The 461,373-nt window shown below is 67.2% G+C and carries 416 protein-coding genes, 6 tRNA genes and 2 pseudogenes (1 of these 424 only partly in view); 196 read left to right on the top strand and 228 right to left on the bottom strand.

All coding sequences use genetic code 11. The annotated features are described in order from the left end of the window. Positions 1–74, top strand: partial view of a DUF3095 family protein gene (locus tag H6844_16095; GenBank protein ID MCB9930925.1) — the final stretch only. Its footprint begins 1,177 nt before the window's first position; 74 of the gene's 1,251 nt are visible here — the last part of the coding sequence; the start codon falls outside the window, past its left edge; it ends in the stop codon at positions 72–74. Continuing rightward, entirely contained in the window at positions 32–1,051 is a 1,020-nt protein-coding gene (locus tag H6844_16090) for an NADP-dependent oxidoreductase (protein MCB9930924.1), read from the top strand. The genes H6844_16095 and H6844_16090 overlap by 43 nt, the downstream gene beginning before the upstream one ends. 76 nt (positions 1,052–1,127) lie before the next feature. Here H6844_16090 and H6844_16085 read toward each other — a convergent pair whose 3' ends face one another. The 6 genes from H6844_16085 to H6844_16060 form a co-directional block, all read right to left on the bottom strand. Further along, entirely contained in the window at positions 1,128–2,435 is a 1,308-nt protein-coding gene (locus H6844_16085) for a TRAP transporter large permease (GenBank protein MCB9930923.1), read from the bottom strand. Between the two features lie 21 nt (positions 2,436–2,456). Then, a complete protein-coding gene (locus tag H6844_16080) occupies positions 2,457–3,020 on the bottom strand; it encodes a TRAP transporter small permease (protein MCB9930922.1) in 564 nt (187 codons plus the stop codon). A 165-nt stretch (positions 3,021–3,185) separates the two neighbouring features. Next, positions 3,186–4,319, bottom strand: coding sequence for a C4-dicarboxylate TRAP transporter substrate-binding protein (locus H6844_16075; protein ID MCB9930921.1), 1,134 nt, complete (start codon positions 4,317–4,319; stop codon positions 3,186–3,188). 191 nt (positions 4,320–4,510) lie between these two features. Next, positions 4,511–5,674: a C4-dicarboxylate TRAP transporter substrate-binding protein gene (locus tag H6844_16070; GenBank protein ID MCB9930920.1), complete on the bottom strand. Its 1,164-nt coding sequence runs from the start codon at positions 5,672–5,674 to the stop codon at positions 4,511–4,513. A gap of 161 nt (positions 5,675–5,835) precedes the next feature. Beyond that, positions 5,836–6,999: a C4-dicarboxylate TRAP transporter substrate-binding protein gene (locus H6844_16065; protein MCB9930919.1), complete on the bottom strand. Its 1,164-nt coding sequence runs from the start codon at positions 6,997–6,999 to the stop codon at positions 5,836–5,838. Positions 7,000–7,187: 188 nt separating this feature from the next. Then, positions 7,188–8,348, bottom strand: a complete 1,161-nt coding sequence (locus H6844_16060; GenBank protein MCB9930918.1) for a C4-dicarboxylate TRAP transporter substrate-binding protein — start codon at positions 8,346–8,348, stop codon at positions 7,188–7,190. Between the two features lie 312 nt (positions 8,349–8,660). On the opposite strand from H6844_16060, the gene H6844_16055 reads away from it, so the two are divergent. Then, positions 8,661–10,031, top strand: coding sequence for a hypothetical protein (locus H6844_16055; protein ID MCB9930917.1), 1,371 nt, complete (start codon positions 8,661–8,663; stop codon positions 10,029–10,031). Between the two features lie 200 nt (positions 10,032–10,231). Here the strand turns inward: H6844_16055 and H6844_16050 are convergent, their stop codons facing one another. Further along, positions 10,232–10,849 carry a glutathione S-transferase family protein gene (locus H6844_16050; protein ID MCB9930916.1) on the bottom strand — a complete coding sequence of 206 codons (618 nt, stop codon included), beginning with the start codon at positions 10,847–10,849 and terminating at the stop codon, positions 10,232–10,234. 20 nt (positions 10,850–10,869) lie between these two features. Next, entirely contained in the window at positions 10,870–11,934 is a 1,065-nt protein-coding gene (locus H6844_16045; protein MCB9930915.1) for a hypothetical protein, read from the bottom strand. A 162-nt stretch (positions 11,935–12,096) separates the two neighbouring features. On the opposite strand from H6844_16045, the gene H6844_16040 reads away from it, so the two are divergent. After that, positions 12,097–12,579 carry a hypothetical protein gene (locus H6844_16040; GenBank protein ID MCB9930914.1) on the top strand — a complete coding sequence of 161 codons (483 nt, stop codon included), beginning with the start codon at positions 12,097–12,099 and terminating at the stop codon, positions 12,577–12,579. Between the two features lie 24 nt (positions 12,580–12,603). Here H6844_16040 and H6844_16035 read toward each other — a convergent pair whose 3' ends face one another. From H6844_16035 to H6844_16015, 5 genes are all read right to left on the bottom strand, one after another. Further along, positions 12,604–13,584 (bottom strand): 50S ribosomal protein L11 methyltransferase, encoded by a 981-nt coding sequence (locus tag H6844_16035; protein MCB9930913.1) that lies wholly within the window; start codon positions 13,582–13,584, stop codon positions 12,604–12,606. A 342-nt stretch (positions 13,585–13,926) separates the two neighbouring features. Beyond that, positions 13,927–14,220 carry a GIY-YIG nuclease family protein gene (locus tag H6844_16030; protein ID MCB9930912.1) on the bottom strand — a complete coding sequence of 98 codons (294 nt, stop codon included), beginning with the start codon at positions 14,218–14,220 and terminating at the stop codon, positions 13,927–13,929. A gap of 318 nt (positions 14,221–14,538) precedes the next feature. Further along, complete coding sequence (locus tag H6844_16025) at positions 14,539–16,797, bottom strand: UvrD-helicase domain-containing protein (protein ID MCB9930911.1); 2,259 nt, start codon at positions 16,795–16,797, stop codon at positions 14,539–14,541. Between the two features lie 80 nt (positions 16,798–16,877). Next, complete coding sequence (locus H6844_16020) at positions 16,878–18,488, bottom strand: hypothetical protein (GenBank protein ID MCB9930910.1); 1,611 nt, start codon at positions 18,486–18,488, stop codon at positions 16,878–16,880. 305 nt (positions 18,489–18,793) lie between these two features. Further along, entirely contained in the window at positions 18,794–19,426 is a 633-nt protein-coding gene (locus H6844_16015; GenBank protein MCB9930909.1) for a response regulator transcription factor, read from the bottom strand. A 129-nt stretch (positions 19,427–19,555) separates the two neighbouring features. Here H6844_16015 and H6844_16010 point away from each other — a divergent pair, with 129 nt between their 5' ends. After that, the gene (locus H6844_16010; protein ID MCB9930908.1) at positions 19,556–21,490 is read left to right on the top strand and encodes a sensor histidine kinase; all 1,935 of its coding nucleotides are present in this window, start codon (positions 19,556–19,558) and stop codon (positions 21,488–21,490) included. Here the strand turns inward: H6844_16010 and H6844_16005 are convergent. The 6 genes and pseudogenes from H6844_16005 to cobA form a co-directional block, all read right to left on the bottom strand. Next, complete coding sequence (locus tag H6844_16005; GenBank protein MCB9930907.1) at positions 21,484–22,116, bottom strand: pyridoxamine 5'-phosphate oxidase family protein; 633 nt, start codon at positions 22,114–22,116, stop codon at positions 21,484–21,486. The two genes, H6844_16010 and H6844_16005, sit on opposite strands and share 7 nt — an antisense overlap. A 17-nt stretch (positions 22,117–22,133) precedes the next feature. Further along, positions 22,134–23,063, bottom strand: coding sequence for a fumarylacetoacetate hydrolase family protein (locus H6844_16000; GenBank protein MCB9930906.1), 930 nt, complete (start codon positions 23,061–23,063; stop codon positions 22,134–22,136). A gap of 131 nt (positions 23,064–23,194) precedes the next feature. Further along, entirely contained in the window at positions 23,195–23,599 is a 405-nt protein-coding gene (locus H6844_15995; GenBank protein MCB9930905.1) for a DUF934 domain-containing protein, read from the bottom strand. Between the two features lie 12 nt (positions 23,600–23,611). Next, entirely contained in the window at positions 23,612–25,390 is a 1,779-nt protein-coding gene (locus tag H6844_15990; protein ID MCB9930904.1) for a nitrite/sulfite reductase, read from the bottom strand. Further along, positions 25,377–25,748 (bottom strand): DUF2849 domain-containing protein, encoded by a 372-nt coding sequence (locus H6844_15985; GenBank protein ID MCB9930903.1) that lies wholly within the window; start codon positions 25,746–25,748, stop codon positions 25,377–25,379. The genes H6844_15990 and H6844_15985 overlap by 14 nt, the downstream gene beginning before the upstream one ends. Continuing rightward, positions 25,745–27,153: pseudogene (gene cobA, locus H6844_15980) on the bottom strand (uroporphyrinogen-III C-methyltransferase). The gene H6844_15985 and the pseudogene cobA overlap by 4 nt, the downstream one beginning before the upstream one ends. Before the next feature lie 173 nt (positions 27,154–27,326). On the opposite strand from cobA, the gene H6844_15975 reads away from it, so the two are divergent. Next, positions 27,327–27,797, top strand: a complete 471-nt coding sequence (locus tag H6844_15975; protein MCB9930902.1) for an Lrp/AsnC family transcriptional regulator — start codon at positions 27,327–27,329, stop codon at positions 27,795–27,797. A gap of 57 nt (positions 27,798–27,854) precedes the next feature. Next, complete coding sequence (locus H6844_15970; protein ID MCB9930901.1) at positions 27,855–28,955, top strand: mandelate racemase/muconate lactonizing enzyme family protein; 1,101 nt, start codon at positions 27,855–27,857, stop codon at positions 28,953–28,955. Here the strand turns inward: H6844_15970 and H6844_15965 are convergent. Beyond that, positions 28,930–30,216: a hypothetical protein gene (locus H6844_15965; protein MCB9930900.1), complete on the bottom strand. Its 1,287-nt coding sequence runs from the start codon at positions 30,214–30,216 to the stop codon at positions 28,930–28,932. The genes H6844_15970 and H6844_15965 overlap by 26 nt on opposite strands. After that, positions 30,213–31,490, bottom strand: a complete 1,278-nt coding sequence (locus H6844_15960) for a glycosyltransferase (GenBank protein ID MCB9930899.1) — start codon at positions 31,488–31,490, stop codon at positions 30,213–30,215. The genes H6844_15965 and H6844_15960 overlap by 4 nt, the downstream gene beginning before the upstream one ends. A gap of 198 nt (positions 31,491–31,688) precedes the next feature. On the opposite strand from H6844_15960, the gene H6844_15955 reads away from it, so the two are divergent. Continuing rightward, positions 31,689–33,719 carry a Gfo/Idh/MocA family oxidoreductase gene (locus H6844_15955; protein MCB9930898.1) on the top strand — a complete coding sequence of 677 codons (2,031 nt, stop codon included), beginning with the start codon at positions 31,689–31,691 and terminating at the stop codon, positions 33,717–33,719. Between the two features lie 24 nt (positions 33,720–33,743). Here the strand turns inward: H6844_15955 and H6844_15950 are convergent, their stop codons facing one another. From H6844_15950 to H6844_15925, 6 genes are all read right to left on the bottom strand, one after another. Then, entirely contained in the window at positions 33,744–35,027 is a 1,284-nt protein-coding gene (locus tag H6844_15950) for a TRAP transporter large permease (GenBank protein MCB9930897.1), read from the bottom strand. Positions 35,028–35,030: 3 nt separating this feature from the next. Continuing rightward, entirely contained in the window at positions 35,031–35,639 is a 609-nt protein-coding gene (locus H6844_15945) for a TRAP transporter small permease (GenBank protein ID MCB9930896.1), read from the bottom strand. Positions 35,640–35,755: 116 nt separating this feature from the next. Beyond that, positions 35,756–36,829 (bottom strand): TRAP transporter substrate-binding protein, encoded by a 1,074-nt coding sequence (locus tag H6844_15940; protein ID MCB9930895.1) that lies wholly within the window; start codon positions 36,827–36,829, stop codon positions 35,756–35,758. A 107-nt stretch (positions 36,830–36,936) separates the two neighbouring features. Continuing rightward, positions 36,937–37,722: a 23S rRNA (adenine(2030)-N(6))-methyltransferase RlmJ gene (locus H6844_15935; GenBank protein ID MCB9930894.1), complete on the bottom strand. Its 786-nt coding sequence runs from the start codon at positions 37,720–37,722 to the stop codon at positions 36,937–36,939. A gap of 19 nt (positions 37,723–37,741) precedes the next feature. Continuing rightward, complete coding sequence (gene polA, locus H6844_15930) at positions 37,742–40,480, bottom strand: DNA polymerase I (GenBank protein ID MCB9930893.1); 2,739 nt, start codon at positions 40,478–40,480, stop codon at positions 37,742–37,744. 50 nt (positions 40,481–40,530) lie between these two features. Further along, complete coding sequence (locus H6844_15925; protein ID MCB9930892.1) at positions 40,531–40,704, bottom strand: zinc-finger domain-containing protein; 174 nt, start codon at positions 40,702–40,704, stop codon at positions 40,531–40,533. 31 nt (positions 40,705–40,735) lie between these two features. Here H6844_15925 and H6844_15920 point away from each other — a divergent pair, with 31 nt between their 5' ends. The 4 genes from H6844_15920 (at position 40,736) to H6844_15905 (ending at position 44,527) form a co-directional block, all read left to right on the top strand. Continuing rightward, on the top strand, positions 40,736–41,749 hold the full coding sequence (locus tag H6844_15920) for a lysophospholipase (GenBank protein ID MCB9930891.1): 1,014 nt from the start codon (positions 40,736–40,738) through the stop codon (positions 41,747–41,749). Between the two features lie 85 nt (positions 41,750–41,834). Then, on the top strand, positions 41,835–43,112 hold the full coding sequence (locus H6844_15915) for a four-carbon acid sugar kinase family protein (GenBank protein ID MCB9930890.1): 1,278 nt from the start codon (positions 41,835–41,837) through the stop codon (positions 43,110–43,112). Then, the gene (locus tag H6844_15910) at positions 43,109–43,744 is read left to right on the top strand and encodes an aldolase (GenBank protein MCB9930889.1); all 636 of its coding nucleotides are present in this window, start codon (positions 43,109–43,111) and stop codon (positions 43,742–43,744) included. Before H6844_15915 ends, H6844_15910 begins: the two co-directional genes overlap by 4 nt. A gap of 15 nt (positions 43,745–43,759) precedes the next feature. Further along, positions 43,760–44,527 carry a TIM barrel protein gene (locus H6844_15905; GenBank protein ID MCB9930888.1) on the top strand — a complete coding sequence of 256 codons (768 nt, stop codon included), beginning with the start codon at positions 43,760–43,762 and terminating at the stop codon, positions 44,525–44,527. Between the two features lie 23 nt (positions 44,528–44,550). Here the strand turns inward: H6844_15905 and erpA are convergent, their stop codons facing one another. Continuing rightward, entirely contained in the window at positions 44,551–44,901 is a 351-nt protein-coding gene (gene erpA / locus H6844_15900; GenBank protein MCB9930887.1) for an iron-sulfur cluster insertion protein ErpA, read from the bottom strand. Positions 44,902–44,936: 35 nt separating this feature from the next. Here erpA and H6844_15895 point away from each other — a divergent pair, with 35 nt between their 5' ends. The 14 genes from H6844_15895 (at position 44,937) to H6844_15830 (ending at position 58,198) form a co-directional block, all read left to right on the top strand. Continuing rightward, a complete protein-coding gene (locus H6844_15895; protein MCB9930886.1) occupies positions 44,937–46,220 on the top strand; it encodes a deoxyguanosinetriphosphate triphosphohydrolase in 1,284 nt (427 codons plus the stop codon). Continuing rightward, entirely contained in the window at positions 46,217–47,968 is a 1,752-nt protein-coding gene (locus H6844_15890; protein ID MCB9930885.1) for an arginine--tRNA ligase, read from the top strand. The genes H6844_15895 and H6844_15890 overlap by 4 nt, the downstream gene beginning before the upstream one ends. Next, a complete protein-coding gene (locus tag H6844_15885) occupies positions 47,969–48,775 on the top strand; it encodes an SPOR domain-containing protein (GenBank protein MCB9930884.1) in 807 nt (268 codons plus the stop codon). It begins immediately after the preceding gene. Then, positions 48,759–49,772, top strand: a complete 1,014-nt coding sequence (gene nagZ, locus H6844_15880; protein MCB9930883.1) for a beta-N-acetylhexosaminidase — start codon at positions 48,759–48,761, stop codon at positions 49,770–49,772. The genes H6844_15885 and nagZ overlap by 17 nt, the downstream gene beginning before the upstream one ends. A 10-nt stretch (positions 49,773–49,782) precedes the next feature. Then, a complete protein-coding gene (locus H6844_15875) occupies positions 49,783–50,466 on the top strand; it encodes a site-2 protease family protein (GenBank protein ID MCB9930882.1) in 684 nt (227 codons plus the stop codon). A gap of 17 nt (positions 50,467–50,483) precedes the next feature. Then, positions 50,484–51,290 carry a segregation/condensation protein A gene (locus tag H6844_15870; GenBank protein MCB9930881.1) on the top strand — a complete coding sequence of 269 codons (807 nt, stop codon included), beginning with the start codon at positions 50,484–50,486 and terminating at the stop codon, positions 51,288–51,290. Then, positions 51,283–51,915 carry an SMC-Scp complex subunit ScpB gene (gene scpB / locus H6844_15865; protein ID MCB9930880.1) on the top strand — a complete coding sequence of 211 codons (633 nt, stop codon included), beginning with the start codon at positions 51,283–51,285 and terminating at the stop codon, positions 51,913–51,915. The genes H6844_15870 and scpB overlap by 8 nt, the downstream gene beginning before the upstream one ends. A 120-nt stretch (positions 51,916–52,035) precedes the next feature. Then, positions 52,036–53,175: an ABC transporter ATP-binding protein gene (locus H6844_15860; GenBank protein MCB9930879.1), complete on the top strand. Its 1,140-nt coding sequence runs from the start codon at positions 52,036–52,038 to the stop codon at positions 53,173–53,175. Positions 53,176–53,268: 93 nt separating this feature from the next. Continuing rightward, on the top strand, positions 53,269–53,490 hold the full coding sequence (locus H6844_15855; protein MCB9930878.1) for a twin-arginine translocase TatA/TatE family subunit: 222 nt from the start codon (positions 53,269–53,271) through the stop codon (positions 53,488–53,490). A gap of 45 nt (positions 53,491–53,535) precedes the next feature. Beyond that, positions 53,536–53,985, top strand: a complete 450-nt coding sequence (gene tatB / locus H6844_15850; protein ID MCB9930877.1) for a twin-arginine translocase subunit TatB — start codon at positions 53,536–53,538, stop codon at positions 53,983–53,985. Beyond that, positions 53,982–54,800: a twin-arginine translocase subunit TatC gene (gene tatC / locus H6844_15845; GenBank protein MCB9930876.1), complete on the top strand. Its 819-nt coding sequence runs from the start codon at positions 53,982–53,984 to the stop codon at positions 54,798–54,800. Before tatB ends, tatC begins: the two co-directional genes overlap by 4 nt. A gap of 3 nt (positions 54,801–54,803) precedes the next feature. Beyond that, positions 54,804–56,084, top strand: a complete 1,281-nt coding sequence (gene serS, locus H6844_15840) for a serine--tRNA ligase (protein ID MCB9930875.1) — start codon at positions 54,804–54,806, stop codon at positions 56,082–56,084. Further along, positions 56,081–56,851: a 5'/3'-nucleotidase SurE gene (gene surE / locus H6844_15835; protein ID MCB9930874.1), complete on the top strand. Its 771-nt coding sequence runs from the start codon at positions 56,081–56,083 to the stop codon at positions 56,849–56,851. Before serS ends, surE begins: the two co-directional genes overlap by 4 nt. A 273-nt stretch (positions 56,852–57,124) precedes the next feature. Then, positions 57,125–58,198: a peptidoglycan DD-metalloendopeptidase family protein gene (locus H6844_15830; protein MCB9930873.1), complete on the top strand. Its 1,074-nt coding sequence runs from the start codon at positions 57,125–57,127 to the stop codon at positions 58,196–58,198. Between the two features lie 78 nt (positions 58,199–58,276). Here H6844_15830 and H6844_15825 read toward each other — a convergent pair whose 3' ends face one another. From H6844_15825 to H6844_15810, 4 genes are all read right to left on the bottom strand, one after another. Next, on the bottom strand, positions 58,277–59,215 hold the full coding sequence (locus tag H6844_15825) for an aldo/keto reductase (GenBank protein MCB9930872.1): 939 nt from the start codon (positions 59,213–59,215) through the stop codon (positions 58,277–58,279). A 182-nt stretch (positions 59,216–59,397) separates the two neighbouring features. After that, positions 59,398–60,561 (bottom strand): beta-lactamase family protein, encoded by a 1,164-nt coding sequence (locus tag H6844_15820; protein MCB9930871.1) that lies wholly within the window; start codon positions 60,559–60,561, stop codon positions 59,398–59,400. Positions 60,562–60,574: 13 nt separating this feature from the next. Further along, a complete protein-coding gene (locus H6844_15815; protein ID MCB9930870.1) occupies positions 60,575–61,513 on the bottom strand; it encodes an aldo/keto reductase in 939 nt (312 codons plus the stop codon). A 15-nt stretch (positions 61,514–61,528) separates the two neighbouring features. Next, a complete protein-coding gene (locus H6844_15810) occupies positions 61,529–62,662 on the bottom strand; it encodes a beta-lactamase family protein (GenBank protein ID MCB9930869.1) in 1,134 nt (377 codons plus the stop codon). 296 nt (positions 62,663–62,958) lie between these two features. On the opposite strand from H6844_15810, the gene H6844_15805 reads away from it, so the two are divergent. From H6844_15805 to H6844_15795, 3 genes are all read left to right on the top strand, one after another. Then, positions 62,959–64,362: a PQQ-dependent sugar dehydrogenase gene (locus tag H6844_15805; GenBank protein ID MCB9930868.1), complete on the top strand. Its 1,404-nt coding sequence runs from the start codon at positions 62,959–62,961 to the stop codon at positions 64,360–64,362. Beyond that, positions 64,248–65,441: an acyl-CoA dehydrogenase family protein gene (locus H6844_15800; GenBank protein ID MCB9930867.1), complete on the top strand. Its 1,194-nt coding sequence runs from the start codon at positions 64,248–64,250 to the stop codon at positions 65,439–65,441. The genes H6844_15805 and H6844_15800 overlap by 115 nt, the downstream gene beginning before the upstream one ends. A gap of 229 nt (positions 65,442–65,670) precedes the next feature. Beyond that, positions 65,671–66,861, top strand: coding sequence for an acyl-CoA dehydrogenase family protein (locus H6844_15795; GenBank protein MCB9930866.1), 1,191 nt, complete (start codon positions 65,671–65,673; stop codon positions 66,859–66,861). Positions 66,862–66,865: 4 nt separating this feature from the next. Here H6844_15795 and H6844_15790 read toward each other — a convergent pair whose 3' ends face one another. The 3 genes from H6844_15790 to H6844_15780 all read right to left on the bottom strand — a co-directional run bounded on the left by H6844_15790 (position 66,866) and on the right by H6844_15780 (position 71,258). Continuing rightward, positions 66,866–68,353 (bottom strand): inorganic phosphate transporter, encoded by a 1,488-nt coding sequence (locus H6844_15790; protein MCB9930865.1) that lies wholly within the window; start codon positions 68,351–68,353, stop codon positions 66,866–66,868. Then, positions 68,350–68,835 (bottom strand): NUDIX hydrolase, encoded by a 486-nt coding sequence (locus H6844_15785; GenBank protein MCB9930864.1) that lies wholly within the window; start codon positions 68,833–68,835, stop codon positions 68,350–68,352. Before H6844_15785 ends, H6844_15790 begins: the two co-directional genes overlap by 4 nt. Positions 68,836–68,966: 131 nt before the next feature. After that, on the bottom strand, positions 68,967–71,258 hold the full coding sequence (locus H6844_15780) for a CoA transferase (protein MCB9930863.1): 2,292 nt from the start codon (positions 71,256–71,258) through the stop codon (positions 68,967–68,969). A gap of 357 nt (positions 71,259–71,615) precedes the next feature. On the opposite strand from H6844_15780, the gene H6844_15775 reads away from it, so the two are divergent. The 3 genes from H6844_15775 to H6844_15765 all read left to right on the top strand — a co-directional run bounded on the left by H6844_15775 (position 71,616) and on the right by H6844_15765 (position 73,776). Further along, complete coding sequence (locus H6844_15775; GenBank protein MCB9930862.1) at positions 71,616–72,929, top strand: hypothetical protein; 1,314 nt, start codon at positions 71,616–71,618, stop codon at positions 72,927–72,929. A 17-nt stretch (positions 72,930–72,946) separates the two neighbouring features. Next, positions 72,947–73,096, top strand: coding sequence for a hypothetical protein (locus tag H6844_15770; protein ID MCB9930861.1), 150 nt, complete (start codon positions 72,947–72,949; stop codon positions 73,094–73,096). 71 nt (positions 73,097–73,167) lie between these two features. Then, positions 73,168–73,776: a class I SAM-dependent methyltransferase gene (locus H6844_15765; protein ID MCB9930860.1), complete on the top strand. Its 609-nt coding sequence runs from the start codon at positions 73,168–73,170 to the stop codon at positions 73,774–73,776. A gap of 112 nt (positions 73,777–73,888) precedes the next feature. Here the strand turns inward: H6844_15765 and H6844_15760 are convergent, their stop codons facing one another. From H6844_15760 to H6844_15735, 6 genes are all read right to left on the bottom strand, one after another. Beyond that, entirely contained in the window at positions 73,889–75,979 is a 2,091-nt protein-coding gene (locus tag H6844_15760; protein MCB9930859.1) for a hydantoinase/oxoprolinase family protein, read from the bottom strand. A 67-nt stretch (positions 75,980–76,046) separates the two neighbouring features. Further along, positions 76,047–76,958 carry a DMT family transporter gene (locus H6844_15755; GenBank protein ID MCB9930858.1) on the bottom strand — a complete coding sequence of 304 codons (912 nt, stop codon included), beginning with the start codon at positions 76,956–76,958 and terminating at the stop codon, positions 76,047–76,049. Then, complete coding sequence (locus tag H6844_15750) at positions 76,949–77,476, bottom strand: nitroreductase family protein (GenBank protein MCB9930857.1); 528 nt, start codon at positions 77,474–77,476, stop codon at positions 76,949–76,951. The genes H6844_15755 and H6844_15750 overlap by 10 nt, the downstream gene beginning before the upstream one ends. Before the next feature lie 57 nt (positions 77,477–77,533). Beyond that, positions 77,534–78,361 (bottom strand): amino acid ABC transporter substrate-binding protein, encoded by an 828-nt coding sequence (locus H6844_15745; GenBank protein MCB9930856.1) that lies wholly within the window; start codon positions 78,359–78,361, stop codon positions 77,534–77,536. A 116-nt stretch (positions 78,362–78,477) separates the two neighbouring features. After that, positions 78,478–79,017 carry an invasion associated locus B family protein gene (locus H6844_15740; protein ID MCB9930855.1) on the bottom strand — a complete coding sequence of 180 codons (540 nt, stop codon included), beginning with the start codon at positions 79,015–79,017 and terminating at the stop codon, positions 78,478–78,480. A 68-nt stretch (positions 79,018–79,085) separates the two neighbouring features. Continuing rightward, positions 79,086–80,324 carry an alpha-hydroxy-acid oxidizing protein gene (locus H6844_15735; GenBank protein ID MCB9930854.1) on the bottom strand — a complete coding sequence of 413 codons (1,239 nt, stop codon included), beginning with the start codon at positions 80,322–80,324 and terminating at the stop codon, positions 79,086–79,088. A 40-nt stretch (positions 80,325–80,364) separates the two neighbouring features. Between H6844_15735 and H6844_15730 the strand changes: the two genes are divergently transcribed. From H6844_15730 to H6844_15715, 4 genes are all read left to right on the top strand, one after another. Then, positions 80,365–81,588: an amidase gene (locus H6844_15730; protein MCB9930853.1), complete on the top strand. Its 1,224-nt coding sequence runs from the start codon at positions 80,365–80,367 to the stop codon at positions 81,586–81,588. Beyond that, on the top strand, positions 81,581–84,004 hold the full coding sequence (locus tag H6844_15725) for an FAD-dependent oxidoreductase (protein MCB9930852.1): 2,424 nt from the start codon (positions 81,581–81,583) through the stop codon (positions 84,002–84,004). The genes H6844_15730 and H6844_15725 overlap by 8 nt, the downstream gene beginning before the upstream one ends. 273 nt (positions 84,005–84,277) lie before the next feature. Further along, a complete protein-coding gene (locus H6844_15720; protein ID MCB9930851.1) occupies positions 84,278–85,171 on the top strand; it encodes a branched-chain amino acid aminotransferase in 894 nt (297 codons plus the stop codon). A gap of 157 nt (positions 85,172–85,328) precedes the next feature. Then, positions 85,329–86,147, top strand: coding sequence for a class II glutamine amidotransferase (locus tag H6844_15715; protein ID MCB9930850.1), 819 nt, complete (start codon positions 85,329–85,331; stop codon positions 86,145–86,147). Positions 86,148–86,190: 43 nt separating this feature from the next. Here the strand turns inward: H6844_15715 and H6844_15710 are convergent, their stop codons facing one another. The 3 genes from H6844_15710 to H6844_15700 all read right to left on the bottom strand — a co-directional run bounded on the left by H6844_15710 (position 86,191) and on the right by H6844_15700 (position 88,807). After that, positions 86,191–87,198, bottom strand: a complete 1,008-nt coding sequence (locus H6844_15710) for a site-specific tyrosine recombinase XerD (protein ID MCB9930849.1) — start codon at positions 87,196–87,198, stop codon at positions 86,191–86,193. After that, positions 87,101–88,297, bottom strand: a complete 1,197-nt coding sequence (locus H6844_15705; protein ID MCB9930848.1) for a hypothetical protein — start codon at positions 88,295–88,297, stop codon at positions 87,101–87,103. The genes H6844_15710 and H6844_15705 overlap by 98 nt, the downstream gene beginning before the upstream one ends. A gap of 369 nt (positions 88,298–88,666) precedes the next feature. Continuing rightward, complete coding sequence (locus tag H6844_15700; GenBank protein ID MCB9930847.1) at positions 88,667–88,807, bottom strand: hypothetical protein; 141 nt, start codon at positions 88,805–88,807, stop codon at positions 88,667–88,669. 138 nt (positions 88,808–88,945) lie between these two features. On the opposite strand from H6844_15700, the gene H6844_15695 reads away from it, so the two are divergent. Further along, on the top strand, positions 88,946–89,542 hold the full coding sequence (locus tag H6844_15695) for a shikimate kinase (protein MCB9930846.1): 597 nt from the start codon (positions 88,946–88,948) through the stop codon (positions 89,540–89,542). Beyond that, positions 89,530–90,672, top strand: coding sequence for a 3-dehydroquinate synthase (locus tag H6844_15690; protein MCB9930845.1), 1,143 nt, complete (start codon positions 89,530–89,532; stop codon positions 90,670–90,672). The genes H6844_15695 and H6844_15690 overlap by 13 nt, the downstream gene beginning before the upstream one ends. Positions 90,673–90,829: 157 nt before the next feature. Here the strand turns inward: H6844_15690 and H6844_15685 are convergent, their stop codons facing one another. The 4 genes from H6844_15685 to H6844_15670 all read right to left on the bottom strand — a co-directional run bounded on the left by H6844_15685 (position 90,830) and on the right by H6844_15670 (position 93,939). Further along, complete coding sequence (locus tag H6844_15685) at positions 90,830–91,702, bottom strand: DMT family transporter (protein ID MCB9930844.1); 873 nt, start codon at positions 91,700–91,702, stop codon at positions 90,830–90,832. Next, entirely contained in the window at positions 91,699–92,577 is an 879-nt protein-coding gene (locus H6844_15680; protein ID MCB9930843.1) for a DMT family transporter, read from the bottom strand. Before H6844_15680 ends, H6844_15685 begins: the two co-directional genes overlap by 4 nt. Positions 92,578–92,747: 170 nt before the next feature. Beyond that, positions 92,748–93,221, bottom strand: coding sequence for a peptidylprolyl isomerase (locus H6844_15675; protein ID MCB9930842.1), 474 nt, complete (start codon positions 93,219–93,221; stop codon positions 92,748–92,750). Positions 93,222–93,288: 67 nt separating this feature from the next. Further along, positions 93,289–93,939 (bottom strand): aspartate/glutamate racemase family protein, encoded by a 651-nt coding sequence (locus H6844_15670; GenBank protein MCB9930841.1) that lies wholly within the window; start codon positions 93,937–93,939, stop codon positions 93,289–93,291. Between the two features lie 222 nt (positions 93,940–94,161). Between H6844_15670 and H6844_15665 the strand changes: the two genes are divergently transcribed. From H6844_15665 to H6844_15620, 10 genes are all read left to right on the top strand, one after another. Beyond that, positions 94,162–95,691, top strand: coding sequence for a GNAT family N-acetyltransferase (locus H6844_15665; GenBank protein ID MCB9930840.1), 1,530 nt, complete (start codon positions 94,162–94,164; stop codon positions 95,689–95,691). Positions 95,692–95,765: 74 nt separating this feature from the next. Continuing rightward, positions 95,766–96,002 carry a DUF3018 family protein gene (locus tag H6844_15660; protein MCB9930839.1) on the top strand — a complete coding sequence of 79 codons (237 nt, stop codon included), beginning with the start codon at positions 95,766–95,768 and terminating at the stop codon, positions 96,000–96,002. Positions 96,003–96,011: 9 nt separating this feature from the next. Beyond that, positions 96,012–96,362 (top strand): type II toxin-antitoxin system PemK/MazF family toxin, encoded by a 351-nt coding sequence (locus tag H6844_15655; GenBank protein MCB9930838.1) that lies wholly within the window; start codon positions 96,012–96,014, stop codon positions 96,360–96,362. A gap of 75 nt (positions 96,363–96,437) precedes the next feature. Continuing rightward, the gene (locus H6844_15650; GenBank protein ID MCB9930837.1) at positions 96,438–97,199 is read left to right on the top strand and encodes an SDR family oxidoreductase; all 762 of its coding nucleotides are present in this window, start codon (positions 96,438–96,440) and stop codon (positions 97,197–97,199) included. 41 nt (positions 97,200–97,240) lie between these two features. Next, complete coding sequence (locus H6844_15645; protein MCB9930836.1) at positions 97,241–98,086, top strand: hypothetical protein; 846 nt, start codon at positions 97,241–97,243, stop codon at positions 98,084–98,086. Positions 98,087–98,365: 279 nt separating this feature from the next. Continuing rightward, positions 98,366–99,160 (top strand): SDR family oxidoreductase, encoded by a 795-nt coding sequence (locus H6844_15640; GenBank protein ID MCB9930835.1) that lies wholly within the window; start codon positions 98,366–98,368, stop codon positions 99,158–99,160. Between the two features lie 109 nt (positions 99,161–99,269). Beyond that, entirely contained in the window at positions 99,270–99,650 is a 381-nt protein-coding gene (locus tag H6844_15635) for a DUF805 domain-containing protein (protein MCB9930834.1), read from the top strand. A gap of 92 nt (positions 99,651–99,742) precedes the next feature. Beyond that, positions 99,743–100,738: a TRAP transporter substrate-binding protein gene (locus H6844_15630; protein MCB9930833.1), complete on the top strand. Its 996-nt coding sequence runs from the start codon at positions 99,743–99,745 to the stop codon at positions 100,736–100,738. 76 nt (positions 100,739–100,814) lie between these two features. Beyond that, on the top strand, positions 100,815–101,330 hold the full coding sequence (locus H6844_15625; protein ID MCB9930832.1) for a TRAP transporter small permease: 516 nt from the start codon (positions 100,815–100,817) through the stop codon (positions 101,328–101,330). 61 nt (positions 101,331–101,391) lie between these two features. Next, positions 101,392–102,747, top strand: coding sequence for a TRAP transporter large permease subunit (locus H6844_15620; GenBank protein ID MCB9930831.1), 1,356 nt, complete (start codon positions 101,392–101,394; stop codon positions 102,745–102,747). A 101-nt stretch (positions 102,748–102,848) separates the two neighbouring features. Here the strand turns inward: H6844_15620 and H6844_15615 are convergent, their stop codons facing one another. Continuing rightward, the gene (locus H6844_15615; GenBank protein MCB9930830.1) at positions 102,849–103,424 is read right to left on the bottom strand and encodes an NAD(P)H-dependent oxidoreductase; all 576 of its coding nucleotides are present in this window, start codon (positions 103,422–103,424) and stop codon (positions 102,849–102,851) included. A gap of 153 nt (positions 103,425–103,577) precedes the next feature. Here H6844_15615 and H6844_15610 point away from each other — a divergent pair, with 153 nt between their 5' ends. Continuing rightward, on the top strand, positions 103,578–105,254 hold the full coding sequence (locus H6844_15610) for a thiamine pyrophosphate-binding protein (protein ID MCB9930829.1): 1,677 nt from the start codon (positions 103,578–103,580) through the stop codon (positions 105,252–105,254). A 234-nt stretch (positions 105,255–105,488) separates the two neighbouring features. Then, the gene (locus H6844_15605; GenBank protein ID MCB9930828.1) at positions 105,489–106,007 is read left to right on the top strand and encodes a translation initiation factor IF-3; all 519 of its coding nucleotides are present in this window, start codon (positions 105,489–105,491) and stop codon (positions 106,005–106,007) included. A gap of 480 nt (positions 106,008–106,487) precedes the next feature. Here the strand turns inward: H6844_15605 and H6844_15600 are convergent, their stop codons facing one another. Together H6844_15600 and H6844_15595 are read right to left on the bottom strand one after the other, a co-directional pair. Continuing rightward, positions 106,488–108,302, bottom strand: coding sequence for an NAD(P)/FAD-dependent oxidoreductase (locus H6844_15600; protein ID MCB9930827.1), 1,815 nt, complete (start codon positions 108,300–108,302; stop codon positions 106,488–106,490). 314 nt (positions 108,303–108,616) lie between these two features. Beyond that, positions 108,617–109,114 (bottom strand): EF-hand domain-containing protein, encoded by a 498-nt coding sequence (locus tag H6844_15595; protein MCB9930826.1) that lies wholly within the window; start codon positions 109,112–109,114, stop codon positions 108,617–108,619. 313 nt (positions 109,115–109,427) lie between these two features. Between H6844_15595 and H6844_15590 the strand changes: the two genes are divergently transcribed. The 4 genes from H6844_15590 (at position 109,428) to H6844_15575 (ending at position 113,454) form a co-directional block, all read left to right on the top strand. After that, complete coding sequence (locus H6844_15590; protein MCB9930825.1) at positions 109,428–111,881, top strand: heavy metal translocating P-type ATPase; 2,454 nt, start codon at positions 109,428–109,430, stop codon at positions 111,879–111,881. A gap of 85 nt (positions 111,882–111,966) precedes the next feature. Beyond that, positions 111,967–112,272, top strand: a complete 306-nt coding sequence (locus H6844_15585; GenBank protein ID MCB9930824.1) for an SHOCT domain-containing protein — start codon at positions 111,967–111,969, stop codon at positions 112,270–112,272. 15 nt (positions 112,273–112,287) lie between these two features. Then, complete coding sequence (cueR, locus tag H6844_15580) at positions 112,288–112,680, top strand: Cu(I)-responsive transcriptional regulator (GenBank protein MCB9930823.1); 393 nt, start codon at positions 112,288–112,290, stop codon at positions 112,678–112,680. Positions 112,681–112,764: 84 nt separating this feature from the next. Further along, complete coding sequence (locus H6844_15575) at positions 112,765–113,454, top strand: CBS domain-containing protein (protein ID MCB9930822.1); 690 nt, start codon at positions 112,765–112,767, stop codon at positions 113,452–113,454. Between the two features lie 112 nt (positions 113,455–113,566). Here H6844_15575 and H6844_15570 read toward each other — a convergent pair whose 3' ends face one another. The 5 genes from H6844_15570 to phnC form a co-directional block, all read right to left on the bottom strand. Beyond that, positions 113,567–114,250, bottom strand: coding sequence for an SOS response-associated peptidase (locus tag H6844_15570; GenBank protein MCB9930821.1), 684 nt, complete (start codon positions 114,248–114,250; stop codon positions 113,567–113,569). A 111-nt stretch (positions 114,251–114,361) separates the two neighbouring features. Then, positions 114,362–114,916 (bottom strand): HD domain-containing protein, encoded by a 555-nt coding sequence (locus H6844_15565; protein ID MCB9930820.1) that lies wholly within the window; start codon positions 114,914–114,916, stop codon positions 114,362–114,364. 29 nt (positions 114,917–114,945) lie between these two features. Next, entirely contained in the window at positions 114,946–115,761 is an 816-nt protein-coding gene (gene phnE, locus H6844_15560) for a phosphonate ABC transporter, permease protein PhnE (GenBank protein MCB9930819.1), read from the bottom strand. A gap of 70 nt (positions 115,762–115,831) precedes the next feature. Then, positions 115,832–116,821 carry a phosphonate ABC transporter substrate-binding protein gene (gene phnD, locus H6844_15555; GenBank protein MCB9930818.1) on the bottom strand — a complete coding sequence of 330 codons (990 nt, stop codon included), beginning with the start codon at positions 116,819–116,821 and terminating at the stop codon, positions 115,832–115,834. Positions 116,822–116,859: 38 nt separating this feature from the next. After that, positions 116,860–117,771, bottom strand: coding sequence for a phosphonate ABC transporter ATP-binding protein (gene phnC, locus H6844_15550; protein MCB9930817.1), 912 nt, complete (start codon positions 117,769–117,771; stop codon positions 116,860–116,862). Between the two features lie 280 nt (positions 117,772–118,051). Between phnC and H6844_15545 the strand changes: the two genes are divergently transcribed. Then, on the top strand, positions 118,052–119,368 hold the full coding sequence (locus H6844_15545; protein ID MCB9930816.1) for a sulfite oxidase: 1,317 nt from the start codon (positions 118,052–118,054) through the stop codon (positions 119,366–119,368). 55 nt (positions 119,369–119,423) lie between these two features. Beyond that, positions 119,424–119,699, top strand: a complete 276-nt coding sequence (locus H6844_15540) for an aldehyde dehydrogenase (protein MCB9930815.1) — start codon at positions 119,424–119,426, stop codon at positions 119,697–119,699. 24 nt (positions 119,700–119,723) lie between these two features. On the opposite strand, the gene H6844_15535 is transcribed toward H6844_15540, so the two are convergent. The 3 genes from H6844_15535 to H6844_15525 form a co-directional block, all read right to left on the bottom strand. After that, a complete protein-coding gene (locus H6844_15535; GenBank protein ID MCB9930814.1) occupies positions 119,724–120,725 on the bottom strand; it encodes a patatin-like phospholipase family protein in 1,002 nt (333 codons plus the stop codon). Positions 120,726–120,835: 110 nt separating this feature from the next. Beyond that, on the bottom strand, positions 120,836–121,459 hold the full coding sequence (locus tag H6844_15530) for a hypothetical protein (GenBank protein ID MCB9930813.1): 624 nt from the start codon (positions 121,457–121,459) through the stop codon (positions 120,836–120,838). Positions 121,460–121,623: 164 nt separating this feature from the next. Beyond that, the gene (locus H6844_15525) at positions 121,624–122,298 is read right to left on the bottom strand and encodes a nitroreductase (GenBank protein MCB9930812.1); all 675 of its coding nucleotides are present in this window, start codon (positions 122,296–122,298) and stop codon (positions 121,624–121,626) included. Between the two features lie 222 nt (positions 122,299–122,520). Here H6844_15525 and H6844_15520 point away from each other — a divergent pair, with 222 nt between their 5' ends. Then, the gene (locus H6844_15520) at positions 122,521–123,576 is read left to right on the top strand and encodes a hypothetical protein (GenBank protein ID MCB9930811.1); all 1,056 of its coding nucleotides are present in this window, start codon (positions 122,521–122,523) and stop codon (positions 123,574–123,576) included. Between the two features lie 107 nt (positions 123,577–123,683). Further along, positions 123,684–124,094, top strand: coding sequence for a hypothetical protein (locus H6844_15515; GenBank protein MCB9930810.1), 411 nt, complete (start codon positions 123,684–123,686; stop codon positions 124,092–124,094). Here H6844_15515 and H6844_15510 read toward each other — a convergent pair. Together H6844_15510 and H6844_15505 are read right to left on the bottom strand one after the other, a co-directional pair. Continuing rightward, a complete protein-coding gene (locus tag H6844_15510) occupies positions 124,091–125,278 on the bottom strand; it encodes an MFS transporter (GenBank protein ID MCB9930809.1) in 1,188 nt (395 codons plus the stop codon). The genes H6844_15515 and H6844_15510 overlap by 4 nt on opposite strands. Before the next feature lie 531 nt (positions 125,279–125,809). Then, a complete protein-coding gene (locus H6844_15505; GenBank protein ID MCB9930808.1) occupies positions 125,810–126,151 on the bottom strand; it encodes a TfoX/Sxy family protein in 342 nt (113 codons plus the stop codon). 156 nt (positions 126,152–126,307) lie between these two features. On the opposite strand from H6844_15505, the gene H6844_15500 reads away from it, so the two are divergent. The 6 genes from H6844_15500 (at position 126,308) to H6844_15475 (ending at position 133,684) form a co-directional block, all read left to right on the top strand. Beyond that, positions 126,308–127,981, top strand: coding sequence for a hypothetical protein (locus H6844_15500; GenBank protein MCB9930807.1), 1,674 nt, complete (start codon positions 126,308–126,310; stop codon positions 127,979–127,981). A gap of 618 nt (positions 127,982–128,599) precedes the next feature. Continuing rightward, a complete protein-coding gene (locus H6844_15495) occupies positions 128,600–128,959 on the top strand; it encodes a group 1 truncated hemoglobin (GenBank protein ID MCB9930806.1) in 360 nt (119 codons plus the stop codon). A gap of 14 nt (positions 128,960–128,973) precedes the next feature. Further along, the gene (locus tag H6844_15490; GenBank protein MCB9930805.1) at positions 128,974–130,086 is read left to right on the top strand and encodes a PAS domain-containing protein; all 1,113 of its coding nucleotides are present in this window, start codon (positions 128,974–128,976) and stop codon (positions 130,084–130,086) included. Positions 130,087–130,164: 78 nt separating this feature from the next. Beyond that, entirely contained in the window at positions 130,165–131,106 is a 942-nt protein-coding gene (locus H6844_15485; GenBank protein MCB9930804.1) for a dimethyl sulfoxide reductase anchor subunit, read from the top strand. 36 nt (positions 131,107–131,142) lie between these two features. Beyond that, a complete protein-coding gene (locus tag H6844_15480; GenBank protein ID MCB9930803.1) occupies positions 131,143–131,703 on the top strand; it encodes a NifU family protein in 561 nt (186 codons plus the stop codon). Between the two features lie 361 nt (positions 131,704–132,064). Further along, complete coding sequence (locus H6844_15475; GenBank protein MCB9930802.1) at positions 132,065–133,684, top strand: GMC family oxidoreductase N-terminal domain-containing protein; 1,620 nt, start codon at positions 132,065–132,067, stop codon at positions 133,682–133,684. A gap of 302 nt (positions 133,685–133,986) precedes the next feature. Here the strand turns inward: H6844_15475 and H6844_15470 are convergent, their stop codons facing one another. Continuing rightward, positions 133,987–135,171 (bottom strand): CoA transferase, encoded by a 1,185-nt coding sequence (locus H6844_15470; protein ID MCB9930801.1) that lies wholly within the window; start codon positions 135,169–135,171, stop codon positions 133,987–133,989. Positions 135,172–135,274: 103 nt separating this feature from the next. Here H6844_15470 and H6844_15465 point away from each other — a divergent pair, with 103 nt between their 5' ends. The 4 genes from H6844_15465 (at position 135,275) to H6844_15450 (ending at position 139,593) form a co-directional block, all read left to right on the top strand. Next, the gene (locus H6844_15465) at positions 135,275–136,357 is read left to right on the top strand and encodes an LLM class flavin-dependent oxidoreductase (protein ID MCB9930800.1); all 1,083 of its coding nucleotides are present in this window, start codon (positions 135,275–135,277) and stop codon (positions 136,355–136,357) included. 185 nt (positions 136,358–136,542) lie between these two features. Next, positions 136,543–137,520: a hypothetical protein gene (locus H6844_15460; protein MCB9930799.1), complete on the top strand. Its 978-nt coding sequence runs from the start codon at positions 136,543–136,545 to the stop codon at positions 137,518–137,520. Between the two features lie 176 nt (positions 137,521–137,696). Beyond that, positions 137,697–138,719: a quinolinate synthase NadA gene (nadA, locus tag H6844_15455; GenBank protein ID MCB9930798.1), complete on the top strand. Its 1,023-nt coding sequence runs from the start codon at positions 137,697–137,699 to the stop codon at positions 138,717–138,719. Positions 138,720–138,732: 13 nt separating this feature from the next. Continuing rightward, positions 138,733–139,593, top strand: coding sequence for a carboxylating nicotinate-nucleotide diphosphorylase (locus tag H6844_15450; GenBank protein MCB9930797.1), 861 nt, complete (start codon positions 138,733–138,735; stop codon positions 139,591–139,593). Positions 139,594–140,129: 536 nt separating this feature from the next. Here the strand turns inward: H6844_15450 and H6844_15445 are convergent. Together H6844_15445 and H6844_15440 are read right to left on the bottom strand one after the other, a co-directional pair. Next, on the bottom strand, positions 140,130–140,864 hold the full coding sequence (locus H6844_15445; protein ID MCB9930796.1) for a DUF1028 domain-containing protein: 735 nt from the start codon (positions 140,862–140,864) through the stop codon (positions 140,130–140,132). Between the two features lie 5 nt (positions 140,865–140,869). After that, a complete protein-coding gene (locus H6844_15440; GenBank protein MCB9930795.1) occupies positions 140,870–141,694 on the bottom strand; it encodes a TauD/TfdA family dioxygenase in 825 nt (274 codons plus the stop codon). Between the two features lie 153 nt (positions 141,695–141,847). On the opposite strand from H6844_15440, the gene H6844_15435 reads away from it, so the two are divergent. The 5 genes from H6844_15435 to H6844_15415 all read left to right on the top strand — a co-directional run bounded on the left by H6844_15435 (position 141,848) and on the right by H6844_15415 (position 146,008). Then, positions 141,848–143,011 carry a CoA transferase gene (locus H6844_15435; GenBank protein MCB9930794.1) on the top strand — a complete coding sequence of 388 codons (1,164 nt, stop codon included), beginning with the start codon at positions 141,848–141,850 and terminating at the stop codon, positions 143,009–143,011. A gap of 81 nt (positions 143,012–143,092) precedes the next feature. Next, on the top strand, positions 143,093–143,662 hold the full coding sequence (locus H6844_15430) for a permease (protein MCB9930793.1): 570 nt from the start codon (positions 143,093–143,095) through the stop codon (positions 143,660–143,662). A gap of 13 nt (positions 143,663–143,675) precedes the next feature. Continuing rightward, positions 143,676–144,164, top strand: a complete 489-nt coding sequence (locus tag H6844_15425; GenBank protein MCB9930792.1) for a hypothetical protein — start codon at positions 143,676–143,678, stop codon at positions 144,162–144,164. A gap of 51 nt (positions 144,165–144,215) precedes the next feature. Beyond that, a complete protein-coding gene (locus tag H6844_15420; protein ID MCB9930791.1) occupies positions 144,216–145,154 on the top strand; it encodes an AEC family transporter in 939 nt (312 codons plus the stop codon). A gap of 38 nt (positions 145,155–145,192) precedes the next feature. Beyond that, positions 145,193–146,008, top strand: a complete 816-nt coding sequence (locus H6844_15415; GenBank protein MCB9930790.1) for an enoyl-CoA hydratase/isomerase family protein — start codon at positions 145,193–145,195, stop codon at positions 146,006–146,008. A gap of 340 nt (positions 146,009–146,348) precedes the next feature. Here H6844_15415 and H6844_15410 read toward each other — a convergent pair whose 3' ends face one another. Further along, on the bottom strand, positions 146,349–147,218 hold the full coding sequence (locus tag H6844_15410) for an MBL fold metallo-hydrolase (GenBank protein MCB9930789.1): 870 nt from the start codon (positions 147,216–147,218) through the stop codon (positions 146,349–146,351). A gap of 189 nt (positions 147,219–147,407) precedes the next feature. Here H6844_15410 and upp point away from each other — a divergent pair, with 189 nt between their 5' ends. Together upp and yghU are read left to right on the top strand one after the other, a co-directional pair. Further along, positions 147,408–148,046 (top strand): uracil phosphoribosyltransferase, encoded by a 639-nt coding sequence (upp, locus tag H6844_15405; protein MCB9930788.1) that lies wholly within the window; start codon positions 147,408–147,410, stop codon positions 148,044–148,046. Positions 148,047–148,166: 120 nt separating this feature from the next. Continuing rightward, complete coding sequence (yghU, locus tag H6844_15400; GenBank protein ID MCB9930787.1) at positions 148,167–149,024, top strand: glutathione-dependent disulfide-bond oxidoreductase; 858 nt, start codon at positions 148,167–148,169, stop codon at positions 149,022–149,024. Positions 149,025–149,235: 211 nt separating this feature from the next. Here yghU and H6844_15395 read toward each other — a convergent pair whose 3' ends face one another. Together H6844_15395 and H6844_15390 are read right to left on the bottom strand one after the other, a co-directional pair. Beyond that, positions 149,236–151,014 carry an SLC13 family permease gene (locus tag H6844_15395; protein ID MCB9930786.1) on the bottom strand — a complete coding sequence of 593 codons (1,779 nt, stop codon included), beginning with the start codon at positions 151,012–151,014 and terminating at the stop codon, positions 149,236–149,238. 118 nt (positions 151,015–151,132) lie between these two features. After that, complete coding sequence (locus H6844_15390) at positions 151,133–152,527, bottom strand: threonine synthase (GenBank protein MCB9930785.1); 1,395 nt, start codon at positions 152,525–152,527, stop codon at positions 151,133–151,135. Between the two features lie 459 nt (positions 152,528–152,986). On the opposite strand from H6844_15390, the gene H6844_15385 reads away from it, so the two are divergent. Then, positions 152,987–153,220 (top strand): hypothetical protein, encoded by a 234-nt coding sequence (locus tag H6844_15385; protein MCB9930784.1) that lies wholly within the window; start codon positions 152,987–152,989, stop codon positions 153,218–153,220. 25 nt (positions 153,221–153,245) lie between these two features. On the opposite strand, the gene H6844_15380 is transcribed toward H6844_15385, so the two are convergent. The 15 genes from H6844_15380 to H6844_15310 form a co-directional block, all read right to left on the bottom strand. Further along, entirely contained in the window at positions 153,246–153,749 is a 504-nt protein-coding gene (locus tag H6844_15380; GenBank protein MCB9930783.1) for a hypothetical protein, read from the bottom strand. 130 nt (positions 153,750–153,879) lie between these two features. Further along, a complete protein-coding gene (locus H6844_15375; GenBank protein MCB9930782.1) occupies positions 153,880–155,370 on the bottom strand; it encodes a carboxypeptidase M32 in 1,491 nt (496 codons plus the stop codon). Next, positions 155,367–156,020, bottom strand: coding sequence for an SURF1 family protein (locus H6844_15370; protein ID MCB9930781.1), 654 nt, complete (start codon positions 156,018–156,020; stop codon positions 155,367–155,369). The genes H6844_15375 and H6844_15370 overlap by 4 nt, the downstream gene beginning before the upstream one ends. A gap of 134 nt (positions 156,021–156,154) precedes the next feature. Further along, complete coding sequence (locus H6844_15365) at positions 156,155–156,904, bottom strand: SDR family oxidoreductase (GenBank protein ID MCB9930780.1); 750 nt, start codon at positions 156,902–156,904, stop codon at positions 156,155–156,157. A 34-nt stretch (positions 156,905–156,938) separates the two neighbouring features. After that, entirely contained in the window at positions 156,939–158,225 is a 1,287-nt protein-coding gene (locus tag H6844_15360; GenBank protein MCB9930779.1) for an adenylate/guanylate cyclase domain-containing protein, read from the bottom strand. Next, positions 158,222–161,395, bottom strand: coding sequence for an efflux RND transporter permease subunit (locus H6844_15355; protein MCB9930778.1), 3,174 nt, complete (start codon positions 161,393–161,395; stop codon positions 158,222–158,224). Before H6844_15355 ends, H6844_15360 begins: the two co-directional genes overlap by 4 nt. Position 161,396: 1 nt before the next feature. Continuing rightward, on the bottom strand, positions 161,397–162,662 hold the full coding sequence (locus H6844_15350; protein ID MCB9930777.1) for an HlyD family efflux transporter periplasmic adaptor subunit: 1,266 nt from the start codon (positions 162,660–162,662) through the stop codon (positions 161,397–161,399). Between the two features lie 114 nt (positions 162,663–162,776). Then, on the bottom strand, positions 162,777–164,492 hold the full coding sequence (locus H6844_15345; GenBank protein MCB9930776.1) for a hypothetical protein: 1,716 nt from the start codon (positions 164,490–164,492) through the stop codon (positions 162,777–162,779). Positions 164,493–164,495: 3 nt separating this feature from the next. Further along, positions 164,496–165,722, bottom strand: a complete 1,227-nt coding sequence (locus tag H6844_15340; GenBank protein ID MCB9930775.1) for a hypothetical protein — start codon at positions 165,720–165,722, stop codon at positions 164,496–164,498. Between the two features lie 4 nt (positions 165,723–165,726). Beyond that, positions 165,727–167,664, bottom strand: a complete 1,938-nt coding sequence (locus H6844_15335; protein MCB9930774.1) for a hypothetical protein — start codon at positions 167,662–167,664, stop codon at positions 165,727–165,729. A 17-nt stretch (positions 167,665–167,681) separates the two neighbouring features. After that, positions 167,682–170,426 carry a hypothetical protein gene (locus H6844_15330; protein MCB9930773.1) on the bottom strand — a complete coding sequence of 915 codons (2,745 nt, stop codon included), beginning with the start codon at positions 170,424–170,426 and terminating at the stop codon, positions 167,682–167,684. 2 nt (positions 170,427–170,428) lie between these two features. Next, on the bottom strand, positions 170,429–173,920 hold the full coding sequence (locus tag H6844_15325; GenBank protein ID MCB9930772.1) for a hypothetical protein: 3,492 nt from the start codon (positions 173,918–173,920) through the stop codon (positions 170,429–170,431). Next, a complete protein-coding gene (locus H6844_15320; protein MCB9930771.1) occupies positions 173,917–175,971 on the bottom strand; it encodes a hypothetical protein in 2,055 nt (684 codons plus the stop codon). The genes H6844_15325 and H6844_15320 overlap by 4 nt, the downstream gene beginning before the upstream one ends. Positions 175,972–175,991: 20 nt before the next feature. Beyond that, a complete protein-coding gene (locus tag H6844_15315) occupies positions 175,992–179,462 on the bottom strand; it encodes a hypothetical protein (protein MCB9930770.1) in 3,471 nt (1,156 codons plus the stop codon). An 85-nt stretch (positions 179,463–179,547) separates the two neighbouring features. Next, positions 179,548–181,764, bottom strand: coding sequence for a hypothetical protein (locus tag H6844_15310; GenBank protein ID MCB9930769.1), 2,217 nt, complete (start codon positions 181,762–181,764; stop codon positions 179,548–179,550). 115 nt (positions 181,765–181,879) lie between these two features. Here H6844_15310 and H6844_15305 point away from each other — a divergent pair, with 115 nt between their 5' ends. From H6844_15305 to H6844_15275, 7 genes are all read left to right on the top strand, one after another. Next, positions 181,880–182,980, top strand: a complete 1,101-nt coding sequence (locus H6844_15305) for a hypothetical protein (GenBank protein MCB9930768.1) — start codon at positions 181,880–181,882, stop codon at positions 182,978–182,980. Beyond that, positions 182,973–183,959: a hypothetical protein gene (locus tag H6844_15300; protein ID MCB9930767.1), complete on the top strand. Its 987-nt coding sequence runs from the start codon at positions 182,973–182,975 to the stop codon at positions 183,957–183,959. The genes H6844_15305 and H6844_15300 overlap by 8 nt, the downstream gene beginning before the upstream one ends. Before the next feature lie 529 nt (positions 183,960–184,488). Then, positions 184,489–184,782 carry a hypothetical protein gene (locus H6844_15295; protein ID MCB9930766.1) on the top strand — a complete coding sequence of 98 codons (294 nt, stop codon included), beginning with the start codon at positions 184,489–184,491 and terminating at the stop codon, positions 184,780–184,782. A 133-nt stretch (positions 184,783–184,915) separates the two neighbouring features. Next, positions 184,916–186,208 (top strand): adenylosuccinate synthase, encoded by a 1,293-nt coding sequence (locus H6844_15290; protein MCB9930765.1) that lies wholly within the window; start codon positions 184,916–184,918, stop codon positions 186,206–186,208. A 151-nt stretch (positions 186,209–186,359) separates the two neighbouring features. Continuing rightward, positions 186,360–188,255, top strand: coding sequence for an NAD(P)/FAD-dependent oxidoreductase (locus H6844_15285; protein ID MCB9930764.1), 1,896 nt, complete (start codon positions 186,360–186,362; stop codon positions 188,253–188,255). A gap of 96 nt (positions 188,256–188,351) precedes the next feature. Then, positions 188,352–189,218, top strand: a complete 867-nt coding sequence (locus H6844_15280; GenBank protein ID MCB9930763.1) for a hypothetical protein — start codon at positions 188,352–188,354, stop codon at positions 189,216–189,218. Positions 189,219–189,437: 219 nt separating this feature from the next. Beyond that, the gene (locus H6844_15275; protein MCB9930762.1) at positions 189,438–190,643 is read left to right on the top strand and encodes a Zn-dependent hydrolase; all 1,206 of its coding nucleotides are present in this window, start codon (positions 189,438–189,440) and stop codon (positions 190,641–190,643) included. Between the two features lie 34 nt (positions 190,644–190,677). Here the strand turns inward: H6844_15275 and H6844_15270 are convergent, their stop codons facing one another. The 4 genes from H6844_15270 to H6844_15255 form a co-directional block, all read right to left on the bottom strand. Continuing rightward, a complete protein-coding gene (locus H6844_15270; protein MCB9930761.1) occupies positions 190,678–191,892 on the bottom strand; it encodes an ABC transporter substrate-binding protein in 1,215 nt (404 codons plus the stop codon). A 330-nt stretch (positions 191,893–192,222) separates the two neighbouring features. After that, positions 192,223–192,999 (bottom strand): glucose 1-dehydrogenase, encoded by a 777-nt coding sequence (locus tag H6844_15265; protein ID MCB9930760.1) that lies wholly within the window; start codon positions 192,997–192,999, stop codon positions 192,223–192,225. An 81-nt stretch (positions 193,000–193,080) separates the two neighbouring features. Next, positions 193,081–193,410, bottom strand: coding sequence for a hypothetical protein (locus H6844_15260; GenBank protein MCB9930759.1), 330 nt, complete (start codon positions 193,408–193,410; stop codon positions 193,081–193,083). Between the two features lie 15 nt (positions 193,411–193,425). Continuing rightward, complete coding sequence (locus tag H6844_15255) at positions 193,426–194,154, bottom strand: hypothetical protein (protein ID MCB9930758.1); 729 nt, start codon at positions 194,152–194,154, stop codon at positions 193,426–193,428. A 153-nt stretch (positions 194,155–194,307) separates the two neighbouring features. Between H6844_15255 and H6844_15250 the strand changes: the two genes are divergently transcribed. Then, on the top strand, positions 194,308–195,189 hold the full coding sequence (locus H6844_15250) for a TauD/TfdA family dioxygenase (protein ID MCB9930757.1): 882 nt from the start codon (positions 194,308–194,310) through the stop codon (positions 195,187–195,189). Between the two features lie 121 nt (positions 195,190–195,310). Here the strand turns inward: H6844_15250 and H6844_15245 are convergent. Then, positions 195,311–195,387, bottom strand: a tRNA-Pro gene (locus H6844_15245). 22 nt (positions 195,388–195,409) lie between these two features. Next, a complete protein-coding gene (locus H6844_15240) occupies positions 195,410–196,645 on the bottom strand; it encodes an MFS transporter (protein MCB9930756.1) in 1,236 nt (411 codons plus the stop codon). A 120-nt stretch (positions 196,646–196,765) separates the two neighbouring features. Between H6844_15240 and H6844_15235 the strand changes: the two genes are divergently transcribed. Continuing rightward, a complete protein-coding gene (locus H6844_15235; protein ID MCB9930755.1) occupies positions 196,766–197,845 on the top strand; it encodes a malate/lactate/ureidoglycolate dehydrogenase in 1,080 nt (359 codons plus the stop codon). 30 nt (positions 197,846–197,875) lie between these two features. Here H6844_15235 and H6844_15230 read toward each other — a convergent pair whose 3' ends face one another. Beyond that, on the bottom strand, positions 197,876–199,906 hold the full coding sequence (locus tag H6844_15230) for an aminopeptidase P family protein (protein ID MCB9930754.1): 2,031 nt from the start codon (positions 199,904–199,906) through the stop codon (positions 197,876–197,878). 301 nt (positions 199,907–200,207) lie between these two features. Here H6844_15230 and H6844_15225 point away from each other — a divergent pair, with 301 nt between their 5' ends. Next, positions 200,208–200,468, top strand: coding sequence for a hypothetical protein (locus H6844_15225; GenBank protein ID MCB9930753.1), 261 nt, complete (start codon positions 200,208–200,210; stop codon positions 200,466–200,468). Positions 200,469–200,664: 196 nt separating this feature from the next. Here H6844_15225 and H6844_15220 read toward each other — a convergent pair whose 3' ends face one another. From H6844_15220 to H6844_15175, 10 genes are all read right to left on the bottom strand, one after another. Further along, entirely contained in the window at positions 200,665–201,816 is a 1,152-nt protein-coding gene (locus tag H6844_15220) for a TAXI family TRAP transporter solute-binding subunit (protein ID MCB9930752.1), read from the bottom strand. Between the two features lie 167 nt (positions 201,817–201,983). After that, entirely contained in the window at positions 201,984–203,135 is a 1,152-nt protein-coding gene (locus H6844_15215) for a TAXI family TRAP transporter solute-binding subunit (protein ID MCB9930751.1), read from the bottom strand. Between the two features lie 189 nt (positions 203,136–203,324). After that, complete coding sequence (locus H6844_15210; protein ID MCB9930750.1) at positions 203,325–204,491, bottom strand: TAXI family TRAP transporter solute-binding subunit; 1,167 nt, start codon at positions 204,489–204,491, stop codon at positions 203,325–203,327. Positions 204,492–204,694: 203 nt separating this feature from the next. Further along, positions 204,695–205,849 (bottom strand): TAXI family TRAP transporter solute-binding subunit, encoded by a 1,155-nt coding sequence (locus tag H6844_15205; GenBank protein MCB9930749.1) that lies wholly within the window; start codon positions 205,847–205,849, stop codon positions 204,695–204,697. 119 nt (positions 205,850–205,968) lie between these two features. Beyond that, positions 205,969–206,721 carry a sulfite exporter TauE/SafE family protein gene (locus H6844_15200; GenBank protein MCB9930748.1) on the bottom strand — a complete coding sequence of 251 codons (753 nt, stop codon included), beginning with the start codon at positions 206,719–206,721 and terminating at the stop codon, positions 205,969–205,971. 140 nt (positions 206,722–206,861) lie between these two features. Continuing rightward, complete coding sequence (locus H6844_15195; protein ID MCB9930747.1) at positions 206,862–207,380, bottom strand: response regulator; 519 nt, start codon at positions 207,378–207,380, stop codon at positions 206,862–206,864. Positions 207,381–207,395: 15 nt separating this feature from the next. Then, entirely contained in the window at positions 207,396–208,205 is an 810-nt protein-coding gene (locus H6844_15190) for an enoyl-CoA hydratase/isomerase family protein (GenBank protein ID MCB9930746.1), read from the bottom strand. Further along, positions 208,202–209,479, bottom strand: a complete 1,278-nt coding sequence (locus H6844_15185) for an MFS transporter (protein ID MCB9930745.1) — start codon at positions 209,477–209,479, stop codon at positions 208,202–208,204. Before H6844_15185 ends, H6844_15190 begins: the two co-directional genes overlap by 4 nt. A gap of 18 nt (positions 209,480–209,497) precedes the next feature. After that, positions 209,498–210,334, bottom strand: a complete 837-nt coding sequence (locus H6844_15180) for a nitroreductase family protein (protein ID MCB9930744.1) — start codon at positions 210,332–210,334, stop codon at positions 209,498–209,500. A 95-nt stretch (positions 210,335–210,429) separates the two neighbouring features. Further along, entirely contained in the window at positions 210,430–211,665 is a 1,236-nt protein-coding gene (locus H6844_15175; GenBank protein ID MCB9930743.1) for an MFS transporter, read from the bottom strand. A 141-nt stretch (positions 211,666–211,806) separates the two neighbouring features. Between H6844_15175 and H6844_15170 the strand changes: the two genes are divergently transcribed. Then, positions 211,807–212,184, top strand: coding sequence for a hypothetical protein (locus tag H6844_15170; GenBank protein MCB9930742.1), 378 nt, complete (start codon positions 211,807–211,809; stop codon positions 212,182–212,184). Between the two features lie 37 nt (positions 212,185–212,221). Here H6844_15170 and H6844_15165 read toward each other — a convergent pair whose 3' ends face one another. The 7 genes from H6844_15165 to H6844_15135 form a co-directional block, all read right to left on the bottom strand. After that, positions 212,222–213,016, bottom strand: coding sequence for an ABC transporter ATP-binding protein (locus H6844_15165; protein ID MCB9930741.1), 795 nt, complete (start codon positions 213,014–213,016; stop codon positions 212,222–212,224). 86 nt (positions 213,017–213,102) lie between these two features. Beyond that, the gene (locus H6844_15160) at positions 213,103–214,341 is read right to left on the bottom strand and encodes an ABC transporter substrate-binding protein (protein MCB9930740.1); all 1,239 of its coding nucleotides are present in this window, start codon (positions 214,339–214,341) and stop codon (positions 213,103–213,105) included. A 67-nt stretch (positions 214,342–214,408) separates the two neighbouring features. Continuing rightward, on the bottom strand, positions 214,409–215,476 hold the full coding sequence (locus H6844_15155; protein MCB9930739.1) for a branched-chain amino acid ABC transporter permease: 1,068 nt from the start codon (positions 215,474–215,476) through the stop codon (positions 214,409–214,411). 5 nt (positions 215,477–215,481) lie between these two features. Continuing rightward, positions 215,482–216,366, bottom strand: a complete 885-nt coding sequence (locus H6844_15150; protein MCB9930738.1) for a branched-chain amino acid ABC transporter permease — start codon at positions 216,364–216,366, stop codon at positions 215,482–215,484. Between the two features lie 24 nt (positions 216,367–216,390). After that, a complete protein-coding gene (locus tag H6844_15145; GenBank protein MCB9930737.1) occupies positions 216,391–218,283 on the bottom strand; it encodes an AMP-binding protein in 1,893 nt (630 codons plus the stop codon). Between the two features lie 16 nt (positions 218,284–218,299). Beyond that, positions 218,300–219,085, bottom strand: a complete 786-nt coding sequence (locus H6844_15140) for an ABC transporter ATP-binding protein (protein MCB9930736.1) — start codon at positions 219,083–219,085, stop codon at positions 218,300–218,302. Between the two features lie 188 nt (positions 219,086–219,273). Continuing rightward, a complete protein-coding gene (locus H6844_15135) occupies positions 219,274–221,304 on the bottom strand; it encodes a hypothetical protein (protein MCB9930735.1) in 2,031 nt (676 codons plus the stop codon). A 470-nt stretch (positions 221,305–221,774) separates the two neighbouring features. On the opposite strand from H6844_15135, the gene H6844_15130 reads away from it, so the two are divergent. Further along, positions 221,775–222,236: a hypothetical protein gene (locus tag H6844_15130; GenBank protein MCB9930734.1), complete on the top strand. Its 462-nt coding sequence runs from the start codon at positions 221,775–221,777 to the stop codon at positions 222,234–222,236. A gap of 235 nt (positions 222,237–222,471) precedes the next feature. On the opposite strand, the gene H6844_15125 is transcribed toward H6844_15130, so the two are convergent. From H6844_15125 to H6844_15110, 4 genes are all read right to left on the bottom strand, one after another. Further along, positions 222,472–224,349 (bottom strand): ABC transporter ATP-binding protein, encoded by a 1,878-nt coding sequence (locus tag H6844_15125; protein MCB9930733.1) that lies wholly within the window; start codon positions 224,347–224,349, stop codon positions 222,472–222,474. Between the two features lie 172 nt (positions 224,350–224,521). Beyond that, positions 224,522–226,291 carry an ABC transporter ATP-binding protein gene (locus tag H6844_15120; GenBank protein MCB9930732.1) on the bottom strand — a complete coding sequence of 590 codons (1,770 nt, stop codon included), beginning with the start codon at positions 226,289–226,291 and terminating at the stop codon, positions 224,522–224,524. A gap of 102 nt (positions 226,292–226,393) precedes the next feature. Beyond that, positions 226,394–227,365 (bottom strand): aldo/keto reductase, encoded by a 972-nt coding sequence (locus H6844_15115; protein MCB9930731.1) that lies wholly within the window; start codon positions 227,363–227,365, stop codon positions 226,394–226,396. 261 nt (positions 227,366–227,626) lie between these two features. Next, positions 227,627–228,136, bottom strand: coding sequence for an Lrp/AsnC family transcriptional regulator (locus H6844_15110; protein ID MCB9930730.1), 510 nt, complete (start codon positions 228,134–228,136; stop codon positions 227,627–227,629). A gap of 237 nt (positions 228,137–228,373) precedes the next feature. On the opposite strand from H6844_15110, the gene trxB reads away from it, so the two are divergent. Both trxB and H6844_15100 read left to right on the top strand, forming a co-directional pair. Continuing rightward, positions 228,374–229,333 (top strand): thioredoxin-disulfide reductase, encoded by a 960-nt coding sequence (trxB, locus tag H6844_15105; protein MCB9930729.1) that lies wholly within the window; start codon positions 228,374–228,376, stop codon positions 229,331–229,333. Positions 229,334–229,374: 41 nt separating this feature from the next. Further along, entirely contained in the window at positions 229,375–230,265 is an 891-nt protein-coding gene (locus H6844_15100; GenBank protein ID MCB9930728.1) for a LysR family transcriptional regulator, read from the top strand. 362 nt (positions 230,266–230,627) lie between these two features. On the opposite strand, the gene H6844_15095 is transcribed toward H6844_15100, so the two are convergent. Further along, the gene (locus H6844_15095; protein ID MCB9930727.1) at positions 230,628–231,242 is read right to left on the bottom strand and encodes a CatB-related O-acetyltransferase; all 615 of its coding nucleotides are present in this window, start codon (positions 231,240–231,242) and stop codon (positions 230,628–230,630) included. Positions 231,243–231,322: 80 nt separating this feature from the next. On the opposite strand from H6844_15095, the gene H6844_15090 reads away from it, so the two are divergent. Continuing rightward, complete coding sequence (locus tag H6844_15090) at positions 231,323–232,126, top strand: phytanoyl-CoA dioxygenase family protein (GenBank protein MCB9930726.1); 804 nt, start codon at positions 231,323–231,325, stop codon at positions 232,124–232,126. A 98-nt stretch (positions 232,127–232,224) separates the two neighbouring features. Here H6844_15090 and H6844_15085 read toward each other — a convergent pair whose 3' ends face one another. Beyond that, complete coding sequence (locus H6844_15085; protein ID MCB9930725.1) at positions 232,225–233,031, bottom strand: methyltransferase domain-containing protein; 807 nt, start codon at positions 233,029–233,031, stop codon at positions 232,225–232,227. Positions 233,032–233,208: 177 nt separating this feature from the next. Between H6844_15085 and H6844_15080 the strand changes: the two genes are divergently transcribed. Together H6844_15080 and H6844_15075 are read left to right on the top strand one after the other, a co-directional pair. After that, entirely contained in the window at positions 233,209–233,862 is a 654-nt protein-coding gene (locus H6844_15080; protein ID MCB9930724.1) for a sulfotransferase family protein, read from the top strand. Between the two features lie 11 nt (positions 233,863–233,873). Continuing rightward, positions 233,874–234,350 (top strand): aromatic-ring-hydroxylating dioxygenase subunit beta, encoded by a 477-nt coding sequence (locus H6844_15075; GenBank protein MCB9930723.1) that lies wholly within the window; start codon positions 233,874–233,876, stop codon positions 234,348–234,350. Between the two features lie 184 nt (positions 234,351–234,534). Here the strand turns inward: H6844_15075 and H6844_15070 are convergent, their stop codons facing one another. Further along, on the bottom strand, positions 234,535–235,413 hold the full coding sequence (locus H6844_15070; GenBank protein ID MCB9930722.1) for a CoA ester lyase: 879 nt from the start codon (positions 235,411–235,413) through the stop codon (positions 234,535–234,537). A 100-nt stretch (positions 235,414–235,513) separates the two neighbouring features. Between H6844_15070 and pdxY the strand changes: the two genes are divergently transcribed. Next, positions 235,514–236,344 (top strand): pyridoxal kinase PdxY, encoded by an 831-nt coding sequence (pdxY, locus tag H6844_15065; GenBank protein MCB9930721.1) that lies wholly within the window; start codon positions 235,514–235,516, stop codon positions 236,342–236,344. A 334-nt stretch (positions 236,345–236,678) separates the two neighbouring features. Here pdxY and H6844_15060 read toward each other — a convergent pair whose 3' ends face one another. The 8 genes from H6844_15060 to H6844_15025 all read right to left on the bottom strand — a co-directional run bounded on the left by H6844_15060 (position 236,679) and on the right by H6844_15025 (position 244,331). Next, positions 236,679–238,316 carry an NTP transferase domain-containing protein gene (locus H6844_15060; protein ID MCB9930720.1) on the bottom strand — a complete coding sequence of 546 codons (1,638 nt, stop codon included), beginning with the start codon at positions 238,314–238,316 and terminating at the stop codon, positions 236,679–236,681. A 155-nt stretch (positions 238,317–238,471) separates the two neighbouring features. After that, positions 238,472–239,197: an XdhC family protein gene (locus H6844_15055; protein MCB9930719.1), complete on the bottom strand. Its 726-nt coding sequence runs from the start codon at positions 239,195–239,197 to the stop codon at positions 238,472–238,474. 4 nt (positions 239,198–239,201) lie between these two features. Beyond that, positions 239,202–239,531, bottom strand: coding sequence for an XdhC family protein (locus H6844_15050; protein ID MCB9930718.1), 330 nt, complete (start codon positions 239,529–239,531; stop codon positions 239,202–239,204). Further along, positions 239,528–240,820 carry a VWA domain-containing protein gene (locus tag H6844_15045; GenBank protein MCB9930717.1) on the bottom strand — a complete coding sequence of 431 codons (1,293 nt, stop codon included), beginning with the start codon at positions 240,818–240,820 and terminating at the stop codon, positions 239,528–239,530. The genes H6844_15050 and H6844_15045 overlap by 4 nt, the downstream gene beginning before the upstream one ends. A 456-nt stretch (positions 240,821–241,276) precedes the next feature. Further along, entirely contained in the window at positions 241,277–242,206 is a 930-nt protein-coding gene (locus H6844_15040) for a MoxR family ATPase (protein MCB9930716.1), read from the bottom strand. Positions 242,207–242,212: 6 nt separating this feature from the next. Next, positions 242,213–243,007, bottom strand: a complete 795-nt coding sequence (locus tag H6844_15035) for a xanthine dehydrogenase family protein subunit M (GenBank protein ID MCB9930715.1) — start codon at positions 243,005–243,007, stop codon at positions 242,213–242,215. 28 nt (positions 243,008–243,035) lie between these two features. Beyond that, complete coding sequence (locus H6844_15030; GenBank protein ID MCB9930714.1) at positions 243,036–243,509, bottom strand: (2Fe-2S)-binding protein; 474 nt, start codon at positions 243,507–243,509, stop codon at positions 243,036–243,038. Positions 243,510–243,608: 99 nt separating this feature from the next. After that, positions 243,609–244,331, bottom strand: coding sequence for a carbon monoxide dehydrogenase subunit G (locus tag H6844_15025; GenBank protein ID MCB9930713.1), 723 nt, complete (start codon positions 244,329–244,331; stop codon positions 243,609–243,611). A gap of 291 nt (positions 244,332–244,622) precedes the next feature. On the opposite strand from H6844_15025, the gene H6844_15020 reads away from it, so the two are divergent. Together H6844_15020 and H6844_15015 are read left to right on the top strand one after the other, a co-directional pair. Further along, positions 244,623–246,053, top strand: a complete 1,431-nt coding sequence (locus H6844_15020) for a sodium:proton antiporter (GenBank protein ID MCB9930712.1) — start codon at positions 244,623–244,625, stop codon at positions 246,051–246,053. A gap of 122 nt (positions 246,054–246,175) precedes the next feature. Further along, complete coding sequence (locus H6844_15015; GenBank protein MCB9930711.1) at positions 246,176–246,538, top strand: hypothetical protein; 363 nt, start codon at positions 246,176–246,178, stop codon at positions 246,536–246,538. A 206-nt stretch (positions 246,539–246,744) separates the two neighbouring features. Here the strand turns inward: H6844_15015 and H6844_15010 are convergent, their stop codons facing one another. Next, entirely contained in the window at positions 246,745–247,389 is a 645-nt protein-coding gene (locus H6844_15010) for a prolyl oligopeptidase family serine peptidase (GenBank protein ID MCB9930710.1), read from the bottom strand. A 549-nt stretch (positions 247,390–247,938) separates the two neighbouring features. Here H6844_15010 and H6844_15005 point away from each other — a divergent pair. Together H6844_15005 and H6844_15000 are read left to right on the top strand one after the other, a co-directional pair. Beyond that, positions 247,939–248,505 (top strand): hypothetical protein, encoded by a 567-nt coding sequence (locus tag H6844_15005; protein MCB9930709.1) that lies wholly within the window; start codon positions 247,939–247,941, stop codon positions 248,503–248,505. A 42-nt stretch (positions 248,506–248,547) separates the two neighbouring features. Continuing rightward, positions 248,548–249,465, top strand: coding sequence for an enoyl-CoA hydratase/isomerase family protein (locus H6844_15000; protein MCB9930708.1), 918 nt, complete (start codon positions 248,548–248,550; stop codon positions 249,463–249,465). Between the two features lie 170 nt (positions 249,466–249,635). Here the strand turns inward: H6844_15000 and H6844_14995 are convergent, their stop codons facing one another. From H6844_14995 to H6844_14950, 10 genes are all read right to left on the bottom strand, one after another. Then, the gene (locus H6844_14995; protein ID MCB9930707.1) at positions 249,636–250,391 is read right to left on the bottom strand and encodes a metallophosphoesterase family protein; all 756 of its coding nucleotides are present in this window, start codon (positions 250,389–250,391) and stop codon (positions 249,636–249,638) included. Positions 250,392–250,403: 12 nt separating this feature from the next. Then, on the bottom strand, positions 250,404–252,563 hold the full coding sequence (locus H6844_14990) for a CoA transferase (GenBank protein ID MCB9930706.1): 2,160 nt from the start codon (positions 252,561–252,563) through the stop codon (positions 250,404–250,406). A 366-nt stretch (positions 252,564–252,929) separates the two neighbouring features. Then, the gene (locus H6844_14985) at positions 252,930–253,268 is read right to left on the bottom strand and encodes a Lin0512 family protein (protein ID MCB9930705.1); all 339 of its coding nucleotides are present in this window, start codon (positions 253,266–253,268) and stop codon (positions 252,930–252,932) included. A 5-nt stretch (positions 253,269–253,273) separates the two neighbouring features. Continuing rightward, the gene (locus H6844_14980; GenBank protein ID MCB9930704.1) at positions 253,274–253,627 is read right to left on the bottom strand and encodes a Lin0512 family protein; all 354 of its coding nucleotides are present in this window, start codon (positions 253,625–253,627) and stop codon (positions 253,274–253,276) included. 39 nt (positions 253,628–253,666) lie between these two features. Next, on the bottom strand, positions 253,667–254,701 hold the full coding sequence (locus H6844_14975; GenBank protein ID MCB9930703.1) for an alcohol dehydrogenase catalytic domain-containing protein: 1,035 nt from the start codon (positions 254,699–254,701) through the stop codon (positions 253,667–253,669). Between the two features lie 107 nt (positions 254,702–254,808). Next, a complete protein-coding gene (locus H6844_14970) occupies positions 254,809–256,038 on the bottom strand; it encodes an FAD-dependent oxidoreductase (GenBank protein ID MCB9930702.1) in 1,230 nt (409 codons plus the stop codon). A gap of 42 nt (positions 256,039–256,080) precedes the next feature. Further along, positions 256,081–256,563, bottom strand: coding sequence for a type II toxin-antitoxin system RatA family toxin (locus H6844_14965; protein ID MCB9930701.1), 483 nt, complete (start codon positions 256,561–256,563; stop codon positions 256,081–256,083). A gap of 10 nt (positions 256,564–256,573) precedes the next feature. Next, positions 256,574–257,566, bottom strand: coding sequence for a lipoyl synthase (gene lipA, locus H6844_14960; GenBank protein MCB9930700.1), 993 nt, complete (start codon positions 257,564–257,566; stop codon positions 256,574–256,576). A gap of 36 nt (positions 257,567–257,602) precedes the next feature. Beyond that, positions 257,603–259,003, bottom strand: coding sequence for a dihydrolipoyl dehydrogenase (gene lpdA / locus H6844_14955; protein MCB9930699.1), 1,401 nt, complete (start codon positions 259,001–259,003; stop codon positions 257,603–257,605). 136 nt (positions 259,004–259,139) lie between these two features. Next, positions 259,140–259,874 carry a RidA family protein gene (locus H6844_14950; GenBank protein MCB9930698.1) on the bottom strand — a complete coding sequence of 245 codons (735 nt, stop codon included), beginning with the start codon at positions 259,872–259,874 and terminating at the stop codon, positions 259,140–259,142. Between the two features lie 462 nt (positions 259,875–260,336). Here H6844_14950 and H6844_14945 point away from each other — a divergent pair, with 462 nt between their 5' ends. From H6844_14945 to H6844_14905, 9 genes are all read left to right on the top strand, one after another. Next, positions 260,337–260,840, top strand: coding sequence for an ureidoglycolate lyase (locus H6844_14945; protein MCB9930697.1), 504 nt, complete (start codon positions 260,337–260,339; stop codon positions 260,838–260,840). A 140-nt stretch (positions 260,841–260,980) separates the two neighbouring features. Beyond that, on the top strand, positions 260,981–261,586 hold the full coding sequence (locus H6844_14940; protein MCB9930696.1) for an outer-membrane lipoprotein carrier protein LolA: 606 nt from the start codon (positions 260,981–260,983) through the stop codon (positions 261,584–261,586). A gap of 100 nt (positions 261,587–261,686) precedes the next feature. Further along, complete coding sequence (locus H6844_14935) at positions 261,687–263,105, top strand: amidase (GenBank protein ID MCB9930695.1); 1,419 nt, start codon at positions 261,687–261,689, stop codon at positions 263,103–263,105. A 218-nt stretch (positions 263,106–263,323) separates the two neighbouring features. Beyond that, the gene (locus H6844_14930) at positions 263,324–264,088 is read left to right on the top strand and encodes a phytanoyl-CoA dioxygenase family protein (protein ID MCB9930694.1); all 765 of its coding nucleotides are present in this window, start codon (positions 263,324–263,326) and stop codon (positions 264,086–264,088) included. A gap of 15 nt (positions 264,089–264,103) precedes the next feature. Further along, positions 264,104–265,111, top strand: coding sequence for a hypothetical protein (locus H6844_14925; GenBank protein ID MCB9930693.1), 1,008 nt, complete (start codon positions 264,104–264,106; stop codon positions 265,109–265,111). A gap of 253 nt (positions 265,112–265,364) precedes the next feature. Next, positions 265,365–267,725, top strand: coding sequence for a mechanosensitive ion channel (locus H6844_14920; GenBank protein MCB9930692.1), 2,361 nt, complete (start codon positions 265,365–265,367; stop codon positions 267,723–267,725). A gap of 89 nt (positions 267,726–267,814) precedes the next feature. Then, on the top strand, positions 267,815–269,074 hold the full coding sequence (locus tag H6844_14915) for a Rieske 2Fe-2S domain-containing protein (protein ID MCB9930691.1): 1,260 nt from the start codon (positions 267,815–267,817) through the stop codon (positions 269,072–269,074). A gap of 218 nt (positions 269,075–269,292) precedes the next feature. Further along, positions 269,293–270,678 carry a YcjX family protein gene (locus H6844_14910; GenBank protein MCB9930690.1) on the top strand — a complete coding sequence of 462 codons (1,386 nt, stop codon included), beginning with the start codon at positions 269,293–269,295 and terminating at the stop codon, positions 270,676–270,678. Beyond that, the gene (locus H6844_14905) at positions 270,675–271,772 is read left to right on the top strand and encodes a DUF697 domain-containing protein (GenBank protein ID MCB9930689.1); all 1,098 of its coding nucleotides are present in this window, start codon (positions 270,675–270,677) and stop codon (positions 271,770–271,772) included. The genes H6844_14910 and H6844_14905 overlap by 4 nt, the downstream gene beginning before the upstream one ends. Positions 271,773–272,119: 347 nt before the next feature. Here the strand turns inward: H6844_14905 and H6844_14900 are convergent, their stop codons facing one another. The 5 genes from H6844_14900 to H6844_14880 form a co-directional block, all read right to left on the bottom strand. Further along, complete coding sequence (locus H6844_14900; protein MCB9930688.1) at positions 272,120–272,917, bottom strand: class II aldolase/adducin family protein; 798 nt, start codon at positions 272,915–272,917, stop codon at positions 272,120–272,122. A 152-nt stretch (positions 272,918–273,069) separates the two neighbouring features. Further along, a complete protein-coding gene (locus H6844_14895) occupies positions 273,070–273,861 on the bottom strand; it encodes a class II aldolase/adducin family protein (GenBank protein ID MCB9930687.1) in 792 nt (263 codons plus the stop codon). 181 nt (positions 273,862–274,042) lie between these two features. After that, a complete protein-coding gene (locus H6844_14890) occupies positions 274,043–274,831 on the bottom strand; it encodes a class II aldolase/adducin family protein (GenBank protein ID MCB9930686.1) in 789 nt (262 codons plus the stop codon). A gap of 30 nt (positions 274,832–274,861) precedes the next feature. Then, positions 274,862–275,638 carry a class II aldolase/adducin family protein gene (locus tag H6844_14885; GenBank protein MCB9930685.1) on the bottom strand — a complete coding sequence of 259 codons (777 nt, stop codon included), beginning with the start codon at positions 275,636–275,638 and terminating at the stop codon, positions 274,862–274,864. 105 nt (positions 275,639–275,743) lie between these two features. Continuing rightward, positions 275,744–276,025 carry a hypothetical protein gene (locus H6844_14880; GenBank protein ID MCB9930684.1) on the bottom strand — a complete coding sequence of 94 codons (282 nt, stop codon included), beginning with the start codon at positions 276,023–276,025 and terminating at the stop codon, positions 275,744–275,746. Between the two features lie 389 nt (positions 276,026–276,414). On the opposite strand from H6844_14880, the gene H6844_14875 reads away from it, so the two are divergent. Next, positions 276,415–277,260: a methyltransferase gene (locus H6844_14875; protein ID MCB9930683.1), complete on the top strand. Its 846-nt coding sequence runs from the start codon at positions 276,415–276,417 to the stop codon at positions 277,258–277,260. 154 nt (positions 277,261–277,414) lie between these two features. Here the strand turns inward: H6844_14875 and H6844_14870 are convergent, their stop codons facing one another. Then, on the bottom strand, positions 277,415–278,266 hold the full coding sequence (locus tag H6844_14870) for a phytanoyl-CoA dioxygenase family protein (protein ID MCB9930682.1): 852 nt from the start codon (positions 278,264–278,266) through the stop codon (positions 277,415–277,417). A gap of 213 nt (positions 278,267–278,479) precedes the next feature. On the opposite strand from H6844_14870, the gene H6844_14865 reads away from it, so the two are divergent. Continuing rightward, a complete protein-coding gene (locus H6844_14865) occupies positions 278,480–278,926 on the top strand; it encodes an Hsp20 family protein (protein MCB9930681.1) in 447 nt (148 codons plus the stop codon). A gap of 17 nt (positions 278,927–278,943) precedes the next feature. Beyond that, on the top strand, positions 278,944–279,159 hold the full coding sequence (locus H6844_14860) for a DUF1150 family protein (protein MCB9930680.1): 216 nt from the start codon (positions 278,944–278,946) through the stop codon (positions 279,157–279,159). A 64-nt stretch (positions 279,160–279,223) separates the two neighbouring features. Here H6844_14860 and H6844_14855 read toward each other — a convergent pair whose 3' ends face one another. From H6844_14855 to H6844_14790, 14 genes are all read right to left on the bottom strand, one after another. Further along, the gene (locus H6844_14855) at positions 279,224–279,691 is read right to left on the bottom strand and encodes a PTS sugar transporter subunit IIA (GenBank protein MCB9930679.1); all 468 of its coding nucleotides are present in this window, start codon (positions 279,689–279,691) and stop codon (positions 279,224–279,226) included. 60 nt (positions 279,692–279,751) lie between these two features. Next, the gene (gene raiA / locus H6844_14850) at positions 279,752–280,339 is read right to left on the bottom strand and encodes a ribosome-associated translation inhibitor RaiA (protein ID MCB9930678.1); all 588 of its coding nucleotides are present in this window, start codon (positions 280,337–280,339) and stop codon (positions 279,752–279,754) included. Between the two features lie 131 nt (positions 280,340–280,470). Continuing rightward, complete coding sequence (gene rpoN, locus H6844_14845; GenBank protein MCB9930677.1) at positions 280,471–281,967, bottom strand: RNA polymerase factor sigma-54; 1,497 nt, start codon at positions 281,965–281,967, stop codon at positions 280,471–280,473. Positions 281,968–282,186: 219 nt separating this feature from the next. Further along, positions 282,187–282,960, bottom strand: a complete 774-nt coding sequence (lptB, locus tag H6844_14840; GenBank protein MCB9930676.1) for an LPS export ABC transporter ATP-binding protein — start codon at positions 282,958–282,960, stop codon at positions 282,187–282,189. Then, complete coding sequence (locus tag H6844_14835; protein ID MCB9930675.1) at positions 282,960–284,204, bottom strand: hypothetical protein; 1,245 nt, start codon at positions 284,202–284,204, stop codon at positions 282,960–282,962. The genes lptB and H6844_14835 overlap by 1 nt, the downstream gene beginning before the upstream one ends. An 86-nt stretch (positions 284,205–284,290) precedes the next feature. After that, entirely contained in the window at positions 284,291–284,962 is a 672-nt protein-coding gene (gene lptC, locus H6844_14830; GenBank protein MCB9930674.1) for an LPS export ABC transporter periplasmic protein LptC, read from the bottom strand. Then, positions 284,959–285,858 (bottom strand): KpsF/GutQ family sugar-phosphate isomerase, encoded by a 900-nt coding sequence (locus H6844_14825; GenBank protein MCB9930673.1) that lies wholly within the window; start codon positions 285,856–285,858, stop codon positions 284,959–284,961. The genes lptC and H6844_14825 overlap by 4 nt, the downstream gene beginning before the upstream one ends. Before the next feature lie 76 nt (positions 285,859–285,934). Beyond that, a complete protein-coding gene (locus H6844_14820) occupies positions 285,935–286,567 on the bottom strand; it encodes a ribonuclease D (GenBank protein ID MCB9930672.1) in 633 nt (210 codons plus the stop codon). Positions 286,568–286,680: 113 nt separating this feature from the next. Beyond that, positions 286,681–287,427, bottom strand: a complete 747-nt coding sequence (locus tag H6844_14815; protein MCB9930671.1) for an arylmalonate decarboxylase — start codon at positions 287,425–287,427, stop codon at positions 286,681–286,683. Between the two features lie 4 nt (positions 287,428–287,431). Beyond that, a complete protein-coding gene (locus H6844_14810) occupies positions 287,432–288,070 on the bottom strand; it encodes an isochorismatase family protein (protein ID MCB9930670.1) in 639 nt (212 codons plus the stop codon). Between the two features lie 11 nt (positions 288,071–288,081). Next, positions 288,082–288,525: a hypothetical protein gene (locus tag H6844_14805; GenBank protein MCB9930669.1), complete on the bottom strand. Its 444-nt coding sequence runs from the start codon at positions 288,523–288,525 to the stop codon at positions 288,082–288,084. A 72-nt stretch (positions 288,526–288,597) separates the two neighbouring features. Next, positions 288,598–289,464 carry a hypothetical protein gene (locus H6844_14800; protein MCB9930668.1) on the bottom strand — a complete coding sequence of 289 codons (867 nt, stop codon included), beginning with the start codon at positions 289,462–289,464 and terminating at the stop codon, positions 288,598–288,600. An 89-nt stretch (positions 289,465–289,553) separates the two neighbouring features. Further along, complete coding sequence (locus tag H6844_14795) at positions 289,554–291,020, bottom strand: amidohydrolase family protein (protein MCB9930667.1); 1,467 nt, start codon at positions 291,018–291,020, stop codon at positions 289,554–289,556. Positions 291,021–291,238: 218 nt separating this feature from the next. Next, entirely contained in the window at positions 291,239–291,799 is a 561-nt protein-coding gene (locus H6844_14790) for a hypothetical protein (protein MCB9930666.1), read from the bottom strand. Positions 291,800–292,160: 361 nt separating this feature from the next. On the opposite strand from H6844_14790, the gene ccmA reads away from it, so the two are divergent. From ccmA to H6844_14745, 9 genes are all read left to right on the top strand, one after another. Then, the gene (gene ccmA, locus H6844_14785) at positions 292,161–292,787 is read left to right on the top strand and encodes a heme ABC exporter ATP-binding protein CcmA (protein ID MCB9930665.1); all 627 of its coding nucleotides are present in this window, start codon (positions 292,161–292,163) and stop codon (positions 292,785–292,787) included. Further along, positions 292,784–293,449: a heme exporter protein CcmB gene (ccmB, locus tag H6844_14780; GenBank protein ID MCB9930664.1), complete on the top strand. Its 666-nt coding sequence runs from the start codon at positions 292,784–292,786 to the stop codon at positions 293,447–293,449. Before ccmA ends, ccmB begins: the two co-directional genes overlap by 4 nt. 66 nt (positions 293,450–293,515) lie before the next feature. Further along, positions 293,516–294,247, top strand: coding sequence for a heme ABC transporter permease (locus H6844_14775; protein MCB9930663.1), 732 nt, complete (start codon positions 293,516–293,518; stop codon positions 294,245–294,247). Beyond that, positions 294,247–294,429, top strand: a complete 183-nt coding sequence (ccmD, locus tag H6844_14770) for a heme exporter protein CcmD (protein MCB9930662.1) — start codon at positions 294,247–294,249, stop codon at positions 294,427–294,429. Before H6844_14775 ends, ccmD begins: the two co-directional genes overlap by 1 nt. Further along, positions 294,426–294,866 (top strand): cytochrome c maturation protein CcmE, encoded by a 441-nt coding sequence (gene ccmE, locus H6844_14765; GenBank protein ID MCB9930661.1) that lies wholly within the window; start codon positions 294,426–294,428, stop codon positions 294,864–294,866. The genes ccmD and ccmE overlap by 4 nt, the downstream gene beginning before the upstream one ends. An 18-nt stretch (positions 294,867–294,884) precedes the next feature. Beyond that, positions 294,885–296,846, top strand: a complete 1,962-nt coding sequence (locus H6844_14760; GenBank protein MCB9930660.1) for a heme lyase CcmF/NrfE family subunit — start codon at positions 294,885–294,887, stop codon at positions 296,844–296,846. A 4-nt stretch (positions 296,847–296,850) separates the two neighbouring features. Continuing rightward, on the top strand, positions 296,851–297,387 hold the full coding sequence (locus H6844_14755) for a DsbE family thiol:disulfide interchange protein (GenBank protein MCB9930659.1): 537 nt from the start codon (positions 296,851–296,853) through the stop codon (positions 297,385–297,387). Then, positions 297,384–297,839 (top strand): cytochrome c-type biogenesis protein CcmH, encoded by a 456-nt coding sequence (locus H6844_14750; GenBank protein MCB9930658.1) that lies wholly within the window; start codon positions 297,384–297,386, stop codon positions 297,837–297,839. The genes H6844_14755 and H6844_14750 overlap by 4 nt, the downstream gene beginning before the upstream one ends. 17 nt (positions 297,840–297,856) lie before the next feature. Continuing rightward, positions 297,857–298,891, top strand: coding sequence for a hypothetical protein (locus H6844_14745; protein ID MCB9930657.1), 1,035 nt, complete (start codon positions 297,857–297,859; stop codon positions 298,889–298,891). 224 nt (positions 298,892–299,115) lie between these two features. On the opposite strand, the gene H6844_14740 is transcribed toward H6844_14745, so the two are convergent. Next, entirely contained in the window at positions 299,116–300,492 is a 1,377-nt protein-coding gene (locus H6844_14740; protein MCB9930656.1) for an LLM class flavin-dependent oxidoreductase, read from the bottom strand. 154 nt (positions 300,493–300,646) lie between these two features. Between H6844_14740 and H6844_14735 the strand changes: the two genes are divergently transcribed. From H6844_14735 to H6844_14725, 3 genes are read left to right on the top strand one after another with little or no spacing between them, the layout of a single operon-like run. After that, positions 300,647–301,375, top strand: a complete 729-nt coding sequence (locus H6844_14735) for an SDR family NAD(P)-dependent oxidoreductase (protein MCB9930655.1) — start codon at positions 300,647–300,649, stop codon at positions 301,373–301,375. A gap of 12 nt (positions 301,376–301,387) precedes the next feature. Then, entirely contained in the window at positions 301,388–302,005 is a 618-nt protein-coding gene (locus H6844_14730) for a 2-hydroxychromene-2-carboxylate isomerase (GenBank protein ID MCB9930654.1), read from the top strand. Between the two features lie 5 nt (positions 302,006–302,010). Next, positions 302,011–302,850, top strand: coding sequence for a sugar phosphate isomerase/epimerase (locus H6844_14725; protein MCB9930653.1), 840 nt, complete (start codon positions 302,011–302,013; stop codon positions 302,848–302,850). Here the strand turns inward: H6844_14725 and H6844_14720 are convergent. Next, positions 302,847–303,632 carry an ion transporter gene (locus H6844_14720; GenBank protein MCB9930652.1) on the bottom strand — a complete coding sequence of 262 codons (786 nt, stop codon included), beginning with the start codon at positions 303,630–303,632 and terminating at the stop codon, positions 302,847–302,849. The two genes, H6844_14725 and H6844_14720, sit on opposite strands and share 4 nt — an antisense overlap. 189 nt (positions 303,633–303,821) lie before the next feature. Here H6844_14720 and H6844_14715 point away from each other — a divergent pair, with 189 nt between their 5' ends. The 8 genes from H6844_14715 to H6844_14680 all read left to right on the top strand — a co-directional run bounded on the left by H6844_14715 (position 303,822) and on the right by H6844_14680 (position 311,613). Then, complete coding sequence (locus H6844_14715; protein ID MCB9930651.1) at positions 303,822–304,781, top strand: tripartite tricarboxylate transporter substrate binding protein; 960 nt, start codon at positions 303,822–303,824, stop codon at positions 304,779–304,781. Between the two features lie 25 nt (positions 304,782–304,806). After that, on the top strand, positions 304,807–305,223 hold the full coding sequence (locus H6844_14710; GenBank protein ID MCB9930650.1) for a GFA family protein: 417 nt from the start codon (positions 304,807–304,809) through the stop codon (positions 305,221–305,223). Further along, positions 305,220–305,741 carry a tripartite tricarboxylate transporter TctB family protein gene (locus tag H6844_14705; protein MCB9930649.1) on the top strand — a complete coding sequence of 174 codons (522 nt, stop codon included), beginning with the start codon at positions 305,220–305,222 and terminating at the stop codon, positions 305,739–305,741. The genes H6844_14710 and H6844_14705 overlap by 4 nt, the downstream gene beginning before the upstream one ends. Before the next feature lie 6 nt (positions 305,742–305,747). Beyond that, positions 305,748–307,259 carry a tripartite tricarboxylate transporter permease gene (locus H6844_14700; GenBank protein MCB9930648.1) on the top strand — a complete coding sequence of 504 codons (1,512 nt, stop codon included), beginning with the start codon at positions 305,748–305,750 and terminating at the stop codon, positions 307,257–307,259. Between the two features lie 166 nt (positions 307,260–307,425). Continuing rightward, positions 307,426–308,907 carry a hypothetical protein gene (locus H6844_14695; protein ID MCB9930647.1) on the top strand — a complete coding sequence of 494 codons (1,482 nt, stop codon included), beginning with the start codon at positions 307,426–307,428 and terminating at the stop codon, positions 308,905–308,907. 340 nt (positions 308,908–309,247) lie between these two features. Next, a complete protein-coding gene (locus tag H6844_14690; GenBank protein MCB9930646.1) occupies positions 309,248–310,273 on the top strand; it encodes an LLM class flavin-dependent oxidoreductase in 1,026 nt (341 codons plus the stop codon). 13 nt (positions 310,274–310,286) lie between these two features. After that, the gene (locus H6844_14685) at positions 310,287–310,988 is read left to right on the top strand and encodes a DUF1045 domain-containing protein (protein MCB9930645.1); all 702 of its coding nucleotides are present in this window, start codon (positions 310,287–310,289) and stop codon (positions 310,986–310,988) included. A gap of 58 nt (positions 310,989–311,046) precedes the next feature. Beyond that, complete coding sequence (locus tag H6844_14680) at positions 311,047–311,613, top strand: DUF2244 domain-containing protein (protein ID MCB9930644.1); 567 nt, start codon at positions 311,047–311,049, stop codon at positions 311,611–311,613. Here the strand turns inward: H6844_14680 and H6844_14675 are convergent. From H6844_14675 to H6844_14665, 3 genes are all read right to left on the bottom strand, one after another. Then, complete coding sequence (locus H6844_14675; protein MCB9930643.1) at positions 311,610–312,413, bottom strand: 4-hydroxy-tetrahydrodipicolinate reductase; 804 nt, start codon at positions 312,411–312,413, stop codon at positions 311,610–311,612. The genes H6844_14680 and H6844_14675 overlap by 4 nt on opposite strands. Positions 312,414–312,462: 49 nt before the next feature. Beyond that, complete coding sequence (locus H6844_14670; protein MCB9930642.1) at positions 312,463–313,695, bottom strand: threonine ammonia-lyase; 1,233 nt, start codon at positions 313,693–313,695, stop codon at positions 312,463–312,465. 81 nt (positions 313,696–313,776) lie between these two features. After that, positions 313,777–314,811 (bottom strand): GNAT family N-acetyltransferase, encoded by a 1,035-nt coding sequence (locus H6844_14665; protein ID MCB9930641.1) that lies wholly within the window; start codon positions 314,809–314,811, stop codon positions 313,777–313,779. Between the two features lie 247 nt (positions 314,812–315,058). Here H6844_14665 and H6844_14660 point away from each other — a divergent pair, with 247 nt between their 5' ends. Continuing rightward, entirely contained in the window at positions 315,059–315,961 is a 903-nt protein-coding gene (locus H6844_14660) for an NAD(P)-dependent oxidoreductase (protein MCB9930640.1), read from the top strand. A 2-nt stretch (positions 315,962–315,963) separates the two neighbouring features. Here H6844_14660 and H6844_14655 read toward each other — a convergent pair whose 3' ends face one another. Beyond that, on the bottom strand, positions 315,964–317,130 hold the full coding sequence (locus H6844_14655) for a mandelate racemase/muconate lactonizing enzyme family protein (protein MCB9930639.1): 1,167 nt from the start codon (positions 317,128–317,130) through the stop codon (positions 315,964–315,966). A 272-nt stretch (positions 317,131–317,402) separates the two neighbouring features. On the opposite strand from H6844_14655, the gene H6844_14650 reads away from it, so the two are divergent. The 3 genes from H6844_14650 to H6844_14640 all read left to right on the top strand — a co-directional run bounded on the left by H6844_14650 (position 317,403) and on the right by H6844_14640 (position 322,303). Next, positions 317,403–319,736 (top strand): penicillin acylase family protein, encoded by a 2,334-nt coding sequence (locus H6844_14650; GenBank protein ID MCB9930638.1) that lies wholly within the window; start codon positions 317,403–317,405, stop codon positions 319,734–319,736. 16 nt (positions 319,737–319,752) lie between these two features. Then, entirely contained in the window at positions 319,753–320,595 is an 843-nt protein-coding gene (locus H6844_14645; protein ID MCB9930637.1) for an SDR family oxidoreductase, read from the top strand. Positions 320,596–320,689: 94 nt separating this feature from the next. After that, the gene (locus H6844_14640) at positions 320,690–322,303 is read left to right on the top strand and encodes a choline dehydrogenase (protein MCB9930636.1); all 1,614 of its coding nucleotides are present in this window, start codon (positions 320,690–320,692) and stop codon (positions 322,301–322,303) included. A gap of 197 nt (positions 322,304–322,500) precedes the next feature. Here the strand turns inward: H6844_14640 and H6844_14635 are convergent, their stop codons facing one another. Beyond that, positions 322,501–323,418: an N-carbamoyl-D-amino-acid hydrolase gene (locus H6844_14635; GenBank protein ID MCB9930635.1), complete on the bottom strand. Its 918-nt coding sequence runs from the start codon at positions 323,416–323,418 to the stop codon at positions 322,501–322,503. After that, positions 323,415–324,476 (bottom strand): D-TA family PLP-dependent enzyme, encoded by a 1,062-nt coding sequence (locus tag H6844_14630; protein MCB9930634.1) that lies wholly within the window; start codon positions 324,474–324,476, stop codon positions 323,415–323,417. The genes H6844_14635 and H6844_14630 overlap by 4 nt, the downstream gene beginning before the upstream one ends. Positions 324,477–324,695: 219 nt before the next feature. Between H6844_14630 and H6844_14625 the strand changes: the two genes are divergently transcribed. After that, positions 324,696–325,445, top strand: a complete 750-nt coding sequence (locus H6844_14625; GenBank protein ID MCB9930633.1) for a class I SAM-dependent methyltransferase — start codon at positions 324,696–324,698, stop codon at positions 325,443–325,445. Positions 325,446–325,567: 122 nt separating this feature from the next. On the opposite strand, the gene H6844_14620 is transcribed toward H6844_14625, so the two are convergent. The 9 genes from H6844_14620 to H6844_14580 all read right to left on the bottom strand — a co-directional run bounded on the left by H6844_14620 (position 325,568) and on the right by H6844_14580 (position 332,699). After that, the gene (locus H6844_14620) at positions 325,568–325,912 is read right to left on the bottom strand and encodes a choice-of-anchor A family protein (GenBank protein ID MCB9930632.1); all 345 of its coding nucleotides are present in this window, start codon (positions 325,910–325,912) and stop codon (positions 325,568–325,570) included. 34 nt (positions 325,913–325,946) lie between these two features. Next, positions 325,947–326,348, bottom strand: coding sequence for a hypothetical protein (locus tag H6844_14615; protein MCB9930631.1), 402 nt, complete (start codon positions 326,346–326,348; stop codon positions 325,947–325,949). Continuing rightward, on the bottom strand, positions 326,311–326,493 hold the full coding sequence (locus tag H6844_14610; protein MCB9930630.1) for a hypothetical protein: 183 nt from the start codon (positions 326,491–326,493) through the stop codon (positions 326,311–326,313). The genes H6844_14615 and H6844_14610 overlap by 38 nt, the downstream gene beginning before the upstream one ends. A 355-nt stretch (positions 326,494–326,848) precedes the next feature. Next, positions 326,849–328,480: an AMP-binding protein gene (locus tag H6844_14605; GenBank protein MCB9930629.1), complete on the bottom strand. Its 1,632-nt coding sequence runs from the start codon at positions 328,478–328,480 to the stop codon at positions 326,849–326,851. Beyond that, positions 328,477–329,406 (bottom strand): LLM class F420-dependent oxidoreductase, encoded by a 930-nt coding sequence (locus H6844_14600; GenBank protein ID MCB9930628.1) that lies wholly within the window; start codon positions 329,404–329,406, stop codon positions 328,477–328,479. Before H6844_14600 ends, H6844_14605 begins: the two co-directional genes overlap by 4 nt. 75 nt (positions 329,407–329,481) lie before the next feature. Then, positions 329,482–330,720, bottom strand: coding sequence for an MFS transporter (locus H6844_14595; GenBank protein MCB9930627.1), 1,239 nt, complete (start codon positions 330,718–330,720; stop codon positions 329,482–329,484). A gap of 10 nt (positions 330,721–330,730) precedes the next feature. Further along, a complete protein-coding gene (locus H6844_14590) occupies positions 330,731–331,132 on the bottom strand; it encodes a Zn-ribbon domain-containing OB-fold protein (GenBank protein MCB9930626.1) in 402 nt (133 codons plus the stop codon). A 2-nt stretch (positions 331,133–331,134) separates the two neighbouring features. Next, positions 331,135–332,304 carry a thiolase gene (locus H6844_14585; GenBank protein MCB9930625.1) on the bottom strand — a complete coding sequence of 390 codons (1,170 nt, stop codon included), beginning with the start codon at positions 332,302–332,304 and terminating at the stop codon, positions 331,135–331,137. 104 nt (positions 332,305–332,408) lie between these two features. Next, complete coding sequence (locus H6844_14580; protein MCB9930624.1) at positions 332,409–332,699, bottom strand: hypothetical protein; 291 nt, start codon at positions 332,697–332,699, stop codon at positions 332,409–332,411. Between the two features lie 136 nt (positions 332,700–332,835). On the opposite strand from H6844_14580, the gene H6844_14575 reads away from it, so the two are divergent. Both H6844_14575 and H6844_14570 read left to right on the top strand, forming a co-directional pair. Continuing rightward, a tRNA-Ser gene (locus H6844_14575) sits at positions 332,836–332,926 on the top strand. A 346-nt stretch (positions 332,927–333,272) separates the two neighbouring features. Beyond that, positions 333,273–334,078 (top strand): annotated as a pseudogene (locus H6844_14570) (DUF3883 domain-containing protein). A 234-nt stretch (positions 334,079–334,312) separates the two neighbouring features. Here H6844_14570 and H6844_14565 read toward each other — a convergent pair. Beyond that, a tRNA-Leu gene (locus H6844_14565) sits at positions 334,313–334,398 on the bottom strand. 150 nt (positions 334,399–334,548) lie between these two features. Between H6844_14565 and H6844_14560 the strand changes: the two genes are divergently transcribed. The 4 genes from H6844_14560 (at position 334,549) to H6844_14545 (ending at position 337,033) form a co-directional block, all read left to right on the top strand. Then, positions 334,549–335,130 (top strand): DedA family protein, encoded by a 582-nt coding sequence (locus tag H6844_14560; protein ID MCB9930623.1) that lies wholly within the window; start codon positions 334,549–334,551, stop codon positions 335,128–335,130. Next, complete coding sequence (locus tag H6844_14555) at positions 335,120–335,602, top strand: disulfide bond formation protein B (GenBank protein ID MCB9930622.1); 483 nt, start codon at positions 335,120–335,122, stop codon at positions 335,600–335,602. The genes H6844_14560 and H6844_14555 overlap by 11 nt, the downstream gene beginning before the upstream one ends. Then, positions 335,602–336,168 (top strand): demethoxyubiquinone hydroxylase family protein, encoded by a 567-nt coding sequence (locus H6844_14550; GenBank protein ID MCB9930621.1) that lies wholly within the window; start codon positions 335,602–335,604, stop codon positions 336,166–336,168. The genes H6844_14555 and H6844_14550 overlap by 1 nt, the downstream gene beginning before the upstream one ends. Before the next feature lie 64 nt (positions 336,169–336,232). Further along, the gene (locus H6844_14545; GenBank protein MCB9930620.1) at positions 336,233–337,033 is read left to right on the top strand and encodes a pyrroline-5-carboxylate reductase; all 801 of its coding nucleotides are present in this window, start codon (positions 336,233–336,235) and stop codon (positions 337,031–337,033) included. 304 nt (positions 337,034–337,337) lie between these two features. On the opposite strand, the gene H6844_14540 is transcribed toward H6844_14545, so the two are convergent. Further along, complete coding sequence (locus H6844_14540; GenBank protein MCB9930619.1) at positions 337,338–338,732, bottom strand: amidase; 1,395 nt, start codon at positions 338,730–338,732, stop codon at positions 337,338–337,340. Further along, positions 338,729–338,920 (bottom strand): hypothetical protein, encoded by a 192-nt coding sequence (locus H6844_14535; GenBank protein MCB9930618.1) that lies wholly within the window; start codon positions 338,918–338,920, stop codon positions 338,729–338,731. The genes H6844_14540 and H6844_14535 overlap by 4 nt, the downstream gene beginning before the upstream one ends. 157 nt (positions 338,921–339,077) lie before the next feature. Between H6844_14535 and H6844_14530 the strand changes: the two genes are divergently transcribed. From H6844_14530 to H6844_14515, 4 genes are all read left to right on the top strand, one after another. Then, positions 339,078–340,274 carry an LLM class flavin-dependent oxidoreductase gene (locus H6844_14530; protein MCB9930617.1) on the top strand — a complete coding sequence of 399 codons (1,197 nt, stop codon included), beginning with the start codon at positions 339,078–339,080 and terminating at the stop codon, positions 340,272–340,274. Between the two features lie 264 nt (positions 340,275–340,538). Continuing rightward, complete coding sequence (locus H6844_14525) at positions 340,539–342,122, top strand: peptide chain release factor 3 (protein MCB9930616.1); 1,584 nt, start codon at positions 340,539–340,541, stop codon at positions 342,120–342,122. Positions 342,123–342,247: 125 nt separating this feature from the next. Next, entirely contained in the window at positions 342,248–342,742 is a 495-nt protein-coding gene (locus H6844_14520) for a winged helix-turn-helix transcriptional regulator (GenBank protein ID MCB9930615.1), read from the top strand. An 80-nt stretch (positions 342,743–342,822) separates the two neighbouring features. Beyond that, positions 342,823–343,455: a class I SAM-dependent methyltransferase gene (locus tag H6844_14515; GenBank protein MCB9930614.1), complete on the top strand. Its 633-nt coding sequence runs from the start codon at positions 342,823–342,825 to the stop codon at positions 343,453–343,455. Here H6844_14515 and dnaE read toward each other — a convergent pair. The 7 genes from dnaE to H6844_14480 form a co-directional block, all read right to left on the bottom strand. Further along, complete coding sequence (gene dnaE / locus H6844_14510; GenBank protein MCB9930613.1) at positions 343,452–346,928, bottom strand: DNA polymerase III subunit alpha; 3,477 nt, start codon at positions 346,926–346,928, stop codon at positions 343,452–343,454. The genes H6844_14515 and dnaE overlap by 4 nt on opposite strands. Positions 346,929–347,012: 84 nt before the next feature. Next, on the bottom strand, positions 347,013–347,408 hold the full coding sequence (locus H6844_14505; protein ID MCB9930612.1) for a PIN domain-containing protein: 396 nt from the start codon (positions 347,406–347,408) through the stop codon (positions 347,013–347,015). Beyond that, positions 347,402–347,644, bottom strand: a complete 243-nt coding sequence (locus tag H6844_14500; GenBank protein ID MCB9930611.1) for an AbrB/MazE/SpoVT family DNA-binding domain-containing protein — start codon at positions 347,642–347,644, stop codon at positions 347,402–347,404. Before H6844_14500 ends, H6844_14505 begins: the two co-directional genes overlap by 7 nt. 107 nt (positions 347,645–347,751) lie before the next feature. Then, the gene (locus H6844_14495) at positions 347,752–348,630 is read right to left on the bottom strand and encodes a TauD/TfdA family dioxygenase (protein MCB9930610.1); all 879 of its coding nucleotides are present in this window, start codon (positions 348,628–348,630) and stop codon (positions 347,752–347,754) included. A gap of 42 nt (positions 348,631–348,672) precedes the next feature. Next, entirely contained in the window at positions 348,673–349,590 is a 918-nt protein-coding gene (locus H6844_14490) for a TauD/TfdA family dioxygenase (GenBank protein MCB9930609.1), read from the bottom strand. Between the two features lie 69 nt (positions 349,591–349,659). After that, on the bottom strand, positions 349,660–350,745 hold the full coding sequence (locus H6844_14485) for an acyl-CoA/acyl-ACP dehydrogenase (protein MCB9930608.1): 1,086 nt from the start codon (positions 350,743–350,745) through the stop codon (positions 349,660–349,662). Positions 350,746–350,962: 217 nt separating this feature from the next. Beyond that, entirely contained in the window at positions 350,963–352,507 is a 1,545-nt protein-coding gene (locus H6844_14480; protein ID MCB9930607.1) for an acetolactate synthase large subunit, read from the bottom strand. Between the two features lie 134 nt (positions 352,508–352,641). Between H6844_14480 and H6844_14475 the strand changes: the two genes are divergently transcribed. Next, the gene (locus H6844_14475; protein MCB9930606.1) at positions 352,642–353,025 is read left to right on the top strand and encodes a hypothetical protein; all 384 of its coding nucleotides are present in this window, start codon (positions 352,642–352,644) and stop codon (positions 353,023–353,025) included. A gap of 8 nt (positions 353,026–353,033) precedes the next feature. Here the strand turns inward: H6844_14475 and H6844_14470 are convergent, their stop codons facing one another. The 3 genes from H6844_14470 to H6844_14460 all read right to left on the bottom strand — a co-directional run bounded on the left by H6844_14470 (position 353,034) and on the right by H6844_14460 (position 356,072). After that, on the bottom strand, positions 353,034–354,074 hold the full coding sequence (locus H6844_14470) for an alcohol dehydrogenase catalytic domain-containing protein (protein MCB9930605.1): 1,041 nt from the start codon (positions 354,072–354,074) through the stop codon (positions 353,034–353,036). Between the two features lie 39 nt (positions 354,075–354,113). Further along, complete coding sequence (locus H6844_14465; protein ID MCB9930604.1) at positions 354,114–354,620, bottom strand: aromatic-ring-hydroxylating dioxygenase subunit beta; 507 nt, start codon at positions 354,618–354,620, stop codon at positions 354,114–354,116. 153 nt (positions 354,621–354,773) lie between these two features. Beyond that, a complete protein-coding gene (locus H6844_14460; GenBank protein ID MCB9930603.1) occupies positions 354,774–356,072 on the bottom strand; it encodes a Rieske 2Fe-2S domain-containing protein in 1,299 nt (432 codons plus the stop codon). Between the two features lie 69 nt (positions 356,073–356,141). On the opposite strand from H6844_14460, the gene mazG reads away from it, so the two are divergent. After that, positions 356,142–356,945, top strand: a complete 804-nt coding sequence (gene mazG, locus H6844_14455) for a nucleoside triphosphate pyrophosphohydrolase (GenBank protein ID MCB9930602.1) — start codon at positions 356,142–356,144, stop codon at positions 356,943–356,945. A 12-nt stretch (positions 356,946–356,957) separates the two neighbouring features. Here mazG and H6844_14450 read toward each other — a convergent pair whose 3' ends face one another. The 4 genes from H6844_14450 to H6844_14435 all read right to left on the bottom strand — a co-directional run bounded on the left by H6844_14450 (position 356,958) and on the right by H6844_14435 (position 362,834). Further along, positions 356,958–358,217 (bottom strand): insulinase family protein, encoded by a 1,260-nt coding sequence (locus tag H6844_14450; protein ID MCB9930601.1) that lies wholly within the window; start codon positions 358,215–358,217, stop codon positions 356,958–356,960. 24 nt (positions 358,218–358,241) lie between these two features. Continuing rightward, positions 358,242–359,468: a cytochrome P450 gene (locus H6844_14445; GenBank protein MCB9930600.1), complete on the bottom strand. Its 1,227-nt coding sequence runs from the start codon at positions 359,466–359,468 to the stop codon at positions 358,242–358,244. Positions 359,469–360,020: 552 nt separating this feature from the next. Then, positions 360,021–361,244, bottom strand: a complete 1,224-nt coding sequence (locus tag H6844_14440; GenBank protein ID MCB9930599.1) for a cytochrome P450 — start codon at positions 361,242–361,244, stop codon at positions 360,021–360,023. 39 nt (positions 361,245–361,283) lie between these two features. Then, positions 361,284–362,834, bottom strand: a complete 1,551-nt coding sequence (locus H6844_14435; protein ID MCB9930598.1) for a DHA2 family efflux MFS transporter permease subunit — start codon at positions 362,832–362,834, stop codon at positions 361,284–361,286. A gap of 190 nt (positions 362,835–363,024) precedes the next feature. Here H6844_14435 and H6844_14430 point away from each other — a divergent pair, with 190 nt between their 5' ends. Continuing rightward, entirely contained in the window at positions 363,025–363,852 is an 828-nt protein-coding gene (locus tag H6844_14430) for an endonuclease (GenBank protein ID MCB9930597.1), read from the top strand. A 109-nt stretch (positions 363,853–363,961) separates the two neighbouring features. Here H6844_14430 and H6844_14425 read toward each other — a convergent pair whose 3' ends face one another. Then, positions 363,962–365,086 (bottom strand): alpha/beta fold hydrolase, encoded by a 1,125-nt coding sequence (locus H6844_14425; GenBank protein ID MCB9930596.1) that lies wholly within the window; start codon positions 365,084–365,086, stop codon positions 363,962–363,964. Positions 365,087–365,097: 11 nt separating this feature from the next. Further along, the gene (locus H6844_14420; protein MCB9930595.1) at positions 365,098–365,862 is read right to left on the bottom strand and encodes a glucose 1-dehydrogenase; all 765 of its coding nucleotides are present in this window, start codon (positions 365,860–365,862) and stop codon (positions 365,098–365,100) included. A 115-nt stretch (positions 365,863–365,977) separates the two neighbouring features. On the opposite strand from H6844_14420, the gene H6844_14415 reads away from it, so the two are divergent. Beyond that, a complete protein-coding gene (locus tag H6844_14415) occupies positions 365,978–367,006 on the top strand; it encodes an amidohydrolase family protein (GenBank protein MCB9930594.1) in 1,029 nt (342 codons plus the stop codon). 41 nt (positions 367,007–367,047) lie between these two features. Here the strand turns inward: H6844_14415 and H6844_14410 are convergent, their stop codons facing one another. Genes H6844_14410 through H6844_14400 form a run of 3 tightly spaced genes read right to left on the bottom strand, consistent with a single transcriptional unit; the run spans position 367,048 to position 370,275 of the window. Then, complete coding sequence (locus H6844_14410; GenBank protein MCB9930593.1) at positions 367,048–367,449, bottom strand: SirB2 family protein; 402 nt, start codon at positions 367,447–367,449, stop codon at positions 367,048–367,050. A 55-nt stretch (positions 367,450–367,504) separates the two neighbouring features. Continuing rightward, a complete protein-coding gene (locus tag H6844_14405) occupies positions 367,505–369,784 on the bottom strand; it encodes a nitric-oxide reductase large subunit (protein ID MCB9930592.1) in 2,280 nt (759 codons plus the stop codon). Positions 369,785–369,816: 32 nt separating this feature from the next. Beyond that, a complete protein-coding gene (locus H6844_14400; protein MCB9930591.1) occupies positions 369,817–370,275 on the bottom strand; it encodes a hypothetical protein in 459 nt (152 codons plus the stop codon). A 164-nt stretch (positions 370,276–370,439) separates the two neighbouring features. Here H6844_14400 and H6844_14395 point away from each other — a divergent pair, with 164 nt between their 5' ends. Beyond that, positions 370,440–370,865 carry an Rrf2 family transcriptional regulator gene (locus tag H6844_14395; GenBank protein MCB9930590.1) on the top strand — a complete coding sequence of 142 codons (426 nt, stop codon included), beginning with the start codon at positions 370,440–370,442 and terminating at the stop codon, positions 370,863–370,865. Positions 370,866–371,024: 159 nt separating this feature from the next. Here the strand turns inward: H6844_14395 and H6844_14390 are convergent, their stop codons facing one another. Then, positions 371,025–372,218 carry a CoA transferase gene (locus H6844_14390; GenBank protein ID MCB9930589.1) on the bottom strand — a complete coding sequence of 398 codons (1,194 nt, stop codon included), beginning with the start codon at positions 372,216–372,218 and terminating at the stop codon, positions 371,025–371,027. Positions 372,219–372,492: 274 nt separating this feature from the next. Between H6844_14390 and H6844_14385 the strand changes: the two genes are divergently transcribed. The 4 genes from H6844_14385 to H6844_14370 all read left to right on the top strand — a co-directional run bounded on the left by H6844_14385 (position 372,493) and on the right by H6844_14370 (position 376,638). Further along, positions 372,493–374,541 (top strand): elongation factor G, encoded by a 2,049-nt coding sequence (locus tag H6844_14385; protein MCB9930588.1) that lies wholly within the window; start codon positions 372,493–372,495, stop codon positions 374,539–374,541. Then, a complete protein-coding gene (locus H6844_14380; protein ID MCB9930587.1) occupies positions 374,541–375,323 on the top strand; it encodes a hypothetical protein in 783 nt (260 codons plus the stop codon). The genes H6844_14385 and H6844_14380 overlap by 1 nt, the downstream gene beginning before the upstream one ends. 106 nt (positions 375,324–375,429) lie before the next feature. After that, a complete protein-coding gene (locus H6844_14375) occupies positions 375,430–376,173 on the top strand; it encodes an SDR family oxidoreductase (protein ID MCB9930586.1) in 744 nt (247 codons plus the stop codon). A gap of 42 nt (positions 376,174–376,215) precedes the next feature. After that, complete coding sequence (locus H6844_14370) at positions 376,216–376,638, top strand: two pore domain potassium channel family protein (GenBank protein MCB9930585.1); 423 nt, start codon at positions 376,216–376,218, stop codon at positions 376,636–376,638. A 125-nt stretch (positions 376,639–376,763) separates the two neighbouring features. Here H6844_14370 and H6844_14365 read toward each other — a convergent pair whose 3' ends face one another. Further along, a complete protein-coding gene (locus H6844_14365; protein MCB9930584.1) occupies positions 376,764–378,203 on the bottom strand; it encodes an L-lactate permease in 1,440 nt (479 codons plus the stop codon). Between the two features lie 137 nt (positions 378,204–378,340). Between H6844_14365 and H6844_14360 the strand changes: the two genes are divergently transcribed. Further along, on the top strand, positions 378,341–378,868 hold the full coding sequence (locus tag H6844_14360) for a histidine phosphatase family protein (GenBank protein ID MCB9930583.1): 528 nt from the start codon (positions 378,341–378,343) through the stop codon (positions 378,866–378,868). An 18-nt stretch (positions 378,869–378,886) separates the two neighbouring features. Here the strand turns inward: H6844_14360 and H6844_14355 are convergent, their stop codons facing one another. From H6844_14355 to H6844_14325, 7 genes are all read right to left on the bottom strand, one after another. Further along, positions 378,887–379,228 (bottom strand): TraR/DksA C4-type zinc finger protein, encoded by a 342-nt coding sequence (locus H6844_14355; GenBank protein MCB9930582.1) that lies wholly within the window; start codon positions 379,226–379,228, stop codon positions 378,887–378,889. 9 nt (positions 379,229–379,237) lie between these two features. After that, positions 379,238–380,791 (bottom strand): AAA family ATPase, encoded by a 1,554-nt coding sequence (locus H6844_14350; GenBank protein ID MCB9930581.1) that lies wholly within the window; start codon positions 380,789–380,791, stop codon positions 379,238–379,240. A gap of 31 nt (positions 380,792–380,822) precedes the next feature. Continuing rightward, on the bottom strand, positions 380,823–381,665 hold the full coding sequence (locus H6844_14345; GenBank protein ID MCB9930580.1) for a polysaccharide deacetylase family protein: 843 nt from the start codon (positions 381,663–381,665) through the stop codon (positions 380,823–380,825). A gap of 10 nt (positions 381,666–381,675) precedes the next feature. Then, complete coding sequence (locus tag H6844_14340; GenBank protein MCB9930579.1) at positions 381,676–382,707, bottom strand: NAD-dependent epimerase; 1,032 nt, start codon at positions 382,705–382,707, stop codon at positions 381,676–381,678. Between the two features lie 13 nt (positions 382,708–382,720). Next, on the bottom strand, positions 382,721–384,001 hold the full coding sequence (locus H6844_14335; GenBank protein MCB9930578.1) for a nucleotide sugar dehydrogenase: 1,281 nt from the start codon (positions 383,999–384,001) through the stop codon (positions 382,721–382,723). Positions 384,002–384,031: 30 nt separating this feature from the next. After that, positions 384,032–385,204, bottom strand: a complete 1,173-nt coding sequence (locus H6844_14330; GenBank protein ID MCB9930577.1) for a glycosyltransferase family 4 protein — start codon at positions 385,202–385,204, stop codon at positions 384,032–384,034. Positions 385,205–385,408: 204 nt separating this feature from the next. Beyond that, complete coding sequence (locus tag H6844_14325) at positions 385,409–386,296, bottom strand: alpha/beta hydrolase (protein ID MCB9930576.1); 888 nt, start codon at positions 386,294–386,296, stop codon at positions 385,409–385,411. 153 nt (positions 386,297–386,449) lie between these two features. On the opposite strand from H6844_14325, the gene H6844_14320 reads away from it, so the two are divergent. Next, positions 386,450–387,196, top strand: a complete 747-nt coding sequence (locus tag H6844_14320; protein MCB9930575.1) for a dienelactone hydrolase family protein — start codon at positions 386,450–386,452, stop codon at positions 387,194–387,196. Between the two features lie 5 nt (positions 387,197–387,201). Further along, a complete protein-coding gene (locus H6844_14315; protein ID MCB9930574.1) occupies positions 387,202–387,531 on the top strand; it encodes a hypothetical protein in 330 nt (109 codons plus the stop codon). A 96-nt stretch (positions 387,532–387,627) separates the two neighbouring features. Here H6844_14315 and H6844_14310 read toward each other — a convergent pair whose 3' ends face one another. Then, positions 387,628–388,089 carry a hypothetical protein gene (locus tag H6844_14310; protein ID MCB9930573.1) on the bottom strand — a complete coding sequence of 154 codons (462 nt, stop codon included), beginning with the start codon at positions 388,087–388,089 and terminating at the stop codon, positions 387,628–387,630. Between the two features lie 233 nt (positions 388,090–388,322). Here H6844_14310 and H6844_14305 point away from each other — a divergent pair, with 233 nt between their 5' ends. From H6844_14305 to H6844_14295, 3 genes are all read left to right on the top strand, one after another. Continuing rightward, positions 388,323–388,646, top strand: a complete 324-nt coding sequence (locus H6844_14305; GenBank protein ID MCB9930572.1) for a hypothetical protein — start codon at positions 388,323–388,325, stop codon at positions 388,644–388,646. A gap of 461 nt (positions 388,647–389,107) precedes the next feature. Then, on the top strand, positions 389,108–390,148 hold the full coding sequence (locus tag H6844_14300) for a hypothetical protein (GenBank protein ID MCB9930571.1): 1,041 nt from the start codon (positions 389,108–389,110) through the stop codon (positions 390,146–390,148). A 7-nt stretch (positions 390,149–390,155) separates the two neighbouring features. Beyond that, a complete protein-coding gene (locus H6844_14295) occupies positions 390,156–391,178 on the top strand; it encodes a hypothetical protein (protein ID MCB9930570.1) in 1,023 nt (340 codons plus the stop codon). A 54-nt stretch (positions 391,179–391,232) separates the two neighbouring features. On the opposite strand, the gene egtD is transcribed toward H6844_14295, so the two are convergent. Together egtD and H6844_14285 are read right to left on the bottom strand one after the other, a co-directional pair. Continuing rightward, complete coding sequence (egtD, locus tag H6844_14290; protein MCB9930569.1) at positions 391,233–392,186, bottom strand: L-histidine N(alpha)-methyltransferase; 954 nt, start codon at positions 392,184–392,186, stop codon at positions 391,233–391,235. Next, positions 392,183–393,466: an ergothioneine biosynthesis protein EgtB gene (locus H6844_14285; protein ID MCB9930568.1), complete on the bottom strand. Its 1,284-nt coding sequence runs from the start codon at positions 393,464–393,466 to the stop codon at positions 392,183–392,185. The genes egtD and H6844_14285 overlap by 4 nt, the downstream gene beginning before the upstream one ends. A 200-nt stretch (positions 393,467–393,666) precedes the next feature. Between H6844_14285 and H6844_14280 the strand changes: the two genes are divergently transcribed. From H6844_14280 to H6844_14255, 6 genes are all read left to right on the top strand, one after another. Continuing rightward, positions 393,667–394,578 carry a DMT family transporter gene (locus tag H6844_14280; protein ID MCB9930567.1) on the top strand — a complete coding sequence of 304 codons (912 nt, stop codon included), beginning with the start codon at positions 393,667–393,669 and terminating at the stop codon, positions 394,576–394,578. A gap of 99 nt (positions 394,579–394,677) precedes the next feature. Continuing rightward, the gene (locus H6844_14275; protein ID MCB9930566.1) at positions 394,678–395,412 is read left to right on the top strand and encodes a VWA domain-containing protein; all 735 of its coding nucleotides are present in this window, start codon (positions 394,678–394,680) and stop codon (positions 395,410–395,412) included. A gap of 15 nt (positions 395,413–395,427) precedes the next feature. Further along, the gene (locus tag H6844_14270; GenBank protein MCB9930565.1) at positions 395,428–396,147 is read left to right on the top strand and encodes a DnaJ domain-containing protein; all 720 of its coding nucleotides are present in this window, start codon (positions 395,428–395,430) and stop codon (positions 396,145–396,147) included. Positions 396,148–396,239: 92 nt separating this feature from the next. Further along, positions 396,240–397,118, top strand: coding sequence for a UTP--glucose-1-phosphate uridylyltransferase GalU (galU, locus tag H6844_14265; protein ID MCB9930564.1), 879 nt, complete (start codon positions 396,240–396,242; stop codon positions 397,116–397,118). Between the two features lie 106 nt (positions 397,119–397,224). Continuing rightward, entirely contained in the window at positions 397,225–398,568 is a 1,344-nt protein-coding gene (locus H6844_14260; GenBank protein MCB9930563.1) for a UDP-glucose/GDP-mannose dehydrogenase family protein, read from the top strand. A 9-nt stretch (positions 398,569–398,577) separates the two neighbouring features. Next, positions 398,578–399,957, top strand: a complete 1,380-nt coding sequence (locus tag H6844_14255) for a phosphomannomutase/phosphoglucomutase (protein MCB9930562.1) — start codon at positions 398,578–398,580, stop codon at positions 399,955–399,957. Positions 399,958–399,966: 9 nt separating this feature from the next. Here the strand turns inward: H6844_14255 and H6844_14250 are convergent, their stop codons facing one another. Next, complete coding sequence (locus tag H6844_14250; GenBank protein ID MCB9930561.1) at positions 399,967–401,193, bottom strand: helix-turn-helix transcriptional regulator; 1,227 nt, start codon at positions 401,191–401,193, stop codon at positions 399,967–399,969. Between the two features lie 379 nt (positions 401,194–401,572). Here H6844_14250 and ppk2 point away from each other — a divergent pair, with 379 nt between their 5' ends. The 6 genes from ppk2 (at position 401,573) to H6844_14220 (ending at position 409,137) form a co-directional block, all read left to right on the top strand. Continuing rightward, positions 401,573–402,553, top strand: a complete 981-nt coding sequence (ppk2, locus tag H6844_14245) for a polyphosphate kinase 2 (GenBank protein MCB9930560.1) — start codon at positions 401,573–401,575, stop codon at positions 402,551–402,553. A 388-nt stretch (positions 402,554–402,941) separates the two neighbouring features. Beyond that, complete coding sequence (locus H6844_14240; protein MCB9930559.1) at positions 402,942–403,598, top strand: hypothetical protein; 657 nt, start codon at positions 402,942–402,944, stop codon at positions 403,596–403,598. Positions 403,599–403,853: 255 nt separating this feature from the next. Further along, the gene (gene cofH / locus H6844_14235; protein MCB9930558.1) at positions 403,854–406,307 is read left to right on the top strand and encodes a 5-amino-6-(D-ribitylamino)uracil--L-tyrosine 4-hydroxyphenyl transferase CofH; all 2,454 of its coding nucleotides are present in this window, start codon (positions 403,854–403,856) and stop codon (positions 406,305–406,307) included. 252 nt (positions 406,308–406,559) lie between these two features. Continuing rightward, positions 406,560–407,501, top strand: coding sequence for an AEC family transporter (locus tag H6844_14230; GenBank protein MCB9930557.1), 942 nt, complete (start codon positions 406,560–406,562; stop codon positions 407,499–407,501). A 98-nt stretch (positions 407,502–407,599) separates the two neighbouring features. Next, positions 407,600–408,514 carry a DMT family transporter gene (locus H6844_14225; protein MCB9930556.1) on the top strand — a complete coding sequence of 305 codons (915 nt, stop codon included), beginning with the start codon at positions 407,600–407,602 and terminating at the stop codon, positions 408,512–408,514. Between the two features lie 20 nt (positions 408,515–408,534). Then, on the top strand, positions 408,535–409,137 hold the full coding sequence (locus H6844_14220; protein MCB9930555.1) for a 2-hydroxychromene-2-carboxylate isomerase: 603 nt from the start codon (positions 408,535–408,537) through the stop codon (positions 409,135–409,137). Here the strand turns inward: H6844_14220 and H6844_14215 are convergent. Genes H6844_14215 through H6844_14200 form a run of 4 tightly spaced genes read right to left on the bottom strand, consistent with a single transcriptional unit; the run spans position 409,134 to position 411,493 of the window. Continuing rightward, positions 409,134–410,018, bottom strand: a complete 885-nt coding sequence (locus tag H6844_14215; GenBank protein ID MCB9930554.1) for a metal ABC transporter permease — start codon at positions 410,016–410,018, stop codon at positions 409,134–409,136. The two genes, H6844_14220 and H6844_14215, sit on opposite strands and share 4 nt — an antisense overlap. After that, positions 409,966–410,817, bottom strand: a complete 852-nt coding sequence (locus H6844_14210) for a metal ABC transporter ATP-binding protein (protein ID MCB9930553.1) — start codon at positions 410,815–410,817, stop codon at positions 409,966–409,968. The genes H6844_14215 and H6844_14210 overlap by 53 nt, the downstream gene beginning before the upstream one ends. Next, positions 410,808–411,197 (bottom strand): cupin domain-containing protein, encoded by a 390-nt coding sequence (locus tag H6844_14205; GenBank protein ID MCB9930552.1) that lies wholly within the window; start codon positions 411,195–411,197, stop codon positions 410,808–410,810. Before H6844_14205 ends, H6844_14210 begins: the two co-directional genes overlap by 10 nt. Next, complete coding sequence (locus H6844_14200; GenBank protein ID MCB9930551.1) at positions 411,194–411,493, bottom strand: hypothetical protein; 300 nt, start codon at positions 411,491–411,493, stop codon at positions 411,194–411,196. The genes H6844_14205 and H6844_14200 overlap by 4 nt, the downstream gene beginning before the upstream one ends. Positions 411,494–411,571: 78 nt before the next feature. On the opposite strand from H6844_14200, the gene H6844_14195 reads away from it, so the two are divergent. Beyond that, positions 411,572–412,417 carry a VOC family protein gene (locus tag H6844_14195; GenBank protein ID MCB9930550.1) on the top strand — a complete coding sequence of 282 codons (846 nt, stop codon included), beginning with the start codon at positions 411,572–411,574 and terminating at the stop codon, positions 412,415–412,417. 121 nt (positions 412,418–412,538) lie between these two features. Beyond that, positions 412,539–413,249, top strand: a complete 711-nt coding sequence (locus H6844_14190) for a VIT family protein (protein MCB9930549.1) — start codon at positions 412,539–412,541, stop codon at positions 413,247–413,249. Between the two features lie 243 nt (positions 413,250–413,492). Here the strand turns inward: H6844_14190 and H6844_14185 are convergent, their stop codons facing one another. Further along, positions 413,493–415,199, bottom strand: a complete 1,707-nt coding sequence (locus tag H6844_14185) for a thiamine pyrophosphate-requiring protein (protein MCB9930548.1) — start codon at positions 415,197–415,199, stop codon at positions 413,493–413,495. A gap of 166 nt (positions 415,200–415,365) precedes the next feature. On the opposite strand from H6844_14185, the gene hemN reads away from it, so the two are divergent. The 4 genes from hemN to H6844_14165 all read left to right on the top strand — a co-directional run bounded on the left by hemN (position 415,366) and on the right by H6844_14165 (position 420,175). Further along, positions 415,366–416,715: an oxygen-independent coproporphyrinogen III oxidase gene (hemN, locus tag H6844_14180; GenBank protein MCB9930547.1), complete on the top strand. Its 1,350-nt coding sequence runs from the start codon at positions 415,366–415,368 to the stop codon at positions 416,713–416,715. A 38-nt stretch (positions 416,716–416,753) separates the two neighbouring features. Beyond that, positions 416,754–417,338, top strand: a complete 585-nt coding sequence (locus H6844_14175) for a hypothetical protein (GenBank protein MCB9930546.1) — start codon at positions 416,754–416,756, stop codon at positions 417,336–417,338. A gap of 76 nt (positions 417,339–417,414) precedes the next feature. After that, positions 417,415–418,839 (top strand): amidohydrolase family protein, encoded by a 1,425-nt coding sequence (locus H6844_14170; protein MCB9930545.1) that lies wholly within the window; start codon positions 417,415–417,417, stop codon positions 418,837–418,839. 121 nt (positions 418,840–418,960) lie between these two features. Continuing rightward, entirely contained in the window at positions 418,961–420,175 is a 1,215-nt protein-coding gene (locus H6844_14165; GenBank protein ID MCB9930544.1) for an acyl-CoA dehydrogenase family protein, read from the top strand. 563 nt (positions 420,176–420,738) lie between these two features. Here the strand turns inward: H6844_14165 and H6844_14160 are convergent. The 4 genes from H6844_14160 to H6844_14145 all read right to left on the bottom strand — a co-directional run bounded on the left by H6844_14160 (position 420,739) and on the right by H6844_14145 (position 424,168). Continuing rightward, the gene (locus tag H6844_14160; protein MCB9930543.1) at positions 420,739–421,227 is read right to left on the bottom strand and encodes an isoprenylcysteine carboxylmethyltransferase family protein; all 489 of its coding nucleotides are present in this window, start codon (positions 421,225–421,227) and stop codon (positions 420,739–420,741) included. Positions 421,228–421,239: 12 nt separating this feature from the next. Continuing rightward, positions 421,240–421,677 (bottom strand): NUDIX hydrolase, encoded by a 438-nt coding sequence (locus H6844_14155; protein ID MCB9930542.1) that lies wholly within the window; start codon positions 421,675–421,677, stop codon positions 421,240–421,242. A 23-nt stretch (positions 421,678–421,700) separates the two neighbouring features. Further along, positions 421,701–422,879 (bottom strand): acetyl-CoA C-acetyltransferase, encoded by a 1,179-nt coding sequence (locus tag H6844_14150; GenBank protein MCB9930541.1) that lies wholly within the window; start codon positions 422,877–422,879, stop codon positions 421,701–421,703. Positions 422,880–422,965: 86 nt separating this feature from the next. After that, entirely contained in the window at positions 422,966–424,168 is a 1,203-nt protein-coding gene (locus H6844_14145) for an alpha/beta hydrolase (protein ID MCB9930540.1), read from the bottom strand. 151 nt (positions 424,169–424,319) lie between these two features. Between H6844_14145 and phaR the strand changes: the two genes are divergently transcribed. Then, positions 424,320–424,931 (top strand): polyhydroxyalkanoate synthesis repressor PhaR, encoded by a 612-nt coding sequence (gene phaR / locus H6844_14140; GenBank protein MCB9930539.1) that lies wholly within the window; start codon positions 424,320–424,322, stop codon positions 424,929–424,931. 113 nt (positions 424,932–425,044) lie between these two features. Here the strand turns inward: phaR and H6844_14135 are convergent, their stop codons facing one another. Together H6844_14135 and H6844_14130 are read right to left on the bottom strand one after the other, a co-directional pair. Continuing rightward, on the bottom strand, positions 425,045–425,443 hold the full coding sequence (locus H6844_14135; protein MCB9930538.1) for a cytochrome c family protein: 399 nt from the start codon (positions 425,441–425,443) through the stop codon (positions 425,045–425,047). Between the two features lie 154 nt (positions 425,444–425,597). Next, on the bottom strand, positions 425,598–425,978 hold the full coding sequence (locus H6844_14130) for a global cell cycle regulator GcrA-like protein (protein MCB9930537.1): 381 nt from the start codon (positions 425,976–425,978) through the stop codon (positions 425,598–425,600). A 251-nt stretch (positions 425,979–426,229) separates the two neighbouring features. Here H6844_14130 and H6844_14125 point away from each other — a divergent pair, with 251 nt between their 5' ends. The 4 genes from H6844_14125 to H6844_14110 all read left to right on the top strand — a co-directional run bounded on the left by H6844_14125 (position 426,230) and on the right by H6844_14110 (position 431,592). Further along, positions 426,230–427,579: an aspartate aminotransferase family protein gene (locus tag H6844_14125; GenBank protein MCB9930536.1), complete on the top strand. Its 1,350-nt coding sequence runs from the start codon at positions 426,230–426,232 to the stop codon at positions 427,577–427,579. A 244-nt stretch (positions 427,580–427,823) separates the two neighbouring features. After that, positions 427,824–429,521, top strand: coding sequence for a bifunctional diguanylate cyclase/phosphodiesterase (locus H6844_14120; GenBank protein ID MCB9930535.1), 1,698 nt, complete (start codon positions 427,824–427,826; stop codon positions 429,519–429,521). Positions 429,522–429,608: 87 nt separating this feature from the next. Continuing rightward, the gene (locus H6844_14115; GenBank protein ID MCB9930534.1) at positions 429,609–430,847 is read left to right on the top strand and encodes an AMP-binding protein; all 1,239 of its coding nucleotides are present in this window, start codon (positions 429,609–429,611) and stop codon (positions 430,845–430,847) included. Further along, a complete protein-coding gene (locus H6844_14110) occupies positions 430,840–431,592 on the top strand; it encodes an SDR family oxidoreductase (GenBank protein MCB9930533.1) in 753 nt (250 codons plus the stop codon). The genes H6844_14115 and H6844_14110 overlap by 8 nt, the downstream gene beginning before the upstream one ends. 29 nt (positions 431,593–431,621) lie before the next feature. On the opposite strand, the gene H6844_14105 is transcribed toward H6844_14110, so the two are convergent. Then, the gene (locus H6844_14105; GenBank protein MCB9930532.1) at positions 431,622–433,655 is read right to left on the bottom strand and encodes a thioredoxin family protein; all 2,034 of its coding nucleotides are present in this window, start codon (positions 433,653–433,655) and stop codon (positions 431,622–431,624) included. A gap of 142 nt (positions 433,656–433,797) precedes the next feature. Between H6844_14105 and H6844_14100 the strand changes: the two genes are divergently transcribed. Next, on the top strand, positions 433,798–434,373 hold the full coding sequence (locus H6844_14100) for a YqgE/AlgH family protein (protein ID MCB9930531.1): 576 nt from the start codon (positions 433,798–433,800) through the stop codon (positions 434,371–434,373). A gap of 1 nt (position 434,374) precedes the next feature. Here the strand turns inward: H6844_14100 and H6844_14095 are convergent, their stop codons facing one another. From H6844_14095 to H6844_14065, 7 genes are all read right to left on the bottom strand, one after another. Beyond that, complete coding sequence (locus tag H6844_14095; GenBank protein MCB9930530.1) at positions 434,375–435,211, bottom strand: enoyl-CoA hydratase/isomerase family protein; 837 nt, start codon at positions 435,209–435,211, stop codon at positions 434,375–434,377. A gap of 47 nt (positions 435,212–435,258) precedes the next feature. Then, the gene (locus tag H6844_14090) at positions 435,259–435,966 is read right to left on the bottom strand and encodes an SDR family NAD(P)-dependent oxidoreductase (GenBank protein MCB9930529.1); all 708 of its coding nucleotides are present in this window, start codon (positions 435,964–435,966) and stop codon (positions 435,259–435,261) included. A gap of 24 nt (positions 435,967–435,990) precedes the next feature. Continuing rightward, a complete protein-coding gene (gene recJ / locus H6844_14085; GenBank protein MCB9930528.1) occupies positions 435,991–437,748 on the bottom strand; it encodes a single-stranded-DNA-specific exonuclease RecJ in 1,758 nt (585 codons plus the stop codon). 72 nt (positions 437,749–437,820) lie between these two features. Beyond that, on the bottom strand, positions 437,821–438,786 hold the full coding sequence (gene glpX, locus H6844_14080; protein ID MCB9930527.1) for a class II fructose-bisphosphatase: 966 nt from the start codon (positions 438,784–438,786) through the stop codon (positions 437,821–437,823). A gap of 45 nt (positions 438,787–438,831) precedes the next feature. Further along, positions 438,832–440,124, bottom strand: a complete 1,293-nt coding sequence (locus tag H6844_14075) for a homoserine dehydrogenase (protein ID MCB9930526.1) — start codon at positions 440,122–440,124, stop codon at positions 438,832–438,834. Positions 440,125–440,128: 4 nt separating this feature from the next. Further along, positions 440,129–441,358 carry an LL-diaminopimelate aminotransferase gene (locus H6844_14070; protein ID MCB9930525.1) on the bottom strand — a complete coding sequence of 410 codons (1,230 nt, stop codon included), beginning with the start codon at positions 441,356–441,358 and terminating at the stop codon, positions 440,129–440,131. A gap of 186 nt (positions 441,359–441,544) precedes the next feature. Continuing rightward, entirely contained in the window at positions 441,545–441,994 is a 450-nt protein-coding gene (locus H6844_14065) for a hypothetical protein (GenBank protein ID MCB9930524.1), read from the bottom strand. 96 nt (positions 441,995–442,090) lie between these two features. Here H6844_14065 and phaC point away from each other — a divergent pair, with 96 nt between their 5' ends. After that, positions 442,091–443,878: a class I poly(R)-hydroxyalkanoic acid synthase gene (gene phaC, locus H6844_14060; GenBank protein MCB9930523.1), complete on the top strand. Its 1,788-nt coding sequence runs from the start codon at positions 442,091–442,093 to the stop codon at positions 443,876–443,878. 54 nt (positions 443,879–443,932) lie between these two features. Here the strand turns inward: phaC and H6844_14055 are convergent, their stop codons facing one another. Further along, positions 443,933–445,378, bottom strand: coding sequence for a Ppx/GppA family phosphatase (locus H6844_14055; protein MCB9930522.1), 1,446 nt, complete (start codon positions 445,376–445,378; stop codon positions 443,933–443,935). A 50-nt stretch (positions 445,379–445,428) separates the two neighbouring features. Beyond that, entirely contained in the window at positions 445,429–447,585 is a 2,157-nt protein-coding gene (locus H6844_14050) for an RNA degradosome polyphosphate kinase (GenBank protein ID MCB9930521.1), read from the bottom strand. Between the two features lie 132 nt (positions 447,586–447,717). On the opposite strand from H6844_14050, the gene H6844_14045 reads away from it, so the two are divergent. From H6844_14045 to H6844_14025, 5 genes are all read left to right on the top strand, one after another. Further along, positions 447,718–448,239 carry a histidine phosphatase family protein gene (locus H6844_14045; GenBank protein MCB9930520.1) on the top strand — a complete coding sequence of 174 codons (522 nt, stop codon included), beginning with the start codon at positions 447,718–447,720 and terminating at the stop codon, positions 448,237–448,239. Positions 448,240–448,342: 103 nt separating this feature from the next. Then, positions 448,343–449,113, top strand: coding sequence for an alpha/beta hydrolase (locus H6844_14040; GenBank protein MCB9930519.1), 771 nt, complete (start codon positions 448,343–448,345; stop codon positions 449,111–449,113). Between the two features lie 46 nt (positions 449,114–449,159). Next, complete coding sequence (locus H6844_14035; GenBank protein MCB9930518.1) at positions 449,160–450,371, top strand: LLM class flavin-dependent oxidoreductase; 1,212 nt, start codon at positions 449,160–449,162, stop codon at positions 450,369–450,371. A gap of 66 nt (positions 450,372–450,437) precedes the next feature. Continuing rightward, the gene (locus tag H6844_14030; protein MCB9930517.1) at positions 450,438–451,274 is read left to right on the top strand and encodes an MBL fold metallo-hydrolase; all 837 of its coding nucleotides are present in this window, start codon (positions 450,438–450,440) and stop codon (positions 451,272–451,274) included. 259 nt (positions 451,275–451,533) lie between these two features. Then, positions 451,534–452,763 (top strand): MFS transporter, encoded by a 1,230-nt coding sequence (locus H6844_14025; GenBank protein ID MCB9930516.1) that lies wholly within the window; start codon positions 451,534–451,536, stop codon positions 452,761–452,763. 231 nt (positions 452,764–452,994) lie between these two features. Here the strand turns inward: H6844_14025 and H6844_14020 are convergent, their stop codons facing one another. Then, entirely contained in the window at positions 452,995–454,134 is a 1,140-nt protein-coding gene (locus H6844_14020; protein ID MCB9930515.1) for an LLM class flavin-dependent oxidoreductase, read from the bottom strand. 224 nt (positions 454,135–454,358) lie between these two features. Here H6844_14020 and H6844_14015 point away from each other — a divergent pair. The 3 genes from H6844_14015 (at position 454,359) to H6844_14005 (ending at position 455,431) form a co-directional block, all read left to right on the top strand. Then, positions 454,359–454,433, top strand: a tRNA-Gly gene (locus tag H6844_14015). Positions 454,434–454,498: 65 nt separating this feature from the next. After that, a tRNA-Gly gene (locus H6844_14010) sits at positions 454,499–454,573 on the top strand. 189 nt (positions 454,574–454,762) lie between these two features. Then, entirely contained in the window at positions 454,763–455,431 is a 669-nt protein-coding gene (locus H6844_14005; protein ID MCB9930514.1) for a MarC family protein, read from the top strand. 65 nt (positions 455,432–455,496) lie between these two features. On the opposite strand, the gene H6844_14000 is transcribed toward H6844_14005, so the two are convergent. Further along, complete coding sequence (locus H6844_14000) at positions 455,497–457,350, bottom strand: methyltransferase domain-containing protein (GenBank protein MCB9930513.1); 1,854 nt, start codon at positions 457,348–457,350, stop codon at positions 455,497–455,499. Between the two features lie 70 nt (positions 457,351–457,420). Here H6844_14000 and H6844_13995 point away from each other — a divergent pair, with 70 nt between their 5' ends. Continuing rightward, positions 457,421–459,190 carry an SLC13 family permease gene (locus H6844_13995; protein ID MCB9930512.1) on the top strand — a complete coding sequence of 590 codons (1,770 nt, stop codon included), beginning with the start codon at positions 457,421–457,423 and terminating at the stop codon, positions 459,188–459,190. A gap of 27 nt (positions 459,191–459,217) precedes the next feature. Here H6844_13995 and H6844_13990 read toward each other — a convergent pair whose 3' ends face one another. Continuing rightward, positions 459,218–459,610, bottom strand: coding sequence for a VOC family protein (locus H6844_13990; GenBank protein ID MCB9930511.1), 393 nt, complete (start codon positions 459,608–459,610; stop codon positions 459,218–459,220). Positions 459,611–459,771: 161 nt separating this feature from the next. On the opposite strand from H6844_13990, the gene H6844_13985 reads away from it, so the two are divergent. Then, the gene (locus H6844_13985) at positions 459,772–460,971 is read left to right on the top strand and encodes an aminotransferase class I/II-fold pyridoxal phosphate-dependent enzyme (protein ID MCB9930510.1); all 1,200 of its coding nucleotides are present in this window, start codon (positions 459,772–459,774) and stop codon (positions 460,969–460,971) included. Between the two features lie 38 nt (positions 460,972–461,009). Further along, positions 461,010–461,085 (top strand) — tRNA-Arg (locus tag H6844_13980). Positions 461,086–461,373: the final 288 nt, after the last annotated feature.

Below are 461,373 nucleotides of genomic sequence, written 5' to 3'. Positions count from 1 at the left end.
CGGACTCTGCTGCAGAAAGGCTGCCCGACCCATGTCCCGTGCAACCCCCCAATCCAACCAGCGCTATCTCCTGAAGGCCCGGCCAGCCGGCATTGCCGGCCCCGAGCATTTCGAGGCGGACACCCAGCCGATCCGCGATCCGGGGGCGGGCGAATTGCTGCTGGAGAGCGTCTATATCTCCATCGACCCGGCCATGCGCGTCTGGGTCAGCGAGAATCCCGGCTATGTTCCGCCGGTGCCCATCGGCGGCGTGATGCGGGCGGGCGGTGTCGGCCGGGTGCTGGCCTCCGGCGATCCCGGTTTTCAGCCGGGCGACTATGTCAATGCCCGGCTGGGCTGGCAGACGCACCCGACGGTGAAGGCGGCCGAAAGCCAGAAGCTGGACCTCGCCGTGGGCTCGCCGAAGGATTGGATCGGACCGCTGGGGACGACGGCGCTCACCGCGTATTTCGGCCTGTTCGCCGTGGGCGCGGCCAAGCCGGGCGAGACCGTGCTGGTTTCGGCGGCGGCGGGCGGTGTCGGCCAGATGGCGGCGCAGATGGCGAAAATCGAGGGCTGCCGTGTGGTGGGCATTGCCGGCGGGCCGGAGAAGTGCCGCTATCTGAGCGAGGAGTTGGGGCTGGACGCCGTCATCGACTACAAGGCCGGCAATCTGGCGGCGGCCTACAAGGCGGCGATGCCGGACGGTTGCGACGTGTTTTTCGACAATGTCGGCGGCGAGCAACTCGATCTGGCCCTGGCCAGCCTGCGCGAGCGCGGCCGGGTCGCGATCTGCGGGCGCATCTCGCAGACGGCGGCGAGCGAGCTCTACGGCGTGAAGAATATCGGCTTGCTGATCGGCAAGCGGGCGCGGATGGAAGGCTTCATCGTCTTCGACTTCAACGCCCGCTATCCCGAGGCCCGCGCCTGGATCGGCCAGCAATTGCGGGCGGGCCGGTTGCGGCAGCGCCTGCACGTGCTGGAAGGGCTGGACCAGGCGCCGGCCGCGCTCGGCATGCTGTTCCGGGGCGAGAACCAGGGCAAGCTGCTGATCCAGGTGGCGCCGGAATAACCCGGCCCCCAGGCTTCTCCTGTTCCCCGGACGGTGCAATGCACCGTCCGGGGAACAGGCGAGAAGGCTGTCGGGATCAGTCCATGGTGCTGGGCAGGTAGAGCACGATCTCCGGGAAGATCATCAACAGGGTGATGACGATCAGGTCGGAGAGCAGGAACCACATAATGCCCTTGAAGATCACCGAGGTGGTGGTCAGGTCGCCGACCACGCCCTTGATGACGAACACGTTCAGGCCGATTGGCGGCGTGATCATGCCGATCTCCAGGAACTTGGTCAGCAGCACGCCGAACCACACCAGGCTGAAACCGGTGCTGTCGATGATCGGCAGCAGGATCGGCAGGGTCAGCAGCATGGCGCCGATCGGCTCCAGGAACATGCCCAGCACCAGATAGACGCAGGAAATGCCCACCAGCAGCAGGAACTCGTTGGCGCCGATGCCCACCACCAGGTCGGAGAGATAGTCGCCGGCGCCGCTGAAGGCCAGGAAACGGGTCAACATGCTGGCGCCGATGGCGATGATGAACAGCGCCGCCGAGGTCAGCAGCGTTTCCAGCAGCGCGTTGCGGAAATTCTGCCAGGTGAGCGAGCGCTTGACGGCGGCGATCACCAGCGAGAGGAACGCGCCGACGGCGCCGGCCTCGGTCGGGGTGAACAGGCCGGCGAACAGGCCGCCGAACACACCGGCCATCAGCAGCAAAACCGGCCAGGTTTCGACCAGCGCCGCCACCTTGTCGGAAAACGGCACCTTCTCGGACAGCCGGGGCGCCAGCTCCGGATTGAGAGTGGTGCGGATGGTGATGACGGCGACATAACCGAAGGCGGTCAGCAGGCCGGCACCGACACCGCCCAGGAACAGGTGGCTGATCGGCACCTCGGCGATGATGCCGTAGAGGATCATCAGGATCGAGGGCGGAATCAGCGCGCCGATGGTACCGGCAGCCGCCACCGTGCCGGTGGCCAGCGACACCTCATAGCGGTAGCGCATCATTTCCGGCACGGCGATCCGGCCCATGGCGGCGGCACAGGCAACCGACGAGCCGGTGACGGCGGCAAAGCCGGCCGAGCCGAACACGGCCGCCACCGCCAGGCCGCCCGGCAGGGCCGAGAGCCAGACCCGTGCCGCGTCGAACAGGCCCTTGGTCAGTCCCGCATGAAAGCAGAAGAAGCCCATCAACAGGAACATGGGGACGGAACTCAACTGCCAGGTGGCGGCGAAGTTGTAGGGGATGACCCCCAACATGCCCCAGGCCGCTTTCTGGCCGACCAGCGCCCAGATGCCGAAGAAAGAGACACCGATCAGGCTCACGCCGATGGGCACGCGCAGCGCGATCAGCGTGACGAGGACACCGATGCCGATAAAGCCGATTTGAACGTCGCTCAAAGCTTCCATTGTTCGCGTTCCTCAGGCCAGACCGGCTTCGTTGGAGGCGGCGATGTCAGCGTCCTTCTGCATGGTCGGGACTTCGCCGAGGCCGCTCTTCGCGCCCGTCAGGTAGATCAGGAAGCGGTAGGTGACGACCAGGCACATCAGTCCGCAGCCGATCGGCAGCAGATAGTAGGACGGCCAGGTCAGCAGCTTGGTGCTTTGCTCCATGATGAAGGTGCCGGTTGCGTGGGCGCGCGCAGCTTCTTCCCAGGTGCGGACCGTCAGCAGGCCGTAGACGAACGCCGAGATCACATAGCTCCAGGAATAGAGGTGCAACTGCGCCCGCATCGGGAACAACTCGGTCAGCACTTCGACCGTGATGTGGCTGTTGCGGGTTTCGGCGAGTCCGATGGCCATGAAGGCCACCACGACCATGTAATAGTTCGACACCAGGGCGATGGTCGCGGGGATCGGCTCGTTCAACAGGAACTTGCCGGCCACGTCGATGAAGATATGCAGCATCATCAGGGCCACGGCGAACAACCCGACATAGGTCGAGATTTTCACGCCGATGGCCAGAATGCGGCCGATTGCGGTCATGGGAGATTCCTCTGGGGCGTGTATCTGGCACAGCCGCGCCCTCCGGCACCTTGGGAGGGTTGCGGCGGCTGCGGTTGACCAGGGGGAGGGAAACGGTCGGGGCGCGCCGCCGGCAAGCCGCGCCCTGGGGCGGGCTGCCGGCGGTCGCAGAGGGGGATTGGCGGTCTACTGCATGCCATAGGTCGCGGGGTCGAGCTTGGAGAAGACCTCTTTCCAGTACACCTCGAACAGGGCTTCCGGATCGTTTTCGATCCCCTCGGTCAGGGTCTTCCACTTTTCGGTCAGTTCGGCCAGCTTGGCGATCTTCTCGTCCGTGTTCGCGACGCCGTAGTCGTTGCGGAACTGCTCGGCGATGACCTTCATGTCGCCTTTCACGAACTCGTCCGACTGGGTCAGGATGGCCGGATCGGGCTCGATCACCTCGACGCCCTTGCCGGGCGCGTCTTCCAGGTTCTTTTTCGCGTCGGCATAGAATTTCCAGGTGTTGTCCGCCTGCACCCGGGCCGAACCCTTGAGCAGAACCTTGCGATCCTCCAGCGACAGGCTGCGCCAGGAATCGAGGTTCATGTTGTTGGTGGCCACGCCGGAATAGACGCCGCCGGGAATGCGCCGGGTAACGAATTTCACCACGTCGAACAGCGAGAGATTGGTGAGTTCGGTGGCGGAGAGCATGGCGCAATCGATCACGCCCTGGCCCAGGCCCTCATAGACGTCGTTGGCGGAGATCGAGACCTTGATGCCGCCGAAATGTTCGGCCCAGCGACCGAAATTCGCCGCGCCGGAGCGGAACCTCCTGCCCTTCAGATCCTCCATGGTGCGGATCGGCTTGGTGCAGAGCATGATGTAGGTCGGGCTGGCGGAGGTGCCGAGATAGACCTGATTCTCGTGCTCGAACTGCGCCAGGCATTCCGGGCAGTTCAGGAACACGTATTCGTTGGTGGCGCCGGCCATGGCCGCGCCGGGGCTTTCCACCCGGCGGCCGGTGGTGGCGAGCATGGAGACGTTGGCGGCCAGGTTGAATTCGGAGTATTCCGCCGGGAAATAGGGCGGCAGCACGAAGCCCATGTCGGCGATACCGTCGCGGACACCGGCCGGGGTCTCCTTCAGGTTCAAGAGCGACATGGAATACACCTTGATCCGCAGATCCTTGGTGTGTTCCTTGACATAGTCCGCCAAGCGGCTGTGGGCGTAATACTGCACGCTGCTCGGCGCCAGGCCGACCGCGTCCTTCAGGGTCTTTGCGAGTGCCTCGGTCGCCGGCGCCACGCCTAGCGCCAGGCTCAGAACGGCAGCACCCATCGCTGCGCCAAGGAACTTTTGGCGTATCATCATGTCCTCCCAATGATTGTGGCTTTGATCGGTCGTGCCACATCGGTATGAGCCGCATCCTAGTGGTCTAAAGTCGGATGCGTCAAACTGTGTCTGTATTTGTCCGGTCGAGGCTCACCGGGGCGGCTGGGCGCCGCCGCCGGCAGGCTACGCATTGCGGCTTATTTCATGCCGTAGGTTTCGGGATCGAGCTTGGAAAAGACCTCGTTCCAGTAGACCTCGGCCAGGGCCGCGGGATCGTCTTCGACGCCTTCGGTCAGCGTCTTCCACTTCTCGGTCAGCTCGGCCAGCTTGGCGATCTTCTCGTCCGTGTTCTGGACGCCGTAGTCTTTGCGGAACTGCTCGGCGATGACTTTCATGTCGCCTTTCACGAACTCGTCCGATTTGGCCAGAATGGCCGGATCGGGCTCGATCACCTCGACGCCCTTGCCGGGGGCGTCTTCCAGGTTCTTTTTCGCGTCGGAATAGTATTTCCAGGTGTTGTCCGCCTGCACCCGGGCCGAACCCTTGAGCAAGACTTTGCGATCCTCCAGCGACAGGCTGCGCCAGGAATCGAGGTTCATGTTGTTGGTGGCCACGCCCGAAAAGACGCCGCCGGGAATGCGCCGGGTGACGAATTTCACCACGTCGAACAGCGAGAGATTGGTCAACTCGGTCGCCGATTGCATGGAGCAGTCGATCACGCCCTGGCTCAGGGCCTCGTAGACGTCATTGCCGGAAATGGTGACCCGGATGCCGCCGAAATATTCGGCCCAGCGGCCGAAATTCGCCGCGCCGGACCGGAATTTCCTGCCCTTCAGATCCTCCATGGTGCGGATCGGCGTGGTGCAGAGCATGATGTAGGTCGGGCTGGCGGAGGTGCCGAGATAGACCTGATTCTCGTGCTCGAACTGCGCCAGGCATTCCGGGCAGTGGAAGAACACGTACTCGTTGGTGGCGCCGGCCATGGCTGCGCCGGGGCTTTCCACCCGACGGCCGGTGGTGGCCAGCATGGAGACGTCGGCGGCCAGGTTGAACTCCGAATACTCCGCCGGGAAATAGGGCGGCAGCACGAAGCCCATATCGGCAATGCCGTCGCGGACGCCGGCCGGCGTTTCCTTCAGGTTCAGCAACGACATGGAATACACCTTGATCTTCAGATCCTTGGCGTGCTCCTTGACATACTCGGCCAGGCGGGCGTGGGCGTAGTACTGCGCGCTGCTGGGCGCCAGGCCGACGGCGGATTTCAGGGTCTTGGCGACCGCCTCGGTTAGCGGTGCCGCGCTTAGCGCGAGACCCAAAACGGCAGCGCCGATCGCTGCGCCAAGGAATTTTTGGCGTTTCATGGTTTCCTCCGGAGGATGATGGCGTTGGTTGTTCGCGCCAACGCAATAGGGCGCGCATCCTAGTGGCCTAAAGTCGGATGCGTCAAACTGTGTCTGTATTTGTGCGGTAGAGGCTCGCCGGGGCGACCGGGGGCCGCCGCCGGCAGGCTACGCATTGCGGCCTATTTCATGCCGTAGGTTTCGGGATCGAGCTTGGAGAAGACCTCGTTCCAGTACACCGCGAACAGGGCCGCGGGGTCGTCTTCGATGCCGTCGGTCAGCGTCTTCCACTTCTCGGTCAGTTCGGCCAGCTTGGCGATCTTTGCGTCCGTGTTCGCGACGCCATATGCCGTGCGGAACTGCTCTGCGATGACCTTCATGTCGCCTTTCACGAACTCGTCCGACTTGGCCAGAATGGCCGGGTCGGGCTCGATCACCTCGACGCCCTTGCCGGGGGCGTCTTCCAGGTTCTTTTTCGCCTCGGCATAGTATTTCCAGGTGCCATCCGCCTGGAGGCGGGCGGAGCCCTTCAGCAAGACCTTGCGATCTTCCAGCGACAGGCTGCGCCAGGAATCGATGTTCATGTTGTTGGTGGCCACACCGGAAAAGACGCCGCCGGGAATGCGCCGGGTGACGAATTTCACCACGTCGAACAGCGAGAGATTGGTCAACTCGGTCGCGGATTGCATGGAGCAGTCGATCACGCCCTGGCCCAGGGCCTCGTAGACGTCATTGCCGGAAATCGACACCCGGATGCCGCCGAAATATTCGGCCCAGCGGCCGAAATTCGCCGCGCCGGAGCTGAACTTCCGGCCCTTCAGGTCGTTCAGCGTGCGGATTGGCTTGGTGCAGAGCAAGATGTAAGTCGGGCTCGCCGCCGTGCCGAGATAGACTTGGTTTTCGTGTTGGAACTGCGCCAGGCATTCCGGGCAGTGGAAGAACACGTATTCGTTGGTGGCGCCGGCCATGGCCGCGCCCGGGCTTTCCACCTGGCGCCCGGTGGTGGCCAGCATGGAGACGTTGGCGGCCAGGTTGAATTCGGAGTATTCCGCCGGGAAATAGGGCGGCAGCACGAAACCCATGTCGGCAATGCCGTCGCGCAGGCCGGGCGGGGTTTCCTTCAGGTTCAAGAGCGACATGGAATACACCTTGATTCGCAGATCCTTGGTGTGCTCCTTGACATACTCTGCCAATTGGCTGTGAGCGTAATACTGCGCGCTGGTGGGCGCCAGGCCGACGGCGGATTTCAGGGTCTTGGCGACCACCTCGGTTGCCGGAGCCGCGCTCAGCGTGAGACCCAAAATGGCAGCGCCGATCGCTGCGCCAAGGGAATTTCGGCGTTCCATTGTTTCCTCCGGATGATGGTGGCGATCGTTGTTCGCGCCAGTGCAGTAGGGCGAACATCCTAGTAGGCGAGGATCGGATGCGTCAAACCGTGTCTGGCGCAATTCGTCTTCTGCTTGAACGGCCCGGAGGGATTGCGCAAAAAAAAAGCCGCCGGCCGCAGCCGGCGGCGCAGGTCAAGCGGATTGAATTATTTCATGCCGAAGGTTTTGGGGTCGACCTTGGAGAAAATTTCGTCCCAGTAGACCTTGGCCAGGCCTTCCGGATCGTTTTCCAGCCCCTCGGTCAGCGTCTTCCACTTCTCGACCAGTTTCGTCACGGTCTCGATCTTCGATTCGACATTGGTAATGCCGTAATCCTTCGTGAATTGATCGGCGATGATCTTCAGGTCGCCTTTCACGAACTCATCGGATTTCGCCATGATTTCGGGGCCGGGCTCGATCACCTCGACACCCTTGGACGGCGACGCGTCGAGATTCTTTTTCGCATCCGAATAGTATTTCCAGGTCAGGTCGGCGTTGATCTTGGCCGCGCCTTTCAGAAACACCGCCCGTTGTTCGGTCGTCAGGCTGCGCCACGTGTCGACGTTCACATTGTTGGTGGCCACGCCGGAATAGACGCCGCCCGGAATCCGTCGGGTCACGTACTTGACCAGGTCGAACAGCGAGAGATTCGTCAGTTCCGTTGCGGACAGCATCGCGCAATCGATCACGCCCTGTCCCAGCGCCTCGTAGACGTCGTTACCGGGCATCGAGACCTTGATGCCGCCGAAATACTCGGCCCAGCGGCCGAAATTCGCCGCGCCGGACCGGTATTTCTTGCCCTTCAGGTCCTCCAGCGTGCGGATTGGCTTGGTGCAGAGCATGATATAGGTGGGGCTCGCGCCGGTGCCGAGATAGATCTGGTTCTCTCTCTCGTACTCGGTCAGGCATTCGGGGCAGTGGAAATAGGTGTATTCGGACGTGGCGCCGGCCATGGCCGCGCCCGGGCTTTCCACCTGCCGGCCGGTGGTCGAAAGCATCGAAAGGTTCGATACCAGATTGTTTTCGGCGTATTCCGCCGGGTAATAGGGCGGCAGCACGAAACCCATATCCGCGATGCCATCGCGGATGCCGGGCGGGGTTTCCTTCAGGTTCAGCAGCGACATCGAGAAGACCTTGATCTTGACGTCGCTGTTTTTCTTCACGTAGTCGGCAAAGCGCTCGAATGCGTAGTACTGGGCGCTGCTGGGCGCGAGGCCGACCGCAGCCTTGAGCGTGCCGGCGGACGCATCCGGGGCGAGAGTCGCCATAGCGGACAGGCCGAGAACCGCCGCAGCCAGGGCGGTTCCCAAAATGGGGCGTAGCAACATTGTTTCCTCCGTGTTCGTTGTTTGGCCGTGTTCCGGTAAGTGCCGGCACGACTTCTTCTTGTATTCACAAATGCTAACCTTGGTTCGTAGCCAGCGTCAAACCCGATGTGCGACAGCATGGCGGCGGCGGATTCCGGGAATCCGGCCGTGCCGGTATCCCCGTCCGCCCCGCCACCGCCACCCCCGCCGCGTTCCGTCTTTACGGCGGGCGTGCGTCCCGGCATTGTGCGATCACTCGACCTGTTGCTTGTGCCGGTGCGTCTTCTATGGTGCGCCCACTCAACGGCTGACCCTTTGGACGGAAACCGACCCATGATCGACCTGATGAAAATCGCCCGGACAGAAGCCGACGGCGGCGACCTGTTCGGCGAGCTTGAGAAAATCCACCGCCCGACCGACATGCGCCCGACCGGCTATCCGGACGCGGTGATCTGGGAAGGCGGCAACTTCACCGACGATTGCCAGCCGGTCGCCCACTCGCTGACCGATGCCTATGCCCTGCTCGGCACCATTGCCGCGGCCGATATCCTGGGTCTGCCCTATTACGCCGTGCCGATGTGGTCGCAATACCGCCACGACACCAAGCTGGAAGCCCTGGCCTGGTTCGGCAATGTGCCGGTCACCTCGATCAAGTGGTCCACCGCCGGCGACGCCTATGTCAACGACGGCAAGGGCGGCCGCGTCGTCGTCATGGGCAAGTCGGGCAACGCGCCGCTGCGCACCCAGGCGGGCGTCTATTGCAATGTGCGCCCCTATGGCCCGATCACGGCGGTGCGCTGCATGCCCTGCCTGCCATACAGCCAGGACCGCGCCGCGTTCAAGGTGGATCCGGCGACCGGCATCGTCCATTCGGAGATGAACACCCCCGGCGTGCAGATGGCCTATGCCAACCGCCTGTTCCTGAAAATGGTGCACGAGACCGGCCGGATCGGCCGCGTCGCCATGAAGCCGACCCAGGCGATGGAAGACGGCATCAATGCCGGCCTGCACGCCTGGATGCTGAAGGGCACCAAGTTCGAGGTCGGCCGCAAATACGCCGTCGACCCGTATGAGGAGCACAAGGAGCGCATCGACGCCATCGTCAAGCTGCTGCCGGCCGACTTCAAGGACGGCATGGAGAACTGGGGCGGCCGCATCGAGCAGCACATCTCCGACACCAATTACGGCATCCTGATCTGGGACCTGATCGAGCAGCGCGACGCCATCGTGTTCGCCACCGACCTGGACGGCGACCGCCTGACCGATCTGATGGCCGACATTTCCGACCCGCTGCGGGCCTTCGGCGACCGCGTGCTGAAATATGTCGGCAGCGACAAGAGCATGCGCACGCTCTGGAACGAGATGGGCTACACCACCGGCAACGGCCGCGACATGACCAGCGTCATGCACCGCATGAGCGGCCCGCCGATCCACGAGCAGACGCTGGGGTCCGCCGACGCCATGCTGCTGCGCCTCCTGGACGGCGACGAGTGGATGGGCGGCACCAAGCAGCCCTACGACCCGCGCATTCACTTCGTTCTGATCCGCGACGCCTATGTGGACGCGAACCCGGGCAATGCCAAGGTGAAGCAGTTCATGGACGACGCGCTCGCCAAGTTCGACGAGGTCTATGCGGGCGACCGTCCGGGCTTCCTCGACGGCTACAAGAAGCTGAAAGAAGCGATCAAGCCCTGGGGCGCGTAAGCGGCTTCCGCTTGGCTTGCGGCTGAGAGAGAGGGCGGTTCCCGGTGTCGGGAGCCGCCCTTTTCTTGGCCTGTGTCCCGGCCGTGCCGGAGGCGCGGGCCGGGACCGGTCGCTCTCGCGAACACCGCAGGGGGCGGTGTTCGAAGGATGACGCCGGCCCCGGATCGGCGCTCCGCACCGTCCGGGGAACAGGGCGGTGCTTAGCTCGGCAGTGGGGCGTTCTTGAACGCGTCCAGGGCCTCGCAGCGGGCGTTGTGGGCGGCCAGCGCCGGGAATTTCTCCGCCAGGCCCAGCTTCGGGCGCACCTTGCTCGCGAAGCTGAAGCCGACCGCGGCGGTCACGTCGGCTTCGGTGATGGCCGGCCCGCAAAGCCAGCCGTCGCCGGCCGCCTTGGCCGCGTTGTCGAGCCATTCGAAGCCGCCCAGCGCCTGCGCCTCGTTGTGCTCGACCCACTTGCGCGAGACGTGCTCCTTGTCGTGGAAGCGCAGCTCATAGACCGCCCAGATGGTCTTGTCGATGGCGCCGGCGGCAACCGCCGTCGCCTTCATCACCCTGCGGCGCTCGGCGCCCGAAGCCGGGGTCAGGCGCTTGGCGCCGGCCAGTTCGTCGATGGCGTCGAGGATGGCATAGCTCTCCACCAGCGCCTCGCCGTCATCCAGCACCAGGGTCGGGACGCGCACCAGCGGGTTGTGCTGCTTCACCGCGTTCGGGTCGTCCCAGACGCTGACCTGCACCGATTCCCAGTTCAGGCCGGTCAGGTTGAGCGAGACCGCGGTGCGGCGCACATAGGGCGAGAGAAAACCGCCGAGAAGTTTCATTTCCAGATGCTCCGATCAGATCAGGAGTGGTGGGTCGGGCGCACACGAATGCGCCATTCGATATGAGGGTCGCCATAGTCCAGGCGTTGCGTGACCGTCAGCACGCAGAAGCGATTGTGAACCATGAGCGCGCCCTCGAACAACCCGTTCCAGGCCTCGAACACGCAAGGGTGTTGTGCCGGCAGGTTGCGGGTCAGGCGCCAGCCATGGCGGCGGACCACGGCGGTGCCCCCATCGGTCGAGACCTCCGCCGCATCGCCCTCGGCCGCGGCCATGGCGGCCAGGAAGCGGGCGAAGTCCGCGGGCGAGTCGCCCTGGATGCCGAGACCGGCCGCGGTCGCCAGATAGGTCTGGGCGCCGATCATGCGGGCGGCGTGGCCGGCGATGGCCAGCGTCTCGGCCGGGCCGAACAATTCCGCCATGCGCGGCAGGCCGGTGCGGACATACTCCATCGCATAGTTGCGGTTGGCCTTGGCGAGACGCTCCGCCGGCCAATCCGCGGCCGGCAGCTTCGGCGCGGCGGCGGCGTCGAACGGCGGCGGCAGTTCGCCGGGGGAAAAGCGCAGCCGCTCGTCCGGACCCAGGTCGCGGTCGTGCTCCAGGAAATAGCCGGCAAGGCCGTGCTGGGCGTCGGGGGTCTGGGCGGTGCAGATGAAGCCCAGGCGCGGATTGTTCAGGCTGATGCCGTTCTGGGCGTACCAGCCTCGCAGCATGCCGCGGCTCACCTCCGACGGCACGCCGCAAATGGTGGCGTCGGGATAGATCCAGCGCGGCGGCACGAAGCGGACCCAGGCCTTTTTCTCGCTTTCCTGCATGAACTGCACGCCAACGCCGCCGACGCTGTTGGAGAGATAGTGATAGGCGGCGCAGGCCACCGCGTCCGGCATGCCGGTCAGGCCCAGCTTGTCGAAGCTGGAGAGGAATTTCTCGTGATGCTGGTGGCGGAAGACGCGGAACGCCCATTCGCCGGCATCGTGGCGCCCTCGGTGCAGGCTGACGGCCAGGATCAGGCCGGTCATGTACTGGTGGTAAAGCTCGGCGACGGCCGAGAGGGCGGACGCAGACGGTTGATCGCTCACGGGAATTGAGGCTCCAGGAAAACGCAGGGGGGAGGACAGGGGTATACCAGTCCGGGCGCAGGGAACAGCCGTTTGTTGGCGTGGGCGATTGCGGTCGCGGCGGATGGCTGGCGCGGATGGCTTCCGAGGCCTTAACATGGCGGGGCTCCATGGGAGAGAGAAGCCGCCATGCCGCGTGACCCCTACAATCTGCACCAGACCTCCGGCGCGTTCCTGCTGGAGGTGTTGCGCCGCCGCGCCGAGGCCGACGACGCGCCTGCCGCAGATGTGCGCCGCTACGAGATCGCCTGCGACGTCTATATCAAGCAGTGGAGCTATGCGGTTCTGAACAAGGTATTTTTCTGGCTGGCGCTGGCCGCGACCCTGGCGGTGCTGGTCTGGCCCGTGCTGCTGGCCACGCTGAAGTCGCTGGAGGGGCTGCAACTGGTGACATCCGCCATCACCCAGGCGATGGTGACCGCCGTTGCGGCGTTCTTCGTCGGCCTCTACCTGCACTACAAGGCGCGGCAGACCTCGGCCGAGACGCTGCTGCGCTCGATCGCCTTCGGCGACCAGCCGCCGGACAAGCTGGCCGAGTTGGTCAACCAGGAACTGAGCCGCATCGACCAGGGCGTGCGCTTCCGCACGCAGGCGAAGGAGGATGGGGAATAGCCCGAGGCCCTGCCGTTCCCTGGCTCAGCGAGCGTTGCCGCTGGGCGATGACGGGAACGCCTGAAAGCGCCGGGCCGTGCCACCCGCGGGCGGCTTGCGCAGCAACAGGCTCGGCCAGTCGCGGTCGCCGGCCCGGGCCTCCAGCACCAGCCCATAGGCCGCGAAGCGTTGCAGCAGCGGCCTTTCCTGGCCGGCCAGCAGGCCCGCCAGGATCAAGGCGCCGCCGGGGGCGAGCCGCTCGGCCATGCTGCGGGAAAAGCGCAGCAACGGGCGGTAGAGCAGATTGGCCAGGATCAGGTCGAAGGGCGCGCCATGGGCCAGCGCCCGGTGCCGCCAGCCGTCGGCGACAACGCAGTGCAGGCGCACGCCATTGGCGCGGGCGTTGTACGCCGCCACCTCCAGCGCGCGCGCGTCGATCTCGCTGGCGACGATGTGGGCGCCCGGATAGAGCCTGGCCGCCGCGATGGCCAGCAGGCCGCTGCCGGTGCCGATATCGGCGATGCGGCGGGGTCGCGGGCTTGGCCCAAGCCGCTGCATCAGCGTGAGGCAGCCATGGGTGGTGGCGTGGCCGCCGGTGCCGAAGGCGCGGCCGGCGTCCAGGCGGATGACGAGGGGCGCGGGCGGCGTGCGCTCCACATGGCTGGGCCGAACCAGCACGCGGCCGGCGCGGATGGCGGGGTGATGCGACTGGCTTTCCGAGACCCAGTCCGTGTCGCCGGCCAGTTCGTCCCAGGCGAGCGGCGGCAGCGGTTGGCGGAGCGCGGTGGCGGTCTCGGCCAGGGCCGCGCTCAGATCGTCCGTGGCGGGCGGGGCCTCGAACAGCGCCTCGACGACGCATTGGCCGGACATGAGAATGTCCGTCGCCCAGTCCTCGGGCTGGCTGAAGCGGCCGGCGTCCGGATCGGGCGCAACCTCGTAGATCGAGACCACGGCGGCCATCGGCTCAAGCGCCTGGGCATAGGCCTCGGCGTCGGTGGCCTCGGCGGTGAGGGCGAGGCGCCACATCACACCTTCTCCACGAAGCGGTCGACTGCGCGTGGGCCGTCATTGCGAGGCGGAGCCGAAGCAGTCCAGGCGGTCGTCAGTCCCGAAGCAGCCGAGCGCGATGGCGCAGAGAACGAGCAGTTTTGGTGTGGAGTGCGCCGTTGCGTCGGCTGGCCATGATGTCGGCAGCCGGTGGCTGCACCGGCTGCCGCTCTGGATTGCTTCGTCGCCTGCGGCTTCTCGCAATGACGGGGGAAAGGAATGGGCGAAAAACAAAATGGTGTCATCACACCTTCTCCACGAAGCGGTCGACCGCGCGCGGGCCGTCATTGCGAGGCGGAGCCGAAGCAATCCAGGCGGTCGTCAGTCCCAGACCAATTCGCCGAAAAGATCCCGCCATGCCGGGTTCATTGCCTCGATCAGAGCAAGCTTCTTCCTCCGGGAACCACCCTTGAGTTGCTTTTCGCGGGCAATCGCGGCAGGGAAGCTTTCGTGCAATTCGTACCAAACCAAAAGCTTGCAATTGTGTTGTTTGGTAAAACCGGGTGTGACGCCTTCGCGATGTTGCCAGATTCGCTGGCGGAGGGAGCCCGTAACCCCGGTATAGAGTGTGCCGTTCCGTCGGCTGGCCATAATATAGACCGCGGGTTGCTTCATTGGCAGCCTCTCTGGATTGCCACGCCCGCTGCGCGGTCTCGCAATGACGAAGTCGGGAAGGTGGGGTACCTGGCGAGCGTATTTGATCTTCTCCACGAAGCGGTAAACAACGCTCCGTTCCGTCATTGCGAGGCGGAGCCGAAGCAATCCAGGCGGTCGTCAATTCGAGGCTCCGGTCGTTTGGGGTGACGGTGTGGCGTTGCGTTTGCTCGCCATGATGGAGGCTGCGGGTTGCATGCGGGGCCCGTCTGGATTGCCACGCCCGCTGCGCGGTCTCGCAATGACGAAGCCGGGAAGGTGGGGAGCCTGGCGAAATCATCACACCTTCTCCACGAAGCGGTCGACGACGGTCTTGGCGCTGGTCTTTTCGAAGGCGATGTGCAGCTTGTCCACGTCGATCTCCAGGATGGTGCCGTAGCCGAATTTCTGGTGGAACACGCGCTCGCCGACGTTGAACGTGCCGGTCTTGGCCGGGCGCGAGACCACCTCCCAGGCGGCGTCGACCACCTTGCCGCCACTGGCCGCCGACGGCCGCCGCCAGGAGCCGGAGCCCCAGTCATAGCCGCTGCCGCCCCACGACCCCGCAGTCTGGCCGGCGGTGTTGCCGAGCAGGCCCTGCTCGCTGGCAAAGACGATCTGGTCTTCCGGCAGTTCGCTCAGAAAGCGAGAGGGCAGGGCGGTGATCCACTGGCCGTGCACCCGGCGGTTGGCGGCGCAGGAGATCAGCGCCCGCTTGCGCGCCCGGGTCAGGCCGACATAGGCGAGGCGGCGTTCCTCCTCCAGGCCGGCCGCGCCGCTGTCGTCGAGGGCGCGCTGGTGCGGGAACAGCCCTTCCTCCCAGCCGGGCAGGAACACGGTGTCGAATTCCAGCCCCTTGGCGGCGTGCAGGGTCATGACCGTGACCTGGTCCTCCGAGGCGCCGTCGTCATTGTCCATGACGAGGGCGATGTGTTCGAGAAAGCCTTCCAGGTTCTCGAACTCTTCCAGCGCGCGGGTCAGTTCCTTCAGGTTCTCCAGCCGCCCCGGCGCCTCGGGCGTTTTGTCGGCCTGGAGCATGGCGGTGTAGCCGCTCTCGTCCAGGATGGTCTCGGTCAGTTCCACCGGGTCGGCGTTCTCGACCGAGGCCATGGCCCGCCAGCGCTCGAAATCGGTCATGGCCTTGTTCAGCGCGTTGCGGGCGCGGGCCGGCAGTGCGTCGGACCGGCTGAGATTGAGCGCGGCGGCGTAGAGCGGCAGGCCGGCCTCGTGCGCGGCCTTGTGGATCGCTTGCAGCGTGGCGTTGCCGATGCCGCGACGGGGCTTGTTCAGCACCCGTTCGAAGGCCAGGTCGTCCGCCGGCTGGGCCGCGAGGCGCAGATAGGCGATGGCGTCGCGAATCTCCAGCCGCTCGTAGAAGCGCAGGCCACCGAAGACGCGATAGGGCAGGCCGATGGTGAGAAAGCGCTCCTCGAAGCTGCGGCTCTGAAAGCCGGCGCGCACCAGGATCGCGATCTCGCTGAGCTTGTGGCCCTGCCGGGCGAGGTCTTGGATCTGTTCGCCGACAATGCGGGCCTCCTCGTCGCCGTCCCAGACCTGGCGCACGCTGACCGGGTCGCCCTGCTTCGCTTCGGTCCAGAGCGTCTTGCCGAGCCGCTGGGCGTTGTGGGCGATGATGCCGCCGGCCGCCGCCAGAATCGGACCGGTGGAGCGGTAGTTCTGCTCCAGCCGGATGATTTGCGCGCCGGGAAAGTCCTGCTCGAAGCGCAGGATGTTGCCGACCTCCGCGCCGCGCCAGCCATAAATGGACTGGTCGTCGTCGCCGACGCAGCAAAGGTTCTTGTGGCCCACCGCCAGCATGCGCAGCCAGAGATATTGCGCGATATTGGTATCCTGGTACTCGTCCACCAGGATATAGCGGAAGCGGCGCTGGTATTCGGCCAGAATGTCCGGGTGCTGCTGGAACAGCACCAGGCAGAGCAGCAACAGGTCGCCGAAGTCGACGGCGTTCACCGCGCGCAGCCGCGCCTGATAGGCCGCGTAGAGCGGCACCAGCCGGCCGCCGGCGGCCTCGCCGGCCTCGGCGGGGGAGACCTTGTCCGGCGTCAGGCCGCGATCCTTCCAGCGCTGGATCGCCGGCATCAGCACCCGCGGCGACCAGCGGCCGGGGTCGAGGCCCGCGGCCTCGATCACCTGTTTCAGCAGGCGCTGCTGATCGTCGGTGTCGAGGATGGTGAAGCCGCTTTTCAGGCCCACCAGTTCCGTGTGCCGGCGCAGGATGCGCAGGCAGAGCGCGTGGAAGGTGCCGAGCCACAGCGCTTCTGTCAGGTCGCCGGCGATGGCAGCCACCCGCTCCTTCATCTCGCGCGCGGCCTTGTTGGTGAAGGTGACGGCCAGGATCTGGCTCGGCCACGCCTTGTTGAGGTTCAGGATATGGGCGAGGCGGGTGGTCAGCACCCGCGTCTTGCCGGTGCCGGCCCCGGCCAGCACCAGCACCGGCCCGTCCAGCGCCTCCACCGCCGCGCGCTGCGGCGGGTTGAGGGTGGCGAGATAGGGCGGGGCCGCGGCGGGCGCGGGCGGGGCGGGGCGAAACTCTGACATGCCGTCATAAATAGCACGCCCGCGCCCAAAATGGAGAGGACAAGGCGCCCGCCGGGACGCCTTGTCGGGGACAGGTGCGCTCAGGCCGCGACAGCCGCGGGTGCGGAGCGGCGGCGCCAGGCCAGCAACAATCCGGGCACCACCACCAGCGCCAGGGCCGAGGCCTCGGGAACCCGGATGCGCAGCGGGCCGGTGCTGAGCGAGGCGAACTGGACCGCCTGGGTGCTGGAGAAGCTGCTGGATTCGGCAACGGGGACCAGCCCGGTCGCGTTCGCGCCGGGCAGGGCATCCAGATAGGGGTCGCGGAAGGTGTATTGCAGGATCTGGTCGTCGAACCGGAAGCCGGGAATGGTCACGCCGTTGGTGCCGGGGACCAGGGTGAAGGGCGGCGGGTCCACGTATTTGATGCAGCCAGTGAAACCGGGAATCAGGCAGAACCGGGGCGGGTCGACGATCACCGGGTCCGTGGGCGGCACGACGACGATTTCCGGGAATTTCAGGAACAGGCCGCCGACGGTCACCGTAAAGTCCTGGGTCGCTGCCAGGTCGATGCTGGTCTGCAACAGGCTGTCGAGGGTGATGACGGGGTCGAAGATCAGGCTGCCGGGGTCGGTGGGGGCGTCCAGGGTCAGGCTCTCGCCGGCGGCGAAGGTGTGGATGCCCAGTTCCGGCCCCAGGTCCAGGGTGATTTGCGGCGTGCCGGTGAACTCCAGCCGCTGGTCCTGGAACATCTGGGTGCTGAGCACGCCGCTGAACAGGTCGTAGCCGAATTGCAGGCCGGCGCCCAGGTCGACCGGCCCCAGGCTGGCGAGCGTGGCGCCGGGGATGAAGCCGGCCAGGTTGACATTGATGGCGGTAAAGGCGTCGTGGCCCGTGCCGACCAGCGTGTTGCCGCCCTCCAGCGTGCCCTGGACGCTCAGATTCGGCGCCTCGATCCGGCCGTCGATATTGGTGGCGTTGGCGATGGCGAAATCGATCAGGAAATCCGGATCGGTGGCCGAGCGTCCGTCATCGGTGTTGTCCGGGTCGATGTTCACGCCGGAGCCGGCAATGCTGGGCTTGCCATAGCCGGGAATGTCGATCTGGAATTCGGTGCTGGTCGCGGTCTGCTTCACCAGGGGAATCGTGCCCAGCGGTTGGTTGACGTCCAGGATTTTCTCGTCAACGAAGCAGCCGAACGCGCACGCTTTCAGGCCCAGTTCCGCTTTCAGGCCGACCTGGGCGCCGATGTCCAGAACGGCCTGATTGGCTTGCGACTGGAAGCCCGCGCCGGGCAGCACCTCGAAGGACGAGCCGATGGTGAAGGGGCGGCCGGGCTCGATGGCGGTCGGCGTGTCGAGCGTGACCCGAACCGGAAAGTCCACGGTGGTTGTGCCCAGCGAGAAATCGCTGACCTTGGTCAGAAGGTTGATGTCCACGCCCGCGCGGAAATTGGCGGCGAGCCCGAATTCGCCGAACACCGGCACGTCGACAATGGCGCCGGCCGAGAGATCGGGCCCCAGGGGCACCTTGCCCAGCACCGCCTGAAACTCGGGCGCGACCTGGGTCGGATCGAAGATCGGGATGCCGGTTTGCTGAAAATTTACGTCGAAACTGCGTTCTAACGCGAACGCCGCCGTTGGCGCCGCAGCGATGAGTGCGAAGGTCAGGCCCTGTCGGACAAGTCTTGAAGGCAGGCACAAGTTGGTCATGCTGGTCTCCTGCGGCGTGTGGCCGGTGTTCGGATAATCGGGTGCGAACGGCGCCACGGATCGGGCGAGCGATGCGACTTGTTATGATTGAGCCCCTTACCCTGCTGGGGTCGGCGCGTTGGTCGAACCATGGGAATAGTGTCAGCCAGGCCGGCCCCCCGGTATCGGGTGATCACCCCATTTCCATCGCTATGTATGGTCGGATGCGGGTAGGGTATCGGCGGCCCGCACGGGCGGTGGCCGCAGGCGTCCCCGGAACCGAGCGGCCGGAAACCGCGCGGCGCGAGGCGGCGCGGAACCGGGGCTCAATCCGGCAGGGAGGCGTCCAGCAGACCGTCCCGCATGGCGCGCACCAGCAGGGTCGCGGTTGAATGGACGCCCATTTTTCGCATGAGATTGGTGCGGTGGCTGTCCACGGTCTTGGCGCTGACGCCCAGCCGCTGGGCGATCAGCGTGTTGGAGAGGCCGCGGGCGATGGCGTGCAGCACCTCGATTTCCCGGCCGGTCAGGGTCTCGGCCGCGCGATGGGCGTCGAGGATCGCCCGGGCTTCGGGCGACACGATGTGGACGCCCTGGACTGCGATGCGGCGGATGCCGTCGCAGAGCGCCTCCGGCGCGCCGGTTTTCAGGAACACGCCGGCAACGCCGGCGGCGATCAGGTCGCGCAGCACCGGCGCGCTGGCATTGGCGGTGAGGATGGCAAAGCGCGTCGACGGAGACCAGCGGCGGGCCTCGTGAAAGGTCTCGACGCCGTTGGCGCCGGCCATGGCGAGGTCGAGGACGACACAATCCGGTTGCAGACGCTTGATCAGCGCAATCGCCTCGATGCCGTTGGCAGCCGTGCCGACGACGCGCAAATCCGGTTCCGCGGACAGCGCTCTGGCGATGCCGGCAGCGAAGAATGCATGGTCGTCGACAATCACGATGGATTTCGGCACGGAGCGGCTACCTCTGCTTCGGCTCTCGTTCGATTGGCTTTGCTGCGATTCATATGGATTGGATTAATATACGGATTTGTTGTTTTTCCGGCAATATGTTACGCGAATGGAGGCGATTTCGTCCTAAGGTTGCATGGTCCGGCGTCGACGGCGGAGTTGCAGGGGCATATCGCCTATGCGCTGGACCCGGACTGGTCGCTGACCCTGGCCGACCTGACCGGTGCTGCCGCAGGACGGATGCAACCCGTCACGGAACAGGTGCCGGATTTCGGCTATACCAAGGCGCGGATCTGGCTGCGGTTGCGGGTGGAGAACGCCACCGCCGGCCAGCGGGACTGGCGCATTCATTTCCGCGAGAATTTCAAGCAACTGTTCGACGTGTTCGTGGTCCATGAGGACGGCCGCATCGCCCATGTCCTGTCGCAGGACATGGAGCATGGCTTCGCCAGCCGGCCGGTGCCGTTTCCCGAACTGGTGGCGCCCTTCGTGCTGGAGCCGGGAGAGGCGGCGGCGATTTATGTCCGGTTCTGGTCCGGCGGCTCCTCGTCCCTGGCGTTTTCGGTGGAAACGGCCGACAGCTTCGCCGCCATCGCCGCGGCGCGCACGGCGAAGAATTTCGTCTATTACGGCATGACCCTGCTGCTGATCATCATCGCGTTGGGGGCGTTGCCGGTGTTCCGGCATCCGATCTTTCTGGCCTATGCGGCCTATGCCGGCAGCTCGCTGCTGTTCCTGATGCACGCCGATGGCGTCGCCTTCCAGTATCTCTGGCCGGCAGCACCCCATTTCAACGGCGTCGCCTCGGTCGTGACCGGATCGGCGATTATCATCGCCGGCACGCTGTATGCACGGGTGTTCCTGCAAACCGCCCGGCTGCATCCGTGGCTCGACCGGTTGTTGGTGGGCATGGTCCTGGTGACGCTGGGGATCGACGTCGCCTGTTTCATCGGCGACCTGCAAGTCCTGAAAAAGCTGCTGGTGCTGGTGGCGTTTTCCGCCACCCTCTTGTTCCTGGCCTCGGGTCTGGTGGCGGCGCGCACCCGGTTCCGCGAGGTGCGGTTCTATGTTCTGGCCTGGCTGGGCGCGGTGCTGTCGGCGGCGATCATGACCATGCGCCACTGGCTGGGCCTGGAGATTTCCCAGGACGTGCAGTTCGATTCCATGCGCATGGTCATGGTGTTCGACGCGACCATGATGGGGCTGGCCATCGCCGACCGCTACAACCAGTTGCGGCAGTCGCGGCAGCAGGCGTTGCAGGCCAGCCTGCACCAGGCGCAACGCAATCTGATGCTGAACCGGCGCCTGGCGGAGCTGGAGGAGCAATACAGCCTGGCCGTCTCGGCGGCTCAGGCCCAGGGTGAGCGGGCCAGCAATGCGGTGCACGACCTGCGCCAGCCGCTGCACGCGCTGCGTCTGGAGGTGCGCAACGTGCTGGGCGGGTCGGTGGAAACGGACGAGAGCCGGTCACGGATCGACTCGACGCTGGCCTATCTCGAACGGCTGGTCGCCTCGCATCTGAGCGCGGCGCCGGGCGTCGGGTTGCACGGCCAAGGCGACGGGCATGGGGGCGAGGCCGGCGGCGAGGATTCGCTGGCGACGCCGGTCATTCTGCAAAGCGTCTGCGAGATGTTCCGGCCGGACGCCGAGGCCAAGGGGTTGGATTTTCGTTTTGTGCCCAGTTCCTGCCAGGTGGCGGTGGAGCCGCTGGCGCTGATGCGCATTCTGAGCAATCTGGTCGGCAATGCGATCAAGTATACGGCAGAGGGGCGTTTGCTGCTGGGTGTGCGCCGGGCCGGCGGGCGGGTGCGGATCGAGGTGCACGACACCGGACCCGGTCTCTCCGAAGCGGAGTTTGGCGCGGTGCTGGGGCGGCAGGTGCGGCTCGACCGCGATCTGGGCGCGGCGGAGGGCAACGGCCTCGGCCTCGCCATCGCAGCGGAACTGGCGCGGGCCAACGGGTGCGTGTTGCGGCTCGCCGAAGGACGCCGCAGCGGCGCCGGGCTGGTTCTGGACTGCCCGGCGACCGCGATTGTGCCTCGGCGGCTGTCAGAGCCGGCTCAGTAAATGGTCTTGGCGAGGCGTTCCGGATAGTTCCGGTCGTATTCCTCGCCGTCGAACGTCCCGTTCGAGAGTGCGGCGATCATCTGGCCGACGGTGGGCAGGCTGGACCGCGGCACCCGGCTTTCCGGGTCCCAGAGGCGCGAGCGCACCAGCGCCTTGGGGCACTGGAAATACACCCGCTCCACATGCACGACGATGACCGAGCGCGGCAGCTTGCCGTGGATTGCGAAGCTTTGCAGCAGCTCGGGATCGACCGAGAGTTCGGCCCGGCCGTTGATGCGCATGGCCTCGCCCACGCCCGGGATCAGGAACAGCAGCGCGCAACGGCCGTCGCGGACGATGTTGCGCAGCGTGTCGGCCCGGTTGTTGCCGTTGCGGTCCGGCAGCAGCACGGTCTTGCGGTCGACGATGCGCACCAACTGGCCCTTCGGGTCGCCCCGCGGCGAGCAGTCGACGCCTTCCTCGGCCACCGAGGCGATCATCACGAACGGCGAGGCTTCGATGAAGGCCCGGTAATGGTCGGAAATATGGTCGATTTCCTTGGCGACGGCGCCGGCGCTGGGCTCGCCGTAAATCGCCTCCAATTGTTCGATGGAGGCGATTTTATGCTCGGGAGCGATCTGGGTCATGGGCGGTCTCCGCCGGGCTATTTCGCGTATTTGCCCGAAAGCTGCGGGGTGTAGTTGCCGGGCTCGCCGGACTTGCGGTGGCCGGCGCGGGTGACGCGGGCCCAGGTGCGCTTCAGCGGGTCGGAGACGGTAAATTCCAGCTTGCCGAGCGGCCCGACTTCCAGGGTGACGGTGTCGCCGTCCTGGAACGGGTTCAGGCCCTGGTGGTTGGTGCCGGTGGCAACGATGTCGCCCGGCTCCAGCGTGTGGATCGACGACAGCCATTCGATGCAGCGCGGGATTTTGTTGGCCATGTCGTCGGTGTTGAAATCCTGCATGACCTGGCCGTTGACGGTCAGTTTCACCGGCAGCGCGTGCGGGTCGGCGATCTCGTCGGCGGTGACCAGGAACGGGCCGGTGGGCGCGAACGTATCCCGGCTTTTCGCCTGGAAGAACACGTTTCCGGGCGGCGGCAGGTCGCGGGCCGAGCCGTCGATGAAGTTCATGTAGCCGAAGACGTGGCTCATGGCGTCGGCCTGGGAGACATTGGTCGCCCGCTTGCCGATCACCAGCGCCAGTTCCGCCTCGCCCTCGAAAATGCCGGCCGGCGCATCGGGCAGGGCCATGGTGTCGCCGTGGCCGATCAGCGAGGCCGGGGTTTTGTGGAAGCCGTTGATCGGGGCGGCTTTCTCCAGCAGGCCGTTTTCCATGTAGTTCACGGCCATGCAGTCGATTTTCTGCGGCATCGGCACCGGCGGGCGCAGCCGCACCTGGGCGAGCGGCGTGCCCTCGATGGTGGCGAGCGCGTCCTCGATCTTGCCCTTCAGGGCGTCGAAATTCTCAATCAGGCAGACGATCAGGTCGCGATTGTCGCGATGGGGCAGGTGGGTCACCAGGCTGGTGATGTCCACGACGCGGTCGCCCTTTACGGCGCCCAGGCGGAAATCGTCGAAATAGCAGAGTCTCATCGGCGTTGCCTCGCTAGAGCGGAATTGCTCCGAACTTTAGGGCGGGCAAGGCCGGTGTGCCAGGGGGAATGTCGCGCGCCCGCCACCCGGCGGGAGGCGAGCCCGTCGGCGGGCGCGCGATGCACGGGGGGTTAGCGACGGGCTTGCAGCGCGTGGCCCCGTACGGCGGCGACGGCCAGCCAGTGCTCTTCCGGCTGGCGCTGGGCCAGGGTCTCGTCGATCTCCACCTCGTCGAAGCCGCAGGCGCGGGCGAGCGGGTACTGGTCGGCGATCACATGGCCCTTGGCCCGCAACCGGCCGCGATAGCCGAGCGCCCGGAGGCGCCGGGCGAGCGAGAAACCGCGCCCGTCGGCAAAGCTGGGGAAGGCGACGGCGATCAGGTCGACCGCTTCGAAATGCGGGGCGAGGTCGCGGGCATCGATGGTGTTCGCGACCTCCACCCCGTGTCCCGGCTCGCCGCCGCCGCTTTCCAGGGCGGAGAGCGACACCAGGGCGGTGGGATCGGTGACGAAGCCGGTATCGGTAACGACAGGCATGAGTGGGGCCTCTCAGAAATGGTAGAAGACGAATTCGCCGGGCGCGGCGACGATGGGCGCCGGCGGCGTGGCGCGCGGCTTGGCCGCCGGTGGATTCGCGGTCGGTAAATTCGCGGTCCGGGCCGGTTCGGGATAGAGCGCGGCCTTGAACGGCGCGGCGCCCAGCCGGCGATAGGCCTGGAGGAAGGTTTCCTCCGGGCTCTGACGCAGTGCGCGATAGGCGGTCAGCAGCCGGTCGATGGCGGGCACCACCTCCTCGAAGGCGAAGCCGGGGCCGGCGCGCTCGCCGATGGTCGTGGTCTCGGTCGCGTCGCCGCCGAGGGTGATCTGGTAGCTTTCCATTCCCGCTTTCTCCAATCCCAGAATGCCGATATGGCCGACATGGTGGTGGCCGCAGGCATTGATGCAGCCGGAAATCTTGATCTGGAGCCGGCCGATATCCTTCGCGTCCGCCGGCTCGGCAAAGTGTTGCGAGATCGCCTGGGCGACCGGGATCGAGCGGGCCGTGGCCAGGGCGCAATAGTCCATGCCCGGGCAGGCGATGATGTCGGTCACCAGGCCGACATTGGCGGTGGCGAGGTCGGCCTGTTGCAGGCAGGCGAACACCTCCGGCAGGTCGGCGGCGCGGACATGGGGCAGGACGATGTTCTGTTCGTGGCTGACCCGCAATTCGTCGAGGCTGTAGCGTTCGGCGATGTCGGCCAGCGCCCGCATCTGCTCGGCGCTGGCATCGCCCGGCGCCTGGCCGATGGGCTTCAGCGAGACCGTGACGATGCGGTAGCCGGGCTGGCGGTGGCCGCTGACATTGGTCGCGACCCAGTCGCGGAAGGCGCTGTCGGCGGCCAGGGCCGCGTCCAGGTCGTCGTCCACGTCCGGCAGGTCGTCGAAGGCGGGCGGCGCGAAATAGGACCGGATGCGCGCGATTTCCTCCGGTTTCAGCGCCAGGGTCGGGCCGTCCCCGCCAGCGAGCAGGCGTTGGAACTCCGCCTCCACCTCGGCGCGGACGGTCTCCAGCTTGGCCTCGTGCACCAGGATTTTGACGCGGGCCTTGTACTTGTTGTCCCGGCGGCCGTGCAGGTTGTAGACGCGCAGGATCGCTTCCAGATAGGGCAGCAATTGCGCCTTCGGCAGGAATTCGCGGATGACCTTGCCGACCATCGGCGTGCGGCCGAGGCCGCCGCCGACAATCACCTCGAAGCCCACCTCGCCGCCGGCGCTCCGCACCATGCGCAGGCCGATATCGTGCGCCTTGGTCACCGCCCGGTCATTGGGCGAGCCGGTGACGGCGATCTTGAACTTGCGCGGCAGGAAGGCGAATTCCGGGTGGCCGCTGGACCATTGCCGGATGATCTCCGCCGTCGGCCGCGGGTCCTCGATTTCGTCCGCGGCGGCACCGGCGAAATGATCGGCGGTGACATTGCGGATGCAGTTGCCGGAGGTCTGGATCGCGTGCATGCCGACATCGGCCAGCGCTTCCAGAATGGCCGGAACGTCGGCGAGCTTCGGCCAGTTGAACTGGATGTTCTGGCGCGTGGTGAAGTGGCCGTAGCCCTTGTCCCAGCGCTCGGCAATCCAGGCGAGCTGGCGCATTTGGCGCGGGTTCAGCGTGCCATAGGGAATGGCGACCCGCAGCATGTAGGCGTGCAATTGCAGATAGAGGCCGTTTTGCAGGCGCAGCGGCTTGAACTCGTCCTCGGTCAGCGCGCCGGAGAGGCGGCGCTGCACCTGGCCGCGGAACTGGTTCACACGGTTGCGGACATAGCGGTCGTCGAATTCGTCATAACGGTACATGGTCGGTGTCCTGCCGGCGCACGGCCGGCGTTGTGGCCTGCCGGCGAATGGCCGGCTTTGTGGCTTGTGGGCCGAGATCGGTGCGATGCGAGGGGCCGAGCGTGCGAATGCGCTCGCGATAGTGGACCGGTTGCGCTCTCCCATCCGTGGGACATCGAACGGCGATCAGATAGGGCTCCACCGCGTGTGCCGGCTGCGCCTTGGCGGCGGCGAGCAGGCAGTCGGCTTCGGCATCGCTGTCGGCAAGGGCGGCGTCGCCCAGGCTGCGCGACCAGTGGAGGCGGGCGGTCAGATAGACCACGTCGCCGCTCAGCAGGTCGTTTGCGGTCACCGCCTGTCGGGTGGGGGCGTCGCTCATGACAAGCCTCCCGCGGCGGCTGGCCATGGGGCGGCCAAGTCCTCTGCCACAGACGAGCGGGGGGCGATGCCGAGGAACAGCACGGCCGGGCCCTCAATCCCGGCGGCCGTCATGTCGGCCGTCAGGTTGGCAAGGGTGGTGGCGACGATGGTCTGGTCGGAGCGCGAGGCGTTCTCGACCACGCTCATCGGCGTGCCGGGATCGGTGCCGACCATCAGCAACCGCCCTTGCAGGAACGGCGCGGCGCGCACGCCCATATAGATCGCCGCGGCCGCGCCGGGCTTGGCGAGCGAGCGCCAGTCGTGCTCGGCAAAGCCGTTCACGTCCTGGCCGGTCAGGAAGCGCAGCGAGCCGTTGCGGCCGCGCCGGGTCAGCGAGACCTTCGCCGCCGCTGCCGCCGCCGTCGCCGCGGTGATGCCGGGGACGACGGCATAGCCGATGCCGGCGTCCTCCAGCGCCTCCATCTCCTCGTCGAGCCGGCCATAGACGCCGGGGTCGCCGGATTTGAGGCGCACCACCTGGAAGCCGGCCGTGGCCTCCGCCACCAGGCGGGCATTGATGTCCTTTTGCTGCCAGCTCGGCCCGCCGGGCGTCTTGCCGACCGCGATCAGCCGGGCCTCGCGCCGCGCCAGTTCCAGCACCGCGGGCGAGACCAGGCGGTCGTGAATGACCACGTCGGCCTCGTGCAGCAGCGCCCGCGCCTTCTGGGTCAGGAGCGACGGGTCGCCGGGGCCGGCGCCGACCAGATGGACGAAACCGGGCGGCGCCGTTCCCGTCCGGCCTCGGCCGCCAGGGCGGCGAGCGCCGCGCGCGCGGCCGGCTCACCGCCGTCGCGGAGGGCCTGCGGGCCGACACGGTCGAAAAAGCGGGACCAGAAGCGCCGCCGCGGCATGCCGCGCGGCAGCCGTGCCGCCTGCGGACGGAACTCCTCGGCAATGCGCGCGAGCGGGCCCAGGTCGCCATCCAGCGTCGCTTCCAGGTCCGCCTTGATCCGCCGTGCCAGCACCGGGGCGCTGCCCTCGGTGGCGATGGCGACGGTGACCGGATCGCGGTCGACCAGGGCGGGGGTGAGGAAATCGCTGGACTCGCGGCTGTCCACGGCGTTGCAGAGCGCGCCGGCAGCCCGGCCCAGATCGACGACCCGGTCCTGTTCCGAGGGGTCCGTGCCGGCGGCATAGACCAGGGTCGCGCCGACCAGATCGGCGGCGGCCACCGGCCGGCGGTAGAGCCGCATTCGCCCCTCGGCCGCACAGCGCTCCATCTCCGGCAGGGCGTCGTCGGCAAAGACGACGATGCGGGCTTCGGTCTTGAGCAACAGGCGCAGCTTGGCCAGCGCCGCTTCGCCGCCACCGGCGACGATCACGGTCTTGCCACGCAGATCGAGGGATATCGGCAGATGCCGCATGCAACAGTCTCCTCCACACACGGTGTGAGTGTGCTGGGTTGGCACTGGAGAGGTTATGCCGCAAACGGGGAAAATTTTCCACTTTTCCGCTGAAAATTCTAAAAAATAGGGAGACAGTACCGATTGAATTGGCTATCAGGGAATGAATTCGCCATGGCCTCGGGATTCTCAAAATGGCTGTCACGTTGGACGAACTCGACCGGAAAATTCTCGCCGCCTTGCAGGAGGACGCAACGCGGCCGCTGGATGAACTCGCGCAACTGGTGGGCTCGTCGCGCACGCCGGTCTGGAACCGGATCAAGCGCCTGCGCGAGCGCGGCGTCATCAAGCGCCAGGTCGCCGTGGTCGATCCGGAGTCGGTCGGGCTCAGCGTGTGTTTCTTTGTCTTCATCCGCACGGCGGAGCATGACGCCGGCTGGCTGCAACGGTTTCTGGAGGCGGTGCAGAACGCGCCGTCGGTGATCGAGGCGCACCGGCTGGCGGGCGAGGTCGACTATATCCTGAAGGTGCGGGTGCCGAACGCCCGGGCCTATGACGATTTCTACCAGTCGCTGATCCGGCACGTGAAAATCTTCAGCGTGACCTCCACGCTGTCGATGGAGGAGATCAAAAGCGACCACGGCCTGCCGATACCGGTGGAGTGAGGCGGCGGCTTTGTCCTAGAGTTGCGTTCAACCGAACCGCCAACAGGGAACGCGCCCATGTCTCGCCCCGACACCACCATCGCCAGCGCCAAGGTCACGCTGCTGCGCCTGCCCTTCGTCGAGCAGCCGAAGCTCTCCGCCAATTTCACCCGCGACCGCGAAGTGCTGGTTGTGGAGATCGAGACCAAGGCCGGCCATGTGGGCGTCGGCTACCAGTTGTTCCTGCGCGACGGCTTCCGCACCGTGAAGGCGTGCCTGGAAGAGCAGTACCTGCCCCACATCATCGGCCGCGACGCGACCGAGGTGGAGGGGCTTTGGCGCGAGATGTATATGGGCTCGATCGCCGACGGCCGCATGGGGGTCAATCTCTACGCCATCAGCGCCATCGACGTGGCGCTGTGGGACATTGTCGGCCAGGCGGCCGGCCTGCCGTTGCACCGGCTTTGGGGCCATGTGCGCAGCCAGGTGCCGGCCTATGGCTCCGGCTGCTGGCGCGGCATGGGCGGCGAGGGCATGGCCGAGAAGGGCGCACGCTTCGTCTCCCAGGGCTTCAAGGCGATCAAGATGCAGGTCGGCCATATCTGGACCGACGCCGAGGACGTCGCCAATGTCGCGCTGATGCGGGACACGGTCGGCGACGAGATTGACATCATGGTCGACGTCAACATGGCCTGGACGGCCGACAAGGCCATCGTCATGGGCCACAAGCTGGAGGAGCACGGCATTTACTGGCTGGAAGAGCCGGTGATCCCGATGGACTTCGCCGGCTATCGCCGCATCGCCCGCGCGCTGACCCACACCCGCGTCGTCGGTGGCGAGAGCCATTTCACCCGTTATGACCTGCAACCGTTTTTCGAGGACCCGTGCTGCCCGATCCTGCAACCGGACGTGGTGCGCGGCGGCCTGACGGAGTTGCGCAAGATCGCGGTGATCGCCGACACCTGGGGCCTGAAGATCGCGCCGCACCTCTATCCGGAACTGATGATCCATCTCTGCGCCTCGATCCCGAACGCGGAGATTCTGGAGGATATGGGCCTGATGGACGGCATGTTCGTCGATGCGCCCCAGGCGGTGAACGGCATGGTCACCGCGCCGGAGACGCCGGGGCACGGCCTGAAGATCAAGCCGGAAATCATGACCGACGCGGCGGTGGGGTGAGCCTGGCGGTCGCTGCCCGCTCCGCCACCGCCCCGGCGGCGGTGAGCAGGGCGAGGCCGCCCCAGAAGCGCGGGTCGTTGATGCCGCCGATCAGCAGCAAATAGCCCAGCATGCCGGCGGCGGCGAACGGCCAGTGACCGCCGCAGGCATAGCGCCAGAACGCCATAAGGCTCGCCGCGAAGGCCAGACTGCCGACGACTCCCAGCTGGATCAGGCCGATGGCGAGGCCGTTGTTGCCCAGCGGCGAGGTGGTGGCAATCAGCGTGCCGGTGTCCAGGCCCAGATGCTGCGCGGCGGCGATGGCATAGGGCAGGCCGCTTTCCTTGGCGCCGAAGCCCAGGCCGAACAGCGGGTAGTCGCTCCAGACCCGACCCAGCACCTCGAACGGCAGGACGATGCGGATCAGATAGCTGGTGTCCTGGCCGGTGAGGATGTGGTCGAGCCGCCCCGCGAACAGCGCCTCACCCGCCACCACGGCCAGTGGCGCCAGCACCAGAGCCGCCGTCGCCGCCAGCACCCAGGTCAGCGCGCCGCGGCTGCGGCAGAGGTCGGCGATCCAGGCGGCGGGCAGGGCGACCAGCACGGTCGGGCTTTGCACCACCAGGACGCCGCCGGCCAGCAGGGCATAGAGGCCGGCGCCGCGCCAAGAGCTGCGGGCGGTGGCGTACCAGACCAGCAACATCAAAACATAGAATTTGGCGACGTGGCTGGGCTCGCTGGCGAACAGTTTCGGCCGCACGCCGCCATAGAGCAGCCGGTCGCGCGTGTCGGCTGCATAGGTGATGGCCTCCGGGTAGAGCGCGGTGCGCACCGCGTCCGACACGGCGCCCAGGCCCAGCCAGCGCTCGGCCGCGGCGCCGGCCAGGATCGCCAGCAGTGCCGCGAGCGCCAGCCGCGCCAGACCGGCGGCGGAGCGCCGGCGCAGGCCGGCGAGCACGCCCAGGGCCATGGCGAGGCTGGCGAGGAACACGAGAAAGCTGGTGGCGAATTCCGAGCCGAACGTCGCCCACAGGCCGGGCGCCCACAGCGCCGGGTTCAGCAACAGCGAGGCGGCGGCAAGGATGATCCACGCGCCGGCGAACAGCAGGTCGCCATGGCGCAGGCGGCCCAGATGCAGCGCCAGCAATCCCCCGCCGCCCGCCAGCGCACCGACCGCCGGCACTTTGACGCCGTCGCTCAACACCAGATCGGCATGCAGGTAGAAGCCCAGCAGGAACAGGGCCGTCAACGCCGTATCCATCCCGCGGCCGGCGCGGCTCATGGCGCGATCCCGGCGGCTTCGTAAAGGCTGGCCTCCAGGCGCAGGAACCAAGCCTCCCAGGTCCAGCCGGCCTCGACAAAGGCGCGGGCAGCCGCGCCCAGGCGCCGGCGCTCGTCGCCGTCGGCCATCAGGCGCACCACGGCGGCGGCGAATTCCTCCGGCGTGTCGGCGATCAGCGCGGCTTCGCCGGGCGGCAGGCCGATGCCCTCGTTGGCGATGGAGGTGGCGACGATGGCCTTGCCGGCGGCGGCATAGTCCAGCAGCTTGTTCTGCATCCCCGCTCCGGCGCGCACCGGGTTGACGGCCAGGGCGGCGCGCGCCAGCCAGGGGGAGGGGTCGTCGACCTCGCCGACAATGTCGATGCCGTCCGTGCCGTCCAGCGCCTCGATGGCCGCGCGTGGGCGGCGGCCCAGCACGCGGAAGCGGGCCGCGGGCCGTTCGCGCCGCACCAACGGCCAGACCTCACGCGCGAACCACAGCACCGCCTCCACATTGGTGTTGGTGGCGAGCACCCCCAGGAACAGCGCCGTGTCCGGCTCCTGCAGGGCCGGGTTCGGCGCGGGCTTGGAGAGGTCGACGCCGTGGGGGATCAGCACGGCGTTGTCGATGGCGGGTTGCCCGGCGGCGATGCAGGCCTGTTCGACCGCCGCCCGGTCGGCGGGGCCGATCAATACGGTCTGGGTGAAGCGTTGCCAGACCCGCGCCTCGTAGGCCCGGACCCGCGGCAGTTCCAGCCGATAGAGCCAGCGTTCGCGCCGGCTGCGGAACGTGCCCAGCATGCGGGAAATGTTCAGGGTCTGGGACAGTTGCATCGCCAGCACCCGCGGCGGCGCGCGCAGGCCGCGCACCGCCTCGGCGCTGCGGATGTAATAGACATAGATCAGGTCGAACCGCTCCGCCGCGGCCTGGACCGCAGCCGCCTGGGCGCGGTCGTGGAACAGGCCGACCTGGAGCGGCAGATTGCCGGGCAGGGCGGCGAGCGCGCCCAGAAGCGCACGCCAGCGCGGCCGGCGGAACCAGTGGACGGCGGCGCAGTGGTCGGCCAGCCAGCGCTGGGCCTCGGGCTCCACCGGGGCGTCGTGCAGGGCGAACAGCTCGACTTGGTGGCCACGGGCCGCGAGGAAGGCGAGCCAGTGGGCCACGGCCATCTGGTCCGCGCGCAGCATCGGCAGCGGCGGTCGGCTGGTCACCACCGCAATGCGCAACGGTCGTACCGCTGACGGAACCGCCGCGAACGAAGGCGGCAGGCCATGGTGAATCGGTCGTTTCGACATTTGCTGCAATTTTTGCCGTTCTTGCTGCAACCGCATCCTAAACGTGTCTGTGTAGTTGAGTAGCGTAACGCCAGAACGCGCACAGGTTTAGTCTTGATTTTGAGGGCAAGCATGGAGAACGGCAGGCTCGATCCCCCCCTGGCTCCGGCAATGGTGTCGGTCGGCAGGCCGGGAAGCGGAGAACCGGCGCCCGACCGCTTGCTGGTCCGTCTGCACGCGGCCTTGATCGACGCGGCGACTGTGCCGCCGGTCGCCCCGGATGCGGGCGGGTCGGAGGCGGAAAACGGCCGGGTCGAAAGCATCGGCGTGCGCCGGCATTGGGAACGGGCGCTGGGCGTCGATGCGCCGGGACTGTCGCCGCTCCGGCTCGGCGCGGTTGGGGAGGTGGTGCGGGTCGGGGCGAACTGGACCGAACGGTTCGCGCCGGGCGATCGGGTGGTGGGCGCGGTGGCCCACTTTGCCGGCGATCTGGAATGGGCCTCTCTGGATGCGGCGGAGGCGGCCAAAGTGCCCGACAGCCTCTCCGATTCGCACGCGGCCGTGGCGCCGCTGCTGGTTCAGGCGGTGCGGGCGGTGCGCATGTTGCAACCGACTTTTGGCGCATCGGCGGCCGTGGTTGGCCTGGCCGGGATGGGGCTGCTGGCGCTGCAATGCCTGCTGCTGGCCGGTGCCCGGGTGCTGGCGGTCGATTCCGATGCATCGCTGCTGGCGTCGGCGCTGGACCTGGGCGCGGCGACGGTGTGGCAGCCGGCCGGGGAGGGAGACGGCGACGCGGAGATCGGTCGGCCGGCGCCCGAACGGAGCGGCGAGCCGCCCGCGGTGTGCAGCGGCGTCTTGCTGGCTGCGGAACCGGACGATGCGAAAGCGGTGGAACAGGCGATCGCCGCCGCCGCTCCGGACGCGCGGCTGGTGGCGGTGGGGGCCTGTCCGGAGACCGTGCCGTTCGCGGCGTTCATGGCAAAGCGCCTGACCATGGCGGTGGCGGAGGCGCTGTCCGGCGACGACTCGCTGGCGGAGGATTTGCTCCTGGCGCTGTCCCTGTTGGACGAAGGTCGGGTGCGCCTTGCGCCGCTGGCCATGGCGCACACGGTGCTGAGCCAGGTGCCGTCGCTGGCGGAGGCGGCGGACCGGCCGCGCTGGCTGGCGGTAGAGTTCCGCGATGCGGCGTTCGACGCGGCGACGCCCTCGTCCGTGACGACCCTGCATCGCAGCGGCGGCCGGCTGGCGCCCGGTGCCTGCGCCATCGGCGTGATCGGAACGGGGCGGAAGGCGCGGGCGACGGTCTTGCCGCGCCTGCGTGCGCTGAGCGAGGCGACCCTGCACACCGTCCTGGCCGACGCCGGCAGGGGCCATGAGGACCTGCGCCGCCGGTTCGGCTTCGAACGGGTGGTGACGGAGCCGGCGGCGGTGCTGCGGACCAAGGGCGTGAGCCTGGTCTTGCTGCTCGACCGGTATGCCCACGACATCGACCTGATCTGCGCCGCCCTGCTGGCCGGCAAGGTGGTGTTGACCGAGGAGCCGTTCGCCGCCGGGCATCGGGCGTTGGAGCGGGTGTTGCGGGCGCAGATGGAAAGCGCCGGCGTGTTGCAGGTCGGCCTGCACCGGCGCTTTGCCCCCATCGTGCACGACGCCTTGTCCCTGCTCGACGGTCGGGGCGGGCGGCGCCATGTCATCATTCGTGCCAACACCGGCCGGACCATGGCCGATGCGGCCTCATCGCAGGAGGCGGACGCGGGCGACGAGACCGGGGAGGCCGATGAACCGGAGTTTCGCGCGGTGCTGCCGGCCGACCTCGGCCATTTCGTCGATCTGGCCCGGCATCTGGCCGGGGCGCCGATCACCGCGGTCGAGGCAGCCTCGCCGGCGGGCAGCGCGCGGTTCGACGATATTGCCGTTCAGTTGCACTTCGCCGACGGCAGTCTGGCGACCCTGGCCTTCACCCGCTTCGGCGACACGGCCTTCAGTCGCGAAACCGTGGACGTGTTCACGGACGGGCTGATGCTGCGGCTGGATAACAGCCGGGAATTGCTGGTGGTGGAGGGAGAAGACAGCCAGCGCCGGCGCTGCGTGCAGGACCGGGGCCATCGGGCCATGCTGGCCGCCATCGCCGGCGCCATGATCGAGGGCGACGCCCCGCCGATCCCGCTGGATAGCCAAACCAACACGCTGCGGGCCCTGCTGGCCCTGTTGCAGGCGTTGAAGACCGGCCGGCGGATCACGCTCGGGTGATCCGCCGGCGCGGGTATCGGGGCGTCAGTAGAACTGGCCCGGCAGCCAGACCGCCAGTTCCGGGAAGACCAGCAGCAGCACGATCATGCCCAGCATGGCCGCCACGAACGGGGCGGCGCCGATGGCGACGTCGTTGAACTTGCCGCTGCTGCGAATGCCGTGGACCACATAGAGGTTCACGCCGATCGGCGGCGTGATCAGCGCGGTTTCCATCAGCACGGTGATGAGAATGCCGAACCAGACCGGGTCGTAGCCCAGATGGGCGACGATCGGAAAGACGATGGGCACCGTCGTCAGCATCATCGACAGGGTTTCCATGAACATGCCCAGCACCAGATAGAAGGCGATGATGATCAGCATCGTCTCCAGCGGCGTCAGCCCCAGGTCGGCAATGGCCTGGATGATGACCTGGGTCACGCCGATAAAGCCCAGGATGAAGTTCAGGAACACGGCGGCCAGGATGATCAGCATGATCATCGCGGTGGTGCGCATCGTGCCCTCGAACGCCTCCTTCAGCATGGTCAGGTTCAGGGTGCGGGTCCACGCCGCCAGCACGCAGGCGAAGACCACGCCAACCGAGGCCGCCTCGGTCGGGGTGGCGATGCCGGCATAGATCGAGCCGACGACCACCGCGAACAGCAGGATCGGCGGCACCAGGTCCGGCAGGGTGCGCAGGCGCTGGCTCCACGAGGTCTCGATACGGTCGCCGTTCCAGTCGCGTCGCGCCAGGCAGGCGAAGATGATCACGCCCATGAACAGCAGCGCCAGCAACACGCCGGGAATGATGCCCGCCAGATAGAGTTCCGGCACCGAGGTGTCGGTGATCAGGCCGTAAATGATCAGGTTGATCGACGGCGGCACGAGAATGCCGAGCGTTCCGCCGGCGGCGAGCGAGCCCAGGAACAGGCGCTCGTTATAGCCGCGCTTCTCGATCTCCGGATAGGCGACGGTGCCGACCGTCGCCGCGGTTGCAACCGACGAGCCGCTGGAGGCCGCGAAAATCGTGCACGAGCCGATATTGGCGTGCATCAGGCCGCCCGGCAGCCAGGACAGCCACTGCACCACGGCGGCGTACATCTTCTGCGCGATGCCGGCCCGCAGCATGATCTCGCCCAGCAGGATGAACATCGGGACGGCGACCAGGATGAATTCCTTGCTCTTGTCCCAGGTGAATTCGCCGATGGCGAGCGACAGCCGCCCGTCCATGTAGAGATAGTCGAGCGAGAGGCTGAGCACGCCCAGCACCGCGGCCACCGGCACGGCGCCGATGACCAGGACCATCATGATGACAATTGCCCACAGCGCCATAACCTACACCCCCTCCGCGTGGGTTGCGGGGGTGTGCGGCCCGCCCATGCCGTGTGTTTCTTCTTCGATTTCCTCTTCCATGGACCTTACGCCGGCCACGCGCTGGACCTGGTCCAGATCGCCGGTCAGCAGGCCGACCAGGGCATGCAGCGTCACCACCACCAGGGTGGCGACGAACAGGAACAGCCCGGCCACCCAGAACAGTTGCGGGATCCAGAGCGGCACCGCCAGTGTGCTGATCGAGACCGAATTGTTCTCCCACGAGGTGACGAACATCTGCACCGCCTTCTCGGTCAGCAACAGCATGTAGCCGAGCAGCAGGGCGACGCCGACAATGTCCAGCACCGCCTTCACCGGGCGCGGCAGGAAGTTGTAGACCGCGTCGATGCGGACATTGGAGCGGTGCAGCAGGCAATAGGAATAGGCCCAGGTGGTGCCCGCGGCAAAGACGTAACCGGAAATCTCGTCCGATCCGCTCATGGTGATGGAGAAGAATTTGCGCAGGAGCACATCGACCGTCACCATTACCGCGGCTGCCAGCAAGGCGCCGCCGCCGCACCAGACGGCGATACGGGAGATCTGCTCCAAGGCGCCGTGGAGGCGCTGCAACATGGGGCTGCCTTTCACGATCCGAGACAGGTATCGAAAATGAACAAATCGGCCGGGCCGGAGGACGTTGCCGTCTCCATGCCCGGCCGAATCGGTGGCCTGGCCGGCCGGGGCGAGGCTCAGTCGAGCGAAGCCTTGATGCCGACGATCTTGCCGACGGTATCGTTCCATTCGTCGATGCACGTCTGGGTGCCGCAACGCTTGGCCCAGCGCTTCACGACGACGTTCTGGACGATGTCGCGCAGTTCCGCCTTGTCGGCGTCGCTGGGCTCGATCGGCACCATGCCGCCCGGATCGCCAAGCGGGCAGGGGCCGGCGGCGTTGCAGTCCATGCCTTCCTGGTTGGCGATCGCGGTCGCCTTCCACATCTCGTCCTCGAAGGTCGGCATCATCTTATCGAACAGCGCCTGTGCGTCCGGTTTCAGGCTCGCCCAGGTCTTGTTGTTCATGGCCAGATAGGAGTTGGTGAAGCCGACGCGCACGCGGATATTGTGGGTGACGACCTGATACCATTTGGCGTTATAGGCCGGCAGCGTGCCGGTGATGCCGCAGTCGGCAACGCCCTTTTGCAGGGCCGGCACCACCTCGGCAAAGGCGATGGTCACGGCGCTTGCGCCCAGGCCCTCGATGAAATCGCCGAGGGTGGTGGAATAGGTGCGGATCTTCTTGCCCTTCAGATCCTTCAGCGACACGTTGGTGATCGACTTGTCGCCCAGATTGCACCAGAGCTGCTGCGACGGCCAAGCATAGATCATCATCAGCTTGGCGTTGTACTTGTCGTTCAACTCACGCGTGAGGACGTTGCGATAGGCGTCGCTGACCTTGCGGTAGGTGTCGATGTCCTGGACGATGCCGGCCAGATCCATGCCTTCCATGGCCGGGCTGTCCTGGCTGGTATAGGCGGCGAGGCCGTGCACGGCGTCATAGACGCCCAGCTTCAGGAGGCGCATGACCTCGAAGCCGGAAAGACCCAGTTCGGTGTAGGGTTTGGCGTTGGCGGTCAATGCACCGCCGGAGGCTTCCGGCAGGTCCTTGTTCCAGAACCGGCTTTCCCTTTCTTTCCAGTGGGAAAGGTTGCCCCAGGTGCCAACCACCTTGAATTCGCGCTTGCCATAGTCGGCGGCGCTGGCGGCGTTGGCGGTCAGCGCCAGTCCGAGGACCGTTGCCGCCGCGATCAGCGATTTCTTGATCATTCGTCACTCCCTATTCTGACATATACCTGTACGCCACCATACAGTGACAACGCAGGGTGGCCGGATCATAGGGAAGCGAGGCGGCGGCGGCTAGCCCAAAGGGTTGCTTACCCGCCCCCAGATTGGACGAAAGTCCCAGGCGACAGGACGCTGGCAGCGATGCCCCAGGCAACGACACCGCTGCCATAGAGGCCGCGGCCGGCATCGGGCGTGCTCCAGACCGTCTCGTGCACGCTCAGGTCCGGTTGCTGCGCCTTGAGGCTCTGGACCATGCCGGCATGCCGGTCGGCCGGCAGCATCGGATACCAGACCAGCCCGGCAGAGTGCGGCCAGCGCAGGCGCAGGCGGCGCACGAACCCGGGCAGTTCGTCGTACTCGTCCTTGATCTCGTAGCTGGGGTCGATCATCACCAGGCCGCGGCGCGGCGCCGGCGGCTTCGGCGGCAGCCGCAGCGGCAGGCCGGCGAGCCCGTTGGCGTGGAACACGCGCACCCGGCGGTCGCCCTCGAACACGCGGGCCAGGATGGCGTGCTCGCGCGGATGCAACTCCCAGAGCCAGAGCGCATCGGTGCGCCGCAACAGGGTGGCCGCCAGCGCCGGCGAGCCGGGATAGAGGCGGTTGCTGCCGCCCTGGAACCGGCGGAGCGCGGCAAGGAAGGGCTCGTCCCTGGCGATGCGCCGCTCGCGCAGCAGTGTGTCGATGCCGGCGGCGGCCTCGCCCGTCTTGCGGGCTTCCGGCGCATCCAGGTTGTAGCGGCCGCGGCCCGCATGGGTTTCGGCATAGAGCAGCGGGGCCGGGTCGCGCATCAGGTGGGCCAGCGCGCGGGCCAGCAGGATGTGCTTGTGCACGTCGGCCAGGCTGCCGGCGTGGTACATGTGCTGGTAGGACAGCATGGGGCGGGATCCGGTGGGCTTAGTGGGCCGCGGCCCAGGTCTTGGCGACACCCGCCTCCACCACCAGCGGCACCGAGAGACTGGCGGCGGTCTGCATGGTCTCCAGCACCACGTCCTTGGTCTGGTTGACCTCGGCTTCCGGTACCTCGAACAGCAGTTCATCGTGGACTTGCAGCAGCATTTTCGCGCCCAGGCCCGCCTCCGCGAGCGCGTCGGGCAGGCGGATCATGGCGCGCTTGATGATGTCCGCGGCGGAGCCCTGCAACGGCGCGTTGATCGCCACCCGCTCCTGGAACGAGCGGCGGGCGGGGTTCTTGTCCTTGATGCCGGGGGTGTGGCATTTGCGGCCGAAAATCGTCGTCACATAGCCGTGCTCGCCCGCGAATGCCTTGGCCTTGGTCATGTAGTCGCGAATGCCGGGATAGCGCTGGAAATAGGCGTCGATGAACGCCTTGGCCTCGCCCTGGGGCACGCGGATATTGCGGGCGAGCCCGAAGGCGGAAATGCCGTAGATGATGCCGAAATTGATCGCCTTGGCCTTGCGTCGCTCGGCCGGGTCCATGCCTTCCAGCGGGATGCCGAACACCTCTGACGCGGTGACCGCGTGGATGTCGAGGCCGTCGAGGAAGGCCTGCCGCAGCGATTCGATCCGGCCGACATGGGCCAGCAGGCGCAGTTCGATCTGGCTGTAGTCGGCGCTCATCAGCACGGTGCCGGGGGCGGCGATGAAGGTCTCGCGGATCTTGCGGCCTTCCTCGGTTCGGACCGGGATGTTTTGCAGGTTCGGGTCGCTGGACGACAGCCGGCCCGTGTTCACCACGGTCTGCGCCAGCGAGGTGTGGATGCGGCCGGTCTCCGGGTTGATCTGCTCGACCAGCGCGTCGGTATAGGTGGATTTCAGCTTCGAGAGCTGGCGCCAGTCCAGCACCCGGGCCGGCAGGTCGTGGCCCTGGGCGGCCAGGTCCTCCAGCACGTCGGCGCCGGTGGCCCAGGCGCCGGACTTGCCGGTCTTCTTGCCGCCGGGCAGGCTCATCTCGTCGAACAGGATTTCGCCCAACTGCTTCGGCGAGCCGATGGTGAAGTTGCGCCCGGCGAGTGTGTGGATTTCGCCCTCCAGCACCTGCAGCCGGTCGGCGAAGTCGGCGGACAGCGCCTTCAGGCCGTCGCGGTCCACCAGCACGCCGGCGGCTTCCATGTCGGCCAGCACGGGCACCAGCGGCCGGTCGAGTTCCTCGTAGACCCGAACCATGTGCTCCTGCGGCAGCCGCGGCTTCAGCTTCCGCCAGAGCTTCAGCGTGACGTCGGCGTCCTCCGCCGCATAGGCCAGTGCCTGGTCCAGCGGCACGCGGTCGAAGGTGATGGCGTCCTTGCCCTTGCCGCAGACCTCCTCGTACTTGATCGTCTTGAGGCCCAGGAACAGTTCGGCCAGCTCGTCCATGCCGTGGCCATGCTGGCCGCCGTCGAGCACGTAGGACAGCACCATGGTATCGTCGGCGGTTGCGATGCTGAGGCCGTGCCGGGCCAGCACCTCCATGTCGTACTTGATGTTCTGGCCGATCTTCAGCACCGAGGCGTCGAGCAGGATGTCCTTGAGCGCGGCGACCGCTTCGGCCAGCGGCAGGTTGGGCACGCTGTCGCCGCCGTCCAGTTCCAGCTCGCCGGCGGCGCCGTTGCGGTGGGCGATGGGGATGTAGCAGGCCTTGCCAGGCTCCACCGCCAGCGAGATGCCGACCAGATCGGCCCGGAGCGCGTCCAGCGAGTTGGTCTCGGTGTCGATGGCCAGCACGCCCGCCTCCCACGCCGCCGCGACCCAGCGGTCGAGCGCCTCGCGGCTGGTCACCAGCTCATAGTCGGTTTCGGCGGGGGCCGCGTCTTCCGGCGTGGTGCGGAGATTGCCATCGGCCGCCAGATTGGCCTCGACGCGCGCGGTGAGGGACTTGAATGACTGCGCCTCCAGGAACGCCAGCAGCGTGTCCGCATCCGGTTGTTTCACCGTGAAGCTTTCCAGCGGTTCCGGCACCGGCGCATCCTGGGCGAGGCGCACCAGTTGCTGCGAGACGCGGGCCTGGTCGGCGAATTCGATCAGGTTTTCGCGGCGCTTTTTCTGCTTAATGCCGTCGGCCTGCGCCAGCAGCGTTTCCAGGTCGCCGTATTCCAGAATCAGTTGCGAGGCGGTCTTGACGCCGATGCCCGGGACGCCCGGCACGTTGTCGGTCGAATCGCCGGCCAGCGCCTGCACGTCCACCACCTTGTCCGGCGGCACGCCGAACTTCGCCTCCACCGCCGCGTAGCTGAGCGTTTGCAGCTTCATCGGGTCCAGCATCGAGATGCGGTCGTCGATCAACTGCATCAGGTCCTTGTCGGACGAGACGATGGTGACCTCGGCCCCCTTGGCCGCCGCCTGCTTGGCATAGGTGGCGATCAGGTCGTCGGCCTCGTAGCCGTCCAGCTCGATGCAGGGCAGGTTGAAGGCGCGGACCGCATCGCGGATCAGGGCAAATTGCGGGATCAACTCTTCCGGCGGGGGCGGCCGGTGCGCCTTGTAGTCCGGATAGATCGCGGTGCGGAAGGTCTTGCGGCTGGTGTCGAACACGACGGCGATATGGTCGGCGTCGGTATCCTCCAGCAGCTTCATCAGCATGGAGCAGAAGCCGTAGACCGCGTTGACGGGCGTGCCGTCCTTGCGGGCCATCGGCGGCAGCGCGTGGAAGGCGCGGAAGATGAAGCCGGAGCCATCGACGAGGAACACGTGCTGCATGGGGTTTCGCTCCTGTGGCGGGCGCGGCGATGGCGGGCGAGCGGTCGGCTCTAGTGGTGTTCGGCCTCGGCGCCTTCCTTCAGCACGAAGCGGCGGCTGCAATACGGGCACTCGACCTCGCCCTTGACCAAGTGCAGAAATACCCGGGGATGCCCCAGCGGCCCCTTGCCGCCGTCGCAGGCAACGGTAGTTTCTTCCACTTCGATCGTCTCAACCGGTTCCATGAATGCGCCATCCTCTGATGTCTGTCGCCGAATGCGGGTAGGCCCTTTTCTTAAAGCAGCCGCGCGCGGGATGCTATGGGGTCTGCTGCTGTTCGGGCTGGCTGCGTGTCAGCCCTTCGTCGTGCCGCCGGGCCAAACCTCCGCCGTGCCGCGCCTGGAGGCCAAGGCGTATGTGGCGGATGACGGCGCCCGCCTGCCCCTGCGCACCTGGGAGCCGGCCGGCAAGCCGAAGGCGGTGGTGCTGGCGCTGCACGGTTTCGGCGACTATTCGAACGCGTTCGAGGCCGCCGGCCGGCAGCTGGCGAGGAAGGGGATTCGCACCGTCGCCTATGACCAGCGCGGCTTCGGCCGGGCGCCGGGCTATGGCCGGTGGCACGGGCTGGACCGATTGACCCAGGATGCGGCGGACGCGGTCCGGCTGCTGGCCCGGCGGTCTGCGCCGGCTCCGGTCTATGTGCTGGGCCACAGCATGGGGGGTGCCATTGCCATGTCCATGGCCGCGGACCATCCGGACTTGCCGCTGGCGGGGCTGGCCCTGGTGGCACCGGCGGTGTGGGGGCGGCGCGCCATGCCGGCGGTGCAAGAGGGCGCGCTCTGGCTCAGCGCCCACACCATTCCCTGGTATCCTGTCAGCGGCCAGGGGCTGCACGTGGTTCCGTCCGACAATTTGGAGATGTTGCGCCGGCTCGCCCGCGACCCGTTGGTGATGAAGCAATACCGGGTCGATCTGGTCTGGGGCCTGGTGAACGCGATGGATGCGGCGGTCTATGCGGCGGACAAATTGCGGGTGCCGGCCCTGTTCCTCTATGGCCTGAAGGACGAGTTGGTGCCGGTGGTGCCGACCCGGCGCACCCTGCTGATGGTGCCGGCGGCGGAGCGGCGCGTTGCCCTGTATCCGAACGGCTATCACATGCTGTTGCGCGATCTGAACGGTGCGGAGGCCGTTGCCGACCTGGCCGCCTGGTTCCTACATCCATCGGCCCCATTGCCCTCCGGCGCAGACCGCGGTGGAATGCAGGAACTGCTGGCAGCGGATCCGCGGTAGCCGACAGACGCGCAAGCAACAACGACGCGCAAGAACAACAACATGAACCGGCGGAACTGCCCGTCCGGCCGGTGGAGGAAAACCGATGGTCCTATGGCTTGGCTGCATCGCCGACGACTTCACCGGCGCGACGGACATGGCGTCCATGCTCGTCAAGGGCGGGCTGCGCACCGTTCAGACCATCGGCCTGCCGCCGGGCGGTTTCGACAATATCGCGGCCGACGCGGTGGTGGTGGCGCTCAAATCCCGCTCGATCCCGGCCGAGGATGCGGTGGCGGAATCGCTGGAGGTGCTGGGCGAGCTGCGGCAGACCACGGCCCGGCGATTTTTCTTCAAATACTGCTCCACCTTCGATTCGACGTCCGGCGGCAATATCGGCCCGGTGGCGGAGGCGTTGGAACAGGAATTGCGGGCCGACTGGGTGCCGTTCTGCCCGGCGCTGCCGGTGAACGGCCGCACGGTGTTCAACGGGCATCTGTTCGTCGGCGACCGGCTGCTGAACGAAAGCGGCATGGAGAACCACCCGCTGAACCCGATGACGGACGCGGACCTGCGCCGGGTGCTGGCGGCGCAGTCGAACACCACGCCCGGCCTGGTGCCGGCCAAAGCGGTGCGGGCCGGGGCGGAGGCGGTGCGGCGCGTGATCGTCGAACACCGGCGCCAGGACGTGCATTTCGCCATTGTCGATTGCGTCGACGACGCCGACCTGGACGTGCTGGGCGAGGCGTTCAAGGACCTGATCCTGGTCACCGGCGGCAGCGGCCTCGGCGTCGGCCTTGCCCGCGCCTGGGTGCGCGAGCGCCGGGTGGAGGAGCATGACGATCCGGCCGCACTGGAGCCGCGCCACGGCGCCACCGCGATCCTGTCCGGCTCGTGCAGCCGCGCGACGCTCGGCCAGATCAAGGCGTTCGAGGCGCAGGGCGGCGACGTGCTCCGGCTCGACCCGGTCGAACTGGCCAAGGGGCCGGGCGCTCTGGCCGAGGCGGCGCAATGGGCCGGGGCCAGCCTAGGCCGCCGCCCCATCGCCATCGTCGCCTCGGACACGCCGGAGGGCGTGCAGGCGACCCAGTCGATCCTGGGGGTGGAGGCGGCGGGCCGGGTGGTGGAACAGGCATTCGCCCAACTGGCGCCGGCGCTGGTCGCCAACGGCGTCAGCAAGCTGGTGGTGGCCGGCGGCGAGACCGCGGGCGCGGTGGTGGGGGCGCTGGGCGTGGACGCCATGGCCATCGGCCCGGAAATCGACCCCGGCGTGCCCTGGACCCAGGTGGTGCAGGGCGACTGCGAAGGGCTCTGCCTGGCGTTGAAGTCCGGGAATTTCGGCGCCGAGGACTTTTTCACCAAGGCGTTCGAGGTGCTGGGATGAGCACGGAAGCCCGCCTGCGCGAGCGCATGGCCGAACACGGCAAGGCGCTGTTCGACCGCGGCCTGACCTTCGGCAGCGCCGGCAATATCAGCGTGCGGCTCGACGACGGCTGGCTGCTGACGCCGACCAATTCCTGCCTCGGGCGACTCGATCCGGGGCGGATCGCCAAGCTGGACGACCAGGGCCGGCTGCTGTCGGGCGAGCCGCCCTCGAAAGAGGCGTTCATGCACCGCGCCGTCTATGAGGAACGGGCCGGCGCGCAGGCGGTGGTGCATCTGCACTCGACCCATTCTGTGGCGGTTTCATGCCTGGCCGGCATCGACCCGCAGAACGTGCTGCCGCCGCTGACGGCCTACTACGTGATGAAGGTCGGCCGGCTGCCGCTGGTGCCGTATTTTCGTCCGGGCGACCCGGCGCTGGGCGAGGCGATCCGCGACCACATCGCCAGGACACCCGCGGTGCTGTTGGCCAATCACGGGCCCGTGGTGGCGGGCAAGTCGCTGGACGACGCGATTTATGCCACCGAGGAATTGGAGGAGACCGCCAAGCTGTTCCTCCTGCTGCACAACCACCGCACCCGTCCGCTCACGCCCGAGCAGATCGAGGATTTGCGGGCCCATTTTCCGAGCTAGGGAGGCTCCGACCCCATGCCGAAACTTGCCGCCAACCTCTCGATGATGTTCACGGAGTGGGACTTTCTCGACCGGTTCCAGGCCGCCGCCGACCACGGTTTCCGGGGCGTGGAGTTTCTCTCGCCCTTCGAGCACTCGCCCGAGGCGGTCGCCAAGGCGCGGGAGGCGGCAGGGGTCGAGACGGTGCTGTTCAACCTGCCCTTCATCCCGGAAGAACGCGGGTTCGCCGCCCTGCCGCACCGCAAGGCCGAATTCCGCGACGCCCTGGCCAAGGCGCTGGAGTATGCCGACGCGCTGGGGTGCTCGCGCCTGCACGCCATGACCGGCATCGCGCCGGATGATGCGGACGAGGCTGCCCTGGCCGACACCTTTGCCGAGAATCTGGCCTATGCGGCCGCGGAGGCGGCACCGAAGGGCGTCGCCATCTGCATCGAGCCGATCAACAGCCGCGACATTCCCGGCTATTACCTGAATTATGTCGAGGATGCCGCCGCGGTCATCGCCCGCGTCGGCGCGCCGAACCTGAAATTGCAGTTCGACATTTATCACCGCCAGATCATGTCCGGCGACGTAATGATGAGCCTCGCCACGCACCTGCCCCTGATCGGCCATGTGCAGACCGCCAGCGTGCCGGATCGCAACGAGCCGACGACGGGCGAACTCGACGATGCGCGCGTGCTGCTCTATCTGGACGAACTGGGCTATGCCGGCTGGGTCGGCTGCGAATACCGACCCAAGGCAGGCACGGTCGAGGGGCTGGTCTGGCGCAACGCCCTCAGCTGACCGTAGGCGCGCGGTCTCCCGCCTCAGATCGCGAACGAACTGCCGCAGCCGCAGGACGCGGTGGCGTTCGGATTCCTCACCACGAAGGCCGCGCCGGCTAGGTCTTCCACATAGTCGACCTCGCTGCCGGCCAGCAGGTCGAGCGAGACCTCGTCAACCACCAGCGGCACGCCGTGGTGTTCGAACACATGGTCGTCCTCGGCCGTTTCGCTGGTAAAGTCGAAGCCGTATTGAAAGCCGCTGCATCCGCCGCCGGAGACGGATAGGCGCAGCATCAGCGAGGTATCGCCTTCCAACCGGCGCAAATACGCCACACGCTCGGCCGCCGCTTGGGTCAGGCCGACGGAGGGCATCTCGATCAGGGCATCCGGCATCGCGACTCTCCCGAAAAAGGGCCAGAAGCGCGGACATGCCTCGGCGTCCGCGGGTTGCAAATCATTCTCATATATTTAGAACGCCTGCAACCGTCGTCAAATGCTGGCATTGTGCTGGCATTGGAAATCGCCTTTGCGGAGGCTGCGTGCCTGCCATCTATGCCAGTGATCCCGCGCAATCGCGCGGCCGGTTGCATCCGGAAGCGGATGCGGTCAACCGGTCGCCGTTCCAGCGCGACCGCGACCGCATCATCCACTCGAACGCCTTCCGCCGGCTGAAGCACAAGACCCAGGTCTTCGTCTATCACGAAGGCGACTATTACCGCACCCGCCTGACGCACTCGATCGAGGTGGCGCAGATCGCCCGCACCACCTGCCGCTCGCTGGGCCTGAACGAGGATCTGGCCGAGGCGCTGGCGCTGGCGCACGACCTGGGTCACACGCCGTTCGGCCATGCGGGGGAGGAGGCGCTGGGGGCGAAGTTGGAAAGCGCCGGCGGCTTCGACCACAACGCCCAGACGCTGCGGATCCTGACGGCGCTGGAACGGCGCTATGCGGAATTCGACGGCCTCAATCTGGCCTGGGAGACGCTGGAGGGCGTGGTCAAGCACAACGGCCCGCTGATCGGCCCGCACGCGGCGAAGCCCAAGCCCTTGCCCTATGGCATCGCCGACTACGATGCCGTGCATCCGCTGGAACTGGACGGCTTTCCCAGCGCGGAAGCGCAGATTGCCTCGCTGGCGGACGACATCGCCTACAACAACCACGATTTCGACGACGGCCTGCGCGCCGGCCTGTTCGACCTGGACGAGGTGGCGGACCTGCCGCTGATCGGCGACCTGCTGGCGGAGGTGCGGGCGAAATACCCGAAGCTGGACCGCCAGCGCTCGATCTACGAGACCATCCGCCGGATGATCGGCGCCATGGTCTATGACCTGACCGACGAGACCCGGCGCCGGCTGGACGCGGCCGCACCGGCGAGTGCGGCGGCGGTCAGGGGGCTGGGGCGGCCGGTGGCGGCGTTCTCCGAAGGCATGGCGCGCGATCTGGACGCCTTGCGCGATTTCCTGATGAACCGCATGTATCGGCACTACAAAGTGAACCGCATGACGGTGAAGGCCAAGCGGGTGGTGAGCGACCTCTTCGACGAGTTCGCGCACGAGCCGCAAATCCTGCCGCCGGAATGGTTCGCGGCAACCGATGGCCCTGGCGGCTTGCGGACGCAGCGGGTGGTTGGCGATTATATCGCCGGCATGACCGACCGTTTCGCCCTGCGGGAACACCAGCGCCTGTTCGACAACGATGATAGCCAATTATGAATGTCTTCAATCACTTTCTGAACCTGGTTCAAGCACAACTGCATGCCTGGGTTGCCGATGGCAGCCTGCCCCAGGGGCTTCCCATCGACCGGGTGACGGTGGAGCCGCCGCGCGATCCCGCGCACGGCGACCTTGCCACCAACGCCGCCATGGTGCTGGCCAAGGGTGCGGGCCTGAAGCCGCGCGACCTGGCCGAGCGGCTGGCGACGGCCCTGGCCGAGAACGGGCATGTGACCGCGGCGGAGGTGGCCGGCCCCGGCTTCCTCAACCTGCGCCTCAACCCCGGCTTCTGGCAGGCTCGGATCGGTGACATTCTTGAAGCCGGGACTGAGTATGGAAACAGTGGTTTAGGCGAAAATATTAAGGTTAATGTCGAATATGTCTCGGCCAACCCGACCGGGCCGATGCATATCGGCCATGCCCGCGGTGCGGTGGTGGGCGATGCGCTGGCGCGGCTGCTGGCCAAGGCGGGCTATGACGTCGCCAAGGAATACTATGTCAACGACGCGGGCGCGCAGGTGGACGTGCTTGCCCGCTCGGCCTTCCTCCGCTACCGCGAGGCGCTGGGCGAGGATATCGGCGAGATTCCGGCAGGCCTCTATCCCGGCGACTACCTGGTGCCGGTGGGCCAGGCCCTGGTCGCCGGCTATGGCGAATCGCTGAAGGACATGGGCGAGGCGGAATGGCTGCCGCTGGTGCGCAAGGCCGCCATCGCCGCGATGATGAAGCTGATCCGCAGCGACCTCGCCGCGCTGGGCGTCGAGCACGATGTGTTTTCGTCCGAGCGCGACCTGGTCGAGGCCGGCGCGGTCGACCATGCTTTCGCCGCGCTGGAGGCTGCCGGCCTGATCTATGTCGGCGTGCTGGAGCCGCCCAAGGGCAAGTTGCCGGATGACTGGGAAGAACGGCCGCAAACTCTTTTCAAGGCAACGGAATTCGGCGATGACGTCGACCGGCCGATGAAGAAGTCCGACGGCTCCTGGACCTATTTCGCCAGCGACGTCGCCTATCACCAGGACAAGGTTGCCCGCGGCTTCACCCAGTTGATCGACGTCTGGGGTGCCGACCATGGCGGCTATGTCAAGCGCGTCGCCGCCAGCGTCAAGGCGCTGTCGGGCGGCAAGGCGGAACTGGACGTGAAGCTCTGCCAGCTGGTGCGGCTGATGCGCGACGGCGAGCAGGTGCGCATGTCCAAGCGCTCCGGCGACTTCGTCACGCTGCGCGAACTGGTGGACGAGGTCGGGCGCGACGTGGTGCGCTTCATCATGCTAACCCGCAAGAACGACGCGCCGTTAGACTTTGATCTGGCGAAGGTTTTGGAAGAGAGCCGGGAGAACCCGGTCTTTTATGTCCAGTATGCCCATGCCCGCGCCCACTCGGTGCTGCGCCATGCCACCGACATGTTCGGCGAGGCGGCTCTGACCAGCGAGGCGTTGGCGACGGCAGACCTCGCCCATCTGGCCGACGAGGACGAACTCGGCCTGATCCGGGTGCTGGCCAACTGGCCCAGAATCGTCGAGCAGGCGGCGATTGCGCATGAACCGCACCGAATCGCGTTCTATCTTGCCGACGTGGCCGCGGCGTTTCACGCCCTCTGGAACAAGGGGCGGGACGATGCGACGTTGCGCTTCATCCAGGAGGATGCCCCGGCCCAGACCATGGCGCGCCTCGCCATGGTCAAGGCCCTGGCGACGGTGGTGGCGTCGGGCCTGTCCGTCATGGGTGTGGAGCCCAAGGAGAGCATGTGAGTGCTGTTTCGCCGCGAACCGCCCGTGCGCAACGACGATCCCGAGCATGAAGCCCAGAGCGCAGGCCCGCTGCGCCGCTGGTTCCGCTGGCTGGTGCTGGGCTTTGCCGCCCTGCTGCTGGCAACGCTCGCCGTCTGGGTGCTGACCGGCCCGCCGCCGGGTCCGCCGCCGGTCATCACGGGGCCGGACCTGCCGGATCGCCGCGCACCCGGCGACCAGTCCGGTCTGGTGCCGAACCAGGACCAGCCGATCTATGACCAGGTGACGCCCGGCGCCGAGGCGGGCCGCGGTCAGGACCTTTTGGCCCAGACCGAACGGCCCATGGCCCAGGCCGACGTGGAGGCACGGGCGAAGATGCAGGACCAGGCCCGCTCCGGCGGCGCTGAGCCGGCTCCGCCGGAAAGGTCTGCACCGGTCGAAAAGCCGGCCGCTTCGGGGGAGGCGACGAAAACCGAACCGCCGTCCACGGCGGCCGCGCCGGCCAGGGCTCCGACTCCGCCCACTGCGCCCCCGCCCACCGCGCCCGTGAGCGTTCCCGCGGCCGCGCCTCCCGCCGGCCAGCAATACCGCGTGCAGATCGCCTCGGTGCGCACCGAGGCGGAGGCGGAGGCCGAGTGGAAGCGGGTGAGCGGGCTCTACCCGGAGTTTCTCGGCCGGCTGAAGCCGACCTATGAGCGGTTCGAAACCCAGAACAGCGGCGTGTATTACCGGGTGCAGGGCGGTCCGTTGGTGGATAAAACGCTGGCCGAATTGCTGTGCTCGCAACTGACCTCCCGAAAGGTACCCTGCCTTGTCATCTCGCCCTAGCGCCTGCCTGTTCGGCCTGAGCGGCCCGGTGCCGACGGCGGCCGAGTGTGCGTTTTTCCGCGAGGTGCAGCCGCTGGGCTTCATTCTGTTCGCCCGCAATGTCGAAGCGCCCGCCCAGGTGCGGGCCTTGGTGGCCGCGTTGCGCGAGGCGGTCGACCGGGCCGATGCGGCGGTGCTGATCGACCAGGAGGGCGGGCGCGTCGCGCGCCTGCGCCCGCCGCACTGGCACGCGCTGCCGGCGGCGGCGCGGGTCGGCGCCCTGCCGGAAGCCGCGGCGGACGAGGCGGCCTGGCTCACCGGCCGGCTGATCGCGCACGATTGCGCCGGGCTCGGCATCGACGTCGCCTGCGCGCCGGTGCTGGACGTGCTGGCGCCCGATGTGGCGACCGAGGTGATCGGAGACCGCGCCTATGCGGCGGCGCCGGCGCCGGTCGCGCGGCTCGGCCGCAAGATGGCCGAGGGGCTGTTGGCCGGCGGCGTGCTGCCTGTCGCCAAGCACATTCCGGGTCACGGGCGGGCGCAGGTCGACAGCCACCACGCGCTGCCGACGGTCGCGGCCTCCCTGGCCGAGCTGGATGCGGTGGATTTCGCGCCGTTCCGGGCGTTGAACGACCTGCCGCTCGCCATGACCGCACACATCGACTATGCGGCCCTCGACCCCGGCGTGCCCGCGACCCTGTCCGCCAAGGTGATCGACGAGGTGGTGCGCGGCCGGATCGGCTTTGACGGGTTTCTGCTCTCCGACGACCTGTCGATGGCGGCGCTGGGCGGAACCTTCCGGGAGCGGGCGGCACGGTCGCTCGCCGCCGGCTGTGATGCGGTGCTGCACTGCAATGGCGATGCGGCGGAGATGCGGGCCGTGGCCGCTGCGGTCGGGCCTCTGAGCGACGCGGCGGCGGCCCGATGGAGCCGGATCGTCCGGCCCGCAGCGCAGCCCTTCGATGCGGTCGACGGGGCAGGGCGCCTCGCGGCGCTGCTGGCCGAACCGGCAGTCTGAAAGCGAGACCATGGATCAACTTGGCCACACGATCTACCAGTTTTCGATCTGGGCCCTGCCGGTGCTGATCGCCATTACCTTCCACGAGGCCGCCCATGGCTGGGCCGCGTGGAAGCTGGGGGACGACACGGCCTATCGCCTGGGGCGGGTGACCTTCAACCCGATCCGCCATGTCGACCCGATGGGAACGCTGATCATTCCGGGTCTGTTGCTGATTTTCGGCTCGCCCTTCCTGTTCGGCTATGCCAAGCCGGTGCCGGTCGCCTTCCACCGCCTGCGCCATCCGCGGTGGGACATGGTGTGGGTGGCGGCGGCGGGGCCGGGCATCAACATCCTGCTGGCCTGCGCCTCGGCCGCGCTGTTCAACTTTGTCGGGTTTCTGCCGCTCTCGGCCCAGAACTGGGCCGCTTTGGTGCTGGAAAAGTCGATCATCATCAACCTGATCCTGGCGACCTTCAATCTGATCCCGATCCCGCCACTGGACGGCGGCCGGATTGCCGTCGGTTTGCTGCCGCGCTCGCTGGCGATGCCGCTGGCGCGGATCGAGCCGGTCGGGTTTTTCATCGTCCTGGGGCTGATTTTCATCCTGCCCATGTTCGGACGAGAGCTGGGGCTGGACCTCAACTTTGTCTGGCACGCGATCCAGTACGTGGTCGGGACCTTGTTCTGGCTGATCACGACCATTTTCACCTGATTCCGAGGAGGTCGCGGTTGGAGACGGAGCCCAGCAGCCAGGAACGCCGGACGCCGGACGCGGAATGGACGGTCGATCTGGCCGGCTATGAAGGGCCGATCGACCTGCTGCTGGCGCTGGCCCGCGATCGCAAGATCGATCTGGCGGTGCTCTCCATTTCGGCGCTGGCGGACCAGTATCTGGCCTTTATCGCGGAGGCCAAGGCCGCGCGCCTGGAGATCGCGGCCGAGTATCTGGTGATGGCCGCCTGGCTCGCCTATCTGAAATCGCGCCTGCTGCTGCCCCGCGACGAGCCCTCGCCGGACGGCCAGAGCGCCACGGAACTGGCGGAGGCGCTGGCCGAGCAGATGCGGCGGCTGGAGGCAATGCAGCAGGCCGCCAAACGCCTGTTCGCCCTGCCGCGCCGGGGCCGCGACTGGCACGGCCGCGGTGGGGCGGAGGGGCTGCCGACGCGCATGCAAAAGGAATGGGTGGCGGACCTGCCGACGCTGCTGCGCAGCTATGGCGCGGTGGCGGCGCGGCGGACGCCGCCGCCGGTGCTGTCCATCGACCCCGGCCTTTTGACCTCGGTCGAGGCCGCGCTCGCCCGGCTGGAACGTCTGGTCGGCCAGGTGCCGAGCTGGGGCGAGCTGCGCAGCTTCCTGCCGCGGGGCCTGCGCCCCGGCATTCAGAGCCGCTCGGCCCTGGCCTCGTCCTTCGTGGCCAGTCTGGAACTGGCCAAGGCGGGGCAGGTGCGGTTGCGCCAGGACGAGACCTATGGCCCGCTCTATCTCTCCCGCCGCCGCGATGGCGCCGGGCCACCGGAGGAGCCGGGCGATGGATGACCTGCTGGAAGCGACGCGCCTGGTCGAAGCCCTGTTGTTTGCCGCCGAGGCCCCCGTCGCCGAGGCCGAAATCGCCCGGCGGCTGCCGCCCGACGTCAAGGTCTCGGCGGTGATCGAGCGGCTGCAACTGGACTATGCCGGTCGCGGCGTCGAGCCGGTGCAGTTGGGCGGCAAATGGGCGTTTCGCACCGCGCCGGACCTGGCTCCGGCCCTGGAACTCACCCGGCGCGAGGAGCGACGGCTGACGCGGGCCATGGAGGAAACGCTGGCGATCATCGCCTACCACCAGCCGATCACACGCCCCGAAATCGAGGCGATCCGCGGCGTTTCCGTCGGCAGCACCACCATGGACGCGCTGCTGGACACCGGCTGGATCAAGCCGGGGCCGCGCAAGGACGTGCCGGGGCGGCCGCTGACCTGGCTCACCGCGCCGGCCTTCCTGGAGGCGTTCGGGCTCGCGAGCCTGAAGGACCTGCCCGGCCTGGACGAGTTGCGCGCCGCGGGCCTGTTCGATCCCGCCCCCTTGCTGGATCTTCCGCGTTCCGGGGCAGGGGAACCGCCGGCCGAGCCCCCCGCCGCCGCGGAGCCGGAGCGGCCGATTGCCGACGACGATCCCATGGCGTAACCTGCGGCGTTTGCGGCCTTGCCGTTGCGAATGATTTGCATTACGTAGTTAGACGAAGGATGTAACCGGTGGGCGGTCGATAACCGTCCGCAGCCCGGCCGCAGGGAGAGCGCGTCCAGCATGGTCTATCTTGGCGAAGAACTTGGGCAAGAAACCGGGTGGAAGGCCCGCCAGGCGCGCGGCATTGCCGTCGATCTGTGCGACATCCATCTCGCCTATCCCAGTGCCAGGGTGGAAAGCCGTGCCGGCGTGCACGGCATCAGCCTGTCGGTTGCCGAAGGCGAGGTGTTGGCCCTGCTCGGCCCGTCCGGCTGTGGCAAGACCACGACGCTGCGCTTGATCGCCGGTCTGGAAACGCCGGACAGCGGCACTGTGGCGCTGCATGGCGCCGTGGTGAGCGGCGGTCGGAAATTCCTGCCGGCCGAACAACGCCGCATCGGCTTCATGTTCCAGGATTTTGCCCTGTTCCCGCATCTGACGGTTGCGGAGAATGTGGGCTTCGGCCTGAAGCGCCTGCGCAACGGCGCGCGGCGCGACCGGGTCATGGCCATGTTGGCCGAGGTCGGCCTGACCGAGAAGGCGGATGCCTATCCGGACGAACTGTCCGGCGGGCAGAAACAGCGCGTGGCATTGGCGCGCGCGCTGGCGCCGGAGCCGAGCGTCATCCTGCTGGACGAGCCCTTCTCCGGGCTGGACGCCAGCCTGCGGCAGAGCCTGCGGTGCGAGACGGTGCGGGTGCTGAAGCGCACCGGCACCACGGCCATCATGGTCACCCACGATGCGGAGGAAGCCATGTTCATGGCCGACCGCATCGCGCTGCTGAACGACGGCGTGATCGAGCAGGTGGGGACGCCCGGCGAACTCTACCAGCATCCGCGCACTCCGTTCGTCGCCGGATTCTTCGGCGAGGTGAACCGGTTCGAGGCGGTGGTGCAGCAAGGCTCGTGCTGGACGCCGGCCGGCCTCGTGGAAACGCCGAATCTGGCCTGCGGTACCGCGGTCGAGGTGCTGGTGCGGCCGGATCGGCTGCACGTGGCGCTGGGCCCGGCGGGCTGCGGCCGTTGCAATGGCGGTATCGTCGCCCTGAAGCGGCCACTGGGTCGGTCGACCCTGTATCAGCTTGATGTCGATGGCTTTCCTGCGCCTTTGACCGCCCGCGCCGGCGAAGCGGACGCGCTGGCGGAAGGTGACCAAGTGCATGTGTCCATTCCCGAAGGCGCCGCGCTCGTGTTTCCGCGCGGGGCGTCGAACCGCGTCTAAAGGGCCGCGGCCCGACACATTGCCCAGGCGGTTGCTTTCTGCGATAAACCGCAGCGGACGAAACGCCGTTCTCAAGCGTGAAGGAGCGATCCCATGGGGGTCAGCATTTGGCAAATCCTGATTGTCGTTCTGATCATCGCCGTCTTGTTCGGCGCCGGTCGGATCCCGCGCCTGATGGGCGACGTGGCCAAGGGAATCAAAAGCTTCAAGGCCGGGATGAAGGACGATGACGAGGATACGGCTCACCTGAACAAGCCTGCCGGCCAGGTGGAACAGAAAGGTTCGTCCCAGCAGAAGGACCCGGCGCAGAGCTAACGGCTCCACGCCGCCCGCGTCGGTTGCGAAGGGCTGTCAGAAGCGATGCTGGATGTCGGCTGGACCGAGCTGTTTTTGGTCGCCATAGTCGCCTTGATCGTCATCGGGCCGAAGGATCTGCCCGCCGCCTTGCACACGTTCGGCAAATATGTCGGCTACGTGCGCAGGATGGTGCGCCAGTTCCAGGATAGCATCGACGATATCGCCCGCGAGGAAGAGTTGCGCGAGTTGCAGAAGACCGTGAACGACGCGACCAGTACCAAGTCCATCGACCGGTTTCTGAACAGCGATGTCGACGACGCCGGCAAGGCGGCAAAGTCGTCTGAGGTGCCCGCGTCTGAGGTGGCGGCGGACAGCGACGCCAACACCATGGAACCGCCGAACCGGATCGAGCCGCCGACCGGGGATTCGCCCACGGGCGCGGCGGGGGTCGCAACGGACGCTCCGGCGGAAGCGGAGCCGCTGCCGAAATCCAACCCGACGGCCTCGTCATGAGCGCCCGTCCCAGCCGCGAGGAAGAAGAGGCGCAGCAGGAAGCCACCCGCGCGCCGTTGATCGACCACCTCATCGAACTGCGCCAGCGCCTGATGTATTCGCTGGTGGCGCTGCTGTTGTGCTTCCTGGTCTGCTACTATTTCGCCGAGGATATCTTCGCCTTTCTGGTGCAACCCCTGGCGGACCAGTTTCAGGGCCAGACCGGCCGGCGCATGATCTATACCGGCCTGACCGAGACCTTTTTCACCTATATTAAGGTCTCGTTCTTCGCCGCCCTGTTCATCTCGTTCCCGATTATCGCGAGCCAGTTGTACAAGTTTGCGGCGCCCGGCCTCTATTCGAACGAGCGCGGCGCCTTTCTGCCCTATCTGGTCGCCACCCCGGTGCTGTTCTTCATGGGCGGCGCCATGGTGTATTTCTTCATCTTTCCGCTGGCCTGGCACTTTTTCCTGTCGTTCGAGACGACGGGCGTGGCGGGCGGGCTGCCGATCCAGTTGGAAGCCAAGGTCGGCGAATATCTCAGCCTCGTCATGAAGCTGATTTTCGCGTTCGGCCTGTTCTTCCAGATGCCGGTGGCGCTCACCCTGCTGGCACGCGTCGGGCTGGTGAGTGCGGACACGCTGGCGCGCAAGCGCAAATACGCCGTGGTGATCCTGTTCCTGCTGGCGGCTGTGCTGACGCCGCCCGACGTCATCAGCCAGATCGGCCTCGCGATACCGGGGCTGATACTCTACGAGATTTCGATTTACATGGCCCGCGTGGTCGAGCGCAAACGCGCCGAGCGCGAGGCCGCCTATGACGACGAGGACGAATAGCCGATGTTAGACCTGCGCTGGATCCGCGCCGAGCCGGAAGCCCTGGACCGGGCGCTTGCCCGGCGCGGCGCCGAGCCCGTGGCGCGGCAAATCCTGGCGCTCGACGAACGCCGCCGTGGCGCGCAGACCGCCTTTCAGGAGGTGCAGTCGCGCCGCAAGGACCTGTCCAAGCTGATCGGCAAGGCCAAGGGCAAGGGCGAGGATGCCTCGGACCTGATGGCCGAGGTCGAGGGCCTGAAGGACAAGGCCGGCGCGGCCGAGGCGGACGAGAAAGCCGCGGCGGAAGCGATCGACGCGCTGCTCTCCACCCTGCCGAACGTGCTGGCCGACGATGTGCCGGACGGGCCGGACGAGAGCGCCAATGTCGAACTGCGCCGGGTCGGCGAGCCGCCGCAGTTCGATTTCGAGCCCAAGGACCATGTCGCCATCGGCGAGGGCCTGGGCGGGCTGAATTTCGAAGGCGCGGCCAAGCTTTCCGGCGCCCGCTTCGTGGTGATGCAGGGCACGGTTGCGCGCCTGCACCGGGCGCTGGCCCAGTTCATGCTCGACCTGCAAACGCAAGAGCACGGCTATACCGAGACCAATCCGCCGGTGCTGGTGCGCGACGCGGCACTCTATGGCACCGGCCAGTTGCCGAAATTCGCCGAGGACAGCTTCCAGACCACCGACGGCTACTGGCTGACGGCCACGTCCGAAATCACCATGACCAACCTGGTGGCGGGCGAGATTCTGGCGGAGGCCGACCTGCCGATCCGGCGCACGGCGCACACGCTCTGTTTCCGCTCCGAGGCCGGCTCGGCCGGGCGCGACACCCGCGGCATGATCCGCCAGCACCAGTTCGAGAAGGTCGAACTGGTCTCGATCACCACGCCCGACCTGTCCGAAGCCGAGCACGAGCGCATGACCGGCTGCGCGGAAGAGGTGCTGAAGCGCCTGGGCCTTGCTTATCGCGTGGTCGTGCTGTGTGCCGGCGATACGGGCTTCGGCGCGCGCAAGACCTATGACATCGAGGTCTGGCTGCCGGGCCAGGACACCTATCGCGAGATCAGCTCCTGCTCCAACTGCGGCGACTTCCAGGCCCGGCGGATGAACGCCCGCTTCAAGCCGGCCGAGGGCAAGGGCAACGTGTTCTGCCACACTTTGAATGGCTCCGGCCTGGCGGTGGGGCGCACCCTGGTCGCGGTGCTGGAAAATTATCAGCAGGCGGATGGCTCTGTCATCGTTCCAGAGGTATTGCGGCCCTATATGGGCGGCATAGATCGGATCGACGGAGACCGCCCATGATCGACCTCGCCCAGGCCCGCGTGCTGCTGACCAACGACGACGGCATCGAAGCCCCCGGCATCGCGCTGCTGGAAAAGCTGGTGGCGCCGCTGGTGAAGGAACTCTGGGTCGTGGCGCCGCGCTACGAGCAGAGCGCCACCAGCCACGCGCTCACCATTCACTCGCCCTTGCGGGTGCACGACATGGGCGAGCGGCGCAAGGCGGTGGCGGGCACGCCCACCGACGCCGTGCTGCTGGCACTGCGCCATGTCATGCCGCAGGCGCCGGACCTGGTGATTTCCGGCATCAACCGGGGCGGGAATATCGGTGGCGACGTGCTCTATTCCGGCACGGTGGGGGCAGCGATGGAAGCGGCGCTCTGCGGTGTCCGCTCGATTGCCTTTTCCCTGAACAAGACGCCGCTCGGCCCGGCCCGCTGGCAGACCGCCGAGGCGCATTTGCTGCCGGTGCTGCGTCAGGTGCTGACGGCGGACTGGCGGCGCGACGTGATCGTCAATGTCAATTTTCCGGATATCGAGCCGGATGCGGTGCAGGGCGTCAAGCTGGTGCCGCAAGGCCGGCGCAAGCCGGGCGGCCGGCTGCAGGAGGGCATCGACCCGCGCGGCAATCCCTATATCTGGGTCTCCACCGAGCGCGAGCAGGCCTTCCACACCGCCGGCAGCGACGAGCAGTTGATCGAGGAAGGCTGGATCACGGTGACGCCGTTGACCGCAGACCTCACCTGCCGCGAGACCATGGGGGCGCTGGAGGATCTCTGGCCGGCATGATCGGCTACCGGACTATCGCTCCCCCCCGAATCGCGATAAGGGAACCTTCTGAGGTCATTTGTGGAACAGTGTCCCCGAAAGGCGGCTGATTCGATGCTGAGGCTGAGCGGTGTTGGTTTGGCGCTGAGCGCGCTTTTGGTTGTCGCCGGATGCGGCGGCATCCGCGTGGCGCCGAAATACCAAACCGGCGCAACCGCCGCGACGGCGGCTCCGACATGCAATCGGGACCAGGCGGGTCCGGGACAGGTTGTCGTCTGTAGCGGCGATACCCTGATGGAGATTGCCCGGGTCAAGAATGTGACCGTCGCCAACCTGATGGCGGTGAACGGCCTGAGGGACGACCGCATCCAGGCCGGGTCGGTTCTGCGCGTGCCGAATGAGTATGTCTATGTCGTCCAGCCGGGGGATACCTTGCGGCAGGTCAGCCGGCAGACCGGCGTTTCGACCGCCGATCTGATCGCCGCGAACGCCCTGACCAACCCCGACCGTCTGTTGCCGGAAACGCGCCTCGCCATTCCCCGCGCGGGAAGCCAGATGGCGGCGTTGCCGCCCGGTTCCACGGTCGCGGCGCCCCGCCCCGTGGTGACGGCACCGGGCGCGACCGCGGGGGCCAGCACCGAAATGGCGCCGCAACGCCTGCCACAAGTCGGGACTGGCACGCCGCCGGCAACGCCCTCTGTCACCATCGGCAGGCCAAAGCCCGCGACGACGGTTGCACCGTCCGCACCGACAGTGGCCACCGCACCGGTGGCACCGGCCGCTCCGGTGGCACCGGCCGCTCCGGCGGCACCCGTGGCACCGGCCGTTCCGGCCGCGCCCAGGGCAGGGGAGGTGGCGCAGGCGCCGGCCCCGGCAATGACGACCGGCCCGCAGCCGCGACAGCGGCCGGCGGAACCGGTGACCCGGTCCGCGCCGGCGGCGAAACCGGCCATGCCGGCATCGAAGCCCGCCGCCAAGCGGGCGGTGGCCACCAATCCCGGCTTTATCCTGCCGGTGGAGGGCCGCATCCTGTCGGACTTCGGCCCGAAGTCGGGTGGCCTGCACAATGACGGCATCAACATCGCCGCGCCCCGCGGCACCGCCATCCACGCGACGGCGGATGGCGCCGTTGCCTATGCCGGAGACGGCCTGCCGGGCTTCGGCAACCTGATCCTGATCAAGCATGCGGACGGTTGGACCAGCGCCTATGCCCATGCCTCGACCATGGCGGTCAAGCGCGGGGATACCGTGCACCAGGGGCAGACCATCGGCACGGTGGGCGACACCGGCTCGGTCTCCGAACCGCAGCTCCATTTCGAACTGCGCCAGCACGACCGCGCGGTCGACCCCAAGACCCTGGTGCGCTGAGGCGTCGGTGCGCTGAGGCGTCCGGACGAGGGCGCCCCCGGTCAGCCGTAGCGGCGTTTCGGGGGCGGGTGCAGCGCTTCAGGCCAGAATGGCGTCGACCGCGGCCTTGTCCTCGGCGCTCAGGCTCCAGCCGGCGGCGGCGACATTGCCCGCCACCTGTTCCGGCTTGGTGGCGCCGGCGATGACGCTGGCGGTGGCCGGCTCGGCCAGCAGCCAGGCGAAGGCCAGTTCCAGCAGGCTGTGGCCGCGTTCGCTGGCAAACGCATCCAGCTTCTCGACCTTGGCCCAGTTGGCGTCGGTGACATAGGTGCGGTTGGCGAATTTCGGCGTGGTGGTCAGCCGCGCGCCCTCCGGCATGGCGTTGCGTTTGTACTTGCCGGTCAGCAGGCCGCTCGCCAGCGGGAAATACGGCAACAGGCCGAAGCCATAGCGCCGGGCCACCGGCAGCACATCCTTCTCGATCGCCCGGTTCAGCATGTTGTACTCTTCCTGGGCCGAGACGAAGCCGCCGACATTGGCGAGTTCCGCCGCGAAATGCGCCTCCACCATCTGCCAGGCCGGCAGGTTGGAGCAGCCGACATAGCGCACCTTGCCGGCGCGAACCAGGTCGTCCAGCGCCCGCAGCGTCTCGTCGATGGGCGTCAGCGGGTCCGGCTGGTGCAACTGATACAGGTCGAGCCAGTCGGTGCGCAGGCGGCGCAGCGAGTCCTCGACCGCGCTCATGATATAGCGACGGGAGCCGCCTCGCTTGCGGCCGGAATCGTCCATGTCCATACCGAACTTGGAGGCGAGGACGATGTCCTTGCGCTTCGTTCCGAGCACGGCGCCGATATGCGTTTCCGAGCCGCCGCGGCCGCCGTACATGTCGGCGGTGTCGAACAGTGTGATGCCGGCGTCGATGGCGGCGTGGACGACGGAGCGCGTCCCGGCCTCGTCCAACTTCATGCCGAAATTGTTGCAGCCGAGGCCCACGGCCGAAACGCGCAGGCCGGACCGGCCGAGATTGCGGAATTCCATTCCCTGTCTCTTCCTCTTTGACGAAGCAATTGTGAGCCGCGGCAGGCTAGCATTGGCGCCGCCGCTTGGCGAGTGGGTGGCGGCGGCGGGCGCCGCCCCTCGATATTGGCCTGCGGCCCTACTCGGGGTGAAGCCTGTTGCTCTGCCGCCCCACTCGGGGTGAGGCGGCGTGTCCGGGACCGTCAGGCGATGGCGGCGTAGGTGTCCCGCTCCAGCCGGTCGAACAGGGCCAGCACGTCGGGATCGCAGAATGGCAGGGTCTGGGTCAGGATGATGCCGCAGACGCCCTTGACCGGGTCGATCCAGTGATAGCAGTTGCCTAGCCCCGCCCAGGCCATGGAGCCGGCGCTGCGGCCGGTGGGCGCGTCTTCCAGGTTCAGCATGAAGGCGGCGCTCCAGGCCTTGGGCAGGCCGGGGAAGAACTCGGCCGGGTTGGAGAGCTGCGGCACCGCCGGCTGCAACGGGCGCACGCGTAGGTTGCCCATCTGGTTCTCGCGCACCAGAGGCATGGTCTCCGGCCTGAGCAGCGGCGCGCCGCCGGCCAGGATCGCCTCGCAGAAGCGCATATAGTCGGCGATGGTGCAGTGCAGGCCACCGCCGCCGCCCTCGAATTCCGGTGCGTCGGCCGCGGGCAGGTCGAAGGGTTTCAGCGAGCCGTCGGCCTGGCGCCCGTGCGCACGGGCCTTGCGCGCCTCCTGCTCCGGCGTCGGGTCGAAGGCGCTGCTGGTCATCCCCAGCGGCCGGAACACGTGCTCGGCCATATAGGCGCCCAGGGTCTGGCCGGTCAGCTCCTCGACCGCGCGGCCGGCCCAGTCGATGCCAATGCCATAGTCCCAGCGCTCACCCGGATCGAAGCCCAGCGGCAGCAGCAGCGCGGCGAGCTTGCGCAGGCGCATGCTGGGCGGCTTGGCCGTCTCGATATAGCGCTTCATCGGCTCGTTCCACATGTCGTAGACGAAGCCGGAGGTGTGGGTCAGCAGCCGACGCAGCGTGATGGCGCCCCGCTTCGGCCGCAGGATCGGCTGGCCCGCGGCGTCGAAGCCCTCCAGCACCGGCCGGTCGGCCAGGTCCGGCAGCAGCGCGTCCAGTGGATCGTCCAGGCCGATCCGCCCCTGTTCCACCTGTTGCAGGGCACAGACCGACGTGATCGCCTTGGTCATGGAGAACACGTTGCAGACCGTGTCCGGCGTCATCGCCACGCCGGTGGAGAGATCGCGCACGCCCCGGGCGGTTTCGTACAGCGTCTCCCCCTTCGCCGTGCGCACGAGCGCCAGCACGCCGGCAACCCGCTGGGCGGCGACGGCGTCGGCGATGGCCTTGTCGGTGGCTTCGAACGCTTCGAACATGGGCTCGTCCTCCTCAGGCGATGATTTCGGCGATGGCCGCCATGTCGTCGGCCGAGAGCGTCCAGCCGGCCGCGGCGGCGTTGGCGTGGATCTGCTCCGGCCGGGTGGCGCCGGCGATGACGCTGGCGGTCAGCGGCTCCGCCAGCAGCCAGGCGAAGGCCAGTTCCAGCAGCGTGTGGCCGCGGTCCTCGGCAAAGGCGGTGAGGCGCTCGACCCGCTGCCAGTTGGCTGCGTTGATGTATTTGTGGTCGCTCTTGGTCGGGTCCAGCGTCAGGCGCGCGCCCTCCGGCATGGCGTCGCGCTTGTACTTGCCGGTCAGGAGGCCGTTCGCCAGCGGGTAGTAGGGCAGCAGGCCATAGCCATAGCGCCTGGCGACCGGCAGCAGGTCCTGCTCGATATCGCGCACCAGGATGGAATACTCCTCCTGCGCCGAGACGAAGGGGACCAGATTTTTGATCTCGGCGGTGAAGCTCGCCTCCACCATTTCCCACGGCCGCAGGTTGGAACTGCCGATATAGCGCACCTTGCCCTGCTGCACGAGGTCGCCGAGCGCCCGGAGCGTCTCCTCGATCGGCGTGTTCGCGTCGGGGAAATGCAGTTGGTAGAGGTCGATCCAGTCGGTCTGGAGGCGCCGCAGCGAATCCTCCACCGCCTGCATGATCCAGCGGCGCGACGCCCCCTTGCGCGGCCCCGCGTCCATCGCGCCGCCGAACTTGGTCGCCAGCACGATGTTCTTGCGGTTCGGGCCCAGCACCTGGCCCAGTTGCGTCTCCGAGCCGCCGAAATCGCCATAGCGGTCGGCAGTGTCGAACAGGGTGATGCCGGCGTCGAAGGCGGCATGCACCACCGCGCGGGTTTGCTCCAGGTCCTTGATGCGGCCGCCGAAATTGTTGCAGCCGAGGCCAACGGCCGAAACGCGCAGGCCGGAGCGGCCCAGATTGCGGAATTCCATGGGGCGGGGCCTCCTCTAGCCGATCATCTCATAGACGCCGCGCTCCAGCCCATAGAGCAGGTCGAGCACGACGGGGTCTGCGAACGGGTGATGCTGCGCCAGCACCAGGCCGGCCACGCCCTTTTTCGGGTCGATCCACTGATAGCAGTTGGTGAGCCCGGCCCAGGCGAGCGAGCCGGCGCTGCGGCCGGTGGGGGCGTCCTCCAGGTTCATCATGAAGGCGGCGCTCCAGGCCTTCGGCACGCCGGGGAAGAACTCGGCGTCATGAGAGAGGTCCGGCCGGACCGAGACCATCGGCGTGACGCGCAGGTCGCCCATCTGGTTTTCGGTGACAAGCGGCATGGTCTCGGGCTTCAGCAGCCGGCCGCCGCCGTTCAGCAGTTCCAGCATGAAGGTCATGTAGTCGCCGGCGGTGGAATGCAGGCCGCCGCCGCCCCGTTCGATCCGCGGCGGAATGTTCGGGCCCAGCTCCTGTGGTGCCAGCGAGCCGTCCGGCTGGCGCAGGTGCAGATACGCCCGGCGCGCGTACATGGACTCGGTGCAGGCAAAGCCGGTGCTCTCCATGCCGAGCGGGTCGAAAATGGCCTGTTTCAGATAGACGCCCAGCTTCTGGCCGGTGATCGCCTCCATCACCTTGCCGGCCCAGTCGATGCCGGAGGAATACTGCCAGCGCTCGCCGGACTCGTGGATCAGCGGCAGGTTGAGCTTGGGCGCGTCCGGGTCGATCTCGCGCGAGACGCCGGTGGTCTCCATGTAACGGGCCATGGCCGGGTCCCACATGAAGATGTTCATGCCGCAGGTGTGGGTCAGCAAATGGCGCACGGTGATCGGCCGCTTTGCCGGGCGAAGCTGCGGTTGGCCGTCGGCGTCGAAGCCGGTCAGCAGTTGCGGGTTGGCCAGCGCCGGCAGCAATTCCGCCGCCGGCTGGTCCATGGCGGCCTTGCCCTGCTCGATCAGTTGCAGCATGCCGACGCAGGTGATCGCCTTGGTCATGGAGGCGAGCCAGAACACGGTGTCGTCGGTCACCGGCTGGGTATCGCCCATGCGGCGGACGCCGTGGGCGCCCTGATAGAGCACGGTGCCGTCGGCCCTGGCGGCCATGGCGACGACGCCCGCCACCTGGCCGGATCGGGTGGCAGACTGGAACATCACATCGAGCGACGCGGTCTCGGACATCGGAACGGGTCTTCCCTGAGGGTCGTTAAGGTCGGCCCAACGAGACCCGCTTTGCCGCCGCAGATCAAGCCCCGTTCCCGACCGGTGGAGCGTGATACGCGACAGGCTTTGCGTTCGTGCATGGTGCCGAGGGGAGGCCCAATGGCCTTTTCCATCAATTGGCCCCAATCGTTGTGTCTAGGCGAGTTTATTGAGTTGTTACTCAGAGATTGTTTTGCATCTTACCGGGGTGTATCGTAAATTTATTGTGGGAATTTCGGGAGCGAGCAATGGATAACGCTTTGAAATCGGTTGCGATACTGGCAACGATGGGGGCGGGAGTCTTCGTGTCCACTGCCGAAGGCGCCAGCTTGCAGGTAGAGCGCATTGCGAGTGGCCTTGCAAATCCGATCTATGTGGGGGCGGCCCCCGGATCAGACGACTATCTTTACATCGGTGAACAGCGGACCGGGGCAATTCGGGCGCTCGACACTCACACAGGGATGCTGGAGGCCAACCCGTTCCTGACCGTCGACGATATCCTCACCACCGGTTCCAGGGGTCTGCTCGATGTGGCCTTCCACCCGGACTATGCCAATAACGGCCGCCTGTTCGTGCGCGCCAGTGCCCTGCACGGCGCGAACGAGATCCGCGAATACCAGGGGCTCACCGCGACCCTGGCCAACCCCACTGCGACGCCGGTGCTGAGCCTACCGCATCCCTCATACGCCCATGTGGGCGGCTGGCTGGGCTTCGATCCGACCGACGGGACGCTTTTGACCTCAATCGGCGACGGGCAGCCCGATTTTACCGGATCGGACACGGCGCAGGTGTTGGACAACCGCCTGGGCAGTATTCTGCGGATCGATGTGGATGGCGATGACTTCCCGGCAAACCCGCTCGCCAACTATGCGGTGCCGAGCGACAATCCCTTCGCCGGCCCCGGTGCGGGCGACGAGGATATTGTCTGGGCCTCCGGTCTGCGCAATCCCTGGCGCCCCGGCTTCGACAGCCAGACGGGGACGCTGTTGATCGCCGATGTCGGGCGTACCGCATTCGAGGAGATCAATATCGGCGCGGCGGGGGCCAATTACGGTTGGCGCGATTTCGAGGGCTTTGTGCCGGTCGATACGCCGGCGCCGACGGATCTCTCTCCCTATACCTTCCCGGAATATGTTTATCCTCACGGCGTCGCGGCGGGCGAAGGCTACTCCGTCACCGGCGGCTTGGTCTATCGCGGACCGATAGCCGAACTCCAGGGGCTGTACTTTTTCGGCGACTTTGTGACGGAGCAGCTTTGGTCGCTGCGCTTCGATGGCTCGGCGCTTACGGACTTCACCGATTGGACGGACCTGATCCAAACCGATACAGGCGAAATCAACCAAATCGTCTCGTTCGGGGAGGACAATGCCGGCAATCTCTATATTGTCGACTATGGTGGCGAGGTGTTTAGGATCACGGGTGTGAGCGTACCGTTGCCGGGCGTGCTCGCGCTGTTCGCATTGCCCCTGATTTGTCTGTTCGGATCGACGGGGAGCTGTGACCGTAAGACCCCGTTGCCCGGTCGGAGCCTTCTGCCATGCAACCCAACCTTGCCACCGCCGACGCCACCCCCGGCGACCCTGCCTTCGTGGCCGAGGTCCGGGCCTGGCTCGCCGCCAACCTGCCGGACGATATTCGCGAGCGCTGGCTGAACGGCTCGGCCCTGTTCACCGTGCCGGAGGACGCCAGGCGCTGGCAGCGCATCCTGCATTCCCGCGGCTGGGCCGCGCCGCACTGGCCGGCGGAATATGGCGGCCCCGGCTGGGATGTGCGCCGGCAGCACCTGTTCGAGATGACCTGCGCTGAGGCCGGCGCGCCGCCGGTGATGGCGACCGGAACCTTTATGATCGGCCCGGTGCTGATGAAGTTCGGCACGCCGGAGCAAAAGGTTCGCTTCCTGCCGCGGGTGCTGGCCTGCGACGACTATTGGTGCCAGGGCTATTCCGAGCCGGGCTCCGGCTCCGACCTGGCCAGCCTGAAAACCCGGGCGGAGCGCGATGGCGACCATTATGTGGTGAACGGCTCGAAAATCTGGACCAGCCACGCGCACGCCGCCGACTGGATGTTCGCCCTGGTCCGCACCTCGACCGAGGGCAAGCCGCAGCAGGGCATTTCCTTTCTGATGCTGCCGATGACCACGCCCGGCATTTCGGTGCGGCCGCTGATCACCATCGGCAACGATCACGAGCTGAACCAGGTGTTCTTCGACGATGTGCGCGTGCCGGTCTCCCTGCGCGTCGGTGACGAGAACGACGGCTGGACCGTCGCCAAATACCTGCTGGAGTTCGAGCGCGGCGGCAATTTCTCCGGCAGTTGGCTGATGGCGAACCTGGTGCGGCTGCGCGGTCTCGCCCGCCTTTCCGGCGCCAACCGCGACCCGGCCTTCCGCCAACGCGTGGCCGAGGCTGAGATCGAAGCGGAGACGCTACAGATCGGCTCGCTGCGCATGCTCTCCCGCCTGAGCGCCGGCGGCAATCCGGGCCCGGAATCCTCGGTGGCGAAGCTGCGCGGCTCGGAGGTGAACGAACTGGTGACGGAACTGACCATGATGGCTGCCGGCGAATTCGCCATCCCGCTGGCTCCGTTCGACGCCGCCAACGCGCCCGGCCCGCACCGGCCGGAGGAAGTGGAGGCCGCCAACCGCTATTTCGAAAACCGCGCCATGTCGATCATGGGCGGCTCCAGCGAGGTGCAGAAGAACATCCTGGCGAAGGTGGTGCTGGGGTTGTGAGGACAAGCATCCACGAGCCTCGCTGACCCGATAAAGGAGCCATCACCTCTTTATTACGGCGTCATTGCGAGCCAAAGGCGAAGCAATCCAGACCGGCCTTTGCGCTGAGGCTCTGTGTTACCTGGATTGCCGCGTCGCCTGCGGCTCCTCGCAATGACGCCGATGTTTCGCAGGCACGGCTTGATGCTATGCTTCCATCAAACGCTGTTGCCACGTGAGGAACCCGCCCATGGACATGCAATTCACCGCCGCCGACCTCGCCTTCCGCGACGAGGTGCGCGCCTTCCTCGCCACGGAGCTGCCGGACGATATCCGCGAGCGCTGGCAGAACGGCTCGCTGATCTTCCCGGACCGGGACGATGCGGTGCGCTGGCAGAAAATCCTCCACCGCAAGGGCTGGATCGCGCCGAACTGGCCGAAGGAACACGGCGGCCCCGGCTGGACCGTCAGCCAGAAATTCATCTTCGAGACCGAGATGGCGGAGGCCGGCGCGCCGCCGGTCATCCCGCTGGGCCTGCGCATGGTCGGGCCGGTCATCATGCGCTACGGCACGCCGGAGCAGAAGGCGCGCTTCCTGCCGCGCATCCTGGCGACCGACGACTATTGGTGCCAGGGCTATTCGGAGCCGGGCTCCGGCTCAGACCTCGCCAGCCTGAAAACGCGGGCGGAGAAGGACGGCGACGATTACGTCATCAACGGCTCCAAGATCTGGACCACCCATGCCCATTTCGCCGACTGGATGTTCGCCCTGGTCCGCACCTCGACCGAGGGCAAGCCGCAGCAGGGCATCACCTTCCTGCTGATCCCGATGACCACGCCCGGCATCGAGATCCGGCCGCTGATCACCCTCGGCGGCCATCACGAGGTCAACCAGGTGTTCTTCACCGACGTGCGCGTGCCCCAGGCCAACCGCGTCGGCGAGGAAAATGACGGCTGGACCGTCGCCAAATACCTGCTGGAGTTCGAGCGCGGCGGCAATTTCTACACCGGCCGCATCAACGTGAATCTGGCCCGCCTGCGCAAGCTGGCCGAGCGCAACGGCGTCGCGGACGACCCGGCCTTCGCCAAGCGCCTCGCCGAACTGGAGGTGGAGGCGGAAGCGGTCAGCGTTTCGGAACTGCGCATGCTGTCCTCGCTGACCACCGGGCAGAACCCCGGCGCGTCCGCGTCGATCATCAAGCTGCGCGGCAGCGAGGCGACGCAGAAAGCGACCGAGATGATCATGGACGCCGCCGGCCTCTACGCCCTGCCGTTTGAGCAGTTGGAAACCGCGGTCGGCGGCGACAACGAACCGCCGGTCGCCGCCCCGGACGAGGCCAGTTCCGCCGGTCGCTATTACGGCTTCCGCGCCGCCACCATTTTCGGCGGCTCCAGCGAGGTGCAGCGCAACATCCTGGCCAAGCTCAGCCTGGGGCTCTGACGGCTCAGAGCACCAGGCGGAGGGCGTAGAACACCACGGCGGCCAGCACCGCGGCCGCCGGCACCGTCACCACCCAGGCGACGACGATGGTCAGGAAGTGGGCGCGGCGCACCAGCTTGCGGTGGCGCACCTCCGCCATGGAGACCGAGGCCTCGCCGACGCTTTCGCTGCCGCCGGCCTGGATGATCATGGCCCGGCGGCGCTTGCTGTGGCGGGTGAAATACTCGCGGAAAAAGCCGACGCCGAACACGGCGCCGACGGCGATATGGGTGGAACTGACCGGCAGGCCCAGCCAGGACGCGATGATCACCGTGATCGCCGCCGACAGCGCCACGCAATAGGCGCGCATCGGGTTCATCTTGGTGATCTGGTCGCCCACCATGCGGATCAGCTTCGGGCCATAGATGAACAGGCCGAGGCTGATGCCGAACGCGCCGATCACCATGATCCAGCCGGGCACCACCGCCTTCATGGCGATATTGCCGTGCTGGATGCTGTGCAGGATCGCCGCCAGCGGGCCGATGGCATTGGCGACGTCGTTGGCACCGTGCGCGAACGACAGCAGCGCCGCCGAGCAGATCAGCGGCAGGCGGAACAGCCGGCGCAGCGACCGGTTGCGGTTCTCCATGCCTTCCGACTGGCGGCGGATCAGCGGGCGGGTGATGCCCCAGGTGAGCGCGAACACCGCAAGGCCGATACCGATCACCGACAGCGTATCGGCCTTCCAGATATGTTTCAGACCCTTCAGCGTCAGATAGCTGGCGAAGCAGCCGGCCATGATGGCGATCAGCAGCGGGATCCAGCGCCGCGCCGACGCGATCTTGTCGTCCTGGTAGATCAGGTTCAGCTTGATGAAGGCCAGGAAGCCCGCGGCAATGACCCCGCCCAGCAATGGCGAGATCACCCAGCTTGCCGCGATCTGGCTGAGGGTTCCCCAGTTGACCAACTGAAAGCCGACCGCTGCCACGCCGGCGCCCATGACGCCGCCGACCACCGCATGGGTGGTGGAGACCGGCGCGCCCAGCACGGTGGCGAGATTGACCCAGATGGCCGACGCCACCAGCGCCGCCATCATGGCCATGATGAAGGTCTGCGAATCCTGGACCTGGGCCGGGTCGATAATGCCCTTGGAAATGGTCGAGACCACGTCGCCGCCGGCGATCAGGGCGCCGGCACTCTCGAAGATGGCGGCGATCACCAGGGCCAACAGCATGCTCATGGCGCGCGAGCCCACGGCCGGGCCGACATTGTTGGCAACGTCGTTGGCGCCGATATTGAGCGCCATATAGCCGCCCAGGACGGCGGCGAAGATCACCAGCGCGGCCTCTTGCGAGACGCCGGCGAAAACCCCGGCCAGAACGGCCGATGCGCCGAGGAACAGGACGGCGGTGATGTGTCCCGTCGGGCCGGTCGCTACCGTGCGGGTTGCCGCCTCGACATGGACGAACTTGTCCAGGTCCTTGTCGAGGGTGGGTTTGGTCGTGGGCGTCATGACGCTCCGGTTCGGGTTTCGGAAAGGGATGCGCTCAATCGTTCCGGCGCGGTCGCGAGGTCGGCCAACAGACGTGCCAGCCCCTTGTCGTCCACGCGCTTTGCCGCCTCTGCCAGGGGCATCCAGATGAGGCGGCGTTGCTTCCGCTCCTTCCAGCGCAGGCGTTGCAGGGTGACGAACATGGGGAAGACGAAAGCCCGGCAGGTGACCGTGTAGCCCCGGTCCAGCCCCTTGCGATAATTGAAGCTGCCGATGGGCTCGGCGGCGATATCGCCTTCCAGGCCGGCTTCTTCAAGCGCTTCCTGCGCCGCGGCTGCCTTGAGGCTGCAATCGCGTTCGGGCCAGCCTTTCGGGATGATCCAGCGCCGCCGTTCGCGCGATGTCACCAAAGCGACTTCCGGCCCGTCATCGGTCCAGACATAGGGCAATGCTGCCACTTGCAACAGGGTTTTGGCGCTTCCAAGCACGGCGGTCGAAGTTATGGGCGAAATTGTGTCGATCGGAGCGCTATAGACCTACAGATTCGGGCGGCGCAGGCAAAGACCTTTCCGTCCGGCAGGACGACACCCTCCGTTCGAGGCCGTCCTGCCGTTCCGATGGTCTCGCCGGGGTCTTACGCGGTCTCGCGGAGGGCGCCTCCGTTCGCGAACAGGGCGTCGATCTCCGCCTGGGAGAGGCCGGCTTCGGCCAGAACCTCGGCGGTGTGCTCGCCCAGCAGCGGCGTGTGCCGGCCGAGGGTCGGGGCGGTGTCGGAGAACTGGATATAGTTCCAGGCGACCTTCAGCTTGCCCACTTTCGGGTGCTGGCGCTCGGCGACGAAATTGTTCTGCTGCGAATGCGGGTCGTCCAGGAACAGCTCGCTGTCGCCCTTCTGCGATTCCGCCGCCGGCACGCCCGCACCCTTCAGGCCGGCGAGGCAGTCGGCGAGCTTGCGGCCCTGGAAGGCCGCGGCCATGGCGAGGCCCAGCGGCGAGACCGCCGGGTGGCCATCGCCTTGCGCATCCAGGTCGCCGACCCCCAGCCATGCCCGCAGCGCCTGCTGCTCGGCCGGCGCGTCGGCCACCACATAGACCCAGCCGTCCGCCACCCGATAGAGGCGGTGGTAGGCGCTCAATCCGTATTGCTGCTGGTCGGCGAGCGGGCGTTCCGGCCGGCCCCGATACTGGCTGAACCAGGCGGAGCTGAGCACGATGCCGCCGTTCAGCAGGTTGCTTTCCACCCGCTGCACCACGCCATGGCGCTTGCGCTGATAGAGCGCCAGGATCAGGCCGAGCGTGCCCATGGCACCGGTCGTGTAGTCGGTCGGTGCCAGTTCCGCCGGGAAGCTCGGCGGGTTGTACGGGCCGCCCTGGGCCCGTTGCAGGCCCATCATCGCCTGTGCCAGCGGGTCGATGCCCGGTCGCTTGGAATAGGGGCCGGTCCAGCCATAGCCGGTCAGGTGCACCTCGATCAGGTCCGGGTTGATCGCCGGGCCAATGCCCATGCGCTCGGTCGCGCCGGGGCGCAGGTTTGCCAGAACCGCGTCGCACGAGGCGGCCAGGCGCTGGATCGCATCCTTCGCGCCGGGCTTGGAGGCATCGAAGCAGACCGAGCGCTTGTTGAAGTTGACGTTGTAGAAATACGTGCGGCCGATCGGGCGCGACAGGTCGCCGGCCGGCGGCTCCAGCTTGATGACGTCGGCGCCCAGGTCGGCCAGCAGGCGGCCGCTGGTCGGCCCGGCGATCAGGTTGGTGATCTCCAGCACGCGGATGCCGGCCAGCGGCGGCTGGTCCTGCAATGCATCGGCGGCGGCGGGCTTGCCATCGACCGACGGCAGGCTCGGCACCGGCGAGACGCCGGCGGCGCGCGGCCCCTGAGGCGAAGCCTCGGTGACGGTGAAGTGGATCGGTGCGCCCATCTGCACCACCTCGCCCCGGTCGGGGTCGGCCAGGCGCTGCACCATTTTGTTGTGGATGACCTGCGGGTCCTCCAGCCCTTCCTGGGCGTGGCGCGAGGGGGCGAAGGGCACGTCCGCCGCCTCGAACGCCGCGGCCCAGTCGGCGGCGGTGCGGGTCTTCATGATCTCCGTGAGCGTATCGCGCATTTCCTGCACGTCTTCCGGCGTCTCGCCGCCGCGACCTTCCAGGAAGCGCGGCTCGGCCACCTTGTCGGCAATGCCCATCAGCCCCGCCGCCGAGCGGATGAAGCCCGGATGCACGCAGCCGAGCTGGATGTAGTTGCCGTCGGCGCACTCATAGACGCTGTAGAAGGGCGCGCTGCCGGAGGGGTGGGTCTGGAACACGTGGCGTTCGATGCCCTCGCCGATCACCTTCGGGTGATAGAGCAGGGCGCCCGCCAGCATGGAGGTCTCGACCTTGCGGCCGCGGCCCGTCTCCTCGCGCGCCAGCAGGCTGGCGGCGCAGCCGATGCAAGCGAACAGCGCCGCGCCGACGCTCGGCAGCGGGTGGACGGTGTGCACCGGCGCCGGCCGGAAGCCGGGCATGCCGCCCTGCACGCCGGCGCGGGCCAGCACCAGGTCGTCGTCCGGCGGGTCGTCTTTCAGTGGACCGCGCAGGCCATAGGCGGTGATGGAGCAGGCGACCAGACGGGGGTTCAACCCTTTCAACCGGTCATAGCGCACCACGTCCTGCAACGGCGAGGACGGCGCGAAATCCTCCACCAGCATATCCAATCCCGGCACGAGCGTGTCCAGCGCCGCCCGTCCCTCGGCCGTCGACGGGTCCAGGGCGATGGCCTCCTTGCCGCGGTCCCAGATGACGAAGCCGCCGTCGCGGAACAGCGGCGCCTCCGGCCGCACGGCGCGCAGCACGCGGGCGCCGCAGTCGGACAGGAACATGGTGGCATACGCGCCGGCGCCGCCGGACGTCAGGTCGAGAACGGTTGTGCCTTCGAGAGGGCGGGTCATGATGCAGCCTTTGCCAGGGTCTCTGGTCGGTCAGAAGCGGAGTGCGATTGGCCGAAAGGTTAGCGGCAGAAACGCCGCATGCAAACGCCTTGGCCGCTTGGGCGTTGCCGGCTTCGGCGGCCGATCATCGGCTTCGCCAATTCCCGCAGCGCTTCGGCCTGCCGGAGGCCGGAATGATCGCCGGAGAGGAAGAATGCGGGTCATGTGCATCTTCACGCGCATCCGGTTGCAAACACGTTGCTTTTCGGTATCACCTATGCGACGATTTGTCGATTGTTCGAGCAATTGGCGCTGGGCGTTTGGGTGGTGGTCGATGGCGGCTGCGCAGCGGTTCGTCCCGCGAAGAAGGGTGTGGCAATGCGGTTCCTCGGCTTGATGGCTGCGCTGGCAATCGGCATCGGCGTGAGCGCGTGCGCCAATCTCCAGACGGTCGGGCGCACCACCTTGCTGCCGCCGGGCGAGAACAAGACGCTGGCGGACGGGACCGAGGTTTCCAGCGGCGGCGTCGCGGTGCATCTGGATGCGCAGCAACGGGCGATCATCCAGTCGGGCGCCCGCTATTGCGCCGAACCCAGCCCGGATGCCCTGGCGGCCTATGCGGCGTCGCTCGGCCTGGGCGCGTCGGCGCCGGGCACCGGTGCCGCGTCCGCCTCCAACGCGCTGTCGAGCGCGGCGGGCAGTATCGGCCTGCGTACCCAGTCGATCCAGCTGATGCGCGACGCGCTCTACCGGCTGTGCGAGGCGCGGAACAACGGCACGATCAACAATGCGGACATGGCCATGCTGCTGCGCCGCAGCCAGGACCTGACCGCGGTCGTGGTGGCGGTGGAGCAGTTGACCGGCGCCGTCGTCGCCCAGCAACTGGCGCTCACCGGCAACGCCAATGCCAGCGCGTCGGCCAGCCTGGTCGCCAACCAGCAATTGCTGGGCGAGATGGAAGATCAGGTGGCGAAGAAGCAGACCGCAGTGAACGAGGGCGAGACCGCGCTGGAGGCGGCGGAAAAAGACCGCGATACGGCGGCCGACGACAAGCGCACGGCCGATGCCGCCGTCCAGGCGGACAACAGCGACGACAACCAGCGCAAGGCGCGCGAGGCGGCGGGTACGTTGGACAGCCGCCAGCGGCTCGTCGACAACCGCCAGCGCGACCTGGACCTGCGCCGGCAGCAACTGGCCGACGCGGAGCGGGTTCGGGACGAGGTCAAGGCCGCCCGCGACTCGGCGCTGACCAACGCCAACGCCGCCACCGGCTCCGATGCCCAGTTCGGGCGCGGTCAGCAGGTCAAGGAACTCGACAAGGCCGCGTCGGAGAAAATCGCGGCGGTCGTCGGCGACATGGTCAAGAACGTGCTCGACAAGCAATACACCGTCGCCCACTGCATGACCTATCTGACCAGCCCGATCGCCAAGGAGCCGGAAATCGTCGGCATTTGCAAAACCGTGCTGATGAAGAGCGCGGAGAAGGAACTGAATGTCGAGTTCGCGACCTATGGCCGGGGCGAGGGGGCGGAGAAGCTGCGTTCCGCGATCCGCAGCAAAAAGGTCACCATCGCTCAGTTGAAACAATGCATGAAGGATCAGGGCGCTTTGACGAACGACCCCGGGATTTTCCTGAATGACGCCAGGTATCAGGCGGCCCAGGACGCCTGTACCCGGTCGCTGCTGCCCTGACCATGGAGGACAGGATCATGCCCCAGAACGAAGGCCTGAAAGACATTCCACAGGAGAAGCTGGGCGAGGTCGTGCAGGATCTGGCCGATTTTTCCGGCGCGACCCGGATCATCTGCGTGAAGCAGCCGAACGGCCAGTGGCGGGTCATCAACCAGCGGTTTGACTGACCGAAGCCCTCCCTCTAGCGTTACCCTGTGATTGCTTCCTTCCGTGTCTTGCAGAAGTGATGATGACGGCCATGGCTCAATCGCCCGCCCCCCGTACCGATTCCGACTGGCGCACCTATTATCGCCGCACCGGCGACCGTCCGCCCCGCCCCACGCTGCTCTTCGCCCTCGACCGGTTCGATAAGCCCGGCATCGCCGTGGATCTCGGCTGCGGCGGCGGGCGTGACGTGGTGGAGATGCTGCGGCGCGGCTGGACCGTCTGGGGCATCGACCAGGCCGCCAGCGCCGGGGAGGAGGTGACGGCCCGGCCGGACTTTCCGCCCGGCGGCGCCTTCCACTTCGTCCACGACCGGTTCGAGGACGCGCGCTGGCCGATGTGCCAGTTGCTGAACAGCAGCTTCGCCCTGCCGCTCTGCCCGGCGGAGGGGTTTGCGCGCACCTGGCTGCATATCGAGCAGCGGCTGAAGCCCGGCGGCCGTTTTGCCGGGCAGCTTTACGGCGCCAAGGATTCCTGGTTCGGCCGCGAAGGCATGACCTTCCACACCCGCGCCGAGGTCAAGGCGCTGTTCGGCGGCTGGGAAGTGGAGTTGTTCGAGGAAGAAGAGGACGACAGCACCACGCCGCGCGGCACGCCGAAGCACTGGCACATCTGGCACATCGTCGCCCGCAAGCCGGACTGACGGCCGCTGGCAGTGGCCCACCGCCTCACCGTGCGCCTTTCCCGGATGGCGCGGCGCGACAATCCGGGACCCCGGGCCGCATTCGCTCGGAGATCCCGGCCCGCGCCCCGGATCAAGTCCGGGGCTCGGCCGGGAAAGCTCGGGCGGCGATGCGTGTTTGTGGCTCTGAGCCTGAGGCGCTGTCCCGCCGCTCCGCCAGCAGATTGCCGGCGCCGATATGGCGGATGCTCCAGCCGGCCGGCAGCCATAGGGTCGTATAGGGCTCCTCGATCACCATCGGCCCGCTCAACGCCGTGTCGCCGATGGCCTCGCGGGCGTAGACGGGTGCTTCCCGGCCATCGACCGTGCGGTGGCCCTTCGGTTCCGCCGCAGCGTGGGCGGCGCCGGCGACGATCCGGGCCTTGGCCAGCACGCCGCGCGCCACCAGACGCAGCGTGACGATTTCCGGGGTTTCGCTCAGATCCTGGTGGGCGAAGCGTTCCAGATGCAGGGCGTGGAAGGCAGCCACAGCCTGGGCCAGCCCTTGCGTGTCGAGGGCGCCCTGCCAGGGCACCAGCAACTCATAGCCCTGGCCGCGATAGCGCATGTCGGCGGCCAGATCGAGCCGGCGTTGCCCCGCCGGTACGCCGTCCCGCGCCAGCACGGCCTCGCCCGCCGCCCTGAGCCGCTCCGCCATTTCGGTCAGCACCGGCAGCGAGGCGTCGGTGGCGCCGAGCAGGCGCGTTTCGGCCAGGTCGTGGGCAATGTCGGCGAACAGGATGCCGCGCGCCGACAGCGTGCCGGGGTCGGTGGGGAACAGCACCCGGCGCATGTCCAATTCCGCCGCGACGCCGATGGCATGCAGGCCGGCCGCACCGCCGAACGGCACCAGCACGAAATCGCGCGGGTCCGCGCCTTTCTCGAACAGCGACAACCGGGCCGCGCTCGCCATGGCCGCGTTCGCCACCTGCACCATGCCCGCCGCCGCCCGTGGTGTGTCGATGCCGAGCGCGTCGGCCAGCGAGCCCACCGCCGCCACCGCCCGGTCCAGGTGCAGGGCCATGGCGCCGCCCAGGAAAAAGTCCGGGTCGAACAGGCCGCGCACCGCATTGGCGTCGGTGACGGCCGGGCGGGTGCCGCCGCGGCCATAGCAGGCGGGGCCGGGCTCCGCGCCGGCGCTTTCCGGGCCGACGCGCAGGCCGCCGCCGGTGTCGCGATAGCCGATGGAGCCGCCGCCGGCGCCGATGGTGCGGATTTCGATCATCGGCAGCCGCACCGGCAGGCCGTCAATGCTGCCCTCGGTCACCACCGTGGTGCGGCCGTCGCGGACCACGGCGATGTCGGTGGAGGTGCCGCCCATGTCGAGGCCGACCAGGTTCGCCTCCCCGGTGAGGGCCGCCAGTTGCTGCATCGCCATCGCCCCGCCGGACGGGCCGGAGAGCAACAGCCGCGCCGGTTGCTCCGCTGCGGTGGCCGGTGTGGTGACGCCGCCGTTGGACTGCACCAGATAGAGCACGGCGTTGACCCCGGCATCGGCCAGCCGTCGCTCGATCCGCTCCAGATAGGCGCCGACCACCGGCATCAGCAGCGCGTTCAGCACCGTGGTCGAACTGCGCTCGAACTCGCGCATTTCCGGGCTGACCCGGTGCGAGAGCGAGACGCGCAGGCCCGGCGCTTCCTCGCGCAGGATTTCCAGCGTCCGCAGTTCGTGGGCGAAATTGCGGTAGGCGTGCAGATAGCAGACCGCCACCGCCTCGACGCCATCCGCCACCAGGCGCCGGGCCAGCGCCCGCACTTCGCCCTCGTCCAGCGGCGTTTCCACCGTGCCGTCGGCCCGGATGCGTTCGGAAATATCGTAGCGGTGCTGGCGCGGGATCAGCAGCGCCCGCGGCTCGGCCTTCAGGCCGTAAATGTCCTTGCGCAGGTGCCGGCCGATTTCCAGCACGTCGCGGAACCCCTTGGTGGTCAGCAACGCCCCCCTGGCCAGCTTGCGCTCCAGCACCGCGTTGGTGGCAATTGTGGTGCCGTGCAGGATCAGGCCGATATCGCCGAGCGCAAAACCATAGCGCTCCGCCGCGCCCTTGAGGCCGGTCAGCAGGCCTTCCGACGGGTCGGCGGGGGTGGTCGGCGTCTTGAACGCCCAGCAGGCGCCGCTGGCCTCGTCGAGCAATTGCAAATCGGTGAAAGTGCCGCCGATATCGACGGCCACGCGGATCGGGGCCATGCGGAAACCAGTGCTGTTGCGGGGTGTCGGCTCTGGGCATAACCGACCGGAGGGCGCGCCGGCAAGGCTACCGTTTGGCGCCCTGCACCGCGATATAGAGCGTCGAGCCGACAATGACCGCACCGCCCAGCAGCGTGGTCAGAGTCGGCACCTCGCCGAAGACGACAAAGCCGATGGCCGCGGCGTAGAGCAGGCGGGTGTAGTCGAACGGTGCGACCGCGGTGGCATCGCCGGCGCGCAGGCCCATGACCGTGCAACTCTGGCCGAGCGTCGTGAACACGCCGATCATGGCCACCAGCAGGAATTCGTGCGGGTCGGGCATGCGCCAGTCGTAGAGCGCCGGGCCGGCGGCCAGCAGCGCCATCAGCCCATAGGCCCAGACCAGGATGGTGATCGGCGCCTCGGTCCGGGTCAGCGTCTTGATCGTGGTGGAGACGCCGGCGGCGAACAGGGCGGAGCCCAGCGCCACCAGCACCCAGTGGTCGATGCCGCCATTCGCGCCCGGCTGCATGGTGATGACGACGCCCAGAAAACCCACCACCGTCGCGGCGGCCCGGCGGATGTTCAGCGTCTCGCCGAGGAACAGCAGCGCCAGCAGGATAATGAACAGAATCCGGGTAAAGCCCAGCGTCGTGAACAGGGCCAGGTCCAGATGCGTGACCGCGAACACCATGGAGGTGAAGCCGCAAAACCCGACCACCGCGCGCAGCAGGTGCACGTGCGGGCGCTTGGTGCGCAGACGGCCGAAGCCCCCCTGGCGCGCCAGCGCCGGCATGATGATGACGAGCGCGAAGACCGAGCGCAGCAGCACGATCTGCCAGGGCGACATGGTCTTGCCCAGCACCTTGATGGTGACCGCCATGGCGGTCAGCCACACCGCCGCCATCATGATCCAGATGGCCCCACGCACATTGCCGGGAATGGCGAGCCAGCGTTGCTGCAACGGGCCGACCCAGGCCGGCATGGGAATCAGGGCCATGACGACCACTGCCGGCGCGGATCGGGTGCCGGGCGTTTTGTGGCGGTGGGCTCCGCCGGTGTGCCGAGGGTCAGGAACCCCACCAACCGCTCGTCCGCGTCCAGGCCCAGGGCGGCGCGGAGCGGCGGCGCCTCGGTCTTGCGCCCGCTCAGCAGGCTGCCGGCGAAACCGAGGGCGTCGGCCGCCAGCAGCATCTGCTGGGCGGCGGCGCCGACGGCAATCCATTGCTCGTGTTCGGGCACTTCGGGGCGATCGGGCACCGGGCGGGCGATCAGGGCCAGGATGACCGGGCCGGCTTGGGCCTTCTCCCGCGCCCGCTCCAGGCGCTGGGCGTCCGCCTCGGGGCGCAGCCAGCGTTCGGCCGCGGCAAAGGCGGTTGCGAGCAGCTCCCGATCCTCGACCAGCAGCAACCGCCAGGGGCGGAGCGCGCCGTGGTCGATGCCTCTCAGGCCGGCGGCGGCGATGCTATCGAGGGCTGTCGCGTCCGGACCCGGCGGCACCAGCCGGCGCGGCCGCACCGACCGCCGCTCCAACAGGGCTGCGAGCGCCGGAGGATGGAGCGGCCCGGGCACCGCTCAGTTCGGCAGCGGGGTAATGCGGTAGAGCGCCCGCACCAGCTTGCTCAACCGGTTGGAGCCGAAGGCGTCGTCGGCGATGGCGTCGATCCCGCCGCTCAGATACAGGCCGCTGATAGTCCGGTCCACCAGCAGACGGAACCGGCTGTCGCCCTTTGGCAGGGCCAGCGCATAGGGTTCGACGGTCAGATATTCCTCGGCAATCTGCAATGTGTCGGCGCCGGGAACGGTGTCCCGCAGCGTCACCAGCAGCGTCCGGTCCGCGAAATACACGTCGATCTCGCCTTTCAGCAGCGCCTCAATCCCATCGTGATGGTCGCGCATGGTGCGGAGATTGGCGCCGGGGAAGGTGTTGTGCAGCGCCGTCTCGGTTGTGGTGCCGGCCCGAACGCCCAGGCGCAAGGTGGCAACGTCATCCAGATTCTGCACCGCCGCGGCGTCGGCCACCAGCAAGCCCGCGCCGTCGACGAAGATCGGCAGCGAGAAGTCGACCCGTTCGCGCCGCGACAGCGTGGCCGTGGTCGGGCCGCAGAGAATGTCGATATCGCCGGCTTCCAGCTTGTCGAACCGGTTTTCGGCCCCGACCGCCACATACTGAATGACCAGGGCCGGCAGTTTCAGTTCGGCCCGGATTTCGTCGCCCACGGCACGGCAGATATCGAGCGAGTAGCCCTTCCGCTTGCCGGGCTCCGCTTCGGACGAAAACGGCGGCGCGTCGGTGCGATAGCCGAGCCGGAACGTCTTGGTTTCGGCGACGCGTTCCAGCACGCCCGCGGTGGCGGCATGGCCGAGCAGGGCCACAATCAGAATGACGGAGAGGCGCACCATGTTTCCGTACTCCCGGCGCTTGCGATGGGGACGGAATCAAAACTAGCCGACCGCAGGGCGGCCGGCTAGTCCGGTCTTGCTCTGGTACCGCGGGGTGCCGGCGAGGCCGGCCCGGATCAGCCCTGGGGCAGCGAAGACAGCGATTTGGTGAACCCGTTCAGCGAGAAAGGCGCGGCCACCTTCTTGTTGTTGGGCAGCACGAAGGTGATGGTTCCCTTGTTGCCGCGCTTCAGCAGCGAGACCAGCTTGTCGTCCATCGGACCGGCCACCAGGCAACGGGGCGGGTTGGACAGGCAGACCGCATACTGCAGCCGCAGCGGGCTGGAGTCATCGACCTTCAACTCCATGCCCGGTTGCAGCAGCACGCCCAGCGGGGTGAAGATGCGCAGCACGGGCTCCTTGCTGGGGCCGTAGCTGACGGCGATGCGCAGCCATTCCCGGTTGGTGTCTTTCTGCACCAGGATCTGCCGCATCTCGCAGACTTTTTTCTTGTCCTTCTCCGCTTCCTGACAGGCCACTTCCCAGTCGCCGTTGCGGGAGACTTCGATCTTCGGCTCGTTGGCGGCGGCGTCTTTTCCGTTCGATTGTTGTTGTGCCGCGAGCGGCAGGGGTGCCGCCAGCATCGCCACAACAAAAGCAACAAACATTTTGCGCATCAGTATGGGTCCCTCAGGTCGGTGGGCTAAATCGATGGACAGTTTGGAACGCAGACATCGCGGCAGACTTAATAGCCGGGATCGTTCAAGTCCAGATGGGGGTATATGCGATTGAGGACAGTCAGCCCGTTCAGGCCGGGTGGAATTGGCGCAGCGGTCGCCAGATAGCTCTCGTTCAACTCGGCCAGGCTGGTGACGCCCATCAGGCCCATGGCGGAAATGACCTCGTTCTCGAAGATTTCCAGCGCCCGCACCAGGGCCGGAATGCCGCCCGCCGCCAGCGCAAAGCCCTGCAGCCGGCCGAGGCCCACGGCATTGGCGCCCAGTGCGATGGCCTTGACCATGTCGAGGCCGCGCATGAAGCCGCCGTCGATCCAGACCTCCGCCTTGCCCTCGACGGCCTCGACCACCTCGCGCAGCGCATCCGCCGCGCCGCGGCCGTGGTCGAGCTGGCGCCCGCCATGGTTGGAGACATAGACCACGTCAACGCCATGCTCGACGGCGATTCGCGCGTCCTCCGCCGTCATGATTCCCTTGAGCGCCAGCGGGATCGCATGCTTCGCCTTGAAGTGCTCGACATCGCCCCAGTTGAGCGCCGCCTGATACTGCATGGCATTCACGCCGGCATCGACCATGCGTTGCCGACCGCGGGGGGCGTAGCGCTTGGCCTGGTCGCGCTCGCGCCGCGAATAGACCGCCGTATCCACCGTCAGGCAAAAGGCGCGGAAGCCCGCTTCCGTCGCCCGCGTGGCCGCGTCGTCGATGAACGAGCGGTCGCCGCGCACATAGAGCTGGAACATGGACGGTTTGGAAACGGACTTCGCCACCTCTTCCAGGCCGGGATCGCAGACGGACGAGAGCATGTGATCGCAGCCGAATTGCTCGGCGGCCTGCGCCGGCGCGACGCCGCCCTCGGGCGTGAACGACTCGATCGAGCCGATGGGCGCCAGGATCACCGGCAGCCGCTTGCGCGCGCCCAGCACGTCGCCGGACGGGTCGATGCTGGAGACGTCGCGCAGCACGCGCGGGCGGAAGGCGAACGACTCGAGCGCCAGGCGATTGCGCACCTGCGTGGTCTCGGTCTCGGCGCCGCCCGCCAGATAATCCCAGGCATTCTGGTTCAGATTGATGCGGGCCCGGTGCACGAATTCGTGCAGGGTCATGTATTCGCGCTCGGCGTACACGGACACGGGGCGTGGTTCCTCTGGAGCGTTCGCAAAATCGGCGGCCACCTTACTGCCCCGGTCCCGGTTCGCCAACCGGCGGAGGTTTCGGGGCCGGCGCGGACGCGCTAATGTCGCGCCCATGTCCCGCTTCCGTGCCGTTTTTGCCGCCGAGCCACCGCCCATGCCCGACCCCGTCGCCAAGACCGCTGCCTATCTGGATGCAATCGCCGCCCAGAATCCCCGGCTGAATGCCTATGTCCGCGTCACCGCCGATCTGGCGCGCGCCCAAGCGGCGGAGGCGGCAACGGCCCGCTCGCCGGTTCAGGGCTGGTGCCTGGCGGTGAAGGACAATATCGACGTCGCCGGCGTCGCCACCGCGAACGGCCTGCCGGGCGGCTCGGTGGCGGCGGCGGATGCGCCGGCGGTGGCGCGGCTGAAGCGGGCCGGCGCCATCATCCTCGGCAAGACCAACCTGCACGAGGCGGCGCTGGGCTCGACCACGAACAATCCGCACTGGGGGGCGACGCACAACCCGTTGCGCCAGGGCTACACCGCCGGTGGTTCGTCCGGCGGCTCGGCCGCGGCGGTGGCGGCGGGGCTGTGCGACGCGGCGCTGGGGTCGGACACGATGGGCTCGATCCGGGTGCCGGCGGGCCATTGCGGCCTGGTGGGCTTCAAGCCAACCTTCGATGCCATCCCGTGCGAGGGGGTGGCGCCGCTCTGCTGGGCGCTGGACCATGTCGGGCCGATCACCCGCACCGTGGCGGACGCGCGGGCGTTGTTCCGGGTCCTGGCCGATGCGGCGGAGTCGATGGGCGCGTCGGCGAATCCCCGGGTGGTGAAGCTCTCCGCCTTCGAGGCGCTGCCGCTGGAGCCGGCGGTGGAGCGGGCCTATGCGGAAAGCCTCCGCCGGATCGAGGCGCTCTGGCGGCCGGTTGAGACCGTGGATCTGCCCGGCTTCGACCCGCAGACGCTCCGCCGCGCCGCGCTGCTGGCGATCGAGGCGGACGCCGCGGCGATCCACGCAGGCAATTTCGACGCCTTCTCACCGGAGGTGCGCCGGATGCTGGACTATGGCGCGGCCCTCACCGCACCGCGCCTTGCCCTGGCCTTGGAGCAATTGCGGCAGGCGAAGGCGGCCATTCTGCGCCTGTTCCGGCAGGTGGACGTCATCGTCTCGCCCACCACCGCCATGACCGCCTTCCCGCTGGACACGCCCGCGCCGCCGGGACATTCGGATTTCATGGGCCTGGCCGTGGTCGCCGGCGCGCCGGCCCTCTCCCTGCCCATGCCGGTGGCGGACGGCGCGTTGCCGGCGGGCCTGCAACTGATCGCGGCACCGGGGCGGGACACGGCTTTGCTGGACTGGGCCGAGGCCGCCGAGGGAGCGCTGTGTCATGGCTGACCTGCCCAACCAGGCCAAGATCGTCATTGTCGGCGGTGGCATTGTCGGCTGCTCCATCGCCTACCATCTGGCCAGGCTCGGCGAGAGCGACGTGCTGCTGCTGGAGCAAGGGCAGTTGTCCGGCGGCACGACCTGGCATGCGGCGGGGCTGGTGGGGCAACTTCGCGCGACGCACAACCTGACCCGGCTCGCAAAATACGGGGCGGACCTGTACGAAACCCTGGAGAGCGAGACCGGCCAGGCCACCGGCTTCCGCCGCACCGGCTCGATCAGCGTCGCCCGCACCGCCGCCCGCACCGAGGAACTGCGCCGCGGTCTCGCCATGGCCGCCTGTTTCGGCGTCGACATGCACGAGATCTCGTTGGCCGAGGCGCAGGCGAAAATTCCCCTGATGGCGGTGGATGACCTCGACTCCGCCTTTTTCATCCCCGGCGACGGCATGACCAACCCGACCGACACCACCCAGGCGCTCGCCCGCGGCGCGCGGCGGGGCGGCGTCACCATCCGCGAGGGCGTCAAGGTCGAGCGGATCGAGCGGGCCGGACGCTCCCCCGCCGCGGTGGTGACGAACCGGGGCCGCGTCGCCTGCGAGCGGGTGGTGCTGGCGGGCGGGCTCTGGACCCGCGAACTGGCGCGGCCGCTGGGCGTCGCCGTGCCGCTGCACGCGGCCGAGCACATGTATATCGTCACCCGGCCCATCGAGGGCGTGGTCCGCAACCAGCCGGTGCTGCGCGACCCCGACGGCTATCTCTATGCCAAGGAGGAGGTGGGCGGCCTCGTCCTCGGCGGGTTCGAGCCGAACGCCAAGCCCTGGGGCCGCGGCACCGACGTGCCCGACGACTTCGTCTTCCAACTGCTGCCGGAGGACTGGGACCAGTTCGAGCCGTTCATGACCAACGGCCTGCAACGCCTGCCCTGCCTGGAGAGCGCGCAAATCCGCCAGCTTCTGGTCGGGCCGGAGAGCTTCACGCCGGACAACGCCTATTGCCTGGGCGCGGCGCCCGGCTGGCAGGGCCTCTATATCGCCGCCGGCTTCAACTCGGTCGGCATCGCCAGCGCAGCGGGCGCCGGCAAGGCGCTGGCGGAATGGATCACCGCCGGCACGGCCACCATGGACCTGACCGACATCGACATCCGCCGCTTTCACGGCTGGGAGGGCAATCGCGGCTATCTGGCGGCGCGGGTGACCGAGACGGTTGGCACGCTCTATGCCATGCACTGGCCCTATCGCCAGATGACCACCGGCCGGGGCGTGCGCCGCTCGCCGTTGCACGCGGCATTGGCAGGCGAGGGGGCTTGTTTCGGGCAGGTCGCCGGCTGGGAGCGGCCGAACTGGTTCGCCGCCGCCGGACAGACGCCCGAATACGCCTATACCTATGGCCGCCCGAACTGGTTCGCGAACCATCGCGCCGAGCACATGGCGGTGCGCGAGGCCTGCGGCCTGTTCGACATGGCGAGCTATGGCAAGCTGCTGCTGCAAGGCCGCGACGCCGAGCGCGTGCTGGCCCGCCTCTCTGCCAACGAGGTGCGCGTCGCGCCGGGGCGCGTCGTCTACACGCAGATGCTGAACGCCCGCGGCGGCATCGAGTGCGACCTGACCGTGGCGCGGCTGGACGGCGACCGCTTCCTGATCGTGACGTCCTGCGCCTCCACCGCCCGCGACCGGGCCTGGATCGAGGACCATATCGGCGACGACGACCGCGCCGCGCTGACCGACATCACCTCCGGCCTCGGCGCGTTTTCGGTGATGGGGCCGAATGCCGTCGCCCTGCTGGAACGGGTCAGCGGCGAGACGCTGGACGACGCCCGCTGCCCGTTCGGCCACTGGACAGAGGTGGAGATCGGCTGCGCCACGGCCCGGGCCATGCGCATTACCTATGTCGGCGAGCGCGGCTTCGAGCTTTATCTGCCGACCGAGATGGTCGCGCACGCCTATGAGGCGGTGCGCGCCGCCGGCGCCGATCACGGTCTGCGACTCGCCGGCTATCACACGCTGGATTCGTGCCGGATCGAAAAGGCCTTCCGCCATTGGGGCCACGACATCGGCCCGGACGACACGCCGCTGGAGGCGGGCCTGGGATTTGCGGTGCGCAGCGAGGCGGCCTATCTGGGCCGCGACGCCATCGAGCGCCAGCGTCAGGAGGGCGTCGCGCGCGTGCTGCGCCAGTTCCGGCTGGAAGACCCGGCGGAGCACCTGTTCCATGACGAGGCGATCTGGCACGACGGCCAGCCGATCGGGCGCATCACGTCCGGCAATTACGGCCACGCCCTGGGCAGCGCCATCGGCCTGGGCTATGTGCCGGCGGCGCTGGCGGACGAAGACCGCTTCACCATCCGGGTTGCCGACCGCCGGGTCGAGGCCCGCGCCAGCCGCCGCCCCCTCTACGACCCCAAAAGCGAACGGGTGAGGGGGTAGGTCTCCGGCAAAGAAGACGCAGCGGCGCCAGGGACTTTGACTTGCTCCTGTCGCCGCGCGCTTTACGATGCCGAGCGCGTGCGGGAAGGATAGGGTCTCGCCGTGGGTTTTTGCGCCTGTTAGAGTCGGATCCCGAAGTGCGGAATGGGTGTTGCGCCTTGTGAAAATTGCCTCTAGCGCGTGAAAAGCGACAGAAAAACACAATGACAGGCGCAAAATTGGAAGATAATTTCGCGCCCAACGAAACTGATAGCCCGTAAGGAGTTCCTCGCCATGGCCGAGGCCCCGTTGATCCCGTTTGACGACCGCGATGGATATATCTGGCTGGACGGCAAACTCGTGCCCTGGCGCGACGCGAAACTGCATGTCCTGACCCACGGCCTGCACTATGCCAGCGCCGTGTTCGAGGGCGAGCGTTGCTACACCGGCAACATCTATGCCTGCCGCGAGCACTCGGACCGGCTGCGCAAGTCGGCCGAAATCCTGGGCTTCGAGGTTCCTTTCACCTCCGAGGAACTGGACGCCGCCAAGTATGCGACCCTAAAGGCCAACAACCTGACCGAGGCCTATGTCCGCCCCATCGCCTGGCGCGGCACGGAGCAGATGGGCGTTTCGGCGCAAAAGAACCGCATCCATGTCGCCATCGCGGTGTGGGAATGGCCGTCCTACTTCTCGCCGGAAGCGCTGATGAAGGGCATCCGCATGAAGACCGGCCCGTGGAAGCGGCCGCCGCCGGAAAGCGCGCCGGTGCATTCCAAGGCCACCGGCCTCTACATGATCTGCACCCTCTCCAAGCACTGGGCGGAAGAGCAGAAGATCGACGACGCCATGATGCTGGACTGGCGCGGCTTCGTTGCCGAGGGCACCGGCGCCAACATCTTCCTGAACATCGACGGCAAGCTGCACACGCCGACGCCGGATTGCTTCCTGAACGGCATCACCCGCCAGAGCGTGATGCGTCTGGCCAAGGAACGGCAGATCGAAATCGTCGAGCGCCACATCCCCTACGAGGATCTGGGCAAGGCCAGCGAGGTGTTCGTGACCGGCACCGCCGCCGAGCTGACGCCGGTCGGCGAAATCGACGATTACAAGTTCACGGTCGGCAGCATGACCCAGACGCTGATGAACGCCTATTCCACCATGGTGCGCTCCGGCGGCCAGAAGTGACCGATTGCGCCTGAGCGGCCGTTTCCGGTCGATCCGATGCGGCGGTGCCTCCGGGCGCCGCCGCTTTTCGTTCGGCTTGTGAAAATAGGCGTTGCCGGCGCCGCACCCCTGGCTCACCATTCCCCGCGATCGGAGTCACAGGCTTGGGAGAGGCGGGATGTGTCGCTGGCTGGCCTATATTGGTCCACCGGTAGAGATGGCGGCGCTGGTGTTGCGCCCGCGCCATTCCCTGGTGCGCCAGAGCCTTTCATCGTCGCGCGGCGTGACGCCGGTGAACGGGGACGGGTTCGGGCTGGCCTGGTGGGGCAACAAGCCGGAGCCCGGCCGCTTTTGCGACACGCTGCCGGCCTGGAACGACGCGAACCTGCGCAGCCTGACCGAGCAGATCGAGTCGCGCCTGTTCTTCGCCCATGTCCGCGCCTCGACCGGCACCGAGACCAGCCGCGCCAACTGCCACCCGTTCACCTATCGCCACATGGGCTTCATGCACAACGGCCAGATCGGCGGCTGGTATCACATCCGCCGCGCGGTGGAGGCCCTGATTCCGGATGACCTCTATCGCGAGCGCAAGGGCACCACGGACACCGAGGCCCTGTTCCTGCTGGCCGTCGCCAACGGCCTGCTCGACGACCCGCTGGGCGGCCTGGCCCGGGCGGTCGGGCTGGTGCGGGGCGAAATGCTGGCGGCGGGGATCACCCAGCCTTTCCGCATGACCTCCGCCATCAGCGATGGCGAGCGCGTGGTGTGCGCCCGTTGGTCGTCGGACGGTCAGTCGCCGTCTTTGTTCTCCGCACCGTCGTCGGCGATTTCCGGCTTTACCAGCCATGACCTGGGCCTGGAGAATGCCTGGCTCATCCTGTCCGAACCGCTGGACGAGGAGGCGGACGACTGGTCGCCGGTCGCCGAGGGCTCGGCCTTGATCGCCGCACCGGACTCCGCCGTCTGCCTGTCGTTCGAGCCGGAACTTCCCGCCTGATCCGATGGCCCCCTGATCCGTTGGCCCCTGATCCGAGGGGCCGTCACTCCGCCAGCGGATGATGCCCCAGCACCAGGGCGCGGCGACGCTCTTCCAGAACATGGGTGTAGATCTGGGTGGTGCCGATGTCGGCATGGCCGAGCAGGGTTTGCAGCGCCCGCAGGTCGGCGCCATGGGCCAGCAGGTGCGTGGCGAAGGCATGGCGCAGCACGTGCGGCGAGACCTTGTCCGGGTCGAGCCCGGCCTCCAGCGCCAGCGCCTTCAGCAACTGGCCGACCCGGCGCCGGGTCAGATAGCCCTCGGCGCTGCGCGAGGGGAACAGCCATTTCGCCAGCCCCGGCTCGGTCACGAACACGCCCCGCACCGCCAGATAGCGGTCGAGCGCGGCGACCGCGGCGCTGCCGACCGGCACCATGCGCTCGCGCCCGCCCTTACCGCGCAGCCAGATCGCGCCGGCGCCGGCGCCCTGGCGCGCCGCCGCGAGCGGCAGGCTGACCAGTTCGCTCACCCGCAGGCCGGTGGCGTAGAGCAGTTCGATCAGCGCGGCGAGGCGCGCCCCCTCCGGGCCGTCCATGGCCGCGGCGGTTGTCAGCAGAGCGTCCACCTCCGCCGCGCTCAGCACTTTCGGCAGCGTCTGGCCGCGACGGGGCGAGTCGAGGGCGGTCGTCGGGTCGTCCTCCCGCCGGCCTTCGCTGACGAGATAGCCATAGAATTGCCGCAGCGCCGACAGCCGCCGCGCCTGGGTGCTCGGCGCCAGACCGGCCTTGGCCATGGCCTGGACCGCGCGGCGCAGGTCGTCTGCCGAGGCCGACGGCAGCGCCTGCGGATGCAGCGCCGTCGCGACCGCGCGCAGGTCGCGGCCATAGGCTTCCAGCGTGTTGCGGGCCGCGCCGCGCTCGGCCGCCAGGGTTTCCAGAAACGCCTCGACCGCCGGATCGGCGGCCGGCACCGGATCAGAGGCCGCTGCCAACGGCCAGTTCCAGCGCGATGGCCCGTGCGTCGGCCGGGCTGAGACGGGCCAGCGTTCCGACGGCCTGGACCTGCAAGCCATGGCTGGGCCGCTCGGTCCCGGCGAGCGCGTTCAGGGCCAGGAGGGCGGCTTCGCCCAGCGGCGCCTCGGCAATGGCGCGGGCGGTCTTGGACCGGTCGGCTTTCGGCCCCCTGGCCTTGGGTACCGGCTGTCCCAGGGCCTGTAGCAGGCCGGCGACCAGGGCGATTTCATCCTTGCCGGGTTTGACGGCCTGCTGCCAGGCCGGCCACCAGACCTCCGGCGGCGGCACGGGCTCGCCGGCCAGCGCCAGCACCGCATAGGCGGAGTGCAGGGTCTTGGCGCCCGCCACGGTCAGGCTGGCCGTGCGGAATGCGTCCTGCCAGTCGCCGATGGCCGCGGGGTCGTCGGCGATCAGCGCCGCGCGCAGGGCGCGGGCGGCATAGGCGGGGTGCGATGTGGGCGCATCCGGCCGCGCCGGCGCAAACGCCAGGGAGAACGGCGCCAGCTGGGCGTAAACCCCCGCCGTCTGCGCGGCATCCCAGAACGATTCCGCCGCCACCTCCGCGCCGGCGCCGCCCTGGATATAGGCCATCTGGCGATAGGCGGTGCCGAGCGGCGTCGTCAGTTCGCTCGCCAGATAGAGTTGCACCAGCAGGTCGGCCGGCAACAGATTCGCCGCCACCGCCCGCTCCGCCGCGGCGGTGCGCGGCTCCAGGCCGGCGGCGGGATAGCGGGCGATGCCGCTGGCCACGTCCGCCGGCATGTCCGCCCAGGTCCTGGGCAGGGCCATGGGCTGGCTCAGGGCGCGGAACATGGCGAGATGCAGCGGCTTGGACGGCATCACCGACGGGCCGGTCGGTCGGTCCGGGAACTGCCTTGCCAGGAACAGGTGGGCGAAGACCGCATCGTCACCATCCTGCTTGTCCGCCAGTTCGTCCGCCAGCATCACGCCGACCATGGCGGCCTCTTCCTGGCTCCGCAGCAGGCGGCAGAAGGCGGCCAGGCGCTGCCAGTCGGCCGTCGCGGCCGCGTCCCCGGCCTCCGCCGGCAGGGCACAGGCGCCGGCCAGGTCGTAACGCAGCAGCGCCACCCGGGCGCGGGCGTCCCAGTAGGGCGTCTGGCGCAGGCTCGGGTCGATGCGGCCGGCGAGGCCGAGCACGTCCTGCTCCGCCCCCAGGCGGGCGAAAGCGCGGCGAGGCGCAGGCTCGCCAGCGACGGCTCCACGGCCGCGCCGGTCGGCGGCAGCGCGGCCACGCGCAACAGGCGGACCAGCGCCCGGTGCTGGGCGGGGCTCCGCACTTCCGCCGGAATGGCGGCGAGGGCGGCGGCCAGCCGCTCGGGCGAACTGCCGAGCCACACGCTCTCCGGCAGGCCGGCTTCGGCAGGCTGGACCAGACCCACGCCTTCCGGGCTGGCGTCCAGGAACCGCACGGTCTGGGCGTTCGCGACCGGCACTGCCAGCACCAACGCGCCCAGGGCCAGGGCGGCGAGCCCGCGGCGCCTCTCGCTCCGGCGGCCGGACAGCCCTCTAGCGTTCGAAGCGGGCATTCGGCAGGGTCTTCTCAATGGTCTGGGTTGGGGGCGGGATATCGCCCATGGCGATGTAAAGGGCGCCGCCCAGGGCGGCAATTACCGCCAGGCCAATCAGGGACAAAACAATCTTGGCCATCCGCGGGGGATCCTTGGTCTTTGCCGGGTCGGGGATGGTTCATCGCGTCGCAACGCGACGGCTCTGTGTCACTTTAGCGGATTCTGGCGCGCGGCATAGCTTGACGATCGGCCCCTTCCTGCGCCATGGAATCGCGCCATGACCAGAGTCACCGTCGCGGCGGACGCCGCCAACCCCGATATCGTCGCCCGCCCCGACCGAACCATCGTCCTGGTCGGCATGATGGGCGTGGGCAAAACCACCATCGGCAAGCGCCTGGCGCAACGCCTCGGCATGGACTTCATCGACGCGGACGCGGAGATCGAGAAGGCCGCCGGCTGCACCATTCCCGAAATCTTCGAGAAGTTCGGCGAGGCCCAGTTCCGCGACGGCGAGCGCCGCGTCATCGCCCGCCTGCTGCGCGAGGAGCCGGCGCATGTGCTGGCCGCGGGTGGCGGCGCCTTCAACGACCCGGAGACCCGCGAGCGCATTGCCGAGCGCGGCATCTCGGTCTGGCTGCACGCCGACCTCGACGTGCTGGCCAAGCGCGTCGCCCGCCGCAACAACCGCCCGTTGCTGGCCGGCGGCGACATCGAGCAGAAGCTGGTCGCCCTGATGGAACAGCGCGGGCCGATCTATGCCCTGGCCGAACTCGACGTTGACACCGGCGAGGGCGAGCCGGAGGACAGCGTCGACACGCTGGTGCAGAAGCTGGAGGACGGCGGCTATATGAAGGTCTACGCATGCCGGCCCTGAGCGGCGTTCAGCGCCTGTCGGTCGATCTGGGCGGAGCCGCGGTCGACCGCTCCTACGACATTCTGATCGGGCCGGGCCTGATCGCGGCGGCGGGCCGGTTGATCGCCGAGCGCCTGCCGGGGCGCCGTGCCGTGGTTCTGACCGACAGCCATGTCGGCCCGCTCTATGCCGACGCGATGACCGACTCGCTCAAGGCCGCCGGCATCGCCTCGGAGACCCTGACCATCCCCGCCGGCGAGGCTGCGAAGAGCTTCGATCAGCTGGGGGCGCTGCTGGACCGGTGCCTGGACGCGGGGCTCGACCGCAAGAGTTTCCTGGTGGCGCTGGGGGGCGGCGTGGTCGGCGATCTGGGCGGCTTCCTGGCGGCGATCCTGTTGCGCGGCATCGACTATGTGCAGGTGCCGACGACGCTGCTGTCGCAGGTGGACAGTTCGGTCGGCGGCAAGACCGCGATCAACACCCGCCACGGCAAGAACCTGGTCGGCGCCTTCCACCAGCCGCGGCTGGTTCTGGCGGACACGGATGCGCTGGCGAGCCTGCCGAAGCGGGAATTGCTCGCCGGCTATGCGGAGGTCGCGAAATACGGCCTGATCGACCAGCCGGCCTTCTGGGACTGGCTCGAAGAAAAGGCCGAGGGCGTGCTGGCGCTGGAGCCGACGGCACTGGCCCACGCGGTCCGCGTCAGTTGCGAGGCCAAGGCCGCCGTCGTCGCCGCCGACGAGCGCGAGGGCGGGGCGCGGGCGCTGCTCAATCTCGGCCACACGTTCGGCCATGCGCTGGAGGCCGAGGCGGGCTATGGCGGCCAGGTGCTGCATGGCGAGGCGGTCTCTGTCGGCATGGTGCTGGCCTTCCGCCATTCCGCGCGCCTCGGCCTGTGCGAGGGCGCGGTGGCGGACCGGGTGGAGCGGCATCTGGCCGGTGTCGGCCTGCCGGTGGCGCCGCGAGAGGTCATGGGCCAGCAACCGCCGACCATCGACCGGCTGATGGCGCGCATGGCCTCCGACAAGAAGACGGAGGCCGGCCGGCTCACCCTGATCCTGGCCCACGGCATTGGGCAAAGCTTCATTGCCAAGGACGCCGACGCCGCCGCGGTCCGCGCCACCTGGGCCGACGCATTGGCGGCCGGCTAACCACCGCGGCCGGTGAGAGTGATCCCCGGAGGTGGCGGAGCCGCCATCCGGGGCCGGTGTCTTCATCCGAACACCGACCCGCCCGAGTTCGCACGCCGCAACCGGGCCCGGATCGGCGCTTCGCACTGTCCGGGGAACAGGCGCGCTTTTTGACGGCCTAAAGCCGTCGCCGGCGCCGGCCCTCCGCCGCGGTGATGTAGGTGACGCTGGCGAACACGATCAGCGCGCCGATGACCGTGAACCGGTCGGGAATCTCGGTATAGAGCAGGAAGCCGGCGACGGTGGCGAATGGCAGGCGCAGATAGTCGAACGGCATCACCACGCTCGCCTCGCCATGGCCGAGCGCACGGGTCATGCAGTATTGCGCACCGAAGCCGGAGGCGGCCAGCAGGCCGATCCAGGGCAACAGCGCCGCCGACGGTGTCACCCAGACCATCGCCGCCGGCACCGCCGACAACACCAGGATGATGGCATTGACGAGGAAGGTCATCTGCGCCACCGAATCCGTCCGCGTCATCAGCTTCACCACGGTGTTCGAGAGCGCGTAGAACACCGAGCATCCCAGCAGCGCCAGTGTCGCCGGGCTCACCTCGGCAAAGCCGGGGCGGACGATGACCAGCACGCCGGCAAACCCGGCCAGCGTCGCGAGCCAGCGCGCCAGGCCGGGCCGCTCGCCGAAGACCAATACCGCCAGCAGGATGGTGAACAGCGGATAGACCGCCTGCAACGCCGTCGCGTCGGCCAGCGGCGCGTGCGAGACGCCGTAGAACATCAGCGTGATGGCGCCGAAGGTGAAGAAGCCGCGGGCCAGATGCATCAGCGGCATGCCGGTCTTGAAGGCCCGGGCCCGGTTGCGCACCAGCCAGGGCAGCATCAGCAGCAGCGCGGTGCCGACCCGCAGGAACACGATCTCGAAGGTCGAGACCTCCGCCGAAAGCTGCCGCGCCGCGATGTACATGGCCGTCAGCGAGGCCGCCGTGCCGGTCATCCAGGCGATGCCGAGCGGGTTGCTGGCGCGAAGCCGGCTCATTTTCGCCGGGTCTCCGAGGCGGCGATATAGCTGACGCTGGCAAAGATGACGGCGCCGCCGGCCAGGGTGTAGGCGTCCGGCACCTCGCGATAGAGCAGGAAGCCCAGGATTGCCGCGAAGGGCAGGCGCAGATAGTCGAACGGCATCACGACGCTCGCCTCACCATGGGACAGCGCCCGCGTCAGGCACATGTGCGCGGCATAGCCGCTGAGCGCCAGCAGGCCGATCCACGGCACCGCCGCCAGCGGCGGCGTCACCCAGTCATAAAGGGCCGGGACGGCCGACAGCATCAGCACGGTGCCGTTGACCGAGAACACCAGCTGGGTCGGACGGTCGACGCCGGCCATCATGCGCACGATGGTGTTGGAGATCGCGTAGAAGATCGAGCAGCCGAGCAGCGCCGCCGTCGGCGGCCCGATGGCGGTAAAGCCGGGGCGGACGATCACCAGAATGCCGGCAAAGCCCACCAGCGCGGCCAGCCAGCGGCTCATGCCCGGCCGCTCGCCCAGCAGCAAGGCGACCAACAGGATGGTGAACAGCGGATAGGTCGATTGCAGCGCGCTGGCGTCGGCCAGCGGCGAATGCGCGACGCCGTAGAACAGCAGGCTCATGGCCGTGAACGTGCTGGCGCCGCGCAACAGGTGCATGGCCGGCCGCCTGGAGCGGAAGGCGTCGCGCTTCTCGCGCCAGAGCCAGGGCGCCATCAGTGCGATGGTGAAGACCGAGCGCAGGAACAGGATTTCGAAGGTGGGCAGCATCGCCCCCAGCTCGCGCACGGCCACGAACAGGCCCGAAAACGCGACGGCCGCGCCCAGCATCCAGGCAATGCCGAGCGGGTTGTTGACGGGTGGTTTGTTTGCGGGCGGGCGGGTCATCGGCGCAGCGAGGCTCCGGCGAGGGGCGAGCGGAAACCGGCCAACGAAAAACGCCGCCCCGCAGGTCTCTGCGAGGCGGCGCTTCTGCGGCCGGGCATCAGCGATGGCCGAAGTCTAGCCCAGGGTCGACAAGCCTGCCAATGGCCTGCTGGCTTGTCGTTTCGGGGCCGTCAGTCCTTCAGGTACAGGCGCACGATGGTGTCCGGATCGTTGACCGAGCCGTTCATGTGCGGCGCGCCCTTCCGGATCTGGTCGACATGGTCCATGCCCTCGGTCACCTGGCCCCAGACCGTGTACTGGCCGTCCAGATGGGGCGAGCGGTCGAACATGATGAAGAACTGGCTGTCGCCGCTGTTCGGATTCTGTGCCCGCGCCATGCCGACGGTGCCGCGCTCGAACGGGGCGTCGGTGAACTCCGCCGCCAGGTTCTGGCCGGAGCCGCCGGTGCCGTCGCCGCGCGGGCAGCCGGTCTGGGCCATGAAGCCGTCGATGACGCGGTGGAATTTCAGGCCGTCGTAAAAGCCCTCGGCGGCGAGTTGCTTGATCCGGGCCACGTGCTGCGGCGCAAGGTCGGGCCGCATCTCGATGACCACGGGGCCGGTGCGCAGTTCCAGAATCAGGGTGTTGCTGGCGGTGTCGCTCATGAAAGGGTCGTCCATTGGAGAGAAAGCGGCGCCACCCTAGCGGCGCTGCCCGGCCGGCACAACCGCCTCACCAGCCCTGCAACACCGCGCCCAGGGCGCGCGCGATTGCCGCCTGGCTCGGCTCCACTACCGGCATGCCGGTGGCGTCCGCCAGCGGCGCGCGCTGGTCGGCCATGCCGGCGCAGCCCAGGATCAGCACGTCGGCCCCGTCCTCGTCGCGCAGGCGCTGGCCGGCCGCGATCATCGCCGCGCGGGTCCGCGCGCCCTCGGCCAGTTCCGGCACCGAAAGGCCGATGGAGCGGCTGGCGGCATAGCGTTCGGCGAGGCCATAGGCACGCACGCTGCGGCGCTGGCGCGCGACGCTGGAGGGCAGGATGGCGACGACGCCGAACCGCTCGCCCAGGCTGAGCGCGGCGGCCATGCCGGCCTCGGCAATGCCGATCACCGGCCGCCCGGTCCGCTCGCGCAGCGAGTGCACGCCGGGGTCGGAGAAACAGGCGACGACATAGGCGTCCGCCGGCTCCCGCTGGCAAATCGCGTGCAGGTGCGGGATGACCGCATCGCTGTCCGCCTGGCTCTGAATGCCCGGCGGCCCCTCGCGGTTGGTCAGGCAGTCGATCCGCGGCCCGCCCGCCAGCCGGAACGGCTCGGCCGCCCGGTCGATGGCGGCGGTGCAGGTCTCGGTCGCGTTCGGGTTGATCACCAGAATGCGGGCCATGGGCGTCTCCGTCGGTCAATTCGCCGGCCAGCTTATCGCAGCGGAGCGGGGAGGGCGAGGCCGGCGACGAAACCGGCGGGCGGGTCGGGCGAAGGGTTCTCGCGCCCACGACTTTCGGGCAGGGTAGGGGCCTTGGCAACAACCGCATGAGGCCCCTGCGTGCCCGCAAACAAAGCCCCGACCAAGGCGGAAAAGCCCCGCCTGATCGTTCGCAACGCCCGCATGAGCGACGTGGGCGGCATCGTCGCGCTCAGCCGCAAGATTTATAAGGGCGACATGGCCACCACGCCCGAATGCGTGCGCGGCAATATCAACATCTTCCCCGAAGGCCAGTTCGTGGTGGAACTGGGCGACCAGATCGTCGGCCATGCGGCGACCTTCATCATCTCCGGCGAGATCGCGCTCAAGCCCCATTCCTGGGCCGAGATCACCGGCAACGGCTATGCCTCGCGCCACGATGCCAACGGCGACTATCTCTATGGCATGGAGGTGGCGGTCGACCCGGACATTCGCCGCTCGCGCATCGGTCAGCGCCTCTACAATGCCCGGCGCGAACTCTGCGAGTACTGGGAGTTGAAAGGCATCGTCTTCGGCGGCCGCCTGCCGGGCTATAACCGCGCCCGCGCGAAGGTGGGTTCGCCGGAAGAGTATCTGGAGCAGGTCCAGGATAAGAAGATCCGCGACCAGGTGCTGAACTTCCAACTGGCCAACGGCTATGAGGTTATCGGCATCCTGCCCGGTTATCTGCCGGAGGATCGGCAGTCCCGCGGCTATGCCAGCCACATGCTCTGGCGCAATCCGCTGGTGACCGAGGCGGAAAAGGCCAGCGCCGCCCAGCCCATGGGCCGCCTGCCGGAAAGCGTGCGTGTCGCCACGGTCCAGTTCCAGATGCGCCAGATTTCCAGCGTCAGCGCGTTCGAGGACCAGGTCGAGTATTTCGTCGACGTCGCCAGCGACTATCGCAGCGATTTCGTCGTCTTCCCGGAACTCTTTACCCTGCAATTGCTGGCCGCCGAGACCAAGCCGCTGACGCCGCTGGCCGGCGTCGCCAAGGTCGCCGAGTACACCGAGCGCTTCCGCGAGTTCATGAGCGCCCTGGCGGTGCGCTACAACGTTAACATCGTCGGCGGCTCGCACCCGACGCTCCAGGACGACGAGAGCATCCGCAACACCGGCTATGTCTTCCTGCGCGACGGCGGCGTGTTCGTCCAGGACAAGCTGCACCCGACCCCGGCCGAGCGCTATTGGTGGAACATCAAGGGCGGCGAGCGGCTGGAGGCGATTGCCACCGACTGCGGCCCGATCGGCGTGCTGGTCTGCTATGACTGCGAGTTTCCGGAAGTGGCCCGCAATCTGGTCGACCAGGGCGCGCTGATCTTGTTCGTGCCCTTCTCCTCGGACGAGCGGCGCGGCTATCTGCGCGTGCGCTATTGCTGCCAGGCCCGCGCGGTGGAGAACCAGGTCTATGTCGTCATGTCCGGCATTGTCGGCAACCTGCCGCACGTGGAGAACATGGACATCCACTATGCCGAAAGCTGCGTGCTGACCCCGTGCGATTTCCCCTTCGCCCGCGACGGCGTTGCGGCGGACTCCGGCGCCAACACCGAGATGATCGCGTTCGCGGACCTGCGCTTCTCCGACCTGTTCGTCAGCCGCAACCAGGGCACGGTGCAGCAGTTGAAAGACCGCCGCTTCGACCTTTACCGCGTCGGCTGGCAGGGCAGCCGCCGGCGGCGGCGGGGCGGCGCCTGACAGCGCCCAGCCCATTGACGCCGGATACTGGCTGCATATGTTGTTAGCAACGGAACTCAAGTGATCGCATTGCCATGATTTCCAACCGCAAGACTACCCGTGAGCGGGGCAACAGATTTCGGGCGCAGCAGCGTGCCAAAGGCTTGAAATTGGTGCAGTATTGGGTTCCGGATGTCGAATCCGCTGCATTTTGTGCGGCCGCCCGCGAGCAATCGTTGCGTGTCGCTGCCGCGTCACAGGATGCGGAGGACCAGGCGTTCATCGATTCCGTGGCAGTTATCTGGGATCGAATGGATGATGCCTACGATTGATCTCAGATTATGATCCGAGGGGAAATTTGGACCTTGTCGGGCGGTGGCGAATTTCTCAGCAAGCCACGCCCGGCGGTCATTGTACAGGATGATCGGTTCGCGGGCACCGGGTCGGTCATTGTCTGCGCATTCACCTCAATGGATACGGGTACGCCGCTCTTCCGATTGTCGGTCGAGCCGAGCAACGAAAATGGGTTGCGGGCCAGATCCTGGATCATGGTGGATAAGATCGCGGCCGTGCCGCGCGCGAAGATCGGCGTCCGGGTGGGGAGATTGCAGGACGGAGACATGGCACGTTTGGGGCAGGCCTTGCTGGTATTCCTCGGACTTGCGGCCGGGTCTTCGACCGAGGTTTCCTAGGCCCATTGACGCCCCGGCGTCGGCGCGCGAGCATGGCGGCAATCACGAACGCCACCCTCCGAGGAAACACCGCTCATGCCCAAGCTTGACGGCAAGGTTGCCATCATCACCGGGGCCGCCCGCGGCATCGGTGCCGCCGCCGCCCGCTTGTTCGCTGCCGAAGGCGCGCAACTCATGCTCGCCGACGTGCTGGAAGGCCCGTTGCAGGAAGTCGCGAACGAGATCGGCGACCGGGCCGCCATCTGCCCGACCGACGTGACCGACGAGGCCTCGGTCAAGGCCCTGGTCGACCAGACCGTTGCCCGCTACGGCAAGGTCGACATCGCGCTGCTGAATGCCGGCATCGAAGGCAAGCTGGACCGGATCCAGGACTACGACCCGGCCATGTTCGACAAGGTCATCGCCGTCAACGTCCGCGGCGTCTGGCTCGGCCTGAAATACGTCATGCAGGCGATGGAGCAAAACGGCGGCTCGATTGTCGTCACCGCCTCCACCGCGGGCATCCGGGCGGTGCCGAACATGTCGGCCTATATCGCCTCCAAGCACGCCGCCATCGGCCTGATGCGCTCGGCCGCCATCGAGGGTTCTGCCAACAATATCCGCGTCAACACCGTGAACCCGTCGCCGATCGACACGCCGATGATGCGCTCGCTGGAGGACATGCACGGCGTACCCGGCCGCAACGACCAGCCGCTGGCCGGTGCGACGCCGCTGAAGCGCTATGGCAAGCCGGAAGAGGTGGCGCGCATGATGCTGTTCCTCGCCTCCGACGACAGCAGCTTCTGCACCGGCGGCGTCTACATGGTCGACGGCGGCGTCTCCGCCGGCCGCAGGTAGCACCTGAGGCGATTGTTCGGTTCCGTACCCAGGAGACCCGTATGCTCCCCGATCCTTCCGGCCAGGCGACCCGTTCGGACGACGAACTGGCGCCCGGCTTCGCGTTCACGCCCTGGACCTTCGCCGTCGATGCGGCCTACCAGGCGCGCAAGCTCGCCTGTTGCGGCATCGACCCGGCGATCTGGGGCGATGTCCTCGACCCCAGCCATTTCGCGCTGCTGACCATCCGCCACGTAAACCGGGACGGGTTCTCGATCAACGGCAGCGTGCACATGATCCAGCACTACCGCCAGCATGCGCCGGTGCGGATCGGCGAGGAAATCACCCTCCAGGGCCGCATCACCGGCATCGAGCCGGCACCGCGCGGCACCCTCATGCACGCGGGCTTCGAGGTGGTGCGGGCCGATGGCTCGATTGCCATGGAACTCTCCCGCACCAGCGTGCGCATGGATCAGGAGGGCGAACGCAAGGGGCCGGGCTCCGCCGCCGCCCGCGCCGAAAACCCGGACGCGCCGGCCCTGGGACTCGCTCGCATCGGCGAGAAGCAACTGACGCCGGAGGGCGTCGGCAACTATTCCGACGACAAGATGAACCGCATTCACGACGACCCGGAAATCGCGCGCCAGTTCGGCTTCCGCGCGCCCATCGCCGCCGGCATCATGGGCTCGCACATCATGATGGAGGCGCTGGTGCGCGATGGCGGCGGCCCGCCGCAACAGCTCGCCATGGAGGTTCGCTTCCGCCGGCCGATGTTCTGGGACGAGTTGCTGACCGTCACCGGCGAGCGCACAAACGGCCATCTCTCCCGCGTCGCCCTGATGAAGCCGGAAGGCAAGCCCGCCTGTTTCGGGTTGGTCGACAGCGTTTCGTATGGAAGTCGAGGGTGAATCCAGGCTATCCATGCCCGAGTAACATGCGACCGGCAATTGAAGCGGCCCTGCGCTATTTTGGCATGATCTGAATTTGTGTAAATTGGACGCCTCAGAATACCGTCATTGCGACCCCGGCCTTGTGCCGGGGGAGGCAATCCAGGGTTTGGAAATAGTTAAAGGCCAACTGGATTGCTTCGTCCCCCGGATGAAATCCGGGGTCCTCGCAATGACGATATTGAGTTTTCGCGAGGGTCCAATTGGATGACTAACCCAAACCATGAGGAAACCCCATTCATGAACAGACTCGACGGCAAAGTCGCCCTCATCTCCGGTGCATCCCGCGGCATCGGCGCCAAGACGGCGGAAATGATGGTCGAGGCCGGTGCGAAGGTGATCGTCGCCGACGTGCTGGACGATCTCGGCCGGGAGACCGCGGCGAAGCTGGGCGCCGCCGGTGCCTATGCCCATCTCGACGTGACCAAGGAAGCCGACTGGCGCGCCGCCGTCTCTCTGGCGGAGGACAAGTTCGGCGGGCTCGACATTCTCTGCAACAATGCGGGCGTGTTCACCGGCCTCGGCATCGACGAGGCGACGCTGGACGACTGGAACAAGCTGGTCGCCGTCAACATGACCGGCGTCTTCCTCGGCACCAAGCTCTGCGCCGATGCGCTGGCGGCCCGCGGCGAGCACAGCAAGCATGGCTCGGCCATTGTCAACACCTCGTCGATCGCCGGCCTGGTCGGCTCGCAACTGGACCCGCTCTATTCCATGACCAAGGGCGGCGTGGCGCTGTTCACCAAGTCGACGGCACTCTATTTCGCCCGCAAGGGCCAGCGGGTGCGCTGCAACTCCATCCATCCGGGCGTGATCGACACCGACATGGGCGCCCAGACCTTCGTCTCGCGGGCGCAGAAGCAGGGGCTGAACGATCCGTCCAAGGCGAAGGAGTTCTCCGCCAAAATGCACCCGATCGGCCGCCTGGGCGTGGCCGAGGACATCGCCAACGGCATCGTCTTCCTGGCGAGCGACGACGCCGGCTTCATGACCGGCGCCGGCCTGGTCGTCGACGGCGGCATCACGGCACAGTAAAGGCCGGCCGGCCGCCGCCTCCGGCCCGGGCCATCAGCGCCCGTCGGGCCAGGGCGGCGGCCGACCCCGCCGCACACACAGAGACGATCATCGGGGGAGTTTGACGACAATGGACATCGTTCTGGCACCGTATCGGCGGTATTTCGAGTTTTCCGGTCGCTCGCGCCGGCTCGAATTCGGCGTCTTCGTCCTGGTCAACATTGTCGCGTCGCTCGTGCTGGTTTTCTTGGATATGGCGCTGGGCCTGTTCGACCCGGAAACCGAAGCGGGCGTGCTGAGCAGCCTCTACGGGCTGTTCGTCGTCATTCCCAACATCGCCCTGGGCGTGCGCCGCCTGCACGATACCGGCAACAGCGGCTGGTGGTTTTTGCTGGTGCTGGTGCCGCTCCTGAACCTGATCCTGTTTCTCTACCTGCTGCTGAAGCGCGGCACGGACGGTCCCAACCGGTTCGGCTCCGATCCGAAAACGGCGGTACTCGGCGCGGGCTAGCGCACCCGGCCGCGGGTTTCGGCATTGCGTTAACCGGCTCTCCCCTCCAGTATGGAGCGATAACAAACGGGAGGTTACAAAGCGCCATGACAATGTTTTCCTTGAAAGGCTTGGCCTTGGCCGGCGCCACCGCACTGTCGGTGGCGGTCACCGCACCGGCGATGGCGGAGACCAGCTGGGACCTGCCGCTGGCCTGGAACGACAGCAATTTCCATGTCGAAAACGCCCGCACCTTCGCCAAGGTCGTGGGGCAGGTCACCGGCGGCGAGGTCAAGATCAACATCCACCCCGGCGGCTCGCTCGGCTTCAAGGGGCCCGAGATGGTGACGGCGGTGCGCGACGGCCTCGTGCCCATCGGCGACATGCTGCTGAACCAGCAGACCGGCGAGAACAAGCTGTTCGGCCTGGAAGCCCAGCCTTATATGGTCAAGTCGCTGGACGAGTTGCAGGTCCTGCACAAGCGCTTCGTGCCGATGCTGAACGAGTTGTACGCGCAGTATAACCAGAAACTGCTCTATATCGTGCCCTGGCCGCGCCAGTATGTGTACACCAAGGTCAAGGCCATGGCCGCGGACGACCTGAAGGGCATCAAGATCCGCACCTACAACACATCCACCACCGACATGTTCAACCGCATCGGCATGACCTCGGTGCAACTGCCGTGGGGCGAGGTGGTGCCGGCGCTGGCGGCGGGCACGATCGACGCCGTGACGACGTCGGCCAGTTCGGGCGTGGATGGCAAGTTCTGGGAATTCCTCAAATACATGTACCCGACCAACCATGTCTGGTCGTCGAACGCGGTGACCGTGAACCTGGATGCCTGGAACAGCCTGACCCCCGGCCAGCGCGAGGCCATCGAGGGCGCGGCCAAGGCGTTGCAGCCCGTGTTCTGGGAGGTCAGCCGTTCGGAGGACGCCATCAAGGTCGATATCCTGACCCGCAACGGTATCCAGATGGGCGATGTCTCGCAGATGTTGCCGACCATGCAGGAGCGCACCAAGCCCATGGTGGCCGAATACATCAAGGCCGCCGGGCCGAAAGCGGCGGAAGTCATCGACGGCTTCCTTGCCGATGTCGGTCGGAAGTGAGCGTGTTCGCGGGCTGGCCTGTGGGTCGGCCCGCTGTGTTTTCGCGCCCCGTTCCCAGACCTGATCGGATGGATCCGTGCTCCGAGTCATTGACGCCATCGGGCGGCTGGCCGGCTATGCCGCCGCGGTGATGATCGTCGGCATCGCCGTCCTGGTGCTGACGGAGATCACCTGCCGCAACGTCTTCAATATCAGCCTGACCTTTGCCTGGGACTACAGCGCCTACATGATGGCCGGGGCCATTTTCTGCGGCGCCGCCTTTACGTTGCGCACCGGCGGTCATGTGCGCGTGTCGTTGCTGACCCACAACGTGCCGGGCTGGATGGCCAGGGGGATCGACTGGATCGCCACCCTGTTCGGGCTCGCGATGTCCGCCTATGCCTCCTACGCCCTGGTGCTGTTCGCCTGGCAGAGCTTCGTCACCGGCCGCACCAGTCCCACCATCGACGCGACGCCGCTGGTCTATCCCCAGGGGGTGATTGCGTTCGGCGCCTGTCTCCTGACCCTGCAATTGCTGGCCCGCCTGATCCGCCTCGGCCTGGGCGAGGCGCCGGAAGATACAGCCGCCAAGGAGGCTTATGGTGTCGAGTGAAGCGACCGCCTCCGCCGCTGCACCGGGCTTCCGGCCCAGCGGCATCGTCACGCTGGCGGTGATGGCGCTGGCGGTGGCGGCCGGCATTTATGGCGTGACCGCCGGCAACGGCACCGTCGTCGGCATTTCCGCGGTCGTGCTCGCCGTGCTCGTGACCACGCTGGCCCTGGGCGTCTGGGTGGCGGTGGCGCTGTTCTCGGTCGGGATTATCAGCCTGGCCGTGTTCCGCAGCATGCCGGTGGAAAAGCTGCTGGCCCAACTCACCTTCAACGTCATCACCACGCCGGAGCTGATCAGCCTGCCGCTGTTCATCCTGATGGCGGAAATCCTGTTCCATTCCCGGCTTTCGGCCTCGCTGTTCAGCGGTCTTGCGCCCTGGACCAACCGGCTGCCGGGGCGGTTGCTGCATGTGAACGTGCTGGGCTGCACCATGTTCGCCGCCATTTCCGGCTCGTCCGCGGCGACGACGGCGACGGTCGGGCGGATCACGCTCAGCGAACTGTTCGGCCGCGGCTATTCCAAGGACCTGGCCATGGGCTCGCTCGCCGGCGCCGGCACGCTGGGCCTGCTGATCCCGCCTTCCATTGTCCTCATCATCTACGGCGTGCTGGCCGAGACCTCGATCCTGAAGCTGTTCATCGCCGGCGTGATTCCCGGCCTGCTGCTCGCCGCCGGCTATATGAGCTATATCGGCTTTCGCGCCTCGGTCACCGCCGGCATGACGCCACCGCAGGACGCGCACGTCACCTGGGCCGCCCGCATCTATGGCCTGCGCCATCTGGGGCCGGTGGTGTTCCTGATCCTGGCGGTGCTGGGCTCGATGTATGGCGGCATTGCCAGCCCGTCGGAGGCGGCGGCGGTGGGCGTGCTGGGCGCGTTGATCGTCAGCGGCCTGCAAGGCTCTTTGACCCTCGCCAATCTGGTTGCGGCCTGCTTGGGCGCGGTGCGCACGGTCAGCATGATCGGCATGATCGTGGCCGGCGCCTATTTCCTCAGCGTTGCCATGGGCTTTCTGGGCGTGCCGCGGGCCATCGCGACCGAGATCGCGGCGCTGGGCCTGTCGCCGTTCGCGCTCATCATGCTGTTGCTGGTGTTCTATGCGATTCTCGGCTGCGTGCTGGAGGGCATGTCCAGCATTGTCATGACCCTGCCGATCACGCTGCCGCTGGTGCTGCATGCGGGCTTCGACAAGATCTGGTTCGGCATTTTCCTGGTCATCGTCGTCGAGATGGCGCAGATCACCCCGCCCGTGGGCTTCAACCTGTTCGTCATCCAGGGCATGACCGGCGAGCCCATCGGCCGGATTGCGCGGGCCACCATCCCGTTCTTCCTGATCATGGTGGCGCTGGCGGTGCTGATCACGGTCTGGCCGGGCATCGCCACCTATCTGCCGAGCGTGATCGAACTCCACGGCTAGAGGGGTTTCTTTCCCAACTGGCTCACTAGCCCAGCTTCCCCGTCCCCGCGCAAGCGGGAGATGGGGCGGGAGAGTGGGTCAACCAGTGCCGAAAGCGGCGGTCAGCGCCCGCGCTCGCCGAGGCTCCGCATCTCGGCGAGCCAGCCCTGGCGTTTGCGCGCGCTCGCCGCGGCGACCATGCCGTAAAGCGTCTCGCGGACCGGGCCGATGCCGCAGAATTTCAGGATGTTGCGTTCCAGGCTCTTCAGGCTGTGGGCGCCGAACCACCAGCGGTAGGCCAGCGCCGGCATGCCCATGGTCACCACCACCCGCGCCGAGCGCCCCTGCAACCGGCCGCCGGGCCAGCGTCCGGCAGTGTCGGTGGCAAAGCCTGGCCGCAGCGTCTGCTCCAACAGCGCCTTCGTCGCGGCGGGCATGGTGCCGAGCCAGAGCGGATAGATCAGCACCCAGTGCTCCGCCCACTCCAGCGCCTCCTGGGTCTGGCGGGCGGCGGGCGGCGGCGTGGTCTGGTTGAACTCGCCTTCGGAGCGCAGCAGCGGCAATTCCATCCCTCCGACCGCGAGGCGGCGCACCTCGTGCCCACCGGTGCGCGCACCCTCGGCATAGGCATCGGCGAGCGCCTGGCAGAGTCGGCCCGGCGCGGGGTCCGGATGGCCGTTCAGGATGAAGATGCGCATGCTCTTGGGTCTCCCGCCGGGATGGAAAGCCGCTTTCCCGGGATATGGGACCGGGGGCCTCTCGCACAACGGACAGGGGTCTTGACCCGATGGACCGTGCGGACGACAACCGCGCGACGCCACCGCTTTTGCCAGACAAGGATTCGCGCTTCCATGACCACGCCCACCAACACCCGCACCGGCGGCCAGGTTCTCGCCGACGCGCTGCGCGTCCACGGCGCCGACACGGCCTTCTGCGTTGCCGGCGAAAGCTATCTGGAACTGCTCGACGCCCTGCACGACCACAAGGATTTCAACCTCTACACCTGCCGGCACGAGGGCGGTGCGGCGAATATGGCGGAGGCGTATGCGAAGCTGACCGGCAAGCCCGGCATCGTCATGGTCACCCGCGGGCCGGGCGCCTGCCATGGCTGCATCGGCCTGCACACCGCCTTTCAGGACTCGACGCCGATGGTGATGCTGATCGGCCAGGTGGCGCGCGACCAGTTCGACCGGGAAGCGTTCCAGGAAATCGACTATCGCGACATGTTCGGCCAGGTCACCAAATGGGTGGCGCAGATCGACGATGCGGAGCGCATTCCGGAATACATCGCCCGCGCCTTCCACACCGCCATGAGCGGCCGGCCCGGCCCGGTGGCGCTGGCCCTGCCGGAGGACATGCTGCGCGACCGGGTGGCGGTCAGCGACACCGCGCCCTATGCCGTCCACCGCGCCCATCCCAGCGCCCATGCGATGCAGGCGCTCCGCGCCATGCTGGCCGAAGCGCAGAAGCCGTTGATGCTGATCGGCGGCGGCGGCTGGGAGCAGGGGGCGAGCGACCATATCCGTCAGTTCGCGGCGGCGAACAATGTGCCGGTCATGGCCTCGTTCCGCTGCCTGGATTTCCTGGACCACGGGGCCGAACAGTATGTGGGCGACCTGACCACCGGCACCAATCCGAAGCTGGCGGCGGCCGTGCGCGAGTGCGATCTGCTCATCTGTGCCGGCGCGCGTCTCGGCGAGATCACGACCCAGGGCTATGACCTGATCCAGCCGCCAAACCCGCCGATGAAGCTGGTCCATGTCCACGCCAGTGCCGAGGAGCTGGGGCGCGTCTACCAGCCGGCGCTGGGCATTCAGGCCGGGCCGGAAGGCTTCGCCGCCGCGCTGGCGGCGCTGGAGCCGGTTGCCGATCGCCCCTGGGATGCCTGGACCGCGGCGCGCCGGGCCGACTTCCTCGAATGGGCGACGCCGCGGGAGTATGGCGGCAAAATCGACCTTGGCGCCTGCATGGCCGCGGTGCAGGAGCGGCTGGAGCCGGACAGCATCGTGACCGTCGACGCCGGCAATTTCTCGGGCTGGCCGATGCGCTTCCTGCGCTTCGGGCGCCGCCACACCTTTGCCGCGCCGACCTCCGGCGCCATGGGCTATGCGGTGCCGGCGGCGGTCGGCGCCGCGCTCGCCCACCGCGAGCGGCGGGTGTTCGCTTTTGTCGGCGATGGCGGCTTCATGATGACCGGCCAGGAACTGGCCAGCGCCATGCATTATGGCGCCAAGCCGATCGTGCTGGTGTTCAACAACGGCATGTACGGCACCATCCGCATGCACCAGGCCCGGCGCCATCCGGGCCGCTATGTCGCGACGGACCTGCACAACCCGGATTTCGTCGCCCTGATGCGCGCCTATGGCGGCCATGCCGAGCTGGTGGAAGCGACGGCGGATTTCGCCCCGGCCCTGGACCGGGCCATCGCCAGCGGCAAGGCCGCCTTGATCGAGATCCGGCAGGACCCGGACGTGATCTCGACGACCACCACGCTCTCGAAACTGGAGGCCGCGGCCCGCGCGGAATAGGGCCGCGCCAGCTGCGATGCGGGCGGCGCCAGGGCAACGAGTCACTTGCGCTTCCCGAAATCTGCGTTACTTTTAGGGTGTCGAGGCAAGTGCGGCCGTTAAGCGCACATTGCCGGAACGAATTCTTGGAAACCCGTTGTCAACCCCGCCCGCGTTGGCCCCGATTGAGGGCCGCCCATGCCGAGGGCGCGCGGGCAGAACGAATGGAGACGCCTCATCGCACGAGGAGCTAACATGGCCCCGCCGGTCAAAGACGGGCCACGTATCAACAACGACATCACGGCGCGCTTGGTCCGCCTGGTCGATGCCGACGGCAATATGGTCGGGGTGTTCAAGGTCGACGATGCCTTGCGCGAGGCCTCTCGCGCCGGCCTTGATCTGGTAGAGGTATCGCCGAACGCGGAACCGCCGGTCTGCAAGATCCTGGATTACGGCCGCTTCAAATACGAGGCTCAGAAGAAAAAGAATGAGGCTCGCAAGAAGCAGAAGGTGATCGAGGTCAAGGAGATCAAGCTCCGCCCGGCCATCGACCAGCACGACTATGAAGTCAAGATGAAGGCGGTGCGCAAATTCCTGGAGGAAGGCGACAAGGTGAAGGTCACCCTGCGCTTCCGCGGTCGGGAGATGGCGCACCAGGACCTGGGCGCCAAGGTGCTGCAGCGGGTGCGCGAGGAATTTGCCGAAGAGGTGAAGATCGAGCAGTCGCCGCGCATGGAAGGCCGCCAGATGGTGATGGTGATGGCGCCTCGCTAGGCCGCGGGAATCGGCGCGCCCAAGGGGGCGACCGCCGCCGCTCGAGGCCGATGACAATTGCGGCCGATGAAAAAAGGGAAGCGTCCGAGTGGCGCTTCCTTTTTTGTTGCCTTCAGCGTGCGGGCGTAAGGGCGAGCGTTGCCAGCGTGGATTTAGAGCGGAGTCTTTTCCCGCTGGCTCACCGGCCCAGCTTCCGTATCCCCGCGGAAGCGGGGACCCATGCCTGAGAGACCAATACAGAGCCCGTGTCCTGTGAAAAGCTCTCAGGCATCGGCTCCCGCTTGCGCAGGAGATGGGGCAGGAGAGAGGGGCAACCAGTACCGAAAATGCGCTGGTCGACGATCGGTTCGCCCAGCCGGGCGCTCCGGGCGCCAGGAGCGATGGCGCACGCCGTGCTCCGGCGGCGGCGTGGTCGCGCCGACGCCGACCGATCCCGGCCCGCGATGGGAAGGGGGCGTTGCGCGAAGGCCGACCGGGGAATCAGGCCGGCGGAAGCAGCGGCCCCAGCAAGCCCAGCTCCATCGCCTTGATCTGCAAGGCCATGTATTTGGAGTTGATGCGGCACTGGGCCAGGCCGCCGGCGATGAACCAGAGGCCTTCCTGCGGCGTGCGCCGGAACATGTTGTTCAGCTCGCCGTCCGCGCCGATGCCCCAGACCGGGCCGATCCTGTCCGCGATCTCCTGGCCGAGGGCGCGGTTCACCAGTTCCTTTTGCGGATAATAGCCGGTCGCGAGCACGATCAGGTCCACGGGCTTGGTGGAGCCGTCCTTCAGCAGCACGCCCTCGGCCGTGAAGCGCTCGACGGTTTCGTAGGGCAGCAGGCCCAACTCGCCCTTGATCATCAGTTCGGAGCTGCCGGCGTCCAGATTGTAGCCGCCGCCACGGCGGAAATACTTCATCTGGTGGCCGGTTTCGTCCTCGCCCATGTCGTATTTGAAGCCGATCTCCTTCAGGCCGTCGATCAGGTGTTTGTCCAGCGCGTACATGCGCTGGGTCACCTGCTTGTAGCCCTCGATCATCAGGTCCGGCGTGGTCGAGGCGACGACCAGGTCGCAGTCGTCGAGCGGCGGGCCTTCGTCCCAGATGGCCTCGTTCAGCCGGGCGCTCGGGTCGATGGAGACCACCGTGGTCGAGCCGCGCTGCACCAGCGTCGTGTTCACGCCGAAGCTGTGCAGGTCCAGCGCGATGTCGTTGGCGCTGCTGCCGGTGCCGATGATCAGCGCATTCTTGCCGGTCCAGCCGGCGCCGCTGTCGAAGCCTTCGGAATGGAGGATCTCGCCCCGGAAATCGTCCAGGCCGGGCAGGTCCGGAATATAAGGGTAGCTGCTGACGCCGTTGGCGAACACCAGATGCTTCGGCCGGAACACCCGCTCGGTGCCGTCGCCGCGCCGGACGGTGGCCGACCAGGTCTTGCTCGCCTCGTCCCATGTGCCGGCGACGAACTCGGTGTCGGTCCAGCAGTTGATCTCCATGGCGTCGGCATAGAATTCGAACCAGTTGCCCAGCATGTCCTTGGGAATGTAGCGCGGCCAGGTCGGCGGAAATTCCATGTAGGGCAGGTGGTTGATGTGGGTCGAGTTGTGCAGCGCCAGCGAGTGATAGCGCTTGCGCCAGCTGTCGCCGATGCGCGGCCAACGCTCCACCACCAGCGTGTCGACACCGACCTGGTTCAGCCGCGCGGCAATGGAAAGGCCGGACTGCGCACCGCCGATCACCAGCACCGTCGGCTCGCGGTCCTCATAGGCCTGGGCCTTGCGGCGCACGTCCGTCCAGTTGTCGCCGCCGAAATTGCGGGAATAGGCATAGCCGGTCGGGCGGTTGTCGCCGATCTTCTCGGCCCAGCCGTCCAACTCTTCCAGCGTGGTGGAGAGGTGCCAGGCCTTTGCCTCGCCGCTCTCGCCATCCACGCCGTCGGCGGGTGACAGGCGGACAATGCCGGCGCCGCGGCCGACCGCGGTCCGGAATTCGAAAATCGCCTCCACGCAGTCCCGGCCCAGCCGCCGGACCAGACGCGGCGCCTTGCGGCCGGGGGGCAGGTGGAAGGCATGGGCGCGGGCGTCCGCCTGGTTGGTGGCGAGCCCGCTCGCAATCGTGTCCCGGCCCCGTGCAGCCGAGAGATCCCAGGTGAAGGCGAGGATATCGCGCCAGTGGCAATCCTCGTGGAACAGGGCGCCGATCCGGCCCGCATCCCTTGCCGCCAGCGCCGTCTCGAACGCGGCGAGCCAGCGTTCGGCGGCCTGCCGCGTCTGTTGGGTCTGGTGATCGACCTGAAAGGAGTCGTTGACGTGGTTCATGGGAGTTTCTCTGCAGATCGTGTCCGGAAAGCTGCTGTAAGCCGCTGCGACCTTTACAGAAAAAGCCGAGCCGGGGGCGGGAGGCCGGAGCGCCGCCTCAAACTTTAGTATCACTCAACGGCCGCCGAAATTCCAGGGCCTTTCGGACAACGGCGCCCATCGGCCTCATGTCCGGTTCCGGCGGGCCGGCACTCTCCCTCCCAAAGACGGCACTCCCATGCGCCGTCGGGACCGAATGGGCTCGAAAATCCGGGTTCGGTCGATGGGGACCGGCCACCGACAGGCGGCGGTCGGTCGCCCAGCGCCGGACGGTTCTACTCGTCGTCGTCCATCATGCCGCCGTGCATGAAGTCCCGCATCTCGTCGAGGGTCAGTTTGCCGTCGCCGTCCTTGTCGGCGTATTTGAACAGGCGCGCATGGACCGCCTGCATTTCCTCCAGCGACAGGGCACCGTCGCCATTCGTATCCATCATGGCCATCATCATGACCATGCGGTTCGGCCCCATCATGTGCTGGCCCATCATCATGTCGGGCCCCATGCCGCGCCGGCCCATCCAGCGCTCGCCCTTCCGATGGTCGCCCATCATGCGTCGGCCCTGCATGTTCTGGCCCTGCATATCCTGGCACGGCATGTTTTTGACCAGCATGTTCCCGCCCATCATCATGCCGCTGCCGCCGCCCTGCTGGGATTGCATCATGCCGGCCTGGTTGGCCATCGGTCCTTTGCCCTCGTGGGCTACGGCGCCGGCACCGGCGCCCGCGACGGTGAGTACAACGGCCAGTACCGACGTTGCGAAGGGATGCTTCAACATATTGAGGTTTCCTTCATCAAAATGGCTCCCGCCGTTTTTGGTTGGCCTGGCGGGTGAGCGTTGCAATTAGCGTGCGACCAAGTGGAAGCATAGGCGCGGGACGCCTTGTCGGTGAAGACACTACCGCGTTGAAGGGCCGGCATTCTCCGGCTCGCGCGTCCCGGCCCGTCACCGGCCGGCGACGGCGGAGGGGGCGGGGCCGTCGTCGCAGCGCTACCCGGATCGGCCGCGCGAAATTTGTCGCGGCAATGGCCTTGACCCTCCAGTGACTGGAAGGTCCATCTCCGGTGCATAGCCGACTTGGGAGAGCCCCATGACCGAACACCAAGCCGCGCACGGGATCGAACGCGATCCGGTCTGCGGCATGACCGTCGATGCATCGACCGCGAAGCACACCCATCGCCATGACGGCGAGGACTTCCACTTCTGCTCCAGCCATTGCGAGGAAAAATTCGCGGGCCAGCCGCAGGCGTATCTGGAAGCCAAGGACCCGGTTTGCGGCATGACGGTGCAGCGCAAGACCGCCCGCCACATGGCCAGGCACAATGGCGAGCGCTTCTATTTCTGCTCCAGCGGTTGCGAGCAAAAGTTCACGGCGCACCCGGACGACTATCTGCACGGCCGACCGGAGCCGGAGCCGATGCCGGAGGGCACGGTCTACACCTGCCCGATGCACCCGGAAATCGAGCAGGTGGGCCCGGGCGACTGCCCGATCTGCGGCATGGCGCTGGAGCCGAAAAGCCCGGTTGCGGGCGAGCAGGGGCCGAACCCGGAACTGGTCGATTTCACCCGCCGTTTCTGGGTGGGGGCGGCGCTGACCGTGCCGCTGCTGGTCATCACCATGGGGCCGCTCGTCGGCCTGCCGTTCCGCGCGTGGCTGGGCGAGCGCACCGCCCTCTGGATCGAGCTGGTTCTGGCGACCCCGGTGGTGCTGTGGTGCGGCTGGCCCTTCCTGGTGCGAGGCGTGAAGTCGTTCCGCAGCCTAAACCTGAACATGTTCAGCCTGATCGGCATGGGCGTGACCGCGGCCTATGTCTTCAGCGTGGTCGCGGTGCTGGCGCCGGGCATCTTCCCCGCCGCGTTCCGCGACGCAGAAGGGCATGTCGGCGTCTATTTCGAGGCCGGTGCGGTGATCGTCGTGCTGGTGCTGCTGGGCCAGTTGCTGGAATTGCGGGCGCGGGAGCGCACCGGCACCGCCATCCGCGCCCTGCTGGACCTGGCCGCCAAGACCGCGCGGGTCGTCCGCCCCGACGGCTCCGAAAAGGAGGTGCCGCTGGAGGACGTGCAACTGGGCGACCATCTGCGCGTGCGGCCGGGCGAGAAGGTTCCGGTCGACGGCACCGTGATCGAGGGCCGCTCGTCGGTCGACGAGTCCATGCTGACCGGCGAGCCGGTGCCGGTGGAGAAGGATAAGGGCGACCCGGTCACCGGCGCCACCATCAACGGCACCGGCAGCCTGGTGATCGAGGCGACGCGCATCGGCAAGGACACGATGCTGGCGCAGATCGTCGAGATGGTCGCCGCGGCCCAGCGCTCCCGCGCGCCGATCCAGAAGCTGGCGGATGCCGTCGCCGGCACCTTCGTGCCCGCCGTAATCGGCGTTGCGGTTCTGGCCTTCGTCGCCTGGGCGATCTGGGGCCCGGAGCCGGCCTATGCCTATGCGTTGGTGGCGGGCATTGCCGTCCTCATCATCGCCTGCCCTTGTGCGCTCGGGCTGGCGACGCCGATGTCGATCATGACGGCAACCGGCCGCGGCGCGCAGGCCGGCGTGCTGGTCAAGAACGCCGAGGCGCTGGAACGCTTCGCCAAGGTCGACACGCTGATTGTCGACAAGACCGGCACGCTAACCGTCGGCAAGCCGCATCTTGTCGCGGTGCTGCCGGCCGAAGGGCAGGACGAGGACGCGGTGCTGCGGCTGGCCGCCAGCCTCGAACGCGGCTCGGAGCACCCGCTGGCGGACGCCATCGTCCGCGGCGCGGAGGAGCGCGGCCTGGCGCTCGCCAAGGCGGAGGACTTCAACGCCGTCACCGGCAAGGGCGTGACCGGCAGGCTGGACGGCCGGTCCGTCGCGCTCGGCAACGCCCGCATGGTCGCCGACCTGGGGGTGGAGACCGGCGACTGGGTCGAAAAGGCCGATGCGCGCCGCGACGAGGGCGAGACCGCCATGTTCGTGGTGGTGGACGGCCGCATCGCCGGCCTGATCTGCGTCGCCGATCCGGTGAAGGAGACCACGCCAAAGGCGCTGAAGGACCTGCACGCGCTGGGGCTGACCATCGTCATGGCCACCGGCGACAACGAGCGCACGGCCCGGTCCGTGGCCGGTCGGCTCGGCATCGACGAAATCCGCGCCGACGTGCTGCCGGAGGATAAGGCCCGGATCATCCTGGAGCTTCAGGAGCAGGGCCACCGCGTTGCCATGGCGGGCGATGGCGTGAACGACGCGCCGGCGCTGGCGCAGGCCGATGTGGGCATCGCCATGGGCACGGGTGCGGATGTCGCGATCGAGAGCGCGGGCTTCACGCTGGTGAAGGGCGACCTGACCGGCATTGTGCGGGCCCGCCGCCTCTCCACCGCCACCATGCGCAACATCCGCCAGAACCTGTTCTTCGCGCTCGCCTACAACGCGGCGGGCGTGCCGGTCGCGGCGGGCTTGCTCTATCCCGTTTTCGGCCTGCTGATCTCGCCCATGTTCGCGGCGGCGGCCATGAGCCTGTCCTCGGTGTCGGTCGTCAGCAACGCACTGCGCCTGCGCAAGGTTCGGATCTAGGGGGCACTGCCAGCGGAAAGGAATTTGCAGCATGACAGTCATATCGAAGCACAGCCGCGCCCTGGCGCTCGGCGCGATTGGCCTGATGGCCGGCGGCGGTGCCGTCGCGCAACAGGCCCAACCGGGCGGATACGGCTATGGCGACCATATGATGGGCTGGGGCGGCTGGTTCGCCGGCCCCATCATGATGCTGGTCGGCCTCGCCATCCTGATCGGGTTCGTCGTCCTGGTGGTGCGGCTCATGGTCGGCGGCCCGTCCGGCAACTCGTACGGGCGCTCTTCCGGCGGCCCACCCGCGGACAGTGCCATGGCCATCCTGCGCGAGCGGTTCGCCCGTGGCGAAATCAGCCATGAGGAGTATGTTGCGATGAAGCGCCATCTGGATGCCTAGGAGGTCTGGCGGATGTTGAACATTGGCGACGCGGCGACGCGGACCGGCCTGCCGGTCAAGACGATCCGCTATTACGAGGACATCGGCCTGATCGCTGCGGAGCGCGGCGCCAACGGTTACCGGCTGTTCGATCGGAAGGCCGTCCGCAAGCTGCATTTCCTGCAACGGGCCCGCGCGCTGGGCTTCACGCTGGAGGAAACCCGCACCCTGCTCTCCCTTTACGAGGACGAACACCGCTCCAGCGCCGACGTGAAGGCGATTGTCGAGACCAAAATCGCGATGATCGACCGCAAACTGGCCGAATTGCAGAGCCTGCGGGCGGCCCTGACGCATCTGGCCGATGCCTGCGACGGCGATCAGCGCCCGGACTGCCCGATCATCGACGAACTGGCCGGGGAGCACGGGTGAACCATTGAGAGGCGGATATCCGTCGGTCTCCGGGCCTCGGATGTTCCTGGCAATGCAGGGCAAGCGAGGAAAAGGAGTGCAGAAATGCAAGCTTCCGATGTCATGACGTCCGACGTCGCTTCGGTCACGCCCAAGACCACGGTCCGGGAAATTGCAGCGGTGATGCTCAAACGGCAGATCAGCGGCGTCCCTGTCGTGGATGGGAACCGGCATGTTGTCGGCATTGTCAGCGAGGGTGATTTGATGCGGCGTATCGAAGACCGGGACGCGTCCTCCCGGTCCTGGTGGCTGTCGCTGTTTTCCACGCAGGACCGAAGCGCCCAGGACTATGTGAAACGCCACGGGCGCTATGCCGACGAGATCATGACCCGCAATGTCATCGCCATCGAGGAGGGCACCGCCTTGTCGGAGATCGCGACCGTGCTGGAGCGTCACAGGATCAAGAGGGTGCCGGTAACGCGCGACGGCAAGCTGGTCGGCATCGTCAGTCGGTCCAACCTGCTGCGGGGGCTGGCCTCGCAGACGGACATGGAAGCCGCTTCGCCCGGCGACCGGGGCATTCGCGAGCAAGTGGAAGCGGAACTGTCCAAGGGGGTGAAACTGGACATGGCCTTTGTCAGCGTGGTCGTGAAGGACGGCGCCGTGAAACTCTGGGGATTGGTCGACACGCCAGCGGAGCGACAGGCGGCCCAGGTGGCGGCGGAAAACACGCCGGGCGTGCGGTCGGTCGAGAACAATCTGGGGCAAGTGCCGGAATGGATCTGGGCCGAATGACCGCAACCGCGGCGGAATGTGGCTCCTGTTTCCGGTCTCGGCCCCGGTTCCGGCGAACAGCGCCCGGCTTGCCCGATCATTGACGAACCGGCCGGGGAACCCGCCATAGCCGTCACCGGTCGACCTCTTCCGGGTCCTCCGTGACGCCCACGCCGGTGCGGACGATGCGCATGCGTTCGGCCGGGAACGGGCGCAGCAGGGTCCGTGCCGCCTCGCCGGGGCCGGTGAGCCAGGGGGCGTAGTCGTCGGGATCGAGAATGACCGGCATGCGCGTCGGATGCACGGGCCGCACCAGGGCGTTCGGTGTCGTCGTGACGATGGTATAGGTGTCCAGTTCCACCGCCTCGCCATGGTAATGCCCATGGAATGTGTGCCAGAGACCGGCGAAGGCAAAGGGGGGCCGTTCGTCCGCGCCCACCAGCCCGAACCAGTAATAGGTGGCCGGGTTCCGGCCCTTCGGTTCGGCGAACGACGTAGCCGGGATCAGGCAGCGCCGGTGCTCGAAACTGCCGCGCCAGAACGGCGAGGCCGCCACCTTGTCGTCGCGGGCGTTGGTGACGGCCTTGGGCTGGATCGGCTTGCCGGTCTTTTGCGAGGTCTGCGGCAGCAAAAACCCCCAATGCATGCGCACCAGCTCGCGCGCGCCGCTTCGGTCGGGACGCAGCACCGGCGCCTCGTAGCGGGGGAAGATGGCCGGCAGCGGCGGCTGGTTGCCGAGCGCGCTGGGGCCGGCGGTGATGCCGAACAGCCGGCGCATGGCTTCCACCGGCATGGTGTTGCTGTAGAGATTGCACATCGGGCCCGCGGCTCCGCTCGCAGCGAAAAGGGTCGCCCAGTTTCGCGTCTTTGGCCGCCGCCGCAAGCGGGTGGACGCGTCCGACGCCGGCAGGCGTCGGCGCCGGGCGCGCTATCGGGAACAGGCCGCCAGCGCGTGGGCGCGGAAATGGGCCAGGTCCGGCGTGGCGAGGTGGGGGATTTTCGCCCGATCGTCCCAGCGGCGGACCTGGATGGCCTCGCGTCCGTGCGGTCGGGCGATGAAGGCGCAGGCGGCATCCCTGTCGAACGCGCCGCCTTGCAGCGCCAGCGTTTTCCGCGATGTCGGCGACAGGGTGGCGGCATAGGCCGGATCGACCGCGCACAGATAGCGTTTGGCGGGCACGTGCAGCCGAACCGGCTCGGTCACCTCCGGTCCGAACAGATCCGCCAGATGATCGGCGCCCAGATCCTCGTGCCACCGGTCCTCGCCGCGGTCGAGCGCGGTCTCGAAGTCCGGGTCGGTCAGGTGGCCGATATCGTGCAGCAGCGCCGCCGTGATCAGCGCAGGCGTGGCACCGGCCGCCTCCGCCATGGCCGCCGCCTGCAGCGCGTGCTGCAACTGGCTGACCGGCTCCTGGCCGTATTGTCGGGCGCCGGCGGTGGCCAGCAGGTCGAAAACGGTATCCAGGCGCGACAGCAAGGTCATGATGCGGATGTCCCGGGCAAGGGTTGCGGCTAAATCAGCAGCCGCCGCAGCCGCGCCGAAACCATGTCGATCAGCGAGACAGCGACAACCACGACGATGATAATCGCGCCGGCCCGGTCGTATTGGAACGCCCGGAACGACTCGTAGAAGGTGAAGCCAATGCCGCCGGCGCCGACAATCCCCAGCACCGTCGCCGAGCGCACATTGGTTTCGAACCGGTAGAGCGACAGGCTCGACCAGAGCGGCAGCACCTGCGGGATGACGCCGTAGATCACCTCCTGCACCCGGCCGGCCCCGGTGGCACGGATGCCCTCGACCGGGCGCGGGTCGATGGCTTCCACCGCTTCCGAGAACAGTTTGGAAATGATGCCCAGATTGTGCACGAACAGGGCCATCACGCCCGCAAACGGCCCCAGGCCGACGGCGGCGACGAACAGGATGGCGAACACGATTTCGTTGATCGCGCGGGCGGCGTCCATCAGCCGGCGCACCGGCTGCACCACCCACCAGGGCGCGATATTGCCGGACGCCAGCAAGGCCAGCGGCACCCCGAACAGAATGGAAAGAACCGTGCCCCAGAGCGCGATCCCGACCGTCTCCAGCATCTTGGTCAGGAACACGTCCCAATCGGCGAAATCAGGGTGCAGGAAGTCCTTGGCGAACACCGCCATATTGCCGGCGTCGGTGATCAGCAGCGGCCAGTTGAACACTTCGGCCGGATAATAGGCCAGGCCCAGCAACGCCACCAGCACCAGCGCCCAAGTGGCCTGCTTGGCGAAATGGCCCCAGCGCGGCGCCAGCAGGCGCGCGGCTTCGGGAGAAAGGCGGGAAACGGCGTCGCTCAAGGGGCGGCCTCCAAAACGGAAAGAGGGGAGGGAGCCTGCGCCCCCTCCCGGCCATGACCACGGGCGGGGCCTAGTAGCCGCTGGCGCCGACCACGGCCTTGTATTCGGCGAGCGCCTTCAGCTTGGCGTCGATCTTCGCCACGGCCTCGGTGTCGCCGGCCTTCTGGGCTTTCAGCTTGTTCTTGAACAGCACGATCTCGCGGGTGGAGATCAGCTGGGCGTTGGACGAGGCCAGGAACGGCCCCCAGCCGTCGGAAACATGGGCCAGGGCCTCGCGCTCGCGCTTGACCTTGGCGAGGTCGCCGAAGCGGCCATACTGCATGAAGAAGTAGTGGAGCTTCTCCTTCACATCGCGCGGCAGGTCGGCGCGCCAGACCATCGGGTCGGACGGGATCAGGGGTGACTTCCAGAGGACCTTGATGTTCTTGGCCATTTCCGGGTTGTTTTGGGCCAGACGCCCCAGCGACTCGGTGTTGTTGGTGGCGACGTCGACCTTGCCGGTGGCCACGGCCAGCGCATTGCCCTCATGGTTCGAGCTGGTGACGCGCTTGAAGCACTCTTCCGGGGTCTTGTTGTGCAGCGCCCAGACATAATAGCCCGGCACCGCAAAGCCGGAGGTGCTGTTCGGATCGCCGTTGCCGAAGGTCAGGCTCTTGTCGCACTTCAGCACGTCGTCCAGCGAATTCAGCGGGCTGTCCTTCTGGGTGATCAGCAGCGAGTAATAGCCGATCTCGCCGTCGTCCTTGATGGTCTGGGCGAACACCTCGCCGCCGGCCCGGTCGACGGCTTCGATGCCGGACTTGTTGCCGAACCAGGCCACGTCGACCTTCTTGAAGCGCATGCCCTCGATCACGCCGGCATAGTCGGAGGCGAAGAACGGCTTCACCTTGACGCCCAGGAATTTCTCCATGTCGGCCAGCATGGGCGCGAACGACTTTTCCAGCGCCGAGGCGGACTCGGTGGAGATGATGCCGAAATTGATCCGCTCCGGCATTTCCGCCCGTGCCGGCAGGGTGAAGGCCGCCAGGGCAGCGGCCGCGATCAACAGTTTTTTCAACATGAAAGCCTTTTCCTTCGGTCGAGGTCTTGAACTGGAGGTTATTCCGCGGCCGGCCGAAGCCGGTCGAGATGCCAGGTGCCGTTGCCGGCCGCCGTCGCAGGGTCCGTCAGCGCAGGGTCCGTCAGCGCAGGGTCCGTCAGCGCGGGTTGCGGCCGGCGCAGGCCTAGGGCCGCGGCGCCGGATTCCAGGCCGTTCAGGCCATAAAGGCGTTGCAGGTCGCCCGGTCGGATGTCGGCGGCGGGACCGTCGAACACCACGGCCCCCTCTTTCAGCGCGACGATGCGGCGGCAGTGCTTGAAGGCGTGGTCGATCTGGTGCAGCGAGACGATGACGGTCGTCCCGTCCTCGCGGTTGATCTCTTCCAGCATCGCCATCACCCGGTCGGCGGAGGCCGGATCGAGCGACGCAATCGGCTCGTCGGCCAGCAGGATGCGGGCTTCCTGGGCCATGACGCGGGCGATGGCGCCGCGCTGCTGCTGCCCGCCCGACAATTGCGAGGCCCGCTGGCGGGCGAAGTCGACCATGCCGACCCGCTCCAGGCTGGCCAGCGCCTTGGCCCTGTCCTCGCGAGAAAACAGTCCGAGCGAGCCGCTCCATCCGGGAACCCGGCCCAGCCGGCCGGTCAGCACGTTGGTGAGCAGCGACAGCCGGCCGACCAGGTTGAACTGCTGGAAGACGACGCCGACCTCGCTCCGCAGCCGGCGCTGGGCCGGCGTGCGCCGACCGGCCTGCTGGACGGTCTCGCCGAATACCCGGATGGCGCCGCTCCGGCTGTCGGCCCGCTCCAGGCCGGAGATCAGGCGGATCAGCGTCGACTTGCCGGACCCGGAGGCGCCGATCAGACCGACCATCTCTCCGGGTTCAACGATCAGGCGAACATTGCGCAATACCGGCATGCCGGGCCGGAACGCCTTGGAAATTTCCTGCAATTCGATCGCTGGCGCGGTCATGCCTACCTCCGTTTGCAGGGTCTGCTAACAAGAGGCGATGACCGCGACGTGTCGGTTCGCGGACAGTTTTGTTACGCGGGTCGATCGGGGGCACCGACCGGGGTCGCGGCCGGCCATATCGGATTCCGCCCGGTACCGCGCCGAAGCGCTCTTTTCTGCAATGCGGGAGCGCATTGGGAACCGGCGTGAAATATAGTCTTGTTTGAATGCGTCCGTCCGCGATAACGTCGTTTTGGTTGGAAATATTTCCCACCAAAAACCAATAATGGAGGATGAACGCATGTCGAAGACGACCAAGGCCCCGACGGGAGGCAGCGCCTCCAAAGAATTGTTCGCCTATTTCGAACGCGATCCGGAGCAGGCGGACCGGGAGTTCTTCGGCCGGGTCGCCCATGCCGACCGCCGCGGCTTCCTGCGTGGCGCCGGGCTCGCGACCATGGGGGCGATGCTGGGCGCGACCATCCCCTTCCACCGCAACATGCCGTCGGGCTTCCTGCCGATCGCGTTCGCGGCGGAGGATGTGCTGGCGGGCAAGGACGGCCTGACCCTGCTGAACGACCGCCCCGTCAACGCCGAGACGCCGCCGCATTTGCTGGACGATGCGATCACGCCCACCAACCGGCATTTCATCCGCAACAACGGCATCCCGCCGGAGGATATGAACGCGGATGCCTGGAGCCTGACCGTCGACGGCCTGGTCGGCACGCCCCTGAAGCTGAGCATTGCCGACCTGCGTTCGAAGTTCGAGGTGGTGACGATGGCGCTGGCGCTGGAGTGCGGCGGCAACGGGCGGGCCTTCTTCAACCCGCCGGCAACCGGCAACCAGTGGACCTATGGCGCGGTTGCCTGCTCCGAGTGGACCGGCGTTCGCCTGCGCGACGTGTTGAACGCGGCGGGCGTGAAGGACAACGTCGTCTACACCGCCCATGTCGGCGCCGATGCCCACCTCTCGGGCGATCCGGCGAAACTGCCGATCTCGCGCGGCATGCCGATTGCCAAGGCGATGACCGACAACGTGCTGATCGCGTTTGCCATGAATGGCGGTCCGCTGCACCCGATGAACGGCGCGCCGCTCCGCCTGGTGGTGCCGGGCTGGCCGGGGTCGTGCTCGCAGAAATGGCTGACGCGCATCTGGCTGCGCGACCAGATCCACGATGGGCCGAAAATGACCGGCACCGCCTATCGCGTGCCGAACCACCCGGTCGCCGCCGGCGAAAAGGTCGACAAGAAAGACTTCGCCATCATCGAGCGGATGCCGGTGAAATCGCTCATCACCAACCCCGCCACCAACGGCGACCTGTCCGAGCGCAATGTCGAGGTGCGCGGCCATGCCTGGTCCGGCGACCGGTTTGTCAGCCGCGTGGACCTGTCCATCGACTTCGGCGCGACCTGGCAGCAGGCTTCGCTGGATGCGCCGGCGAATGCGGGCGCCTGGCAGGACTGGCGGGCCGACGTGACCTTCCCGCAGGCCGGCTATTACGAGGTGTGGGCGCGTGCCACCGACAGCGCCGGCGAGGCTCAGCCCTTCGCCATCGCCTGGAACCCGAAAGGCTATCTGAACAATTCGATGCACCGCGTCGCGGTTCGGGTCGCCTAGCATGGGTCTTGGCAAAGGGCTGTCTTTGGGTCTTGTGGCCCTGGCCGGCGGGCTGATGCTCGCCGGTCCCGCGGCGGCGGAAGGCGATTACGGTGTGCTTGTCGACAAGCCGGGCGTCGAGGAAGCCTATGCCTATTGCGCCGCCTGCCATTCGGAACGGCTGGTGGCGCAGCAGGGCCTGACGCGCGAGCGCTGGGAAAGCCTGCTGGAATGGATGGTCGAGGAACAGGGCATGGCCGAACTGGAAGAACCCGACCGCTCCATCGTCCTCGACTATCTCTCGGAGCAGTATGGGCCGGACCGGCCGAATTTCCCGCGACCGGGCCGCTGATCCCGCGACGGGTCGCCGCCGCCCTCAGGCCGTGGCGGGCGGGTCGGCCGGCTTGGCGGTCAGCAGGCGGACCAGCCGGTCGAACTCCGCGCCCTGCTGTTCCAGGATCTGCCCCGCTTCCGCTTGCAGGGCGCGGATATTGCCGGCATTGGCGGCGTCCATATCGTCCAGCGCCAGATCCAGCGGCGTGTTGAACCGGAAATAGCGCTGGGACTCCGGTTGGTGGCTGTCCGGCAACAATTGCTGCAACTGGTAGTCGGCGGAATCGGCCACGCCGTCCATCATGATGCTGATGATCGGCTTGACCCAGCCGACGGCACCCCAGCCCTTGGCGTCCTCATAGGCAATCTTGCGGGTCGCCACGCCGGTTCCCAGCGACACGACCACGATTTCCGCCGGGTCGACCCCCATATTGCAGGCTTCGACATAGGCGCACATGGCCGGATTGTTGGCGAAAACGCCGCCGTCGATCAGCACGCGGCGGGTCGGCTCGTCGGCCAGGCTCCGCACCTTGGCCGGTTCGAAATAGGTCGGCGCGGCCGAGGTGGCGCGGGCGACATCGCGCAGATAGTGGTTGCGATCCGCCTGTTCCACGGCCCAACGGGTCTTGAAGAAATACGGCTCCCGCCGTTCGATGTCGTAGCTGGTGACGACGATCGGCACGAGGGTTTTCGCCAGCTTCGCCTTTCCCGCATAATCGTCCAGGATCGCTTCCAGCGGTTCCGCCGGATACTTCTCGTCCGCAACGCCGCCCAGCGAGGTGAGGCCGCGCCAGAACGACCGCTGGAAGATCTCGTGGCCCCGATTGGCGTACAGGTCGACCATGTCGCTCGCCGTGTATTTCGGCTTGCGGCGCACGCCCGGAACCGTCAGCCCCACCGCCAGGATCCCGCCCGTCGAGGTGCCGGCAATCAAATCGAACAATGCGCTGATCGGCTGGCCCGAGCGCTTTTCCAGTTGCTGCAACAAGACGCTTGGGATGACGCCACGAATACCGCCGCCGTCTATGGAGAGAATCCGGAACATGATACTGTCCTTTCAGCCGGCCATGGGCAATCGTACGCTGAATCTATCCTACCGTTTGTCTTGCGCTAAGGCCAGTGGGCGCCCGAGACGATCCGGCGCCATCGGGCGTATCAGGCGGCGCCGTTGACCAGGTCCCAGAACTCGCTGCGATTGTTGGTGCGGGGATAGGGTTGGTCCGGAACCGCAACGCCGAGAAAGGCGCAAAGCGGTTCCCACCCGTCCTTCGCCTCGTGCACCAGCAGTCGGTCGGCCGGGATGGCCGCCTTGACCGCCGCGTGATGCGCCAGGAATGTGGCTTCCAGCGCCGCCGTGTCGGCGTCGAACGAGACGCCGCTTTGCTGGACGACCTCCTTGGCCATGGCGAGCCAGTCCTGCAAATGCGGCGGCGCCTGGTCCGCCGCGGAGATCAGCTCTTGGATGGTGCCGCCAAAGCTCTCCGCCCAGCTGCGGGGCGAGCGATGGCCGAGCACGAATTTGGCTTCCGGATAGGCGGCGTGAAGCTCGCGATAGAACCGGGCCGTCGGCCAGTCCACCGCGCTCGCGTACCCGTCAAAGGTGGCGGGCCAGTCCGCCCGCCCCTTGAGTGCGCCCTGCCAGAGCGGCAGTTGCACCGGCAGGTTCTTCGCGACCTCTTCCATGTGATGGCAGGGGCCGAAGCCCAACGCTTCCAGGGCCAGTTTCAGCGAATACGTTCCGGTGCGCCCCAATCCGGCGCCGATGACCTTGAGCGACATGGGGGCTCCTTCCGCAACCATAATCGGATATGATAAACGTTTATGATTGTAGATCATGACGCGGCGGCGGCTGGCTTGGCAACGGAAATTTGACTGGCTTGTCCGAGGCTTCCACCCGGGGCCTCGGACAAACCGCAGCCCCCGCCAGGGGCGCCGACCGGGCTTCACTCCAGGCCGTGATACTGGATGATGCTGTCGTTCGATTCGCGATGGGACTTCACCGCATTGGCGGAGAAATCGTCGTCCGGATAGCCGAGCGCGATGCAGGTCATGATGACCTCGTTGTCCGGCAGTTGCAGCACCTCGCGCACGATGTCCGAGCGCATGATGCCCTGGCCGTTGATGACCGTGCCCAGCCCGCGGTCCCAGGCCGCCAGCACGATGCCGTAGCTGAGCGCGCCCATGTCGAAATGGCCGATGGCGCCGGGGTCCATCTCGCGGTCGTAGGTCAGCACCAGCGACACCGGCGCGTCGAACTGGCGGAAGCCGCGCAGCACCCAGTCCTCCCGCCGCTCCTTGTCCTCGCGGGCGATGCCCATGGCGGCAAACAACTGCTTGGCGATCTCCACCTGGCGGTGGCGGTGAATGCCCTGATAGGCTTCGTGAATCGGGATGTCGCGGTTGACCGAGGCGCCGTTGGCCATCGCCTCCATGTTGCGCTGGCGGATTTCGTCCAGCACCGCGCCGGCCGCCACATGCACATGCCAGGGCTGGGTGTTCATGGAGGACGGGGCGCCCTTCGCCACCTCGACGATCTCCTCGATCACCGCCCGCGGCACCGGGTCCTTCTTGTAACCGCGGATGCTGCGGCGCGAGCGCACCAGTTCTTCGAATTCCATGCCGTTGCAGGCTCCGTGTTGCTCGGGATCGGGTTTGGGCGAAATTGGTCCATCCGCTGCCGCCGCCGTCAAGCCCGTGCGCCTGCGGCAGAGCCCCACGCGCCCGCGGCATAGCCCTACGCGCCCGCGGCAGGGCACAGCACGAAGCCGCTTATCGTCGCCCGGAAACGCCGCTAGACTTGGCGCCAGCCATTCACAACCGATCCGCCAGAGGAAACCGCCATGCTCGACCAAACCTATATTTTCGCCGGTGTCGCCGGCTATGTCGGCCGCCCCGATGCCACCGGTGCCTTCGGTGTGTTCCGCCGCCCCGCCGGCAATGGCGGCGAATGGCAGAACGTGTTCGGCGAGAAGGAAACCCATTACATCCTGGTCCACCCGACCCAGCCGGACGTGGTGCTGGCCGGCACGGTCGACGGCGTCTATCGCTCCACAGACAAGGGCACGACCTGGAGCCGGGCCGACTTCCCCGCGCCCGGCCGGCAGGTCTGGTCCTTCCTGGTCGATGCGCGCGACCCGAACCGCATTTATGCCGGTGGCTCGCCGGTCAGCGTGTTCCTGAGCGAGGACATGGGCGCCTCGTGGCGCGAATTGCCGAAGCCGGCGGTGAAGAAGCGCCTGAACGCGCCGTTCGAAAGCCGGGTCATGCGTCTCGCCCAGCACCCGCAACGGCCGGACACGCTCTATGCCGCGCTGGAATTCGGCGGCCTCATGACCTCCCGCGACGGCGGCCAGAGCTGGGTCGACCACGGCGACCCGCTGGAGGAATTGTCGAAGCGGCCGCATCTCTCCAGCAAGATCGTTTCCGAGACCACGGCGGAAGGCATGCTCGACGGCCACGCGCTGACCGTGACCCCGTCCGATCCGGATTCGGTGCTGGTGGCGGTGCGCATGGGCCTGTTCGAGACCCGCGACGGCGGCGACACCTGGCGCGATCTGGAGGCCAAGACTTTCTCGCCCACCACCTATGGCCGCGACGTGCGCACCGCGCCCAGCGAGCCGAACACCATCTATGCGGCCCTCAGCGTCGCCGCCGCCAGCCAGGACGGTGGTCTCTACCGCTCGACCGATGCCGGCAAGAGTTGGAGCCGGTTCGACAAGGTGCAGGTGCACGGCACCATCATGTCGATAGGCCTGCACCGCGCCGACCCGAACCAGGTCTATATCGGAGCCCGCTATAACGGTGAAGTCTTCGGCACCCGGGATGGCGGCAAGACCTGGTCCGACCTGTCGATCCCGGTGGAGGTCAAAGACATTTACTGCGTCGCCTGCGGCTAAACCGGCACGAGCGCCGGGCGCCTATTTCGGTTGCTTTCCGTCTCCGGGAACGGTCTATTGACGGTATCGGTTCCGTATACCCAATCAAACACGAGGACTTCCCGGAGATGGTGACCCGAACCCTGGCGGCGCTGGCCGCCGTGGCAATCCTGGCTGGCGGCTCCGCCTATGCCGAGTGCGACGCGACCGCGCTGATCGAGCAATGCAAGGCGCGGCTGTCCGAGGGCTCGCAGATCGCCAGCACCTACACGCTGGCCGGTAAGGACGGCGGTGCGGTGGCGATGGCCGACGACCACGTGCTGATGAGCAGCAAGACCTATCAGCTTGCGGTGTGCGGCGCGGAGGATGTCGGCTTTACCCTGGAAACGGGCGCCCGCAAGCCGGTGATGACCAACGGCGAGGCCGGCGCGCGCGAAACCCTGGTTGCCATCAAGCCCGAGCGCAGCTCGGTCTACTACCTGGTGTTCAGCGCCCCGGAGGGCACCTGCGCCGGCGCCGTGCTCGGCATGAAGCGCTAGCCGGCAGCCTCCGCTTCCGGCAGTCGGGGGTGCGGCATCAGCAGCGCCACCAGCACGGAAATCCCGACGGGGATCAGCGCCAGCAGGCGCAGCATGGTGTCGTATTCGCCCCAGCTATCCAGCGCCCAGCCCAGCGGCACCGGCCCGATGCTGGCCCCGAAAATGATGATCATCTGGCCCGTTCCCTGGATCGAGCCCAGATGCTTGCGCCCGAAATAGCGGGGCCAGAGATAGCCGACATAGGTCATGGTGACGGCGTTGTTCAGGCCGAAAATCATGGCGAACACCACTGCCCCCTCCCAGTTCTGCACGAAGGTGATCGCCAGTAGCGAGGCGGACTGCACCCAGAGCCCGCCGAAAAACATCCACTTGGTCGGCAGCGCATCCAGCAGGCGGCCGACAAGCGGCATCAGCAGGGCCGCGGTCACGCCGCTGACCGTGAACATGCTGGCGGCCACCTGCGGGTCCAGCCCGTGCGCCTTCAGGATGCCGGTGTATTCCACGTGCAGGCTCGTCACCAGCATCGACAGCGAGAACATGCCGGCGACAATCAGGTAGAAGGCCGGCATGCGCAGCGCCTCGGCCTTGGTGAAGCCCGTCAGCGGCGGCGCCCGCTCGCCCGCTTTCAGCGCCGCGGCGCCGTCCGGACGCAGGCCCACGTCTTCCGGCCGGTTGTAGAGGAACAGCAACGCCGGCGGGATCAGCATCACCCAGGTGAGGACGCCCAGCCACACCCACGCCTCGCGCCAGCCGACGGTGGCGATCAGCCACTGGGTGAAGGGCGGGTGCAGGGCGATGGAGATCGGGAAGCCCAGCGCCATCAGCCCCAGCGCCAGCCCCCGCTTCTTGTCGAACCATTGCGCGGCCATGTTGGCGCAGTTCAGCATCAACGAGCCCTGGCCCAGAAAGCGCAGAAAGCCGAAGCCGATGGCCAGGTAGAGCCAGCCGGTGGCGAAGCTGAAGCCGACGGCCGCCAGGCCCAGCCCCAGCGCGATCAGCCAGATCATGTTGGCGGGGCCGTGCCGGTCGACCAGCCGGCCCATGCGCGGCAACAGCAGCGCCGCCACCAGCGTCGCCGAGCCATAGGCGAGCGCGATCTCGGTCCGGTCGAGGCCCAGTTCCGCCTGGATCGGATCGAAAAACAGCCCGATCAGGTGCGACTGGCCGGGGCCGGTGCCGAACATGATCAGCGCGGCAACGGCCAGAATGGTCCAGCCATAGAAGGTGCGTGCGGAAAGAGCCCGGAACAGGGCGGTGCGCGTGGCGGCGATCATGGGGGAGAGAACTCGGGGTCGGCGGGTCGGCGTGCTCCCACTCTAACCGCTCGGCCTCGCCCCGCCAGACCGATTCCGTCAGGCAAAAGCGACCGCTCCATCCTCCGCTTCATCCCGAGCAGGCGCAGAGCGCCGTATCGAGGGGCGGTGCCTACGGTCGCCACATCCACCTTCCCACCGCTCGGTGTCTGACACGGCGCTGTGCCGGAGACTCCCGACACACTCCCGGCTCGATGGGAAGCGCTCAGGCACGGGCTCCCGCCATCGCGGGAGAAGGGGGAGATTGGAGAAGGGGGAGATTAAAGAGGAAGAGGGGTGCAAAACAGCCAGAGCCCCCATCCTCCGCTTCATCCCGAGTAGGCGCAAAGCGCCGTATCGAGGGACGGTTCAGAGGAGGGGCGCAAAACGAAGACAGCGTCGTCCAACTCCCTGCCGCCGGCATCATTTCGGCGGCAGCGTCTCCACGAAGGCCAGGGCCAGGTCGAGCCAGCCGGTGAGTGCGGACGGGTCGCAGGCGGCCTCGTCGACCGAGACGAAGCCGCCCATGGTGCGGCCGCCATGGACCATGGGCGCCGCGCCCGGACGCTCCAGCGCTTCGGCCATCGCCGCCTTGCCGACCCGGAACAGAAAGCGTCGGCGCCCGCTCTTGCCGCGGCCGCAGGTGCCGATCATATGGCCGTTCCACAGAAAGCACACCTCGCCCATCATCCGCTTCTCGTCATAGGGGATGCGCGAGCCGAGGGCGGCGCGAAACCGCTCGGTCAGGTCGGGGTCATAGGCCATGAGCGGGCTTTCGGCAGGGCAGGGAACCCGGCCAGCATAGACGGCTGCGCGCGCCCTCCCAACGCCGTTTGGAAAAGCGGGACGACAGGGCGGCGCCATGGTGTAGTCTCGACGCGACGATTTTCTCCCTGCCAACCGCAAGGACCCATTGCCGCCATGTCCGATACCGTCCGCACCCAGACCGCCGCCACCCAGTCCATGAGCGGGGGCGAGGCCATCGTCCGGTCCCTGATCGACCATGGCGTCGATCAGATCTTCGCGCTGCCGGGGGTGCAGACCTATCCGGTCATGGATGCGCTCGCCCGCAACGCCGACAAGATCCGCACCGTCGGCGCCCGGCACGAGCAGGCCACCGCCTACATGGCCTTCGGCTATGCCCAGGCGACCGGCAAGGTCGGCGTCTATTGCGTCGTGCCGGGGCCGGGCGTGCTCAACACCATGGGGGCGCTCTGCACCGCCTGGGGCACCAACATGCCGGTGCTCTGCATCACGGGGCAGGTGCCCCGCGCCTATCTGGAGGGCCGCCGCGGCCATCTGCACGAAATCCCGGACCAGCAGGGCACGGTGGCCCGCCTCTGCAAATACACCGCCCGCATCGAAAAGCCGGAGGACGCGCCCCGCATCATCGCCGAGGCGTTCCGGGCCATGCAGTCCGGCCGGCCCGGCCCGGCGTTGGTGGAAATGTGCTGGGACGACATGGCGTCCACCGGCCAGGTGACGCCGACCGCGCCGCTGCCGATCGAACCGCCGCCCGTCGTCGACGGCGCGGCCATCGCCCGCGCCGCCGACCTCGCTCGCAAGGCAAAGCGGCCGCTGATCATGGTCGGCTCCGGCGCCCGTCACGCCCGGGTGGAAGTCCTCGCGCTCGCCGAGGCATTGAACGCGCCGGTCACCGCCTTTCGCGGCGGCCGCGGCATCGTTCCGGCGGATCACCCGCTGGCACTTTCCAGCTATGCCGCCTGGCAGTTGTGGGACGAGACCGACCTCGTCATCGGCATCGGCTCCCGGCTGGAGATGATCTATATGCGCTGGGCCGGCATGGGCTCCCGCGTGGTCGAGCCGGAGGCGCCGCCGCATGTCATCCGCATCGACATCGACCCGGAGGAAATGCAGCGCCTCGTCCCGCACGTCCCCGTGGTCGCGGATTCCCGCGACGGCACGGCGGCGCTCTTGCAGGCCCTCTCCGAAGGCGCGGCCCCGCCCGCCAAGGATCTCTCGCGCCTCGAACGCGCCCGCGCCACCGCCAGCCAGGCTGTGGCGGCGGTGCAACCGCATGTGGGCTTTCTGGAGGCCATCCGCCGGGCCCTGCCGCGCGAGGGCATTTTCGCCGAGGAACTGACCCAGGCGGGCTATGCCAGCTTCTTTGCCTGGGACGTGTTCCAGCCCCGCAGCTACATCACCAGCGGCTTCCAGGGCAATCTGGGTTACGGCTTCATGACCTCGCTGGGCGTGAAGGTGGGCCGGCCGGACGTGCCGGTGCTGGCCGTCACCGGCGACGGCGGTTTTCTCTATGGTGCCAGCGAGTTGTCGACGGCGGTGAAGGAGAAAATCCCGCTCATCACCGTGCTGTTCAACAACAACGCCTATGGCAATGTCCGCCGCGACCAGATCACCAATTTCGACGGCCGCACCATTGCCAGCGATTTCGCCAATCCGGATTTCGAGGTGCTGGCCAAGGCCTATGGCGTCGCCTATCACCGTGCCGTCAACGCGGCGGAACTGGAGGAGGCGGTGAAGGCCTCGCTCCCCAACACCGGCCCGACCCTGATCGAGGTGCCCGTCGACCTCGCCACCGAGGTCAATCCCTGGCCCTACATCCTGCGGCGCTGAGCCGATCGGCCCGGCGGCACAGAGGCATTGGCCAAGTCCCTCCGGCTCTCCGGTATCACTGTGCCGGAGCGGTCGACGCGAAGGGCGGGAATTGCCGTCCTTTGGGCTACCGCAACCTTTAGTCTAGTACTGCATTGTATCGGAATGCAAAATCGATATTTTATGGAAGAATTCCAATAAACTATACGTTGCATTGTCTATAGACAAGCCGATGGGCATGTCATACGAATGGAACAGCATACAGATGTATGCAGCCCACGCCGCCGGCTGCCTTTTCCCCCAGGTCAGTCGTCGGCACAACGCCATCCGGTCGGCGGTCAAACGCGCACAAGAACCGGGCGGGAGAGGGCATGGCCGACAGCCGTCTTGCGGGCTTCGGCCGCTGTTGCCGCGCAGGCGCCACCCCATCGGCGCCTGCGTCGGCTGCGGTGGGGAAGCGGCCCTTTTTGTCGGTTTGTCTGCCCCGATCTCGTATAGCGAGCCCGTTGCCGCGGCGCAGGATTCAGGGCGTTGCGGCGATGACGGTCAATCACCCCGGCCAATTGTCTAGTCTTTTCCGCCGCGAATGGCGTATGCTGGCTATCCGTTTGATTCTATACGGCAGCATCCGAGGACTGTATGGCGTCGATTTTCGAGAAATACGGCGGGTTCGTGACGGTTTCCAAGATCGTGATGGACTTTTACGACCGGGTCCTGGACTCCGACACGGCCGGGCCGTTTTTCGACGATGTCGACATGCGCCGCCAGATCGACCACCAGACCAAATTCATCGCCCAGGTGATGGGCGGGCCGGCGGCGTATTCCAACGATGCGCTGCGCCGCGTCCACAGCCATCTGGCCATCGACCGGGCCGCATTCGACGAGGTGGCGGGCCTGCTGGAGGCGACGCTGCTGGAACACGGCGTCGATCCCGAGGACGTGGCGGCCGTGATGGCCGAGATCCACGGCCGCGCCCATCTCGTCATCACCACCGCCTGACCGGGCCGGACCCCATGACCGAATCCGCCGACCGCCGCGACACGTCCACGCCGATTGCGATGGATATGGACCGGTTTCGCTCCATGCTGTTCGATTCCGTCGGCGTTGGCCTCGCGGTGGTGGATCCCGACCGCTTTCGCGTGCTCATGCACAACGCCCAGTTCCGGGACTGGTGCCCCGGCCTCGCCGGTGACGCCCACGCCGCCGTTTACGACCTGCTGGGCGGCTTCGATCCGGAGGCGGCACGACAGGCGCTCGACGGGGGAGTGTCCTACAGGTTCGAAGTCCAGGTGAAGCCGAAGCGCCGCCCGATCACCCTGGCCTGCGAACTGACGCCGGCCATGGGCGACGACCATGACGCGCTGCTGTTGCAATGCCAGAATATCTCGAAAATCAAGGAACTGGAGTACATGATCGAGTCGTACTCCAAGCTGATTGAGCGGCAGAATCGCGACCTGAAAAAGGAAAAGGAGCGGGTCGAGCGCATCCTGCTGAACATCATGCCGGAAAGCGTCTATGCGGAATGGAAGGAGTTCGGCGTCACCGTTCCTCAGCGCTTCGACGAGGCCTCGGTGTTGATGCTCGACTTCGTCGGCTTCACCGACATGACCGTCAGCCGCGAACCGACCAAGCTGATTTCCGAATTGAACGACATTTTCACCGGCTTCGACCGCATCGTCGAGCAGTTCGGCTGCGAGCGGCTGAAGACCATGGGCGATGCCTATGTCGCCGTCTCCGGCATGCCGGAGACGAATCCGGACCACGCCCGCAACATTGCCGAGGTGGCGCTGCGCATGGTGCGTTTCCTGAAACGCCGCAACCGCACCAGCGAGGAGCAGTGGCAATGCCGGATCGGCATCAATTCCGGCCCGGTGATCGGCTCCATCGTCGGCGTGCAGAAATACGTCTATGACATTTTCGGCCCCGGCATGAACCTCGCCGCCCGGATGGAGCCGCTGTGCGGGCCCATGGAAATCGTGCTCTGCGAGGACATGCACCGGCTGATCGAGAACGAGTTCCGCTTCTCCGATCTGGGCGAACACGCGATCCAGGGCTTCGGGCGGAAGCGGATCTATCGCCTGGAAGGCACCGACGACATTGCCAACGACTTCCCCGGCCTGCCATAAAGGCGGGGGCAGGGCGTGGCGCGGCAGCGCGGCGTTCGTCAGCCCAAGACGTTTTTCCCGCAAGGCAGTGCAGGCGCGATGCATCCAGCCGTATCCATTATCTTTTTCACCACCGCATCCGGCGCGGGTTATGGCCTGCTGGCGCTGATGGGCCTGTTCGGCGCCATCGGCCTGCTGCCGGCCGACCCCTGGGTGGGCGGCTTCGGCCTGGTGCTGGCGCTGGTCCTGGTCACGGCCGGGCTGGCCTCTTCCACCTACCATCTCGGCCACCCGGAGCGGGCCTGGCGCGCGCTCAGCCAGTGGAAGACCTCCTGGCTCAGCCGCGAGGGCGTGATGGCGATCCTGACCTATCTGCCGGCCGCGCTGCTGTTCATCGGCTGGGTGTTCCAGAGCAGCCTTGGCCCGATTTACGCGCTGGCCGGCCTGCTGGCCGCGGTTGCCGCCGCGGTGACCGTGTATTGCACCGGCATGATTTACGCCTCGCTGAAGCCGATCCGCCAATGGCACTCGCCGCTCACCACGCCCAACTATCTGCTGCTGGCGCTGCTGACCGGCACCGTGGCCCTGAACGTGGTCTCGCACCTGTTCAAGGTGGAAAGCCCGGTTTTCGTCTGGCTGATGCTGCTGGCGGCCGCCGCCGCCTGGGTCGCGAAGGCGATGTACTGGCGGGCGATCGACGGCCAGTCGCCGGCGACCACGCGCGAGACCGCCACCGGCCTCGGCCGGATCGGACGGGTCCGCCCCTTGGAACTGCCGAACACCAGCCCCAATTATCTGCAAAAGGAGATGGTGTTCCGGGTGGCACGCGACCATGCCCGGCGGCTGCGCACGCTGATTCAGGTGCTGACGTTTGCGGTGCCGCTGGTTGCAGCCTTGCTCATGCTGCTGATCGGCGGTAATGCCTTTGGCAATCTGATGTCGATTTTTGCCCTGCTGGCGGCGGGCATCGGCGTGATGTTCGAGCGCTGGCTGTTCTTTGCCGAGGCGGAACACACTGTCGGCCTGTACTACAACAGCTGATCTGCGGCCAGGAGCGCCGCGGGCTTGCGAGGACCCATGTTCATCCAGACCGAGACCACCCCCAACCCGGCCACGCTGAAATTCCTGCCCGGCCGCGACGTGCTGGGCGTCGGCACCGCCAACTTTCCCAGCCTGGACGAGGCCGAGGGCAAGTCGCCGCTGGCCGAAGCGCTGTTCCATGTCGGCGGCGTGACCCAGGTGTTTCTGGGCGCCGATTTCGTCAGCGTCACCAAGGACGAGGGCCGCGACTGGCAGACCCTGAAGCCCCAGATCCTGGGGACGATCATGGACCATTTCACCCTCGGCGCGCCGGTCATGGTCGGCGAGGGCGACACCGGCCATTCCGGCGACGAGGGCGACAACCCGGAAGTCGTGGCCCAGATCAAGGAGTTGCTGGACCTGCGCGTCCGGCCCGCGGTGGCCCAGGACGGCGGCGACATCGTCTTCCGCCGCTTCGAGGACGGTGTGGTCTATCTGGCCATGCAGGGCGCCTGCGCCGGCTGCCCCAGCTCGACCGCGACCCTGAAAATGGGCATCGAGAACATGCTGAAGCACTACATCCCCGAAGTGCAGGCGGTCCACCCGGTCCCGTATTGAGCCGAAAGGCAGGGGGGGCGGCGTCGCCGCGACCACCCGCCCCCAGCTTTCCCGGGCTTGACCCGGGACCTCCCGTGGCGCTGCTTTGCACCCTGGACCCCGGGGAGCCTGCGGGCCTGCTCCCCGGAGGCCGCGGAGCGGGCATCCGGGGCCGGCGTCAGCCTGCGAACACCGGCGACTGCGGTGTTCGCAAAGTCGACCGATCCCGGCTCGCCACTCCGCGACGGCCGGGACACATCCCAGCATCGTTTACGGCCCACGGCCCCGCACCCTGCCGCCACCTTCGCATCCCCATCGACACCCCGGCCCACCGCTGGCACCATCGGCGCGCTCATCCGCCCGTCCGTCCGGGAACCTGTCCATGGACCGTTTCGACTATGTCATCGTCGGCGCCGGCGCCGCCGGCTGCGTGCTTGCCAACCGCCTGTCCGAGGACGGCCAGGCCTCCGTCTGCGTGCTGGAGGCGGGCGGTGACGACAAGCACCCGCTGATCCACATTCCCGCCGGCTTCGTCAAAACCCTCTATGGCGACCGCTTCCTCTGGCCGTTCCAGACCGAGCCCGCGCCGGGCCTTGATGGCCGCTCCATCGCCCTGCCGCAGGGCAGGGTGGTGGGCGGGTCCAGTTCGGTGAACGGCATGGTCTACAACCGCGGCCAGCGGGCGGATTTCGACGTCTGGGCCCAGATGGGCAATCGCGGCTGGGGCTTCGACGACCTGTTGCCCTATTTCAACCGCTCCGAAACCCGCCTGACCGAAGGCGACGCCCGCCACCGCGGCCAGTCCGGCGAACTGCCCATCACCGACATGGACTGGATCAACCCGCTCGCCGAGGCGTTCCTCGACGCTGCCGCCGGCGCCGGCATTCCGCGCGCCGCGGACTACAATTCCGGCTTCCAGTTCGGCACCGGGTATTTTCAGCGCTACATTCACAAGGGGAAAAGGGTCAGTTCCGCCAAGGCCTTCCTGCGACCGGCCCTGAAACGCCCGAATGTCTCGCTCCGCACCCGCGCCCAGGTGGTCGCGTTGGAACTGGACGGCGCCAAAGTCACCGGCGTGCGCTACCGAGACGGCTCCGGGACCGAGTACACAGTCGCCGCCGACCGCGAGGTCATTCTCTCGGCCGGTGCCGCCAACTCGCCGAAAATCCTCCAGATTTCCGGCATCGGCGCGCCGGAGCATCTGCAAGGCATCGGCGTTCCCGTCCGCCACGCGCTCCCCGGTGTCGGCGAGAACCTGCGCGACCACTATTCGGTGCGTATGACGGCCCGCGCCAAGAATGTGCGCACCATCAACGAGTTCGCCCGCTGGCCGCGCCTGCCGCTGGAGGTGGCGAAATGGGCCATGGGCCGGCCGAGCGTGCTGGCGCTCTGCCCGACCATCGCCTTCGTGCACGGCAAGTCGCACCCCTCGCTGGAGGACGCGGACCTGCGCATCCTGTTCACGCCCGGCAGCTATCAGGACGGCAAGGTCTATGTGCTGGACGAGTTTCCGGGCCTGACCTGCGGCGCCGCGCAGCCGCGGCCGGAGAGCGTCGGCTATGTCCGCGCCCGCTCCGCCGACCCGGCCGAGCCGCCGGCGATCCAGCCCAACTATCTCGCCGCCGAGGCCGACCGGCGCATCACGCTCGCGGGCCTGCGCTTGGCGCGGCAGATCCTGCACCGGCCCGAACTCGCCGCGTATTTCGACCACGAGACCCTGCCCGGCCCCTCCGTCCAGAGCGACGACGAGTGGCTGGACTTCGCGCGGCGCAAGGGAAATACGGGCTATCACCTTGTCGGGACGGCGAAAATGGGGCCCTCCACCGACCGGATGGCGGTGGTCGACGACGCCCTGCGGGTGCACGGCCTGGAAGGGCTGCGGGTGGTGGACGCGTCGGTCATGCCGCTATTGCCGTCCGCCAACACCTTCGCCGCCACTATCGCCATCGCCGAGAAGGGCGCCGACCTGATCCGCGGCCGCACGCCACCGGCATCCGTCTGAGCCCATGCGCGTATGTCCCGGACGTCGCAGCGCGGCGATCCGGGATCGGTTGCCCTCGCGAACACCGCGGGCGGCGGTGTCCGAAGGATGACACCGGCCCCGGATCTCGGCTCCGCCTCGCCCGGGGAACATCGGGGGTCTGATGCCACCGGCATTCGTCTAAGCCCATGCGCGTCTTTCCCGGACGTCGCAGCGCGGCGATCCGGGATCGGTCGCCCTCGCGAACACCGCGGGTGGCGGTGTTCGAAGGATGACGCCGGCCCCGGGTCTTGGCTCCGCCTCGCCCGGGGAACATTGGAGGCCTACACCACGCCCTCCGCGCGCAGGCCCTCCACTGCGCCGGCGTCCAGACCCAGCCACTCGCCCAGCACCGCGGCGCTGTCGGCCCCTGCCTCGGGGAAGAATTGCAGCGCCTCGGTCTCGTAGTCGAGCAGGCGCAGCGGCGAGCCCGGCAGCACCACATCGCCCATATAGGGATGCTGCATGCGGTGCAGCATGCCGCGGGCGTGCAGGTGCGGGTCGTTCATCACCTCAACCACGTCGCGCACCGGCGCCACCGCGAGCCGCGCGGACCGCATCGCCGCGAACGCCTCGTCGCGCGAGCGCGTTCCGGTCCAGGCAGAGATGGCGGCGTTGATGGCGTCCTCGTGCTCATAGCGCTGCACCGGCCCGCCGAAAGCCGGATCGTCGGCCCATTCCTCGCGCCCGATCAGGCGGCAGAGGCTCTTCCATTGCGGTTCGCTGACGACGATCAGCGCCACCCAGCCGTCCGAGCACTGGTACCGGCCATAGGGCGCGGTCTGGCCGGCCGACTTGTCGCCGCGCCGGGGCGGGATCTCGCCGGTGCGGTGATAGTGGGAGTATTCGCTTGACGGATTGAAATAGATCGCCTCGATCATGGCGCTCTCCACCCGCGTGCCGACGCCGGTGCGCTCGCGGCCCAGCAGCGCCGTCATCAGCGCCCCATAGAAATGGATGCCGCCCATGAAGTCGCAAACCTGGCCGCCCGCCCGCGCCGGCGGCCCGCCGGCCTCGCCGGTGATGCTCATAATGCCGCTTGCGGCCTGGATGGTATGATCCATGGCGAGCTGGTCCCAGTCCGGCCCGAAGCTGCCATAGCCGTTGGCGGCGCCGTAGATCAGCCGCGGATTGCGCGCCCGCAGCACCTCCCAGCCGAGGCCCAGCCGGGCCATGGTGCCGGGGGCGAAGTTCTCGCAGACCACGTCCGCCTGTTCGACCATGGAGAGCAGCAGTTCCTTGGCGGCGGGCTTTTTCAGGTCGAGCGTCAGGCTTTTTTTGTTCGAGTTCAGCATGGCGAAGGCCAGCGGCGTGTTGGCGCCTCCGCCGCGGCGGGTGCGTTCGCCGCCCGGCGGCTCTACCTTGATCACCTCGGCCCCGGCCATGGCCATCAGGAAGGTGGCATAGGGGCCCTGGTAGATCTGGGTCAGGTCCAGAACGCGGATACCCGCGAGCGCTTGCGGTTTCATGATGCGGTGGTTCCCGGTTGTCATCGGCATTGCCCGGCATGATGCTAGTGACAATGGCGGCTCGCCAAGCCCGAAAACACCGAAGGCATAAGGAAGCGCTCTCATGGAAATCTGGTCCAGCGGCGTCCCGGCGCCCCGCGGCATCCTGCACGTGGCCCGCGATATGGAGGAGAACGGCTGGGACGGCCTCGCCGTCGTCGACTCGCAGAATCTGGCCGCCGACCCGTTCGTGGCCCTGGCCATGGCCGCCACCGTGACCGACCGGCTGAAGCTCGGCACGGCGGTCTCCAACACCGTGACGCGCCAACCGGCGGTACTGGCCTCGGCGGCGGCGACGGTGCAGAGCGTCAGCCGCGGCCGCATGGTGCTGGGCATCGGCCGGGGCGACTCGGCGCTGGCGCATCTGGGTCGCGCGCCATCGCGCTTGGGGCCGTTCGAGCGCTATCTGGCGCAGTTGCAGACCTATCTGGCCGGCGGCGACGTGCCGTTCCAGGACCTGGTCGACCTGCCGGAAGCCATCGCCCCGCCCGTGGCCGAACTCGACCTGGCCCACGCGCCGGACGCAAGCCGCATCGCCTGGATCGGCCCCTCGGTCGCCCGCGACGGCAAGGTCGAGGTGGAGGTGGCGGCGACCGGGCCGAAGGTCATCGCTGCCGCCGCGCGCCGGGGCGACCGGGTGATGTTCGCCCTCGGCGCCGTGCCGGAGCGCATCCGGTGGGGCATGGAGGTCGCCCGCGCCGCGCGGCGCGCGGCCGGCCTGGACCCGGACGCGCTCGACTTCGGCGCCTACGTCTCCTGCGGCTGCCACCCGGACCGGGAGGCGGCCCACAGTCTGGTGCGCGGCGGCCTGACCGTGTTCGCGCGCTTCGCCGTGCTGCACGGCAAGACCGCCGGCCCGCTGTCCGAGGAGAGTGCGTCGGTGATGCAGTCGTTGCGCACCGCCTACGACATGGAAAAGCACACCCACGGCGACTCGGCCCAGGCGGGGGTGCTGACCCCCGGCTTCATCGAGGACTATGCGGTCGTCGGCCCGCCCGAACGGGTGGTGGAGCGGTTGCGGAGCCTGGAGGCGCTGGGGCTCTCCAAGGTGGTGCTGAACGGCGGCTGGCGCGACGGCCGCAACGCGGCGGGGCCGGAGGCCAAGCGCCTGCTGGAAACGGAGGTGTTGCCGCATCTGCGCGGCTAGGGCGGAGTCTTTCCCAGTTGGCTCACCAGTCCTGCTTCCCTGTCCCTGCTTGCGCGGCGGATGGGGCAGGAGAGGGGTTCAACCAGTACCGAAAGCGATCTGGAGACGGTCTGTCGGCTTGTTGTGCAGAGCGAAATCGACTACCTCTGGCGCGCCGGATCCAACCATAACAACCAGGGAGCACGATGTCGGCGATTGCCACCGAAAGCCGCGTCCGCATCGACCTGATCGCCGTGGTGGTCGCGGTCGATGGCGGCCAGCCCTATGTGCTGACCGTCGACACCGACGAGGCGCCCGGCGTCGCGCTGCCGTCCGGGCCGCTGGTCGCGGGCCATCGCACGCTCCAGGCCGGCCTGCGCGCCTGGGTGGAGGCGCAGACCAAGTGCCGGCTGGAATATGTGGAACAGCTCTACACCTTTGGCGATCGCACCTCCTCGCCGCTGGACGCGGGGGAGGGGGTGGACCATCGGGCCGTCTCCATCGCCTATCTCGCCCTGGTGGCGATGACGGCCGAGCAGTTGGAGATGCAGGCGCACTGGCTGTCCTGGTACGCCCTGTTTCCCTGGGAAGACCGGCGCGAGGGCGAACCGGCCGTCGTGCGCGAACTGCGCGAGCGCCTGGTCGCCTGGGGCTGCGAGAGCGGCGTGGCGCGCCGCACCGGTTGGGAGGAGCGGGTCGACCTGACCTTCGGCACCGGCCGCGTGCCCTGGGACGAGGAACGGGCGCTGGAACGCTACGAGATGCTGTATTCGGCGGGGCTGGTCGACGAGGCCTTCCGCGACCGCGAGGCGCCGCCGCCGCGCACCCAGGGGGCGACCTTTGGCGTGTCGCTGGCGGCCGACCACCGCCGCATCGCCGCCACCGCCATCAGCCGCCTGCGCGCCAAGATCAAGTACCGCCCGGTGCTGTTCGAGTTGATGCCGCCCGATTTCACCCTGTCGCAATTGCAGCGCACGGCCGAGGCGCTCTCCGGCATTGCCCTGCACAAGCAGAATTTCCGTCGACTGGTCGAGCAGCAGAACCTGGTAGAGGACACCGGCGGCGTCGCGACGGACACCGGCGGCCGCCCGGCCAAGCTGATGCGCTTCCGCGAGGACGTGCTGCTGGAGCGGCCGGCGCCGGGCCTGCGCGTCAGCGCCGGCCGACGGCCGGGGGCGCTCTGACACGCCCGAAGCGGCCGCCGATGCGGTTGTTTTTCTCTTTCTGAGCAAATGTGACTTGACACTTTTGTTGCACAACCTATTCTTCTACGCAGCATATGCTCAAACCGAGTATAACTCTCGTTCGAGCGGTTTTTTTTGGACTGCATAATGCTCAATTAGAGCAAAAGGAGCGCCTCATGCCCGTTGCTGAAGCTCTGACCCGCCCTGCCCGCCTGCCGTTTACCCCGCAGGTGGAGGCCCGCACCGCGCCCATCTATGCCAAGCTGAAGGACATGATCCCCAGCGTCGAGTGGCAGTTGTTCGCGCCGGAAATCGACGCCATCAACCGGCTGAAGCGCGAGCGCAACGCCATCGTGCTGGCCCACAACTACCAGTCGCCGGAGATTTTCCACGGCGTGGCCGACATTGTCGGCGACAGCCTGGCGCTGGCGCGCGAGGCGGCCAAGTCGGACGCGGACGTGATCGTGCTGGCCGGCGTCCATTTCATGGCCGAGACCGCCAAGCTGGTGAACCCGGAAAAGACCGTGCTGATGCCGGATATGGAGGCCGGCTGTTCGCTGGCGTCCTCGATCACCGGCCAGGACGTGCGCGACCTGAAGGCCAAGTATCCGGGCGTGCCGGTGGTCACCTATGTCAACACCTCCGCCGAGGTGAAGGCGGAATCCGACATCTGCTGCACGTCGGGCAATGTCATCAAGGTGATCGAGTCCCTGGGCGTGCCGCGGGTGTTGTGCATCCCGGACGAGTATCTGGCCCATTACGTCTCCACCAAGACCGACGTGGAAATCCTGACCTGGAAGGGCAAGTGCGAGGTGCACCAGGAGTTCTCCGGCGAGGACATCCAGACCTTCCGCGATACCATGGACGACGTGGTGGTCGTCGCGCACCCGGAATGCCCGCCGGACGTGATCGCCGCGGCGGACTTTGCCGGCTCGACGGCGGAGATGACCGACTATGTCCGCACGCAGAAGCCGCCGCGGGTGCTGCTGCTGACCGAGTGCTCCATGAGCAGCAATATCGCCGCCGAACTGCCGGAGGTGGAGTTCGTGAAGTCCTGCGGCCTCTGCCCGCACATGAAGCGCATCACGCTCGGCAAGATCCGGCGCGCGCTGGAGACCATGCAGCCGGTGGTCGAGGTCGACCCGGACGTGGCCGCCCGCGCCCGCGCCGCGGTCGAACGCATGCTGGCCGTCGTCTGAGGAGCCTCCCGTCATGGCAAGCCCGACCTCCGCCCTGCCGGACGTGATGATCGAGCCGGTGGTGCGCGCGGCGCTGCTGGAAGACCTGGGCCGCGCCGGCGACATCACCACCGATGCGCTGGTGCCGGACGGCCAGATGGCGGAGGCGGTGATTGCCTCGCGCAAGCCCGGTGTCGTCTCCGGCGTCACCGTGGCGGCGCTGGCCTTCCGCCTGCTGGCGCCGGATATGAAGTGCGAGATCGTGCGGCCGGACGGCAGCCCGGTCGCGCCCGGCGACGTCGTCATGCGCATTGCCGGCTCCGGCCGGGCCATGCTCTCGGCGGAGCGGGTGGCGCTGAACTTTCTCTGCCACCTCTCCGGCATCGCCAGTGCTACGGCGGAACTGGTGGAGGCAGCGAAGGGCACCAGGGCCCGCATCACCTGCACCCGCAAGACCACGCCCGGCCTGCGGTTTCTGGAAAAGGCGGCGGTGCGCGCCGGCGGCGGCGCCAATCACCGCTTCGGCCTGGATGACGCCGTGCTGATCAAGGACAACCACGTGGCGCTGGCTGGCGGCGTCGCCGTCGCGGTGCAGCGGGCGCGCGAGCGCATCGGCCATCTGGTCAAGATCGAGATCGAGGTGGATACGCTCGACCAGTTGCGGGACGCCATGACCGCGGCGCCGGACGCGGTGTTGCTGGACAACATGCCACCCGATGTGCTGCGCGAGGCGGTGGGCATTATCGACGGCCGCGCCGTCGCCGAGGCCTCCGGCGGCATCACGCTGGAGAGTGTGCCGGCGATTGCCGCCAGCGGCGTCGATCTGATCTCCGCCGGCTGGCTCACCCACAGCGCCAAAAGCCTGGACCTGGGGCTGGATATCGACATGCGGTAGGACGGGTGCAGGGGAGGTTGGGTGCCTCTTGCCTGTTGGACCTTGACCGCATCGCAGCCCTGGCTTCTTTTGGAGCGCTTTCGGCACGGGTTGACCCACTCTCCTACCCCATCTCCCGCGCAAGCGGGAGCCCATGCCTGAGAGCTTCTCACAGGACAGGGACTCTGTGTTGGTCTCTCAGGCATGGGTCCCCGCTTTCGCGGGGACAGGGAAGATGGGGTGGTGAGCCAGCGGGAAAAGAACCCGCTCTTGCTTCCCCGGCCTTGAGCCGGGCCCCCCTTCCGAGGCTGTCTCCCACAAAGCGAACCCGTTGTCGAATCTCAGGCATGGGCCCCGTGTCAGGCACGGGGCGGTGGAGAGAGTGGCCTCAGAAGTCGATGCTGTCCCCGGCCGCTCTTGCTTCCCCGGCCTTGAGCCGGGGCCTCCTTCCGAGCCTGTCTCCCCCAATGCGAACCCGTTGCCGAGTCTCAGGCATGGACCCCGTGTCAGGCACGGGGCGGTGGCCGTAGAGCGGCCCCAATGGCGGTAGGCCGGCCTCAGAAGTCGATGCCGTGGGCCTTGGCCCAGTCGCGCACCCGGCCGATGGTCGGGTTGTCCGGGCGCTCGCGGTAGTAGGGGATCAGCGGGTAAAGCTTGTCGAACAGGCGGCGCAGTTCCGCTGTCGGGTTCGGGTTCTCGTCGACGCGCAGGTTGACGATGGCGAAGCCCGCCGTCTCGTACACCAAGAGCGCGGCGGAGCGCTGGCCGTCCGGCTGGCCGCCGGCGGCGGCGCCGGCCTCGGCCGCGCGCATCAGGCGAGTCTCCAGATCCTCCGCCTCGCTGACGGCAAGCGCGTCGGCCATGGCGGCGACCACGTCTTCGGCGGTCAGGGCGTTGCCCATGGCGATCCAGCCGGGGCCGGCGCGGTGGCCGGCCCAGGCCGAGTTGTGCTCGCCGGTGCGCACGGCGGTGTGGCCCCAGCGGTCGACAAGGCCGAGCTGGCGGTAGCCGATATAGGGGTCACTCGCTTCCAGCTCCGCCAGCACCCGCGCCGCCGGATAGCCGAGGTCCAGCAGGCGGCAGGCGAGCGGGCCGAGGCGCGGGTCGGTGTTCGCCTGGGTCGCCACGGCGCCGATATTCGGCACGATGAACGGCACGCGCCCGCCCACCCCCATCTCGCCGGTCGCCACGCCAATGCCGAGCCGGCCGGTGCGCGGGCAGCGGCCGATGGCGGTGAAGGTGTGGTGATAGGGGCCGCGCTCGAAGCGGAAGTCTGCCGGGATGATCGCCATGGGGCTCAGTACGGCTTGTCGCCGGCGACGGTGACGCGATTGCCGCTGCGCACCTGCGGGAAGTAATCCCACATCGCCAGATGCTGCACCGCCCGGTTGTCCCAGAAGGCCACGGAATCCTTCTCCCACGAGAAGCGGCAGACGAACTGCTCTTTCCGGTTATGGGCATAGAGGAATTCGAGGATGGCTTTGCTCTCGTCCTCGGGGATGCCGACAATGTCCTGGGTGAATACCGGGTTGACGAAAATGCCCTTGCGGCCCGTCACCGGATGGGTGCGGATCACCGGGTGGTCGGCGGACGGGTATTGCTTGGTATCGACCCGCCCGTCGACCCGGGCGCGGCGGTGATAGTTCGGCGTGCCATCATGGCGGGCGGTGAGACCGCCGAGAAAGGCCTTCATCGGCTCGCTCAGCGCCTCGTAGGCGGCGGCGGAACTGGCGAACAGCGTGTCACCGCCGGTGGGCGGCACCGTGTGCAGGTGCAGGATCGAGCCCATGGGCGGCTCCGGATCGCAACTCACGTCCGAATGCCAGCGATGACCCGCGACCTGCTTGGAGTTCTCGTCGGCGTGGATGCGCAGGATTTCCGGGTGGCCCTCCGGCCCCGGTGCCGAGGGATGGATGTGCAAAGGACCGAAGCGGCGGCCGAAATCCTTGTGTTGCTCCAGGGTCATGTCCTGGTCGCGGAAGAACACGACCTGGTGTTGCATCAGCGCGTCGTGGATCTCCTGAAACTGCTGGTTGCCGAGCGGCTCGGACAGTTTCACGCCGTGGATTTCCGCGCCGATGGTCGGGGTGACCGGGCGGACTTCGATGGTTTCGTACGACATGGGCGGGTCCTCGTGCGGTGGGGCGCGGCTGCGCGTTGCCCGAAACTACATCACCGTCGCGCGGGGAAAGCCAGCCCCCTTTCGGGGATGGCGCGGTTGGCGGCCGGTGCGTATTCTCGTCGGCAATACCGAGATTCTCCGGAAGGAAGCCCCATGACCACCGTTCGTTTGCCCTTGGAGGGTATCAAAGTCGTCGAGATCGGCCAGGCTCTGGCCGGCCCGCTTTCGGGCGTGATCCTGGCCGATCTGGGCGCCGACGTGGTGAAGATCGAGAAGCCGAATGGCGGCGACGACGCCCGGCTCTGGGGCGTGATGGCGACGGAGGATGCCTCGCTGATGTTCAACGCCACCAACCGCTCGAAAAAGTCGGTGGTGCTGGACCTGAAGGCGAAGGACGATCTGGACAAGCTCTATGCCCTGATCCGTGCGGCCGATATCTGCATCCAGAATCTGCGCCCCGGCGTGGCCGATGCCGGGGGCTTTGGCGGCCAGGACCTGCTGGCGGTCAATCCGCGCCTGATCTATTGCCAGATTTCCGCCTTCGGCGACGCGGGGCCGCTGAAGCACCATCCGGGCATGGACCCGCTGGCCCAGGCCTATGGCGGGGTGATGACGCTCACCGGCCGGGCCGAGGACCCGCCGACCTTCTGCGCCCCGGCGATCAACGACACCGCCACCGGCATGTGGGCCGTCATCGGCGCGCTGGCGGCGCTGGAGGAGCGACGCCACACCGGCAAGGGCAAGGTCATTGGCTGCTCGCTGTTCGAAAGTGCGGTGCACTGGGTCAACAACCCGCTGAACGCCTACAACTACACCGGCGAGACGCCGGTGCGCACCGGTGCGGCCTCACCGAATCTGGTGCCCTACCAGACGTTCGAGACCGCGGACCGGCCGATCTGCCTCGCCGCCGGCAACAACCGGTTGTTCCTGAAATTCGCCGCCGCAGTGGGCAAGCCGGAATGGTGCGAGGACGCCCGCTTCAACCAGCCGGCGGCGCGGAGCGACAACCGGGACGTGCTGATCCCCCTCATCGCCGAGGTGCTGCGGACCGACACCTGTGCCGCCTGGATTGCGAAGCTGGAGGCCGTGGGCGTGCCGTGCTCGCCGGTGAACGACCTGCCGGCGCTGTCGCGCTCGGAGCAATTGGCGGCGGTGGGCATGGTGCTGCCGGTGCCGGGCCGCGATTTCCGCCTGAACGGGCTGCCGATCACCCTGGATGGCGAGCGGCCGCCGATCCGCTTTGCCTCGCCGAAGCTGGGCGAGCATACGGACGAGGTGCTGGGCGCCCTCGCTGCCGGCAGCAAGGCGGCGGAATAGGGCAGGGCCGCGGGTGACCGCCTGCCGGGCGCGGTGTGTTGCCCGCTATCGCCGCGGCGGAAGGGGAAGTAACAAGGGCCGATGACCGCTTCCGATCTGCCTCCCGCCAAGCCGCCCGCCAAACCGAACCGGCGCGGGCCTGCGATTTTCGCGCTGTCGCTGATGACCGTCAGCGGCGGCCTTTGCTGGTATTTGTACGGGTTCGACACGGTTCTGCGCATCCTGACCGAGGACTGGGGTTTGATGGTCACGGCGGTGCCGCGCATGGCGCTGGGCGTGTTCATCTACGGCTTCCTGACCGTGCTGGTGCCGCGCGACTGGGTGGCGAAGCATATGGGCCGCGATGCCGGCCTGAAGGGCATCGCCATCGGCCTGGTCGCCGGCGCGTTGGCGCCGGGCGGGCCGTGGGTGATCTATCCCATCGCGGCCATGCTGATCCGCTTCGGCGCCGAGGTGGGGGCCGTCGTCACCTTCATAATGTCGTGGAGCGTGCTGGGCATGAACCGCTTCCTGGTCTGGGAGGTGTCGTTCCTGGGCGAGCATCTGGCCTCCATGCGCCTGCTGGCGGCGCTGCCGCTGCCCATCGTGGCGGGGCTGCTGGTGCGCTGGCTCTGGCCCGAGCGCGTCTGGCCGCGCATCGACCGGACGTGAGGCGGGGCGAGGCATGAGCGTTTCCACTCTCATTCTGGTGGCGGCCGCCATCGGGCTCGCCCTGGCGGTGTGGCTGCACCCGGACCGCAAGCTGTCGGAGGCGCTGGGCATTTCCAAGCGCCAGGCGATTTTTCTGATCCCGGTCATCATCCCGGCCATCGTCTCCGCCGGCTTCGTCGCGCAATTGCTGCCGAGCGAGGAGATCGGCCACTGGGTCGGCGCCGACTCCGGCTTCGGCGGCGCGATGATCGCGGCGGCCTTCGGCGCGTTGATGCCGACCGGGCCGATGCTGATCCTGCCGGTGGTGGCGGCCCTGCTGAGCGCCAATGCCGGCGAGGCGCAGATGCTGGCGCTGCTCAACGCCTGGATGATGATGAACGCGCAGCGCCTGCTGCTCTACGACATTCCGCTGGCGGGCTGGTCGCTGACCGTGCGCCGCTATTCGCTGGGCGTGGTGCTGACGCCGGTCGCCGCCCTGCTGGGCCTCGCCATCGCCGGCTAGGGCTGTGCCGCATCATTCCTCCCCCGGTGCCAGAGCAGAGGCAACCGCCGCATGACGGTTCTGATCAACGTCGTTTTCCCGGTCTTCGCCATCATTGCCGCCGGCTATCTGGCCGGGCGGTTTCGCGTGCTGGGGCCGGAGTCGGCGGTGGCACTGAACCGGTTCGTCTATTATTTCGCCCTGCCGCCGGTGCTGTTCGCCTTTCCGGCGCGCCAGCCGATTGCCGACGTGCTCAACGGTCCGTTCATCGCGGCCTTCCTGGCCGGCGCGGCGCTGACCCTGGCGCTGGCGTTCGCCGCGAACCGGCTCTGGCTGCGGCATCGGCCGGACATGTTCGCGCTCTACAGCCTGAACGCGATCTATCCGAACACGTCCTATATGGGCATCCCGTTGTTCCTGACCGCCTTCGGCAAGGACGGCGCCATGCCGGCCATTGTCGCGACCTTGCTGGGCATTGCGCTGATGGTCGGCGCCACCATCGCGACACTGGAGGCGAGCCGGGCCAGCGGCTCGTCGGCGCTGCGCGTGGTGCGGCAGGTGACCGGCGTTCTGGTGCGAAACCCGCTGCTGATCGCGATTGCGGCGGGCATGGCGGCGTCGGTGTTGCAACTGCCGATCCCGACACCCATCGGCAATTTCCTCGACCTGATGGCGTCGGCGGCGGGGCCGGCGGCGCTGTTCGCGCTGGGCCTGTCGCTGACCGGGTTCTCGCTGCTGAGCGGGCTGGGCGAGGTCGGCTGGGTGACGCTGCTGAAGCTGGGCGTGCAGCCGCTCTGCACCTGGGTGATGGTGCGCTATGTGTTCGACGTCGCCCCCGGCTGGGCCGAAGGCGCGGTTATCCTGGCGGGCCTGCCGGTGGGGGCGGTGGCGTTCGTGATCGCGCAGCAATACGATTGCTACACGCGGCGCACCTCGTCGCTGATCATCGTCACCACCGGGCTTTCGGTGCTGACCACATCGGCGCTGTTGATCCTGCTGGGGGTGGGCTAAGACCGGGGACCAATCCCGAAACCCTGTGAGGAACGCCCATGACCTACGAACACATTCTGGTCGAGCGCGACGGCCCCGTCGCCACCATCGCCTTCAACCGGCCGCGCGTGTTGAACGCCTTCCACAACGAACTGATGCACGAGACCCTGGCGGCGGTGCGCGACCTGAACGCCGACGCTGCCGTCGAGGTCATCATCGTGCGCGGCGAGGGGCGGGCCTTCTCGGCCGGCTTCGACCTGAAGGCGGCGGCGTCGCGCAAGATGGACGCGGTCGAGGACTGGGAGGCGCAGATGGGCCTGCAGTTCGACTTCATCATGCAGTTCTGGCATTCCGCCAAGCCGACGATTGCGGCGGTGCACGGGTTTTGCCTGGCCGGCGCGTTCGAGCTGGCGCTCGCCTGCGACGTGACCGTGGCCGCCGAGGGCACCCGGTTCGGCGAGCCGGAGGTGCGCTTCGGCACCGGCGTCATCGCCATGCTGCTGCCCTGGGTGGCCGGGCCGAAAGCGGCGAAGGAGTTGCTGCTGACCGGCAACGACAAGGTCAGCGCGGCGGATGCGCTGCGCCTGGGCATCGTCAATCACGTCGTGCCGGAGGGCGAGGTGGTGGCGAAGGCGCAGGGCCTGGCCGCCGAAATGGCCCGCGCCTCCACCCGCTCGGTGCGGCTGACCAAGCAGGCGATCAACCGTTCCTACGAGGCGATGGGCCTGTCGTCGGCCCTGCGCACGAGCCTCGACATCGACGTGCTGTTGAACTCCGGCAGCAGCCCGGAGAAGCGGGAATTCGCCCGTATCCGCGACGCGGAGGGCCTGAAGGCCGCCATCGCCTGGCGCGACGCCCGCTTCCGGGCCGGCTGAGGCACTTTCCCGGCCGAGCCGGAGGCGAGGGCCGGGATCTGCCGGCGGGTGCGAACACCGGCGGGGGCGGTGTCCGAAGGATGACACCGGCCCCGGACGGCGGCTCCGCCCCCTCCGGGGAACAGGGGCGCGGCGGGGAGAAATGGGCCCGGAGCCCAAAACGTCTGTGTTTCCCGGCCGAGCCGGAGGCGAGGGCCGGGATCGGCCGGCGGGCTCGAACACCGGCCGCGATGGTGTTCGAAGGAGGACACCGGCCCCGGACGGCGGCTCCGCCACCTCCGGGGTTCAGGGCAATCCGCCACTGCCGGGGACCAGGGCGGTCGGGATTCGGACGAGGGCGTCAGAACACCCAGGCTTCCGGGATCAGGCGGTAGCCGTCGGCCTCGCGGCTCATGTAGGAGAAGCCGGGGAAATGCAGGTGCATGCCGGCGACCAGCAGCCGGTCGCTTGCGGCCATGTCGAAGGCGCGCTTGCGGGCGGCGATGGCCGCCTGCGGGTCGGTGTCGAAGGCCATGGTGACCTCCGGCCGGCGCACCTGGATATCCGGCACGTGGCAGATGTCGCCCCAGATCAGCAGCGCCTCGCCATTCGATTCGACCAGATAGCCGGTATGGCCCGGCGTGTGGCCGTTCAGGGGCACGGCGGTCACGTTCGGGAAGGGCGAGCCGGCCGCGTTCTTGCGCTGGTCCCGGTAGGGCGCGATCTGGGCGCGGGCGGTGTCGAAATAGCGGGTCTGCTGGCTTTCGGGCGCGCGCGAGCGGGCGCCGTCGTCGTGCCAGTGCTTCACGTCCGCCTCGCCCACCACGATCTCGGCATTCGGGAAGAGCTTGGTGCCGTCGGCGGCGGTCAGGCCGTTGGAGTGGTCCGGGTGCATGTGGGTCAGCAGCACCGTGTCGACCTCGGCCGTCGTCACGCCGCACTCGCCGATCAGGTCGAACAAATGCCCCAGCGTCGGCCCCATCGTGTCGCCGGAGCCGGTGTCGACGATGGCGGTGCGGCCGCCGGACTGGATCAGGTAGGTGTTGACGTTGATGCGCGGCGGCGACGGCCGGAAGCTCTGGCGCAGGATGGCGTCGGCGTCGGCCTCGCTGATGCTTTGCAGGGCGGCGAACGGGGCGTCGATATAGCCGTCGGAAATGGCGGTGACGACGACATCGCCGATGCGGCGGCGATAGAGCCCCGCAACCTGGGTGGACTGGGGAGCGGTCATGGCGGGCGATCCTCCGATGGTGGCGTTGGCGGTGATGCGTTGGCCGAGCAGGGGAACACGGTTTTCGCTGCCGCTGCAACCCGGCCCGGCGCGATGTGGCAGCCGGCTCCGGTAGGACTGGCGCGGCGGAGGCGGTAGGCTGGGCCGCCGCCGCCCCCCGCCGTTACCCACCGACAAGGACCCGCCGCCATGCCCGATGCCGCCCCGCTCACCGTGATCGACCATCCCCTGGTGCAGCACAAGCTCAGCCTGATGCGCGACCGCGCCACCGGCACGGCGGAATTCCGGCGGCTCTGCCAGGAAATCGGCATGCTCATGGCCTATGAGGTGCTGCGCGACCTGGAGATGACGACGGTGCCGATCGAAACGCCGGTGGCCGCCATGCAGGCGCCGATGCTGGCGGGCAAGAAGCTGGTGCTGGCGCCGATCCTGCGGGCGGGCCTGGGCTTCTGCGACGGGATTCTGAGCCTGGTGCCCGCCGCGCGGGTGGCGCATATCGGCCTCTATCGCGACCCGCAAAGCCTGGAGGCGGTGGAGTATTACTGCAAGACGCCGGACGATCTGGCCGAGCGGCTGGTGGTGGCGATCGACCCGATGCTGGCGACCGGCAATTCGGCGGCGGCGGCGGTTGGGCGGCTGAAGGAACGGGGCGCACGCGACCTGCGGCTGCTCTGCCTGGTGGCGGCGCCGGAAGGCGTGGCGCGGTTCCGGGCGGCGCATCCCGACGTGCCGGTGTTCACCGCCGCCATCGACGAGCGGCTGAACGACCACGGCTATATCGTGCCCGGCCTGGGCGACGCCGGCGACCGGATGTTCGGAACGCGATGACGGACCATGCGCATCGTTGCAGACGGTGCAAGGGTCCCGTGTGGCGGCAATCGCCCTGTGCAAATGCCGCGCTTTGCGCTTACATCTGCCGCGACAGTTAGATCCGAGGAGAGGTTCCCCATGAGCTACACCCCGCCCAAAGTCTGGAAATGGGAGCAGCCGTCCGGCGGCCGCTTTGCCAGCATCAACCGCCCCACCGCCGGCGCCCAGACCGAGAAGGAATTGCCGGTCGGCACGCACCCGTTCCAGCTCTACTCGCTGGCGACGCCGAATGGTGTCAAGGTCACCATCATGTTCGAGGAACTGCTGGCGGCGGGCCATAGCGGCGCCGAATACGACGCCTGGCCCATCGTCATCGGCGATGGCGACCAGTTCGGCAGCGGCTTCGTCGCGATCAACCCGAACTCGAAAATCCCGGCATTGCTGGACCGCAGCGGCGCCAAGCCGGTGCGCGTGTTCGAGAGCGGCGCGATCCTGCTGCATCTGGCCGAGAAATTCGGCGCCTTCCTGCCGACGGACCCGACGGTGCGGCCGGAGGCGCTCTCCTGGCTGTTCTGGCAGATGGGCAGCGCGCCCTATCTGGGCGGCGGCTTCGGCCACTTCTACGCCTATGCGCCGGAGCCGATGGAGTATCCGATCAACCGGTTCACCATGGAGGTGAAGCGCCAGCTCGACGTGCTGGACCAGCGCCTGGCGGACAACCGGTTCCTGGCCGGCGAGGATTACTCCATCGCCGATATGGCGGTCTGGCCCTGGTATGGCGCGCTGGTGAAGAATCAGGTCTATGGCGCGGCCGAGTTCCTGGAAGCGCACACTTACAAGAACGTCAACCGCTGGCAGGAGGAGATCGCCGCGCGCCCGGCGGTGATCCGCGGCCGCAAGGTCAACCGCCTGCACGGCCCGCCGGAGGACCAGTTGCACGAGCGTCACGATGCCAGCGACTTCGACACCAAAACCCAGGACAAGGTGCAGGGCTGAGGCGGCCGCCAACGGCTCTCGGGGGGCACCGGCGGTCTCGACACGAGCGCCGGTGTTCGCCGAGAGCGGCCGATCCCGGATCGGCGCCCCGCGCCGTCCGGGAAACCCTCCGCGATGGGCGAGGTCGGCACCTTCACGCTAAGCCTCCGGTGTTCCCCGGGCGGGGCGTAGCCACGACCCGGGGCCGGTGTCGGCGGGAGTCGCCGAGCGCCTACAGCGGCCAGAACAGCAGCAGCAGCGGCACGCCGGCGGCGACGATCAACAGTTCCAGCGGCAGGCCCATGCGCCAGTAGTCGCCGAAGCGATAGCCGCCGGGCCCGAGGATCAGCAGGTTGTTCTTGTGGCCGATGGGCGTGAGGAAGGCGCAGGAGGAAGCGACGGCCACCGCCATCAGGAACGGGTCGGGGTTCGCGTCCAGCCGGCTTGCCACCTCCACCGCCACCGGTGCTGCGATCACCGCGGTGGCGGTGTTGTTCATCACGTCCGAGAGCGTCATCGTCACTGCCATCAGCAGGGTCAGCACCACCCAGCCGGGCTGGCCGGTGGTCAGCGAGACGATGCCGTCGGCGATCAGCGCGGTGCCGCCGCTTTCCTCCAGCGCGACGCCAATGGGGATCATGGAGGCGAGCAGGACGATCACCGGCCATTCGACCGAGGTGTAGACCCTGGCCGGCGGCACGATGCCGAAGGCGATATAGGCGACGACCACTGCGGCCAGCGCCACCGGCAGATAGACCAGGCCCAGGCTGGCGGCGAGGATGGCGGCGGCGAACAGCGCCACGGCGAGCCCGGCCTTTTCGCGCCGCACCACCTGCAGGCCGCGCTCGGCCAGTTGCAGCGCGCCGAGCCGCGTAATGGCGTCCGGCAGGGTCTTGGTCGGGCCCAGCAGCAACAGCACGTCGCCGCCCTGCAACCGCACCTGGCGCACCCGTTCGCGCACGCGCTGGCCCTGGCGGGAGAGGCCCAGCAGGCGGATGCCGGTCAGCGCACCCAGATTCAGCGAGGCCGCATTCTGGCCGATCACCGGCGCATCCTGCGGCAACACCACTTCCGCCAGTTGTTGTGCGCCCTCGTCCAGCAGGTCCTTCTCGGCCCAGTCTTCCGGATAGACCAGGCCCAGCTTGCCGGCGATGGTGTCCAACTCCTCCGGGCCGGCCTGGATCGTCAGGTGGTCGCCGGCCTCCAGCCGGGTGTAGTTGGCGAAGATCGGCACGCGGCTGCCGCCACGGATCAGGCCCAGCACCTGACCGTCGGCCTCTTCCACCACGTCGCGCACCTCCGCCCAGGTGAGGCCGATGCTGTCCGCTTCCTCCGGCACCTGCAATTCGGCGACATAGTCGCGGACCTGGAGCAGCGAGGTGGTGTCGCCGTTGGTGCCGGCGCTCTTCGGGATCAGTCGCCAGCCGATCAGGGCGACGTAGACGACGCCGATCACCGCCAGCGACAGGCCGACCGGAGTGAAGGCGAACATGCCGAAGCTCTCGCCGAGCGCCTCGCCGCGATAGGCGGCGACGACGATGTTCGGCGGCGTGCCGATCAGCGTGACCATGCCGCCCAGGATCGAGGCGAACGACAGCGGCATCAGCGACAGCGCCGGGCTGCGCTTCGCCGCCTTGGCCGCCTGCAAATCCACCGGCATCAGCAGGGCGAGGGCGGCGACATTGTTCATCACCGCCGACAGCACCGCCGACAACGCCGCCATGATGCCGATATGCGCGAACAGCGCCCGGCCGCTGCGGACGGTCCAGTGCGCCAGCAATTCGACGGCGCCGGAGGTGGAGAGGCCGGCGCTGACGATCAGCACCAGGCCGATAATCACGGTGGCGGGATGGCCGAAGCCGGTGAAGGCATCCTCCACCGGCACCACGCCCAGCAGCAGGCACGCGACGAGTGCGCCGAACGCGACCACGTCGTACCGCCACCGTCCCCAGATCAACAAGCCGAAGACGATGCCGAGAATCGCGAACAGGATCGCCTGGTCAGCGGTCATGCGCCCAGTTCCTCCGGCGGCCGGAATGCGCCGCGGGCGTTACCCTAAAACGGGTTGGCGCCGAAAGAAAAGGCAACGCTTGCAGGGGGAACGCTGCTGGCGTGGTCGGTAACGGGGTTCAGCCGCGGCGGCGTTCGCGCACCAGGGTCTGCAACGCGCCCAGGTCGTTGGGCAGGTCCGTGAGCCGCTCCGGCCGCTCGAACAGGTCGGCGAGGCGGTCGGGCAGGGGCGGGCGCTGGCCGGTGGCCCGCTCCACCGCGTCCGGGAATTTGGCCGGGTGGGCGGTGGCGCCGACCACGAGCGGGCGCGGTCGCTCGGGGGCGCAGGCCTCGGCCGCGAGCACGCCGACGGCGGAGTGCGGGTCGAGCGTGTAGCCCGCCTGCTGGCGCCAGCGGGCGATGCCGGCCAGCGTCGCCGCGTCATCGAAGCTGGCGGCGCTGAACGTGGCCTTGGCGGCGGCGTGGCGGTTCTCGCCCAGCGCCAGGCGGCCATTGGCGCGCAGTTCTGCCAGTGCCTCCGCCGTGGCGCGGCCGTCGCGGTCGTAGAGGTCGAACAACAGGCGCTCCACGTTCGACGAAACCTGGATGTCCATGGACGGCGACAGGCTGGGCTCGACCGCGCGCAGGCTCATGTCGTCGGCCTGGAAGAAGCGGGTCAGAATGTCGTTCCGGTTCGAGCCGACGATCAGGCGTTCGATGGGGAAGCCCATCTGTTTCACGCCATAGGCGGCGAAAATGTTGCCGAAATTGCCGGTGGGCACGGCGACGTCGATGCTCCGGTCCGGCGCGCCCAGTTGCAGGGCGGCGAAGGCGTAATAGACCGTCTGGGCCATGACGCGGGCCCAGTTGATCGAGTTGACGGCCGACAGGTTGACCTCGTCGCGGAAGCCCGTGTCGGCGAACAGCGCTTTCACCAGGTCCTGGCAGTCGTCGAACGTGCCGTCGACGGCGATGCAATGGACATTGCCGCTGGCAACCGTCGTCATCTGGCGCTGCTGTACCGGCGAGACGCGGCCCTGGGGGAACAGGATGAAAATGTCGATGGCGTCGCGGTCGCGGCAGGCCTCGATGGCGGCGGAGCCGGTGTCGCCGGAGGTGGCGCCGACAATGGTGATGCGCCGGCCGCGCTCGGCCAGGATGTGGTCGAACAGGCGGCCCAGCAGTTGCAGCGCCACATCCTTGAACGCCAGGGTGGGCCCGTGAAACAGCTCTTGCAGCCAGAGATTGGCGTCGAGCTGGTGCAGCGGTGCGACGGCCGGGTGCTCGAACGTGGCGTAGGCCTCGTGGACCATGCGCGCGAAGGCGGCATCCGAAATCTCGCCGCCCAGGAAGGGGCGCATCAGTTCGACGGCCAGGTCGGGATAGGAGAGATTGCGCCAGACGCGCTGGGTCTCGGCCGAAACCCGGGGCCAGGACTCCGGCACATAGAGGCCGCCGTCGCTGGCGAGGCCGGCGAGGGTGACATCGGCAAAGCCCAGGCTCGGCGCCTGGCCGCGGGTCGAGATATAGCGCATGGGCATCAACGCATTTCCGGTTGCGGGCCGGGCGATGGCGGCCCTGGTGTTGGCGCGGTGGTCGTCGGATGCCGGCGGCAGGGTTGCGCGCGCGGCGACGGGAAACGATCCGGCACCGTTTGGCGTGTGGATATGCCGTGCGGCGGCGTCGCTGTCGAGCGTGCCGCGGGGTCGCGGGGACGTCGGGACTTCCGCCGGCAGTGCCTTTGCAAGGGCGATTGCGTTATCATGGTAGCGAATATAAGGTCGGGCCCGAAAGGGTGCCGCAGCCGAACGCCTATGGGTCTGAAAGGAGAGTGTCTGTGTTCAAAATGTCCGGCCGGATCAGAGGGGTGTTATCGGTATTGTTCATCGGAATGGCTCTGTCATCGTGCCGAACCACCTACGTTCACGACTGGGGCCGGTTCGACGAGGGCGCCGGTTGGGATGGTTGGTACGGGGACGACCATTACTACTATTATGGTGATCACCACGGTTATTACCATCATGACCACCATCGGTATCACCATGGCGACCATCATGGTTATTACAATCACCATGGAGGGTTTGACCACCATGAGGGGGGCCACCATGGCGGTCACTATGGAGGCCATCATGGCGGCTTTGGGGGCGGTCACCATGGCGGGCATCACCGGGCCCGGTAACGAACAATGCTCCCCGGCGCGCAGGGCGGGAGCGGTCGGCCAAGCTTGAGGGTCAAGCCTGGCCCGGGCCGCTGTCAGCGGGACTCCCGATAGCGACGGCGGTCGTCATCGTCGTCCTGGTTATCCCGCCGGCGCTGGTCGCGACGGCCGTCATAGTCCCGCTGGCGGTTTCGGTCCTGATTTTGGTCGCGGAACTCTTGCTGCCGGTTGTAGCGCTGGTCGGGGTCGTCCTCGTCGATCGGCCGGCGCTGGACGCGATTGCGGTCGGTGCGATCATAGCGGTCGCGGGATCGGCGTCGCTCTTCCTCCTCGCGCCGTTGCCGGTCGCGTTGCGACTGTGTGTACCGGTCGCGATCGGCCTGCCGCCGCCGCTCCAATTCCCGCCTTTGCTGCTCGCGGCGCTCGGAATCCCGGCGGGCCTCGTCGCGCAGGCGCAATTCCCTGCGGTAGCGGTCGCGCGTGTTCTCGTGCGGCAAGGGGCGGGTGTAGATCCAGACATAGTTCGGCGGCGGATAGTCCCGATAGTCGTGGACCGGATAGCGGTTGTATCTGCGATCCGGGACACAGCCGGCTAGCAAGAAGCCAGAGCCGAGCACGCCCCAAAGAACGCCACGTCTGTTTAAGGTTACAGGCATACAATACGCTCCCAAACGCTGGTGCAATCCGTCCCGCTCAACTGCATATATGTTGGATTTTTCTGTAGCGGGATCAAGCGCCGTCCAGGTAGCGCGTCCGGATATGCCGTTTGAAGGCGTCGACCGAGAGCGGGCTGCCGGTGGCCGTGGCAAGCAGTTCGTCCGGCTCGTAGAGGCAGCCGACCGCATGCACATGGGCACGCATCCAGGCGACGACCGGCCCGGCATCGCCCTTGGCGAGGGCGTCGTGCAGGCCGGGTTCGGCCTTTTCCGCTGCCTGGAACAGTTGCGCGGCCGCCATGGCGCCCAGGCTGTAGGTGGGGAAATAGCCGAACGCGCCGTCGTACCAGTGCATGTCCTGCAGGCAGCCGAGCGAAAGGTTCGGCGGCGTGACGCCCAGCAGGCGCTGCATCTCCGCATTCCAGGCCTCCGGCACGTCCGCCGGGTCCAGCGAGCCGTCGACCAGGTGCTGCTCCAGGCGGAAGCGCAGGATGATATGCAGCGGGTAGGTGACCGCGTCGGCATCGACCCGGATGAAGCCCGGCTCCACCCGCGTCGCCCAGCGGTAGAGGTTGTCGGCATCCCAGAGCGGGCCGTCGCCGCTGAACACCTCGCGCGCCATCGGTGCCCAGACGCCGGTAAAGGCGCGGGAGCGACCGACCTGCATTTCCAGGCAGAGCGACTGGCTTTCGTGCAGGGTCATGCCGCGGTGCGAGGCGACCGGCTGCCAGCCCCAGTCGCGGTTCTTGCCGCGGGTGTAGAGCGCGTGCCCGGTCTCATGCAGCACCGCCATCAGGCCGGAGGTGAAGTCGGCCTCGTCCCAGCGGGCGGTGACGCGGGCGTCGTCGCGGGAGCCGGTCGAGAACGGGTGGATGGTATCGTCGAGGCGGCCATGCCGGAAATCATAGCCGACCGCGGCCATCAGGCGGCGGCCGAGTTCGCGTTGCTTCTCCGCCGGGAACGGGCCGGGCGGCAAGCGCGGCGCGGGTTCGCGGGCCTGGCGCTCCAGCACCCTGGGCAGGGCATCGCGGAGGAAGGGCTCCAGGTCGTCGAACAGGCTTTGCACCTGGGCGGAGCGACGGCCGGGGTCGTAGGGGTCCATGAGCGCGTCATAGGGCGAAACGCCCAGCGCCTCCGCCTTGGCGGCGGCCTTCTCGCGCATGGTCGCGACGACCGGGCGCCAGAGCGGCAGCAGGGCCGCGAAGTCGCCGCTGCGGCGCGCCTCGCGCCAGGCGATCTCGCAGCGGGCGGCGGCGGTCTCGCCGGCCTCGACCAGGGCGGAGGGCACCGCGGCGGCGTGGGCGTGGCGGCGGCGCATCTCGCGCACATTCGCGGCCTGCCAGGGCTCCAGCGCGCCTTCGTCGACAGCCGCCAGGGCGTCGGCCACCCGTGGCGCGGCCTCGATCTCGTGGGCGAGGGCGGCCAGCGTGGCCAGTTCCTCGCCCCGGTCGGCGGCACCGCCCGGCGGCATCATCACCCGCTGGTCCCAGCCGAGCTTGCGCGCGGCGGTGTTCAGCTTGGCGGTGCGGGCAAAGGCGTGGGTGAGAGTGTCGTAGGGGGTCATGCGCGGCCCGGCCTCCGCCGATGGAACAGGATGAAGATGATGACGAACACGCCGGCCAGCGAGAACCAGGTGATGGCGTATTGCAGATGGTCGTTCGGCAAATGCGGTTGCCAGTCCCGGGGCTTCAGATAAAGCGGCAGCACGTCGGCCGGAGGAAGGCCCGCGGCGGTGGCCATGGCGGCAGGATCGACCGCATACCAGGCATTGCCGGCGGGGTCGTTGGCGGGCGTGAACCAGCCCGGCTTTTCCGGCTCGCGCAGAATGCCCTCCACGGCCAGGACCAGGGGCAGGGGCGGGGCCGGGGCGTCGAACGGCACCCAGCCATGCTCGACCGCGACCAGCTTGCCGTCCGGTCGGCGGAGCAGCAGCATCAGCAGGTCGCCGACCTGGCTGTTGCGGCTGTGGCCGGGGAAGCGGAACCACTGGCCGCCGACCACCGCCCCCTCCACCGTCACATGCCGGAACTGCCAGTCGGGGCCGGGCGCGGTCGGCATGGCCGTCGGCAATTGCGTCATGCGCTCGGCGATGGCGGCCAGCAGGCTGTTCTTCCACTCGCGCCGTTCCAACTGCCAGACGCCGAGGCTCACCATGGCGGCGATGGCGATCAGGCTGAAGACTATGGTGAGAACGGAAGGGCGGCGAAATCGCATGATATGAATTCCCCGGCCGGAGCGGAGTTGCGAGCCGGGGCCGGTGCTAACGGGGCCGGTGTGCTAACGGGACTGGCGGCGAGCGGCCCCGGATGGCGCCGTGCGCCGCGGGGACCGCTCGGGATTGCGGGCGTCTAGCCGTTCATCGTCAGGCCGCCGGAGACGCTCAACACCTGGCCGGTGATGTAGCTGGCCCGGTTGCTGGCGAAGAACAGGATGGCGTTGGCGATGTCCTGCGGCTGGCCGAGGCGGCGCAGCGGGATCGCCCGCTTCAGGGCGTCCTGCAAGCCTTCCGGCATGTCGGCGAGCAGCGGCGTCTCGGTCGGGCCGGGGGCGACGCAGTTGACGGTGATGCCGTGGCGGGCCATCTCGCGCGCCAGCGACTTGGTGAAGGCGATGACGCCGCCCTTGGCGCCGGCATAGACGGTCTCGCCCATGCTGCCGACCCGGCCGGCGTCGCTGGCGATGTTGACGACCGTGCCGCGGCCGGCCGCGATCATCGGCTTCAGGAAGGCCTGGCACACCCGCACCTGGCCCAGATAGTTGAGTTGCACGATCTTCTCGATGAAGTCGGGCGCGTTCTCCATGAAGGGCTGGCCGCGGTCCCAGCCGGCGACATTCACCACCGCATCCATGGCGCCATGGTCGGCGGTCACCGCCTCGGCGGTGGCGAGAATGGCGGCGGGGTCGCACACATCCAGCACCCGCGGCTCGCCCTGGCCGCCGGCGGCGCGAATGGCCTCGACGGTGGCGGTTGCGCCGTCGGCATTGACGTCGCTCACGATGACGAGTGCGCCCGCTTCGGCCAGCGTCCTGGCTGCCGCGGCACCGATGCCGGAACCGGCCCCGGTGATGAAGATTTTCTGACCGGTGAGCGAAATCATGGGGCGGTTCCTCTTGTCGGAGCGGGCAGGCGGTTCAGGCCGGGGTCAGCAGGGCCGCCGCTGAGGGCAGCACGGTTTCGGTATAGCCCGGCGGGGCCTTGTAGGGCAGCAGCACATTGTCCCTTGCTCCGAACACCGCCAGCGGATGCTCGCTGCCGCGAATGTGGTGGGAACCGAGCGGCTCCAGTTGGAGCGCGCTTTCCGGCAGCCATTCGGCAACCGCACCGGAGAGCAGGACCGGGCAAGGAACGTGTTTGCTCATCTCTTCCAGGCGATTGACGACGTTGATGGTCGGCCCGATGACGGTGAAAGCCTGGCGGCCGCCGGTTCCGATATTGCCGAAGGCGAGTTCGCCCCGATGCAGGGCCAGGCCGCATTCGAGGGTTTCCTGTCCGAGTGCGCTCAGGTTGGCGTTCACGTCGTGCAGCCGGCGCCGGGCTTCCGCCGCGGCGGTCAAGGCGGTATCGGCCGCGACCGTCGGGTCCGGGTCGTGGAAAATCGCCAGCACGCCGTCGCCCGGATAGGCCAGGATTTCGCCGCCATGGGCCATGGCCGCGCCGGCGGTGCATTCGAGAAAGCCGTTCAGCAGTGCCAGGTAACGCTTGATCCCCAGGCGTTCGATGCGGCCGGTGGAATCGCGCAGGTCGGCAAACCAGGCGACGGCGTCGAACGTCTCGTAATCGCCGAGCCGGATATGCCCGCCCAGCACCTGACGCCCGGCGCTTTTGCCCAGATAGGTGTCGGCGACATTGCGGGAGATCTGCTCGCGAATGACCAGCTTGCAGACGACGGCGAGGCGAGGCACGGCGTTCTGGAGCGCGCCGATATGGCTGTCGGAGAATCCGCCCACCCGGTCGGTCACCCATGAGGTGGCGATGCCGTCCGGGCGGTTGCCGAGCAGGCCTTGCCCGTTGGTGTCGAAGGGAATGACCATGGCGAAGTAGTCGGTGAAGCCCTCGGCCAGCAGATCCTCCAGCACGGGGAAGTCCAGCAACGCGCTGTCGCCCACCAGGGGGCGACGCACCTGGCGCAACTTGTGCTCGATCATGTAGGCGAACGGGCTGCGCTTCCAGGAATCGGTCGTGCCCAGGCCGTGGACGAATTCCTGGGCCGAGACGCTCTGGCCCCGCCGCCAGATCAGCGACACCGACTCGAACGCCGGGTGCAGGGTGCGGAAGGTCACGTGGGTGCGGGCCAGCGGCACGCCGATGCCCAGCAGATGGTTGGCGGTGCCCTCCACCAGCTGCGACATGTCGGTTCCGCCGAGTGCCGCTTCCATGATCCAGTCGGCGATGGTGTGGCGCAGGCCTTCTTCGCTCATGTCGGCCGCACCCGGGGTGTCGGGGTGGCAGGCGGCGGTTCCGCCGGCCGCGACCGTCCCGTGACGGCGGCGGCCAGCCGGCCGATATCGGCGCCGACGGCCACCAGGGCCGGCACCAACACCAGCACCAGCAGCGTGGCGATGCCGAGGCCAAAGACGATGGTGATGGCCATCGGGATCAGGAATTGCGCTTGGGTGCTGGTTTCGAACATCAAAGGCGTCAGGCCACCAATGGTAGTGAGAGAGGTCAGCAGCACCGCCCGCAACCGTTCGCACGTCCCTTGCTCGATCGCGTCCAGCAAAGCCATGCCGGATTGCCGGCGGCGATGAATGGTTGAAATTAGCACAATCGAGTCGTTCACCAAAATTCCCGAAAGCCCCAGCATGCCGACCATGGAGAGGAAGGTCAGGTCATAGCCCAGCAGGAAATGCCCCAGGCTGACACCGATCATCCCGAACGGAATGATCGCCATCACCGCCAGCGGCAACCAATAGCTGCCGAACACCCAGGCCAGCACGATATAGATCAGCGCCAGGCCCGTGATCGCGCCGATTTTCATGTCGCCGAAGGTCTGGGCCTGCTCCTCCGCCTTGCCGGCGAACCGGTATTGCAGGCCGAATTTCTTGGCGATCTGCGCGATGCCGGGCTCCAGCGCCGTCAGCAGGGCCTGGCTGGTGGTGGCGGTCTCGTCGATTTCGCCGGCCACGGCCACTTCGCGGAAGCCGTCCTCGCGGCGGATGGTGGCGAATCCGCGCTGGGATTCGGTGCTGACCACCTCGCCGAGCGGAACCTCCGCGCCGGTCGGCCCGCGCAGGTACACGTCTTCCAGCGGACGGTTGGCGAGCGCGTCGGCGTCCAGCCGCACCCTTACCTTCACCTCCTCGTCGTCGCGGGCGAATCGCTTGGCGATGGCGCCCTCGAACGCGTCGCGCACCTGGCGGCCGACGCTCTGGGTGGTGAAGCCCAGGGCGCGGCCTGCCGGCGTCAGGCGGATCACCAGCTCCTGCTTGCCATAGGGCAGGCTGTCCTCCAGGTCGGACACGCCGGGGAAGGATTGAACCAGCGCCAGCACCTCGTCCGCCGCCCGCTTCAGCACCGCCGGCTCGCCGTCGAACAGGCGGATGTCGATCTCCCGTCCCGGCGGGCCGGCGCCGACCGGCGGGAAGGTCAGGCTTTCCATGTCGGCCACGGGCGGCAGATGCCGCTTCCAGGCGGCGACGAATTGCGGCGTGCGGATGTCGCGCTCTTCCGACGGGATCAATTGCAGGAAGACCGAGCCATAGGTCTGGCCCTGGGCGACGCCGCCCGGACCGTCCGCCCCCAGATGCGTGCCGACGAAGGCCGCGCTGGTGTGGATCAGCGGCCGGTCGGGCGAGAGTTCGGCCGCGGCCTCGTAGGCGGCCGCCTCGATCTTCAGCAGGCCGTCGCGCACCGCCTCGCGGCTGGAGCCGGGCACCAGCTTCATGTTGCCGTAGACCACGTCGACCTCGGGGGTCGGGAAGAAGGTGAAGCCGACCCGCCCGCCGGCGATCAGGCCGACCGAGGCGACCAGCAAGGCCAGGGCCAGGGCGAGCGTGGTGTAGCGCTGCGCGAGCCCCAGGCGCACCAGCCGGCGGAACCACCCGTCGCGGAAGGCGTCGAACGCCCGGTTGAACTTGGCCCGCACCGGCAGCATGGTGGCGGGATTGCCGGCCAGCGCGTGGCGCAAATGCCCCGGCAGCACGAAAAAACACTCGATCATCGAACAGACGAGGGCGGCGACCACCACCATCGGGATGGCGCGAATGATGGTGCCGATGATGTCGCCGATGACGAACATCGGCAGGAAGGCGGCGATGGTGGTCAGGATCGAGGCCAGCACCGGCGCCGCCATTCGCTGCGCGCCCAGTTCGGCCGCGCTCAGGCCGTCGAGGCCGCGGCCGCGCTGCATCTCCGCATGTTCGCCGACGACGATGGCGTCGTCGACGACGATGCCCAGCACCAGGATCATGCCGAACAGGCTGACCATGTTGATGCTCTGCCCGGTCAGCAGCATGACGCCCATGGCGCCGAACAGGGCGGTCGGGATGCCGGCGGCCACCCACAGCGCGACCCGCGTGTTGAGGAACACGAACAGCACCAGCACGACGATCACCAGGCCGCCAATGCCGTTGTTCACCAGCAACTGGATGCGGCTTTCGATCAGGCTGGCGGCCTCGTCGAACACGGTCAGCGTCACGCCGGGCGGCAGGTCGCTCCGCAACTCGTCGAGGGTGTCGTGCAGGATTTTCGCGGTCGCCAGCGCGTCGGCCGAGGTGGCGCGTTGCACGTGCAGGCTGATCGCCCGGTTGCCCCGGTACCATGCAGTGTTGCCGTCGTCGTCGAACGACTCGCTCACCCGGGCGATGTCGCCCACCGCCACCTTGTCGCCGCTGGCGCGCGAGACCACCTCGATGCCGGCGACGCCCTCGGCGGTCTCTTTCAGGCCGATGGAGCGGATTTGCTTTTCGACCGTGCCGCCGGTGTCGCCGGACGGCAAATCCTGGCTGGCCGCGCCGATGCGGGCCGCCACGTCGCCGGCCGTCAGATCGAGCGCGCGCAGGGATTCCGGGTCGACCGCGACCAGGATTTCCTCGTCGCGCGCGCCGAACAGGTCGACCTTGTCGATGCCGCGCTGGATCAGCCGGTCGCGGATACGCTTGGCGATCCGCTTCAACTCCGCTTCGCCGACCGGGCCGGACAGCAGCAGGCGGGCGATGGTGTCGTAGCGGACGATGCGGCGGATTTCCGGCGTCTCGCTGTCTTCCGGCAGGGTGGTGACCTGGGCGACGGCGGTTTCGACATTGGCGAGCGCCGATTGCATGTCGGTGCCGGGCACGAACTCCACCAGCACGCTGGCCGAGCCCTCTCGCGAGGTCGAGACCACGCGTTTGACGCTGTCGAGAAACCGCACCTCGCGGTCGATGGGTTGGACGATGTTGGCGTCGACGTCGGCGGCACTGGCGCCGGGCCACTGCACGGTGGTCACCACCATGTCGATGCCGAAATTGGGGAAGAACTGGGTGTTCATCCGCGCGAGCCCGATCCCGCCGGCCAGCAGCATGATGATCATCACCAGATTGGCGGCGGTCCGGTGCCGGGCGAAAAAGCTGAGAATACCGCCCGAACCGGCGGGTGTGGGTTCCGCCAATTCAGCCGTCCTCGCCGACAATGGTCACGGATAGGCCGGTGTCGGCGCCGGGAATGGGCGTCACCAGGACGGCCTCTCCGCCTTTCAGATCGCTGCGGATCAGGATGTCGTTGCCCAGATGGCGCACCAGATCGGCGGGGCGGGCCTGGAGCCGGCCGTCGGCAACGATCATGATGCGCCCGTCAAACCAGGCCGTTTCCGGCAGGCGGGTGACGGCCTCGTAGCGGGGGCCGGGCAGGGCGATTTCGACAAAGGCGCCGGGGCGGAGCAGGTCGAGGCTCTCGCCACTCTCGACCGTCGCAAACACGGCAATGCCGCCGCTTGCGGCATCGATTTCCGATCCGGTGCGGGTGACCGTGGCGGTGTAGCGGTGGGCCTGATCGCGCAAATGCCAGGTCACTTCGGCGGTGCGGCCGATCAGGTCGCCGCCTTGCAGCAGTTCGCCGAACTGGCGCATGCCGACGGTGAACCGCACCTCCAGCCGGCGGGAATCGATCAGGCGCGCGACCCGGTCGTTCTGGCTCAGACGCTTGCCGACTTCGGTGCCGATATCGGTCAGATAGCCCGCAAACGGGGCGGTGAGGCGGGTCTGTTCCAGATCGCGGCCGGCCCGTTCCGCCTTGACCTGCAACTTCTGGATGACGGCGCGCTGGCGGGCCAGGCTGGCATCCAGTCGCTCGATGGCGAAGCGGCGCTCGATCACCTGTTCCGAGGCGGTCAGCAACGCCATGCGGGCATCGTCGAACGCCTTGGTCGAGGCGGCCCCGCGCGCATTCAACGACTTGAACCGGTTCAGGTCGCGTTCGTGCAGGGTCTCCGCGGTGATTTCCTGCTCCAGCATGGCGGCGGCAGCCTGCCCTTCCGCTTCCAGTTCGCGCAGGCGGGCACGGGCCTCGGCCAGGTCGGCGGTGGTCTCCGCCACGGCCGCGTCATAGTCGAACGGGTCGATGGCCACCAGCAGGTCGCCCTTGCTCACCCGGCCGCCGTCCTGGAAGGCGGGGCCGACTTCGATAACGCTGCCGCTGACGAGGGGCCGCAACTCCACCTCGCGCCCGGCGACGATCTCGCCGAAAAACCGCAGCTTTGGCTGGAGGGTTTCGACCGTCCCGGCAACCGTGCGCACGGGCCAGACCTTTTCGGTGACCTCACGCTGCGCCAGTTCCGGCTTGGTCGAGACCAGCACCAGAAACGCGACGACCCCAAGTCCCAACACCACCACGGGCAGGAACCGCCGGGTCCATTTCTTGATCCACGCGCGCCATCGCATGGCGGTTCCCTTCGGGGAAAACGGTAACGCTGCCACGGATATAGGCGCGTCCTCGCCGCGATCAATTGAGCCCATAGCCGCGGACCGGCGATGCGCTGGAATCGAGGCGTGCGGTCAACGCAGCGTCACCGGGGTGTAATGCCCGGTGGAGATGTCGAACTCGGCCTCCGACCGGGATTGGTCGCCGCCCTTGAATTCCAGCCGATAGCGACCGTCCGCCAGGCTTTGGGCCACCCGGTCGCCCCGGAACTGGGCAATGGCGTTGCCCAGGGGATCGTAGAGGACGAATACGCCGGACTGTCCGGCGCGGGCGTCGAACCAGCCGGGCGTGATCTCGACGGTGGCCTGGAACCGGTCTCCGGTTCGCCCGACCGTGAGCGGCAGGGTGTGCGGTGGTCGGCTCCCGATGACGACCTCGTAGGAGCCGGGTGCGAGGTCCACCGGGTTCGCGCCCGGCCGCAGCGCCCGAACCGGACGCCCGTTTCGGGACAGTTCGATCAGGGGCGGGAGGTAGCGCCCGGTGTCGATGGTCGGCTCGTGCATCACCACGCGGATGTCGCCCTCGCGCCGCTGCGGCAGGCCGTTGAAGTGCAGCGTCGCCGCCTTGCGATCGCCCAGGGCCAGTTCGACGGTCTGTTCCACCGTCTGGGCATGGGCCGTGCCGACGAGTTTGAACAGGCCGTCGCCGAGGGCCAGGATTTGGCGGGCACCGGTCAGGACCGTGTCGCCCAACGGTTGGTCCGGCCGACCGCTCTGCAGACGGAAGACCTGAAGCGTCACGGGCGGCCGGAGGGGCTGGTCGGTTGCGGAGTCCCGGGCCTCCACTTCGACCCGGCCGGGGGCGACCGGAATTTCCACGCGCTGGCTGCGCCGGACATCGAGCGTTCGCTCCCAGGCATGGCGGCCCTGGTGGATCGTGATCTGGTAGCGGCCGGGCTCCACCTCCACCGGGCCGATGGCGCCGCTCGCGACCTCCGCTCCGGTGGTCGCGTCGGTGACGGTGTAGGTCAAGGTCGCGGTATCCGGAGGCGTCGGGCTCAGGGGCCGTTCGGCATAGACCGTGGCCAGCTCCAGCGTCACCCGCTGCTGGCGCTGCCGCACCGCACCCGCGCCCTCGGTCCCGACCGGTGCGACCGGGTATTCGTTCACTTGCAGGCAGGCGCGCAGGTCGTTGCTGAGGTTCGATTTCGGCACCTGGTAGATGCCGATCTTGATCGCGTTGAGGTCGATTTTCCGTTCGAGCGCATAGCGCCGAAGGTCCGCACACATGTCCACGCCGGGCGGCAGGCAATTCGGGCTTTCATAGTCGGAAATCAGGACGATTTCGCCGCCGCCATACGGCATCAGCGCCGCCATGGCCCGTTGCAGGGCAATGTTGATCGGCGTCATGCCGCTGGCCTGAACCGAGGCCAGCGTCCCGCGCATGCGGCGGACGAAATTGCCCGTGACCAGGCCGAAATTGTCGAGCCGGACGATATCCTGGCAGAGCCCTCCGGTGTAGGGATAGTCGGCCGGGCGGCGATAGCCTTCACGCTGGCTGGTGAGCGGCCAACTGGTTTCCGATCCGAACACATAGACGGCCGTCGGACGGCGGTCGCCTTGGGCCGCGACGCTCTGCAATTCTTCCAGTAGCACTTCCTTCGCGCGGGCGAGGCGGGATTTTCCGCCGGTGTAGTCGCCCCTGCCGTTCATGCTGTTCGAGGCATCAAGGATATAGACCCGCGCCCCGGACGCACTGCGGGGCGCTTGTTGGCTCCAGGCGGACGGCCCGGCCAACAGGCCGCCGATCAGCACCAGCAGAAGAGCGAGAAGGGGGCGGTGGCATCGCATGGCTCATCGCACCCGGATTTCGCCCATGGGCAGGGCGACGGCGATGCAGGGCATGTCGGCGACCGCCAGGGTTCGGTCTTGCGGCGGGTCGTTGCGGCTGGGGCCGAAGCCCTGGACGGTCAGTTGCAGCGGCTGGCCGGGGCGGCAGCCCGCCGTCGGCTCGACCTGCGTTTCGATCCGGACGGAGGAACCGACGCCGGCGCCGAACGGCCGGGGCGGGGCTCCGGGCGTCAGCGGGATGCCGTCGGCCTTCACACGGGCGCGGTGGCTGGTCGAACCGGGGGCCGCCAAGGCCACCGAGGTTGCGAGGATGCCGCCGTCGGCGGTGACGATATTGATGGGGCGCGGCACCAGATTGGCGGCAACGGCCGGCAATGCCGGCGCGGCGATGCAGGCCTGTACCGTCTCGCCGGCCGGCGCGGTGCGCATGCCCACGCTGCATACGGGCCGTTCCGGGTCGTCGAACGCGATTTCGGGAACCGGGATCGGGGCGCCCGTCTCGCATTCCGGCCCGGCCCAACCCCGATACACGATGTTCGGACCCGGGAGGGGTTTGCCCGTAAGGGCGATGACGAAACCGGTGAACGCCCCCGGAGGCGGGCTGACAAAGCCGGACGGGGGTCGAAATTCGAGGTCGAGGTCGGCGGTATCCGGCCAACCCGAATACGTCCACAAATAGTCGCCGAGGCAACTGTTCGGATACTCGAAGGCATAAAGGTCCGCGAACGGCGACGACATGCCATCCAGATACCATTTCAACCCGAACACCCGCACCAGGACACGGCGGCGGGCCCGGGTCCGGTCGACCGGATCGCCAAGGCGCCAGCGCGCGATCAACGTCCGGATTTCGGCGCGAATGGCGTTGAGATTCATGGCCGGAGAGGCCGGGCCGGTGCGCTGATCCAGCCGAAGCTCGGAGCGAATATAGCCGGTCAGGTTCAGCCTCTCTTGTGAGTTCGGCAGCAGCAGCAGCGTGCGGCCCCGATTGGAGGCGATGATGGCGATTTCCGCATTCCCGGCTTCGCGCGCCATGCGACGGATGTCGCCGAACATGCCGGCCACCGCCGCGCTCGGTGCGCCCTGATAGAGGCCGGCATCGATGATGAGCACCACGCCGAAGGGCGGTTGCGCCGGTGGAGGGGGGGCGGCTGCCGCCCCGAGCGCGCCGGCCTGTGCGATCGCCACCAGCAGCAGACCGAAGCCCCATCGCGCGATCCGGCTGACCGTCATGGTGTCAATCGCCCCGCATTCGCCCGCGCGGCACCCGGATGGGCGTTGCCGGCATCGGATCGTTCGATGGCTCTGGCGGCGGCGCAGAGGTTGCCGGCGCCGGCGTGAGGACCGGGCGGGCGACTCCGCCCATTTCGCGGTTGCGTTCGTGCAGCAATCGCTCGCGCGCGCCGTAGCGCAGGGCGATGGTCTCGCCATCGTGGCCGTGATAGTCGGCCAGGTTCTCGCGGACGAGCATGTTCACCAACTCGCGCATGATCTCGCGCTGGTTCGGGTTCTCGGGCATGGAGGCCAGATACTCGATGCCATCGTCATCGACCTTGCGGGACCGGTCAAACAGCAGGTCGATGGCGCGGACCCGTTCGGACTGGCCGGAATGCCGGCCGATAATGGCGCAGATCAACACCAACAGGTCGACGAAGATCGCGAGCAGCAGTGCCAGAACGGCGTTGGCCTGATGGTCCTCCAACAATGCGACCTTGGCGGTGCTGATGGGGTTGGCCTGGTCGCCGCGCCGGGATTTCAAACTGGCCATGGCGTTATAGGCGTCGTTGCGGGCGCCGCCATTGGGCTCGAACTTCAGGCAGGCGTTGGCGAACTCGATCAGCGGATCGACCTTGTCGTCGGCGATGGCGGGCTGGTTGTCGATGCATTGGCCGCGATACTGCGCCAATTCCGCCTGCATGCGCTTCAACTCGTCGAGGCTTTGGGCAACGAACGGGCTGCGGCAGTCGATGCCCCGGGCGCCGGACGCGCGGTTTGCCTGAATGATGTTTTCCAGTTGCAGGCAACCGTCCACCAGGGTGGCGTACTGGCTGTAGTCCTTGTTTTCGAACTTGCGGCGGGTGGCTTCGACGCTGGCGGTTTCGCGGTCGGCATCGAACGAGCGGCGCGGTTCGAGACGCGCGATCTTGGCCTGGAGGGTGGTGTTTTCCTCCTCCAGTTTTCCGATGTCCAGGCGAAGACCGCTGATGACCTCCTCCGGCCCGGCGGCCGTACGCACGGCTTCCAGATTGTCCAACTCCGCCTGCCGGCGTTCGAGTTGTTGCTGGCGGGCGGCCAATTCCGCCTCCGTGCGCAAAATGGCGGCCCTGGCTGAATTGATATCGGTGCCGAGCTGGCGCCATCGCGGCCCTTCGCCGGTCTTGGCCTCCTGGGCGCGCTGGGCTTCCAGCGCCTTGATCTCGTTGGCGAGATCGCGATTGGTCTGTTGCAACCGGTCGATATCCGCGGTCCAGGCCCGAATATTGGCCGTGGCGTTGGCGAGATCGGTGTCGCGGGCCGTCAGCGTCGCCTTGCTGCGCGCTTCCCGATCGCGGAGATCGGCGATCTTGAGGGTGTTATCCTGGATCTGGCGCCGCAACCGCTCCGATTCCTGCCTGGCAGCGCGGGAGATGACCGCTTCCAGATTGCGCGAGTCGGTGATGACCGCCTCGATGGCGTTGTGCATCCAATCCTGATAGTCGCGGCTTTCGATCATGCGGTCGTGCAGCGTCTCGATCCGGGCCGCCATGCGGTCGGCAATGCCGTTCAACTCGTCCTGAATTTCGGCGTTGACGTGCAGGCGGCGGGTCAACTCGTCCCGGCCGCCCTGGGTGTTGAAAAATCCATAAAAGGAGAAAAAGCCGGAGATGAACGCGCAGATCAGCCACATCACCACGCTGCCGATCAGCCGGCCACGGCCAATGCGCCAGTTCTGGGCAATGCCCCAACTGATGGCATAGAGCAGGGATTGCACGCCAAACGTGATGATGAAGGCGATCAGGACGCCGATCACGTCGCTGCCCACGAATTCCAGCATGCCGATCCAGGTCGTGTAGAACGAGCCGACCGAAAGCGCCAGGCTCGCAACCACCATCGACCAGAAAATCAGGTTCGGTCCGCGCAAGCGCCCGGCCATTTCCAAACCGCGCGCGGCAACATGCTGGGATTCCCTAGCCATTGCTGTGCATCCTGCCCCTATTCATCCGATACGTTTCGCTTCAGGCGAATGGCCAGACCCCGCGTGACCGTATGCTCCAACCGATCGCCCCAGATTAAGCGGAAAGTTTCCATATCGCGAGACTGTTCTCGCAATTCCTCGAACGTCTGGCCCATGCGTTCCAACGTCCAGGGTGGGACGGACTTGCCCGCAAGGTCCAGCAGCGCCCCGTCCGGGGTCGCGGTCAGGCGCAGGCCCTGGATGGTGCGAACCTCGTGCGGATCGCCGGTGAAGAGGGCGAACCAGACCCGGGCCCAGGTATAGTTGTTGCCGCGCAGGCGCTGGAACCGGGGCAGGGAACGGCCTTCCTGCACCTCGATCACCGACCGGCTCGGAAAACGGTTGGTCCGGACCCAGGCCAGAACGCCGCGCAGCAGCATGACCAGCAGCAGCAGGTAGAGCAGGTTCAGCGCGCAGGATAGCCCCGTCTGTTGCCAGGCGATCGGCAGATAGAGCGGCAGGCGGCTGCTCGCCGATTGCAGCTTCAGCGGGTCGGTATAGGTCACCGTTGCCTCGTGCCGGTCGGTGCCGGCGTACCAGTGTTCGAGGCCCAGAAAGCAGAGGCACCAAAAGGACGAGACCGGGCGGACATCGATGCCGAGAATGCCGGCGGTCCGGGCATCGGCCACCCGCCCGACGGAACCGACCAGGCCGCCGAACAGGCCGTCCACATTGACGGCGACGGTCTCGTCGGCGGTTTCGGGATCGGGCGCGATCACCGCGTTGTCGAGCGCGTACTGGGCGGAGAAGTTGCCGCGGGTGAGTTCGCGGGCGGGGACAACCAAGCCGTTCAGTGAGCCCGGCTCCGACGACTGGCTGACGGAGACCAGTCGCAGCGTCAGCGGCGGCACGTCGAGGGTCAGCGTGGCGTTGACCGTCACCGCCTCTCCCGACCAGGGCGCAGCCGGGGCGACGGCAAACGCCAGCGCCGCGGCCTTGCCGTCGCGAAGGTCCGAGCCGGCAAGCGTGCCCAGGCGCCAGAGCGAAAACCGGCGGGTTTCGCCTGCGGCCATGGGGATGGGCTGCCCGGCCTCGACCTTCCGGCCGCTATCCGTGCGGATTTCGACATAGGACGGCAGGTCCTCGGCCGCGATCGTGACGGCGCCGTCCAGGTCGCCCCGTGCCGTGACCGTGAAGGTCGCCAGTTCCGCATCCGGCCCATTCAGGGAGACACGGGAGCGCAACGCGTCGGATGTGCAGCCGTCGCAGCCGGTCGTGGGCTGGAGGGGAGAAACCGAAAGCGCCGCGGCGCCGGAGATCACCTCCAGATCAACGACCGGCGAGAGGGGGGAGAGAAAGCCCGGCACGGTGGCCTGGCTCCGCGCCTGGACCGCGCCGCGGCGGGTCGGGGTCCAGGTGGCGACGCCGCGATTGCCGGCGCGGTCGACCTCCATGGACTGCGGGCCCGGCCCCGCGGGCCCCGCCAGTTGCAATGCCATGGTCAGGGAATCCGGCATGCCCGAGAGAGCGACCGGCGCCGGACGGCCGCTGGCACCGTCGAAGAGTTGCGCCTGGAAGGTGTAGGTCCCGTCCGCCATCAGGCGGATAGGGGAGCCGGGCGGTGCGCGCAATTCCTTGCCGCCGGCGTCGAACACCCGCAGGTCGGTCACGGCCTGGGTCTGGAACAGCAGGAACACCGACTCCGATACCGGGCGGCTGAAGGTGATGGCGTATTGTCCGGGCGCGACCGCGTTCTGGAACCATTGGTGTTCCACCACGCCGTGCAGCGGCGGGGCGGCCAGCGCTTCGTCGCCGTGGTCCATGCGGGCGGCGATCCGACGGGTCGCCGTGGGCGCACGGTCGAAACTGCTATCCTGCCATTCGGCCGGAGGGACGCCCGCAGGCGCCGTCGAAACCGCCACCACATGGGCGATGGACAGCGGGGTTTCGATCCGGACCGTGTTGCCGTCGTATCGGACGAACCGCCGCTGGGCGCCCAGGTTCGAGCCGGAGACGCTGGCGATGATGTCGCGCAATGCGTCCCACATCTGACGGCCGTTCGAAACCGTCCAGGCGCCGACCGGGGTGCCGTCCGACCGGCGCGAGCCATCGTTGAACACGGACAGCAGCGCGTCTCGCACACCCTGGTCGTCGACATTGCGCATCAGCTTGGCGGCCCGCTGCGGGTCCTGCGGCCGGATGAACAGGTATTCGACGCGGAGGCCGCCGGGAAACCGGTCCTTGTAGGCGCGGAAGCGGTCCGGCAACGCGGCGGCGGGCGGCAGGCCGGGCGGATTGTATTCGCCGTCGCTGACGATGACGAGATAGGCGGGCTCATCGTCCCGCACCTGGCCGGCGAGTGTGGCCAGCATCACCTCGATGGGCCCATAGGGCGTGCCGAGATCGGGAATGGAGACGAACATCTGCCGGACCTGGTCGACCAAATCCTGATGCGCCCTGGCGTTCAGCACCTCGATGGGGCGGGTGCCCGCCGCGGCCAACTGCCGGCGGACCCGCTCGATGTTGCCGGGCGTCGCATGCAGCAATTGCGGGTTCGCTTCGATCAGACGGAGGTAATCGTTGAAATTCATCAACACCACCCGGTCGTGACCGGCGCGGCCGTCAATCGTGCCGGCCAGCAATTGCATGCCGAAGGATGGCAGTTGGTCGCTGTAACGCATCGACCCGCTGGTATCGAACAGAATGCCGACGATCTTGGCCTGGACCGACGGCGAATGGACGGCCAGCAACAGCAGGGCAAGAATGCGGACGATCCATCGCATGGCTAGTTGCGCCTCATATTGCGCACCACGTCCAGGGCGGGTTGAAACCGAAACGCTTCGCTGACCTTGCCAGAGTGAAAATCGTAGGGGTTGTCGTCGGGCGATGTGGCGGTCCGGACGCAATGGTCGAGGAACTCTTCCCAGATTCTGAACACATGCTCCCGCCGCTCGACGAACACGCGCGCGATGCCCAGATCATGATCGCTGTCCTCGATCACGATGAACGAGAACATGCGCGTCGCGCCCGGCGCCACCGGCACCTGGCTGATATCCCGGGCCTGGTCGAAAAACTGACCGACATAGCGTTCGTAGGCGCGCGTCGCGTCGGCAGACAGGCGGCAGCGGCGCTTCGCGTCTTCCGGGTCAACGGCCAAGCGTTGCGGATCCAGTTCCGCCAGCACCGGTTGGCGGTCCAGCGCGAACCGGGTGCGGGGGTCCAACCCCCTGCCGTTGGCGTCCAGGTCGGTCTCGATCCCGGCGGCCTGGGGCGAGACCACCGCGATGCGGTGGGCGTGGGCCGGGAACAGAGAGGCGAGCGTGTCCTGCAGTGTTGTCGCCAGGGTAAACGCCACGCAGGCCTCCTGCCGGTTGGCACCGCGGTCGGCACCGGTGCGGCGTGGAGGCCGCGTGCCTGCGCCGTCGTGGAACAGGCGCAACAGCGCGGCGCTGCGCAGCCGGGCCGGTTGCGGCACATGGCAAGGCAGGCTTTGCGGGCCGCGCTCCTCGCCCAGGAAGGGCGTCACCGGGCCGGCATAGCGATAGGCCAGCGAGGTGCGGCGGGCAACGCGGATATAGCCATTGGCCAGTTCGAACGGAACGCGTTTGTTCCGCTCCTGGAAATAGGCATCGACGGCGATGTCGTGCGTCTCGTCCGCGTCTGCCGGATCGCCCCGCCGCCAGGCGCGGACGATGGCGTAGGATCGCACAAAGGCGAAGCGGGGTTCGTTCCCGTCCGCCTCCATCACCCACAGGCATTGTTTGGCGGAGTCGACATCGGACACGTGGTAGAGGGCGGCGCCGACGATGATGGTGGTGTCCTTGGCATAGGAAAGCCCGTGATCGGCCTCCGGGATCGAGCCCAGTTCCAGGCTGGGGGTGCGGATTGCCAACCGGCTGACGGTCGCCCCTTCGATCTGGCGCGGATTTTGCAGCCTGTAGCGCCGCACCAGATTGGCGGCCCGTTGCTGTTCGATGCGAATGGTATGGCCGACGCAGAGTCGGAACAGGCGGACCAAGCCTGTCTTGGTGGTGTTGATGCGCAACTGCCGCAACGCCTCTGCCGGCTCTCCCTGCCAGAACTCTTCGATGGCCGATTGGGACAGCCAGCCGCGGTTCGGGTCCGATAGCGCCGCCTGGTTCGCAACCAGAAACTCGTTGGCCAGCATAAGGGCCAGTTCCACCGGGCCGGTATTCGGTTTCGGGCTCATGGCAGCGTAGGCGTTGCGGAACAGGCGGAGCGCTTCGCGGCTGCTGATGTCGCTGCGCTGCGCATTGACCACGCTCGTGCGGAAGCGGTCGAAATGGAACCGTGCCAGCGGGTAATCCATCATGGCGATGACGCACAGGGCGTCGTCGGCCTCGCCGTTGGCGAAGGAGAGGGAGAGGGCATCGGCCAGATTGCCGTGGCCCGCGACCACGGCGACCGTGTTCTTTCCCGGCCGCGGCCCCAGGCGTTCCGGAGCCAGATCGCGCACGACGGGGACGAGGGCTTCCCGGTTTTGCTCCCGCAGCAGGGGGGGCAGAACGGTGTGCCAGTGATTGCTCAGATAGGACCGGCGCATGTCCCACAAGAACGGCTCGACTGCCGGGTCTACCTCCTTGGCCGCCAGGATCGCCTGGATTTCGACCGGCCAGTGGGCCGGGTCGTCGATGGAGTCTTCCGCCTCCGGCAGCCAGATCGAGATGTAGCGGTTGGTCTTTCCGGCAAGCTCCAGGTCGCTGCGGATGCGGGCGGCCGAGGTGCGCGGCAGCGATTGCTGTATCCGATTTTCCTGATCGATCAGCGGTTCCGACTGGGCGATGTAGACCAGGTCGTTCGGGTGGCTGCTGGCATTGCGTAGCCGCCGCAGGTTGATCCCCAGCAGGCCCGGATCGGTGCGGTCCAGGTTGAGCACGAAGATGGCACCCAGCCGCCGCAGGTCTTCCCGGTAGTCCTGGCTGCGCACCAGCAGGGTCTCGATTTCCTCCGGCGCGGCGACGATGACGTCGATCGGCACGTTGCGGTCCGGGTTCTGCGTGTTGAGTTCGACCCATTGTTCGCCGGCACTGCGCTCGCCGATGCCGCGCGCGGCCTGGAAGCGTGCGATCACTTCCGGTTTCACCGCAGCCGGGCAGACGATCAGGGCCGAGCGACCGCGGTCCAGCGCGGTGCTGGCGAGCAGGGTCGACAGCCGGAAAAAGTGCAGCGGCGTCAGCGTCTCAAGGAAATACCGCAATCCGGAGGGCTGGGCCGCATCCCCGGCGTCCGCGGACGCCTCGTGGAGACCGGCCAAGCCCGCCGCCGCCGCCGGGATGACCAGTGCGGCGTGCTTCCGCCGCAGGGTTTTGAGCAGATAGTCGTGAACCCGCGGGATCAGGCGGCTGTCTTCGCTGCCTTGCGCGTCCTCCGCCGCGGGCGGCGTATCCGGGCCGCGATAGAGCGCCAGACGGGCCATTTCCAGCATGACCACCAGCGGCCCGATCCAGACGATGTTCTCGAGTTCGCCGGCATTCTGCTTGGAGCCCGGAATGAACAGCACCAGCATCGGGGCGGCCGCGGCGAACAGCAGCGCGCCGATGCCGGCATAAACCGCAATGGTGCGCTCCATGCCCAAGAGGGGGAAATAGCCGCGGATGTGCCGGGAATGAGCGTCAGCCCTGGGCTCGACCAGACCGGCACGCCGCCCAATCCATCCCAGGACGAGTCCCAATAGGGCCACCACGGGCACGAGGCCGACGGCGCCGATCAGCAGCATCGAGTTCAAGACCAGCGAACGCGCGAAACCTTCACCGATGCCGAGCCGAACCGCGTCTCTGACCGGGTCGTAATGGGACACGAGCAGCCGGGACGCCCCTTCCCAGGTCGCGATCAGAAACGCGACCACACCGCCGCTGAACACGTCGTTGGCGCTGGCGCGCTGGAGAGCGCCGAAGAATTCGGTGATATGCCCGTGCACCCCGATCAGCGCTTGGATCGAGAGGCAGAGCATCAGGAAAATCCATCCGAACCACAGGCTGCGCCGAAAGCAGACATGCGACAAGACGAGGACCGCGCCGAAGATCAACAGGAAGACCGCCGCAAACCCTCCATCCCCGGTCGGATCGCCGAAGAAATCGACAAAATACGCCTGACTCAATCCGTAGATGAAGCGCAGGCACAAAAGGTCGACGACGACGATCAGCGCCGTCAGACCGAGGACGAACGCCAGGGGTCGCGTGCCGCCCAGAATATCCAGGCGGCGGATGCGCGCGCGGTCGATGGACCGGGGGTCGGAAGGAGAGGCGGTGGCGGTCATCGGCCCGGGTCCGACAGTTCGACCTCGGCCCGCCAGCAGACCCGGTTGGGGAAGGTGAGGTTGGCGCCGTTCCACAGCGGCGGGGCAACGCTCAGTTGTCCGTCCAGCGTGAAGTGGTGCTGCGCCAGGAAGGCTTGCACGCGCGCGGCGTCGGTCGGTCCCTGGCGCAGCAGGCCCTGGGCTTCCTCCGCCAGCGTCTGGCGCTTCTCGTCGATTTCGGCGATGGCGGCCCGGCCGCGCTCGCGCTGGTGGCCCAGCAGTTCGTCGACAAAATAGCGGCGGTCGTTGACGTCGCTCCAGCGCTCCGCCGGTTCCAGATGGTTGATGGCCAGTTGCAGGATGGCAGCGTCGTCCCGCGCGACCTTGACGCCGACCCGGGCGGCGCTGATGTCGTCGACCCGCTCGATTTCCCGTTGCAGTGCGGTGATGACGGTGGATTGGGCGGCGTTTCGCGCCGTGCGCAGGCGCCGGGCGGCAAACAGGCCGACCACCACCGCGACGCCGAACACCGGCACCATGATCCACAGCAGATAGTTGAGCGCATGGGCCCAGAATTCGAAATTGGCGGCGTCGGCCGTGCCGTCGGCCAGGCGAATGCCGTTGAAAATCAGCACCGGTGCCAGGAAGGCGAGGATCAGCAGCCCGAAGGTCCGGACCGCGGAAAGCGTCAGCAATTCGCGGTCGGCGGCCGCCAGGCGGTCGAAGGCCCGGTCCAGCGTGCCGATGCGGTCCCGCTCCGCGTCCAAATGCGCGCGCAATTGGCTGCGGGCGGAATGGGCCCGCGCCACCGCGTCGGCATGGCGGCTGCGCAGCAGGCGCAGTGGCGCTTCGACCTCGCGCTTGCCTTTCCCCCCGGCGGAGATCGTCACTTCGCGCAGCGAGGCCAGGGCATCCTTGCGCTTGGAGGATGCGTCCCGGGTGAGCGCGGTCAGCTCGCTTTCCTCCGACGCCATGCGCTGTTCGGCATAGGCGTGAAAGCGCGCCGGGAAGGCCCGCTTCTCGCGCAGAATCTGGTCGTAGACCGGTTTGCGATGAAACCAATGGCGACGGGTGGCACGATCGAAGTCGACGATCCTGGTCTTGAGGCTGGCGGTGTCGTCCGCCTGGCCGCGGCTTTCCTGATGGGCCACCAGCCGGCTTTTGATCGTGTCCAGGTCGAGCGGTTGCAGGTCTTGCACCAGAGACTCGATCCGCTCCTTTACATTGCGGTCGGGCTGTCCGTCCTGGCGCTGATCGATCTCGCGGGACCACAGGGTCAGGGTCTGCCGCAGCACGTCCGAGCACAGCCCCTCCGGCGGGGAGCGTTCGGGCATGCGCGCCCAGTAGACGCCGCGCTGCAACGGAACGCCGGCGGTCGGATCGCGGCGGAACTGGCGCCACGCATCGTCCCGTCCCGGCGACGGCTCGGAATTCGCCATCAGTTCCAAAAGCAGCCGCAGCTTCAGGAACACCGTTTCGTCGGCATTGTCCGCCTCGTCCTGCAGGCGGCCTTGCGACAGCAGGAACACGGTATTAAGCCGGCAGTTCGACGGCCCCAGACGGTTCAGCACCTGCCAGGCGGTATCGCCGTCGCGCTGGTCGTCGCCGCATTGCCGCACGGCGATCGCCGACCACAACCGCGTGCGCGCCTCGCTGACCGTATCGGGCATGTGGGCGGACTGGCGGTTGACCTCCTCCAACAGGTGGGAGAGCGCTTTGACCGCGGTTTCTCCCTCGGGCGTCATATCGGCCGGACGGGGCATGGGCGAGGCGCCATAGGCCTGGAAGTCGGCTTTCGAGAGCACGACGATCACCGCCAGGCGCGTGTCCTCGTTTGTCACCAGCCCACCTGCCAACTCGGCGCATTCCTCGATCAGGGAGTCGTGGTAGCGGTCATAGTGCTCTGGAAATCCGCCCCAGAAGGCGGCGGTGGTGTGGCCGGATCGCTCCGGCTCCAGCGTCCAAAGCAGGGTGTTGCTTTCGGCCCGATACGTGTCGAGCGCGTGCAGCCAGACATTCCGGCTGAAATCCCAACCGGTATCGCCGTTGATGACAACCGATTTGACGCGCACGGCCACCCCGATCCCCCGCGCTAGGCGGCAAACATGTTGTCATAGGCGGTCGCGAGCACCCGCTCAAAAATACGATCCATTTCAGGGCCGTATCCTTCTGCGTGCAGACTTTCCATGAGGTCGGGCCGGAGCCGATCCACCAGCTTCTGCACCTCCAGCCGGTGCCCGCGCGGGCTGAGGGTCGGCTGCTGGGCGGCGACCAGGTCCTGCAACAGGCCGATCCAGGCTTCGAGGCATTCGACCGCGGTTTCGTCCCGGGCTTCGGTATCGTCGATGCGATTGACGACCAGTTTGAACAACTCGATCAGCCTGGCCGGGTCGGTCAGCGGAGCGAAGGCGGGGTGATCCGTCAGCGACCCCGCGGAACGGCCGTGGGCGTGATCCCAGAACTCCCGGGTTGCATGGACGACGGGCGTGTTGTGGGTGAAGTCCCGGAACATCTGCCAGACGTCGTGCGACTGGCCGATGATCTCCTCCATGGCACCGGGCATGCCCTGGCCGCGGGTGGTGAAGCGCACCTGCGGCTCGCCGTACTCGGTTTCACGGCGCAGCAGCCCGAGCAGCAGCGCGGCGGCGAAGGCGGACGCGCTGTCCTCGGAAATCCGCTCGTCCAGTTCCGAGAAGATTTCCGGCAGCACGCCAGGCAGGTGCCAGGTTTTGTCGACATGCGGCGTGAATTCCGCCCCCGGGCCGGGGCCCCGGCGTGCGGCGATCATGCGGGCGACCATGCCGTTATAGGCGTCCGCCAGGCGTCCCTCCGTGCGTTCGTGCACGCTGGCGACGGCGCCCGAGCCCATATGAAGCTTGGTGAGGTGCCGCAGCTCCACATTCACGCGGAGATTCACGCAGATCAGCTCGTAGGGCGAGAATTCCGGCTTTTCGATCGGGTTGTCACCCGACCGGACGATGAACATGTCCTCGAACAGGCGGTTGTTGTTGATCGCGGCCTTGACGTCCGGATGGATGGTCCAGAACTTGATCGGCGTCCCGTCCGCATCCGGATTGACGAACGAGAGGAAGGGTTCCGACTGGCGCGAGACCCGGTCGACGATTTCGCGCATGCGCCGCGCATAGCTGTCTTCGCCTTCCGCGCGGTCGCCGCGGCCTTCGGCGATTTGGTCCTCGACGGCGAACTGCCGGCGCATGGCCTCGGCCACGGAGAAGTCGAAAACGCTGCGATAGTCCTCGTCGACCGCGGTCTGGCCGAACCGGATGACCACGTTCTCCCAGAACAGTTCGCGGATATCCTTGAAGCTGGACGATCGACGGGCACGCCGGTCCTCGCGGTATTTGGTGTAGACCGCTTCGACGAGGCGGCGGTTGACGGTGTCGTCCAGCTTCAGCCCGGCCGCCATCGTGTTCAGGCGCTTCCAGGCGTCTTCCTTGCAATCGGCATCGGCATAGACAAAGGTGTTGCCGTCATTGCCGCCGCGCCCGGTATAAGCCGCTTTTTCCTGGTCGATTTCCCGGTTGAGCACCCCGCCGATCTCGGCGATTTCGGCGAACAGTCCGGCAAAGACGCGGATCAGTTCCTCGCAATCGTGCAGGGCCAGGCTGTAGACCTTCTCCCGGATCATCGCCTCGGCATATTCGCGCATTCGCAGCACGGTGCTGTTGTAATAGGTGACGTAGTCGCCGGCGAACCTCTTCTTGGTCTTATTGCCGAGAATATTGGTCAGCAGGCCGCCGCCTTCCGCCTCGGTCGCCAGGTCGATCACCCGGCTGCTGCTGCGCGTGGAGGGGTTGGCACGGTTGGCCTGCAATTCCGCGTCGTCGCGGAAGATATTGGCCAGGCCGAACAGTTTCCGCCGCAGGTCGCGCGTGTCGATGGCGGCGAGCCGGGCCTGCAACTCCTTGCGCAGATGGAACAGGAAGGCGCGCACCGCGACCGGATGCGGGCTGTTCTGGATCAGATAGGCTTGCAGGTGGTGGGCCGCCCACTGGTTTTGTCCCAGATTGTCGGCGGATACCGTGGCATTCAGGAAAATGTCGTCCGGCCGGCTCTGCAAGGCCGCTTCCAGCGAGCGGAAGTCGCGGTCCAGTTCGGCTTCCGCGCGGCGGACGGTGTCGACGAGGCCGCCGCTGTCGATCAGCGAGGAACTGTCGATGGCGCTGCGCTGTCGGATCGCCGCCATGTCGCCTTCGTTCCAGAAGGTCCGGACCGCATAGTCGCCGACGGCCGAGGCATAGGCGGTGTGCAGGGGACGGACGGTGCGCTCGTAGGTATGCTCGTCCTCGATCTCCGGGAACAGCGTGTCGTAGACCCGCCGGAAGAACGGGATGCGGGGTTCTTCGTGGGCGAGTTGGTGCAGGTCGCGGATATAGGTCTCGCGAATGTCGGGCTCTTCTTCGGCGCTGCGGCCGTCGGCCAGTTGCTCCTTGTAGCGGGCGATCTGGTTGCGGAAGGCGGTATCGAGCCGGGTCCAGTCGCCCCGCAGGTTTTCCAGCACCAGCCGCTTCGCCAGAAAGCTGCGCATGCTGTCGATCGGGTAGTTGACCGCGGCGACGCCGATGCCGGAATAGAGATTGTTGGTGCCGGAGGAAGCCGCCGCCAGCTTCTGGCGCACATCGTTCACCGTGACCGAGCCGTAATTGGCGCCGAGCGGCGAGAAGATCATCAGATAGCCGGCGCGGGACGCCATATCGATATAGCTCGTCAGGCCGCGGCCCATCGAACCGCCGGTCGAGTTCTCGTAGTCGATGAAGGTCACGGCGCTGTAGGGCATCTCGCCCTGCCTCAGGATCTGGCCCGGCGCGTATTCGAAGGTGAAGTTCGCCCGGCGTTGCGGCAGCGAGGCCAGCACGTTGAACGCGTTCAACTCCTTGAGGCTGGCATAGCCGTTGGCCAGCACGTTCGGGATCTGCGTGCGCGGCAAGGAACCGCCGCGGGCATAGACGTCCGGCAGCAGGAACACCCCGCGCACGGTTGCGTTGACCTCCCGTTCCCGGGCCGCGAGCTTGATGGCGAGGGCCAGTTGTGCGAACGCGCCCGAGCCCGTCGCGCCCGCCAGCGACCCCACGACCAGGACGTGAATGGAGCCGGCGAAATCCTGCTCGGAATCGTGCACGCCCAGGCGGCTGATGGCGTCTTCCAGCGTGATCATCAACCCGTCATGGGCGAACGCGTCGTGCAGGGCCAGGCGGGTGAGCATGCGGATTTGCCCGGCCCCCTCGATCAGCGACATGCCGCGAATGGCCTCGGACATTTCCGGGGCATTGCGGGCATAGCACCAGGTCCGCTCGACCCCGGCATTGCGCTCCAGCAGGCGGTAGATGGTTTCCGGACGGGAGAACGCGATGCGCGAGCGCCGCTCGACATGCTGAAGATCGTTCAGCGAATTCAGGTCGGTGTCGAGCGCCAGGATGCCAATCCTGGAACTCAGGGCCCGGTCGTTCTTGCGAGCGGTTTCCAAGATGGTTTCTGCGATCTTGGAACCGGTTCCGCCGATCCCCACCAAAAGGGTCGGGCGAAAATGTCCGTCCAGTGCCACCGCGCGAACTCCTTACCTATTGTCCCCAAGACCAGCCATTATGGAGCACCGAACCGAGGGTCTCCAAGCGGCCCTATGCAAATAATCAACCGATCTGCGCCTTGATCGCCTCGCGCCATTGTTCGATGATCGGATGCAGCGACGTCGGCTCGGCAAGCCAGGCGGCCAGATCCGGGTCCAGGAGGCTGGGGGCCGGCCGATACGCCAGCCGAGGCTCCGCGACGCCGGCCAGGGCCGGCGCCGGTTCCGCCTGGACCATTGCGGGATTGGTCACGTCCAGCGCCGACACGGCCCGGTCGACGAACCGGCAGTCCTCGTCGATCATGGCCACCAGGAACTCGGCGACCCGCGGCGCCAGCGCCGGACCGTCCAGGGCTCCCGCCGCCGGTGCATCGCCCTGTGCCTGTCGGATCTGCCGTTGAAACAGGGTCTGGGCCGCCATGGCGGTCGGGCCGGGCGCGGTCAGGCCGTCCGGGAACGCCGGCAATTGGCCGGAGACGACGGTCATTTCGGCCCGCACGCCCACCCGCCGACCGGCCGCGACGATCGCCTCGACCAGATGGTGCTCCAACCGGGCCGCGGTCGCGTTCGCCGCCGCCAGCCGGTCCAGGGGCAGGGCCGGTGCCAGTTCGCCCATCCGCATCCCCAGCCAGCCTTCGAGACGGCTGCGGGTGTGCTGATAGCGTTCGGCATCCTGCCGGTGATCGAGGAACCGGGAGGCGAAGTCGCTATAATCATCGGTGTCGGGCCAGATGCCGAGATGAATCGCGTCGGCCACTTCCGGATACAGGGACAGCTGGATCAAATCCCATGGCAGGTCATGGAACGCGCCCAACCAGTGGTCTGCGGCCTGCGTGATCCCATCGTGGCCAGAGGCGTCCCGGTTGGGCCGGGGCGACACATATTGCTTGAGCGCTGCCGCTCCGAGTTCGAACAGCAATTCCAGGGCCCGATCGCGCGTGGAGAGAGGCCCGGATACGGCCGACAGGTTCGACACGACCGCATCGAACGGAGCGTGCCGAAGCAGTTCGTAGACCGGTGCCGTCGCCGCGTAGTCCCGGATCGAGGCCGGGCGCAGCCGCTCCACCGTCATGCTGCCGATGGCCGCGCTCAGATCGCGGACGCAGACAGCGAAGGCAAACTCGGCGATTGCGGTGCAGGGGTTTTGATCCGACGCGCTCAGGTATCGCCCCAGAGAGGGCAGGCTCGGATACCAATGGTCCGGACGGGGCGAGGCGTCCGAACCGACCAGGTCCTGCATGATCCGGCGCAGCTTGCCCGTGTCCGTCCGCAGATTGCGACCGCCCAGCGAGACCAGCAGCAGCATGCCGTCGGACTGCGGGGTGGCGGATTCCTGGTCGGCGGTCATGAATTCAAACGTGCAGGGCGGGTCGGACCAGAGCAGGATCCGGTCGAGGAACCCCAGCGTGTGCCCTTGTCGTTGTTCGCCCAGATAGTCGACCACCGGTCCGGGAATGGCGAAGCGGCACTCGGAGCCGTCCGGGTCCAGCACGCATTCCTGCAGGTTGAGGCTCGGTTCCTGGCGGAATTGGGGGCCGTTCTCCAGGTATTTGCAGGCTTCCGCCGCGGCCAGGATGGTATCCATGCGCAACGTGACCGGGACGGCGAGGTGCCGCCTGGGGTCGGGCGACACCACGACCTCATAGAGGTCCTCGCGCCATTCGGGGTCGAAGCGATGCGAGACCCGGACCTGCAAACGATGCGCGCCGGTCCCTCCCGCCAGCGAGCGGGCGGGAAACACCGCAGCCCCGTGGCGTTCGGACAGGTAAAGGCCCGAAACCCGGTGGTCGCTGGCACGGTCGTGCTCGCCGCGGATCTCCAGCGCGCCTTCGCCGTCCTCGGCGATGATGGACCAGACCGTGCGCTCGGCCGGAGCCGTGCTGTCGGCATTGGTGCTCAGCGTGATGCGGTCGGTCAGGGCATCGTCCGGCACATGCGGACGGGTCAGATCGACGATCGGCAGAACCGACAGCTGCAGGCCCTCAATGTCGGGCAGGGACAGGACGAAATAGCCGGCGGTGGAATCCTGTCCCGGTGCAAAGGGAACGACGGCGATGGTCCGGGCGGGCTCTTCGGCGGACGCGGCCACGAAGCGAAAGCCCAGCAAGGCGGCGCTGGTGTGTGCGGCTCTGACCATGTCCACAATGAGGAGTCCGGCCGCGCGATCCCAGAAAAAATCGAAATACGAGCCGCTCCCCATCCTGCCTCGCCGCTCAGATCGTTCTATTCGAAGCGCAATATGCGTTAGTCGAAACTTAACAGTTGCGTCGGCCGGACGCAACTCGCGAACCCGGTAGGGTCAATCGAGTCAGACGCTTCGCCGGCGAGTGAGAGGCTTCGCCGGCGGCGCTTGGCACCGGATGGGCCCTCGGCTAACATCGGCGGCAGGAGGCACAATGGCAGATCAGGCAAATCAAGGCGGCGCTGCCAAGCGCACGGTGACGTTGATTGGCCCGGCCCAATCCGGCAAGACGCATATGGTGGCGGCGCTGCTGATCAACCAGCCCGTGCAAGACCTGACCCAGGGACCGGACGCCCTGGAAAACCCCCGGCTCGTGCGTTCCGACGCCACCACATCGGACGAGGAGGAGGAAGTCTGGCAACGCCTCAGCCGCCATTACAATACCATGTTCTTCGGTCGCGATCTGTTGGAGCTGGAGGCCACCTATCAGGTCCATCGCTATCGCCTGACCGTCCTGTGGAACGGCGCCGCCAAACAGGGCTCGGGGTTGGGTCTCCGCCGTTGGCTGGGCGGCGGGAAAGAGGCGATGTCGGCCGTGGCACTGGAACTGATCGACGGGCGCGGCGGCGATCTGGCCTATGACGCGTTCGTGCAGGCCACGACGGATCGAGAGGCCGCACAGCGTCGCGACGACTACCGCAAGGCCCTGGCTGCTTCGCAAGGCGTGATGATCTGCCAGGGCCTGGGGGACAATGATTACCAGCAGATGAACATCGATGCGCTCAACCGCAATATCGAATCGATTCTGCTGACCGTGGACAGTCAGCGCAAACCGAAATTGCGCCAGGTTGCGATCTGCCTGACGAAGTACGAGACCCTGTTCTCGAAATACGGGGCCGATGCCATGCAGAAGGCGGTGGACCGGGATTTTCTGATCCGGCGGATTCGCGAGATGGGGATGGATCAGATGTTCCGCACCATTCTGGCTCACGGCGTCGGTGAAGCCGCCGGTCGGCGCGGCTCTGGCGTTGTGGTGCGGGTGTTTCCGGTCTCGACATACGGGTTTGTCGGCGGATACGGCGCCGCCAATTTCTATCCCTGGCCGCAGGCGCCGGGCCTGTTGACCCGTGCGGTGGAGGCCACCGATTACGACGATCCGGAGTTGGAGGGGCTGCGCGACCACTATCCGGTGCCGATATCCCAGGGCCAGGCCATGCAGAACTGGCGCCCGTTCAACCTGGCGCCGCCGCTGCTGTTCGCCGCGACGGGCAAGGTCACGGGGCCGCTGAGCGTGAGGGCGGAAGACCTTGTCTGACGGGCCGGAACAGGAACCCGGCGCGCCGGCACTCGCCCAGTGCCATTTGCTGGTAACGGGCAAGCTGATCCGTGGCCACAATCCCGATGGCCCGATCCGGCCCGGGACCGAACATCGGGTCACCGGCATGTCGTCCGGATTTCCGCTATGGCTGCAGTCACACTGCACGCCGGAATCCTTCTTTAAGCTTTGGGGCGGTGTGACCGCGGTCGACGCCGGCCGCTTCGACGGCGGGGCGTTCGTCTATCGCCCCTTGCGAACGCGCCGAGACGGTCGCGTCAAATATTATGGCCTGTTCGCCCGCATCCAGGCCCGCTCGGAGGGCGGCAAGGGCCAGCCCGGCCGGCGCTACACCCACTGTGCGGCCCTGGTGGTCGAGGATGACTGGCGGCCCGAAACCATCGCCTGGGCCGCGCGCCTGCTGTTCGCGAAATGGCCGGACGAGGGCTGTCTCGGCGATCCGAACACCGAGCGTCAGGCCGACCGGCTGGAACTAAAGCTTCCGGCCCTCGACCCGGCGGCCTGTCCGGCCCTGCCGGATGTGTGCGGCCTGCCCTGGCATGCCAAGGCCATAGGGGAGGGGGAGGACTTTGCCGCGGAGCACGCTTGCCAGTCGCGCGCTTGCCCGACCTCTCGCCGGCGGAAAGCGCCGGAGCCGTGGGCGCCTATCTGCGCGACCAGGACCTGGCTGAGTGAGGAAGGGCGCTGGTTGTCCATTCGGTCTCGGGGTCGGGCCGGCGCGATCGGGGTGAACGACGGCTTTGCCCTGATCGGCGACGACCGGGAGGGGCGGCGGTTGGCGCCGTGCGGGTCGGGTTCTCGGATAGGCATCCTTATGCCGGCGTGCCCGACCTGTACGACGCCGACTTCGACTGGAACGCCTGACTTCAAGGTGGTGCCGGCGCCGCCTCCGGCACCAGTGGTTCGGTCGCGATTGAGCCGGAAGCCGAAACCGGGTATTCGGGAAGAGAAGGGGTGAGGCGACCGCAATGGATGGCTGTCTCTCGTCGGCCGGCGATGTCAGTGCCATTCCCCAGGACCACTTCCCTGGACCAAATGGCGAGCAATAGAGCGTATGCTGGTAATGAAAAGCCGGCAATCTGACGCAAATGACGATGATGTATAATCATAATGACGCATCATTAAGTGGAGAAAAGTTCGAAATTATTCGTATTGAAAAATTGATATCGGAAAAAAATCTATTTTTGAAGAACGTTTATGGAAATCTTCATCTGAATTTAATTATGGATCATGTCACAGAGATGATAAAATAGTCATCGAATTGGATAAATATTTATGGTTTTTAATGACGTATTTCGCTGAGGATGAATGCGCTCGATATTCTTGATTATACATTGCCAGCGTTTCAAATCAATAAAATCCCAAAATGGCAATTGAGATAGCGCCATAAGAGGTAGTATTATATCTTCAATATTCAAGTATAATTATTGAATATTATGTGAATTACGCCACAATGATAAAATATATGGGAGAAGCGACTCAATTCCATGAAGAATATGTATGAAGAGGAAATCGAAGAGGCTAATGTTTGCGGCAAAATAAAGCATGTGCAAAAGCCATACTATCATGAAATGGCGGATGTTATTACGCGATTGATGGAGCCCTCGACCAAACTGGGGAAATTTGATCCGGATGCCGAACCCGTCCACAAGGCATTGCGAGAGCAATTGCGGATCGTCGTTGATCAGGTCATGGATGAACTGAAGGATCCGGTGTCGCAACGCGCGGATGAAGCCTGCGAGGATGAGCCCGGCGCTGACCGGTCTCCCCCCAAGGCCTGAGCCGGACCCGCCGTCACGTCTCCACCGCGGCCATTGGCGCGGCGGCCGTCAATCCGCCCCCTTACCAATCGCGGCAGCCTTCGCTATACCGCAACCGTTCTGAACACGAGCGAGCAGGGAAGGTTCCAGGCTCATGGCGAATGTAACCGTCGTCGGCGCCCAGTGGGGCGATGAGGGCAAAGGCAAGATCGTCGACTGGCTGTCGGTCCGCGCCGATGTGGTCGTGCGCTTCCAGGGCGGGCACAATGCCGGCCATACGCTGCAAATCGGCGATGCCACCTACAAGCTCTCGCTGCTGCCGTCGGGCCTGGCGCGGGGCAAGCTGTCGGTGATCGGCAACGGCGTCGTCGTCGACCCCTGGGCGCTGCTCGACGAGATCGAGCGTGTGCGCGGCCAGGGGCTGACGATCACGCCGGAAATCCTGCGTGTTGCCGAGAACGCCACCGTCATCCTGCCCTTCTACGGTGCCATCGACCGGGCGCGGGAGAAGGCGCGCGGCAAGGGCGCGATCGGCACCACCGGCCGCGGCATCGGTATCGCCTACGAGGACAAGGTCGCCCGCCGCGCCATCCGCATGTGCGACCTGAACGAGCCGGAGACGCTGGCGGTCAAGCTGCCGCCGCTTGCCGAGCACCACAACACCTTCCTGCGCGCCCAGGGCGAGCCGGAAATCGACGTGGCGGCCCTGCTGGCAACCCTCGCCGAGATCGCGCCGAAAGTGGCGCCCTTCGTCGAGCCGGTCTGGCGCCGGCTGCACGATGCGAAAGTGGCCGGCAAGCGGCTGCTGTTCGAGGGCGCGCAGGGGGCGATGCTCGACATCGACCACGGCACCTTCCCCTATGTCACCTCGTCCAACACGGTCGCGGCCCAGGCGGCCAGCGGCTCGGGCGCGGCGGCGGATGCGGCCGGCTATGTGCTGGGCATCACCAAGGCCTATACCACCCGCGTCGGCGGCGGCCCGTTCCCGACCGAGCAGGACAACGACATCGGCCAGCACCTCGGCGAACGCGGCCGCGAGTTCGGTGTCGTCACCGGCCGGCCGCGCCGTTGCGGCTGGTTCGACGCGGTGATGGTGCGCCAGGCGATTCAGGTCGGCGGCATCCACGGCATCGCGCTGACCAAGCTGGACGTGCTGGACGAGATGCCGGAGCTGAAGGTCTGCGTCGCCTACGAGGACGCCAGCGGCAACCGTTACGACTATTTGCCGGCCTCGACGAAATTGCAGGCGGAGGTGCGGCCGGTCTACGAGACGCTGGAGGGCTGGAGCGATTCCACCTACGGCGCGCGCTCCTGGGCGGACCTGCCGGCGACGGCGGTCAAATACGTCCGCCGCATCGAGGAACTGATCCAGGCACCGGTGGCGCTGCTGTCGACCAGCCCGGAACGGGAAGACACCATCCTGGTACGGGACCCGTTCGCCGACTGAGGTTGGCGCCGGCGGCCGGCGGCGGAAAAGGCTTGGCGCGGGGTTCCGGGCGTGCGTATGCTCGGGCGTATATGATTCCAAAGTCGAACATCGGGTCGGGCCGGTTTTGCCGGTCTGGCCCGATGTCGCAAGACGAGAGGGACGCGCCGCCATGTCCGCCGCCGCCATCCGCATCGACCCGGAAACCGGTCGCAAGATTTTTCACACCCGCGCCGCCAAGGCCACCGACAAAATCGCCGGCAAGGGCTATTCCATCGTCACCGACAAGACGCTGACGACTTTGCCGGAGCCACCGCCCGGCGCGGCCTTCAACGCGGACGAGCAGGCCAAGTATCGCGAATACAAGGAGGAGCGCCGCGGCGCCGCCGACTATATCGCCATGGAAGGCGAGTTCGCGAAGTATCTGGAAGACGTCTATTCCGAACCGCCGATCCCGCGCGACGCCCTCGACGACGAGTGCGAGATTCTGGTGATCGGGGCGGGCTTCGGCGCGCTGTTGCTCTGGTACCGGCTGATGCAGGCCGGCTTCACCGACGTCCGCTTCTGCGAGAAGGGCGGCGATGTCGGCGGCACCTGGTACTGGAACCGCTATCCGGGCATTGCCTGCGACGTGGAGAGCTATTCCTACCTGCCGCTGCTGGAGGAGATGGGCTACATCCCGTCGATGAAGTTCGCGAGCGGCTTCGAGATCCTCGAATACTGCCAGACCATGGCCGAACGCTTCGGTTTCTATGACCGCTGCCTGTTCCACACCACCGTCGAGGAAACCACCTGGGACGACGACCGCGGCCGCTGGGTCGTCAAGACCGACCGCGGCGACGCCATGAAGGCGCGGTTCGTGGTGCTGGCGAACGGCATTCTGACCACGCCGAAGCTGGCCAACATTCGCGGCATGGAGACGTACCAGGGGGAGGCGTTCCACACCTCGCGCTGGAACTATCATGTCGACCTGGAAGGCAAGCGCGTCGGCATTATCGGCACGGGCGCCACGGCGGTGCAGATCGTGCCGGAAATCGCCAAGGTGGTGAAAGACCTGTATGTGTTCCAGCGCACGCCCTCGACCATCGACGTGCGCGACCAGCGCGCGACCACGGCCGAGGAATACGCCACCTGGCCGACCGAGGAAAACTGGGCGGTGAAGCGGCGCGAGCGGCTGGCCCTGATCTCCGCCGGCCGCACGGCGTTGCAGGGCAATGACGATTTCCTGTCGGGCAAGGTCGACAGCGTCAAGAAGCCGAAGCAGCACGCCAAGCCCTTGCCGCCGGAAGAACTGATCCAGCGCCAGCTCAACACCAATTTCCGCATCATGGAGCAGATCCGTGCCCGCGTCGATGCGGTGGTGCACGATCCGAAGACCGCGGCGGCCTTGAAGCCCTACTACCCCTATGGCTGCAAGCGCCCGACCTTCCACGACGAATACCTGCCCTCCTTCAACCGCCCGAACGTGCACTTGGTCGACACCGCCCCCACCGGCGTGCAGGAGATCAACGCGACCGGTGTGGTGCATGACGGCGTGCAATACGACGTGGACGTGCTGATCTACGCCACCGGCTTCGAGTGGATGGGCACCGGCTCGTTCAACATGATCCGCGGCCGCGATGGGGTGACGCTGAAGGAGAAGTGGGAGCAGGACGGCACCCGGACCTTTCTCGGCATGCACTCGGCCGGCTTCCCCAACCTGCTGATCATGAACGGCCCGCAGGGCGGCGGCGGCCAGTTCAACTTCACCCGCGTCTCGGAAATGCATGCCCATTATGTGACCTGGGCGATCCAGACCGTGAAGGACAAGGGCGCGCGCTCCATCGACATCACGCGCGAGGCGGAGGACGACTATGCCCGCCATTGTGCCGAGATGGACCTGCTGTCGGCGCCGCTGCGCGATTGCTTCTCGTATTACAACGGCGACGGCAACGCGAAGCCGGGCTCGCTCGCCTATTACGGCGGCGGCCAGCGCTGGCACGAGCGGCGCACGGCGGCGCAGGAAAGCATGGCCCCCTATCGGCTGGAGCCGATGCGCCAGGGCGAACGCGCGGTGGCAGCGGAATAGCGCCGCGCCGCTCTTGGCGCGGGTCGCCAGTTTGGTAACATGATGGCCGAGGCTTGCCCCGGCCTTCTGCCGGGCGGCCCGAACGCGGAGGCGAACATGCGGGACATCACCTACGACACTATCACCGACACGGTCGTCAGCGCCTATGCGGGCACCGCCGACCCGCGGACCCGCGAAATCCTGACCGCCCTGATCCGTCACCTGCACGATTTCGTGCGCGAGGTGAAGCTGACGCCGGCGGAATGGGAAGCCGCGATGGGCGTGCTGCTGCGCGCCGCCAAGATCAGCACCGACGAGCGCAACGAGTTCATCCTGCTGTCGGACCTGCTGGGCGTCTCCGCCCTGGTCGATCTGCTGGAAGGCAAGGACGACGAGGGTGCCTCCATCACCACGCTGATGGGCCCCTTCTACGTGCCGGGCCAGCCGGACAAGGAGACCGGCGCCGATCTGATCAAGGACAATCCGGGCGAGCGCGTGCTGGTGCAGGGCCAGGTGCGCAGCGCCAATGGCGGCCCACTGCCGGGGGCGATCCTGGAGGTCTGGCAGAACGGGCCGAACGGCCTCTACACGGTGCAGGACCCCGGCCAGCCGGACGACAATCTGCGCTGCACCCTGCATGCGGACGGGGAGGGGCGGTACAGCTTCTCCACGGTCAAGCCGGTGTCCTACACCGTGCCGGAGGACGGGGCCGGCGGCGAGCTGGTGCGTGCGGCCGGCCGGCATTGCTGGCGCCCGGCGCATATCCACCTGATGATCAGTGCCGATGGCCACAAGCGCCATGTCAGCCAAATTTTCGACGAAAACGACCCCTATATCGACCAGGACGCGGTGTTCGGCGTGCGTGCCGACCTGGCCGTGCCGTTCGACCGCGAACCCACTGCGGCGGAGTTGGAGCGTTTTCCGGGCATCGAGCGCCCGTTCAACGTCGTGACCATGGATTTCGTGCTGGCCCGCGCCGACTGAGGCGGCGCCGGCCGGGACCTGCCGCCGAGTTTCAACTTTTCCGGGGTATCTTGCGTCATTCCAACGACTTCCTTGGACTGGCCGATGCTCTGGACGAACCCGCGCCGCCCGGCGTAGGGTGCGCCCTTTCCCGCCATCCGTCGGAGCCCGCCGCCCGTGTCAGATCTCGCCCGCGCTGTCGCCAACCGCACCCGTTTTGCCGCCGATCTGTTCGACCGGATGGAGAAGGCGACCCATGACGGCGTCGGCATCACCCGCGCCTCCTATGGCGAGGGCGAGCAGAAGACGCATGCGATCATGGCGGAGGCGGCGAAGTCGCTGGGCCTGGGCGTGGCGCAGGACCCGGCCTGCAACAGCTATTTCACCCTGCCGGGCAAGAACCGGCGCGCGCCGGCGGTATTGATCGGCAGCCATCTGGACTCGGTCGCCCAGGGCGGCAATTTCGACGGCGCGGCTGGCGTGGTCAGCGGCCTGACAGCCCTGGCCGCGCTGAAGGACGCCGGCATCACACCGGCCTGCGACGTCACCGTCATGGGCATCCGCGCGGAAGAAAGCGCCTGGTTCGGCGTCTCCTATCTGGGCAGCCGGGCGGCGCTGGGCATGTTGCCGAACGGCGCGCTGGAAGCGAAACGCTCGGACAATGGCCGCAGCCTGGCCGAGCACATCGCCGAATGCGGCGGCGACCCGGAGGCCCTGAAGGGCGGCCCCGCCATCCTCGACACCAGCCTGGTCCGTGCCTTTCTGGAGCCGCATATCGAACAGGGGCCGGTGCTGGACGAGCGCGAGACGCCCATCGGCATCGTCACCGGCATCCGCGGCAACCGGCGCCTTCCGGCCGCCCGTTGCCTTGGCCGCTATGCCCATTGCGGCGGCGAGCCGCGCTGGAACCGCCAGGACGCGGTGATCGCGGTGTCCGAATTCGTGCTGGCGCTCGACGGCATCTGGACCGAGATCGAGGCGGCCGGGAGCGATTTCGCCTTCACGGTCGGCAAGTTCTCCACCGACCCGGACCGCCACGCCATGACTATCGTCAATGGCGAGGTGCGCTTCTCCCTCGACCTGCGCAGCCTGGATCCGGCCTTCCTGCTGGCGATGGAAAGCCGGCTGGAGGAGATCGCGCGCAGCATCTCCGCCCGTCGCGGCGTGCGCTTCGACCTGGGCCAGATCACCCGCGCCGCGCCGGGGCGGATGGACACGATCCTGCGCAACAGCCTGTGGCAGGGGGTGCGCGAAAAGGGGCTGGATGCGATCGAGATCGCCAGCGGCGCCGCACACGACTCGGCGGCGTTCGCGGCGGCGGGTGTGCCCACCGCCATGATCTTCATCCGCAACGCCAACGGCTCGCACAATCCGGACGAGGCAATGCGGATCGAGGATTTCATGGTCGCGACCGACCTGCTGGCCTGGCAGTTGACGCGGTTCTGAGCCGAACCGCGTCTACCGGCGGCCGGTCCTGCGCCTATTTGGAGCCCGCGTCGATCACCGGGCCGAACAACTCCCATTTGTGACCGTCGAAGCGGGAAAGCTGCTCCGCCTGGATCGGGTAGAAGTCGGTGGGGGAGGTCTGGACCGTGATGCCCGGCAACAGCATCGGCAACTCGACATGGTTGAGATTGGCGGCGCAGGCCATGATGCCGGGGCGGCTCAGGTCGGCGCAGTTCGTCAGCATGACGTCCAGCAGCTTTGCGACATTGTAGCCATACACGTAGTTCACGTCGCCCTTGTCGCCGTCCGGAATGTTGGTGTCCATGAAGGCTAACCATTCCTTGTAGCCGTCGCTGCCCTTCCATTGCGGGTCGTTCGGATCCTTCATCCACTGCGCGGTCAGGACGCCGGTCGAGCAGTCGAGGCCGGCCGGTTTCAGCGTGGCGCTGACCGACGACGAGGTGTTGGAGATCATCCGCAGGGGGTGCCAGCCAATTTCGCAGGCCTTGCGCAAGGCCTGGGCGACGAATTTCGGCACGCCGGCGACGAAAAACGCGTTGGCGTTCGAGGACGCCAATTGCAGGATCTGCGCGTCCACCGTCGGGTCGGTCACCTCGTAGGGCATGGAGGCGACGACCGATTTCTGCCCTTCCGGCCCAAGGCCGCGCAGGAAGCCGTCGCGGTAGTCCTTACCCGAGTCGTCATTCTGGTAGAGAATGGCGATCTTCGGGTTCTCGACACTGGTCATGACGTGTTTGGCATAGATCTCGCCTTCCACGTCGTAGGTGGGCTGAAAGCCGATGGTCCAAGGGTATTTCTTCGGCTGACCCCATTTGCTGGCGCCGGTGGCGACGAAGAGTTGCGGCACCTTCTTGGCGTTCATGTATTTGTGAATGGCCGAGTTGGTCGGCGTGCCCAGCACCTGGAACAGGAAGGCGACCTGGTCGTCCTCGACCAGTTTGCGCGCCTGCTCCACCGTGCGCGGCGGGCTGTAGCCGTCATCGACGGAGATGAAGTCGACCCTGCGGGTTTTGCCGTCCTTGCTGGTGATGCCGCCAGCGGCGTCCACGGCCTTGAAATAGGCGACCAGTGTCTTGCCGATGACGCCATAGGAAGAGGCCGGGCCGGAATAGGGGTTGATGTTGCCGATCTTGATCGACGTGTCGGTCACGCCGACGGTCTGAGCCTGCGCCGGCCCGGTCGCGGACAAAAGCGCTGCGCTGGCCGCAAGGGCAGCAAGCAGTTTCATTGGGATATTTCCTCGGGAAGGGTTCGTTCGATTTCCGTCTGCGCCGCGCAATCTTCGCGCGAACCCTTGCAGGATGATCGGCACGGAGCCGGCCTGTCAACCGTGCCCGAAAGGCCCGAGCGGCCGGCTCCGCTCCGCGCCGGCGGGGCTAGAGTGAGTTCCTTTCCCGCTGGCGCACCGCCCCATCTCCCCTGTCCTTGCAGAAGCGGGGACCCATGCCTGAGAGGCCAATACAGCGTCCGTACCCTGTGAGAAGCTCTCAGGCATGGGCTCCCGCTTGCGCGGGAGATGGGGCAGAAGAAGGGGGGCAACCCGTGCCGAAAGCGCTCTCTAGCCGGCGGTGACGCCCGCGTCGATTACCAGTTCGGAGCCGGTCATATAGCTGGACTGGTCGCTGGCCAAAAACAGAATGCCGTTTGCGATGTCCTGCGGCTGGCCCAGCACGCCGGTCGGCACGGATGCGCTGGCGCGGGTGTTCAGGTCGCCCGCATTGCGCCCGGCCTGGCCGCCGGGCAGGATCGCGTCCCAAATCGGTGTCTCGATGATGCCCGGATGGACGGAATTGACCCGGATTTTCTCCTTGGCGCCTTCCAGGGCCGCGGTCTTGGTGAACAGGCGCACGGCGCCCTTGGTGGCGCTGTAGGCGCCCAGACCGGTGCGGTTGCCGCGCAGGCCGGCAATCGACGACAGGTTGACGATCGATCCGCCACCGGCCCGCCGCATCGCCGGGAAGGCGTGCTTCACGCCCAGGAACACGCCCTCGACATTCACCGCCTGCTGCTTGCGCCAGTCGGCGAGGCTGAAGGTCTCGATCGGCCCTGCGATGGCGATGCCGGCATTGTTGACCAGCACGTCCAGCTTGCCGAACGCGGCCTCGGTGGCGGCAACCACCGCCTGCCAGCGATCCTCGTCGGTGGTATCCTGTTGCAGGGCCTGAGCCTTGCCGCCGGCGGCGACGATCTCGTCCGCCACCGCCTGCGCGCCGGCCTCGCTCAGATCCGTCACCATGACCGCGGCGCCCTCGCGGCCCAGTGTCAGCGCCGTGGCGCGACCGATTCCCGAGGCCCCGCCCGTGACGAGCGCGACCTTGCCTGTAACCTGACCCATTGGGTGTCTCCTACCGGTATGTGTTATCCGCCCCGATCATGCGACCGAGGCGGACGGCGCGCAACCCTGTCGGGGCATTCCTCAGGAGCGGGCGAAGCCGTCGATCCCCAGGGCGTCGCGGAACCCGGCGCTGGTGTCGGCCTTGGCGTCCTCCAGCGGGATGCCGGTGGCGTCGGCGATCTTCACCACGGCGGTGAAGATGGCGATGGTCGCCGCCGCATCCACCAGCGCGGCCTCGCCCAGTTGCGTCCGCACCGCTGCCCGTTCAGCCACAAAATCGCCGGTGTGCACCGCGTCGGCAAAGGCCAGCAACAGATCAGCGTCGGCGACACCGCTGTCGCTGGTGCCGTCCATCACCGCTTCGAACCGGTAGGCATTCCCCGTATGATCGCCGCTCCCACGGAGCAGCACGATATGCGAGGTGGTTCAATAGGTGCAGCGGTTGAGCGCACTCATCCGCGCCGCCAGCAACTCGATCTGGGCATGGCTGATGGCGCGGTATTCCGTGCCGAAATCGCGCAACTGACGGTCCGGCAGGTACATCTGGTCGTCGAGGTCGAAGAAATTCACCACCTCCGCCGGCACCAGGCTCAGCGCGCGGTGGATATAGGCGGCGGAGCGCTGGGCGTACATGGCTGCCTCGTCACCATTGCCGGTGTCGACGGCCTCCGGCGCCACCATCGGCACATAGGCCCGGTCGAACGCCGCGCCCTTCGGCCGGTGCCGCGACGGCTGGCCGGGTTTTGGGTCCGGCAAGGGCCGCAACGGCCGGCCCAGGATCGCATCGAACGTGTCGATGGCGGTGGTCGAAGCGACGAGGCCCACCAGTTCCACATAGCGCTCCGCCGACAGCACGCCCGGCACGAAGCGGGCGAACAGCGACGGGCCGAAGCGGTCGGCATCGGTGCGAATGCGGTGGATCAGGTCGACGACGGCGGTCGGCAGGCCGCCGGGGCTTTCCGCATGGGCGCCGCTCACCATGTTGGCGGAGAGCGCGGCCTTGCGCCTTTGGCAGAACGGGCAGGCGATGGCCGCCCGGGTTGCGGCGGCGATGGCGACCCGCTCGGCGCCGCTCCACCAGGTGCCCGGCCGGGCGAGCCGGTCCCAGGCCCGGTCGTGCGCGGCCAGCAGGTCGGCGCGGATGGCATTGGACAAGGGTAGCGTCTCCCGTTCGTGTTTTGTGGTTGGTTGGCCGGTATGGAGCACACATCACTCCGGTCCGCAACGCGAAACGACTCCCCGCGGCCGGCGAGTGCGCCTAGCATGGCGACCCAAGAGCCCCGACAAGGCCAGACCGAGGACCCGCCCATGCCCCTGACCCTTCGCCAGATCGGCCCCTGTTTCGCCGCGGAAGCGAGCGGCATCGACATCACCCAGCCGATCACGCCGGAACAGGCGGCCGAAATCCACGCCGCCATGAACGAATACGCCGTCGTCGTCTTTCGCGAGGTGCCGCTCACCGACGAGACGCAGATGGCGTTCACCCTGAGCCTCGGCCCGATCGAACCGCCGGTCACCACCAATTTGCGCGACAAGGACAAGCTGCGCATCTCGACCAATTTTGCCGACGTCTCCAATCTGGACGAGAACAACAAGCCCTTCGCGCGCGAAGACCGGCGGCGTCTGTTCGGGATCGGCAACCGGCTCTGGCATTCGGACAGTTCGTTCAAGGTGATCCCGGCGAAATACTCGCTGCTGCACGCGCGGACCGTGCCGTCCAAGGGCGGCGAGACCGAGTTCGCCGACATGCGCGCCGCCTATGACGCCCTCGACGCGGACACCAAGGCGGAGATCGAGGACCTGATCTGCCAGCACTCGCAGCTCTATTCCCGCCGCCTGATCGGCTTCACCAGCTTCAGTGACGAGGAGCGGGAGCGGATGAAGCCGGTGCGGCAACGGCTGGTGCGGGTGCATCCGGAGACCGGGCGGAAGTCGCTCTATCTGGCCTCCCACGCCGGAGAGATCGTCGGCTGGCCGACGCCGGAGGCGATGCTGCTGCTGGGCGACCTGACCCACCATGCGACGCAGCGCGAGTTCGTTTACCGGCACCACTGGCGCAAGGGCGATCTGGTGATTTGGGACAACCGCCGCACGATGCACCGCGCCCGCCCGTTTCCCAGCCACGAACCGCGGGACGTGCGCCGCACCACGCTGGCCGGCGACGGCCCGACGGTGGAGCAGGCGGCCTAGGGTGCTTTTGGTCCTGGTTGAACCACTCTCCTGCCCCATTCTCCCGCTTCCGCGAGGACAGGGAAGAGGGGTGGTGAACCAGCCGGAACAGAAGCCGGCCTAGGAACGGGAGACGGCTGGTTGGTCGGGGCGCCCGGATTCGAACCGGGGGCCTCCAGTACCCAAAACTGGCGCGCTACCAGGCTGCGCTACGCCCCGACCGAGAGCAGAGGCGAAGCATTTACGCTTCTACGGCCGGTCTGGCAAGGCGGCGCAGTTCCGGCCAGAAATAGCCGGCGAGGCAGAGCGCGACAAAGCCCTCGGCGGAGATGACCGACACCGCCACGGCCGCGCCGAACTGATCGGCCAGAAAGCCCACATGCAGGATGCCGAGCGGGCCGAAGCCGATGCACATGGCCAGCACGCCCATCACCCGGTTGCGACGCTCCGGCGGCGTGTTGGCCAGGATCAGGGCGCTTTGCATGGTGGCGAAGCCGGCAATGCCGAAACCGCCCAGAAACAGCACCGGCAACGCCATGCCGAAGGCCGGCGCGACCGAGAAGCCGAAAATCATCGCGAGATACAGCAACGAGCCGAACCAGAAAATCCGCCCGAATATGGGAGGCGTGGCGTTGAAGGCGATCAGCAGCGCGCCGATAAAGGCGCCGCAGCCCTCCGCCGACATCAGGATGCCGATGGGGAAGGGGGAGAGCCCCAGCTCCACCTTGCCGATCACCGGCACCATGGAGACGTAGGAAAAGCCCCAGAAGTTGACGAAGATCGTCACCACCAGGGCGGCCTGCACCAGCCGGGTCTGGCGGATCGTCGCCCAGCCGTCGCGCATCACGGCGACGATGGAGGTGCCGCGGCCGCTGGTCTCGGTGCCGGCCGAGACGCCGGCGATCAGGATCGCGCCGATGGTGTAGAGGATCGCACCCATGAAGAACGCGCCATAGAGGCCGATGAACTCCAGCAGCATGCCGCCGACGCTCGGCCCCAGCATGCGGGTGAAGTTGTTGGTGGAGGATTCCAGGCCCATGGCGGCACCGATGCGTTCCGTGCCGGCCACCTCGCCCGACATGGTGCGTCGCACCGGCATCTCGGTCGCCCAGAACAGGCCGGAGAGCGCGGCACCGATGCCCACATGCACCAGGGTGATCCTGCCCGTATAGGAGAGCAAGCCCAGCACCGCATAGACGAGTGCGACGAACAGGATCCCCGTCATCAACAGGTATTTGCGGTTCACCCGTTCGGACCATGCGCCGATGACCGCGCCGAACAGCAGCATCGGCAACATGCGCAGGAACAGCATCGTCGCCACGATCAGCGGATCGCCGGTCACCTGGTGGGTGTAGACGCCGACGGCCAGGACATCGAGCCAGCGCATGATGCCGACCGTGGCACCCGCCAGCCAGACACGGCGGAACTGGGAATCGTGCAGCAACGACCAAACGTCGGTGCGGGCGGGGGAGGTCACGGTATCTGGGCGCTTTCCTCAAGCGGGGAGCTTGTTATGCTTTGGCTCTATACTAACGCCGGAAAATCCGGTTCTGTCACCTCCCAACCTCTCGCAGTCCGCGCAAAAGAGCAAACGCCCATGCCCATCATCGCCGCCGAACCCCTCCGCGCCGTCGTCCGTGCCATGTGCAAGGCCGCCGGCTCGACCGACACCGAGGCCGGTCTGGTCGCCGACAACCTCGTCATGGCCAATCTCTCCGGCCACGATTCGCACGGCGTCGGCATGCTGCCCTGGTATTTCGAGTGCGCCCAGTCGGGCTCGCTGAAGGTGAACCAGCACGCCGAGGTGGTGCGGGACGAGGGGCCGGTCATCGTCGTCGACGGTCATGCGGGCTTCGGCCAGGTCATCGGCAAGGAGGCCTTCGACATCGCCATCGCCCGGGCGAAGCAGCACGGCGTCTGCGTCATGGCGATCCGCAACAGCTTCCACCTCTGCCGCATCGGCGCCTGGGCCGAGCAGTGCGCGGCTGCGGGCCTGGTCTCGACCCACCACACCAACGTCATCGGCCATGGTGCGCTGGTGGCGCCGTTCCGCGGCTCGGACGCGCGCTATGTCACCAACCCCTACACCGCCGCCATGCCGGCGACCGAGAATAACCCGGTGACGCTGCTGGACTTCGCCACCAGCTTTGTCGCCGCCGGCAAGATCCGCGTCGCGCGCAACAAGGGGGTGGAGGCGCCGGAAGGCGCCCTGATCGACCACAAGGGCCAGCCGACCCGCGATCCGAACGTGCTCTATGACGAACCCAAGGGCGCGCTCACCAGCTTCGGCGCGCATAAGGGCTATGGCATGGCGCTGATCAACGAGTTGTTCGCGGGCGTGCTGTCGGGCGGCGGCACCAACCGGCCGGAGACCAACCGCGAGCCGGCGGCCACCATCAACTGCATGCTCTCGGTCCTGATCGATCCGGCGCGTCTGGTCGAGAAAGCCTTCCTCCAGACCGAGACCGACGCCACCCTGGCCCATGTGAAGGCCTCGCCGCCGGCGAACCCGGCCGAGCCTGTGCTGGTGCCGGGCGACCCGGAGCGCGCCTATCGCATCGAGCGTGGTCGCGACGGCATCGACGTCGATCCGGAGACCTGGAGCCAGATCAAGATCGGCGCCGAACGCTTCAATCTGGCCGGCGCCGAACTGGACCGCATCGCCGGCCTGACCTGAGCCGGCGACGTTTCCGCCTGGCGACGGGGCCTATAGCGGCGCCGTCGCCCGCTCCAGCCAGGCGCGGGTGGCGACGTCCAGATCCGGGCCGACCTCGGCCATGACCCGGTTGTGGTAGTCGTTCAGCCAGGCGCGTTCGACCTGTGTCAGCAGCGATACCTCGACCAGCCGGCGGTCGATGGGGGCCAGGGTGATGGTCTCGAATTCCAGGAATTTCCGCCCGTCCTGACCCACGCCCTCGGCCTCGCGCACCACCAGCAGGTTTTCGGTGCGGATGCCGAACGCTCCGGCCTTGTAGTAGCCCGGCTCGTTCGAGACGATCATGCCCGGCACCAGGGCGGTCGCACCGGACTTCGCCACCCGCTGCGGTCCTTCGTGCACGCCCAGATACGAGCCGACGCCGTGGCCGGTGCCGTGGTCGAAATCCAGCCCGTCATTCCACAGGGGTGCCCGCGCCAGGGCGTCGAGTTGTGCGCCCGTGGTGCCGGTCGGGAAGCGGGCGGTGGCCAGGCCGATATGGCCCTGCAACACCCGGGTGAAGGCCCGCCGCATCACCGGCGACGACTCGCCGATGACGACGGTGCGGGTGATGTCGGTGGTGCCGTCCGGATACTGGCCGCCGGAATCCACCAGATAGAGCGAATCCGGCTTCAGCATCCGTTCCGTCTCGCTGGTGGCATGGTAGTGGACGATGGCGCCGTTGGGGCCGAAACCGGAAATGGTCGGAAAGCTCTGGTCGCGAAACCCCGCCACCTGCTGCCGGAAGGCCAGCAGGCGGTCCGCCGCCTCGACCTCGCCGACCGTGCCGAGCGGGCCGTATTCGTCGATCCAGGCGAGAAACCGCGCCATCGCCACCGCGTCGCGCCGGTGCGCCTGGCGCGAGCCTTCCAGTTCCACCGCATTCTTGGCGGCGCGGGGGTCGACGCACGGGTCGGGCGCATCCGTCAGGATCGCGCCGGCTTCGGTCAGCCGCCGTTGCACCCAGACCGGCGTCGACCGACGGTCCGCCTGCACCGCCTTGCCCTCCGCGCCCAGCCGGTCGAGAGCGGGGCCGAGGCTCTGCGGTGCCTGTACCCGCACGCCGTTGCCGATATGGGTGCGGGTCTCGGGCAGCAATTTGCGTCCGTCGCAGAACCAGTCGACCCGACCGTCGGCGTGCAGCAGCGCAAAGCTGAGGGGCAAGGGCGTGTGCGCCGTGTCGCCGCCGCGCACGTTCAGGAGCCAGGCGATGGAATCCGGCTGGCTCAGGACCGTCGCATCGGCGTTGCCGGCCGTCAGCTTCGCGGCCAGGCGCTGGCGTTTGGACTCGCTGGTCTCACCGGAAAAGTTCTCGGGATGGGGAATGATCGGCGCGAGGGGGGCGGCGGGGCGGTCGGTCCAGATGGCGTCGATCGGGTTGCCCTCGACCGGTTGCAGACGCCCGCCGGCCTTCGTTGCCGCCTTCTCATAGCCATCGGCCGCGTCGGCGCCGTGCAGCCAGGGGTCGAGGCCCAGCACCGCACCGGCCGGCAGGTTCCGGGCCACCCATTCGGTCGGCGGGTTTTCGGTGACATGCAGGGTTTCGAACGCCGCGGTATCGACCTGGTCGCGCACCTGCAGGGTGTAGCGGCCGTCGACGAAGATCGCGGCCTTGTCGGCCAGCACGATGGCGATACCGGCCGAGCCGATGAAGCCGGTCAGCCAGCCCAGACGGGCATTGGCCGCGGGCACGAACTCGCTCTGGTGCTCGTCGCCATGCGGAATGACGAAGCCGTCCAGCCCCCGTTCCGCCAGGGTTCGGCGCAAGGCGGGCAGGCGGTCCGAGAGCGGCAAACCTCGGACGGGCGAAGCCGTGGCCAGCGCCTGACGGGCGGCCGCCAACGCGGCCTGCAACTCGGCGGTGGGGGAGGGGGCGAAGAGGCGGGTCCAGTAGGTCGGATCCGCAGCCAGGCCGCTTGCCGGTGCGCCGGCCAGACCCTCCAGGATCTCAAGGGCATCCTGGAGGGCGACCGCATTCCGGCTGGCGGCCAATGCATCGGCAAGCCGGACTTTGATCGGCGCAGGCAGGTGGGTGGCGGACATTGGCTGGGCACTCGCAGACAGGAGCCGGGGGAGGGTGGCCGCTCGTCGGCAGACCTGGGCGCCAATCAGACAGGATTGCCGGGATCAAGGCAACGGTGCCTCCCTCAAATTCGTTGAAGTTTTCTCAAGAAAGCGGAAAGAAATACCCTACCAAGGTACGGTGAAGTGTTCGGGCGCGATGATGCCATGCCGTCATTGCATTGCTGCGTTGCGAAATGGCCTCTGGTTGCATGCGCCCAAATAGACAAAATAGACATCAAGACTTCGACGGGCGAAGTTACAGATATCAGGAGCACGGGTCGTGGGCGTTATCTCTCATCCGACGAATTTTTTTGGCTATGGTGCAGCGCAGGATGCCGGCCAGCAGCCAATCGACGACAAGCTGGAATTGGCGATCCTGGAATCGCAGCGCAAGGACGCGGCGATTGTCCACCGGGCGCTGGATTGGCTGGCGCACTGGCTGATGGGGTCGGAGTCGAACGCAAACGACTCCCTCGAACAGGCGATCCTGGCGTGCCAGCGGCGCGACGCGGCGATCGTTCGCCACCTGCTGCTCGACTGACCGAAAGGCTTGCAATAGCCCGGGAAACCGCATCGCCCTTGCGCGGCGGCGCCTGCCCCCTCCAGGGAGCCACAGGCCGGCCCTGACCGTGAAGACGGTGCGACGAACGCAAAAGCCCACGTCAATATAAAAACGTCGTTATAAAAAAGGGCCGCAAGCGCGATGCTTGCGGCCCTTCTTGCGGAAGGCGGTGTGCTTATTTGTGATCCGCCCGGTACTTTTCCCAGTACTCCGGCCAAGCGTCCTTCGCATTGACCTTGTTGCCCTTGGCCGCCTCGGCCTCACGCCAGGACAGGAACTCGCCCTGGGCGTCGCCCCAGAGTTCCAGATACTTGTTCAGGCGTGCCAGGCGCGCGTCCTGCCAGGCTTGATGTTCGTCGGTCCAGATCCCCTTTTCCTTCAGGTAGCGGATCGTGCCTTCGTGGGCCGGCGCGTCATAGGGCGGCGGTCCGGCTTTGTCGACGGCCCAGAACTCGCCGGTCGCGGTCGTGTTCTTGTAATCATCGAACGCCATGTCCGCGGCCTTGATGAAGTTGTAGGCGTCGTCCGCCGAGACATCCTTCGGATAGACGGTGACCATCGGGTAGCGCAGCTGCAGGATGTTCGCCGGGTGCTCCTTGCTGAGCCCCGCGCCCTGCGTTTCCACCATCGGCTTGGCGAAGTCGATGACGTCGGTCAGCTTCTTCCAGCCTTCCTTGTCGTCCGCCGGCACTTCCGCATACCAGAGGCCGCGCGGACTCGCCTCGATCTCGCGCATGTTGGCCGACGTGGTGACGCTGCTGAAGCCGTCGATCTGGTTGGCCAGCACGGCGGTCTTGAGCGCGCTGTAGGAACCGAACCATACCACGTCGACATCGGCGCGGGTCAGGCCGGCGAAGGCCAGATAGGCGTCCTGCTTGACGTTGACCGACGGGTTGCCCTTCACATAGCCGAGGCGCTTGCCCTTCAGGTCATAGACCGTCTTGATACCGGCATCGCCCGCCACGGCAATGGCGTTCGAGGTCGGCTTGCCGAGGACGATGCGGATATCCTGCGGGCCCCATTGCTCGTCGGCGAAGTCATAGCTGCCTTCGGCGGCGAAATAGGCTTCGTTGGCCAAGAAACCGAACGAGGCCTTGCCCGTTACCAGCGGCAGCAAGCGGCCGATGGAGGTGCCGGCGGGGATGATGCGGATCCGGGTGCCGAATTTCTTCTTGAAGGCGTTGGCCATGCCCGTGGCCTCCGCATAACCGGAAGAGCCGAGATCGTAGGCCGTCCAGACCATGGTCTTCGGCAGTTGCGGCTCGGCCGCCAGTGCGGCCGAGGTGACGCCGGCCAGGGCCAGCGCCGAAAGGGTTCGCAAAATCACGTATCTTCTCCGTTTCCAGTCCAGCGGCCACGTCCGCGACCGCCACGGGCGCCTATCCAGAGCGATGTACCGTCAGTATGTCAATTTCCAAATTGTATACAGACGCAAATGCCGCCGGTCTCGGCGAGACCGGCGGCACGCTGGTATTGGGCCTGGCCCGGTGAGCGTCAGAGGTGTTCTTTGCGGTAATCCGCCCAGTAGGTTGCCCAGGCTTCGTCCGCATCGACCGTGCTGCCCTTGGCCTTTTCGGCCTCGCGCCATTCCAGGAAGCCGGCCTGGGCGTCGTCCCAGGCGGCCAGTACCTTGTTCAGGCGGGCCAGACGCTTATCCTGCCATTCCTGATGTTCCGGCTTCCAATAGCCCTTTTCCTTTAGGTAGCGAATGGTGCCTTCGTGCGCCGGCGCGTCATACGGCGGCGGCCCGGCGCCTTCGATGGCCCAGTTCACGCCCAGCGCGTTGACGTTTTTGTAGTCGTCGAACGACTCGTCCAGCGCGCGGATATAATTGTAGGCCTCATCGGCACCCACATGCTTCGGATAAACGGTGATCACCGGGTAGCGGAAGCCCACCAGCCATTTCGGGTTGGCGTCCGAAATGCCGGCGCCCTTGGTTTCGTGATAGGGCGCGGTGAAGCTGAGAATGCTTTGCATCTTGTCCCAGCCCTCCTTGTTTTCCGGCCGGAATTCCGGCCAGGCAATGCCGCGCGGGCTGGCTTCGATCTCGCGCATGTTGGCCGACGCCGTGGCACTGCCCATCGCGTCGAGCTGGTTGGCGATGATCGCGGTTTTCATGGCGTTGTAGGAGCCGAACCAGACCTGCTGGATGTCGTCGAGGGTCAGGCCGCCGAAGGCCAGATAGGCCTCGTTCTTGACATTGACCGAAGGGTTGCCCTTGACGAAGCCCAGGCGCTTGCCCTTCAGGTCGGCGATGGTCTTGACGCCGGCGTCGCCGGCCACGGCCACGCCGACGCTGGCGACGCGCCCGGCAATGACGCGGATGTCCTGCGGTCCCCATTGCTGGGTCGCGAAGTCATAGGTGCCTTCGGCGGCGAAAAAGGCGCCGTTCGCAAGATAACCGTAGCGCGCCTTGCCGGTGACCAGCGGCAGGATGCGGCCGATGCTGGTGCCGGCCGGAATGATGCGAACGCGGGTGCCGTAGCGCTTTTTGAAGGCAATGCTGATCGCCGTCGCCTCGGCATAGCCGGTGGAGCCGAGGTCGTAGGCGGTCCAGACCATGGATTTCGGCAGGACCGGCTCGGCGGCCATGGCGGCGCTGCCGATCGCGGCCGCGATTATGGCGGCGGAAAGTGTGCGTATCATCTCAGGCGTTTTCCCATTCCTCTGTTTTACCCGCCGGTTGATCCGGCTTGAGGCAAAAGAGATGGGACGCGAGTGCGATACGATTGTCAAACCGAAACTGCCGGGCCACTTGATCCCTGTCCTGTGATTTCAACGAAATGCCGCCGGCCCCGAGACCGGCGGCTTGTAATGGCAAGTGCGGAAGCGGGCTTATTTCAGCTTTTCCATGCGCGCCTTTTCCCAGTATTCCGGCCAGGCCGTGTCCGGATCGACCTTGTTGCCCTTGGCCTTTTCGGCGACACGCCAGGCGGTGAACTCCGCCTGCGCTTCGTCCCAGGCCGCGATCACCTTGTCGAGGCGGGCGAGGCGCTTCTCCTGCCAGGCCTGGTCTTCGGGGCGCCATAGGCCCTTTTCCTTCATATAGCGGATCGTGCCCTCGTGCGTGGGCGAGTCGTAGGGCGGGCGCCCGGCCTGCTCCAGGGCCCAGTTGAAGGAACTGGCTGTCGTGTGCTTGAAGTCGTCGAAGCTCAGGTCGATGGCCTTGACCAGATTGTAGACCTCGTCGGCGCTGGCCGCTTTTTCATAGACGCTCATGATCGGATAGCGATAGCCGAGCAGCCATTTCGGGTGCTCCTCCGAAACGCCCGCGCCCTTGGTTTCCAGCGAAGGGCCGGCAAAGCTGATCACGTCGGTAACGGCCTTCCAGCCGGCCGTGTTTTCCGGCGGGAAGCCCGGAAAGACGAGGCCGCGCGGGCTCGCCTCGATCTCGCGCACATTGGCGGCGGTGGTGACGCTGCCGAAGGCGTCGAGCTGGTTCGCCAGCAGCGCGGTCTTCATGGCGCCATATGAGCCGAACCAGACCGGCTGGACGTCGTCGCGGGTCAGGCCGCCAAAGGCGAGCGCGGCATCCGTCTTGGCGTTGACCGACGGATTGCCCTTCACATAGCCGATGCGCAGCCCTTTCAGGTCGGCGATGTTTTTGACGCCGGTATCGGCAGCGACGGCCAGGCCCGTGGTGGCGACCCGGCCCATGATCGTGCGCAGATTCTGCGGCCCCCACTGCTCGCTGGCATAGTCATAAAGGCCTTCGGTCGAGAAATAGGCCTCGTTGCCGAGGAATCCGTATTTCACCTTGCCGGTGACCATCGGCAGCATCCGCCCGATCGAGGTACCGGACGGCACGATACGGATGCGGGTGCCATAGTTCTTGCGCAGGGCGTTGGCGATGCCGGTCGCCTCCGCATGGCCGGAAGAGCCCAGATCATAGGAACTCCAGACCATGGTTTTCGGCAGCACGGGATCGGCCGCCACGGCTGCCGCGGCCGGCAGGGCCAGCGCGCCGGCCAGCGCCGCCGTCAGGGACAGGTGTCGAAGCATGGAACGATATCCTCCGCATTTTTTCGTTCGTTCAGGGGAGGCGCCTTGGCGGGTCTGCCCGGCCCCCATGCCGCCGTCGCAACGACGGACAGCGAAGCGGATGCCGCTTCTGGTGCCAGGATGGGCCAGCCAGCCGGGCGTTGGAAACAAAAAAGCCGCCGGCATTGCTGCCGACGGCTTCGAACCATGCGGGAAGGGTTCGCTTATTTCAGCTTTTCCATCCGCGCCTTTTCCCAGTATTGCGGCCAGGCTTCGGCCGGATCGACCTTGTTGCCCTTGGCCTTTTCGGCAACGCGCCAGTCGGTGAATTCGGCCTGCGCTTCGTCCCAGGCCTCCAGCACCTTGTTCAGGCGGGCGAGGCGCTTGTCCTGCCAGGCCTGGTCCTCGGCCTGCCACAGGCCCTTTTCCTTCATGTAGCGGATCGTGCCGTCGTGCGCCGGCGCGTCATAAGGCGGACGGGCGGCCTTTTCCAGTTCCCAGTTGAACGAGCTGGACGTGGTGTTCTTGAAGTCGTCGTAGGACAGGTCGATCGCCTTGATCAGGTTGTAGACCTCGTCCGTGGTCGCGGCATTCTGGTAGACCGTGATCATCGGATAGCGATAGCCGACCAGCCAGCGCGGGCTTTCCTCGGAAATGCCGGCGCCGCGGGTTTCCTTGTAAGGGGCGGCAAAGCTGATGACATCGGTCATCGCTTTCCAGCCGTCCTTGTTCTCCGGACGGTATTGCGGCCAGACCAGACCGCGCGGGCTCGCCTCGATCTCGCGCATGTTGGCGGAGGTCGGCACGCTGCCGAAGGCGTCGAGCTGGTTGGCCAGCACGGCGGTCTTCATCGCATTGTAAGAGCCGAACCACACCATTTCGATATCGTCGCGGGTCAGGCCGCCGAAGGCCAGATAGGCGTCGTTCTTCACGTTGACCGACGGGTTGCCTTTGACGAAGCCGATGCGCTTGCCCTTGAGGTCGCTGATCTCCTTGACGCCGATATCGCCGGCCGTGGCGAAGCCCACGCTGGCCACGCGGCCCATGACGATGCGGATATCCTGCGGACCCCACTGCTCGGTGGCGAAGTCATAGGTGCCTTCGGAGGCGAAATAGGCCTCGTTGGCCAGGAAACCGTAAGTCACCTTGCCGGTGACCATCGGCAGCATGCGGCCGATCGAGGTGCCGGCGGGCACGATGCGGATGCGCGTTCCGTAGTTTTTCTTCAGCGCATTGGCGATGCCGGTGGCCTCGGCATAGCCGGACGAACCCAGGTCGTAGGCGCTCCAGACCATGGAACGCGGCAGTTGCGGCGCATCGGCCAGTGCTGCGCCCGAAGCCAAGAGCGTGGCCGCTAAAGTGGTTGCGAGTACTCGCATATGACGTAAACCTCCTGTTACAAACGAAAATGGGCCGACATTGACTGTCAGCCCGGATTGCCCTCTGGTGAGGGTCCTACACAATGATGCTTTTCGAGGCAATGCCAGTTGCCGCGAAATTACCCGAGTGTGGCAACAAGAAGGCTGATGCCCATGATCAGCAGCGTGGTCAGGGCCATCTTGCGAAACTGCTCCTGGCTCACGCGCCGACGGATCAGGGCACCGGCAGAAAGGCCGGCCCAGCCGGGAATCAGAACGCCCAGCGTGCCCAGCAACTGGTCCAGGCTGAACCCGCCGACCGCGGTCAGGGCGCTGCCCAGGAACGAGACGCCGGCCAGCAACACCACGGCCATGATCCAGACGAACCGGTCCTTGTCCAACTGCCGCGCCAGCAGATACATGGCGAGCGTCGGGCCGAACACGCCGGTCAGCCCGCCGAACAGCCCGGTCAATCCGCCCATGGTCAGGCCCGCCACCGGGTTTTCGACCGTGCGCTGCGGAAGTTGGATGCGGGCGAAACTCAACAGCACGAACACGATCATCGTCACGCCCAGAATGCCGCGCATCAGGCTTTCCGGCGCGTTGGTGGCGAATTGCACACCGATAACGACGCCGACGGCGATCCCGATGAACACGGGCCACCAGGGCAGGAGGGAGGTGCGCGCGTGCCAGGATTCCCGGGCCTGGATGATGTTCATCAGATAGGCGGGCGCCACCATGAGCGGGATGGCCTTGGCGACCGGCATGACGATGGCGATGATCGGGATGGCCACCAGCGGCATGCCGAGGCCGATCGCGCCCTTCAGCATGCCGCCCAGGAAAAAGGCCACCGCGACCACCGCGACGACCAACGGGTCGATTCCGTCGAGCATGACGCCTCTGCATTGGGGGCCGCGCGGGAGTGCGGGGCCAAAGACTGCCCGAACCGCTTACACCGGCCCCGGCAACGCCCGCCAGCCCCTTTTCCGGCCACCGGCAGGCCGGGGGAGGTCCCCCGCGGGCCGCCTCGGCTCTAGCGCGCGGCGGCGGGAGAGGCTTTCAGGCGAACCCGGCCAGAGGTTTGTTCCACTTCGACAAAGGCGTCGGGATGCTCGGCCAGCGCTGCCAGCGCCGCACGCAGGCTGGCCACCGACACCGGCTTGGCCAGGAAGCCGTTGGCGCCGTCCTTGCACGCCGCTGCGATTTCCGCCGCATCGCGATAGGCGGAGACCGTCAGGATGCGTGCGGTCCGGTTGCCCGCCTCGTTGCTGTGTCGCAGCCAGCGAACGAATTCCAGGCCGCTCATCGGCTCCATGCGCAGGTCGGTGATGATGCAGTCGAGGTCGTTCGACCGCACCAGTTCCTGGGCCTCGACCCCGCCTGCGGCTTCCAGTGGCGGTTCGAGGCCCAGCACCAGCATCAGCGTGCGCAGGGTGGCCAGGGCGGCCGGATTGTCATCGACGATCAGAATTGACCAGTCATCCGGAGAAGAGGCCAGCGGGGGGGATGCATCCGCCGCCGGTCTCTCACTCTCTGGGTCAATTCCCGGCAACGGTCCGGTCCGGACCTAGAGCGGCACGTCCGGGTCGAATTGCGGCCGCCGCTTCTCCTTGTGCGAACCCAGGCCTTCCTTCGCTTCCGGCCCGGTAAAGCCCATGAACTCCAGCGCCAGCGAGGCGTCGAAGGTCGGGCCGGCCATGCGGAACCAGTTGTTGAGCGCGTATTTGGTGAAGCGGATGGCGCTGGGGGCGCCTTCGGCCAGCCGGGTGGCGACTTCCACCGCCTTGGCGTCGAGTTCCTCGTCCGCCACCGCCAGCGAGACCAGGCCGATGCGCTCCGCCTCGGCCCCACTCACCGCATCGCACAGCAGCAGGTAGTATTTGGCCTTGGCCATGCCGCAAAGCAGCGGCCAGACAATGCAGGCATGGTCACCCGCTGCCACGCCCAGCCGGGTGTGGCCGTCGATGATGCGGGCGTTTTCCGCCGCGATGGAGACGTCGGCCAGGATGCCGGCCACCAGCCCCGCGCCGACCGCCGGCCCACGCATGGCCGAGACGATGGGCTTGGTGCAGTTGATGACGTTGTAGACGATGTCGCGCGCTTCCTTCCAGACCATCACCCGCGTGTTGTAGTCGTCCATGATCCGCTCGATCATCTCGAAGTCGCCGCCGGCGCTGAACGCCTTGCCGGCCCCGGTCAGGATCGCGCAATTGACCGAATGGTCCGCGTCGACCACCCGCCAGACCTCGGCCAGTTCCCGGTGCATGGTGGCGTTGGCCGCGTTCAGCCGCTCCGGCCGGTTCATGGTCACGCGCAGCACGCGCGGGTGCGGACGGTCGAAGGTCAGCGTTTCGAACGCGGCATAGGGATCGGTCATGACGGGGCAGGCTCCTCGGTTTTTGGGTTGCTGGGATCATGCCCTTCCCCCATGGCGGCGGCAATCCTCCCCTGGCGCCGCACCAGCCAGAGCCAAGCCACCAGGCAGACCACGGCCCCGACCGCGACCGGGATTTGCAGGCCGAACCATTCGCTGGCCGTGCCCATCGCCAACGCCCCCAGCGCCGGCCCGGCGCGGAAGCTCAGGCCATAAATGCTGAGCACCCGCCCCATCATCTCCGGCGCGGAGGCGTATTGCACGATGCTCTGATTGGCGACGCCGTTGACGGTCATGCAGAGCCCCGCCGCCGCCGTTGCCGCGACGCCGACATAAAACGAGTCCGTGGCCGCCAGTACCAGCAGGGCCAGCGCCAGCAGCGCGTTGGAATTCAGCGCGAGCAGGGTCAGCCGGCCGAATTTCGCCGCCTGCGCCAGCCAGACGCCGGCAATGACGGCGCCGATGCCGGTGGCCGACGTCAGCGTCGCCAATCCTTCCGCGCCGCGATGGAACACCGCGTCGGAAATGCCCGGCAGCAGTTCCGCAAATGGCCGGGAGAACACCGCACCGATGAACAGCATCAGCATCAGCGGCCGCATGCCCTCGTGCCGGGCGACATAGGCGATGCCTTCCGCGATTTGCTTCAGGATCGGCCCGCCGCTGGTGACCCCGCCGCGGGGAATGTCGTGGCGCAGCACATACATGGCCGCAACGAAGGCCAGGAAGCTGAGCCCGTTGGCGACGAACGACCAGCCGATCTCAAACACGACGATCAGGAAGCCCGCACACACCGGCCCGACGAAGCGGGCGCTGTTCCAGAGCACCGAATTGACCGCGATCGCCGCCGGCAGGTCCTCGCGCTGCACCAGGCTGCGCACCAGCGACAGGCGCGAGGCCTGGTTGAAGGATTGCAGACAGCCATTGACGACGGTGAGGCCGAACAGCGTCCAGATGTCGACCCAGCCGTGCAGCGTCGCCCAGCCCAGCACGAAGGCGACCACCGCCATCAGCGACTGCGCCCAGACGATCAGGCGGAACCTATCCAGCCGGTCCGCGGCGGCACCGCCGAACGGCCCCAGCACGATGCTCGGCAGCAGTTCCGCCGCGGCGACGGCGCCGAGCCAGGCGCCGGAATGGGTCAGGTCCCAGGCCAGCCATCCGGTCGCCACCCGCTGCACCCAGGTGCCGATCAGCGAGACGAAATTGCCTTCGGTGTAGATGCGATAGGCGCGGTTCCGGAAGACCCGCACGGCGCCATAGGAGGTCAAACTCAGCATAGCCGGCCGTGCCGCCCTTCAGTCGAGCTTCATCCCCTGGGCGCGCACGAACGGCCCCAGATTGTCCCGCTCGGTCACGGCCACCTGGCGGGCCTTGTCCTCGGACCAGCCATAGAAGTCTGGCTCGCCCCACCGCTCCACATCGCGCCAGCTCGTCTTGGGCGGTGCGTGCCGGGCGGCGCGGCGGCGGTCATAGCCGTCGATATCGGCTGCCAGCGTGGCCTCGTTATAGGTGTCGTCGTGGACGAAGCGCGTGAGCGGCAGCCGCATCGACGAAAAGCCCTCGCGCGCCGGATAGCCGAGGCAGAGCCCGGCATAGGGGAAGGTGTGCGGCGGCAGCTTCAGCATCTCCGCGATGGCGGCGGCGTGGTTGCGCACGTTCGAGATCGGGCAGCAGCCCAGCCCCTGGCTCTCGGCCGCCAGGATGAAGGTCTGCATGGCCAGTGCGGTGTCGGTGGCGGCGTTCAGGAAGCTGTCGAGATGGTCGTTGCCGAACGGCTTGCCGCGCATCTCGCAAATGCGGCGGATGCGGTGGTTGTCGCCGATCCAGATCATGAACACCGGCGCCGTCGCGATCCAGGGCATGGCCGGGATCAGGTCGGTGATTGCCTGCTGCACGGCCTTGTCGCGCACGACGACGACGCCGGATTGTTGCAGGTCCGACTTGGCGCTGGCGGAAAAGGCGCAGGCGAACAGCAGTTGCAGCAGATCCTCCGGCACCGGGTCCGGCGTCCAGCGCCGGTGCGAGCGCCGGTCCAGGATCTGTGCCAGCAATCCTTCCGCCGGGCGGTCCGCCCCCAGGTCGGTCTCGATGCCATAGCGGTAGGAGACGAGGTCGGCGAGGGTCTTGGTCATGACGGACGGCTTTCCGGCAGGCGGGCAGGGACGGGTATTGACGGCACCATCATCCCGCGCCCGCAACGGAAGTGCAAGTTGCCGCAGCCGGCACCTTACTCCGCCGGCTGCCGTGCGAGCCCCGGGGCGGTCTTCCGGTTCCCCAGGATCAGCGACAGGCAGAGCAGGTTCATCAGGTTGAAGGCGACGCCGACGGCAAAGGCCACCCGGTAGTCGAGCGTCAGGTCGAAAATCACGCCGCCCAAAAGGCCGCCGCTCGCCATGCCGATATAGCCGGCCATGAAGATCACGCCGATGCGTGCGGACGCCTGACGGGCCGGAAACAACTGCCGCGTTGCCAGCGCATAGCTCGGCACGATGCCGCCGAACACCAATCCGAACAGCGCGGAGATCAGATACAGGCCGGCCAGCGTGTCGACGAAGGCGAACAAGGTCAGAGCCAGCGCTTGCAGGCCCGCGCCCAGGAAGATGGTCTTGAGGCCGCCAATGCGGTCGCTGAGCCAGCCGAACAGCATGCGGCTGAAGAAACCGCAGGCCAGCAGCAGCGACAGCATCTGCGCGCCCTCGTCGATGCCGAAGCCCAGATCGCCGCAATAGGCGACGATGTGGACCAGTGGCATGGCCATGGCGACACAGCAGCCGATGATCGCCAGGCACAACAGCCCCTGCGCCACCAGCGGCGGCCATCGCGTTTCGATCGCGTGCTTTTCGGGTGGAGGCGTGACGCCGGCTTTGATCTGTGGCGCGCGGCGGCGCAGCAGCAGCGCCAGCGGCGGCACGCACACTCCGGCGACGATGCCGTATAGGGCCCAGGTCTCGCGCCAGCCATAGGTCTCGATGCCATAGCGGATGGTCGGCGCCCAGACGGCGCCGGCCAGGTTCTGCCCGGACATGACGATGGCCACGGCAATGCCGCGGCGGCGGTCGAACCAGCGGGTGGTGTTGGCGATCAGGGGCGAGAACACGGCGCCGTTGCCGAACACGCCGATGAAGACGAAGCAGAGGGCGAGCATCGTCAGCGGATGCTCCACCCGGCTCACCAGCGTGGTGCCGAGCGCGATCGAAAACCCGGCCAGCATCACCGGCAGCCAGATGCCCCGCTTGTCGGCATAGAGCCCGATCAGGATGCCGCCGGTGCCCGACCCGAGCGCGATCACCGAATAGGCCGACGAGGTCACCCAGCGCGGCCAATCCATGGCGTCGGCCATGGGTTTGAGGCCGACCACGACCAGATAGTTTGACGCCACCGCCATGGTGATGATCAGCAGCGAGGCGCCCATGATCACCCAACCATAGGGTGTTTCGATGCTGTCCTCGTGCTTTTGGGTCATCGCAAGCTTTCTGGGCGGGCCGACGGCCAGCGCGTTTGGCGGACCGGCCAAGCCCGTTCCCCCCACTTGATCTTGCCACGACACCCGCTAGCTTGCCAATCATCTCCGCGAACTTGTCGACGGGAGCTGGCGAAAAAACCGATGCGAGTTCTGCAACTTTCCATTGGCCGTATCCGGCTGCGGCTGATCTTGCGCGACACACCGACGGCCGATGCCCTTTGGGCCGCCGCGCCATTCGAGGCGCCGGTCAACACCTGGGGCGACGAGGTCTATTTCGCGACACCCGTCTCCGCCGCCGGCGAGCCCGATGCGCGCGAGGTGATGCAGCCGGGCGAGATCGCCTACTGGCCGCCGGGCCGGGCGCTCGCCATCGGCTTCGGACCGACCCCGGCGAGCCGCGGCGACGAAATCCGCCTGGCGAGCCCGTCCAACGTGTTCGCCACCTGCACCGACGACCTGCGATCCCTCAAAACCGTCACCGACGGCATGATCGCGCGGCTGGAACGGGCGGCGGAATGAAAAAGGGGAGCCGAAGCTCCCCGTCTGCAACCGCCCCTTACGACAGCCAGCGCTTGCGGCGGCGGTAGTGCTTGACGTCGCGGTAGTTCTTGCGCTCGCCGTGTTCCGACATGCCGAGGTAGAATTCCTTGATGTCGGCGTTGTCGCGCAACTGCTCGGCCGGGCCTTCCATGACGATGGAGCCGTTCTCCATCACATAGCCGAAATGGGCGATGCCGAGCGCCAGGTTGGCGTTCTGCTCCACCAGGCCGATGGTGACGCCCTGTTCGGCGTTGAGGCGGCCGATAATGCCGAAAATCTCCTCGATGATCAGCGGCGCCAGGCCAAGGCTCGGCTCGTCCAGCAGGATTACTTTCGGGTTGCTCATCAGCGCGCGGCCGATGGCCAGCATCTGTTGCTCGCCGCCGGAGAGATAGCCGCTGCGGCTGTGGCGGCGTTCGCCGATGCGCGGGAAATACTGGTAGACCATATCCATCCGCCGCTTCATCTCGGCGGTGGAGGGTTCGATATGGGCGCCGGCGATGAGGTTTTCCTCGCAGGTCAGGTTGACGAAGACACGGCGGCCTTCGAACACCTGCACCACGCCCTTGCGCACGATGTCGTGGCCGGCCATGCGGTCGATGGGCTCGCCGTCCAGTTCGATCGTGCCGTGGGTGATCTCGCCCCGCTCGGAGCGGAGCACGCCGGAAATCGCCTTCAGCGTCGTGGTCTTGCCGGCTCCGTTGGCGCCCAGGATGGTGGTGATCTTACCCGGCGCCATGTGGATCGAGACGCCTTTCAGCACCAGGATCACATTGTTGTACATGACTTCGATGTTGTTGAGTTGCAGCATACCGGGCGCCTGCCTGTTTTGTACGATATTTAAAAAGGATCAAATCGGGAGTGCCGCCGCAGCGACACTCCCCAATCGATAGAGGCTTATTGGTGCTCTGCAGCCAACAGACGGAGCACGTCGTCGCGATAGGCGCGGAACCAGTCGGTGACCGGCACATACTTGCCCTTCTGGACCTGGAACACCTGGACGAAACCGCCGCCCTCGTGATCCTGGCGCGACATTTCCAGCGGCGGCACCAGACCGCCGAGGGTGAAGCCGTGCAGCGCCTCCATGCCGTCGCGGACGTCGGTGCCGGTGATGTCGGCCGAGCCCTTGGCCTTGACCGCGTTCTCGATGGCCTTGACGTGGACCGCTGCCTGGAAAACGCCGCGGTTGTAGTACACCGTGTACTTCATCGCTTCCGGCTCATCCTTGCCTTCGGCCTTGTACATGTCGCGGATTTCCTGCAGCACCGGATAGTCGCTGCCGACACCGGCGAACTGGATCGTGTTGTAGCCTTCCACGACGTCCCAACCGCCGGCGGCGGCGATGTCGCCTTCGCTGACGGCCCAGACATAGCCGATGACATGATCCATCGGATAGCCGGCCCGCTTCAGCTCCTTCAGCACGACCGCCGGGGCGCGGCCGAACACGTGCAGCAGGACGAAGTCGGCGCGATAGCGACGGGTGACGTCCAGAACCTGCGAGCCGGCCTCGACGCCCGGCGCCGGCACGCCGAACGTGCGCAGCTCATAGCCTTCCTGCTTTTGGATCTCTTCCAGCACCGGAATGCCTTCGCGGCCCGCCGGGTTGTCGTAGAAGATGTAGGCGATCTTCTTGCCCTTCAGGTCGCCGCCCAGCTTGTCCTTGGCGAACTTGATTGCGGCGGCGGTCTGCGACCAGTAGCTGGCCGCGATCGGGAACATGTAGGGGTATTTCTCGCCATTGGCCGCTGCCGCCGTGCCGAAGCCGGCGGTGGTGCCTGCGATCTTGTCTTCCTCCATGGTCTTGATCAGGGCGGCGGTCATCGGCGTGCCATACGGCGACACCAGGACGGCGCCTTCGGACTTGTAGCGCTGATAGGCTTCGATCGCCGGCGGCACCTTGTATTGGATGTCGACCTCGTCGGCGATGATCTTGTTGCCCATCACACCGCCCTTCGAATTCACGAGGTCGATATAGTCGTGATAGCCGGGGCAGAGCGCCGTGCCGGTCACCGCCGTCGGGCCGGTGCGGTCGCACATCATGCCGATGATAAGGTCTTTCGCCTGGGCGGTCGATGCCGCCGCCGCCAGGCCGGCCGTGGCCAGCGCGGCCAGGCCGAAAGTGCGCAAATAACTCATAGACGTTGTCTCCTCTCTGTTAAGCCCCTCATGAGGCCGGTCAGTCCCACAGGTGCGAGTGTATCGCCTAGTAGGAGAACGGCCAAACCCTGAAATAGTTCCGGATATTCAACCACAAACGGTTTAAGCCATCCGGTTCCACGATCAGGAAGACGATGATCAGACCGCCGAAGATCATAAGGCGCATCTGGCCGATCACGGTCGGCAACACGGACGGGTCCATGACGAACGGCCCGACGGTTTCCATGAAAATGCGGATGATCATCGGCAGCAGCGTGATGAAGAAGGCGCCCATGATCGAACCGGTGATCGAGCCGAGGCCGCCGATGATGCACATCGCCAGGAAGTCGATCGATACGTCGATCTGGAACTGCTCGTAGGTCGCAATGCCCAGGTAGTAGGTGTAGAGCACGCCGGTCACGCCCGCATAGAACGAGGAGATCGCAAAGGCGTAGAGCTTGTAGCGGAACACGTTGATGCCGATGATTTCCGCCGCGATATCCTGGTCGCGGATGGCGATCAGCGCGCGCCCGACCCGGCTGCGGATCAGGTTGATCGTCGCGATGATGGCGATCACCGCGAAGAACATCACGAAGTAATAGAGCTCGGCGGAACTGTCGAGCTCCCAGCCGAACAGGTTCGGGCGCTCCACCTGGATCGACGCGCCGGCGCCGCCGGAAATCGCCGGGAAGTGGTTGATCACCCATTCGATGATGAATTGCGCCGCCAGGGTCGCAATCGCCAGATACAGCCCCTTGACCCGCAGCGACGGGATGCCGACCAGCAGGCCGATGAAGGCGGCCATGCACCCGCCGAGCGGCAGGGTGATATAGAAGGGCAGGCCCAGTTTCACGGCCAGATTCGCCGCCGTGTAGGCGCCGACCGACATGAAGGCCGCGTGGCCGATCGAAATCTGGCCGGTATAGCCCAGCAGGATGTTCAGCCCCAGCGCCCCCACGACCGTGATGCCGAGCAGGCTGAGATTGGCGAGATAGTAATCGCTGGCGAAGAACGGGATCAGCACCAGGAAAAAGATGGCGAGGCCGATGATCGCCTGCTTGGCAATGGGCAGTGGCAGGATCGCCTGATCGGCGACATAGCTGGTTTTGAAATAGCCGCATTCACGGTGGAACATTGGTCTTAGATCCTCTCGATCAGGCGGCGGCCGAAAATGCCGTAGGGGCGGATCATCAGCATGACGATCATCAAGACATACGGGGCGAAGTCCTTCATGCCGCCGCCGACCATCGGGTCGATAAAGCCGGAGGTCAGCGCTTCGACCACGCCGACAATGATGCCGCCGACGACCACGCCGATAATCGAGTCGAGGCCGCCCAGGATCACGACCGGGAACACTTTCAGGCCCACCAGCGCCAGCTGGGTATCGACGCCGATCATGTTGCCCCAGACCAGGCCGCCCAGCAGCGCGACGATGCCGGCGGTGATCCAGGCGACGGCGAAGAACCGTTCCACGTTGATGCCCATCGCCATCGAGACCTGGTGGCTGTCCGCCACCGCGCGCATGGCGACGCCGGCACGCGATTTGAGGAAGAACCAGCCGAACGCCAGCAGGAACAGGATGCTGATGCCGGCACCGACCAGCATGATCGGTTTCAGGTAGAGCGGACCCCAGAAAATCGGGCTATCGGGGATCGGCAGGTTGATGGTTGTCGGTGCGGCCCCGAAGACCAGCGGGCCGAAACCGCGCAGGAAGAAGGCCAGGCCGATGGTCGCCATGATGATGGAGACGATCGGCATGCCGATCATGGGTCGCAGCACGAACCGTTCCAGCCCCATGCCGAACACGACCATGAACAGGAAGCCGATCAGGACGGCCACCAGCAAGGGGAAGCCGAACCAATCGATGCAGCCGGCCACGACAATGGCGGCGATCATGACGAACTCGCCCTGGGCAAAGTTGATGGCGTCGGTCGATTTGTAGATCAGCACGAAGCCGAGCGCGATCAGCGAATACATCAGGCCGGTCAGCGTGCCTTCCGCCACCAGCGAGATCGCAAATTCCAATTCCGGATTCATTTGTGCGCTCCCTTAAGCCGCGTCCTGGATCAGCAGGCGCGCGTCCACATGACTGCGCCGGCCGTCTTCGAAGGTGACTTCGGTGCGCAAATCCACCTCGGTCTGGTTGCCGTAGAAGGCGGCGATCACGGGGGCATAGCGCTCTGCGATATAGCTGCGGCGCAGCTTGCGCGTGCGTGTCACTTCCGCATCGTCCGCGTCGAGATCCTTGGCCAGCAGCAGGAAACGCTTCACCCGCACCGCATCCGGCAGGGTGGCGTTGACGCGGCCGATTTCGTTCGAAATCAGCTCGCGCACTTCCGGCTTCTGGCTGAGGTCGGCATAGTTGGTATAGGGAATGCCGTTCTTTTCCGCCCAGTTGCCGACGGTGGCCTGGTCGATGGCGATCATGACCGAGACGAAGGCCCGCCCGTCGCCGAACGAAACCGCCTCCGAGATATAGGGCGAGAATTTCAGCTTGCTTTCGATGAACTGCGGCGCGAACGCCGTGCCATCGGCCATCTTGCCGACATCCTTGGCGCGGTCGATCACCAGCAGGTCGCCCCGCTTCTCGTCGAGAATGCCGGCGTCGCCGGTCTTGAAATAGCCGTCGCCGGTGAAGGCCTCGGCCGTGGCGTCCTCGCGCTTGTAATAGCCTTTGAACACGCCGTCGGACTTGATCAGGATTTCGCCGTTGTCGGCGATCTTGACCTCGATGCCGGGGCAGGGCGGGCCGACCGTATCGGGGTTCACCTTGTTGTCCGGCTGGATCGACACCAGGCCCGAAACCTCGGTCGAGCCGTAGACCTGTTTCAGGTTGATGCCGATGGCGCGGAAAAAGCGGAACGTGTCATGGCCGAGCGGCGCACCGCCGGTATAGCACCAGCGCGCCCGGCGCAGGCCGATCTGGTCGCGCACCGGGCCGTAGACGAAGAATTCGCCGAGCCAGCGCATCAGGCCGTTCATCGCGCCGGCCGACCGACCTTCCGCCTTGGCCAGTTCGCCGGCAACGGCGGCGGCGCGGAAGGTCTCGTAGAACCAGCGCTTGACGCCGGCGGTATCGTTCGCCTTGACCTGCAATTGCGAGAGAATGGTCTCCCAGCCCCGCGGCGAGGCGATGAAGCCGGTCGGCCCCAGCTCGCGCAGGTCGCGTTCCAGCGTTTCCGGGCTTTCCGGGCAGTTGGCGCAGCAGCCGACCAGCAACGCCACCGTCAGGCCGTACATGCTCTCGCCCACCCATGCCATCGGCAGGTAGGAGAGAAAGTCGTCGCTTTCGCGCACATCCTCGTTGGCGACGAAGATTTTCGCGGTTTCCACCAGATTGCGGTGCGAGAGCATCACGCCCTTGGGCTTGCCGGTGGTGCCGGACGTGTAGCTCATCAGCGCAATCGTATCGGGGTCGAGCCCGTCGACGCTTTTCGCAAAGGCGCCGGCCTGGCCGCGTCCCGCTTCCTGCACCGCCTCGAACGAGCGCAACAGCGGGTCCGTGTAGTTCAGGAGGCCGCGGCTGTCGTCATAGATCAGGCATTCCAGACTGGGCACCTGGTCCTTGATCGACAGCACCTTGTCGACCTGTTCCTGATCCTCGGCGACGATCACCTTGGTGTCGGCGTCGGCCAGGACGAAGGCCATTTCCGATGCGATCGAGTCCTGATAGATCGGCACCGCCGCGCCGCCCAGCCCCTGGGCCGCGACCTGCGCCCAGTAGAGACGGGGGCGGTTGTCGCCGATCACCACCAACTTGTCGCCGGCACCGAAGCCCAGTGCCGCCAGCCCGTCGGCGAATTCCGTCACCTCCCGCGCATAGTCGGCCCAGGTATAGGTCCGCCAGATGCCCAGATCCTTTTCGCGCATTGCCGATTTGGCCGGCCGTACCTGCGCATTGCGCAGCATCAGCCCCGGCAGCGTTTCCTCGCGAGCAGCCATGCTCCGAAAGCCCTCCCTAGTGTCCGGCGCCGAGATAGGCTTCGATCACGCGCGGATTGGCGCGGACCTCGTCCGGCGTGCCGTCGGCGATTTTCTCGCCCTGGTCCAGCACGGCGATATGGTCGGAAATGTCCATGACCACGCCCATGTCGTGCTCGATCAGCACAATGGTGGTGCCGCGTTGCTCGGCGATGTCGAGGACATAGCGCACCATGTCCTCTTTCTCTTCCTGGTTCATGCCGGCCATGGGCTCGTCCAGCAGCAGCAGGTCCGGCTCCGCCGCCAGCGCCCGGCCCAGCTCGACGCGTTTTTGCAGACCATAGGCCAGCTCGCCCGTCGGGGCCTTGCGCAGGTCGTTCAGGCGGAGGAAGTCGATCAACTCCTCGACCTTTTCGCGGTGGGCGACTTCTTCGCGCTGGGCCGCGCCCCAATAGACGAAGGAGGAGAGGACGCTGGTCTTCATCAGCACGTGCCGTCCCAGCATCATGTTCTGCAACACGGACATGCCGCGGAACAGGGCGATGTTCTGGAACGTGCGGGCGATGCCTTGCCGCGCGATCTCGCTCGGCTTCAGGCCGGAGATCTTTTTGCTGTTGAAGGTGATTTCGCCCGCATCCGGGACATAGAAACCACTGATCATGTTCAGCAAGGATGTCTTACCGGCGCCATTGGGGCCGATAATGGCAAAGATCTTTCCGCGCGGTACTTCTATACTGACATCATTGTTTGCGCGGACGCCGCCGAAAAATTTCGACACACCGCGCACGCTCAAAATCGAGTCGTGCCCGTTGGGCTCTACCATGATCTGCGTTGTCCTCCAGACGAGTGCGGGCACTTTGGAACCCTGATTGATTGCCGCGAAGCCTAGGGTTTTTCCCGTTTCTTGCAATCACAAAAAAGCCACGGGCTCGCATTTGGCGGTCTCCGTATAGCCTTTGGTCGCATACCACTGCAAGCACGGGCGTTTTGCCGGCGCTGCGGTTCCGGGCTTCAGGGCAATTTCACGTCGTGCAGTGGTCGGCACCAATCGGCCGCACGCAGAACGCACCGCGCCACGTCCTCCTCCAGCATCAGGCGCTGGGCCACCAGTTCGCGGGCGGCGCGTTCAATGGCGGCGACATAGCCGGCCGCGGTGCCATAGCGGCCGATGACGGAAAGGCGCGAATCACCGGTCGCGGCGCGCACCTCTTCGTCCTCCGGCAGGGGGATGTAGCCGCCGGAGAATTCGTGCATCGCCCCCTGGCCGAAGCCGCGGGCGCGGATGTTCCAGCCGGTATAGGTGCCGAGCGGCGCGGCCACCATCGGGCAGCGCACGCCGGCGACGTCGTTGCCGTCCGCATCCACCGCCGGCACCAGCACCGCATAGGCGCGCTCGTCCAGCACTGTCGGCGGCTCCTGCGCCAGCACGCCCTGGGCCTCGTCCGGGCCGAAGTCCAGATGGGGCAGGGGGTTCGGCTCGCGCGGCACCGTGGCGCCGGGGATGGCGGGGAATTGCGCCCGCCACGCGTCCATGGCGACCAGGGTGCCGTCGGCGCGCTTCGGATGCCGCGACGGCGGCGGCTCCTCGCCATGGGTCGCCCATTTGTCGAGCGCGTCCAGGTGGGCGCGGAACAGCATGCTGGTCTGGGTGACGTTCAGATAATGGTCGGTCACGGCCTTGCGCGGCCGTTCCTGCCTGGGGTCGGCGGTGTGCTGGGTCGAGGACCAATGATAGATGCGCACGCCCGCCGGCTCGGCCAGGTCGTTGCCGTGCGTGTCCGTGTGCACCAGCGAGCCGCGGCGCTGCCAGTATTCGGTCGCGGTCTGGGTGTGGATCACCAGCGGGTCTGTCTCCGGCCGTTTCAGGATGGCGTCGGTGCGGCCGGTGTTGTGATCCGTGCACTCAGCATAGGCGAAGGGGAAGCGGTCGGCCGGGCAGTAATGGTCCTCGTGGCTCTGGCCGCCGGCGACGACGGCGTTGGCGAAGCGCTGGTTCAGCCATTTGCCGCCCGCGCCGGAGACGTGCGGCATCAGCCCGTCGAACACGCGGCGGTTCTCATGGTCGGCGTTGAAGCCGCGCCAGATAAAGTCGCGGATGCAGCGCCCGGTCTGCGAGCGGCCATAGCCATAGGCCTTCTCGATGCTGCCCTGGGGGCCGAGCGGGTTTTCCTGCCCGTCCGCATCGCGGGCGCCGTATTTGAGGAACCCCACCAGGTCGCGCACCGCCACATGGCCGAGGCCCATGACCAGCGGGTCGCGCGCCTCATAGACCAGTTCGTAGATCCAGCCGGGCTCGAAGCCGCCGGGCAGGTGGATGTGGGTGTCGCTTACCACCAGCCCCCGGTCGGCGCCGAGACCATCGAGGCCGCCGGCATGGTCCCAGCGTGCGAACATCCAGTCTGCGGCCGGCACCGGCTCGCGCCAGTCCATGGCATAGCGCCGCCGGGTGAGCTGCGCCTTCGAGGTGTCGAGCGACACCGCCGGGTGCGAGCGGGTCGAGCCGCGGCCGGACAGGGTGAAGGTGGTGACGCCCGGCGCGTTGGCGATGAACTCGGTGCGCACCAGGCCGGTGACCGGGGAGCCGTCCGGGTTCCGGGCTTTCGGCAGGTCCAGCAGCATGCGCCCGTCGCCCGGCAGCAGGTCGCCCTGCCAGGAGCCGAACACCACGGTGTAGCCCCGCCGCATCAGGAAGCCGTTGCCGGCGTGGTCTTGCGAGATCGGGTCGTTGGAGTGCAGGGCGTCGTTGAAATACTGCAACATCCGCTTGTTGCCGCGATTGCCCCAGTCGAAAAACAGCCGCCGGTTGCCGAGCCGCATGTCGGCGGGCTTCAGAATGCAGACATCCTGGGCGAAGTGCACGAGGCCGTCCGCGCCGGTCTCCGCGAGCGCGATGTCGGTGACGCCGGCCTGGGCGGCGGCGGCCGGGTCGACCGTGTGGTGGACGCGGCCGGTCAGACGCTCATAGGGCCCGACATAGCCGAACGCCTCGCCCTCGGCGAATGGACGGCGGTCGGTGATGCGGATGGCGAGATGGTTGGTCATGGGGCGGCGCGTCCTCTCTCTGCGTGGGTGCTATGGCAGGGGAGGACGCGGGCGGCGTCAAGAATGAACTTAGTGCGGAGGATGCATGTGCTACTGGCGGGCTTTGGCCGAGAAAGGTGCCATGACTCATCGTCCGACCGGCACGCTTGGCGTCGCGATTTATCGTCCGTGCACAAGGGCCTCATGAATTGGGTTAAAGGGTATCTGCGGGCAGGTGTTGTTGAGGGAAACCAGATCGTTGATCAGAAATTTCCAGAAGAGAGGGCGATGTAGGGCGGCATGTTGTTGTGGGGTTAGGCAAATGCCGCCCGCGGTTGTTGCTTCTTGTAATAATGGATTTGATTGTTCACCATATCCAGTCGAAATTCTTGCTGTAATCTCTCGACTTGAGGATGTCGTTCCACCATTCGATTTAATATACATTTCGTCGGTGCATTAAATCATCCGACAATCAAAAGCGCTGGATGTGTATGTCCGGCATCTCGTCAGGCGTCAAGCGTGTGCTGTTCTGCGCCCCCCGCCTCGAGGTAAATACGCTTGGCCAATCGGATGCCTTTTGGAATGTCATCAATTCCAGCGCCGTTGCCACGCTTGACCTTTCAGCCGCCAACTCCAGCAGGAATATTTGGGTCGAAATCAGGATGGGCATCGGATCTGCGACCGCGAAGGCGCAGCACTGCGACGGAATAGTGTGTGAGCTATCTGTTCTTCGTCGATTTGCATTGAAGCGGCAGTTATTTCAGCCAAGTCCACCCTTCTTTCTTCTTTGCAATCGGTTTAAGCTTCAGTTTTACCGCTTGCAGAGCCAGAAGCTGCGTCACGCGCTATTCCACCCAAATCCGGCGGATATAACAAACCAGAACCACCACGATATCGTTGCGATAAGCAGCATCAAACCAGCCTCCTACAAAAAAGTTAAAGAGTTCGTGTGAAGAAAGCGGTTGCAGCAGCAGATTGATCAAGCCTGTTCGATCAAATTGCGTTTGGCCCAAATGGCGGCCAGCGGAACTGCCCAACCAATGATGATATAAAGTCACCAATGTTTAGTCTATAATGATTATCGAATTTTTTCCACCCGGCAAATTAATTTATTACCACATTCAATGAAATTGATAAAGAATGTGTCAATTGCTTATATACCGTTGTGGTGGTTCCTGCCCCATCCCCTCACTCCATCGCCCGCGCAATCTCGTCCTCCGGGATGTCGTCGAAGCTGGCGTAGTTGAGGCGGTAGAGCCGCGCATACAAGCCCTCGGCGGCCATCAGGCTGGTGTGGGTGCCCTGTTCGACGATTTCGCCCTGGTTCAGGACGATGATGCGGTCGGCGCCGCGGATCGTTGCCAGGCGATGGGCGATGACGATGGCGGTGCGGCCTTCCAACAACCGCTTCAGGGCGCGCTGGATCTCCAGTTCGGTGTAGCTGTCGATGTTGGCCGTTGCCTCGTCCAGCACCAGCACGCTGGCGTCGGCCACCAGGGCGCGGGCGAAGCTGACCAACTGGCGCTGGCCCAAGCTCAAATTCGCGGCGCGCTGGTTCAATTCCGTCTGGTAGCCGTGCTCCAGGCGCATGATGAAGTCGTGCGCGCCCACCGCCTTGGCCGCGGCGATCACCTCGTCCAGGGGGGCACCGGACTTGGCGTAGCGGATGTTCTCCTCGACCGTGGCCGAGAACAGGAACGGCTCCTGCAGCACCATGGCGATGTGACGGCCGAGGCTCGCTTGCGTGACGGCGCGGACGTCGTATCCGCCCAGCTTCACCGCGCCTTGCCACACGTCGTAGAAGCGGTGCAAGAGGGCGGTGATCGAGGTCTTGCCGCTGCCGGTCGGGCCGACCAGAGCCACGGTCTCGCCCGGCGCGACGCGGAAGGAAATATCCTTCAGGATCGGCAGGTTCGGCTCGTAGCCGAACGTGACGTGTTCGAACTCCACGCTGCCGTCGATGCGCTCCGGCGCGACGGCGTCGGCGGCGTCCTGGACGTCGATCTCCACGTCCATCACCTCGAAAATGCGGTGGCCGCTCGCCATGGCGCGCTGCATGGTCGAGTATTGCAGGGTCAGCGAGCGGATCGGGTCGAAAAAGCGCTGCACGTAGAACAGGAAGGCCACCATCACGCCGATTTCGAGCGAGCCACCCAGCACCATCGTGCCGCCGACCACCACGACGATGGCCATGGCCGAGCCGGTCAGCACGTCGACGATGGGGATCATGACATTGGTGAATTTCGAGGCGCGCAGATGCGTCAGCAGGTTGGCGCGGGCTTTCTCCTCGAACAGGTCGAAATTCACCGCCTCGCGCCGCAATTGCTGGATGGCGCGGATGCCGTGCACGTTCTCCGCCAGCGCGCCGTTGACGCGGCTGGAGGCCTCGCGTGCCGCCGTGAACGCCTTGCGGGCAAGCGGCAGCCAGACCATGCGCACGACGAACAGCAGCGGCACGACGCAGAGCGCCAGCGCCCCCAGCGTCGGGTCGAGGCTCAACAGCACGGCGATGATGCCGAACAGCAGCACGATATCGCCTATGGCGAAGATCGAGGACTCGAGGAACTCCTGCAAGGCGGCAACGTCGCCCTGCAACCGGCTCATCAGCCGGCCGACCTCGGTCTTGTCCATGAAGCCGAGCGAGACGACCTGGAGATGCGCGTACATGGCCCGGCGCAGGTCGAACAGCAGGTTCTGGGCGGTGCGGGCGATGATGATCTCCATCACGTGATTGCCGACGAAGTTCAGCGTCACCACGGCGAAGAACAGGCCGACGAACAGGTGCAGCAGGTCCGGGTCCGGCATGTCGGCGGCCAGCGCCCGGTCGATGGCGGCCTTGACCACCAGCGGCACGATCAACTGGGTGACCGTGAACAGCAGGATCGCCGCCAGCGCCCAGTAGATGCGGCGGCGGTAGGGCTTCAGATAGGCGAGGAAGCGGCGGATCACGAACGGGTCGAACGCGCGGCCGAACAACTCTTCTTCCTGGTCGATCTGCGAGCCGACCACCGCCAGCGGCGGCGGCTTTGCCGAACGGCGGTGCAGGCTGGAGGGGCGGCGGCTCATGCGCTTGCCTCCTGCGCTTTGTCTCTTTCACACCCTTCCCCCTGCTCGACAGGGGGGCCATGCCGGAGAGCCCACGACAAAGTCCGGACTCTGTGAGACGCGCTCAGGCATGGGCTCCCGCCTACGCGGGAGCGGGGGAAAGAGGACGGCATGGTCGAGGCTTGCGCACCGTTCATGCCACGTCCTCCCCGGCGGTGGTGCGGGCCTGCAACTCGTAGAGCCGGGCATAGGGGCCGCCGGCGGCCATCAACTGGTCGTGGCTGCCGCGTTCGACGATGCGGCCGGCGTCCAGGAACACGATCTCGTCGGCGTGCAGCAGCGACGAGAGGCGGTGCGCGATGATGATGACGGCCCGGTTCTCGGTCGCCCCGGCCAGGGCGTCGCGGATCTGGCGCTCGGTGCCGGCGTCGATGGCGGCCGAGGAATCGTCGAACACCAGCACCCGCGCCTCCGGCAGGATGGCGCGGGCGATGGCCAGGCGCTGGCGCTGGCCGCCGGACAGCGACACGCCGCGCTCGCCCACCAGCGATTGATAGGCCTCCGGCAGGCTCTGGATATAGCCGTGCAGTTGCGCCGTGGCGGCCGCGCCCTCGATGCGCGCGCCCTCCGCCCACGGGTCGCCATAGGCGATGTTGTGGCCGAGGCTGGCGGTGAAGAGAAAGGCGTCCTGCTGCACGATGCTCACGGTCCGGCGCAGCGACTCCAGGGTGACGTGGCGGATGTCCTGGCCGTCGATGGTGATGCGGCCGTCCTCCACGTCGTAATAGCGCCCCAACAGGTGGGTGATGGTGGTCTTGCCGCTGCCGGGTGGGCCGACAATGCCCAGCACCCGGCCGGGCCGGACCTCCAGCGAGATGTCGGCAAGCGTGCGGTCGTCGCCGGTCCAGGCCGGGTAGCGGAACGACACATGCTCGAAGCGGACGACGCCGTCGGTGATCGCCAGCGGCTTGGCGTTCGGCGCGTCCTGAATGGCGGGCTCCAGGTCGATGATGTGGAACAGGCGGCCGCCGCACGTCGAGGCGCGGGCGATGGAGTTGATCATCCAGCCGATCTGGCGCACCGGCATTTGCAGGATCAGCATGAAGGCCAGCGCCTCCGCCAGCACGCCCAGGCTGATCTCGCCCGCGATGACCTTCTCGCCGCCGACCCAGAGGGTCAGGCCCATGGCAAGGTAGTAGATATAGGTCATCTGGGTGATGTTGCGCACGAACAGCCCGGCCCGTTCGCGCGCCATGGCCAGCGCCTCGCCAGCGAAGCGGTCGTAACGGTCGAGTTCGTGGTCCTGGCCGGCAAAGGCCCGGACGACGCGGATGCCGCCCAGATTCTCCTCCATGACCTTGGTCACCAGGCTCATCTGGTCCTGATAGGCAAGCCAGGCGTCGCGCAGCTTCAGCCGGGCGAACGAGGCGCGAAGGCCGACAATGGGCACGAAGCTGAGCGTGGTGCAGCCCAGCAGCACGTCCTTGCTCATCAGGATATAGGCGCCGCCGCCGATCAGCGTCGTCAGCAGGAACGAGCGCAGAATGCCGGTGTCGGTCCAGAGCCGCACGCCCTCGATATCGAGGATGCCGCGGGTCATCAGGTCGCCGGTGTGCACCCGGTCGTGCCAGGAAAAGCTGAGGCGCTGCAACTGTCGATAGAAATCCAGCCGCAGCTGGTAGCCGATCAACTGGCCCACCGCCTCGCCCATATAATTCTGCATCATGGTGCAGAGGCCGCGGAGCGACGCCGCCCCCAGCAACAGCAGCGCGGTGGTGAGCAGGGCCGCCTCCGCCGCGGCGGGGTCGACGCTCTTGTCCGCCAGCAGCGTGTGGGCCTGGTCGATGGCCTGGCCCAGATACTGCGGTACGAACAGCTGGAAGACCGCCGCCGCCAGGGTCGCGGCGATGGCGATGGCCATGCGCCAGCGGTGGCGGAACGCCATGCGCGTGATGCGCCACAACACCGACGTGTTCAGCTTGGACACGTCGATGTCGTAGGTGGTGTCGGCGGGGCCGGCGGCAGCGGCGGCCGGTCGTGAGGGGTTTGGCGCGGTCATGGCCGCTCAATTCTGGGGCGGTTTCACCCGGTTCGGCAAGTCCAGCCCGACGCCGTGCAGATGGCCGAAGGTGTTGACCAGGCGCACGCGGTCCGCCTCCGGCAGTGGCGGACGCAGGATCGAGGCGATGTTGGCTTCCAGGTGGCCGATGTCGCTGGTGCCGAACAGCGTGACATGCGCGCCGGGCTCGTGCCGGGCATAGCGATAGGCCGCGTCGATGATCGAGGTGGCACCGCCTTCGTGCAGCAGAAAGCCCAGCGGCTCCGGATCGGCGGCGAGGTCCGGCGGCAGTTGGCCGGCGGCGGCGAGGTCTTGGACGGTCTCCTGTAACAGGCCGGGCTGGCTGAAAATGTTGCGCACCACGAACATCAGCAGGGTGCCGACGCCCTTGGCCGCTGTCAGCGGGAACACGTCGCGTCGCGCGCCCTGGTTCAGCATGTGGAAGCCGAACATGGCGCTTTCCCAGACATCGTCCTGCAAGGCCCGTTGCAGCATCCGCTGGTGCGGGTCGTGCGGCGAGGTCTCGGTGATGCCGATATGGCGGAGCTTGCCGGCGGCCTTGGCCTGTTGCAGGGCCGGCACGATCTCGGCGGCGACGTGGTCGTACATGGCCGGTGTCACCGCGTGCAGCTGGTAGATGTCGACATAGTCGGTGCCGAGCGCCTTCAGCGAGGCGTCGAGCTTGGCCTGGAACTGGCCGGCGGAGATCAGGTCTTCGCCGATTCGCATCCGGCATTTGGAGGCGATCACCACCTTGTCGCGGCCGATCCGGCGCGCGGCCTCTCCGACCACGCCCTCGGTGCCGTAGGCCTCGGCGGTGTCGAACAGGGTGACGCCCAGATCATGGGCGGCGCGGACGAGGCGGACGGCGTCGGCCTCGGACTTGCCGCGGCCCAGGCCCAGTTGCGAGTTGCCGCCGCATCCGAGCCCGGCAACGGAGACGGTCAGGCCGGTGCGGCCGAAGGGGACGTAATCCATGGGCAAGCCTTGGCGGGGAGGGAGTGGGGGATCGCCCGGCAAGGCACGGCGACCCTGGATATGGGGGCAGCGGCGGCGCGCTTCCGGGCGAGGGATCCCGGTTCGCCGCCTGGCGGCGACCGGGAAAGATGAGGGGGCGGCCTGCGCGGAACGCACTCCGCTTTCCCGGACGTCGCGGAACGCATTCTGCTTTCCCGGACGGCGCGGAGCGACGGGCCGGGATCTCCGGGGCCTGCCATGGCGCCATGCGGCGATGGTCGCCTACCCCGCCAGGGCCGAATCGTCGGCGCCGATGACAGGGGCCTCGTCCATGGGGACGCCGGGTTCGGACTTGCTGGTGCGGATCACCGGGAAGGTGGTCACCCGGATCACGTCCGGGGCGGAGGTGAGCTTCTGGGTCAGCTCGTTCTCGTGCGCCGTGTTGTGGGCCATCAGCTTCAGGAGGAAGTCGCCGCCGCCGCGCACCATGTGGCACTCGCGCACCTCGGGCCAGTCCTGGACCAGGGTCTCGAATGACCGCAGGCGGTCCTGTTTCTGGCTTTCCAGGCCGACCAGCGCGAAGAACACCACCTCGAAGCCCAGCAGTTCCGGCGACAGGTCGGCGTGGTAGCCGCGGATGTAGCCGCCGGTCTCCAACGCCCGCACCCGGCGCAGGCAGGGCGGTGCGGAGATCCCGGCGCGGCCGGCGAGGTCCACATTGGTCATGCGGCCATTCGCCTGCAAATCCTTCAGAATGTTGCGATCGATCTCATCCAGCCGCACGCGGGCCATATGTGTTTCCTCCCAGAGGCCGTTCGTGTAATTATATTGCGCGTATTCGGAAAAGGCTATGGTTATGGCAAGGCCGAACGCTGTCTGCGGCGCGCTCGCTCCGCGGCCGTATCGGCATGCCCGTGTGTTCGAGGTTGTCGAATCCGGCCGGGAGGGGTAGTTCTAACGAACAACCAAAAAGTTCAGGGAAACGCCGTTGCCAATGGCCACGGTACTTAACGCGAAGAGACTCGACGGATGGATCATCGTACCAAGGTTTTGATCGTCGGTTCCGGCCCTGCGGGTTACACGGCGGCGATTTACGCGGCCCGCGCGGGATTGAACCCGCTGCTGGTGCAGGGCATGGCGCCGGGCGGTCAGCTCACCATCACGACGGATGTGGAAAACTATCCGGGCTTTGCCGACGTGATCCAGGGCCCCTGGCTGATGGAGCAGATGCAGGCCCAGGCGGCCCATGTCGGCACGGAAATGATTTTCGACGTCGTCACCGGCGTGGATTTTTCCCAGCGCCCGTTCGTTTGCCAGGGCGATGGCGGCGACCGCTATATCGCCGATGCGGTCATCGTTGCCACCGGTGCGGAGGCGCGCTGGCTGGGGCTGGAGAGCGAGAAGAAATTCCAGGGCTTCGGCGTCTCGGCCTGTGCCACCTGCGACGGCTTTTTCTTCCGCGGCAAGGAAGTGTTGGTCGTCGGCGGCGGCAATACGGCGGTGGAGGAGGCGCTCTACCTGACCAACCACGCCAGCAAGGTGATCCTGGTGCATCGCCGCGACACGCTGCGCGCCGAGAAAATCCTGCAGGAGCGGCTGTTCCGCAATCCCAAGATCGAAATGGTCTGGGATTCGGCGCTGGACGAGGTGCTGGGGGATGAGAACCCGCCTGGCGTCACCGGCGTGCGCCTGAAGAACGTCAAGACCGGCGAGACCGTCGAGCGCGCGGTGGACGGCGTCTTCATCGCCATCGGCCACCGGCCGAACAGCGACATCTTCAAGGGCGTGCTGGACATGGATGGCGAGGGCTATCTGCTGACCAAGCCCGACAGCACGCGCACCAACGTGCCCGGCGTGTTCGCCGCCGGCGACGTGAAGGACAAGGTGTTCCGCCAGGCGGTGACGGCCGCGGGCCTCGGCTGCATGGCGGCGCTGGAGGCGGAGAAATTCCTGGCTGCGGCGGAGGATGTGCCGCTCGCGGCGGAGTAGTGGCCATGCCCCGCACCGCCATCTCCCCGGCCAGCATGCGCATGGACTGGGACAAGCTGCGGGTCTTCCACGCGGTCGCGGAAGCCGGCAGTTTCACGCACGCAGGCGAGGTGCTGAACCTCTCGCAGAGCGCGGTCAGCCGCCAGGTGCACGCCCTGGAGGAGAGCCTGGGCCTGCTGTTGTTTCACCGCCACGCCCGCGGCCTGATCCTGACCGAATCGGGCGAGCTACTCTATCGCAACGTGCACGAGGTGTTTCATCGCCTGGCCATGACCGAGGCGATGCTGACCGAATCGAAGGAGCAGCCGCAAGGCCCGCTCAAGATCAGCACCACCACCGCCTTCGGCTCCACCTGGCTGACGCCGCACATGAAGGAATTCATCGAACTCTATCCCGACGTCGAGGTGAGCCTGGTGCTGACCGAAAGCGACCTGGACCTGGGTATGCGTGAGGCCGATTGCGCCATCCGCTTCCAGCCGCCGACGCAGCCGGACCTGATCCAGCGCCACCTGAAGACCGTGCGCTCGCGCCTGTTCGCTGCGCCGATGTATCTGAAGCAACACGGCGTGCCGCAGACCGTGGACGACCTGGACGGCCATCTGATCGTCTATGGCTCGGACGGGCCGCTGCCGTCGCTGAACATCAACTGGATCATGGATCCGCAACTCACCGACAAGGCCCTGCGCCCGGTGCTGCGGGTCAACAACATTTACGCCATGTACCGCGCCGTGGTCAGCGGCCTGGGCATCGCGGCGCTGCCGGCCTATACGGCGCGCATGTCGGGTGAATTGGTGAATGTGTTGAGCCACATAGAAGGGCCGCACACCGACGTCTATTTCATCTATCCCGAGGAAATGCGGCAATCCAAGCGGATCAACGTCTTCCGCGACTTCCTGGTTCGGAAGGTCGCGGAGCGCCGCATCGATTTCTGAGGCGGTTCGCCACTGGCGTGGCCGCGCGGTGCCGAGAGCCGGCGAGGGGGATTCCGCTGGCTTGACGGCCCGGTCCGGGCGCGGACCCACCATTCACGCATCATCGCGCTACCAAATTGCAAAATGACCGCAAATGCCGGTTCGCTGCCTTGGGGGTAACGCGGGTCGGTGGGCCGTGGCCGGCCCGAGTGGCGCTTGGCTGCTGCTAACTCTCTGAAATCGCGAAAAAAATGGGCCGTACCCGAAGGCACGGCCCAAGTACAGGGAGGAAACGCCCAAGATGGGTGTTGCAAGGGCGCGCCAACGCTCCTTGCACTGCACAATGTAGTTTTGTGCGATGCACAATGCAAGGCTTTTTTTCGTTAATCTTTGGTAGCGTGGCGGCTTGCCGCTTCCGGGAGCCAATCCGCATGTTGCGCCGTCAGGTGTCGCAACTCCGGAGGCGTCCGCTCCCACCAATGGCTCGCTTCCAGGGAAGCGATGCGCTCGGGCCCGAAGCGGGGCCGGATGGGGCGGGCGGGAATGCCTGCCACGATCATATAGGGCGCCACCGGCTCTCTTACCACCGCGCCGGCTGCGACAATCGCGCCCCGGCCGATGCGGCCGGTGCCGGCCAGGATGGTGACGTTGTGGCCGAGCCAAACATCGTCCTCCACCACCAACGGCGTCGGCGCGATGCGCCAAGCGTCGACGACGCCGAAGCCGGGATGGTAGGCGACCGGGTGCAGGATGGCGGCGTCGACCGGGTGATCGGTGTCGAAGCTGGCAGCGGTGTTCGCGATCGAGCAATAGCGGCCGAAGCGTGTGCCGGGCGGGAAGCGCGCCGGATCGAAACAGCCATAGGAGTAGAGCCCCACCTCCACCCCGAACCAATCGCGATAGACGCGGCGCAGCCGCTGGCTGGTGAACTGGTTCTCGGCGAGCCGCAGGAATTTGAAGGCCAACTTGCGGGCCTTGTCGTTGCGCACCTTTGCCAATCGTCTTCCCTGCTTTTGCCCGTGCGTGATAGAGTAGGAAGGATACAAAACTCGACCAAAACGTGTAAAGGCATACCGATATGCAACTGAACAGGGATCAGATCGCGCAGTTTCACCGGGACGGATATCTGTTCCTGCCGGAATGCTTCAGCCGGGCCGAGGCGGCGGTGTTGCGGCGGGAAGCCGACGTCGTCTATGCGCAGGATCGCGAGGAGGTCTGGCGCGAGAAGGACGGCTCGACGCCGCGCACCGCCTTCGCCGCCCATCACTACAACGAGGCCTTCCGCCGCCTGGGCGCCCATCCGCGCCTGATCGAGCCGGTGGAGCAGATCCTGGACGGCAAGCTCTACATGCACCAGTACAAGGTGAACGCGAAGGCGGCGTTCGACGGCGATGTCTGGCAGTGGCACCAGGATTTCGGCACTTGGCACCGCGACGACGGCATGCCGGAGCCGCGGGCCATGAACATCGCCGTGTTCCTGGACGACGTGACCGAGTTCAACGGCGCGCTGATGTTCATTCCCGGCAGCCATCGCGAAGGCGTGGTCGAGGCCGGGCACGATCTGGCCACCACTTCCTATCCGCTCTGGACGCTGGACAACGCCAAGATCCGCGAACTGGCGGCCAAGGGCGGCATCGTGGCGCCGAAAGGGCCGGCGGGCAGCGTGATCATGTTCCATGGCTGCCTGGTGCATGCCTCGCCCGCGAACATCTCGCCCTGGGACCGGACCATCGTCTATCTGAGCCTGTGCGAGGTGTCGAACCACATCACGAAATTCCAGCGGCCGGAATGGATTGCCCACCGCGACTTCACCCCGATCGAGCCGCTGGCGGACGATTGCCTGACCCAGTTGGCCGAGGCCCGGCCTGCGGCCGCGGAATAACGGACCGGATAGCCCACGGCCGACGCTCGGCCCGCTGCCGACGCTCGGCCCGCTGCCGACGCTCGGCTCGTGGCCGTCGTTCGGCCCGCGGCCGGTGCTCAGTCTGCGGAGCGGGCGTCGGCTGCGGGCTTCTGAATGCAAAAAATTCCGGTGTGAAAACGCGGCCCGAGCCATTCCAGTTTTGCGAGCCGCTGGTCGATCGAATCTGCGAATTGGGTCAGCGCATTTCCAGGCTTGGGCATGATTGCGGCGGATACGATGTTCACCGGAAACGCCAGGTAACCGAACGGGATCAACCGAAAGCTTGGGAATCTGTCCTTCAGCCAGGCAATGTCATGAGCGTAAAACGGTCGCTCGTCCGGGGTGTGCATGTGCGGTGTCAGCTTCCAATAGAGCTTGGTCAGCAGCCCTTCCGCCATCGGTTCGATGAAAAACATCTTTCCGCCGGGGTTCAGGTTGTTGTCGTAGAGTTGCTGTAGCACGCTCTGGTAATCGACGTGATGGAGTACGGCGCGGCCGATAATGAGGTCGTACTTGCCGTCCAGCGGTTCGTGAATATCGTGCAGGGAAAATGTCAGGCGAGGATCGTCGAATTTCGCCAGCGCTTGTCCGATCTTGGATTCGGCAATGTCGATGCCGTGGACTTCCGCGGCACCGTGGTCCAGCATCTGTTGGCAGTTCCAACCGATGCCGCAACCGATTTCGAGTACGACCGTATTGCTGAGATTGGCCTCAATGACGTCCTTGAATGCCTGTTGCAGCCGGGAATTGCTGGGGGTGCTGTAATAGTGGCGAAGTTTGGATTGATGCTTTGACCGCTCATCCAGGAATCCGCCCTCCGCATAGGCTTCGACCTCGCGAGAGGCCCGCTCGGTGCTGTGGGACGGGTGGGTGGCATTCGGCATGCACAATCTCCGAGGGACTGTTTTGCGAGGGCGATCCCGACCGAAGGGTCCGGTCGATGGTGTTTGCCAACGGTGCGCGTTCGGAACATCATCACATTTTGCCCCGAATTCACGGCGTAGCTATTATCATGCCGTTCGATCGCAAACAATGAATCTCAGAACATTTGGAGTGTGATCATGGTGCAGATCATCGGGGCCGGCATGGGGCGCACCTCCACCATGTCGCTGAAGCAGGCGCTGGAGATGTTGGGCTTCCGGCCCTGCCATCACATGATGGAAATGCGCAACGTGCCGGAGACGGCCGAGGGCTGGCTCCGTGCCGCCCAGGGCGAAGCCGTGGACTTTGCCGCGCTGTTGAAGGGCTATCGCGCGTCCTGCGACTGGCCGTCGTCGGCGTTCTGGCGCGAACTGATGCAGACCTTCCCGGACGCCAAGGTCATCCTGACCGAGCGGCCGGAGGAAAAATGGTGGCAGAGCATCTCCCGCACCATTTTCCAGTCGTTGCGCCTGCCGCCCGATCCGGACGCGACGCCGACGCGGCCGGTTCAGCGCGCCATGGCCAAGGCCGTCATCATCGACAAGGTGTTCGGCGGAGAGGTCGACGACCGCGAGCATGTGCTTAGCGTGTACCGCGCCCACAACGCGGCGGTGAAGGCGGAGGTTCCGGTGGACAAGCTGCTGGTGTTCGACGGCGCCGATGGCTGGGCGCCGCTCTGTGCCTTTCTGGGCGTGCCGGTGCCCGACGAGGCTTATCCCAACACCAACTCAACCGCCGATTTCCAGGCCCGGTGGACGCCGGACCAGCGCGCGGCCGCCGGCCTCGGCTCCTGAGCGCGCGGGCGATGGACGAGCGCGAGGCTCTCTGGCGGGTGGAGCGGCTGCAGGCCGCCTATGTGCGCTGCCTGGACCAGGACCGGCTGGAGGACTGGCCGGGCTTCTTTGCCGACGATTGTTTCTACCAGATCGTGCACGCCGCCAATGCCGAGCGCGGCCTGCCCATGGGCCTGATCTATGCGGACAGCCAGGGCATGCTGCGCGACCGGGTGGCGGCGCTGCGCCAGGCCAATATTTATGAGCCGCAGCGCTATCGCCATCTGGTGTCGGCGACGGTGATCCTGGACGCCGGGCGGCCCAGCCGGGTGGAGGCCGAGTCGAACCTGCTGGTGGTCCGCTCCCTCCAGGCCGGCGCCAGCGAGGTGTTTGCGGTCGGCCTGTATCGGGACGTGATCGACCTGACCGGGCCCGAGGCGAAGTTCCGCGAAAAGCGGGTGGTGCTGGACAACGACCGGGTGGACACGCTGCTCGCCATCCCGCTTTGAAGGGGGCGGGGCATTCCTTCTTCTATGCCACTGCTTCATCCCGAGTAGGGCCGTAGGCCCGTATCGAGGGGGGCGGTGCCGGTGTCGGCGTCCCTCGATACGGCGCATTGCGCCTACTCGGGATGAAAAGGGAGGAGGGAGCCCAAACGGGGTGGAGTGGGGCCGTGACGGCTGTCTTTCAGGCTCAGGCGGCGAGCGCGGCGATGGCCTCGGCGAGGGCGACGGTGCGGTGGGCGCCGACCACGTGCAGGTTCTCGATCAGCTTGCCGTCCAGCAGCACGACGCCCTGGCCCTTGGCCTCGGCCTCGGCGTGGGCGGCGATGATGCGGCGGGCCTCGTCGACCTGCGCGTCGGAGGGGCCGAAGGCCGCGTTGGCGGGTTCCACCTGTTTCGGGTGGATCAGGGTCTTGCCGTCGAAGCCCATTTCCCGGCCCTGGCGGCAATGGGCGTCGAACTCCGCGTCGTCGCCGAGGTTCAGGTGCACGCCGTCCAGGATCGCCAGGCCATAGGCCCGTGCCGCCAGCAGGCAGAGCCCCAACCCCGTGACGAAGGGCAGGCGGTCGGGCGTGTGCACGGCGTTCAGGTCCTTCGCCAGGTCGCTGGTGCCCATGACCAGACAGGCGAGGCGCGGCGCGCGGGCGATATCCTGGATTTGCAGCATGGCGAGCGGTGTCTCGACCATGGCCCAAAGTGCCATCTCCGCCGGCGCGCCGGCCTCGTCCAGCACCTGCGCCGCCTGGGCGAGCATGGCCGCGCTCTCCACCTTGGGCAGCAGCGCCGCATGAGCGCCGGACTGGGCGATGGCGGCGAGATCGGCATAGCCCCAGGGGGTGTTCAGGCCGTTGGCGCGGATCACGATTTCGCGCCGGCCATAGGCGCCGGAGGCGGCCGCGGCGCAGGCCTGGTCGCGGGCCGCATCCTTGGCGTCCGGCGCGACGGCGTCTTCCAGATCGAAGATCAGGGCGTCGGCGGCCAGGCTCTTGGCCTTTTCCAGCGCGCTGGCCCGGCTGGCCGGCATGTAGAGGACGCTGCGGCGGGGGCGGATCGGGGCGGAGGCGGACATGGCGGTTGCGGGTTCCTTTGGCATTTCGGAGGCGAGTCTTCTATAAAATCCCGCCTTCTATACCCCGTTCTTTTCGCAATTGCAGCATCGGAACCGCGGCATGCGCTATGTGCTCTCGATCCAGTCCAGCGTCGCCCATGGCCATGTGGGCAACAGCGCGGCCGTGTTCGCCCTGCAGCGGTTGGGGAGGGACGTGATGCGGGTCGACACGGTGCGCTTTTCCAATCACCCGGCCCATGGCGGCTTCAGCGGTGGCCCGGCGCCGGCCGACGAGATTGACGCCTTGGTGCAGGGGCTGGCGGAGCGGGGCTTTCTCGGGGATTGCGGCGCGCTGCTCTCCGGCTATCTGGGCACGGCGGCGAACGGGCTGGCAGTGGCGCGGGCCGTGGAGCGGTTGCGCAAGTCCGTGCCGGATGCGCTCTTCGCCTGCGATCCGGTGCTGGGCGACGACCCGAAGGGCCTGTTCGTGGCGGCGGACATTCCGGCGGTGATGCGCGACGTGCTGGTGCCGGCTGCGGATATCGTGACGCCGAACCGGTTCGAACTGGAAACCCTCACCGGCATGGCCTGCGATAGCCGCGAGGCGGTGCTGGCGGCGGCCAGGGAGTTGCTGGAATGGGGGCCGCGGCTGGTGGTGGTCACCGGGCTGTTGTTCCCGCGCCGGGCCGTCGAAACTTTGGCGGTGACGCGCGAGGCCGCCTGGAGCGTACGCCATCCCCGCATCGAGGCGCCCGCCTTCGGCGCCGGCGACACGTTCGCGGCGATCTATCTGGGCCGCTATCTGGAGACGCCGGACCCGGCGCGGGCCCTGGCGCTGGCGGCGGCGTCGGTGGCGGAGATCCTGGCGCGGACCCAGGGGGAACTCGCCCTGGTTCCGGCCCAGAACGCCATCGTCGCCCCGGAGCGCGTGGTGCCGGCCGAGCCGGTGTGACGTACGACCGGTGTCAGCGATTCACCAAACCTAAGCGGGCCCTGTGCCCCGGACGGTGCGGAGCGCCGATCGTGTTCCCCGGAGGGGGCGGAGCCGCCATCCGGGGCCGGCCGCATCCTTCGAACACCGCTCCCGCCGATGTTCGCACGCCGCGACCGGTCCCGGATCGGCGCTCCGCACCGTCCGGGAAACAGCGGTTCCTTCCACGAACTGTCCCTCCCGTTCTCCCGCGGAGGCGGGAGGCCATGCCTGAGAGTGTCTTGCAGAGTACGGACCTTGTCGGGGCGTCTCAGGCATGGACCCCGGGTCAAGCCCGGGGCGGTGGGGAATCGCGTCAGGCCACCTTGCCGGTGATTTCGGCCAGCTTCGCCGGCGTGTCGATATCCAGCAGCACGGCGGCGTCGGCCATTTCCACCTCGGCCAGGCGCTCGGCGTGCTCGGCCATCAGGGGCTTGGCGCCCTGGTCGCCGGAAAGCGCCTGCATGGCGGCCACGAACTCGGTGCTCCAGAGCACCGGGTTGCCGCGCCGGCCCTCGAAGGTCGGCACGACAATGGCGCGGCCCTCCAGCGGGTTGAAGGCGGCGATCAGGCGCTGGAGGTGATCGGCGGTGACACGGGGCATGTCGCCCAGGCAGACGATCACGCCGTCGATATCCCACGGCAGCGCCCGCAGGCCCGCTTTCAGGCTGGTGCTGAGGCCGGCGGCGAAGTTCGGATTGTGCACCGCCAGCAGGTCGCGCCCGGCCAGCAGCGGGCTGATGGCGTCGGTCTCATGGCCGGTGACGACCACGGTCGCCTCGAGTTTGGCGGCGGCGATTGCGTCCAAAGTGTGCGCCAGCATCGGCTTGCCGGCGACGGGTTGGAGCAGCTTGTTGGCCGTCCCCATGCGGCTCGAACGGCCGGCGGCCAGCACCAGGGCCGCGATGCGCGGCGCCCGCGGCGCCTCGCCTGCGGTGCCGTCCGGCAGGGTGGCGCGGGGGTGGCCGCGGCTTGGGATTTCCGCCAGCAGGCCGCCGGCGCCCATGGCCATGACCTGTTGCGGCCCGACCGGCAGTTCGGCACAGAGGCGGGCCAGCACAAAGTCGAAGCCGTTCAGCTTGGGCGAGCGGCAGCAGCCCGGCAGGCCGAGCACGGGCAGGCCGTCCACCTCCGCCACCAGGATCATGTTGCCGGGGTCCACGGGCATGCCGAAATGGTGGAGCCTGCCGCCGGCCTCGACGACACCTGCCGGCAGCGCATCGCGCCGGTCGACAATGGCCGATGCGCCGGCGATCAGGACGATGTCGGGCTTGTCGGCCAGGGCCTCGCGCACGGCTTCGGCGATGGCCTCGGCGGTGTGGTCGCAGCGCCGCTCGCCGGTGAGCGTCGCGCCGAGCGGGGTGAGGCGGTCGCGGGTGATGCCGACGGTCTTGTCGAGCACGCTGGGCTTCAGGTTGGGCAGGGTGCTCTGGATCAGGGCGACGCGCTTGGCCCGGAAGGGCGCGACGCGCATCAGGCTGGCCTCGACCGGCGCGGCGATGGCCTCGACCCGGCGCAGCACGGTCTCGGAGGTGGCGAAAGGAATGATTTTCGCGGTCGCCACCATCTGCCCGGCCTCGACGCGGGCATAGGGCTCCAGCGTGGCGACGGTGACGCTTTCGTCCACCGTGTTGACCCGGTCGAGCAGGCGGCGCTCGAACACCAGAACGCCGGCTTCTTCGGCGAACAGGTTCACGCGGCCGGTGAAGGGCACGTTGGCGCGAACGCCGGGGCCGTGGAACAGCCGGGCGACGCGCTCGGCGGCGGCATCCTCGCCGATCTCGCCAGGGGCGAGGCGGACGGCGACGACGTCCCGGATGCCGGCTTCGGTCAGGGCCGCGATGTCGGCTTCGCCCAGCAGGCGACCCTTTTTCAGGGTGCGCTTGCCGGCCTTGACCGAATGGGCGAGCAGGGCGCCCGCCGCTTCGGAAACGGGAATGGGACCGAATTGCATGGAGCGAAACTCCTATTGTTCCCCGGACGCTCGCAGAGCGATCCGGGGCCGGTTTCCGCGAACGACGCCATCCCTGGGGGTGCGGTGTTCGTCGCCTTTGGCGGCCCCGGCTCTCGGCGCGCTGCGCCGGGCCGGGGAACTCGCGGGGTCGTGGCTCACGCCGCGGCCTTGGCCTTTGTCTCCTGGCCCGCACCCAGGTGCAGGACCTGGGTGATCTGAGCCATGATGGCGATGGCGATTTCCGCCGGCGCCCGGCCGCCCAGATGCAGGCCGATGGGCGCGTGAATCTTGCCGATCTCGGCCGCCGTCAGGCCGGCGGCAGTCAGGCGTTCGACCCGGCTCGCATGGGTTTTGCGGCTCCCCAGCGAGCCGACATAAAAGGCGTCGGACCTGAGCGCCACTTCCAGCGCCGGATCGTCCAGCTTCGGATCGTGGGTCAGGGTGACGACGGCGGTGCGGTTGTCAGGGCGCAGCGCCTCCATCGCCTCGTCGGGCCAGTCCTCGTTCAGGGTGACGCCGGGAAAGCGCTCCGCGGTGGCGAAGGCGCCGCGCGGGTCGATCACGGTGACGGCATAGCCCGCCGCCTCGGCAATCTGGATCAGCGGCTGGGTGATGTGGACGGCGCCGACCACCACCAGGCGGCGTGGCGGGTTGTAGACGTGCAGGAAATAGCGCTGGTCGCCGTGCTTCGCGTCGTGGCTGCGGTCATGCCGCTGGGCCTCCCGCGCGGCCTCGGCAACTTCCGGCGGCAGGGCGGTGGGGCCTTCCACGCCGTCCGGGGTCAGCAGCCAGTCGGCGCCGGAATGCAATTCGACGATACGGACGACCGGGCGGTTGTCGGCGCGCAGCGCGACGGCCTTTTCGAACAGGGACGATTGCACGGCCTCAGGCCTCCACACGCTCGATGAAGATTTCCAGCTTGCCGCCGCAGGCTAGCCCCACCTCCCAGGCCTGATCGTCGGAAATGCCGAAATCCAAGAGGCGCGGCTGGCCGTCGGCGATTACCTCCTGGCCTTCGGTCACGACCGCGCCTTCGACGCAGCCGCCGGAGACCGAGCCCATGAAGGCGCCGTCGTCGGTCATCACCAACTGGCTGCCGACGCCGCGCGGCGCCGAGCCCCAGGTGGAGACCACGGTGGCGATGGCGACGCCGCGGCCGGCGGCGCGCCAGTCGCGGGCCTGGGCCAGGATCGCGTCGGCCTCGGCATTGGTCAGAGTTTGGTCCGCCATTCTCGCATGCCTTTCTGCAGGCTCACGTCCGAAGCGGAAAGCGCGCCGGCGAGGTCGCCGAGGCTTTCCAGATTGTGGACGGGCCGAAAATCGTCGACATGGGGCAAAATCGCCCGTGCTCCCGTAGATTTGGGCTGAAACGCGTCATAGCGCAAGAGCGGGTTCAGCCAGATCAGCCGGCGGCAGGACTTGTGCAGCCGCTGCATTTGTTCGGCGACACCGGCCGCCGCCTCGCGATCCAGCCCGTCGGTGATCAGGAGGACGACGGCGCCCTGGCCCAGCACGCGCCGCGACCAGAGCCGGTTGAACGTTTCGAGCGAGGCGCCGATCCGGGTACCGCCCGACCAGTCCTGCACCCGCTCGCCGATGGCAGCCAGCGCCCGGTCCACCTCCCGGTCGCGCAGATAGCGGGTGACATTGGTCAGGCGCGTGCCGAACAGGAAGGTGTGCACCCGGTCGCGGTCGTTGGTGAGCGCGTGCAGGAAGTGCAGCAGCATGCGCGCATAGCGCTCCATCGAGCCGGAAATATCGCAGAGCACCACCAGCGGCGGCGGCCGGGTCTTGCGGCGGCGGTATTGCAGCGGGATCGCGTCGCCGCCGCCCCGCAGCGCCTTCTGCATGGTGCGGCGTAGGTCGGCGCGGGCGATGCGCCCCGTGGGCTCGTAGCGGCGGGTGGGCAGGGCGGCGAGCGGCAGGGCGAGCCGGGTCATGGCCTGTTTGGCGCGCTCCAACTCCTCCGTGCTCATCTGCTCGAAATCCTTGGTCTGGAGCTGTTCGCGGGCGGACCAGGTCATATCCGCCTGGATTTCGACCTGTTCTTCCTCGCGCTCCTGGAGTTGGTCGCGCGGCGGCATCATCGCCTCGGCGAGGCGGCGTTGCAGCGGCTCGCCCTGTTCCTGCTGCTCCGGGTCGTCGATGGCGAGCGTGGGCAGCATCAGGTCGATCATGCGGTTCAGGATGTCGGGATTGCGCCAGAACATCTGGTAGGCCTGATCGAACAGCTCGATCTGGTCGTGCCGGCTGATGAGCGAGGAGCGCAGCGCCCAGTAGAAATCACGCCGGTCGGTGATGGCGATGGCCCGGACCGCCTCCACCGCCCGGAGCGTGTGGCCGGGGCCGAGCGGCAGCCCGGCGGCGCGCAGCGTGCGCACGAAGTGCATGATGTTTTCGGGGATGCGGCCGGTGGGGGCGTCAGGGCCTGACCCGGGATCCCGTTCCGAGGCCTGCCCGGACGGAGGCTCCGGATAGCGCCCCGCGCTTCCGGGGAAGCTCATGACGCACCTTCCGCTGTCTCACGCCGCTTTCCCGGGCTTGACCCGGGATCTCTTTCCGAGGCCTGCCCGGACGGAGGCCCCGGATAGCGCTCCGCGCGTCCGGGGAAGCTCATGACGCACCTTCCGCTGTCTCACGCCGCTTTCCCGGCCCTGAGCCGGGATCCCGTTCCGAGGCCTGCCCTGACGGAGGCCCCGGATCGCGCTCCGCGCTTCCGGGGAAGCTCATGACGCACCTTCCGCTGTCTCACACCGCTTTCCCGGGCCTGACGCGGGATCCCGTTCCGAGGCCCGCCCGGACGGAGGCCCCGGATCGCGCTCCGCGCTTCCGGGGAAGCTCATGTCGCAGCCCCTCCCGCTGTCTCACGCCGCTTTCCCGGGCTTGACCCGGGATCTCTTTCCGAGGCCTGCCCGGATGGAGGCCCCGGATCGCGCTCCGCGCTTCCGGGGAAGCTCATGTCACAGCCCCTCCCGCCGGGCCTGGGCGAGGCTGGCGTTGACCTCGGTCAGGATGCGCTGGGCTTCAGAGCCTTGCAGGCGCTGGATGTCGTCCTGGTATTTCAGCAGCACGCCCAGCGTGTCGTTGACCACGGCGGGGTCGAGCACCAGGGCGTTCAACTGCATCAGCGCGTTGGTCCAGTCGATGCTCTCGGCCACGCCCGGCAGCTTGAACAGGTCCAGGCCGCGCAGGCGCTGGACGAAGCCGACGATCTGGGCGGTGAGTTCCTCCGGCGCGCCGGGGGCCTTGCGGCGCAGGATTTCCGCCTCGCGCTTTGCGTCCGGGTAGTCGACCCAGTGGTAGAAACAGCGGCGCTTCAGGGCGTCGTGAATCTCGCGGGTGCGGTTCGAGGTGATGATGACGATCGGCGGTTGGTCCGCCTTGATCGTGCCCAGTTCCGGAATGGTCACCTGGAAGTCGCTGAGGACCTCCAGCAGATAGGCCTCGAACGGCTCGTCGGTGCGGTCGAGTTCGTCGATCAGCAGCACGGGCGGGCCGTCAATGCCCGCCTCCATGGCCTGGAGCAGCGGCCGCTCGATCAGGAAGTCCTTGCGGAAAATGTCCGCCGCGAGCGTGTCGCGGTCCGCATCGCCCAGCGCCTCCGCTAGGCGGATTTCGATCATCTGGCGGGCATAGTTCCACTCGTACACTGCCGAGGCGACGTCCAGCCCTTCATAGCATTGCAGGCGGATCAGGCGACGGCCGAGCTGACCGGCCAGGACCTTGGCGATCTCGGTCTTGCCGACGCCGGCCTCGCCCTCCAGGAACAGGGGCCGGCCCAGCTTCAGCGCCAGAAACAGCGAGGTCGCGAGCGAGCGGTCGGTGACATAATCGCCGCCGGCCAGCAGCCCGGCGACGCCGTCAACGGAATCCGGTAGGGCCACAGACACCTCGCCTCAGGCGATGGAGGCGACGGCGCGGCGGGCCATCACGCCGACCAGATGGGCGCGGTATTCCGCCGAGGCATGGATGTCGCTGTTCATCTCCGCCGCGTCGCCTTGCAGGTCGGCGATGGCGTCGGCAGCAAAATTGCCCGCGAGCGCTGCCTCCATGTCGCCATGGCGGAACACGCAGGACGCCGCGCCGGTCACGGCGACGCGGGTGCCGCCCGCGGTTTCGGCAACGAACACGCCGACAATGGCATAGCGCGAGGCCGGGTTCGGGAATTTCACATAAGCCGCCCGCTTCGACTTCGGGAAGCGGAATTCGCGGATGATCTCGCCCGGTTCCAGTGCGGTTTCGAACATGCCGGCGAAGAAGTCATCGGCGGCGATTGCGCGCCGGTCGGTGACCACGGTCGCGCCCAGGCCCAGCACGGCGGAGGGATAGTCCGCCGCCGGGTCGTTGTTGGCGACCGAGCCGCCGATGGTGCCGCGATTGCGCACCATCGGATCGCCGATCATGCCGGCCAGGTCCGCCAGGGCGGGGCAGAACGCCCGGACCTCGGCGGAGTTGGCGACGGTGTCGTGCTTGGTCATGGCGCCGATCACCAGCGTGTCGCCGTCGGTGCGGATGCCGGCCAGATCGGCGATGCCGCCCAGATCGATCACGTCGCTCGGCATGGCGAGGCGCTGTTTCAGCGTCGGGATCAGGGTCATGCCGCCCGCCATCAGGGTCGGGTCGTCGCCCTGGCCCAGCTTGGCCTTGGCGTCGTCCAGCGAGGTGGCGCGGTGATAGGTGAACTCGTACATGGGCCGTGTGCCTCCGATCCGCGTTCGCTTACGCCTGGCCCGACATGGCGCGGGCGCCGGCCATGATCGACTGGACGATGTTGTGGTAGCCGGTGCAGCGGCAGAGATTGCCTTCCAGCCAGTCGCGCACTTCCTGCTCGCTGGGGGCGGGGTTGCGCTTGGCGAGCGCCGTCGCCGACATGATCATGCCGGGCGTGCAGAAGCCGCATTGCAGGCCGTGATGCTCGCGGAAGGCCGCCTGCATCGGGTGCAATTCCTCGCCGTTGGCCAGCCCCTCGATGGTGGTGACCTCCGCCCCTTCGGCCATCAGCGCCAGGAAGGTACAGGATTTCACCGCCTCGCCGTTCACATGCACGGTGCAGGCGCCGCACTGGGTGGTGTCGCAGCCGACATGGGTGCCGGTCAGGCCCAGATGCTCGCGCAGGAACTGGACCAGCAGGGTGCGGCCCTCGACCTCGCCGGAGACGGGTTTTCCGTTGACGGTCATGGAAACGGACGGCATGGGCGGGCTTCTCCTTGCAGGAGGCGGTTCGTTCTGTCGCTTCAGAACATGGCGGGAGCGGGGGCCACGGTCAACGGTCTGGGCGGCCCCGGTGGCGCATCAGGTCAGGAAAATAACCAGGCCGACAAGGATCACCGCGGCGCCGGCAATCCACATCCATTGCGGTACGCCCTTGGCGCTGGTTTCGGCCACCGCCAGTTCCTCGGCCGCGGCATGGGCGGTTTCGCTGGCCGCATGGGAGACGGCGTCCGCCGCGTCGTGGGCGACATGCCTGGCGGTGTCGTAGGCGTCTTCCGCCAGTTCCTCCGCCGCCAGGCCCATGGCCGGCGTGCCGTCGCCATGCGGCGGGGGAGGGGCCGCCGGCGCCGCGCTGGCGCCAGCCTGTTCCCCGACGATGGCGGAGAATTTGGCGAAGAAGTCGTCGGCCATCTTCTTGGCCGCGCCGTCGATCAGGCGCGAGCCGATCTGCGCCAGCTTGCCGCCGACCGAGGCGTTGGCCTGATAGGTCAGCACGGTCTCGCCGCCGTCCTCGGCCAGTTGCACGCTTGCCCCGCCCTTGGCGAATCCGGCGGCCCCGCCGGTGCCCTCGCCCTCGATGCGGTAGCCGTTCGGCGGGTCGAGGTCGAGCAATTGCACCTTGCCGGAGAAGCGGGCGCTGACCGGGCCGACCTTGGCCCGCACCTTGGCCGCAAAGCCGGTCTCGCCCTCGGCGGTGAGTTCCTCGCAGCCGGGGATGGCGGCTTTCAATATCTCGGGGTCGTTCAGCGCTTCCCAGACCGTCTGGCGGGATGCGGGAATGCGGTATTCGCCGGACATATCCATGATTGAAGATCTCTCTTATACGGGCGGACGGTCTCGTGCGGTCGGCAGGCGTGCGGTCGGCAGGCGTGCGGTCGGCAGGCATGCGACCGACCATGCGAAGCCTACCGGTGCCGGCGCGGCCGTGCAATCGCACTGGCCTTTGCGTTAACTGGCATTTGCGTTAATCCGCGGCAGCGGCCAACTTGGGGATTGCATCAGCGGGGGTTGCCTTCGTAAACCCAACAGTAATCGCGCGCGCGGCGGGCGCCTGCTGCCGCTTCGCCAAGTCGAGAACCGGGAGGACGGTCTCAGATGACCGCATTGCGTTTTATTGCCGTGGCCATGCTGGCGACGATCACGACGGCCAGCCCCGCCCTTGCGGAGGCCGCCGGCGCGCCGCACCTGGATGGGGGCGAGCTGGGCTTGATCTGGATCGTGCCGTTCGTCGGCATGTTGCTGTCGATCGCCCTGTTTCCGCTGCTGGCACCGGATTTCTGGCACCATCATTTCGGCAAGGTCGCGGCCTTCTGGGCTGCGGCGTTCGTGCTGCCGTTTCTGGCCACGCACGGAATCGCCCTGACGGTGTACGAGGTGGTCCACGTTCTGTTGCTGGAATACGTGCCATTCATCATCCTGCTGTTGGCGCTGTTCACGGTGGCGGGCGGTATCCGCCTGACCGGGCGGCTGGTGGGAACGCCGGCGGTTAATGCCGGCTTCCTGCTGGTGGGCACCCTTCTGGCCAGTCTGATGGGCACCACCGGCGCGGCCATGCTGCTGATCCGGCCGTTGCTGCGGGCCAATGAGGGGCGGCGCTACAAGGTGCACACGGTCGTGTTCTTCATCTTCCTGGTGGCGAATATCGGCGGCTCGCTGACGCCGCTGGGCGACCCGCCGCTGTTTCTCGGCTTTTTGAAGGGCGTCTCGTTCTTCTGGCCGACCGAGCACCTGCTGCTGCCGATGGCCCTGGTCTCGGTGTTGCTGCTGCTGCTCTACTATGTCGTGGATACCGTGATGCACCGGCGCGAGGGACCCGCGGTGGCCGCAGCGGAGGCCGCCACGGAGGAGTCGCTCGGCTTCGACGGCAAGATCAACTTCCTGCTGCTGGCCGGCATCGTGGCCAGCGTCCTGATGAGCGGCATCTGGAAGCCGGGATTTGGCATCGACGTCTATCACGTGCATTGGGAATTGCAGGGGATCGTGCGCGATATCCTGCTGCTCGCGATCGCCTATCTCTCGTGGAAGCTGACCTCGCGCGCGAATCGCGACGCCAACGGCTTTACCTGGTTTCCCATCATCGAGGTCGCGAAGCTGTTCGCCGGCATCTTCCTGACCATCGTTCCCGCTATCGCCATCCTGAAAGCGGGGACGGACGGCGCGCTGGGCGGCGTGGTCGCGATGGTCACCTCGCCGGATGGCGAGCCGGTCAACATCATGTATTTCTGGCTCACCGGCCTGCTGTCCAGCTTCCTGGACAATGCGCCGACCTATCTGGTGTTCTTCAACACCGCCGGCGGCGACCCCGTGCACCTGATGACCGACATGGCGACGACGCTGCTGGCGATCTCCGCCGGTGCGGTGTTCATGGGCGCCAACACCTATATCGGCAACGCCCCCAACTTCATGGTGCGGGCCATTGCCGAGGAACGAAATGTGGCGATGCCGAGCTTTTTCGGCTATATGTTGTGGTCAGGAGGCATTCTCATTCCCACCTTCGTTTTGGTGACGTTCGTCTTCTTCGTCTGAGCAAACGGGTGGGGCATGGCGCGCGCGACAACGGCGGTCCGCTGCCGGCGTTGCGCCGCAACCTTGGCAAACATGGGGTGACAATGCGTTGTGAAACGGCATTTCTGGGGGCGGTAGCCGCTGTGCTGCTGCTGTTTGCGACCGTGGGAACGGCAAACGCCATCTGCCCCCACACCACGGTGAAAGAGGTGGTTTCGGTCTGCCTGGACCGCAAATGCCCTCCTGGAATTCAGTCCTATTGGGCGACGATCATCAACCGGTTTCCCTACAAGCTTTACATCACCTACGCCTTCCGCTCGGGCAAGCGGGACGCCTCGATCATTCCGGGCGGGCTGGAATTGCAGCCGAATTCGGCGCTGCGCCAGCCGATCGGCCTGGGGCGGCACCCGCTGCCGAAAGAGGATTCCTCCGCGCGCACCGGCCGGCTGCGCATTCTGGAATGCGGCACGGACCCAGACATCCGCTACAAATGGCGCCTGCGCTGAGCGGGTGAGGGCGGGGGCATTTCACCACGCTCCGCGGCGGCCGGTCTCGGCGTGAATTTCGGCACAAACCTGATGATCCCCGGAGGTGGCGGAGCCGCCGTCCGGGGCCGATGTCTGCATGCGAACACCGCACCTCGGGTGTTCGCGAGAGCGACCGGTCCCGGCGCACCGCTTCGCGGCGGCCGGGAAACAAGGAATTCCGCGCTCTAGGCAGCGTCGTCGTGGATGCGTTTCAGGAAGCGGGCGGCGTAGAGAATGCCGGTCTCGTCGATGCCGTGCCCCAGCCCCTCGATCACATGGCTTTCGACCTCCAGCCCTGCGGCCCGGAGCGCCGCGTTGGCCTGCTCCAGGCTTTCCACCGGCACCACGTCGTCCTCGGCGCCGTGCGCCAGCATGATCGGCGGGCGGCAGGCCAGTTCGTCGGCCAGCAGGTGAGCCGCCATCAGGCGCCCGGCGAATCCGACGATGGCCCGCGGCGGAACCGGCCGGCGCAGGCCGGAATGCAGCGCCATCATCGTGCCCTGGCTGAAGCCAACGATATACAGTTCCTCTGCCGGCACATTGTGCGCCTGCAACTGCGCGTCGTAGAAGGGTTGCAGGATCTTGTCGGCGAGGCGGGCGCCTTCCAGCCGCCGGGCGCCGTCGGCATCCCAGACGTCGAACCACTGATAGCCCCAGCCGGCGGCGCAGGGGAAGGGCGCGTTCGGCGCGACGAAGGCGGCCTCCGGCAGCACCTGGCCCAGCATCGGCGCGAGCGCGATCAGGTCCTCGCCATCGGCACCATAGCCGTGCAGCAACACCACCAGTTGTTTCGCCAGGCCGCCGCCGATCGGGTGGTAGTGGTGGCTCATCAGAGTGGTGCCTTTGGCATCCGGATCGACGGGCATGGCTTGGCTCCTGCGGTTCGGCGTGCGAGGGTGGCGGAGCCCTCACCCTAGACCGTCTGCCCCATGCGCGTCACCCGCTTTGCCCCGAGCCCAACCGGCCACCTGCATCTCGGCAGCGTCTACAGCGCGCGGTTCGCCTGGCGTCTGGCGCGCGCGGCGGGCGGGCGGTTTCTGGTGCGCATGGAGGATATCGACCGGACCCGCTGCCGGCCGGAATACGCCGCCCGCATGCTGGACGACCTCGCCTGGCTCGGCCTCGATTGGGACGGGCCGGTGCGTTACCAATCCGCCCATTTCGACGACTATCGCGCCGCGCTGGCGAGGCTGGAAGGGCTGGGGCTGCTCTATCCCTGCTTCTGCACCCGCGCGCAGATTGCGGCGGAGATCGCCGCCGCCGGCGGCGCGCCGCACGGGCCGGACGGTCCGGTCTATCCCGGCACCTGCCGGGGCCTGCCGCGAGCCGAGGCCGACGCGCGCATCGTCGCCGGCGAGCAGCCCGCCTGGCGGCTCGACATGGGCTTGGCGGTGGAGCGGGCCGGTCCGCTGACGTTTCGGGAATGGGGGAGCGCCGTTAGGGGCGAGGAATCCCACCCCGCCATCCCCACTCCCACCTCTCCCCCGCGCAGGCGGGGGCCCATGCCTGAGACTCAACCACAAAGTCCGGACTCTGTGGGAAGCTCTCCGGCATGGACCCCCGCCTGCGCGGGGGAGGAAAGAAAATGGGCTGAGGGGAGGATCGTTTGCAATCCGCTGCGCTTCGGCGACGTGGTGCTGGCGCGCAAGGATTCGCCGACCAGCTATCATCTGGCGGTGACGGTGGACGACGCCCTGCAAGGCGTCACCCTGGTCACCCGCGGCGCGGACCTGCTGCCGGCGACCGACATCCACCGCCTGTTGCAGACCCTGCTGGTCCTGCCGGAGCCGGACTACCGGCACCACGCGCTGCTGCTGGGCCCGGACGGCAAGCGTTTCGCCAAGCGCGACCGGAGCGTCAGCGTGCCCGACCTCCGCGCCGCCGGTCGCTCCGCCGCGGACGTGCTGGCGATGGCGGAGGCGCTGGTGCCCACCGGGCAAAGCTGAGACACTGCGCCAAACCAAGCCCCAATCGCCGAGGAACCGCCCATGCCACTCGATTACGAAAAGCGCGACGGCGTCGCCTATATCACGCTCAACAACCCGGCCAAGGCCAACATTCTCGACAAGCAGATGTCCGACGACATCGCCGCCGCGTGGATCGATCTGTGGGAGGACCGGGACGTGCGCTGCGCCATCGTCACCGGCGCCGGCGACCGGCATTTCTGCGCCGGCCACAATCTGGGCGCCCACCCGGACCTGACGGCCGAGGACAAGGAATATCTGCGCACCCAGCGCATTTTCTGGCCGCTGGCCGGCACGGTGCATGGCCAGGTGACGGGCGTCGACGGGCGCATGGGCGACCACTATCCGCGGGTCTGGAAGCCGGTCATCGCCGCGGTGAACGGCTGGGCGGCGGGGGCCGGGCTCTACATGGTGCTGGCCTCGACCGATATCCGGCTCGCCAGCGCCGAGCATGCCAAGTTCAAGTTCGGCCTCACCTCCCAGGGCTGGCTCGGGCACGGGCCGGGGGCGAGCCTGCTGATCAAGCAGCTCCGCTATATCGACGCCATGAAAATCCTGCTGACCGACGAGCCGATCCTGGCGGAGCAGGCGCTGCGCGTCGGCCTCATCAACGAGGTGGTGCCGCACGAAAAGCTGATGGAACGGGCGGAGGAAATCGCGGCGCATATCAAGAAAATGCCGCCGGTCGCGGTGCGCATGATGAAGGAGTTCGTGGTCCGCTTCGGCGACCTGCCGACCGATCAGGCCTGGCATGTGCAGAACCTGATCAACAACCTGCTGATCCAGACCACGATGGACGGCGAGGAAGGCCGCGCCGCGTTCAACGCCAAGCGTCCCCCCGACTTCACCGGCACGCTCCGCCGCCGCGGCGAGCCCTGGCCGGACCTGTCGGAGGAAGAAGCCGCACGCCTGGACGAGGCCTATCGCAGCGGCGAATTCTGAGGATTGCCCCTGTTTCCCGGGCTTGACCCTGTTTCCCGGGCTCGACCCGGGACCGGTGTCCGCATCGGGCTCCCGGAGGCCACCGCTACGCCCAAGCGGCGGAGAGCGGCTTGGCGCGCCAAAGAAACCGGCCCCGGATCACGTCCGGGGTACATCCGTTCTCGGGGTCATCAACCCGCCTCCGCGCCGTCGACCCAGCCGGTCAAGAGGGCGCGGCCCCAGTCGGGCAGGCCGTTGCGGGCGGCCATCGCCGCCATGGCGCGGGCGTCGTAGGGCACTTGGCGGAAGGTCGTGCTCCAGCCGGCCGGGGTCTGTTCCAGGATGGCATAGCAGGCGGCGGGAGTGCCGGTCTGGACCGTGTGCGGCACGGGCGCAGCACCCCGATAGCCCGGTAGGCCGACGCTGCCGGGATTGACCGCCATACGCCCGTCCGCCAGTCGCACCGCCCGCGGCAGGTGGGTGTGGGCGCAGAGAATCAGCGAGGCGTCGATGCCCTCCGCCGCAGCGGCAAGGGCGGCCAGCGGCGTCGCCTCCAGGCCGCCGTCGGGGCGCACCCGGTCCAGCCAGTAGCAGGCGTCGTCGCGGGGCGAGCCATGGCAGAGAAAGACCTCCTCCCGCCAAAGCAGGGTCTCCGGCTGGTCGGCCATCCAGGCGAAGTGCCGGGGCTCCAGTTCGCGGAAATCCCGCCGGCGCGAGGCCTCCGGCCCCCGGGCGTGAAGTTCCAGCAGGCGGCGGTCCTGGTCGCCGCGGATCGTGGTGAAGTCCAGCGCCATCAGCCGGTCCGCGGTCCCGGCCGCCAGCATCGGGCCACTCACATGATCGCCCAGATTGACCACGTCGCCGATGCCCTGGACGGCAATGTCCGCCAGAACCGCTTCCAGCGCGTCGAGATTGCCGTGGATGTCGGCGATGGCGGCAAAGCGCATGGGGCGATTTCCTCAGGCCACCGCGCCGGTGGCGCGCAGGCGGGCGCGCTCGGCCTCGGCCAGGCCTGCGATGTCCGTCAGGACGGCGTCGGTGTGCTGGCCCAGGGTCGGGGCGGGACCGTTGGCACGGCCGAAGCTCGCCTGCCAGGGCAGGCCGGGCAGGGCGCCGGGGCCGGAGGGCTCCCAGAAACCGCGGGCGGCCAGGTGCTCGCTCGCCAGCAGGTCGGCGGAGGTGGCGACCGGGGACGCGGCCAGGCCCGCGGCGACGAGGGCGCGGGCGGCGGCTTCGGGCGTCTGTCCTGAGGTCCAGCCGGCAATCGCCGCATCGATTCGCTCGTGCGCGGCCTGGCGATCCGCGAGCCCCGCGTCGGCCAGGGGCGCCAGCGCCAGCACCAGCCGGCAGAGCGCCTGCCAGTCGCCGTCGCTCCGTACCGCCAGCGCCAGCCACGCGTCCGCGCCGTGGCAGGGATAGACGCCGTGCGGGCTCATGGCCGGGTCGCGATTGCCCTGGGGCTGGGCGCCGGCCTCGGTCTGGGCCGCCAGCACCGGCTCGGCCAGGGTCCAGAGCAGCGCCTCGACCATGGAGAGGTCGACGCGGCTGCCACCGCCGGCCCGCGCCCGCCGCCAGAGGCCGGCGGCGGCGAGGAAGGGCAGCAGCAGGCCGCACATCGGGTCGACCCAGGCGAAGCCGACCCGCGGCGGCCGCTCCGGATGGCGGTTCAGGCCGGCGAACCCGGCATAGCATTGCAGCAGCGTGCCATAGGCGACGGCTTTTGCCTCCGGCCCGGTGCGGCCCATGCCGCTGGCGGAGATGTAGGTCAGGTCCGGGTTCAGCGCCTGCAAGTCGGCCGCGCCGAGGCCCAGCCGGTCCATGACGCCGGTGGCGAAATTCTCGATCAAGACGTCGGATTCGGCGGCCAGTCGCTTGGCGACAGCCACGGCTTCCGGCCGTTTCAGGTCCAGCACCACGGCCTTTTTCGCCTGTCCCAGCACCGTGTGCAGTTCCGAGCCGCGGCCGGGGTCGCCCTTGCCCGGCGCCTCGACCTTGATGACCTCGGCCCCCAGGGCGGCCAGATGCCGGGTCGCGGTCGGGCCGGCGATGACCCAGGAGAAATCCAGCACCCGCAGGCCCGCAAGCGGCAGGGCGCCCTCTGCCGGAAAGGGCCGGGGTTCGGCCGGGGCGTGCGTGACGCGCGCCGGCAGGCTGGGGCTACGGGTGCCGTTGGCCGACGTGCGCCAGAAGCCGCGCTCCGCCAGTTGCGGCGAGGCGAACTGCTCGGCCAGATCGCGCAGGGGAAAGCTCGGGACGTGGGCGGCCTGGGCGGTGTCGGCGATCCATTGCTTCGGGTGGCCGCGGCTCCACTCGCTCATCAGCGCGTGCAGGGCGTCCCAGTTGGCGATGCGGTCGGCTTTCTTTGCAAAGCGCGGCTCCGCGCCCCAGGCGGGCGAGCCCATGGCTGCGAGCCAGGCCTGCCACTGCTTCTCCTCGCGCGGCGAGATGGCGGCATAGCCGTCGCGCGCCGGCAGGATGCAGACGGTGGCGCCGTTGCCGTCGGTCAGGCGCTTGCGGCCCCAGGAGCGGCCGGTCTGGCCGACGCGGGTCAGTTCGGTCATCGCGAGCGTGGCGAGCGCCTCGTGCAGCGAGACGTCGACGATGGCGCCCGGCGTCCGGCCGAGCGCGGCATGCAGGCCGGCGCAGGCGGCGGCGAGGCCGCCGATCATCGCGGACTGGCGGCCGGTGGCGCGCACCGGCGGCTCCGAAAGGTCATCCACCTGGCCGGTCAGCATCCGCTGGATGCCGCTCGCCGCCATCAGGGTGAGGTCGGTGGCGGGGTCCTCGGCGCGGGGGCCGGTCTGGCCGAAGGGCGAGACCAGGACCAGCGCGGCCATGGGGTTGAGCCGCCGCAGCGCCTGCGGGGCGAAACCATGGACCGCCAGGGTGCGCGGCGAGCCCTCGGCGACGATCAGGTCGGCGGACGCGACCGCGTCGCCGAGGCCGGCAGCCGGCTTGCCGCGGTTCAGATGGGCGGCCAGCGGCGTGTCGCCGGCGGCGTCCACCGTCGTCACCGCTGCGCCGCAATCGGCGAACAGGCGGCCGCAGACCGCCGCCGCCAGTCCCGGCCCCAACTGGGCGACGCAAAAGCCGGAGAGAAGGGTGGCATCAGCGCTCACCCCGGAACCTCCAACCCCTCAACCACGCCCTTTCCCGGACGGCAGAGCCGATCCGGGATCGCTGGGCGGGAAAAGCGCCCCGGCACGGGCGGTGTTCGCTCCCCGGTGGCCGGTCCCGGGTCTTTGCCGGCTGCGCCGGCTCCGCCCGGGAAACAGGGGACGACGTTATGGCGGTTCTGATCCGCATTCCCAGTGGCAACGCTCATGGTACTCCGTCCAACCCCTCAACCACGCCCTTTCCCGGACGGCGGAGCCGATCCGGGACCGCTGGGCGGGAAAAGCGCCCCGGCACGGGCGGTGTTCGCTCCCCGGTGGCCGGTCCCGGGTCTTCGCCGGCGCTGCCGGCTGCGCCCGGGAAACAGCCCATCAGTCCCGCAACCAGACCTCGATGGCGGCGCTGGCGATGACGGCGACGTCGCCCACGGCCTCGTCCGGCACGTCGAGCCCGCCCTTGACCGGCTTCACCGTGACATGGCCGACCGGGAATTGCTTGGCGACCTCCGCCCTGTCCACCGCCGCCGGGTCCTGCACGCCGATCGTGGCGACCACGTCGATCTTGTCCTTGTCCACGTTCAGGGTGCGGATGAAGGTCAGCGAGGAATGGTGCAGCGCGTCCTGCACCGCCCGCACCGCCGCCTTGGTGTAGTTGCCGCCGTGCAAGTCGTTGCCGGCGCCCATTTCCAGGATGATGCGTTTGCCTGCCATGGCCGTTACTCCGCCGCGTCCGGGATATCGAGATAGACGACCGCGGCCGCGTGCGCGATCAGGGTGACGTCGGTGCCGCGGGCGTTCGGCATGCGCAGGCCGCCTTCCACCACCTCGCAGGTGCCGGTGCCGTGCGGCAGCACGTCCAGCACCTGCTGCTTGTCGACGGTCTCCGGGTTCGGCACGCCGATGGTGACGGCGACGCGCATGGCGTCGGCATCCTGGCCCACCGCCGCACCGATGGTCAGCGAGTTGTGCCAGAGGGCGTCTTTCAGGGCGCGGACGGCAGCCTTGGTGCTGTCGTCGCCGCGGATGTCGGTGCCCATGCCGATTTCGAGCACCATGCGTTTCCAGGCCATTTTTTCGGGTCTCTCGGGATTGCCAAAGATCGGAGAAGGTTACGCCATGCCGGGGCGGATCACCACCTTGCAGGCCTCGCGCCGGCGGCTCATCTCGAAGCCCTCGATGGCCTCGCCGAGCGGGATCTGGTGGGTGACGATGGCGCCGAGGGCGTTCTGGTGGTCCGGCAGCAGCGGCAGCACCCGGTCCCAACTGTCCCGTCCGGCGCCGTGCGAGCCGCGCATCTGCAGCTTGCGGCGCACAAAGGGCGTCACGTCGAAGCTGGCCGGGGCGGCGTGGATGCCGATGGCGGTCAGAATGCCGTAATCCTTCAGCAGGCCCAGCCCCTGGGTGATGCTTTCGCCGAAGCCGGTGGCCTCGAACACCCGGTCGACCGAGCGTTCGGCGATATGGTCGGCCAGCGTCGGGCCGCCATCGGCCAGGTCGACAATGCGGTCGACGCCCAGTTCGCGGGCGATGCCGAGGCGCAACGGATCGTCCTTGCCGACAATGGTGACGGAGGCGGCCCCCGCCTGTTTTGCGATGAAGGCGGTGGCGAGGCCGATAATGCCGGGGCCGAGCACGACCACGTCCTGGCCGGCCTCGACCGCGCCGATCTGCACCGCCCGGTCGCCGACCACCAGCGGCTCGGCCAATGCTGCGATGTGCGGCGGCAGGTCCTCGCCGATGGGCAGGCAGTTGCGGGCCGGGGCGCGGACGAAGCGGGCGAAGCCGCCATCGACCGACAGGCCGATGGATTTGCGCTCGGCACAGGTGTCCGGCTTGCCGGCGCGGCAGCGCTCGCAGGTGCCGCAGGAATAGCTGGGCATGACCACGACCGGGTCGCCCTCCGCCAGGCCGGAGACGCCGGGGCCGAGGCGGGCGACGCGGCCACAGAATTCATGGCCCATGGTGACGGGCAGGGCCGGGATCAGCCATTCATAGCCGGGCGTCCACTCGTACATGTGCACGTCGGAGCCGCAAATGCCGGCGGCCTCCACTTGCACCAGCACCTCGCCTTCGCCGATGGCGGGTTCGGGGCGGTCGGCGAGCACGGCGCCGAAGGCGGGTTCGGTCTTTTGCAGGGCGAGCATGGGCGGGGTTTCCTTTGGCTGGACCCGTTCGGTCGGTTTGGCCCAAGCCTATGCGCTCGCCCCGGTCTTGTCTCGGGTCGACTTGGGTCCGGAGGCAAAATCGCCGGTCAGCCCGTCGGCGCCAGCTTCAGCAGGTCGGCGGCGGGATCTTCGATCATGGCCGGGGTCGGGCTCTGGCGCGCCTCCAGCCAGCGCTTGCCCGCCATATAGGCGCGGGGGTCGTTCATGGCGTCCACCGCCAGCACCCGGCCGGAGCCGGAGAAATACCAGACCGACTGCGCCCCCGGCTTCGCGCCCGGACGAACGATGGTGCGGGCATAACCGCGATTCAGCCCAGCAATCTGCAACTTGCACTTGAACTGATCGCTCCAAAACCATGGAACGGGGACATAAAGGGCCTCACTGCCCAGCATGGTCGCGGCCACGGCTTCGGCCTGCTCGATGGCGTTTTGCACGGATTCGAGCCGGGTCGGCTCGCCCCGGAACGGGAACACGGCACAGTCGCCCGCGGCGAAAATGGCGGGGTCGCAGACGCTGCGGCCCTGGGCGTCCACCTGGATGCCGTTTGTGGTGGCGAGGCCGGCGTCGGCGGCCAGGCCGGAATTCGGCTGGATGCCGATGCCGACAATGACGAAATCCACCGGCAATGTCTCGCCGTCGCCGAGTTCGGCTGCGCTCACGCGTCCGTTCTCGCCCACCAGACGGGTGATGCCGGTCGCCTCGCGGATGGCGACGCCGTGTTCGGTGTGGAGGGCGCGGAAATAGTCGCTGGTGGGCTCCGCCGCCACCCGTTGCAGGATGCGGGGCGCCATCTCGATCAGCGTGACCTGGAGCCCCTGCATCGCCGCCACCGCCGCGGCTTCCAGCCCGATATAGCCACCGCCCACCACCAACAGCCGCCGTCCGGATTGGAATTCGGGCCGCATTGCATCCACATCGGCGATGGAGCGGAGCGTGTAGACGCCGTCCAGATGGCCGCCGATGGCCGCCGGCAATCTGCGCGGCGTGGCGCCGGTGGCAAAGGCCAGCTTGTCGTAACCGATGCGCTCGCCGCTCGCCAGGATCACGGCCTTGTGGTCGCGGTCGATACTGTCGACCGTGGTGCCGACCCGCAGGTCGATCCGCTGTTCGTCATAGACGTCGGCGCGGCGCAGATAGAGGCGGGCCTCTTCCATCTGGCCCAGCAGGAACTTTTTCGAGAGCGGCGGGCGTTGATAGGGGGGGACGGGTTCGTCGCCGATCAGCGTCAGCGGGCCGTCGAAGCCGAGCTCGCGCAATTTCGTCACGAGAGACGCGCCGGCCTGACCCGCCCCGACCACGACAATCCGTTCCCGCATATCGCAAAACCTTTTTGAACTATCGGTGCTTGTGCCCCGACACTAATCCCCCGACACCGTGTCGGGTAGGGGGGATCGACCGGCGGATGCCGGGATCGGCCGATAGAGGACTTTGGCGCGGGCTTCGAACGCCGCCACCATGCGCCGCACCGCCTCGTTGAACACCACGCCGGCCAGCCGCTGGAACAGGCGCGATTTGAACTCGAAGTCGATGTGAAAATCGATGACACAGCCACCGGGCGCCGGCTCGAACCGCCAGTGATTGTTCAGATAGCGCAGCGGGCCGCTGGTGTATTCGACGTCGATTCGCTCTTCGGGAGACAGGGTGACCCGGCTGGTGAAGCGCTCGCGGATCATTTTGAAGCCGATGATCAGATCGGCGGTGATGACATGGCCGTTGCGGCTGGTGATGCGGCAGGCCGTGCACCAGGGCAGGAATTCCGGATAGCGCTCCACGTCCGCAACCAGGGCGTACAGCTGTTCCGGGCGATAGGGCAGGAAACGGCGTTCGGCATGGGTCGGCAAAACGGGCCTCTCAGACGGTCGCGCCCGGGGCGGCGAGCTTGGCCTCGCGGGCGGCGCGCAGGGCGGCGAAATCGCTGTCGGCGTGATAGCTGGAGCGGGTCAGGGGACTGGACGAAACCAGCAGGAAGCCCTTGCCGCGCGCCATGCGGGCATAGGCGTCGAACTGCTCCGGCGTCACATAGTCGGCCACCTTGTGGTGCTTCGGCGTCGGTTGCAGATACTGGCCGATGGTCAGGAAATCCACGTCCGCGGCGCGCAGGTCGTCCATCACCTGCGCCACCTGTTGCCGGGTCTCGCCCAGGCCGACCATGATGCCCGATTTGGTGAAGAGGGACGGATTGCGCTCCTTCACCCGGTCCAGCAGCTTCAGCGAGCCGTAATATTTCGCGCCGGGCCGCACCTCGGGATAGAGGCCGGGCACCGTCTCCAGATTGTGGTTGAAGACGTCCGGCGGATTGCGCAGCACGATGTCCAGCGCCGCCGGCTTGCCCTGGAAATCCGGGGTGAGGATTTCGATGGTGGTGTCCGGGCAGCGGGCGCGGATGTGCTTGATGGTGCGGGCGAAATGGGTGGCGCCGCCGTCCGGCAGGTCGTCGCGGTCGACGCTGGTGATGACCACATGGCGCAGGCCCAACTCCGCCACAGCATCGGCCACCCGCTCCGGCTCGTGCGGGTTCAGCGCCGGCGGCTTGCCGGTGGCGATGTTGCAGAACGAGCAGGCACGGGTGCAGACGCTGCCCAGGATCATCAGGGTGGCGTGCCGCTGTTGCCAGCACTCGCCGATATTGGGGCAGCCGGCCTCCTCGCACACGGTGGCGAGGTTCTGCTCCGACACGATGCGCCGGGTCTCGTGATAGAGCTTGCCCACCGGCGCCTTGACCCGGATCCATTTCGGCTTGCGGCCGGACTCCTGGTCGGGGCGGTGGGCTTTCTCCGGGTGGCGCAGCGCCCGGTCGGCGGGGCCATGGCGGGAAACAGGGGCGGAGGGGACAAGGTCGGCCATCAGCGCGAGGCCTTTCGTACCGGCTGCAACATGGGGCTAGAAGTGGAGCGTCTGGCCATAGGCGTCAAGCACGGCCTCGTGCATCATTTCCGACAGCGTCGGGTGCGGGAACACGGTCGCCATCAACTCCGCCTCGGTGGTCTCCAGGGTCTTGGCGATGGTGTAGCCCTGGATCAGTTCCGTGACCTCCGCGCCGACCATGTGCGCGCCCAGCAGTTCGCCGGTCTTGGCGTCGAAGATCGTCTTGACCAGGCCGTCCGGCTCGCCCTGGGCGATGGCCTTGCCGTTGCCGACGAAGGGGAAGCGGCCAACCTTGACTTCCAGGCCCTGTTCCTTGGCCTTGGCCTCGGTCAGGCCGACGCTCGCGACCTGGGGGCGGCAATAGGTGCAGCCGGGGATGTTGGTGACGGTCAGCGGGTGGGGGTGGCCCTGGCCCGCGATCTTCTCGACGCAGACCACGCCTTCGTGCATGGCCTTGTGCGCCAGCCAGGGCGGGCCGGCGACGTCGCCGATGGCATAGACGCCGGGCTCGCCCGTGCGGCACCATTCGTCGATGACGATATGGCCGCGGTCGACCTCGACCTTGGTGTTGTCCAGGCCGATGTCCTCGACATTGCCGGTGATGCCGACGGCCATGATGACCTTCTCGACCGCGATGGTTTCCGTGCCCTTCGGCGCTTCCACGGTGGCGGTGGCGCCCTTGCCGGACTTGTCGAGCTTCGCCACCTTGGCGCCGGTCAGGATGGTGATGCCGCGCTTCTCGAACGCCTTGTGGACGAACTTGGAAATCTCCTCGTCTTCCACCGGCAGAATGCGGTCCAGCACCTCGACCACCGTCACCTCCGCGCCCATGTCGGCGTAGAAGCTGGCGAATTCCATGCCGATGGCGCCGGAACCTACCACCAGCAGCGAGGCCGGAATGGCCTTCGGTACCATGGCTTCCTTGTAGGACCAGACGGTCTCGCCGTCCGCCTCCAGGCCCGGCAGTTCGCGCGCCCGGGCACCGGTCGCCAGAATGATGTGGTCCGCCGCCAGGGTCTCGTCGCCGCCCTTGGTCAGGCTGACTGCGACCTTGCCGCCGCCGGCGAGCCTGGCGGTGCCGTCGATGACGGTGACCTTGTTCTTCTTAAGCAGATGCGCCACGCCCTGGGAAAGCCGCTTCGACACGTCGCGCGAGCGCTTCACCACCTTGGCCGCGTCATAGGCGATGTTGTCGGCGGACAGGCCGAAATCGCCCGCGTTCTGTATCAGATGCAGCACCTCGGCCGAGCGCAGAAGCGCCTTGGTCGGAATGCAGCCCCAGTTCAGGCAGATACCGCCCAGATGCTCGCGTTCGACGCAGGCGGTTTTCAAGCCCAGCTGGGCCGCACGGATGGCGGCGACATAGCCGCCCGGACCGCCACCGATGACGATCAGGTCGAAGGATTGCTCGCTCATAAGGGCGGAGGCTCCCTGCCGTGTGTCTTCCATTGCCGGGGACTATAGCGGCTTTGGTTCGCCGCCGTCTTTAGGGCTTTTGAGGGACGGACGCCCGGACCGCCCGCCATCGCCGTGCTATCGCCGCGCCCTCGCCTCAGAGCCAGAGCTTCGTCCGCGTGCCGCGCAGGTCCATCTCGAAGTCGAGGCCGATAATGGGCGGGCGTGAGAGGTGCCAGTGAATGCCGTGCACCGCGTCCGGCCCCATGCGCGACAGCAGTTGCGGCGCCAGCCAGCCCGCATCGGTGACGGCGGTGTAGACATTGACCGTGGTCACGTCCGACCACTGCATGCCGAGCCCGGCCAACCGGGCCTCCATGATCGCCATCACCCGCGCGGTTTTCTCGCGCATGCCGTCGGGCGAGGTATCGCCCTCGCGGACGACCCCATCCGCGGTGGTCTCGCCGCCACCTGCCCCACAGAAAGTGCGCGGTATATCCGCATTCTCGACTGTGTAGCTGAAGCCATACATGAGGGTTTCCGACGGCGGGTTCACCACCGGCGAGACATTGGTGCGGCCGACCGGGTTCACCCCGTCGACGATGATATCCCAGTCCTCCAGGATGGCGCGGTAGCCGGTATTGAATTCGTGGAAGCCGTCCGGGGTCATCGGCTTCGGGCAGCGCAGTTCGACGCCGCAGAGCGCCTGTTTCGGTCGGCCCGCCGCGGTCAGGTGCCGGTCGACGACCGCAAAGCCCTCGCGCCAGGGCACGGGCCGGCGAAAGACGGCATTCACCACCTCATAGCCCGGCAGGGCCGCGGTGCCGGAGGAAAACGGATAGCCGGCCGGCAGGTAAAGATAGCCACCTCGGGGGTTCTCGACGGCGTTCATGATGGTGTCCTATCGCGCAGTGAGCCTCGCGCCAGCATCGCTGAGATCGGTCGGGCCGCGCAAGCGCGGAAGCGGGCGTGCCATTGTCCCAACAGGTCTTGGTGCGGAGAGGCGCCGGTGTACCCCGGAGGCGGTGGAGCGCCGGTGTACCCCGGAGGTGGCGGAGCGCCGGTGTACCCCGGAGGTGGCGGAGCCGCCATCCGGGGCCGGTGTCATCCTTCGAACACTGCCGGCGCGGGTGTTCGATGGATGATACCGGTCCCGGCGCTCGCCTCCGGCTCGGCCGGGAAACAGCGGCTGTGGATCGAAGGGGGGAAGTAACGTATCTTAGAATAGAAAATAAATGCAATTATGGTATGTTAGTAAGGATAATTAATATGATATCTCAAGATCGCCATCCGCCCGGAGGCTGTGCTATGATTCCGCTAGCGCTTTTCCCGCCCAGGCGAGTCCCACAGTCCGATGTCCCGCACCATTATCCCCCGGCCGCTCACCGCCGCGGCCTTTGCGCCGTTCGGGCGGGTGATCGAGGCCGCCGGCGATCCGAGCTTCTTCATCAACAATGGCCGCTGCGGCCGCTACCACGACCTGGCGGCGCCGCAAGTGCTGGGTGAGGGGGGCCGTATCGCGCTCAGCGTGGGCCGCAGTGCGCCGGTGACATTGCCCTATACGCTCGACCTGCTGGAGCGTCACCCGCTGGGCAGCCAGGCGTTCGTGCCGATGGCCGCCACGCCCATGCTGGTGATGGTCGCGCCAGACGACGACGGCCGGCCCGGCACACCGCTGGCCTTTGTTGGCACGGGCGGCCAGGGGGTGCAGTATCACGCCGGCACTTGGCACGGCGTGCTTGCGCCGCTGGTCGGGCCGGCCGACTTCCTGATCGTCGACCGAGTCGGCCCCGGCCATAACCTGGAAGAGTACCCGTTGCCCGAGCCCTGGCGTATCGTCGAGCCGGTCCGCCCGTGACTGTTTCGTCACCGCACCGCCCGCCATACCAAGCGGCCCGGCATCGCCAAGGGGCGCTGAAGGGGGCTGTCGCCGTGGACCGGCGGGTGCTAAGCACGGGGCCGGTGAGGGCACGGCCCCGCAGCGAACGAGGATCCCCGATGCAACGGTTATGGCGGATGATGGGCGGCGCAATGGCGCTGGCTCTGGTGGTTTCGGCCCCGGCCGACGCCCGCAAGTTCAAGGGCGAGGAGGCCGAGAAATTGGCGGTGGCGGCGGCGGATTACATTGCCGGCATCGACACGCTCACCGCCGATTTCGACTTCGTCACCGCCAGCGGCAAGACCCATGGCCATCTGTTCGTCAGCCGCGAGGTGCCGGCGATCCGCATGCAGTTCGGCGCGCCGCTGAACAATTTGCTGTTCGTCACCGGCAATGAGATTCGCGTCTACACCAAAGACGGACGGGTGATCGAGACCAGCGCCGACGGCACGCCGTTGGGGTTTCTGCTGAACCCCCATGAGAGCCTCGCGTTCAATCTGACGGTGCTGGAGGGCGAGGAGCGGGGCGACCGGGTGTTCGTGGTCTTGGCCGAGCGCGGCAATGTGAAAGGCGGGCAGGTGATCCTGCAATTCCAGCGCGAGCCGGAATGGAAGTTGATCGACTGGGGCGCGTTCGACGCCAAGGGGCAGTACACCCAGACCGTCCTCGGCCAGCAGGAATTCGGCCTGCGCCTGGACGCCATGCTGTTCGAGCCGCCCGACTAGGGCCAAGCCCGGACACCGGGCGGGTTTTCTCAGGCGACAGCGGCGTTTCGGTTTGGCTAAGCTATTGGCGAGCCAACCGTCGCTAGCTGGAGTGCGCCCGATGTCCGACGCCGACCTTTGCTTTACGCCCGCCACGCAATTGCTGCCGCTGGTGCGCTCCAAACAGCTCTCCCCGGTCGAGTTGTGTGAAGCCATTCTGGGCCACATCCAAACATTGGAGCCAAAGCTCAACGCCTTCGTCGTGCTGGATGGGGAAGGCGCCCTGGCGCAGGCGCGCGACCTGGAGGCCCGCATCACCCGCGGCGAGGCGGTGGGGCCGCTCGCCGGCATGACGGTGACGATCAAGGACCTGGCCCAGACCGCCGGCCTGCCGACGCAGCGGGGCTCGCTGTCGCTGAAGGGCAATGTTCACGACGTGGACACGCCCTTCGTCACACGGCTGAAGAATGCGGGCGCCATCGTCCTCGGCAAGACCACCACGTCCGAATTCGGCTGGAAGGGGGTGAGCCACTCGCCCCTGACCGGCATCACCCACAATCCGTGGAAGCAGGGCTATAACGCCGGCGCCTCGTCGGCCGGCGCGGGCGTCGCCGCGGCGGCGGGCTATGGGCCGTTGCATCAGGGATCGGACGGAGCCGGGTCGATCCGCATGCCCTCGCACTTCTGCGGCGTGTTCGGCCTGAAGCCCAGCTTCGGGCGCATACCCGGCTGGCCGGTGGGCAATATGGACCAGGTCAGCCACAACGGCCCGATGACCCGCACCGTCGGCGACGCGGCGCTGATGCTGAAGGTCATGTCCGGGCCGCATCCATGGGACCACTACTCGCTGGAGGCGCCGCCGGACGACTATCCGGCGCTGCTGCGCAAGGGCATCAAGGGCCTGAAGGTGGGCTATTCCCCCGACCTCGGCCATGCCCGCGTTGATCCGGAGGTGGCCGGTCTGGTCGCCGCCGGCCTCAAGGCGTTCGAGGAGCAGGGCGCCACGGTCGAGCCGGTCAGCGACGCCGAGATCGCCTTCGCCAAGGACGGGCCGGAGATGATCCGCTTCTTCTGGGCGGTGCACGAGACGGCGGGCTACGCCCATTTGCTGCCGGAATGGGAGGACAAGCTCGACCCGGGCCTGGTCGCCTGCATCAAGGCGGGGGAAGGGCACACCGCGCTGGAATACATGGCCATGCGCGCGCGCAAGCTCGCCTATATGGAATCCTGGCACCGGTTGATGGAGACATACGACCTGCTGGTGACGCCCGCGGTCTCGGTCGCGGCCTTCCCGGCCGACCGGCTGAACCCGGAGCACTGGCCGCAGCACGAATGGGACTGGGTGCAGTGGGCCGAGTTCTCCTACCCGTTCAATTTCTCGAACCAGCCGGCGGCCTCGATCCCGTGCGGCTTCACCCAGGCGGGCCTTCCGGTGGGCTTGCAGGTGGTGGGGCCGCGCTATGACGACACGCGCGTGTTGCAGGCCGCCGCGGCCTTCGAAGAAGCCCGTCCCTGGGCCGACCTGCGCCCGCCGGTGTGAGCGCCGGCGATAAACCCCGGACGGTGCGAATGAACCCCGGACGGTGCGGAGCGCCGTTGTTCCCCGGAGCTTGCGGAGCAGGCATCCGGGGCCGCTCGATCTCGCGAACACCGCGGTCGCGCGTGTTCGAAGGATGACACCGGCCCCGGATCGGCGCTCCGCACCGTCCCGGGAACACAAGATACAGTATAAGAAATTTCACAACAGCCGAGGATTCCATGCTCACCGACGCCCAGATCGCCCAGTATCACGAAGACGGCTATGTCATCCCGCAGCAATTCTCGCTCGGCGAGGACGAACTGGCCGACATCCGCGAGCGCCATGCCCGGCTCGTCGAGAAACACCCCGAATTCTACCAGTATTGCAGCCATTTGCTGGCGTTCGACCTGGCGTTTCTCAACTACGCCCGCCACCCGGCGATCCTGAAAATGGTGGAGCAGGTGATCGGGCCGGACTTCGCGCTCTGGAATTCCAGCTTCTTCGCCAAGCCGGCCGAAGGCGGCAAGCGAACGCCCTGGCATCAGGACGGCGAATACTGGCCGATCCGGCCGCTCGCCACCTGCACGGTCTGGATCGCCATCGACGACTCGACGCGGGAAAACGGCTGCCTGCGCATCATTCCCGGCAGCCACAAGGACCACCGGCTGCGCGGCCATCACACCTATGCGGGCGACGACGTCACCCTGCACCAGGAACTGAACGCCGAGGAATACGACGAGGCCAGGGCCGTCGACATGGTGCTGAAGGCGGGGCAGGTGTCGCTGCACGATGTCTACCTGCTGCATGGCTCGGAGGCGAACCACTCCGCCCGGCCGCGCCGGGGCATGACGCTGCGCTTCATGCCGACCACCAGCCTGTTCGACCGCGGCGAGGCGGCGCGCATGGCCCGCGACATGGGCATCACCGACCATTCCGACCGAACGCTTTACCTGATGGGCGGGCGCGACTTGCATGGCGGCAACGACTTTCGCATGCGCCTCTAGGCGGGGAGGGGAATCATGGCGGACGATCTTCTGTTCGGCATCCAGACCAACGGCATCATGCACGCCTTCGCCGACGGCATGCCGCCGGTGCTGGAGCGTTTCCGCATGGTCAAAGAGGCGGGGGTGTTCGACTATGTCGACAAGACCCCGGATCCGGACCAGGTCGAGGATTTCGAGACGGGCCGCGACCGCTACGGCCTGCCGGTGCGGGCGGGCGGCTGGTTCTACCAGCTCGGCAATCCCGACGACGAGAAGCTCATCGCCCACAATCTCGCGGTCGGCCAACGCATGGGCTCGCTGGTGCACAACACCCAGATCAAGCTGCGCCATGCCGACGGCCATGTGGTGACGAACGAGGAGGTCGCCGATGCCTATCTGCGCTGGAGCGAGATCGGGCAGAAATACGGGGTGCAGCCCTGTTTCGAGGTCCACGTGAACATGTGGTCGGAGGACTTCCCCCGTGTCGCCGAGGTCGGCCAGCTGGTGGAAAAGCGCGGCGCGGAGTTCAACATGACGCTCGACCACAGCCATGTGATCTTCAAGATCGACAATCCGGACGAGCAGAAAATCTTCGGCACCGACCGCAAGGTGGCGAGCGGCGAGCTGGTGCTCGATCCTTTCCGGTCGGGCAATGTGATTGCCCAATGGGTCGAGGCCGGCTGGGTGCGCCATTGCCATGCCCGTGCCGCCGTGCCCAACAACCCGAAGAACCTCACCGGTCGGCACGAGGACGGCTCGGTCGGGCGCGGCATCCAGTATCCGTTCGTGCCGCCGGCAGACGGCGAATACCACGCCCCCTGGGACGCGCGCCTGCTGGAGCCCTGGAAGGAGGGTATCCGCATCCTGATGCGCCACCGCGCCCGCGATCCGTCGGCCAAGCTCGGCCAGATCTCGACCGAGTTCATTCCCGGCCCCGACTATGGCGAGGGCTGCCGCTATTCGCTGTTCGCCCAGGCTATCGGCTGCGTCGAATGGATGCGGGCCGAATGGGCGGCGATCCGGGCTGCGGCGGGGGGAGCGTAGCGGTCCGGCCGATCCGCGCCAATCGTCCGGATGGGGCGCCGCTACCTTAGTGGCAGTTGCGAGGGCAACGGCGACCCCTTACCTTGCGGCGCAATCGGGCGCCGATTGGGCGCCTTCTCCAGGGCACGATCATGCCCGCGTCCGGTCCGGGAAGTGGGGCCGGCCCGCGAACGGCAGAGAGGCGGGGCACATCCGGTGCGCCGCCTGCCCGAAGGATCGTAGGCCCGAAGGATCATAGGACGGACATTCGATGATGTGTGCGCACCACGCACGGCATGTTGTCCCCCGCATGCTCGCTGCGATCTGTCTGCTCGGCCTGCTGCTTGCCGGCGCTATTGCCATCGGCGGAGCCTCTCCGGCTCTGGCCCAGGGCGTGCCGGGTGCGACCGCGCCGGCCGCGCCAGCCGCGCCGGCTTCGAACCTGTCGGCGGACCAGGCCAAGGCGCTCTCGCAACTGCTGAACGACCCGGCCAGCCGCGAGGCCATTGTCAAGGAGCTGGACCGCATCGCCGCCACGGCCGAAGCGGCCAAGGCGGGCACGGGTGGCGCGACTGCGGCGGCAAGCGCGGCCGCGGACGACGATTCGATCGGTCGCCAGATCGCGGAGACCACCCGGGCTGTCGCCAAGCAGGCGGTCGACCGCTCGGTCGCCTTCATGCAGCAACTCCAGAGGGCGCCCGACGCGGTCGATGCCGTCGCCAACGTGCCGGCCGAGGTCGTCTGGCAGGCGCTGGTCGACCTGTTGCTGGTCATGGTCACGACCATCGTGCTGTTCCTGGCGCTGCGGACGCTGGCCAAGCGCCTCTACCGGCGCATGGGCGCGTTGGCCGCGAGCGCGGGAATCGCACGCACCGGCGCGCTGATCCTTGGCTCGGTGGTCATCGACGCGCTGGTGGTGCTGTTGGCCTGGGCCGCGGGCTATCTGGCGGCGTTGCTGGTGTTCGGCGAGCCCGGCGAGATCGGCATTCGCCAGACCCTTTATCTCAACGCCTTCCTGGTGGTGGAACTGGCCAAGGTGGTGATGCGCGGGGTGCTGTCGCCCACATCCTCGGCCCTGCGGCTGGTGGCGATCCCGGACAAGGGTGCGCGCTTGCTTTCGGTCTGGCTCAACATCGCCATCAGCCTGGTCGGCTATGGCCAGTTGCTGATCGTCCCCATCATCAACGAAAACGTCTCGTTCTTCGCCGGCCGCGGCGTCTCCACTGTGCTGTCGCTGTTTGCGGTGGCGATCCTGATCGTTCTCGTGATCGGCAACCGGTCGGCGGTGACGCAATGGCTGCTGGGGGAACGCTCTTGGGAGCAGCGGTCCGGGGTGATCCGGTTCCTGGCTCGCAACTGGCATGTGCCGGTGTTGCTGTATCTGATCGGCCTGTTCGCCATCGTGCTGGCGCGCCCCGGCGGCATTCTCATCCCGCTGCTGGTGGCTTCGGCCAAGGTGTTCGGCCTGGTGGTCGCGGGCGTTGTGCTCAACACCTTGCTGCGGCGGTTGATGCGGCGGGGCGTGCGCCTGCCGCCGTCGGTGCACAGCCGCCTGCCGTTGTTGGAGCAGCGCCTGAACGGTTTTGTGCCGCACGCGCTGATTTTCGTCCGCGTCGTCATCACCGCGGCCATCCTGGCGTTCAGCTTGCAGTTGATTGGCTTCCTGGATTTCGACGCCTGGCTGAACAGCCCGTTCGGCGTGCGCTTTACCGGGACGCTGGTCAGTGTGGCGCTGATCGCCTTTGGCGCGTTCCTGGTCTGGCTGGCGCTGTCGTCCTGGGTCGAATACCGGCTGAACCCCGACTACGGCTCGGTGCCGACCTCGCGCGAGCGCACCCTGCTGTCGCTGCTGCGCAATGCGGCGACGATCCTGCTGCTGGTCATCACGCTGATGTTCGTGCTGTCGGAAATGGGCATCGACATCGCCCCGCTGATCGCGTCCGCCGGCGTGTTCGGCCTCGCCATCGGTTTCGGCGCGCAGAAGCTGGTGCAGGACATCATCACCGGCGTGTTCATCCAGTTCGAGAACGCGATCAATGTCGGCGATGTTGTGTCCGTCGGCGGCACCACCGGCGTGGTCGAGCGGCTGACCATTCGCTCGGTTTCGCTGCGCGACCTCCAGGGGATCTACCACATCATCCCGTTCTCGTCTGTCGATATGGTCTCCAACTACATGCGCGGCTTTACCTTCTATGTCTGCGACATGGGCATTGCCTACCGCGAGAGCGTCGACGAGGCAAAGCAAGCCATGTTCGACGCCTTTGCCGAACTGCGTGCCAATCCGGACTATGGCAAGGACATTCTCGAAGACTTGCAATGGCAGGGCCTGCATGCCTTCGGCGACAGTGCCATCATCCTGCGCGTCAGGATAAAATGCGTCGGGGGTCGGCATCTGGTCGTCGGGCGGGCCTATAACGAGATCCTGAAGCGCGTGTTCGACGAACGCGATATCGAGATCCCGTTCCCGCACCAGACCGTCTATTTCGGCATCGACAAAAAGGGCAACGCACCGCCTCTGCATGTGGTGCGCGACCGCCGCCCCGATGCCAGTCCGGGCAAGCCGGAGCCGCAACCGCATGCCGAGCCCGAGCCGGAAACCATACGCGAGGGGGAGGGGCCGGCGCCCTCGGTCTGAGCGCGGGCGGGACACAACGTCTTTGCAGCGGCGGGCGGGCTCGCCATACTCGGGTCTCGAAATTCGGACCGGGAGGAGGGCCGCCCGCCATGCTGTCACGCGAAGACAACGACCTGCTGACCCAGGTCGGCCCCGATACGCCCATGGGCACGCTCATGCGCCGCTTCTGGATGCCGGTGCTGCTTGCCCGCGAGATCGCGGAGCCGGACTGCACGCCGGTGCGGGTGCGCCTGCTGGGCGAGCCGCTGATCGCCTTCCGCGATACCGAGGGCCGGGTCGGCGTCGTCGACGAGCACTGCCCGCATCGCCTCTCCAGCCTGTTTTTCGGCCGCAACGAGGACTGCGGTATCCGCTGCCTCTACCACGGCTGGAAATTCGACGTGGACGGCAATTGCGTCGACATGCCGTCGGAGCCGCCGGACAGCAATTTCCGCACCAAGGTCCGGCTCAAAGCCTATCCGGTGCGCGAACTGGGTGGCGTCGTCTGGGCCTATATGGGCCCGCCGGAGCGGATGGGCGAGCCGCCCCGTTTCGAATGGATGGACCTGCCGGCCGAGCAGCAATACGCCAGCCGCTGGGTGCAGGACTGCAACTATGCCCAGTGCGTCGAGGGCGAGATCGACTCGGCCCATGTCAGCTTCCTGCACTCGCTGGTCAACAAGACCACGGAGCAGAAAACGGCGCTGACCGGCGCCTATTTTGCCGGCGACCGCGCGCCGAAATGGAAGGTGGTCGACACCGACTACGGCATGGTGCTCGGCGCGCGCCGGCAGACCGATGACGGCCGCTATTACTGGCGCATGAACCAGTGGTATCTCCCGTTCTACACCATGATCGCGCCGGTGCCGGGCGAGGCGCGGTCGTTCCGCATGTGGGTGCCGTCCGACGACACCCATTGCTCGATCCTCTGCGTCTCCTACCGCACCGACGGGCCGGTCTCCGAGGACGAGGTGCAACGCTGGGAACGGGGCGAGGCGCAGCACGCCGCCCGCATCCCCGGCACGCTGACGCCGGTCGCCAACGCCGGCAACGACTATCTGATCGACCGCGAGGTGCAGCGCACCCAGACCTTCAGCGGCATCGCTGGCATCCGGGCCCAGGACGCGGCCATGGTCGAGAGCGCCGGCCCCATCTCGGACCGCACGCGCGAACATCTGGGCACGTCGGACACCGCGGTGATCCGCATGCGCCGGCTGCTGCTGGGCGCGGCCAAGGCGTTGCAGGCAGGCGAGGAGCCGGCGGCGGCGCAGGGCGGCGGGCTTTACGGCGTGCGCTCGCACTCGGTGGTGATCGACGCCGACGGCGACTTCGACGCCTATCCGGAGATCATGGAGGCCATGCGGGTCTGAACCCCGGAGCGCCGATATTCCCCGGGCGCGGCGAAGCCGAGACCCGGGGCCGGCGTCATCCTTCGAACACCGTCGCCGCCGGTGTTCGCGAGAGCGACCGGTCCCGGCCCACCGCTCTGCGGCGGCCGGGAGACATCTGCGCCCGATAAGCCCTCCAACCGCCCGCGCTGCTAATCGCGCGTATCGCAACCCGAAGAGCCACGCCCCATATCCCGCCCATGACAGACATTGTTCATCAAGTTGAGGACTGGCTTGCGGAAGCCGGCGAGGTCCTGGATCGGCGCGTGCGCCTGGGGGTGACCGGCCTGTCGCGGGCCGGCAAGTCCGTGTTCATTGCTGCCCTTGTGCACCATCTGCTGCACCCGACCCGCCTCGGCCGTCTCTCGGTGATCGCCGAGGACAGGTTCGACACCGCACTGCTGCGGCCGATGCCCGGCGGCTCGGTGCCGCGTTTCGGCTATGAGGCGGCGATGCAGGACCTGATCGGCAGCGTCGACCGGCCACCGCGCTGGCCGGACAGCACCCGGGCCGTCAGCGAGCTGCGCCTTTCCATCCGCTTCCGCTCGCCGCTGATGTTCGGCTTCGAACGCGACCGCACCCTGCACCTCGATATCGTCGACTATCCGGGGGAATGGCTGCTGGATCTGCCCTTGCTGGGTCTCGACTACGCCCAGTGGTCCAGGCAGGCGGTGGCGCAGGCGCGCACCGGCGGGCGTGAGCGGCTGGCCGGGGAGTGGTTGGAACTGGTCGGCGCGCTCGACCCCGCCGGGCCGGTGGACGAGACCGCGGTGATCCGCGCCGCCGCCGCCTATCACGCCTATCTCCAGGCGGCGCGCCACGCGCCGGAGCGCTATTCGGTGCTGCAACCGGGCCGGTTCCTGTTGCCGGGCGAGATGGCCGGAGCGCCGGCCCTGACCTTCTTCCCGCTGCCGGACCTGCCGGCGCGCGCCGAGCGCGGCAGCATTGCCCGCCTGATGGCCGACCGGTTCGAATCCTACAAGCGCGAGATCGCCCGCCCCTTCTTCGAGGACCACCTGCAACGCATCGACCGCCAGGTGGTGCTGGTCGACCTGCTGGAGCATCTGGCGGCGGGGCAGGAAAGCCTCGCCGATCTGAAAACCGCCATCGAGGGCACGCTGGGCGCCTTCCGCCATGGCGAGGGCTCGTGGCTGTCGCTGCTGTTCGGCCGGCGCATCAGCCGGGTGCTGTTCGCCGCCACCAAGGCCGATCACCTGCCCGCCGCCGACCACGCCCAGCTCGCCGCCTTGCTGGAGGCGCTGGTGGGTGAGACCGGCCGGCGCCTGTCCTTTGCCGGCGCCCGCATCCGCACCGAGGCGCTGGCGGCGTTGCGCGTCACCCAGGAAATCGAGGTCGAAACGCCGTCCGGCCGCTGGCCGGGCCTGGCCGGATTGCCGCTGGACAGCGACCGGGTCGAGGAGGTGCTGCCCGGCAGCCTGCCGGCCTCGCTGGCGGAGGCGGGCGGCGACCGTCTGGTGCCCGTCGCCTTCCGGCCGATGCCGGGCACGGTGCGGCCGGATCGCGGTCCGCCGTCGCTGCGCATGGACCGCGCCGTTGAATTCCTGCTGGGAGACATGCTGGCATGAGCGACGCCCGACCGGGATCGCCCGGCCCCTATCGCCGCGCCGCCGCAGCGCGACCGTCGGCAGAAACCGCCGCCGACCCGGCAGAGCGCCCCACCGAGCGCCGCGCCGCCGCCGATCCGGAGGCCTATCGCTGGCCGGAGGACGGGCGCGACGCCGAGGACCGGGCCGAGGCGGAGGCCACCGTCGCCGCCACGCTGGCGCCGCAACGGCTTAGCCGGGGCGGGTCGTGGCTCTGGCGGCTGGTGCTGGCCGGGCTGGGCCTGGGGCTTGCCGCCGTGCTGGCCTGGCTGGTGGACAGCGCCCTGTCGGTGGCCGGCACCGGCTCGCCGCTGGCCTTGCTGACCGCCGCCTCGCTGGCCTTGATCGCGCTGGGCATAGCCGGCTTGATCGGGCGCGAGGTGCTGACGCTGTCCCGCATCCGCGGCCGTTCCCGCCTGCGCGCGGCGGTGGAACGGGCCGAGGGCGGCACCGACAGCGCCGCCACGGAGGCCGCGTTGCGCCAACTCGAAGCCTTGCACGCGGCCCGTCCCGACCTTGCCTGGGCGCTGACCCGCTACCGCGAGGCGCGGGAGGACATTCCCGATGCCGCCGACCGGCTGGCGCTCTACGAGCAGACGGTGGTGGCACCGCTCGACCGGGCCGCGGTCGCCGAAATCCGCACCATTGCCCGCCGCGCCGCCGTGCTGACCGCGATCAGCCACAATCCGGTGCTGGACGCGGTCGCGGTGCTGTGGCTTTGCCTCAGCGTCGTCCGCCGCGTGGCGGAGGTGCAGGGCCTGCGCCCCGGCCTGCTGGCCAGCGGCACCCTGTTCCGCCGTACCTTGGTGGCGCTGGTGGCGGCGGTGGGCATGGACACGATCGGCCAGTTCGCGCCGGAGGCCATTGCCGGCGGCCTGGTGCGGGGTGTCGCCAAACGCGTGGGCGAGGGGGCGGTGAACGCCCTGCTCACCATCCGCGTCGGCCTGGCCGCCCTGGAGGCGTGCCGGCCGATGCCCTTCAACGCCACCCCGCGCCCCAGCACCGCCGGCCTGGCGCAACAGGTGCTGGGCCGCAGTCGCGAGGACCGTCAGGGTCGCGACGATCCATCGGACTGATCCGGCCTGTTTCCCGGCCGAGCCGGAGGCGAGCGCCGGGACCGGTGTCCTCCTTCGAACACCGCGTTCGCCCGTGTTCGCACGACGACACCGGCCTCGGACCGGCGCTCCGCACTGTCCGGGGTATGGGGCTTGTCGGAAGCGCGCCTCTCATCTCTTCTCACCGCCCCGCGCTTGACGCGGGGGCCATGCCTGAGTGTTTCCCCCAAAGTCCGGACTCTGGGAGCAGCGCCCAGGCATGGGCTCCCGCCTGCGCGGGAGAGGTGGGGAGGGGAGGCGGGGTGCGTGTCTGACTGCCGCTGGCCTGTGCTGGTGCTCCTTCGCGCCGGACTCAATGACCGGTCCGTCTAAGTGGCGTAGTCCGGCTCTTCCGCGTCCAGGCGGCGCAGCTGGGTCGGCCAGTCGCGGCTGACCGTGTCCTTGCCGTGGCGGGCCTCGACCTTGTCGCTGGTTTCCTGCGCCACGGCCTCCGGCACGAACACCAGCGGCCGGCCGGAGGCGTTGGCCATGGCCATGGCCTGCAACTGCGCCTCGCAGGATTTCTCCAGCGCGAACAGGTTGCGCCAGGTCTCGGGCACGCTGCGGCCGCAGCACATCAGGCCGTGATTGCGCAGCACGATATTGTTGTTCGTGCCGAGGTCGGCGACGATGCGCTCCCGCTCGTCCAGATTGGTCGCCGGCCCCTCATAGTCGTGATAGCTGAGCCGGTTGTAAAAGCGCAGCACGTGCTGGGTCAGCGGCAACACCCCGTCTTGCAGGCACGAGACCGCCATGCCGGCCACGGTGTGGGTGTGCGCGGCGCAGATCAGGTCGTGCCGGGCCATGTGCACCGACGAGTGGATGGTGAAGCCGGCGGCGTTGACCCCGTGGCCGCCGGCGTCCAGCAGCACCTCGCCGTCCACGTCCACCTTCACCAGCGAGGACGCGGTGATCTCGGCGAACATCATGCCGAACGGGTTCAGCAGGAAATGGTCGTCCGGCCCCGGCACCCGGGCGGAGAAGTGCGTGCCGCCCAGGTCGGTATAGCCGTGCCGCGCGGCGAGGCGATAGAGCGCCGCCAGTTCGACCCGGATCTCCCATTCCTCCGGCGAGACCTGGTCCTTGACGGAGGGTGCGGGGTCGATGTCGAGATAGTCGAGGGGCATGGGATTCGGTCTCCGTTTCTTGGGTCGCCGTCATTGCGAGAAGCCGCAGGCGGCGACGCAATCCAGTTTGGCGTTCGAGCGTGGTGGAGCCTTCGGTCTGGATTGCTTCGCCCCGGATCGGGGCTCGCAATGACGCCTGATGGCGGGGGCGATCAGTGCAAAAAGCTGGGATCGGCCTTTTTTAGCAGCCGGAGGGAGCTTTCCCAGCCGTCCAGCTTGCTGCCGCCCTGCTTGTTGTGTTTCAGCGTGCGCTGGAATTGCCGGTAGGTGCTTTCCTTGATGTCGTCGGACAGCTCGACAATGGCGCCGCCGGCGGCTTCCAGCGCCACCTGCACCTGGCAGCATTTCTCCAGATTGTAGAGCAGCGCCCAGGCGCCGCGGATGGTGCGGCCGCAGGTCAGAAGCCCGTGGTTTTCCAGCACCATGGCATCGTTCTCGCCCAGGTCCCGTTGCAGCCGTGCGCATTCTTCGGGGTCGTCGGCAATGCCCTCATAGGGGTGGTAGGACAGCGCGTTGTGGAAGCGCAGCGCCTTTTGATGCACTGGGCGCAGTGTGCCCTGCACGGCCGAGAGCGCCATGCCGGAGACCGTATGGGTGTGCGCGGCGCAGACCACATCCTCGCGCCCGGCGAGCACGGCGGAATGGATGGTGAAGCCGGCCGCGTTCACCGGATAGGCGCTCTCATGCAGCACCTGGCCGTCGAAATCCACCTTCACCAGGCTGGAGGCGGTGATCTCGTCGAACAGCAGGCCATAGGGGTTCAGCAGAAAGTGCTTGCCGTCCGTTCCCGGCACCCGGGCGGAGATGTGGGTGCCGACCAGATCGTCCCAGCCATGCTGGGCGACCAGACGGTAAAAGGCCGCGAGTTCGACCCGCGTCTCCCATTCCTCGGGGCTGACCTTGCCCTTCAGGCTGGGCACGGTGGCAACGGCGGTGGCGGGCATGGTGAGGCTTCCTCTTTCTGGTTCACCTGTTCGACATCGCTTCGAGCCCCCACTTGTCGTCATTGCGAGAAGCGAAGCGACGAAGCAATCCAGTCGTTGCATCCGGAGCCTGTTGCCGGATTGCTTCGCCCCGGACCCGAGTCCGGGACTCGCAATGACGGCGGTCGGGCGATGTCCGGGGTCAATGCCGGTAGCTGTCGTCCGTCTCGTCCAGCATGCGCAGATAGGCTTCCCAATCGAAATTGGTCCTGCCCTCGGCGGCGTTCTGGAAGTTGCGGCTCATGCTCTCGACGGTCTTGTCGGCGACTTCCGGCGGCATGACCACCACGTCCTTGCCCATCGCGCGCGCCGCGGCCATGGCTTCGAGCTGCGTGCGGCAGATGCGTTCCAGCTGGTAAATCATCACCCAGGCGGCGGGGATGGTCGGGCCGGCGACCAGCAGGCCGTGGTTTTGCAGGATCAGGCCGCGATGGCTGCCCAGGTCGCGCACGATCCGCTCGCGCTCGTCCAGATTGGTGCTGATGCCTTCCCAGGCGTGATAGCCGATATGCTTGTAGAAATAGCCGGCGGTCTGGCTGATCGGCAGCAATTCGGTCTCGACGCTGGCAAAGGCCATGCCGGCGGCCGTATGGGTGTGGACGACGCACTGCACGTCCGGCCGGGCCATGTGCACGGCGGAATGGATGGTGAAGCCGGCCGGGTTCACGGGGAACGGGCTCTCCATCGCCTTTTCGCCGTTCATGTCCACCTTGACCAGGTTGGACGCGGTGACTTCCTCGTACATCAGGCCATAGGGGTTGATGAGGAAGTGATCCTCCGGCCCCGGCACACGGGCGGAAATATGGGTGGCGGCCAAGTCGGTCATGCCCTCATGGGCGACGAGGCGGTAGAGGGCGGCCAGATCGACGCGAGTCTGCCACTCGGCATCGCTGACTTGCTCGCGCACGCCCGTCCGGGTCGGCACGCTCATTGCGGTCACGCTCATGGTTCGGCGCCTTCCTCAATGCTTCCAGGTCGGATCGGCGCGGTCGAGCAGGCGCAACTGGCTTTCCCAGCCGTCCTGGCGGTAGGTGTCGTCGCCCTTGTCCCATTGGGCGGCCACCTTCTCGCAGGCGTCCTTGGGCGGCAGGCGCAGCGGCGCGCCGGAGGCCATAGCCAGCAATTGCGCCTGCATGGTCTTTTCCAGCGTGTAAAGGCGCGTCCAGCACTGCCGCACCGAGCCGGCGCAGACCATGATGCCGTGGTTTTGCAGGATCATGGTGTGGTTGTCGCTGCCGAAGTCGGCAATGATGCGCTCGCGCTCGTCCAGGTCCAGCGCCGGGCCTTCGAAGCCGTGATAGGCGGTGCGGCCATAAAAGCGCATGGATTTCTGCGTCAGCGGCAGCAGCCCTTCCTCCAGCGCCGAGACCGCCATGCCCGCGGGCGTGTGCGTGTGCGCGGCCACCTTCAGGTCGTGGCGGGCCATGTGCACCGCGGAATGGATGGTGAAGCCGGCGGCGTTCACGCTGTGGCCGTTGTCCAGCAGGATATTGCCGTCCACGTCGATCTTGACGAGGCTGGACGCCGTCACCTGATCGAAGCGCAAGCCATAGGGGTTCAGCAGGAACACGTCCGCATCGCCCGGCACGCGCGCCGAGAAATGGGTGTAGGTCAGGTCGGTCATGCCGTGCTTGGCGGCGAGCCGGTACAGCGCGGCAAGGTCGAGACGCAGTTGCCACTCTTCGGCACTGACCTGATCCTTAACCGAAGGCGTATTGCGCAGGGCGGCAGCGGTCATGGCATGAAGATCCCGTCGGTTGGTGCAATTGCGTTGCAGTCTACACGCATCCCGCAGGCGTTGCCAATCGCCGCAGTGGGTCCTTGGGCCGGGTTGTCGGTCCGGTCAGCGGCGGCCGCGACGGGTGTGGGGGCCCTGGGCCTTCAGGTCTTCCAGGCTGGGCCATGCCGGCTCGTCCGGCTGCGGTTCGGTCTTGGTCCGCGCCTCCGCTTCGGCTTTCGCCTTAGCTTCGGCCCGCGCCGCCTCTTCGCGCTCCGGCGCCAGGGCGCCCCGGATCATCTCGTCGATGGCCATGCCGTAGACCTCGTAGCGCACGCGTTCGTCCGGCCTGGCTGGGCTTTCCTGGCTCGTGGTGGTGCGCTTTCCGGTCGTTCGGTCCCGGGTCATGGTCGTTCCGCCTCGTTCGGCTCCGCTCTGACGGTCATCGTTCTTATCTAGGTATCGCCGGCGGTCCTGGGAAGCCCCTGCTCCCTTGATGAGGCGGAGCGTCGGGCCGGCGTCGGCGTGGGAACACGGGCAGCGGCGGTGTTCGAAGGATGAGGCCGGTCCCGGCGCTCGCCTCCGGCTCGGCCGGGAAACGCCGAGGGGATGCCAACAGGACCTCTCAGACCTCCATTTATTGGCCCGGGGAATAAGGCGGCGACGGACACAACCTGTCGCACTTTCGCGCCGGGCGCAAAGCTCCTCGCGAAAGGATGGCAAGCTTTGCGTGTTCACAGCATGGGGGGAACCGCCTATGTCTGCTCCAACACGTTTCATGCACCGGAGTTCCTCTCATGACCTCTGCCGCCCTCGCCGAGCGCCCGGCTGCGACCACCCGCGCCGCGCTCACCTACATCATCCGCCAGGACGAGAAGCCTTACTTCCTCAGTTCCGCCCTGACCGGCGGCGAACCGGAAGTGCATTTCCGCACCGAGCAGCACACCGTCCCCGTGCGCGACCTGCGCCCGATCGGCGCCGATGTCGACCGTGAGGGCTTCGAACTGCTGCGCGAGCCGACGGCCATCCGGGACTTCTACGACGCCGATCTGGTCGACGTGGCCTACAATGCGGAGGTCGTTGCCCTGTTGAAACGGCGTTTCGGCGCCTCCGCCGTCTATATTTTCGACCACACCCGCCGCTCGGATAGCGGCACGGGGGCGAAAAATCCGGACGGCCTGCGCGGCCCCGCGACCCGCGTCCATTGCGACTACACCGACAAGAGCGGCCCGCAGCGCGCCAGGGACGCCATGGGCGCGGCGGAGTATGACCGGGTGCTGGCGGCGGGGGGCCGCGTGGTGCAGATCAATGTCTGGCGGCCGATCACCGGCCCGGTGCGCCGCGCGCCGCTGGCGCTTGCCGCCGCCAACAGCGTGCCGAAGGCGGACCTGATCGCCACGGACCAGCGCTTTCCGGACCGTACCGGCGAGATCTACCAGCTCGCCTATGCCGAGGGCCATGACTGGTATTACGCGCCGCTCATGACCCCGGACGAGGTGCTGCTGATCAAGGGCTGGGACAGCGCCGACGGCCGCGCCAAATACACGCCGCACGGCGCCTTCCAACTGCCGGACCAGGACCCGAGCGCGCCGCCCCGCGAGAGCATCGAAACCCGCACCTTCCTGGTGATCGAGCCCGCCTGAGGCCAGCAACACCATCATCCCGTATCCCTGAGCCCGCAGCGCGGGCATCCGGGATCGCTATCGGCATCCGAACACCGCCGCCGGTGTTCGTTGAAGGATACCGGCCCCGGCTCGCCGCTCCGCAGCGGCCGGGGAACACCGCGCGCCGACCGGCTCACCGCATGGCGGCGTATTCGACCGTCTTGGTGATCCGCGCCGCTGCATCCTGCCGGGCGCGAAACCGTTTCATCAGCCGTTCGTGATTGGCATAGGCTTCCGGGCTCAACTCCGCCCCCACGCGCTCTTCCGCTGCGAAATGGCGGAAGCGGTCCTCGCCGCGCACCAGCATGGCCGAGCCCGGCGTCTCGCCCACGTCGCGCACCCGCGTCGGGATATAGCTGATGCCGAAGCCCATGCGCCGGTCCGTGGCGGCGTTCGGGTGCGAGCAGTGCACCAGCTTGGTGTGGTGCAGGCTCATCTCGCCCGCCTTCAGCGGCATCGGCACACCCTGTTCGCCCTCGAACTGCCCATAGATCGCCTGCCCGCGCAGGATCAGGTTGTTGGGGCTGGTATCGTCGTCGTGGCGGTGCCAGTCGTCCCGGTGCGTGCCCGGCAACACGCGCATGCAGCCCGCTTCCTCGCTGGCGTCCGACAGCGCCACCCAGGCGGTCACGTGCTCGGCCGGGTCCAGGTAGAAATAGGTGCCGTCCTGGTGCCACGCGATGTATTGCGGCGTGCCAGGGTCCTTGATCCACATGGTGGTGTGATAGACCAGGATGTCCGGGCCGATCAGGTCCTCGACCGCGTCCAGGATCGCCGGGTGGCGGATAAGCCGGTCGGCCCAGTCGAACAGCAGATAGGACTTGGATTTCTCCGGATAGTCGAGCGTGCGGCCGGTACGGGCCTCGAACGCCTCGATGGCGGCGCGGGCGTCGCGCACCTCCGCCGGGGTCAGCACCGGCACCGGGCAGGCGAAGCCCCGGCTTTCGTAGTCCTGAACCTGTTCTGCGGTCAGCCGTTTCGGCATGGGCGGTCTCCCGAACGGGCAGCGGCGCGACACCGCGCCGGAGAATGCTGCACCGCAGCTTGCCCGTTGACGCGGGCGTTCGCAATCCTATCTCCTATGGGTACGGGCCAGCTCTGAGGAGAGGCCGGTGGTGCGGCGCCGCATGGGGCGGGCCGCGCGGACGATGCGGCTTCCGGTGCGCCCGGAAGGCCGCCGCTTTTAGGAGATACGCCATTGTCCCGGGTATCTTTGTTCAACAGCCCGCTTTTGCTGGGATTCGACCATATCGAGCGCGTGCTCGACAGTGTCAGCAAGGCATCGGCGGACGGGTATCCCCCCTACAATATCGAGCAGATCAGCGAGACCGCGTTGCGCATCACGCTGGCGGTGGCCGGCTTTGCCGAGGATGAGCTCTCCATCACGGTGGAGGACAACCAACTCATCATCCGCGGCCGCCAGGCAGAGGACGAGCGCGAGCGCGTTTTCCTGCACCGCGGCATTGCCGGGCGCCAGTTCCAGCGGCGCTTCGTCATGGCAGAAGGCATCGAGGTGGCCGGGGCCACGATGGAACTCGGCCTGCTGCACATCGATCTCTACCGGCCCGAGCCGGCGGTCCGCTCGCGGACGATCGAGATCCAGAACGGCGCCCGCGCCGGGCGCCCTCACACCGTCGATTTGTAACAGGGGAGAGTATCGCAATGCAAAACGCACCGCACGCGACAAGTCCGTCCGAATTCGACCTGCAAAATTGGGGCCTGCAACAGGTGGCCTATCTGCGCCCCGCCGTCATCGACGGCCTGTCCGGCTATGCGATCTGTTCGGCGGCCGGCGTGGTCATCGGATTTTCCGAGAGCCGAGACAAGGCGTTGGGCGCTATTGTTCAGAACGAACTGGAACCAATGGCCCTGCACTGAGCCTGAGCCAAAGAACCCTCCCATTCCAGCGCCAGCGGGCGGTGGGATGGGCGTGTCCCGCGGGTCAGGCGGCCTTCTGGCGGTCCTGGCCCGCCGTCAGCATTTGCCAGACGGCGTGAGCGCCGGAACAGTCGCGCACGGCGGCGCAGTGCTTGTGGTCGCGCGCCAGGCGCGAAAGCTGGGCCAGCACCCGCAGGTGTTCCGAGCCGGCATTGTCCGGCGCCAGCAACAGGATGACCAGGTCGACCGGCTGGTCGTCGACAGCGTCGAACTCCACCGGATTCTCCAGGCAGGCGACCCAGCCGACCAGACGGTCCAGGCCGGAAATCTTGGCGTGGGGCAGTGCCACGCCATTGCCGATGGCGGTCGACCCCAGCCGCTCCCGCTCGTGCAGGGCGTTGAAAATCATCTTGGGGTCGAGCGACAACGCCTCGCCAGCGGCTTCCGCCAACGCCCGCAAAGCCTGGGTCTTGGTCGATGCATCGACCGCAGGAAGTACGGTGTTGGGCGCAAAAATTTCGGTCAGCTGCATGAATGCACCGTCGCTGTGAAGTCTGAACGGGTTAGGATTCGGTGGGCCCGGGACGAACGCCTAGGCTCCCTCCGGGTCGATCCAACCCACATTGCCATCGGATCGCCGGTAAACCGTGTTCAATCGACCGGACGCCCGATTGCGAAACATCAACGCTTCATGTTCGCCGAGGTCAAGATGCATGACGGCTTCGGCAACAGACATGGCCAAAACCAAGGTTTTGCTTTCGGCGATTACCGCAGCGCCCTCGGTATCGGCGGCGGTTTCGACTCCCAGGTCGGCCTCTTCTTCTTCGTCGACCGGAGCCGACAGCACATAGCGCTGGGCCGGCATGCCGGTATCGACGGGGGTGGCATGGTGGTCGCGCAGCCGCCGCTTGAAACGGCGCAGGCGTTTGGCCACCCGATCCGCCGCCTGGTCGAACGCCTGATACGGATCGGCAGAGAGCGCATGGCCCTGGACATCGATTCCCCGGCCGACATGCACGGTCACATCGCTGCGGAAATTGCCGCCGTCCCGCGAAAGCGTGACATGGGCCGAGACGGCGCGGTCGAAATACTTGGAGACCGCTCCCGTCAGATGTTCGCGCATGTGCTGCTGCAAGGCTTCGCCGACATCGACGCCTTTGCCTGCCGTTGTGATCTCCATACCGTCTCCGATCATCCTTGCCATTGCCGTTCCGGCGCCCGTTTGCGGCCGCCGGCCGGACGGAAGCGGCGGAACTTAGGCAGTGCCGCCAATGACGTCAATCCTACCATATTCCGCGGCTGGACACACCTTTAGGAGGCGGCGAGGCGCAGGACGCGGCGGCGCTGGGCGGAAGAGGGGATGTTCATCGCCTCGCGGTATTTGGCGACCGTGCGGCGCGCAAGCTCGATGCCATCGGCGCGCAGCAGCTCCACCAGATTCTCGTCGGAAAGCACGGATTTGGCCGTTTCGGCCTCGATCAACTGGCGGATGCGGTGGCGGACCGCCTCGACCGACTGGGATTCGGTCCCGCCGACCGCGCCGGCGCCGGCTGTGAAGAACGACTTCAGTTCCAGCACACCCTGGGGAGTGGCCATGTATTTGCCGTTGGAGACCCGGCTGACCGTGCTTTCGTGCACGCCCACCTCCTCCGCGACCTCGTGCATGGTCATGGGGCGCAGGCCGGTGACTCCCTCTTCCAGAAAGCGTTCCTGCTGGCGCACGATGGCGGTTGCGACCTTGAGAATGGTGTTGGCCCGTTGTTCCAGCGCCTTGGTCAGCCAGTTCGCGGCCTGCCATTGCCCGACGACAAAGTCGATATCCGCCTGGCTGCGGGCGCTGGAGCGCACGAAGGCGTAATAGTCGCGATTGGCCAGAACGCGCGGCAGCGCATCCTGGTTGAGTTCGACGATCCAGCCGCCCTTGCCGCCCCGGCGCACCAGCACATCGGGAATCACGGTGACCGCCGGCGTGTCGTCGAACCCGGCCGCCGGTCGCGGTGCGCACGACCGCAAGGTCTCGATCAGGCCGCCAAGCGCCCCCAGATCGACGCCGCAACGCCGCGCCAGCGTCTTGAAATCGCGCTTGGCGAGCAGGGGCAGATGGTTCAGCAGCGCTTCCAGTTCGGGCGACATTTCCCCGCGTTCGGCCAGTTGCAGCCGCAGGCATTCCGCCAGCGAGCGGGCGCCGATGCCCACCGGGTCGAAGCGCAAAATGCGGGAATGCACCCAGGCGACGGTGTTGGTGTCGACGCCGGTTTGCCCGGCAAGCGTTGCAAAATCGCCGGTGAAATAGCCCGCGTCGTCGAAGTCGTCGATGATGGCCGTGGCGATCATCTGCTCCACCGGGTCGGAAAACTCCAGGTGCACCTGGTTCATCAGGTGGTCGCGCAGGCTGACCGGTGTGGCGGTGAAGCTCTCCCATCCGGGCGAGTCGCCATCGCCGCCAGCGCTGCCCCCGCCGCCGCCATCGCTCCAGACCAGGCCGGACTCGCGGCCGCCGCTGCCGTCGTCCCAGACATTGGCATAGTCGGTGTCGGTCGAGTCCAGCGATTGATCGAAATTGCCGTCTTCGCGCACCACGTCCGCGGTGTCGCGCGGTGTCGCCACCGCGTCCGCCATCTGAGGGGGGGCGTCGGCGGCATCGTCGTCGTTATGACGCTCCAGCAGGGGGTTTTCCTGCAATTGCGTTTCGATGAACGCGTTCAGTTCCAGGTTGGAATACTGCAACAGCCGGATGGCCTGTTGCAGTTGCGGCGTCATCACCAGGGTCTGGCTGTGCCGCAGGTCGAGCCGCTGATTGAGTGCCATCGCCCGAAACCCTCTCGGTCAGCAACGGCCCATGCCGGACAGTGCGGCGGTCGTGCAATGCATGCGCGAGTTTGCCGCAATCAGAACCACGGAACATAGGGCCGTTTGGCTGCCTCCTGACACGAAGGGAAGGGTCTTGCTCGTCTCGGGCGAGAACCGGGTCTCTGAAAACCCGCTGGCGAATCCAACCATTTTCCAGCGATAATGTCGATTAAGCCCTTAAAGAGAAAAGGTTTCTCCCAGGTAAACCTGACGCACGCGGTCGTGGGCGACGATCTCTGCCGGCGTGCCTTCCATGAGCACATTGCCATCATGCAAGATGTATGCCCGATCGACAAGGTCCAGGGTTTCCCGGACGTTATGGTCGGTGATGAGAACGCCGATCCCGCGGTGTTTCAGGTGTGCCACCAGGGCCCGGATTTCGCCGACGGCAATGGGGTCGATGCCCGCCAGCGGCTCGTCCAGCAGGATGAAGCTGGGGCGCGCGGCCAGCGCCCGCGCGATCTCGACCCGCCGTCGCTCGCCGCCCGACAGCGCCAGCGCGGAGGTATGGCGCAGGCGCGTGATGGAGAATTCCGCCAGCAGATCGTCCAGCAGCGCTTCGCGGCGCGGTCCGCGCGGCTCCACCACTTCCAGGATCGCGCGAATGTTCGCCTCCACCGTCAGTCCGCGAAAGATCGAGGGCTCTTGCGGCAGATAGCCGATGCCCAGCCGGGCCCGGCGGTACATGGGCAGATGGGTCACGTCGCGGCCGTCCAGCAGGATACGGCCATAGTCGGGGCGGATCAGCCCGGTGATGATGTAGAAGCAGGTGGTCTTGCCGGCGCCGTTCGGGCCCAACAGGCCGACGGCCTCGCCCCGGCGCACGTTCAGGGAGACCTCGCGCAGCACCGGCCGCCGCTTGTAGCTCTTGCCGAGCCCTTCGGCCACCAGGCCGGGGGAGGCGGCCAGGACGTTGAAACGCTTGTCTTCGATGCCGACGGTATCGACCATCAGTTGGCTCCCCGCGGACGGGTGGGCGGAATGGGCGCCATGTCTCCCGCGGCCGTCGGCCGGGACCGCGGAACAGGGGCCGCCGCCGTGCCCATGGCTGGCGGATCGATCTGCGGCGATGCGGTGAGGGCCGCAACCGCTTCGGCCCGTGTCGCTGCGGCCTCCGGCGCGCTGGGTGCGGCGGCGGGCGCGGTGCTCGGCTGCGGTGTGCCCGATGGCGGTGTGCCCGATGGCGGTGTGAAAGACTGCGGCGTTAGCGGTGGCGGAGCGGGCGGCATCGCAGGCGAGAGGGTATTCGCAGGCGAGGGGGTTTTCGGGGGCGGCGGGGCCTTGATCATGGGTGGATCGGTCGGTGCCGCGCCGGCATCCTTTGCCGGTGCCGCGGGTTTCGCGGACTGGCCGGCGGCCTCTTCGCGCCGCGAGCTCAGCGGAGCCGGCGCATCCAGACCGCCGCCGCTGCCCGGGAACAGGATGGTGCGCACGCGGCCGCCCTTGCCGCCGGTGAGCCGGCTGACGCCGGTCTTCAGGTTCACGATGGCCTCTTCGCCGTTCAGCTGGTTCCGGCCGCGGCTGATCCGGACATTGCCGCTCAGGGTCGCAACCTGGCCGTCGACTTCGTAGTCGCCCCGGTCGCCCTCGATGGTCTCGGACGGGGTTTTGATGGTGACGCGGCCCCACGCGCGGATGCGGTCGACCGCCGAGGCCTCGGCCGGAAACGGCCCGGCAGCGGCGGTGTCGGGTTGCGTCTTGGCCGTCTTGCCCCGCTTGTCCTTCGGTTTCAGCAAGGCCTCGATCACATCGGCGCGCAGCGAGGTGGTGTCCTGGGTGACGACGGCGTTGCCGCGGGCGACCGCCCGGTTCTCGCCGCTCCAGAATTCCAGGCTCTCGTCGGCGCGGATGGTCTGTTTCTGCGCCTCGATCCGCATGTTCTTGCCGGACACCAGCATCAGTTGCCGCGCCAGATCATAGGTGACGTGTTCGCCGAACAGCTTCTCGCGCGCGGTGGAGATGCGCACATGGCCGACCGCATCGATACGCCGGATGCGCCGCTGCCCCTCCGGCGTATCCTCATAGGTCGCGGACAGGATGTCGGCGCGCAGCGTCACCTCGCCCTGGCGCGCCACGACATTGCCCTTGGCCACGGCCATATGCCGGTCCTGGTAGAGTTCCAGCCCGTTGTCGGCCTCGATCTCCAGCGGCGCGTTCGAACTGCCGAGGCCGGGCAGGCCCGGCTGCTGCGCCATCGCCCCGGTTCCGAGCGGCGGTAGCACCAACAGCCCCACGGCCAGGAGGGCCGCTGCGGCAGTACGGGAAAGGGGGGGCGTGCGGGTCACTTCTGCTCCGGCACTTCGGTGATGAGGAGGCGGGACTTGCCGAGAATCTTGACCGTGCGGCCCTTGTCGAGGATTTCGAAGCCCTCGCCCTGGATCTCGCCTTCGGGTCCGTTGCCGTGGATCGGCTGATGGCCGACCGCGCGGCCCGCGTCGATGTCGACCGACGCCGACTCCGACTCGAACCGGTAGCCGTCGCCGTGATGGACGGTCACGTCGCCGGACAGATCCAATTCCTTGGCCTTGCGGTCGAACACGCCCTTGGTGGCTTCCAGGTCGAGCTTGGCCCCGTCCTGCAGGGCGATCCGGCCGGCGGGATGATCCAGCAGCACGGTGTTGATGCCGTCGTCGCCCTGACGCGCTTCGGTCGCCGACAGTTCGTAGGGCTGGCCCTGTTCGTCTTCGCCGACCAGGCGGGCGGTGCGCATGCGCACCTCACGGGCGTCGTTGACGTCCAGCTTCAGACTGTCGGCGTCCGGCAGCACGGCGTGACGCAGGTCCAGGCTCGGCCACAACACCGCCAGCACCAGCAACCCGGCGGCCAGCAACGGCAACAGCAGCCGCAGCGAGCGCACGAGGCGGGAATAGCCCCGGCCGCCGGCATGGCTGCGGCGCGCGCCTCCCTCGAAAATCCGGTCGCGCCGGGCGTTGTGGTCCGCGATCGCCGTCATGAGAGGCCGGCCCGCAGGCAGTCGTGAATGTGGATGATGCCGATGGGCGCGGCACCGGCATCGGCGTCCGGCGGCAACACGAACAGGCTGGTCACCTGGCGGTCGTTCATCAGCGCCAGCGCTTCCACCGCCAGCGCCTGGGCGCGGATGGTGAGCGGGTTCGCGGTCATGATCGCGCCGGCCGGCCGTTCCAGCAGGTCGCTGCTCATATGGCGGCGCAGGTCGCCATCGGTGACGATCCCGGCCAGCGAGCCGTCGGCGGCACAGACGCCGACGCAGCCGAAGCTCTTGGCGGTCATCGCCACCAGCGCCTGGCTCATGGGCGTATCGGCCTGCACCAGCGGCAGGTCGGCGTGCATGACGTCGCGCACCAGCAGCAGGCGCCGCCCCAGCGTGCCGCCGGGATGCAGGGCGCGGAATTGTTCGGCGGAAAAGCCGCGCCGCTCCAAGAGCGCCACCGCCAGCGCGTCGCCCATCGCCATGGTCGCGGTGGTCGAGGTGGTGGGGGCGAGGCCCATCGGGCAGGCCTCCTCCGCGTTCGGCAGCAACAGGGTTTCGGTGGCGGCGTCGGCCAGGGCGGACGGCGCACGCGCGGTAATGGCGACGATGGGCAGCGCCAGCCGCTTCGCGTAGGCCAGCACATCCCCCAGTTCCGCCGTGTTGCCGGAATTGGAGAGCGCCAGCAGCGCGTCGGCGCGGGTGACCATGCCCAGATCGCCATGGCTGGCCTCGGCCGGGTGGACGAACTGGGCCGGCGTGCCGGTGGAGGCCATGGTGGCGGCGATCTTGCGGGCGATGTGGCCGCTCTTGCCCATGCCCGTCACGACCACGCGACCGCCGATTCCCCCCAGCGCCTCGACCGCGCGGGCGAAGGCATCGCCGATCTCGTCGGCCATCTGCGCCAGCGCCGCTCCTTCGGTGCGCAGCACGCGGCGGGCGGTGGTCAGAATCGCGGCGGCGTCGGCCGGGGCCTCAACTGTGGGCGAAGATGTCAACGTCACTCCAACCTTCTAGATCCAGCGCCGCACGGGTCGGCAGGAATTCGAAACAGGCCGCCGCCAGGGCGGTGCGGCCTTCGCGCGCCAGGCGCCGGTCCAATTCCGCGCGCAACCGATGCAAATGCAGCACGTCGGCCGCGGCGTAGGCGCATTGCGCGTCGCTCAGCGTCTCGGCCCCCCAGTCGGAGGACTGCTGTTCCTTCTGCAACTGCACGCCCAGCAGTTCGTTGCAGATATCCTTCAGGCCGTGCCGGTCCGTATAGGTGCGGACCAGCCTGGAGGCGATCTTGGTGCAATACACCGGCGTGCAGACGACTCCCATATAGTGTTGCACCACCGCGATATCGAAGCGGCCGTAGTGGAAAATTTTTGTCACACCGCCGTCGGTCAGCAGCCGGCGCAGGTTCGGCGCGCTGTAGTCGGGCAGGTCGGCACTGGCGGGGCGGCGGAATTGCACCAGATGGGCGTCGCCGTCGCCGGCCGACAGTTGCACGAGGCACAGCCGGTCCCGCCCCGGGATCAAGCCCATGGTCTCGGAATCGATGGCGACGGCGTCGCCCCAGTCGATGCCGTCGGGCAGATCGCCCTGATGCAGGTGAATTGTCATGGCCGGACACGGGCCTCCCTTTGCGTCCATCGTTCTCAATAGCAACGCTGACGGCGGGCGCAAAGAGAAGAAGGCCGATCCGCCGCAATCGCGGAATGCCGCGGCGTCCCGGATTAGTGGTCGCGCAACAGGCTGCCGAATCCGTCCACCCGGTCGGCAATGCCGTTCTGGCGCAGCGCCCACCAATAGGTCGCCGTGTTCACCGCCAGCACCGGCTTGTCGAGCCAGAACTCCGCCATCGGCGCGATATGCGCGAAGGCGAGGTTGGTGCCCACCTGCAAAATCGCCTCCACCCGGGGGTCGTCGACCGAGCGCACGGCGTCGCGCAGCGTCCGGGCGTCCACATGGGCGATGCCGGTGGGGCTCGGGCATTTCAGGCCGCAGATCGCCTGCACCTCGAAGCCGCAATCGGTGAAGAATTTCCGCACTTCCTCGTCGCCCACCGGCATGTAGGGCGTGACCACGCTGATGCGCTTGATGTCGCCATAGGCACACAGCGCCGCCTGGCAGGCGTCCGAGCCCATGGCCACCTCCAGGCCCGAGCGCGCCTTCAGCTTCGCCTCCAGCTCCTGCGAGCCGGCGAGCCCGCCCCAGAAGGTCTCGGACGACATGCCCATGATGAGATAGTCCGGCCGGGCGGTCATCGCGCGGTCGACCGCCTGCATCAGCTCGGCGCGGATGCGCACCATCAGTTGCTCGAAATCCGCGTCGGAGCCGAGCGGGTCGTCGGGAATGTGGATGCGGCTGAAATGGTTGGTGACGCCGTAGGGCGCCATGCGGTCGAATTCCGGCTGCACCACCGTGTTGGTGGAGGGCGCGACGACGGCGAGTTTGCGGCGATAGCCGAGGGCATCGACCATGGCATCAGGTCTCCCGGTTGCGGCCGACCACGGCGCGGAGGGCGGCGATGGCCTCCTCGGCGGTCAGCAGGTCGGCGTATTTCTGGCCCATATCGAACAGGTTCGCCTCGTGCGGCTCCAGCGCCCGGTCGCCGCAGCAGTCGGTGACGACGGCGGTGCGGTAATTGTAGCTGATGGCGTCCACCACGCTCGCCCGCACGCAGCCGGAGGTGGTGGCGCCGGTCACCAGCAGCGAGTCCACCCCCTTGGCGTTCAGCCAGGCCGCGAGCGAGGTGCCGAAAAACGCGCTGGGCCCGGTCTTGCGCACCACATACTCGCCGGGCGCGGGCGCCAGTTCCGGCACGATTTGCGAGATCGGGGCGGCATCCGTCAGCCGCTTCAGCCCCGGCACCTTCAGGCCGAACACGCCGGTGTCCGAGCCATCGTCGGCAAACACGGCGCGGGTGTAGGCGACGGGAAGGCCAAGGGCGCGGGCCTCGCGGAGCAGGGGGATGGTGGCGGCGATGGCGTCCCGGACATTGCCGCCGCCGAACACGTCCGGATCGGCAAAGCCCACCTGGAAATCGACGATCAGCAGCGCCGGCTTCCGGCCGAGCCCGACCCGGTTGCCAAAATTCTGGCGGGCATAGACGTCAGAGGACATGGGGTGAATCCCTAATGTGGCTCCACTGGTGGCATCATTGACGCCACGTGCTCCCTTATTCGATCAAGCCAATTTTTATATCGCTTATCGGATGCTTCTTCCATCAGTAGAGCATCCTTGCCTAGTCGGAACAAGATAATGCGAAGTATATCCTCGGCAATATCGCCGCAATTATTAATACCTTGAGCGACAATTTCGTCATGAGGTGATATGGCTCCGTGGAGCAAGTCAGATCGTAGCTTATATGCCGTAAGAATTTTGTTTTTGTTATCTTCCCACCCTCTGGGTCGTTTATGGTCAAATAGTAAATCTGCCGCTCTGATTGAGATAGTTTTCTCAATATGTTTTTGTCTTTCAGCGGTTAATATGCGCTCAATTGCAGCTACATACTTCACGGCTCGAGACGACAGAACATCGTCTCTTACAAGCTTCGCCGAACCACGTCGCTGCATCAAGGTAACGTTCGCACAACGGGCGTTTGATGGTTGGATCAGAGCGACATTGCAATGCAATTCCAGTAAGGCGCATCATTTCCTATATTGTCTTTCCTCAAATATTTTTGACCATCCCTCAGCGAGTCCAGCTTGCTCAAACCAACCATGTGAGCTGGAAATCTCCATCTCGCCATTTTGGTCCAGTTGAACCAAGGCGCGTCGGTCGGAGCGCAACCCAAGTCCGCCGATGCGCAGCTTTTGAGAGTATCGGTAAGATAAGATGATATGGAGGCAGTCTATTGCTGATCCAACGGCCTTGAAGGCAGCCGCCTCTGCTGTCTCTTGATCGCATCCCTTGATTTGGACCTCAGCGATCCAGTTGAAATTTCGATAATATTCGAGTGAATCACGAATCAACATTCGAGATATGCCTCGATTACTCTGGTCTGTATACTTTCTGGCATAGGCGCGCCCAGCAGTCGACAGCTTGGACCATGCTGTCTTCCGCGTCATCAGGTTCACTGGTCCGAGTGACAAACAGTTCGGTTCTTGCGTAGACGCAAACCTGATCGGGATGTAATAGGTTCTGTCCTGGCAATTTCGCTCGGCGGCCCTCGCCGCCGAAGATAGCAGGCGATTGACCTGCTGATGATTAACTGGGCGGCGCTCTTTGAAGAATCGCTTCACGAGTTCGCTTTCAAGCGGTTTCCTGACGTTCTGGAGTGAGACACGACGTTCCAAACCGTGCGCGTGCCTTGCCCTAAGTGCCAACTTAAATATTCGGTCGGAGGCTTCCCGGCCGATCGGCATCGAACCTAGCCCAGAAGGGTGGGGTAGCATGCTTAGAATTTTGATTTCATTTATTGCTGCCTCACGATCACTCTTAATCAGCGATTGGATTCGTGCACAATCTTCGATAATAGCTACGACCTGAGAGACTTCGTCTTGATCTATATTCACTGGAGTGAGGCATCCTATTTACTATCAAGGGTTTCTTCTACTCTAGGCAATAATGGAAACGGATTAGTGCGGAGAAAGCCGTCAACCCCTTACCCCACCACCGGCAGCACCATCGGCGCCAACTCGTCCGTCGTCCTCCCCGCCCAGTCGCGCTCCGGCACCTTCGCCATGGAGCGCGCCTGCGCCTCTTCCAGCGCCTGGCTCTCTGCCGCGAGGTCGATGGTCAGGCACGCGCCGTCGCGCACCACCGGCTCGCCGTCGACATACACGTCGCGCACCGCCCGGTCCTGGGCGACATAGATCAGGCTGCGGAGCGGTTCGCGTACCGGCATCATCGCCGGGTGCTTGAGGTCCACCAGCACCAGGTCCGCCCGCGCGCCCTCCGCCAGCCGGCCGATGTCATCCCGCCGCAGCGCCCGCGCGCCGCCGATGGTCGCCGCGTCGAACACATTGCCCGTGGTCAGGTCCGCCACCGAGCCCGCCACCGAGCGCGCCGTGTAGAGGGCCGTGCGCAACTCATCCAGATAGTTGTGCGGGTAGGTATCGGTGCCGATGCCCAGATTGATGCCGCGCCGGCCATACTCGCCGAACGTGTTCAGCGCGATGCCCCGGCGCACGAACACGGTCGGGCAGTGCGCGACCGTCGCCCCCCGGTCCGCCAGCAGTCCCAGGTCGGCCCGCGTCGTCCAGTGCAGCCAGGGGTGATGGTCCAGGAAAATCCCGTGGCCGATGATCGAGCGGTCGGTCAGTACGCCCAGCTCCGCCATACACTGGATCGGCGAGCGGCCGTGGCGGCGCTGCATCTCGTGGAATTCGGTTACGCTCTGGGCGGCGTGGATCTGGAAGGGCAGGTTGCGCTCGGCGGCGGCGTCGTGGGCGTCGCGCAGCAGGTCCGCCGTGCAGGTGTCGATCTGCGCCGGGGCGACCATGCCGGAGAGCCGGCCGCTCGGATGCTGGTTCGCCAGGTCGATCAGGCGGAGCGCGCGCTCGAAGCCCTCGCGGCCGGCGCTCGTGTCCCAGTCGTATTTCAGTTCGTGGCCGTCGTCCGTGTACCAGCGGGCGTCGCGGAACATGGGTGCTGCGACCGCGCGGATGCCGGCCCCGCCCAGCACGTCCAGCCAGCCATCGAACGGAATCGAGAGGTCCACCACCGTCGTCACGCCCGAGCGCAGCAACTCCGCCAGGGCGACGCGCATGGCCGCGACATTGCCCGGCCCGTCATTGCCGAACACGGTCAGGTATTCGTAGAGCGAGGAATGCCAGAAGCCGGGGCTCAGCGTCTCGTCGGTGATGCCCTTGCGCAACGGCTCGCTGGTCGGGTGGGTGTGGATGTTGATCATGCCCGGCAGCACCAGCCGCTCGCGGCCGTCGATCTCGGTGGCGGCCGGTCCGCGATAGTCCTTGCCGATATGGGTGATGGCGCCGCCGGCAAAGGCGACGTCCACGTCGCGGGCATAGGCGTGACGCCCGTTGGCGGCATCCCAGACCACGGCCCAGGCCGCGTTGCGGATGACCGTTGCGCTCGCAGGGGCGGTTGCGGGGGCAATCTCTGGCATGGGCGGCGTCCTCGGATCGGGGCGGGGCATGCCGGGGATTGTTTACCGGATCGGGGTGTGGGACAAGGGTGGGATGCAGTTACGACCGCCGCCGAGACAAGATCGAGGCAAGGGCGGCCGGGCCGGCCACGAGAGAGTGCAGGGCATGGGTGGGCCGGCCCGGCCTACGGACGGCCATGGGGGGGTAAGCCGTCCGATCTCGCTGTCTATTCAATACGTCAGCAGTTGGTCGCTGCTCCTTCTGCCTGCGCGATGCAGGGCGGGTCTTCGCTGCTGCACGGCCCCTGAACGGGCTCGGCGCTGCTCATGGGTTTGACGGCGACGGGCTTGGCGGGCGCTGCGGGCAGGGCCGAACCGTCGGGGCGGTAACGGATCCAATGCCAGGAACCGGCGGAGTCCGCGGGCTTGAAGCCGATGGCGATCCATTCGACCGGCGGTTCCGGCGCGGCCAACAGCGCCGCGGCATCCGCGTCCTCACTCGCGCCGTAATAGCGGGCGACGCGCACGGTGCCTTCGCGGCCGGCCACGGAGGCCGGCGCACTGGCGGAGTCGACCCACTGGCCACCCACCGCCGCGGTCTCGCGCAGCGAATCCTCCCGCACCGGCGCTGCCGTCAACTGCCGCGCGGCCGTCCACAGCGCCGATGCCGGGTCTTCCTGGGCGATGGCGTTAACGTCCGTCGGCGCCCTCGTCGGCGCGGCCCGATCCGCGGAAATCGCCATGGCAATGCCCACGGTTGCAACGGCAGTGGCCACCAGGGCGGCTACACTGTGTTTCATTGCTAAACTTCTCCATCGGACCTCGGTCACGGCCCGGCCCTCTTCGGTATTCCAACCCTGAACGTGCGGTAAATTTGGGCACGGCTCAGCCGGTTACAATAGCAGAGGCACAAAGTTTCGGCAGCAAATCATGAATCGTGTGCGTACACGATAAGCCTTGAAATGGGACTCCGAACGGCGCAGACTGATCATGGAAGACGGTCTGTTGTTCGCCCGTCTTCACGAGTCTGGACCCAGACTCCCGCCCTCCTTGCGGCCAGCGAGTGCCCCCTTCGCTGGCCGCCTTTTTTTTGGAGCGGTTGCCGGGGTGCGCTGCCGAACCCTCTAGGCAAGGACGGGCCGGGGTGTTTATGAGGCTCGCATGGTGCTAGACAACGACTTTCGCTATCAATTTCAGGCCCGCGGCCTCGCCGGCGCGCGCGGCGAACGATGGCTGTTCGACGGGCTCGATCTCGACCTGGCGCCCGGCGATGCGCTGGTCGTGACCGGCCCGAACGGCACCGGCAAAACCACGTTGTTGCGCATTCTTGCCGGACTCCTGGCCGCCGCCGAAGGTCGGGTGGACTGGAAACCCGCGCCGCCGGATGACACCGTCCGGTTGCATTATCTCGGCCATCACAATTCCGTGAAGGGCGCGTTGACGGTCGCCGCCAATCTCGCCTTCTGGCAGCGGCTCGCCGGCGGCGGCGATGCCGCGGCGCTGGAGCGGGCCAGCACCCAGTTCGCGATCGCCGACCTGCTGGACCTGCCGGCGCGGGTGTTGTCGGCCGGGCAGAAGCGGCGGCTGGCCCTGGCGCGTCTGGTGGCCATTCCGGCGCCGCTCTGGCTGCTGGACGAGCCGACGACGGCGCTGGATGCAGCCTCGACCGATGCGTTTGCCCGGGCGGTGGAGGCGCACCGTGCCATGGGCGGCATGGCGGTGATCGCCACGCATCAGGACCTGGGATTTGCGCCCACGCACCGGTTGCGCCTGGGGGAGGCGGGGTGAGCGGCTTTCTGGCGATCCTCGCACGCGACCTGAAGCTGGCCCGCGCCGAAAGCGGCGGGGCGCTGCTGGCCGTGCAGTTCTTTGCCCTGGGCGCGCTGCTGTTCCCGCTGGGCCTGGGGCCGGAGCCGGCCATGCTGTCGCGAATCGGCGGCGGCCTGCTGGCGGTGATGGCGCTGCTGGCGACGCTGCTGGCCCTGGACCGGCTGTTTCAGCAGGATCACGAGGACGGCACGCTCGATCTGTTGCTGACCGCCCCGACGCCGCTCTGGAGCCTGGTCATGGGCAAGACCCTGGCGCACTGGCTGCTGACCGGCGGCCCGATGATCGTGGCGGCACCTGTGCTGGGAATTCTGCTGCAAATGAGCTGGCCCGCCATTGCCGGGCTGGTGGTGGCGCTGGCGCTGGGCACGCCGACGCTCAGCCTGGTAGGGGCCATCGGCGCGTCCCTGACGCTCGGGGCCCGGCGCGGCGGCGTGTTGCTGGCGCTGCTGGTGTTGCCGCTCTACATCCCCGTTCTGATTTTCATGTCGGGCACGGTGACTGCGGCGGAAACGGGACTGGCATTCGGCGCGCATGTCTCCATTTTAGGGGCACTCTTGTTGCTGTCGCTGGTGCTGGCGCCCTGGGCGGCAGCGGTGGCGCTCCGGCAGACCGGCGAGTAAGGTGGACTGGTGACCGCATCGACCCCTTCGAACGAGCATTCCGGACCCACGGTGCGCGGCTCGGCCCTGCACCGTTTCGCCAATCCGGCGCGGTTCCTGCGTTTGGCCCGCGCCCTGCAACCCTGGTTGCTGGCGGTGACGCTGCCCTGTCTGGTGGCGGGGCTGTATTACGGTCTGTTCAATTCGCCCATCGACTATCAGCAGAAAGACACCGTGCGCATCATGTATGTGCACGTGCCGGCGGCGTGGACGGCGATGTTCGGCTACGCCATGCTGGCGGTCGCCAGCGCCATCGGGCTGATCTGGAAGCATCCGCTCGCCGATCTGGCCGGCAAAGCGGTGGCGCCCATCGGCGCCGGCTTCACCGCGATCGCGCTGGCCACCGGCTCGCTCTGGGGCAAGCCGACCTGGGGCACTTGGTGGGTGTGGGACGCGCGTCTGACCTCGGTCGTGGTGCTGCTGTTCCTCTATCTGGGCTATATCGCGATCTGGAACGCGTTCGAGCAGCCGCAGCGCGCGGCCAAGGCCGCGGCGGTACTGGCGCTGGTCGGCATCGTCAACCTGCCCATTATCAAATTCTCGGTGGACTGGTGGAACACGCTGCACCAGCCGGCCAGCATTACCCGCATGGGCGCCTCTGCCATCGACCCGGCCATGCTGACACCGCTCCTGCTGATGGCGGGCGCCTATATGGGCCTGTTCCTGCTGCTGTTCCTGTTGCGCATGCGCGTGGAACTGGCGGAACGACGGGTGGCGGCGCTGCAACTGGCCCGCTCGCGCGCCGGGGAGGCCCGATAATGGCCGACTTCTTCGCCATGGGCGGCTATGCCGCCTTTATCTGGCCCGCCTATGGCATCGCGGCCGGCGTCATCGTCGCCCTGTTCGTCTGGTCGTGGCGGGGGCTGGTCAAAGCGGAGCGGGCGGAGGCGGCGCTCGGCAAGCGCGAGCGGCGTCGGGCCCCGAAAGTGGAACGGACATGAAACCGAAACATCGCCGTCTTTGGATCGTCGTTCTTGCCCTGGTCGCCCTTGGCGGCGCGGCCGCGCTGGTGCTGAACGCGTTCGAGGACAATCTGGTGTTCTTCTACAGCCCCACCGACCTGGAGACCAAGCACGTCGCCGTCGGTCAGTCGATTCGCGTCGGCGGGCTGGTGGAGGAGGGCTCGGTGCAGAAGAGCGGCGTCGACGTGCATTTCCGCATCACCGACGGCGCCAAGACGATCGGCGTGGCCTATACCGGCGTTCTGCCGGACCTGTTCCGCGAGGGCCAGGGCGTCGTCACCACCGGACGGCTCGCGCCCGACGGCACCTTCCGGGCGGACGAGGTGCTGGCCAAGCACGACGAGAAATACATGCCGCCCGAAGTCGCCGACGCGCTGAAAGCCGCCGGCGAGTGGAAGCCGACCGCCACAAACTAGCAGGAAGGGCTTGCCCGCATGACCGTCGAAACCGGCCACTTCGCCCTGATCGTGGCCTTGATGCTGGCGCTGTTGCAGGCCACGGTGCCGCTCTGGGCCGCCAGCCGGGGCAATCGCGAATTGATGAGCCTCGCCCGGCACACCGCCTGGGGGCAGTTGATCTGCGTGGCGCTGGCCTTTTGCGCGTTGATGTACGCCTTTGCCCGCTCGGATTTCTCGGTGCTGGTGGTGGCGGAGAACTCGCACTCGGCCAAGCCCTTCCTTTACAAGCTGGCCGCCACCTGGGGCCATCACGAGGGCTCGCTGCTGCTCTGGATCCTGATCCTGGTGCTGTTCGGCGCCTGTGTCGCCACGTTCAACCGCGGCATGCCGGAGTCGACGCGCGCCCGGGTGCTGGCGGTGCAGGCGATGGTGGCGTCGGGGTTCCTGCTGTTCACCCTGCTGACCTCGAACCCGTTCGTGCGGCTGGCGACGCCGCCGGTCGACGGCAACAGCCTGAACCCGCTCTTGCAGGATCCCGGCCTCGTCTTCCACCCGCCGCTGCTCTATTTCGGCTATGTCGGCATGTCGACGGCCTTCTCCTTTGCCGTCGCCGCCTTGATCGAGGGCCGCGTCACCCCGGACTGGGCGCGGTGGGCGCGGTCCTGGGTGCTGATCGCTTGGTCCGGCCTGACGCTCGGCATCGCGCTCGGCTCGTGGTGGGCCTATTACGAGCTGGGCTGGGGCGGGTTCTGGTTCTGGGACCCGGTGGAAAACGCCAGCTTCATGCCCTGGCTGGTCGCCACCGCGCTGCTGCACTGCATCAGCGTCGTCATCAAGCGCGACGCCTTCAAATCCTGGACCGTGCTGCTGGCCATTCTGGGCTTCTCGCTCAGCCTGCTCGGCACCTTCATCGTGCGCAGCGGCCTCTTGACCAGCGTGCACGCGTTCGCGACCGATCCCACCCGCGGCGTGTTCGTGCTGATGCTGCTGGGCATCGCCGTCGGCGGCGCGTTGCTGCTGTTCGCGATCCGCGCCCCGGCCATGGAGGGCGGCAGCGGCTTCGCCCCGGTCAGCCGCGAAGGCGCACTGCTGCTGAACAATTTGTTGCTCGCGACCGCCGCCGGAACCGTACTGATCGGCACGCTCTACCCGCTGGTGCTGGAGGCGATCACCGGGGAAAAGGTCTCGGTCGGCCCGCCCTATTTCAACAGCACCTTCGTGCCGCTGATGCTGCCCATGCTGGGCCTGATGGCGGTCGGCCCGCTGCTCGCCTGGCGCCAGGCGGATGCGTTGCGCGCGGTGAAGCAACTGTGGCTGGCGGCCATAGCGGCCGCGATCGTTGTCGCCGTCGCGATCTGGATCGGCGGCGCCGGTGTCGCCGGCGTCATCGGCCTGGGCGTTGCGGCCTGGCTGGCGGTCGGCTCGTTCTATGGCTGGGTCCGCCGCTGGTGGGGGCCCGGTGCGCTGCGACGGCTGGTCGGCCTGCCGGCGGAGGTGCACGGCATGACGCTCGCCCATATCGCCGCCGCGGTCATCGTCGCCGGCATCACCGCCGCCAGCGTCTGGCAGGGCGAGCGGGTGCAGCTGATGAAGGTCGGCCAGACGGCGCAGTTGTCCGGCTATTCCTGGACGCTCGACCGGGTCTACGACACGCTCGGCCCCAATTACGAGGCCGTGCGCGGCCAGATGACCGTGCGCGACGACGACGGCAAGACCGTCGCCGTCCTCTACCCCGAACGCCGTTTCTATCCCGACTCGCGCCAGAACACGACCGAGGCGGCGATCCACACCACCGGCCTCGCCGACCTCTATGCCGTGATCGGCGAGGGCAGCGCCGACGAGGGCTGGGCCGTCCGCCTCTATCACAACCCGCTGGTGCCATGGATGTGGTTCGGTGCGGGGCTGATGGCGTTTGGCGGCCTCGTCTCGGCCAGCGGTCGGGTGCGCGTGCGGCGGACCCGGAAGCAAACCGCAGGTGCGGCGGAGGCATCGGCCTAGGCTCATGGCGAAACGTCTGATTTATCTGCTGCCGCTGCTGCTGTTTGCGGGCCTCGCGGTCTATCTCTGGCAGGGCCTGGGCAAGGATCCGAGCCGGCTGCCGTCCGCGCTGATCGACAAGCCGGTGCCGGAGTTCAACCTGCCGCCGCTTGCCGGGCGCGAGCCGGCAAAGCCGCTGGCGACCGCGAATCTCGGCCACGGCAAGCCGATGCTGGTGAATTTCTTCGCCTCCTGGTGCGGGCCGTGTCGGGTCGAACACCCGATCCTGAACCGCCTCGCGCGCGAGCACGGCGTGACGATCCAGGGCATCAACTACAAGGACAAGCCCGAGGACGGACTCGCCTTCCTGCGTCGCCTGGGCGACAGCTATGACCGCGTCGCCGCCGACCTGGATGGCCGGGTCGCCATCGACTTCGGCGTCTACGGCATACCGGAAACCTTCGTGATCGACGGCCAGGGCCGGGTCCGCTTCCGCAATCCGGGGCCGCTCGACGAGGAGACGGCGAAACAGGTGCTGGCGCTGGTGGAGTCCCTGCAATGAGGCTGGTCTTGCTTGCCCTGGTGGCGTGGGTGCTGGCAGCGCCGGCGGCCTGGGCCATCGCGCCCTCGGAAATGCTGAAGGACCCGGTGCTGGAGCATCGCGCCCGCGAACTCAGCAAGGAATTGCGCTGTCCCAAATGCCAGAACCAGTCGCTGGACGACTCGGAGGCGGACATCGCCCGCGACCTGCGCCGCATCGTGCGCGAGCGGATGGTAGCCGGCGACAGCAATCAGGAGATCAAGGACTATCTCGTCGCCCGCTATGGCGAGTTCGTGCTGCTGAAGCCGCCGGTGAAGGAAAGCACGTGGATTCTCTGGTTCGGGCCGCTGGGCCTGGCCGTGATCGGCGCGTTCGTGATCTGGCAGATCGCCCGCCGGGGGCGCGCGAAGCTGGCGACCGAGCCGGACCGGGGTCCGGATGACGAGGAAACAACGGGGTCGGTGACCGGATGATGTTGTCAGGACTGGGATTGGCGCTGGTTGCGCTGGTCATTGCCGGCTGGATCGCCTTTGCGCTGCGCAAGGCGGGCATGGCGGTGGCGCTGATCGGCGGCTTTGCCGTGCCGATTGCGGCCATCGTCGTCTATGCTGCACTCGGCTCGCCGAACCTGCCGGACGATCCGCTCGCCGGCCGCGCCGCCACCGAGCCGCAGGTGGCGCACGAGCAGGAAATCGCCGATTTCCGCCGCATGGTTGCCGCGCTGGCCGATCGCCTGAAGGATCAGCCGAACGACCTGGAGGGCTGGACCATGCTGGCCCGCTCCTATCGCGCGCTGAACGAATGGGGCGCCGCCGCCAGCGCCTGGGCGCGGATGATCGAGTTGAAGGGCAAGAAGGTCGAAGCCATGGACTGGGCGGAACTCGCCGACCTGCGCATCGCCGCGGCCGGCGGCCGGGTCGACGACGGCGCGTTCGATGCCGCCAAGCGCTCGCTGGCGCTCGATCCGACGGTGGCGAAGTCGCGCCATTTCCTGGCGCTCGGCCTGGCCCAGCGCGGCCAGTTCACGGAGGCGATCAGCCGCTGGAAGGCGCTGCTGGCCGATGCCCCGGCCGATGCGTCCTGGCGCGAGCCGGTGGCCCGGCAGATGACCGAGGTCGAGGACCTGCTCGCCAAGCAGGAAGGCCGCCCCGTGCCCAATCGGCCGGCACAGGCGCGTCCGGTGCCGCCCATGGCCGCCGCGGGCGGGGCCGACATTGCCCGGCCGCAGCGGGGGCCGTCCGCGGCCGACGTCGCCGCCGCGGGCCAGATGAGCGGGTCCGACCGCGCCGCCTTCATCCAGAGCATGGTGCAGCGCCTAGCCGACCGCCTGGCGGAGAATCCGGACGACCCGGCTGGCTGGCTGCGGCTCAGCCGCGCCTATGGCGTGCTGGGGCGCACTGACGATGCCAAGTCCGCCCTCGACAAGGCGGAGACGATGGCCACGGCCCGCCTGCAATCCGGCACCGGCGACACCGCGGAGATGCAATCGGTCCTGGATGGCGTCAAGGCCCTGCGCGGGCAGTAAGGGCTCTCGCGGCGTCTGGCGACCGGCCCGACCGAGGGCGCGGCATCCGAGCCCATGTTCCCCGGACGGTGCGGTGCGCCTCTGTTCCCCGGACGGTGCGGAGCGCCGATCCGGGGCCGGCCGCTCTCGCGAACACCGCGGGCGCCGGTGTTCGATGAAGGACACCGGTCCCGGCACACCGCTCCGCGGCGGCCGGGAAACACGGGCTCCTTACCCCACCGGCCTCAGCCGATGCGAGCGGCCGCGGCCGGGTGCGGAGCGGCGAGGCGGGGGCGGCCGAACAGCTTGTCGCGCAGCGTGCCCTCGCGATAGGCGGTCTTGAAACGGCCGCGGCTCTGCAATTCCGGCACCACGGAATCGACCAGGTCTTCGAACGTCTCCGGCATGATCGCATAGGCGAGGTTGAAGCCGTCGACGCCGGTGGTATCGGCCCAGGCGATCATCTGCTCCGCCACCTCGGCGCCGGTGCCGACGAACACCGGGCTGCGGCCGCCAATGCCGGCGTATTCCGCCAGCTGGCGGACGGTCCATTGCGTGTCGGCCACGCCCTTGGTCAGGCTCTCCAAAGCCGACTGGATGCCCTCGGTCTGCAATTGCTCGGGCGACAGGTCGCCCAGCGTGTCGTCGGGGCGCAGGCCGGAGAGATCGACGCCCAGCCAGCCGGATAGCAGCGCCAAAGCCCCCTCGGAGCTGACATAGCGCCGGTATTCCGCCAGCTTGTCCTCCGCCTCGGCCCGGGTGGCGCCGACGATGGGTGTCGCCAGCGAGAAGATCTTCAGGTCGTCCGCCGTGCGGCCGACCGCGACCGCGCGCTCGCGCATGTTCGCGACATAGCTCTGCGTCCCCTTTTCCGAGGGGCCGCCGATGAACAGGCACTCCGCATGCGCCGCCCCGAACTCCCGCCCCTTGGCCGAGGCGCCGGCCTGATAGAGCACCGGCGTGCGTTGCGGCGAGGGCTCGCAGATGTGGATCGCGTCCAACTGGTAGTACGGCCCGTCATGGCGCATGCGATGCACCTTGGCCGGGTCGGCAAAGACGCCGGTCTGGCGGTTTTGCACCACCGCGCCGTCCTCCCAACTGCCCTCCCACAGCTTGTAGACCACCTGCATATAGTCGGCGGCCATGTCATAGCGCAGGTCGTGGGTGGTCTGCTGCTTCTGGCCCATGCCCTGGGCGGCGCTGTTCAGATAGCCGGTGACGATGTTCCAGCCGATCCGCCCATTGGTGAGGTGATCCAGCGTCGTCATGCGGCGCGCGAACGGGTAGGGGGGCTCGAAGCTCAGCGTGCAGGTAACGCCGAAGCCCAGATGCTCCGTCGCCATCGCCATGGCCGGGATCAGCAGGCAGGGGTCGTTCACCGGCACCTGGATCGCCGCCCGCAGGGCCGCATCCGGCGTGCCGGCATAGACGTCGTAGACGCCCAGCACATCGGCCAGGAAAATGCCGTCGATCAGGCCCCGCTCCAGCGTCCGCGCCAGGTCGACCCAGTAGGCGAGCGTGTTGTAGTGGCGGGACGTGTCCCGCGGATGCGTCCACAGGCCGGGCGACTGGTGCCCGATGCAGTTCATGTGGAAGGCGTTGATCAGCAGTTCGCGAGCCATGGCAAGCCTTTCGCTCGGCCGGGTGTATCAGGAGGACCGACAGTAAAGTCCGTCGCCATGCCGACGTAAAGGCCGCGGGTCCGACGGATGGCGATTTACAGCGATACCGGTTTCGGGCAGGATACGTGTAGATACGCTTTTTCAGGAGGCCGCCATGTCATCCCGCAACGCGTCCTGCGCCATTGTCGGCGCCGGCGACTATATCGGCGCCGCCGTCGCCCGGAAATTCGCGGCCGAGGGCTATGCCGTCCATCTCGGCCGGCGCAACGGCGACCAGCTGGCACCATTGGTGGCCGAGATCGAGGCGGCGGGTGGGACCGCCTTCGGCCATACCCTCGACGCGCGCGAGGAAGACCAGGTGGTCCGCTTCTTCGAGGCCGCCCAGGCCCAAGCGCCGCTGGAAGTGGCGGTGTTCAATGTCGGCGGCAATGTCCACGCCCCGATCCTGGAGACGACCGAGCGGGTCTTCCGCAAGGTCTGGCTGATGGCCGCCTATGCCGGCTTCCTCTCCGGCCGCGAGGCGGCGCGCCATCTGGTGCCGCAGGGCAGGGGCTCGATCTTCTTCACCGGCGCGACCGCCTCGATGCGCGGCGGCTCCGGTTTTGCCGCTTTTGCCAGCGCCAAGGCCGGCCTCAGGGCACTGGCCCAGTCCATGGCGCGGGAGTTGGGGCCGCAGGGCGTCCACGTCGCCCATCTGGTCGTCGACGCCGGCGTCGACACCGCCTGGGTGCACCAGCGCCGTGCCGCCGCCGGCAAGCCCGTCGCGCCCGGCGACCTGTTGCAACCGGCCAGCATTGCCGAGACCTACTGGATGCTGCACAACCAGCCGCGGGATGCCTGGACGTTCGAACTCGACCTGCGCCCGCACAAGGAACCCTGGTAAGGACCCACCGCCATGGCCAACCCCGTTTCCGTCGAATTCCACTTCGATTTCGGCAGCCCGAACGCCTATCTCTCGCACCGGGTGATCCCGGCGATCGAGGCGCGCACCGGCACGCCGTTCCGCTATGTGCCCGTGCTGCTGGGCGGCGTGTTCAAGGCGACCGGCAACAAGTCGCCGATGGAGATGTATGGCGGTATCAAGAACAAGCCGGAATTCCTGCGCCGGGAGACCGAGCGGTTTCTGAAGCGCCACAAGATCACCAACTATGTCCGCAACCCGCATTTCCCGGTGAACACGCTGCTGATCATGCGCGGCGCCGTCGTGGCGGAGGCCGAGGCCCGGCTGGCGGACTATGTCGACGCGGTGTTCCGCTGCATGTGGGAGCAGGGGCTGAAGATGGACGACCCGGCCGTGGCCGCCGACGCGCTGACCGCCGCCGGCTTCGACGGCCCGGCGCTGCTGGCTCGCACCCAGGAGCCGGAGATGAAGGCCCGGCTGGTCGCCAACACCGAGGCCAGCGTCGCCCGCGGCACTTTCGGCAGCCCGACCTTCTTCGTCGGCGAGGAGATGTTCTTCGGCAAGGACCAGCTTCGCGACGTGGAAGAGGCGATCCTGGCGGCCAAAGGCTAGGGCCCATGCCGGCAGGGACGGTCCTGGACCGCATCGGCATCGACATCGGCCGCAAGCTGCCGGCGGAGGACGCCGTCGCCTGGGCTGCTAGCAACGGCGTCCGCTATATCGACCTTCAGTGCGATCTCGCTCCGAACGCGCTCGAGCGCTTCGACGCCGCCACCTGCACGGCCCTGCGCGAGGCCGCCGCCGGCGCCGGCCTGCATCTGGGCCTGCACACGCTGTCCGCCGTCAACGTGGCCGAGGTGGCGCCATTCCTGCGCCAGGCGGCGGACGCCTATCTCCGCGCCTATATCGACCTGGCCGCGGCGCTCGCGGCAGAGTGGGTGGTGGTGCATGGCGGCTTCCACTTCACCGACGATCGCTCCCTGCGCCGGGCCGCCGCCATCGACCGGCTGCGCCGCGCCGTCGCCTATGCGGAGGAGCGGGGCGTGTTGCTGCTGCTGGAAAACCTGAACGGCGAGCCGGACCGGGCCGAGGTCCATTACATGCCGGACACGCTCGCCGACACCCGCGCCTGGCTGGAGGCAATCCCGAGCCCGAACCTGCAATGGGCCTTCACCGTCAACCACGCTCATTACGACGCCGACGGCATTGCTGCCTGGATCGCGGGCATGGATATGCGCCGCTGCCACGAGGTGCGGCTTGCCGACAACAATGGCGAGTACGAACTGCACATGCACCCCGGCACCGGCACCATCGACTTCGTCGACCTGTTCCGGCGCCTGGAGGCCGGCGGTTTCCGCGGCCACTACATGTGCAGCTGGGGCACGCTCGACCAGATGCTGGCCGGCCGCCGCGACCTGGCCGCCTGGGCAGGGGAGGCGGGAGCAGGGGGCGGCTAATGTCGTCGCTCTTGCCGGGCGGCGATGCGCTCGGCCTGGCGCTGGGCCCGTTGCTCCTGGAACGCATCGCTGAACGCCGCCGCCAGAATGCCCGCCGGCAGCGCCACCAAGCTGACGGCAATGATCGCCGAGGCGCCGGCAATTACCTTGCCCAACCAGGTGTGCGGAACCACGTCGCCATAGCCGACCGTGGTCAGGGTCGCGACCGACCACCAGAGCGCCCGCGGAATGCTGCCGAACTGCTCCGGCTGGCCCGGCCCTTCCACCAGATACATCAACGTGGCGCTGACCAGCAGGATGATCGCCGCCAGCACGCCCGCCAGCCCCAGTTCGAATCGCCGGGCCGAAACCGCGGTGACGATGGCGGCCTCCGCCGCGGCCAGATTGCCCAGTTTCAGCAGGCGCAGGATCCGCGCCAGACGGGCAATGCGCATCAGCACGGTTTGATCCGGCAACGGCGCAAAGACGGGACTGACGGCCACCAGGTCGATCAACATGCGCAGCCGCGTGACGAAGCGCAGCCGGCCACGGATGCCGCGATATTCCGGCAGGCAGCCGGCCGCGTAGACCCGGAGGACATATTCCACCAGAAAGACGACCGAGACCGCGTTGCTGATGCGGTTGCACCACAGGCGCATCATCTCCGGCAGGGTGGGCTCGCTTTCCGCAACCGTGATGACGACGGATACGCCAATCAGGATGCTGACCACCCAATTGGTCAGGCTCAAGCCCGGCTGGCGACGTCCCTCGGGAAACAGTTGCTGGAACAGAAAATCTTGCATGGAGCGGGGCCGCTGGAGGGAGTGATCGGGGCGAACTCTAGCAATTGCCCGTCCTTCCGGGAATTACCGCATGGTGGATGACCGGACATGACGGGCAGGTTGTCGGGTTGACGGTTTGTCGCAAGGCTGCGCACCATTTCGGCTCAAGCCGGTATCCACAGAACCGAGACCGAAAAGGGAGTTGCGCCAATGAAGTTTGTGACCCGTTTGGCCCTGGCTGCGGCAGGCGCCGCGTTCGCCGCTTCGGCGGCGCTGGCCGATGACTACCCTTCCAAGACCATCGAGGTCATCACCCATGCCGGCGCGGGCGGCGGCACCGACGTCAACACCCGCATGATGATGCTGCGCACGCGGCGCGAACTGGGCGTCGACATGGTCGTCGTCAACAAGCGCGGCGGCAATGGCGCGCTCTCCATGGAGTATTTCAAGTCGCAGCCCGCCGACGGCTACACCGTCCTGGCCTTCACCAACGGCCATGCGCTGACCATGGCGCTCGGCAAGACCGACCTGAAGCTGGAGGACATGCGGCCGCTCGCGCGCGGCACCAATGACCCGCAAATCCTGATGGTGAACTGCAAGACCAGCCCCTACAAGACGTCCGACGAATTCCTGGAGGGCGTGCGCAAGACCAAGCTGAAATTCGGCACCACCAATATCGGCGGCCTCGACCACATCACCGCCTATGTCTTCGCCAAGAAGGCGGGCGCGATCCAGCCGGATATCGTGCCGTTCAAGGGCGGCGGCGAACTGGCGACGCAGTTGGTGGCGGGCTCCATCGACGTCGGCGTGCTCAATCTCTCGGAGGCCTCGGCCCAGATCGAGGCGGGCGACATCTGCCCGATGGTGGTGCTGGCCGATGCCCGCATGGCGCCGATTCCCGATGCCAAGACGGCCAAGGAAATGGGCGTGGACGTGGAATTCGCCACCGTCCGCGGTTTCGTCACCCACGCAGCCGTGCCGGACGACCGCGCCAAAAAGCTGGAAGACGCGATGCTGAAGGCGATGCACAACAGCGTCTACCAAGCCTATCTGGCATCCTCCGGCCTCGACAACTCGTCGGTGCTGGGCGCGGACGACTGGGGCAAGCAGATGAAGAAGCTGCTGGAAGACCTTGTGCCCGCTGCCAAAGAAATGGGCCTGGTGAAATAGCCGGCCGCGCGGTAAGGACACTCCCATGCACATCGACGGCCAGTGCTTTTGTGGCCATGTCGCCTATGAGGCGGAAGCGGACCCGGCGCGGACGGTGGTCTGCCACTGCACAGACTGCCAGACCCATTCCGCCTCGGCCTTTGGCGTCGTCGTGCCGGTGCGGGTCGCCGATTTCCGCCTGACCGCCGGCACGCTCAAGACCTGGGTCAAGACGGCGGAGAGCGGCAACCGCCGCGCGCTGACCTTCTGCCCGGAGTGCGGCACCCGCATCCATGGCGGGCCGGAGCAACCGGCGGCCGGGGATGTCTTTAGCCTGCGCGTCGGCACCATCCGCCAGCGCGCGGCATTCGTGCCGCAACGTCAGGTCTGGTGCCGTTCGCGCCAGCCCTGGACCCTCGACCTCGCCGCCATCCCCGGCACCGAGCGGCAGGGCGCGCGATGACCGCTCCCTCCCGGCATCCCCCGGACCTGCCGTCGGCGGAGACGCCCGCGCGCGGCGTCGGCTGGGGCGATTATGGCGTGCCGGTGGTGGTGTTCGCCTTCTGCGGCCTCGTCACCCATTTCTCGCTGCAAATGGAGGAGGCGCTGCCGATCATCATCGGCCATTCCATGCAGCCGCGGGTATTTCCCATCTTCCTGATGGGCGTGATTGCCGTGCTCAATCTGGGCCTGATCGCGCAGATCCTGATGAGCCCGGTCAGCCGCCGCGACTGGGAGCCCTACCAGACCTGGGCGACGGCGGTGCTGCTGGGGGTGTTCTACCTGCTGGCGGTCGAGGTCGACCTGATCCTGGCCATGGCCGCGGTCATGTTCGCCCTGTCGCTGCTCTGGGGGCAGCGGCGCTGGTGGGTGGCGGCGCTGACGGCGCTGCTGACCACCGGGGTCATCTTCTTCACCTTCGACCTGCTGCTGGAGGTGCGCTTTCCGCGCGGCCTCTTCACCGACTGGTATTACGGATAGCCGCCCATGGTCGCCGACGCCGTCTTCGCCATGGTCGCCGTGCTGGGCGACCCCTACCTGATGGGGCTGATCTTCATCACCACGGTCGGCGGCGTGCTGATCGGCGCCATGCCGGGGCTGGGCGCCACCACCGGCGCGGCGCTGCTGTTGCCGTTCACGCTCACCATGGAGCCGGTGCCGGCCATCGCGGTGATGACGACCATCTATGTCTCTGCCACCTTTGCCGGCGCCATTACCGCCATTTTGATTAACACGCCCGGCACGCCCGCCGCCGCCGCCACCTGCCTGGACGGCTTTCCGCTGGCGCAGCGGGGCGAGGCGGGGCGGGCGCTGGGCGTGGCCGTTGTCGCCTCCACCATCGGCGGGATTTTTTCGGTGATCGTGCTGGCCATCGCCGCGCCCATGCTGGCCCGCGTCGCCTACGAGTTCCGCCCGCCGGAGTATTTCGCGCTCACCGTGTTCGGCCTTTCCATGCTGGCCTCGATCAGCGAGGGCGGGGCGATCCGCAACCTGATGGGCGGCATGTTCGGCGTCTGGCTCGCCACCATCGGCGCCGACGCCACCACCGGGGTCGAGCGCTTCATGTTCGGCCATTACGAACTCTATGAGGGCCTGAACTTCATCCCCGTTCTGGTCGGCATGTTCGCCCTCAGCGAGTTGCTGGTGCAGTCGCGGAGCCTGAACCAGGTGGTGGAGCGCATCTCCATGAAGGCGGTCAAGCTGCCGACCCTGGCGGACTACCGCAAGATCTGGCGGGCGGTGCTGCGCTCGTCCGGCATCGGCACTTTCATCGGCATCCTGCCGGCCGAGGGCGCGACGGTGGCCAGCATGATCGGCTATTCCGAGGCCAAGCGCTGGAGCCGCACGCCGGAGGAATTCGGCAAGGGCGCGGTCGAGGGCATTGCCGGGGCGGAGGCCGCGAACAACGCCGCTACCGGCGGCGCCATGGTGCCGACCATGGTCCTCGGCATTCCCGGCAGCGGCACGACGGCGGTGATCCTGGTGGGCCTGCTGGTGCACGGCCTCCGCCCCGGCCCGCACCTGTTCACGGAGCAGATCGACAAGGTCTACGCCATTTTCGGCACCATGCTGGTGGCGAATGTGATGTTCTTTTTCCTGGGCTTGTTCGCTGCCAAGCTGTTCGCCCGCGTGACGCTGATCCCGCGCAGCGTGCTCTGGCCGATCGTGTTCGCATTTTCGATCGTCGGCAGCTATTCGCTCGACCAGTCGATGCTGGACGTTACGGTCTGCCTGGTGTTCGGCGTGATCGGCTATCTGTTCCGCCGCTTCGGCTTCGCCATCGCCCCCGTCGCCATCGGCCTGATCCTGGGCGAGATGGTGGAGACCAACCTGCAAAACTCGCTGAAAATGTTCGACGGCGACTGGACCCGGATTTTCGTGCAGCCCCTGGCGGCGCTGTTCCTGGTGCTGGCCGTCCTCGGTATCAGCCAGCCCTATCTGGTGAGCTGGTTCAAACGCCGCAAAGCCGGCCGCATGGCCGAGGGCTCGCCGGAATAGGCGAGGGGGCGTTTGAGAGTGTGAATACCCCGGCCGGCCTCGGGCCGAGTGTTCCCCGGACGGCCCCCGGCCGATCCGGGGCCGCTAGCCTCAGGGGAAAGCCCTTTCCACTCCACCCTCCCATTTTGCGCTGGCACCCCCTACCCAACGGTGCGACACTCTCCGCATGGTTGAGGTTGCCGACATCCGAGATCCAGAGAGCTTTCGCGCGTGGTTGGAGGAAACCCGTCAGCCGCAGCAGATTCGCGTTGCACTTGCGGCGCGCGCGGCGGCGCGGGTGCTGCCGGCGGTGTGGGCGATATTGGCTAGAAACAACACATTCTCGTCGCTGCCCTTTGTACGTGCCAATTTGATTGCGAATGTTGCCGGGTTAGCACCAACGGGGATGATGACAGATTCGGGGTACGTTAGCGCGTTGCGAGGGTCCGCCTACGCTGCCTACGCCGTGGCTGACGACGCAGCCTACGCCGTCGCCTATGACGCCGTCTTCCCAGCCCGCGCCGCAGCTTACGCCGTCTTCGCCGCCACCGCCGCTGACGCCGCCTTCGCCGCCACCGCCGCCTTCGCCTACGCCGACGCCGCCGCCACCGCCGCCGCTTGGTCGGTTCTTCGCTCCGATTGTATGGCTGTTACTGAGGGGACACCGTTGCGGTCGGCGCCTCTGTTTCCCGATCGAGCGTCCGCGCCTCTGGCAATCGCTTGGCGAGAGGTGCAACGCCACTACGGCAGCGATGCAGCCTGGCATTTCTGGCTCGACTGGTACCGTCGTTTCCTGACCGGCCGCCGTCAGAATTGGCCCCTACTGCTCGAAATCGCCCTCCAGGACAACGATTTCTGGCATGGCTCCGACGCCGAAATCAACGCCCGCATCGCGGAGATCGCTGCCCGATTCGAAGCAGAAGACCCGGTCGACCCACCGCAAGGCGATTCCATCGCCACTGCCCTGCCGCAGGCCATCGAGAACTCCTACAACGCCGAACGCATCGTCGAACGAGACGACCGGTTTGACGTCGAACCAATCACCGAAATTGACGCGGACGCGTTTCAACTAGGCCTGCAGCGCGCAACCATTCTCTTAGAGGACATTGCCGAGGCGGTGGCGGACCGACCGCAACCGCTTTCCGCATTGCCAGAGGCCATTCGGCCCTTGGTGAAAGCATTGGCCGAAACCGGCGAATTTCCTTATCTCGTCTACCATGCCTTGCTGCGATCCGCCCATCGCATCAAGATCATGTGCCAGCGTGAAGAATTGCCGTCCAATGACTATGCGGTGGAGGATTTTCGCCAGCAGCTCCGCAGCATCGCGCTCGATATTTTGGCGAATGACCCTCAAGTCAAGAAAGCCCTCGATGCCCGCATCGACTTCCATCTCGAGGAACTGACAGCCGCCGAGCAGGCGGATATGCGGAAACTGGGCAAAGGGCTTGCTGAAGTTTCCGTTCCTCGCCTCGGCGACCAAATGGTTGAGGACAGCGAGACCGCGACCAATCCGGACGAACCGGACGCTCAAGCCCGGAGAGGCGCCTTCTTCCAGTTCGCCAGTCGCTTTTTCCGTATGTTGGATCGCAACCGCTCCAAGGTCGATGCGATTGCCATTGCTGTCGGGGCTGGCGGCATCGTCGTAACGATCATTGGTATGTTCGCGTGATGCCAGAGTCGCTCGCGTGAACGAACACTCAGAAGAGGAAATGACCGGTATTTCCCCGATGTGGTTTCCCGCCGTCATTGCGAGAAGCCCCGGGCTTGATCCGGGGCGACGAAGCAATCCAGACCGCGCCTTCCGTTCCGCCGTCCCCCAACCCGCGCACGCCCTTCCTCGGACCGGCCCCTGGATCGCCACGGGGCTTCGCCCCTCGCGATGACGCCGCAGGGGAGGGGCGGTGTCGCCTCATGTTAGGGTTTGTTCAGGTTTGGCCACTTTTGCTAAGGTTGGATAGCGCCGCTCGCCGGCGGCAGCCCATATTTCGGTACGCGAAGGATTCGCCCCCATGCAATTCGGCCTGATGACCCGAGGCCAGTTCCCCTATGGCGACGACATGCAGAGGCGGTTCGCCGAACTGATGGAGCAGGCGCGCCTCGCCGACCGGCTGGGCTTTGCCTCGCTGACCAAGGGCAGCCATTATTCGGCCCATCCCTACCAGGATTTCCAGCAGCTTCCCTATCTGGCCCGCGTCTCGGCGGAGGCGCCGAACCTGCGCATCAATGCCGGCATCGTGCTGGTGCCGCTGCACAAGCCGCTCGACCTGGCCGAGCAGCTGGCGACCCTCGACGTCATGACCGGCGGCAAGCTGATCTTCGGCGCCGGCCTCGGCTACCGCGACGTGGAGTTCAAGGCGTTCGGCACCGCCGCGCGCCAGAAGGTCCGCCGCTTCGAGGAGACGCTGGAGGCGGTCAAGCGCCTCTGGTCGGAAGAAACCGTGGACATGGTCGGCAGCCATTTCGAACTGGCCGGCGCCTCCTGCCCGTTGAAGCCGGTGCAGCAGCCGCACCCGCCGATCTGGATCGGCGCCAACGCCGACAAGGCCATCGAGCGGGCGGCGCGGATCGGCACCTGCTGGTACATCAACCCCCACAACACGATCAGCACGATCAAGCGCCAGCTCGACGTCTACAAGGCGGCGCTCGACAAGCTGGGCAAGCCCTTCCCGGACGAATTGCCGATCCGGCGCGAGGTGTTCGTCGCCGAAACCCGCGAGCGGGCGCTGGAGATCTGCCGGCCCTATCTGGCCGACAAGTACGAGACCTACAACGCCTGGGGCCAGTCCAAGGCCATGCCGGAAGGCGACAACGACCTGGGCCAGGAACTGGACGACCTGCTGAAAGACCGCTTCCTGATCGGCTCCGCCGACGAGGTGGCGGAGCGGCTGGTGACGCTGGCACAGGAGACCGGCGTCAACCATGTGGTCATGAGCGTGCAATGGCCGGGCATGCCCCAGGGCCTGGTGCTCGACACCATGTGCCGCCTGGGCGAGGAAGTGTTCCCGAAGGTGCGTGCCGCCCTCGGTGTCGCCTGAGGGGAAGCGACCCGTGCCGAGCGGCGAGCGCTACGCCATCTACTACGCCCCCGCCGCGGACTCGGCGCTCTGGCGCTTCGGCATCGGCTGGCTGGGCCGCGACCCCGTGGGCGGCGAAGCGCTGCCGCAGCCGGCGGTGCCCGGCCTCTCCGCCGCGGCGCTGGCAGCCGCCACCGGGTCGCCCCGCAACTATGGCTTCCACGCTACGCTGAAGCCGCCCTTCCATCTGGCCGACGGCACCGACGCCGCGGCGCTGCTGGCCGCCGCCCGGTCATTCGCCGCGGGCCGTCCGGCCTTCGACGCGCCGCCGGTCGGGCTGCGGCGGATCGGGCGGTTCCAGGCCCTGGGCCTGACCGCGCCCTGCCCGGCGATGGAGGCGCTGGCCGCCGACTGCGTCCGGTCCTTCGACGCCTTCCGCGCGCCGCCATCGGCGGATGAACTGGCGCAGCGGCGCGCCCGCGGTCTCTCCGAACCGCAGGAGGCCAACCTGCAACGCTGGGGCTATCCCTATGTGATGGAGGAGTTCCGCTTCCACATGACCCTGACCGACTCCATCCGCGACGACGCTGTGCACGCCGCCATCGCTGCCTATCTGGAGCCCCGGCTGTCCCCGTTCGCCGCCGCGCCGCTGCCGGTGGATGCCATCTGCGTCTACCGCCAGGAGACACGGGCGGCGCCGTTCCTGTTGGTGCAGCGCTTTCCGTTCCAGGGCTAGGCCGCCGGAAAACAAGCCTCTCGCTTCGCAGGCGCGAACGACCATATAGTCAGGTGCCATGACCGACTCGTACCGCTCGCCGTTCCTTCTGGATGTGGTGCTCTATCCGCACCGCTCGCTGCCGCCGCAGGGGTTTTTCACCCTGATGCTGGCGGTGGCGGTGGTGAGCTTTGCCGCGGGCATCCTGTTCGTCACCATCGGCGCCTGGCCGATATTCGTGTTTTTCGGGCTCGACGTGCTGTTGCTCTACTGGGCGTTTCGCCTGTCCTACCGCAGCGGCCGCCTGTGCGAGGTGGTGCGGGTGACCCGGCACCAGTTGACCGTGCAACGGGTGCAGCCGAACGGCAAGCGCCAGACCTGGAGCTTCCAGCCCGCCTGGGCGCGGGTCGAACTGCTGAAGCCGGAGGATCACGACTGCACCCTGCTCCTGGCCAGCGGCCGCGAGCGGCTGGTGATCGGCGCCTTCCTGCCGCCGGAGGAGCGGGTGGAGTTTGCCGGCGTGCTGAAGGAGGCGTTGCGCGCCGCCCGCACTTGGCCGACCGACAGCGGGGTGGCCGCCGGCAGCGAGGCTATGGCTGGCGGCGGTGGCGATGGCGGCGGCGGCCTCGCCGAAACCGGGGCCTAAAGGTCCAGTCCCAGCACGTCTTTCATGGTGTAGAGCCCGGGCGCCTTGCCGCCGGACCAGAGCGCGGCGCGGACGCCACCGCGGGCAAATAACTGGCGGTCGGTGCAGCGGTGGCTGATCTCCAGGCGCTCGCCCGGGGCTGCGAACATCACCGTGTGCTCGCCGACCACGTCGCCGCCGCGGAGCGTGGCAAAGCCGATATCGCCCGCCCGGCGGGCACCGGTATGGCCCTCGCGGCTCCACTGCGCGACGGCGTCGAGGTCCACCTGGCGGCCGCGTGCTGCCGCCTGGCCCAGGCCGACCGCGGTGCCAGAGGGCGCGTCGATCTTGTGCTTGTGGTGCATTTCGACGATTTCGATGTCGTATTCCGGCCCCAGGAGCCCGGCCACCTTCTCTACCAACGCGAACATCAGGTTGACGACGACGCTCATGTTCGGGGCGTAGACGACGGCGGTCTTGGCGGCGACCTCGCGCAGCACCGCCTCGTCGTCGGCCGAAAGGCCGGTGGTGCCGATCACATGGGCGGAGCCATGCCTGGCGGCCATGCGCGCATGCTCCACCGTGGCGGCGGGGACAGAGAATTCCATGACCGCGTCGGCGGCCCGGAACACCGCCTCGGCATCGTCGCCGATGACCACGCCCAGCTCGCCGACCCCCGCCAGCACGCCGGCATCCTGGCCCAGCACCGGGCTGCCCGGCCGCTCGCAGGCGGCGGCGAGGCTGGCGCCCTCGGTCTCGGTCACGGTCTGCACCAGCATGCGGCCCATCCGGCCGCCGGCGCCGATTACGCCCAGTTTCATGGCAAGCATCCTCCCAGGATCAGCGGTCTGTTGGCGGGCACTTTAGGCGCTAGACCGTCGGGACGCCATGGGCATGGGGGTCGAGAATGCGCGCGCTGACACCCTCCTTCGCGAGGGCGGCCAGCAGCCGGTCGCCATGGGCGGCGTCGCGGACTTCCAGGACGAAGTCGATTTCGGTCAGCTTGATCGGCACGTCGAAGAACAGCCGGTTGTGCTCCACCTCCAGCACGTTGGCGCCGGCCTCGGCGATGATGCGGGTGGCCTGGGCGAGGCCGCCGGGGGCGTCCGACACCTCGACGCGCAGGCGCACCAGGCGTTTGTGGCGCACCAGGCTGCGCATCAGGCAGGAGGCCAGCATGGTGGCGTCGATATTGCCGCCGGAAATCACCAGACCCACCTTCAGGCCGCGGAAGGCTTCCGGCTTGGTCAGCAGCGCGGCGAGCGGGGCGGCGCCGGCGCCTTCGGCCACCACCTTGCCGACGGTGGCGAGTTCCTGCACGCCGTATTCCAGCTCTGCCTCGTTCAGGACGATGATGTCCTCCACATGGTCGCGGATGATCGGCAGGGTGCGCTTGCCGGGGTGTTTGACGGCAATGCCCTCGGCGATGGTGGGCTTGCCGGGCGGGGCGGGCGTGCCGGCTAGCGCGCAGGCCATGCTGGGAAAGGCCGCGGCCTCGACGCCGATCAGGCGGATATCCGGCTTGATCGCCTTGGCCGCGACCGCAATGCCGGCCATGAGACCGCCGCCGCCGATGGGGGCAACGATCATGTCGAGGTCCGGGGCGGAATCGAGCATTTCCAGGCCGACCGTGCCCTGGCCTGCGATGATGCGCTCGTCGTCATAGGGGTGGATCAGGGTCAGCCCCTCCTTCGCCACCAAATCCGCCGCCAGGGCTTCCAGGTCGGCAATATCGTTGCCCTCCTGGATGACGCGGGCGCCGAAGCTCTCGGTGCGGGCGACCTTGGCGAAGGGGGTGCCTTTCGGCATGGCAATGGTCGCCGGAATGCCCAGCCGGCCCGCATGGTAGGCAACGCCCTGGGCGTGATTGCCGGCGGAGATGGCGATCACACCCAGGCTGCGCTCCAACTCGGTCAGGGCCTGGATGCGGTAGAGCGCGCCGCGGTCCTTGAACGAGGCGGTGAATTGCAGATTTTCCAGCTTCAGCCACACTTCTGCGCCGGTGAGTGCCGAAATCGAGGGGGAGGGGCGCATCGGCGTGCGCACCACATGGCCGGCGATGGCTTCGGCTGCGGCCTGGATATCCGAGAAGGCGACCGCCATGGCGGGGTTCCCCTGTCGCTGGACGAGAGGCGGAGTGTAAGCATGGCGGATCGTGGAGGCCAGTGCGGTGCAACCCATGGCTCAGACCAGAACCGGCTGGCGGGCGGCATCCTCGCGCACATAGCGGAGCAGGGCGCGGGCGTCGTCGGTGTAGAGTTCCATCCCCTCGAACCAGGGCTCGCCGATGGCCCGTTGTAGCAACAGCGCGTCTGTGCCCATCCAGCGCGGCAGCAGGGCGCCGAACCAGAAGCCGGCGGCGCGCAGGGCCGCGACGGCGGCGTCGGTGCAGGGCGAATCGAGCGCCAGCACAACCTGCACCATGGTGCGGCCGTTCCGGCGCGCAAAGGCGACGGTGTCGGCGACCCGGCGCTCCAGATCGTGGCCGACACGGCGGATGTTGAGGCGCACCAGGTCGAAGCGGGGCAGGTCCACGGTCTCGATCCGGCTGCGCCCCGCCTGGTCCAAGGGCCGGTCGGCGGTGGCGAAGGCGCGGGTCAGATGCAATTGGTCGTATAGGGCCAGCATCAGGTCGCTATAGGCCGAAGGCAGGTAGGCCACTTGGCGCGGCGCGTCGTCGAGGGCGCGGTATTGCAGCACGGTCGCGGTCGGCCCGGCACCGGTCGCCTCGATCTGCATCATGCGGGCGGGGACATAGCCGATCTCGAAGCCGACATCGACGAAGTCGGCGCGCCAGAGCGCCCGCTGCGAGAACACATGGTTGGTGAGCGCCGCGCCGAACAGGCCGCAGCAGCCGGGGTCGCGGTCGGCGATGGCGATGCAGGTGTCGATCATCTGGCCCAGCAGGCCCTGGGTGCGGTGGCCGGGGTCGACCACGCCTTGCCCCAGTTCGCGCACGCCCGGATGTGCCGCGGACTTCAGGATGCCGAGATGGCCGACCGGCGCGCCGCCCGGCCCGCGGGCGACGAGGGAGTGACAGGTGCCGTCCGCATTGGCGCGGCGGTAGGCCTGCGGATCGTAGACATCGGCGGAGAGATAATGGTCGCCATAGATGCGGCGGAACAGGTCCGGCAGGCGGTCTGCATCCTGGGGGGCAAAACCGTCAATAATGTACGTGGTTTGTTCTTTTTGCGACGATGCGGTGGCAAGGCTTTTCATGGTGTGACCCTATGCTTGGCGTGGGCGGGGCTGGGGTTGAAAATTGAAGCCCATCGTTGACACGCAAATTATGATTGTAGAATGGTCAACAAATAATGAACATATGGTTGCGAATGGGGAATTTTTCCCCGAGCGGTGAGGTATGGTTCGCGGCGTGGCGGCGTGGCCCCGCGACAGGATTTGTCGGCTAGGCTAGCATGGCGCCGTTTTCACAACTGAACCGTAAAATCCTGTGTGGGAGTGCCCGATGAGTGACAGCAACCTGACCCTGGGCTTTGTCGGCCTGGGGGTGATGGGCGAGCCGATGTGCCGGAACCTGGCCCGGAAGAGCGGCAAGCCGGTGCTGGCCTTCGACCTGCGGCCGGAGCCGTTGCAGCGCGCCTCCGAAGACGGCGTCGAGGCGGCGGCGTCGCTGGCCGACCTGGCGGCGCGGGCCGACATCGTCTTTCTCAGCCTGCCGGGCGAGCCGCAGGTGCGCGCGGTGGTGCAGGGGCCGGACGGGCTGCTGTCGCACATGCGCAAGGGCCAGACCCTGGTCGACACCAGCACCTGCCCGGTGTCGCTCGCTCGCGAGATCGGCGCGGAGTGCGAGGCCAAGGGCGTGGACTTCGCCGACGCGCCGGTCGCCCGCACCGCCCAGGCGGCGCGCGACGGCACGCTCAGCATCATGGTGGGCGGCACCGAGCCGGTGTTCAAGCGGATAGAGCCGCTGCTGTATTGCATGGGTGAGGCCATCACCCATTGCGGGCCCGTGGGCGCCGGCGAGGCGGTCAAGCTGATGAACAACATGGTCGTGGTTCAGACGGTGCACGCCATCGCCGAGGCGCTGGCGGTGGCGCGGGCGAGCGGTGCCGTCGATGGTCGCGTTTTGTTCGAAACGCTGGCCAAAAGCTCGGCCGACAGTTTCGTGCTGCGCAATCACGGCCTGAACTCCATGCTGCCGGACACGCACCCGCGGCAAGCCTTCCCGGTCGACTACATCATCAAGGACCTGTCCTACGCCATTCGTCTGGCGGAGGAGAGCGGGGTGAAGATGGAGGCGGCCTACGCGACCCGCGACGTGCTGGAGCGGGCGGCGCAGCAGGGCCATGGCGACCGCTACTACACCATCATGATCAAGGCGATCGAAGGCTCGCCGGAGCCGGCCTGACATCAGGTCACCTCGGCCTGCCAGACCAGGGCCTCGGCGAGGGCGGCGGTGTCCGGCTCGATGCCGAGGCCCGGTCCCGGCGGCAGGCGGAACAGGCCGTCGCGGACCGCGACGGTCTCCGGCACCAGCGCGGTGCGGAGTGGGTTCGGGTTGGCGTCGATCTCCAGCCGCCCGCTGCCGCCGACCGCGGCCAGGACATGGGCGGAGCCGATCAGGCCGATGCCGCCGGAGAGCCAGTGCGGGCAATAGCGCTTGCCGGCGGCCACTGCCCGGCGCCCGATCTCGTAGGCGCAGGTGAGGCCGCCCCATTTGCCCACATCCGGCTGGATCACGTCGAGCCAGGCGCCGGCCGTGTCGAACTCCGACAGGCCGCGGATGTTCTCGCCGCCGGCGAGCGGCATTGGCAGGGCGGCACGCAGGCGCTGCCAGGCGGCGGCGGACTCGTCGACGGGCATCGGTTCTTCCAGCCATTCCAGATCGAATTGGGCGAGGGCGCAGGCCATGTCAGCCGCTTCCACCGGGCTCCAGGCCTGGTTGGCGTCGGTCAGGAGTGCCTCGCCGGCTTCTAAGGCATCCCGCGCGGCGGAGAGCGCCTGAAGGTCCCGCTCGCGGCCAAAGCCGATCTTGACCTTGAAGGCGCGATAGCCTTCGGCCCGGCAGCGGGCGATGGTCTCGGCCGCGCCGCCGGGATTGATGCCGCTGGCATAGCAGGGCACGGCGGCGGTCTCGCTGGCCGGATTGAGCAGGCGATGCACCGGCAGGCCGGCCTTGCGCCCGGCCAGATCCCAGAGGGCGGCGTCAACGGCGCAGCAGATGGCCGCGAACGGCCCCGGCTCCGCGCTTTGCAGGGCGAGCAGGCGGGTTTCCGCCTCCAGCGTGGCGAAGAAGGCGCGGATGTCGGTCACGGTCCGGCCGATGAGGCGCGGCAGCACCACCTCCGCCGCCAGACGCGCGCGGTAGTCGGGGGTGGGGGCCGGGAAATTGCCCCAGATATCGCCCCAGCCATGGGCGCCGTCCGCATCCTCCAGCCGGATGCTGGCGGTGGCACGGGCGGCCTGGCTGCCGAACGCGTTCTGCACCGGCTCGGCGATGGCGACGCGCCAGACGAACACCTCGAACCGGGCGATGCGAATCGGGGGGTGGGCAGGGGTTTCGGCAGGCTGGGACATGATGGGCAATCCTCTCTGATGCTGGCACAGCCCGGACGGTGACAGGGATTCGGCCCCAGGCGTAGCAAGCACGATGGTAGCTATAATAGGAATTAAGGCACAGGAACAAATTGTCAACTTGAAAGTTGTCATGATACTCTACCGTAAGTCGCGGTCGTGCGGCGGGCGTGTCGCGTTGACTCCGTTGAGGGGGCTGTTTCTGTTGGCGGGATGACATATCCAGCTGGCGAGGTGTGATGGCGCGGGTCTTGCGGTGGTTCGGCCGCGGGGTCTTGGCCCTGTTGGTGCTTGTGTTGCTGGCGGCCGCGGGATTGCTGTTGTGGTTGCGCACGTCCCTGCCGCACCTGGATGGCGAACGGACACTGGCGGGGCTGCAAGCATCCGTGACGGTGGCCCGCGACGCGCATGGCATTCCCCACATTCGCGCCGCCTCGCTGGCGGACGCGCATCGGGCGCTCGGCTATCTGCACGCCCAGGACCGGCTGTTTCAGATGGAGGCCATGCGCCGCATCGCCCGCGGTCGCCTGGCCGAAGTGGCGGGTGACAGCGTGCTGGGGCTGGACCGGCAGATGCGGGTATTCGGCCTGGCGCGTCTGGCCGATGCGGATGCCAAGCGCCTGCCGCCGGACGTGCGGGTGCTGTTCCAGGCCTATGCCGATGGCGTGAACGCCTTCCTGGAGACCCGCACCGGCGCGCTGCCGCCGGAGTTCCTGGCCTTTCCGGACGAGCCGGCACCCTGGACCGTGGCGGACTCACTGCTGTGGCTGAAGCTGATGGGCCTGCGCCTCACCGGCGACTGGGGCAAGGAGCTGGAGCGGGCCGCGGTGGCACCGGGCCTGAGCCCGCAGCAACTGCGCGAACTCTACCCGGAATTGCCGGGGCCGGTCAGCTATGCCGCGCTTGCGCCGGCCTCCGCCGTGGACCGGGCGCTGGCCATGGCCGACGGTGCGGTGGAGCCGGGGGCGGGTTCGAACCTGTGGGGGTTCACCGGCGCCCGCACGGACACCGGCAAGCCGATCCTGGAGAACGACCCGCATCTGGGCTTCACCGTGCCGAATGTCTGGTATCTGGTGCGGATCGACACGCCGGAAGGCGCGCTGGCGGGGGCGACGGCGCCGGGGTTTCCGCTGTTGGTGCTGGGGCACAATGGCCATGTCGCCTGGGCGCTGACCAACGGTTATGGCGACACCGCGGACGTGTTCGTCGAGCGCACCGATCCCGCCGACCCCGCTCGCTACCAGACGCCGGAAGGGTTCGTGCCGTTCCGGACCCGCCAGGAGCATATCGCCGTCCGGTTCGGCGATACCGAGACCCTGACCGTGCGCGAGACCCGGCACGGGCCGGTGATCTCGGATGCGCCGGGGCAGGGCGCCATGCCGGGGCTCGGCGCGGGCGAGGTGCTGGCGCTGGCCCATACCGGCCTCAGGCCCGGCGACACGACGCCCGCCGCCCTGCTCGGCGCCCAGCGGGCCGGTTCGGTGGCCGAGGCGATGGCGGCCATGCGCGAGATGCGCGGGCCGCAGCAGAATATCGCGATGGCGGACACGGCCGGCGGCCTGGGCCTGATCGCGGCGGGGCAGGTGCCGATCCGCAAGGCACCGCCCTCGGCGCTGCCGGTGCCGGGCTGGGACGGCCGCCATGACTGGACCGGCTATATTCCCTTTGCCGCCTTGCCGCGCGTCGTCGACCCCGTCTCCGGGCAGGTGATGAACGCCAACAACCGGCAGGTCGGCCCGGACTATCCCTATGAGCTGGGCCATGCCTATGCCTCGCCGCTGCGGGCGGAGGCGATTGCGGCGGCACTGGCGGCACACGACCCGCAGACCGTGGCGGACCAGACCGCGGTGCAGATCGATGCGACCTCGCTCGCGGCAAGGCGCCTGCTGGGGCTGGTGGACTGGCCCTCGGTCGGGGATGCCCTGCCGGCGGACCTGACCCGCGCGCTGCGGGACTGGGACGCGGTAATGCGGCGCGACCGGCCGGAGCCGCTGGTCTATTACGCCTTTCTGCGCGCGCTGGTGCGCGACCTCTATGCGGACGAACTTGGCGAGCGCTTCGAGCGGCTGAATTCCGACGATGTCGACCGGGTGCTGTACACACTGACCGAGGCGCCGCACTGGTGCGACGACCGCAGCACGCCGGCCACCGAGGATTGCGCGGCGACGGTGCGCCGGGCCTTCGCCGATGCGATGGGGCTGTTGCGGCAGCGGTTTGGCGAGGACTGGCACCAATGGCGCTGGGGCGATGCGCACCGGGCGCATTTCCGGCACATGCTGTTCGGCTTCATCCCGGTGCTGCGCGACCTGTTCGACGTCGAGGTGCCGCACGACGGCGGACGCAACTCGCCGAATGCCGGCTATGTCAGCTTCGACCCCAAAACCCTGTTCCGGCAGGTGCACGGTGCCGGCTATCGGGCGGTGTACGATCTGGCGGACCTGGATCGCTCGCGTTTCATGCAGGCGCTGGGCCAGTCCGGTAACATCTTCTCGCCCTATTACGCGGACCTGCTGCCGCTCTGGGCGGAGGGCCAGACGCTGCCGCTGGCACCGCTCGGCGCTGGCAATGCGGCCCATGTGCTGATGCTGTTGCCGGCTGCCGAGGAGTAGGGCGATGACGGAGCGAATGGACGGCAAGACCGTGATGGTGACCGGCGCCACCGATGGCATCGGCCTGGTGACGGCGCGGGAGTTGGCGGCGCGCGGCGCGCGGGTGCTGCTGGTGGGGCGCAACGAGGCGAAGGGCCAGCGGGCGCTGGCGGCGATCCGCGAGCGGGCCGGTGGCGCCGACCTGGCCTTTCACCGGGCCGATCTCAGCCGGATGGCCGACATCCGCCGGCTTGCCATGACCATCGCCGAGACCGAGCCACACCTCGACGTGCTGGTGAACAATGCCGGCGGCATTTTCGGCGAGCGCCACGAAACCGAGGACGGGTTCGAGCGCACCTTCGCGCTCAACCACCTGAACTATTTCCTGCTGACCAATCTGTTGCTGGAGACGCTGCGCGCCGCGCCGGCGGGCCGCGTGGTGAATGTCGCGAGCCGGGCGCACGAGGGCGGGAGGATCGCCTTCGACGATCCGCACCTGACCCGCGGCTACAAGGCCTGGCGCGCCTACAGGCAGTCGAAGCTGGCCAACATTCTGTTCACCAGCGCGCTGGCCCGGCGGTTGCAGGGCTCGGGCGTGACCGCCAATGCCTTGCATCCGGGATTCGTGCGCACCCGCTTCGGCGGCGACAACCCCACGTGGTTTCGCACCGGCGTGCGCCTCGCCATGGCGGCGATGGCGATCAGCGTCGAGGAGGGGGCGAAGACGTCGATCTTCCTGGCCGCCTCGCCGGCGGTCGAGGGCCAAAGCGGCGGCTATTACGTGAAATCCGCCGCGGCAAAGCCCTCTCCGGCGGCCCGTGACGATGCGGCGGCGGAGCGGCTCTGGGCGATCAGCGAGGCCATGGTGCAGGGGCGCTGATCCCTCGCCATCGGATGCCGGCCCTTAACATCCGGCTCGCAACCGCCTAACACCGACGGGACGACCGAAGCCGAATAGCCGGAGCGCGCCCCCGATGCAGACCCTTCCCGAATTCGACTATGTCATTGTCGGCGGCGGTTCCGCCGGCTGCGTTCTGGCGAACCGGCTGTCGGAGGACCCGGCGACCAAGGTCCTGCTGCTGGAGGCCGGCGGCAACGACAACTATGTCTGGATCCGAATTCCGGTCGGCTATCTCTATTGCATCGGCAATCCGCGTACCGACTGGCTGTTCCAGACCGCGCCGGAAAAGGGCCTGAACGGGCGCAGGCTGGGCTATCCGCGCGGCAAGGTGATCGGTGGCTGCTCTTCCATCAACGGCATGATCTACATGCGCGGCCAGGCGCGCGACTACGACCACTGGCGCCAGCTTGGCAATGCCGGCTGGGGTTGGGACGACTGCCTGCCGTATTTCCGCAAGTCGGAGGATCATTTCAGCGGCCAGACCGACCTGCACGGCGCCGGTGGCGAATGGCGGGTGGAGCCGGCGCGCATTTCCTGGGAAATTCTCGACGCGTTTGCCGAGGCCTGCGTCGCCTATGGCATTCCGCGCACCGACGACTTCAACCGCGGCAACAATGAGGGCGTCGGCTATTTCCAGGTGAACCAGCGCTCCGGCTGGCGCTGGAACACGGCCAGCGCCTTCCTGAAGCCGGTCAGGAGCCGCGGCAATCTTCAGGTCATGACGGGCGCAGAGGCCGACCGGGTGCTGTTCGACGGCCAGCGAGCCACCGGCGTCGCCTTCACTCGCGGCGGTGAGGCCCATCGGGTGAGCGCGAGGGCCGAGGTGATCCTGGCGGCGGGCGCCATTGGCTCGCCGCATCTGTTGCAGGTCTCCGGCGTCGGGCCGGGCGCGGTGTTGCAGGAGCATGGCGTTGCGGTCCTGCACGACATCCCCGGTGTCGGCGAGAACCTGCAGGACCATCTGCAATTGCGCTGCGCCTACAAGGTGCAAGGGGTGAAGACGCTGAACCAGTCCTCTCAAGGATTGCTCAACAAGGCCCTGATCGGGCTGGAATATCTCGCCACCCGCCGCGGCCCGATGTCGATGGCGCCGAGCCAGCTGGGCGCGTTCACCAAGTCCGACCCCGCGCTGGAGACGCCGGACCTGGAATACCACGTCCAGCCGCTCAGCCTGAACAAGTTCGGGGAGCCGCTGGACCCGTTCCCGGCCTTCACCGCCAGCGTCTGCAATCTGCGGCCGGAGAGCCGCGGCCATGTGCGTCTGAGCGGGCCGGACGCGCGGCAGGCGCCGGAGATCGCGCCGAACTATCTGGCCACCGAAGGCGACCGGGCGGTGGCGGCGCGTGCCATCCGCATCACGCGGGAGATCGTGGAACAGCCGGCTCTGGCCAAGTACCGGCCGGAGGAGTTCCGTCCCGGTCCGAGCTTTCAGAGCGAGGAGGAACTGCATGCGGCGGCCGGCGACATCGGCACCACCATCTTCCATCCGGTCGGCACGGCGAAGATGGGGCCGGAGGGCGACCGCATGGCGGTGGTCGATACCGAATGCCGGGTGCGGGGCCTGGACGGGCTGCGCGTGATCGACGCGAGCGTCATGCCGACCATCACCTCCGGCAACACCAACTCGCCCACCATCATGATCGCGGAGAAGACCGCCGCCGCGATGAAGCGGACGACGAGGGGGTAGGGGCGTTTGGAGTGGCGGGGGCCGGGGAACACCGAACCTCAGGCATTGTGTTCCCTGGAGGTGGCGGAGCCGCCATCCGGGGTCGCTCGCGGCGTGCGAACACGGGCGGGGGCGGTGTGCGAAGGAAGAGGCCGGCCCCGGATCGGCGCTCCGCACCGTCCGGGGAACACGGGCGCTCCGCACCGTCCGGGGAACGGCTATCCCTTTTTCGGCGCGGCGATGATGCCGTAGTGTTGCGGCTGGCGGTGCAGGGCGAAGTCGAAGACGTTGTCCTTGATCTCCTTGCAGAGATCCAGGTCGCAGCGGGCGACGATCACCTCATCATCCAGCGACGCGGTCTGGGCGACGATCTCGCCCGTCGGCGCGATGATGCAGGACTGGCCCAACAGCATGCAGCCTTCCTCCACCCCGGCCTTGGCGACGCCCACCACATAGGCGCCGTTCTGGTAGGCGCCCGCCTGCATCGACAGATGGCTGTGGAAGCTCTGCAAATGGTCGTGCTGCGGCACCGGCGCGTAGATGGTCGGCGTGTTGTAGCCAAGCAGGATCAGTTCCGCGCCCTGAAGCCCCATGACGCGGTAGGTCTCCGGCCAGCGGCGGTCGTTGCAGATGCACATGCCCATGGTGGCGCCCATGGTGTCCCAGACCGGAAAGCCCAGGTCGCCCGGCTCGAAATAGCGCTTTTCCAGATGCTGGAATGGCCGCCAGGGCTCGTGCTCCGAATGGCCGGGCAGGTGGACCTTGCGGTATTTGCCGGCGATCTTGCCGGCCTTGTCCACCAGGATCGAGGTGTTGAAGCGCCGGCCGTCCGGCGTCAGCTCGGCATAGCCCAGATAAAAGCCGATGCCCGCCGCCCTGGCGGCGTCGAACAGCGGCTGGGTCGCGGCGTTCGGCATGTCGGTTTCGTAGAAGGGCAGCAGGTCCGCCTCGTCCTCGAAATACCAGCGCGGGAAAAACGTGGTGAGCGCCAGTTCCGGGAACACCACCAGGTCGGCGCCACGGTCGCCGGCTTCCTCCAGCAGCGCGAGGAGGCGGCGGACCACGGCCTTCCGCGGCTCGTCGCGGGCGATGGGGCCGAGTTGGGCCGCGGCGACGTACAGAACGCGTTTGCTCATTGCATCAGGCCCCGGGCCTCGACGGTGAACACCCGCTCGACCTGGCCGTCGGCGATGCCGTGCACCTGGTTGAACAGGTTGGAGACGACGCAGGCATGGTTCGGCACCACCCGCACCCGCTCGCCCACCGCCGGCTTGGCGCCGGTGCAGGCGGAGAGATCGACGACCGCGTGTTCCTCGCTGAGGCTGTGGATGACGGCGTCGGGATACTCGCGGATATAGCCATGGCCGGTGAGGCCGCCGAGGTCGCTGGAAAACGCCTTCGAGCCGCCGTCCAGCACCGCCCGCGTCTCGGTGGGGCGGCTGACGACCGTGGTCAGCACGGAGAGGGCGCAGTCGTCCCAGGTGGCCGCGCCCGCATCCACCATCATGCGGTCGTTGTAGATATAGGTGCCGGCCCGGTGCTCGGTCGCCGCGCTGACCTCGTGCGCGCGCCAGATGTCCGGGGTGCCGCCGCTGGAGACCGTCTCGCAGGCGATGCCGGCGCGCTGGAAGGTGTGCATGGCGTCGGCCAGCCAGTCCCGCACCACCTCGATCCGTCGCTTCGGCGGGTAGGTCATCAGGCCGCCAAAGCGCAGGCCGTTTGCGCGCTCGATCCACTGGGCGAGCTTGACCGCGTCGCCGGGGGTCTGCACGCCGCAGCGGCCGCCGCCGGAATCGCACTCCACCAGCACGGTGAGCGGCGGGCCGCCGGCAAAGGTCTCGGACAGGCCCTGCAACACCACCTCGTTGTCGGCCACGACCGAGAGCGTGCAGTGCTCCGCCAGGGTTTTCAGCCGGGCCAGCTTGGACGCGCCCAGAATATTGTAAGTCAGCAGCACGTTGCGGATGCCGGAGGCGACCATCACCTCGGCCTCGCCGATTTTCTGGCAGGTGATGCCGGTGGCGCCCAGATCGACCTGCCGGTGCGCGAAGTCCGGCAGTTTGTGGGTTTTGATGTGCGGGCGGGCCTTGAGCCCATGCGCATTGCAGTAGGTCTGGAAGCGGGAAAGATTGGCCTCGACCGTCGGCAGGTCGATCAGGACGGCAGGGGTTTCGATGGCGTCGATCCGAGTCATGGGGCCGCTGTCTTTTGGGGAACGAATGGGGTGCAAGCGCGACTCTAGGAATACGGTGGAGCCATGTAAAAGGAATTGTGCGCCGCGCACCGGGCTATGGGATTCCGGCCGGGTGGCTTGCGATTTCCCCTCGACGCGGTGCGTTGGGCAGCGTATGCGAGGCGCTTGCAATCGGCGGAGCCCGCCAATCCCGAATACGCAGGACCCGAGCCAATCAGCATGTCGGATTATTCCTACATCCCGAAATTGTACGACGTCGAGTACGAGTCCCCCGAAACAAGCCGGCAGTCGGACGAGTTTTTCTGGGCGACGGTCGACGGCCGACGCCAGCGGTTCAACATCCATGACTATGCCACGCTCTATCGCGTGCCATGGCTCTATGACATCGCCCTCTATCATAATCTGGTCTGCCGCACCCCGACCGAGATGTCGGCCGCCATCGACCGGGTCTGGGCCGAGGCGGGTGTCGACCGCTCCGGCCTGCGGGCGCTGGAACTGGGCGCCGGCAGCGGCGCTTTCGGCCACGAATTGCGCTACACCCTGGGCATCCCGCACCTGGAGGCCATCGACATCTGCCCGGAAGCGGCAGAGGCGGCGACCCGCGACCGGGCGGGGCTCTACAACGCCTATCACGTCGACGACCTGACCAATCTGCGGCCGGAAACGGAACGGGCGCTGCGGCGGGCGGAGTTCAACGTGGTGGCGATGGCGTCGGCGACCGGCTGGGGCAATCACATCCCGCTGGCGGGGTTCGAGACCAGTTTCGACCTGCTGGTGCCGGGCGGGTGGTACATCTTCCACGTGAAGCCGAACGACCCGGACCCGGAATGCATCCAGCTTTGCGACTGGGTGGCGGCCAAGGTGGAGAGCGGTGCGCTGGAACAGACCTATCGCGGCTCGCACTTCCACCGCAAAAGCTCGAACGGCAGCGACATCTATTACGACGTGGTTGTCGGCCTGAAGCGCTGAATCCGCGGTGCGCCGGGTTCGCTTTCCAGGGAAGCCGGCGCCGAAACAGGACAACAGCCCCGCAAAGCCGGGGCTGTTGGAAGCGGACCGGGCCGATCCGTCGCGTGGGCGGATGGCCTCCGTCAGGCCTTGCGGCGAGCCAGCACCGTAATACCGGCCAAGCCACCCAAAATCAAAGCCAGACCGGCGGGTGCGGGCACCTGCTGGGCCGGCAGGATGCGCCGCCGTATGCGTATGGTGGTCGCCGCATACGGGCGGACCTCGGCATTCTGATCCAGGTTGTACGAGACCAGCGTGCCGAAAATGCCGCCGCCGTTTTGGACGACGTTGGCAAACGGCGCCAGGATCGAATAATTGAAGGCCGTATTGATCGTCAAAGTCGAGGCTTCATAGAAGTTGACCAATACATCCGACCCAACTGGTTGGCGTTGATGCCAATGGTAGCCGGTGCCGGCGACATTGACGATCGTCCGTCACACCGGCTGGCGCCGTGATCCCCTGTCAGGGTGCCGCCGGCCAGCACCGAGCCGGAGATGTTGAAGAACTGAATTCCGTCTGCATCGCCCGAGCCGCTGACGAAGTTGACATTGTTCGGGTCGGTGGTGTTGGCGGTGCCGCCAGGGTATCGGGGTTGCTCGCCAGGTCGGTCGACAGGTTCTGGAGCAGGCTGGTGATGTCGGCGGTCGGAATGCCGGCAACCCCGACCTGCATGGCGCCTGAGCCGTTGCTGTTCAGCGTTCCGTTAACCGCACCGCCGATCTGCGCACTGCCATTGTTGAGGTTAACGACAGCGTTGATGTCGCCACCGACAACCAGGAACCGGCGATGCCGCTGCCCAGATCGAAATCGGGCATGCCGTCGGGGTTCACGCTGCCGCCCGAGCCATTGTGTTGTTTCCGACATAGACCGTGCCTTGCGTTTCGCACTTAGCATCCAAATCGTTCAGAACGATGTTGTTGATGCCGTGCAGCAGGCTCTCTGCCGTATAAGCCGAGGCTGCACTCGGTGTGGCCAGGGCGACCAACGCCACTGCCAGAATCTTTCTCATGAAGTTCGCTTCCATCTCAAACGCACGTTTGGCATTGCCGCTACACCGTAAGGCACAAATTGCATAAATTGTTATGGCAGTCTATCGATAAATTGATGAATTTGCGGGCTCTGGCAACTCACGGGCCCATTAATCGATTGGCCCGCTTCCTGCGAATTTCGTTGCGGCGCCGGGGATGCGAGCTGCTTTTGGTTGGGATTTCGGCTATATAGCGGGGCATACCGGGTGAGTTTCGCCCGGTATGCATGAGGCATGCGCAATGGGGCGGGATTGTGCGGTGGAGAGGCGCGGGCTGCGGTCCGGATTGCGTCAAGACCGCGACCGCACCCGGTTTGACCATAGCGAGCGCGCGGCGTCAGGCCGGCGCGAAGCGTTCGGCGGCGTCGGCGCGCAGTTCGACCTTGCGGATCTTGCCGGACGCGGTCATGGGGAAGGCGTCCAGGAAGACCACATGGCGGGGGATTTTGAAGCTCGCGACCTTGCCGCGGCAATGGCCGATCACGTCTTCCTCGCTGACCGTTCCGCCGGGCACGCGCTCGACATAGGCCACGGCGACCTCCGACAGCTTTTCGTCCGGGCAGCCGACGACGGCGACCTGGTGCACGCCCGGATGGTCGAGCAGCAGACCTTCCACCTCCATCGGGTCGACATTCTCGCCGCCGACCTTCAGCATATCCTTGTGGCGGCCGACAAAGCGGAACACGCCATCGGTGCGCCACTTGGCGGTGTCGCCGGTCTTGAACCAGCCGTCCGCGGTATAGGACTCGGCGGTTTCCTTCGGTTTCTTGTAATAGCCCTGCATCAGGAACCGGCCGCGCACCTGCAACTCGCCTTCCTGGCCGACCGGGCAGAGTTCGCCGGTCTCCAGGTCCTGAATCCGCACGTCGAAGCCCAGGCCCGGATAGCCGGAGGCCTCATGGCGCAGTTCCGTGCTGTCGTCGAGGGCGGAAAGGCCGACGCCGATCCAGGTCTCGGTCATGCCATGGCCCGAAACCGAATGGATCGGCGCCAGCAGGCGCTCCATCTTGCGCAGCACCGGCGTCGCACTGAGCTGACCGCCCGCCATCACGCCCGTGCGCAGGGTCGAGACGTCGCGCGGGCGGCGTTCCTGCTCGTTGGCGAGCGCCAGCGCGTGCGCCTCGAACCCGTGGACGATGGAAGCGCCCTCGCGCTCCACCAGATCCATCACCTCGGCCGGGTCGAAGGTCTCGGTCACGATCTGGCAGGCGCCGGTGATGATCGACATCAGCAGGCATTCCGAAAAGCCGAAGGCGTGGAACAGGGGCAGGTACGACATGATCTTGTCGTTGCGCGTGATGCCCATGCGGAAGCCGCGTTCGGTCACGTTGCGGATGATGTTGTGGGTGTGCATGGCTCCCTTGGGGAAGCCGGTGGTGCCGCTGGTGTATTTGATCAGCGCGATGTCGGTCGGCTGGATCGAATTCGCCCGCTCCGCCAGCGCCGTGTCGCCGATGCGGGCGCCCGCTTCGAGCGCGGCGTCCCAGGACAGGGTGCCGGCATGCGCCGCGTCGTCGAGGATCAGGACCTTGCGCAGGATGGGGAAGTTCGGGTCGTCGATGGCATCGCCCGTCGCCGGCAGCTTCACCACCTCGCGCACCATGTCCAGATAGCCGATCGGGCCGCTGGTGTTGTGGGTGAGGAGCATGCTGCTGTCCGACTGGCGCAGCACGTATTCCAGGTCGTTGGTGCGGAAGCGGGTGTTGATCGGCACCAGCACCGCGCCGGCTTTCAACAGCCCCAGGACGATGAACACGAACCGGTCGCTGTTTTGCAGCCAGACCGCCACATGGTCGCCCTTGCGCACCCCCGCCGCCATGGCCGCGCGGGCGGCCCGGTCGACCTGCTCGGAAATCTGGTTGAAGGTGTGGCGCCGGTCCTGAAACACCAGGCCCTCATGGTCGCCGAACTTGCGGGCGGCCTCTGCCGCCAGATCGCCGAAGCGGTTCACGTCCTGCCAGGGGTTCATGAGCGTCCTCCTTTCACGTGCGGGGCCACGTCTTCCATGAAGGCGCGGAGCGCATCCAGCCGGGCCGGCACGCCGCCGCGCGCCACGGGGTCGAGCAGCAAGTGGCCGACGCCGATGTCTTGCAGCCGGGCGATGGTTTCCAGCATCTCGTCCTTGTGGCCGCCGATGGATTTCTCCTTCTGCATCGCCTGGGCCGGGTCCAGATAGATGCGCAGCGACAGGGTCAGGCCGGAGGCGTCCCGCCCGATGGCGTCGCACTCGCGCCGCACCTGGTCCCAGGCATGGCTGACCTCGTCCCGCGGCTGGAAGGCGGCGTGGAACGCCTGGCCGTAGCGGGCGACGCGCCGGAAGGCGACCGGCGTCGAGCCGCCGACCCAGATCGGAAACGGCGATTGCACGGGCTTCGGCTCGAAGCCGACGCGCGGAAACTGGTAGAACTCGCCGTGGAACGAGGGTTCCTTGTCCGTGAACAGGCGGTGGAAGATTTCCAACTGCTCATCCGAGCGTTTGCCGCGCCGGTCCCAGGGCATGCCCAGGACCGCGGCCTCCTCCGCCATCCAGCCGACGCCGACGCCCAGAATGGCCCGGCCGCCGCTGACCACGTCCAGCGTCGCCACCTGCTTGGCGGTCTGCACCGGCATGCGGTAGGGCAGGATCAGGACGGTGGTGCCGAGGCGCAGCGTCTCGGTACAGCCGGCGACGAACAGCAGCGTGCCCAGCGGGTCGAGCCAGCCCATGTCGGGGGCCGGCTGGAACGAGCCGTCGTCGGTATAAGGGTATTTCGACGCGATGTCGGCGGGCCAGCAGACATGGTCGCTGACCCAGCCGGAATGGCATCCCAGCCGCTCGGCTTCCCGGGCGAACCCCATCACGGTGTGACGGTCGACGGCCCGGCCGAGATGCGGCAGGTGAACTCCCCATTGCATGGCGGTTTCCCAATCTTTGTCGTTCCCGACAGGATCGGTCATCGCGCCGGCTTGTCAAGAGAGCGCACCGGACAGTCAGGTCGCGCGCCGGCCGTTGCGGATGCGGCCGACCAGTGCCAGCCCGACAACGCAGAGCACCCCCAGCCCGGCAAAACCCGCCGTCGCCGGCACCACGGCGTCATAGCCGCCGGCCTGCCAGATCAGCGAGCCCACATAGGGCGCGAAGGCAAAGCCGACCAGATAGGGCAGGGCCAGCCAGCCGGCGATGGCGCCGAAGCCGGTGCGGCCCAGGAATTCCACCGTGACCGACGGTTTGAGAATGCTGGTCAGGCCATAGGAGGCGCCCTGCAACGCCGCGAAGGCGAAGGCAAACGCGGGTGAGGTGCCGGCCTGCATCAGTAGCAGCGCGGCGCAGACCACGCCGCAGAACGCCATGGCCGTCATGGCAAGCGTGCTCACCCGCTTCTCCACCAGCATCAGCGCCACCCGTCCGGCCACCTGCATCGGCCCGATGGTGGAAGCGACCAGCACGGCGGTCGCCTGCGGGATCTGGCGTTCGGTCAACAGCGGCATGATGTGGTTCAGCAAAATGCCGTGGTTGAGCGCCATCATCGGAAAGGCGAGGGCGATCATCCAGAACTGCGGCTTTTGCAGCGCCGCGACCAGAGCGGCCCGGTTTTCCGCCCGCGGCGCCGGCCGCACCAACTCGCCGGCGGCTTCCTCCAGCAGGGTGGCGCCGCAATAGAGCAGGGGGGCGGCCAGGCCTGCCGCGGCGACGGCAAACACGAGCACGGTCGTGCGCCAGTCGCTCACGCCCACCAGGGCCGCCGCTGACAGGAAACTCACCGTCGAGGCAAAGCCCGCCATCAGGGTGATGCGGGTGATGGCCGGCCGGGCATGGGCGCCCTTGGCCCGGGTGACGACGGAAAAGCAGGGCTCGTACAGACAAAAGGCCTGAGACGCGCCGATCACCGCCCAGGTGGCCAGATAGGCGGGGACGCTCTGCACCTGCGAGAGTGCGGCCAGTGCCGCCGCGCCGGTCAGCGCACCGAGACCCAGCACCCGCCGGCCGTGTCCGGCATCGATCAGCCGCCCGGCCACCGGCGAGGCCAGGGCCGCGGCCAGGATCGCCACGGTCAGGCCCAGGGTCAGGTCGCCCTTGCCCCAGCCCAGCTCCGCCTCCCAGGTCAGCAGCAACGCCGCGAAGACATAGAAAATACAGGCCCAGATGATCGTCTCGCCCAGGCCCAGCAACCAGACTCCCAGCGCGGCGGCCCGGTCGGGCCGTCCTGCCGCAAACGCGGCCATGCCCATGGCCGGGCGCCTAGGCCGGCTGGAACATGGGCAGCGTCACCTCGTCGGTCACGTCGTCGTAGCAGACCGTGACCGCCATGCCGATGCGCACGCTTTCCGGGTCGCAGTTGACGATATTGGTCATCATGCGCGGCCCCTCCGCAAGTTCGACCAAGGCGAGCACGAACGGCGTCTTCGCGGCAAAGCCCGGATGGCCGGCGCGATAGTTCACGGAATAGGAATAGACCGTGGCCTTGCCACTTGCTTCCCGCCACTCCAGATCGCTGGAAAGGCAATGGCTGCAAACGCCGCGGGGATAGAACTGGTGCTCGCCGCAATCCCGGCATTTCTGGACGACGAAGCGGTGGTCTTTCGCCGCCTGCCAGTATTCGGCCGTGTCCTGGTAGGGGGTCGGTAGCGGTATCTGGCTCATGACTATTCCCTCCCGAGGATGATGGTGCCGGTGGACGACAGCACGCCGCCGGTGCCATTGGCGAGCGCCAGTTCGGCATTCGGCACCTGCCTGGGCCCGCATTCGCCGCGCAACTGCCGCACCGCCTCAATCACGGTGAAGATGCCGAACATGCCCGGGTGGGTGTAGCTGAGCGCCCCGCCCTGGGTGTTCATGGGAAAATCGCCGCCGGGCGCCGTGCGCTGGCCGGAGACGAAGGCGCCGCCTTCGCCCTTCTTGCAGAAGCCCAGGCTCTCCAGCGTCAGCAGCACGGTGATGGTGAAGCTGTCATAGATCTCGGCGACGTCGATGTCGGCATGACTGACGCCCGCCCGCTCGAACGCCAGCCGCCCGCTGATCTTGGCCGCGGTCTCGGTCAGGTCCGGCATCTGGCTGATCATGCGGTGGGTGGTGGCCTCGCCGGTGCCAAGCACGCTCACCGGGCGCTTTTTCAGGTCGCGCGCCCGCTCCATCGAGGTCAGCACGACGGCGCCGCCGGCATCCGTCACCAGGCAACAGTCGAGCAGGTGCAGCGGCGAGGCGATCATGCGCGAGTTCAGCACGTCCTCGATGGTGATCGGGTCGCGCATGCGCGCCAGCGGGTTCATGCTGGCCCATTTCCGCGTCGCCACGGCGATTTCCGCCAGTTGCTCGGACGTGGTGCCGTATTCGTGCATGTGCCGCTGCGCCGCCAGCGCATAGCTGCCGACGGTGGAGACGCCATAGGGCTCCTCGAACTGGGCCGGGCCGAACACGTGGCTGGCGCCCGAGACCGGGCCGGCGCGGCCGCCGCGGTCGGAGATATTGGTGGAGCCATGGCAGATCAGCGCCACCTCGCAGAGCCCGGTGGCGATCGCCATCGCCGCGTGCTCGACATAGGCGACGAAGGACGAGCCGCCGATGGAGGTGCTGTCGGTGTAGCGCGGCCGGATGCCCATATACTCCGCCATCAGCATGGAGGAGAACTGGCCGCCCTCGGTGATGATGGTGGTGAAGACGCCGTCGACGTCGTCCTTGGTGAGCCCGGCCTCGTCCAGCGCCTTTTTGCTGGCTTCGGCGGAGAGTTGGAACTTGCTCTTGTGGGGCACGCGGCCGATGTCGCTCTCGGCGACACCGACGATGGCCACCTTGCGGTGGAGATCGTTGGGGTCCAAGGCGGGCGATCCTTCCTGCGGTTTGGTTGGCCGCCCGCGCGTTTGCGGGGCGGCAACGGTTCGCCGGTCAGTCTACGCCATCATCGGACCAATGCCAGCGCGTTTCAGCGCCGGCGGAACAGCAGCAGCAGGATCAGCCCGAGGCCCGCCAGCGTCGCCATGGCCGGCCAGAGCAGGACGGTCAGCATGCCGGGGTCCCAGATTTCCGGCAGCAGATAGCGCTGCACCACGGCCTGCACCAGATTGATGCTGTCCGGTGCCAGCGTGTACCAGAGTTCGCCGCCTTTGGTGAACGGGTACGCGCCGGTCTGATACCAGGTCAGCCCGTCGCGCAGGCCGACGATCACACCGGCCAGGACCAAGACCCAGCCAACCAGACGCCCGATCAACATGATTTGTCACCCTTTTTGCCCGGTCGGGCCGAATGTTCCCAAGACTGCGACACCGTGGCGGGGGATTCCGTCGCGAACAATAGGGCACGGCGTTGCACCGGGGCGGCATCGTCGCTATGGTGCGCGCCTCGTTCCTGAAGGGGAGGTGGCCGAGTGGTTGAAGGCGCACGCCTGGAACGCGTGTATACGGTAACCCCGTATCGAGGGTTCGAATCCCTCCCTCTCCGCCATTATGTCCATCGCAAACCCGACATAAGGTCCCTGACGGGGCCTTTTTTCATGTTGTTTCAATGGGACTTAGCGAGGGCAACCGACGTTCGGAGACAGGCATTCTTCCCCGGGCCGGCTCATTAAACGCCCCGTGCTTTTCTCCATCCGCCCTTCACTCAAATCGAGATGAATTCAAAAGCAACGTTGTATTAGTGGCTTGCTCGCCGATCCACGCCGCAGTTGAAGCAGGTTCGTCTCGCCGTCGGTAAAGCAGGTTACCCGAAGGCTGCGGCGCTTCGCAAAATCTCATAGGACTGCGTGAAGCCATTGGTGACAAACAGACTTTTGCCTCAGTAGCCTGGCGTTATGTCGAACAGGCCTTGGTCAGATGCGGAAAACGACCGGATCGTCGCGGATTACTTCGCGATGCTGGCCGACGATATCACCGAGGCGGCTTCGCAAAGCCGAGCATGCCGCGCGCTGCTGCTGCACGTTGAACAGCCGATCTGAGGGTTCTGTCGAGTTCAAGCACCAGAACATCAGCGCTATCCTCAAAGGCTCGGAGAGGACTGGATACAGGGCTACAAGCCGGCGTTCAATTTCGAGATGACGCTCGTGGATGCTGTGGCGCGGTGGCTGGCGCTAAACCCGGCCTGGCTCGGATGTCAGCTCGGTGTGCGTCCTTCGGGCGGCGTGCGCGAGGCGGCGCAGATTTGGTCGGGCCGCCGCCGACATTCAAACCAGCCGCCCAGAACTGACCAGATGCGCGCATCGCCCGCAAGTTCGATGGGCAGGCCGGGACGAGCCGTAATCGCGCGCTTGGGCGTCAGGAGAGGAGCGCGTGTTGGAGCATGAACGGACGGCGCTGCGATCGCGGGTCGCGAAGATCGCCCGCAAGGTGCGCCTGGGTATCAGAAGAGGACGGTGCGGCGCGGCTATGATATGCGAGCTTTGAGCCGAATGGCCGGCTGCGGCTGATTGAGGTTAAGACAACGAACGGTTGGGAGCGTACGCCTTCGCATCACCGCAATGAACTCGGCCGTGGCCGAAGAAGACAAACGGAATGGTGCCTGTTCCGGCTCTGGAATTTGCGCGAGCCAGGCGTTCAATTGACACCGCCCTCAACGCCCATCTCGCTGACGGCGACCACGTTTCAGGCGAGATCCATGTGAACGTCTTTGACCGCACGTCCCATGATGGTTCGCGCCTAAGACCGGACATCCGGCGGGTCGGGAACCGTCCGTACAATCGGGAGGAAATTCTGCCCCCGCCATCGACGGTCACGTCCGCTCAAACGCCGAATTGCACTCTTTGTGCAAGGCGCGAAAGGCGCTCTCGATCCCCCGTCGCAAATCCCCTGTCCCGGGCGCTTCGCGTTGCAGGTCATAGGGTTATGAGAGCCAAGATGGTACCCGGAGCGAGACTCGAACTCGCAAGGCCTAAGGCCGGCGGATTTTGAGTCCGCTGCGTCTACCAATTCCGCCATCCGGGCACGCGGTAGAGGCGGGAATGTAGCGTCTCGTGCGCGATTTGCAACTGCCTGCGTTGCCCGAAAGCCTGCGTCTCTAGGAGCCCTTGTGTCGCGGGGCCGGTCCGGGCGAAAACCGCCGCGTTCCCGACCGCCGCCCGAGGGCTTCGCCGCTTGCTCCGCCGTCTCTACGATCAGACCATGGCACTCGCCATGACGCCCTATGCCACCTGGGCGCTGGTGGCGGTGGCGTTTGCCGAGAGCTCGTTCTTTCCCATTCCGCCCGACGTGGTGCTGATCCCGATGATCCTGGCCGCGCGCGACCGGGCGTTTCACTACGTGGCGATTGCCACCATCGCCTCGGTCGTCGGCGGCCTGGCCGGCTATGGCATCGGCTGGGGATTGTGGGAGGTGGTCGGCGCGCCGATCCTCGACTTCTACGGCGCCATGGGCAAGTTCGAGGAATTTCGCGCCGGCTATAACGAGCACGGCGCGCTGATCGTGTTCATCGCCGGCCTCACGCCCTTTCCCTATAAGGTCATCACAATCGCCAGCGGGGCGTTTGGCCTGGACCTGATGTCCTTCATGGTGGCGTCGGTCCTGGCGCGGGGCGGGCGGTTTCTCATTGTCGGCCTGCTGCTCTGGCGCTTCGGCGAGCCGATCCGCACCTTCATCGAGCGGTATTTGGGCGTGCTGACGGTGGTGTTCTGCATTCTTCTGGTCGGCGGATTCGTGGTGTTGAAATATGCGGTTTGACCTTCGCCTCTTGGCCTTGCTGCTGTCGCTGGCGGGGATCGCCGTGCTGCTGGCCGCCTTCGGTTTCCAGCATCTGGGCGGCCTCGATCCGTGCGTGCTGTGCGTCTACCAGCGCTGGCCCTGGGTGGCGGCGATCGTGCTGGGCGCACTGGCCTTTGGGCTGGGCGGCCATCGCGGCCTGTTGGCGCTTGCGGCGCTGGCCCTGGCGGTCGGCGCCGGCATCGCGGCCTTTCATGTGGGCGTGGAGCAACATTGGTGGGCCGGTACCTCCGAATGCGGCGGCACCGTGGGCGCTGCCACGACCGTCGAGGAGTTGAAGCGGCAATTGCTGGCGACCCCGGTCACCCGCTGCGACGAGATCGCGTGGTCGCTGTTCGGTATCTCCATGGCCGGCTACAATTTCCTTTTGTCGGCCGGCCTCGCCATCGGGGTCGGTGGCGCTTTGGTTCGGAACCGCAGGAGGATGGCGTGATGGCTGCCGCTCCCGGACGCCGCTTGCCCGGCGATCTCTCCCGTGCGCAGGAACTGGCGCGCATGCTGCGGGTCGATCATGCCGGCGAGTATGGCGCGACCCGCATCTATGAGGGCCAGCTGGCCGTGCTGGGCCACCGCCCGGTCGGCCGCACCATCCGCCACATGGCGGCGCAGGAGGAGGAGCACAAGGCCGCGTTCGACAAGCTGCTGGTCGAGCGGGGCGTCCGCCCCACCGCGCTGGCGCCGTTCTGGACCGTGGCCGGTTTCGCGCTCGGCGCCGGCACCGCGCTGCTGGGCGAGCGGGCGGCCATGGCCTGCACGGTCGCGGTCGAGGAGGTGATCGGCGAGCACTACGCCCACCAGATCGACCGGCTGGAGGCGCTGAACGAGGAGGCCGGCGACCGGGATCTGTCCGACATGCTGACCCGGTTCCGCGACGACGAGTTGGAGCACCGCGACACCGGCCTTCAGCACGACGCCGAGGGGGCGCCGGCCTATGCGCTGCTCTCGGCGCTGATCAAGCGCGGCACGCGCACGGCGATCTGGCTGGCCGAACGCTTCTAGCGTCTTGACGGTGGCGGAACCGCGCCGCCAGTTTATCGAACCCAAAGGGAGGAGGATCAGAGCCATGTCCGAGGGCGTGACGGTATTGTTGATCGGTTGCGGCAAGATGGGCGGCGCCATGCTGGCCGGCTGGCGCACCTGGCCGGGTTTCCGGGCCGCCGTGGTCGAACCCAAGGCGCCGGTCCAGACCGACAGCGCGGTCACGCTCTATATGGAGGGCGCGGACCTGCCGGCGGACTTCCAGCCCGATGCGGTCGTGGTTGCGGTTAAGCCGCAGGAAATGGACAAGGCCGCACCGGTCTACAAGCGCTTTGTGCGGCCCGAGACGGTGTTTCTCTCGATCGCAGCCGGCAAGACCATCGGCTCGTTCGAGGGCTATTGGGGCCAGCAGGCCGCCATTGTCCGCGCCATGCCGAACACGCCCGCCGCCGTCGGCCGGGGGGTCACCGTGCTGGTGGCGAACGACCGGGTCTCCGCCGATCAGCGCGCGCTCTGCCAGCGGCTGTTGGAGGCGGTCGGCAGCGTCGAATGGGTCGAGGACGAGGGGCTTCTGGATGCGGTGACGGCGGTCAGCGGCGGCGGCCCGGCCTATGTGTTCCTGCTGATCGAGGCGCTGGCCGATGCCGGAGTCGCCTCCGGTCTGCCGCGCGACCTCTCCGAGGCCATCGCCCGGGCGACGGTGGAGGGTTCGGGCGAACTCTCGCGCCAGTCGCCGGACAAGCCGGAGACGCTGCGCAAGAACGTCATGTCGCCCGGCGGCACGACGGCGGAGGCGGTGGCGGTGCTGGATGCCGCCGACGGCATCCGCCCGCTATTCGAACGGGCGATCGCCGCGGCGACCAAGCGCTCGCGCGAACTGGCCTGAGCGCTTCTTATTCCACTTCCCCCGCGCAGGCGGGGGCCCATGCCCGAGCGCGTCTCACAAAGTCCGGACTTTGTGGAGAAGTTCCGGCACGGCCCCCGTGTCGAGCACGGGGCGGCGGACGAACCGGGCCCAGGATCGAAGCCTCTTTCCGTCGCCTTCCGTCGTCATTGCGAGGCGCCCGCAGGGCAACGAAGCAATCCAGACGTGGCTATGACGTAGCCGGGCGCTGCTGGATTGCTTCGTCCGCTCCGCAGACCCGCAATGACGCCGGTGAGAGGGCCGCCAGGGCGAGACGCCCTCGGCCTCAGAGCGGGGGCCGGCGGACGCCCAGGTTCAGTTCCTGCTCCACCGCCCAGGCGACGCGGAAGCACATGGCCTCGTCGAAGGCGCGGCCGACGATTTGCAGTGCCAGCGGCAGGCCGTTGGAATGGAAGCCCGACGGGATGGCGATGGCCGGGTTGCCGATCAGGTTGAACGGCGCGCGGGCCTGGCGACCATAGGTGCGCTCCACCTCCTGCATGTCGGCCATGCTGACCGGCGGCTCCATGCTGGAGGCGGTGACGGCGGCGTCCAGGCCCTCCATGGCCTCGTTGAAGGCGGCGACCAGTTTCTCGCGCATGCGGAGTGCGTTGACATAGTCGGCGCCGCTCACGAAGGCGCCCGGCAGCAGCCGGCGGCGCGTGCTGGCGGCATAGTCGCCGGCACGGGTCTGCAAATCCTTCTGGTGGATGGCATAGGCCTCCGCCAGCAGGATCACCCGGTTGCAGGCCGCGTATTGCGAGAGCGGCGGCAGGCGGATTTCCCGCACCTCCGCCCCCAGGCTTTCCAGCAGGCGGGCCGTGGCCTCGATGCTCTCGGCCATTTCGGGGTCGGCTTGCAGGTCCTCGTTGTAGAAATGGCGGATCAGGCCGATTTTCAAGCCCTTGACGCCAGCGCGCAGGCGGGCGGTGTAGTCGTCCACCGGCCGCTTGTCGCTGGCCGGGTCGCGCGGGTCGTGGCCGGCAATGGCCGCCAGCATCAGGGCGTTGTCCTCCACCGTCCGTGTCAGCGGGCCGACATTGTCGAGGCTGAACGACAGGGGGATGACGCCGGCGCGGGAGACGCGGCCATAGGTGGGTTTGATGCCGACAATGCCGCAGCAGGAGGCCGGGTTGCGGACGCTGCCCCCGGTGTCCGAGCCCAGCGCAACCGGCACCATGCCGGCGGCAACGCTGCTGCCGGCGCCCGACGACGAGCCGCCCGGATGGTGCTCCGGGTTCCAGGGATTGCGCGCGGGCGGGAAGGGCAGGTCGAACGCGGGGCCGCCGATGGCGAATTCGTGGGTCGACAGCTTGCCGGTGATGACGCAGCCCGCCTCTTTCAGCCTCGCCGTGACGAAAGCGTCGGAGGTCGCGACATTGTCCAGCAGCAGCTTGGAGTGGGCGGTGGTGCGCACGCCTTTCAGATCGATAATGTCCTTCAGCGCGACCGGCACGCCGTGCAGCGGCCCCTTGATTTCGCCCTTGGCAACCGCGTCGTCGGCCGCCCTGGCCGACGCGCGCGCCGCATCGCCCAGCACTTCGATATAGGCGTTGAGCCTGCCGTCCAGGGCTTCGGTCCGGGCCAGCAGGGCGTCGGTCAGTTCGGCGGACGAAAGCTGTTTCGCCGCGATCTTCCGCCCGGCTTCGGCGGCACTCATGAAGCAGAGGTCGTCGCTCATCCCTTGTTCTCCAGCGCGCGGGCGGCCTGGAATACGTGGGCAGGCTCGTCGGCATAGGCGGGGTCCGCCTTCATGCGCTCGACCAGGCCGAGGGCGGAGGCCAGTGCCTCGCGCACGTCGTCCGGGAATTCCTGATAGGTCTTTTCCAGGCCGGTGCGAGCCAGGATGCTCGGCCATTCGTCGGTCATGGCAGTCTCAAGTCCCTTGATGCGGAATGGAAACAGGCGCTTCCCTGGCAAGCATTCTCGGACGCAAGGTCGCGGTTGGCCAACGGTCTTATCATCCGGAACGTTCTCCTTTAGTCTAAGCGGCAGATTTCTGCCCAAACGGACCAAGGACCGCTTCATGTCCCTCAATCACATGCGCTTCGGTATTTTTCTCGCGCCCTTCCATCCCATGGACGAGAACCCGACCCTCTGCATCGACCGCGACATGGCGTTGGTCCAGCATCTCGACCAGCTGGCTTACGACGAAGCCTGGATCGGCGAGCACCATTCCGGCGGTTTCGAGATCATTTCCAGCCCGGAAATCTTCTGTGCCATGGCGGCCGAGCGCACGCGGCACATCAAGCTGGGCTCCGGCGTGATCTCGCTGCCCTATCACAACCCGTTCATGGTGGCGAACCGGGTGGCGCAGCTCGACCATATGATGCGCGGCCGCTTCCTGTTCGGCTTCGGACCCGGCGCGCTGGCGGGCGACGCCTATCGCATGGGCGTCGACCCGGAACAGCAGCGGCGCATGATGCACGAGTCCATCGACGTGATCATGCCGCTGTTGCGCGGCGAGTTGGTGAACGCGGAGACCGACTGGTTTAAACTGCAGGACGCGCGCCTGCAACTGCCGATGTTCTCGGAGGGCGGACCGGATATCGCGGTGGCCTCCAGCCGCTCGCCGACCGGAGCGCTGGCCGCGGGCCGGCATGGCGTCGGCATGCTCTCCATCGGCGGCACGTCGGATGCGGCCCTGGCAGCCCACGCCAAGAACTGGGAGACCTGCGAGGAAACCGCCAAGGCCAACGGCCAGCAGGTCAGCCGGGACAACTGGCGCATGGTCACCCTGATGCACATCGCCGAGACGCGGCAGAAGGCGCGGGACAATGTGGCGTTCGGCCTGAAGAAATGGACCCAGTATTTCACCGACGTCGCCACCTTCCCGATCATCCCGCCGGGCGTGGACGATCCGATCGAATACCTGATCGAGACCAAGTCGGCCTGCATCGGCACGCCGGACGACGCGTGCGAGTTCATCGAGCACCTGCAGCGCGGGTCCGGCGGCTTCGGTGCGCTGATGCAGTTGGCGCACAACTGGGCCGATTGGGAGCAGACCAAGCGCTCCTACGAGATGATCGCGCGCTATGTCGCCCCGCATTTCCGCAACAGCAACTTCCTGCGCCAGTTCTCCTATGACTATTCGACGGACAATCGCGAGAAGTTCGTGAACGCGGCGGCGAAGAGCGTCGAGGACGCGATCAAGAACTACGAGGCCCAGACCGGCAAGGAATGGACCAACCCGCGCGGCCAGAAAAGCCAGGCGGCCGAGTAGGGCCTCGGTTCCCGGGATCGGTCGCTCTCGCGAACACCGTTGGCGGCGGTGTTCGCACATTCCGGCCGGCCCCGGATGGCGGCTACGCCACCTCCGGGGAACAATGGCGGCTATGCCACCTCCGGGGGACACCGGCCTTGATGCCGATTGCGGAGCCTCGCGCCCAATCGCAGCGCGTGCTTTTATTTGCCGCTCTTGTCTCCGGCGGTCTTTGACGACATATCTGCGCCAGGACACCACAACTCCTCCTCCAAGGACTGCCCCATGACCGTTGCGCTTGCCGAGCAGGTTGCGCGCCGGCGCACGTTTGCGATCATCGCGCACCCGGACGCCGGCAAGACCACGCTCACCGAAAAACTGTTGCTGTTCGGCGGCGCGATCCAGGCCGCGGGCGCCGTCAAGGCGCGCGGCGAGCAGCGGCGGGCGCGCTCGGACTGGATGAAGGTGGAGCGCGAGCGCGGCATCTCCGTCGCCTCCTCGGTCATGACGTATGAGCATGACGGCTGCACCTTCAACCTGCTCGACACCCCCGGCCACGAGGATTTTTCGGAAGACACCTACCGCACGCTGACCGCGGTCGATTCGGCGATCATGGTGCTGGATGCCGCCAAGGGCATCGAGCCGCAGACGCTGAAACTGTTCGAGGTCTGCCGCCTGCGCGACATCCCGATCATCACCTTCATCAACAAGTTTGACCGGGAAGCGCTGGACCCATTCGAACTGATCGACCAGATCGAACAGACCCTGGCGCTGGACGTGACGCCGGCCAGCTGGCCGATCGGCATGGGGCGGGACTTTCTCGGCTGTTACGACCTGATGCGCGACAGCCTGCACCTGGTTGCCCGCTCCCGCGATGGTCTGCCCGATCCGGGCGAGCGCTGCGAGGGCATTGACGACCCGAAGCTCGACGCCGTGCTGCCGGCCGACAAGGTGGCGCAGTTGCGCGAAGAGGTGGAGATGGCGCGGGAACTCTGCCCCGCCTTCGACATGGAGATGTTTCGCCAGGGCCATATGACCCCGGTCTTTTTCGGCAGCGCCATCAACAGTTTCGGCGTGCACGAATTGCAGGAAGGGCTGACCGCGCTGGCGCCGCCGCCCCGCACCCAGCCGGCCGAAAGCCGAGGCGTCCAGCCGTGCGAGGACAAGGTCTCTGCCTTCGTCTTTAAGATCCAGGCGAACATGGACCCGAAGCATCGCGACCGCATCGCCTTCGTGCGGCTATGCTCCGGCCAGTTCAAGCGCGGCATGAAGCTGAAACATGTGCGCAGCGGCAAGACCATGGCCATTCCCGCGCCGCTCATGTTCCTGGCCCAGGATCGCGAGGTGGCGGAGGAAGCCTTTCCCGGCGACATTCTCGGCATTCCGAACCACGGCAATCTGCGCATCGGCGACGCGCTGACCGAGGGCGAGGACCTGCGCTTCACCGGCATTCCGAGCTTCGCGCCGGAATACCTGAAGCGCGCCATGGCCGGCGATCCGCTGAAGGCCAAGCATCTGGGCAAGGCATTGTTCGAACTGGCGGAAGAAGGCGTCGCGCGCGTGTTCCGTCCGCTGATGGACCCGTACTGGATCGTCGGCGTTGTCGGTGCGTTGCAGTTCGACGTCCTCGCCGACCGGATTCGCACGGAATACGGAATCCCGGTGCGGTTCGAGTCGGCCAATCTCTACACCGCCCGGTGGATTGGCGCGAAAACCGAACGGGAGTTGAAGCTGTTTCAGGATCAGAACCGCGCCGCATTTGCGGAAGATCATGACGGGTCGCCTGTGTTCCTTGCCCGAAATTCCTGGCATTTGACCCATACGGGGGAACAATTTCCGAATCTGGAATTCCGGAATACGAAAGAATGAGGGACGATTGTTGCGCACGGCAAAGCGTATGGTTGTAAGAACAAGGCTCCCATGGTGTATTGGCTGAGTGTCACCCGCCCAAACGACAAGAAGGCGGTCTATCAACAGTTGGTCGGAATCTTTGAATGACGATGGAATCCAAACAGATTACCGCTTTGGCGCAGGCCCTGGAAAAGTGTTCGTGCAGCGGGCTGCGCCGGACGATGCGTTTGGTGACGAATCTGTTCGATCAGGCATTTGAGCCCATCGGGCTGCGTTGCACCCAGATGACCGTGTTGATGGCCGTCGCCGTGCACGAGCCGGCCACGATCCGCTACCTGTCGGATGTGGTGGTTCTGGATGCGTCCTCTCTCTCTCGGGCGCTGGATCCGCTGGAGCGGGACGGCCTGATCGTGCGCGAGGTCGGACAGTCGCGGCGCAGCCGGGAAATCCGGATTACGCCGGCGGGAATGGAAAAAATCCGCCAGGCGGCGCCGCTGTGGATGGAGGCGCAACAAGTCTTCCTGTCCATTCTGGGCAAGGAGAATATCAGCGTGTTCGAGGACCTCCTGGAGCGGACCGCCCGCATTAAGGACATCGACCTCGACCAGGCGAAGAAGTCGCAGCAAGCGGCGGCGTGACGGTTCCGCCTTCGGCGCCTTTGCGCGAGCAATGGCAGCGCTCGGGTCGAGTGTCGGACGATGGGATGGCGAGGCGGCAAATGGCCCCTGTGTTCGACAATCTGCGTGGCCGCTCGGACAGCCGGCCGGACGCCATTCGGAAGCTGTATGACGAATGGGCGGACGATTACGACGCAACGCTCACCGCCTGGGGCTATGAAGCGCCGACCATAGCCGCCGGGCGGCTTGCGGAACTGGTGCCGGCGGAAACGCTTGTCCTGGATGCGGGATGCGGCACCGGACTTTCCGGGCAGGCGTTGTATCGGGCCGGGTTTCATACCCTGGTTGGCGTCGATTTCTCCGCGGAATCGCTGGTGTTGGCGGCGCGGCGCCGTGTCTACCGCGACCTGCTGGCCGTCGATCTCACCCAACCGCCCTTGCCCTTCGCCGATGGCGCATTCGGGGCGGTGGTGTGCGTCGGCGTGCTCAGCTATTTGCCCGAGGTCGAAGCCATCTGCCGCGACTTCTGCCGTCTGACCCGGCCGGGTGGGGCCATCGTCCTGACCCAGCGCAGCGACCTGTTCGGCCCGCGCGGGACCCAACAGGCCTTCGACCGGCTGGTCGGCGAAGGGCTTTGGCAGCCGATTGAGGTCACGGGCCCCGAGCCCTATCTGCCGGGCAATCCCGAATTCGAGGGCATCGGTGTCCGCTACGGAGTCTTCCGCCGCGCCTAATGGTAGGTGGGCGACATCTGCGCCACCTGTTCCACATCCACCACGCCGCGCACGGCCTTGAGCATGGCCGCCATCTGCGGCGTGACGCTGTAGCGGCCCGGCAGGTCGATTTCCACCTCCCGCTGCGGGTCCAGGCCCAGCACGATCGAGACCTGGCCACGCCCGCCTTCCTCGCCGCCCAGCATTTTCCGGATCGAGGGCAGGGGGGCGGTGTCGGTGACGAACACCTTGATGGCCTCGGTCCGGGTCGCGGCCACCTTTTCCAGGTCGTCCACCGCGTTGGCGGTGATTTTGACACTGTCGCCGTCGAGCCGGACTTCGACCGTCATCAGCACCGGATGGCCGGAGTCCAGCACCGGTCGGGCCGTGGCCAGCACCTCGCTGAACAGGGTGATCTCGACCATGCCGGTCGAGTCCGACAACTGGACGAAGGCATAGCGGTTGCCGCGGGCGTTCGAGCGCTCCTGCCGGCCGAGCACGACGCCGGCGATCTTGGCGTGGCCGTCGCTGCGCGCACGGTCGGCCAGGCTGGCGATGCGGGTGACGCGCAGCCGTTTCAGCAGTTCGCCATACTCGTCCAGCGGATGGGCGGAGAGGTAGAAGCCGATGGCGTCGCGCTCGCGTTCCAGCGTGGTCAGCAGATCCCAGGCCGGCACGTCGGGCAGGGGCGGCAGGGTGGTTTCGTCCTCCACGTCGCCGAACAGGTTCACCTGGGCCGACGCCGCTTCCTCCTGCGCCAGATGGCCATGGCGCAACGCCAGGTCCAGGCCGGCGAACAGGCGCGCCCGGTCCTTGAAGAAGATGTCGAAGGCGCCCGCCTGGCACAATTGCTCCATGGCCCGCTTGTTCAGCGCCCGCGCCTCCAGGCGGCGGGTGAAGGCAAAGATGTCGGCGAAGGGACCGCCGGCGGCGCGCTCGCGCACGATGGCCTCGCAGGTGGGGCGGCCCAGATTCTTGATCGCGCCCAGGGCATAGCGGATGGCCCGGACCGGCTCCTCGCCCTCGCCCGGCACCTGTTCGACCGCGAACATGACATCGGAATGGTTGACGCTCGGCGGCAGCAATTCGATGCCGAGCCGGTCCAGGTCGCGCTTGAACTGGGCCAGCTTGTCGGTGTTGCCCATGTCGAGCGTCATCAGCGCTGCCATGAACTCCACCGGATAGTTGGCCTTGAGATAGGCGGTCTGGTAGGCGACCAGGGCATAGGCGGCGGCGTGAGACTTGTTGAAGCCATAGCCCGCGAACTTGTCGACCAGGTCGAAAATGTCGGAGGCCTGTTGCTTGTCGACACCGCGACCGACCGCGCCGGAGACAAAGATCTCCCGCTGCTTCGCCATTTCCTCCTTGATCTTCTTGCCCATGGCCCGGCGCAGCAAATCGGCGCCGCCGAGGGAATATCCCGCCAGGATCTGGGCGATCTGCATCACCTGTTCCTGGTAGATGATGATGCCATAGGTCTCCTTCAGCACCGGCTCCAGCAGCGGGTGCAGATAGTCCGGCTTTTCCTGGCCATGCTTGCGGGCGATGTAGGAGGGGATGTTCTCCATCGGCCCCGGCCGGTAGAGCGAGACGACGGCGATGATGTCCTCGAACTCGGTCGGCTTCAGCTTGCGCAGCATGTCGCGCATGCCGCTGCCTTCCAGCTGGAACACACCCGCGGTCTCGCCGGAGCCGAGCAGCCGGAAGGTCGCCTTGTCGTCCAGCGGCAGTTTCAACAGGTCGATGTCGATGCCGCGCTTGGCGATGAACTCCACCGCCTTCTGCAACACGGTCAGGGTTTTGAGGCCGAGAAAGTCGAACTTCACCAGCCCCGCGGTCTCGACATACTTCATGTTGAACTGGGTCACCGGCATGTCCGAGCGCGGATCGCGGTAGAGCGGCACCAGTTCGTGCAGCGGCCGGTCGCCGATCACCACGCCGGCCGCGTGGGTGGAGGCGTGGCGGTAAAGGCCCTCCAACTGCAGGGCCACGTCGATCAGGCGGCTGACCTCCTCGTCCTCGCGCCGCGCCTGCTGGAGTTGCGGCTCGCCGTCGATGGCCTGTTGCAGGGTGACCGGGTTGGCGGGGTTGTTCGGCACCAGCTTGCAGATTTTGTCCACCTGGCCATAGGGCATGCCGAGCACACGGCCGACATCCCGCAACGCCGCGCGGGCCTGAAGCTTACCGAAGGTGATGATCTGGGCGACCCGGTCCTCGCCGTATTTGCGGCGCACATGCTCGATGACTTCGTCGCGCCGGTCCTGGCAGAAATCGACGTCGAAGTCCGGCATCGACACGCGCTCGGGGTTGAGGAAGCGCTCGAACAGCAGCCCCCATTTCAGCGGATCGAGGTCGGTGATCTTCAGCGCATAGGCCACCAGCGAGCCGGCGCCGGAGCCGCGACCGGGGCCGACCGGAATATCCCGCTCCTTCGCCCATTTGATGAACTCGGACACGATCAGGAAATAGCCGGGAAAGCCCATCTGGGTGATGACGCCCAGCTCGAACTCCAGCCGCTCACGATAGGGGGTGGCGATCTCCGCCTTTTGCGCATCCGTGGCGTCGGTGGGATAGACGTGGGAGGCGAGGCGTTGTTCCAGGCCCTCTTCGGCCTGGGCGCGCAGTTCGGCGGGCTCGTCTCGCCCCTCTTCGGCGCTGAAGGCCGGCAGGATCGGCTTGTGCGGCAACGGCATGTGGGCGCAGCGCCGGGCGACGACCAGGGTGTTGTCGACCGCTTCCGGCAGGTCGGCGAACAGCGCCCGCATTTCCTGCGGCGACTTGAGATAGTGTTCCGGCGTCAGGCGGCGGCGGTCGGTCTCGTCCAGCTTCTTGCCGGCGGCGATGCAGATCAGGGCGTCATGGCCCTCGTGATGCTCGCGTTCCGGGAAGAACACATCGTTGGTGGCAACCAGCGGCAGGTCGCGGTCATAGGCCAGTTTCAGGAAGGCCGGCTCGGTACGCTGCTGCTGCGGCAGGCCGTGGCGTTGCAACTCCACATAGAGGCGGCCGGGAAACAGCCGTTCCAGCCGCTCGACCAGGGCGGCGGCAGCCTTGCCCTGGCCCGCCAGCAGCAGCCGGCCGAGCGGCCCGTCGGCGCCGCCGGTGAAGGCGATGACGTCGTCGGTGTGGCCGTCCAGATCGTCCCAGGCGAGGCGCGCTTCGCCCTCGACCGCGCTTTCCAGAAACGCGCGGCTGACCAGCGCCATCAGGTTCTCATAACCCCTGGCGCTCTGGGCATAGGCGGGCAGGTAGGCGACGGCGCGGTGGTCCGGCTCCAGCATCGGCAGCAGCGTGCCGACGACCGGCTGCACGCCCGCATCGGCGGCGGCTAGGGCGAATTCCAGCGCGCCGAACAGGTTGGCGGTGTCGGTGACGGCAACCGCCGGCGCATTCGCGGCGGCGGTGCGTTTCACCAGATCCTTCAGATGCACCGCACCTTCGGAGAGCGAATAGGCGGAGTGCACGCGCAGATGGACGAAATCGGCATAGCTCATGGGTACCAATAGGGCCGGGATTCGGGTCTGGAATCGAGATGGTCAGAACGGGAACGCTGTGCAAGCCTGTGGGCGGTTCTGTGGCTAAGCCGGGAACGGGTTGCGGAGCGCGGTGCCCTCTATGGTCAGGCCGTGGTGCATATCCTCCGAATAGAGGGTGTCGCAGCCGGCGAGGATCGCCGCCGCCCAGATATTGGCGTCGTAGATGTGGAGCCTGTACCGCTCGGCGATTTCCAACGCCTTTTCATGCGTCGCTTCCGTCACTGGCACCACCTCACACAGCGACCGAAGCCAAGCCGACTGGTCCTGCAACTCCGACCAATCCAATGTCGTTTTGCGCCGCAATACAGCAGCGAATTCGTTCAACACCTGAACGCTGACAACTGCGCGTCGGCTTAGAAGGTCTTGGGCAATCGCTGCTTTTTCGGGAACGCTGCTATGTGCGTAAAGCGGTATATTGGAATCGAGGAAAACTAGTATCGCTGCGTTCCCTCATAAGCATCCGCGCGTGAAAACTCGTAGTCATCCGGCAGGAGTTTGCCATTCTCCCGCAGCCACTTGATGCGATCCTCTACCGACATCGGCAAATCGATTACAATCTTGTTCGGCCCTTGCCGCGACACCCCGACCTCGTCCCCTTCTTTCAGGCCGAGTTCTTCGACGATTTCGGCAGGAATGCGAACGGCGAGGCTGTTGCCCCATTTGGAGACGCGCATGGCCAATGGCTCCTTGTCACAGGGCCGTCACGTATATCATTTTGGGCGAAAATTCAATGAAAGGATATCCGGTCCGGCGCTTCCGGCCCGGATATCCAATTTCGCTATCACACCGGCCGGTCGCCCTGCACCATGGTGCGGTAGAGCTTGCGGCGCTCGCTCATGTCGTAGTCCGAGCCGGCCTTGTGCAGGGCCGAGCGGTTGTCGACGATGAGCAGGTCGCCGATGCTCCAATTGTGGGTGTAGGTGATATCATCCTGGATGATCTCAGCCAGCAGCGCCGTCAGATAGTCCTGGGTCTGGAACGGGTCCATGCCGGTGAGGGTCTCGGTCTTGCCCTGGTGGAACCAGATCGCCTTGGTGCCGCGGTCCGGATGGGTGCGCACCAGCGGGTGGACCATCAGCGGCTCGGCGAGGCGTTGCTGGTCGGCCAGCGAATCCGGGTTGGCGACCGCCAGGCGCGCGGAACTGATGCGTTGGTTTGCGCTCTGCAACCGGTCGAGCTCCGCCCGCCGCTCTGGCGTCAGTGCCTCATAGGCGGCGTTCATGTTCGCAACCGAGGTGCCGCCGCCCTTGCTCGGAATCATCTCCGCATAGAGGAAGGTGAATTTCGGTGGCCGTTCCTTGTTGGTGTGGTCGGTGTGCCAGGTGGCGTTTTTCGGTACCTTGGCCTGGTTGCCTTTGCTGTCCTTCTCGAAATTGTCGAGAATGCTGACCATCGGCACGTCCTGGACCAGATTGGTCTTGATCTGGTCCTCCATCAACTCGCCGAACAGTTCTGCGGCGGCCGCGAATTGCGCCGGCGTCAGCTTCTGGTTCTTGATGACGACGGCGATGTTGTCGACAACGGCGTCATAGAGCGCCTGGCGGGTGTTCTCGTCCACCGGCCGGGTCAGGTCGATGCCGGTGATTTCCGCGCCGATTTTCGGCTTGATCGGCGTCACGGTGAACGATTGTTTGGCTTGCGGCTTGGTCATAACGCCCATGGGTCGGGTCCTCCTGGAGGGGGTCAGGGCTGCTGAGCGGTCCTATTCCGCGGCGCGCAGGTGCACGTCCGGCACGGTGAGGCCTTCCTGCTCGCAACTGTTGGCGCGGTCCTGCACGGTGGCGCGCTGCACGTCGCGGCGGAAGCGCAGGTCGTCGAAGGGCAGGCCGCGGTGCAGGGTGCAGCGGTTGTCCCATATCACCAGGTCGCCGACGCGCCAGCGGTGCACATGGGTGAACTGGCGCTGGGTGGCGAAGTCCAGCACCCAGTCGATCAGCGGTTTCGCCTCGGCATCGTCCATGCCGACGATATGGCCGGCGTGGGAGGCGACGAACAGGTTTTTGCGTCCGGTCTCGGGCACAGTGCGCACCATGGCCTGCGGCACGGCGTCGACCGCCTGCCGTTCGCCCTCCTGCCAGTCGGTATAGCCCAGGCGCTCGCGCGAGTAGACCAGCGAGTGCTCTGCGACGAGGCCGGAAAGGCGGGTCCGCTTGGCGTCGTCGAGCGCATCATAGGCGGCGCGCAGGTCGGCAAAGGCGGTCTGGCCGCCGACCGGCGGGATTTCCCTGGCATACAGCAACGAGGCCAGCGCCGGCACGTATTTGAACGAACTGTCCGTGTGCCAGAGCCGGTTGCCCAGTTGCAGCCGGCGCAGCCGATTGCTTTCCTCCAGGATCCGGTTGTCCGCGCTGAGATTGGAGACATCGGCGATGTCCTCGCGGATGCGAAGCTTCTGGTCGGACACGGCCTTTTTGATCACGGTGTGATCCATCGGGCCGAATTCTCCGGCAAAGGCGACGTGCTGATCCTGGCTCAGCGTCTGGCCGGGGAAGACCAGCACGGCATAGCGCCAGAAGGCGGCCTTGATCTCGTCGATCTGGCCCGGCGCCGGATCCGCCAGGTCGACGTCGTAGATCTCGGCGACGAAGTCGTCGTGTACGGGGCTGACCGTGATGGCCATGGCGGTTCCTCCGGTTGTGGTCCGGTTGATTGCCGCCAGTGTATCCTATTCGCCGAAAGTCGAAAGGGCCTACCAACCGGCCGCCAGCCGCTCCAGCTTGATGCGTTGGACATAGGCGGCAAGGTTGCCCAGCTTGTCGAGGTCGCGCTTGAGACTGGCCTCGCGCGGCGGCAGTTGCACGCCAAGGTCGGCGACCAGCGCGCCATAGTCTGCCTGAAGCGCTGTCGAGCGGTTGCGGATGTCGAGCAGCAGCAATTCGGCTCCCGCCGAGCCCGGACCGGCTGCGAGGGCCGCCGCGGCCAGGGTTTTCAGGCCGTTGAGACCGGCCACCAGGGCGCCGAAGCGGATGGCGGCGTCGCCGGTGAGTGCGGCGCCCGCCTGTTCCTTCAGCACGTCGAATTCGGCCGCGAACCCGCCGAAACGGGCGCCCAGGTTGGCCAGGTCCTCGTGGTCGCGCATCGGTTTGCCCAGCAGGTCATAGCCCTCACCCAGCGGGCCGAGCAACGCTTCCGGACCCACATATACGCCATTTAGCTTAAGCCCACAGTGCGAGGACGGCTTCAGGTAGTCGACATTGCCGCCGGGCACGTATTCCAGCCCGTCCGCGCCCCTGGGCACCAGGAAGATGCTGTAGCGCTTGACGCCGTTTTCGATGCCGGTGATGGCCAGCACGGCGATGAGCGTCGCCTGCGGGCCTTGGGTCAGGTAGCTTTTCTCGCCGGTGATGCGCCAGCCGTCGCCGTCCCGCTCCGCCCGTGTGGTCAGGTGTTTGGGGTGGGCGCCGACCTTGGGCTCGGAGATCGAGACCGCCATCCGGGCCTCGCCGCGAGCCAGCGCCGGCAGATGGCGCCGGCGTTGCGCGTCATTGCCCAGGCGGTTGATGACGAAGCCGGCATTGTGCAAATGCCCCTGCCAGATCGAGCCGACGCCGACATTCCGCGCCGCCCGCACGAAACCCTCGACGGCGGCGATCTGCGTGGCCGGGTCGATGGGCGTGCCGCCGAATTCCTCGGGTGCGGAGAGCGCCAGCAAGCCTTCATCGGCCATGGCCTGCCAGATGGAATCCGGCAGGGCGTCGAGCGTGTGGATGTCGGCGAGGGGGGCGAGATATTGCTCTGCGAAGGCTTTGGCGCGGGCGGGCCAGTCGGCGGTCATGGTGTCGTTTCACTTTCTGATGTGTCCCGACCGAGCCGGAGGCGAGGGCCGGGATCGGTCGCTCTCGCGAGGACGGGCCGGACGGTAGTCGCACGCTGCGGCCGGCCCCGGATGGCGGCTCTGCCACCTCCGGGGTACACCGTGGGTTTGGTTCCTCCAACCTCGCCCCCGGTGTGTCCCGGCCGCTGCGGAGCGGCGAGCCGGGACCGAGCGCGGCTCAGATCCGCGCTTCGATCAGGTTCGGCCCCGGCGTCGCCATGGCCCGCTTCATCGCATCGGCCAGGCCCTCGCAGGTGTCGACCTTCACTCCGGGCACACCGAAGCCCTTGGCAATCGAGACCCAGTCCATGGGCGGATTGTCCAACTGCGTCAGCGCCATGGAGTGCGGCCCCGGCTGGTTCAGGCCGGCGCGGGTCATCTCGCCCTGGAGAATGGCATAGCGCTGGTTCGAGCAGATGACCGTCGTCACGTTCGCGCCCTCGCGCGCCTGGCTCCAGAAGGCCTGGGGCAGATAGGCGCCGGAGCCATCCGCCTGCAGGTTCAGTACCGGCCGGTCCGGGCAGGCGAGCGCCGCGCCCAGGGCCAGGCCGGGGCCTTCGCCGATGGCGCCGCCGCAAAGGCTGATCTGGGTGTGCCGCGGCAGCTTGGTCGACATCGGGCCGTAGAGCCGGCCGGTGGTCACCGCCGTCGGCACGATCACCGCGTTTTCCGGCTGCATTGCCGTGAACACCTGGCAGAGCAGGTCCGGCGTCAGTGCGCCGGTCGGCACGCCCGGCACCTCCAGGCGGGTGACGGACGGGGTCGCGCCGGCCGCGCCCGTGCCCTGCACCAGCGCGTCCAGCGCCGTCACCGCGTCGTCGACCTGGTCGGCCACATGCAGGACGCCATCGCGGCCGCGCAGATACTGGCTCGGCGCGTCCGGCCAGCCAAAAAAGCTGACCGGCAGCTTGGTGCCGATGACGATGACCTGTTCGTAGGAGTCCATCAGCGCCTGGGCCGGTTCCGGCGGGTAGGGCATGCGGATATGGTCCGGCAGGCCCGCGCCGCATTCCATCAGCGAGAACGAGCCCTCGATCACCAGGTCGCAGCCATGGGCGGCCTTCAGCTTCGCTGCCAGCATCAGGCCGGCCTCTTTCAGCGCGGTGCCGCCCAGCAGCAGCGCGGTCTTCTTGCCGTTCTTCAGCATGGCCGCCGCCCGATCCACCAGCGCGCCGTCGATGGCGCCCAGCGGTTCCGGCGTGCCCAGAACCGGGTCGGCCTGGACGTCGGCCATCTGGTGGTCGTGCGGAAAGCTGAGCGAGGCGATGCGGCCACGCTGGCCGAGCGCGAAGGTGATGCCGTCGACAATGTCCTGGGCCACGGTTTCCGGCCCCTTGGTCTCGCGCACCCAGCCCGAGACGGTGCCGGCCAGTCCCAGGATATCCATGGCCAGCGGCGCGTCGGCGTCATAGTGCCAGGTCGAATGCTGGCCGATGACGTTGAAGATCGGCGAGAAGGCGCGCCGCGCATTGTGCTGGTTGGCACAGGAATTGGCGAAGCCCGGCCCCAGATGGGTGATGGTCATGGCGGGCTTGCCGGCCAGACGGCCATAGGCGTCGGCGGCGGCACTGCACACATTCTCGTGCAGCGCCAGAACGGGCCGGATGCCGGGCGCCGAGTCCATGGCCATGACCATCGGCATTTCGGTCGTGCCGGGGTTGGCGAAACAGATTTCGGTCCCGGCTTGTTTGGCAACGGACATCAGGGCTTCGGCGCCGTTCATGGAAGGGTCCTCTCGTATGGGGTAGGGCGGCAGTGTCGTGGCGTGGTAGCGGCTGTCAAGCGATTCGCCGTGTTTATTCATCCTTAATCATAAGACTGCTACCCGGAGGGGGCGAATCGATACTAACGAAGACCATGCTGACACTCGTACACGACCGGGATTGTCCCAATCGGGAAGGCCGAGATGGCCGCGAGCAGCGACCATCGCAGGTTGTGGTGCTGCCGCCGGCCGGCGGCGCGCTCGCGCATTTGCCGGGGCCGGTGGTCTGGGTGTCGGATGCGGGCCGGGTGGTCGATGCCAACCTTGCCGCCCTCGATGTTCTGCTGGACGTGGGTGAGGCGGCCGCGCCATTGCGGGACGCCATTCTGGGAACCCTGCGCGATCACGCCCCGCGCCAGGTGCAACTGCAACTTCGGGGCGACGTCTATCTGTTCCAGGTCGCGGTGTCGGCGACGGTTGCCGAGCCGCACCGTCTGTGCGTCATTGCCGTCGGGCAATCGCTGGGAAAAGCCGGCTAGGCGGACGCTCAGCCCCGGTCCGGCACCAGAATCGGCTTCAGCGCCTCGCCGGCCAGGATCAGGTCGAAGCCGCGGGCGCTTTCCGACAGAGGCAGCACGTGGCTGACCAGCGGCGAGATGTCGACCTTGCCGGCGGCCAGCAGGTCCTGCCCCAGCACCCAATCTCCCCAGAGCCGCCGCCCATGCACCGCGTGCACGGTGACGGCCTTGTAGATCCACTGGGCGAAGGTGACGGCGTGGGGCTCCGGCGGGCCGCCGACCAGACGGAATTCGCCGCCCTTGCGCAAGGACGTGGTGCAGGCCTCGAAGCCGGCGGGGGTGCCGGAATACTCGATCGCGACGTCGATGCCATAGCCGCCGGTCATGTCGAGGCAGACCCTGGCCACGTCCTCTTCCATCGGGTCGAGGGTGCGGTCGGCGCCCATTTGAGCTGCCATGGCGCGGCGTTTCGGATTCGGGTCGACCGCCAGCACCCGCGCCGCGCCCAGTGCGCGGGCGGTGGCGACATTCATCATGCCGATCGGGCCGCAGCCGTTCACCAGCACGCTCTGGCCGGCAACGCCGGTGCCGACGGCGCTGGCATAGACGCTGATGCCGTAGGGCTCCAGCATGGCGGCGATATAGGGGTCGAGATCCGGCGGGTTCACCCAGCAAATCTGCTCCGGCACCACGCACCACTCGGCAAAGCCGCCGTCGATGGAAATGCCGGGATAGCCCAGATTCTGACAGACATGCGCCTGGCCCGCGCGGCACTGGCGACAATGGCCGCAAAAGATGTGGCTTTCCAGAGAGACGAAATCGCCCGGCTTCAGCCGCGTGACGCCCTCGCCGACGGCGTGGATATGGCCCGCCATCTCATGCCCCAGAATGCGCGGCACCTGCACGCGGGCGCGCATGCGCGGCGCCCATTTGTAGATCTGCATGTCGGTGCCGCAAATGCCCGCGGCCTGCATCCGGATGAGCACTTCGCCGGGACCGGGCGAGGGCTCGGGATAGTGGCCGACGGCAACGCCGCCTTCTTCCGGCGCGATCTTGGCGAGGGCTAGCATGGCAGGGGCTTTGACCTTTGGGGCTCTGACCTTTGGGGCTCAGACATTGTAGACATCCAGCGGCACGTCGACCTTGTCGTTCAGGAAGACGACCTTCTTGGCGGCGATCTTCAACGCATCGTCGCGCCGTTCCAACCGGTATTCGTAGCGGCCGCCATGGACGCGCCCGCCCTTGTGCATGTGGTAGAGGTGCACGGTCCAGCTGGCCGCCACGGTCAGGGCATCGGCGGTTCCGTCCAGGATCAGCACATTGCCGACCACGTGGCACGAACGCGGCATCGGCGTCGAGGCATAGCTGTCGCGGCTGAGAATGCGGTAGACGCGGTCGTCGAGGCCGGTCTTGTCCGGCATGTACATCAGCGCCAGTTCGACTTCGGGGTCCCGGGTCAGTTCGGTTTCGTTGGCCCAGGCGGGCATCCAGAAGCTGGCGTCGTCCCAATAGCAGCCGAGCCAGCCCTGCCAGTCGCGCGTATCCAGGCAATAGGCCTCGCGGTAGAGCAGGCGCTCGACTTCGAGTTGGAGGGTGGGGGAGGGGAAGGGGGTCATGCGCCGGACCTCCCGCCCCGCACGCCGCCGTCATTGCGAGAAGCGGAGCGACGAGGCAATCCAGGCCAACGGCCCGACGAGACGGGGACGCTCATCTGGATTGCCACGCCTCCGGCTCGCAATGACGGCGGGTGGGAGGGTGTCACCGCGACCTCACCCATCGCTCATCAACTCCCGCCAGCGGCGATACTGGCCGACATAATGGGTTTCCGGGTCCCAGCGGCTGTTGGAGGCGACCGGGTTCAGGCCCAACGCCTTCGCCTCCTCGTCCGGGCCTTGCGAATAGCCGTCCCAGCCGCGCCGGAACACGTTCCAGGGCTCGGCGCTGGCATGGGCGCCGGACTGGGTGTCCTCCAGCGCCGCGGAATCGTCGGTGGTGGCGAGGCCCGAGCCGAGGAAAAAGTCGCGGAACTTGTTGAGCCGCGCCGCCCGCGCCGCCCGGCTCTCCCCCTTGCGGGCGAGGCAATAGACCTTCACCTCGGTCCGGCTGGGCGAGAGCGGGATCAACACCCGGATTTGCGTCGACGACTGGTCCATCAGGAACAGGTTCGGGAACAGGAACAGGTTGCGGCCGCGCCCGCACATCCAATCCCACTTCACCGGCCCCACTTTCGGCTCGATCTCGTCCTTCGCTTCCCACAGCGGTGCGGCGGCGGGGTCGCCGCGCATGGTCCAGATGACGGTGTGCCCATGGCCGAGGTCGTAGGTGCCGTTCTTCAACGCACCGGAAAAGCGGCCGACATCGGTCGACTTCAGGCCCTTGTGGCCCAGCAACTGGTCGCGCCGCTTGACCGTGTTGGCGAAATTCCGGTGCACGGTGGTCACGTGATAGGCGTCGACGCCGTTTTCCGCCTGGAGCTTCCAATTGCCGTCGACGATGTAGGACGAGACGCCCGGCAGCACCTCCATGCCCTCGCCCGACTGGTCGGCCAGCAGGTCGATGATGGTGGCGGCCGCACCCAGATGCTCGGCCAGCGGCGGAGCCTGCTCGTTCAGCGTGGCGAAGACGAAGCCCTTGTAACTCTCCACCCGCGGGACTTTCCGCAGGGCATAGCAGGCCGGGTCCTCGCCGGAGGCATCCTTGATGCGGACGCAGCGGCCGTCATTGGCGGAGAAGCTCCAGCCATGATAGCGGCAGACCAGCACCCGGGAATTGCCGCGCTGGGTCGGGTTCAGCAGCGCGCCGCGATGGGCGCAGGCGTTGAGCAGGCCGCCGACCGAACCGTCGTCGCGGCGGTTGATCAGCACCGGCTCCCGCCCCAGCTTGGTCGCGTAGTAATCGCCCGCCTTCGGGATTTGCGACTCGTGGCAGACATAGGTCCAGGACTGCTCGAAAATCCGCTCCATCTCGGCCGCGAACACGTCCTCGCCCGTGTAGATGCGGCGGTGTACCCGGAACAGATTGTCTTCGGGGCGGTCGTCGACCAGGCCGGCGAAGTTGCTTTGTAACATGGGCAAGCGCTCCTCTGCCGCGCTATCCTAACCCTGCCGATTGCCGAAGCCCAGAGAGACTCCCGCCCCATGGCCGTCCCATCCAGCGCCATCGACGACCTCCTCGCCACCATGGCCAAGCTGCGCGACCCGGACGGCGGCTGCCCCTGGGATCGGGAGCAGGATTTCGCCAGCATCAAGCCCTACACGATCGAGGAAGCCTACGAGGTCGCCGACGCCATCGACCGGGCCGATTTGGACGACCTGAAAGGGGAGTTGGGCGACCTGCTGCTACAGGTCGTCTACCACGCGCAGATGGCGAACGAGGAAGGCGCGTTCGCCTTCGAGGACGTGGCCCGCGCCATCAACGACAAGATGATCGCCCGTCACCCGCACGTGTTCGGCGATGCGGAGGTGCGCACCGCCGCCGCCCAGACCGATGCCTGGGAGCGGCAGAAGGCGCGGGAACGGGCGGAGAAAGCCGCGCGCGCCGGCCGCGAGCCGAGCGTGCTGGATGACGTGCCGCTCGCCCTGCCGGCGCTGATGCGGGCGGAGAAGCTGGGCAAGCGCGCCGCCCGCACCGGCTTCGACTGGCCGGACACCGCCGGCGTGCTCGACAAGCTGCGCGAGGAAATGGCGGAGATCGAGGAGGCGCTCGCCGCCGGCGATCCGGAAGCAGTGCGGGAGGAAATCGGCGATCTGTTGTTCGCCGCCGCCCAACTCGCCCGCAAGGCCGGGGCGGACGCCGAAGAGGCGCTGCGCCTCGCCAACCGCAAATTCTCCGGGCGCTTCCAGGCGATGGAGGCCGCCGCCCGCGCCGAAGGCTCCGACCTGCGGGCGGAGGACATGGAGCGGCTGGAAGCGCGCTGGGTGGCCGCCAAGGCCGGAGGGTAGGAAGCGAGCCGTTCAGGCGTCCAGCCATTCCCGCATCTGGTCCTGCGGCGGCAGGGTATTGACGGCGCCGGCGGCGGCGAAGGTTGGGTCGCCCGAAAACACGAGCGCGGCCAGATCCGCCACCTTGGCCGTGTCCACGGCCTCGACCCGCGCGACGATCTCCTCGACCTCGCGCCGGCGGCCGAAGGCGAGCAATTGCGTTGCCGCCTGTTCCGCGCGCTGCCCGGTGCTCTCGCGCGCCATCAGGATTTGCGCCTTGAGCTGTGCCCGTGCCCGAGCGACCTCTTCCTCCGTCACCGAGCCGGAGAGATTGCGGCACTCGCGCGTGACGATTTCGCAGACCTCGTGCGCGGTCTCGGGGCCGCTGCCGGCATAGATGCCGAACACGCCGTGGTCGAGCATGCCACTGGCGAAGGAATAGATCGAATAGACCAGGCCGCGCTTCTCCCGCACCTCCTGGAACAGGCGGCTGGACATGCCGCCGCCGAACAGGGTGGAGAGCACCTGCAACCCGTAGAAATCCTCGTGGAGGTAGGACAGCGCCGGGAAGCCCAAAATCATGTGGGCCTGCTCGCCCTCGCGCGCGACCTTGGCATAGCCGCCCTTGTAGCGTGCGGGCTCCGGCGCCTCGCTTTCCCCCGGCTGCCAGTGGCCGAACTGGGCCTCGACCGCGCGCACGAAGGCGTCGTGGTCCACCTTGCCGGCCGCCGCCAGCACGAGGCGGGAGGGGCGATAGCGGGCATGCATGTAGGCGATCATGTCGGCGCGCGGCAGGTTCCGCACCACCTGCGGGTCGCCCAGCACGGTGCGGCCGGCCGCCTGGTCGGGATAGGCGATGGCCTGGAACGTGTCGAACGCCACATCCTCCGGCATATCCGCCGCCTGGCCGATTTCCTGGAGGATGACCTGGCGCTCGCGCTCCAGTTCATCCTCCGGAAACGTGCTGTTGCAGATGATGTCGCCGATCACATCCAGCGCCAGCGGGGCGTCGTCCGCCAGCACCTTGGCATAGTAGGCGGTCTGCTCGCGGCTGGTATAGGCGTTGATGATGCCGCCGACATTTTCGATGGCGATGGCGATTTCGGCCGGATTGCGCCGTGCCGTGCCCTTGAAGGCCATGTGTTCCAGCAGGTGCGAGACGCCGTTCACGGCTTCGGTTTCGTGCCGTGTGCCGGCGCCGACCCAGACCCCGAGGGAGGCGGTCTCCACATGGTCCATCCGGTCGGTAACGATGCGCAGGCCGTTGGAGAGGGTGGAGACGGTGGTGGTCATATGGGGCGAGGGTCCTTCACTCTGTCAGGCGTGGATGATGGCGGGCATTTTGCGGATGCCGCGGATGAAATTGCTCTTCAGGCGCACGGGCTCTTCCAGCACTTCGATCCGCAGGTCCCGTTTCAGGATCTCTTCCCACAGGATCGACAATTGCAGGTCCGCCAGCCGGTCGCCGACGCAACGGTGGATGCCGGCGCCATAGCTTAGATGTTGCCGCGGCTTCGCCCGGTCAACGATGAATTTGTCGGCGTCCGGAATCACCTCTTCATCGCGGTTGCCGGAGACATACCACATGACCACCTTGTCGCCCTTGCGGATCTGCTTGCCGCCCAGTTCGGTGTCTTTCAGCGCCGTGCGGCGCATGTGGATCACCGGGGTCTGGTAGCGGATGGTCTCGGCCACCAGCTTCGGCACCAGCCCGTGGTCGGCGCGGGCCTTGGCGTATTCGTCCGGGAATTTGTTCAGGTAATAGAGGCCGCCGCTCATGCTGTTGCGCGTCGTGTCGTTGCCGCCGACAATCAACAGGCCCAGATTGCCGATGAATTCCCGCAGCGACATCTCCTTGGTTTCCTGGCCGTGGGCCAGCATGGAGATCAGGTCGAAGCGCGGCTCCTGCTCCCGCCGCTCGTCCCAGAGGGCGCGGAAATACTCGGCCATTTTCTTCAGTTCCTCGAACCGCTCTTCCTCGGAGCGGACGAGGGCGTCGGGCGCACCGTAATCGGTGAAGGTGGCCACGTCCGACCAGTAGGTGAGCTTGCGGCGCTCCTCCCACGGGAAGTCGAACAGCGTCGCCAGCATCATGGTGGTGAGTTCGATCGAGACCATGTCGACCCAGTCGAACGCCTCGTTCTTCGGCAGGCTGTCGAGCACGTAATTGGTGCGGTCGCGGATGATCGGCGTGAAGTTCTTCAGGTTGAAGGGCGCGACGATCGGCGCGACGGTCTTGCGCTCGATCGTGTGCCGCGGCGGGTCCATGCGGATGAAGCTTTCGGTCTCCAGCCCCGGCTTGGGGTCGCGCACCTGGATGCCGCCGACCTGATTGGAATAGGTGTCGTGCGCCAGTTCCACCTGCATGATGTCGTTGTATTTGGTGACCGACCAGTAGGGGCCGAAGGCGCTCTCCGGGCAGAAGTGCACCGGGTCCTCGCGCCGCAGCAAGGCGAACGGCTCGTACCAGGTGTCGGTGCGGTACAGTTCGTCGTCCGCGACGTCGAGCGTGGCGAGGTCGAGGGAGGGAAGCGGGGCGTTCATGGGGCAGGGACCTCCGGTCTGTTCTTGGCTTTGATTGGACGTTTAGCATAACGGGCGGGCGATGGCTGAGAAGCCCCGAACCGCACTCCGAACTTCCCCCGATGCCACAATTCAAACGCCCCCGGAAACCGCACCCCGAACTTCCCCGGAAGCGCGGAGCGCTGTCCGGGGTCTCTTGCGGCCTTTGCTCCGCCTCGGAAAGGGGTCCCGGACAGGCCTGCGGCCTTCCGGGAAAGCTCGGGAATGGGCCGAGTCCGAGGGGCCAGGGGCGGTGTCAAGGAATGCGCGTTGTCGCTGAGACGCAAACGACTGCGGCCAGGGATGCCGGACCGTTGCGGAAAGCCCCGAAGCCACCTTCCGAGGCTCCCTCGGAAGCCACCCTCCAAGCCTACCTGGGGGGGGGCATGCTCCAAGCTTACCAGGAAGCCACCCTCCGAGCTTCCCCGGAAGCGCGGAGCGCTGTCCGGGGTCTCTTGTGGCTTTCGCTCCGCCTCGGAAAGGGGTCCCGGACAGGCCTGCGGCCTTCCGGGAAAGCTCGGGAGGAGGGGCCGACTACGCTGCAATCCTCACCGGCATGCTCTTGATGCCGCGGATGAAGTTGGAGACCGACCGGGTCGGGCGGTCCAGCACCTCGATCTGCAAGCCGCGCTTCAGGATTTCCTCCCAGAGGATCTGCAATTGCAGGTCCGCCAGCCGGTCGCCGACGCAACGGTGGATGCCCGCGCCATAGCTCAGATGCTGGCGGTGCTTGCGGCGGTCGACGATGAAGCGGTCGGCGTCCTCGATCACCTCCTCGTCGCGATTGCCGGAAATGTACCACATGATGACCTTGTCGCCGGCCTTGATCTTGCGGCCGGCCAGGTCCGCGTCGCGGGTGGCGGTGCGGCGCATGTGGATGATCGGCGACTGGTAGCGGATGGTCTCGGCCACCAGCTTTGGCACCAGGCCGTGGTCGGCACGGACCTTGGCGAATTCCTCCGGGTTCTGGCTCAGATACCACAGGCCGCCGCTCATGGAATTGCGCGTCGTGTCGTTGCCGCCGACGATCAGCAGGGTCAACTGGCCCATGAATTTCTTCAGGTCCATTTCCTGCGTTGCCGGCGAGTGGGCCAGCATGGAGATCAGGTCGAAGCGCGGCGGCTGGTCCTTGCGCTCGTCCCAGAGGCGGCCGAAATAGGCGGCCATGTCCTTCAGCTTCTCGAACTTGTCGAACTCGTCGGTGGCGAGCGCGTCCGGTGCGCCATAGTCGGTGAAGGTGGAAAGGTCCGACCAGTAGGTGAGCTTGCGCCGCTCCTCCCACGGGAAGTCGAACAGCGTTGCCAGCATCATGGTGGTGAGCTCGATCGAGACCTGATCGACCCAGTCGAATTCCTGCCCGCGCGGCAGGCCGTCCAGCACGAATTGCGTGCGCTGGCGGATGGTGTCGGTCATGTTCTTCAGGTTCGTCGGGGCGACGATGGGGGCGACGGTCTTGCGCTCCGCGGTGTGCTGGGGCGGGTCCATCTGGATGAAGCTCTTGCGCCGCACCACGTCCGGCGTGTCGCGGATGGTGATGCCGGGCTCCGAGGAATAGGTGCCGGGGTCCAGCTCCACCGTCATAATGTCGTTGTATTTGGTCACCGACCAATAGGGGCCGAATTCGCTTTCCGGCACGTATTGCACCGGGTCTTCGGCGCGCAGCCTGGCGAACAGCGGCTGCCAGGTGTCGGCGCGATAGAGTTCCGGATCGCTGACGTCGATCGGGGCAAGGCCCGTCTGTCCCATATGCGCATTCATCCGGCGTTCTCCTGATTGTTGAAGTCTCAGGCAGGTAATCTAGCGCCGCTTTCGCAACAGGAACAACGTCGGAATCAAGGGTCCCAGGGCCACGAGCGTCAGGAAGAAGAATCCGTCCTGAAAACCCAGCATGTTGGCCTGTGCCGTCACGACGCTGTTGAGGTAATGCATGGCAATGCCCTGCTGCACCGCGTCGGGCATGCCGGTGCCGGCCAACTGGCCGGCGACCTTACCCAGCATCTCCACGGTCGTGCTGTTCGCGGCGGTCTGCGTGGCGCCCAGCTGGTTGGCGTGGAACTCGATCCGCATTTCCAGCAGCACCACATAGATGCTGATGCCGGTCGACCCGCCCAGCATCAGCGACAGGTTGGTGACGCCGGCGCCGCGGCGCATCTGTTGCGGGGTCAGCGCGCCGATGGCCGTGGTGTTGAGGGCGGGTGAGACAAAGGCGGAGCCGACCCGGCCGATCAACAGCGAAATCGCAACATACCAGAACACGGTGTTGGCATCGGCGCCGGTCAGCATGGAAACGCTGGCAACGATGATCACCGAGCCGAACACCATCACGATCGGCGCCGGGACCTTGTCCGAAACCCGGCCGGCAAGGGGAAGGATGGCCGCCGCGAAAAAGCTGCCCGGCAGCAGCATCGAGCCCGCAATCGTGGGCGTGAAGCCCTGGACGATCTGGCCGAAAATCGAAAACGAATAGACGCTGGCAAAGTTGCCGAAGCCGAAAAAGAACGAGCAGGCCAGCGCATTGACGAACCGGCCGTTCGAAAACAGGCTCAGATCCAGCAGCGAGGCGTTCTTGCGCTTTTGCGACGCAATGAAGGCGATGCCCGCGGCCAGCGTTATGGCCAGCAGGATCATCAGGTCATCGGAACTCCAGCCCCATTTCTGGCCGTTGCCCAGGTACGTGAACCAGCCGAAGACAAAGGTGTTGATCAGCACGAACCCCAGCACGTCGAACCGGCCGGCCTCCGCCCGGTGATCCTCCGCCGGCAGGAACAGCATGCCGAGAAAACCGGCAATCAGGCAGGCCGGGATCGGGATCAGGAAGATCGACCGCCAGCTGATCGCATCAATGGTGACGCCGCCGAGCGCCGGCCCCATGCCGAGGGCGACGGTCACGCCCATGCTGAACATGCCCATGGCGAGGCCGCGTTTTTCCAGCGGAAACACCTGAAACAGCACCAGCATGACCAGCGGTTGCAGCAATCCGGCGGCAAACCCCTGGAACACCCGCGCGACGATCATGATCTCCAGCGTCGGCGCCAGAAAGGCCAGCACGCTGGCGCCTGCAAACACCGACATGACCAGGAAAAAGGTGTTCCGCTGGCCGATCTTGGCCAGCGTCCAGGAACTGGCGAGCAGGCCGGTGGTGTTCATGGCCAGGAACGCGGTCGAGAGAAACTGCGCCTGGCTCTGCCCAACGCCGAACGCGCCCATCACGTGCGGGATCGCCACATTCGTCATGGAACTGGTGAAGATCGACGTGAAAAACGCCGCCAGCGCCGCCGCGGTCGCGAGCCAGCGCTCGGCGGTGCTGAAGGAAGAGACGGTGGTCGGTTGTCCGGCGGCGGCCGTCATGGGTCCATGTCGGGTCTTCGGCATGGCGGGCTGGAGGTCATGGCCTCTTTGCCCGCGGGGGGATTCAGTAGCACGCTATCGATCATGGGTGCAACCAACCGGCAATGGCCCAATCGGGTCGCCTTGGCGTATAGCCCTTTCATCCGCCGCTCTTCGTTTCGGCCGTGCGCGCTCGGCCCCGGAGCCCCCGATGCCAGTCTTCCTCCTTGCATTCGCCCTTGCGCTGCTGGCGCTGACCGGCGCTACGTCGGTGATGGCCCAGGTCCTGACCGTGGTCTCGTTCAACGTCGAATCCGACGACGACACCCAGCCGGCTCGCGTGGCCGAGGACATTGCGGCGATCAGCAAGGCCGGCGCGGTGGACCTGTTCGGTCTCGCCGAGGTTCAGAACGCGGCGGACCTGAACGTTTATGCGCGGGCCGCCAGCCGGCCCGGCGCCGCGTTCAAGCCGATCCTGGCGCGCAACGGCAACGAGGACCGGGTGGCGATCCTCTACAACGCGGCCACGCTGGCGCTGGACGATGTGCGCGAACTCGACCGGTTTCCCGGTTCGCGCAAGGCGTTGGTGGCGCAGTTCGCGTATCGCGCGAAACGCCTCGATTTCCTGTTCATCGTCAATCACTTCAACCGAGGGGATGCGGAGCGGCGAAACCGGCAGGCCCGCCTGATCCGCGACTGGGTGCTGGCGCAGGACCGGCCGGCGATCCTGGTGGGCGACTACAATTTCGATTACGACCCGCGCAAGCGCCGCGGCAACGAGGCGTTCGAGATCTTCACCGCCGATCCGGGCCTGGTCTGGCTTCCGGTGCCTTGCATTGCCAAGGGACGCTGCCCGGCGACCGGGACACAGTGCGACCGGCGGTTCAATTCGATCATGGATTTCGTGTTCGTCGCCGACCGGGGCCGCGGCTGGCGCGGGCGGTCCGCCATTCTGATGCAGCAGAACGGCTATTGCGAGCGCGAGCGGCGCGGGTATTCCGACCACCGGCCAGTGGCGGCCCGCATTCTGCTCCGCTAAAGCCATTTCAAGTGCAATGGACTCATTGCATGACTAGGATAATTGCGTCCAATCAATGAGATAGAGCAGCCCCCCGTGAGCCAAGGCGAACGGAAACTGCTCTAGCCGGTCACGCCGCCGCGGCTTCCACCAGCAATCGCGACACGGCGGCGGCCTGTTCCTGCTGCACCCAGTGGCCGGCGCCGGGCAGCAAATGGGCGCTGCGGAAGTCGGTACAGGCGCGGGCCTGCATCGCCTCGAACGCGCCGGGCGATTGGTGTGTGCCCCAGTCGCTGGCTCCGGCGATGAACCAGGTCGGCACGTCGATGGTCCGCGCGGCAAACACCTGCTCCCGCGCCCGGAACCGCGGCTCGATCCGGCAGCGATACCAGTTCAACCCGCCCTGAAAGCCCAGGCGCCGGTATTCCGCGGCATAGACGGCCAACTCGTCCTCCGGCAGCCATGCGCAGGCGGCAATCTCCGCCGGCGGGGGCATTTCGTGCGCCACCGTTTCCGGCATGGTCTCGTGCAGGTCCATAACGTAATAGGTGGGAAGTTTCGCCAGTTCCGCGGCGGTCCACGCCGCCAGCGGCTGCGGCCGGTTGGCGGCCCAATCGGCGCTTTTCTGGTGGAAATAGGCGCGCAGGAAGGCCTGCATCCCCTGCGGCGCGCCCTGCATGTCGCCGTTGGCAAGGCGGGAGCAATAGTACCACTGATAGTGTTTGCGCGGCCGTTCCAGCGCGGCGAGGTCGGCGTGCACGTCGCGCGCCGGTTGCGGCAGCGACAGGCCGGGCGGGCCGGAGAAAGGGGCGCTCATCAGCACGCAGCGCCGGAACACGTCCGGGCGCACCAGCGCGGACCAGGCCGCGACCATGGCGCCGAAATCGTGCCCCACCACCATCCGCACCTCGCGCCGGCCGAGCGCATGCAGCAGCCCCAGCACGTCCCGCACCAGGTTCAGCGCGTGGAAGGAGCCGAGATCGCCGTCATAGCCCGGGTCCCAGCCCAGCGTGCGGCCATAGCCGCGCTGGTCCGGTGCGATCACATGATAGCCGGCCGCCGCCAGTGCCGGCATCACCTTGCGCCAGCTATAGGCCAGTTCCGGAAAGCCGTGCAGCAACAGCACCAGCGGCTTGTCGGCGGCGTCCTGCCAGCCCGCCTCCAGATAGTGCAGGGTCAGGCCGTTGCCGTTGTCGGCGAAGCGCGAGCGGATGCCCGCGGCGGCGGGGGCGTTGGGGTAGGCGAGGGCGGGCATCGCAGAGCGCCTTACAGAAACACGGTGCCGCCATCGACCATGATGGTCTGGCCGGTCACGAACTTGCTGGCGTCGCTCGCCAGATAGACGATGGTGCCGACCAGATCGTCCGCTTCCAGGCTGCGTTGCAACGCCTGGTTGCCGGCGATGACGCCGGCGGCCTTGTCGAGGCGCTCGCCGAAAAACTCCTTCGTGCCCTCGGTCATCACCGCGGACGGGGCGACGGCGTTGACGCGGATGAAGTCGCGCCCGATCTCGCGGGCCATGGCGCGGGTCATGCCAATCACCGCGCCCTTGCTCATGGCGTAGTGGACGCCGAACGGGAAGCCGTAGACCGCGGCCAGCGACGAGATGTTGATGATCGAGCCACTTTTCTGCTTGCGCATCGGCTCGATCACCGCCTTGCAGCAATGCCACATGCCGGTGACGTTCACGTCCAGCATTTTCTGCCATTCCGCCGGTTCGAGCTGGTCGAACTTGCCGCCCTTCATGTTGGCGTAGAGCGCCGCGTTGTTCACCAGCACGTCGACGCGGCCATAGCGCTCCAGCGCCAGGTCGGCCATGGCCTGGCAGGCGGCCATGTCGGTCACGTCGCAGGTAGCGGCCACCGCCTTGCCGCCGGCGCGGACGATGCCGGCCACCGTGTCGTCGCAATAGCGGACGTCGGCGCAGACCACCGCCGCGCCCTCGCGGGCCAGACCTTCCGCATAGGCGCGGCCGAGGCCGCGGAACGCGCCGGTGACGATGGCGACCTTGCCGTCGAGGGATGGGCTCATTGGGGTGTCCTCCGCTGGGATGTTGGGGCGTTTCTCTTGGGCCGACCATGCTATAGGCGCGTGCGCCGTTTCGGAATAGGATCGCGGCAACCCACGCAAAAAGGACACGCCCGCCATGCGCCCCTCCGAGAACGCCGCCTGGCTCGACCTCACCCAAGAGGAGACGCTGGAGCCGGACCTGCCGATCATCGACCCGCACCATCATCTGTGGGATGCGCGCGGCGGCCATTACGTGCAAAAGCGCTATCTGCTGGACGAGATGCTGGCGGACGTCTCCAGCGGCCACACCATCGTCTCCACCGTCTTCATCGAATGCGGCGCCATGTTCCGGGCGGACGGGCCGGAGCACATGCGCTGCGTCGGCGAGACCGAGTTCGTGAACGGCATCGCCGCCATGTGTGCCTCCGGCGCCTATGGCAAGACGCGGATCGCGGCGGGGATTGTCGGCACGGCGCCGCTCCGCCAGGGCGACAAGCCCTCGGGCGAGGCGCTGGACGCGCAGATCGCCGCCGGCAATGGCCGCTTCCGCGGTATCCGCGTCGGCGCGACCTGGGACGCCTCGCCGGCGGTGGAGAACCATCGCACCAACCCGCCGCAAGGCATGTATGGCGACGCCACCTTCCGTGCCGGCTTCCGGCATCTGGCGCCGCGCGGTCTGACCTTCGAGGCCTGGTGCTATCACACCCAGATCCCGGAACTGACGGACCTGGCCAAGGCCTTTCCCGACACCACCATCATCCTGGACCATTTCGGCGGCCCCATCGGCGTCGGCCCCTATGCTGGCCGGGAAGAGGAGGTGTTCGCGGCCTGGCGCGCCAACATCGACAAGCTGGCCGAATGCCCGAACGTGATGGCAAAGCTGGGCGGGCTGGTCATGCCGGTGAATGGCTTTGCCTGGCAGGATCGCCCCAAGCCGCCGTCCTCGCAGGAGCTGATGGAGCGGACCCGGCGCTATTACGAACACACGATCGGAATTTTCGGGGTCGAGCGCTGCATGTTCGAAAGCAATTTCCCGGTCGACAAGGTGGCGTGCAGCTACAACGTGCTCTGGAACTCGTTCAAGCGGCTGACGGCCAACTATTCCGCGGCGGAAAAGGCGGCGCTCTATCACGACACCGCGGCGCGGGTGTATCGGCTGGGGTGAGGCTGCGCGTTACAGGCCCCCAGATCTACAGGCCCCCAAATCTACAGGCCCCAGACCGCCCACCAGCCCAGCATGTCGTGCGCCCGCGCGATGCCATAGGCGAGACCGTAGGCGATCATCGCGACGGCCAGCATCAGCGCCAGCCAGCGGCGGCGGCGTTGCGCCAGGAACGCGGCATAGCCCGCCGCGAAATAGATCGCCACGAACGCCAGCTTGGCGGTGAGCCAGTGGTTGGCGAACATCTCGGCCGGCAGCATGGTGAGCAGCATGGCGGCTGCGGTCAGGACCGTGCCATCGATGGCCAGGCTGACCGTCCAGGCCGCGGCCCCGCGCGCCCAGCGCATCCCCGCCAACAACACCAACCCTCGCAACAGCATCCATAGGCCGCTGAGCGAGATGGCGGCGACATGGAGCGCGTGGACCTGGGGATAGAACTCGATCATGGGGTTCGATGATGGGCGCGGCCGGGCGGAAGCAACTCCGCCCGGCCGTTGCGCCTTACTCCGCCGGCTGTCGGGCGGAGGGCGCCGACCGGTCCGCCACGCGCTTCGGCCGCAGCCATTGCAGCGCCACGAACGCGGCCAGCAGCAGCGCGCCGGCCGCGAAGATCAGATCGCCCGGCATGCGCATCCACACCAGCAGGTGAATCATCGGCTGGTTCATGAAGTCGGCCGAGCGGGCATAGGCGTAGCTGTGCTCCAGAACCGCCTGCAATTGCAGCACACCTAGCGGCAACAGGGTCAGCAACGCCATCAGCGCCAGACCGATATTGAAGCACCAGAAGCTGCCGCGCAACCAACCGTGGTTCCAGGCGACGTCGTCGCGCAGGCCGCGCAGGCAGAACAGCATCAGCCCGATGCCGAGCAGGCCATAGACCCCGAACAACGCGGTGTGCCCGTGCAGCGCCGTCAGATTCAGGCCCTGCATGTAATAGAGCGCGATCGGCGTGTTGATGAGGAAGCCGAACAGGCCGGCGCCGACCAGGTTCCAGAAGCTGACGCCCAGGAAGAACATGATCGGCCACTTGTAGCGCTGCATCCAGGAAGTGGCGCGGCTGTGCTGCCAGGTTTCCATGGCTTCCAGGCCGATCAGCGCCAGCGGCACCACCTCCAGGGCGGAGAAGCTCGCGCCGATGGCCACCCCGGCCATGGTCGTGCCGACGAAATAGAGGTGGTGGAACATGCCGAGAATGCCGCCGGACAGGAACACGACGGTGGCGAACAACACGTTGACGGTCGCGGTGCGGCCGCGCACCAGCCCCAGCTTCACGAACAGGAAGCTGATGACCGCGACCGCGAACACCTCGAAAAAGCCTTCGACCCACAGATGCACCACCCACCAGCGCCAGTACTCGACCTCGGACAAATGGCTTTTCGAGCCATACATCAGGCCGGCGCCATAGAAGAGGCCGATGGCAATGGTCGACAGGAACAGCAACACGACGATGGAGGACATGTCGTCCTTGCGCCGGATTGCCGGCCACAGCGCCCGACCGACCAGCAGCAGCCAGACGATCAACCCGACGAACAGGAAGGCCTGCCAGAACCGGCCGATATCGACGTATTCCCAACCCTGATGGCCGAACCAGAAATTGGTTTCGAGCCCCATTTTCTGCATCACCGCGAACCATTGCCCGGCAAACGCGCCGACCACGATGACCAGCAGGCAGACAAACAGGAAGTTCACGCCCGCCCGCTGGAATTTCGGCTCGTGGCCGGAAATGGCCGGTGCGATATAGAGGCCGGTGCCGAGCCAGGCGGTGGCGATCCACAACACGGCAAGCTGGGTGTGCCAGCTGCGGGTCAGGCTGTAGGGCAGGATTTGCGACAGGTCGATGCCGTAGAGATCCTGTCCTTCCACCTGATAGTGCGCGGTGGTCGCGCCCAGCGCGATCTGCACCAGCATGAGCGCGATGACGACCCAAAAATATTTGGCACTGGCCTTCATCGACGGCGTGAGTGTCAGGCCCTGAAGCGGGTCGCGCGCCGGCGGGGCCAGAGGTTCTTCCTTGCCATGCCAGGCGGCATAGTGCCAGCCGAGCAAGGCTATGCCGGCGATCATGAACAGGATCGAGAACACCGACCACATAAAGGTACCGGACGTCGGCTCATTGCCGACCAGTGGCTCCGACGGCCAGTTGTTGGTATAGCTGACGGTGTCTCCGGGCCGATCCGCGGCGGTGGCCCAGGCGCTCCAGAAGAAGAATGCGTTCAGTTTTGCCCGGCTTTCCGGCTCCGGCAGCGTGTCCTCCTTCATCGCATAGGCGATCCGCAGGTCATGCGTGGCCGGATCGGCGGAAAACAGGCTGTCGTAATGGCGCGACACCACGGCGATGGCGGCCGCCCGCTCATCCGGGATGGTGAGGACGCCGGTGGCGGCGTCATACCCGTTGGCACGCAGCGCCGGCTCCATGCGCGCCTGCAAGGCGGTCCGTTCGTGCGGTTCGAGTGCCTTGTAGTCAGCGGCGCCCTCGGCCCGTGCGGCCGCATCCAGCCGGGCTTCCGCCTCGCGGTGCAGCCAGTCGGCGGACCAGTCCGGCGCCACCAACGCGCCATGGCCCCAGACGCTGCCCAGTTGCTGCCCGCCCATTGATTGCCAGACCTGCTGGCCCGTCTCGATGTCGGCGCGGGTGAACACGGTCCGGCCGGATGCGCTGACCACCCGTTCGGGCATGGGCGGCGCGGTTCGCATCAGGTCGGAGCCGAGCCAAAGCATCACGGCAAAGCTGGCCACGACGAGTGTCGTGAGGCCGATCCACAAGCGTGTGGTGGTGGACATGGTATGCCCCTTCATCCGAGGTTGGACATTCGCTAGAGCCCATGGCTGCCGGCCGCGGCTCCGAACACGGTGATCAGGCTGAGGGCCAGCAGCACCCGGTGCAGGACGACCATGCGTCGGAAATCCCGCGCCGGGGCCGGCGACCGTGCCAGCCGGCGGTGCAAGAACAACGGCTCGACCACGAACAGCATCACGCAGAAGATCGCCCATACGACGACCATGGCTGTCATCCACCACGCGTCGGGGTCGGCAAACCGGCTCCACAGATCGGCGCGCCAAGCCATCCAGAAGCCGCTGACCCCGGCCAGCAACACCCAGATCCGGGCCTGGGGGGCAAAGCGGCGCTCAAGCCGGTGAAATGCGTCGAGCCGCGACGCCTCCGGCAGCGACGCCGCCGAGGGCAGCAGCGACAGCGTGACGAAGCCGACGCCGCCGATCCACATCAAGACAGCCAGCACGTGCAAGCCGTGCGCAATGGGGAAATCGTTCATGTCGCGTCGCCTGATGGCGGCTGGCGAAAGAACGAAACCTGCATCCGTCGATCCACCTTGCTCTAAATCATGTATATTTAATACATGTATTATGAATTTGACGCGAAGGCAAGCGGGATGTTCTCTCCCGCTGACTCTGGAGAGACAGAAAGGGACAGGGCCATATGCGCCTAACGCGCTTTACGGATTATGCTTTTCGCGTGCTGTTTCACGTCGCGGTGAATCCGGGCCGCACCGTGCCGATCCCTGAGATCGCGGGCTGCTACGGCATTTCGCAGCACCATCTGGTTAAGGTGGTGCACGACCTGGTCAACGGGGGGTATCTGGCCAGCACCCGCGGGCGCAGCGGCGGCGTTTCGCTGGCGCGGCCGGCCGATCAGATCGGCCTGGGCGACGTCGTGCGCCACACCGAACCGGATTTGCGTCTGATCGATTGCATTGGCTGCCTGATCGCGCCTGTTTGCGGCTTGCCGCGGCCGATGCAGGAAGCCATTACCGCCTTCGTCGCCACGCTGGACCGCTACACGCTGGCCGATATCGTGGCGGAGAGCGATGGCCTGGCACGGTTCCTGGCCCGCCCGGCGGTTTGAATCGACCCGCAATGTTTCCCGGCCGCCGCGGAGCGGTGGGCCGGGATCGGTGTCCTCCTTCGAACACCGCAGTCGTCCGTGTTCGCATGCTGACACCGGCCCCGGATCGGCGCTCCGCACCGTCCGGGGAACAGGGCTCGCCGATTGCGGCGTCGGATGTCAGATCACCCCGGCCTCCCGCAACGCGGCGATGTCCGTATCGGACTTGCCCATCTCCCGCAGAATGTCCGCGGTCTGCTGGCCGAGGTCCGGTGTGGCGATGCGGATGTCTTTCTCGTAGCCGGAAATGTTGTTCGGCTGCGCCACCACCCGCACCTCGCCCAAGTCCGGGTGCTGCATCGGCCGGGCCATGCGCAGGTGTTGCACCTGGGGATCGGCAAAGGTCTTGTCGATGGTGTTGACCGGGCCGCAGGGCACGCCCGCATCGTTCAGCGTCTCGATCCAATAGTCGGTGGTCTGGGTTTTGGTGGTCTCGGCGATCAGCGCGTTCAGTTCGTGGCGGTTGCGCGAGCGCTCGTCGCGACCGCGGAAGCGCTCGTCGCTCATCAGCCCTTCCAGGCCGGACGCGTTGCAGAACCGCTCCCACAGGCTCTGGCCCGAGGCGGCGATATTCACCTGGCCGTCCTTGGTCGGGAACAGGCCGGTGGGAATGCCGGTCGGGTGGTCGTTGCCCGCCTGCTTCGCCACTTCGCCGGCGATGAGCCAGCGCGCCGCCTGGAAGTCCAGCATGGCAATCTGCGCTTCCAGCAGCGAGGTGGTGACCCAGCGTCCGACCCCCGTCACCTCCCGGTCGAGCAGGGCGATCAGCACGCCCTGGGCGAGGAAGCCGCCCGCCGTCAGGTCGGCGATGGGAATGCCGACCCGCACCGGCCCCTGGCCCGGCAGGCCGGTAATGGACATGAGCCCGCCCATGCCCTGGGCGATCTGGTCGACGCCGGGGCGGGGGCCGTAGGGGCCATCCTGGCCGAAGCCGGAAATCGAGCCATAGACGATGCGCGGGTTGATCTTGCGCACGGACTCATAGTCGATGCCGAGCCGGAATTTCACCTGCGAGCGCATATTCTCCAGGATGACGTCGGCGTCCTTCACCAACTCCATGAAGATCGCCATGCCGGCCTCGCTTTTCAGGTCGAGCGTCATGGCGCGCTTGTTGCGGTGCAGGTTCTGGAAATCGAAGCCATGGCGCGCGCCCGCGGCCGCATCGTCATTGCCGGTGCCGACCGGCTGCTCGATGCGGATCACCTGGGCGCCCCAGTCGGCCAGGTGGCGCACGGCGGTGGGTCCGGCGCGGGCGCGGGTGATGTCCAGAACCTTGAAGCGGGAGAGCGGCAGGCGGGCCTGGGCGTCGGTCATGGCGGCGGTTTCCTCGGTGTCGCGTGGAGCGTTTCGGCAGACCGCGAGCGTATTGCGCGCGTCCCGGACTGGCAATTGCCTATGGCAAGGGGATTGCCGATGCCTATGGCACGGGAATGCGGGCGTCGTATCCGCGCCGGCTCCGGCGGGTGCATGACTTTTTCGTTGCACACCCGCGCCGGCCTGTCGCAGCATGGAGCAACGGCGCGGTCCAGCGCCTCGATGGTCAGGCTTGGAAACGCGCCGGTAACACCGGAACCGGGAGTTCGCGCCTATGCCAGACACCATTGCCACCGGAGCCGACAACGGCATCAGACCGCCACGCTGCGCCGTGCTTGTCGGCCCCTATCTCTCCGGCAAGACGTCCCTGATGGAGAGCATGCTGCACATCGCCGGCGCGGTGGGCCGCAAGGGCTCCGTGAAAGAGGGGAACACGGTCGGCGATGCCAGCGCGGAAGCCCGCGCTCGCTCCATGAGCACCGAGGTCAACGTTGCCGAATTCGACTATCTGGGCGACCGCTGGACCGTGCTGGATTGCCCCGGTTCCATCGAACTGGCACAGGAGGCCAAGGCCGCCTGCATGGCCGCCGATATCGCCGTCGTCGTCTGCGAGCCCCAGCCCGAGCGGGCGCTCACCATCGCGCCGCTGCTGCATTTTCTCGACGAACACTCCATCCCGCACATGCTGTTCATCAACAAGATGGACACGACGCAAATGCGCGTGCGCGACGTGATGGAGGCCTACCAGGCCGTGTCCGCGCGTCCGCTGGTGCTGCGCCAGGTGCCGATCCGCGACGGCGAACACGTCACCGGCTATGTCGACCTGATCAGCGAGCGGGCCTATCGCTACCAGGAGGGCGAGCCCTCGGAACTGATCACCATTCCGGACGAATTCCTCGACCGCAAGGAGGAGTCGCGCCAGGAAATGCTGGAGGCTCTGGCGGACTATGACGACGCCCTGCTGGAACAACTCCTGGAAGACCGGGTTCCGGCCAAGGAGGACATTTACGGCTATCTCCAGACCGATGTAGGCCAGGATCTGGTCGTCCCGGTACTGATCGGCGCCGGCGAGCGGGATCATGGCGTGCGTCGGCTGCTGAAGGCGCTGCGCCACGACACGCCCAGCCCCGCCCTGACCGCGGAGCGGTTCGGCTGCGATCCGTCCGGACCCGCGGCGGTGCAGGTGTTCAAGACCTTGCACGCGGGCCATGCGGGCAAGCTTTCGCTCGGCCGCGTGCTCACCGGCACGGTCAAGGAGGGCGACAGCCTCGGCGGCGAGAAGCTGGGCACGCTGCTATCCGTGCAGGGGGAGAAGACGGCCAAGCGCGCCGTGGCCGAGACCGGCCAGGTTGTCGCCATCGGCCGGGTCGAGAGCCTGGCCGCCGGCGAGTTGCTGCTGGCCGATGGCGGCCGGAGCAGGATCGACGACTGGCCGGAGCCGCCGCCCTCCACCTATTCCGTGTCCGTCCATGCCGAAAACCGCCAGGACGAGGTCAAGCTCTCCGGGGCCTTGCAGAAGCTGCGCGACGACGACCCCTCGTTGCAGGTGGATCAGGACCCGGAACTGCACCAGCTCGTACTGCGCGGCCAGGGCGAGCAGCACGTGGCCATCGCGCTCGACCGGCTGAAGAACCGCTTCGGTGTTGCGGTTCAGACCGACCCGGTCGCCACGCCCTACCGCGAGACCATCCAGGGCGGAACCAGCCATCATGCCCGCTTCAAGCGCCAGTCCGGCGGCCACGGCCAGTTCGGCGACGTGCAGATCACGGTCGAGCCGCTGGGGCGCGGCGATGGGGAAGTGTTCGAGGAGTCCGTGGTCGGCGGCGCGGTGCCGCGCCAGTACATCCCGGCGGTGGAAAGCGGCATGCGCGAGGCGATCCAGCGTGGCCCGCTCGGCTTCCCGGTGGTCGACCTGAAGGTCACGCTCACCGACGGCAAGCACCATTCGGTCGACAGTTCCGAGCAGGCGTTCAAGACCGCCGGCCGCATGGCGGTGCAGGAGGCCCTGGCCAACTGCAAGCCGGTGCTGCTGGAGCCGATTGCGCATGTGACGGTCTACACGCCCGACAGCGCGACTGCGGCGGTTCAACGCCTCTTGTCGGGCAGACGCGGGCAGATTTTGGGGTATGATGCCCGCGAAGGCTGGTCCGGCTGGGATCAGGTCGAAGCGCACATGCCCCAGGCGGAAATCCGCGACATGATCGTCGAACTGCGTTCGCTCACCATGGGCGTCGGCAGTTTCGAATGGCGCTTCCACCATTTGCAGGAACTCTCCGGCCGGCTGGCAGATGACATCGTAAAAGCCCGGCAGGAGAACGCCTGATGACGCCAAACCAGATCCGCGACGCCGCCCAGTTCCTGATGAACGCCAACGCCGCCCGCCGGCGCGAGGCCGACCTTCCGGACGCCCTCAAACCCAAGACCGAGGCGGAAGCGGCCGCGATCTGGTCGGCCATCTTTGCGGTCAACGACAAGCCCGTGGTCGGCTGGAAGATCGGCGCGACCGCGGCGGCGGCGCAACAGGCGATGGGGCTTTCCGCCCCCTTCGTCGGTTTCATCACCGCCGACATGGTCGACCAGAACGGCGTGACCTACAAACACGCCGACATGCTGGGGCCGATCGTGGAAAGCGAATACGCCTTCCGCATGGCCGCCGACCTGCCGCCTCGCAAGGAGCCGTATTCCCGGGCCGAAGTGGAGGCCGCGGTCGGCGCGCTGATCGTCGGCTTCGAGATCCCGGAGCGGCGTCTGGCGGACGGCCACAGCCTGGGCGCGCTGGGCTCGGTCTCCGATCATGGCGGCACCGGCCGCTTCGTGATCGGCCACGAATTCCCCGACTGGAAGGGGAAGGACTGCGCCGAGACCGAGGTGGTGCTGACCTTCTCCGGCGAGGAAAAGGGCCGGGGCAAGGGCTCTGCCATGATGGGGCACCCGCTGGAGGCGCTGACCTGGTTTGCGAACTTCCTCTCCGCCAGGGGTGTGACCCTGGAGAAAGGGCAGTTCGTGACCACGGGCTCGGCCACCGGCGTCATTCCGTGTCCGACGCCCTGCGTGGCGGAGGCGGACTTCGGCCCGCTCGGCAAGGTGACGGCCACCTTCGCCTGATCCGGCAACCGGGCCGGTCGGGCCGGTCTTTTTCGCGCGATAAGTGCGGTGCGGGTGGCGTTTTCTGCTATGGTGAACGCCATCCCTCCAAAAGGCCGGCTCCGACATGCCCGAAAATCGTCAACGAACCCTGCTTTTGACCGGTGCCAGCCGCGGCATCGGGCACGCCACCGTGAAGCGCTTCAGCGCCGCCGGCTGGCGCGTGCTGACCGTCTCCCGCATGGCCTTCAGCGAGGATTGCCCGTGGGAGGGCGGAGCGGACAATCATATCCAGCTCGACCTGTCCAACCTCGAAAATCTGCCCGGCGCGATTGCCGACATTCGCAACCGTCTGGGCGACGGCATGCTGGATGCCATGGTCAACAACGCCGCGATCTCTCCCAAGGCCGAGGGCGGTGCCCGCATGGGCATCATGGCGACCGACCGGGCGGTCTGGGAGCAGGTGTTCAACGTGAACTTCTTCTCCACGGCGCTGCTGGTGCGGGGTCTGATCGGCGAGCTGGCCAAGGCCAGGGGCGCGGTCATCAACGTCACCTCCATCGCGGGCATGCGCGTGCATCCGTTCGCGGGCGCGGCTTATGCGACGTCGAAGGCGGCCCTGGCCGCACTCACCCGCGAGATGGCGTGGGAGTTCGGGCCGCTCGGCGTGCGCGTCAACGCGATTGCGCCCGGCGAGATCGACACGTCCATCCTGTCGCCGGGCACCGAGGAGATCGTGGAAAAGGAAATTCCGCTGAAACGTCTCGGCAAGCCGGAGGAAGTGGCGGCGACGATCTATTTCCTATGCACGGCACCGGCCTCCTATGTGAATGGGGCGGAGGTGCACATCAACGGCGGCCAGCACGTCTGACGCGGTGGGGCCGTCATACCGCCGAAACCTTTGGGGAAAATCGTGCTGAAGCAGTTGCTGATCGGGGCGGCGGCGATGGCGGCGACCGTCGGCATCCAGGCGATCTTTATGACGTTTGCGCTCAACTGGGCGAAGGCGTCAACCCAGCGCGCCGGTTGGCGACCGACACGGTCGTTGGCCGTCACGGCCGTTATTCTGTGGTTCTTCGTGTCGATTTGCATCCAATGTTGGGGCTGGGCGTGGTTGTTGCTGTATCTGGGCGCCCTGAACGATCTGGAAACCGCCCTCTATTTCACGATCGTCACCTATGCGACGCTCGGCTATGGCGACGTCGTGCTGACGCCGGACTGGCGTCTGTTGGGGGCGGTCGCGGCACTGAATGGGACGATCATCGTCGGCTGGACCACGGCGATGGTGATTGCCGTCGTGCAACTCGAATACAGCAGTGACGAGCCCCAATCCTAGTGTGATTTCGGTACTGGTAACCCCACTCTCCCGCCCCATCTCCCACGGAAGCGGGGACAGGGGAGATGGGCTGGTGAGCCAGCGGGAAAAGACTCCGCTCTAGCCGGGGGGATGCGCCGGCCCGGTCAAAGCTGGATCCAACCACTGGCAATGACCATTGCCAGCCAGACCGCCGCCAGTTGCAGGCCGCGTCGCAGCGCCTCGCGCTCGTCGGCGGCGGAGCGGTTCGGCAGCGCGGCGACCAGAATGGCGGCAATGGGCAGGGAGGCCATGGCGATGTGGCCGGCGGCGCTGTGCTGCAACGCCGCGAACAGCGACACCAGGCCGAAGCTCTGCCCGGTCGCCGCCGCGCTGGGCATGAACAGGGCGGCGGACGGGATCGCGCTTCCCGTCACATAGGCGCCGACACCGCCGAGAGCGGCGACCAGGGCCACGGCGGTGTGCTCGCCCGCCTGCGCCAGCAGCGCCGAGAGGGCGCCGATGCCGCCGGTCTCGACCAGCAGGCGCGCCATGGACAGGAAAATCGCGATGGTGAGCAGGGCCCGCCATGTCCGGGTGGCGACGAGGCGAACCAGGGGCGCATCCGGCCGGCGAATGCGGCGGTGCCAGACGACGAGCCCGATACAGGCCGCCGCGACCAGGGCGATGCCGGGGGAGGTCAGCACCGCATAGCCGACCCGTCCGGTGCCGGCCACCGGGGCGAACCCGGCCGCCGCCAGCACCGGCACCAGCAGTTTCTGCGCCACGACGCCGGCGATCAAAATGCCCAGCAGCGCGAGCGATGGGGCGGCAACCGCGCGAGCGACGCGGCGTCGGTCCGGCGCAATCAGCCCTGCCAGCGCCAGCACGGCCAGCCCGCCACCGACACCCGCAACTTCGACGCCAATGGCATAGCTGGTGGCCGCGAGGCCGGCGACCAGCGCCAACCCGGCGGCCATCGCGAAGCCGACCGCGCGAGCGTCGGGCCGCGGCGTGAACAGCAGGCAGGCCAGCGGCAGGACGGCGGCAATCGGGCCGCTGGTGGTGAGGGCGCGCTCGGCCAGCACCTCCACCGGCAACCCCGCCAGCTTGGCTCCCAGCAATGCCGAGACGGAGAGCGCGCCCCAGGGCATCAGGCTCATGCCGATCAGCCCCAGCGCGATGGTCGGGCCGCGCTCGAACCGCGCCAGCAGCAAGGGTACCGACACCAGCAACGAGACCCCGAAGCCCGTCAGCGATTCGAGCATGATGCCGACGCCGGTGACGATGACGATGGCGGCCCGCGGCGCGTCCAGTTCCATGGCCTCGATCACCCGTCCAACGGCGTCGAGCGAGCCGGCCCGCCGGCAGATTTCCACGAACAGCAGGCCCGGCACGATGACCGACCCGACCAGCGTGGTGAGCAGCAGGCCGTCCTCCACCGCGTGCGGCAGCGCCAGCGCGCTCCAGGGGGCGAACACGCCCGCGACCCAGAGGGCCAGGGCCGCCGCCAGCGCCAGCAGGGCCGCGACCAGGCCGCTGGTTCGCAACAGCAACACCGCGACGACCACGACCGCGCACGGCAGGAGAGAGAGCAAAGCGAGCATGCGGCAGAGGAAGCTTTCAACGGCGCCGGGGCGAATGCCCCGCGTGGGAGCGGGTAGGGCAGGCACCATAGCGACACGGCAATGTTCCGGCTATATGATGCGGGCTCGCGTGGTGACCGGAAATGGAGCGGGCTTTCTTGGATCAGGACCGACCGCAAACCCATCGGGGACCGAAGCCGCGGCGCCGAACCCTGCTGCTCTGGCGTCATGCAAAGTCCGACTGGGACGACGCGGCTCTATCCGATTTCGAACGACCTCTGGCAGCGCGAGGCAGGCAGGCAGCGCCGGCGATGGCCCGGTGGATCGCCGCGGAGTGGCCGCCGGATCGGGTGCTCTGCTCGCCCGCCCGCCGCACGGTCCAGACCTGGGAGGCCTTGGCGCCCCTGCTGCCGGCGACGCTGCCGGTATGTTTCGATGCGCGGGCCTATCTGGCCGATGCGGCGAGCCTGCGGGCGCTGGTTGCCGCGACACCGGCGGAAACGGCCACCCTGCTGCTGATCGCCCACAATCCCGGCCTGGAGCAACTGGCGGCGGGTCTGGCCGAGCCGGTCGGCCGGAAGTTTCCGACCGCGGCCGTGGCCGTGCTGCAATTCAAGGGCGACTGGCAGGACCTAGCCGCCAGCGCCGCCAGGCTCGTGGCCTTCCGCCGGCCGAAGGATCTCTGACGGTCGTCGGATCTCTGACTATCGCTCGGCGCAGGCGATGCAGAGCGGTGTGGCCGGGTCGGCGCGCAGGCGCCCTTCGGCGATCTCGTCGCCGCAGCGCAGGCAAAGGCCATAGCTGTCGTCATCGAAGCGTTTGAGCGCGGCGGTGATCCGTTGCAATTCCTGGCCGCGGCGGGCGTCCTGGGCCTTGGCCATTTCCTGGCCCTGCAACGCATCCATGCGGCTGAGCCGTCCCATGCGCGTCTGGTCCAGTTCGACCGGCGCGCGATCCGCCTCGGTCGACCGGCTGAGATCGGTGAGGGCCGCCCGACGCGCCTCCAGGGCGGCGCGCATTTCGGCGAAAAAGGCATCGTCCATCATGGGAAGAGCCTAGCAGATGCGCCGTGCCTGCTCCAACACCGCCGCCGGGCCGTCGTGGGCAGGGATACGGTGCCACGTTATCGCGCCAAGATCATAGGCCGACTGGGCTTTGGCCACCGGCCCGCCGGCGTCGGAGGCATCGGCGGCGCGGGTCTCGACCCGCTCGACCCGTGTGGCCTCCGGCGCGTCCAGCCAGAGGCCGGTGAAGGGTACGCCCAGCCGCGCCGCCAGCGCCCGGGCCGCGAACCGCTCGCCCGGCCGGGCGAACACCGCGTCCAGCACGACGCTGTGGCCCGCCGCGAGTGCGGCCTCCGCCGCCGCGATCAGGCGGCGATAGGTTTCGGCGGATGCCTCCGGCGTGTATGCCTCTGTCGGCAGTCGCTCCAGCGGCCCTAGCCCGGCCCAGGCCTTGCGCAACACGTCGGAGCGGAGCCAGCGGGCGCCGGGGGCAGGGCCGAAATCCGGCGCCAGCGCGCCCGCCAGGGTCGACTTGCCGCTGCCCGACAGTCCGCCGACCGCCACCAGCCGCGGCCCGACCGGATGCAGATAGCCGAGGGCCTGCCCCAGATGGGACACGGCCGCATGGCGCATTTGCGCCGCCCCTTCGTCGCCGTCCTGCACATTGGCCATGTGGGCGCCGATCTCGGCCTTGATCCCGGCCCTGAGCGCCAGGAACAGGGGCAGTTGCACCAGCCCGGATTCGTCCGGCCAACCGGCCGCGACCCGCCGGTCCAGATAGGTGTTGAGCGCCAAATTGGCGAGGGGCCGCTCGCCGCGCGCCTCCAGGTCCATCAGCAGGAAGGCCAGGTCGTAGAGCACGTCGATGCGCGCGAAATCCGGGTTGAACTCGATGGCGTCGAACAGCGTCGGCCTGCCGTCGAACAGGCAGATATTGCGCAGGTGCAGGTCGCCATGGCAGTGCCGCTCCAGCCCGGCCTTGGCGCGGGCGAGGATGGTGCGGCGGGCGGCGGCATGGCGGCTCGCCATTAGTGCGGCGAAGGTCTCCACCCTGGCGGCGTCCAGCACGTCCAGGTTTCGGCGCATCTCCCGCACCACCCCGGCAATGGCGTCGCCGACGCGACCTGCGGGGTCGGCACGGAAAAAGGGTTCGGCATCGCGGTGGAACGCCTCGACCGTCTCGGCGACAGAGACGATGTCGGCCCGGCTGAGGGCGCCCGCATCGGCGCGTTCGTCCAGCGTCGCCTCGAACCGGCGCATGACCAGGGCGTAGTCGATAGCCCCCGCCGGCGTCGCGCCGATCCGGCCCAGGCGGATCCCGGCGGCGGTCTCGACCAGCGGCAGCACGCCCAGATAGAGGCCCGGCGCGGTGCGGCGGTTGACGCGCAATTCCTCGGTCAGTGCCGCGTGGCGCTTTTCCAGGGTCGAGAAATCCATGAAGGGAAAGCGCACCGCGCGCTTGATCTTGTAAACCCGGTCGCCGGCAATGAAGACCATGGCGCCATGGGTATCGATCCGCCGGGGCTTCACGCCGCCATGGGTCGCCGGGTCGCTCATGACGGCGGCGACGGCGGACTGGTCCTGGACGACGAAGGCTTCGCTCATGGCCTAAAACTGCCCTCCGGCCGGCGCCGGATCAAGCGGAGGCTTCGGCACCGCCGCCATAGGGGCAGCCCTCGATCTTGGCGCGGAACGCGGTCTCGCTAAAGCCGTAGTTCACGCCGAAGCGCTTGATGTCGAACGGATCGATGGCGCCGGCATTCGTTCCGCCATAGGCGGCATAGCAGGCACTGTAGCCCAGCCGCCGCGCCAGGTCCCGCCGCTCCGGCGTGATGTCCGCGCGCTTGCCGAAGCAATAGGCGTAGGCGACGTCCGGCACACCGATCTCCCGGCGCACCCGCTCTAGCGCCTCGCGCAATTCCTGCTCGGCCGTGGTCGCGTCGACACGGGCGATGTTGACGTGGTTGACGGTGTGGGCGCCGATCTCGTGGCCGTCCGCGTGCAGTTCGCGGATCTGGTCCCAGCTCATATTCGGCAGGCCGCGCACATTCTTGTCGATATCGTGCTGGAACTCGCGGTCGGTGTCGACAATGCCGGTGGAGACGAAGAATGTCGCCGGCACGCCGTGCTTGTTCAGGATCGGCCGGGCGTTCGCATAGTTGTCCAGATAGCCGTCGTCGAAGGTCACGGCGACGATGGGCCGGTTGCCGCTGCGGTCCACCTCGCCGCGCACGATCTGGTCTGCGCGCACCACCTGGTAATGGCGCTTGATCAGCGTCATCTGCCGGTCGAATTGCTCCAGGCCCAGGGTGACATTGTCCTTCAGCCGGTCGTCGACCCGGTGATAGCAGAGAATGCTGATGCGCTGCGATCCGGCCGCCGCCAGCCTGCGGGTTTCCGCCGGTGCCTGAAACCGGGTGTAGGTGGCATAGATCGCGCGCTTGGCGATCTCGCGCGGGGTGAGGGGTAGGCCGGCCATCGAAGCGCCCCTAGACCGCGTAATACCAGCGGTACCAGTCGATGAAGCGGCCGACGCCGTCCTCGATGCTGGTCGACGGTTTGAAGCCCGCATCGGCGATCAGCGGGTCGACATTGGCATAGGTGGTCGGCACGTCGCCCGGCTGCATCGGCAGCATGATCTTTTCGGCCGTCCTGCCCAGCTTTTCCTCGATCACCCGGATCAGATGCATCAGTTCGACCGGGTTGTTGTTGCCGATATTCTGCACGCGGTAGGGGGCGGACGAGGTGCCGGGGTGCGGGGCGTCGCCGGACCAGTTCGGGTCAGGCCGGGCCGGGCGGTCGGTGATGCGCGTCACGCCCTCGACAATGTCGTCGACATAGGTGAAGTCGCGCTGCATCCGGCCGTGGTTGAACACCTTGATCGGCTCGCCCGCCAGAATGGCGCGGGTGAACAGGAACATGGCCATGTCCGGCCGGCCCCAGGGGCCGTAGACCGTGAAGAACCGCAGGCCGGTGGTGGGGATGCCGAACAGGTGGCTGTAGGTGTGCGCCATCAGCTCGTTCGACTTCTTCGACGCCGCATAAAGGCTGATCGGGTGGTCCACCGTGTCACCGACCGAGAAGGGCAGGCGGGTGTTCAGGCCATAGACGCTGGAGGACGAGGCATAGACCAGATGGTCGATTTCGTGCTTGCGCGCCTGCTCCAGAATGTTGGTGAAGCCGACAATGTTGCTGTCGATATAGGCTTGCGGGTTTTCCAGGCTGTAGCGCACGCCCGCCTGCGCCGCCAGGTTGACCACCACCCGCGGCTTGTGCCGGTCGAACACGGCGGCGAGCGCCTCCTTGTCCTCCAGCTTCACCCGGTGGTTGACGAAGCCCTTGTGGTTGCCGAGCCGGTTGAGCCGCGCTTCCTTCAGCTTCGGGTCGTAATAGTCGTTGACGCAGTCGACGCCCACCACCCGGCGGCCTTCCTGCAACAACCGCTCGGCCAGGTGGAAGCCGATAAAGCCGGCGGTGCCGGTGACGAGGTGGACGCCGTCGCTCGGGGTCGCTTCCAGCATGCTTGCGCTTCTCCTAAAGGCTCCAATAGGCCATGCCGTCGGGAACATCCTCTGCGCGCAGCAGGGATTTGACGTCGACGACCACGCCGCCGGGTTTGACCATGCCGGTCAGGTCGGCCACGGGCCGGTCGCGATAGGCCCTGTGCGCCACGGCGATCACCAGCCCGTCCAGGTCGCGGAACGCCTCCAGCGGCGCCAGCGACAGGCCGAATTCGTGGTGGGCTTCTTCGGCATCGGCCATCGGGTCATGCACCAGCACCTCCACGTGGAAATCCCGCAATTCGGCGACGATGCCGGGCACTTTCGAGTTGCGCAGGTCGGGCACGTTTTCCTTGAAGGTCAGGCCCAGAATGCCGACGCGGGCGTCCTTGACGCCGTTGCCCTGGCCGGCCAGCAGTTTCACCATGCGCTGACCCACATAGGTGGCCATGCTGTCGTTGATGCGCCGGCCCGCCAGGATCACCTCCGGATGATAGCCGACCGCCTGCGCCTTGGCCGTCAGGTAGTAGGGGTCGACGCCGATGCAATGTCCGCCCACCAGGCCCGGCGTGAAGGGCAGGAAATTCCACTTGGTGCCGGCCGCCGCCAGCACGTCCCGCGTCGGGATGGCGAGCCGATCGAAGATCAGGGCCAGCTCGTTCATCAGGGCGATGTTGAGGTCGCGCTGGGTGTTCTCGATCACCTTCGCCGCCTCCGCCACCCTGATCGAGGCGGCGCGATGCACCCCGGCCTCGATGACGGTGCCATAGGCGGTGGCGACCCGCTCCAGCGTCGCCGCGTCGTCGCCGGAGACGACCTTGGTGATTTTCTCGATCGTGTGCAGCTTGTCGCCGGGGTTGATCCGCTCCGGCGAGTAGCCGAGATGAAAGTCCTTGCCAACCTCCAGCCCGGACACCTCCGCCAGGATCGGGCCGCACACTTCCTCGGTGACGCCGGGATAGACGGTCGATTCGTAGACCACCACGTCGCCCGGCTTCAGGGCGGCGGCCACGGTGCGGCTCGCGCCCTGCACCGCCCGCAGATCCGGCTGGTTGTTGGCGTCGATGGGCGTGGGCACGGCGACGATGAAGAAGGTCGCGTCCCGCAGGTCCGCCGGGTCGGCGCTGAAGGTCAGGGCGGATTGCTCCAGCACTTCCGGCTCGCACTCGCCGGTCCAGTCATCCCCCTGTTGCAGGGCCGCCACCCTGCTGCGGTCGATGTCGAAGCCGATCGTGCCGGGGAAGCTGCGGGCAAAGGCCAGTGCCACGGGCAGGCCCACATACCCCAAGCCGATCACTGCGATACGCTCAGGCATCATTCGTCCTTATCCTCTGCCCCCCGGAGCCTATTGCGCCGCGGCTGCAACCTCTTCGTACAACGCAACCTGCCGCGCAATCGTGTCGTCCCAGGAATAGCGCTGGGCATAAGCCCGCACCGCGGCCGGGTCGGGCCGATCCGCCAGCAGATCCCGCAGACCCGAGGCAATGGCCGTGGCCGAGCGATCCGCCACGATCCGGCCGGCCACGGGCTCGGTCACGATCTCGGGAATGCCGCCGACATTCGTTGCCACCACGGGCGTGCCGCAAGCCATAGCCTCCAACAGCACGTTCGGCCAGCCCTCCCGTTCGGAGGCCAGGACCAGGGCATCCGCGGCGCTGTAGAGCGCCTTCAACTCTTCCTGCGGCATGGTGCCGACCAGATGGACGCGGTCGGCAAGGCCCAGTTCGGCCGCCAGTGCCGCCAGCGCGCCGTGTTCCGGCCCCTTGCCGGCGATCAGCAGGTGGATGCCGGGCAGATCGGTCAGCGCGCGGATGACCAGATCATGGCCTTTCGCCGAAATCAGATTGCCGACCGAGACGATGACGGTGGCGGCATCGCCGGCCCGCAACCGCCACGCGGAGCCGTCGACCGGTTGGAACACCTGGTCGTCGACACCGTTGCGCAGCACCGCGATTCGTTCGGCCGGCACCCCCAGCGCCTTGGCCCGTTCGCCGAGCGCGGCGGAGACGGTGATGAGGCGGTCGATATCCGGCAGCACCTTGCGGATTTGCTCGGCCGGGCCGGGGAGGGTGGCGATCAGGTTCACGTCCGTCCCCCGGCACGAGACCACCACCGGCTTGCCCAACTCCCGGCCCAGCCGCGCCGCCGCGACGCCGTCGGGATAGAGGTAGTGGCAGTCGATCACATCGAAATCCCAGCCGCTGCGTTGCAGGCGCTCCACTTCCGCCAGGGCCGCGCGAAAATAGGCGGCGGGCTGCCAGGTCGGTCGGCGCGGAATGGTCAGAAAGCGCGGGTGGGTGATGGCGATGCCGTGTCGTTCCTCGGTCCGCGGAACGGCGGCAAAGCGGGCATATTCGCCGAACATCTTCCAGTGGAGCGGAAACCACGGCACCGGTGCCACAACCTTGGCGGACACGCGCCCCGTCGCCAGGATGCGGCGCAGGCGGTTCTCCACGAACATCGCATGCGTTGGCATGGCCGCGTTGGGGTACAGCGTGGTCAGGGTCAGCAGACGCATTGTGCGGTTTCGGCTCTCTGGCGCGGTTCGATCCGACCATACATTTATAGCCACCGGAGCCTTTATGCGAGGTTTCTCAGTGCATCGCCAGTGCGCCCGACCAGTCCATTTGTCGCGTGGTACCGTATCCTTGCGGTTGTTTCGGGGAAGGCCGGCCGCGCGACAAAGGGTGCGCCGACCGGAAGGAGGTCGAGCGGGGAGGCCTCAGGTGCTTCCGGCCGCCGCGATATAGCCTGCGATCCGTTTCGGATCCTGCATCGGCAGGAAGTGGGTGAATTCCGGCAGGTGGATATCCTCGGCCTTTCGGAACAGCTCCCACAACCGCTCCCAGGTGGGAGAGCCGGAATAATCGGTGTTGCCGAGGCGGGGCAATTCCCGTCGCTTGGCGCGCAGGATGGTGACCGGGGCTTCGATCTCCTTCAGGCGCGGATGCAGATAGGCCCGCCAACTGTTCATATAGACCGAGGCCTCGACCAGCGGCGGGCAGGCGAGGACAAAGCCGTCGCCGGAGGGCGCCGGCAGCACGCCATAGCGGCAATAATCCTCCAGCACCGCGGCCTGCCAGAGCGAATAGGGTTTTCGGTCCTTCAGCCGGTCATGGAGCGCCTGCCAGTCGGCCCATGCGTTGCGGCGACGCGAGGCCGGATGGTCTTCCGGTCCCTTCATGCCCGGATAGCGGTCGGTGCCGTAAAACTCGGGCGAGTTCATGGTCGGGTCGATCAGCACCAGGCGGCGGAAGGCGCGCGGCCGCTCCAGCGCCGCATAACAGACCGCCCAGCCGCCCATGGAGTGACCGGACGCGAGCACGCCCTCCAGCGCCAGATGATCCGCCAGTTCCACCAGATCCTGGCCATAATACTCCCACCGGTCGAACGGTCCGTCCTTGGAGGATCGCCCGTGCCCGCGCAGGTCCACCGCCAGCACGCGCCAGTCTGCCGGCAATTCGCGCACCAGCCGGTCCCAGACGCGGGCGTGGAAGCCGGTGGCGTGGGCCAGCAACAGTGTCGGGGCACCGTCCGTGCCCTCCCACTCGAAATAGGCGAGGGTTGCGGCGCTTCCCTGGAAGCGGCGTTCGATTGGGTCGGAGCGCATGAGGCAGGTCGGACGAGTGCGGGAGGGGGTTGCCCGAAAGGATGCGCCACGCCGTTGCCGCAAGCAAGGCCGCTTGGCAGGGAGGCGGCTCCTCGTGATAGAGTCGCGGCCAGGTCGTATGCACGCGACAGTCACCAGGGAAAGGAACATCCGATGGCGTATGAAAGCATGATTGCGGAGTCGGTCTCGGTCCAAGGCCACAAGGGCGAGATGATCTCCGCCTACACCGCCCGGCCGATGGGGGCGGGGCCGTTCCCCGGCGTCGTCCTGATCCACCACCTGCCCGGCTGGGGCGAGTTCTACCGCGAGATGACGCGCAAATTCGCCCATCACGGCTATGCCGCGATCAGCCACAATCTCTACCACCGCATCGGCGAGGGCCATGCGGACGACGTGGCCGCCAAGGCCCGGGCCGAGGGCGGCGTCGCCGACGACCAGGTGATCGGCGATACCGAGGGCGCGGTCCAGTGGCTCAAGGCCCAGCCCTATTGCAACGGCAAGATCGGCGTGATCGGCTCCTGCTCCGGCGGGCGCCAGGCGTTCCTTTATGCCTGCAACACCGACAGCATCGACGCGGTGGTCGAGCTTTGGGGCGGCCGCGTCGTGCAGGCGGAGGACGACCGTCCGGCGAAACAGCCGGTGCCGCCGATCGACATGACCAAGACCCTGTCCTGTCCGATCCTCGGGATTTTCGGCAACGAGGACCGTTCGCCCAGCCCCGAACAGGTCGACCAGCACGAGGCCGAGTTGAAAAAGCACGGCAAGGATTACGACTTCCATCGCTATGACGGCGCCGGCCACGGCTTCTTCTACTACCACCGCCCCATGTACCGGGTGGAGCAGGCGCTGGACGGCTGGGAGAAGATCTTCGCCTTTTTCGGCCAGCGCCTGGCGGGGTAGGGGCCATGTGCACGTCCATCGTCGAGATCGCGCAAGCGGAGGGCATGGCCAAGAACGGCACCGCCTGGTTTCCGCTGACCCATGCGGTGGTGGCCTTCGACCATGCCCGCTATGCCATGCTGGAGGACGCGATCCTCATCGACTTCGTCAACCACACCCGTGGGCCCGGTGCCCGCGGCGCCGTGGAACTGACGCTGGAGTCGGCCCGGGCGCTGCATGCGGTTCTGGGCCGGGTGATCGACGCGGCCGAGCGCGAGGAATACGGCCGCCCCGCGGCAGACGCGCCGGACATTGCGGCAGACACTCCCATCCGCGTGCTGGCGGACGCCGACTGAGGCACGTCCCGGCCGCCGCGGAGCGGTGCGCCGGGACCGGTCGCTCTCGCGAACACCGCCCCACCGCCGTCCGTGCCAAACACGGACGGTTTGCGGCTATTTCATCGCGCCGGTGACGTTGATCCCCAGGTCATAGACCAAATGACCGCCGAAATAGGCCGTGACGACGACCATAACCGCCACGACCGCCGTCGCGGCAATGGCAACCAGCGCGCCCGCCGGCTGCCGGTCGATCCCGGTCCGCCACAACACCAGCCGCACCGCGGCCACCGCGGCAAAGACGATGGCCGTGGTCGTGCCCCAGCCCTCGTGCGTTTCCAGAACGGCGGTGGCGACCCCTTTGCCGACCGCGATGTCATAAGCCATGTCGCCGAACACGAATGCGACCACCGCAGCGATACCGCCGAGCGTCATGACGACCGTGCCGGTCTGCAACCGGATCAACCCCTGGCTGTCATTGCGGCCAAAGGCAAACCACCAGAGGTCGAACGCCAGCGCGAGCAGCGCCAGCACAATCGGGAAATGGACCAGCATCGGATGGATGTGTTCGATCGGCATATTGCGCCTCGGGCTTGCGGTTGGTTTGGGGGGCCATTCAAATAGACGCTGGAGACATCGTTCAATTGGAGTTTGGTCGACTCGATTGGAGTTAGTTTGACCGCCCGTCGTGCCTGTCACAAGCCTCCGCCGGCTTCGGTGCGCATGAGCGACCGGGGCATGCGTCCGCGCACGGTAGGGTTTGACCGATCCCCGACCGGGGCGTACCGTTCTTGCGGGCGGATGCCGGCCCGGTGCCGCAGCCGCAATTCTGCCAGGGAGGTCTCTCTTTGAAGATCGTCAACCCCGCGTTCGGGTTGCAGCCCGCCTCGGTCGCAGCGGCCAAAGCCGTTGCCGCGCCGACGGACTGGCTCAGCGACCCCATCGCCATCATCTCGAACTCCAAGGCCAATGCGCAGGCGCTGCTCGAAGGCGTACGCAGGCTGATGGGTGAGTTCCGGCCGGTCGACAATGTCGACTATTTCTACAAGGACAGCGCCGCCAAGCCGGCGCCGGCGGACCTGATCGAGCACGTCGCCAAAAACTACAAGGGCGCGATTCTCGCCTTGGCCGATTGAGGGTCGTGCTCGTCGTGGAGTTTCCATGACAGTACGACCCTGGAATCCCAAGGCGTTGAAACCTTTATCGTCGTCACCGAGACCTTCCTGCCGCTGGTCCGTGCCCAGGCGAAGGCCCGCAAGGCCGACCCGAAGCTGCTGATCGTCAAGCATCCGGTCGGCGGTCTGAACGAGGCCGAACTGCGCGAGCGGATCGAAACGGCGTTCGGTGCCCTGAAACTGGCCGTCGCCGCCTGAGGCGGCGCGCTGGCTGGCGTGGCGGTTCCTCCTGGCCTCCAACTCTGGCCACGGAATCCGCGCGCCATGCCATTCACCCTGAGTAGGCCCTTCAGGGCCGTATCGAAGGGGCGCCCCTCGATACGCGCTTCGCGCTACTCGGGATGAGAGGTCGGAGCTGTTCGTGGCTAAGAACGGCCCGCAATGAGTGTGTCTGCAAGTCAAACGGAAAAGGTAAGACGCCGATGAGCGATCCGGCAGAACAGGAGGTCCTGGACCTCGGCGACATGGACGTGGATGCGTTCAACGACTACGCCATCGAACAGGGCTGGAGCGACGGCCTGCCGCTCGTGCCGCCGACCGAGGAAAAGGTCGCCCGCTTCGTCGAGACCTGTCGCGGCGACAACGAGCCGTTTCCGCCGATGACTCCGCGCCAGGTGCTGCCGACGCTGCAAACCATCGCCGCCAACGCCGTCATGGCCGGCTGCAAGCCCGAGTATTTTCCGGTGGTGGTGGCGGCCGTTCGGGCGATCCTGAAACCCGAATACAACCTGCACGGCACGCTGGCGACGACGCATCCGTGCTCGCCCATGCTGATGGTCAACGGCCCGCTGCGGCATGAACTCGGCATCAACTGCTCCAGCAATTGCTTCGGCCAGGGCACCCGCGCCAATGCGGGCATCGGCCGGGCGGTGCAACTCACCGTGCTGAATGTCGGCGGCGGCAAGCCCGGCACCATGGACCGCGCCACCCAGGGCTCGCCCGCCAAATACGCCTTCTGCTTCGGCGAGAACCAGGAGGAGAGCCCGTGGGCGCCCTATCACGTCCGCCGCGGCTTCGACGCCGGCGATAGCGTCGTCACCGCCCTGCCGACCGAGCCGCCGCACAACATCAACGACCACGGTTCGACCACCGGCCTCGGCATTTTGCAGACGGTGGCGGGCACGATCTCGCAGACCGGCTCGAACAATATCTACGGCAAGGCGCCCTTCATGATCGCCTTCGGCCCGGAGCACGCCGCCACCCTGAAACGCGACGGCTGGAGCGTCGAGGCGGTGCAGGAAAAGCTCTACGAACTTTCCGCCGTGCACTATTCCCGCGTCTCCGAGGACAACCGTCGCAATTACGAGGAGCGGGAGCAGTTTCCGGTCAACGACCTGTACTATCTCGCCGGTTCGCCGGCCGGCATTCAGGTCGTGGTGGCCGGCGGCCCCGGCAAGCATTCGGCATTTCTGCCGACCTTCGGCTTCACCGAGGCCTGCTCCGTCCGGATTGCGAGCCGGTGAGCCATCCATGAGCATTGTCGAGCGCGACGGCCCATTCCCGCTCTACCGCGAGGACGCGGCGTGGGACGCCGTGCAGGCGGACCTGGCCGAGCGCGGCCTTGCCGACGGCCTGCCGCAGGTTCCGCCGACCGCGCGCCGCCTAGACGCGATGGTGGCGGGCACGGCCGAGCCGGACCGCTCCTTTGGCCTCATGCCGCCGCTGTTCGGCGACCTGACGCCGGCGTCGGTGGGCTATTGCTGCGTTCTGGCCGGCTGCGTGCCGGCGGAACTGCCGGTCGTGCTGACCGCCGCCGAGGCCTGTCTTGCCGATGAGTTCAACCTGCTGGGCCTGCTGACCACGACCGGCACGCCGGCGGTGGCGGTGATGGTGAGCGGGCCGCTCGCCCGCACGTTGGGGCTGAATGCCGGCACCAACTGCCTCGGACCCGGCAATCGCGCCAATGCCTGCATCGGCCGGGCGCTGGCGCTGGTGACCCGCCTGATCGGCGGCGCGGTCGAGGGCGTCGGCGACATGGCGACCATGGGCCAGCCGGGCAAATACGGCTTTTGCTTTGCCGAGGGAGAGGGGGGCTTGCTGCCGTCCCTAGCGGTGCGTCGCGGCCTGCCGGAAGGCGCGAGTGCGGTCACGGTGTTCGGCGTCTCCGGCACGATGGAGGTGCTTCCGCTCGACGCTCGCGACACGCCGGAGGCGGTGCTGACCCCCGTCGCCGCCGCCATGATCGCCGCCGCCGCGGTGGCCAGCAGCGGCCGCGCACGCGAACCGGGCGAGCAGGTGGTGCTGATCCCGCCCGAACTCCTGGGAACGCTCGCCAAAGGCGGCTGGGGCCTGCCGGAGATCCAGACGTTTCTGTTCGAAGCCGCCGGGGCGGATATCCCCGGCATCGCCGCGGTTTCCCGCCAATCGCCGGTGGCGGCCGAGCCTGCCGCCATCACGCCGATCGAGACCGGCGGCGCCGGGGTGAAAATGACCCTTCTTCCCCTCTGGGCCGGCGGCAGCCGCAGCCAAACCCGCATGATCCGCCCCCGGTAAGGCGCTCTCATACTGGCCGGCCGAAGCGGCTCCGCCGCCTCGGGGGTGCGGTGTTTACGCGACTTTCAGCAGATGCAGGCTGAACCATTCCTTTGCATCGCACCACGTCCGCGCTGTCTGCCATCCGGCCCGTGCCGCCAGCGCGGCGAAGCCCGCCAGCGTGTATTTGTGCGAGCATTCGGTGTGGATGGTCTCGCCCTCGGCAAAGCCGAACTTCTGCCCGCCAACCGTGACCGTCTGCGCCGCCCGGCTCACCAGATGCATCTCGATCCGCCCCAGCGCGGCATTGTAGAAGGCGCGGTGGCGGAAGCGCTCCGGCGCAAAATCCGCGCGGACCAGGCGGTTCAGATGGTTCAGCATGTTGAGGTTGAAGGCCGCGGTTACGCCCGCCGCGTCGTTATAGGCCCGGTTCAGCACGCCCTCGTCCTTGACCAGGTCGACGCCGATCAGCATGTCGCCGCCGCGCAGCACCTGCCGCGCCGTCGCCAGGAAGGCCTCCGCCTCGTCGGGGAGAAAATTGCCGATGGTGGAGCCCGGGAAGAACCCGGTCAGCCGGGCCCCCGCCAGGGCCGGATGCGCCGGCAGGTCCAGCGGCTTGGTGAAGTCGCCGGTGACCGGCAGCACGGTCAGGCCCGGATAGGCCTCGGCCAGCGGCGCCACCGCCTCGTTCAGGTGCTCGCCGCTGATGTCGATGGGGACGAAGGCGCGCGGGCGCTCCAGCACGTCCAGCAGCAGGCGGATTTTCTCGACATTGCCGGCGCCGAATTCGACGATCGCCGCCTCCGGCCCGATCGCACGCCCGATTTCGGCCCCGTGTTCCCGCAAAATGCCCAGTTCGGTGCGGGTCGGATAGTATTCCGGCAACCGCATGATCTGCTCGAACAGTTCGGAGCCGTGCGCGTCGTAGAAGAATTTCGGCGATAGCACCTTTTGCGGCAGGCTCAGGCCCGCCAGCACCTCTTTCAGCGCTTCCGCGTCGATTGCCCCCGCGTTCACCGGATCGCTCATACCAGCGGCCCTTCCACATCCTGGGCCAGACGCACGCCGGAACAGTGCCAGCGCGTGCCCGCGGGGAAGAAGTTGCGATAGCTGGTCCGCATCTGATTTTTTGGCGTCCAGGCGCAGCCGCCGCGCAGAACCATTTGATTCACCATAAATTTTCCGTTGTATTCGCCGATAGCGCCGGGCGGGGTGCGATAGCCGGGATAGGGGCTGTAATGGCTCTGGGTCCACTCCCAGACCGTGCCCCAGGCCTGGCGCAGGCCGTGCGCGTCCGGAGCATCGGTCAGGGCCGGCCGCGGTTCCATCGCCCCGTTCTCCAGAAACTGGCCCGCGACGGGGGCGCCGTTCACCGCCACCTCCCATTCCGCCTCGGTCGGCAGGCGGAAGCCGGTCCAGCGGGCATAGGCGTCGGCCTCGAAATAGCTGAGGTGCGAGACCGGGGCGCGCGGATCGACCGGCTGCCATCCGTTCAGCGTGAACCGCTCCCAGCCGCCGGCATCGGTCTCGCGCCAGTAGAGCGGCGCCTGCCAGCCCTCGGCCTGCACGGTCGCCCAGCCTTCCGACAGCCACAGTTCCGGCCGCCCGTAGCCGCCGTCGGCCATGAATTCCAGCCAGGCCCCGCAGGTCTCCGGCCGGGAGGCGAGGCGAAACGGGCGCAGAAACACCTGATGGTGCGGCCCCTCGTTGTCGAAGGCGAAACCGTTGCCGCGATGGCCGATCTCGACCATGCCGCCCTCGTTATAGACCCAGCTTTCCGACGCGGTCGCCCCGATGGCGGGCTCCGGCGGGGCCGTATAAGCCGGCCCGGTCGGGTTGCACGACAGCACGTGCTTGATATCCATCACCAGCAATTCCTGGTGCTGCATTTCGTGATGCAGGCCCAGGGTGATGCGCTCGGCAATGCGCGGCCAGTCGGCCGGGGAGGCAGTTTCGATCAGGCGCGCCATACGCTCGTCGACGGCGGCCCGGTAGGCGCCGACCGCCTCGGCTCCGGGCCGGGTGATCAGGCCCCGCTGCGGCCGCGAATGGCGAGGCCCGGCCTGCTCGTAATAGGAGTTGAACAGGAAGGCATAATCCGGGTCGACCGGCGCATAGCCCGGCTGGAATTCGCCCAGCAGGAAGGTCTCGAAGAACCAGGTGGTGTGTGCCCGGTGCCATTTCGTCGGCGAGACATCGGGCATGGACTGGACGGTCTGGTCCTCCGGCGAAAGAGGTGCCGCCAGCGCCTCGGTTTGAGACCTGACGGCCCGATACCAGGACAACAGGGATTGGCGGTCGCCGTGCATGGGAAGCCTCCCGGCGCGTTGCGTAAGCCATGGTTTAGACCTACGCGAGGATTTGGGCGACGCCAAGACCGCAACCGGAAATACCCTGCGCTACGCTGCTCCGAACCCGGCAAGTGCATGGTGCCTTTGCACAATTCGCAAGGCTTTTGCCGGCGGATATGCGATATAAGCGCGGCTCCCATCTTCCAGGATCGTGATCCATGACCGCTGTGGCCGCCATGCAAGGCGTCTTCGCCCGCTCGTCCGGCACTGCCCAGGGCATGGTGTTGATGCTGTTTTCCACCGTCTGCTTCGTTTGCATGCAAAGCATGATCCGCTATGTCGGCGAGACATTGCCGCCGTTCGAGGTGGCGTTTTTCCGCAACCTGTTCGGTTTGGTGGCGCTGACACCGATTTTCCTGCGCCAGGGCCTGCGGCCGCTCAAGACCCGCAAGCTGCACCTGCACGCCGCCCGTGGCGTGATCCAGTCCAGCGGCATGCTGGCGTTTTTCACCGGCGTGACGCTGATCCCGCTCGCGCAGACGACGGCCCTGAGTTTCTCGGCGCCGCTGTTTGCCACCCTGCTGGCCATCCTGGTGTTGGGCGAGCGCGTGCGCATCCGCCGCATCACCGCCCTGGCCCTGGGCTTTTGCGGCATGCTGCTGGTGGTGCGCCCCGGTTTTGCGGAGCTGAACCTGGGAACGATTCTCATCATTTGCTCGTCCCTGACCTGGGGCACGGCCATCGCCATCATCAAGTCGATGAGCAAGACCGAAAGCAGTGCCACGCTGACGGTCTATATGGGCCTGTTCCTGACCCCGATTACCGGCGTCTTCGCCTTTTTCGTCTGGCAGAATCCCAGTTGGGAGCAGTTGGGCTGGCTGTTCGCCATCGGCTGCCTCGGTACGCTCGGCCATCTGTCTTTTGCCCAGAGCTTCCGCAAGGCGGAGTCCACCGCCGTGCTGCCGCTCGATTTCACCCGCCTGATTTGGGCCAGCGCGGTCGGCTTCCTGGTCTGGCAGGAAATCCCCGATGCCTGGGCCTGGATCGGCGGCAGCGTCATCTTCGGCAGCGCCACCTATATCGCCTATCGCGAGGCGCGGCTGGCCCGCGCCGCCAAGGCAGCCGCCTGAACACCCTCGTTCGGAAAGATCGGGGCGAACACCCGGAATTGACAGGGGTTTCGCCATTGCCCCTTTCTTTCCGGCGGTTTGCGCGCCACATTCTGAGACATGGCACGGGATATCGACAAAGCGCGCGGCAAGGCCCCGGCCTCGCCGGTGCGATCCGCGGCGGTGGATGCATTCCTCGCCAGGGTTAGGACTGCGCCGAAACCGGCCAGCGGGGCGATGGGGCGGTTGATCTTCGCGCTCGACGCCACCGCATCCCGGCAACCCTCGTGGGATCGCGCCATGCACCTCCAGGCCGAGATGTTCCAGGAGGCGGCGAGCGTCGGCAATCTGGCCATCCAACTGGTGTTCTATCGCGGCTTCGGCGAGTGCAAGGCCTCGAAATGGTATACGGATTCCACTGCCTTGTTGCGGGCCATGACCGGCGTGACCTGTCTTGGCGGCCAGACCCAGATCGGCAAGGTGTTGAGGCACGCCCGGGACGAGGCAGCCAGGCAAAAGGTGGGCGCCCTGGTCTTTGTCGGCGACGCGTTCGAGGAGGACATCGATCAGGTGTGCCATCGCGCCGGTGAACTCGGGCTTTCGGGCGTTCCGGCCTTCATGTTTCAGGAAGGCCCGAACCCGTTCGCCGCGAACGCGTTTCAGCAAATCGCCAAGCTGACCGGCGGTGCCTATTGCCCGTTCGACGAGGGCAGTGCCGCACAACTGGCGGAGTTGCTGCGCGCGGTGGCCGTGTTCGCTGCCGGCGGGCACAAGGCGCTGGCGGACTATTCCGGCGGCAACGCCGCGGGCGTCAAACGCCTTGCGGCGGCCATGAAGGCGCTGCCGCGGCGCTAGGGCGGAACTGGGGCTATGGTCGTCTATTTCTTTCTCGGAATCGTCCTGCTGTTCGGCTTCTGGCTGATCGGCCGCTGGTATGTGCAGGCGAACCCGGCGCAGATATCCGGCATTCTCAAGGCCATCGCTTTCGTGCTGGTGGTGGCCCTGATGATCACCTTTGTCGTGTTGGGGCGGGAGGCCTGGGCGCTGATGATGGCGCCGGCGCTGATCCCCTGGCTGATGCGCGCCCGGTCGTTGCGCAATATCTGGAAAGCCGGACAGGGGCCGAGCGGCGGCCAGAGTTCCAACGTCTCGACCGACTCGCTCGCCATGGAACTGGATCACGACACGGGCGAGATGGACGGGACGGTGCTGGCTGGCCCGTTCGAGGGCAGGCGTCTCTCCGACCTGGACGCCGTGCTGTTGGTCGATCTCTATCGTTGGATGGCCGCCAACGACGATCATGGCGCGCGCCTGCTGGAAGCCTATCTGGATCGCACCCTGGGTGCCGCCTGGCGCGAGGGCGCCGGCCATGGCTCGTCCAGTGCCGGCGAGCCGCCGCCCGACGCCGGCATGACCCGCGAGGAGGCGTTCCAGATCCTGGGGCTGGAGCCCGACGCCGATGCGGAAGCGATTCGCAAGGCCTACCGACGGTTGATGCAACACGCACATCCTGATAAGGGTGGCAGTCCGTATTTGGCGGCAAAGATCAATGAAGCCAAAGACTTGCTGCTGGGGTCGCAGGACGGTTAGGCCAGCATTGACGATTGACCGCATTGGTAGAAACCGGGATCGGCGGTATAGGCCGCGCCCGCAACCGTCTCGCTTCGTGCGAAGGAGCCTCCATGCCGCAAAAAGTGCGTACCGCGGTGTTTCCCGTTGGCGGTCTCGGCACCCGCTTTCTGCCCGCCACCAAGGCGATGCCGAAAGAGATGCTGCCGGTGGTCGATAAGCCGGTCATTCAATACGCGGTGGAGGAGGCGCGGGCAGCGGGCATCGAGCGCTTCATCTTCGTCACCGGCCGCGGCAAGCACGCGATCGAGGACCATTTCGACTACAGTTTCGAACTCGATACCCTGCTGGAGCGGCGCAATAACGGCGCGGCGCTCGACACCGTGCGCGGCATGATGCTGCCGCCGGGCGCCGTCGCCTATGTGCGGCAGATGGAGCCGCGCGGCCTCGGCCATGCGGTGTGGACCGCCAAGAACCTGGTCGGAAACGAGCCGTTTGCGGTGCTGCTGCCGGACGATGTGGTGCAGTCGAATTCCCCCTGCCTGCAACAGTTGATCGCAGTGCATGACGAAAAGGGCGGCAATGTCGTCGCCGTCATGGACGTGGAGCGGGAACACACCCGCCGCTATGGCGTGCTCGACGTCGCCCACGACGACGGCCGCCTCGCCACGGTCAAGGGCCTGGTGGAAAAGCCGGCGCCGGAGGACGCGCCGTCGACCCTCGCCATTATCGGCCGCTATGTTCTCGACCCGGAGGTGATGGACCTGCTGGAACAGCAGACCGTCGGCGCCGGCGGTGAGATCCAACTCACCGATGCCATGGCGCTGATGGTCGGCAGTCATCCGTTCCACGGCGTCCGCATCGAGGGCCGGCGTTTCGATTGCGGCGACAAGGTGGGCTATCTGGAAGCCAATATCGCCTACGCCCTGCAACGGCCGGACCTGAGGGAGGATGTGCGTGCCGTGATCGCTCCCTATTTTAACGGTGGTTAGGCGCCGATAGCGCAAAATAGGCGAAGTGCCGGGCGTCGGTCTTAGGGGCCTATGGCCAAAGGCGGGGGCCATGCGAAGCCCGGCAGCAAAAAGAAAGGCGAGAGTGATGAACATTGTCATGATCGGGGCCGGCTATGTCGGCCTGGTGACGGGGACATGCTTTGCCGAGTTCGGCTTCGACGTGACCTGCGTCGACGTCAATCCCCAGCGCATCCGGGCCCTTCGGCAAGGCGAGATCCCGATTTTCGAGCCGGGGCTGCGGGAAATGGTGGTTCGCCTGACCGCCGCCGGCCGCCTGCATTTCACCGATGACCTGGCCATGGAGGTGCCGGAGGCGGATCTGGTCTTCATCGCCGTCGGCACGCCGGAAAGCGCCGATGGTTCCGCCGACCTGCGCTATGTGTTTGGCGCGGCCGAGCAGATCGCCCGGTCCCTGCAGGGGGAAACGGTGGTCGTCACCAAATCGACCGTGCCGGTCGGCACCAACCGCAGGATCCGGGAGGTGCTGGCCCGCAACGCCCCGGCAGGCGCCGAGTGGGACCTGGTCTCGAACCCGGAATTCCTGCGCGAAGGCGCGGCGCTGGAGGATTTCCTGAACCCCGACCGCGTCATCGTCGGCTGCGAGAGCGAGCGTGCCAAGGCGGCGATGGACCGGCTCTACCAGCCGCTTTCGTCCCGGGGCGTGCCGGTGCTCTACACCGATCTGGTCACGGCGGAATTGATCAAATACGCCGCCAACGGTTTCCTCGCCACCAAGATCACCTTCATCAACGAGATGGCCGATCTGTGCGAGAAGGCCGGCGCCGACGTGCAGCAGGTCGCCAGGGGCATCGGCATGGACGACCGCATCGGCCCGCGCTTTCTGGCGCCGGGGCCCGGCTATGGCGGCTCGTGCTTCCCGAAAGACACCGCCGAACTGGCCCACACCGCCCGCCACGCCTATGGCACGCCGTTGCGCATCATCGAGACCGTGTCCGATATCAACGACAAGCGCAAATTCGCCATGGCCGAGCGGGTGGTCGCCGCCCTCGGCGGGCGGGCGGCCGCACGGGGCAAGACGGTCGCCGTCCTCGGCCTGACCTTCAAGCCCGAGACCGACGACATGCGCGAATCCCCGGCGCTGGTGATCGTGCCGGAACTGCTGAAGGCCGGCATCGCCGTCCGTGCCTTCGATCCGGAAGGCATGGCCACCGGCAAGGCGGAGCTGGGCGACGGTCCGTACTATGCCCGCGACCCGGACGACGCGCTCTCCGGCGCCGACTGCGTTGCCATCGTCACCGAATGGCGGCAGTTCCGCAGCCTGCCCGTCGAGCGGGTCAAGGCGCTGATGAAGGCGCCGGTGATGGTCGACATGCGCAATCTGTATGACCCGGCGGAGATGCGCGCCGCCGGCTTTACCTATTACGGCATCGGCCGCGGCTATGCCGCCGAACCGCAGACCGCCGGTTGAGGGCCCACCATGCAGCACGCATTCAACCCGACCATTCTGCGCGAGTACGACATTCGCGGCGTTGTCGGCGACACCCTGCACACGACCGACGCTCGCGCCATCGGCCAGGCGTTTGCCACGGTCGCGCGAGCGCGCGGCGCCACCCGCATCGCGGTCGGCTATGACGGCCGCCTGTCCTCGCCGGCCATGGCCGATGCCGTGGTCGAGGGACTGGCCGCCGGCGGCGTCGACGTGGTGCGCGTCGGGCTCGGGCCGACGCCGATGCTGTATTTCGCCGGTTATCACCTGGCGGTCGACGGCGGTATCCAGATCACCGGCAGCCACAACCCGCCCGATTACAACGGCTTCAAGATGACGTTGCTGAAGAAGCCGTTCTACGGGGAGGATATTCAGGAAATCGGCCGCATCGCCGCCGCCGGTGCGTTCGCAACGGGTGCGGGCGCCGTCAGCAGTGCCGACATCCAGCAGGCCTATGTCGACCGGATGCTGGAAGATTTCACGCCCGGCCGCCCGCTGACCGTTGTCTGGGATTGCGGCAACGGTGCTGCCGGCCCCTCGGTCGAGGCCCTGGTTGCCCGGCTTCCGGGCCGACACACGGTGCTGAATGCGCCGGTGGACGGCACCTTTCCCGCGCATCACCCCGACCCGACCCTGCCGGAAACGCTGGAGCAACTCCAGGCCGCGGTGAAGCAGGCCGGCGCGGAACTCGGCATCGCCTTCGACGGCGATGGCGACCGGATCGGCGTCATCGACGGCGAGGGCGAGGTGCTGTGGGCGGACCAGTTGCTGGTGCTGCTGGCGCGGGACGTGCTCTCCCGCCATCCGGGCGCGACCGTCATCGCCGACGTCAAGGCCAGCCAGGTGCTGTTCGACGCCGTCGCGGCGGCGGGCGGGCAACCGTTGATGTACCGCACCGGCCATTCGCTCATCAAAGCCAAGATGGCCGAGGTGGGGGCGCCGCTCGCCGGCGAGATGAGCGGTCATATCTTCTATGCCGACCGCTATTACGGCTATGACGACGCCCTTTACGTGGCCGTGCGCACCCTGGGCGTGCTGGCCGGCGGCGGGCAGACCCTGGCGGATTTCCGCCGCACGCTGCCGGCGGTGGTGAACACGCCGGAACTGCGCTTCACCTGCGCCGAGGACCGCAAATTCGTCGTGCCGGCCGAGGTGCACGAGCGCCTGAAAGCCGAGGGTGCCGATGTCGACGCCACCGACGGTGTGCGGGTCAACACGGCCGATGGCTGGTGGCTGCTGCGCGCCTCCAACACCCAGGACGTGCTGGTCGCCCGCTGCGAGGCCGCGGATCAGTCGGGGCTCGACCGGCTGAAACAGGCGCTGGCGGGCCAGTTGCAGGCCAGCGGGGTCGCGTTGCCGCCCGGGTTTTGAGGGGCCGGGTCAGCGATCCTCAACCGGTTTCGCGACGAGGTTCGCGTCGTCGGCCGGAAGCAGGTAGTCGGCGCCAAAACAGGACATCAGCCGGACCAGCTGGGTGCGGTTCGACGTTTCGGTTTTGCTGAGTACGGATTTGACCTGGGTGTTGATGGTCTGGGGCGAGCGCGAGCGGCGGTCGGCGATTTCGTTGTTGCTCAGCCCTTCGCCGATCATCGACAGGGTCGTGGTTTCGGCTTTCGTCAGGCCGAAACGCCGGCGCATCGATTCCAGGTCGAACGGCACCGGCCGGGTCGTATCCAGGCTGAAAATCACCGCGCCGTCGAACGCGCGCGTTCCCGCCTCGTCCAGGCGATGCAACGGCGCCACCTCGATGCAGAGCGCCCCGATGGTGGTGGAGCCGACCACTTCGGCCTGGAACTTGGCGAAGGTCAGCGCTTCCTTGCGCGGGCGCGCGCCGAACCTGCCGTGCATCATCACATCCGAAAGCAGGTCGTTCAGATGCTTCTGCGCGGCGTTGTCCAACGTGGTCAGCCGCTTGTTCCCGTCGATCGTGTAGGTCGGATAGGCGTCGACCTGCCGCCCGAATTCTCCGTTCATGGCCTCGATCCGGCCGAACCGGTCCAGCAAGCAGACGCCCATGCGCAGCCGGTCCATGGCCTTCAGCAAGTGTCGATTGGTGCGGGCCAGCTGGCGCGAGGCGCGACCGAGTTCGATCGCCTTGGCAAGGTGTGGCAGCAGAATGGCCATCTTCGCCCGCACTTCGGCGGTCAGCCCGGGGCCCTCCTTGCCGAAATGGACGGAAAACCGCGCCTGCAACGTGTTATCCTTGTCGAGCAGGCAGCCCGCGCGCTCCACCACGCCGATGGCCTGCATGCGCTGGACGCTGGGGCGGGCCAGGAACTCGTCCAGTTGATCGCCGGCCAGTGTGGTCTGATCGATCAGGTCGATTGCATCCGTGATTTTCGACAGGTGTTCGTACCGGGCCTGATCCAGGAACTCATAATGGGCGAAGGAGTCCAGGTAGCGTTGTATCTGCTCCTGGCTATATCGGGTGCAGACATAGGGGGTGACAATCCGACGGGCGTCTCCCAGGCCTTCGATCTCGGAGACGATACAGCCGCGCGCGCCGATCGCATCGGCGAACCGGGTCAGCACTTCCGGCCACAGGCTTTGATTTTGGATGGTGTCGTAGATCGCTACGATGAGGTCGTTGAGGTCGGAGCCAAGCATAGTCAGTGTGATTCTAAGGTATGATTTTGTATGGTATGAACAATCTCCAATACCTGAAAAGTCCTATTATCCTGTTGGTTGGTAAGTTTTGGATAATTGTAATTCTCACCTCGACAGGCGGTTTTGCAGAGCCGGATTGGTTATCGTTGCCGGGTTTTGCATTACGCCAAGTTGATGGCCATGATGTCTTCTGGCGTTCGATCCTCCGGCGGCAGGATTGCGTGCGCCCGCCGTCACGGTGGAATAACCATTTACAGCCAACGACGGTATTTGTAGCGTGTCAAAACTGTTCGGTATTCCAGAACCCCGCCGGCCCTGGGGGGGCAACCGGTTTGAATCCGGCGGATCGAGCCGGTTGGCTGAACCGGAAGGAGTCGATATGCCATCGGAATTTGCAGAGAATTCGGACGGAACCGCTCCCACCGGCGCCGACGCCGCGTCGGACGCGCCGATGGCGGAACCGCATGTGGCCCGGTCGCTGGAACTCCGCCACGATCCGGAGGCCATCCGCCAAAGCTTTGAGACGGGCGAATACCCTTACACCAGCAAGATGCGCCGCAACGTATACGAGCGCCGCAAGGCGGCGTTGCAGGTAGAACTCCTGAAGGCGCAACGCTGGATCAAGGAAACCGACCAGCGCATCGTCATCCTGTTCGAAGGCCGGGACGCGGCGGGCAAGGGCGGCACGATCAAACGCTTCATGGAGCATCTGAATCCGCGCGGAGCGACGGTGGTGGCGCTGGAAAAGCCCTCGGACGTGGAACGCGGACAGTGGTTCTTCCAGCGGTATATCGCACATCTGCCGACCGCTGGCGAAATGGTCCTGTTCGACCGGTCCTGGTACAACCGGGCCGGGGTCGAGCGGGTGATGGGCTTTTGCTCTCCGCACGAATATCTGGAATTCATGCGCCAGACGCCGTTGCTGGAACAGATGTTCGTGCGCTCCGGCATCCTCTTGTTCAAATACTGGTTTTCCGTGACGCAGCAGGAACAACGCCGGCGGTTCGCGGCCCGCGGGACCGACCCGTTGAAACAGTGGAAGCTGAGCCCGATCGACCTCGCCAGCCTGGAGCGGTGGGAGGACTACACCGAGGCGAAGGAAGCGATGTTCTTTTACACCGACACCGCCGACGCGCCCTGGACCATCATCAAGTCGGATGACAAAAAGCGAGCGCGTCTCAACTGTATGCAGCATTTTCTCAATGCTTTGGATTATGAGGGTAAGGACCACCATGTGGTGACGGAGCCGGACCCGTTGATCGTCGGCCAAGGCGCACATGTCATCCACCGCGACCAGCACATCCTGGGGAAGGCGCTGCATCCCGATCAGCGCCGGGGGGAGAGCGAGCCGGACCGATAGGGCGGTGCCCGGTTTGTCCGCGGTGGGCGGCGCCTCTCCGATTTGGACGCGCGCTTTTGGCTGAGGCGCGGTCACGCCGACCCTCACCGGCATAAGCCCGCACCCATTCGAGTCGTGGTGCTCCGGGCGGCAGTGGAGGGAATAAGTCAGTATGACCGACTTGTTAGGTAAAAACCACTAATCGACTTGTATAAATATACAAGTTATCTACTTGTCTCTGCGATAAGATGCGCGGGTATTCGCGGGTTTTTTCTGTTTCTCGGAATGTTGGCGCGGATCTAAAGATGGACAGTTCCGGAAGCCGTCGTTGCGGGCCGAAGGTGGCGCAATCGAAGGTTCTGGAATTGTCCATATGCCACAAACCAAGTGGCAAAACAGGAGAGGCAGAATGAAGTTGCGCAAATCGGTAAGCGCGGTTGCGGCCGCGGCGTTGGCGGTCGCGTGGGCCGGGGCCGCCAGAGCGACGGTGGATTTCCTGGATGTCTTCGCGCCGCAACAGACCGGATGGGATTATACCGGCGTTACGGACGGATATCTGGGCCCGCTCAACAACCATGTGAATGTTTCCGGCGTGAGCCTGGGGTGGGCTCCCGGGGTGAATATCGCCGGTGTCACGCTGGGGTTTCGACTGCTGGGGTTCGATACCCTGGATGGCTTGATATGCTGCACGGATACGTTGAGCGTTGCCGTTGACGGCGTCACCCTGCTGTCCGGCACGTTCGGCGTCGGCAACGCGCAGCAGGTCTATATTGCGCCCGCGGGGTTGAGCGTCGACTTTCTCGGGGCGGTCGGGCCGCTGGGCCAACAGGGGCATGCTTCGGCTGTCTACGACATCGCATTCCAGATTCCGGATCTGACCGCCGGCATGCACACCTTTGCCTGGTCCTACACGCCATTGCAGTCTCTGGCGGACGAGTCGTGGGGCCTGGACAATGTCGTCATTCAACACCAGACGCCGGTTGGGGAACCGAACATGGTGGCGCTGCTCGGGGTCGGCATGGTCGGCCTGGGAGCGTTGATCCGGCGCAAGACCAAAACCGAATAGGCCTGACTCCGGAGGCTTGGGAGGCGATGCAGGGCGAGGCATCGCCTCCGCGACCGATGCGCGACACGGACGGCAGCCGATGCGCCGGGTTGGATGCGCCGGTATTTGACGTGGCCCCTGCTTCTCCGGCATAGTGATGCCTTGAGCCGCGATGCGGCCCCGGGGAGTGGCGCCGGGGCGGGCCTGGATCAGAGCCCGCGAGCAAATGCGTGAGCGCGAGGCGCTCGGTCGAAGAAACGCCAGTGGACACGCCCCATGTTTTCCCCAATCGTGGCCCGCGCCCGGGACGGCGCCCGCCTTGACGATGCCCAGGCCCGCGCGCTCGCCGATTGCTATGACCTTACCCTTCTGACCGAGGCGGCGGCGCATTTGCGCGACCGGGGTTTCGGCCCGCTCGTCACCTACAGCCGCAAGGTGTTCATCCCGCTCACGCATCTCTGCCGCGATGTCTGCCATTACTGCACCTTCGCCCAGGCGCCGCGCAATCTGACCAAGGCCTTCATGACCGTGGACGAGGTGGTCGCGGTCGCTGCCCGAGGCGCGGAAATGGGCTGCAAGGAGGCGCTCTTCACCCTGGGCGACCAGCCGGAGGCCCGCTATCGCGTCGCGCGCGAGGAGCTGGAGCGCATGGGTTTTGCCTCCACCCTCGACTATCTGCGCGCCTGCGCCGAGGCGGTGTTCGCGCAAACCGGCCTGATTCCCCACCTCAACCCCGGCGTGATGACGGCCGAACAGATCGCGGCGCTCCGCCCGGTCGCCGCCTCCATGGGCATCATGGTCGAGAGCCTGTCGGAGCGCCTGACCGAAAAGGGCATGCCGCACTACGGCTCGCCCGACAAACAGCCGGCCGCCCGCATCGCCACCCTGCGCGCCGCGGGCGAGGCGAAGGTGCCGTTCACCACCGGCATCCTCATCGGCATCGGCGAAACGCGGGCCGAGCGGATCGACTCCCTTCTGGCCATCCGCGCGATCCACGAGGAATTCGGCCATATCCAGGAAATCATCGTCCAGAATTTCCGCGCCAAGCCCGACACCAAGATGCATGCCGCGCCGGAGCCCTCGCTGGACGATTTGTTGTGGACCATTGCCGTCGCCCGCCTGATTTTCGGGCCGGAGATGAGCGTGCAGGCGCCGCCGAACCTCTCGCCGGAAGGGCTGCAACCCATCGTCGACGCCGGCATCAACGACTGGGGCGGGGTGTCGCCGCTGACCCCCGACTTCGTCAATCCGGAGGCGCCCTGGCCGCATCTGGACAAACTGGCCGCCGACACCGCCGCCGCCGGCAAGCACCTGGTCGAGCGCCTGACCGTCTATCCGCACTATGCCCAGCGGTCGGAGGCGTGGGTCGACCGCAAGCTGTTGAAGGCCGTGTTGCACGCGGTCGATGCCGATGGCCTCGCCCGCACCGACACCTGGTCGACCGGCGCGCCCGGCGACCCGCCCGAAGCCGACCTCCGCTGGCTGGCGGAAGACCAGACCGCCTCGCCGGAGGTGGCGCGCATCCTCGCCAAGCCCTTTGCCGGCGAGGGGCTGAGCGAGGCCGAGATCGTCACCCTGTTTCAGGCCCGCGGCCCGGACTTCGGTGCGGTCGCCCAGGCCGCCGACCGGCTGCGCCGGCAGGTGTCGGGCGAGACCGTGACCTATGTGGTCAACCGCAACATCAACTACACCAATGTCTGTTATTTCAAATGCCAGTTCTGCGCCTTCTCCAAGGGCAAGCTGACCGAGAACCTGCGCGGCGACCCCTATGTGGTGCCGCTGGACGAGATCCAGCGCCGCACCGTCGAAGCCTGGGAACGCGGCGCGACCGAGGTCTGCATGCAGGGCGGCATTCACCCGGCCTATACCGGCCAGACCTATCTGGACATCTGCCGGGCCGTGAAAGCCGCGGTGCCGCACATGCACGTGCACGCCTTCTCGCCGCTGGAGGTGTTCCAGGGGGCGGAGACGCTGGGCCGGCCGCTGCAAGACTATCTCTGGGACCTGAAAGAAGCCGGGCTCGACACGCTGCCCGGCACGGCCGCGGAACTGCTGGACGACGAGGTCCGCCGCATTCTCTGCCCTGACAAGCTCACCACCCAGCTCTGGCTCGATGGCATGCGCGCCGCGCACGCGGTCGGCTTCAAGACCACGGCCACCATCATGTACGGCCATGTGGAGCGGCCGGAGCACTGGGCGCGCCATCTGCTGCGCCTGCGCGACCTGCAGGCGGAGACCGGCGGCTTTACCGAGTTCGTGCCCTTGCCCTTCGTCGCGCACGAGGCGCCGTTGTATCTGAAGGGCCGCGCCCGCCCCGGCCCGACCTTCCGCGAGGCGGTGCTGATGCACGCGGTGGCCCGTCTGGCCCTGCACCCGCATTTCGGCAGCATCCAGACAAGCTGGGTCAAGATGGGCGAGGGCGGTGTCGCAGCGGCGCTGGCCGCCGGCGCCAACGATCTGGGCGGCACGCTCATGAACGAGAGCATTACTCGGGCGGCGGGAGCGGTGCACGGCGAGGAATGGCCGCCGCAGCAGATGGAACACGTCATCCGCCGCCTGGGTCGTGCGCCGGCCCAGCGCACCACGGACTATGGCACGCCGCCGGAAACGCAAACGCGGCGCTCGCGCCAGGCCGCGCCGCTGAGTGACGTCGTCAACCCGCTGGCCCGCGACTACCTGCGTGAGGACGCCGGCGAAAAGCGGGCGTTGGTCCGGCCCGGCATGAGGTGAGGCTGACGGTTGCGGGTGGCGGCCGCTCGCGCGCCGGCTGGCACCTGACCATTTGCGGCTTTCTCAAGCGCACTCTTCGCAGCGCCGGCCGGGTCCCATGCGTGAGGGCGTCCCATACGGCGTTGACCCTGTCGGGAACCCCGGACACGGGCCGCCGAACCACGACTGCGGTTTCGCCTCATTCGACAACCGGTAAGATGCTCGGCCCGTTGGAATATCGGTTTCCGACCCCGCAGGTCATGGTGGAAGAACGTGGTCATCGTAAACGCCGTATTGCCGATTTTCGGCTTCATCGTCCTTGGTTATGGTTTGGGGCGGACGCCGGTGCTGGCGGGGGAAGCGGCGAAAGGGTTGACGCAGTTCGTGTTCTTCTGCGCCATTCCCGCCCTGCTGTTTCGCGCCGGAACCCGCATCTTTGGCTCGGAAGCTCTGTCCCCCGATCTGCTGCTGGCGTTTTTCGGCGCCGGCGTCAGCCTGCATCTGGGCCTGACACTCTGGCTCTGGCGCCTGCGGCGCCGGCCCTTGCCCGAGGCGGCGATGGCCGGCATGACCGGGGTCTTCACCAACACGGTGATGTTGGGCCTGCCGCTCGCCCAGGCGCTTTACGGCGATTGGGGGCTGGTGCTGACGTCGTCGGTGATCGCGATCAACGGCCTGTTATACTACTCGCTGACCACGACGCTGATCGAACTCGGGCGCGGCGCGGGCGGCTCCGCGGGGCGGCAGGTGTGGAACGGCCTGAAGGGATTGGTGCGTAACCCGATCCTGATCGGTATGGCGGCGGGCTTGGCCTGGGGCGCCGTCGGTTGGCCGATTCCCGGCCCGGCGGCGCGCATGATCGACCTGCTCGCCGCGGCGGCCGCGCCGGTGGCCCTGGTGGCGTTGGGTGCCACGCTCTCGCAGTTTCGGCTGGCCGGCGACCTGGTCGAGGCCGTCTGGATGACGGCGTTCAAGCTGGCGCTCTACCCCGCCATCGCCGGCGGTATCGGCTATTTCGCGGTCGGCCTGCGCGGCGACACGCTCGCGCTCCTGATCCTGCTGGCCGGCCTGCCGATCGGGGTCAATCCGTTCCTGCTGGCCCGCCGGTATGAGGTGTATGTGCAGCGGTGCGGCAGCGCCGTGTTGCTGACCACGGTTGGCAGCGTGGTGACCCTGTCCCTGCTGATCGCAGTCCTGGGACCCGGAGCCAAATAGGGAAACGCCAGCGAAATCGGCGGATTCCGGTTGGTGCGACGCGGCGCTCCGCCTAGACTGCGGGTTCCTGTTCCATCCTTCCGATAAGTTTTCCCGCAATGTTCGAACTTTGGGTGCCGGTCACCATCGGGGCCGCCTTCCTGCAGAATGTGCGTTCTGCGATCCAGAAGCACCTCAAGGGCCGCCTGTCCACGACCGGCGCCACGTTTGTGCGCTTCGGTTTCGGCATGCCGGTGGCCATCGCCTATGTGCTGATCCTGCACTATGTCTTTCACCTGCCCTGGCCGGAGCCGAATGCCACGTTCGCCGGCTATGTGGTGCTGGGCGGCCTGACGCAGATCCTGGCGACCTTCCTGCTGGTCTACCTGTTCGGCCTGCGCAACTTCGCGGTCGGGACCGCCTATTCCAAGACCGAGGCCATCCAGGCAGCCGTGTTCGGCTTCGTCATTCTGGGCGATCCGCTGTCGATGGGGGCCGGTGTCGCCATCATCATCGGCTTTGCCGGCGTGGTGATGATTTCGGTGGCCCATACCGCCCTGACGGCGGGCTCGCTGGTGGCCGCCACCTTCTCGCGCACGGCGCTGATCGGCCTGTTGAGCGGCGCGCTGTTCGGCGTCTCCGCCGTCGGCTATCGCGGCGGGTCGCTGGCCATCGGCGGCGGGCCGGACGGGTTTTTGATGCAGGCCGGCTTCACCCTGATGTGGGCCACGATCTTCCAGACCATCATCATGCTCGCCTATATGCGCTGGAAAGAGCCGGGTCAGACGCTGGCGGTGGCGCGGGCCTGGCGGCCGGCCAGCCTGGTGGGCCTCGCCGGCGTGCTGGGCTCGGTCTGCTGGTTCACGGCGATGACGATCCAGAGCGTCGCCTATGTGCGCTCGCTGGGGCAGATCGAGCTGATCTTCACATTCGCCTCGTCCTACTTCATCTTCAAGGAACGCCCGAACAAGGCGGAGACGTTCGGTGTCATCCTGATCGCGGTCGGCATCGTCGTTCTGCTGCAATCGAAATAGGCTGCCGGAGGATCGCGCCCATGAGCGACAAGAAAATCGACTATTATTTCTGCCTGAACTCCCCCTGGGTTTATCTCTCCCAGCACCGGCTGGAGGCGATTGCGGAGAAGGCGGGCGCGCGCATCCGCTACTGGCCCGTCGACCTGCGCGAGATGATGATCCGCCTGCTGGGCGAGGAAGAGGCGCCGGCGCGCAGCGAACTGCACCGCAAATACGGCAAGCGCGAAATGCAGCGCTGGGCGGAATTCTATCGCCTGCCGCTGTCGGAAAAGCCGCAATTCTACCCGGTGAGCCAGCGCCGCGCCGCGCTGATGACGGTCGCCTGCGACCGGCTCGGCATGGACACGGGCAAGCTGGTGTTCGCCCTGCCGCAGGCGGTGTGGGCAGAGGATCGCAACATCAACGACTGGCGCGAACTGGAAGCCATCGCCAACGAGGCGGGCTTGCCGGGCGATATCCTGGTGCAGGCGGCACAGGACCCGCTGACCGAGGACGAATTCCTGCAGAACACCGAAGACGCCCTGAAGCGCGACGTGTTCGGCATCCCGTCCTATGTCGTCGACGGCGAATTGTTCTGGGGTCAGGACCGGCTCGACTGGGTCGAGCGGGCGCTGGCGGCCTAGGCCGGCTGCACTTGGCGGCCGGCAGCGAGGCTCACGGCGAACAGCAGTGTCGCGGCCAGGACGATGGCCGGGCCGGCGGGCGCGTCCCAGAGGAAGGACGCGAGCAGGCCCAGGGCGACCGCGGTGGCGCCGATGCCGGCGGCAATGGCCGCCATGGCCTCCGGCGAACGGGCGACGGTGCGGGCGGCCGCGGCAGGGATCACCAGCAACGCACCGATCAGCAACACGCCGACCACCTTGACCGCCAGCGCCACCGTCAGGGCCAGCAGCAGCAATAGCGCCAGGTTCAGGCGGGCGATCGGTACGCCCTCGACCGCGGCCAGTTCCGCGTCGGTCGTGGCCGCGATCAGCGGCCGCCAGAGCCAGGCCAGAGCCGCAAGGACGATCAACCCGCCGCCATAGATCCAGGCGAGATCCGCCGTGCCCACCGCGAGCACGTCGCCGAACAGCGCGCCGACCAGGTCCAGCCGGACGCCCGGCAGCACGCTGGCTGCCACCATGCCCGCCGCCAGCAGGCTGGGAGCGAGGATGCCCAGCAATGTGTCGCTGGCGAGCCGGCCCCAGCGTTCCAATAGTGCCAGCACCAGGGCAAACACCACGGCGAAGCTCAGAACCGCTATTCCGGGCGCAATGCCCAGGGCGATGCCGAAGGCGAGCCCCAGCAGGGCGGAATGGGCCAGCGCGTCGCCGAAAAAGGCCAACCCGCGCCAGACCACGAAGCAGCCGAGCGGGGCCGCCACCAGTGCGACGCCGATGCCGGCCGCAAGCGCGTAGAGAAAGAAGGTATCGAACACGGGTCGGGATGTCCGAGATCGGAGGAAAGGGGGGTCAGCCGTGCGGGCGGTCGTGCCGGTCCGGCGCGTGATCGTGCCCGCACTCATGGTCATGCGCGTGGTCATGGGCATGATCGTGGGCATGATCGTGGGTCGGGTCGTGCCGGTAGACCGCCAGCGCCGCCGCCGCATCGCCGAACAGGCGGCGAAAGGCCGGGTCGCTGGCAACGCTCGCCGGCGTGCCGACACAGCACACATGGCCATTCAGGCACACGACGCGGTCGGTCGCCGCCATGACCAGGTGCAGGTCGTGCGACGACAGCACCACGCCCAGCCCGCGTTCGCGCCGCAGCCGGTCGATGAGCTGGTAGAGCTGGGCCTGGCCGATCAGGTCCACACCCTGGGCCGGCTCGTCCAGCAGCAGCAGGTCCGGCCGGCGCAGCAAGGCACGGGCCAGGGCCACCCGCTGGAACTCGCCGCCCGAAAGCCCGTGGATCGAGGCCTTGCGCAGCCCCTCGGCCCCGACCTCGGCCAGCGCGGCCTCGACGGCCGCCCGGTCGGTCTTGCCGCCCAGCGCCAGGAAGCGGGCGACCGAGAGCGGCAGGCTGGTGCGGATCTTGGCCTTTTGCGGCACGTAGCCGATGCGCAGGCCGTCCCGCCGCCGCACGCTGCCACTGTCCGGCGTGACCAGACCGCCCAGCAGGCGAATGAGGGTGGTCTTGCCGCTGCCATTCGGGCCGATCAGGGTGACGACCTCGCCGCTGCGCACCGCCAGATCGACGTGCTCCAGCACCATGGTGCCGCCATAGCGAATGCTGACATCCCGCGCCTCGACCAACGGTTGTGCCGTCGGCAGCGAGTGCAGGTCGGCCGGCTGGCTGTGAACGGTGTAGGGTTTCAGGTCCATGTTTTCTTCGGCGGCGACTTGATTTCGATCTGCACCGAGTCTTCCAATGCCTCGTGATAGTGGGGCACGCCGGCCGGGTGGATCCAGGTGTCGCCCGGATTGGCGATGAACTCCTCGCCGGCGATGACGACGCGCACCTTGCCTTTGACCAGATAACAGATCGACTCGTGATCGGGGTGGGCGTGTTCGGGGTCGATCAGGCCCTTTTCGCGATGGGCCTCCAGGAACACCATGTCCTGGCCGACCATCAGCGGCTTGATCGAGAGATGGTGTCCGCCCTGGCTTTCGGGCATGCCCTCCAGCGCCTTCACCGGCTCGGCCGGAATGGAAGCGTTGGCGACGAAATAGCGGTCGGTTTTCGGAAGCGTGCGTGTGGTCATAGGCCTACCTGACGTCGGGGCGGGTGGCGGGGGTCGGTCGCGGCGAGAACGCGGTGCAGCCGCCGGGGCAGGCGGCGGCCGGCGCGGCGCATGCTGCGGTGAAACCGGGGCGAGCGCGCCCGGGCGTTGCGCACCTGACCCGCCACCCAGTCGCTGTTGCCGATCAGCAGCACGAGGCCGACCGCAATCGACAGCAGGCCGAACGGAATCGGGAAGGGCAGTGAGGCCAGGCCGGCACAAACCATCACGAATCCGACGATCCGCAACACCAGGCGGCGCAGCGCGTTGCGTTTCATTCCCAAAGCCGGTTTGCTGCGGGCCATCGACTCGCCTAAACTCCAAAGACAAGCCTATATTATGGGGAGAAACCCGTCATGAGCCAAGCGATTCTCGGGCTCGATCATGCTGTCATCGCGGTCAAGGACCTGGAGGCCGCGCGCGCCGTTTACGAGCGCCTGGGCTTCACCCATGTGCCCATGGGCGACCACCAAAACCGGGCCACCGCAAACTACTGCATCATGTTTCCGGGCACCTATCTGGAACTGCTGGGCATGAACCAGCCGGAACTCCCGGACTTCGGTTTCAAGGAGTTTCTGGCCACCCGCGGCGAGGGGTTTCAGCGCCTGGCCAACGGGACCGCGGATGCCGACCGAATTGCGGCCGAACTGACCGAACGCGGCCTGGAAATTCAGGGGCCGATCCTGCTGGAGCGGCCGCAGGACGAGCCGAAGGGCATGGTGACCTTCCACAATGTCATGATCCCGAAGGAGCAGACGGCCGGCATCTGGACCTTTTTCTGCTGCCATCGCACGCCCGACCTGATGCGCACGCCGGCCTGGCTCAGCCACGCCAACGGCGCCGTCGCGCTCGCGTCGGTGACGGCGATTGTCAGCGATCTGGACGCGACGCGTGCGGGGCTGGCAAAGGTCTATGGCGCCGACCGGGTGCAGCCGGCCGACCATGGCCTGACCGTCGCACTGCCGAAAGGCCGGATCGACGCGGTGCAGCCCGAGGCGTTCGCCCGCCTGCATCCGGGTGCCGAGCTTCCGGTGGGGCCGCTGCCGCGCTGGTATGCGATGCGGATTGCGGTTTCGGATCCGGCGGCGACAGCCGCACACCTGAAACGCCAGGGCATCGCGGCGGAGCCACTGGCGGATGGCGGCTTGCGGGTGCGGCCGGCCGATGCCTGTGGCGTGCTGATGGAGTTTGTCCCCGCCTGACGCCCGTCTCCGCCTTTGGTCGCCCGGCGCATTCACCGCCTTGGCTTCGGTGGCCTATCCTTCTATTCGCTCGTCAGGCCGTTCTGCGACAGGGCCGGTCGTCCGCGCGAAGATCCAAGGAATGTTAGCCGTGGCACATCATGCGTTGGAGCGCGAACACCATTTCGTGCATCGGGTCGGCTGGCTGCGGGCGGCGGTGCTGGGGGCCAATGACGGCATCGTCTCGACCGCCAGCCTCATCGTCGGCGTGGCCGCGGCAGAGCCAGACCGGGCAACGATCCTGATCGCCGGCGTTGCGGGGCTGGTTGCCGGCGCCATGTCGATGGCGGCCGGCGAGTATGTCTCCGTCAGCTCGCAGTCGGATACGGAGCGGGCGGACCTGGAAACCGAACGGACCGCCCTGGAAACCGCGCCGCAGGCCGAGCTGGAGGAGCTGGCGCAAATCTATGCCGCGCGCGGTGTGGAGATCGGTCTTGCGCGCGAGGTGTCGGCCCAGTTGATGGATCACGACGCCTTGGGCGCCCATGCACGCGATGAACTCGGCATTTCCGAGATCATCACCTTTCGGCCGATCCAGGCGGCCCTGACCTCGGCCGCGACCTTTTCCATCGGCGCGGTCCTGCCGCTCGCCGCCGTGGCGATTGCGCCGATGACGAGCGCCATTCCGGTGGTGGCGGTGGCGTCTCTCGCCAGCCTGGCTTCGCTGGGCGCGGTCTCGGCCTGGGCCGGCGGCGCCAGTCCGCTGAAGGCGGCCGTGCGGGTGACCCTCTGGGGCGTGCTGGCCATGGCGGCCACCGCGGGAATCGGCGCGCTGGTAGGCAAGGTGGTCTGAGCCAGACGCGCGACGGATTCACGGCGGCTTCCGGCCGAAGATGAACAATCGTTGACAAAACCGTGTCGAAATATGCGGAAAATGCGATTTTTCACCCAATTGGGCGATGTTTCGCCGCACCGGTTCGCTTACAACCATACCCAACCCGGGGGCAAAAATCGGCAGCAGCCGAAGGTTGGGGGCAACCGGGGGCAATGAGGGGGCGCACTGCCTGCGGTGCGGCCCCTTTTGCCGTCTCGCGCCCTATGGCAGGCGCACGGCGATATCGAGCAACGCCGGCTGACCGGCTTTCATCGCGGCCTTGGCGCGCTCCAGGGCCGCCGGGAGGTCCTGGCCGTCCAGCACCTGCTCGCCGTGGGCGCGGCTGGCCTTGGCGATGGCTGCGAAGTCCGGCGAGGGGCGAAGCGAGGTCAGCGGCATGACGTTCGCCTTCGACGCGTCGCCGTCCGGATACATGTTGAGCGCCGCCCGGCGCACCGCATTCCAGATGCCATTGTTGAAGACGCAGATCAGCAGCGGCAGGTCCAGCGCCTCGGCGATCTGATGGGCCGCCACGGGGTTGGCGAACATGTGGCTGCCATCGCCGACGCAGGCGACCACCGCCTCGCCCGGCTTGGCGAGCTGGACCCCCATTCCCGCCGGCACGCCCCAGCCCAGGCCGCCGGACATGGCGTGGCTCAGATACTGGCCGGGCCGCTGGATGTCGACCGCCGCCGGGTTCAGTGCCAGTTCCGAGACATAGGTCGCCTCCGGTCCGAACGCCCTGTTGATGCAGAGCGTGGCGTAAAACGGGTGCATGGGCGAGCCGCCGCCGCTCTCGGCAATGGCCATCACCGCCTGCCGCGCCTTGGCGTGGGCGGCGGTGAGCGTCTCCCTGCGGGCGACGACGGCGGCGCTGTTCGGCGCCAGCCGGTCGGCGAGGGCGGCGTGCAGGTCGGCCAGGGTCAGCGCCACATCGCCGGCCAGCGACAGGTCGCTGGGGTAGCCGCGCACCGGAATTTTCGAGACCAGCGGGTCGGCGCCCAGTTGGATCACCCGGCAATCGTCGGCCAGGTCCGTGTGGGCGGGGATCCAGGGCACCATGCTGTCGATCACCAGGATCGCATCGGCCGCGGCGACGGCGGCTGAAGGGGCGAAGCCGGCATGCATGGGGTGGTTGGTCGGGAAACTCGGCCGGATGCTCCAATGCTCGCCGACGGGCAGGGCGAAGGCCTCCGCCAACCCGACCAGCGCCTGCCAGGCGGCCGCATCGGTGCCGGAGCGCTGGCAGAGAATCAGCGGCCGCTTCGCATTGGCCAGGTTGTCGGCGGCCTGTTCGACCGCGCTTGCCGCCGGACGGGTGAGGGTGGCGGCGGAGAGGCGCCGCCTCGGCAGCGGCTGACCCTCCGGCCAGGCTTCGCCCAGCACCTCGCGCGCCAGCGACAGATAGACCGGCCCCTGCGGCGCGCTCTCGGCAATGGCCAGCGCCCGGTCGAGAAGGGCGGGGATCTGGTCGCCATAGCGGGCATCGTAGTCCCACTTGGTCGCCTCGCGCACCATGCCGGCCTGGTCGCGCATTTCCTGGCCCCAATGAATGCCGGCGTCGCGGCGGCCGTCGCGGCCGGCCTCGGTCAGGGGCGTGCGACCGGAGAACAGCAGCATCGGCACCTGATCGCTACAGGCGTTCAGCAGACCCATAATGCCGTTGGCGAGGCCGACATTGGTGTGCAGCATCACCGCCTGCGGCTTGCCCGTCACCATGGTGACGCCATAGGCCATGCCCATGGCCACCGTCTCGTGCGCGCAGGGGATGGGCCGGGGCAGGTCCCAGCCCTGGAGCGCGCCATGGGCATAGCCCTCGATGAGGGGCGCGAAATCGGTGCCGGGATTGGCGAAGAAATGATCGACGCCCGCCTGTTTCAGGCAGAGCAGAAAGGCCTCGGCAGCGGTGCGGGGCGTGGGGGCGGTCATGGCATTCCTCTTGGCAAACCCGGCTTCTCGGCCGACCGGGGGCGCTACACTGGCGCGGCAGGGCCGGGCATGCAAGCGCAAGCATTCGGACCGGGGCGCCGCCGTGCCGCGCGATGGCCCAATTTGCCGCTTTGCCAAGGGCATCGTGGCGGCCTAGGTGAAAGATATGGTCAGCGTCCTTTCCCAATACGCGGCGCGCGCCGTGCCGCGCTATACCAGCTACCCGACCGCGCCGCATTTTCGGCCCGACCTGGGGGCGGAGACCTATGCCGGCTGGCTGGAGCGCCTGGACCCGACCGAGCCGGTCTCGCTCTATCTGCACGTGCCGTTCTGCCGGCAGCTTTGCTGGTATTGCGGTTGCAACATGAAGCTCGCGACCCGCGCCGCGCCGATTGCCCGCTATTGCGACAGCCTGATCGCCGAACTCGACCTGGTGGCCGCACGGCTGCCGGGGCGCTTCCGCATCTCGCACCTGCATTTCGGCGGCGGCACGCCGACCGCGCTGGAGCCCAGCGACCTCGCCCGGGTGATGGCAACGGTGCGCCGCCGGTTCGACTTCGCCGAGGACGCCGAGATCGCCCTGGAGGGCGACCCGCGCACGCTCTCCGATGAGATGATCGCAACCGTGGGCCGGCTGGGCTTCACCCGTGCCAGTTTCGGCGTGCAGGAGTTCGACCCCAAGGTTCAGGCCGCGATCAATCGCATCCAGCCGCCGGACATGGTGCGCCGCGCGGTCGAAGGGCTGCGGGCGGCCGGGGTCGCCAGTGTCAATTTCGACCTGATCTACGGCCTGCCGCACCAGACCGCGGCGAGCCTGCTGCAAACCATCGCCGAATGCGTCGCCATGCGTCCGGACCGGATCGCGCTGTTCGGCTATGCCCATGTGCCTTGGATGGCCAAGAAGCAACGCCTGATCGACGAGGCCGCCCTACCGGGCTCGACGGCGCGCATCGAGCAAGCCACGGCCGCGGCCGAAGCCCTGGTTGCGGCCGGCTACGAGGCCATCGGCCTGGACCATTTCGCCCTGCCGGCGGACGATCTGGCCGTGGCGGCGGCGGCAGGGCGCCTGCGGCGGAACTTCCAGGGCTATACCACCGACCAGGCGAACGCCCTGCTGGGCGTCGGCGCCACCTCCATCGGCCGGACGCCGTTCGGCTATGTGCAGAACATCGCCGAGACCGGCGCCTGGGCGCGAGCGGTGGGCGAGGGGCGCTTCCCGATCGGCAAGGGCCACGCCTATCGCGGCGACGAACCGTTGCGCGCCCATGTGATCGAAGAACTGATGTGCCAGGGCCATATCGACTTGGCCGCGGCCCGCGCCCGCTACGGTGCCCCGCCGGACGCGCTCGCCGATGCCGACGCGGCGCTGGCCGACATGGCGCGGGACGGGCTGATTGTCGTCGACGGCGACCGGCTGACGCTGACGCCCGCCGGCAAGCCCTTGGTGCGTGTGGTGGCCGCTGCGTTCGACACCTATCTGCAACAGGCCGCCGCCCGGCACTCGGTCGCGGTTTGAGGCCCATGGCGGCGCGTTCGCGCTAGGGGCCCGATGCCATGCCCGTCGAACAGCCTCCCTACCGGATCGTCGACGGTGTGGCGCTGATCGAGGTGCGGCTCGACAATTTGAGCCGCCTGTTCAACACGCTCGACCCGTCCCCGTTCAGCAGCCGCGATCTCGACGCCAGCGCCGAGGATTATCTGGTCGGCGCCGTCGAGGAACTGCATCGCCAGCACCCGGTGCGGCTCCGCTTTACCGTCGCCGGCGCCTCGGAAGAGGCGGCGGAACAGGTGAAATCCGCGGTCCACCACTATTTCGCCTACCGGCGCTGGGCGATGGACCGGCGCATCCGCGCCCTGTTCCGCGAGGGGCGGCTGGCGCTGGCCATTGGGCTGGCGTTTCTGATCGGCTGCCTGACCCTCAGCCGGATCGTGGTGGGCCTGGACCTGGGCATTGTCGGCCGCATTCTGTCGGAAGGCCTGTTCATTTGCAGTTGGGTGGCCATGTGGCGGCCCATCGAGATATTCCTGTTCCAATGGTGGCCGCTCGCCAGCCGCAAGCGTGTCTTCGCCACGCTGGCCGCCATCCCGATCGAGGTGGCGCAGGCGGAGCCCGACCGACCGCGCCCCCCGGCCGGCTGATCGGTCTTGCGCTGACCGCACAGCCGCGCGACACTTCCCTCCCATCGGTCCTTTTTCTGGTGGAGTGTCAGGCCTCATGTTCGATCTCATCCTTCGTGGCGGTACCGCGGTGACACCGCAGGGTGTCGGCGTTTATGACGTGGCCATCAAGGGTCAGCAGATCGCCGCCGTTACGGCGCCGGGCGTGGTTCCGGACGACCAGGCCGCGCGGGTCAAGGATGTTGCGGGCAAGATCGTCATTCCGGGCGGTATCGACCCGCACGTGCATTGCGCCTGGCACATGCCATTGCCGGATGGCTCGGCCGTGACCAGCGGGCCGCCGGAGGATGTGAGCCGGGCGGCGCTCTGGGGCGGCACCACCACCATCATCGACTTCGCCGCGCGCATGGACCCGAAACCGCTGACCCAGGTGATCGCCGAGCGCGACCGGCAATGGGTCGATCAGTGCTATTGCGACTATGCCTATCACCTGATGCTGCTGGGCGATATCGAGCCGGAGACGCTGGCGGAGCTGCCGCCGTTGCTGGAGGGCGGCTATCCGACGGTGAAGATTTTCAGCACCAACATCACGCCGTCGCGCCAGGGGCGGATGGTGCATTTCGGCGATCTCTGGGAGTTGTTCAAGGTCCTGACCGCCAATAACGGCCTGGGCGTGATCCATGCCGAGGACAACGATATCGTCATGCACATGTACGAGAAGTTGTTCCGCGAGGGCCGCACCAGCTTCCACAACCTGGCCGAGGTGCACAACCAGCTCTCCGAGGATCTGAGCTTCCGCCGCGTCATCCGCCTGGCGGAGTCGGAGCGAACCCCGCTCTATTTCATGCACGTCTCGGCTGGGACAGGCGTCAAGGCGATCCGCGAGGCGCGGGCGAAGGGGCAGGCGATCTATGGCGAAAGCCTGCACCAGTACATGTGCTACACGCAGGAGGACTACAAACGCCCGAACGGGCAGATGTTCCACACCTACCCTTCGCTGAAGACCCAGGCGGACCAGGACGAGATCTGGCGCGGCACGCTCGACGGGGCGATCAACTGCGTGGCAACCGACGAGATCTGCTGCAATCTCAACATGAAGACCATCGGCAGCGGCATCGACGACACCACCGGCGGCAATGCCGGCTGCGAGCCGCGGGTGGGCGTCATGTACCACCAATGCGTGACCAAGCGCGGCTACTCGCTGGAGCGGTTCGTGGACATGGTCTCGACCAACGCGGCCAAGATCATGGGCCTGTACCCGCAGAAGGGCGCGATTGCGGCGGGTTCCGACGCCGATATCTGCGTTCTGGACCCGGGCGTCCGCGGCACCGTCCGCGCCGAAAACCTGCATGAGACCGACTACACCCCGTGGGAGGGACACCCTGTCACCGCCTGGCCCTGCATGACCCTGCTGCGCGGCAAGGTGATGGTCGAGGACGGCGCGTTCCACGGCGCGCTGTCGGACGGCAAATACATCCCGCGCGCCGTGCCGAAGAGCATCAGGGAAGCGCCGGCGCTGTAGCACCAACACCTTTCATCCCGAGTAGCGCCACAGGCGCGTATCGAGGGACGCCGGATGCCAGAACCGATCCTTCGATACGCCGGCTACTCAGGATGAAGCGGAGGATAACAGGAGAACCGCCATGGACCTCGCCTTTGCCCCCGAAGACGCCGAATTCCGCGAGCACGTCCGCACCTTCCTGCGCGAGAGGCTCCCTGACCGCCTGCGCTACAAGGTCGAGAATGGCGTCGAGCAGCAATACGCGGACATGCTGGAATGGCACAAAATCCTCGCGGGCCAGGGCTGGGTCGCGCCGAACTGGCCCAAGGAATACGGCGGTCCCGGCTGGTCGCTGACCCAGAAATACATTTTCGACGAGGAATGCGGCATCGCCGGCGCGCCGCGCATCGTCTCGTTCGGCATCAACATGTGCGGGCCGGTGCTGATGCGCTACGGCACCGAGGAACAGAAGCGCGCCCACCTGCCGCCGATGCTGGCCGGCGAGAAGATCTGGTGCCAGGGCTATAGCGAGCCGGGCGCCGGCTCCGACCTCGCCAGCCTCAAGACCGAGGCGGTGCGCGATGGCGACCACTATGTGGTGAACGGCTCGAAGATCTGGACCACCAAGGCGCACTGGGCCGACTGGGTGTTCCTGCTGGTGCGCACCGGCAAGTTTGAGAAACGGCAGCAGGGCATTTCGTTCCTGCTGGTCGACCTGAAGACGCCGGGCATCGAGATCCGGCCGATCTACCTGCTGGACGGCCTGCACGAGACCAACCAGGTCTTCTATACCGACGTGCGCGTGCCGGTGGAAAACCTGGTCGGCGTCGAGAACGAGGGCTGGGGCATCGGCAAATACCTGCTGGCGCACGAGCGCATGGGCGGCGGCTCGCTTGGCCAGCACAAGGCGCTGCTGCGCCAGCTGAAGCACATCGCGAGCCTGGAGGGCTCTGGCGGCGCAGCGCCGCTGCTGGAAGACGCGGCCTTCGCGCGCGAGGTCGCCAGCATCGAGGTGGAACTCGGCACGCTGGAGGCGTTCAACCTCCGCGCCATCGACCGGGTGAGCCGGGCCGGCGAACTGGGCGGCCAGACGCTCGGGACCGAGGCGAACCTGTTCAAGATCCGCAACACCGAGATTCAACAGCGCCTGACCGAGTTGAAGGTGCACGCGCTCGGCTATTACGCGCACCCCTATGTGTTCGGCGCCCTGACCCAGGGTTGGAACGAGCCGCCGGTCGGCGCCGAGTACGCCAACGGCGCCTCACCCGCCTATTTCCACTTCCGCAAGACCTCGATCTATTCCGGTTCGAACGAGATCCAGCACAACATCATCGCCAAGGCGCAGTTGGGGTTGTAGCGCCGGTATGATGCCGAAGGCGGGAAACCTCCGACCCTCTGCAGCGCCTCCCTCGCTTGCCCGGATGTGATCCGGGGTCCATGCCTGCACCTCGGAAAGCCCGGACTTTGCGGGGTCGTCTCCGGCATGGGCTCCCGCCTGCGCGGGAGAGAGGGGAGGAGGGAACCAAGTGCCGGGATCGCCACCATGGGCAATCTGCCCAAGGTCGAGAATTGGGCCCTCCGCACCGCCTTCCTAGCTTCCCCGGACGCGATCCGGGGTCCATGCCTGAGTGCTTCTGGCAAAGCCCGGACTTTGTGGGATCGTCTCCGGCATGGGCTCCCGCCTGCGCGGGAGAGAGAGGAGAGGGAACCAAGCGGCCGGGATCGCCACCATGGGCAATCTGCCCAAGGTCGAGAATTGGGACCTCTGCACCGCCTTCCTCGCTTCCCCGGACTTGATCCGGGGTCCCCGGCTGAGAGCCCATCACAGAGTTGGAGCCCGCGGGGAACGCTCAGGCATGGGTCCCAAATCAAGTTTGGGACGGAGGGGAGTGGAGAAAGGTCCAGTCTACGCCGCGGCTATCAAACATACCGCTTCGTCGCCTGCTTGTAGGCCCGATACGCCTCGCCGAACTTGGCTTCCATATAGGCTTCCTCGCGCAGCACCACGCCCCAGTGCATCAGCGGGACGATGACGACCAGCGCCAGCAGCACCGCCGGCGCGTCCAGAACGCCGGCAAGGCCGATCTGGGCGACGGCGAGCGCCACATACATCGGGTTGCGCGTCGCGCGGTAGGGGCCGTCGGTCACCAGGGCGGTCGCCGGTTGGTGCGGCGGGATGTTGGTGCCGGCGCGGCGGAAGCACCAGGCGGCCCAAACCGCCAGCAGGCCGGCCGCGGCCACCAGCAACCAGCCGATGCCGAGCGCCCGGCCGACGCCGAAGCTCCAGCCCCACCAGATATTGCAGGCATAGCCCGCCAGAAACCCCACGGCATGGATCACCGGCGGCAGCGCGACGATGTCCGGGCTGTCCGGGTCGCGCTTCCAGATGTCGAGCATGCCCATGACCATGGCGGAATCTCCCTAGTCCAGCCCCAGCAACCGTCGGGATTCACGGATGACGCGGGCGGTTTCGCTCCAGTTCAGGCGGCGGAGGGCGTCCTCAAAGGGCACGAACTCCGCGTTCATGGCGTCGTCGCCGGCCACCGCATCGCCCGCCACCCAGGTGGCGGCAAAGTCGGTCAGGGTGAAGTGGATCAGAATGCGCCCGGCGCTGTCGCGGCGGATCGTGTCGATCACGTCGACAATGGGGCCGAGGCGGATGGTGACGCCGGTCTCCTCCATCACCTCGCGCACTGCGGCCTCACGCACGGTCTCGCCCAGATCGTGCGAGCCGCCGGGAATGCTCCATTCGCCGCGGCGGGGCTCCTTGCCGCGTTGAATCAGCAAAACGTGGTCGCCTTTCCAGACGACCACGCCAACCGCCGACCAGGGGCGGGAAGGGTAGGTGCGGTCACTCATGCGACCGCACTATAGGGCCGGGATCAGTCGCGCGCCACGCACATGGCCACACCCATGCCGCCGCCGATGCACAGCGTCGCGAGGCCTTTCTTGGCATCGCGCTTCTGCATCTCGAACAGCAGCGTGGTCAGCACGCGCGCGCCGGAGGCACCGATCGGGTGGCCGAGGGCGATGGCGCCGCCGTTGACGTTCAGCTTCTCCGGGTCGAAGCCCAGGTCCTTGCCGACCGCCAGCGCCTGGGCGGCGAAGGCCTCGTTCGCTTCGATCAGGTCCAGGTCATCGGCCGTCCAGCCGGCCAGCGCCAGCGCGCGGCGGGTGGCGGGGATCGGGCCGGTGCCCATCAACGCCGGGTCGACGCCGGCCTGGGCGAAGGAGACAATGCGGGCCAGCCCCTGCACGCCGCGCTTTTCCGCCTCCGCCGCGCTCATCATCACCAGCGCCGCGGCGCCGTCATTGATGCCGGAGGCATTGCCGGCGGTCACCGAGCCATCCTTGGTGAAGGCCGGGCGCAGCTTGGCGAGCGCCTCCACGGTGGTGCCGTGGCGCGGAAACTCGTCGGCGGCGACGACGGTCTCGCCCTTGCGGGTCTTGATGGTGACCGGCACGATCTCGTCGTTGAAACGGCCGGCTTTCATCGCCGCTTCCGCCTTGTTCTGGCTGCCGCACGCGAAGGCGTCCTGCTCCTCGCGGCTGATCTGGTATTTCTCGGCCACGTTCTCCGCGGTGTTGCCCATGTGATAGCCGTTGAAGGCATCCCAGAGGCCGTCCCGGATCATGGTGTCGACCATGGACGTGTCGCCCATCTTGGTGCCGGTGCGCAGATAGGTGGCATGCGGCGCCTGGCTCATGCTCTCCTGGCCGCCGGCGACGACGATGCTGCTGTCGCCCGCGCGGATCGCCTGGGCGGCGAGCCCGACCGCTTTCAGGCCGGAGCCGCAGACATGGTTGATGGTGTAGGCCGGCACCATGTCCGGCAGGCCGGCGCGGATCGAGGCCTGGCGGGCGGGGTTCTGGCCCTGGCCGGCGGTCAGCACATGGCCGAGAATCACCTCCGACACGTCCTCCGGCGCGACGCCGGCGCGCGACAGCGCTTCCTTCACGGCAATGGTGCCAAGCTCGGCCGGAGCCAGCGAGGACAGGCCGCCGCCGAAGGTTCCAATCGGGGTGCGGGCAGCATGGGCGATAACGACATCGGTACTCATAGGCACTTCTCCCTCCCGGGGACGGTGGAACGGTGACCTCGACGGTACGGCATCATGTTGCAGTGCACAATGCGCGACTCGCCGCGCTACCGGGCGTCGGTCGCAATGGTCTTCTGCAACCAGTGCAGCAGCGGCTGCCAGGCCGTATCCGGCGCCCTGCGACTGGATACCATGCCGATATGGCCCGCGTCGACGGTGATCGATTCGGCCCGCGGCAGGACGGCGGCCAGGGCGGCGGCGCTGGCGGGCGGCACGATCCGGTCGCGGCGGGGCAGCATGACGAAGGCGGGGTGTGGCAGGGCCTCCGGCGTTACCGTGCGCCCCTCGATCGACCAGCGCCCCTGGGCGGGCGCGTTCTGGCCGTACCATTCGCCCAAAAGCGTGCGCGCAATCGGGGCGGCCAGCGGCAGGCCGTCGTTCAGCCAGTCCTCCAGCGCCACGAAGCGGGTGGCCTCGGTCGAGGCCGGGTCGATTTCGGCAAAGCGCAGGAATTTCTCGATCACCTGGAATGGGTCGATGGCATAGAACAGCGTCTGCACCGCATCGACCGGCATCCGTCCGATCAGTTGCAGCACCGGCTCGATCAGGGCCAGCGCCTGCCCCGCCGACCGGGCCAGCCGGCAATGGCCGGCATGGAAGTCCCAGGGCGTTGCCATGAACACCAGGGCTGCCACGTCCTCGGGCCGCCGGCCGGCCAGCGCGAGCGTCAACAACCCGCCCAGGCAATAGCCGAGCAGCACGGCCGGGCGGCCGGTCGCAGCCCGCACCGCCGCCAGGGCGGGTTCCAGCTTGGCCGTGATGCAGTCTTCGACCGTGACCGGAGTCGCGGAGTGCGTGAACCCGTCCCACGCCACCAGCAGCGGCCGATAGCCCGCATCGGCCAGGAAGCGGACGAAGCTCTGGTCTTCGTGCAGGTCCAGGATGTAGTGGCGGTTGATCAGCGAGGGCACGATCAGAAGCGGCGGCGCTGCCGGATTGTCCGGATGGCCGTAGTCAAGTAGTCGCAGCCCCTCGCGCTGCCAGAGCACCGGCGGCTCGGCGACCATGCGGCGATAGGGGTGGGTCTGATAGGCGGCGATGCCGGTGACCAGACGCTGGTAGCGATTGGTCGCAAGTTCGATCATGGTCGGCAATTCGACCGCCGGATCGGTGCCGCGCAGCGCACTCACCCACAGCGCGGCCGGCAGGGCGGCGCTGCTCCATGTCATTGCCGCAGTGCCGAGATGCAGCCACAGCGGGCGTGGGCCAACGCGGAGAGGACGGGGCGGTTCGGTCGGTCGGGCGGCCATGATTCAACTAGTTGCGCCATCGCGACCGCGGGCGCAATGCGGTGCATGGATTTTTGGCACTCTTGAGGGGCGGGGCCAAGACGGGTATTGAAGAATTGTGCAGATGCTCAATGCACTTCTGCGGACGAGCGGCACCCAGGAGGCCATGTTTATGCCCCAGAAACGCCCGAAGAGCGATTCGGCATCGGATGACGTCATTATCAAGAAATACGCCAACCGGCGGCTCTACAACACATCGACCAGCAGTTACGTGACGCTCGAAGATTTGCGCAAGATGGTGCAGGAGGACATCAATTTCCGGGTCATCGATGCCAAGACGCATGAGGATCTGACCCGTTCCGTGCTGACCCAGATCATCGTCGAGGAGGAAAGTCGCGGCCAGAACCTGCTGCCGATCAGCTTCCTGCGTCAGATCATTGCCATGTACGAAGACAATATGCGCTGGACGCTGCCGCAATATCTCGAAACGGCGATGGGCTGGTATGCCCGGCACCAGCAGGAGGTGCAGCGCCAGGTCAGCTCGTCTTTCGGCGGAATGATGCCGCCGGCCCTGGAAGAGATGCAGCGCCAGCAACTGGCCCTGTTCGATCAGGCCGTGCGCATGTTCAGCCCCGGTGCCGGCGCGGGCGGCAATGCCACCAAGCCACCGGAACCGCCGCCTGCGCCGAAAGCGGAGGGGGGCGAAGAAATCGCCGACCTGCGCGAGCGCATCGCGGCCTTGCAACACGCCGTCGAAACCCTCGCCAAGAAGGGCGAGGGTTAAGCCGTCGGGCCGTTTCAAACTCGGGCCGTTTCAAAGGAGAGCGGCGCCGGATCCGGAAGGATCGGGCGCCGCTCTCGGGCCTCTGCCGGAATGCGCCGGCCGACGGTGGAAGGCTATTGCGCCTGCGAACCGTCCGCGGCGAACTGCTTCAGATAGGCGACCAGGTCGTCGCGCTGCTGGTCGTTGGCCAGGCCGGGGAACGGCATGCGCCCGTGCGGAATCATGGCCTTCGGTTTCTTGATATAGGCGTTCAGCTTGTCAGCGTCCCAGACGCCGCCGGCCTCGCCCATTTCCTTCAATTCCTTCGAATAGTGAAAGCCCTCGACCGAGCCCATCGGTCGGCCGACAATGCCGTTCAGTTCCGGACCCACGCGCGTTTTCGCGTTCGGCCCGATCATGTGACACGACTTGCACTTGTTGAAGACGGACTTGCCCTTGTCCGGATCGCCCGCATGAGCAACGCCGGCGGAAAGCACAAGGCCCGCCAGGGCCGCTGCCAGTATCGTACGCATCGCAATATCCTTTGTCTGGGAACAGACGGTTGCTACGACGGTATTGCTAGCAGATTTGTCGGCCTGCAACCTTGCGACGGTTCGAACCTGCGGCGGACTGACAAGCACTGACAAGGACTTCGAACGGGCAGGGGCCTCGAAAAAAAACGGTCGCCTAAGCGACCGCCTCCTTCACCGCCTTTTCCGTCGCCGCAGTTGCTTCCGCCTCGTTGCGGTAGTGGGTATAGGCGACGGCGCAATGCTCGGCGCAGTAGGGTCGGCCGGGGACGACCGCCGATCCGCAGAAATGGAAATCCGCCTTGGTCGGATCGCCGACGGGCCAGGCGCAACTGCGCGGCGTGGAGAGCGCCGGGCTGGTGGCGACCAGGCGCGGGCCTTTCTGGCGCTCGCCCCGTTTTGGCGGCAGTCCCAGCCGGTAGGCCTTGCCGATGACCGCGTTCTTGGAGACCCCGAGCTTGCGTCCGATCTGTGCGGCCGTGTGCGGCTCCGACCAAAGCTTGCGCAACTCGGCGACTTGAGTGTCTGTCCAACTCATCGCGGTGACCTCCAGGGTTTGCGGACGGCCGCTATATCTAGCGACCTGACGCCGCAAAGCTACGAGATGCTGCGCAAGCTTGCCAGCCCTTCTCTACCCTTGGTGGTCAGATATCTGTGGAAATCTAGATATTGTGCCGGTATTCGGCGGGTTCCGGCTCTGAGATTGTCGCACCCGGCACCCGTTCCGGCCGCGCGAAGCGTGTGATAGCTTCCGTTTCAATTAAACCGATTCGGCCAGAGGAGATAACCATGGTTGCCGAGACTGTTACCGCTGCGTCAATCGCGCACGCCAACACCAACGACCTCGACCCCTGGTTCATGCCCTTCACGGCCAACCGCTCGTTCAAGAAGGCGCCGCGCCTGCTGGTGAGCGCCGAAGGCATGTACTACACCGCCAAGGACGGACGCCAGATCCTGGACGCCTCGGCCGGGCTGTGGTGTGTCAATGCCGGCCACGGCCGCAAGAAAATCGTCGAGGCGGTGCAGGCCCAGGTCGCCACCATGGATTTCGCGCCGACCTTCCAGATGGGGCATCCGGCGGCGTTCGAACTGGCCTCGCGCGTCGCGGCGCTGGCGCCCGAGGGGCTCGAGTCGGTGTTCTTTGCCAACAGCGGCTCGGAAGCCGTGGATACCGCTCTCAAAATCGCCCTGGCCTATCACCGCGCGCGCGGCGAGGGGCAGCGGGTGCGGTTCGTCGGGCGTGAGCGCGGCTATCACGGCATCGGCTTCGGCGGCATCTCGGTCGGCGGGATCAGCGCCAACCGGAAAATGTTCGGCGCGATGCTGCCCTATGTCGACCACCTGCCGCACACCCACAACCTGAAGGAAATGGCATTCAGCCAGGGCCAGCCGGATTGGGGCGCGCATCTGGCCGACGACCTGGAGCGCATCTGCGCCCTGCACGACCCGTCCACCATCGCCGCCGTCATCGTCGAGCCGGTGGCGGGCTCCACCGGCGTGCTGGTGCCGCCGAAGGGCTATCTGGAGCGGCTGCGGGCGATCACCGAAAAGCACGGCATCCTGTTGATTTTCGACGAGGTCATCACGGGCTTCGGCCGGCTCGGCAAGGCGTTTGCCAGCGAGTATTTCGGCATCACCCCCGACATGATGACCATCGCCAAGGGCCTGACCAACGCCACCGTCCCGGCCTCCGGCGTGGTGCTGAAGCGCGAGATCTACGACGCGATGATGCAGGGGCCGGAATGGGCGGTCGAGTTCGCCCACGGCTACACCTATTCCGCCCACCCCCTGGCGGTGGCGGCCGGTCTGGCGACGCTGGACGTCTACAAGGAAGAGGACCTGTTCAACCGCGGCAACGATCTGGTCCCGGTGCTACAGGATGCGGTGCACAGCCTGAAGGGCGAGCCGCACGTCATCGACATCCGCAATATCGGCCTGATGGCCGCGGTCGAACTGGCCCCGGCCGAGGGCGCGCCGGGCAAGCGCGGCTACGATGCCTTCCTCAAAGCCTATGAGGCGGGCGTCTATATTCGTCTCGCCGGCGACGTGTTGGCCTTCTCGCCGCCGCTGATCGCCGAGCCCAGCCATATCGAAGTGATGGTGGAAACCCTGCGCAAGGTGTTGCGCACGCTGGATTAAGACGGGTTCCCCGAACGGCCGAGCCGGTTCGCGGCCGGCCGTTCACCTTTTCCGCTAACGCCACTTTAAACGGACCGTCCGTACAACGGAGCCGGATGGACGCAGGCGACATTGGCTTTCCTCGCGTTCCATCTGAGCCATCTCGGTTAACTCCCTGACTTATCAGCAGATTGCCGGATGACATGAAGCCCGATGCGCAGTCGCCGGCGCATGGGCACCTGGCTCTACCAGTAGGGATGGTCCCATGTGCGCTCAGCCGACTGTCAACGCCGCCGCTCCGTCCGCCCTGGCTCGCTATCGCTGGGATCCGGCCAGCGACCGATTGGAGTGGCCCGACCTGCCGGACGGCTGGCGCGACTGGCTGCCCGATCCGATGCCGGAGCGTGGCCGGGAGTTCTGGGCGTTGCTGCCGGCCGACGAACAGGCGCGGCGGGCCGAGGTCGCGGACCGCTCCAGCGTCGACGAGATGCCGGTGTTCAGCCGCTTCCCCCTCGCCACCGCTGCGGGGCCGATCTGGGTGCGCGAGCGCCTGGCGCCAGCGGACGACGCCGGGGTGCTGGAAGGTGAGCTGGCCGTCCTGAGCGAGGGCGAGGCCGAGCTGGCGGCGCGCGACGGCAATGCCGGCTACGATCCGCTGACCGGCTGCTTTTCCCGCCGCCGCCTCATCGAAGGGCTCAAGCTGGCGGTGGAGAATGCGCTGAACGCGGGCGGCAGCGGCGCTTATCTGGTGGTCGACATCGACCAGTTCGGCATGCTCAACCATGCCTATGGCCACCGCACCGGCGATGGCGTGCTCGTTGCGGTGGCGGAACGGCTCTATCAGTTGCTGGGGGCCGGCGTTCAACTCGGTCGGGCCGGCGGCGACAGTTTCGGTATTGTCGTCGGCGGCGCGAACGAGGACAGCGCCCTGGCACTGGCCGAGCGTATGGTGCGCTCGTTCGCGGACCAACCCCTGGCCGATCGCGACCGGTTGCTGCTGACGGTTTCGGTCGGGGCGGTGGTGTTTCCGGCCGCGGCCTGTAGCGCCGAAGAGGCCATGGCCCGCGCCGACCTCACCCTGGCGGGCGCCAAGGCGCGGGGCCGCAACCAGTTCGAACTCTATGCCCTCTCCGCCGACCAGCGGGCGGTCCATCGGCGCGACCTCGCCCTGGTGGCACGGGTGCAACAGGCGGTGCAGACGCGGCGGCTCACCTTCGCCTACCAGCCCGTGGTGCGCTCCAACGATCATCGCCCGGCCTTCTACGAGTGCCTGTTGCGCATTCGCACTCCGAACGATTTCCTGATCGCCGCGGCGCAGTTCATCCCTTTGGTCGAGGATATGGGGCTAATCCGTGAAATCGATCATTTCGTTTTGGAACAGTCGATTAAAGAGCTTTCTTCCGATAGGCACGTCACATTGGCGATCAATGTTTCCGGGCATACCACCGGCGATGCCGCCTGGCTGCGGCGGCTGCAATTGCTGAGCCATGCCACGCCGGGCATCATGCGCCGCCTGATCGTGGAGATCACCGAAACCGCCGCCATCCGCGATCTGGAGACCACCCAGCACTTCGTCGAGACGGTGCGCTCGACCGGGGCGCGGGTGGCATTGGATGACTTCGGCGCGGGCACGACCTCGTTCCGGCACTTGAAGGACCTGCCCGTCGATATCGTCAAGATCGACGGGCTGTTTACCGGCCGCCTCGCCGAGCAACCCGAAAACCTCCTGTTCTTCAAGGCTCTGCTGGGGCTTGCCCAGGGATGCGGGTTCGAGACCGTGGCCGAATGTGCCGAAACCGCCCAGGACGCCATGCTGTTGGCAGCCTCCGGGGTGACCTATCTGCAAGGCTATCATTTCGCGAAGCCGGAACTGACCCGCCTGAAGGGAGACCCCGTGCTGCCATTGGGGGCGCCGGAGTCGGTCGACCTTCCCCCCGTCGGCGGGTTGCGCTTCGTTTCCTGACCACGTCGCTCGCGTGTTCGCTGGCGGGTGCGAAGCCTAGCCGCTACACTCCGCACCGACCGATGCGTTGCCCGGAGGAAGCGGCCGATGAGCGAATTTTTCGACACTTACGAGATTCAACCGCCGGAGGTGCGGGAGGCCGCCTTGCTGGCGGAACTGCCCCGCCAGATTGCGCACGCTCAGGAAAAGACGCCGTATTTCCGGGAGTTGCTGAAGAATGTGCAGGCAGCGGATATCACCGGCCGCGAGGCGCTGGCACAACTCCCCGTCACCTACAAGTCCGACCTGATCGAGGCGCAGGCGGCGAACCGGCCGTTCGGCGGCATGAACGCGCTGCCGCCGGGCGACATGCTTCACCTGTTCCTCTCGCCCGGCCCGATTGCGGAGCCGGAGGGCCGCAGCCATGACTGGTGGCGCGGTGCGCGCTCGCTGTTCGCGGCGGGCTTCCGCAAGGGCGACACACTCATCAACACGTTCAGCTATCATTTCACGCCGGCGGGCCTGCTGACCGACAGTGCGGCGCGCGCGCTGGGCTGCGCCGTGTTTCCGGGCGGCGTCGGCCAGACCGACCGGCAGGTGGAGGCGATCCACTGGTATGGCATCAACGGCTTCATGGGCACGCCCGACTTCCTGAAGATCATCATGGACAAGGCGGACGAACTGGGCGTCGACATTTCCAGCATGACCAAGGCGCTGGTCGGCGCCGGCGCGCTGCCGCCTTCGCTGCGGCAGGAGATCATCGGCCGCGGCGTCTCTTGCGTGCAGAATTACGGCACCGCCGACCTCGGCATCGTCGCTTACGAGAGCCAGGCGATGGAGGGCATGATCCTCTCCGAAGGCATGATCGTCGAGATCGTCCGCCCCGGTACCGGCGAGCCCGTGGCCGAAGGCGAGGTGGGCGAGGTGGTCGTCACCCAGATCTGGAACAAGGATTATCCGCTGATCCGGTTTGCCACCGGTGACCTCTCCGCCATGCTGCCCGGCGTTTCGCCCTGCGGCCGCACGGCGCCGCGCATCAAGGGCTGGATGGGGCGTGCCGATCAGTCGACCAAGGTTCGTGGCATGTTCGTCCGTCCGAACCAGGTCGCCAACGTGGTCAAGCAGCACCCGCAGGTGCAGCGGGCGCGGATCGTGATCGGCAATGTCGACCGTCGCGACACCATGGTTTTCAAGGCCGAGGTCGAGAGCCGGCCCGAGGGTCTGGCCGACGCCATTGCCAAGACCATCGACGCCGAAATCCGCATTCGGGCCGAGGTGGAGTTGGTCGCCGTCGGCTCGCTGCCGAACGACGGCAAGGTGATCGAGGATACCCGCACCTATGAGTGAGTCCCTGGCTGGCCGGGTGGCCATTGTCACCGGCGCACAGCAGGGCATCGGCGCCGCCATTGCCCGCGCCTTCGGCCGGGCCGGAGCGAAGCTGGTGGTGAACTGGCTCGACGACCGGGCGGGTGCGGAGGCGGTTGCCGCCGACGTGCGCGCCGCCGGCAGCGAGGCGGTGCTGGTACAGGGCTCGGTCACGGACCGGGCCGCCATCGACGCCCTGCTGGAGGCGGCGGAGACGCTGGGCGGCGTCTCGATCCTGGTGAACAACGCGGCGGTGTTTCCGCGCACGCCCTTCCTCGATCTGACCGAGGCGGACTGGGACGGGGTGCTGAACGTCAACCTGCGCGGCGGCTTCGTCATGGCGCAGGCGGCGGCAAGGCGGATGGTGGCGGCGGGGCGTCCCGGTGCCATCGTCAACCTGTCATCCGGCGCGGCCTATCGCGGCTCGCCCCGCGGCACGCATTATGTGGCCAGCAAGGCCGGAGTGCTGGGGCTGACCCGCGGCATGGCCCAGGAACTGGCCGAGCATCGCATTCGCGTCAACGCCATCGCTCCCGGCCTCACCGACACCGCGCAACCGCGTTTCGGCATGACCGAGGTGGAGATTGCCGCCAAGGGGGCCAGCATGCCGCTGGGCCTGGTGGAGGCAGCGGACATCGCCGATGCGGCGGTGTTCCTGGCGAGCGACGCGGCCCGGCGCATCACCGGCCAGGTGCTGCACGTGAACAGCGGCGACTATCTGGGCTGACGGCCGGGGCGCAGTCGTGGTCGGTCGCCTCAGCGTGCCGCGGCGCCGATGGCGTCCATCACGGCGCCTTCCGTCAGCAGTTCCGGCAGGGGGATGCCGTTCGGTGCCTTGGGTCCGTAGACGGCGTTGAACGGGATGCCATAGCGCCCGAAACTGGCCAGATACGCCTGGATGGCGGCATCGGGCCGGGTCCAGTCGGCTTTCAGCGCCGCCACCTTGCCGCTGGCGAGGATCGCCGCCACCTCGCCGCGGTTCAGCACCGCTGCCTTGTTCGCCTGGCAGGTGATGCACCAGTCCGCCGTCACGTCGACCAGCACGGTTTTTCCGTCCGCCACCAGGGAAGCCAGCCTGTCCTGGCTGAACGGCTGCCAGACGCCCGTCGTCTTTGCGGCCGTGTCTGCGGGATGAGCCGAAGGCAGGGCGGCCGGCAGGGCAACGCCCGCCAGCAGCATCAGCACGGCCCCCGGCAGCCGCCAGCGGGCGGCCACCTGCCAGAGCCAGACCAGCATCACCACCGCCACCCCGGCCAGCACCGCAGCAGCGACCACGCCGTTCAGCGCCAGCAGGATGGTACCGAGCCAGACCGCGGTCGCCGCCAGCGCCACGCCCAGCACCGCGCGCAGCCGCACCATCCAGCGGCCGGGCTTGGGCAAGCGCGTGGCAAAGCGCGGCCAGACGGCAATGGCCAGATAGGGCAGGGCGAGGCCCACGCCCATCGCCAGAAAAATCGCCAGCGTCTCCACCCAGCCGCGCGCCAGTGCGAAGGCGACCGCGGTGCCGACGAACGGAGCCGAGCAGGGGGTGGCCAGCAATGTGGCGAACAGCCCGGTCGCGAACGCGCCGCCCTGGCCATGGCCGAGGCGTCCGAACGCCGCCGGCATCGGCACCTCGAACAGGCCCCAGAGATTGGCCGCGAACAGCACGCAGACCAGCGCCATGAAGGCGATGAACCAGGCTTCCTGGAACTGCATGCCCCAGCCAACCGCCACGCCGGCCTCCCGCAGGCCGATGGCGCCGGCGGCCAGCAGGCCGAAGCTCACCAGGATTCCCGCCGCCGTCGCAAGGAAGCTGGCACGGGCCGCGCCATGCTCGCCGCCGCCGTGTTTGACCAGGCTCAGCACCTTGATCGAGAGCACGGGCAGGACGCAGGGCATAAGGTTCAGGATCAACCCACCGGCCAGCGCAACCAGCAGGATCAGGCCCCAGTCGCCGACGCCGGTGTCGGGCGCGCCGCCCGCGGCCACCGTCACCGTCTGTTCAAAGGCGTGTTGGCCGTCGGTCACGGTCACGGTGACGGGCGTGGCGACCAGGGCCTTGGGATCGGTGTCGGCGTAGAGCACCGGCAGCCGCAGGCGCGTCGGACCCAGCCGTTCCGGCGCACCGAAGGCAAAGGCGTCGTCGGCGGCCTCGACAAAGGCGTCGGGCTGTTGCAGCGGCGCGCCGGTTTGCAGGTCCAGCCACCAGCGTTTGCCTTGGCCCGGCTCCAGGCGGGCGCTGGTCAGCGCCATGCCCGCCACGGCCGGCCCCGGAATCCGCCCCCGCGCCTGGTCCAGCGCAAACGCCTCGGCACTGGGCGCGGCGGGGCCGGCCGGCAGGGTCAGGCTCAGGTCGGCGTGCTGGGGAATGCAGATATCGCTACAGGTCAGGTAGTCGAGGCTGAGGCGGGCCACCATGGCCTCGCCGACCCGCTCGGGCGTGACGGTCAGCGGATAAATGACGTGCTTTTCATAGCCGACGCTGTCGATGCCCAGAATCTGGAACCGCTTCGGCGCCGGCCAGGAAATCTCCGCCCCCGCCAGATTGTCCGACTTCGCCCAGTCCAGCCGCGGCGGGTAGCCGCCTTCGCCTGGCGAGCGCCAATAGGTCTTCCAGCCCGGTTGCAACGCGATTTCCAGGCCCAGACGGAGGTGATCCTGCTCTCCCACCGCCGTGGTGGCCGAGACCAGCCGTGCCCGCGCCTCCGCGCTGCTGGCCCAGTCCGACGCCGCCGCCCAGGCCCGCCCGCCGACAGGCGGGAACGCGGCGAGCAGGGCAATCAGGAGGATGGCAAAACGCAGAGGCATGGCAACGAGTCCGGTCATTCGTCGGTCTGGGGACTTGGGCATAAACATAAGGTCGGGCAGGCTCAGGTCATCCCGTACTCACGACAATTTGCGGTACCGGCTCGCTCTTGCGATGGCGGGGCGAGCCGCCTAACTTCAGGCCATGTCGAAATCCAAATCCGCTTCCGACGCCTCGCTGACCGGCCGCTTTCTCATCGCGATGCCGCACATGGGCGACCCGCGTTTCGCCCGGTCGGTGGTCTTTCTTTGCGCCCATGGCGATGAAGGGGCAATGGGACTCATCGTCAACAAGGAAGCCGAAAACATCACCTTCAATGAATTGCTGGAGCAATTGGAGATCGAGCCGCCGCCCGGCGACATGCTGACGGTGCAAAACGGTGGCCCGGTCGAGAGCGGGCGCGGCTTCGTGCTGCACAGTCGCGACTATTTCCAGGAAGGCTCGGTCCGCGTCACCGACGACGTGATCCTGACCGCCACGGTGGAGGTGTTGCGCTCCATCGCCGGCGGGGAGGGGCCGCGCCGGCGGCTGTTGGCCCTCGGCTATGCCGGTTGGGGCCAGGGGCAGTTGGAAAGCGAAATCCAGGCCAATGGCTGGCTCGTGTCTGACGCCGACGACGACATCCTGTTCAGCCCGGACCTGGAGACCAAATGGACCCGGGCGCTCGCCAAGCTGGGTGTCGACCCGGCCGCCCTCTCCGGCGTGGCGGGCCGGGCTTAGGTCAGCCCTGGTTGAACACGGGCTTGCGCTTTTCGACAAAGGCCCGCACCGCTTCCAGGTGATCCGGATGCGCCTGGAGCGGGATCAGCCGCTCCGCCTCGCGGTCCAGCGCCTGGTCGAAGCTGATGGTCGGGGCGTCGTCCAGATTGTCTTTCATCGCGGCGATGGCCGCGGCCGGGCCGCTCGCCATCTCCCGCGCCCAGTCGAACGCGGCCTGTCGCAACTCCGCATCCGGCACCACCCGGTTGACCAGGCCGAGCGCCAGCGCTTCGGCGGACTGCACCCGCTGGCCGGTGAACATGAGCTCGCGCGCCTTGGCGGCGTTCACCAACTGGCAGAGCATCCAGGCAATGCCATAGTCGCCGGAAAGCGCCACATTGCGGTAGCCGGTGGTGAGGAACGCGCTCTCGGCGGCGATGCGCACGTCGCAGGCGAGCGCCAGCGCCATGCCGGCGCCGGCGGCCGCGCCCGGCAGGGCCGCGATGGTGGGTTTGCGCACCGCGCGCAACGCCCCGGTCAGGCCGCGCTCGCGGGCCTTCAGGTCGGCGATGCGTTCTGCGGGCGTCATGGTCTTGGCCCGGTTGGCCCCCATGCCCTTCACATTGCCGCCGGCGCAGAAGGCCGTGCCGGCGCCGGTCAGCAGGATGGCGCCGACCCGGTCGTCGCGGCCGCGCTCGCGGATCTGTTCGCGGATGAAGGGCGTGATCTCGTCGCCCATGGCGTTGCGCACTTCCGGGCGGTTCAGGGTGATGATGGCCACCCGCTCGCGGATTTCGCAGAGCAGGGTGGGGGCGCCGGTGTCGATGGTGATGGGGTCGCTGGTAACGGTGTCGCTCATGGCGGGGGCTCCGGTCGTGTGTTCCGGTGAAGGGTTCCGGTCGCAACTCACCAATTTTCGCCGAACGGGCGGAGTTCCAGCAGGAATGTCCGGGCCGAGCGCGGTTGGTGGGCGAGATGGTAGATCTCCGCCGCCAGATCGGCGGGCTTGGCGTAAAAGTCGTCGGGAAAGTCGGGCCAGCGCTTGCGCGCATAGGGCATGTCGATCACCGCGTCGATGACGACATAGCCCACATGCACGCCCTTCGGCCCCAGGTCGCGGGCCAGCGCTTCCGCCACCATGCGCTGGGCGGCCTTGGTGGGCGTCCAGCCGATATAACTGGGCTTGCCGCGCAGCGCGCCGGTGTTGCCGGTGCAGATCAGCGCGCCGTCGCCGCGCTCCACCATGGCCGGGCAGAGCGTCTGCGCCGTTGCCAGCAGGCCGGCGGCGTTGACGCGGAAATTGCGCTCGAAATCCGCGATGGCGATATCTTCATAGGTGCCGCGGGAGGCCAGCGTGGCGTTGTAGATCACCACGCCGGGGCTGCCGCGGTCCTCGGCAATGCGCCGCAGCGTGGCGACGAAGGCTTCGGTCTCGCCGATGTCGGCGGCATAGCCCTTGGTGCCCGGGATCTCCCGTTCCCAGCTTTCCAGCCGGCCCGCATGGCGGGCGATCATGGAGACGCGGTAGCCCTCGGCCGCAAAATGCCGGACCACCGCCAGCCCGGTACCGGGGCCGACGCCGATGACGAGGCAATGTTTGGGATTTTCGCTCATGGCTTGGCAGTTTGGCGCAACCGCCTACTCCGGCCAAGCGGCATCTTCCACGTGCAGTTCCACCGCATCGCCGCCGGTCCAACGGTCGCGGCGCAGGCGTCCGGCCAGATGCAGCGGGCGGCCCTGTGCCGACAGCAGCGCCTGGCCGAGCGCGGTGTCGCGGGCGCGGAAGGCGATGGCCTTCAGCTTGCCCCGGCCGCTGCCGCCCAGGCGGGCGCGCACATGGCTTTCGCCCACCGTGTCGGCAAAGGCGATGGGCGCGGCCTGGACCACGAAGCGCGGTTCGGCATTGCCGGGTCCGTAGGGGCCCAGTTGCTCGACCATGTCGGCCAGGGCCGCGTTGGCGCCCTCCACGCTGATCGCGCCTTCCAGCGTCAGCGCGGCCTCTTTCTGGGCCTGTGCGATGGCCTCCGCCAGGCGCTCGTTCAGGAAGGCGTGCAGGTCGGCCAACTTCTCCCGCGCGACCGTGAAGCCCGCGGCCATGGCGTGGCCGCCGCCAGCCAGCAGCAGGTCCGCCTGCCGCGCCGCGATCACCGCGTTGCCCAGGTCGACGCCGGCCACCGAACGGCCTGAGGCCTTGCCGGTGGTGCCGTCCTCCTCCCAGCCGATGACGAAGGCGGGGCGGCCGGTGCGCTCGACCAGGCGGCTGGCGACAATGCCGATGACGCCCGCATGCCAGCCCGCACCGTCCACCAGCACCAGCGGAGCCTCCTGCGCATCGGCGGCGGCGATGGCGTCTTCCAGCACCGCGTCCTCGACCGCCTTGCGCTCGGCGTTCAGTTCGTTGAGTTGCTGGGCAATGGGCCAGCACGCGGCCGGATCGTCCGACGCCAGCAGCCGCACCCCCAGCGAGGAATCGCCCAGCCGTCCGCCGGCATTGATGCGCGGCCCCAGCAGGAAGCCCAGATGATAGGCGGTGAGCTTGTCCTTCACCCCGGCCACATCCGCCAGCGCCGCGAGGCCGCTGTTCTGGCGCCCGGCCATCACCTTCAACCCCTGCTGGACGAAGGCCCGGTTCAGCCCGGTGAGCGGGACCACGTCGCAGACCGTGCCCAGCGCCACCAGATCCAGCAGGCGCATCAGGTCCAGTTGCGGCGCCCGGCCGGCGGCCTTGAGCGCCCGGTTCAGGGCGACGCAGAACAGGAAGGTGACGCCGCAGGCCGCCAACTGGCCGAAGCCCGGCTCCTGATCCAGCCGGTTCGGGTTGATCAGAGCCAGGGCCGGGGGCAGCGCCGCCTCGGCCGTGTGATGGTCGAGCACGACGACGTCGAGCCCCAGGCGCTCCGCCGCTTCCAGCGGCGCGAAGGCGGTGGTGCCGCAGTCGAGGAAGATCACCAGCCGCACGCCGGCGGCGGCCAGCGCCTCCAGCGCCGGGATGTTGGGGCCATAGCCCTCCGTCAGCCGGTTGGGGATATGCACAAGCGGCTCGCAGCCGACAGAGCGCAGCAGGCGCACCAGTTGCGCGGTGGAGGTGGCGCCGTCGACGTCATAGTCGCCGAACAGCGCAATCTTGTCGCCGCGAACCACCGCCTCCGCCGTGCGCGCCGCTGCCTCGTCCATGCCGAGAAAGGTGGAAGGGTCGGGCAGCAGGTGGCGGAGCTTCGGCTCCAGATAGTCCGTCACCCCCTCCAGCGAGCCGGCGCGCGGCGCCAGCAGCCGGCCCGCCAGCTCGGAGAGGCCGTTCCGCTGGCTGATCGTCTGCGCCAGCCGCGGGTCGACGCTCCGCCACAGCCAGCGCTTGCCGGCGAGGGACCGCGAGACGTTGAGCGCAAACCCGGTCATGGCGTGGTGTCATCCAAGGCGGGGCAGGGCGGGGACTGCCCCGCTCCGGCCAAGGGTATCTCGGACGCAGCCTTATGCAAACCGCGCCAGGCGCGGATTGTGGGCGAATTGGTGCGTGGCGGTGATGGTGCGCACGGTGCCGGTGGCCGAGACCATGGAGATCGACTGGGTCTCCGCGCCGCCCGGAATCCGCTTCACGCCGCGCAGCATGGTGCCGGTGGTGACGCCGGTGGCAGCGAAGATCACATCGCCGCTGGCCAGCTCTTCCATCGTGTATTTGCGGTTCAGGTCGGTGACGCCGACCCGCCGGGCGCGGCCGCGCTCGTCGTCGTTACGGAACAGCAGGCGACCCTGGAACTGGCCGCCGATGCAGCGCAGTGCCGCCGCCGCCAGCACGCCCTCCGGCGCGCCGCCGGAACCCATGTAAATGTCGATGCCGCTGGACGCGACCGTCGTGGCGATCACGCCGGAGACGTCGCCGTCGGTGATCAGCGCGATGCGCGCGCCGGCCTCGCGGGTCTTGGCGATCAGTTCCTCGTGCCGCGGCCGGTCCAGGATGCAGGCGACCAGGTCGGAAACCTGACAGCCCTTGGCCTTGGCCAGGCTGGCGAGGTTTTCCGCCGGGCTGGCGTCCAGGTCGACCACATTGGCCGGCAGGCCGCCGCCGACGCCGATCTTGTCCATATAGACGTCGGGCGCGTGCAGGAACTTGCCATGCTCGGCAAAGGCCAGCACGGCCAGGCCGCCGGCCATGGCCTTGGCGGTGATGGTGGTGCCTTCCAGCGGATCCAGCGCGATGTCGACCTTGGGGCCGCCGGCGCCGACTTCCTCACCGATATAAAGCATCGGCGCCTCGTCGCGCTCGCCCTCGCCGATGACGACGCGGCCCGAAATCGGCAGTTCGTTCAGAGCGGTGCGCATGGCGTCGACGGCGGCCTGATCCGCCGCCTTTTCGTCGCCGAGCCCGACCAGGCGCGAGGCGGCCAGCGCCGCGGATTCGGCCACGCGCACGGCTTCCAGCGCCAGAAGATGGTTCATCCCACTCATGTTTGTTTCTTTCCTGTTTGGTGTCTTTTTAGAGGCTTAGAGGCCTTCGATGCGGATCAGCGTCGGCGGTTCGACCACCGCGTCCAGGTCCGCGATCTCGGCCAGGGCGGCGCGCATGGCGGCTTCCCGGCATTCGTGCGTGACCATCACCACCGGCACGACCTCGCCCGGATTGCGGCCCCGCTGCAACATGGATTCCAGGCTGACGCTGTGCCGGCCCAGAACGCTGGTAACGCCGGCGATGACACCCGGACGGTCCCAGACCATCAGGCGCAGATAGTAGGCGCTGACCACCTCGTCCATCGGCGCGGGCGTGGCGCCCTTCAGCATGGTGTAGGGCACGCCGAAGGTGGGCGTGCGCCGGCCGGCGGCGATATCCACCAGGTCGGCCACCACCGCCGAGGCCGTCGCCCCCGCGCCGGCACCGGGGCCGGTCAGCACGACCGTGCCGACCGCAGAGCCCGCCACCTCCACCGCATTGGTCACGCCCTCGATCTGGCCGAGCGGCGAGTTGCGGTCGATCATGACCGGGTGCACGCGCTGTTCGATGCCCGCCTCGGTGCGCCGGGCGATGCCCAGAAGCTTGATGCGATAGCCCAACTCCTCGGCAAAGGCGATGTCGTCGGCGGAGAGCGAGGTGATGCCCTCCAGATACACCGCGCCCTCGTCGACCGGGATGCCGAAGGCGATGCTGGCCATGATCGCCAGCTTCTGGCCGGCGTCGTTGCCGTCGATGTCGAAGGCCGGGTCGGCCTCGGCATAGCCCAGGTCCTGCGCCTCCTTCAGCACGTCGGCAAAGCTGCGGCCGGTCTCGCGCATGGTGGTCAGGATAAAATTGCAGGTGCCGTTCAGAATGCCGTAAATGCCGGACACCCGATTGCCCGCCAACCCCTCGCGCAGGGCCTTGACGATCGGGATGCCGCCGGCGACGGCGGCCTCGAAGGCCAGCACCTTGTCGGCGCGCTCGGCCTGGGCCGCGAGTTCGACGCCGTGCTTGGCCAGCATGGCCTTGTTGGCGGTCACTACGTCATGACCGGCGGCCAGCGCGTTTTGCACGATGCTGTGCGCCGGTCCGTCCGCGCCGCCCACCAACTCGACCACGATATCGACATCGGCGCTGGAGGCCATGGCCGCCGCGTCGTCGTGCCAGGCATAATGCGAGAGGTCGACGCCGCGGTCGCGGCTGCGGTTGCGCGCCGAAATGTCGGTCACGACCAGCGGCCGGCCGGCGCGCGCGGCCAGCAGATCGGCATCGCGGGACAGGATGCGCACGACTTCGGCGCCGACCGTGCCCAGGCCGGCGACGGCGATTTTCAACGGGGCTTTCATCCGCTTACTCCGCGGCTTTGGCCATCCGGGCTTGCGGCCCTTTAGCCAGGAACGACTTCAGATTGCGCGCAGCCTGCCGGATTCTATGGCGATTTTCCACGAGGCCCAACCGCACATAGCCCTCGCCGTATTCGCCGAAGCCGACGCCGGGCGAGACCGCGACCTTGGCCTCGGTCAGGGCCAGCTTGGCGAATTCCATCGAGCCCATGTCCTTGAAGCCCTCCGGCAGCGGCGCCCAGCAGAACATGCTGGCGGGCGGCGGCGGCACGTTCCAACCGGCCTGGGCGAAGCTCTCGACCAGCACGTCGCGGCGGCTCTTGTACATCTGCCGGATCTCTTCGACGCAGTCCTGCGGCCCGTTCAGCGCCGCGGTCGCCGCCACCTGGATCGGCGTGTAGGCGCCATAGTCCAGATAGGATTTGACCCGCGCCAGGGCGGCGATCAGCAGCGGGTTGCCGCAGCAGAAGCCGATGCGCCAGCCGGGCATGGAATAGGTCTTCGAGAGCGAGGTGAACTCGACCGCGATATCCTTGGCGCCCGGCACCTGCAGGATGGAGGGCGGCGGGTCGATGTCGAAATAGATTTCCGCATAGGCCAGGTCGCTCACGACCCAGATGCCGTGATAGCGGCAGAAATCCACCACTTCGGCATAGAAATCCAGGTCCACCACCTTGGCGGTCGGGTTGGAGGGATAGCAGATGATCAGGCCGACCGGCTTCGGCACGCTGTGCTGCACCGCGCGCTTCAACTCGGTCATGAAATCATAGCCGTCGGCCACCGGCAGGTGCCGCAGCGAGGCGCCGGCGATGATCGCGCCGAACGGGTGGATCGGATAGCTGGGGTTCGGCACCAGCAGCACGTCGCCGGGCGAGGTGATGGCCTGGGCCAGGTTCGCCAGGCCCTCCTTCGAGCCGAGCGTGACGATCGCCTCGCTCTCCGGGTCGATGGAGACGTTGAAGCGCCGCTCGTAATAGGCGCTGATCGCCCGGCGCAGGCCCGGAATGCCCTTGCTGGTGGAATAGCGGTGGGCGCGCGGGTTCAGCGCCGCCTCGCGTAGCTTCTCGACGATGTGCGGCGGCGTCGGCTGGTCCGGATTGCCCATGCCGAAGTCGATAATATCCTCGCCGGCCTGCCGGGCCGCGGCCTTCATAGCGTTTACCTCCGCAAACAGATACGGGGGCAGACGCTTGATCTTGTGGAACTGTTGTTCCAGGCGGTCAGTCAGGGCAGACATGGCGGGAATCGCGCTTCGAGGTTGAAAGGGGTTGTTGGTAGCGAAAAGATAGGGGCTTTTCGTTACAGGCCCAATGCCGGTGTTTGCATTCGGCGTTTGCAGTTGATCCTCGACTGGCGAAGCGGGGTCAACCGAAAACTCCACCCTGGGCGATGGCGGGCGAAAACGCCAGGGTTCGAGGGCGGGTCAGCGCACGCCGTATTTGCCCACCACGCCGACGCCGGGGATCTCCAAAGGTGCGATTTTGGCGGGCTTCGGGCCGCCGAGCGCGACGCCGGTTGCGCGGTCTTCGGTTTCGGTTCCGGTTTTGGCGTTGTCGCGCTTCAGGGTGTCGACGGTCGCCTGGGTGGAGGCGGGCGTGGGCAGGTTGGCGGGCCGGGGCGGAACGTCGCTGAGCTTCGGATAGGGTGCGTTCTCCAGCCCGGGGCGCTTGCTGAGACGCCATTCCGGTACGGCGGGCGCCGGCGGCGTGTTGTTCATCCAGTCGGCGACCGACTGCACCCTGCCTGCGACAGAGTTGCCCTCTGGCGCGCACGATGTTAGTGCCAAACCCGCCACCAAGCTTGCGACGACCAGGCGACGGTCACATATTAAAACTTCGTCTAATAGACGGCCAACAGTCATTCGGTCACTCATTCCGTTTATCGCCACACACCGGATCGGTCGGTCGGGGGGCATTCAGCTTACCACCGATACCGCTGCCAACCCAGACCGCACAAGGGACCAAACGCCATGTCGGATCAGCCGGTTCAACCCACGGACATCAGCAAGGAACTGGGCGAGATTGCCGAGCGCTCGCAAAAGCTGGTCCGGGAGTTCTTCGAAAGGGCCGCCAAGGAGGGCTCGCAGTTGCAGCCCGACCGCGACAGCCAGTTCGATCCGATCGGCATCGGCCGGGCCTTCATCGAACTGACGCAGCGGATGCTGGCCAACCCGAACAAGCTGGTCGAGGCGCAGACGGAGTTGTGGCAGTCCTACATGAAATTGTGGGAGACCACCTCGCGCCGCATGATGGGCCAGGAGGTGGACCCGGTCGCCGCGCCGGCAAAGGGTGACCGTCGGTTCAACGACAAGGAATGGTCGGACAATTTCGTGTTCGACTATATCAAGCAGTCCTATCTGCTGGCAGCGCGGTGGTTGCAGCACAATGTCGACGATGCGGAATTCACCGACGAGCACACCCGCCAGAAAGTCGACTTCTATATCCGCCAGTTCATCGACGCGATGGCGCCGACGAATTTCGTCGCCACCAATCCGAAGGTCCTGAAGGAGACCGTCGAAACCCGCGGCGAGAATCTGATTCGCGGCCTGAATCACCTGTTGCAGGATCTGGAGGCGGGCAAGGGCTCGCTCAAGATCAGCCAGACCAAGCCGAACACGTTCGAGGTCGGCAAGAATGTCGCCACCACGCCCGGCAAGGTGGTGCATCGCGGCCGGCTGATGGAATTGCTCTGCTTCGAGCCCATGACCGAGACCCAGTTCAAGCGGCCGCTTATGATCGTGCCGCCCTGGATCAACAAGTATTACATCCTCGACCTGCAACCGAAGAACTCGTTCGTGCGCTGGGCCTCGGAGCAGGGGCACACGGTCTATGTCCTCTCCTGGGTGAACCCGTACGAGGATTTGGCCAACGCCACGTTCGAGGACTATATGCGCGAGGGCGTTATGGAGGCCCTCGACGCCATCGAGCGCGATATCGGCATCGGCGAGGTGGATTCGGTCGGCTATTGCCTGGGCGGAACCTTGCTGGCGAGTACGCTCGCCCACATGGCCGCCATTGGCGACGACCGCATCAAGAGCGCCACCTATTTCGCCTCGCTGGTGGACTTCTCCGAGCCGGGCGAACTGGGCGTGTTCATCGATGAGGAGCAGATCAAGTCCATCGAGGAAATGATGGAGAAAAAGGGCTATCTGGATGGCAACCAGATGGCGACCACCTTCAACATGCTGCGCGCCAACGACCTGATCTGGTCGTTCGTGGTCAACAACTACCTGATGGGCAAGGAGCCGTTCCCGTTCGACCTGCTCTACTGGAACAGCGACGCGACGCGCATGCCCAAGGCGATGCACAGCTTCTATCTGCGCAACATGTACCAGCAGAACCAGCTGGCCCAGCCGGGCGCCATCACCCTGCTCGGCACGCCCTTGGACCTGCGCGCGATCAAGACGCCGACCACGGTGATCGGCACCAAGGAAGACCACATCGCGCCCTGGAAGGCGGTCTACAAGGGCTGCCGCAACTATTCCGGCGAGAAGCAGTTCATCCTGGCCGCCTCCGGCCACATCGCCGGCATCGTCAACCCGCCGGCGGCGAACAAGTACGGCTACTGGCTGAACGACAACTGGCCGGAGGATCGCGACGTCTGGTACGACACCGCGACCGAGCACAAGGGCTCCTGGTGGCCGCATTGGCAGCAATGGGTCGCGGCCTATGCCGGCGAGCAGGTGCCGGCGCGCCATCCCGGACAGAACGGCCTGCCGGCGCTCGGCGATGCGCCGGGCACCTTCGTCAAGATGTGAGGGCCGACAGAGAGGGGCGCGGCGGAGACGGGCGCGGCGGAGACGTACGCGGCGTCAGGACGTGAACGCGCGCAGCGGTTGGCGGTCGAAGGTGCCGGCCGCCGCCGCGAGCCGCCGCTGCACCGTCTCGCCGCACAGCAGGTCGGCAGGGCCGGCGAGCCGCAGATGCTCGGGCGTCAGTGCCAGCGTGGTGCCGCGAAGGCCCTTGCCGGTCGGCGAGATCGCCTGCGCCATGCGCAACACGACGCCCAGGCGGATAGCGCTTGCGATTGCCTCGGGCGAGGTCAGTTGCCGCGCTTCCTCCAGGTCGCCATCCCGCGGCACGCCGCCATAGCGGCAGCGCATCGCCGTGCCGAGAAAGCCGCGCTCGCGGTGGTCGATGGCGACCGAGGACAGGTTCAGGCCGCGGGAATAGCCCAGATAGGCCCGGCGGTCGGGATGCTCGCGCCCGGCCAGGTCCGCCAGCCAGCAGGCCGCTTCGATCAGGCGGGGCGGCGCCAGCGGGTCGTGACGAAACACCGGCAGCAGCCAGTCGCGGATCACCTGGGCCTCCGGCGGAATTCGCGCGGTCGCGGCCCCGGCAATGCGGCTAAAATCCAGCAATGGATCGCCTTCGGCGATGGAAACCCGGTCGCGAATATACCCTTCCCGCAGCCCATGCGACGAGGCAATGACGGTGGATGGCTCCGCCTGCGTCACCACCCGCGCCAGCACCTGGGCCGCATAGGGCATGATGGCCCGCCGCCGTTTGGAGATTGTCTCCAGCAGGTCCGCCGACGGCTTGCTCATCTTCGCCATCAGTTCGGCGATCCACTTGGCGCTGTCGGCGGTCATCTCATAGTGATGGATGACGTCCAGCGGATAGTTTTGCTGCTGCATGTGGGCGCGCGCGAACGCCCGCCAGGCGCCGCCCACGACAAAAAACGGCTGCCCGCCGCACAGCGGCAACCACGGCACCGTCGCAAGGGCCTGGTCGATCCAGTCCATGGTGGCTTTGGTGTCGGCCGCTTCGGAGCGGCGCAGCGCGCCGATCGGCAACGAAGCCTGTTCGCGCACCCGCCCGTTTTCGAGGCGGACCAGTTCCAGGCTGCCGCCGCCCAGGTCTCCGACCAGACCGGTCGCGCCCGGAATGGCGCCCGCCACCCCCTCGGCGGCAAGGCGCGCTTCCTCCAGGCCGGAAATCACCTCGACCGAAAGGCCGGTGTCTTCGGTCACGTCCGCCACGAATGCCTCGCCGTCGCTGGCGTCCCGCACCGCGGAGGTGGCAAACAGGAACAGCGCTTCCGGCTCCTCGTCTGCGGCGACGCGGGTGAACCGGCGCAGTTCGCACATGGCCTGGCGGCGGCCTTCCGGGTGCAGGGTGCCGGACTCCGACAGTCCCCGGCCCAGGCCGCACATGGCTTTTTCGTCAAACAGCGAGATCAAACAACTGCCCTTGATGCCATAGACCACCAGACGGACAGAGTTGGAGCCGATATCGATTACGGCGGCTCGACGCATCACACCTCACACGTTTCGGCAGAACGGTGCCGGCTTGTCCCTACGACCCCCTATGCCCGCAACACCAGGTCGGGAGACGGCGGGGATTGCTCCAGCGCCCGCCCCCGACCGGAAAGGCTGGGATTGGTCATGAAATACTCGTGGGCCGAAAACGCATCCGGCCCGGCCTGGGCGCGGACATAATTGCCATCGGACCGGAGATACCAGCTCTGAGCCCGATCGTTGAGATTGGCGATCATGATGCGGTCCAGGATTTGGCGGTGCACGGTGGCATTTTCCATCGGAACCAGGGTTTCGACTCGCCGGTGCAGATTGCGCTGCATCCAGTCTGCCGAGGAGATAAACACTTTGGCCTGGGGGCTAGGCAAGCCGTACCCCGCTCCGAAGCAGGCGATGCGGGCATGTTCCAGAAACCGGCCAACGATACTTTTGACCGTGATATTGTCGGAAAGGCCAGGAACGCCCGGTCGCAGGCAGCAAATGCCGCGCACCACCAGTTCGATCTTCACGCCCGCCTGGCTGGCGCGGTAGAGCGCGTCGATCACATCCGGGTCGACCAGCGAATTCATCTTGGCCCAGATCGCGGCCGGCCGGCCCTCGCGCGCATGGTCGGCCTCGTCGCCGATCAGTTGCAGCAGTTTGCGGTTCAGCGACACCGGCGACACCGCAACCTTTTCCAGCGAGTCCGGCGAGGCGTAGCCGGTGATGAAGTTGAACAGGCGGGCCATGTCCCGACACAGCACCGGGTCGGAGGTGAAATACGACAGGTCGGTATAGATCCGGGCGGTGATCGGGTGGTAGTTGCCAGTGCCGTAATGGGCATAGGAGCGCAACTCGTTGCCCTCCCGGCGCACGACCAGGCTCAGCTTGGCGTGGGTTTTCAACGTCATGAAGCCGAACACCACCTGCACGCCGACCCGCTCCATCTCCCGCGCCAGCGTGATGTTGTTGGCTTCGTCGAAGCGCGCCTTCAACTCGACCAGCGCCGTCACCGACTTGCCGTTCTCCGCCGCCTCCTTCAGGGCGGTGACGATGGGAGAGTTCTGGGTGGTGCGATAGAGCGTTTGCTTGATCGCCACGACTTGCGGATCCGCCGCGGCCTGGCGCAGGAACTGCACCACCACGTCGAAGGACTCGTAGGGGTGGTGAACCAGAATGTCCTTGGCGCGGATCGCAGCGAAACAGTCGCCGCCATAGTCGCGAATGCGTTCCGGAAAGCGGGGCTCGAACGGCGAGAACAGCAGGTGTTTGTGCTTGGGGTTGATCATCTGCTTGGTGTCGACCACGCCCACCAGCCCGTCGAGCACGAACACATCGGCTTCGTCGACGTGCATTTCCTGCGCCAGATAGTGCCGCAGGTGCGGCGGCATGGCGGCATCGACGGTTAGCTGCACCACATGGCCGCGGCGGCGCTCGCGCAGTGCCGATTCGAACTGGCGGACCAGATCCTCCGCCTCCTCGTCGATCTCCATTTCGCTGTCGCGGATCACGCGGAATGTCCCCTGGGCATCGACGCGGAATTGCGGAAACAGCACGCCCATGCACAGCAACACCACCGCTTCGATGGTGACATAGCGCTCGTCCGATCCCGGCAGCAGGATGAAGCGGTCCAGTTGCTGCGGAATCGGCACCAGCGCCGTGATCGAGCGCATGTCGCTTTCACGCGTCAGTTCCAGGATCAGGCCGAAACCGAAATTGGGGATGAAGGGAAACGGGTGCGCCGGGTCGATCGCCATCGGCGTCAGCATCGGAAAAATCTGGTCGAGGAAATAGGAGCGCAGCCATTCCCGTTCGTGGGCGGCCAGATCCCCCGGCGACAACAGGCTGATTCCCTCCGCCGACAATTCCTCCCGCAGCGAACGCCACAGGGTCTGCTGCTTGTCCGCCAGATCTCGGACCTTGACCCCGATGGCCGCCAGTTGCTCCCTCGGCGACATGCCGTCGACGCTGGCCACCGCGACGCCGGCCGCGACCTGACCTTTCAGGCCGGCGATGCGGACCATGGTGAATTCGTCGAAATTGCTGGCCGAGATCGAAAGGAAGCGCAGTCGCTCCAGCAGCGGATGACGCGGGTTCGAGGATTCCTCCAGCACCCGCTCGTTGAACGCCAGCCAGGACAGTTCCCGGTTGATGAAACGCGACCGGTCATTCCATTCGATGGCGCGGTTGATCGGCGGTTCGTCCGGGGCTTGGCCGACATCGTTCATCGCTTCGTCTCCGCTCCGATCTTCCATATTGCAGTAGCCAATCGCTTCGGCCACGCTAGAAGCCCTAAGATAAGCAGCTTCGTATGACACTGGAACTCTGCGGCTGCAAAAATCGTCTCGGAGGGTTCGGTCATGATGCGTCTGAGTTTGGTACGACACGCCGAAGCGGCCGCCACCGCGGCCGGCAGTTCGGACCGGCATCGGGTTCTGACCGAAACCGGTCGCCTCGATGCCGCTGCCCTGGGCAAGTTTCTGGCCCGGGAGGAGCAGGTGCCGGACCAGATCCTGTGTTCCGACGCCGTGCGCACCGTCGATACGGCGCATAGGATCCTGAACGGGGCCGGCGAATCCCGGCCGGTCGTGGTCCTGGATGCGCTTTATCACGCCGACCCGGATGCGGTGCTGGCCTTGATCCGGGAAAACGGGGCGGAAACGACGCGGCACCTGATGGTTGTGGGCCACAATCCGACCATCGGCGCGCTCGCGGCGTGGCTGGCCCAGCAGTCCGGGCAAACCCGGGACATCGGTCAGCACCAGTTCGCGCCGGCCACCTGCGCCCAGTTTGCGGTGCAGGCGCTGGAATGGGAAAGTTTCGATCCCTCGCACGCCACCTTCCGCCGGCAGATCGTCGCTTCGGACTATCGCGAGGCCTGAGACCGCCGCCGTGCGGTTCCGCTTTCCGTCTTGCCCTGCGGCGTTTTGTGATTAGGCTTTCGTCTCATATCCCTCGCGAACAGCGCAACGGTCTGGAAGCTTCATGTCTGAATCCGTCACGATCGCCGGTGTCGACCTGCGGGTCGTCGAGCGCGGCAGCGGGCGCCCGCTGCTGTTCCTGCACAGTGGCGAAGGGCTTGAGCCCCAGAGGCCCTGGCTGGACGCGCTGGCCCGGCATTATCGCGTCATCGCACCGAACCATCCGGGCTGGGGCGGCTCCGCCCTGCCGGCCTGGATGTCGGGCGTCGACGATCTCGCCTATCTCTATCTCGATCTGGCCGCGGCCTTTGAGATGCGGGACGCGGTGATCGTCGGCAATTCCTTCGGCGGCTGGGTGGCGGCGGAGGTGCTGGTGCGCGACGCCTCCCGCTTCGGCGCCGCGGTGCTGGCCTCCCCCTTCGGCTGCAAGTTCGGCGGCCGCACGACGCGCGAGATCGCCGACACGCACGCCATGGACCATGCCAAGGCCATGGCCGCCGCCTGGGCCGATCCGGCCCGCGGCGCCGTCGACCTCACCGCCAAGCCGGAGGCCGAACTGGCGCAGATCGCCCAGGGCAGGGAGGCGTTGGCCCTGTTCGGCTGGAAGCCCTACATGCACAACCCGCGCCTGAAGAACTGGCTGCACCGCATCGCCACGCCGACCCTGTTGCTGCGCGGCGAGCGGGACGGCGTTGTCGGCCAGGCTTACCTGCAGAACTGGGCCGACCGGCTGCCGAACCCTCGGCTGGAGGCGATTGCCGACGCCGGCCACTACCCGCAATGGGAACAGCCGGAGGCGTTCGCGGCCCGCATCGCCGCCTTCGCCAAGCCCTGAGCCCTGCCGAAAACACGGAATATCCACGCGAAAGGAGCCCTGTCCGATGCGCGTCTTCTACTTCTCCGAAATGGCCTATGACCCCGCCTGGGACAAGGCGATGGCGCACGGCTCCATGCGGGTCAACTTCGCCAACAGGAATTTCGATCCCGAAACCGGCCACCGCATGCTGAACCGCTATCTGGACGAGTTCCGGCTCTGCGACGAGGTCGGCATCGACATCATGGTGAACGAGCACCACTCGACCGCCACCTGCCTCACCGTCTCCGCGCCCATGGCCCTGGCGGTAATCGCGCGCGAGACCCAGCGCTGTCGCTTGCTCTCGCTGGGCTCCCCCATCGCCAACCGGCCCGACCCGGTGCGCGTTGCCGAGGAAATGGCCTGGCTCGACGTGCTCTCCGGCGGCCGGCTGGAAATGGGGTTGGTCAAGGGCGCGCCCTACGAGATCGCGCCCGCCAACTCGCAGCCGGCCCGGCTGATGGACCGCTATTGGGAGGCGCACGACCTGATCCTGAAGGCGCTGGCCACCACCGACGGCCCGTTCAACTGGGAGGGCGAGTATTATCAGTACCGCCACGTCAACATCTGGCCGCGGCCGTTGCAGCAGCCGACGCCGCCGGTCTGGATGACCGGCCTCTCCGAAAGCACCGGCCGGGCCGCGGCGGAGCGGGGGCATGTGGTGGCGACGCTGCTCTCCGGCGCCGTCGCCAAGCCCATGTTCCAGGCCTATCGCGACCGCGCCCGCGACCTCGGCTGGGAGGCCGGGCCGGATCGGCTGGCCTATGCCGCCGTCATCGGCGTCGGCAATACCAGCGCGGAAGGCCGGCGCCGGGCGGACGAGATCGCGGGCTATGTCCGCACCTCGCCGGTGGTCTACGAGCCCTTCCGCAACCCGCCCGGCTACAACACCATCGGCGCCAACGTGTTTGCGATGAAGCACCCGGACAAAATGGCGTTCGTGCGCACCCGCGACGGCAAGCCGGTCGATCACCTGACCGCAACGGTCGACGACTTCATGGCCGCCGACACCGTCTTCGCCGGGACGCCGGACGAGGTGTTCGACCAGATCAAGAGCTTCTACGACTGGTGCGGCGGCTTCGGCAATCTGCTGTTCTTCGGCCAGGGCGGCACGCTGAACCACGCAGACACCTGCGACAACATCCGCCTGTTCGCCAAGGAGGTGTTCCCGCGCCTGCAGGACCTTACCGCCGGCCACCCCGCCTCCACCGCCCCGCCGCTGACCATCGCGGCGGAATAGGGGAGACCGGTGGCCGACACCGACTCCGGTCTCAGCGCCTGGAAGCGCCGCACCAACCACAACCGGATGCTGGCGTTTCAGGCGCGGGACCTGCCGCCGCCGGAGGAGGCGGGAAATGTGGAACTCGCCTTTTTCGGCTCGTCGGCGTTTCGCGTCACGGCGCCCTCCGGCCTGACACTGATGCTCGATCCCTGGCGCAATCATCCGGCGCGCCAATGGGACTGGTATTTTCACGACTTCCCGCTGACCGCGGTCGATATCGGCGTCTCCACTCACGCCCATTTCGATCATGACGCGCTGCATCGCCTGGATGCCAGCACGCTGCTCGACCGACCCATCGGCGAGTTTCGGTTCGGCGATGTGCGCGTCACCGGCATTGCCGACAAACACGCCATCGATTTCAGCCAGGCGCCCTACGATGCCGGCAAGCTGATGCTGGACCTGCACGGCATCGACGTGCGCCCGCCGAACAATCCGCGCTCGTGGGATCATTGCCTGGTGCTGGTAGAGACAGGCGGCCTGCGCATCCTGCACTGGGGCGACAACCGGCCGGACCCGCCGGAATCGGTCTGGCAGGCGCTCGGCCGTATCGACGTGCTGCTGATGCCCATCGACGAGTCCCGGCATGTCATGGGTTGGGATGCCGCCGAACGCGTCATCGACCGGTTGCAGCCAAAGGTCGTCATTCCGCACCACTACTATATCTGGAACGTGGTGCAGCGGCAGAGCACGTTGCAACCGGCCCGAAGCTGGGTCGCGACCCAGGCCGATGTCTGGGAGCCGGACGGCCCCGCGGTCACGCTTTCGCCCGATACGCTCGGCGACACCACGCGGGTCATCCATTTCGGCGACCACGTGGCCTTCGATGTCGAGGCCTGGTTCGGGGGCGGGGGAGAGGACTAGGGCGCTTTTGGCACCGGTTGCCCCACTCTCCCGCCCCATCTCCCGCGCAAGCGGGAGCCCATGCCTGAGAGCTTCTCACAGGACACGGGCTCTGTACTGGTCTCTCAGGCATGGGTCCCCGCTTCCGCGAGGACAGGGAAGATGGGGTGGTGAGCCAGTGGGAAAAGAACCCGCTCTAGTTTTGCGGAAAGTCTGCTGCGCTTAGCCTCAACCTCTGGTAAAGGGTTCCGCCGTTTCGGATTCAAAAGAAAAAACGCCCATGTCCACCGCCACCTCGCCCATCGACGGGCCTTATGCTTGGTTTCGCCTGGCCGTTACCGTGCTGCTCGGCACCATCGGCAGCATCGGCATGTGGGTGGCCGTGGTCGTGCTGCCGGCCGCCCAGGCGGATTTCGGCGTCGACCGGGCCGGAGCCTCGCTGCCCTATGCCGCGACCATGGTCGGCTTCGGCCTCGGCAATATCATCATCGGCCGGTTCGCCGACCGCCTGGGGATCACGTGGCCGGTGATCATTGCGGCGTTGGGATTGGGCGCCGGCTTCGGCCTGGCGGCCCAGGTGGAGGCGATCTGGCAACTCACCGTGCTGCAAGGCGCCCTGATCGGCGTCGGCACCGGCGCAGGGTTCGGCCCGTTGATCGCCGACCTCTCGCACTGGTTCCGCAAGCGCCGCGGACTGGCCGTCGCCTTTGCCGCGTCCGGCAATTATCTGGCGGGTGTGGTCTGGCCGACGCTCATCCAGGGCATTGTCGCCACCGACGGCTGGCGCACGGCCTATGAGTATATCGCCATTCTCTGCGTCGCCACCATGATCCCGCTGGCGCTGCTGTTGCGCCGCAAGCTGCCGCCGGCCCTGGGGGCGGACGGCCGTCCGGCCCCGCCGGAGCCATTGCGGCAGACACCGTTCTCGCCGCGGGCCTTGCAATGGCTGTTGGCGCTGGCCGGCATTGGCTGTTGCGTCGCCATGTCGATGCCGCAGGTGCACATCGTCTCCTACTGCGTCGATCTCGGTTACGGGGCGACGGTAGGGGCGGAGATGGTGGCGCTGATGTCCGCGGGCGGCGTGGCGAGCCGCCTGTTCAGCGGCTTCCTGGCCGACTATATCGGCGGCATTCGAACCCTGCTGATGGGCTCGGTGCTGCAATGCGCGGCGCTGTTTTTCTTCCTGCCGTTCGACGGGCTCATGTCGCTCTATGCGATTTCGGCCCTGTTCGGCCTCAGCCAGGGTGGGATCGTGCCCAGCTATGCCATCGTCGTGCGGGAATACATGCCGGCGCGGGAGGCGGGCTCACGCATCGGCATCATCGTCGCGGCCACGATTTTCGGCATGGCGCTGGGTGGCTGGATGAGCGGCGAGATCTACGACCTCACCGGCTCCTACCAGCTGGCCTTCGTAAACGGCATCGCCTGGAACGTGATGAATATGGCGATTGTCCTGTCCATCCTCTGGCGCACGCGGGAGCCACGCGCACCGAGGCCGGCGCTGGCGTGAGGCAGGGCAGGGGGCGCAAGCGCCCCCGCACCGTTTCAGGAACCGCACCGTGCTAGAGCCGTTTCGATACTGGTTGAGCCATTCTCCTGGCCCATCTCCCGCGCAAGCGGGAGCCCATGCCTGAGAACTCCTCACAGGAGGCAGACTCTGTATTGGTCTCTCAGGCATGGGTCCCCGCCTCTGCGGGGACAGGGAAGCTGGGGTGGTGGGCCTGCGGGAAAAGAATCCGCTCTAGTAGATGTGCGCCTTTTTCCGCACCGGCTGTTTTGCCGGCTCTCGCAGGTCGGGGTGATGCGCGATGAAGCGGCCGGGGTTTTGCGCTTCCAGCAGCGGGCGCACCCATTTGCCGAAGCGCTCCGCTTCCTCATTGTGGAGATAGCCGGACAGGCAGAAGGAGTGGCAGCCAGCGTCGATGAACTGTTGCAGCGTCCCGGCCACCTGCTCCGGATTGCCGACAACGCCGATGCCGGCGCCGGGGCGGAAACGGGTCAGGCCGCTCCAGAGATGCGGGGCGATCCACAAGCCCTTTTCCGATACCAGTTCCTGCACCCGGTGGTTGGCCTTGGAGGTCGCGGTGTAGCGCTTCAACTCCTCCCGCGCGTCCTCGGAGATGGCGTGGATCAGCTTGTCCGCGGCGGCCAGGGCCTCGTCCTCGGTCTCGCGGCAGATGATTTGCAGGCGCATGCCGAAGCCGATGGCGTCCTCGCGGCCATAGGCAGCGGCGCGCTGGCGGATATCGGCGATGTTGGCTTCGATCCGCTCCGGCAGGTCGCCCCAGAACAGGTGCACGTCCGAATGCTTGGCCGACAGGTTCCAGGCTTCCTCGGAGCCACCGCCCAGATAGAATTTCGGATAGGGCTTCTGTAGCGGCTTCGGAATGCAGAGCGCCCCTTGCAGGTCGTGGAAGCGGCCCTTGAAATGTAGCGGCTCGTCCGAAGTCCAGAGCGCCTTCAGGATCGAAACTTCTTCCTCCATGATCGCATAGCGATCTTCCTTGGCGAGGCTGATGCCTTCCGAACGGATTTCCTGGTCGGCCTGGCCCGCAATCAGGTTCACACAGATGCGGCCGCCGGAGAACTGGTCGAAGGTGGCGATCATCTTGGCCAGCAGCACCGGGTTCATATAGCCCGGCCGGGCGGCGATCAGGGGCGCGACCCGCGAACTGTTCGCCGCGGCGAAGGCGCCGGAGATATAGGCCTCCCAGCAATAGCGGGCGACGGGGATCAGCATGTAGTCGAACCGCGCGGCCTCGACCGCCGCGACCACTTTCAGCAGGTGTTCCGGGCTGGTCGGGACGGTTTCCTCTTCGACTCCATAGGCCTGGGTATCGCCGCTGGTTGGCAGGAACCATCCGAATTCGAGCGGTTTCATGGGCGTTCGCTCCGTCAGTGTCGTCGTGTTTTCGACCATAGGGCCGGTTTGGGACCAAGGCTATGCGTGGGTTATCCCCTGCGGCGAACGCACGAGGGGATCGTCTGTTCATCATGCCGCACCCTTGCAGCAAAAAAAGCCGGGTGCCTGGCAAGATCACCCTTGCCAAGCGCGGCGCAATCCATATTATCCGCCGCTCTGACGCCGGCCGCGGCGCAAAGGATGCGGGAGTAGCTCAGGGGTAGAGCATCACGTTGCCAACGTGAGGGCCGAGGGTTCGAATCCCTTCTCCCGCTCCATCCTTTCTTCAGCCGTGGCGGTTCATCGTGTCCCTGGACATGGGCTTTGTGCGTCAGACGCGAATGCGGGAGTAGCTCAGGGGTAGAGCATCACGTTGCCAACGTGAGGGCCGAGGGTTCGAATCCCTTCTCCCGCTCCATTCGCCCTCTCTCCAATTTTCGAGGCAGAAGCGGGTTCGTCCAATCCCATCCGACGGCTGGCACTGTTGGCGCGTTGCCGTATGATTTGCTGGCACCGTCCGCAGGTCGGAAGTCCTGCTCCGGGTCGATGGTGTCGCCCTCATTTCCCGTGACCGATGCCGATGCACCGGCAAGAAGGCCTGCGCCCCATGGATTGGACCGCCCTGACCAAGGAGTTCGTAACCCTCATTGTCGTGATCGATCCGGTGGGTTCGATCCCGGTCTATCTGTTTGCCGTCCAGCACGTGCCGCGCCGATTGCACCGCCGCTTCGCGCTGCGCGCCGTTGCCATTGCCGCGCTCGTGTTGCTCGCCTTCCTCGCGGGTGGGCAATTTCTGTTGGAGACCGTGGGGCTTCGCCTCGGTTCGTTCCAGATTGCCGGCGGGTTGATCCTGTTCCTCTTTGCGATGACGATGATTTTCGGGGACTCCAAGCCGGCCCGCGAGATCGAGGAGGCGGGGCGGGATCATCTGGCGGGCGCAGTGTTTCCGCTGGCCATGCCGTCCATCGCCTCGCCCGGCGCCATGCTGGCGATCGTGATCCTGACCGACAATCACACGGAATCGATCGCCGACCAGGCCGTTACGGCCGGCCTGCTGCTGCTTGTTCTGCTCCTGACCCTGGTGTTGTTGCTGGCCGCGAGCGTCGTTCACAGGCTCATCGGCAATACCGGCGCGAGTGTCATCAGCCGGGTGATGGGGATCGTACTGGCCACCATCGCCGTCGACTCGGTGCTGGCGGGCCTCGACACACTCGGGGTGTTGGATATTGCCCCGCCCGGCATCCAGGCCCCGTTGACGCTACCGGCGCCCGGTTGACGCTGCCGGCGCCCGGTTGACGCTGCCGGCGCCCGGTTGACGGAACGCTCGCGCGCCCGGGGGCTTCAGGGCTTGCGACACCAGAACTGGTACATGTGGTGGAACAGGCTGGGGTGTTGTTGTTCCAACGCGTCCCAGTTGGCGAGGTCGGCCAGGGTCGGATCGTCCGGGAAGGCGGTGCGGTAGAGCCTTTGCGGCTCCTGCGACACGGTCTCGAAGCCCAGAAAGGCGAACTTCAGGTCCGCGAGCAGGGCCTGCAACTCCCGCGGCGTGAAGTCGTGTTCCTGCGCATGGGCCAGCGCGTCGCGCACGCCGTTCAGGGTGTAAAAGTCCAGTTCTTCCGCAACCGCCGCGGCCGGATGATCCGGCGGCAAGGCCAGAATGGCCTGGCGCAACGCCCGCAGCCCGTCCGCATCGGTGCCGAAGTCGGCAGCGAGCCGTTGCGCCGTCTGGATCGCCGCCCGCCCGCGCCGGGCATAAAGGCCGACCCGCATGGTGCCGCCGGCGGTCAGCAATTCCGCCAGCACCCGCCAGCCGGCCAGCGGCTCGCCCAGATGGTGCAGCACACCCATGGCCTCGATATGGTCGAACCGTTCGCGAATCTCGCCCAGTCGCAGGATATCCGCCTGGGCGAAGCGCACATTGGCGATGCCGAGCCGCTCCGCCTGCGCCCGGGCATAGCCGAGCGACGGGCGCGAAAGGTCGATGGCCAGCACGTCGGCGTCGGCAAACCGCGTCGCGACATCCACCGCATGCTTGCCGGTGCCGCAACCGGCCACCAGCACCCGCAGCGGCTTCGGATCGCGCAAGCCGGCCGGGCGGGCCGCTTCCGGCAGGATCGCCCGCAACACGGCCAGGCGCGGGCGGGGCTCGGTCGCGCGGGTCGCGAGCCAGCGCGGGTAGGGCAGGGCGGTGTACTGCGCCTGCACCGCCTGCGAAACCGCATCCTCCACATCGGTCAGCGACGGTATTGCGGCCGCGGCGGTCCGCTCGGCCGCGGGTCGCCGGATGTGGCGCTCGACGAACGCCGTCCAGTCCGGCGGAGCCTCCGTTCCGACCGCGTCCGATCCCAGCGGCACATACAGCGCCCGGCGCACCAGGTCGGCACTGAGGTCCGCGCCATCGGTCGACAGGCCCGCCACCGTCGCGGCCTCCGCCTCGCTCACCGCATAGGCATAATCGGTCGCCAGCATCTGTGCCGCCAGCGCTCGCACCAGGGGGGCGCGCGGATCGTCCAGGGACCGGAAGTCCGCAAGCAGGGCGGCACGCAGCCGCGTCAGCACCCGCTCCCACTGCCGCTCGGCGACAATGGTTCGCTCCAGCAGCGCCAGCAGCAGCGGCGGAGCGGAGCCGGGCAGGCGGCCCGGCTCGCCGGTCGCCAGTGCCGCGCGCACGGCCGGGTCGAGCGCCAGCAGGCTGAGCCCGGCGCCGACCAGCCGCTGGCCTTCCACATCGTCGCGGCGCAGCAGGCGCTCCAGGGTGGCGCCCAGCGACGGGTCGGCGGCGGCGAACCGCATGCTCCCCAGCCCGCGCACCAGCCCACCCAGCACGCCGGCATCGTCCGGCAGCGCGCGGTGGGCCGCCAGCCATTGGCGCAAGGCCTTGGCGGCATCGCCGCCGCGCTCATAGAGATCGGCCAGCGCCGCGTGCGCCCGGCCGTAATCCGGCCGCAGACGCACGGCTTCACGCAGCGCCTTTTCCGCCGCTCCCGACTGGCCGGCGGCTTTCAGCGCAATGCCCAGATTGTAATGCGCCTCCACCAGTTGGGGCGCCGCGCGCGCGGCCGCGCGATAGGCCTGGATGGCTTCCGGCAGCCGTCCGGCCCGGTGCGCGGCGACCGCCGCCCGCATCGCCTGCACGGCCGCGGCAGGTGGCGCGACGGGGCCGGCGGCGGTTGGTCGTTTGGACGGATGGCGCATGGGGCTCGATTGCGGTTTGATGGCAGGATTAACAGTGTAGACCGTGCTGCCCGTGTTTGCGAGGAAGCCCATGTTCGCACCTGTCGCCATTCTGGTCTTGCTAACCGTGCTGCTGGCAGCCTTCGTCTCGGGCCGCTGGCGCTTCGACGTGCTGGCGCTGCTGGGGCTGGGGGCGGGTGTGGTGCTGGGCCTCGTGCCGGACGACCGCGCCTTTGTCGGTTTCAGCCACCCGGCGGTGGTCACGGTCGCGGCGGTGCTGGTGCTGAGCCGCGGCCTCTCCGTCTCCGGCGCGACCGACCTGATCGCCCGTCGCCTGCTGCCCCGCCGGGAAGGGGCCGGGCAGATCGCGGCGCTGGGCTTTATCGGGGCGGCCTTTTCCAGCGTCATGAACAATGTCGGCGCGCTGGCGCTGCTGTTGCCGGTGGCGTCCGGCAGCAGCCTGCCGCCCGGCCGGATCATGATGCCGCTGGCCTTCACCACCATTCTGGGCGGCATGATCACGCTGATCGGCACGCCGCCCAACCTGATCGTCGCGGCCGTGCGCGGCGATGCCGGCGGCGAACCGTTCGGCATGTTCGCCTTCCTGCCGGTGGGCCTGACCGTGGCCGCCGCGGGCACGCTGTTCATCGCCCTGATCGGCTGGCGGCTGGTCCCCAACCGCGGCCGCGCCCATGCCGCGGGCCGCGATGCCTTTGAGATGGAGGACTATCTGGCGGAAGTCCGGGTGGCGGAGAGCAGCCTCGCGATCGACAAGACCATCGCCCAGCTCGACCCGCTGATTGCCGATCTCGACGTCAAGATCATCGGCCTGATTCGCAGCGGCCGACGGGTGCCGGCGGTGCCGCGTCTGGAGCGGTTGGAGGCCGGCGACATCCTGATGATCGAGGCCTTGCCCCGCGACCTGCAACCCTTTGTCCGCAAGCTGCGGCTGGAGCCGGTCGACCCCGGCGCGCCGATGACGCCGCTCCTGCAATCGGAGGATGTCGGCCTGGTCGAGGCCATTGTCACGCCGGGTTCGAAGCTGGAAAGCCGCACGGCGCTCTCCGCCCGGCTGCAACGGCAATACGGCGTCAACCTGCTGGCGGTGTCGCGCCAGGGCCGGCCGTATCGCGGCCGCCTGCGCGCCTTCCGCTTCGAGGCCGGCGACGTGCTGCTGTTGCAGGGCGAGGCGGACCGCCTGCACGACGTGGTCGGCTCGCTCGGCTGCCTGCCGCTGGCCGAGCGCGGTCTGAAGCCGCCGCCGCGCAGCAAGGAACAGAGCCTGGCCGCCCTCGGCTGTTTCCTCGGCGGCATCGCCCTGGCGGCGAGCGGCCTGTTCTCGGTCGCCGTGTCGCTGGCGGCCGGCGCCACGATGCTGCTGGTGCTGCGCGTCCTGCACATGCGCCAGGCCTATGAGGCGATCGACTGGCCGGTGATCGTGTTGTTGAGCGCGCTGATCCCGCTTGGCGAGGCGTTGCAGACCTCCGGGGCAGCCACCATGATCGCCGACCTGTTGCTGCGGCTGACCGACGGTCAGGCGCCCTGGTTCGTGCTGGCGCTGTTGATGGGCGCGACCTGCGCGCTGACCAATGTGCTGAACAACGCCGCGACCGCGGTCGTGATGGCGCCGCTGGCGGTGGACCTGGCCCGCGCGCTGGAGGCGAACCCGGATTCGTTCCTGATGGGCGTCGCCATCAGCGCGTCCTGTGCCTTCCTGACGCCCATCGGCCACCAGAACAACGCCCTGGTGATGGGACCGGGCGGCTACAAGTTCGCCGACTACTGGCGCCTGGGCTTGCCGCTGTCGGTGCTGGTGCTGACGGTGGGCCTGCTGATGATCCTGTGGATCTGGCCGCTTTGAGCCGGGCGTTTGATGCCGGGAGGCGGTTCAGCGCGCCCGCGCCTGCTCGTTCGCCACCTCAACCAGGTTTTCGTCCGGGTCGTGGAAATAGACGCTGACCAGATCGGCCCGCGCGCCCGCGCGCTCCGCCGGGCCGGTGATAATCGCCACGCCTTCGTCCTCCAGGTGCCTGACCACCGCATCCATGGGCGTGGTGGTGACGAAGCAGAGATCGGCCGACCCCGGCGTCGCGTGGCGCACATTCGGGTCCGGCAAGTTGTCGGCCGGATGCAGGTTGATTTTCTGGTTACCGAAATGCAGCGCCGTCCGTCCCTCACCGAACAGCGAGCGCCGCATGCCCAGCACCCGCTCATAGAAATCGCAGCTCCGCTCGATGTCGGCGACGGTCAGGACGAAATGGTCCAGATGGGAGACGTGGATCGGCATCGGCGGGGCCTTGTCGCATTTGAGGTCTTCGGGCCGGAAGGGGCTGGCGGCCCGCCAGTCTTCTGGTCTAAATAGCGTGACGCTTGGCGAGCCTTTTGTGTAGCAGGCGCCCTCTCCCTAGTCCATTTCGAGAAACCGATCCGCCCATGTCTTCGATGTCGCTTGCTCCGCGCATGAGCCGTTTTCAACCGTCTCCCAGTCAGATCGCGACCGCGCGCGCCCGCGACCTGGAAGCCCAGGGCCGCAAGATCGTCAAGCTGACGGCGGGCGAGCCGGATTTCCCGACGCCGCGCCACGTCAAGCAGGCGATTCTCGACGCGATGGAGATGAACAACACCAAATACACGCCGATCAACGGCACCATCGCCATGCGCGAGGCGGTTTCCGCCAAGTTCGCGCGCGAGAACGGGCTCGCCTATGGCATGGACCAGATCACCGTGGGCGCGGGCACCAAGCAGATCCTGTTCAACTGCCTGATGGCGAGCGTCGGCCCGGGCGACGAGGTGGTGATTCCGGCGCCCTACTGGACCAGCTATCCCGACATCGTGAAGATCGCCGGCGGCACGCCCGTCGCTGTCGCCTGCGGCCAGAATCAGGCGTTCAAGATGCGGCCGGAACAGTTGGAAGAGGCGATCACGCCCGCCACCAAGTGGCTGATCCTGTCCTCGCCCAACAATCCCAGCGGCGCCACCTACACCGCCGACGACCTGCGGGCATTCGCGGCTGTGCTGGCCAAGCATCCGCAGGTCTGGGTGCTGACCGACGACGTCTACGAGCACCTGCTGTTCGATGGCCGCGCGTTCGCCACCATCGCCCAGGCCGCGCCCGAGATGTACGAGCGCACCATCACCTGCAACGGCGTCTCCAAGGCCTATTCCATGACCGGCTGGCGCGTCGGCTATGCCGGCGGGCCGAAGGAGATGATCGCCGCCATGTCGAAAATGCAGTCGCAGAGCACCGCCGGCGTCTCCGCCATCGGCCAGGCGGCGGCGGTGGCGGCACTGAACGGCCCGCAGGCCTTCGTCCATGAGCGCACCGCCAACCTGCAACGCCGGCGCGACATCCTGCTGGATTATCTGAACGGTGCCGCGGGCCTTTCCTGCGACCGGCCGGAGGGGGCGATGTACATTTTCTGCTCCTGCGCCGGCGCCATCGGCAAGCGTGCGCCGAACGGCAAATTGATCGAGACCGACGGCGATTTTACCAACTATCTGCTGGACAGCGTCGGCGTCGCCGTGGTGCTGGGCGAGGCCTATGGCCTGTCGCCGTATTTCCGCGCCAGCTTCGTCGCGCCCGAGGCCGATCTGCACACCGGCGGCCGATTGATTCAGGAGGCATGTGCAGCGTTGCAATAGCGCTCAGGGCCTGCTAAACGCATGGCCCTTGGCACCGCGCGCCCGTAGCTCAGTGGATAGAGCGCTCGCCTCCGGAGCGAGAGGTCGCAGGTTCGAATCCTGCCGGGCGCGCCATCTTAATTTCCCCGCTCTGAAGTGCCTCTAAGGCCTTGAAAGGCATGGCGATTTGTGGGGTTCGAAGTCCTTCATTTCGGCAGTAGGCCAATCGTTCCGTAAAGGCCAAACGGACCACTGTTCGCCGTAGGTCGAGCCGGCCAGAATCCCATATTTTCCAAGGGCTTGATAGGAAAGTCATCGCTGGTTCGAACAGTTGCTCGAAGCTGCGTTGCGGCTGGCCGACCTTGGTCAGTTGTTCGGATGCCATGAGCTTCTCTCGTTCCAGTTTCTGAATCCGCCGTTCGT

The organism is Alphaproteobacteria bacterium (genome assembly GCA_020638555.1).
Classification (GTDB): Bacteria; Pseudomonadota; Alphaproteobacteria; order Bin95; family Bin95; genus JACKII01.
Note: the sequence above shows the minus strand (reverse complement) of the source record. Positions and strands in the feature narration are given on the sequence as shown.

Coding starts and splice junctions, on each gene's coding strand:
- H6844_14930 (MCB9930694.1), top strand. CDS start 263,324: ATGCTCACCGACGCCCAGATCGCCCAGTATCACGAAGACGGCTATGTC.
- H6844_15740 (MCB9930855.1), bottom strand. CDS start 79,017: ATGCGCAAAATGTTTGTTGCTTTTGTTGTGGCGATGCTGGCGGCACCC.
- H6844_14075 (MCB9930526.1), bottom strand. CDS start 440,124: ATGAAAGCCCCGTTGAAAATCGCCGTCGCCGGCCTGGGCACGGTCGGC.
- H6844_15665 (MCB9930840.1), top strand. CDS start 94,162: ATGAGCGACGTGGGCGGCATCGTCGCGCTCAGCCGCAAGATTTATAAG.
- H6844_16050 (MCB9930916.1), bottom strand. CDS start 10,849: ATGAAACTTCTCGGCGGTTTTCTCTCGCCCTATGTGCGCCGCACCGCG.
- H6844_14890 (MCB9930686.1), bottom strand. CDS start 274,831: ATGAGCGTGCCGACCCGGACGGGCGTGCGCGAGCAAGTCAGCGATGCC.
- H6844_15860 (MCB9930879.1), top strand. CDS start 52,036: ATGGTCTATCTTGGCGAAGAACTTGGGCAAGAAACCGGGTGGAAGGCC.
- H6844_14920 (MCB9930692.1), top strand. CDS start 265,365: ATGTGTGCGCACCACGCACGGCATGTTGTCCCCCGCATGCTCGCTGCG.
- H6844_15630 (MCB9930833.1), top strand. CDS start 99,743: ATGTTTTCCTTGAAAGGCTTGGCCTTGGCCGGCGCCACCGCACTGTCG.
- H6844_14665 (MCB9930641.1), bottom strand. CDS start 314,811: ATGAAAAGCCTTGCCACCGCATCGTCGCAAAAAGAACAAACCACGTAC.
- phaC (MCB9930523.1), top strand. CDS start 442,091: ATGTCGGATCAGCCGGTTCAACCCACGGACATCAGCAAGGAACTGGGC.
- H6844_15700 (MCB9930847.1), bottom strand. CDS start 88,807: ATGGCCAAGATTGTTTTGTCCCTGATTGGCCTGGCGGTAATTGCCGCC.
- H6844_14895 (MCB9930687.1), bottom strand. CDS start 273,861: ATGCCCGCCACCGCCGTTGCCACCGTGCCCAGCCTGAAGGGCAAGGTC.
- H6844_15365 (MCB9930780.1), bottom strand. CDS start 156,904: ATGATTTCGCTCACCGGTCAGAAAATCTTCATCACCGGGGCCGGTTCC.
- H6844_15275 (MCB9930762.1), top strand. CDS start 189,438: ATGGAGAAGGCGACCCATGACGGCGTCGGCATCACCCGCGCCTCCTAT.
- serS (MCB9930875.1), top strand. CDS start 54,804: ATGTTAGACCTGCGCTGGATCCGCGCCGAGCCGGAAGCCCTGGACCGG.
- H6844_15490 (MCB9930805.1), top strand. CDS start 128,974: ATGACCGAATCCGCCGACCGCCGCGACACGTCCACGCCGATTGCGATG.
- H6844_15615 (MCB9930830.1), bottom strand. CDS start 103,424: ATGCGCATCTTCATCCTGAACGGCCATCCGGACCCCGCGCCGGGCCGA.
- H6844_15295 (MCB9930766.1), top strand. CDS start 184,489: ATGAAGAATATGTATGAAGAGGAAATCGAAGAGGCTAATGTTTGCGGC.
- H6844_15960 (MCB9930899.1), bottom strand. CDS start 31,490: ATGTCGAAACGACCGATTCACCATGGCCTGCCGCCTTCGTTCGCGGCG.
- H6844_14260 (MCB9930563.1), top strand. CDS start 397,225: ATGAACATTGTCATGATCGGGGCCGGCTATGTCGGCCTGGTGACGGGG.
- H6844_14485 (MCB9930608.1), bottom strand. CDS start 350,745: ATGACCGCCGACTGGCCCGCCCGCGCCAAAGCCTTCGCAGAGCAATAT.
- H6844_14185 (MCB9930548.1), bottom strand. CDS start 415,199: ATGACCGCCCCCACGCCCCGCACCGCTGCCGAGGCCTTTCTGCTCTGC.
- H6844_15605 (MCB9930828.1), top strand. CDS start 105,489: ATGGCCCCGCCGGTCAAAGACGGGCCACGTATCAACAACGACATCACG.
- H6844_14410 (MCB9930593.1), bottom strand. CDS start 367,449: ATGATCGAGTTCTATCCCCAGGTCCACGCGCTCCATGTCGCCGCCATC.
- H6844_15660 (MCB9930839.1), top strand. CDS start 95,766: ATGATTTCCAACCGCAAGACTACCCGTGAGCGGGGCAACAGATTTCGG.
- H6844_14295 (MCB9930570.1), top strand. CDS start 390,156: ATGAGCATTGTCGAGCGCGACGGCCCATTCCCGCTCTACCGCGAGGAC.
- H6844_14205 (MCB9930552.1), bottom strand. CDS start 411,197: ATGACCACACGCACGCTTCCGAAAACCGACCGCTATTTCGTCGCCAAC.
- H6844_15650 (MCB9930837.1), top strand. CDS start 96,438: ATGCCCAAGCTTGACGGCAAGGTTGCCATCATCACCGGGGCCGCCCGC.
- H6844_15925 (MCB9930892.1), bottom strand. CDS start 40,704: ATGGAACCGGTTGAGACGATCGAAGTGGAAGAAACTACCGTTGCCTGC.
- H6844_14095 (MCB9930530.1), bottom strand. CDS start 435,211: ATGAGCGACACCGTTACCAGCGACCCCATCACCATCGACACCGGCGCC.
- H6844_15285 (MCB9930764.1), top strand. CDS start 186,360: ATGTCCGCCGCCGCCATCCGCATCGACCCGGAAACCGGTCGCAAGATT.
- H6844_14750 (MCB9930658.1), top strand. CDS start 297,384: ATGAGGCTGGTCTTGCTTGCCCTGGTGGCGTGGGTGCTGGCAGCGCCG.
- H6844_14740 (MCB9930656.1), bottom strand. CDS start 300,492: ATGGCTCGCGAACTGCTGATCAACGCCTTCCACATGAACTGCATCGGG.
- H6844_15635 (MCB9930834.1), top strand. CDS start 99,270: ATGGACATCGTTCTGGCACCGTATCGGCGGTATTTCGAGTTTTCCGGT.
- H6844_14155 (MCB9930542.1), bottom strand. CDS start 421,677: ATGAGTGACCGCACCTACCCTTCCCGCCCCTGGTCGGCGGTTGGCGTG.
- H6844_15830 (MCB9930873.1), top strand. CDS start 57,125: ATGGAGATTGCCCGGGTCAAGAATGTGACCGTCGCCAACCTGATGGCG.
- H6844_16070 (MCB9930920.1), bottom strand. CDS start 5,674: ATGAAACGCCAAAAATTCCTTGGCGCAGCGATCGGCGCTGCCGTTTTG.
- H6844_15130 (MCB9930734.1), top strand. CDS start 221,775: ATGTCCGGCATCTCGTCAGGCGTCAAGCGTGTGCTGTTCTGCGCCCCC.
- H6844_15100 (MCB9930728.1), top strand. CDS start 229,375: ATGGACTGGGACAAGCTGCGGGTCTTCCACGCGGTCGCGGAAGCCGGC.
- H6844_14970 (MCB9930702.1), bottom strand. CDS start 256,038: ATGCGGGAACGGATTGTCGTGGTCGGGGCGGGTCAGGCCGGCGCGTCT.
- H6844_14595 (MCB9930627.1), bottom strand. CDS start 330,720: ATGGGCATGGCCGCGTTTGCGGCAGGACGGCCCGACCGGGCCGCCGCG.
- H6844_13985 (MCB9930510.1), top strand. CDS start 459,772: ATGTCGCTTGCTCCGCGCATGAGCCGTTTTCAACCGTCTCCCAGTCAG.
- phnD (MCB9930818.1), bottom strand. CDS start 116,821: ATGTTGAAAAAACTGTTGATCGCGGCCGCTGCCCTGGCGGCCTTCACC.
- H6844_14070 (MCB9930525.1), bottom strand. CDS start 441,358: ATGTCTGCCCTGACTGACCGCCTGGAACAACAGTTCCACAAGATCAAG.
- H6844_15600 (MCB9930827.1), bottom strand. CDS start 108,302: ATGAACCACGTCAACGACTCCTTTCAGGTCGATCACCAGACCCAACAG.
- H6844_15170 (MCB9930742.1), top strand. CDS start 211,807: ATGCGAGTTCTGCAACTTTCCATTGGCCGTATCCGGCTGCGGCTGATC.
- galU (MCB9930564.1), top strand. CDS start 396,240: ATGCCGCAAAAAGTGCGTACCGCGGTGTTTCCCGTTGGCGGTCTCGGC.
- H6844_15745 (MCB9930856.1), bottom strand. CDS start 78,361: ATGGTGCGCCTCTCCGTCATTCTGATTGTGGCCCTGCTCGGCCATGCC.
- H6844_15565 (MCB9930820.1), bottom strand. CDS start 114,916: ATGACCTTGCTGTCGCGCCTGGATACCGTTTTCGACCTGCTGGCCACC.
- H6844_14195 (MCB9930550.1), top strand. CDS start 411,572: ATGAGCCAAGCGATTCTCGGGCTCGATCATGCTGTCATCGCGGTCAAG.
- H6844_15680 (MCB9930843.1), bottom strand. CDS start 92,577: ATGACCCGCCCGCCCGCAAACAAACCACCCGTCAACAACCCGCTCGGC.
- H6844_15910 (MCB9930889.1), top strand. CDS start 43,109: ATGAGCACGGAAGCCCGCCTGCGCGAGCGCATGGCCGAACACGGCAAG.
- H6844_14815 (MCB9930671.1), bottom strand. CDS start 287,427: ATGGTCGATGCCCTCGGCTATCGCCGCAAACTCGCCGTCGTCGCGCCC.
- H6844_14005 (MCB9930514.1), top strand. CDS start 454,763: ATGGATTGGACCGCCCTGACCAAGGAGTTCGTAACCCTCATTGTCGTG.
- H6844_14715 (MCB9930651.1), top strand. CDS start 303,822: ATGAAGTTTGTGACCCGTTTGGCCCTGGCTGCGGCAGGCGCCGCGTTC.
- cofH (MCB9930558.1), top strand. CDS start 403,854: ATGTTTTCCCCAATCGTGGCCCGCGCCCGGGACGGCGCCCGCCTTGAC.
- H6844_14020 (MCB9930515.1), bottom strand. CDS start 454,134: ATGAAACCGCTCGAATTCGGATGGTTCCTGCCAACCAGCGGCGATACC.
- H6844_14215 (MCB9930554.1), bottom strand. CDS start 410,018: ATGAGTGCGGGCACGATCACGCGCCGGACCGGCACGACCGCCCGCACG.
- H6844_14480 (MCB9930607.1), bottom strand. CDS start 352,507: ATGAACGGCGCCGAAGCCCTGATGTCCGTTGCCAAACAAGCCGGGACC.
- H6844_15465 (MCB9930800.1), top strand. CDS start 135,275: ATGGAAATCTGGTCCAGCGGCGTCCCGGCGCCCCGCGGCATCCTGCAC.
- yghU (MCB9930787.1), top strand. CDS start 148,167: ATGAGCTACACCCCGCCCAAAGTCTGGAAATGGGAGCAGCCGTCCGGC.
- H6844_14695 (MCB9930647.1), top strand. CDS start 307,426: ATGGTTGAGGTTGCCGACATCCGAGATCCAGAGAGCTTTCGCGCGTGG.
- H6844_14655 (MCB9930639.1), bottom strand. CDS start 317,130: ATGTCCCAGCCTGCCGAAACCCCTGCCCACCCCCCGATTCGCATCGCC.
- H6844_14190 (MCB9930549.1), top strand. CDS start 412,539: ATGTTAGCCGTGGCACATCATGCGTTGGAGCGCGAACACCATTTCGTG.
- H6844_14335 (MCB9930578.1), bottom strand. CDS start 384,001: ATGCCTGAGCGTATCGCAGTGATCGGCTTGGGGTATGTGGGCCTGCCC.
- H6844_14270 (MCB9930565.1), top strand. CDS start 395,428: ATGGTCGTCTATTTCTTTCTCGGAATCGTCCTGCTGTTCGGCTTCTGG.
- H6844_14220 (MCB9930555.1), top strand. CDS start 408,535: ATGAGCGACAAGAAAATCGACTATTATTTCTGCCTGAACTCCCCCTGG.
- H6844_14130 (MCB9930537.1), bottom strand. CDS start 425,978: ATGAGTTGGACAGACACTCAAGTCGCCGAGTTGCGCAAGCTTTGGTCG.
- H6844_15475 (MCB9930802.1), top strand. CDS start 132,065: ATGGACCGTTTCGACTATGTCATCGTCGGCGCCGGCGCCGCCGGCTGC.
- H6844_15480 (MCB9930803.1), top strand. CDS start 131,143: ATGTTCATCCAGACCGAGACCACCCCCAACCCGGCCACGCTGAAATTC.
- H6844_14045 (MCB9930520.1), top strand. CDS start 447,718: ATGATGCGTCTGAGTTTGGTACGACACGCCGAAGCGGCCGCCACCGCG.
- raiA (MCB9930678.1), bottom strand. CDS start 280,339: ATGGAGATCACAACGGCAGGCAAAGGCGTCGATGTCGGCGAAGCCTTG.
- H6844_14385 (MCB9930588.1), top strand. CDS start 372,493: ATGCCAGACACCATTGCCACCGGAGCCGACAACGGCATCAGACCGCCA.
- H6844_15585 (MCB9930824.1), top strand. CDS start 111,967: ATGGCCGGCGGCGGTGCCGTCGCGCAACAGGCCCAACCGGGCGGATAC.
- H6844_15440 (MCB9930795.1), bottom strand. CDS start 141,694: ATGTCGTACGAAACCATCGAAGTCCGCCCGGTCACCCCGACCATCGGC.
- H6844_15685 (MCB9930844.1), bottom strand. CDS start 91,702: ATGAGCCGGCTTCGCGCCAGCAACCCGCTCGGCATCGCCTGGATGACC.
- H6844_15145 (MCB9930737.1), bottom strand. CDS start 218,283: ATGGCTGCTCGCGAGGAAACGCTGCCGGGGCTGATGCTGCGCAATGCG.
- H6844_15035 (MCB9930715.1), bottom strand. CDS start 243,007: ATGTACGAGTTCACCTATCACCGCGCCACCTCGCTGGACGACGCCAAG.
- H6844_15520 (MCB9930811.1), top strand. CDS start 122,521: ATGCTCGACCAAACCTATATTTTCGCCGGTGTCGCCGGCTATGTCGGC.
- H6844_15270 (MCB9930761.1), bottom strand. CDS start 191,892: ATGAAACTGCTTGCTGCCCTTGCGGCCAGCGCAGCGCTTTTGTCCGCG.
- H6844_14605 (MCB9930629.1), bottom strand. CDS start 328,480: ATGAACCCCTGGCAGGACGTGAACCGCTTCGGCGATCTGGCGGCAGAG.
- H6844_15200 (MCB9930748.1), bottom strand. CDS start 206,721: ATGCTCGACGGAATCGACCCGTTGGTCGTCGCGGTGGTCGCGGTGGCC.
- H6844_15640 (MCB9930835.1), top strand. CDS start 98,366: ATGAACAGACTCGACGGCAAAGTCGCCCTCATCTCCGGTGCATCCCGC.
- H6844_14860 (MCB9930680.1), top strand. CDS start 278,944: ATGCAAAACGCACCGCACGCGACAAGTCCGTCCGAATTCGACCTGCAA.
- H6844_15790 (MCB9930865.1), bottom strand. CDS start 68,353: ATGACGCCCACGACCAAACCCACCCTCGACAAGGACCTGGACAAGTTC.
- H6844_15070 (MCB9930722.1), bottom strand. CDS start 235,413: ATGTCCGCCTCCGCCCCGATCCGCCCCCGCCGCAGCGTCCTCTACATG.
- H6844_14545 (MCB9930620.1), top strand. CDS start 336,233: ATGTCCGAGGGCGTGACGGTATTGTTGATCGGTTGCGGCAAGATGGGC.
- H6844_14475 (MCB9930606.1), top strand. CDS start 352,642: ATGCTGACACTCGTACACGACCGGGATTGTCCCAATCGGGAAGGCCGA.
- H6844_15205 (MCB9930749.1), bottom strand. CDS start 205,849: ATGCGAGTACTCGCAACCACTTTAGCGGCCACGCTCTTGGCTTCGGGC.
- H6844_15760 (MCB9930859.1), bottom strand. CDS start 75,979: ATGGCCCCGATCCGCGTGGCCGTCGATATCGGCGGCACTTTCACCGAT.
- H6844_14405 (MCB9930592.1), bottom strand. CDS start 369,784: ATGTCCACCACCACACGCTTGTGGATCGGCCTCACGACACTCGTCGTG.
- H6844_14170 (MCB9930545.1), top strand. CDS start 417,415: ATGTTCGATCTCATCCTTCGTGGCGGTACCGCGGTGACACCGCAGGGT.
- phnC (MCB9930817.1), bottom strand. CDS start 117,771: ATGACCGCGCCAGCGATCGAATTGCAGGAAATTTCCAAGGCGTTCCGG.
- H6844_14225 (MCB9930556.1), top strand. CDS start 407,600: ATGTTCGAACTTTGGGTGCCGGTCACCATCGGGGCCGCCTTCCTGCAG.
- H6844_14255 (MCB9930562.1), top strand. CDS start 398,578: ATGCAGCACGCATTCAACCCGACCATTCTGCGCGAGTACGACATTCGC.
- H6844_15525 (MCB9930812.1), bottom strand. CDS start 122,298: ATGGAATTCGAAGAACTGGTGCGCTCGCGCCGCAGCATCCGCGGTTAC.
- H6844_15755 (MCB9930858.1), bottom strand. CDS start 76,958: ATGGCCCTGATTCCCATGCCGGCCTGGGTCGGCCCGTTGCAGCAACGC.
- H6844_14690 (MCB9930646.1), top strand. CDS start 309,248: ATGCAATTCGGCCTGATGACCCGAGGCCAGTTCCCCTATGGCGACGAC.
- H6844_15590 (MCB9930825.1), top strand. CDS start 109,428: ATGACCGAACACCAAGCCGCGCACGGGATCGAACGCGATCCGGTCTGC.
- upp (MCB9930788.1), top strand. CDS start 147,408: ATGCCCGATGCCGCCCCGCTCACCGTGATCGACCATCCCCTGGTGCAG.
- hemN (MCB9930547.1), top strand. CDS start 415,366: ATGGTCAGCGTCCTTTCCCAATACGCGGCGCGCGCCGTGCCGCGCTAT.
- H6844_15450 (MCB9930797.1), top strand. CDS start 138,733: ATGGCAAGCCCGACCTCCGCCCTGCCGGACGTGATGATCGAGCCGGTG.
- H6844_15620 (MCB9930831.1), top strand. CDS start 101,392: ATGGCGCTGGCGGTGGCGGCCGGCATTTATGGCGTGACCGCCGGCAAC.
- H6844_15385 (MCB9930784.1), top strand. CDS start 152,987: ATGGTGATCACCACGGTTATTACCATCATGACCACCATCGGTATCACC.
- H6844_15950 (MCB9930897.1), bottom strand. CDS start 35,027: ATGGCGCTGTGGGCAATTGTCATCATGATGGTCCTGGTCATCGGCGCC.
- H6844_14200 (MCB9930551.1), bottom strand. CDS start 411,493: ATGAAACGCAACGCGCTGCGCCGCCTGGTGTTGCGGATCGTCGGATTC.
- H6844_15460 (MCB9930799.1), top strand. CDS start 136,543: ATGTCGGCGATTGCCACCGAAAGCCGCGTCCGCATCGACCTGATCGCC.
- H6844_15000 (MCB9930708.1), top strand. CDS start 248,548: ATGCCACTCGATTACGAAAAGCGCGACGGCGTCGCCTATATCACGCTC.
- H6844_14105 (MCB9930532.1), bottom strand. CDS start 433,655: ATGCCTCTGCGTTTTGCCATCCTCCTGATTGCCCTGCTCGCCGCGTTC.
- H6844_14535 (MCB9930618.1), bottom strand. CDS start 338,920: ATGACCGACGAATGGCCGAGCATCCTGGCTCGCACCGGCCTGGAAAAG.
- H6844_15180 (MCB9930744.1), bottom strand. CDS start 210,334: ATGACCAAGACCCTCGCCGACCTCGTCTCCTACCGCTATGGCATCGAG.
- H6844_14915 (MCB9930691.1), top strand. CDS start 267,815: ATGCTGTCACGCGAAGACAACGACCTGCTGACCCAGGTCGGCCCCGAT.
- H6844_15855 (MCB9930878.1), top strand. CDS start 53,269: ATGGGGGTCAGCATTTGGCAAATCCTGATTGTCGTTCTGATCATCGCC.
- H6844_14350 (MCB9930581.1), bottom strand. CDS start 380,791: ATGAGCGAAGCCTTCGTCGTCCAGGACCAGTCCGCCGTCGCCGCCGTC.
- H6844_15265 (MCB9930760.1), bottom strand. CDS start 192,999: ATGGGTCAGGTTACAGGCAAGGTCGCGCTCGTCACGGGCGGGGCCTCG.
- H6844_14000 (MCB9930513.1), bottom strand. CDS start 457,350: ATGCGCCATCCGTCCAAACGACCAACCGCCGCCGGCCCCGTCGCGCCA.
- H6844_16035 (MCB9930913.1), bottom strand. CDS start 13,584: ATGTGGCGCCTCGCCCTCACCGCCGAGGCCACCGACGCCGAGGCCTAT.
- H6844_15025 (MCB9930713.1), bottom strand. CDS start 244,331: ATGGATATGTCCGGCGAATACCGCATTCCCGCATCCCGCCAGACGGTC.
- H6844_14720 (MCB9930652.1), bottom strand. CDS start 303,632: ATGCAAGATTTTCTGTTCCAGCAACTGTTTCCCGAGGGACGTCGCCAG.
- H6844_14625 (MCB9930633.1), top strand. CDS start 324,696: ATGTCGGATTATTCCTACATCCCGAAATTGTACGACGTCGAGTACGAG.
- H6844_15570 (MCB9930821.1), bottom strand. CDS start 114,250: ATGTGCAATCTCTACAGCAACACCATGCCGGTGGAAGCCATGCGCCGG.
- H6844_14450 (MCB9930601.1), bottom strand. CDS start 358,217: ATGACCACCACCGTCTCCACCCTCTCCAACGGCCTGCGCATCGTTACC.
- H6844_14635 (MCB9930635.1), bottom strand. CDS start 323,418: ATGAGCAAACGCGTTCTGTACGTCGCCGCGGCCCAACTCGGCCCCATC.
- H6844_15045 (MCB9930717.1), bottom strand. CDS start 240,820: ATGAGCTTCCCCGGAAGCGCGGGGCGCTATCCGGAGCCTCCGTCCGGG.
- H6844_14145 (MCB9930540.1), bottom strand. CDS start 424,168: ATGGCCGCCCGACCGACCGAACCGCCCCGTCCTCTCCGCGTTGGCCCA.
- H6844_14880 (MCB9930684.1), bottom strand. CDS start 276,025: ATGACCCGGGACCGAACGACCGGAAAGCGCACCACCACGAGCCAGGAA.
- H6844_14875 (MCB9930683.1), top strand. CDS start 276,415: ATGACCTCTGCCGCCCTCGCCGAGCGCCCGGCTGCGACCACCCGCGCC.
- H6844_14325 (MCB9930576.1), bottom strand. CDS start 386,296: ATGCGCTCCGACCCAATCGAACGCCGCTTCCAGGGAAGCGCCGCAACC.
- H6844_14395 (MCB9930590.1), top strand. CDS start 370,440: ATGCGCCTAACGCGCTTTACGGATTATGCTTTTCGCGTGCTGTTTCAC.
- H6844_14275 (MCB9930566.1), top strand. CDS start 394,678: ATGGCACGGGATATCGACAAAGCGCGCGGCAAGGCCCCGGCCTCGCCG.
- H6844_14165 (MCB9930544.1), top strand. CDS start 418,961: ATGGACCTCGCCTTTGCCCCCGAAGACGCCGAATTCCGCGAGCACGTC.
- H6844_15535 (MCB9930814.1), bottom strand. CDS start 120,725: ATGTTCCGGATTCTCTCCATAGACGGCGGCGGTATTCGTGGCGTCATC.
- H6844_14995 (MCB9930707.1), bottom strand. CDS start 250,391: ATGCGCTTTGCCGCCATCGCCGACATCCACGGCAATCTCGACGCGCTG.
- mazG (MCB9930602.1), top strand. CDS start 356,142: ATGGCCGTCCCATCCAGCGCCATCGACGACCTCCTCGCCACCATGGCC.
- H6844_14910 (MCB9930690.1), top strand. CDS start 269,293: ATGACAGACATTGTTCATCAAGTTGAGGACTGGCTTGCGGAAGCCGGC.
- H6844_14445 (MCB9930600.1), bottom strand. CDS start 359,468: ATGAACGCCCCGCTTCCCTCCCTCGACCTCGCCACGCTCGACGTCGCG.
- H6844_14150 (MCB9930541.1), bottom strand. CDS start 422,879: ATGAGTACCGATGTCGTTATCGCCCATGCTGCCCGCACCCCGATTGGA.
- H6844_14025 (MCB9930516.1), top strand. CDS start 451,534: ATGTCCACCGCCACCTCGCCCATCGACGGGCCTTATGCTTGGTTTCGC.
- H6844_14100 (MCB9930531.1), top strand. CDS start 433,798: ATGTCGAAATCCAAATCCGCTTCCGACGCCTCGCTGACCGGCCGCTTT.
- H6844_16030 (MCB9930912.1), bottom strand. CDS start 14,220: ATGAAGCAACCCGCGGTCTATATTATGGCCAGCCGACGGAACGGCACA.
- H6844_14110 (MCB9930533.1), top strand. CDS start 430,840: ATGAGTGAGTCCCTGGCTGGCCGGGTGGCCATTGTCACCGGCGCACAG.
- H6844_15770 (MCB9930861.1), top strand. CDS start 72,947: ATGCCCCAGAACGAAGGCCTGAAAGACATTCCACAGGAGAAGCTGGGC.
- H6844_15165 (MCB9930741.1), bottom strand. CDS start 213,016: ATGCTGCAACTCAACAACATCGAAGTCATGTACAACAATGTGATCCTG.
- H6844_14530 (MCB9930617.1), top strand. CDS start 339,078: ATGTCCCTCAATCACATGCGCTTCGGTATTTTTCTCGCGCCCTTCCAT.
- H6844_14160 (MCB9930543.1), bottom strand. CDS start 421,227: ATGGTCATGGGCATGCTCGACATCTGGAAGCGCGACCCGGACAGCCCG.
- erpA (MCB9930887.1), bottom strand. CDS start 44,901: ATGCCGGATGCCCTGATCGAGATGCCCTCCGTCGGCCTGACCCAAGCG.
- H6844_14280 (MCB9930567.1), top strand. CDS start 393,667: ATGACCGCTGTGGCCGCCATGCAAGGCGTCTTCGCCCGCTCGTCCGGC.
- H6844_14945 (MCB9930697.1), top strand. CDS start 260,337: ATGTCCCGCACCATTATCCCCCGGCCGCTCACCGCCGCGGCCTTTGCG.
- H6844_14820 (MCB9930672.1), bottom strand. CDS start 286,567: ATGACAATTCACCTGCATCAGGGCGATCTGCCCGACGGCATCGACTGG.
- H6844_16005 (MCB9930907.1), bottom strand. CDS start 22,116: ATGACCCAGATCGCTCCCGAGCATAAAATCGCCTCCATCGAACAATTG.
- H6844_15695 (MCB9930846.1), top strand. CDS start 88,946: ATGACCAGAGTCACCGTCGCGGCGGACGCCGCCAACCCCGATATCGTC.
- H6844_15540 (MCB9930815.1), top strand. CDS start 119,424: ATGCTCGCCGGTCCCGCGGCGGCGGAAGGCGATTACGGTGTGCTTGTC.
- H6844_13995 (MCB9930512.1), top strand. CDS start 457,421: ATGTTCGCACCTGTCGCCATTCTGGTCTTGCTAACCGTGCTGCTGGCA.
- H6844_15335 (MCB9930774.1), bottom strand. CDS start 167,664: ATGGCTAGGGAATCCCAGCATGTTGCCGCGCGCGGTTTGGAAATGGCC.
- H6844_15530 (MCB9930813.1), bottom strand. CDS start 121,459: ATGTCGCTCAAGGTCATCGGCGCCGGATTGGGGCGCACCGGAACGTAT.
- H6844_14980 (MCB9930704.1), bottom strand. CDS start 253,627: ATGGCCTGGAAACGCATGGTGCTCGAAATCGGCATGGGCACCGACATC.
- H6844_14240 (MCB9930559.1), top strand. CDS start 402,942: ATGAAGTTGCGCAAATCGGTAAGCGCGGTTGCGGCCGCGGCGTTGGCG.
- H6844_15435 (MCB9930794.1), top strand. CDS start 141,848: ATGACCACCGTTCGTTTGCCCTTGGAGGGTATCAAAGTCGTCGAGATC.
- H6844_14555 (MCB9930622.1), top strand. CDS start 335,120: ATGCGGTTTGACCTTCGCCTCTTGGCCTTGCTGCTGTCGCTGGCGGGG.
- H6844_15720 (MCB9930851.1), top strand. CDS start 84,278: ATGGCCGAGGCCCCGTTGATCCCGTTTGACGACCGCGATGGATATATC.
- H6844_15410 (MCB9930789.1), bottom strand. CDS start 147,218: ATGACCGCTCCCCAGTCCACCCAGGTTGCGGGGCTCTATCGCCGCCGC.
- H6844_15115 (MCB9930731.1), bottom strand. CDS start 227,365: ATGGATTACGTCCCCTTCGGCCGCACCGGCCTGACCGTCTCCGTTGCC.
- H6844_15715 (MCB9930850.1), top strand. CDS start 85,329: ATGTGTCGCTGGCTGGCCTATATTGGTCCACCGGTAGAGATGGCGGCG.
- H6844_14330 (MCB9930577.1), bottom strand. CDS start 385,204: ATGCGTCTGCTGACCCTGACCACGCTGTACCCCAACGCGGCCATGCCA.
- scpB (MCB9930880.1), top strand. CDS start 51,283: ATGGATGACCTGCTGGAAGCGACGCGCCTGGTCGAAGCCCTGTTGTTT.
- surE (MCB9930874.1), top strand. CDS start 56,081: ATGATCGACCTCGCCCAGGCCCGCGTGCTGCTGACCAACGACGACGGC.
- H6844_15670 (MCB9930841.1), bottom strand. CDS start 93,939: ATGGCCCGCATTCTGGTGATCAACCCGAACGCGACCGAGACCTGCACC.
- H6844_15500 (MCB9930807.1), top strand. CDS start 126,308: ATGTCCGATACCGTCCGCACCCAGACCGCCGCCACCCAGTCCATGAGC.
- H6844_15735 (MCB9930854.1), bottom strand. CDS start 80,324: ATGGGCGCGACATTAGCGCGTCCGCGCCGGCCCCGAAACCTCCGCCGG.
- H6844_15235 (MCB9930755.1), top strand. CDS start 196,766: ATGCCCATCATCGCCGCCGAACCCCTCCGCGCCGTCGTCCGTGCCATG.
- H6844_15575 (MCB9930822.1), top strand. CDS start 112,765: ATGCAAGCTTCCGATGTCATGACGTCCGACGTCGCTTCGGTCACGCCC.
- H6844_14300 (MCB9930571.1), top strand. CDS start 389,108: ATGAGCGATCCGGCAGAACAGGAGGTCCTGGACCTCGGCGACATGGAC.
- H6844_14710 (MCB9930650.1), top strand. CDS start 304,807: ATGCACATCGACGGCCAGTGCTTTTGTGGCCATGTCGCCTATGAGGCG.
- H6844_15995 (MCB9930905.1), bottom strand. CDS start 23,599: ATGCCTGTCGTTACCGATACCGGCTTCGTCACCGATCCCACCGCCCTG.
- H6844_14390 (MCB9930589.1), bottom strand. CDS start 372,218: ATGACCGACGCCCAGGCCCGCCTGCCGCTCTCCCGCTTCAAGGTTCTG.
- H6844_15090 (MCB9930726.1), top strand. CDS start 231,323: ATGCAACTGAACAGGGATCAGATCGCGCAGTTTCACCGGGACGGATAT.
- H6844_14900 (MCB9930688.1), bottom strand. CDS start 272,917: ATGCCCCTCGACTATCTCGACATCGACCCCGCACCCTCCGTCAAGGAC.
- H6844_14935 (MCB9930695.1), top strand. CDS start 261,687: ATGTCCGACGCCGACCTTTGCTTTACGCCCGCCACGCAATTGCTGCCG.
- H6844_15175 (MCB9930743.1), bottom strand. CDS start 211,665: ATGACCCAAAAGCACGAGGACAGCATCGAAACACCCTATGGTTGGGTG.
- H6844_15730 (MCB9930853.1), top strand. CDS start 80,365: ATGCCCGACCCCGTCGCCAAGACCGCTGCCTATCTGGATGCAATCGCC.
- H6844_16090 (MCB9930924.1), top strand. CDS start 32: ATGTCCCGTGCAACCCCCCAATCCAACCAGCGCTATCTCCTGAAGGCC.
- H6844_15895 (MCB9930886.1), top strand. CDS start 44,937: ATGCCTCGGCGTCCGCGGGTTGCAAATCATTCTCATATATTTAGAACG.
- H6844_15010 (MCB9930710.1), bottom strand. CDS start 247,389: ATGAGCCACCACTACCACCCGATCGGCGGCGGCCTGGCGAAACAACTG.
- H6844_15990 (MCB9930904.1), bottom strand. CDS start 25,390: ATGTACCGTTATGACGAATTCGACGACCGCTATGTCCGCAACCGTGTG.
- H6844_14210 (MCB9930553.1), bottom strand. CDS start 410,817: ATGGACCTGAAACCCTACACCGTTCACAGCCAGCCGGCCGACCTGCAC.
- H6844_15395 (MCB9930786.1), bottom strand. CDS start 151,014: ATGACCGCTGACCAGGCGATCCTGTTCGCGATTCTCGGCATCGTCTTC.
- lipA (MCB9930700.1), bottom strand. CDS start 257,566: ATGGCCGACCTTGTCCCCTCCGCCCCTGTTTCCCGCCATGGCCCCGCC.
- H6844_15645 (MCB9930836.1), top strand. CDS start 97,241: ATGCTCCCCGATCCTTCCGGCCAGGCGACCCGTTCGGACGACGAACTG.
- H6844_15250 (MCB9930757.1), top strand. CDS start 194,308: ATGCCCCTGACCCTTCGCCAGATCGGCCCCTGTTTCGCCGCGGAAGCG.
- H6844_14885 (MCB9930685.1), bottom strand. CDS start 275,638: ATGACCGCTGCCGCCCTGCGCAATACGCCTTCGGTTAAGGATCAGGTC.
- H6844_15505 (MCB9930808.1), bottom strand. CDS start 126,151: ATGGCCTATGACCCCGACCTGACCGAGCGGTTTCGCGCCGCCCTCGGC.
- H6844_15340 (MCB9930775.1), bottom strand. CDS start 165,722: ATGACGGTCAGCCGGATCGCGCGATGGGGCTTCGGTCTGCTGCTGGTG.
- H6844_15800 (MCB9930867.1), top strand. CDS start 64,248: ATGCAACCCAACCTTGCCACCGCCGACGCCACCCCCGGCGACCCTGCC.
- H6844_14040 (MCB9930519.1), top strand. CDS start 448,343: ATGTCTGAATCCGTCACGATCGCCGGTGTCGACCTGCGGGTCGTCGAG.
- H6844_14495 (MCB9930610.1), bottom strand. CDS start 348,630: ATGGGCGTTATGACCAAGCCGCAAGCCAAACAATCGTTCACCGTGACG.
- H6844_14660 (MCB9930640.1), top strand. CDS start 315,059: ATGAGTGACAGCAACCTGACCCTGGGCTTTGTCGGCCTGGGGGTGATG.
- H6844_14440 (MCB9930599.1), bottom strand. CDS start 361,244: ATGAATGCGCATATGGGACAGACGGGCCTTGCCCCGATCGACGTCAGC.
- H6844_15215 (MCB9930751.1), bottom strand. CDS start 203,135: ATGATACGCACACTTTCCGCCGCCATAATCGCGGCCGCGATCGGCAGC.
- recJ (MCB9930528.1), bottom strand. CDS start 437,748: ATGACCGGGTTTGCGCTCAACGTCTCGCGGTCCCTCGCCGGCAAGCGC.
- H6844_14115 (MCB9930534.1), top strand. CDS start 429,609: ATGAGCGAATTTTTCGACACTTACGAGATTCAACCGCCGGAGGTGCGG.
- lptC (MCB9930674.1), bottom strand. CDS start 284,962: ATGACGGCGATCGCGGACCACAACGCCCGGCGCGACCGGATTTTCGAG.
- H6844_15125 (MCB9930733.1), bottom strand. CDS start 224,349: ATGAGCCGCCGCCCCTCCAGCCTGCACCGCCGTTCGGCAAAGCCGCCG.
- H6844_15005 (MCB9930709.1), top strand. CDS start 247,939: ATGGGCTTGGCGGTGGAGCGGGCCGGTCCGCTGACGTTTCGGGAATGG.
- H6844_15815 (MCB9930870.1), bottom strand. CDS start 61,513: ATGGAATTCCGCAATCTGGGCCGCTCCGGCCTGCGCGTTTCGGCCGTT.
- H6844_14175 (MCB9930546.1), top strand. CDS start 416,754: ATGCCCGTCGAACAGCCTCCCTACCGGATCGTCGACGGTGTGGCGCTG.
- ccmE (MCB9930661.1), top strand. CDS start 294,426: ATGAAACCGAAACATCGCCGTCTTTGGATCGTCGTTCTTGCCCTGGTC.
- H6844_14400 (MCB9930591.1), bottom strand. CDS start 370,275: ATGAACGATTTCCCCATTGCGCACGGCTTGCACGTGCTGGCTGTCTTG.
- H6844_14835 (MCB9930675.1), bottom strand. CDS start 284,204: ATGGCGCAGCAGCCGGGCCTGCCCGGCCTCGGCAGTTCGAACGCGCCG.
- ccmA (MCB9930665.1), top strand. CDS start 292,161: ATGGTGCTAGACAACGACTTTCGCTATCAATTTCAGGCCCGCGGCCTC.
- H6844_14065 (MCB9930524.1), bottom strand. CDS start 441,994: ATGAGTGACCGAATGACTGTTGGCCGTCTATTAGACGAAGTTTTAATA.
- H6844_14345 (MCB9930580.1), bottom strand. CDS start 381,665: ATGGCCGGCCTACCCCTCACCCCGCGCGAGATCGCCAAGCGCGCGATC.
- H6844_15765 (MCB9930860.1), top strand. CDS start 73,168: ATGGCTCAATCGCCCGCCCCCCGTACCGATTCCGACTGGCGCACCTAT.
- H6844_15185 (MCB9930745.1), bottom strand. CDS start 209,479: ATGCTGAGTTTGACCTCCTATGGCGCCGTGCGGGTCTTCCGGAACCGC.
- H6844_14320 (MCB9930575.1), top strand. CDS start 386,450: ATGGCGTATGAAAGCATGATTGCGGAGTCGGTCTCGGTCCAAGGCCAC.
- H6844_15140 (MCB9930736.1), bottom strand. CDS start 219,085: ATGGTAGAGCCCAACGGGCACGACTCGATTTTGAGCGTGCGCGGTGTG.
- H6844_15210 (MCB9930750.1), bottom strand. CDS start 204,491: ATGCTTCGACACCTGTCCCTGACGGCGGCGCTGGCCGGCGCGCTGGCC.
- H6844_15875 (MCB9930882.1), top strand. CDS start 49,783: ATGGATCAACTTGGCCACACGATCTACCAGTTTTCGATCTGGGCCCTG.
- H6844_14810 (MCB9930670.1), bottom strand. CDS start 288,070: ATGTCCTCTGACGTCTATGCCCGCCAGAATTTTGGCAACCGGGTCGGG.
- H6844_15545 (MCB9930816.1), top strand. CDS start 118,052: ATGTCGAAGACGACCAAGGCCCCGACGGGAGGCAGCGCCTCCAAAGAA.
- H6844_14630 (MCB9930634.1), bottom strand. CDS start 324,476: ATGACTCGGATCGACGCCATCGAAACCCCTGCCGTCCTGATCGACCTG.
- H6844_15060 (MCB9930720.1), bottom strand. CDS start 238,316: ATGCAATTCGGTCCCATTCCCGTTTCCGAAGCGGCGGGCGCCCTGCTC.
- H6844_14760 (MCB9930660.1), top strand. CDS start 294,885: ATGACCGTCGAAACCGGCCACTTCGCCCTGATCGTGGCCTTGATGCTG.
- H6844_15080 (MCB9930724.1), top strand. CDS start 233,209: ATGGTGCAGATCATCGGGGCCGGCATGGGGCGCACCTCCACCATGTCG.
- ppk2 (MCB9930560.1), top strand. CDS start 401,573: ATGCCATCGGAATTTGCAGAGAATTCGGACGGAACCGCTCCCACCGGC.
- H6844_15965 (MCB9930900.1), bottom strand. CDS start 30,216: ATGAGCCGCGCCGGCCGCGGGATGGATACGGCGTTGACGGCCCTGTTC.
- H6844_14950 (MCB9930698.1), bottom strand. CDS start 259,874: ATGAACGCCGTCGAGAACCCCCGAGGTGGCTATCTTTACCTGCCGGCC.
- H6844_15985 (MCB9930903.1), bottom strand. CDS start 25,748: ATGAGCGACGCCCCCACCCGACAGGCGGTGACCGCAAACGACCTGCTG.
- H6844_14725 (MCB9930653.1), top strand. CDS start 302,011: ATGCCGGCAGGGACGGTCCTGGACCGCATCGGCATCGACATCGGCCGC.
- H6844_14500 (MCB9930611.1), bottom strand. CDS start 347,644: ATGCGCGTCTCCAAATGGGGCAACAGCCTCGCCGTTCGCATTCCTGCC.
- H6844_14615 (MCB9930631.1), bottom strand. CDS start 326,348: ATGTCGGAAACAACACAATGGCTCGGGCGGCAGCGTGAACCCCGACGG.
- H6844_15805 (MCB9930868.1), top strand. CDS start 62,959: ATGGATAACGCTTTGAAATCGGTTGCGATACTGGCAACGATGGGGGCG.
- H6844_16075 (MCB9930921.1), bottom strand. CDS start 4,319: ATGGGTGCTGCCGTTCTGAGCCTGGCGCTAGGCGTGGCGCCGGCGACC.
- H6844_15690 (MCB9930845.1), top strand. CDS start 89,530: ATGCCGGCCCTGAGCGGCGTTCAGCGCCTGTCGGTCGATCTGGGCGGA.
- phaR (MCB9930539.1), top strand. CDS start 424,320: ATGCCCCAGAAACGCCCGAAGAGCGATTCGGCATCGGATGACGTCATT.
- lpdA (MCB9930699.1), bottom strand. CDS start 259,003: ATGAGCGAGCAATCCTTCGACCTGATCGTCATCGGTGGCGGTCCGGGC.
- H6844_16080 (MCB9930922.1), bottom strand. CDS start 3,020: ATGACCGCAATCGGCCGCATTCTGGCCATCGGCGTGAAAATCTCGACC.
- H6844_15905 (MCB9930888.1), top strand. CDS start 43,760: ATGCCGAAACTTGCCGCCAACCTCTCGATGATGTTCACGGAGTGGGAC.
- H6844_15135 (MCB9930735.1), bottom strand. CDS start 221,304: ATGACCAACCATCTCGCCATCCGCATCACCGACCGCCGTCCATTCGCC.
- H6844_14435 (MCB9930598.1), bottom strand. CDS start 362,834: ATGACGGCCGCCGCCGGACAACCGACCACCGTCTCTTCCTTCAGCACC.
- H6844_14925 (MCB9930693.1), top strand. CDS start 264,104: ATGGCGGACGATCTTCTGTTCGGCATCCAGACCAACGGCATCATGCAC.
- dnaE (MCB9930613.1), bottom strand. CDS start 346,928: ATGAGCTATGCCGATTTCGTCCATCTGCGCGTGCACTCCGCCTATTCG.
- H6844_15780 (MCB9930863.1), bottom strand. CDS start 71,258: ATGACCCGCCCTCTCGAAGGCACAACCGTTCTCGACCTGACGTCCGGC.
- H6844_14855 (MCB9930679.1), bottom strand. CDS start 279,691: ATGCAGCTGACCGAAATTTTTGCGCCCAACACCGTACTTCCTGCGGTC.
- H6844_15940 (MCB9930895.1), bottom strand. CDS start 36,829: ATGATCAAGAAATCGCTGATCGCGGCGGCAACGGTCCTCGGACTGGCG.
- H6844_14355 (MCB9930582.1), bottom strand. CDS start 379,228: ATGATGGACGATGCCTTTTTCGCCGAAATGCGCGCCGCCCTGGAGGCG.
- H6844_15375 (MCB9930782.1), bottom strand. CDS start 155,370: ATGACCCCCTACGACACTCTCACCCACGCCTTTGCCCGCACCGCCAAG.
- H6844_14640 (MCB9930636.1), top strand. CDS start 320,690: ATGCAGACCCTTCCCGAATTCGACTATGTCATTGTCGGCGGCGGTTCC.
- nadA (MCB9930798.1), top strand. CDS start 137,697: ATGCCCGTTGCTGAAGCTCTGACCCGCCCTGCCCGCCTGCCGTTTACC.
- H6844_14090 (MCB9930529.1), bottom strand. CDS start 435,966: ATGAGCGAAAATCCCAAACATTGCCTCGTCATCGGCGTCGGCCCCGGT.
- H6844_14975 (MCB9930703.1), bottom strand. CDS start 254,701: ATGCTCGCCCTGCAAAAGACCGAACCCGCCTTCGGCGCCGTGCTCGCC.
- H6844_15075 (MCB9930723.1), top strand. CDS start 233,874: ATGGACGAGCGCGAGGCTCTCTGGCGGGTGGAGCGGCTGCAGGCCGCC.
- H6844_14430 (MCB9930597.1), top strand. CDS start 363,025: ATGCCAGTCTTCCTCCTTGCATTCGCCCTTGCGCTGCTGGCGCTGACC.
- H6844_15425 (MCB9930792.1), top strand. CDS start 143,676: ATGAGCGTTTCCACTCTCATTCTGGTGGCGGCCGCCATCGGGCTCGCC.
- H6844_14550 (MCB9930621.1), top strand. CDS start 335,602: ATGGCTGCCGCTCCCGGACGCCGCTTGCCCGGCGATCTCTCCCGTGCG.
- H6844_14490 (MCB9930609.1), bottom strand. CDS start 349,590: ATGGCCATCACGGTCAGCCCCGTACACGACGACTTCGTCGCCGAGATC.
- H6844_14310 (MCB9930573.1), bottom strand. CDS start 388,089: ATGCCGATCGAACACATCCATCCGATGCTGGTCCATTTCCCGATTGTG.
- H6844_15675 (MCB9930842.1), bottom strand. CDS start 93,221: ATGAGCGACACCGCCAGCAACACCCTGATTCTGGAACTGCGCACCGGC.
- H6844_14905 (MCB9930689.1), top strand. CDS start 270,675: ATGAGCGACGCCCGACCGGGATCGCCCGGCCCCTATCGCCGCGCCGCC.
- H6844_14680 (MCB9930644.1), top strand. CDS start 311,047: ATGACCGACTCGTACCGCTCGCCGTTCCTTCTGGATGTGGTGCTCTAT.
- H6844_15970 (MCB9930901.1), top strand. CDS start 27,855: ATGTCTCGCCCCGACACCACCATCGCCAGCGCCAAGGTCACGCTGCTG.
- H6844_15510 (MCB9930809.1), bottom strand. CDS start 125,278: ATGTTCGGCACCGGCCCCGGCCAGTCGCACCTGATCGGGCTGTTTTTC.
- H6844_15890 (MCB9930885.1), top strand. CDS start 46,217: ATGAATGTCTTCAATCACTTTCTGAACCTGGTTCAAGCACAACTGCAT.
- H6844_15155 (MCB9930739.1), bottom strand. CDS start 215,476: ATGTTCCACCGTGAATGCGGCTATTTCAAAACCAGCTATGTCGCCGAT.
- H6844_15495 (MCB9930806.1), top strand. CDS start 128,600: ATGGCGTCGATTTTCGAGAAATACGGCGGGTTCGTGACGGTTTCCAAG.
- H6844_15515 (MCB9930810.1), top strand. CDS start 123,684: ATGGTGACCCGAACCCTGGCGGCGCTGGCCGCCGTGGCAATCCTGGCT.
- H6844_15430 (MCB9930793.1), top strand. CDS start 143,093: ATGACCGCTTCCGATCTGCCTCCCGCCAAGCCGCCCGCCAAACCGAAC.
- H6844_14985 (MCB9930705.1), bottom strand. CDS start 253,268: ATGGCAGGCAAACGCATCATCCTGGAAATGGGCGCCGGCAACGACTTG.
- H6844_15795 (MCB9930866.1), top strand. CDS start 65,671: ATGGACATGCAATTCACCGCCGCCGACCTCGCCTTCCGCGACGAGGTG.
- H6844_14470 (MCB9930605.1), bottom strand. CDS start 354,074: ATGCTAGCCCTCGCCAAGATCGCGCCGGAAGAAGGCGGCGTTGCCGTC.
- H6844_15020 (MCB9930712.1), top strand. CDS start 244,623: ATGACCGCATTGCGTTTTATTGCCGTGGCCATGCTGGCGACGATCACG.
- H6844_14425 (MCB9930596.1), bottom strand. CDS start 365,086: ATGCCCGCCCTCGCCTACCCCAACGCCCCCGCCGCCGCGGGCATCCGC.
- H6844_14600 (MCB9930628.1), bottom strand. CDS start 329,406: ATGCAATGGGGAGTTCACCTGCCGCATCTCGGCCGGGCCGTCGACCGT.
- H6844_14520 (MCB9930615.1), top strand. CDS start 342,248: ATGACGATGGAATCCAAACAGATTACCGCTTTGGCGCAGGCCCTGGAA.
- H6844_15710 (MCB9930849.1), bottom strand. CDS start 87,198: ATGGCTTGCAGGTCCAGGCCGTCGGAACGCTGGCCCGTCTCAGCCCGG.
- H6844_14050 (MCB9930521.1), bottom strand. CDS start 447,585: ATGAACGATGTCGGCCAAGCCCCGGACGAACCGCCGATCAACCGCGCC.
- H6844_14825 (MCB9930673.1), bottom strand. CDS start 285,858: ATGGCCGACGAGATCGGCGATGCCTTCGCCCGCGCGGTCGAGGCGCTG.
- H6844_14540 (MCB9930619.1), bottom strand. CDS start 338,732: ATGAGCGACGACCTCTGCTTCATGAGTGCCGCCGAAGCCGGGCGGAAG.
- H6844_15820 (MCB9930871.1), bottom strand. CDS start 60,561: ATGTTCGAAGCGTTCGAAGCCACCGACAAGGCCATCGCCGACGCCGTC.
- H6844_15370 (MCB9930781.1), bottom strand. CDS start 156,020: ATGCGATTTCGCCGCCCTTCCGTTCTCACCATAGTCTTCAGCCTGATC.
- H6844_14120 (MCB9930535.1), top strand. CDS start 427,824: ATGTGCGCTCAGCCGACTGTCAACGCCGCCGCTCCGTCCGCCCTGGCT.
- H6844_15920 (MCB9930891.1), top strand. CDS start 40,736: ATGCGGGTAGGCCCTTTTCTTAAAGCAGCCGCGCGCGGGATGCTATGG.
- rpoN (MCB9930677.1), bottom strand. CDS start 281,967: ATGGCACTCAATCAGCGGCTCGACCTGCGGCACAGCCAGACCCTGGTG.
- H6844_15945 (MCB9930896.1), bottom strand. CDS start 35,639: ATGTTGCAGCGCCTCCACGGCGCCTTGGAGCAGATCTCCCGTATCGCC.
- H6844_14670 (MCB9930642.1), bottom strand. CDS start 313,695: ATGGCGGTCGCCTTCTCGGATATCCAGGCCGCAGCCGAAGCCATCGCC.
- H6844_14645 (MCB9930637.1), top strand. CDS start 319,753: ATGGACGGCAAGACCGTGATGGTGACCGGCGCCACCGATGGCATCGGC.
- H6844_15445 (MCB9930796.1), bottom strand. CDS start 140,864: ATGGCGATCATCCCGGCAGACTTCCGCTTCGAGCGCGGCCCCTATCAC.
- H6844_15085 (MCB9930725.1), bottom strand. CDS start 233,031: ATGCCGAATGCCACCCACCCGTCCCACAGCACCGAGCGGGCCTCTCGC.
- pdxY (MCB9930721.1), top strand. CDS start 235,514: ATGCGCTATGTGCTCTCGATCCAGTCCAGCGTCGCCCATGGCCATGTG.
- H6844_14525 (MCB9930616.1), top strand. CDS start 340,539: ATGACCGTTGCGCTTGCCGAGCAGGTTGCGCGCCGGCGCACGTTTGCG.
- H6844_14460 (MCB9930603.1), bottom strand. CDS start 356,072: ATGTTACAAAGCAACTTCGCCGGCCTGGTCGACGACCGCCCCGAAGAC.
- H6844_15470 (MCB9930801.1), bottom strand. CDS start 135,171: ATGAAACCGCAAGCGCTCGCGGGTATCCGCGTTCTGGACCTGACCCAG.
- H6844_16025 (MCB9930911.1), bottom strand. CDS start 16,797: ATGTCAGAGTTTCGCCCCGCCCCGCCCGCGCCCGCCGCGGCCCCGCCC.
- H6844_14315 (MCB9930574.1), top strand. CDS start 387,202: ATGTGCACGTCCATCGTCGAGATCGCGCAAGCGGAGGGCATGGCCAAG.
- H6844_14675 (MCB9930643.1), bottom strand. CDS start 312,413: ATGAAACTGGGCGTAATCGGCGCCGGCGGCCGGATGGGCCGCATGCTG.
- ccmD (MCB9930662.1), top strand. CDS start 294,247: ATGGCCGACTTCTTCGCCATGGGCGGCTATGCCGCCTTTATCTGGCCC.
- H6844_15810 (MCB9930869.1), bottom strand. CDS start 62,662: ATGTTCCAGTCTGCCACCCGATCCGGCCAGGTGGCGGGCGTCGTCGCC.
- H6844_14795 (MCB9930667.1), bottom strand. CDS start 291,020: ATGCCAGAGATTGCCCCCGCAACCGCCCCTGCGAGCGCAACGGTCATC.
- H6844_14705 (MCB9930649.1), top strand. CDS start 305,220: ATGACCGCTCCCTCCCGGCATCCCCCGGACCTGCCGTCGGCGGAGACG.
- H6844_15160 (MCB9930740.1), bottom strand. CDS start 214,341: ATGAGTTATTTGCGCACTTTCGGCCTGGCCGCGCTGGCCACGGCCGGC.
- H6844_14035 (MCB9930518.1), top strand. CDS start 449,160: ATGCGCGTCTTCTACTTCTCCGAAATGGCCTATGACCCCGCCTGGGAC.
- H6844_15655 (MCB9930838.1), top strand. CDS start 96,012: ATGATCCGAGGGGAAATTTGGACCTTGTCGGGCGGTGGCGAATTTCTC.
- H6844_14870 (MCB9930682.1), bottom strand. CDS start 278,266: ATGCCGAAACGGCTGACCGCAGAACAGGTTCAGGACTACGAAAGCCGG.
- H6844_14755 (MCB9930659.1), top strand. CDS start 296,851: ATGGCGAAACGTCTGATTTATCTGCTGCCGCTGCTGCTGTTTGCGGGC.
- H6844_15485 (MCB9930804.1), top strand. CDS start 130,165: ATGCATCCAGCCGTATCCATTATCTTTTTCACCACCGCATCCGGCGCG.
- H6844_15230 (MCB9930754.1), bottom strand. CDS start 199,906: ATGTCCGCCACCCACCTGCCTGCGCCGATCAAAGTCCGGCTTGCCGAT.
- H6844_14515 (MCB9930614.1), top strand. CDS start 342,823: ATGGCCCCTGTGTTCGACAATCTGCGTGGCCGCTCGGACAGCCGGCCG.
- H6844_15280 (MCB9930763.1), top strand. CDS start 188,352: ATGCGGGACATCACCTACGACACTATCACCGACACGGTCGTCAGCGCC.
- polA (MCB9930893.1), bottom strand. CDS start 40,480: ATGCAGCACGTGTTCCTCGTCGATGGCTCCGGCTTCATCTTCCGCGCC.
- H6844_14700 (MCB9930648.1), top strand. CDS start 305,748: ATGGTCGCCGACGCCGTCTTCGCCATGGTCGCCGTGCTGGGCGACCCC.
- H6844_16065 (MCB9930919.1), bottom strand. CDS start 6,999: ATGGAACGCCGAAATTCCCTTGGCGCAGCGATCGGCGCTGCCATTTTG.
- H6844_15610 (MCB9930829.1), top strand. CDS start 103,578: ATGACCACGCCCACCAACACCCGCACCGGCGGCCAGGTTCTCGCCGAC.
- H6844_15825 (MCB9930872.1), bottom strand. CDS start 59,215: ATGGAATTCCGCAATCTCGGCCGGTCCGGCCTGCGCGTTTCGGCCGTG.
- H6844_15330 (MCB9930773.1), bottom strand. CDS start 170,426: ATGCGATGGATCGTCCGCATTCTTGCCCTGCTGTTGCTGGCCGTCCAT.
- H6844_14365 (MCB9930584.1), bottom strand. CDS start 378,203: ATGCTCGCTTTGCTCTCTCTCCTGCCGTGCGCGGTCGTGGTCGTCGCG.
- H6844_16000 (MCB9930906.1), bottom strand. CDS start 23,063: ATGAGACTCTGCTATTTCGACGATTTCCGCCTGGGCGCCGTAAAGGGC.
- H6844_14380 (MCB9930587.1), top strand. CDS start 374,541: ATGACGCCAAACCAGATCCGCGACGCCGCCCAGTTCCTGATGAACGCC.
- H6844_14125 (MCB9930536.1), top strand. CDS start 426,230: ATGGTTGCCGAGACTGTTACCGCTGCGTCAATCGCGCACGCCAACACC.
- tatB (MCB9930877.1), top strand. CDS start 53,536: ATGCTGGATGTCGGCTGGACCGAGCTGTTTTTGGTCGCCATAGTCGCC.
- H6844_14610 (MCB9930630.1), bottom strand. CDS start 326,493: ATGAGAAAGATTCTGGCAGTGGCGTTGGTCGCCCTGGCCACACCGAGT.
- H6844_14055 (MCB9930522.1), bottom strand. CDS start 445,378: ATGCGTCGAGCCGCCGTAATCGATATCGGCTCCAACTCTGTCCGTCTG.
- H6844_15030 (MCB9930714.1), bottom strand. CDS start 243,509: ATGCCGTCCGTTTCCATGACCGTCAACGGAAAACCCGTCTCCGGCGAG.
- H6844_14285 (MCB9930568.1), bottom strand. CDS start 393,466: ATGCACGGCGACCGCCAATCCCTGTTGTCCTGGTATCGGGCCGTCAGG.
- H6844_15110 (MCB9930730.1), bottom strand. CDS start 228,136: ATGGCCCGCGTGCGGCTGGATGAGATCGATCGCAACATTCTGAAGGAT.
- H6844_15915 (MCB9930890.1), top strand. CDS start 41,835: ATGGTCCTATGGCTTGGCTGCATCGCCGACGACTTCACCGGCGCGACG.
- H6844_15190 (MCB9930746.1), bottom strand. CDS start 208,205: ATGACCGATCCCTATGCCGCGTTCGAAACGCTGACCTTCGACCGTCCG.
- H6844_14465 (MCB9930604.1), bottom strand. CDS start 354,620: ATGACCCCCTTCCCCTCCCCCACCCTCCAACTCGAAGTCGAGCGCCTG.
- H6844_14135 (MCB9930538.1), bottom strand. CDS start 425,443: ATGCGTACGATACTGGCAGCGGCCCTGGCGGGCCTTGTGCTTTCCGCC.
- H6844_14590 (MCB9930626.1), bottom strand. CDS start 331,132: ATGAGCCAGATACCGCTACCGACCCCCTACCAGGACACGGCCGAATAC.
- H6844_14735 (MCB9930655.1), top strand. CDS start 300,647: ATGTCATCCCGCAACGCGTCCTGCGCCATTGTCGGCGCCGGCGACTAT.
- egtD (MCB9930569.1), bottom strand. CDS start 392,186: ATGAGCGATCCGGTGAACGCGGGGGCAATCGACGCGGAAGCGCTGAAA.
- H6844_15290 (MCB9930765.1), top strand. CDS start 184,916: ATGGCGAATGTAACCGTCGTCGGCGCCCAGTGGGGCGATGAGGGCAAA.
- H6844_15350 (MCB9930777.1), bottom strand. CDS start 162,662: ATGCGATGGCGCGCGTGGATCAAGAAATGGACCCGGCGGTTCCTGCCC.
- H6844_15420 (MCB9930791.1), top strand. CDS start 144,216: ATGACGGTTCTGATCAACGTCGTTTTCCCGGTCTTCGCCATCATTGCC.
- H6844_15595 (MCB9930826.1), bottom strand. CDS start 109,114: ATGTTGAAGCATCCCTTCGCAACGTCGGTACTGGCCGTTGTACTCACC.
- H6844_15725 (MCB9930852.1), top strand. CDS start 81,581: ATGGCTGACCTGCCCAACCAGGCCAAGATCGTCATTGTCGGCGGTGGC.
- H6844_16040 (MCB9930914.1), top strand. CDS start 12,097: ATGCCGCGTGACCCCTACAATCTGCACCAGACCTCCGGCGCGTTCCTG.
- H6844_16020 (MCB9930910.1), bottom strand. CDS start 18,488: ATGACCAACTTGTGCCTGCCTTCAAGACTTGTCCGACAGGGCCTGACC.
- H6844_14375 (MCB9930586.1), top strand. CDS start 375,430: ATGCCCGAAAATCGTCAACGAACCCTGCTTTTGACCGGTGCCAGCCGC.
- H6844_14730 (MCB9930654.1), top strand. CDS start 301,388: ATGGCCAACCCCGTTTCCGTCGAATTCCACTTCGATTTCGGCAGCCCG.
- H6844_14415 (MCB9930594.1), top strand. CDS start 365,978: ATGCGCCCCTCCGAGAACGCCGCCTGGCTCGACCTCACCCAAGAGGAG.
- H6844_15345 (MCB9930776.1), bottom strand. CDS start 164,492: ATGCGATGCCACCGCCCCCTTCTCGCTCTTCTGCTGGTGCTGATCGGC.
- H6844_16055 (MCB9930917.1), top strand. CDS start 8,661: ATGATCGACCTGATGAAAATCGCCCGGACAGAAGCCGACGGCGGCGAC.
- H6844_15305 (MCB9930768.1), top strand. CDS start 181,880: ATGGCAGATCAGGCAAATCAAGGCGGCGCTGCCAAGCGCACGGTGACG.
- trxB (MCB9930729.1), top strand. CDS start 228,374: ATGGATCATCGTACCAAGGTTTTGATCGTCGGTTCCGGCCCTGCGGGT.
- H6844_15935 (MCB9930894.1), bottom strand. CDS start 37,722: ATGCTGTCCTACCAGCACATGTACCACGCCGGCAGCCTGGCCGACGTG.
- H6844_16060 (MCB9930918.1), bottom strand. CDS start 8,348: ATGTTGCTACGCCCCATTTTGGGAACCGCCCTGGCTGCGGCGGTTCTC.
- H6844_15390 (MCB9930785.1), bottom strand. CDS start 152,527: ATGCGCTATATCTCGACCCGCGGCCAGGCGCCGAGCCTGGGCTTTGCC.
- lptB (MCB9930676.1), bottom strand. CDS start 282,960: ATGGTCGATACCGTCGGCATCGAAGACAAGCGTTTCAACGTCCTGGCC.
- H6844_15360 (MCB9930779.1), bottom strand. CDS start 158,225: ATGAGCGAAGAAGGCCTGCGCCACACCATCGCCGACTGGATCATGGAA.
- H6844_14340 (MCB9930579.1), bottom strand. CDS start 382,707: ATGCTGGAAGCGACCCCGAGCGACGGCGTCCACCTCGTCACCGGCACC.
- H6844_15415 (MCB9930790.1), top strand. CDS start 145,193: ATGACCTACGAACACATTCTGGTCGAGCGCGACGGCCCCGTCGCCACC.
- H6844_14030 (MCB9930517.1), top strand. CDS start 450,438: ATGCTGGCGTTTCAGGCGCGGGACCTGCCGCCGCCGGAGGAGGCGGGA.
- H6844_15325 (MCB9930772.1), bottom strand. CDS start 173,920: ATGACCGCCACCGCCTCTCCTTCCGACCCCCGGTCCATCGACCGCGCG.
- H6844_14420 (MCB9930595.1), bottom strand. CDS start 365,862: ATGAGCCCATCCCTCGACGGCAAGGTCGCCATCGTCACCGGCGCGTTC.
- H6844_14250 (MCB9930561.1), bottom strand. CDS start 401,193: ATGCTTGGCTCCGACCTCAACGACCTCATCGTAGCGATCTACGACACC.
- H6844_15975 (MCB9930902.1), top strand. CDS start 27,327: ATGGCTGTCACGTTGGACGAACTCGACCGGAAAATTCTCGCCGCCTTG.
- tatC (MCB9930876.1), top strand. CDS start 53,982: ATGAGCGCCCGTCCCAGCCGCGAGGAAGAAGAGGCGCAGCAGGAAGCC.
- H6844_14940 (MCB9930696.1), top strand. CDS start 260,981: ATGCAACGGTTATGGCGGATGATGGGCGGCGCAATGGCGCTGGCTCTG.
- H6844_14790 (MCB9930666.1), bottom strand. CDS start 291,799: ATGAAACACAGTGTAGCCGCCCTGGTGGCCACTGCCGTTGCAACCGTG.
- H6844_15775 (MCB9930862.1), top strand. CDS start 71,616: ATGCGGTTCCTCGGCTTGATGGCTGCGCTGGCAATCGGCATCGGCGTG.
- glpX (MCB9930527.1), bottom strand. CDS start 438,786: ATGAACCATCTTCTGGCGCTGGAAGCCGTGCGCGTGGCCGAATCCGCG.